General features: G+C 71.0%; 409 protein-coding genes, 1 tRNA gene, 1 other RNA gene, 5 pseudogenes and 1 riboswitch (2 of these 417 only partly in view). Of the genes and pseudogenes, 164 read left to right on the top strand and 252 right to left on the bottom strand.

Translation table 11 applies throughout. The features are described 5' to 3' along the window. On the top strand, positions 1-954 hold the 3' portion of the coding sequence (glpK, locus tag ACQPZX_RS10910) for a glycerol kinase GlpK (RefSeq protein WP_433378012.1). Its footprint begins 564 nt before the window's first position; the window shows 954 of its 1518 coding nt (coding positions 565-1518); its start codon lies off the left edge, out of view; the stop codon is at positions 952-954. Between the two features lies 1 nt (position 955). Further along, on the top strand, positions 956-2653 hold the full coding sequence (locus ACQPZX_RS10905; RefSeq protein WP_433378009.1) for a glycerol-3-phosphate dehydrogenase/oxidase: 1698 nt from the start codon (positions 956-958) through the stop codon (positions 2651-2653). A gap of 55 nt (positions 2654-2708) precedes the next feature. Here the strand turns inward: ACQPZX_RS10905 and ACQPZX_RS10900 are convergent, their stop codons facing one another. From ACQPZX_RS10900 to ACQPZX_RS10870, 7 genes are all read right to left on the bottom strand, one after another. Then, positions 2709-4634: a hypothetical protein gene (locus ACQPZX_RS10900; protein WP_433378006.1), complete on the bottom strand. Its 1926-nt coding sequence runs from the start codon at positions 4632-4634 to the stop codon at positions 2709-2711. Positions 4635-4790: 156 nt separating this feature from the next. Then, a complete protein-coding gene (locus tag ACQPZX_RS10895; protein WP_433378003.1) occupies positions 4791-5288 on the bottom strand; it encodes an SUKH-4 family immunity protein in 498 nt (165 codons plus the stop codon). Positions 5289-5291: 3 nt separating this feature from the next. Continuing rightward, positions 5292-5723, bottom strand: coding sequence for a pyridoxamine 5'-phosphate oxidase family protein (locus tag ACQPZX_RS10890; RefSeq protein WP_433378000.1), 432 nt, complete (start codon positions 5721-5723; stop codon positions 5292-5294). An 800-nt stretch (positions 5724-6523) separates the two neighbouring features. Continuing rightward, complete coding sequence (locus tag ACQPZX_RS10885) at positions 6524-7357, bottom strand: HAD-IIA family hydrolase (protein WP_433385181.1); 834 nt, start codon at positions 7355-7357, stop codon at positions 6524-6526. Next, positions 7300-8328, bottom strand: coding sequence for a ferrochelatase (locus tag ACQPZX_RS10880; protein ID WP_433377998.1), 1029 nt, complete (start codon positions 8326-8328; stop codon positions 7300-7302). The genes ACQPZX_RS10885 and ACQPZX_RS10880 overlap by 58 nt, the downstream gene beginning before the upstream one ends. 20 nt (positions 8329-8348) lie before the next feature. Next, positions 8349-9116 (bottom strand): enoyl-ACP reductase FabI, encoded by a 768-nt coding sequence (gene fabI, locus ACQPZX_RS10875; protein WP_433377995.1) that lies wholly within the window; start codon positions 9114-9116, stop codon positions 8349-8351. Positions 9117-9137: 21 nt separating this feature from the next. Further along, positions 9138-9842, bottom strand: a complete 705-nt coding sequence (locus ACQPZX_RS10870) for a beta-ketoacyl-ACP reductase (protein WP_433377992.1) — start codon at positions 9840-9842, stop codon at positions 9138-9140. Between the two features lie 88 nt (positions 9843-9930). On the opposite strand from ACQPZX_RS10870, the gene ACQPZX_RS10865 reads away from it, so the two are divergent. The 3 genes from ACQPZX_RS10865 (at position 9931) to ACQPZX_RS10855 (ending at position 12740) form a co-directional block, all read left to right on the top strand. Then, positions 9931-11136 (top strand): sensor histidine kinase, encoded by a 1206-nt coding sequence (locus ACQPZX_RS10865; RefSeq protein ID WP_433377989.1) that lies wholly within the window; start codon positions 9931-9933, stop codon positions 11134-11136. Next, complete coding sequence (locus ACQPZX_RS10860) at positions 11133-11774, top strand: response regulator (RefSeq protein WP_433377986.1); 642 nt, start codon at positions 11133-11135, stop codon at positions 11772-11774. Before ACQPZX_RS10865 ends, ACQPZX_RS10860 begins: the two co-directional genes overlap by 4 nt. A gap of 63 nt (positions 11775-11837) precedes the next feature. Then, positions 11838-12740, top strand: coding sequence for an alpha/beta hydrolase (locus ACQPZX_RS10855; protein ID WP_433377983.1), 903 nt, complete (start codon positions 11838-11840; stop codon positions 12738-12740). Between the two features lie 420 nt (positions 12741-13160). Here the strand turns inward: ACQPZX_RS10855 and ACQPZX_RS10850 are convergent, their stop codons facing one another. The 3 genes from ACQPZX_RS10850 to ACQPZX_RS10840 are packed head-to-tail and all read right to left on the bottom strand — an operon-like array spanning position 13161 to position 16173. Then, the gene (locus ACQPZX_RS10850) at positions 13161-14111 is read right to left on the bottom strand and encodes a VWA domain-containing protein (protein WP_433377980.1); all 951 of its coding nucleotides are present in this window, start codon (positions 14109-14111) and stop codon (positions 13161-13163) included. Beyond that, on the bottom strand, positions 14108-15088 hold the full coding sequence (locus ACQPZX_RS10845; protein ID WP_433377977.1) for a DUF58 domain-containing protein: 981 nt from the start codon (positions 15086-15088) through the stop codon (positions 14108-14110). The genes ACQPZX_RS10850 and ACQPZX_RS10845 overlap by 4 nt, the downstream gene beginning before the upstream one ends. Further along, a complete protein-coding gene (locus ACQPZX_RS10840; protein WP_433377974.1) occupies positions 15070-16173 on the bottom strand; it encodes an AAA family ATPase in 1104 nt (367 codons plus the stop codon). The genes ACQPZX_RS10845 and ACQPZX_RS10840 overlap by 19 nt, the downstream gene beginning before the upstream one ends. Before the next feature lie 372 nt (positions 16174-16545). Between ACQPZX_RS10840 and ACQPZX_RS10835 the strand changes: the two genes are divergently transcribed. From ACQPZX_RS10835 to ACQPZX_RS10820, 4 genes are read left to right on the top strand one after another with little or no spacing between them, the layout of a single operon-like run. Next, a complete protein-coding gene (locus ACQPZX_RS10835) occupies positions 16546-16752 on the top strand; it encodes a hypothetical protein (protein ID WP_433377971.1) in 207 nt (68 codons plus the stop codon). Between the two features lie 10 nt (positions 16753-16762). Continuing rightward, positions 16763-17275 (top strand): PH domain-containing protein, encoded by a 513-nt coding sequence (locus ACQPZX_RS10830; RefSeq protein WP_433377968.1) that lies wholly within the window; start codon positions 16763-16765, stop codon positions 17273-17275. Further along, the gene (locus ACQPZX_RS10825; RefSeq protein ID WP_433377965.1) at positions 17272-18660 is read left to right on the top strand and encodes a PH domain-containing protein; all 1389 of its coding nucleotides are present in this window, start codon (positions 17272-17274) and stop codon (positions 18658-18660) included. The genes ACQPZX_RS10830 and ACQPZX_RS10825 overlap by 4 nt, the downstream gene beginning before the upstream one ends. A gap of 9 nt (positions 18661-18669) precedes the next feature. Further along, the gene (locus tag ACQPZX_RS10820) at positions 18670-19062 is read left to right on the top strand and encodes a thioesterase family protein (RefSeq protein WP_433377962.1); all 393 of its coding nucleotides are present in this window, start codon (positions 18670-18672) and stop codon (positions 19060-19062) included. On the opposite strand, the gene ACQPZX_RS10815 is transcribed toward ACQPZX_RS10820, so the two are convergent. Further along, the gene (locus ACQPZX_RS10815; RefSeq protein ID WP_433377959.1) at positions 19059-19997 is read right to left on the bottom strand and encodes a carbohydrate kinase family protein; all 939 of its coding nucleotides are present in this window, start codon (positions 19995-19997) and stop codon (positions 19059-19061) included. The genes ACQPZX_RS10820 and ACQPZX_RS10815 overlap by 4 nt on opposite strands. A 75-nt stretch (positions 19998-20072) precedes the next feature. Here ACQPZX_RS10815 and ACQPZX_RS10810 point away from each other — a divergent pair, with 75 nt between their 5' ends. Beyond that, positions 20073-20717, top strand: a complete 645-nt coding sequence (locus ACQPZX_RS10810; RefSeq protein ID WP_433377956.1) for a superoxide dismutase family protein — start codon at positions 20073-20075, stop codon at positions 20715-20717. A gap of 1 nt (position 20718) precedes the next feature. Here ACQPZX_RS10810 and ACQPZX_RS10805 read toward each other — a convergent pair whose 3' ends face one another. Beyond that, positions 20719-21006 (bottom strand): hypothetical protein, encoded by a 288-nt coding sequence (locus ACQPZX_RS10805; protein ID WP_433377953.1) that lies wholly within the window; start codon positions 21004-21006, stop codon positions 20719-20721. A gap of 886 nt (positions 21007-21892) precedes the next feature. Between ACQPZX_RS10805 and ACQPZX_RS10800 the strand changes: the two genes are divergently transcribed. Further along, positions 21893-23362: an aminopeptidase P family protein gene (locus tag ACQPZX_RS10800; protein ID WP_433377950.1), complete on the top strand. Its 1470-nt coding sequence runs from the start codon at positions 21893-21895 to the stop codon at positions 23360-23362. Between the two features lie 4 nt (positions 23363-23366). Here the strand turns inward: ACQPZX_RS10800 and ACQPZX_RS10795 are convergent, their stop codons facing one another. From ACQPZX_RS10795 to ACQPZX_RS10785, 3 genes are all read right to left on the bottom strand, one after another. After that, the gene (locus ACQPZX_RS10795) at positions 23367-23894 is read right to left on the bottom strand and encodes a DUF6174 domain-containing protein (protein WP_433377947.1); all 528 of its coding nucleotides are present in this window, start codon (positions 23892-23894) and stop codon (positions 23367-23369) included. A gap of 102 nt (positions 23895-23996) precedes the next feature. After that, a complete protein-coding gene (pulA, locus tag ACQPZX_RS10790) occupies positions 23997-27248 on the bottom strand; it encodes a pullulanase-type alpha-1,6-glucosidase (RefSeq protein WP_433377944.1) in 3252 nt (1083 codons plus the stop codon). A 31-nt stretch (positions 27249-27279) separates the two neighbouring features. Next, complete coding sequence (locus ACQPZX_RS10785; RefSeq protein WP_433377941.1) at positions 27280-27669, bottom strand: hypothetical protein; 390 nt, start codon at positions 27667-27669, stop codon at positions 27280-27282. 36 nt (positions 27670-27705) lie between these two features. Between ACQPZX_RS10785 and ACQPZX_RS10780 the strand changes: the two genes are divergently transcribed. The 4 genes from ACQPZX_RS10780 to ACQPZX_RS10765 all read left to right on the top strand — a co-directional run bounded on the left by ACQPZX_RS10780 (position 27706) and on the right by ACQPZX_RS10765 (position 34467). Next, on the top strand, positions 27706-29493 hold the full coding sequence (locus ACQPZX_RS10780) for a glycosyltransferase family 4 protein (RefSeq protein WP_433377938.1): 1788 nt from the start codon (positions 27706-27708) through the stop codon (positions 29491-29493). Between the two features lie 147 nt (positions 29494-29640). Beyond that, positions 29641-32412 carry an aconitate hydratase AcnA gene (gene acnA / locus ACQPZX_RS10775; RefSeq protein WP_433377936.1) on the top strand — a complete coding sequence of 924 codons (2772 nt, stop codon included), beginning with the start codon at positions 29641-29643 and terminating at the stop codon, positions 32410-32412. A gap of 62 nt (positions 32413-32474) precedes the next feature. Continuing rightward, positions 32475-33020, top strand: a complete 546-nt coding sequence (locus ACQPZX_RS10770; RefSeq protein ID WP_433377933.1) for a PadR family transcriptional regulator — start codon at positions 32475-32477, stop codon at positions 33018-33020. 7 nt (positions 33021-33027) lie between these two features. Then, positions 33028-34467: an MFS transporter gene (locus ACQPZX_RS10765; protein WP_433377930.1), complete on the top strand. Its 1440-nt coding sequence runs from the start codon at positions 33028-33030 to the stop codon at positions 34465-34467. A gap of 230 nt (positions 34468-34697) precedes the next feature. Here ACQPZX_RS10765 and ACQPZX_RS10760 read toward each other — a convergent pair whose 3' ends face one another. Further along, entirely contained in the window at positions 34698-35546 is an 849-nt protein-coding gene (locus tag ACQPZX_RS10760) for an aminoglycoside phosphotransferase family protein (protein WP_433377927.1), read from the bottom strand. Between the two features lie 62 nt (positions 35547-35608). Here ACQPZX_RS10760 and ACQPZX_RS10755 point away from each other — a divergent pair, with 62 nt between their 5' ends. Beyond that, positions 35609-35854, top strand: a complete 246-nt coding sequence (locus ACQPZX_RS10755) for a DUF2630 family protein (RefSeq protein ID WP_433377924.1) — start codon at positions 35609-35611, stop codon at positions 35852-35854. 89 nt (positions 35855-35943) lie between these two features. Here ACQPZX_RS10755 and ACQPZX_RS10750 read toward each other — a convergent pair whose 3' ends face one another. After that, a complete protein-coding gene (locus ACQPZX_RS10750; RefSeq protein ID WP_433377922.1) occupies positions 35944-36861 on the bottom strand; it encodes a serine protein kinase RIO in 918 nt (305 codons plus the stop codon). A gap of 139 nt (positions 36862-37000) precedes the next feature. Then, positions 37001-37648: an HAD family hydrolase gene (locus ACQPZX_RS10745; RefSeq protein WP_433377919.1), complete on the bottom strand. Its 648-nt coding sequence runs from the start codon at positions 37646-37648 to the stop codon at positions 37001-37003. Positions 37649-37813: 165 nt separating this feature from the next. Between ACQPZX_RS10745 and ACQPZX_RS10740 the strand changes: the two genes are divergently transcribed. The 4 genes from ACQPZX_RS10740 to ACQPZX_RS10725 are packed head-to-tail and all read left to right on the top strand — an operon-like array spanning position 37814 to position 40640. Then, positions 37814-38410 carry a TetR/AcrR family transcriptional regulator gene (locus ACQPZX_RS10740; RefSeq protein WP_433377916.1) on the top strand — a complete coding sequence of 199 codons (597 nt, stop codon included), beginning with the start codon at positions 37814-37816 and terminating at the stop codon, positions 38408-38410. A gap of 4 nt (positions 38411-38414) precedes the next feature. Next, the gene (locus ACQPZX_RS10735; RefSeq protein ID WP_433377914.1) at positions 38415-39323 is read left to right on the top strand and encodes a TIGR04222 domain-containing membrane protein; all 909 of its coding nucleotides are present in this window, start codon (positions 38415-38417) and stop codon (positions 39321-39323) included. Beyond that, on the top strand, positions 39316-40152 hold the full coding sequence (locus ACQPZX_RS10730; RefSeq protein ID WP_433377911.1) for a DUF692 domain-containing protein: 837 nt from the start codon (positions 39316-39318) through the stop codon (positions 40150-40152). Before ACQPZX_RS10735 ends, ACQPZX_RS10730 begins: the two co-directional genes overlap by 8 nt. Beyond that, complete coding sequence (locus ACQPZX_RS10725; RefSeq protein WP_433377908.1) at positions 40149-40640, top strand: hypothetical protein; 492 nt, start codon at positions 40149-40151, stop codon at positions 40638-40640. Before ACQPZX_RS10730 ends, ACQPZX_RS10725 begins: the two co-directional genes overlap by 4 nt. 8 nt (positions 40641-40648) lie before the next feature. Here the strand turns inward: ACQPZX_RS10725 and ACQPZX_RS10720 are convergent, their stop codons facing one another. Further along, entirely contained in the window at positions 40649-41014 is a 366-nt protein-coding gene (locus tag ACQPZX_RS10720; RefSeq protein WP_433377905.1) for a nuclear transport factor 2 family protein, read from the bottom strand. Between the two features lie 133 nt (positions 41015-41147). On the opposite strand from ACQPZX_RS10720, the gene ACQPZX_RS10715 reads away from it, so the two are divergent. Genes ACQPZX_RS10715 through ACQPZX_RS10700 form a run of 4 tightly spaced genes read left to right on the top strand, consistent with a single transcriptional unit; the run spans position 41148 to position 43789 of the window. Further along, complete coding sequence (locus ACQPZX_RS10715) at positions 41148-41894, top strand: helix-turn-helix domain-containing protein (protein ID WP_433377902.1); 747 nt, start codon at positions 41148-41150, stop codon at positions 41892-41894. 10 nt (positions 41895-41904) lie between these two features. Beyond that, positions 41905-42660: an SDR family oxidoreductase gene (locus ACQPZX_RS10710; protein WP_433377899.1), complete on the top strand. Its 756-nt coding sequence runs from the start codon at positions 41905-41907 to the stop codon at positions 42658-42660. Beyond that, positions 42650-43225: a G/U mismatch-specific DNA glycosylase gene (gene mug / locus ACQPZX_RS10705; protein WP_433377896.1), complete on the top strand. Its 576-nt coding sequence runs from the start codon at positions 42650-42652 to the stop codon at positions 43223-43225. The genes ACQPZX_RS10710 and mug overlap by 11 nt, the downstream gene beginning before the upstream one ends. A 6-nt stretch (positions 43226-43231) precedes the next feature. Beyond that, a complete protein-coding gene (locus ACQPZX_RS10700; protein ID WP_433377893.1) occupies positions 43232-43789 on the top strand; it encodes a TIGR03086 family metal-binding protein in 558 nt (185 codons plus the stop codon). Positions 43790-44712: 923 nt separating this feature from the next. Here the strand turns inward: ACQPZX_RS10700 and ACQPZX_RS10695 are convergent. From ACQPZX_RS10695 to ACQPZX_RS10680, 4 genes are all read right to left on the bottom strand, one after another. Next, positions 44713-46647 carry an ABC transporter ATP-binding protein gene (locus tag ACQPZX_RS10695; protein WP_433385178.1) on the bottom strand — a complete coding sequence of 645 codons (1935 nt, stop codon included), beginning with the start codon at positions 46645-46647 and terminating at the stop codon, positions 44713-44715. 98 nt (positions 46648-46745) lie between these two features. Continuing rightward, positions 46746-47546, bottom strand: a complete 801-nt coding sequence (locus tag ACQPZX_RS10690) for an enoyl-CoA hydratase/isomerase family protein (protein WP_433377890.1) — start codon at positions 47544-47546, stop codon at positions 46746-46748. Then, a complete protein-coding gene (locus tag ACQPZX_RS10685; protein ID WP_014441759.1) occupies positions 47543-47770 on the bottom strand; it encodes a helix-turn-helix domain-containing protein in 228 nt (75 codons plus the stop codon). Before ACQPZX_RS10685 ends, ACQPZX_RS10690 begins: the two co-directional genes overlap by 4 nt. Positions 47771-48229: 459 nt before the next feature. Beyond that, complete coding sequence (locus ACQPZX_RS10680) at positions 48230-49834, bottom strand: ABC-F family ATP-binding cassette domain-containing protein (protein WP_433377884.1); 1605 nt, start codon at positions 49832-49834, stop codon at positions 48230-48232. Positions 49835-50032: 198 nt separating this feature from the next. On the opposite strand from ACQPZX_RS10680, the gene ypfJ reads away from it, so the two are divergent. After that, the gene (gene ypfJ / locus ACQPZX_RS10675; protein ID WP_433377881.1) at positions 50033-50968 is read left to right on the top strand and encodes a KPN_02809 family neutral zinc metallopeptidase; all 936 of its coding nucleotides are present in this window, start codon (positions 50033-50035) and stop codon (positions 50966-50968) included. Here the strand turns inward: ypfJ and ACQPZX_RS10670 are convergent. After that, on the bottom strand, positions 50965-51597 hold the full coding sequence (locus ACQPZX_RS10670) for an acVLRF1 family peptidyl-tRNA hydrolase (protein ID WP_433377878.1): 633 nt from the start codon (positions 51595-51597) through the stop codon (positions 50965-50967). The genes ypfJ and ACQPZX_RS10670 overlap by 4 nt on opposite strands. Before the next feature lie 32 nt (positions 51598-51629). Between ACQPZX_RS10670 and ACQPZX_RS10665 the strand changes: the two genes are divergently transcribed. After that, positions 51630-52307 carry a DNA alkylation repair protein gene (locus ACQPZX_RS10665; protein ID WP_433377875.1) on the top strand — a complete coding sequence of 226 codons (678 nt, stop codon included), beginning with the start codon at positions 51630-51632 and terminating at the stop codon, positions 52305-52307. A 13-nt stretch (positions 52308-52320) separates the two neighbouring features. Here ACQPZX_RS10665 and ACQPZX_RS10660 read toward each other — a convergent pair whose 3' ends face one another. The 4 genes from ACQPZX_RS10660 to ACQPZX_RS10645 form a co-directional block, all read right to left on the bottom strand. Beyond that, positions 52321-52947 (bottom strand): transposase, encoded by a 627-nt coding sequence (locus tag ACQPZX_RS10660; RefSeq protein ID WP_433377872.1) that lies wholly within the window; start codon positions 52945-52947, stop codon positions 52321-52323. Beyond that, on the bottom strand, positions 52857-53345 hold the full coding sequence (locus ACQPZX_RS10655) for a winged helix-turn-helix domain-containing protein (RefSeq protein ID WP_433377869.1): 489 nt from the start codon (positions 53343-53345) through the stop codon (positions 52857-52859). The genes ACQPZX_RS10660 and ACQPZX_RS10655 overlap by 91 nt, the downstream gene beginning before the upstream one ends. Positions 53346-53491: 146 nt before the next feature. Beyond that, a complete protein-coding gene (locus ACQPZX_RS10650; protein WP_433377866.1) occupies positions 53492-54082 on the bottom strand; it encodes a LysE family transporter in 591 nt (196 codons plus the stop codon). Positions 54083-54227: 145 nt separating this feature from the next. Beyond that, positions 54228-57761 carry an NACHT domain-containing protein gene (locus tag ACQPZX_RS10645; protein WP_433377863.1) on the bottom strand — a complete coding sequence of 1178 codons (3534 nt, stop codon included), beginning with the start codon at positions 57759-57761 and terminating at the stop codon, positions 54228-54230. Between the two features lie 86 nt (positions 57762-57847). Here ACQPZX_RS10645 and ACQPZX_RS10640 point away from each other — a divergent pair, with 86 nt between their 5' ends. Then, positions 57848-63256 (top strand): AAA family ATPase, encoded by a 5409-nt coding sequence (locus ACQPZX_RS10640; RefSeq protein ID WP_433377860.1) that lies wholly within the window; start codon positions 57848-57850, stop codon positions 63254-63256. Between the two features lie 35 nt (positions 63257-63291). Further along, entirely contained in the window at positions 63292-63987 is a 696-nt protein-coding gene (locus ACQPZX_RS10635; RefSeq protein WP_433377857.1) for a histidine phosphatase family protein, read from the top strand. 422 nt (positions 63988-64409) lie between these two features. On the opposite strand, the gene ACQPZX_RS10630 is transcribed toward ACQPZX_RS10635, so the two are convergent. The 9 genes from ACQPZX_RS10630 to ACQPZX_RS10590 are packed head-to-tail and all read right to left on the bottom strand — an operon-like array spanning position 64410 to position 71744. After that, complete coding sequence (locus tag ACQPZX_RS10630) at positions 64410-65165, bottom strand: maleylpyruvate isomerase family mycothiol-dependent enzyme (protein ID WP_433377854.1); 756 nt, start codon at positions 65163-65165, stop codon at positions 64410-64412. A gap of 36 nt (positions 65166-65201) precedes the next feature. After that, positions 65202-65702: a metal-sulfur cluster assembly factor gene (locus ACQPZX_RS10625; RefSeq protein WP_433377851.1), complete on the bottom strand. Its 501-nt coding sequence runs from the start codon at positions 65700-65702 to the stop codon at positions 65202-65204. Next, positions 65699-66154, bottom strand: a complete 456-nt coding sequence (sufU, locus tag ACQPZX_RS10620; RefSeq protein WP_433377848.1) for a Fe-S cluster assembly sulfur transfer protein SufU — start codon at positions 66152-66154, stop codon at positions 65699-65701. The genes ACQPZX_RS10625 and sufU overlap by 4 nt, the downstream gene beginning before the upstream one ends. After that, positions 66151-67380 (bottom strand): cysteine desulfurase, encoded by a 1230-nt coding sequence (locus ACQPZX_RS10615; protein WP_433377845.1) that lies wholly within the window; start codon positions 67378-67380, stop codon positions 66151-66153. Before ACQPZX_RS10615 ends, sufU begins: the two co-directional genes overlap by 4 nt. 2 nt (positions 67381-67382) lie before the next feature. After that, positions 67383-68144 (bottom strand): Fe-S cluster assembly ATPase SufC, encoded by a 762-nt coding sequence (gene sufC / locus ACQPZX_RS10610; protein ID WP_433377843.1) that lies wholly within the window; start codon positions 68142-68144, stop codon positions 67383-67385. Further along, positions 68141-68473 (bottom strand): non-heme iron oxygenase ferredoxin subunit, encoded by a 333-nt coding sequence (locus ACQPZX_RS10605; protein WP_433377840.1) that lies wholly within the window; start codon positions 68471-68473, stop codon positions 68141-68143. Before ACQPZX_RS10605 ends, sufC begins: the two co-directional genes overlap by 4 nt. Next, positions 68470-69597 carry a Fe-S cluster assembly protein SufD gene (gene sufD / locus ACQPZX_RS10600; RefSeq protein ID WP_433377837.1) on the bottom strand — a complete coding sequence of 376 codons (1128 nt, stop codon included), beginning with the start codon at positions 69595-69597 and terminating at the stop codon, positions 68470-68472. The genes ACQPZX_RS10605 and sufD overlap by 4 nt, the downstream gene beginning before the upstream one ends. 3 nt (positions 69598-69600) lie before the next feature. Beyond that, positions 69601-71022, bottom strand: a complete 1422-nt coding sequence (gene sufB / locus ACQPZX_RS10595; protein ID WP_433377834.1) for a Fe-S cluster assembly protein SufB — start codon at positions 71020-71022, stop codon at positions 69601-69603. After that, on the bottom strand, positions 71019-71744 hold the full coding sequence (locus ACQPZX_RS10590) for a helix-turn-helix transcriptional regulator (RefSeq protein WP_433377831.1): 726 nt from the start codon (positions 71742-71744) through the stop codon (positions 71019-71021). Before ACQPZX_RS10590 ends, sufB begins: the two co-directional genes overlap by 4 nt. Positions 71745-71884: 140 nt before the next feature. On the opposite strand from ACQPZX_RS10590, the gene ACQPZX_RS10585 reads away from it, so the two are divergent. Then, positions 71885-72808: a COX15/CtaA family protein gene (locus ACQPZX_RS10585; RefSeq protein WP_433385176.1), complete on the top strand. Its 924-nt coding sequence runs from the start codon at positions 71885-71887 to the stop codon at positions 72806-72808. Here ACQPZX_RS10585 and ACQPZX_RS10580 read toward each other — a convergent pair. The 4 genes from ACQPZX_RS10580 to ACQPZX_RS10565 all read right to left on the bottom strand — a co-directional run bounded on the left by ACQPZX_RS10580 (position 72751) and on the right by ACQPZX_RS10565 (position 76425). Then, complete coding sequence (locus ACQPZX_RS10580) at positions 72751-72876, bottom strand: hypothetical protein (RefSeq protein WP_433377828.1); 126 nt, start codon at positions 72874-72876, stop codon at positions 72751-72753. The two genes, ACQPZX_RS10585 and ACQPZX_RS10580, sit on opposite strands and share 58 nt — an antisense overlap. A gap of 1297 nt (positions 72877-74173) precedes the next feature. Next, complete coding sequence (locus ACQPZX_RS10575) at positions 74174-75082, bottom strand: ATP-grasp domain-containing protein (RefSeq protein ID WP_433385173.1); 909 nt, start codon at positions 75080-75082, stop codon at positions 74174-74176. A 2-nt stretch (positions 75083-75084) separates the two neighbouring features. Then, positions 75085-75378, bottom strand: a complete 294-nt coding sequence (locus tag ACQPZX_RS10570; RefSeq protein ID WP_203729124.1) for a hypothetical protein — start codon at positions 75376-75378, stop codon at positions 75085-75087. A gap of 183 nt (positions 75379-75561) precedes the next feature. Beyond that, positions 75562-76425: a heme o synthase gene (locus ACQPZX_RS10565; protein WP_433377825.1), complete on the bottom strand. Its 864-nt coding sequence runs from the start codon at positions 76423-76425 to the stop codon at positions 75562-75564. A gap of 421 nt (positions 76426-76846) precedes the next feature. Here ACQPZX_RS10565 and tkt point away from each other — a divergent pair, with 421 nt between their 5' ends. From tkt to pgl, 5 genes are all read left to right on the top strand, one after another. After that, positions 76847-78901, top strand: a complete 2055-nt coding sequence (gene tkt / locus ACQPZX_RS10560) for a transketolase (RefSeq protein WP_433385170.1) — start codon at positions 76847-76849, stop codon at positions 78899-78901. A 15-nt stretch (positions 78902-78916) separates the two neighbouring features. Continuing rightward, a complete protein-coding gene (tal, locus tag ACQPZX_RS10555) occupies positions 78917-80026 on the top strand; it encodes a transaldolase (RefSeq protein ID WP_433377822.1) in 1110 nt (369 codons plus the stop codon). 60 nt (positions 80027-80086) lie between these two features. Next, positions 80087-81604, top strand: coding sequence for a glucose-6-phosphate dehydrogenase (zwf, locus tag ACQPZX_RS10550; RefSeq protein WP_433377819.1), 1518 nt, complete (start codon positions 80087-80089; stop codon positions 81602-81604). Further along, on the top strand, positions 81601-82614 hold the full coding sequence (locus tag ACQPZX_RS10545; protein ID WP_433377816.1) for a glucose-6-phosphate dehydrogenase assembly protein OpcA: 1014 nt from the start codon (positions 81601-81603) through the stop codon (positions 82612-82614). The genes zwf and ACQPZX_RS10545 overlap by 4 nt, the downstream gene beginning before the upstream one ends. Positions 82615-82678: 64 nt before the next feature. Continuing rightward, positions 82679-83392 carry a 6-phosphogluconolactonase gene (gene pgl / locus ACQPZX_RS10540; RefSeq protein ID WP_433377813.1) on the top strand — a complete coding sequence of 238 codons (714 nt, stop codon included), beginning with the start codon at positions 82679-82681 and terminating at the stop codon, positions 83390-83392. A gap of 1 nt (position 83393) precedes the next feature. Here pgl and ACQPZX_RS10535 read toward each other — a convergent pair whose 3' ends face one another. The 13 genes from ACQPZX_RS10535 to rsgA all read right to left on the bottom strand — a co-directional run bounded on the left by ACQPZX_RS10535 (position 83394) and on the right by rsgA (position 99661). Beyond that, positions 83394-83735 carry an RNA polymerase-binding protein RbpA gene (locus ACQPZX_RS10535; RefSeq protein WP_433377810.1) on the bottom strand — a complete coding sequence of 114 codons (342 nt, stop codon included), beginning with the start codon at positions 83733-83735 and terminating at the stop codon, positions 83394-83396. 103 nt (positions 83736-83838) lie between these two features. Continuing rightward, the gene (gene secG, locus ACQPZX_RS10530) at positions 83839-84096 is read right to left on the bottom strand and encodes a preprotein translocase subunit SecG (protein WP_433377807.1); all 258 of its coding nucleotides are present in this window, start codon (positions 84094-84096) and stop codon (positions 83839-83841) included. Positions 84097-84163: 67 nt separating this feature from the next. Next, positions 84164-84946, bottom strand: coding sequence for a triose-phosphate isomerase (gene tpiA / locus ACQPZX_RS10525; protein ID WP_433377805.1), 783 nt, complete (start codon positions 84944-84946; stop codon positions 84164-84166). Beyond that, positions 84946-86142 (bottom strand): phosphoglycerate kinase, encoded by a 1197-nt coding sequence (locus tag ACQPZX_RS10520; protein WP_433377802.1) that lies wholly within the window; start codon positions 86140-86142, stop codon positions 84946-84948. Before ACQPZX_RS10520 ends, tpiA begins: the two co-directional genes overlap by 1 nt. A 6-nt stretch (positions 86143-86148) precedes the next feature. Further along, a complete protein-coding gene (gene gap / locus ACQPZX_RS10515) occupies positions 86149-87144 on the bottom strand; it encodes a type I glyceraldehyde-3-phosphate dehydrogenase (RefSeq protein WP_433377799.1) in 996 nt (331 codons plus the stop codon). 319 nt (positions 87145-87463) lie between these two features. After that, a complete protein-coding gene (whiA, locus tag ACQPZX_RS10510) occupies positions 87464-88444 on the bottom strand; it encodes a DNA-binding protein WhiA (RefSeq protein ID WP_433377796.1) in 981 nt (326 codons plus the stop codon). 58 nt (positions 88445-88502) lie between these two features. Then, positions 88503-89507 carry a gluconeogenesis factor YvcK family protein gene (locus tag ACQPZX_RS10505; RefSeq protein ID WP_433377793.1) on the bottom strand — a complete coding sequence of 335 codons (1005 nt, stop codon included), beginning with the start codon at positions 89505-89507 and terminating at the stop codon, positions 88503-88505. Between the two features lie 140 nt (positions 89508-89647). After that, on the bottom strand, positions 89648-90559 hold the full coding sequence (rapZ, locus tag ACQPZX_RS10500; RefSeq protein WP_433377790.1) for an RNase adapter RapZ: 912 nt from the start codon (positions 90557-90559) through the stop codon (positions 89648-89650). A 51-nt stretch (positions 90560-90610) separates the two neighbouring features. Then, a complete protein-coding gene (gene uvrC / locus ACQPZX_RS10495) occupies positions 90611-92830 on the bottom strand; it encodes an excinuclease ABC subunit UvrC (RefSeq protein WP_433377787.1) in 2220 nt (739 codons plus the stop codon). 93 nt (positions 92831-92923) lie between these two features. After that, positions 92924-93478, bottom strand: a complete 555-nt coding sequence (locus ACQPZX_RS10490; protein ID WP_433377784.1) for a Rieske (2Fe-2S) protein — start codon at positions 93476-93478, stop codon at positions 92924-92926. A 245-nt stretch (positions 93479-93723) separates the two neighbouring features. Then, entirely contained in the window at positions 93724-96675 is a 2952-nt protein-coding gene (uvrA, locus tag ACQPZX_RS10485) for an excinuclease ABC subunit UvrA (protein WP_433377781.1), read from the bottom strand. 142 nt (positions 96676-96817) lie between these two features. Then, positions 96818-98614: a hypothetical protein gene (locus ACQPZX_RS10480; protein WP_433377779.1), complete on the bottom strand. Its 1797-nt coding sequence runs from the start codon at positions 98612-98614 to the stop codon at positions 96818-96820. 9 nt (positions 98615-98623) lie between these two features. Next, entirely contained in the window at positions 98624-99661 is a 1038-nt protein-coding gene (rsgA, locus tag ACQPZX_RS10475; RefSeq protein WP_433377776.1) for a ribosome small subunit-dependent GTPase A, read from the bottom strand. Between the two features lie 189 nt (positions 99662-99850). Here rsgA and ACQPZX_RS10470 point away from each other — a divergent pair, with 189 nt between their 5' ends. The 3 genes from ACQPZX_RS10470 (at position 99851) to ACQPZX_RS10460 (ending at position 102569) form a co-directional block, all read left to right on the top strand. Then, the gene (locus ACQPZX_RS10470) at positions 99851-100555 is read left to right on the top strand and encodes a maleylpyruvate isomerase family mycothiol-dependent enzyme (protein ID WP_433377773.1); all 705 of its coding nucleotides are present in this window, start codon (positions 99851-99853) and stop codon (positions 100553-100555) included. A gap of 2 nt (positions 100556-100557) precedes the next feature. Continuing rightward, positions 100558-101205, top strand: a complete 648-nt coding sequence (locus ACQPZX_RS10465; protein ID WP_433377770.1) for an MBL fold metallo-hydrolase — start codon at positions 100558-100560, stop codon at positions 101203-101205. A 119-nt stretch (positions 101206-101324) separates the two neighbouring features. Beyond that, positions 101325-102569, top strand: a complete 1245-nt coding sequence (locus ACQPZX_RS10460) for an ATP-binding protein (protein ID WP_433377767.1) — start codon at positions 101325-101327, stop codon at positions 102567-102569. A gap of 55 nt (positions 102570-102624) precedes the next feature. Here ACQPZX_RS10460 and ACQPZX_RS10455 read toward each other — a convergent pair whose 3' ends face one another. From ACQPZX_RS10455 to ACQPZX_RS10445, 3 genes are all read right to left on the bottom strand, one after another. Beyond that, positions 102625-103275: a hypothetical protein gene (locus ACQPZX_RS10455; protein ID WP_433377764.1), complete on the bottom strand. Its 651-nt coding sequence runs from the start codon at positions 103273-103275 to the stop codon at positions 102625-102627. After that, complete coding sequence (locus tag ACQPZX_RS10450; RefSeq protein WP_433377761.1) at positions 103272-103793, bottom strand: SigE family RNA polymerase sigma factor; 522 nt, start codon at positions 103791-103793, stop codon at positions 103272-103274. Before ACQPZX_RS10450 ends, ACQPZX_RS10455 begins: the two co-directional genes overlap by 4 nt. A 121-nt stretch (positions 103794-103914) precedes the next feature. After that, positions 103915-104085 carry a hypothetical protein gene (locus ACQPZX_RS10445; RefSeq protein WP_433377758.1) on the bottom strand — a complete coding sequence of 57 codons (171 nt, stop codon included), beginning with the start codon at positions 104083-104085 and terminating at the stop codon, positions 103915-103917. Positions 104086-104144: 59 nt separating this feature from the next. On the opposite strand from ACQPZX_RS10445, the gene ACQPZX_RS10440 reads away from it, so the two are divergent. Further along, complete coding sequence (locus ACQPZX_RS10440; RefSeq protein WP_433377755.1) at positions 104145-104624, top strand: cupin domain-containing protein; 480 nt, start codon at positions 104145-104147, stop codon at positions 104622-104624. Positions 104625-104632: 8 nt separating this feature from the next. On the opposite strand, the gene fdxA is transcribed toward ACQPZX_RS10440, so the two are convergent. From fdxA to ACQPZX_RS10420, 4 genes are all read right to left on the bottom strand, one after another. Continuing rightward, positions 104633-104953 (bottom strand): ferredoxin, encoded by a 321-nt coding sequence (fdxA, locus tag ACQPZX_RS10435; protein WP_433377752.1) that lies wholly within the window; start codon positions 104951-104953, stop codon positions 104633-104635. Between the two features lie 22 nt (positions 104954-104975). Continuing rightward, positions 104976-105590, bottom strand: coding sequence for a cysteine hydrolase (locus ACQPZX_RS10430; protein WP_433377749.1), 615 nt, complete (start codon positions 105588-105590; stop codon positions 104976-104978). A 109-nt stretch (positions 105591-105699) separates the two neighbouring features. After that, a complete protein-coding gene (locus ACQPZX_RS10425) occupies positions 105700-106050 on the bottom strand; it encodes a type II toxin-antitoxin system VapC family toxin (RefSeq protein WP_433377746.1) in 351 nt (116 codons plus the stop codon). Between the two features lie 68 nt (positions 106051-106118). Next, positions 106119-106388: a type II toxin-antitoxin system Phd/YefM family antitoxin gene (locus ACQPZX_RS10420; RefSeq protein ID WP_433377743.1), complete on the bottom strand. Its 270-nt coding sequence runs from the start codon at positions 106386-106388 to the stop codon at positions 106119-106121. 190 nt (positions 106389-106578) lie between these two features. Here ACQPZX_RS10420 and ACQPZX_RS10415 point away from each other — a divergent pair, with 190 nt between their 5' ends. Continuing rightward, positions 106579-107211, top strand: a complete 633-nt coding sequence (locus ACQPZX_RS10415; RefSeq protein ID WP_433377740.1) for an ATP-dependent Clp protease proteolytic subunit — start codon at positions 106579-106581, stop codon at positions 107209-107211. 45 nt (positions 107212-107256) lie between these two features. Here the strand turns inward: ACQPZX_RS10415 and ACQPZX_RS10410 are convergent, their stop codons facing one another. Further along, the gene (locus ACQPZX_RS10410; RefSeq protein ID WP_263022486.1) at positions 107257-107679 is read right to left on the bottom strand and encodes an uL11 family ribosomal protein; all 423 of its coding nucleotides are present in this window, start codon (positions 107677-107679) and stop codon (positions 107257-107259) included. A gap of 162 nt (positions 107680-107841) precedes the next feature. Then, complete coding sequence (locus ACQPZX_RS10405; protein WP_433377737.1) at positions 107842-108639, bottom strand: lytic transglycosylase domain-containing protein; 798 nt, start codon at positions 108637-108639, stop codon at positions 107842-107844. A 161-nt stretch (positions 108640-108800) separates the two neighbouring features. Here ACQPZX_RS10405 and typA point away from each other — a divergent pair, with 161 nt between their 5' ends. Continuing rightward, positions 108801-110666 (top strand): translational GTPase TypA, encoded by a 1866-nt coding sequence (gene typA / locus ACQPZX_RS10400; protein WP_433377734.1) that lies wholly within the window; start codon positions 108801-108803, stop codon positions 110664-110666. Positions 110667-111037: 371 nt separating this feature from the next. Continuing rightward, positions 111038-112033: a TerC family protein gene (locus ACQPZX_RS10395; protein ID WP_433377731.1), complete on the top strand. Its 996-nt coding sequence runs from the start codon at positions 111038-111040 to the stop codon at positions 112031-112033. Positions 112034-112078: 45 nt separating this feature from the next. On the opposite strand, the gene ACQPZX_RS10390 is transcribed toward ACQPZX_RS10395, so the two are convergent. From ACQPZX_RS10390 to rpsA, 4 genes are all read right to left on the bottom strand, one after another. Beyond that, the gene (locus tag ACQPZX_RS10390) at positions 112079-113179 is read right to left on the bottom strand and encodes a GNAT family N-acetyltransferase (protein ID WP_433377728.1); all 1101 of its coding nucleotides are present in this window, start codon (positions 113177-113179) and stop codon (positions 112079-112081) included. Positions 113180-113202: 23 nt separating this feature from the next. After that, entirely contained in the window at positions 113203-115323 is a 2121-nt protein-coding gene (gene uvrB, locus ACQPZX_RS10385; RefSeq protein WP_433377725.1) for an excinuclease ABC subunit UvrB, read from the bottom strand. A gap of 292 nt (positions 115324-115615) precedes the next feature. Beyond that, entirely contained in the window at positions 115616-116806 is a 1191-nt protein-coding gene (gene coaE, locus ACQPZX_RS10380) for a dephospho-CoA kinase (protein WP_433377722.1), read from the bottom strand. Between the two features lie 86 nt (positions 116807-116892). Beyond that, positions 116893-118530, bottom strand: a complete 1638-nt coding sequence (gene rpsA / locus ACQPZX_RS10375) for a 30S ribosomal protein S1 (protein ID WP_433385167.1) — start codon at positions 118528-118530, stop codon at positions 116893-116895. Positions 118531-118728: 198 nt separating this feature from the next. Between rpsA and ACQPZX_RS10370 the strand changes: the two genes are divergently transcribed. Both ACQPZX_RS10370 and ACQPZX_RS10365 read left to right on the top strand, forming a co-directional pair. After that, on the top strand, positions 118729-119592 hold the full coding sequence (locus ACQPZX_RS10370; RefSeq protein ID WP_433377719.1) for a class I SAM-dependent methyltransferase: 864 nt from the start codon (positions 118729-118731) through the stop codon (positions 119590-119592). A 37-nt stretch (positions 119593-119629) separates the two neighbouring features. Continuing rightward, positions 119630-119842, top strand: coding sequence for a DUF2945 domain-containing protein (locus ACQPZX_RS10365; RefSeq protein WP_433377716.1), 213 nt, complete (start codon positions 119630-119632; stop codon positions 119840-119842). 89 nt (positions 119843-119931) lie between these two features. Here the strand turns inward: ACQPZX_RS10365 and ACQPZX_RS10360 are convergent, their stop codons facing one another. From ACQPZX_RS10360 to ACQPZX_RS10310, 11 genes are all read right to left on the bottom strand, one after another. Then, positions 119932-120231: an ArsR/SmtB family transcription factor gene (locus ACQPZX_RS10360; protein WP_433385164.1), complete on the bottom strand. Its 300-nt coding sequence runs from the start codon at positions 120229-120231 to the stop codon at positions 119932-119934. A gap of 198 nt (positions 120232-120429) precedes the next feature. Further along, a complete protein-coding gene (gene polA / locus ACQPZX_RS10355; RefSeq protein ID WP_433377713.1) occupies positions 120430-123150 on the bottom strand; it encodes a DNA polymerase I in 2721 nt (906 codons plus the stop codon). 24 nt (positions 123151-123174) lie between these two features. Next, entirely contained in the window at positions 123175-123939 is a 765-nt protein-coding gene (locus ACQPZX_RS10350) for an amino acid ABC transporter ATP-binding protein (protein WP_433377710.1), read from the bottom strand. Next, positions 123936-124940: an amino acid ABC transporter permease gene (locus ACQPZX_RS10345; RefSeq protein WP_433377707.1), complete on the bottom strand. Its 1005-nt coding sequence runs from the start codon at positions 124938-124940 to the stop codon at positions 123936-123938. Before ACQPZX_RS10345 ends, ACQPZX_RS10350 begins: the two co-directional genes overlap by 4 nt. Positions 124941-124947: 7 nt before the next feature. Then, positions 124948-125853 carry an ABC transporter substrate-binding protein gene (locus tag ACQPZX_RS10340; protein WP_433377704.1) on the bottom strand — a complete coding sequence of 302 codons (906 nt, stop codon included), beginning with the start codon at positions 125851-125853 and terminating at the stop codon, positions 124948-124950. Between the two features lie 37 nt (positions 125854-125890). Next, positions 125891-126601, bottom strand: a complete 711-nt coding sequence (locus ACQPZX_RS10335; protein ID WP_433377701.1) for an ABC transporter ATP-binding protein — start codon at positions 126599-126601, stop codon at positions 125891-125893. Then, on the bottom strand, positions 126591-127478 hold the full coding sequence (locus ACQPZX_RS10330; protein ID WP_433377698.1) for an ABC transporter ATP-binding protein: 888 nt from the start codon (positions 127476-127478) through the stop codon (positions 126591-126593). The genes ACQPZX_RS10335 and ACQPZX_RS10330 overlap by 11 nt, the downstream gene beginning before the upstream one ends. Further along, positions 127475-128605: a branched-chain amino acid ABC transporter permease gene (locus ACQPZX_RS10325; RefSeq protein ID WP_433377695.1), complete on the bottom strand. Its 1131-nt coding sequence runs from the start codon at positions 128603-128605 to the stop codon at positions 127475-127477. The genes ACQPZX_RS10330 and ACQPZX_RS10325 overlap by 4 nt, the downstream gene beginning before the upstream one ends. Further along, entirely contained in the window at positions 128602-129552 is a 951-nt protein-coding gene (locus ACQPZX_RS10320; RefSeq protein WP_433377692.1) for a branched-chain amino acid ABC transporter permease, read from the bottom strand. Before ACQPZX_RS10320 ends, ACQPZX_RS10325 begins: the two co-directional genes overlap by 4 nt. Before the next feature lie 79 nt (positions 129553-129631). Further along, a complete protein-coding gene (locus tag ACQPZX_RS10315) occupies positions 129632-130798 on the bottom strand; it encodes a branched-chain amino acid ABC transporter substrate-binding protein (protein WP_433377689.1) in 1167 nt (388 codons plus the stop codon). A gap of 212 nt (positions 130799-131010) precedes the next feature. Further along, entirely contained in the window at positions 131011-131634 is a 624-nt protein-coding gene (locus ACQPZX_RS10310) for an ANTAR domain-containing response regulator (protein ID WP_433377687.1), read from the bottom strand. Positions 131635-131763: 129 nt separating this feature from the next. On the opposite strand from ACQPZX_RS10310, the gene ACQPZX_RS10305 reads away from it, so the two are divergent. Then, positions 131764-131837: transfer RNA gene (locus ACQPZX_RS10305), tRNA-Leu, on the top strand. Between the two features lie 86 nt (positions 131838-131923). Continuing rightward, positions 131924-132619 (top strand): transcriptional regulator, encoded by a 696-nt coding sequence (locus ACQPZX_RS10300; RefSeq protein ID WP_433377684.1) that lies wholly within the window; start codon positions 131924-131926, stop codon positions 132617-132619. Positions 132620-132752: 133 nt separating this feature from the next. Here the strand turns inward: ACQPZX_RS10300 and ACQPZX_RS10295 are convergent, their stop codons facing one another. After that, positions 132753-133361, bottom strand: a complete 609-nt coding sequence (locus ACQPZX_RS10295) for a hypothetical protein (RefSeq protein WP_433377681.1) — start codon at positions 133359-133361, stop codon at positions 132753-132755. Positions 133362-133629: 268 nt separating this feature from the next. Continuing rightward, complete coding sequence (locus ACQPZX_RS10290) at positions 133630-134202, bottom strand: RNA polymerase sigma factor (RefSeq protein WP_433377678.1); 573 nt, start codon at positions 134200-134202, stop codon at positions 133630-133632. Between the two features lie 271 nt (positions 134203-134473). On the opposite strand from ACQPZX_RS10290, the gene ACQPZX_RS10285 reads away from it, so the two are divergent. Further along, positions 134474-135187: an HdeD family acid-resistance protein gene (locus tag ACQPZX_RS10285; RefSeq protein ID WP_433377676.1), complete on the top strand. Its 714-nt coding sequence runs from the start codon at positions 134474-134476 to the stop codon at positions 135185-135187. 79 nt (positions 135188-135266) lie between these two features. Here the strand turns inward: ACQPZX_RS10285 and ACQPZX_RS10280 are convergent, their stop codons facing one another. The 5 genes from ACQPZX_RS10280 to gltB form a co-directional block, all read right to left on the bottom strand. Continuing rightward, entirely contained in the window at positions 135267-136142 is an 876-nt protein-coding gene (locus ACQPZX_RS10280; protein WP_433377673.1) for an acyl-CoA thioesterase, read from the bottom strand. A 2-nt stretch (positions 136143-136144) separates the two neighbouring features. Next, positions 136145-137581 carry a pyruvate kinase gene (gene pyk / locus ACQPZX_RS10275; protein ID WP_433377670.1) on the bottom strand — a complete coding sequence of 479 codons (1437 nt, stop codon included), beginning with the start codon at positions 137579-137581 and terminating at the stop codon, positions 136145-136147. Between the two features lie 296 nt (positions 137582-137877). Further along, entirely contained in the window at positions 137878-138618 is a 741-nt protein-coding gene (locus ACQPZX_RS10270; protein ID WP_433377667.1) for an MBL fold metallo-hydrolase, read from the bottom strand. A 75-nt stretch (positions 138619-138693) separates the two neighbouring features. After that, positions 138694-140166 carry a glutamate synthase subunit beta gene (locus ACQPZX_RS10265; RefSeq protein WP_433377664.1) on the bottom strand — a complete coding sequence of 491 codons (1473 nt, stop codon included), beginning with the start codon at positions 140164-140166 and terminating at the stop codon, positions 138694-138696. After that, on the bottom strand, positions 140159-144754 hold the full coding sequence (gltB, locus tag ACQPZX_RS10260) for a glutamate synthase large subunit (protein ID WP_433377661.1): 4596 nt from the start codon (positions 144752-144754) through the stop codon (positions 140159-140161). Before gltB ends, ACQPZX_RS10265 begins: the two co-directional genes overlap by 8 nt. Positions 144755-144948: 194 nt before the next feature. Between gltB and ACQPZX_RS10255 the strand changes: the two genes are divergently transcribed. Further along, entirely contained in the window at positions 144949-145857 is a 909-nt protein-coding gene (locus tag ACQPZX_RS10255) for a GNAT family N-acetyltransferase (RefSeq protein WP_433377658.1), read from the top strand. Positions 145858-145966: 109 nt separating this feature from the next. Here the strand turns inward: ACQPZX_RS10255 and ACQPZX_RS10250 are convergent, their stop codons facing one another. The 7 genes from ACQPZX_RS10250 to trpC are packed head-to-tail and all read right to left on the bottom strand — an operon-like array spanning position 145967 to position 154040. Further along, a complete protein-coding gene (locus ACQPZX_RS10250) occupies positions 145967-147784 on the bottom strand; it encodes a glycoside hydrolase family 15 protein (RefSeq protein WP_433377655.1) in 1818 nt (605 codons plus the stop codon). A gap of 34 nt (positions 147785-147818) precedes the next feature. Next, positions 147819-148766 carry a YihY/virulence factor BrkB family protein gene (locus ACQPZX_RS10245; protein ID WP_433377652.1) on the bottom strand — a complete coding sequence of 316 codons (948 nt, stop codon included), beginning with the start codon at positions 148764-148766 and terminating at the stop codon, positions 147819-147821. A gap of 48 nt (positions 148767-148814) precedes the next feature. Then, positions 148815-150011, bottom strand: a complete 1197-nt coding sequence (locus ACQPZX_RS10240; protein ID WP_433377649.1) for an FAD-dependent oxidoreductase — start codon at positions 150009-150011, stop codon at positions 148815-148817. A 9-nt stretch (positions 150012-150020) separates the two neighbouring features. Next, positions 150021-151169, bottom strand: a complete 1149-nt coding sequence (lgt, locus tag ACQPZX_RS10235) for a prolipoprotein diacylglyceryl transferase (protein WP_433377646.1) — start codon at positions 151167-151169, stop codon at positions 150021-150023. A gap of 50 nt (positions 151170-151219) precedes the next feature. After that, positions 151220-152008, bottom strand: a complete 789-nt coding sequence (trpA, locus tag ACQPZX_RS10230; protein ID WP_433377643.1) for a tryptophan synthase subunit alpha — start codon at positions 152006-152008, stop codon at positions 151220-151222. After that, on the bottom strand, positions 152005-153240 hold the full coding sequence (gene trpB / locus ACQPZX_RS10225; protein ID WP_433377640.1) for a tryptophan synthase subunit beta: 1236 nt from the start codon (positions 153238-153240) through the stop codon (positions 152005-152007). The genes trpA and trpB overlap by 4 nt, the downstream gene beginning before the upstream one ends. Beyond that, positions 153237-154040 carry an indole-3-glycerol phosphate synthase TrpC gene (gene trpC / locus ACQPZX_RS10220; protein WP_433385161.1) on the bottom strand — a complete coding sequence of 268 codons (804 nt, stop codon included), beginning with the start codon at positions 154038-154040 and terminating at the stop codon, positions 153237-153239. The genes trpB and trpC overlap by 4 nt, the downstream gene beginning before the upstream one ends. A gap of 362 nt (positions 154041-154402) precedes the next feature. Between trpC and ACQPZX_RS10215 the strand changes: the two genes are divergently transcribed. Further along, entirely contained in the window at positions 154403-154687 is a 285-nt protein-coding gene (locus ACQPZX_RS10215; RefSeq protein WP_433377637.1) for a hypothetical protein, read from the top strand. On the opposite strand, the gene ACQPZX_RS10210 is transcribed toward ACQPZX_RS10215, so the two are convergent. After that, positions 154650-155264, bottom strand: a complete 615-nt coding sequence (locus tag ACQPZX_RS10210) for a TetR/AcrR family transcriptional regulator (protein ID WP_433377635.1) — start codon at positions 155262-155264, stop codon at positions 154650-154652. The two genes, ACQPZX_RS10215 and ACQPZX_RS10210, sit on opposite strands and share 38 nt — an antisense overlap. A gap of 65 nt (positions 155265-155329) precedes the next feature. Here ACQPZX_RS10210 and ACQPZX_RS10205 point away from each other — a divergent pair, with 65 nt between their 5' ends. After that, positions 155330-156514: an FAD-dependent oxidoreductase gene (locus ACQPZX_RS10205; RefSeq protein WP_433377632.1), complete on the top strand. Its 1185-nt coding sequence runs from the start codon at positions 155330-155332 to the stop codon at positions 156512-156514. A gap of 999 nt (positions 156515-157513) precedes the next feature. Here the strand turns inward: ACQPZX_RS10205 and ACQPZX_RS10200 are convergent. The 4 genes from ACQPZX_RS10200 to ACQPZX_RS10185 all read right to left on the bottom strand — a co-directional run bounded on the left by ACQPZX_RS10200 (position 157514) and on the right by ACQPZX_RS10185 (position 162420). Continuing rightward, positions 157514-158413, bottom strand: coding sequence for a Trp biosynthesis-associated membrane protein (locus ACQPZX_RS10200; protein ID WP_433377629.1), 900 nt, complete (start codon positions 158411-158413; stop codon positions 157514-157516). Beyond that, positions 158410-159942, bottom strand: coding sequence for an anthranilate synthase component I (locus tag ACQPZX_RS10195; protein WP_433377626.1), 1533 nt, complete (start codon positions 159940-159942; stop codon positions 158410-158412). The genes ACQPZX_RS10200 and ACQPZX_RS10195 overlap by 4 nt, the downstream gene beginning before the upstream one ends. Further along, entirely contained in the window at positions 159939-160301 is a 363-nt protein-coding gene (gene hisI / locus ACQPZX_RS10190; protein ID WP_433377623.1) for a phosphoribosyl-AMP cyclohydrolase, read from the bottom strand. Before hisI ends, ACQPZX_RS10195 begins: the two co-directional genes overlap by 4 nt. A gap of 1195 nt (positions 160302-161496) precedes the next feature. After that, positions 161497-162420 (bottom strand): hypothetical protein, encoded by a 924-nt coding sequence (locus tag ACQPZX_RS10185; RefSeq protein WP_433377621.1) that lies wholly within the window; start codon positions 162418-162420, stop codon positions 161497-161499. 43 nt (positions 162421-162463) lie between these two features. Here ACQPZX_RS10185 and ACQPZX_RS10180 point away from each other — a divergent pair, with 43 nt between their 5' ends. The 4 genes from ACQPZX_RS10180 (at position 162464) to ACQPZX_RS10165 (ending at position 165489) form a co-directional block, all read left to right on the top strand. Beyond that, positions 162464-163150, top strand: coding sequence for a hypothetical protein (locus tag ACQPZX_RS10180; RefSeq protein ID WP_433377618.1), 687 nt, complete (start codon positions 162464-162466; stop codon positions 163148-163150). A gap of 204 nt (positions 163151-163354) precedes the next feature. Next, entirely contained in the window at positions 163355-164083 is a 729-nt protein-coding gene (locus ACQPZX_RS10175) for an ABC transporter ATP-binding protein (protein ID WP_433377615.1), read from the top strand. Continuing rightward, on the top strand, positions 164080-164817 hold the full coding sequence (locus ACQPZX_RS10170) for an ABC transporter permease (protein ID WP_433377612.1): 738 nt from the start codon (positions 164080-164082) through the stop codon (positions 164815-164817). The genes ACQPZX_RS10175 and ACQPZX_RS10170 overlap by 4 nt, the downstream gene beginning before the upstream one ends. 9 nt (positions 164818-164826) lie before the next feature. Further along, on the top strand, positions 164827-165489 hold the full coding sequence (locus ACQPZX_RS10165) for a TetR family transcriptional regulator (RefSeq protein ID WP_433377609.1): 663 nt from the start codon (positions 164827-164829) through the stop codon (positions 165487-165489). On the opposite strand, the gene ACQPZX_RS10160 is transcribed toward ACQPZX_RS10165, so the two are convergent. Next, the gene (locus tag ACQPZX_RS10160; protein ID WP_433377606.1) at positions 165425-166150 is read right to left on the bottom strand and encodes a DUF2470 domain-containing protein; all 726 of its coding nucleotides are present in this window, start codon (positions 166148-166150) and stop codon (positions 165425-165427) included. The two genes, ACQPZX_RS10165 and ACQPZX_RS10160, sit on opposite strands and share 65 nt — an antisense overlap. A gap of 93 nt (positions 166151-166243) precedes the next feature. Between ACQPZX_RS10160 and rpsD the strand changes: the two genes are divergently transcribed. Beyond that, complete coding sequence (gene rpsD / locus ACQPZX_RS10155; RefSeq protein ID WP_433377603.1) at positions 166244-166852, top strand: 30S ribosomal protein S4; 609 nt, start codon at positions 166244-166246, stop codon at positions 166850-166852. Here the strand turns inward: rpsD and ACQPZX_RS10150 are convergent. Beyond that, on the bottom strand, positions 166849-168612 hold the full coding sequence (locus ACQPZX_RS10150) for an ABC transporter ATP-binding protein (protein WP_433377600.1): 1764 nt from the start codon (positions 168610-168612) through the stop codon (positions 166849-166851). The genes rpsD and ACQPZX_RS10150 overlap by 4 nt on opposite strands. After that, a complete protein-coding gene (locus ACQPZX_RS10145) occupies positions 168609-170414 on the bottom strand; it encodes an ABC transporter ATP-binding protein (protein ID WP_433377597.1) in 1806 nt (601 codons plus the stop codon). Before ACQPZX_RS10145 ends, ACQPZX_RS10150 begins: the two co-directional genes overlap by 4 nt. Positions 170415-170512: 98 nt before the next feature. Between ACQPZX_RS10145 and ACQPZX_RS10140 the strand changes: the two genes are divergently transcribed. Together ACQPZX_RS10140 and ACQPZX_RS10135 are read left to right on the top strand one after the other, a co-directional pair. Then, positions 170513-171145: a TIGR03085 family metal-binding protein gene (locus tag ACQPZX_RS10140; protein WP_433377594.1), complete on the top strand. Its 633-nt coding sequence runs from the start codon at positions 170513-170515 to the stop codon at positions 171143-171145. A gap of 66 nt (positions 171146-171211) precedes the next feature. After that, complete coding sequence (locus ACQPZX_RS10135) at positions 171212-172495, top strand: APC family permease (RefSeq protein WP_433377591.1); 1284 nt, start codon at positions 171212-171214, stop codon at positions 172493-172495. On the opposite strand, the gene ACQPZX_RS10130 is transcribed toward ACQPZX_RS10135, so the two are convergent. Continuing rightward, positions 172387-173790, bottom strand: coding sequence for a PLP-dependent aminotransferase family protein (locus ACQPZX_RS10130; RefSeq protein WP_433377588.1), 1404 nt, complete (start codon positions 173788-173790; stop codon positions 172387-172389). The two genes, ACQPZX_RS10135 and ACQPZX_RS10130, sit on opposite strands and share 109 nt — an antisense overlap. Positions 173791-173877: 87 nt before the next feature. On the opposite strand from ACQPZX_RS10130, the gene ACQPZX_RS10125 reads away from it, so the two are divergent. Then, a complete protein-coding gene (locus ACQPZX_RS10125) occupies positions 173878-175095 on the top strand; it encodes an MFS transporter (RefSeq protein WP_433377585.1) in 1218 nt (405 codons plus the stop codon). Here ACQPZX_RS10125 and ACQPZX_RS10120 read toward each other — a convergent pair. Next, positions 175092-175973, bottom strand: coding sequence for a carbohydrate kinase family protein (locus ACQPZX_RS10120; protein WP_433377582.1), 882 nt, complete (start codon positions 175971-175973; stop codon positions 175092-175094). The two genes, ACQPZX_RS10125 and ACQPZX_RS10120, sit on opposite strands and share 4 nt — an antisense overlap. A 141-nt stretch (positions 175974-176114) precedes the next feature. Between ACQPZX_RS10120 and ACQPZX_RS10115 the strand changes: the two genes are divergently transcribed. Then, positions 176115-177938: an AMP-dependent synthetase/ligase gene (locus ACQPZX_RS10115; protein WP_433377579.1), complete on the top strand. Its 1824-nt coding sequence runs from the start codon at positions 176115-176117 to the stop codon at positions 177936-177938. Between the two features lie 4 nt (positions 177939-177942). Here ACQPZX_RS10115 and ACQPZX_RS10110 read toward each other — a convergent pair whose 3' ends face one another. Beyond that, a complete protein-coding gene (locus tag ACQPZX_RS10110; protein WP_433377576.1) occupies positions 177943-178800 on the bottom strand; it encodes a sigma-70 family RNA polymerase sigma factor in 858 nt (285 codons plus the stop codon). A 76-nt stretch (positions 178801-178876) separates the two neighbouring features. On the opposite strand from ACQPZX_RS10110, the gene ACQPZX_RS10105 reads away from it, so the two are divergent. Then, a complete protein-coding gene (locus ACQPZX_RS10105; protein ID WP_433377574.1) occupies positions 178877-179218 on the top strand; it encodes a VOC family protein in 342 nt (113 codons plus the stop codon). Beyond that, positions 179211-179663 carry a pyridoxamine 5'-phosphate oxidase family protein gene (locus ACQPZX_RS10100; RefSeq protein WP_433377571.1) on the top strand — a complete coding sequence of 151 codons (453 nt, stop codon included), beginning with the start codon at positions 179211-179213 and terminating at the stop codon, positions 179661-179663. The genes ACQPZX_RS10105 and ACQPZX_RS10100 overlap by 8 nt, the downstream gene beginning before the upstream one ends. On the opposite strand, the gene ACQPZX_RS10095 is transcribed toward ACQPZX_RS10100, so the two are convergent. After that, on the bottom strand, positions 179653-181107 hold the full coding sequence (locus tag ACQPZX_RS10095) for a PLP-dependent aminotransferase family protein (RefSeq protein WP_433377568.1): 1455 nt from the start codon (positions 181105-181107) through the stop codon (positions 179653-179655). The two genes, ACQPZX_RS10100 and ACQPZX_RS10095, sit on opposite strands and share 11 nt — an antisense overlap. A gap of 59 nt (positions 181108-181166) precedes the next feature. On the opposite strand from ACQPZX_RS10095, the gene ACQPZX_RS10090 reads away from it, so the two are divergent. Next, on the top strand, positions 181167-181793 hold the full coding sequence (locus ACQPZX_RS10090) for a YczE/YyaS/YitT family protein (RefSeq protein ID WP_433377565.1): 627 nt from the start codon (positions 181167-181169) through the stop codon (positions 181791-181793). A 66-nt stretch (positions 181794-181859) separates the two neighbouring features. Further along, positions 181860-182288, top strand: coding sequence for a hypothetical protein (locus ACQPZX_RS10085; RefSeq protein WP_433377562.1), 429 nt, complete (start codon positions 181860-181862; stop codon positions 182286-182288). 123 nt (positions 182289-182411) lie between these two features. Here the strand turns inward: ACQPZX_RS10085 and hisF are convergent, their stop codons facing one another. Both hisF and ACQPZX_RS10075 read right to left on the bottom strand, forming a co-directional pair. Further along, positions 182412-183173, bottom strand: a complete 762-nt coding sequence (hisF, locus tag ACQPZX_RS10080) for an imidazole glycerol phosphate synthase subunit HisF (protein ID WP_433377559.1) — start codon at positions 183171-183173, stop codon at positions 182412-182414. Continuing rightward, a complete protein-coding gene (locus ACQPZX_RS10075) occupies positions 183133-184035 on the bottom strand; it encodes an EamA family transporter (protein WP_433377557.1) in 903 nt (300 codons plus the stop codon). Before ACQPZX_RS10075 ends, hisF begins: the two co-directional genes overlap by 41 nt. A gap of 72 nt (positions 184036-184107) precedes the next feature. Here ACQPZX_RS10075 and ACQPZX_RS10070 point away from each other — a divergent pair, with 72 nt between their 5' ends. Further along, positions 184108-185007, top strand: coding sequence for a LysR substrate-binding domain-containing protein (locus ACQPZX_RS10070; RefSeq protein ID WP_433377554.1), 900 nt, complete (start codon positions 184108-184110; stop codon positions 185005-185007). On the opposite strand, the gene priA is transcribed toward ACQPZX_RS10070, so the two are convergent. The 7 genes from priA to hisD all read right to left on the bottom strand — a co-directional run bounded on the left by priA (position 184983) and on the right by hisD (position 189897). Beyond that, positions 184983-185702 (bottom strand): bifunctional 1-(5-phosphoribosyl)-5-((5-phosphoribosylamino)methylideneamino)imidazole-4-carboxamide isomerase/phosphoribosylanthranilate isomerase PriA, encoded by a 720-nt coding sequence (priA, locus tag ACQPZX_RS10065; protein WP_433377551.1) that lies wholly within the window; start codon positions 185700-185702, stop codon positions 184983-184985. The two genes, ACQPZX_RS10070 and priA, sit on opposite strands and share 25 nt — an antisense overlap. A gap of 20 nt (positions 185703-185722) precedes the next feature. Further along, entirely contained in the window at positions 185723-186040 is a 318-nt protein-coding gene (locus tag ACQPZX_RS10060) for a hypothetical protein (RefSeq protein ID WP_433377548.1), read from the bottom strand. Positions 186041-186046: 6 nt separating this feature from the next. Then, positions 186047-186667 (bottom strand): imidazole glycerol phosphate synthase subunit HisH, encoded by a 621-nt coding sequence (hisH, locus tag ACQPZX_RS10055; protein WP_433377545.1) that lies wholly within the window; start codon positions 186665-186667, stop codon positions 186047-186049. Continuing rightward, complete coding sequence (locus tag ACQPZX_RS10050; protein ID WP_433377542.1) at positions 186664-186816, bottom strand: hypothetical protein; 153 nt, start codon at positions 186814-186816, stop codon at positions 186664-186666. The genes hisH and ACQPZX_RS10050 overlap by 4 nt, the downstream gene beginning before the upstream one ends. Then, positions 186816-187427 (bottom strand): imidazoleglycerol-phosphate dehydratase HisB, encoded by a 612-nt coding sequence (hisB, locus tag ACQPZX_RS10045; RefSeq protein WP_433377539.1) that lies wholly within the window; start codon positions 187425-187427, stop codon positions 186816-186818. The genes ACQPZX_RS10050 and hisB overlap by 1 nt, the downstream gene beginning before the upstream one ends. Then, positions 187424-188485 (bottom strand): histidinol-phosphate transaminase, encoded by a 1062-nt coding sequence (locus ACQPZX_RS10040; RefSeq protein WP_433385158.1) that lies wholly within the window; start codon positions 188483-188485, stop codon positions 187424-187426. Before ACQPZX_RS10040 ends, hisB begins: the two co-directional genes overlap by 4 nt. A 101-nt stretch (positions 188486-188586) precedes the next feature. Beyond that, positions 188587-189897 carry a histidinol dehydrogenase gene (gene hisD, locus ACQPZX_RS10035; protein WP_433377537.1) on the bottom strand — a complete coding sequence of 437 codons (1311 nt, stop codon included), beginning with the start codon at positions 189895-189897 and terminating at the stop codon, positions 188587-188589. A 142-nt stretch (positions 189898-190039) separates the two neighbouring features. Here hisD and ACQPZX_RS10030 point away from each other — a divergent pair, with 142 nt between their 5' ends. Then, positions 190040-190747 (top strand): LON peptidase substrate-binding domain-containing protein, encoded by a 708-nt coding sequence (locus ACQPZX_RS10030; RefSeq protein ID WP_433377534.1) that lies wholly within the window; start codon positions 190040-190042, stop codon positions 190745-190747. Between the two features lie 355 nt (positions 190748-191102). On the opposite strand, the gene ACQPZX_RS10025 is transcribed toward ACQPZX_RS10030, so the two are convergent. The 26 genes and pseudogenes from ACQPZX_RS10025 to mraZ all read right to left on the bottom strand — a co-directional run bounded on the left by ACQPZX_RS10025 (position 191103) and on the right by mraZ (position 222424). Then, a complete protein-coding gene (locus ACQPZX_RS10025; protein WP_433377531.1) occupies positions 191103-192416 on the bottom strand; it encodes a hypothetical protein in 1314 nt (437 codons plus the stop codon). 76 nt (positions 192417-192492) lie between these two features. Continuing rightward, a complete protein-coding gene (gene dnaE, locus ACQPZX_RS10020) occupies positions 192493-196026 on the bottom strand; it encodes a DNA polymerase III subunit alpha (protein WP_433377528.1) in 3534 nt (1177 codons plus the stop codon). Between the two features lie 117 nt (positions 196027-196143). Continuing rightward, complete coding sequence (locus ACQPZX_RS10015) at positions 196144-197511, bottom strand: MinD/ParA family ATP-binding protein (protein ID WP_433377525.1); 1368 nt, start codon at positions 197509-197511, stop codon at positions 196144-196146. A gap of 180 nt (positions 197512-197691) precedes the next feature. Further along, complete coding sequence (locus ACQPZX_RS10010; protein ID WP_433377522.1) at positions 197692-198654, bottom strand: hypothetical protein; 963 nt, start codon at positions 198652-198654, stop codon at positions 197692-197694. A gap of 18 nt (positions 198655-198672) precedes the next feature. Continuing rightward, positions 198673-199557 (bottom strand): RluA family pseudouridine synthase, encoded by an 885-nt coding sequence (locus ACQPZX_RS10005; protein WP_433385155.1) that lies wholly within the window; start codon positions 199555-199557, stop codon positions 198673-198675. 124 nt (positions 199558-199681) lie between these two features. Next, positions 199682-200359 carry a signal peptidase II gene (gene lspA / locus ACQPZX_RS10000; RefSeq protein ID WP_433377519.1) on the bottom strand — a complete coding sequence of 226 codons (678 nt, stop codon included), beginning with the start codon at positions 200357-200359 and terminating at the stop codon, positions 199682-199684. Continuing rightward, positions 200260-200682: a TraR/DksA family transcriptional regulator gene (locus tag ACQPZX_RS09995; RefSeq protein ID WP_433377516.1), complete on the bottom strand. Its 423-nt coding sequence runs from the start codon at positions 200680-200682 to the stop codon at positions 200260-200262. The genes lspA and ACQPZX_RS09995 overlap by 100 nt, the downstream gene beginning before the upstream one ends. A 280-nt stretch (positions 200683-200962) precedes the next feature. After that, positions 200963-202504, bottom strand: a complete 1542-nt coding sequence (locus tag ACQPZX_RS09990; RefSeq protein ID WP_433377513.1) for a potassium/proton antiporter — start codon at positions 202502-202504, stop codon at positions 200963-200965. After that, positions 202501-202821: a DUF167 domain-containing protein gene (locus tag ACQPZX_RS09985; RefSeq protein ID WP_433377510.1), complete on the bottom strand. Its 321-nt coding sequence runs from the start codon at positions 202819-202821 to the stop codon at positions 202501-202503. Before ACQPZX_RS09985 ends, ACQPZX_RS09990 begins: the two co-directional genes overlap by 4 nt. Before the next feature lie 816 nt (positions 202822-203637). Beyond that, a pseudogene (locus ACQPZX_RS09980) lies at positions 203638-203847 on the bottom strand (hypothetical protein); the annotation flags it as partial. A gap of 35 nt (positions 203848-203882) precedes the next feature. After that, positions 203883-204704, bottom strand: a complete 822-nt coding sequence (locus tag ACQPZX_RS09975; RefSeq protein ID WP_433377507.1) for a DivIVA domain-containing protein — start codon at positions 204702-204704, stop codon at positions 203883-203885. 43 nt (positions 204705-204747) lie between these two features. Beyond that, positions 204748-205053, bottom strand: a complete 306-nt coding sequence (locus ACQPZX_RS09970) for a YggT family protein (protein ID WP_433377504.1) — start codon at positions 205051-205053, stop codon at positions 204748-204750. A gap of 22 nt (positions 205054-205075) precedes the next feature. After that, positions 205076-205780 carry a cell division protein SepF gene (locus ACQPZX_RS09965; protein WP_433377501.1) on the bottom strand — a complete coding sequence of 235 codons (705 nt, stop codon included), beginning with the start codon at positions 205778-205780 and terminating at the stop codon, positions 205076-205078. 210 nt (positions 205781-205990) lie between these two features. Continuing rightward, positions 205991-206701, bottom strand: coding sequence for a YggS family pyridoxal phosphate-dependent enzyme (locus tag ACQPZX_RS09960; protein ID WP_433377498.1), 711 nt, complete (start codon positions 206699-206701; stop codon positions 205991-205993). Continuing rightward, the gene (gene ftsZ, locus ACQPZX_RS09955) at positions 206698-207822 is read right to left on the bottom strand and encodes a cell division protein FtsZ (protein ID WP_433377495.1); all 1125 of its coding nucleotides are present in this window, start codon (positions 207820-207822) and stop codon (positions 206698-206700) included. Before ftsZ ends, ACQPZX_RS09960 begins: the two co-directional genes overlap by 4 nt. A 263-nt stretch (positions 207823-208085) precedes the next feature. Next, the gene (locus ACQPZX_RS09950; RefSeq protein WP_433377492.1) at positions 208086-208856 is read right to left on the bottom strand and encodes a cell division protein FtsQ/DivIB; all 771 of its coding nucleotides are present in this window, start codon (positions 208854-208856) and stop codon (positions 208086-208088) included. 4 nt (positions 208857-208860) lie between these two features. After that, positions 208861-210294, bottom strand: coding sequence for a UDP-N-acetylmuramate--L-alanine ligase (gene murC, locus ACQPZX_RS09945; protein ID WP_433377489.1), 1434 nt, complete (start codon positions 210292-210294; stop codon positions 208861-208863). Further along, a complete protein-coding gene (murG, locus tag ACQPZX_RS09940; RefSeq protein ID WP_433377486.1) occupies positions 210291-211403 on the bottom strand; it encodes an undecaprenyldiphospho-muramoylpentapeptide beta-N-acetylglucosaminyltransferase in 1113 nt (370 codons plus the stop codon). The genes murC and murG overlap by 4 nt, the downstream gene beginning before the upstream one ends. Then, positions 211400-212779, bottom strand: coding sequence for an FtsW/RodA/SpoVE family cell cycle protein (locus ACQPZX_RS09935; RefSeq protein ID WP_433377483.1), 1380 nt, complete (start codon positions 212777-212779; stop codon positions 211400-211402). Before ACQPZX_RS09935 ends, murG begins: the two co-directional genes overlap by 4 nt. 69 nt (positions 212780-212848) lie before the next feature. Further along, the gene (gene mraY / locus ACQPZX_RS09930) at positions 212849-213952 is read right to left on the bottom strand and encodes a phospho-N-acetylmuramoyl-pentapeptide-transferase (RefSeq protein WP_433377480.1); all 1104 of its coding nucleotides are present in this window, start codon (positions 213950-213952) and stop codon (positions 212849-212851) included. Continuing rightward, entirely contained in the window at positions 213949-215334 is a 1386-nt protein-coding gene (locus tag ACQPZX_RS09925; RefSeq protein WP_433377477.1) for a UDP-N-acetylmuramoyl-tripeptide--D-alanyl-D-alanine ligase, read from the bottom strand. The genes mraY and ACQPZX_RS09925 overlap by 4 nt, the downstream gene beginning before the upstream one ends. Further along, the gene (locus ACQPZX_RS09920) at positions 215331-216836 is read right to left on the bottom strand and encodes a UDP-N-acetylmuramoyl-L-alanyl-D-glutamate--2,6-diaminopimelate ligase (protein WP_433377474.1); all 1506 of its coding nucleotides are present in this window, start codon (positions 216834-216836) and stop codon (positions 215331-215333) included. Before ACQPZX_RS09920 ends, ACQPZX_RS09925 begins: the two co-directional genes overlap by 4 nt. A gap of 49 nt (positions 216837-216885) precedes the next feature. Continuing rightward, positions 216886-219318 (bottom strand): penicillin-binding transpeptidase domain-containing protein, encoded by a 2433-nt coding sequence (locus tag ACQPZX_RS09915; RefSeq protein WP_433377471.1) that lies wholly within the window; start codon positions 219316-219318, stop codon positions 216886-216888. Positions 219319-219320: 2 nt separating this feature from the next. Then, entirely contained in the window at positions 219321-220541 is a 1221-nt protein-coding gene (locus ACQPZX_RS09910) for a hypothetical protein (protein ID WP_433377468.1), read from the bottom strand. Positions 220542-220702: 161 nt separating this feature from the next. Beyond that, entirely contained in the window at positions 220703-221755 is a 1053-nt protein-coding gene (rsmH, locus tag ACQPZX_RS09905) for a 16S rRNA (cytosine(1402)-N(4))-methyltransferase RsmH (protein ID WP_433377465.1), read from the bottom strand. Between the two features lie 237 nt (positions 221756-221992). Continuing rightward, positions 221993-222424, bottom strand: coding sequence for a division/cell wall cluster transcriptional repressor MraZ (gene mraZ / locus ACQPZX_RS09900; protein ID WP_433377462.1), 432 nt, complete (start codon positions 222422-222424; stop codon positions 221993-221995). A gap of 734 nt (positions 222425-223158) precedes the next feature. Between mraZ and ACQPZX_RS09895 the strand changes: the two genes are divergently transcribed. Beyond that, the gene (locus ACQPZX_RS09895) at positions 223159-224142 is read left to right on the top strand and encodes a hypothetical protein (RefSeq protein WP_433377459.1); all 984 of its coding nucleotides are present in this window, start codon (positions 223159-223161) and stop codon (positions 224140-224142) included. 648 nt (positions 224143-224790) lie between these two features. Here ACQPZX_RS09895 and ACQPZX_RS09890 read toward each other — a convergent pair. From ACQPZX_RS09890 to ACQPZX_RS09880, 3 genes are read right to left on the bottom strand one after another with little or no spacing between them, the layout of a single operon-like run. Further along, positions 224791-225525 (bottom strand): TVP38/TMEM64 family protein, encoded by a 735-nt coding sequence (locus ACQPZX_RS09890; RefSeq protein ID WP_433377456.1) that lies wholly within the window; start codon positions 225523-225525, stop codon positions 224791-224793. Positions 225526-225561: 36 nt separating this feature from the next. Continuing rightward, positions 225562-226275, bottom strand: coding sequence for a type 1 glutamine amidotransferase (locus tag ACQPZX_RS09885; RefSeq protein ID WP_433385152.1), 714 nt, complete (start codon positions 226273-226275; stop codon positions 225562-225564). A 30-nt stretch (positions 226276-226305) separates the two neighbouring features. Further along, positions 226306-227529: a MurT ligase domain-containing protein gene (locus ACQPZX_RS09880; RefSeq protein ID WP_433385149.1), complete on the bottom strand. Its 1224-nt coding sequence runs from the start codon at positions 227527-227529 to the stop codon at positions 226306-226308. Positions 227530-227965: 436 nt separating this feature from the next. Beyond that, positions 227966-228097, top strand: a riboswitch (cyclic di-AMP (ydaO/yuaA leader). 6 nt (positions 228098-228103) lie between these two features. On the opposite strand from ACQPZX_RS09880, the gene ACQPZX_RS09875 reads away from it, so the two are divergent. After that, positions 228104-228919, top strand: a complete 816-nt coding sequence (locus tag ACQPZX_RS09875; RefSeq protein ID WP_433377453.1) for a C40 family peptidase — start codon at positions 228104-228106, stop codon at positions 228917-228919. Between the two features lie 57 nt (positions 228920-228976). On the opposite strand, the gene leuS is transcribed toward ACQPZX_RS09875, so the two are convergent. Together leuS and ACQPZX_RS09865 are read right to left on the bottom strand one after the other, a co-directional pair. Beyond that, positions 228977-231775 carry a leucine--tRNA ligase gene (leuS, locus tag ACQPZX_RS09870; RefSeq protein ID WP_433377450.1) on the bottom strand — a complete coding sequence of 933 codons (2799 nt, stop codon included), beginning with the start codon at positions 231773-231775 and terminating at the stop codon, positions 228977-228979. Between the two features lie 179 nt (positions 231776-231954). Then, positions 231955-234795: a M36 family metallopeptidase gene (locus ACQPZX_RS09865; protein ID WP_433377447.1), complete on the bottom strand. Its 2841-nt coding sequence runs from the start codon at positions 234793-234795 to the stop codon at positions 231955-231957. A gap of 320 nt (positions 234796-235115) precedes the next feature. Between ACQPZX_RS09865 and ACQPZX_RS09860 the strand changes: the two genes are divergently transcribed. Genes ACQPZX_RS09860 through ACQPZX_RS09850 form a run of 3 tightly spaced genes read left to right on the top strand, consistent with a single transcriptional unit; the run spans position 235116 to position 239910 of the window. Further along, positions 235116-236162 carry an AAA family ATPase gene (locus ACQPZX_RS09860; protein ID WP_433377444.1) on the top strand — a complete coding sequence of 349 codons (1047 nt, stop codon included), beginning with the start codon at positions 235116-235118 and terminating at the stop codon, positions 236160-236162. A gap of 2 nt (positions 236163-236164) precedes the next feature. Beyond that, positions 236165-237460: a DUF58 domain-containing protein gene (locus ACQPZX_RS09855; RefSeq protein WP_433377441.1), complete on the top strand. Its 1296-nt coding sequence runs from the start codon at positions 236165-236167 to the stop codon at positions 237458-237460. Further along, the gene (locus ACQPZX_RS09850) at positions 237457-239910 is read left to right on the top strand and encodes a transglutaminaseTgpA domain-containing protein (protein WP_433377439.1); all 2454 of its coding nucleotides are present in this window, start codon (positions 237457-237459) and stop codon (positions 239908-239910) included. Before ACQPZX_RS09855 ends, ACQPZX_RS09850 begins: the two co-directional genes overlap by 4 nt. A gap of 283 nt (positions 239911-240193) precedes the next feature. Here ACQPZX_RS09850 and ACQPZX_RS09845 read toward each other — a convergent pair whose 3' ends face one another. Continuing rightward, positions 240194-240688: a DUF402 domain-containing protein gene (locus ACQPZX_RS09845; protein ID WP_433377436.1), complete on the bottom strand. Its 495-nt coding sequence runs from the start codon at positions 240686-240688 to the stop codon at positions 240194-240196. Positions 240689-240750: 62 nt separating this feature from the next. Between ACQPZX_RS09845 and ACQPZX_RS09840 the strand changes: the two genes are divergently transcribed. Continuing rightward, positions 240751-241050 carry an antibiotic biosynthesis monooxygenase gene (locus tag ACQPZX_RS09840; protein WP_433385146.1) on the top strand — a complete coding sequence of 100 codons (300 nt, stop codon included), beginning with the start codon at positions 240751-240753 and terminating at the stop codon, positions 241048-241050. Between the two features lie 641 nt (positions 241051-241691). Here the strand turns inward: ACQPZX_RS09840 and ACQPZX_RS09835 are convergent. The 10 genes and pseudogenes from ACQPZX_RS09835 to ACQPZX_RS09790 all read right to left on the bottom strand — a co-directional run bounded on the left by ACQPZX_RS09835 (position 241692) and on the right by ACQPZX_RS09790 (position 254292). Further along, a complete protein-coding gene (locus tag ACQPZX_RS09835; protein ID WP_433377433.1) occupies positions 241692-242081 on the bottom strand; it encodes a DUF3040 domain-containing protein in 390 nt (129 codons plus the stop codon). A 100-nt stretch (positions 242082-242181) separates the two neighbouring features. Beyond that, positions 242182-243477, bottom strand: coding sequence for a DNA polymerase IV (gene dinB, locus ACQPZX_RS09830; protein ID WP_433377430.1), 1296 nt, complete (start codon positions 243475-243477; stop codon positions 242182-242184). Positions 243478-243549: 72 nt separating this feature from the next. Further along, on the bottom strand, positions 243550-244716 hold the full coding sequence (locus ACQPZX_RS09825; protein WP_433377428.1) for an alkaline phosphatase family protein: 1167 nt from the start codon (positions 244714-244716) through the stop codon (positions 243550-243552). Beyond that, a complete protein-coding gene (locus ACQPZX_RS09820; RefSeq protein ID WP_433377425.1) occupies positions 244713-245459 on the bottom strand; it encodes a methyltransferase domain-containing protein in 747 nt (248 codons plus the stop codon). The genes ACQPZX_RS09825 and ACQPZX_RS09820 overlap by 4 nt, the downstream gene beginning before the upstream one ends. Positions 245460-245516: 57 nt before the next feature. Then, entirely contained in the window at positions 245517-245912 is a 396-nt protein-coding gene (locus tag ACQPZX_RS09815) for an SSI family serine proteinase inhibitor (protein ID WP_433377422.1), read from the bottom strand. A 62-nt stretch (positions 245913-245974) separates the two neighbouring features. Next, a pseudogene (locus tag ACQPZX_RS09810) lies at positions 245975-249345 on the bottom strand (error-prone DNA polymerase). Positions 249346-249360: 15 nt separating this feature from the next. Beyond that, on the bottom strand, positions 249361-251331 hold the full coding sequence (locus ACQPZX_RS09805; protein ID WP_433377419.1) for a DNA polymerase Y family protein: 1971 nt from the start codon (positions 251329-251331) through the stop codon (positions 249361-249363). Positions 251332-251596: 265 nt separating this feature from the next. Then, a pseudogene (locus ACQPZX_RS09800) lies at positions 251597-252319 on the bottom strand (hypothetical protein); the annotation flags it as partial. A gap of 176 nt (positions 252320-252495) precedes the next feature. Then, positions 252496-252897 carry an SAV_6107 family HEPN domain-containing protein gene (locus ACQPZX_RS09795; protein WP_433385143.1) on the bottom strand — a complete coding sequence of 134 codons (402 nt, stop codon included), beginning with the start codon at positions 252895-252897 and terminating at the stop codon, positions 252496-252498. 522 nt (positions 252898-253419) lie between these two features. Beyond that, a complete protein-coding gene (locus ACQPZX_RS09790) occupies positions 253420-254292 on the bottom strand; it encodes a bifunctional helix-turn-helix transcriptional regulator/GNAT family N-acetyltransferase (RefSeq protein ID WP_433377416.1) in 873 nt (290 codons plus the stop codon). Between the two features lie 80 nt (positions 254293-254372). Here ACQPZX_RS09790 and ACQPZX_RS09785 point away from each other — a divergent pair. The 9 genes and pseudogenes from ACQPZX_RS09785 (at position 254373) to ACQPZX_RS09745 (ending at position 263691) form a co-directional block, all read left to right on the top strand. Continuing rightward, a pseudogene (locus ACQPZX_RS09785) lies at positions 254373-255191 on the top strand (SDR family NAD(P)-dependent oxidoreductase). Positions 255192-255200: 9 nt separating this feature from the next. Continuing rightward, positions 255201-256202, top strand: coding sequence for an aldo/keto reductase (locus ACQPZX_RS09780; RefSeq protein WP_433377413.1), 1002 nt, complete (start codon positions 255201-255203; stop codon positions 256200-256202). A 5-nt stretch (positions 256203-256207) separates the two neighbouring features. After that, positions 256208-256681 carry a YbaK/EbsC family protein gene (locus tag ACQPZX_RS09775; protein ID WP_433377410.1) on the top strand — a complete coding sequence of 158 codons (474 nt, stop codon included), beginning with the start codon at positions 256208-256210 and terminating at the stop codon, positions 256679-256681. Positions 256682-256687: 6 nt separating this feature from the next. After that, entirely contained in the window at positions 256688-257332 is a 645-nt protein-coding gene (locus ACQPZX_RS09770) for a monooxygenase (RefSeq protein WP_433377407.1), read from the top strand. A 2-nt stretch (positions 257333-257334) separates the two neighbouring features. Further along, positions 257335-257913 carry a GNAT family N-acetyltransferase gene (locus tag ACQPZX_RS09765; RefSeq protein ID WP_433377404.1) on the top strand — a complete coding sequence of 193 codons (579 nt, stop codon included), beginning with the start codon at positions 257335-257337 and terminating at the stop codon, positions 257911-257913. Then, entirely contained in the window at positions 257910-258662 is a 753-nt protein-coding gene (locus ACQPZX_RS09760; RefSeq protein ID WP_433377401.1) for a carotenoid biosynthesis protein, read from the top strand. Before ACQPZX_RS09765 ends, ACQPZX_RS09760 begins: the two co-directional genes overlap by 4 nt. Continuing rightward, positions 258659-259759: a glycosyltransferase gene (locus tag ACQPZX_RS09755; RefSeq protein ID WP_433377398.1), complete on the top strand. Its 1101-nt coding sequence runs from the start codon at positions 258659-258661 to the stop codon at positions 259757-259759. Before ACQPZX_RS09760 ends, ACQPZX_RS09755 begins: the two co-directional genes overlap by 4 nt. Continuing rightward, positions 259756-261246, top strand: coding sequence for a phytoene desaturase family protein (locus ACQPZX_RS09750; protein ID WP_433377395.1), 1491 nt, complete (start codon positions 259756-259758; stop codon positions 261244-261246). Before ACQPZX_RS09755 ends, ACQPZX_RS09750 begins: the two co-directional genes overlap by 4 nt. Positions 261247-261279: 33 nt before the next feature. Next, positions 261280-263691 carry a hypothetical protein gene (locus ACQPZX_RS09745; protein WP_433377392.1) on the top strand — a complete coding sequence of 804 codons (2412 nt, stop codon included), beginning with the start codon at positions 261280-261282 and terminating at the stop codon, positions 263689-263691. Here ACQPZX_RS09745 and ACQPZX_RS09740 read toward each other — a convergent pair whose 3' ends face one another. Continuing rightward, positions 263692-265353 carry a hypothetical protein gene (locus ACQPZX_RS09740; RefSeq protein ID WP_433377389.1) on the bottom strand — a complete coding sequence of 554 codons (1662 nt, stop codon included), beginning with the start codon at positions 265351-265353 and terminating at the stop codon, positions 263692-263694. A 247-nt stretch (positions 265354-265600) separates the two neighbouring features. Between ACQPZX_RS09740 and ACQPZX_RS09735 the strand changes: the two genes are divergently transcribed. Continuing rightward, the gene (locus ACQPZX_RS09735; RefSeq protein ID WP_433377387.1) at positions 265601-266314 is read left to right on the top strand and encodes a maleylpyruvate isomerase family mycothiol-dependent enzyme; all 714 of its coding nucleotides are present in this window, start codon (positions 265601-265603) and stop codon (positions 266312-266314) included. Here the strand turns inward: ACQPZX_RS09735 and ACQPZX_RS09730 are convergent. After that, positions 266311-267234, bottom strand: coding sequence for a LysR family transcriptional regulator (locus tag ACQPZX_RS09730; RefSeq protein ID WP_433377384.1), 924 nt, complete (start codon positions 267232-267234; stop codon positions 266311-266313). The two genes, ACQPZX_RS09735 and ACQPZX_RS09730, sit on opposite strands and share 4 nt — an antisense overlap. 159 nt (positions 267235-267393) lie before the next feature. On the opposite strand from ACQPZX_RS09730, the gene ACQPZX_RS09725 reads away from it, so the two are divergent. From ACQPZX_RS09725 to ACQPZX_RS09715, 3 genes are read left to right on the top strand one after another with little or no spacing between them, the layout of a single operon-like run. Beyond that, positions 267394-268026, top strand: a complete 633-nt coding sequence (locus ACQPZX_RS09725; RefSeq protein WP_433385139.1) for a succinate dehydrogenase cytochrome b subunit — start codon at positions 267394-267396, stop codon at positions 268024-268026. A gap of 5 nt (positions 268027-268031) precedes the next feature. After that, on the top strand, positions 268032-269975 hold the full coding sequence (locus tag ACQPZX_RS09720; protein WP_433377381.1) for a fumarate reductase/succinate dehydrogenase flavoprotein subunit: 1944 nt from the start codon (positions 268032-268034) through the stop codon (positions 269973-269975). Next, positions 269975-270718 (top strand): succinate dehydrogenase/fumarate reductase iron-sulfur subunit, encoded by a 744-nt coding sequence (locus ACQPZX_RS09715; protein ID WP_433377378.1) that lies wholly within the window; start codon positions 269975-269977, stop codon positions 270716-270718. The genes ACQPZX_RS09720 and ACQPZX_RS09715 overlap by 1 nt, the downstream gene beginning before the upstream one ends. A gap of 38 nt (positions 270719-270756) precedes the next feature. On the opposite strand, the gene ACQPZX_RS09710 is transcribed toward ACQPZX_RS09715, so the two are convergent. Next, a complete protein-coding gene (locus tag ACQPZX_RS09710; RefSeq protein WP_433377375.1) occupies positions 270757-271335 on the bottom strand; it encodes a TetR/AcrR family transcriptional regulator in 579 nt (192 codons plus the stop codon). 35 nt (positions 271336-271370) lie between these two features. Here ACQPZX_RS09710 and ACQPZX_RS09705 point away from each other — a divergent pair, with 35 nt between their 5' ends. The 4 genes from ACQPZX_RS09705 to ACQPZX_RS09690 all read left to right on the top strand — a co-directional run bounded on the left by ACQPZX_RS09705 (position 271371) and on the right by ACQPZX_RS09690 (position 277293). Then, the gene (locus tag ACQPZX_RS09705) at positions 271371-272768 is read left to right on the top strand and encodes an FAD-dependent monooxygenase (RefSeq protein WP_433377372.1); all 1398 of its coding nucleotides are present in this window, start codon (positions 271371-271373) and stop codon (positions 272766-272768) included. Between the two features lie 114 nt (positions 272769-272882). Further along, positions 272883-275447, top strand: a complete 2565-nt coding sequence (locus tag ACQPZX_RS09700; protein WP_433377369.1) for an EAL domain-containing protein — start codon at positions 272883-272885, stop codon at positions 275445-275447. 39 nt (positions 275448-275486) lie between these two features. Beyond that, on the top strand, positions 275487-275963 hold the full coding sequence (locus ACQPZX_RS09695) for a hypothetical protein (protein WP_433377366.1): 477 nt from the start codon (positions 275487-275489) through the stop codon (positions 275961-275963). Next, on the top strand, positions 275935-277293 hold the full coding sequence (locus ACQPZX_RS09690) for an MFS transporter (protein WP_433385136.1): 1359 nt from the start codon (positions 275935-275937) through the stop codon (positions 277291-277293). The genes ACQPZX_RS09695 and ACQPZX_RS09690 overlap by 29 nt, the downstream gene beginning before the upstream one ends. A 158-nt stretch (positions 277294-277451) precedes the next feature. On the opposite strand, the gene ACQPZX_RS09685 is transcribed toward ACQPZX_RS09690, so the two are convergent. The 5 genes from ACQPZX_RS09685 to metF all read right to left on the bottom strand — a co-directional run bounded on the left by ACQPZX_RS09685 (position 277452) and on the right by metF (position 282047). Further along, positions 277452-279080, bottom strand: a complete 1629-nt coding sequence (locus ACQPZX_RS09685; protein WP_433377364.1) for an MFS transporter — start codon at positions 279078-279080, stop codon at positions 277452-277454. Positions 279081-279124: 44 nt separating this feature from the next. Then, on the bottom strand, positions 279125-279592 hold the full coding sequence (locus tag ACQPZX_RS09680; RefSeq protein ID WP_433377362.1) for a MarR family winged helix-turn-helix transcriptional regulator: 468 nt from the start codon (positions 279590-279592) through the stop codon (positions 279125-279127). A gap of 153 nt (positions 279593-279745) precedes the next feature. Further along, entirely contained in the window at positions 279746-280183 is a 438-nt protein-coding gene (locus ACQPZX_RS09675) for an HNH endonuclease (protein WP_433377360.1), read from the bottom strand. A 116-nt stretch (positions 280184-280299) separates the two neighbouring features. Next, positions 280300-280962: a CDP-alcohol phosphatidyltransferase family protein gene (locus ACQPZX_RS09670; protein WP_433385133.1), complete on the bottom strand. Its 663-nt coding sequence runs from the start codon at positions 280960-280962 to the stop codon at positions 280300-280302. 158 nt (positions 280963-281120) lie between these two features. After that, positions 281121-282047: a methylenetetrahydrofolate reductase [NAD(P)H] gene (gene metF, locus ACQPZX_RS09665; RefSeq protein ID WP_433377358.1), complete on the bottom strand. Its 927-nt coding sequence runs from the start codon at positions 282045-282047 to the stop codon at positions 281121-281123. Positions 282048-282099: 52 nt separating this feature from the next. Between metF and ACQPZX_RS09660 the strand changes: the two genes are divergently transcribed. Beyond that, positions 282100-283158, top strand: coding sequence for a polyprenyl synthetase family protein (locus ACQPZX_RS09660; protein WP_433377356.1), 1059 nt, complete (start codon positions 282100-282102; stop codon positions 283156-283158). 9 nt (positions 283159-283167) lie between these two features. On the opposite strand, the gene ACQPZX_RS09655 is transcribed toward ACQPZX_RS09660, so the two are convergent. Continuing rightward, the gene (locus ACQPZX_RS09655) at positions 283168-284091 is read right to left on the bottom strand and encodes a formylglycine-generating enzyme family protein (protein WP_433377354.1); all 924 of its coding nucleotides are present in this window, start codon (positions 284089-284091) and stop codon (positions 283168-283170) included. A gap of 88 nt (positions 284092-284179) precedes the next feature. On the opposite strand from ACQPZX_RS09655, the gene ACQPZX_RS09650 reads away from it, so the two are divergent. Continuing rightward, positions 284180-286555 (top strand): sulfatase-like hydrolase/transferase, encoded by a 2376-nt coding sequence (locus ACQPZX_RS09650; RefSeq protein WP_433377352.1) that lies wholly within the window; start codon positions 284180-284182, stop codon positions 286553-286555. Between the two features lie 3 nt (positions 286556-286558). On the opposite strand, the gene ACQPZX_RS09645 is transcribed toward ACQPZX_RS09650, so the two are convergent. The 3 genes from ACQPZX_RS09645 to ACQPZX_RS09635 are packed head-to-tail and all read right to left on the bottom strand — an operon-like array spanning position 286559 to position 287525. Next, the gene (locus tag ACQPZX_RS09645) at positions 286559-286858 is read right to left on the bottom strand and encodes a lycopene cyclase domain-containing protein (protein WP_433377350.1); all 300 of its coding nucleotides are present in this window, start codon (positions 286856-286858) and stop codon (positions 286559-286561) included. Next, a complete protein-coding gene (locus ACQPZX_RS09640) occupies positions 286855-287175 on the bottom strand; it encodes a lycopene cyclase domain-containing protein (protein ID WP_433377348.1) in 321 nt (106 codons plus the stop codon). Before ACQPZX_RS09640 ends, ACQPZX_RS09645 begins: the two co-directional genes overlap by 4 nt. Continuing rightward, positions 287175-287525 (bottom strand): Rv2175c family DNA-binding protein, encoded by a 351-nt coding sequence (locus tag ACQPZX_RS09635; RefSeq protein ID WP_433377346.1) that lies wholly within the window; start codon positions 287523-287525, stop codon positions 287175-287177. The genes ACQPZX_RS09640 and ACQPZX_RS09635 overlap by 1 nt, the downstream gene beginning before the upstream one ends. A 33-nt stretch (positions 287526-287558) precedes the next feature. On the opposite strand from ACQPZX_RS09635, the gene ACQPZX_RS09630 reads away from it, so the two are divergent. The 3 genes from ACQPZX_RS09630 (at position 287559) to ACQPZX_RS09620 (ending at position 291212) form a co-directional block, all read left to right on the top strand. Continuing rightward, a complete protein-coding gene (locus tag ACQPZX_RS09630) occupies positions 287559-288296 on the top strand; it encodes a hypothetical protein (protein ID WP_433377344.1) in 738 nt (245 codons plus the stop codon). Between the two features lie 124 nt (positions 288297-288420). Then, positions 288421-290364 (top strand): Stk1 family PASTA domain-containing Ser/Thr kinase, encoded by a 1944-nt coding sequence (gene pknB / locus ACQPZX_RS09625; RefSeq protein WP_433377342.1) that lies wholly within the window; start codon positions 288421-288423, stop codon positions 290362-290364. Next, positions 290355-291212, top strand: coding sequence for a deoxyribonuclease IV (locus tag ACQPZX_RS09620; RefSeq protein ID WP_433377340.1), 858 nt, complete (start codon positions 290355-290357; stop codon positions 291210-291212). Before pknB ends, ACQPZX_RS09620 begins: the two co-directional genes overlap by 10 nt. Before the next feature lie 12 nt (positions 291213-291224). Here ACQPZX_RS09620 and ACQPZX_RS09615 read toward each other — a convergent pair whose 3' ends face one another. Then, entirely contained in the window at positions 291225-292106 is an 882-nt protein-coding gene (locus tag ACQPZX_RS09615) for a LysR family transcriptional regulator (RefSeq protein ID WP_433377338.1), read from the bottom strand. Positions 292107-292178: 72 nt separating this feature from the next. On the opposite strand from ACQPZX_RS09615, the gene ACQPZX_RS09610 reads away from it, so the two are divergent. Next, positions 292179-292883, top strand: a complete 705-nt coding sequence (locus ACQPZX_RS09610) for a CTP synthase C-terminal region-related (seleno)protein (RefSeq protein WP_433377336.1) — start codon at positions 292179-292181, stop codon at positions 292881-292883. Here the strand turns inward: ACQPZX_RS09610 and ACQPZX_RS09605 are convergent. Further along, complete coding sequence (locus tag ACQPZX_RS09605; RefSeq protein WP_433377334.1) at positions 292855-293859, bottom strand: sialidase family protein; 1005 nt, start codon at positions 293857-293859, stop codon at positions 292855-292857. The two genes, ACQPZX_RS09610 and ACQPZX_RS09605, sit on opposite strands and share 29 nt — an antisense overlap. An 18-nt stretch (positions 293860-293877) precedes the next feature. Next, on the bottom strand, positions 293878-294327 hold the full coding sequence (locus tag ACQPZX_RS09600) for a hypothetical protein (protein WP_433377332.1): 450 nt from the start codon (positions 294325-294327) through the stop codon (positions 293878-293880). 115 nt (positions 294328-294442) lie between these two features. On the opposite strand from ACQPZX_RS09600, the gene ACQPZX_RS09595 reads away from it, so the two are divergent. Continuing rightward, a complete protein-coding gene (locus tag ACQPZX_RS09595; protein WP_433377330.1) occupies positions 294443-296035 on the top strand; it encodes a methyl-accepting chemotaxis protein in 1593 nt (530 codons plus the stop codon). Here ACQPZX_RS09595 and ACQPZX_RS09590 read toward each other — a convergent pair. The 3 genes from ACQPZX_RS09590 to ACQPZX_RS09580 form a co-directional block, all read right to left on the bottom strand. Further along, the gene (locus ACQPZX_RS09590; RefSeq protein WP_433377328.1) at positions 296019-297047 is read right to left on the bottom strand and encodes a threonine aldolase family protein; all 1029 of its coding nucleotides are present in this window, start codon (positions 297045-297047) and stop codon (positions 296019-296021) included. The genes ACQPZX_RS09595 and ACQPZX_RS09590 overlap by 17 nt on opposite strands. Continuing rightward, entirely contained in the window at positions 297040-298446 is a 1407-nt protein-coding gene (locus tag ACQPZX_RS09585) for a class II 3-deoxy-7-phosphoheptulonate synthase (RefSeq protein WP_433377326.1), read from the bottom strand. Before ACQPZX_RS09585 ends, ACQPZX_RS09590 begins: the two co-directional genes overlap by 8 nt. Before the next feature lie 74 nt (positions 298447-298520). Beyond that, positions 298521-299984, bottom strand: coding sequence for a glycosyl hydrolase family 18 protein (locus ACQPZX_RS09580; protein WP_433377324.1), 1464 nt, complete (start codon positions 299982-299984; stop codon positions 298521-298523). 218 nt (positions 299985-300202) lie between these two features. Between ACQPZX_RS09580 and ACQPZX_RS09575 the strand changes: the two genes are divergently transcribed. After that, the gene (locus ACQPZX_RS09575) at positions 300203-300880 is read left to right on the top strand and encodes a DUF429 domain-containing protein (protein ID WP_378964852.1); all 678 of its coding nucleotides are present in this window, start codon (positions 300203-300205) and stop codon (positions 300878-300880) included. A gap of 3 nt (positions 300881-300883) precedes the next feature. Here ACQPZX_RS09575 and ACQPZX_RS09570 read toward each other — a convergent pair whose 3' ends face one another. The 6 genes from ACQPZX_RS09570 to ACQPZX_RS09545 form a co-directional block, all read right to left on the bottom strand. Beyond that, positions 300884-301357, bottom strand: a complete 474-nt coding sequence (locus ACQPZX_RS09570) for a carboxymuconolactone decarboxylase family protein (RefSeq protein ID WP_433377322.1) — start codon at positions 301355-301357, stop codon at positions 300884-300886. A 24-nt stretch (positions 301358-301381) separates the two neighbouring features. After that, the gene (locus tag ACQPZX_RS09565; protein WP_433377320.1) at positions 301382-302254 is read right to left on the bottom strand and encodes a sigma-70 family RNA polymerase sigma factor; all 873 of its coding nucleotides are present in this window, start codon (positions 302252-302254) and stop codon (positions 301382-301384) included. 143 nt (positions 302255-302397) lie between these two features. Then, entirely contained in the window at positions 302398-303219 is an 822-nt protein-coding gene (gene proC / locus ACQPZX_RS09560; protein ID WP_433377318.1) for a pyrroline-5-carboxylate reductase, read from the bottom strand. A 201-nt stretch (positions 303220-303420) separates the two neighbouring features. After that, positions 303421-304449: a 6-phosphofructokinase gene (locus tag ACQPZX_RS09555; protein WP_433377316.1), complete on the bottom strand. Its 1029-nt coding sequence runs from the start codon at positions 304447-304449 to the stop codon at positions 303421-303423. Between the two features lie 154 nt (positions 304450-304603). Further along, a complete protein-coding gene (locus ACQPZX_RS09550; protein ID WP_433377314.1) occupies positions 304604-305095 on the bottom strand; it encodes a polyadenylate-specific 3'-exoribonuclease AS in 492 nt (163 codons plus the stop codon). Between the two features lie 65 nt (positions 305096-305160). Next, positions 305161-306015 carry a phosphotransferase enzyme family protein gene (locus ACQPZX_RS09545; protein WP_433377312.1) on the bottom strand — a complete coding sequence of 285 codons (855 nt, stop codon included), beginning with the start codon at positions 306013-306015 and terminating at the stop codon, positions 305161-305163. A gap of 263 nt (positions 306016-306278) precedes the next feature. Here ACQPZX_RS09545 and ACQPZX_RS09540 point away from each other — a divergent pair, with 263 nt between their 5' ends. Then, the gene (locus tag ACQPZX_RS09540) at positions 306279-306959 is read left to right on the top strand and encodes a Crp/Fnr family transcriptional regulator (protein WP_378964859.1); all 681 of its coding nucleotides are present in this window, start codon (positions 306279-306281) and stop codon (positions 306957-306959) included. 70 nt (positions 306960-307029) lie between these two features. Here the strand turns inward: ACQPZX_RS09540 and ACQPZX_RS09535 are convergent, their stop codons facing one another. Then, positions 307030-307773, bottom strand: coding sequence for a lysophospholipid acyltransferase family protein (locus tag ACQPZX_RS09535; protein ID WP_433377309.1), 744 nt, complete (start codon positions 307771-307773; stop codon positions 307030-307032). A 173-nt stretch (positions 307774-307946) separates the two neighbouring features. On the opposite strand from ACQPZX_RS09535, the gene ACQPZX_RS09530 reads away from it, so the two are divergent. Together ACQPZX_RS09530 and ACQPZX_RS09525 are read left to right on the top strand one after the other, a co-directional pair. Further along, on the top strand, positions 307947-308756 hold the full coding sequence (locus ACQPZX_RS09530; RefSeq protein WP_433377306.1) for a DUF308 domain-containing protein: 810 nt from the start codon (positions 307947-307949) through the stop codon (positions 308754-308756). A gap of 66 nt (positions 308757-308822) precedes the next feature. Then, the gene (locus tag ACQPZX_RS09525) at positions 308823-310262 is read left to right on the top strand and encodes an alpha,alpha-trehalose-phosphate synthase (UDP-forming) (RefSeq protein ID WP_433377303.1); all 1440 of its coding nucleotides are present in this window, start codon (positions 308823-308825) and stop codon (positions 310260-310262) included. Here ACQPZX_RS09525 and ACQPZX_RS09520 read toward each other — a convergent pair. The 6 genes from ACQPZX_RS09520 to ACQPZX_RS09495 all read right to left on the bottom strand — a co-directional run bounded on the left by ACQPZX_RS09520 (position 310245) and on the right by ACQPZX_RS09495 (position 315775). Beyond that, on the bottom strand, positions 310245-311015 hold the full coding sequence (locus ACQPZX_RS09520; RefSeq protein WP_433377300.1) for an alpha/beta hydrolase: 771 nt from the start codon (positions 311013-311015) through the stop codon (positions 310245-310247). The genes ACQPZX_RS09525 and ACQPZX_RS09520 overlap by 18 nt on opposite strands. Next, entirely contained in the window at positions 311012-312370 is a 1359-nt protein-coding gene (locus tag ACQPZX_RS09515) for a flavin-containing monooxygenase (RefSeq protein ID WP_433377297.1), read from the bottom strand. Before ACQPZX_RS09515 ends, ACQPZX_RS09520 begins: the two co-directional genes overlap by 4 nt. A 78-nt stretch (positions 312371-312448) precedes the next feature. Continuing rightward, positions 312449-313093 (bottom strand): endonuclease/exonuclease/phosphatase family protein, encoded by a 645-nt coding sequence (locus tag ACQPZX_RS09510; RefSeq protein ID WP_433385130.1) that lies wholly within the window; start codon positions 313091-313093, stop codon positions 312449-312451. 43 nt (positions 313094-313136) lie between these two features. After that, complete coding sequence (locus ACQPZX_RS09505; RefSeq protein WP_433377294.1) at positions 313137-314087, bottom strand: ROK family glucokinase; 951 nt, start codon at positions 314085-314087, stop codon at positions 313137-313139. A 21-nt stretch (positions 314088-314108) separates the two neighbouring features. Continuing rightward, positions 314109-315308 carry a hypothetical protein gene (locus tag ACQPZX_RS09500; protein WP_433377291.1) on the bottom strand — a complete coding sequence of 400 codons (1200 nt, stop codon included), beginning with the start codon at positions 315306-315308 and terminating at the stop codon, positions 314109-314111. A 14-nt stretch (positions 315309-315322) separates the two neighbouring features. Next, entirely contained in the window at positions 315323-315775 is a 453-nt protein-coding gene (locus ACQPZX_RS09495) for an SRPBCC family protein (RefSeq protein WP_433377288.1), read from the bottom strand. A gap of 81 nt (positions 315776-315856) precedes the next feature. On the opposite strand from ACQPZX_RS09495, the gene ACQPZX_RS09490 reads away from it, so the two are divergent. Further along, positions 315857-317551, top strand: coding sequence for a GAF domain-containing sensor histidine kinase (locus tag ACQPZX_RS09490; protein WP_433377285.1), 1695 nt, complete (start codon positions 315857-315859; stop codon positions 317549-317551). Between the two features lie 7 nt (positions 317552-317558). Then, on the top strand, positions 317559-318227 hold the full coding sequence (locus tag ACQPZX_RS09485; protein ID WP_020512124.1) for a response regulator transcription factor: 669 nt from the start codon (positions 317559-317561) through the stop codon (positions 318225-318227). Here the strand turns inward: ACQPZX_RS09485 and ACQPZX_RS09480 are convergent. Both ACQPZX_RS09480 and ACQPZX_RS09475 read right to left on the bottom strand, forming a co-directional pair. Further along, positions 318224-318640, bottom strand: a complete 417-nt coding sequence (locus ACQPZX_RS09480; protein ID WP_433377282.1) for a DUF4395 domain-containing protein — start codon at positions 318638-318640, stop codon at positions 318224-318226. The genes ACQPZX_RS09485 and ACQPZX_RS09480 overlap by 4 nt on opposite strands. A 45-nt stretch (positions 318641-318685) precedes the next feature. After that, the gene (locus ACQPZX_RS09475) at positions 318686-319195 is read right to left on the bottom strand and encodes a MarR family winged helix-turn-helix transcriptional regulator (RefSeq protein WP_433377279.1); all 510 of its coding nucleotides are present in this window, start codon (positions 319193-319195) and stop codon (positions 318686-318688) included. 66 nt (positions 319196-319261) lie between these two features. On the opposite strand from ACQPZX_RS09475, the gene ACQPZX_RS09470 reads away from it, so the two are divergent. Continuing rightward, positions 319262-320503 carry an MFS transporter gene (locus tag ACQPZX_RS09470; RefSeq protein ID WP_433377276.1) on the top strand — a complete coding sequence of 414 codons (1242 nt, stop codon included), beginning with the start codon at positions 319262-319264 and terminating at the stop codon, positions 320501-320503. Here the strand turns inward: ACQPZX_RS09470 and ACQPZX_RS09465 are convergent. From ACQPZX_RS09465 to ACQPZX_RS09440, 6 genes are all read right to left on the bottom strand, one after another. Beyond that, positions 320458-321102: a TlpA family protein disulfide reductase gene (locus ACQPZX_RS09465; RefSeq protein ID WP_433377273.1), complete on the bottom strand. Its 645-nt coding sequence runs from the start codon at positions 321100-321102 to the stop codon at positions 320458-320460. The two genes, ACQPZX_RS09470 and ACQPZX_RS09465, sit on opposite strands and share 46 nt — an antisense overlap. Positions 321103-321152: 50 nt before the next feature. Next, positions 321153-323108, bottom strand: a complete 1956-nt coding sequence (locus tag ACQPZX_RS09460; protein WP_433377270.1) for an ABC transporter ATP-binding protein — start codon at positions 323106-323108, stop codon at positions 321153-321155. A 160-nt stretch (positions 323109-323268) separates the two neighbouring features. Continuing rightward, positions 323269-324516 (bottom strand): glycosyltransferase family 4 protein, encoded by a 1248-nt coding sequence (locus ACQPZX_RS09455; RefSeq protein WP_433377267.1) that lies wholly within the window; start codon positions 324514-324516, stop codon positions 323269-323271. Beyond that, on the bottom strand, positions 324516-325772 hold the full coding sequence (locus ACQPZX_RS09450; protein WP_433385128.1) for a M48 family metallopeptidase: 1257 nt from the start codon (positions 325770-325772) through the stop codon (positions 324516-324518). Before ACQPZX_RS09450 ends, ACQPZX_RS09455 begins: the two co-directional genes overlap by 1 nt. A gap of 22 nt (positions 325773-325794) precedes the next feature. Further along, positions 325795-326013, bottom strand: coding sequence for a hypothetical protein (locus tag ACQPZX_RS09445; RefSeq protein ID WP_433377264.1), 219 nt, complete (start codon positions 326011-326013; stop codon positions 325795-325797). A 139-nt stretch (positions 326014-326152) separates the two neighbouring features. Then, positions 326153-327523: an NYN domain-containing protein gene (locus ACQPZX_RS09440; protein WP_433377261.1), complete on the bottom strand. Its 1371-nt coding sequence runs from the start codon at positions 327521-327523 to the stop codon at positions 326153-326155. 103 nt (positions 327524-327626) lie between these two features. Here ACQPZX_RS09440 and ACQPZX_RS09435 point away from each other — a divergent pair, with 103 nt between their 5' ends. The 5 genes from ACQPZX_RS09435 to ACQPZX_RS09415 all read left to right on the top strand — a co-directional run bounded on the left by ACQPZX_RS09435 (position 327627) and on the right by ACQPZX_RS09415 (position 333023). After that, complete coding sequence (locus ACQPZX_RS09435; RefSeq protein WP_433377258.1) at positions 327627-329411, top strand: DEDD exonuclease domain-containing protein; 1785 nt, start codon at positions 327627-327629, stop codon at positions 329409-329411. A gap of 108 nt (positions 329412-329519) precedes the next feature. Further along, the gene (locus ACQPZX_RS09430; protein ID WP_433377255.1) at positions 329520-331310 is read left to right on the top strand and encodes a RelA/SpoT family protein; all 1791 of its coding nucleotides are present in this window, start codon (positions 329520-329522) and stop codon (positions 331308-331310) included. Positions 331311-331393: 83 nt separating this feature from the next. Further along, a complete protein-coding gene (locus ACQPZX_RS09425; protein WP_433385125.1) occupies positions 331394-331849 on the top strand; it encodes an NUDIX hydrolase in 456 nt (151 codons plus the stop codon). Then, the gene (locus ACQPZX_RS09420) at positions 331846-332679 is read left to right on the top strand and encodes a nucleotidyltransferase family protein (protein WP_433377252.1); all 834 of its coding nucleotides are present in this window, start codon (positions 331846-331848) and stop codon (positions 332677-332679) included. The genes ACQPZX_RS09425 and ACQPZX_RS09420 overlap by 4 nt, the downstream gene beginning before the upstream one ends. 56 nt (positions 332680-332735) lie before the next feature. Further along, on the top strand, positions 332736-333023 hold the full coding sequence (locus ACQPZX_RS09415; protein ID WP_433377249.1) for an Lrp/AsnC family transcriptional regulator: 288 nt from the start codon (positions 332736-332738) through the stop codon (positions 333021-333023). A 742-nt stretch (positions 333024-333765) separates the two neighbouring features. Here ACQPZX_RS09415 and qcrB read toward each other — a convergent pair. From qcrB to ctaE, 4 genes are read right to left on the bottom strand one after another with little or no spacing between them, the layout of a single operon-like run. Further along, positions 333766-335385 (bottom strand): cytochrome bc1 complex cytochrome b subunit, encoded by a 1620-nt coding sequence (qcrB, locus tag ACQPZX_RS09410; protein WP_433377246.1) that lies wholly within the window; start codon positions 335383-335385, stop codon positions 333766-333768. Further along, positions 335382-336479, bottom strand: a complete 1098-nt coding sequence (gene qcrA, locus ACQPZX_RS09405) for a cytochrome bc1 complex Rieske iron-sulfur subunit (protein WP_433377243.1) — start codon at positions 336477-336479, stop codon at positions 335382-335384. The genes qcrB and qcrA overlap by 4 nt, the downstream gene beginning before the upstream one ends. Then, on the bottom strand, positions 336476-337333 hold the full coding sequence (gene qcrC / locus ACQPZX_RS09400; protein WP_433377240.1) for a cytochrome bc1 complex diheme cytochrome c subunit: 858 nt from the start codon (positions 337331-337333) through the stop codon (positions 336476-336478). The genes qcrA and qcrC overlap by 4 nt, the downstream gene beginning before the upstream one ends. Before the next feature lie 49 nt (positions 337334-337382). Next, complete coding sequence (gene ctaE, locus ACQPZX_RS09395) at positions 337383-337982, bottom strand: aa3-type cytochrome oxidase subunit III (RefSeq protein WP_433377237.1); 600 nt, start codon at positions 337980-337982, stop codon at positions 337383-337385. A 106-nt stretch (positions 337983-338088) separates the two neighbouring features. On the opposite strand from ctaE, the gene ACQPZX_RS09390 reads away from it, so the two are divergent. The 4 genes from ACQPZX_RS09390 (at position 338089) to ACQPZX_RS09375 (ending at position 340957) form a co-directional block, all read left to right on the top strand. After that, positions 338089-339060 carry a cytochrome c oxidase assembly protein gene (locus tag ACQPZX_RS09390; protein ID WP_433377234.1) on the top strand — a complete coding sequence of 324 codons (972 nt, stop codon included), beginning with the start codon at positions 338089-338091 and terminating at the stop codon, positions 339058-339060. A gap of 51 nt (positions 339061-339111) precedes the next feature. Then, positions 339112-339549: a hypothetical protein gene (locus ACQPZX_RS09385; RefSeq protein ID WP_433377231.1), complete on the top strand. Its 438-nt coding sequence runs from the start codon at positions 339112-339114 to the stop codon at positions 339547-339549. A gap of 38 nt (positions 339550-339587) precedes the next feature. After that, positions 339588-340646 carry an anthranilate phosphoribosyltransferase gene (trpD, locus tag ACQPZX_RS09380; protein ID WP_433377228.1) on the top strand — a complete coding sequence of 353 codons (1059 nt, stop codon included), beginning with the start codon at positions 339588-339590 and terminating at the stop codon, positions 340644-340646. A gap of 101 nt (positions 340647-340747) precedes the next feature. Further along, a complete protein-coding gene (locus ACQPZX_RS09375) occupies positions 340748-340957 on the top strand; it encodes a hypothetical protein (protein ID WP_433377225.1) in 210 nt (69 codons plus the stop codon). 213 nt (positions 340958-341170) lie between these two features. On the opposite strand, the gene ACQPZX_RS09370 is transcribed toward ACQPZX_RS09375, so the two are convergent. Both ACQPZX_RS09370 and ctaC read right to left on the bottom strand, forming a co-directional pair. Next, the gene (locus ACQPZX_RS09370) at positions 341171-341596 is read right to left on the bottom strand and encodes a cytochrome c oxidase subunit 4 (protein ID WP_433377222.1); all 426 of its coding nucleotides are present in this window, start codon (positions 341594-341596) and stop codon (positions 341171-341173) included. 10 nt (positions 341597-341606) lie between these two features. Then, positions 341607-342461 carry an aa3-type cytochrome oxidase subunit II gene (ctaC, locus tag ACQPZX_RS09365; RefSeq protein WP_433385122.1) on the bottom strand — a complete coding sequence of 285 codons (855 nt, stop codon included), beginning with the start codon at positions 342459-342461 and terminating at the stop codon, positions 341607-341609. Between the two features lie 258 nt (positions 342462-342719). On the opposite strand from ctaC, the gene ACQPZX_RS09360 reads away from it, so the two are divergent. Both ACQPZX_RS09360 and ACQPZX_RS09355 read left to right on the top strand, forming a co-directional pair. After that, positions 342720-343856, top strand: coding sequence for a cysteine desulfurase family protein (locus ACQPZX_RS09360; protein ID WP_433377220.1), 1137 nt, complete (start codon positions 342720-342722; stop codon positions 343854-343856). Continuing rightward, on the top strand, positions 343853-344065 hold the full coding sequence (locus tag ACQPZX_RS09355; protein WP_433377217.1) for a sulfurtransferase TusA family protein: 213 nt from the start codon (positions 343853-343855) through the stop codon (positions 344063-344065). The genes ACQPZX_RS09360 and ACQPZX_RS09355 overlap by 4 nt, the downstream gene beginning before the upstream one ends. Here ACQPZX_RS09355 and ACQPZX_RS09350 read toward each other — a convergent pair. From ACQPZX_RS09350 to ACQPZX_RS09335, 4 genes are all read right to left on the bottom strand, one after another. After that, positions 344058-344558: an AAA family ATPase gene (locus ACQPZX_RS09350; RefSeq protein ID WP_433377214.1), complete on the bottom strand. Its 501-nt coding sequence runs from the start codon at positions 344556-344558 to the stop codon at positions 344058-344060. The genes ACQPZX_RS09355 and ACQPZX_RS09350 overlap by 8 nt on opposite strands. A 35-nt stretch (positions 344559-344593) precedes the next feature. Beyond that, complete coding sequence (locus tag ACQPZX_RS09345; RefSeq protein ID WP_433377212.1) at positions 344594-345568, bottom strand: carbohydrate kinase family protein; 975 nt, start codon at positions 345566-345568, stop codon at positions 344594-344596. Between the two features lie 122 nt (positions 345569-345690). Continuing rightward, a complete protein-coding gene (erpA, locus tag ACQPZX_RS09340; protein ID WP_433377209.1) occupies positions 345691-346059 on the bottom strand; it encodes an iron-sulfur cluster insertion protein ErpA in 369 nt (122 codons plus the stop codon). Positions 346060-346149: 90 nt separating this feature from the next. Beyond that, a complete protein-coding gene (locus tag ACQPZX_RS09335) occupies positions 346150-347253 on the bottom strand; it encodes a glycerate kinase family protein (protein WP_433377206.1) in 1104 nt (367 codons plus the stop codon). Positions 347254-347313: 60 nt separating this feature from the next. On the opposite strand from ACQPZX_RS09335, the gene nadA reads away from it, so the two are divergent. From nadA to ACQPZX_RS09320, 3 genes are all read left to right on the top strand, one after another. Next, a complete protein-coding gene (gene nadA / locus ACQPZX_RS09330) occupies positions 347314-348492 on the top strand; it encodes a quinolinate synthase NadA (protein ID WP_433377203.1) in 1179 nt (392 codons plus the stop codon). 199 nt (positions 348493-348691) lie between these two features. Beyond that, positions 348692-350047: a UDP-N-acetylglucosamine 1-carboxyvinyltransferase gene (gene murA, locus ACQPZX_RS09325; RefSeq protein ID WP_433377200.1), complete on the top strand. Its 1356-nt coding sequence runs from the start codon at positions 348692-348694 to the stop codon at positions 350045-350047. Positions 350048-350108: 61 nt separating this feature from the next. Then, a complete protein-coding gene (locus ACQPZX_RS09320; RefSeq protein ID WP_433377198.1) occupies positions 350109-350726 on the top strand; it encodes a DUF3043 domain-containing protein in 618 nt (205 codons plus the stop codon). 64 nt (positions 350727-350790) lie between these two features. On the opposite strand, the gene ACQPZX_RS09315 is transcribed toward ACQPZX_RS09320, so the two are convergent. Continuing rightward, positions 350791-351099, bottom strand: a complete 309-nt coding sequence (locus tag ACQPZX_RS09315) for an AzlD domain-containing protein (protein WP_433377195.1) — start codon at positions 351097-351099, stop codon at positions 350791-350793. Continuing rightward, positions 351093-351899: an AzlC family ABC transporter permease gene (locus ACQPZX_RS09310; protein ID WP_433377193.1), complete on the bottom strand. Its 807-nt coding sequence runs from the start codon at positions 351897-351899 to the stop codon at positions 351093-351095. The genes ACQPZX_RS09315 and ACQPZX_RS09310 overlap by 7 nt, the downstream gene beginning before the upstream one ends. A gap of 66 nt (positions 351900-351965) precedes the next feature. Here ACQPZX_RS09310 and ACQPZX_RS09305 point away from each other — a divergent pair, with 66 nt between their 5' ends. Together ACQPZX_RS09305 and ACQPZX_RS09300 are read left to right on the top strand one after the other, a co-directional pair. Continuing rightward, a complete protein-coding gene (locus tag ACQPZX_RS09305; protein WP_433377191.1) occupies positions 351966-352574 on the top strand; it encodes a helix-turn-helix domain-containing protein in 609 nt (202 codons plus the stop codon). A 59-nt stretch (positions 352575-352633) separates the two neighbouring features. Then, complete coding sequence (locus ACQPZX_RS09300) at positions 352634-354529, top strand: acyl-CoA dehydrogenase family protein (protein WP_433377188.1); 1896 nt, start codon at positions 352634-352636, stop codon at positions 354527-354529. Here the strand turns inward: ACQPZX_RS09300 and ACQPZX_RS09295 are convergent. The 3 genes from ACQPZX_RS09295 to ACQPZX_RS09285 are packed head-to-tail and all read right to left on the bottom strand — an operon-like array spanning position 354517 to position 357105. Next, positions 354517-355464: an ABC transporter ATP-binding protein gene (locus ACQPZX_RS09295; protein WP_433377185.1), complete on the bottom strand. Its 948-nt coding sequence runs from the start codon at positions 355462-355464 to the stop codon at positions 354517-354519. The genes ACQPZX_RS09300 and ACQPZX_RS09295 overlap by 13 nt on opposite strands. Continuing rightward, positions 355461-356261, bottom strand: coding sequence for an ABC transporter permease (locus tag ACQPZX_RS09290; RefSeq protein ID WP_433377183.1), 801 nt, complete (start codon positions 356259-356261; stop codon positions 355461-355463). The genes ACQPZX_RS09295 and ACQPZX_RS09290 overlap by 4 nt, the downstream gene beginning before the upstream one ends. Continuing rightward, positions 356254-357105, bottom strand: a complete 852-nt coding sequence (locus tag ACQPZX_RS09285; protein ID WP_433385119.1) for an ABC transporter permease — start codon at positions 357103-357105, stop codon at positions 356254-356256. Before ACQPZX_RS09285 ends, ACQPZX_RS09290 begins: the two co-directional genes overlap by 8 nt. 2291 nt (positions 357106-359396) lie before the next feature. Between ACQPZX_RS09285 and ACQPZX_RS09280 the strand changes: the two genes are divergently transcribed. Together ACQPZX_RS09280 and ACQPZX_RS09275 are read left to right on the top strand one after the other, a co-directional pair. Further along, entirely contained in the window at positions 359397-362375 is a 2979-nt protein-coding gene (locus ACQPZX_RS09280; RefSeq protein WP_433377180.1) for a WG repeat-containing protein, read from the top strand. 14 nt (positions 362376-362389) lie between these two features. After that, entirely contained in the window at positions 362390-363388 is a 999-nt protein-coding gene (locus ACQPZX_RS09275; protein ID WP_433377178.1) for an aldo/keto reductase family protein, read from the top strand. A 3-nt stretch (positions 363389-363391) separates the two neighbouring features. Here the strand turns inward: ACQPZX_RS09275 and ACQPZX_RS09270 are convergent, their stop codons facing one another. Next, positions 363392-364222, bottom strand: coding sequence for a site-2 protease family protein (locus ACQPZX_RS09270; RefSeq protein WP_433377175.1), 831 nt, complete (start codon positions 364220-364222; stop codon positions 363392-363394). 12 nt (positions 364223-364234) lie between these two features. Further along, positions 364235-364432 (bottom strand): hypothetical protein, encoded by a 198-nt coding sequence (locus ACQPZX_RS09265; RefSeq protein ID WP_433377172.1) that lies wholly within the window; start codon positions 364430-364432, stop codon positions 364235-364237. An 81-nt stretch (positions 364433-364513) separates the two neighbouring features. Here ACQPZX_RS09265 and ACQPZX_RS09260 point away from each other — a divergent pair, with 81 nt between their 5' ends. Together ACQPZX_RS09260 and ACQPZX_RS09255 are read left to right on the top strand one after the other, a co-directional pair. Beyond that, positions 364514-366442, top strand: a complete 1929-nt coding sequence (locus ACQPZX_RS09260) for a bifunctional adenosylcobinamide kinase/adenosylcobinamide-phosphate guanylyltransferase (protein ID WP_433377169.1) — start codon at positions 364514-364516, stop codon at positions 366440-366442. Continuing rightward, entirely contained in the window at positions 366439-367179 is a 741-nt protein-coding gene (locus ACQPZX_RS09255) for an adenosylcobinamide-GDP ribazoletransferase (RefSeq protein ID WP_433377166.1), read from the top strand. The genes ACQPZX_RS09260 and ACQPZX_RS09255 overlap by 4 nt, the downstream gene beginning before the upstream one ends. Here ACQPZX_RS09255 and ACQPZX_RS09250 read toward each other — a convergent pair. Together ACQPZX_RS09250 and gcvT are read right to left on the bottom strand one after the other, a co-directional pair. Further along, positions 367165-367518: an MmcQ/YjbR family DNA-binding protein gene (locus tag ACQPZX_RS09250; protein ID WP_433377163.1), complete on the bottom strand. Its 354-nt coding sequence runs from the start codon at positions 367516-367518 to the stop codon at positions 367165-367167. The genes ACQPZX_RS09255 and ACQPZX_RS09250 overlap by 15 nt on opposite strands. Before the next feature lie 5 nt (positions 367519-367523). Beyond that, positions 367524-368624: a glycine cleavage system aminomethyltransferase GcvT gene (gene gcvT, locus ACQPZX_RS09245; protein WP_433377161.1), complete on the bottom strand. Its 1101-nt coding sequence runs from the start codon at positions 368622-368624 to the stop codon at positions 367524-367526. A gap of 142 nt (positions 368625-368766) precedes the next feature. Between gcvT and ACQPZX_RS09240 the strand changes: the two genes are divergently transcribed. Further along, the gene (locus tag ACQPZX_RS09240; RefSeq protein WP_433377159.1) at positions 368767-370302 is read left to right on the top strand and encodes a leucyl aminopeptidase; all 1536 of its coding nucleotides are present in this window, start codon (positions 368767-368769) and stop codon (positions 370300-370302) included. On the opposite strand, the gene ACQPZX_RS09235 is transcribed toward ACQPZX_RS09240, so the two are convergent. Next, complete coding sequence (locus ACQPZX_RS09235; RefSeq protein WP_433377156.1) at positions 370299-370616, bottom strand: hypothetical protein; 318 nt, start codon at positions 370614-370616, stop codon at positions 370299-370301. The genes ACQPZX_RS09240 and ACQPZX_RS09235 overlap by 4 nt on opposite strands. Before the next feature lie 165 nt (positions 370617-370781). Here ACQPZX_RS09235 and lpdA point away from each other — a divergent pair, with 165 nt between their 5' ends. From lpdA to ACQPZX_RS09205, 6 genes are all read left to right on the top strand, one after another. Further along, positions 370782-372173, top strand: coding sequence for a dihydrolipoyl dehydrogenase (lpdA, locus tag ACQPZX_RS09230; protein WP_433377153.1), 1392 nt, complete (start codon positions 370782-370784; stop codon positions 372171-372173). A 39-nt stretch (positions 372174-372212) separates the two neighbouring features. Beyond that, positions 372213-374144, top strand: coding sequence for a 2-oxoglutarate dehydrogenase, E2 component, dihydrolipoamide succinyltransferase (gene sucB, locus ACQPZX_RS09225; protein WP_433377151.1), 1932 nt, complete (start codon positions 372213-372215; stop codon positions 374142-374144). 82 nt (positions 374145-374226) lie between these two features. Further along, positions 374227-375132, top strand: a complete 906-nt coding sequence (locus tag ACQPZX_RS09220) for a TIGR01777 family oxidoreductase (protein ID WP_433377148.1) — start codon at positions 374227-374229, stop codon at positions 375130-375132. Between the two features lie 32 nt (positions 375133-375164). Continuing rightward, positions 375165-377027 carry a DUF2079 domain-containing protein gene (locus ACQPZX_RS09215; protein ID WP_433377146.1) on the top strand — a complete coding sequence of 621 codons (1863 nt, stop codon included), beginning with the start codon at positions 375165-375167 and terminating at the stop codon, positions 377025-377027. Between the two features lie 20 nt (positions 377028-377047). Beyond that, the gene (lipB, locus tag ACQPZX_RS09210; RefSeq protein ID WP_433377143.1) at positions 377048-377677 is read left to right on the top strand and encodes a lipoyl(octanoyl) transferase LipB; all 630 of its coding nucleotides are present in this window, start codon (positions 377048-377050) and stop codon (positions 377675-377677) included. Continuing rightward, positions 377677-377841 (top strand): peptide ABC transporter substrate-binding protein, encoded by a 165-nt coding sequence (locus tag ACQPZX_RS09205; RefSeq protein ID WP_433377141.1) that lies wholly within the window; start codon positions 377677-377679, stop codon positions 377839-377841. The genes lipB and ACQPZX_RS09205 overlap by 1 nt, the downstream gene beginning before the upstream one ends. Here ACQPZX_RS09205 and ACQPZX_RS09200 read toward each other — a convergent pair. Then, positions 377838-378992, bottom strand: a complete 1155-nt coding sequence (locus ACQPZX_RS09200) for a PQQ-binding-like beta-propeller repeat protein (protein WP_433377138.1) — start codon at positions 378990-378992, stop codon at positions 377838-377840. The two genes, ACQPZX_RS09205 and ACQPZX_RS09200, sit on opposite strands and share 4 nt — an antisense overlap. A gap of 9 nt (positions 378993-379001) precedes the next feature. Continuing rightward, the gene (gene aspS / locus ACQPZX_RS09195) at positions 379002-380255 is read right to left on the bottom strand and encodes an aspartate--tRNA(Asn) ligase (protein ID WP_433377136.1); all 1254 of its coding nucleotides are present in this window, start codon (positions 380253-380255) and stop codon (positions 379002-379004) included. Between the two features lie 379 nt (positions 380256-380634). On the opposite strand from aspS, the gene lipA reads away from it, so the two are divergent. Together lipA and ACQPZX_RS09185 are read left to right on the top strand one after the other, a co-directional pair. Further along, positions 380635-381531 (top strand): lipoyl synthase, encoded by an 897-nt coding sequence (gene lipA, locus ACQPZX_RS09190; RefSeq protein ID WP_433385116.1) that lies wholly within the window; start codon positions 380635-380637, stop codon positions 381529-381531. A 192-nt stretch (positions 381532-381723) separates the two neighbouring features. Beyond that, positions 381724-382689 carry a hypothetical protein gene (locus tag ACQPZX_RS09185; RefSeq protein WP_433377133.1) on the top strand — a complete coding sequence of 322 codons (966 nt, stop codon included), beginning with the start codon at positions 381724-381726 and terminating at the stop codon, positions 382687-382689. A 93-nt stretch (positions 382690-382782) separates the two neighbouring features. Here the strand turns inward: ACQPZX_RS09185 and ACQPZX_RS09180 are convergent, their stop codons facing one another. Further along, positions 382783-385635: a helix-turn-helix transcriptional regulator gene (locus tag ACQPZX_RS09180; RefSeq protein WP_433377130.1), complete on the bottom strand. Its 2853-nt coding sequence runs from the start codon at positions 385633-385635 to the stop codon at positions 382783-382785. A gap of 53 nt (positions 385636-385688) precedes the next feature. Further along, positions 385689-385874 (bottom strand): hypothetical protein, encoded by a 186-nt coding sequence (locus ACQPZX_RS09175; protein WP_433377127.1) that lies wholly within the window; start codon positions 385872-385874, stop codon positions 385689-385691. A gap of 169 nt (positions 385875-386043) precedes the next feature. Here ACQPZX_RS09175 and ACQPZX_RS09170 point away from each other — a divergent pair, with 169 nt between their 5' ends. Further along, positions 386044-386736: a DUF4191 domain-containing protein gene (locus tag ACQPZX_RS09170; RefSeq protein ID WP_433377125.1), complete on the top strand. Its 693-nt coding sequence runs from the start codon at positions 386044-386046 to the stop codon at positions 386734-386736. Positions 386737-386794: 58 nt separating this feature from the next. On the opposite strand, the gene ACQPZX_RS09165 is transcribed toward ACQPZX_RS09170, so the two are convergent. Next, positions 386795-387223: an RDD family protein gene (locus tag ACQPZX_RS09165; protein ID WP_433377123.1), complete on the bottom strand. Its 429-nt coding sequence runs from the start codon at positions 387221-387223 to the stop codon at positions 386795-386797. A 219-nt stretch (positions 387224-387442) separates the two neighbouring features. Between ACQPZX_RS09165 and glnA the strand changes: the two genes are divergently transcribed. The 4 genes from glnA to ACQPZX_RS09145 all read left to right on the top strand — a co-directional run bounded on the left by glnA (position 387443) and on the right by ACQPZX_RS09145 (position 391210). Then, positions 387443-388867, top strand: a complete 1425-nt coding sequence (gene glnA / locus ACQPZX_RS09160) for a type I glutamate--ammonia ligase (protein WP_433385113.1) — start codon at positions 387443-387445, stop codon at positions 388865-388867. A 170-nt stretch (positions 388868-389037) separates the two neighbouring features. Next, positions 389038-389190, top strand: coding sequence for a hypothetical protein (locus ACQPZX_RS09155; RefSeq protein WP_433377121.1), 153 nt, complete (start codon positions 389038-389040; stop codon positions 389188-389190). Between the two features lie 296 nt (positions 389191-389486). Next, on the top strand, positions 389487-390140 hold the full coding sequence (locus ACQPZX_RS09150; protein ID WP_433377118.1) for an SMI1/KNR4 family protein: 654 nt from the start codon (positions 389487-389489) through the stop codon (positions 390138-390140). A gap of 686 nt (positions 390141-390826) precedes the next feature. Continuing rightward, positions 390827-391210: a nuclear transport factor 2 family protein gene (locus ACQPZX_RS09145; protein WP_433377116.1), complete on the top strand. Its 384-nt coding sequence runs from the start codon at positions 390827-390829 to the stop codon at positions 391208-391210. Here ACQPZX_RS09145 and ACQPZX_RS09140 read toward each other — a convergent pair. After that, positions 391191-391547, bottom strand: coding sequence for a VOC family protein (locus tag ACQPZX_RS09140; RefSeq protein ID WP_433377113.1), 357 nt, complete (start codon positions 391545-391547; stop codon positions 391191-391193). The two genes, ACQPZX_RS09145 and ACQPZX_RS09140, sit on opposite strands and share 20 nt — an antisense overlap. A gap of 54 nt (positions 391548-391601) precedes the next feature. Here ACQPZX_RS09140 and ACQPZX_RS09135 point away from each other — a divergent pair, with 54 nt between their 5' ends. The 3 genes from ACQPZX_RS09135 to ACQPZX_RS09125 are packed head-to-tail and all read left to right on the top strand — an operon-like array spanning position 391602 to position 396038. Then, a complete protein-coding gene (locus tag ACQPZX_RS09135) occupies positions 391602-392519 on the top strand; it encodes a helix-turn-helix transcriptional regulator (protein ID WP_433377110.1) in 918 nt (305 codons plus the stop codon). A 2-nt stretch (positions 392520-392521) separates the two neighbouring features. Continuing rightward, positions 392522-395563, top strand: coding sequence for a BTAD domain-containing putative transcriptional regulator (locus ACQPZX_RS09130; RefSeq protein WP_433377108.1), 3042 nt, complete (start codon positions 392522-392524; stop codon positions 395561-395563). 1 nt (position 395564) lies between these two features. Continuing rightward, the gene (locus ACQPZX_RS09125; protein ID WP_433385110.1) at positions 395565-396038 is read left to right on the top strand and encodes a transposase; all 474 of its coding nucleotides are present in this window, start codon (positions 395565-395567) and stop codon (positions 396036-396038) included. Between the two features lie 43 nt (positions 396039-396081). Here the strand turns inward: ACQPZX_RS09125 and ACQPZX_RS09120 are convergent, their stop codons facing one another. The 5 genes from ACQPZX_RS09120 to mptB form a co-directional block, all read right to left on the bottom strand. Beyond that, positions 396082-396873 (bottom strand): ABC transporter permease, encoded by a 792-nt coding sequence (locus tag ACQPZX_RS09120; RefSeq protein ID WP_433377105.1) that lies wholly within the window; start codon positions 396871-396873, stop codon positions 396082-396084. Beyond that, positions 396870-397814: an ATP-binding cassette domain-containing protein gene (locus ACQPZX_RS09115; protein WP_433377102.1), complete on the bottom strand. Its 945-nt coding sequence runs from the start codon at positions 397812-397814 to the stop codon at positions 396870-396872. Before ACQPZX_RS09115 ends, ACQPZX_RS09120 begins: the two co-directional genes overlap by 4 nt. A gap of 86 nt (positions 397815-397900) precedes the next feature. Next, the gene (locus ACQPZX_RS09110) at positions 397901-400042 is read right to left on the bottom strand and encodes an esterase-like activity of phytase family protein (RefSeq protein ID WP_433377098.1); all 2142 of its coding nucleotides are present in this window, start codon (positions 400040-400042) and stop codon (positions 397901-397903) included. 9 nt (positions 400043-400051) lie between these two features. After that, positions 400052-401215, bottom strand: coding sequence for a glycosyltransferase 87 family protein (locus ACQPZX_RS09105; protein ID WP_433377096.1), 1164 nt, complete (start codon positions 401213-401215; stop codon positions 400052-400054). After that, complete coding sequence (gene mptB / locus ACQPZX_RS09100; protein ID WP_433377093.1) at positions 401139-402521, bottom strand: polyprenol phosphomannose-dependent alpha 1,6 mannosyltransferase MptB; 1383 nt, start codon at positions 402519-402521, stop codon at positions 401139-401141. Before mptB ends, ACQPZX_RS09105 begins: the two co-directional genes overlap by 77 nt. A 139-nt stretch (positions 402522-402660) precedes the next feature. On the opposite strand from mptB, the gene ACQPZX_RS09095 reads away from it, so the two are divergent. The 4 genes from ACQPZX_RS09095 to ACQPZX_RS09080 all read left to right on the top strand — a co-directional run bounded on the left by ACQPZX_RS09095 (position 402661) and on the right by ACQPZX_RS09080 (position 405481). Continuing rightward, positions 402661-404142 (top strand): hypothetical protein, encoded by a 1482-nt coding sequence (locus ACQPZX_RS09095; RefSeq protein WP_433385107.1) that lies wholly within the window; start codon positions 402661-402663, stop codon positions 404140-404142. 62 nt (positions 404143-404204) lie between these two features. Beyond that, positions 404205-404738, top strand: coding sequence for an SCO6745 family protein (locus ACQPZX_RS09090; protein ID WP_433377092.1), 534 nt, complete (start codon positions 404205-404207; stop codon positions 404736-404738). Positions 404739-404927: 189 nt separating this feature from the next. Continuing rightward, positions 404928-405230: a hypothetical protein gene (locus ACQPZX_RS09085; RefSeq protein WP_433377089.1), complete on the top strand. Its 303-nt coding sequence runs from the start codon at positions 404928-404930 to the stop codon at positions 405228-405230. Further along, positions 405206-405481 carry a hypothetical protein gene (locus ACQPZX_RS09080; protein ID WP_433377087.1) on the top strand — a complete coding sequence of 92 codons (276 nt, stop codon included), beginning with the start codon at positions 405206-405208 and terminating at the stop codon, positions 405479-405481. Before ACQPZX_RS09085 ends, ACQPZX_RS09080 begins: the two co-directional genes overlap by 25 nt. A 570-nt stretch (positions 405482-406051) precedes the next feature. Here the strand turns inward: ACQPZX_RS09080 and ACQPZX_RS09075 are convergent. Genes ACQPZX_RS09075 through ACQPZX_RS09065 form a run of 3 tightly spaced genes read right to left on the bottom strand, consistent with a single transcriptional unit; the run spans position 406052 to position 408152 of the window. Then, the gene (locus tag ACQPZX_RS09075) at positions 406052-406432 is read right to left on the bottom strand and encodes a PPOX class F420-dependent oxidoreductase (RefSeq protein WP_433377084.1); all 381 of its coding nucleotides are present in this window, start codon (positions 406430-406432) and stop codon (positions 406052-406054) included. Continuing rightward, positions 406429-407022: a dihydrofolate reductase family protein gene (locus ACQPZX_RS09070; protein ID WP_433377081.1), complete on the bottom strand. Its 594-nt coding sequence runs from the start codon at positions 407020-407022 to the stop codon at positions 406429-406431. Before ACQPZX_RS09070 ends, ACQPZX_RS09075 begins: the two co-directional genes overlap by 4 nt. Continuing rightward, positions 407019-408152 (bottom strand): MFS transporter, encoded by a 1134-nt coding sequence (locus ACQPZX_RS09065; RefSeq protein WP_433377078.1) that lies wholly within the window; start codon positions 408150-408152, stop codon positions 407019-407021. The genes ACQPZX_RS09070 and ACQPZX_RS09065 overlap by 4 nt, the downstream gene beginning before the upstream one ends. Before the next feature lie 94 nt (positions 408153-408246). Between ACQPZX_RS09065 and ACQPZX_RS09060 the strand changes: the two genes are divergently transcribed. After that, positions 408247-409185, top strand: coding sequence for a LysR family transcriptional regulator (locus tag ACQPZX_RS09060; protein ID WP_433377075.1), 939 nt, complete (start codon positions 408247-408249; stop codon positions 409183-409185). 7 nt (positions 409186-409192) lie between these two features. Here the strand turns inward: ACQPZX_RS09060 and ACQPZX_RS09055 are convergent, their stop codons facing one another. Then, positions 409193-409648, bottom strand: a complete 456-nt coding sequence (locus ACQPZX_RS09055) for an Lrp/AsnC family transcriptional regulator (RefSeq protein ID WP_433377072.1) — start codon at positions 409646-409648, stop codon at positions 409193-409195. A gap of 109 nt (positions 409649-409757) precedes the next feature. Between ACQPZX_RS09055 and ACQPZX_RS09050 the strand changes: the two genes are divergently transcribed. Both ACQPZX_RS09050 and ACQPZX_RS09045 read left to right on the top strand, forming a co-directional pair. Beyond that, positions 409758-410747 (top strand): Glu/Leu/Phe/Val dehydrogenase dimerization domain-containing protein, encoded by a 990-nt coding sequence (locus tag ACQPZX_RS09050; RefSeq protein ID WP_433377070.1) that lies wholly within the window; start codon positions 409758-409760, stop codon positions 410745-410747. Between the two features lie 10 nt (positions 410748-410757). Further along, positions 410758-412614, top strand: a complete 1857-nt coding sequence (locus tag ACQPZX_RS09045; protein WP_433377067.1) for a hypothetical protein — start codon at positions 410758-410760, stop codon at positions 412612-412614. On the opposite strand, the gene ACQPZX_RS09040 is transcribed toward ACQPZX_RS09045, so the two are convergent. Then, complete coding sequence (locus tag ACQPZX_RS09040) at positions 412611-415607, bottom strand: bifunctional [glutamine synthetase] adenylyltransferase/[glutamine synthetase]-adenylyl-L-tyrosine phosphorylase (protein ID WP_433377065.1); 2997 nt, start codon at positions 415605-415607, stop codon at positions 412611-412613. The genes ACQPZX_RS09045 and ACQPZX_RS09040 overlap by 4 nt on opposite strands. A gap of 2 nt (positions 415608-415609) precedes the next feature. Then, positions 415610-416395, bottom strand: a complete 786-nt coding sequence (locus ACQPZX_RS09035; protein WP_433377063.1) for a type 1 glutamine amidotransferase — start codon at positions 416393-416395, stop codon at positions 415610-415612. A gap of 98 nt (positions 416396-416493) precedes the next feature. On the opposite strand from ACQPZX_RS09035, the gene ACQPZX_RS09030 reads away from it, so the two are divergent. Further along, positions 416494-416886, top strand: a complete 393-nt coding sequence (locus tag ACQPZX_RS09030) for a VOC family protein (protein ID WP_433377060.1) — start codon at positions 416494-416496, stop codon at positions 416884-416886. A 214-nt stretch (positions 416887-417100) separates the two neighbouring features. Here the strand turns inward: ACQPZX_RS09030 and ACQPZX_RS09025 are convergent, their stop codons facing one another. Next, positions 417101-417796 (bottom strand): helix-turn-helix transcriptional regulator, encoded by a 696-nt coding sequence (locus ACQPZX_RS09025; protein WP_433377057.1) that lies wholly within the window; start codon positions 417794-417796, stop codon positions 417101-417103. A 58-nt stretch (positions 417797-417854) separates the two neighbouring features. Here ACQPZX_RS09025 and ACQPZX_RS09020 point away from each other — a divergent pair, with 58 nt between their 5' ends. The 5 genes from ACQPZX_RS09020 (at position 417855) to ACQPZX_RS09000 (ending at position 425984) form a co-directional block, all read left to right on the top strand. Continuing rightward, complete coding sequence (locus ACQPZX_RS09020) at positions 417855-419009, top strand: low temperature requirement protein A (RefSeq protein WP_433377054.1); 1155 nt, start codon at positions 417855-417857, stop codon at positions 419007-419009. A gap of 89 nt (positions 419010-419098) precedes the next feature. Further along, positions 419099-420166, top strand: coding sequence for a hypothetical protein (locus ACQPZX_RS09015; RefSeq protein ID WP_433377051.1), 1068 nt, complete (start codon positions 419099-419101; stop codon positions 420164-420166). Between the two features lie 72 nt (positions 420167-420238). Then, complete coding sequence (locus ACQPZX_RS09010) at positions 420239-421147, top strand: hypothetical protein (RefSeq protein WP_433377048.1); 909 nt, start codon at positions 420239-420241, stop codon at positions 421145-421147. 127 nt (positions 421148-421274) lie between these two features. Continuing rightward, positions 421275-423506: a fibronectin type III domain-containing protein gene (locus tag ACQPZX_RS09005; RefSeq protein ID WP_433377045.1), complete on the top strand. Its 2232-nt coding sequence runs from the start codon at positions 421275-421277 to the stop codon at positions 423504-423506. Between the two features lie 87 nt (positions 423507-423593). Beyond that, positions 423594-425984: a fibronectin type III domain-containing protein gene (locus tag ACQPZX_RS09000; protein ID WP_433377042.1), complete on the top strand. Its 2391-nt coding sequence runs from the start codon at positions 423594-423596 to the stop codon at positions 425982-425984. A gap of 122 nt (positions 425985-426106) precedes the next feature. Here ACQPZX_RS09000 and panB read toward each other — a convergent pair whose 3' ends face one another. Then, positions 426107-426937 carry a 3-methyl-2-oxobutanoate hydroxymethyltransferase gene (gene panB / locus ACQPZX_RS08995; protein WP_433377039.1) on the bottom strand — a complete coding sequence of 277 codons (831 nt, stop codon included), beginning with the start codon at positions 426935-426937 and terminating at the stop codon, positions 426107-426109. A gap of 98 nt (positions 426938-427035) precedes the next feature. Continuing rightward, complete coding sequence (locus ACQPZX_RS08990) at positions 427036-428817, bottom strand: NAD+ synthase (RefSeq protein ID WP_433377036.1); 1782 nt, start codon at positions 428815-428817, stop codon at positions 427036-427038. 127 nt (positions 428818-428944) lie between these two features. Between ACQPZX_RS08990 and ACQPZX_RS08985 the strand changes: the two genes are divergently transcribed. Both ACQPZX_RS08985 and ACQPZX_RS08980 read left to right on the top strand, forming a co-directional pair. After that, positions 428945-430297 carry a glutamine synthetase family protein gene (locus tag ACQPZX_RS08985; RefSeq protein WP_433377034.1) on the top strand — a complete coding sequence of 451 codons (1353 nt, stop codon included), beginning with the start codon at positions 428945-428947 and terminating at the stop codon, positions 430295-430297. A gap of 28 nt (positions 430298-430325) precedes the next feature. Then, complete coding sequence (locus ACQPZX_RS08980; protein WP_433377031.1) at positions 430326-430751, top strand: DUF350 domain-containing protein; 426 nt, start codon at positions 430326-430328, stop codon at positions 430749-430751. A gap of 243 nt (positions 430752-430994) precedes the next feature. Here ACQPZX_RS08980 and ACQPZX_RS08975 read toward each other — a convergent pair whose 3' ends face one another. Together ACQPZX_RS08975 and ACQPZX_RS08970 are read right to left on the bottom strand one after the other, a co-directional pair. Beyond that, entirely contained in the window at positions 430995-432410 is a 1416-nt protein-coding gene (locus ACQPZX_RS08975; protein ID WP_433377028.1) for an RNB domain-containing ribonuclease, read from the bottom strand. Positions 432411-432477: 67 nt separating this feature from the next. Further along, positions 432478-433407, bottom strand: coding sequence for a hypothetical protein (locus ACQPZX_RS08970; protein ID WP_433377025.1), 930 nt, complete (start codon positions 433405-433407; stop codon positions 432478-432480). On the opposite strand from ACQPZX_RS08970, the gene ACQPZX_RS08965 reads away from it, so the two are divergent. Further along, positions 433352-434923, top strand: a complete 1572-nt coding sequence (locus ACQPZX_RS08965; RefSeq protein WP_433377022.1) for a hypothetical protein — start codon at positions 433352-433354, stop codon at positions 434921-434923. The two genes, ACQPZX_RS08970 and ACQPZX_RS08965, sit on opposite strands and share 56 nt — an antisense overlap. Here ACQPZX_RS08965 and ACQPZX_RS08960 read toward each other — a convergent pair. Together ACQPZX_RS08960 and ACQPZX_RS08955 are read right to left on the bottom strand one after the other, a co-directional pair. Further along, on the bottom strand, positions 434920-435126 hold the full coding sequence (locus ACQPZX_RS08960; RefSeq protein ID WP_433377019.1) for a hypothetical protein: 207 nt from the start codon (positions 435124-435126) through the stop codon (positions 434920-434922). The two genes, ACQPZX_RS08965 and ACQPZX_RS08960, sit on opposite strands and share 4 nt — an antisense overlap. A 142-nt stretch (positions 435127-435268) precedes the next feature. Then, positions 435269-436291: an aspartate-semialdehyde dehydrogenase gene (locus tag ACQPZX_RS08955; RefSeq protein ID WP_433377016.1), complete on the bottom strand. Its 1023-nt coding sequence runs from the start codon at positions 436289-436291 to the stop codon at positions 435269-435271. A 112-nt stretch (positions 436292-436403) separates the two neighbouring features. On the opposite strand from ACQPZX_RS08955, the gene ACQPZX_RS08950 reads away from it, so the two are divergent. Continuing rightward, the gene (locus ACQPZX_RS08950) at positions 436404-437201 is read left to right on the top strand and encodes a class I SAM-dependent methyltransferase (protein WP_433377013.1); all 798 of its coding nucleotides are present in this window, start codon (positions 436404-436406) and stop codon (positions 437199-437201) included. Here ACQPZX_RS08950 and ACQPZX_RS08945 read toward each other — a convergent pair. The 3 genes from ACQPZX_RS08945 to ACQPZX_RS08935 are packed head-to-tail and all read right to left on the bottom strand — an operon-like array spanning position 437169 to position 439618. Next, positions 437169-437804 (bottom strand): M15 family metallopeptidase, encoded by a 636-nt coding sequence (locus ACQPZX_RS08945; RefSeq protein ID WP_433377010.1) that lies wholly within the window; start codon positions 437802-437804, stop codon positions 437169-437171. The two genes, ACQPZX_RS08950 and ACQPZX_RS08945, sit on opposite strands and share 33 nt — an antisense overlap. 36 nt (positions 437805-437840) lie before the next feature. Next, the gene (locus ACQPZX_RS08940) at positions 437841-438443 is read right to left on the bottom strand and encodes a GTP cyclohydrolase II (RefSeq protein WP_433377007.1); all 603 of its coding nucleotides are present in this window, start codon (positions 438441-438443) and stop codon (positions 437841-437843) included. Between the two features lie 38 nt (positions 438444-438481). Further along, positions 438482-439618 carry a hypothetical protein gene (locus ACQPZX_RS08935; protein WP_433377005.1) on the bottom strand — a complete coding sequence of 379 codons (1137 nt, stop codon included), beginning with the start codon at positions 439616-439618 and terminating at the stop codon, positions 438482-438484. 534 nt (positions 439619-440152) lie between these two features. Between ACQPZX_RS08935 and ACQPZX_RS08930 the strand changes: the two genes are divergently transcribed. Both ACQPZX_RS08930 and ACQPZX_RS08925 read left to right on the top strand, forming a co-directional pair. Beyond that, the gene (locus ACQPZX_RS08930; protein WP_433377002.1) at positions 440153-441211 is read left to right on the top strand and encodes a type I glyceraldehyde-3-phosphate dehydrogenase; all 1059 of its coding nucleotides are present in this window, start codon (positions 440153-440155) and stop codon (positions 441209-441211) included. Between the two features lie 10 nt (positions 441212-441221). Beyond that, positions 441222-442148 (top strand): threonine/serine dehydratase, encoded by a 927-nt coding sequence (locus tag ACQPZX_RS08925; RefSeq protein WP_433377000.1) that lies wholly within the window; start codon positions 441222-441224, stop codon positions 442146-442148. Here the strand turns inward: ACQPZX_RS08925 and ACQPZX_RS08920 are convergent. Next, the gene (locus ACQPZX_RS08920; protein ID WP_433376997.1) at positions 442141-442905 is read right to left on the bottom strand and encodes a sulfite exporter TauE/SafE family protein; all 765 of its coding nucleotides are present in this window, start codon (positions 442903-442905) and stop codon (positions 442141-442143) included. The genes ACQPZX_RS08925 and ACQPZX_RS08920 overlap by 8 nt on opposite strands. Positions 442906-442960: 55 nt before the next feature. Between ACQPZX_RS08920 and rnpB the strand changes: the two genes are divergently transcribed. After that, an RNA gene (rnpB, locus tag ACQPZX_RS08915) (RNase P RNA component class A) lies at positions 442961-443365 on the top strand. Positions 443366-443619: 254 nt separating this feature from the next. Here rnpB and ACQPZX_RS08910 read toward each other — a convergent pair. Continuing rightward, complete coding sequence (locus ACQPZX_RS08910; protein ID WP_433376994.1) at positions 443620-444099, bottom strand: VOC family protein; 480 nt, start codon at positions 444097-444099, stop codon at positions 443620-443622. Between the two features lies 1 nt (position 444100). Next, complete coding sequence (locus ACQPZX_RS08905) at positions 444101-444625, bottom strand: NUDIX domain-containing protein (RefSeq protein ID WP_433376991.1); 525 nt, start codon at positions 444623-444625, stop codon at positions 444101-444103. A 137-nt stretch (positions 444626-444762) separates the two neighbouring features. Here ACQPZX_RS08905 and ACQPZX_RS08900 point away from each other — a divergent pair, with 137 nt between their 5' ends. From ACQPZX_RS08900 to ACQPZX_RS08880, 5 genes are all read left to right on the top strand, one after another. Beyond that, positions 444763-446046, top strand: a complete 1284-nt coding sequence (locus ACQPZX_RS08900; protein ID WP_433376988.1) for a glycoside hydrolase family 18 protein — start codon at positions 444763-444765, stop codon at positions 446044-446046. A 145-nt stretch (positions 446047-446191) separates the two neighbouring features. Next, the gene (locus ACQPZX_RS08895) at positions 446192-446443 is read left to right on the top strand and encodes a DUF3311 domain-containing protein (protein ID WP_433376986.1); all 252 of its coding nucleotides are present in this window, start codon (positions 446192-446194) and stop codon (positions 446441-446443) included. A 4-nt stretch (positions 446444-446447) separates the two neighbouring features. After that, positions 446448-448094, top strand: coding sequence for a monocarboxylate uptake permease MctP (gene mctP / locus ACQPZX_RS08890; RefSeq protein WP_433376983.1), 1647 nt, complete (start codon positions 446448-446450; stop codon positions 448092-448094). 261 nt (positions 448095-448355) lie between these two features. Continuing rightward, the gene (locus ACQPZX_RS08885) at positions 448356-449828 is read left to right on the top strand and encodes a methionine--tRNA ligase (RefSeq protein ID WP_433376981.1); all 1473 of its coding nucleotides are present in this window, start codon (positions 448356-448358) and stop codon (positions 449826-449828) included. A 74-nt stretch (positions 449829-449902) separates the two neighbouring features. Then, on the top strand, positions 449903-450790 hold the full coding sequence (locus ACQPZX_RS08880) for a GNAT family N-acetyltransferase (RefSeq protein WP_433376978.1): 888 nt from the start codon (positions 449903-449905) through the stop codon (positions 450788-450790). Here ACQPZX_RS08880 and ACQPZX_RS08875 read toward each other — a convergent pair. The 6 genes and pseudogenes from ACQPZX_RS08875 to ACQPZX_RS08850 all read right to left on the bottom strand — a co-directional run bounded on the left by ACQPZX_RS08875 (position 450787) and on the right by ACQPZX_RS08850 (position 454812). Next, on the bottom strand, positions 450787-451416 hold the full coding sequence (locus ACQPZX_RS08875; RefSeq protein ID WP_433385104.1) for a sensor histidine kinase: 630 nt from the start codon (positions 451414-451416) through the stop codon (positions 450787-450789). The genes ACQPZX_RS08880 and ACQPZX_RS08875 overlap by 4 nt on opposite strands. 157 nt (positions 451417-451573) lie before the next feature. Next, positions 451574-451843: pseudogene (locus ACQPZX_RS08870) on the bottom strand (GAF domain-containing protein); the annotation flags it as partial. A 51-nt stretch (positions 451844-451894) separates the two neighbouring features. Beyond that, the gene (locus ACQPZX_RS08865; RefSeq protein ID WP_433376975.1) at positions 451895-452455 is read right to left on the bottom strand and encodes a GNAT family N-acetyltransferase; all 561 of its coding nucleotides are present in this window, start codon (positions 452453-452455) and stop codon (positions 451895-451897) included. Then, the gene (locus ACQPZX_RS08860; RefSeq protein WP_433376972.1) at positions 452452-453150 is read right to left on the bottom strand and encodes a hypothetical protein; all 699 of its coding nucleotides are present in this window, start codon (positions 453148-453150) and stop codon (positions 452452-452454) included. Before ACQPZX_RS08860 ends, ACQPZX_RS08865 begins: the two co-directional genes overlap by 4 nt. Positions 453151-453180: 30 nt before the next feature. Then, positions 453181-453636, bottom strand: a complete 456-nt coding sequence (locus ACQPZX_RS08855; RefSeq protein WP_433376969.1) for a MarR family winged helix-turn-helix transcriptional regulator — start codon at positions 453634-453636, stop codon at positions 453181-453183. 9 nt (positions 453637-453645) lie between these two features. Continuing rightward, a complete protein-coding gene (locus ACQPZX_RS08850) occupies positions 453646-454812 on the bottom strand; it encodes an MFS transporter (RefSeq protein ID WP_433376967.1) in 1167 nt (388 codons plus the stop codon). Positions 454813-454858: 46 nt separating this feature from the next. Between ACQPZX_RS08850 and ACQPZX_RS08845 the strand changes: the two genes are divergently transcribed. After that, positions 454859-455449, top strand: a complete 591-nt coding sequence (locus tag ACQPZX_RS08845; RefSeq protein ID WP_433376964.1) for a TetR/AcrR family transcriptional regulator — start codon at positions 454859-454861, stop codon at positions 455447-455449. A 13-nt stretch (positions 455450-455462) separates the two neighbouring features. Here ACQPZX_RS08845 and ACQPZX_RS08840 read toward each other — a convergent pair whose 3' ends face one another. Next, positions 455463-456461, bottom strand: coding sequence for a histidine kinase (locus tag ACQPZX_RS08840; RefSeq protein WP_433376962.1), 999 nt, complete (start codon positions 456459-456461; stop codon positions 455463-455465). Further along, positions 456458-456784, bottom strand: the end of a protein-coding gene (locus ACQPZX_RS08835; protein ID WP_433376959.1) for a DUF418 domain-containing protein. Its footprint extends 816 nt past the window's final position; the window shows 327 of its 1143 coding nt (coding positions 817-1143); its start codon lies off the right edge, out of view; it ends in the stop codon at positions 456458-456460. The genes ACQPZX_RS08840 and ACQPZX_RS08835 overlap by 4 nt, the downstream gene beginning before the upstream one ends.

Raw genomic sequence — 456784 nt, 5'->3', positions numbered from 1 at the left:
AGCCGCACGATGCTGATGAACCTGGAGACCCTCCAGTGGGACGACGAGTTGCTCGGCTTCTTCGGGATCCCGCGCTCGATGCTCCCCGAGATCCGGCCCTCTTCCGACCCCAACACGTACGGCGTCGCGCGCTGGCCCGGAACGCTGGGCGGGGAGGTGCCGCTCACCGGTGACCTGGGCGACCAGCAGGCGGCCACCGTCGGCCAGGTCTGCTTCTCCCCCGGCGAGGCCAAGAACACGTACGGCACCGGCAACTTCATGCTGCTCAACACCGGCACCGAGCTCGTCCGTTCGGAGAACGGCCTGCTCACGACGGTCTGCTACAAGTTCGGCGACGCGGCGCCGGTCTACGCCCTGGAGGGCTCGATCGCGGTGACCGGCTCGGCCGTGCAGTGGCTGCGCGACCAGCTCCACGTGATCAACTCGGCGGCCGACAGCGAGACCCTCGCGGCGACCGTGCCGGACAGCGGCGGCGTGTACTTCGTGCCCGCCTTCTCCGGCCTGTTCGCGCCGTACTGGCGCTCCGACGCCCGCGGCGCGATCGTCGGCCTGTCCCGCTTCAACACGGGCGCGCACATCGCCCGGGCCACCCTCGAGTCGATCTGCTACCAGAGCCGCGACGTGGTCGACGCGATGGCGCAGGACTCCGGCGTGACCCTGGACGTGCTCAAGGTCGACGGCGGCATCACGCAGAACGCGCTTTGCATGCAGCTTCAGGCGGACGTGCTCGGCGTGCCGGTCAGCCGCCCGGTGGTGGCCGAGACGACCGCGCTGGGCGCCGCGTACGCGGCCGGCCTGGCGGTCGGCTTCTGGAAGTCGACCGACGAGTTGCGCGACAACTGGAACGAATCACAGCGCTGGCAGCCGTCCTGGACGGATGAACAGCGCTCCGAGGGGTATGCCCGGTGGAAGAAGGCGGTGCAGCGCACTCTCGACTGGGTGGACGTGGACTGACATGACGGCTCTGTCACCGGAGTATCGGGACTCGGCGCTGGCCGCGCTGGCCGGCGCCGAGCTCGACGTGCTGGTCGTGGGCGGCGGCGTGGTGGGCGCGGGTTGCGCCCTCGACGCCACCACCCGCGGCCTGGCCACGGGCCTGGTCGAGGCGCGCGACTTCGCCTCGGGCACGTCGAGCCGATCCAGCAAGCTCATCCACGGCGGCCTGCGCTACCTCGAGATGCTCGACTTCGCGCTGGTCCGCGAGGCGCTGCGGGAGCGCGGGCTGCTCCTGACCCGGCTGGCGCCCCATCTCGTACGGCCGGTGCGCTTCCTCTACCCGCTGCAGCACCGGGCCTGGGAGCGGGTCTACGCGGGCAGCGGGGTCACGCTCTACGACACCATGGCGCTCAACGGCGGGCTCCCCCGCCATCGCAACCTGACGCTACGGGGAGCGCTGCGCGAGTGCCCGGCGCTCAAGAAGGAATCCCTGGTCGGCGCCCTGCAGTACTACGACGCCCAGGTCGACGACGCGCGGCACACGATGTTCCTGGCGCGCACCGCGGCCGGGTACGGCGCCCACGTCGCGTCCCGGGCCGAGGTGGTCGGCTTCCTGCGCGAGGGCGAGCGGGTCACCGGCGTACGCGTGCACGACCTCGAGCACGACCGCACCTTCGAGGTCCGCGCCCAGCAGGTGATCAACGCGACCGGGGTGTGGACCGACGACACCCAGGCCCTGGTCGGCGAGCGTGGCCAGTTCCACGTCCGCGCCTCCAAGGGCATCCACCTGGTCGTGCCCCGCGACCGCATCCAGTCCAAGACCGGCCTGATCCTGCGCACCGAGAAGAGTGTGCTCTTCGTGATCCCGTGGGGCCGGCACTGGATCATCGGCACCACCGACACCGACTGGGCGCTCGACAAGGCGCATCCGGCCGCGTCCAGCACCGACATCGACTACCTGCTCGAACACGTCAACTCGGTGCTGTCCACGCCGCTGTCGCGCGCCGACGTGCAGGGCGTGTACGCCGGGCTGCGGCCGCTGCTGTCCGGCGAGTCGGAGTCCACGTCGCAGCTGTCGCGCGAGCACACGGTCGGCAGTCCCGTGCCCGGCCTGGTCGTCGTCGCGGGCGGCAAGTACACGACGTACCGGGTGATGGCCCGCGACGCGGTCGACGCCTGCGTGCACGGCCTGGGCCGCTCGGTCCCGGCCTCCTGCACCCAGGAGGTGCCGCTGCTCGGCGCGGACGGCTACACCGCGCTGTGGAACCGCCGCCGGGTGCTGGCCACCGAGTCCGGCCTGCACGTGGCCCGCGTCGAGCACCTGCTCGGCCGGTACGGCTCGCTGGTCACCGAGGTGCTCGACCTGATCAGTGCCGACCCGTCGCTGGCCGGCCCGCTGGAGGGCGCCGAGGACTACCTGCGGGCCGAGATGGTGTACGCGGCCAGCCACGAGGGCGCCCGCCACCTGGAGGATCTGCTCACCCGCCGCACCCGCGTCTCGATCGAGACCTTCGACCGGGGCGTGGCCGCCGCGCCGGTGGCCGCCGCGCTGGCCTCCGGGATCCTGGGCTGGACCGACGAGCAGACGGCCCGCGAAGTCGAGAACTACCGCCTGCGCGTCGAGGCCGAACGCCGCTCCCAGGACCAGCCCGACGACGAGACCGCCGACGCGGCCCGGCTGGGCGCGCCCGACGTGGTCCCGCTCAGCGGGGGCTGATTTCTCGTCCGGAAGGCCGGCGGCGTTTCGCCGCCGGGCCCTCCGGACCTTTGGGTCAGCGCCTGGCGACGAAGCGCACCCGGCGGGTGCGCCACAGGGCCAGCAGGCCGGCCAGGATCAGCACGACGCCGGCCGCGGCGATCGCGAAGACCGGCGCGCCGGTGATCGGCAGCCCGCCGCCCTGCCCGCCGTTGTTGCCGTTCTGCCCGCCCGCGGTTCCCGTCCCGGACGGGGATGGGCTGGCCGTCGGCGCCTTCGTGATGGCCGGCACCTGGTCGGCGCCGCCGTTGAACGCGTCCTTCTCATCGGTGGTCCTGGCCACCTCGGTGATCGACTTCTGCACCGTCGCCGGCAGCGCCGGGTACTGGTTCTGGAACGCGGTGTCGCCGAGGGTGTCCACCTTGACCGGCTGGGTGAAGTCCACGCCGCCGGTGGTGACCACGAAGCCGTCCGGCGTCGTGTAGGTGACGCTGTTCAGCTCCTTCAGGTACTGGTTGTAGATGTCCTTCGGGTTCCACGGGTTGATCGCCTCGAGGGTGTCGACGTTGTTGCTGTCGATCCCGAAGTCCTCGGCCGTCCCGTTCTTCGCCATCCGCTGCCGGTACCACTCGGCCGCGACCCGGCTGATGTAGATCCGGCGGAGGTCGGTGTACTCCGGCGCCTCGTTCACCAGGCGGGTCAGCTCCGGGGTGATGACCGACCGGTAGATCTCGCTGGCCGGCTTGGAGTCCGCCGGACAGGTGAAGTCGCCGGGAATCTGGAAGTCGTCGCCCTCGGTCTTCACCTCGAGCGGCGCGTCCAGGATGTAGATCTCCGAGCCGGACTCGCGCACGGTGGCCTGCTTCGGGACGATCCAGTCCCGGTTGCAGAACTTGGTGAGGCCGGCCGCCTCCATCCGGTCCCAGAACTTCTTGCCGACCGGCTGGTTCGGGTCGAGCAGCTTGGTGCCGGTCTCCTTGAGCGTGAGGTCCGCCTTCAGGAGCACGTGACCGACGTCCGTCTGCGCCAGGTCGGCATCGATGATCCGGTCCGGCTCGTCGGGATTCAGGTTCACCCAGAATTTGGAGGGCTGCACCGTCATCCAGACATTCATCGCCTCGTACGCGTCATAGATCGCCCCCGTGCCGTCGGTGGACGGCTTGCCGGGGGTCGCCGGCGCCTTGAACGAGTACGTGTTGCCCGACGCCCCATCGGAGACGTATCTCAGCTGCACCGACGAGAAGTCGATGCCGCCCGGCCGCCCGGGCCCGGCGATCCGCTGGGCCGACTGGCCGATGCCGCTGCGCAGGTTCTCCGGGATGTCGATCCGCCCCGGCGCGCCGTTGGCCTTCAGCTGCCTGAGCGCGAGCGGCTTGGCGCCGGTCTTCGAGTTGTTGGCCCGGTCCCGGATCGCCTTGATCTCGTCGTCGCTGTCGCCCGGCCGGCCGTTCCACTGGTACGACCAGGTGAACTTCTGGCGGACGCCAGCGCTGTTCAGCTTCGGGTCGCATTTGTTGGCGCACGGCTCCAGCTCGGAGAAGCCTTCGACGATCGGCGAGGCCCGCGGCGCCTGGTACGACACGCGGCCGGTCGCCGGGTCGAAGACGACGCGCTGCGTCTTGCCGTTCATCTGGTCGAGCAGCCGCTCCTCGGAGTGCGCGAGGTTGTCGCTGTACCCGATGATGTACGTGCCGTCCCGCAGCTTCGCGATCGCGTAATTCGACGCGCCGGCGTTCTTGAACAGCTTGTCGGTGGTGCCGCGCGGCTTGTTCTGTTGCAGCCACAGGCGCGCTTTCTGCAGATTGCGGCTCAGTTCGTTGCAGCCGTAGACAACTTGGCCGTCGGCCGTGACCGGCGGGCAACCCGGATCCACCGCCGACAATGCGGCGACGGCCTTGCCTGCGAACGCCGGGTCGGCGGGCAGCCCGCCGACCAGCGACCAGAGCAGCAGGAGGACCGCCGCCAGGCGCCCCCATACGGCGGTCCTGGTGGTTCTTTCCATCGAATCCGTCGTCCCTTCCACCCGCGCGCGTGGTAGCCCCCCTGCGCGCGGCGTATCGGACCTCTTCATGCGTGATCATCAATGTCACGCGGACTCGACGGATCCTAGATGGTCAATTTCCTCCGGATGTTCCGCTACGACCTTCCGGACATTTCACTAGAAGTCCGAATAGGTGCCGTCGGCAAGCTCGTAGTACAGAGCGTCCCAGTACGTGTCGGTCCGGTCCGCCGGCGGGTCGATCGCTGCGATCTTTCCCCGGACCTCCTGGGCCGCATCCGCGCAGGTGTCGGGGTCGCCGTGGGTGAGGTCGTCCTCGTGGTCGAGGACGACTCTTACGGATCGGCCGAACTGCTCGAGACTCGAGTTCACGAAGTTCGGTGGCAGGTCGTCCGGCCGCGCCAGCTTCACTTCGCCTGTTGCCGAATCGAGACAAAACTCCCCGGCGAAGAGCCCGGTGCCGTAGCCGAATCGCAGCACCCGCCCGATCCCTGGCATGTCGGCTTCGGCCAATGTGGGGCCCAGCGCGAAGTTGACGCTCTCGTCCTGTTGCAGCATGGCGGCGGGTAGATCGGCAGCTAGGAATTGCTTGTGCGACTCCGCCGGCAGCGAATCCCACCCGGGCAGATCTTCGACAGGTGCAGACATGCCGGTCATTCTTCAGTCTCGTTCGGCCCGGCGCAGGCCGTGGGTCGGCGTCCACCACTCGACTACCAGGACGGTGGCCTTCTCGTCGAGGTGGGTGTGCACGACCTCGGTGATGTCGACTCGGTAGGCGTCGCCGTCTTTGCGCGCCCGGCCAGCGATCTTTGCTTCGCCTGGCCAGGTTGCTTCCTCGCCGCTTACGGGGTCGACGGTGGCGCTGTGGAGGGCGAGCCTTGGGTCACGGGCCAGGTCGGCGCCCTTGCGTGAGTTTGGCATGGAGCCGAAGGTGAGCTCGCCGTCGGTGAAAGCTGCCTCTATGCCGGAGATTCTTGGGGAGCCATCGGCCCGGATCGTGGCCATGGTTTTGTGCTTGTGGGCGTCGAAGAGGGCCTGCACCCTGGCTGCGAACTCTGGAGCCGCCTGCTCGATGTCTCGCCAAGCTGTCATGTGGCTATTGAAGACCATGGGGCGCTGCCCCATACCCCGGCCATCGCTCGGAGATCGTAAGTCGTCACCTGTGGATGGTCGCGCGGAAATGTCGTACCCCGGTGCTTGAGTTGGGCCCCACCCAGTGCCGGGGCGGGGGATGGCCTGTGGGCGCTGCGGAGATCAAAAAACGCGCGGGCGCGGCGCGGGCGCGGGGCGGGCGCGGGCGCGGGGCGGGCGCGGGCGCGGGCGCGGGGCGGGCGCGGGCGCGGGGCGGGCGCGGGCGCGGGGCGGGCGCGGGCGCGGGGCGGGCGCGGGCGCGGGGCGGGCGCGGGCGCGGGGCGGGCGCGGGCGCGGGGCGGGCGCGGGGCGGGCGCGGGCGCGGGGCGGGCGCGGGCGCGGTGCTTGTGGCAGTCGCGCCGGCAGCGTTCCGTTATGAGGCCTTATGCCGGGCGAGGGCGAGCCCAACGGCACCGATCGCTGGCCCGGCCGCCGAGATCTTGTGCAATTGCCGTTCGGCGCGCGCGGGAACTCATCATCCTTCACCGACCGACAGGGGCCGACGCCGGAAATAACCGTATATTTCTGGCAGGATCCCGCCGTGTGGCCGACGCGCCCAGTGACCGGGACGGTCGGCCGGCATGCGGGACACGGTCCCATCATCTGAGGGCCGCCGCCATATGGCGGGACAGAGGGACCCACACCGCAACGAAGCGCGCCGCCGGGCTACGACAACCGGTCGCGCCGTGGTCGGCGCCGTGCTGGCGGCACGTATAGGTGCGCAAAGCAAAGCCTCGCGCACCCGAAGGGGTGGCAGAGCTCTAGATCTCGCTGATCAGGTCGGCTACCGAGTTGATGATGCGGGATGGGCGGAATGGGTACTTCTCGGCCTCGGTTCTGGTGCTGATCCCCGTCAACACCAGGATCGTCTCTAGGCCCGCCTCCAGGCCGCACAGGATGTCGGTGTCCATGCGGTCGCCGATCATGGCGGTGCTCTCGCTGTGGGCCTCGATGGTGTTCAGCGCGGAGCGCATCATCATCGGGTTGGGCTTGCCTACGAAGTAGGGTTCTACGCCGGTGGCCTTCGAGATCATCGCGGCCACTGAGCCCGCCGCCGGCAGGGCGCCCTCGTTGGACGGGCCGGTCGCGTCGGGGTTGGTGCAGATGAAGCGGGCGCCGCCGTCGATCAGGCGGATGGCCTTGGTGATCTGCTCGAAGCTGTAGGTGCGGGTCTCGCCGAGGACTACGTAATCCGGGTCGAACTCGGTCAGGACGTAACCGGCGGCGTGCATGGCCGTCGTCAGACCCGCCTCGCCGATCACGTACGCGGTGCCGCCGGGGCGCTGGTCGGCCAGGAACTGGGCCGTTGCCAGGGCCGCCGTCCAGATCGACTGCTCGGGCACGTCGAAGCCCATGCGGTTGAGGCGGGCCTGCAGGTCGCGCGGGGTGTAGATCGAGTTGTTGGTGAGGATGAGGAAGGGCTTGCCGGACGCCTTCATCCGGTTGACGAACTCGGGCGCGCCGGGGACCGGCTCGCCCTCGTGGACGAGGACCCCGTCCATGTCGGTGAGCCAGCTCTCGATGGCCTTGCGCTCGGTCATGACGCTCCTCGTCGCTGTGGTGTGGGGCAGCAGCCGCCGGGGCAGTCGTCCCAGATCGGGAGCGTACCGAGTCGCTGTCGAGGCTGCCCGGCGGTGCGCTCGAGGACCAGCTGGCGGACCATGGTGACGAAGCGGGAATCGATGCCGGGGGTGGCCGCGCGGGCGTACCCGAGGCCGAGCCGTTTCGCCGTTTCGGCCGCCTCATTGTCGAGGTCCCAGATGACTTCGAGGTGATCGGAGACGAAACCGATCGGGCTGACCACGACGTCGGTGACGCCGTCCTTGGCGAGCGCGGTCAGGTGGTCGTTGATGTCGGGCTCGAGCCACGGCACCTGCGGCGGGCCGGAGCGGCTCTGCCAGACCAGGTCCCACGGCAGGTCGTCGGCGGCCTCGGCGGCGACCAGGCGGGCGGTCTCGTCGAGCTGCGCCGTGTACCTGCCGCCGGAAGGGCCCGCCGTGTCGGCCATCGACACCGGAATCGAATGCGCGGTGAAGACGAGCCGCGTCGTTTGCCGCCGGGTGGGATCAAGACTTTCCAGAGCATCCCGTACGGCTGACACGTGCGGCCCCACGAAGCCGGGATGGTCGTGGAACTGGCGCAGTTTGGAGATCACCGGCGCGCCGGGGCCGACCTTGGCCCGGGCGCGCGCGATGTCCTCCCAGTACTGCTTGCAGGACGAGTAGCCGCCGTACGCGCTGGTGGCGAAACCCAACGCGTGGGTGACGCCGTCGTCGCGCATCTTCGCGACGGTGTCCTCGAGCATCGGATGCCAGTTCCGGTTGCCCCAGTACGCCGGCAGGTCGATGCCGTTGGCGGCGAAGTCGGCGCCGACCGCGGCCAGCAGGTCGCGGCACTGCTGGTTGATCGGCGAGACGCCCCCGAAGTGCATGTAGTGCTCGGCGACTTCCGTGAGCCGTTCCTCGGGGACGCCGCGCCCGCGCACCACGTTGCGCAGGAACGGCATCACGTCGTCGGGCTTCTCGGGGCCGCCGAAGGACAGCAGGACGAAGGCGTCGTAAACCACCCCGCAATCCTGCCACCGGTTTACGTGCCGACCGCGTGGAAGCCCCCGTCGACGTGGATCACCTCACCCGACGTGGCGGGGAACCAGTCGGAGAGCAGCGCGCAGACGGCGCGGGCGGCGGGCTCGGCGTCGTCGAGGTCCCAGCCGAGCGGGGAGCGCTCGACCCACGCCTCCTCGAACTTCTCGAAGCCGGGGATCGACTTGGCGGCCATGGTGCGCAGCGGGCCGGCCGAGACCAGGTTGCTGCGGATGCCCTTGGGGCCGAGGTGCAGCGCCAGGTAGCGCGAGGCGGACTCGAGGCCGGCCTTGGCCACGCCCATCCAGTCGTAGACCGGCCAGGCCAGGGTCGCGTCGAAGGTGAGGCCGACGATGCTGCCGCCGTCCGGCATCAGCGGGAGGCAGGCGGTCGCGAGCGACTTGTACGAGAACGTCGAGACCTGCAGGGCCTTGGAGACGTCCTCCCAGCCGGCGTTGAGGAACTCGCCGCCGAGCACGCTCTGCGGGCCGAAGGCGATCGAGTGCACGATGCCGTCGAGGCCGTCGACGTGCTTGCGGACGTGGTCGGGCAGCGAGGCGAGCTGCTCCTCGTCGGTGACGTCCAGCTCGATCACCGGCGCCGGCTTGGGCAGGCGCTTCGCGATGCGCTCGACCAGGGACATCCGGCCGTAGCCGGTCAGCACGATCTCGGCGCCGCTCTCCTGGGCCACCTTGGCCACCGAGAAGGCGATCGAGGCGTCGGTGATGACGCCGGTGACGAGGAGCCGCTTGCCCTCGAGTAATCCAGACACGGAAATTACGCTCCTAAACCCTCAGTGACCCATGCCGAGGCCGCCGTCGACCGGGATCACCGCGCCGTTGATGTAGGCGGCGGCGTCCGAGGCCAGGAACGTCACCGCGGCCGCCACCTCGTCCGTCGTGGCCAGCCGGCCCGCCGGGACGGCCTTGATGATCTCCGCCCGGCGGTCGTCGGACAAGACCGCCGTCATCTCCGTGTCGATGAACCCGGGCGCCACCACGTTCGCCGTGATGTTCCGGCTGCCCAGCTCACGAGTAATGCTGCGGGCCATGCCGACCAGGCCGGCCTTGCTGGCGGCGTAGTTCACCTGACCGGGTCCGCCGTACAGGCCGACCACCGACGAGATGAAGATCATGCGGCCCCACTTGGCGCGCAGCATCTTGGAGCTGGCCCGCTTCGCGACCCGGAACGAGCCCTTGAGGTTGGTGTCGACGACCCGCTCGAACTGCTCGTCGCTCATCCGCAGCAGCAGCGTGTCGTCGGTGATGCCGGCGTTGGCCACCAGCACCTCGACCGGGCCGAGGTCCTTCTCGATCTGGGTGAAGGCGGCGTCGACGGCGGCGGAGTCGGTGATGTCGCACTGCACGCCGTACAGCCCCTCGGGCGCGCCGCTGCCGCGGTGCGTCACCGCGACCCGGTCGCCCTGCTTCGCGAACGTCTGGGCGATGGCCAGGCCGATCCCCCGGTTTCCTCCGGTCACCAATACCGTGCGAGCCACGACGAAACGCTCCTCATACCCAGGTAGGGGGTGCCGTTTGGCACCACGGGGTCACGACGGCCCGGCAACGCGGCCGTAACCTGCCCGGGTGGAGACTATCCGCCCGGCGACGAGGCGTAACGCTACCGGGCCGCTGCACCGCCTGCTCTGGCAGCGGGAGGCGCCGCGGCCCACCCCGAGGCGCCGTCTCTGGCTGTACGCGGCGCCGCTCGGCCTGCTCGCGCTGATCGGGCTCGGCTTCGCCGCCGGCGAATACGTCGAGGACAACCGCGTCCTTCCGCGCGTGGTGATCATCATCATGGGCGCCTGGACAGTCCTGCCGGTGGCCGTCTGCGTGCGCTGGCCGGTGCTGGCCTGGCGGATCACGTACCCGTTCATGTTCGTCGGGGTGATCAATGCCGACCCGAAGGAGTCCTGGCCGTGGAACACGGTCCAGATCCTCGCCGTCCTGCTGGTGCTGGGCCGGGTCGCGGTCACCCAGGACTCGGCCGTCACCGTCTGGGCGACCACGTTCAGCCTGGTCCCGGTCTTCCTCTACGCCAAGGACGCGAACGCGTGGGGCGCCGCGGTGCTGCTCGTGGCGATCGCCGCGCTCGGCAACATCGTCTACCGGCGGCGGCACACCCGCGAGCTGGTCGCCGAGCAGGAGGAGCTCACCGCGCTCGAGCGCACCCGGCGGTCGGTGCTCGAGGAGCGGGCCCGGATCGCCCGCGAGATGCACGACGTGGTGGCCCATCACATGTCGATGATCGCCGTACGCGCCGAGACCGCCCCCTACCGCGTTCCCGGGCTGCCGGAGAGCGCGCAGGAGGAGCTGGCCACGATCGCGACGGCGGCCCGGGCGGCGCTGACCGACATGCGCCGGCTGCTCGGGGCGCTGCGCGCCGAGGACGGCGAGGCGCCCACCGGACCGCAGCCGGGACTGGCCGACCTCGACGACCTGGTGACGACCGCGCGGGCGGCCGGGGTCGACGTCACGCTCACTTCCGAGGAGCTGGCCGCCGTCCCCGGAACGGTCGGCCTGGCGGCGTACCGGATCACGCAGGAAGCCCTGGCCAACGCGGCGCGGCACGCGCCTGGCGGCCCGGTGACCATCGACGCTCGCGGCTTTGCCGATCGGCTGGAGCTCACCGTGCGCAACAAGCGCACCGGGCCTTCGACGCCGGGCGGCGGGCATGGTCTGATCGGGATGCGCGAGCGGGCGGCGCTGCTCGGCGGGGAACTGACGGCCGAGCCCGACCGGCTCGACTTCGTGGTGCAGGCGAGGCTGCCGTTCGGGAAGGCTGATCAGTGATAAAGATCTTGATCGCGGACGATCAGGCGATGGTTCGCGAGGGGTTCGGTGCGCTGCTCGCGGCCCAGCCCGACATGGTCGTGGTCGGCGACGCGCCCGACGGCGAGACCGCGGTGACCAGGTCGCGCACGCTGGACCCGGACGTCGTGCTCATGGACATCCGGATGCCGGTGCTGGACGGCATCGAGGCGACCCGGCGGCTGGCCGGCGGCCCCAAGATCCTCATCCTCACCACCTTCGACCTCGACGACTACGTCTACGAGGCATTGCGCGCCGGCGCCAGCGGCTTCCTGCTCAAGGACGCGCCGTCCGCCGACCTGATCAACGCGGTGCGCGTGGTGGCGGCCGGCGACGCGCTGCTCGCGCCCTCGGTGACCCGGCGGCTGATCGCCGAGTTCGCGGCCCGCAAGGGCGCCCGCCCCCGGCCGGCCGCGCTGAACGCGCTGACCCCCCGCGAGACCGACGTGCTGCGGCTGATCGCGCGCGGCATGTCCAATCAGGAGATCGCCGGCGAGCTCGTGGTGGCCGAGCAGACGGTCAAGAGCCACGTCGGCCGCATCCTGACGAAATTCGACCTGCGCGACCGGGCACAGGCGGTGGTTTTCGCGTACGAGACGGGGCTTGTCACCCCGGGGTAGGGGTTCGCAATGCGCTCTGTGGGGTGACGATCCCGGGGGTTTCGCGGCCGGAGCGTGCGGCTCATGCGAATCCTGCCGCAACTGCTCGCCCTCAGCCTCCTGCTGCCGATCCCGGTCGCTCCGGTCATCTCCGCCGCGCCGGCCGAGACCCATCTGCCCGCCTTCACCGAGGCGTACCGCGAGACCGCCGTCCGCATGCTGGCGACCGGCTGCCCGTACGCGACGTGGGCCGCGCAGGGACGGCATTTCCTGTTCTTCGACCCGGCCGGCGACGGCAGGACCGCCGAGGTGTTCGGCGACCTGAACCGCGCGTCGCGGATCGCGATCCTGGTGCCGGGCGTCGACAGCACGCTGGTCGACTTCGACCGGGGGCTGGGCGGCGTCGCCCGGCGCGCCCCCGGTGTGCAGGGCCGCACCCTCTATCAGCAGCTCAGCAAGCGCGACTCGGACGTCGCGGTGATCTCGTGGCTCGGCTACGACCCGCCCGAGGGCATCGGGCTGGCCGCCGCGACCGAGGGCCGCGCCCAGGACGGCGCCCGGCGCCTGATCACCTTCGTGCGGGACGTGCTGCGGCAGCGGCCCGGCACGACCGTCACGCTGATCGGGCACAGCTACGGCTCGATCGTGGTCGGCCTGGCCGCCCGCGACCTGCCCGAGATCGGCGACGTGGTCACGCTCGGCGCCCCCGGCATCGGCGTCTCGCACGCCGCCGACCTGGGCGGGGCCCGGGTCTGGTCGGCGCTCGCGCCGCAGGACTGGATCCGCCGGATCCCGCAGGTGCGGGTGCTCGGGCTGGGGCTCGGGCGCCGGCCGTCGTCACCCGCGTTCGGCGCGACCGCGCTGCCGACCGACGGTGTCGCCGGTCACGACTACTACCTGGTCGAGGGGAGCGCCACCCTCCGGGCGGTCACCGACATCGTCCTCTCGGGTGGTCCTCGCCACGAGGGGGCCACCCACGTTTCTTAAGCGGGCTTTAAGGGGTACAGTTCCCGTCGGCTCGAAACCTTGCCTTGCAAGGGAATCCGAGTTCTTGACGGCCCGGCCGCCGACGTGATGTCGGCCCCCGATCCTTGGGAGGTGATCGCTGTGCGAGATAGCGATCCTCCTAGTCGTGGCCGGGTCTCGCGTCAGCGCGCCTGACCGCTGACGCTTCTCCGCCTCGCATCCCCCGGTCCGCCGCCACCTCGGCGCGGCCGGCTCTCGTCGTGTGCGCCGCGACACCGGGATGCGCGGGCGCCGGCCGCGACGTGACCTGAGCGCTTGCCCCACGCCAGTTCACCAGAGCGGAGTCCGCCGTGAAGAACTTCGTCGCGCCCCTGAGCTTCACCATCGCCGCAGCCTGGGTGATCGTCCTGTTCGTCCTGGTGCACAGCAACCCCTGATGCCCTAGGGGAGCCGGGACGTCCACACCAGACTCAGCCCGGCCGCCACGAGGCCGAACAGCAAAGCGGCCCCGGCGTACCACTGCGTCACCTCGCGCGGCTCGACCCGATGGCCGATCGAGCTGCCCATGTCCTCGTACACCTTCTTGAGCTCGCCGACCGACGCCGCCTCGTAGAAGAAGCCCTTCGTCTGCTCGGCCAGCTGCTGCAGCGACAACCGGTCCACCGGCACCCGCTGCAGGTTGCCGCGGATGTCCACCACGCCCGTGTCGGTGCCGAACGCGATCGTCGACACCGGCACGTTCGCCTGTGCGGCCGCGCCCGCGGCGTCCTCGATCGAGCGGCCCGATGTCCGATATCCGTCGGAGAGCAGCACGATCCGGGCCGGCGGGGCGCCGTCCGCGCCGTCGGCGGGCACCGTGCGGATGGCGTCCAGCGAGGTGAACACCGCCTCGCCGGTCGCGGTCGCCTCGGCCAGCGTCAGCCCGTCGATCCCCGAGATCACGGCCGAGCGGTCCTTGGTCGGCGAGACCAGCACGTTCGCCGACTTCGCGAACGACACCAGGCCCAGGTTGTAGCTGGGCGGAAGCTCGTTGACGAACGCCTTCGCCGCCTCCTGCGCCGCCTCGATCCGGGTCGGCGCCACGTCGTCGGCCTCCATCGACAGCGACACATCGATCGCCAGCATCACGGTGGCCCGCTCGAGCGGCTCCTCCTTGTCGACGGACGGCCGGGCCAGCGCGGCGCCCAGGATGAACAGGCTGAGCAGGAACGCGGCCGCCGACACGTGCCGGCGCCAGCCCAGGCCCTTGGGCGCGATCGCGCGCAGGAGGTTGACGTTGGTGAAGCGCATCGCGTAGGTCTTGCGGCGGAACTGCCGCCAGACGTAGACGCCGGCCATCGCGAGGACGGGCAGCAGCACAAGCAGCCACCACGGCTCCAGAAAGCGGATCATCGCGTCGTCCCCCGGGTGCGTGCGTGTCGCTGGGCGGCCACGAATCGGACCATGTCCAGCAGCCAGTCGGTGTCGGTGCGCAGGCGCAGGTGTGCGGCGCCGGCCGTGCGCAGGGCACGGGCGATCGCGCCGCGCTGCTCGGCCGCCGCCTCGGCGTAACGGCTGCGCAGCTTGGAGTCGGAGGTCTGCACCTCGTGCAGCTCACCGGTCTCCGGGTCGGCGAGGGCGAGCACGCCCACGTCCGGAAGCTCGAGCTCGCGCGGGTCGACGACCTCGATCGCGAGCACGTCGTGCCGGACGCCGAGCTTGCGCAGCGGGCGCTCCCAGTCGTCGACCGGCGCGAGGAAGTCGGAGATGACGCAGGCCACGCCGCGGCGGCGGGGCGGCCGGTTCAGCATGTCGATCAGCTCGCCCAGGTCGGCGCGGCCGGGCCGCACCTGGGTGCGGGCGATCGACCGGAGCAGGCCCTGGGCCTCCTTGCGGCCCGGGCGGGCCGGCAGGCGGAAAACCGGCGGGTGGGCGGGCTCCGCGGCCTTGCGGAAAGCCTTTTTCGGAACGCCGGGGCCGGTGCCCACGACCGCACCGATGCGGTTGCCGCCGCGCACGGTCAGGTGGGCCATCGCCGTCGCGGCCGCGATCACCAGGTCGCGTTTGAGCCACTGGGCGGTGCCGAAGTCGAGGCTGGCCGACAGGTCGATCGCCAGCCACGTCTCCAGCTCGCGGTCGGCGACGGTCTGCCGCACGTGCGGAAGCGTGGTGCGGGCCGTGACCGGCCAGTCCATCCGCCGCACGTCGTCGCCGGGGCGGTACTCCCTCGACTCGCCGGCCTCGGTGCCCGGACCGGGCAGCAGACCCACGTAGTCGCCCTGGAGGAGCCCGTCGAGCTTTCTGGTGACGAGCAGCTGCAGCCGCCCGAGCACCGCCTCGGCCCGGGCCGCACCCTCCAGGGGTGGCTGTTCTAGTGCTGGGCCGGCCATGCGGGACCTGTCTGCGGGGCGCCGGCGCCGACCGGCTGGTTGCCGTTGGGCGAGGTGCCCTGGCGGGACGCCACCGACGGCATCGGGACGCTCTGCATGATGCGGGCGACGATGTGGTCGGCCGGGATGTCGTCGGCCAGCGCGTCGTAGGACAGCACCAGGCGGTGCCGCAGGATGTCGGGCGCGATGTCGGTCAGGTCCTGCGGCAGGGCGTAGTCGCGGCCGCGGAGCAGCGCCAGCGCGCGGGTGGCCCGGACGATGCCGAGCGAGGCGCGCGGGCTCGCGCCGTACTGAATGAGCTGGGCGACGTCGGGCATGCCGTGCTGGGCCGGGGCGCGGGTGGCCAGCACCAACCGGACCGTGTAGTCGACCAGCGCGTTGTGCACGAAGACCTGGTCGGCGCGGCGCTGGAGGCCGAGCAGATCCTCCGGGGCGAAGACCTGTTTGGGCTCCGGAGGGCTCACCCCCATGCGGTAGACGATCTCGCGCTCCTCGGCGTCGGTCGGATAGCCGACCAGGATCTTCATGAGGAAGCGGTCGCGCTGCGCCTCGGGCAGCGGGTAGACGCCCTCCTGCTCGATCGGGTTCTGCGTGGCCATGACCAGGAACGGGTCGGGCACCTCGTGGGTCTGGCCGCCGATCGACACCTGGTGCTCGGCCATGACCTCGAGCAGGGCCGACTGCACCTTGGCCGGCGCGCGGTTGATCTCGTCGGCGAGCAGGAAGTTGACGAAGACCGGGCCGAGCTCGACGTCGAACTTCTCGGACGTCTGCCGGTAGATGCGGGTGCCGACGATGTCGGCCGGGACCAGGTCGGGCGTGAACTGGACGCGGGAGAACGTGCCGCCGACAACCTTGGCGAGGGTCTCGACCGCCAGGGTCTTGGCCACGCCCGGGACGCCCTCGAGCAGGCAGTGGCCGCGCGCGAGCAGCGCCACGAACATCCGCTCGACCATCCGGTCTTGGCCCACGATGACGCGCTTGACCTCGAACATGGCCCGCTCGAGCTGCGTCGCGTCCTGGGCGGGAGGCACCGGGGCGCCTCCGGAACTCGGCTCGTTCTCGGGCGTGAGCGGCTGGGCCACCGGTCCTCCACAGCGGTCGGCAAAAGCAGCTTATGACGAACAAGACTTACACGACGCACCTGAAAGCGCGCTCGGTGTCCCCGCATAACGCGCTGACCGCGGCACCCGCCATGGTCCGGTCGTGTCGATCTTTCTGCGCAATGCGCCGGAACGGGCACCGGAAGCGGGAGGATGCGCTTTGCCGTGAACCGTGTAACATCTGTCCCGTCGCCGGGCGACTTCCCCCGTGGTCGCCCGGCGGCGAGCTTCCGAGTGCCCCCTGTCCGCAAGATGCGCGGACCAGGGGGCACTCGCATATCTACTCCGGGGGCCGAGCCCCCGGAAACCCCACGTGATGGTGGGGGTGCCCGGTCGCCGCACTAATCTTGCGTGGTGATCGAGGACCTTCCACCCCAATGCTCGGCCAAAGGCTGTCGTGCGGGCGCCGTGTGGGCCCTGCGGTGGAACAATCCGAAGCTGCACGCTCCCGACTATCGCAAGACGTGGCTCGCCTGCGAGGAGCACCGGGAGTCGCTCGGGGGCTTCCTCGAGGCGCGCGGTTTCCTTCGGGAAGTGACGCCCTTCGGTGCGATCTCTTAGGCTTCACGATGTGACTACGCCGTCCGCGCACGCCGTCGACGCCCTCGAACCCTGGCCCGACACCGTCGCCTGGCGGCCCGTGTCGCCCAAGCTGATCACAGTGGAGCTGATCGCCCGCGCCATCTGGGTCATCGTTCTGCTGGTCGGACTGGGCGTCGGGTGGGCGCTCGCGCCGTACTGGATGTGGCCGGTCGGGATGGCGCTCGTCGTGGCGTACGCGATCTGGCGCTCGTTCGTCACGGTCCGGGCCGTCCGGGCCTGGGGCTACGCCGAGCGCGACCAGGACCTGCTCGTCCGGCACGGGCTGCTGGTCCGGCGGCTCTCGATCGTCCCGTACGCGAGGATGCAGTTCGTCGACGTGACGGCGGGACCGCTCGAACGCGCGTTCGGCCTGGCCACCGTGCAGTTGCACACTGCCGCGGCGGCCACCGACGCCAAAGTGCCCGGCCTGCCGCCCGAGGAGGCGTCCCGGCTGCGCGACCGCCTCACCACCCTCGGCGAGGACCGGGCAGAGGGCCTGTGACCACCACACCTCCTCCCCCCACTGCTGTCGAGGTAGAGCCTCGGCGGCGGCTGCATCCGCTCAGCCCGATCCTGCACGGGGCGAAAAGCATCGCCGTCGTCGTGGCCGCGCTCTCCTGGCAGACGCTGTCGCAGGTGGGGCTCGAGCGGTTCGCGCTGGTCGTGCTCGTCCTCGCGCTCGGCGTCGTGGTGTTCTCGCTGGTCAACTGGCTCACCACCGGCTACCACATCGTCGGGCGCGAGCTGCGCATCTCCGACGGGCTGATCTGGCGCCGCAACCGGGCCATCCCGCTCGAGCGCCTCCAGGCCGTCGAGCTGCGCCGACCGCTGCTGGCCCAGCTCACCGGGCTGGCCGAGCTGCGCCTGGAGGTCGTCGGCGGGAGCAAGACCGAGGCCCCGCTGGCCTACCTGACGGTGCGGGACGCGGCCGCCCTCCGGGAACGCCTTCTGGCGCTCGCCGGGCGTACGACGGCGGCTGTTGCCCAAGAAAACGCCGGACCGCAAGTCGCGGCAGCCGCCCTGGAACGCCCCCTGGTCCGCGTCTCGAACCGTGACCTGGTGATCAGCCAGCTCCTCACCCCGCAGGCGTTCTTCCTGCCGGTCGGCGTGGCGTTCGTGGTGCTCCAGTTCGTGATGGAGGCCCAGTGGACCTTCATCGGCATCGCCAGCACCGTCACCGCCATGGCGGGCGTGCTGCTGCAGCCGGTGCGGCGCGTGCTGCAGGACTGGGACTTCCGGCTCGCGCACGACCCCGGCGGACGGCTCGTGGTGCGCTACGGCCTGCTGGAGACGCGCAGCCAGGTCGTGCCGCTGCACCGGGTGCAGTCGGTCGGCGTGACCTGGCCGCTGCTGTGGCGCGGGCACAAGTGGATGCACCTGCGGCTCGACATCGCCGGGTACGCCGGGGAGCAGGGCTCGGACAGCAAGCGCTCGGATCGGCTGCTGCCGGTCGGGGAGTTCGAGACCGCCCGCGGGCTGGTCTGGGAGGTGCTGCCGGGGGTCGACCTCGCCACGCTGGCGACCACGCCGCCGCCGAAGCGGGCGCGCTGGCTGCACCCCTTGGAACTGCCGTATCTGGGGGCGGGGCTCGCGCCCGACGTGTTCGTGTCGCGATGGGGGCTGCTGACCCGCGAGATGAGCGTGGTGCCCTACGCGCGGCTGCAGAGCGTCCGGGTGATCCAGGGGCCGTTGCAGCGCCGCCTGGGGCTGGCGACCGTGTACGCGGACACCGCCGGCGGGCGCTCGGGGCAGGCCCGGGATCGGGACCTCGCGGAGGCGTGGGCCCTGGCGGAGCAGCTGGCGGTGCGGGCACGGCTGGCCCGGACTTCGATGACGACCTCCGCTCTCCCGGATGAGGCGTTCTGGCAGCGGCCCGTGCAGCCTTAAGCTCTTGGCATGGAGCTTCCGGAGTTCGCGCCCGGGATCAACGCTCGGGTGGAATTGACCGTCACCGACGCCGACACGGCCCAGGCCCTCGGCTCGGGCGACGTGCCGGTGCTGGGCACGCCGCGGGTCCTAGCGCTCGCCGAGGCCGCCACCGTCGCCTGCACGGCCCGGCAGATGCCGGGCGGCGTGACCACCGTCGGCGTCCGGGCCGAGGTCGAGCACCGGGCGCCGACCCCCGTGGGCCGGCATGTCACCGCGCTGGCCACGCTCGCCAAAGTGGACGGCCGCAAGCTGCTGTTCGAGGTCGTCGTCCGCGACGGCGAGGAGCTGGTCGCCGAGGTCCGCGTCGAGCGCATGATGCTCGACCGCCAGCGCTTCATCCAGAAAGCCTTGGGCGACTAGATAAGGGCTCCCCAGCGGGCGACCAGTTCCTCGTTGGTGGGCATCGCGGTCGCGCCGCCCTGGCGCTCGCAGACGAGGCCCGCCACCGCCAGCGCGAAGCGCACGTTGCGGTGCCAGCCGGCCAGATCGGCCGGGAGGCCCTCGGCCAGCAGCCGGCGCACCAGCGCTCCCATCACCGAGTCGCCCGCGCCGGTCGCGTCGATCGCCGCCACGCTCGGCGCCGGCAGCATCTCGGCGCCGTCCTCGGTGGCGATGTAGGCGCCCTTCGACCCCCAGGTCACCACCACCGCCTTGGCGCCCAGCTCGCGGATCTGCTCGGCCGCCGCGGCCGGCTCGGCCCCGTCGTAGAGCACCGCCGCGTCGGCCGAGCTCAGCTTCACCAGGTCGGCCGTCGCGAAGAACTCCTCCACCAGATCGCGCAGGTTCGCCACGGATTTGGCGTCCGGCAGCAGCGTGGGCCGCACGTTGGGGTCGAAGACCTTGATCGGCCCCGGTTTCTGCCACGCCTTACGCGCTGTCGCCCGAAACGGTTCCCGCAGCAGGCAGATCGACCCCGCGTAGATCACGTCGGCGTCGTTGAGCGTCTTCTCGTCAAGATCTTCAGGCTCGAGCAACGCGTACGAGGGCGGCTCGCCATAGAACGTGAACGTCGGCTCGGCCCCCACGAACGTCGTCACCGCCAGCGTCGTCGGTACCGGCACCCGCTTGACGCCGCCCAGCCCGACTTGGGCTTCCCGCAGGAACGCCGCCAGCCGATCCCCGAGGACGTCGTTGCTCAGCGACCCCACGTACCGCACGTCGCCGCCGAGCCGGGTCGCCGCCACCGCCACGTTCAGCGGCGCTCCCCCGATCGCCTGCCGATAGATCAGCTCCCCATCGAGATCCGCCTCGAGCAGATCGACCAGCGCTTCCCCGAGCACCACCGCGTAACCCATGACTCTCAGCCTTCCGCCCACGGCCGTTCCACGCCAGTGGCCATGCGATAGGTCCGTGTTTGACATGATTTCACCATGTTGATCCGAACCCTGTCTCTCGCTGTCCCCCTGACCCTCCTGACCGCTTGCGCCAACTCCCTCGACATCCCGCCCGTAGCCTCTGCCACCTCCAACGTCTCGGCCTGGACCATCTACCAGTCCGCCAGCCCTCAGCTGACCGCTCCCTTGAGCGCCGCTCCCTATCTGACCGCTTCCGGCACGTTCCTGCCGTATCGGCCCGGCGCCACGGCCATCACTTACAACCCCGCCGTGGTCCCGGCAGGCGCGACGGCCGAGCTCACCATCGCCAAGACCGGGTACGGCACCGAGGTGCACCTCTCCGCCACCGGCCTGGTTCCGGGTCGAATGTACGGCGCGCACCTGCACACCAAGCCCTGCACGTCGGTCCCCGAGGAGGCCGGCCCGCACTACCAGAACCACCAGGACCCCGTCACACCTTCGACGAACCCGGTCTACGCCAACCCGCAGAACGAGATCTGGCTCGACTTCACCGCTTCCACAACAGGCGCCGCGACCGCGACCGTCACCCACGGCTGGAACTTCAGCGCGCAGTCCCCGCCGCGCTCCCTCGTCCTGCACGAGACCCACACCATGACCGCCCCCGGCGAGGCCGGCAAGGCAGGAGCCCGAGAGGCGTGCCTAACCCTCCCCGCCGCCTAGCTCACGCGCGCGCCACCCCTTCCACCGTCGCGCCGCCCCTTCCGCCCGCGCCCCGGACCCCCACGCCGCCCTCGCCGCCCACGCCGCCGCCCACGCCGCCGCCCACGCCGCCCGCCGCCCACGCCGCCCTCGCCGCCCACGCCGCCGCCCACGCCGCCGCCCACGCCGCCCGCCGCCCACGCCGCCCGCCGCCCACGCCGCCCGCCGCCCACGCCGCCGCCGCCCACCTCCCACGCCGCTCGCCGCCCGCCGCCCACGCCGCTCGCCGCCCGCCGCCCACGCCTCCCACGCCCCACGCCTCCCACGCCTCCCACGCCTCCCACGCCGCTCGCCGCTCGCGCTGGGGATCTTGATGAGGTACCGCACGTTCCGAACACCAAGTCATCAGCGCCGGAAGCACGCCAGCCCAGCCCCGCCGCAACGCCAGCCCGGCACGCCCGCGCCGTCCCGCGCTGCCCGCCTGCGCGGCGCGCCGCCTGCGGTGCCCCGCACTGCCCGTGCCGCCCGCGATGCCCGCGCCGCCCGCGATGCTCCGCCCCGCGCTGCCCGCGCTGCCCGCGCCGCCCGCGCTGCCCCGCGCTGCCCCGCGCTGCCCCGCGCCGCCCGCGCCGCCCGCACTGCGCCGCCCCCGCGTCGCGCCCCCGCGTCGCGCCCCCGCGTCGCGCCCCCGCGTCGCGCCCCCGCGTCGCGCCCCCGCGTCGCGCCCCCGCGTCGCGCCCCCGCGTCGCGCTGCCCCGCGTCGCGCTGCCCCGCGTCGCGCTGCCCCGCGTCGCGCTGCCCCGCGTCGCGCTGCCCCGCGTCGCGCTGCCCCGCGATCTTGATGAGGTGCCGCACGCTCCGGACAGCAAGTCATCAGCGTTGGAAGCGCGCGCAAGGGCCGCTGCCCGAACTTGATGAGCTGCTGCGTGCTTCGGACGGCAACTCATCAGGCCCGGGCAACGCGCCTCGGGTCTGGCGTTTCGCGACGCCTTGCGCGTGACGCGCGCTATGGCCGTTACGGACCACTCGGGCGCGCTGCGCCAGCCGCCGGAGGCGGGGAACGTTGGCTCGGGCGTACGATATTTGATTTTTGATATTTGATTTTGTGGGTTTGATGATCTTGAAGGGTGGTGGTCTGCTGTCGGCGCGCGAATGGCGGTAACGTCGGGGGCGGAGCGACTAGCGGGAGGCTACCCATGGCTGAGCAGGGGCAGAAGCAGGCTGCGGCGAAGACGGAGTCGCACGACCCGGACTTTCCGGAGGCGTTTCTGCAGTTCATGCGTAGTGGGTGGCGGGAGGATCCGCTCGAGGTCGCCGCGTTGCCGGAGGCGCCCAACTACGAGAAGCGGCGTGCGGCGCTGTCGGAGGCGTTCCCGGGCGAGACGCTGATCATCCCGAGTGGGAACGAGAAAGTTCGGGCGAACGACACGGAATACTCATTCCGGCCGGGGAGCGACTTCTTCTATCTGACGGGCGACCGCGACCCGGACAGCGTGCTGGTGCTGCGGCCTACGGGGTCGGGGCACGACGCGACGCTGTATACGAGGCAGCGGAACTCGAAGGACACTGACGCGTTCTTCCGCAGCCGCAACGGTGAGTTGTGGATCGGGCGGACGCACACGCTGCGCGAGAAGGCCACGGAGCTGGGACTGCAGACGGCGCCGCTGGGTGAGCTGGGCACGGTGCTGGCGGGATCGGCGCCGGGGCGGACGCGGGTGCTGCGCGGGTTCGACGCGAACGTGGACCGGGCGATCCTGCAGTACGAGCCGGACCGGGAGAAGCCGCGCGAGCGGGAGCTGGCCTGGGTGCTGTCCGAGCTGAAGCTGGTCAAGGACGAGTGGGAGATCGCCCAGTTGCAGGCGGCGATCGACGCGACGGTGCGCGGGTTCGAGGACGTTGCGCGGGTGCTGCCGGCCGACCGCGGGGTCAAGGAGCGGCTGCTCGAGGGCGTCTTCGGGCTGCGGGCGCGGCACGACGGGAACGACGTGGGCTACGGCTCGATCGTGGGCGCGGGGGCGCACGCGACGATCCTGCACTGGGTGCGGAACACCGGGGTCACGAAGCCGGGCGAGCTGCTGCTGATGGACATGGGCGTCGAGGGCGACAACTTCTACACCGCCGACGTGACGCGGACGGTTCCGGTGAGTGGGGCGTTCACACCGCTGCAGAGGCAGGTGTACGACATCGTGCACGCGTCCCAGCAGGCGGGCATGGACGCGATCAAGCCGGGGGTGAAGTTCCGCGAGGTGCACAAGACGTGCATGCGGGTGCTGGCCGAAGGGCTGCGCGACCTCGGCCTGCTGCCGGTGAGCGTCGACGAGGCGATGGACGAGAAGAGCACGGTGTACCGGCGGTGGACGCTGCACGGGTTCGGGCACATGCTCGGGATCGACGTGCACGACTGCTCGAACGCGCGCAACGAGAACTACCGCGACGGCGCGCTGGCCGAGGGTTACGTGCTGACGGTGGAGCCGGGGTTGTACTTCCAGCCCGAGGACGACCTGGTGCCGGAGGAGCTGCGCGGCGTCGGCGTGCGGATCGAGGACGACGTGCTGGTCACGGCGGACGGGTGCCGCAACCTGTCGGCGGGGCTGCCCCGGACTTCGGCGGATGTCGAGGCGTGGATGGCGTCGCAGCGGGAGGCCGGGCCACGCCTGCCCGCATAGGGCCTCAGGAGGCGGGGGCGTAGTCGGCGACGGTCCAGCACTCGTCGCCGGTGGCGCCCTCGTCGCTGACGTTGATGACGACCTTGACGGGATGGCCGTCCTTGGCATCGAAGGTGGTGGTCACCTGGCCGCCGTCGTCGGTGGCGGTCTGGGCCATCTCGCGCAGCTCGGCCAGGGTCGGCACGTCGATCTCCTCGCCGTCCTGGCCGGTGACCGGGCCGAGGTCCACGTCGGAGCTCGCGGACGGCTGGACCGAGGCGCCGATGCGCTCGGCCTTGGCGACGGCGCCGGACTGGACGGTCACCTTGTAACGGCCCAGCGGGGACGCGTCGTCGCAGCCGCGGGTCAGGGTGTAGGTGTACGACGCCGGCTCGGTGAACGGCGGCGCCGACTGGGCGACCGTCGCTGCGGGGGCCGAGGCGGAGGCGGACGATCCGTTCCAGGTGGGGCTCTCCGAGTGCGACGAGCATCCGGCGACGAACGCCACGAGCGCCACACCGCTGACGCCCCAAGCCAGACCGCCGAGTCGCACCACTGCCTCCACCCGCACCGCACCGCACCGAACGCGAGGAAATTTCCATCGCGCGGCGCAATGTAGCGCAGCCACGCACACGGCCCACTCGCGGAGGCGGCGTCAGAGGTCGGCGACGAAGACAGCCACCGATCGGGGTGGGACTGAGAGCACCCCCTCGGAGGCGGCGGCCGTGCGCAGGAGCGGGTCGGCCGAGGCGGTCTGGTCGGGATGGGGGTAGAGAGCGAAACCGGCGAGCTCGGGCACCGATTGGACGGTCGGCTCCTCCCGCACGTTGAAGACGACGACCATCTGTCGCCAGCGGGGGTCGAGGCCCGTCCCGTCCAGGCACATGACGATCACGCCGGGGGTCTCCTGCGGGCCGCCGAGCGGGAACGTCAGGCGGCGCTGGACCTCCTCGCCGGTCGGGAGGCCGAAAACGGGCGTCGAGCGCCGCACGCGCAGCAGCTCGCGGTATCGCTCCGCCGTCATGGCGATCAGCTCGGGCGACGGCACCAGCGCCGGGTCGGCCAGCAGGGGCGCCGCCCAGGGCCACTGGCCCTCGTTGTCGTGGGCCGGCGGCAGGCCGACGCCGAAGCCGTTGCCCTGCTCGGGTTTCCAGCGGATCTGGTTGAACCAGTCGCCGGAGTTGAACGAGTTGCGGTCGAGCGACTTGGACCGCAAGCGCTCGCTGCCCAGCGCCATGAAGCCGACGCCCTGGCCGAGGACCACCAGCGACAGGGCGAGGACCTGCATGCGGGCGCGGTCGACCGGCGCGATGTCGCGGGGCAGTTTGAAGGCGAGCGCGTCGTACAGGATCTCGTTGTCGTGGGCGTCGACGTAGTTGACCGTCTCGCCGGGTGAGAGCGCGTAGCCGCTCGGGGAGCCGTTGTAGTCGATCTGGGCGCCGCTCTGCTCGCCGCCGGTGTGGGTGACGAAGCGGTAGGTCGAGAGGGCGCCGGCCAGCCCCACCTTGATGCGGTCGTGCAGCCAGAGCGGGGTGTGCGACCCGAGCCCGCTCGCGAAGCCCTGCGCCGACGGGTCGGGGCCGTGCGAGCCGCCGCCGCGGGCCGCGTCGCGCAGCCGGTCGTTGAACGTGCCGATGCCGGTGCCGGCCATGTTGACCTGGGTGGCCTGGGCGAACCGGGCGTCGTACGCCACCTCGCCGAAGTTCCAGCCCTCGCCGTACAGGTAGATGTCGCTGCCGTTCTCGAGGTGGTCGAGCGCGACCCGCACCTCGAGGATGTTGGCCCGCGGGTGGTGGCCCATCAGGTCGAAGCGGAACCCGTCGACCTTGTAGTCGCGCGCCCACGTCACGATCGAGTCGACGACGAGGCGGCTCATCATCATGTGCTCGGTGGCCGTGTTGGGGCAGCAGGTCGACTCGGCGGTCGAGCCGTCGGGCAGCATGCGGTGGTAATAGCCGGGGACGACCCGGTCGAGGACGGCGAAGCGGTGCAGCCCGTCCTCCATGGCGTGGTTGTAGACGACGTCCATGACCACGCGCAGGCCGGCCTCGTTGAGCGCCGCCACCATCCGGCGGAACTCGAGGACCCGCGACGCGCCGGAGGGGTCGACCGCGAAGCTGCCCTCGGGGGTCGTGTAATGCCAGGGGTCGTAGCCCCAGTTGAAGCCGTCCTCGTCGGCGACGGCCATCACCGCCTCCTGCTGGCCGGCGGAGTCGGGCGGCAGGGCGGCCAGGTCGCAGGCGGGCACCTTCTGGTCGGCTCGGCGGTCGGGGACGGTGGCGAAGTCGAACGCCGGCAACAGGTGCAGATGGGTGAGGCCGGCGTCGGCGAGCGACCGCAGGTGACGCATGCAGGCGGCGTCCGGGCGGGTGAAGGCCGCGTACGTCCCCCGCTCGGCGGCCGGGAGCGAGCCGTCGAAGATGGAGAACTCGCGGATCGACACCTCGGCGATCTGCATGCGGGCGGGCGCGACCGCGGGTGGCTTGGCCAGCGCCGCCCAGCCGGGCGGCATCAGCTCGGGATCGTCGAGGTCGACGAGCAGGCTGTGGGTCGAGTCGGCGGCCAGGGCCAGAGAGTAGGGGTCGGTCACGCTGGTGGTGACGATGCGCTGGGCGGCCTGGTGCCAGACCTCGACGCGGTAGCGGTAGTAGCGGCCCAGCCATTTGCGCTTGCCGGCGATCGTCCAGACGCCGGTGAGCGCGTCACGGTCCATCGGCAGCACCTTGGGCTCGTCGGCCAGGGTGCGGAACAGCTCGAGCGAGACCGTGCGCGCGGTCGGCGCCCAGACCGTCAGCTGCGGGCGGTCGTCGGTCATGACCAGGCCGAGCTCGGTGTCGGCGGCGTCGGCGTAGAGGTCGTCGAGCACGCCGGGCAGCTGCACGCTGGTCAGCGCGGTGACCTTGCCCTCGGAGTCGCGGCCGACGGCGAGCAGCTGGCCGCGCAACAGATAGCCCAGGGCCGCGTCGCCCAGCTCGCGCACCGAGAAGGCGCGGTAGGACCGCAGGTGCGGGAAGCGGCGGCTCTGCGCCTGGAAGAGGCCGCCGGGGCGCGGGGTGAGCGGCAGCGTGGTGAACTCGCCGGTGATCTCGTCGCCCTCCCGGCGCACCGTGCCGCCGGCGGAGGCGACCAGTGTGAACGCGACCGCGCGCTCGGCGAACGGCTCGGGCAGCGCGACGGTGGTGCGGTCGAGGAAGACGGCGAGCGAGCGGGCCGGGTCGAGCTCGGGGCCGAGCGTGCCGACATCGGGCATCAGCGGCGCGACGGTGTCGGCCAGCACCCAGGCCGTCCGGGAGACGGTGAGGTCGAGCCGCTGGTCGTCGGGGAGGTCCTTGGTGTCGCCGCGGTGCAGCACGTAGCGCAGGCCGGCGGCGTCGGGCCGGATCGGGACGCGAAAAACGGCGCCGAAGGCGTCGTATGAATCCGGAAATATCGGGCGGTCCCACCGGGGTTTACGCGGCGTCCCCTCCCAGGCGTGCAGCCCCCAGCCGGCGTAGTCACCGCCCGGCCGGCGGTAGTGGATCACCGCGACATCAGGATCGGGAGCAGAGACGACGGGAGGAGACGTATAGACCGCCGGATCACCCGGACGCAACCAGATCTCGGAAGAAGAAAGGGGATCAACATGGCGATCCGATTCGACATCCTTGACGCCGGCGTGATCGACCAGGACAAAGCCGACATCGCGCGCGTCAGGCGCAAGGCGCACCCAGGCGAAACGGCCGTAGGAATCCTCACCGGCAAAAGGGGCGCCACCCGGATAACCATCGCTCTGACCAGGCGCGAGATCGCCCCAAGCGTGCAGCCACCACGCCGCATACTCCCCGTCGGGCCGCGCATAGTGCACCACGAGCCACTGCGGTCGCGCGCGGGTGGTGGTCGCAGCGGGAGCGATCTCGATCGTGGTCACCGGCTCATCCTTGCACCGGCGTACGACAGTTTCAGTGGGTCGCGACGACAGTGGTGATCCGGGGGCCGCTCGAGTCCGTAGGAAGCAGGTAGTGGAAGCGCTCACCGGTGAGCGCCTGTCCGTCGCTGTCCAGATACTCCCATTCCACAGCGACCAGGGTCAGCGCCTCGGAGAGCTGCCGCACGTCGAGAAACTCGGCGTTCGCGGCGATGATCCGCTGGTCACGGTAGGTGGGAGCGGCACCGAGGAACGAGAGGGCCACCGCGGCTGGTGAGGTGAAGGTGAAGCTGTAGGAGTCCGCGACGACCATGCCGGGCAGCGCGTAGCAGCCGGCTACCGCCGCGATGTCGCCCGTCGTGAGGGCGACGCCGTAGCGGTCGAAGAATTCGGAGAGGAGAGCGAGGTCGGAGGGGGCCTGCACGGAGCCCGTGTACCCCCGGACGGCACGGCGATAAACATGAAGGTGCTATTCCTGATCAACGATGCCTTTGGCATCGGCGGAACGATCAAGACGACGTTCAATCTGGGCGCCGCGCTGGCGGCACGTGGCCACGAGATCGAGATCTTGAGCACCGTACGCCGCCGCGACGTGCCGAAACTCCCGGTGGATCCCGCGATCCGGCTGATGTCGCTGGTCGAGACCCGGACGGCTCACCCCGATGCCGTGGCCGACGCGCCCGGCCGCGGGGAGCCACCGCGGGTCTATCCGAAATCGGACTTCCGCGCCGCCGACTACGACCGGTACATCGAGGACCGTTACCGCTCCTACCTGCGCGCTTCCGACGCCGACGTGATCATCGCGACCCGCCCGGGCCTGATCGCCTACCTGTCCGAGTTCGCGTCAAGATCAAAGATCAAGATCGGTCAGGAGCATCTTGTACGGGGTCAGCACCGTGCCGCCCTCCGCGAGCAGATGCCGCGTTACCTCCGCGGGCTCGACGCCTTCGTCACCGTGTCGAGACGCGATGCCGACGACTACCGCGAGAACGTGCGCTTACGGCGTACCAAATTGGCTTTTATCCCTAACGGCATCCCCGCGCCCGGCGTGCCCCCTTCGGACGGGCGGGCGAAGCTCGTCGTCGCCGCCGGCCGTCTCGTCCGGAGCAAGCGTTACGACCTGCTGTTGCACGCGTTCACCAAGGTCGTCGCGAAGCGGCCGGACTGGCAGCTGCGGATCTACGGCGACGGCAAGGAGGCGCCGGCGCTGCGGGCTCTGGTGCTCGAGCTCGGGCTGCACAATCACGTGCGGATGATGGGGCAGATCGCGCCGATCGAGCCGGAATGGGCGAAAGGGTCGATCGCCGCCGTCGCGTCCGACCGCGAGCCGTTCGGGATGACGCTGGTCGAGGCGATGCGCTGCGGGGTGCCGGTGGTCAGCACGGACGCGCCGCACGGGCCCGGCGAGATCCTCCGGGACGGCGAGGACGGCCTGCTCACGCCCGTCGGCGATCCGGACGCGATGGGCGACGCGCTGTTGCGCCTGATCAACGACGAAGATCTGCGCCGGCGGATGGGCGCGGCCGCTTTGTCGAATTCCGCGCGCTATGACCCGTCGATCGTGGCTGAGCAGTACGAGGAGCTGTTCACCGAAATTTCCGGCAAAAAGCGGCGGCCGCTTCTACCGGCGCGGCGGCGCGACCCGGTCGCGGTGCTCGGACCGGCGCCGTCGGTGACGCTGCCGATGCTGGACTGGGACGGGATCGCGGCCCTGCCCGACGATGTGCAGATTTTTCCGGATAAGAGGGTGCGCAAGGTCGACGGCACCCCTGTCCTCGCCGGACTCCGCGACACCCGCCATCTCGTCGACGGCCCGATCGGCGCGCGGATCCAGCTCCCCTTCCGCGACGAGGACGGCACGCTGGCGGTCCATGTCTGGGACCAGCCGGTCTACGCCGAGGTCGGCGACGTCGACGCCGACACGGACGGCATCCACCTGACCGGCCGCCTCTACGGCGCCCACTTCGAGACCCCGGCGCTGGCGGCCACCGACGGCGCCACCACCCACGAACTCCCGGTGATCGCCGACGGCGCGACCTTCCGCGTCACGGTCCCGGCCCTCCCGCCCGGCGAATGGACCTTCCGGCTGCGCCATGCCGCCACGGCCGACGCCGTGACCCTGGGAAGATTCCGGGACGACATCGTCGACAAGCGGACCGCGTTCGTGCTCCCGCCGGCCACGATCGGCGACGTCACGCTGCATCCGGCGTACACGGAGAGCAACGAATTCGCGGTCCGCGCGACATGACGACCCCACCTTGCGTGCGCTTACAAGACGGACGTACGGTTTACGGGAAACGTGAACCGAGAGTTAGGTTCGCCTAACTCCGGGAGCGCCCTAGCCGGTGCGAAAGACTGACTCTGACTTCCAGTCGCTGGGTGTGAAGGAGATGACGTGGCCAGCCTCGACACCTTTGGTGCGAAGAGCGAGCTGCGCGTCGGAGACGCGAGCTACGAGATTTTCACGATCGACAAGGTCGAGGGGCACGACCGCCTCCCCTACTCCTTGAAGATCCTCCTGGAGAACCTGCTCCGGACGGAGGACGGCGCCAACATCACCGCCGACCACATCCGGGCGCTGGGCGGGTGGGACCAGACCGCCGACCCGAGCGTGGAGATCCAGTTCACCCCGGCGCGGGTCCTGATGCAGGACTTCACCGGCGTGCCCTGCGTGGTCGACCTGGCCACCATGCGCGAGGCGGTGAAGGACCTGGGCGGCGACGCCACCAAGGTCAACCCCCTCGCCCCGGCCGAGCTGGTCATCGACCACTCGGTGATCGCCGACCTGTTCGGCCGCGAGGACGCCTTCGCGCGCAACGTGGAGCTGGAGTACCAGCGGAACCGCGAGCGCTACCAGTTCCTGCGCTGGGGCCAGACCGCGTTCAACGAGTTCAAAGTCGTCCCGCCCGGCACCGGCATCGTGCACCAGGTCAACATCGAATACCTCGCTCGCACGATCATGGAGCGCAACGGGCAGGCGTACCCCGACACGGTCGTCGGCACCGACTCGCACACCACGATGGTCAACGGCCTGGGCGTGCTGGGCTGGGGCGTCGGCGGCATCGAGGCCGAGGCCGCCATGCTCGGCCAGCCGGTCAGCATGCTGATCCCGCGGGTCGTCGGCTTCAAGCTCTCCGGTGAGATGCCGGCCGGCACCACCGCGACCGACCTGGTCCTCACGATCACCGAGATGCTCCGCGAGCACGGCGTGGTGTCGAAGTTCGTCGAGTTCTACGGCCCCGGCGTGAGCGCCGTGCCGCTGGCCAACCGGGCCACCATCGGCAACATGTCGCCGGAGTACGGCTCGACCGTCGCGATCTTCCCGATCGACGACGAGACCATCAAGTACCTCAAGCTGACCGGCCGCAGCGAGCAGCAGGTCGCGCTGGTCGAGGCGTACGCGAAGCGCCAGGGCCTCTGGCTCGACGCGAACGCGGAGCCCGACTACTCGGAGAAGCTCGAGCTCGACCTGTCGACGATCGTCCCGTCGCTGGCCGGCCCGAAGCGCCCGCAGGACCGCGTCCCGCTGAACAACGCCAAGCCGATGTTCCGCGAGGCCCTCACCAACTACGTGCAGGCCTCGGGCCACGCCGACGAGGCGAGCGAGGAGTCGTTCCCGGCGTCCGACTCCCCCGCCAACGCCGTGCAGGACGAGACCGACAAGCCGCATGTGTTCTCGGCGGCCAACGGCGCCGAGGGCCGCTCGTCCAACCCGGTCCGGGTGACCGACGAGAACGGCGTCGAGTTCGAGCTCGACCACGGCGCGGTCGTGATCGCCGCGATCACCTCCTGCACCAACACGTCCAACCCGCAGGTCATGATCGGCGCGGCGCTGCTGGCGAAAAACGCCGTCGACCGCGGCCTGACCCGCAAGCCGTGGGTCAAGACGACGCTCGCGCCGGGTTCCAAGGTCGTCATGGACTACTACGACCGGGCCGGCCTGACGCCCTACCTGGACAAGCTCGGCTTCAACCTGGTCGGCTACGGCTGCACGACCTGCATCGGCAACTCCGGGCCGCTGCCCGAGGCGATCTCCGCCGCGATCAACGAGGAGGACCTGACCGCGGTCAGCGTGCTCTCCGGCAACCGCAACTTCGAGGGCCGGATCAACCCGGACGTCAAGATGAACTACCTGGCGTCGCCGCCGCTGGTGGTGGCGTACGCGCTGGCCGGCACGATGGACCTGGACATCACGTCGGAGCCGCTCGGCACCGGCAGCGACGGCCAGCCGGTCTACCTCAACGACATCTGGCCGAGCGCCAAGGAGATCGACGACGTCATCGCGAACGCGATCGGCGCGTCGGGCTTCTCGTCGGCGTATTCGGACGTCTTCGCGGGCGACGAGCGCTGGCAGTCGCTGCCCACCCCCGAGGGACAGACCTTCGAGTGGGCCGACGACTCCACGTACGTCCGGAAGCCCCCGTACTTCGAGGGCATGGCGGCCCAGCCGTCCCCGGTGAACGACATCTCCGGCGCCCGGGTGCTGGCGAAACTCGGCGACTCGGTCACCACCGACCACATCTCGCCGGCCAGCTCGATCAAGCAGGACTCCCCGGCGGGCAAGTACCTGGCCGAGCACGGCGTGCCGCGCCACGAGTTCAACAGCTATGGCTCCCGCCGCGGCAACCACGAGGTCATGATCCGCGGCACGTTCGCCAACATCCGGCTGCGCAACCAGCTGGTCCCCGGCGTCGAGGGCGGTTTCACGGTCAACCACCTGACCGGCGACCAGACCACCATCTACGACGCGTCGGTGGCCTACCAGGAGGCGGGCGTCCCGCTGGTCATCCTGGCCGGCAAGGAGTACGGCTCGGGCTCGTCGCGGGACTGGGCGGCCAAGGGCACCATGCTGCTGGGCGTGCGCGCGGTCATCGCCGAGAGCTACGAGCGCATCCACCGCTCCAACCTGATCGGCATGGGCGTGCTGCCGCTGCAGTTCCCGCCCAAGACCAACGCCGAGTCGCTGGGCCTGACCGGCACCGAGACCTTCACCATCACGGGCGTCACGGCGCTCAACGACGGCGAGATCCCGGGCACCGTCACGGTCCGCACCGACACCGGCGTCGAGTTCGAGGCGGACGTCCGCATCGACACCCCCGGCGAGGCGGACTACTACCGCCACGGCGGCATCCTCCAGTTCGTGCTGCGCAAGATGCTGCACAGCTGACCTCGCAAGATCGCCCCGCCGGTGCTCACCGGCGGGGCGATTTTTGACATTCCTAGTCCAGCGTGACCTATGTCAGACTGGACTACATGTATATGGACATCGTGATCCTCAGCCACCTCCAGCGCGGCCCGGTCCATGGCTACGAGCTCAAACGCAAGGTCGCCGCCACCACCGCGTACGCGTTGCACAACAACACGCTGTATCCGGCGTTGCGCCGCTTCGAGGAGTCCGGCGCCGTCACCAAGACCGCCGAGGCTCAGGAGGGCCGGCCGCCCAAACACGTCTACGAGCTGACCGAGCTGGGCCGCGAGCTCCTGCACGACATGCTCGCCGACCTGACCCCCGCGCTGGCCGCCGACGAGCCCGAGTTCCTCACCCGCGTCGGCCAGTTCGAGCAGCTCACCCCCTCCGAGAGGCATGGGGTGCTCGCGGCCCGGGCCGAGGCCCTCCGCGCGCAGCGGACACACCTGCGGGAGCTGGCCGGGCGCACCGCCGCGAGTCCCCGCAACCATCGCTGGGGCGGCCTCGTCGTGGCCGAGCTGACCGACCGCATCGACCGCGAGCTCGCCTGGATCGACCGGCTCGGCGCCCAGGCCGATGAGACTTAGCCCGCTCATGCAGCTCGGGCTGCTGGCCGGCCCGCTACTGACCATGGTGGACTCGTCGATCGTCAACGTCGCGGTCCCCGACATCGCCCGGGAGCTCGGCGCCGACCTGGCCACCGCGCAGTGGGTGGTGAGCGGCTACCTGCTCGCCCTGGCGGCCGGCCTGACCACGACGTCCTACCTGGCCCGCCGCTTCGGCACGATGCGCGTCTACGGTTGTTCGCTCGCGGCTTTCCTGGCGGCGTCGGCCGCCTGCGCCGCCGCCCCCGGAATCGGCGCGCTGATCGCCGCCCGGGCCGTCCAGGGCTTCACCGGCGCGCCGCTGGTTCCGCTGGCGATGAGCGTCCTGCTAGGACGCCAGGGCACGGCCCGCCGCATCCCCATCGCCGCCGGCCTGCTGTTCTTCCTCGCCCCCGCGATCGGCCCGTCCCTCGGCGGCCTGCTGATCGCGGCCGGTGGCTGGCGCTGGATCTTCCTGATCAACGTCCCGATCGGCGTCGTCGCCATGCTCGGCGTCCGCCGGCTCCCGCCCGGCGTGGCGCCCGAGGCAGCCGGCACGCAACGCGCCTTCGATGGGCGGCCCGACGCTCAGCGCGCCATCGGCAGGCGGCCCGACGCGCTGCGCGCCTTCGATGGGCGGGTCGGCCGCGCCCGCGCCGACCCGATCGGCCTGCTCCTGTTGAGTACCGGCCTGATCGGCGTCCTCTACGGCGCGAGCCGCGCCACGGCCGACGGCTGGACCGCCGGCGTCACCCTCGCCACCCTGGGCGGCGGCAGCGCGCTCCTGGTCGGGTACCTGGCGTGGGCCCAGCACGTCCCCGAGCCGGCCGTCGACCTGACGTTGCTGCGCCACGGCCGTTCCGCCCTGGCCCTCGCCCTCAGCGTGATCTCGTCGGTGGTCGCCTTCGCCGCCGTCTTCCTGCTGCCGGTCTTCACCCAGTCGGTGCAGCACCACTCCGCGTTCGCCACCGGCGTGGCGCTGCTCCCCCAGGGCCTGATCACCGGCGTCGGCACCGCCGCCGGCCAGCGCTTGAGCATCCGATACGGAGTGCGCCCCCTGGTCGTGACCGGCTTCGCGATCCTGGCCGTGGCCGGCGCGGCGCTCCTGATGCTGACCCCCGCGACGCCCTTGTGGGTCACGGCGCTGATCCTCTCGGGCCGCGCGGCCGCGATCGGCTTCGGCATCACCCCACTGCTGGCGGTGATGCTCGACCCGCTGACCGACGCCCAGCTCGCCGACGGCAACACCCTCTTCAACATCGCCCAGCGCCTGGGCGGCTCGATCGGCGTGGGCGTGCTCGGCTCACTGCTGGCGGCCCGGGCCACCCACATCGGCGCGGTGCCAGCCTTCCATGAGATAGGCCTGATCCTGACCCTCGCCGCCGCCGGCGCGGCCCTGCTCGCCCTGCGCCTCCCCCGCCACGTAGCCACCCAGCCGATCAACGCCTGACCGCCTGAACGGCGCGGCCGACCAGCCGCGACCGGGCCAGCGGGCCACCGGGCCAGCCGCCCGCCGGGCCACCGGGCCAGCCGCCCGCCGGGCCACCGGGCCAGCCGCCCGCCGGGCCACCGGGCCACCGGCCACCGGGCCACCGGGCCAGCTGCCCGCCGGCCGAGCGGGCCAGCGGGCAAGCGGGCCAGCGGGCAAGCGGGCCAGCGGTCGGTCGTGGGCTGGGCGGCTCAGCCGGTCAGCGCCTGCGTTATCTGGCGGGTTGTGGTCGCGGCCACCCATTCGTTGGTCGCGGCGTAGGAGCAATACGCGTTCAACCCCGCCGCAAGTGCCCACCCCCGGCCGCGCGCCCACGTCGCGTCGTCCACTTCCAGCGCCTCGCGGAACGCCGCTCGCGGGCCGGCCGACATCAGCGTGAACGCCATCATCATGTCCGGGGCCGGGTCGCCCACGCCGAGCCCGCCGAAGTCGATGACCGCGCTGAGCCGCCCCTCGTGGGTCAGCACGTTGCCGGTGTGGAAGTCGCCGTGGAACCAGACCGGCGGCCTGTCCCACTTCGGCGCGGCCAGGGCCGCCTCCCACACGGCGGTCAGGCCGGCTGGGTCGAAGACGTTTCCGGCCTGGGCTATCGACGCCCTCGTGGCAGCGTCACGGTCGGCGAGCGACTCCGGCTCGACCGCCGGCGCGCCGTCGCGGGGAAACCGCTGCAACGCCGCCAGGAAGCCGGCGAGTTCGACCGCGGCTGGGACCGACGAACCCCACTCGGAGACCGTCGCCACCTTGCCCGGCATCCACCGCGAGACCGCCCACGGCCACGGATAGCCGAAGTCGGGCCGGCCGACCGCGACCGGCTCGGGAATCGCCAGCGGCAGGTGCGGCGCGAGCCGGGGCAGCCACCGCAGCTCCTTCTCGGCCTGTCCGATGGCGCCGTCGTGCCGGGGCATCCGGACCGTCAGCTCGTCGCCCAAGCGGTGGATCAGGTGGTCGGACCCACCCGGCTCGACCGGGCGCAGCGGCAAACCGGCCCATTCCGGGAACTGGGTGTCGACCAAGCGCCGTACGAGCGCGCTGGTGAGCATGACCATAACCTCCGAGCGAGTCCGGGGGCCGCGAACCGGCGGCGGATGAATAGGCTTCGGGAATGGATGACAAGAATGTGCTGGACCGGATCCACGGTCTGGTCGATGAGGAGCACAAGCTGCGCCAGCAGCTGAGCAAGGGCGAGATCTCCTCGAACGAGGAGCATGCCCGGCTCAAGGACCTGGAAGAGGCCCTGGACCAGTGCTGGGACCTGCTCCGCCGGCGCCGGGCCGCCCGCGAGGTGGGCAACGACCCGAACGCCGAGCAGGCCCACGGCGTCAACGAGGTCGAGGGCTACCTGCAGTAGTGCGGCCCGGCCGCGGCCGCCTCGTACTGGGCGGCCGCGGGCCTGGGCGCGTACGGCGGGTCATCGCGGGCCGCCCGGCTGCAAAAAGGTCATCGCAGGCCCGCCTCGTGCAGCAGGCGGTCCAGCAGGTCGTCGGCGTCGACCCGCAAGCCGCGCTGGGTGAACCACGCGGCCACATTGCGTACGTCGCGGGCGATGAAGTCGCCGCCCTGCGGGTTGGCCACCACATCGACCACCTGTGGCAGGTCGATGAGCACGAGCGTGCCCTCGTGCACCAGCGTGTTGTACGGCGACAGGTCGCCGTGCGCCACCTGCGCGCGGGCCAGCACCGACAGCGCGTCGGTCATCTGCCGCCACAGGTCGGCCAGCTCGCCGGGATCGGCCCGGACCTGGGCGAGCCGGGGCGCGGCCTCGCCGCTGTCCCAGTCGCCGATGAATTCCAGCATCAGCTCGGTGCCGATCAGCTGCACCGGGTAGGGCACCCGAACCAGGCCGCTGGCCTGCCCGACCTGCCACAGCCGGCCTAGCGCGTCGAACTCGGCCGCCGCCCACTGCCCGGCAATCATCTCTTTGCCGAACGAGGTGCGGTTGTTCATCGCCCGCATCTCGCGGGAGCGGCGGACCCGCCGGCCCTCGAGGTAGCCGGCGTCGCGGTGGAACAGCCGGTGGTCGCCGTCGCGGTAGCGCTTGGCGGCCAGCATGCTGACCTTGTCGGTGTCGGGAATGTGCCGGCGGACCAGGAAGACGTCGGCTTCCTTGCCGGTTTTGAGCATGCCCAGCTCGTCGTCGACCGCGGCGTGCTCGGTGCGGACCCAGTCGGGTCGCGGCACAGGGCCGTGCAGGGCACCGTCCCAGCTGGACCAGTTGTCACCGGCCTCGGGAAGGTCGGGCTCTTCGGAAAGGCGGGGCTCGAGGCGACCGCGTTTCAGGAAGTCGGGCTCGTCGTCGTCGAACTTGCGTCGGCCCTTGCGCATGGTCGCGGGGCCGAAAGAGTCGTGCTCTCGCACTGGAGGGTCTCCTCGGAGAAAGAAGGAAGGAAGAAGATCTGGACAGCAGGCATCACAAAGACGGCCATGTGGTCCACCCCCCTCTTTCTCGTAGGAACTGGCACAGCTTGCCCGAGCCCTGGAAGAACCCGCAACCGATTTATTGAGCAGCCATGATCGCGGACAAACCCTGGATCACATTGCCCACCACACGGGTGGGCGCGAACCGGTTGTCGACCCAATCCCGCCCGCGGTGCAGCCACACGCTGGGCAGCCCCATCGCGGCAGCCCCGCCGATGTCGGCCTCGGGGCTGTCGCCCACCACCCAGGCCCCGCCCAGCCGCATACGCACCCGCTGCGCGGCCAGCGCGAAGATCCGCGGGTTGGGCTTGCTGACGCCGGCCTGCTCCGAGATCACCCAGTCGGCGACGTAGCGGTCCAGACCGGTACGGCGGATCCGGCTGTCCTGGATCTCGGATTGCCCGTTGGTGACCACGACCGGCACGAGCCCCGCGTCGCCGGCGATCTGCAGCGCGCAGCCGACCAGCGGGTCGAGCTTCTCGAACGCCAGCGGACCCTCGTGCAGCTCCTCGAGCAGATCGATGGTCGGGACGTTGAGCTGGTAGCGGTCGCGGATGAGATCGGCCAGATCCCACCGCCCGGTCAGCCCGTCCGCATCAACGGAGAGTAACCAGTCCAAGTCGTCCTGTGGCGCCCCGATCTCATCGAGGAATCCCTTTGCCCACAGCCTGAAGGCACCGCTGCGGTCGAGCAGGGTGTCGTCGAGAGCGATCAGGACAAGAGGCACCCGCGCACTTTACGTGAGCTAGGGCGTAAGCGAACAGTCCAGGACTGTTAACAACTTCCGGGCCGGATGGCGAAATTTGCATCATCCGGTCATAGCCTCGACCGCCGTTGACAAGACGTACGTACGGATTGCAGAGCGAACCGCCTGCGTGACACGATCCAAGGCGTGCCCAGAGTAAGCCAGGACCAGCTCGAGGCGCGACGCCATGAGATCCTCGCGGCGGCGCGTGACTGCTTCGCGCGGTTCGGTTATGAGGGCGCCACGGTCCGCCGCCTGGAGGATGCCACCGGCCTGTCCCGTGGCGCGATTTTCCACCATTTTCGCGACAAGGAGTCGCTGTTCCTCGCCGTGGCCGAGGACGACGCGGCCGCCATGGTCGAGACCGTGGCGCGCAACGGCCTCGTCCAGGTGATGCGCGACCTGCTGGAGCGGGCCGGCGGCAGCGAGGGCGACACGGCCGGCTGGCTCGGCACCCAGCTCGAGGTCTCCCGCCGGCTGCGCACCGACCCGGCGTTCGCCAAGCGCTGGGCCGAGCGTTCCGCGGCCATCGCCGACGCCACCCGCGACCGCCTCCAGCGCCAGCGCGAGGCCGGGGTGCTGCGCGACGACGTACCTGTGGAAGTCCTCACCCAGTTCCTCGAGCTCGCCTACGACGGCCTCGTCCTGCACCTCGCCACCGGCCGCCCGCCGGGCGAGCTGAGCCGGGTCCTTGACCTGGTGGAAGAGGCAGTGCGACGGCACTCGACAGCGTCTGCACAATGAGGCCATGGAGGACACCTGGGGGATTCCTGGCCCGACTTTCATCGTCGGGTACGTCATCGCGCTGATCGCGATCGCGATCATCGCCGCGGTCAGCCGCAAGGCCCTCTTCCGGGGCGACCGCAACGCCCGGGTCGACGACCTCGGCCCGCAGCAGATCGCCTACCTCAACGGCGGCGACAAGCTCGCCGTCTACTCCTCTATCGGCGGCCTGCGCGCCGCCGGCGTTCTCGGCACCGGCGCCGGGAAGACGCTCGTCCAGACCGGGTCCGTCCCGTCCGGCGTCACCCCGCTCGACTCCGCCGTCCACCACGCCGCCGGCAACCGGGCCCGCACCGCATCGCTTCTCGACGACCAGTGGGTGCGCTCGGCCCTCGACGACCTGCGGGCCGGCCTCGAGCGCCGCGGTCTCGCCGTCTCCCGCGACACGATCAAGCAGGCCCGGTTGTGGGGCTGGGCGGCCGGCGCGCTCGCCCTGATCGGGGTTTTCCGGTTCTTCGCCGGCATCGCGAACGACAAGCCGGTCGGTTTCCTCTTCCCCGCAGTCGGCGCCGCGATCTTCATGACCATCGTGCTGGCCCGCACCAAGCGCGTCGCCACCACCGCGGCGATCACCGGTCTGCGGCAGTTGCGCGTGCAGCACGGTTATCTCGCCCCGCAGCAGTCCCCGGCGTACGCGACCTATGGCGCGTCGGGGGCGGCGATGGGTGTGGCGCTGTTCGGGGCCGCCTCGCTCTACGCGATGGACCCGGCGTTCGCGGCCGAGGCCGAGATCCAGCGGATCGCCGCGGGTGGTCTCTCCAGCGGGTCGACCGGCACCGCCGGCAGCAGCTGTGGAAGCAGCAGTTCCTGCAGCGGTGGGAGCTCGTGCGGCGGCGGAAGCTCGTGCGGCGGGGGTGGTGGTTGCGGTGGCTGATGACGCGTACGGGGTGGGCATCGGCTGGCGCCCCGAGATCTCCGGTTTCGTCGCCGGCCTGCCCGGCCTGCGCTTCGCCGAGGTCGTCGCCGAGTCCGTGCACGCGCACGGCGACCTGCCCGAGGGCCTGCCCCAGCTGCTCGACCGCGGCGTGGCGGTCGTGCCGCACGGGGTGCGCCTGTCGCTGGGCGGCGCCGAGCCGGTCGAGCCGGAGCGGGTCGCCCACCTGGCCGCGGTCGCCGAGCGGCTGGGCGCGCCGCTGGTCAGCGAGCACATCGCGTTCGTGCGGGCGGCCGGCGTCGAGGCCGGCCACCTGCTGCCGATCCCGCGCTCGCGGGAGGCGATCGACGCGGTGGTCGCCAACGTCGCCCGCACCCAGCGGGAGCTGTCGGTGCCGATCGCGCTCGAGCCGATCGCGGCGCTGTTCGACTGGCCCGACAGCGAGATGTCCGAGGCCGACTTCCTCACCGAGATCCTCGACCGGACGGGCGCGCTGCTGCTGCTCGACATCGCCAACGTGTACGCGAACGCCCGCAACCGCGGCGAGGACCCGCTCGAGCTGCTCGACAAGCTGCCGCTCGACCGGGTGGCGTACGTGCACGTGGCGGGCGGCGCCGAGCATCAGGGGCTCTACCACGACACGCACACCGACGCGGTGCCGCAGGCGGTGCTCGACCTGGTCGGCGAGCTCTGCGCGCGGCACCGCCCGCCGGCGCTGATGCTGGAAAGGGACGGCGACTATCCCCCGGCCGACGAGCTTCGCGGCGAGCTGGACGCGATCGCGGCGGCTTCCGGATATCCCGCCGTCACCCGGCCGGCGGTCGCATGAGCGGGCCGCTCGGCGAGGGTGACCACCCGGGACAGCCCGGCGGCGCACCGGAGAGCCTGGCCACCCGCCAAGCCGGGCTTGTCGCCGCGTTGACTTCGGGCAAACCCGTACCCGATGGATTTGATCTTTTTAAGGTCGACGCGGCGCGAGTCGCCCTGCTGCGCAAGCGTGCCGGTGAGGTCGCGCGGCAATGGCCGATGCTGGCTGCCGCGTTCGGTGAGCGGTGGAAGCCGTCCTTTGCGGAATGGGCGGCGGCGCGCCCGACGCAGGGTTCGTTGCGGGACGGCTGGGACCTCGCGCGCGACCTGCTCTCCCGCGATGCCCTTCCGGCGACGGCGGGTGAGGAGCTGGCCGTGCGCGAGGCCCGGTGGATCTATGACGGCGCTTCCGCGCCGAGGCCGCGTCGTGGTCCGGCTGTGCGGTCCGCGTCCGGCGCCGTCGTTCTTCAAATCGCCGGCATCGTACGGGTCATCCGGCGCGCTTCCTGATCTTTTCCTCAGGCGGCGGGCACCTTGTCGAGGAAGCCGAGGACCTGCTGGATCCGGCCGTCGGCGTCGAGCTCGGCCACGTCGAACCCGACGACCAGGGCCTCGCCCGGCACCGCGCCGAGATTCCAGGTGAAGCGGGCCTGCTCGTGGTGTGCGTCGACCGCGCCACCCGGGCTGAAGGTGAGGCCGGGGAACTGCTGCTGCACGGCGCCGATCAGGCCGTCCAGGGCGTCCCGGCCGGTCACCGCGGCCAGCGGGTCGACGTAGCGGACGTCCTCGGCGAACAGGTCGTCGATCCGCTTGCGGCGGGCCGCCGCGTCGGTCTCGTTCCAGACGGCCAGGTACCGCGCCACCACGCTGTCGAAGTCGCTCATCGTCGTTTCCTTCCGGTCGTTGTGTCTTTGACGGGTTGTTTGCCGGGGACCACCGTCGCCCGTTCGCGGTAGTGGCGTCGATTACGCCGGAGGTAATGGCGATGGTTCCTCGGCGATGCCTAGGCTGCGGCGTATGGGCGACGTGGGGGTGCTGCTGCGGTCGTGGCGGACGCAGCGCCGGTTGAGCCAGCTCGAGCTGTCGTCGCGGGCCGGGGTGTCGGCGCGGCACCTGTCGTTCGTGGAGACCGGCCGGGCGCAGCCGACCCGCGACATGATCCTGCGGCTCGCCTCGCGGCTGGACGTGCCTCTGCGCGGGCAGAACGAGTTGCTGCTGGCGGGCGGGTTCGCGCCGGCCTGGGCCGAGTCGTCGCTGGGCGGCTCGGCGCTCGCCGACGTGCTGTCGTCGCTGCGGGACGTTCTCGAGGGCCACTCGCCCTATCCCGCGGTGCTGATCGACCGGCACTGGACGATGATCGACGCCAACGCCGCGGTGTCGGCGCTGCTTGAGGGCTGCGCGCCCGAGCTGCTCGAGCCGCCGGTCAACGTGCTGCGGCTCTCGCTGCATCCGTCGGGGATGGCGCCGCGCATCCGCAACCTCGCCGAGTGGCGCACCCACGTGCTGCACCGGCTCGATGAACAGGCCGCCCACACCGCCGATCCCGTGCTGCGCGAGCTGCACGCGGAGCTGTCGGCCTATCCCGGCGGTCTGGTGGCCGAGCGCCCCGGCGGGCTCGTGGTGCCGCTGCGCTTCGACGACCTCTCGTTCTTCAGCATCACGTCGATGCTGGGCACGCCGCTCGACGTAACGCTCGCCGAGCTCGCCATCGAGTCGTTCCTCCCGGCCGACGCCGCCACCGCCGCCGCCCTGCGTCACGGCTAGGGTCGGAGCCATGGATCTCGGACTCGACGGTCGCGTGTACATCGTCACCGGTGGTTCGCGGGGGCTGGGCTTCGCCACCGCGCAGGCGCTCGTCGCGGACGGGGCGAAGGTGTTGCTGTCCTCGCGCTCCGCTTCCCATGTCGACGCGGCCGCCTCCGGTCTCGGCCCGTCCGCCGCCGGTGTGGCCGCCGACCTGACCGACCCCGAGACCCCCGGCCTGCTGGTCCGCGAGGCGCAGTCCCGCTTCGGCCGCCTCGACGGCGCGTTCGTCTCGGTCGGCGGGCCGCCCATGGGCACCGCCGCCGGCGTGACCGACGAGCAATGGCGGTCGGCGTTCGAGACGGTGTTCCTGGGTTCGCTGCGCGCCATGCGCACCTTCGCCGCGGCGCTGTCCGAGGGCGGCGCGATCGGCATCGTGCTGTCCACCTCGGTGAAGACTCCGCTGACCAACTTGGGCCTGTCCAACGGCTTCCGCCCCGGCCTGGCGATGGCCGCGAAGGACATGGCCGACGAGTACGGGCCGCGCGGCATCCGCGTCTTCGGCCTGCTCCCCGGCCGCATCCTGACCGACCGCAACCGCGAACTGTTCGCCGCCACCGGCGACGCCGCAACGGCCTCGGCCCGCACCGCCGAGACGATCCCGCTGCGCCGCATCGGCGAGCCGGAGGAGTTCGGCAAGGTGGCGGCGTTCGCCCTCTCCCCGGCGGCGAGCTATCTGACCGGTTTGGTCATCCCCGTGGACGGCGGTGCTCTGCGTGCCCTCTGAGCGCCGCCCCTCCCCAGCCGAGGTGGCGGCTGCCGCCGGACGCACCATTCCCGACCTCGTCGGGCCTGGCTTGCGGGTGCTGTTCTCCGGCATCAACCCGAGCCTCTACTCCGCCGCGACCGGCCACCACTTCGCCCGGCCCGGCAACCGCTTCTGGCCCGCCCTGCACCTCTCCGGCTTCACCCCGCGGCTGCTGCACCCGTCGGAGCAGTTCGGCCTGCCCGCGATGGGCCTCGGCATCACCAACGTGGTGGCCCGCGCGACCGCACGGGCTGACGAGCTCTCCGCCGCCGAGCTGGTCGAGGGCGGCGAGATCCTGACCGCGCTGGCGGACCGGTGGCGCCCGCGTTACCTGGCCGTCCTGGGCGTGACCGCCTACCGCACCGCCTTCGCCCGCCGCACCGCCGCGATCGGTCCACAGGAGGAGACGATCGGCGGCGTGCCGGTGTGGGTGCTGCCCAACCCGAGCGGCCTCAACGCACATTTCCAGCTCGACGGCCTCGCGACCGAGTTCGCCCGCCTGCTGGCCGCCGTCGATGCTGTGGATCCTGCTCCGCTACCGTGACGGGTCATGACGACCAGGATCAGCGACTTGCTGGCTGCCGCCGCCGAGCGGACCGTGCCGGTGGTCAGTGGCATCGAGGACGGCCAGCTCCACAATCCCACCCCGTGCACCGAGTACCAGGTCCGCGACCTGCTGAACCACCTCTTCCACGGCGTGGTCAACTTCCAGGCGCTGGCCGCGAAACAGCCCGTCGACTGGTCCGCCACCCCCGACTTCCTCGAGGGCGACTGGCGTTCCCGCTTCGCCGACGAGACCCGCAAGATGGTGGAGGCCTGGTCCGACCCGGCCGCCATCGAGGGTGACAACCCCGCCATGGGCATGCCGCAGGAGGTCGTGGCCAACCTGGCGCTGGTCGACCTGACCGTCCACGGCTGGGACCTTTCCGAGGGCACCGGCCAGCCCTACACGCCGTCCCCCGAGGTAGTAGCCGCCATCGGCCCGTTCACCGAGCAGATGGCTCCCACGGGCCGCGAGATGGGCGCTTTCGCCGAGATGACCGACTTCCCACCCGACGCCGACGACTTCGTCCGCCTGCTGGCCCACACCGGCCGCAAGGCCCCCTGACCCGTTCACCCGTCGCGCTTTCCGGTGACCGGTCCGGGCTGCCATGCCCCAGGGCGTGCGTGCCTGACGCAGGCGCCGCCCCGTTGCGGTGCGCGGACTCATCAATGCGGGCTGCCCTGCGCCACCTCGATGTAGTCGTTCCCCGCGCGATCCCGCAATGTGGCAGGCCTTCTCAGTCGTCAGGACCGCTTCCCACTCACTGGCGGCGCGTCTCACCCGCCGACCAGCCTGTCCACATTGCGAGACATCCGCCGGATATATCCGTTAAGTCGACCAGAAGTTGATCGAGACCGTCGAAGCCTGATGACTTGCGGTGCGCGCGAGACCGCAAGTCATCAAGATCGGCGCACAGCGAGGCAAGCGGCGAGCGCCGCGGTTCCCGCGGACGCGGACGCCGGGGCCGGTGCCGAGCGACCGCAACCGACCGCACACGCAACCGACTGCGCATGCAACCGACCGCAACCGACCGCACCGACCGCACACGCAACCGACCGCAACCGGCCGCACCGACCGCACACGCAACCGACCGCAACCGGCCGCACCGACCGCGACGAGGCACACGCCGGGCCATGGCAGCCCAGATCAGCCATCGAAAGCCCGGCACCGGATCGGATCCCCTGCCCATCCGGCGTGCAACGGCCGAGAGGTGGGCAGACCCGGACGGCGGACGGCAACGGGCGGCCGAGCGACGCGAGCGACGCAGGCCGGCGAGCAACGCAGGCCGGCGAGCAACGCAGGCCGGCGAGCAACGCGGGCGGGCGGGCGACGCGGGCGAGCAACGCGGGCGGGCGACGCGGGCGAGCAACGCGGGCGAGCGACGCGGGCGAGCAACGCGGGCGAGCGACGCGGGCGAGCGACGCGGGCGGGCGGGCGAGCGACGCGGGCGAGCGACGCGGGCGACGCGGGCGAGCGACGCAGATGGGTCAGGGCTCGATCGAGCCGGCCGGGACGGTCACAATCTCGATGTCGGTCTCCTCGTAGGGTGGGGCCTCCGGCGAAGCCGCGACCGCGAACTGCGTGCGGTACAACTCCGCGTACAGGCCGCCGGCCGCCACCAGCTCCTCGTGGCGGCCGCGCTCGACGATCCGGCCCTGGTCGAGGACCAGGATCTGGTCGGCGTCGCGGACGGTGGAGAGGCGGTGGGCGATCACCAGCGCCGTCCGGCCCTGCAGCGCCGCCGACAAGGCTCGCTGCACGGCCGCCTCCGACTCGGAGTCGAGGTGGGCGGTGGCCTCGTCCATGATGACGATCGACGGGTGCTTGAGGAGCAGGCGGGCGATCGCTATGCGCTGCTTCTCGCCGCCGGAGAAGCGGTAACCCCGCTCCCCCACGACCGTGTCCAAGCCGTCGGGCAGGGCGTGCACGAGGTCGGCGACCTGTGCGCCCGTGAGCGCCGCCCACATCTCGTCCTCGGTGGCGCCGGGCTTCGCGTAGCGCAGGTTTTCCGCGATGGTCTCGTGGAACAAGTGCGAGTCCTGGGTGACCACACCGATCGTGTCGCGCAGCGAGCCCAGCGTCGCGTCGCGCACGTCGACCCCGCCGACCAGCACCGCGCCCTCGGTGACGTCGTAGACGCGGGACACCAGCATCGATGTCGTCGACTTGCCGGCGCCGGAGGGCCCGACCAGCGCGACCATCTGCCCGGGCTCGACGGTGAAGTCGACGCCCTTGAGCACCGGCTCGGATTCCGTGCGGTCGAGGGTGGTCACGTCCTCTAGGGTCGCCAGCGACACCTCGCTCGCGCTGGGATAGCGGAAGTGCACGTCGCGGAACTCGACCCGTCCCGCACCCTCGGGGATGTCGACCGCCCCGGGCTTCTCGGAGATGCCGGGCTCGAGGTCGAGCACCTCGAAGACCCGGTCGAAGGAGACCAGCGCGCTCATCACGTCGACCCGCACGTTGCTCAGCGCGGTGAGCGGCCCGTACAGCCGGGTCAGCAGCAACGCGAGGGTGACCACAGTGCCGGCCGTGACCGAGCCGGTGACCGCGAGCCAGCCGCCGAGCCCGTACGTCAGGGCCTGGGCGAGCGAGGCGACCAGCAGCATCGCCACGAAGAAGGTGCGCGAGAACATCGCCTGCTGCACCCCGATGTCGCGGACGCGGGTGGCGCGCGAGGCGAAGTGCGCGGCCTCGTCGTCGGGGCGGCCGAACAGCTTGACCAGCAGCGCGCCCGAGACGTTGAACCGCTCGGTCATCGTCGCGTTCATCTTGGCGTCGAGGTTGTACGACTCGCGGGTGATCTCGGCGAGCCGCTTGCCGACCCGGCGGGCCGGGATGATGAAGACCGGCAGCAGGGCGAGCGACAGCGCCGTGATCTGCCAGGACAGGCTGAACATGACGGCGGCCGTGAGCACGAGCTGGATGACGTTGCTGACCACGCCGGACAGCGTCGAGGTGAAGGCCCGCTGGGCGCCCATCACGTCGTTGTTGAGCCGGCTGACCAGGGCGCCCGTCTGGGTACGGGTGAAGAACTGCAGTGGCATGCGCTGGACGTGGTCGTACACCCGGGTGCGCAGGTCGAGGATGATGCCCTCGCCTATGCGGGCCGAGTACCACCTCTGGGCGAGCGAGAGCAGCGCGTCGACGACCGCGAGCACCGCGATGGCCAGGGCGAGCCGGATGACCACGCCGGCCGCGTCGTCGCCCCCGCCGGTGATCGCGTTGACCACGTGACCGGCGAGCAGCGGGGTGGCCACGCCGATGAGGGCGTCGAAGACCACGGTGATCAGGAACACCGCGATGTCGCGGCGGTAGGGACGGGCGAAGCGCAGGATCCGGCGGGTCGTGCCGCGGGTGAGGCGGTGCTGGGTGACCCGATCGGAATTCTGGATCGAGCGCAACATGCTCCAGCTCGACATGGCTGGTGAGGGGCCCATCGGTTCACCTCCCGGGCTGTCTTTTCGGCGGGCAGGTGACACTATGCCCGGCGGGTACGACAACCCGGGACGGCTTCGATTTACTCCCCGGTGCCGAGGAGGTCGCGAATGCGGCGCGTCTGCGCCTCGCGCTCGGTGCGGTCCTGCTCGGCATAAGATCGCTGCCCGATCCCGCTGAACAGGCCCTTTATCTCGGGAACCGCGCCGTCCGGAGCATTCAGAATGGCCGCCGAAAGATCGGAAACGGCGCCTTCCAGCTCGGCGGCGGGCACCACCGCGGTCGCCAGGCCGATCCGGTCGGCCTCGTCGGCGGGGATGCGACGCCCCGTGACGCAGATCTCCAGCGCACGGGACGGGCCGACCAGCTCGGACAGCCGTTTGGTGCCGCCCAGATCGGGCACGAGGCCGAGCGTCACCTCCGCCATCGAGAACCGCGCATCGTCCGCGAGAACGCGCATGTCGCAGTTCAGAGCGAGCTGGAATCCGGCGCCGATGGCATGTCCGCGCACCGCGGCGATCGTCACGATCGATGGGTTACGCAACCAGGTGAACGCGGACTGGAAGCCGGCAATGCGATCCGCGCACTCCGACGGCGACAACTGTGCAAGAGTGGTGAGAGAAGAATCGCCGGCGCCGCGCGCGACCGACAGATCCAGGCCTGCGGAAAACGCGCGTCCCTCGCCACGCACAATGACGACTCGCACGTCGCCCGGTAATTTCCGTGAAATGTTCGCGAGCTCGGCCCACATCGCAGGAGTCTGCGCATTGAGCACCTCGGGCCGGCACAACGTCACCGTTGCGACCGGCCCGTCCAGGTCGTAGCGAACTCCCGCCTCGTCGGCAGGAACGGCACTACCGGGCTCGGCGTTGTCCGGCGTCACGCCTTCTTGCGCCGGCGAGCGCCGCCGCGCTGGCGGAGCTGAACGCCCGACTCGGTGAGCACGCGGTGCACGAATCCGTAGGAACGTCCGGTCGATGCCGCGAGCGCGCGAATGCTCTCGCCGGAGGTGTAACGCTTGACCAGATCCTTAGCCAGTGACTGGCGCTCGCTGCCGACGATTCGGCGACCCTTCTCAGTGCTGGTGGCTGTGCCCGTGGCTGCCATGTTGAATCCTCACGTCCCAGACTGTGCGGTTCGATACGGTCCCACCTATTAGACCGCCTCCAACGATCATGCGCTAGGTATCCTGGCTTAGCCAACGTGCCCATTTAGCACTGTCAGGAACTTGACGCTGACCACCGGCATCAATGTCAGACACTTAACAGACGTTAGGCGGAAGTCTTTTCCGACCACCTGGTAGGTAGCCGGGCCACACCGCCCAAGACCATCGATCACCTGCGGAAACACTCGATCGAGGACCCAGAGTGACGGGACATGACGCACCGTCGATGTAACGAACACGCACCGCCGTGATCGCAAGTGTGCCAACTTTGCCGCGCCCGGGTCGATGTCCGGGGTGCCCGCAAACGCCCGAACGTCGCACTGTCTGTGTGGGCACCAGTTGACAACTGGCGATCGTTCGGGCATCGGCTGACTCGATTCAGCCCGGAGGAAAGCCGCGATTCAGGCGAGCTCGACCAGCTCCAGCAGGTCGTCGCTCCACGCGTCCTCGTCGCCGTCGGGCAGCAGGATCGCGCGGTCGGGCTTGAGCGCCTGCACCGCCCCCGCGTCGTGGGTGACCAGAACGATCGCGCCGGGGTAGTTGGCGATCGCGTCCAGCACCTGCTCGCGGCTGATCGGGTCGAGGTTGTTGGTGGGCTCGTCGAGCAGCAGCACGTTGGCGCCCGAGCAGACCAGCGTGGCCAGGGCCAGCCGGGTCTTCTCGCCGCCGGAGAGCACGCCGGCCGGCTTGTCCACGTCGTCGCCGGAGAACAGGAACGCGCCAAGGATCTTGCGCAGGTCGGTGTCGGTCTGGTCGGCGGCGGCGCTGCGCATGTGCTCGAGGATCGTGCGATCGACGTCGAGCGTCTCGTGCTCCTGGGCGTAGTAGCCCAGCCGCAGGCCGTGCCCCGGCCGGACCTCGCCGGTGTCCGGGGTGAGCAGGCCGCCGAGGATGCGCAGCAGCGTGGTCTTGCCGGCGCCGTTGAGGCCGAGGATGGCGACCCGGGAGCCGCGGTCGACGGCGACATCGACGTCCGTGAAGATCTCCAAGCTTCCGTACGACTTCGACAGCCCCGACGCGGTGAGCGGGGTCTTGCCGCACGGCGCCGGGTTCGGGAAGCGCACCTTGGCCACCTTGTCGGAGACGCGGGTCTCCTCCAGGCCGCCGAGCAGCTTCTCGGCCCGGCGGGCCATGTTCTGCGCCGCCACGGTCTTGGTCGCCTTGGCCCGCATCTTGTCGGCCTGGGCCATCAGGGCGCCGGCCTTCTTCTCCGCGTTGGCCCGCTCGCGGCGCCGCCGGCGCTCGTCGGTCTCGCGCTGCTCGAGGTACTTCTTCCAGCCGACGTTGTAGATGTCGACCACCGAGCGGTTGGCGTCGAGGTACCACACCTTGTTGACCGCGGCCTCGAGCAGCTCGACGTCGTGGCTGATCACCACGAGGCCGCCCTTGTGCTGCGCCATGTAGCCGCGCAGCCAGGCGATCGAGTCCTGGTCGAGGTGGTTGGTGGGCTCGTCGAGCAGCAGGATGCCCTTGCCGTTCTGCCCCGAGTCGGCGAACAGGATGCGGGCGAGCTCGATGCGGCGGCGCTGACCGCCGGAGAGGGTGCCGATGGTCTGAGCGAGGGCCCGGTCGGGCAGGCCCAGGTTGGCGCAGATGCGGGCGGCTTCGGCCTCGGCGGCGTAGCCACCCAGGGCGGCGAACCGGTCCTCGAGGTTGCCGTAGCGGCGGACCAGCTTCTCGTCGGCGCTCTCCTCGAGCTCGATCTCGAGTTTCTGCATCTCGGCGAGGATGGCGTCGAGCCCGCGGGCGGACAGCACCCGGTCGCGGCCGGTGACGTTCAGGTCGCCCGTACGCGGATCCTGCGGAAGGTAACCCACCTCGCTGGTGCGATCGACGGCGCCGGTGTAGGGGCTGCCCTCGCCGGCCAGCACCTTGAGGGTCGTGGTCTTGCCGGCGCCGTTGCGGCCGACCAGGCCGATCCGGTCGCCGGGCTGCACCCGCAGGGTGACCGGGGAAAGCAGGATCCGGGCGCCGGCACGCAGTTCTAGTCCGGTGGCGGTGATCATCTGAAAGCTCGCTCTCGGGAGGGAAAGGCTGACTCCGGGCACACGTAGGCGCCGGCCACCTAGTGGTCGGCGCGGGGCAGGTCAGCCTTCGCAGAGCAGCACTCCGCCATACTACCGGGCGTGCGGTAGCACCTCCCACCCGATTACCGATCAAGATCAACGGGTATCCGTGGCGCAACCCGCGTCAGTGAGGATGAGATGGAACTCAACGAGAACGCTGACATCGACACCAGTCAGGTCGAGGACCAGCGTGGGTCGGGCGGTGGCGGAGGCGGCTTCGGCGGTCTGCCCATCCCGATCGGCGGTGGCGGCATCGTCGGCCTCATCATCACCGTCGTCCTGCTCGTGGTCGGCGGATACTTCGGCGTCAACCAGCTAAGCGGCGGAGGCGGCTCCGGCGACAACACCAACATCCAGCAGGAGTGCGCCGACAAGAACACGGCGAAGACGAAGCTGGACTGCCGGAACGTGCTCTACATCAACTCCATCCAGGCGTTCTGGAAACAGGCCGAGCCCCAGTACTTCGGCAAGCAGTACCAGCCGGCCAAGACGGTGCTGTTCTCCAACCGGGTGAGCACCGGCTGCGGCGCGGCCGACTCGGGCACCGGCCCGTTCTACTGCCCGGCCGACGACCGGGTGTACATCGACCTCACCTTCTATCAGCTGCTCGCCCAGCAGCTGGGCGCGCCCGGCGAGTTCGCCCAGCCGTACGTGCTCGCCCACGAGTACGGCCACCACATCCAGGACCTGGTCGGCACCGAGGCCAAGATGCGCCGGGCCCAGCAGAGCGCGTCCTCGGAGGCGGAGCAGAACCTGCTGTCGGTGAAGCTGGAGCTGCAGGCCGACTGCTACGCCGGCGTCTGGGCCAACCACGCGACCGAGACCAAGACGTCGAGCGGCCAGCCGATCTTCAAGAGCATCACCGACCAGGACATCCAGCAGGGCCTGGACACCGCCAAGCAGATCGGCGACGACACCCTGCAGCAGCGGTCCGGCCAGCAGATCAACCCGGCCGAGTTCACCCACGGCACCTCGGCCGACCGGCAGAAGTGGTTCAAGGCCGGCTTCGACTCGGGCGATCCGGTCAAGGCCTGCGACACCTTCGCGGCGGGCGCGGTGAAGGAAGGCGATTAAGGCTGCTTCACCAGCACTGACACGGCCCGGGCCCCGGCGATCGCGGACACCAGCACCGCGTGCCGGGGCTCGGGCACGTCCAGGAACCGTTCGGCGCGCAAGCTCGCGAGCGGGGCCAGGGTGGGTGCCGCGAGGACCGCGTCGACCGCGGAACGGTCACCGCCGGTGACAAGCGCGGCCATATCCCGTACGCGGGGAAGAAGAATGCGCCCCACGATGCCGGCGCCGTCGGCAGCCGCCGCTTTTGCCTGGTTGTCCCGCCGGCGCGCGAAACGCTGCTGCGACCAGCCACCCGCGGCCGTGCGCCCCTGCACGTAGTGGGTCTCCACCTTGGACGCGACCAGCTCGGCGCCCTCGGCGATGCCCACCGCGACCGCACCCTTGCGCGCGAGCAGCAACCCCAGCCGTCGCGGCGTCCGCGCCTCACGGATCAGCTCGGCCATGGTCTCCACCGGCGGCGATCCGGGCGGCGTGCGCCATTCCGCCGAGGCGCCGTCGGCCGCGATCAAGATCAGACCCTTTTCCGCGTACGGCCCGTGCCGGCTCCCGAAGTTCTCCAGCCACCGTGGCAGCCGCTCCGGCGCGACATCGACCCACTTCCCGCCGCCCGCGGCCTCGCGCTCGCCCATTCTTGTCAGACTACGGTGGCATGCTGTCGGTCGTGACGGACCTGGCAGGCACGCTCCTCACCCGGCTCGACGCCGATTTCGCCCTGCGGCGCGATCCCGAGCGCGCGGCGGCGATGGCGGCCTACATGCGCGACCAGTTCGAATATTTCGGGCTCCCGGCCCCGGCCGTCCGCGCCGTCGAGCGCTCCGCTTTCGCCGGCCTCCCCCGGCCCACCTCCGACGACCTGCGCGCCATCGCGCTGGCGTGCTGGGAGCGCGAGGAGCGCGAGTTCCAGTACGCGGCGTGCGACTACCTGCGCAAGTTCGTCGCGGTGGCCGGCCCCGAGCTCGTCCCCGTGCTGCGCACGCTGATCACGACGAAATCCTGGTGGGACACGGTCGATCCGCTGGCCACCCGGGTCACCGGCGACCTCGTCCGGGCCCACCCGGCGCTGGTCGAGACGATGGACGCCTGGTCCACCGAGGAGAACATGTGGCTGGTCCGCACGGCCCTGCTGTTCCAGCTGCACTACGGCACGGCGACCGACACCGAGCGGCTCTTCGAGTACTGCGCCCGCCAGGCCGGGCATCCCGATTTCTTCGTCCGCAAGGCCATCGGCTGGGCGCTGCGCCACTACGCCCGCACCGACCCTGCGGCGGTGCGGGCGTTCGTCGAGACGACCCCGACCCTGTCGGGGCTGTCGAGACGGGAGGCGATGAAACACCTCTAGAGACCTTTCGCGGTCAGGGTCCGGGCGGTGTTGGTGGGGATAGACCGGTTCCGGTGAGGTAGCCGTCGATCAGATGGGTGCGGTGTTGCATGCGTTTGAGGCGGTTCTTCACGGCGATGGCCAGACTGCCGGCGGTGCGGGCGGGCAGGTTCGCCAGGCTGCGTTTGAGACCTGACCAGGCTTTCTCGATGGGGTTGAGTTCGGGCGCGTAGGCGGGTAGCCGGTAGACGCGTAGCCAGGGCCGGGCGGCGATCAGGGCTTTCATCCGGGTGGAGCGGTGCGCGTTCAGGCCGTCCCAGACGAGCACGATCGGCGCCTGCAACTGCCGGTGTGCGGCGTCGAGCAGCCGGGCGAAGTCACGTTCCCGAAAGCCTTTCGGCTCGCCTTTACGGCCCCGGCCGGAGGTTTTGGTGCGGTAGATCAGCCTCGATCGGTGGCCGGGCCGGTAACAGACCAGTCCGGCCACCGAGACCCGGGCGTTGCCGGTCGCGGTGACATGCGCGATCGGGGTGACACCCTTGGGCGCCCAGGTGGCGGCTTTGTGCGGTTTTAGCGTCTGGCCGCACTCGTCGGCGAAACAGATCCAGGCGGCCCGTCGTGCGGCGACTCTTTTACCGCCGGCCACTGGTAGCGGCGCCAATGCGCGATCGCAGCCTCGTCCCGCTCGATCGCCCGGTACGACGGCAACTGGCTGGTCCAGCCGAGCCGGCGCATGGCTTCCCACGCCGTGGTGATCCCGACCCGCACGTCGAACATCGACGCGATCAACGCCACGATCCGGACCAAAGTCCACCGCTGATCCTCGCCATGGCCGGCCGCAGCGGGCCCTTGTTCCAGACGGGCCTTCAACCGGGCCAGCTGGGCGTCCGACAGCTTCGGACCCGGACCTGCCGGCCCTCGCGAAGCCAGCGCGTCGACACCGCCGGCCGCCCAGGCCCGCCGCCACTGATACGCCGACTTCGTCGACACCTCCAGCAACGCGGCGACCTCGAGCGCCGACCTGCCCTGCGCGAACAACAGCGCCGCTCGCTGCCGCACTCGCTCTCGCCGTACCCGTTCCGCCTGGTCAACGCCGCCACCGTCGCCATATCGCATGCGACCAGCAGACCCGACACCCGCCCGCCAGCACGATCACCCACAAGCGTCACAGTGGATCAGACACAGACCCCCAACCCGAAAGGTCTCTAGAGCAGGTGGATGGCGAGGATGGCGATCACCACCGCGGAGACCAGGGCGGTGATCATGCGGCCGCGCTCGCCGGTGAGCAGGCGGCCGATCAGGGAGCCGCTGCCCGCGATCAGCAGTTGCCAGCTGGCCGAGGCCAGGAAGGCGCCGATCACGAACCAGGCCCCGCCGCCCTCGCCCGACCGGCCGAGCACCAGCGCGGCGAAATAGATGACAGTGGCCGGGTTGAGCAGGGTCAGGGCCAGCACGCCGGTGAAGGCGCGCAGCGGCGTCGCCGGTCGCTCCTCGCGGGCCGCGCCCGGCTTGCGGAAGGCGCTCCGCGCGGTCAACACGGCCAGCCCGAGCAGCACCACGGCGGCGGCCCAGCGCAGCGGCGTCGCGATCGGCGCGACCAGGCCCGCGACGGCGGCGCCGCCCACGACCGCGATCAGCGCGTAGACCCCGTCGGCGGTGGCGGCGCCCATGCCGGCGGCCGCGCCGACCCGTAACGAGGTGCGGGCGCTCAGACCGGCGATCAGGACGCCGATGGCGCCCACGGGCACGGCGACGCCGTAGCCGGCGATGACGCCGGCCAGGAACGGCGCGCTCACGACAGCTGCTGGCGAACCGACCCTTCGAGGACGGGCGTCTGCTGTCGGGCGGCCCGATCGGCCGCGGCGACAGAGACGAGCGGATGCTTCAGCAGCGTGGTCATGCGGAAAGGATGGCGTCGGGGCCGCCTTGAACGCCAGCGAATTACGGGTTGCCGATCAGCCAGTTGCCGATGCGCTGGTCCACGTAGGCCAGCACGGTCTCGATGTCGCCGACCATGTCGGGCATCCGGGCCAGCGCCACCAGCGAGGCGTGCAGCTGACCGGATCCGGCGGCCAGCCAGCTGTACTCGTCGAAGAGCGCGTTGAGGTCGGCAAGCCAGCGCTCGTTGGTCGTGCGCAGGCTGGCCAGCCGCACCCGGAACGCCTCCAGCTCGCCGCGCATCTCGTCGGCGCCGGCGACCACGCGGGTGCGGCCGAGCTTGCCGAGCACCTCGGGCGTGCGCCGGCGGCGTTCGAGCAGCGCGACGGCGCGCGCGGAGGCGATGATCGCGCCCGGCCGGTCGGTCAGCGAGCCCCAGCCGTCGGTGACCACCTTGAGGACGCTTCCGGCCAGCCACGCGGCGTTCGGGTCGTCGCGCTCGGCCCGGTCGAGCACCGCCGTCGCCGTGCGCAGCCACTCGTCAGGCGAGGCCGCGGTCAGCCCGCCGAGCACGTCGACCGCGATCTCGGTCGGGCAGTCGTGGTGGCCGGCGAGGGTGCGCAGCAGCGTGTCCGCGTACGCGATCTGCATCTCCGGCTCCCAGCCGGGGAACTCGGCCGCGATCCGCACGCAGCGCCGATACGTCTCGGCGACGTCGGCTGCCCCGGCGGGGCCCGGATTCTCCGCGCCGTCCGCAGGACCAGGCGCCGGTGGAGGCACTGCCGCCGGCAGCAGCCAGACCGCCATCAGCGCCCGCGCCGCCGACGGCGTGCTCTCCGGCCACCAGGAGGCGAACATCGTGGTGGTCGGCCCGAGCCGGGAGTCGAGCAGCGGCTCGACCGTGTGCCACATCAGCTCGTTGTTCATGCAGCCCTGGAAGAAGACCCGCCGGCGCCGGACCTCCTCGATCTCGTGCTGGTCGGCGAACGCGACCCGGCCCCGCTCGGACTCCGGCCGTTTGTACAGCCAGTGCGGATCGACCGGGGGCACGGCGAAGGTCCCGTCGTCGAGGGTCAGGCGCACGTCGCGGCCGCCCGGACCGGTGCAGCGCTCGACCGCGAGGGTCTGCACCAGCGTGCCCCACCCGTCGTTGCTGAGCTGCCCGTGCCAGAGCATCGCGTGGTCGTGCCACTGCCGGAACGGCTCGTAGTGGGCCGGCTCCGCGAGCTCCCCGAAACGTATTTCGCCCGACGTCACGACCACGAGAAGCATCAAATTCGCCGTGTACGCGGCGAAGCGCGCGGCCACCGTCTTGCCGGGCGCCGGCCGGTAGGCGGAGGCGGGCCAGTCCCCGCTGCGCTCGCACTGCCGGAACATCCGGATCAGCACGTCGGTCCAGCGTTCCCGCTCCCCCAACGGCATCCGGGACGCCATCTCGGCGAAGAACTGCACGATCGGCGCCCGGGTGGTGAGCGTCTGCACGGACAGCAGGTCGGAGAGCAGGTTGTCCCCGGTCATCGGCCGGGCCGCCACGGTCACCGCGTCGCGGGCGACCGCCTCGGCCAGCAATTGCCAGGTGAAGCGGGCGACCAGGTACTCGCCGAAGGTGCTGTGCAAAAACTCGTACGCCCGCCTGGTCGCGCCACCACGGACGGCCTGGGCCCGATGCACGAAGAAGAAACGTCCGAAGATCAGCTCTTGCTCGGTGAGCGCGTCGGCGCTCACCGCCGGTGTGCGGCCGGGCGCCGGATCACCCAGCGTGGCCCTCAGATCGTTACCCACCGCTTCCTCGGTGACCCATTGGGCCGAGCGGTTCAGCATCGCGAAGGCGACCACGGCGAGCCGTGTCAGCTCCTGCTCGGCGAGCGTGTCCAGGGCCCGCGGCGAGAGGTTCGTGAAGGCCTTGCCGACCTCGCGGCGCGCGAACCCGATCACCAGTTGCTCGTAGAGCTCGCCGGTCGTCAGCGGGCCACCCGGGTCGCGCCGCAGGGCGTTCCCGTCGCTGTCGTAGAGGGCGAGCATCAGCAGCAGCAACGGCTGGGCGGCCAGGTCGCGGTGCGCGAGCACGTCGTCGACGGCCAGGTGGGCGGTGTTCACCTCGTTCCACGCGTCCACCCAGCCGCGGATCCGCGGCTCGTCGAAGGGCTGCAGCCGCAGCAGCATCGTCTCGGAGGGCAGGATGGCGCGGTCGGCGACGCTGGTCCGGCTCGTCACGACCACCGCGGCGGCCCGGCCCTGCTCCCGCTCACGCTGCTGGAACTCGGCCGCCTTCTGCAGGAAGTCGCTCTGGCTGACCCCGGTGGCCTGCAGCAACTCGTCGAAACCATCAAAAATGATCACGGGTACGGCGTCGATCGAGCGCGCGAGCACCGGCCACGTCGTCTCCTCGGTGGTGGCGGCCAGCACCGCCTGCTCGATCTGCTGCTGCAGGGGCAGCGAGCTGTCCACGTCGCGCAGCGGCACCCGGATCGGCAGGAACCTGGTGGTGGAGAGCCGGGCCGCGAGAATGCGGGTGAGCACCGACTTGCCGGCGCCGGGTTGGGCGAGCACCAGCATCGGCGCGCGCAGCGCCCGGGGGCTGCCGAGATAGCCGGCCAGGAAGCGGTCGATGTCGTGACGCACGCCGGCGTTGCGCCAGAACGCCTCGTCCACCGGCGAGGCGTCGGTGCGCTCGGCGACTTGGAAGGCGGGCGGGATGTAGCCACGGTCCAGAGTGGGCACGTCGAGGCCGTCCGGCAGGTCGATCGACTCGACGATGCGGTGCTCGAGCATCGCGGCGTGGGCGCGCTGGAGAGCCTTGGCCACGCCCTCGGCCTCGTTCTCGGCGGCGGCCTCGCGCAGCAGCCGTTCCAGCTCGCGCAGCGACGGCTCGAGGGCGTCGAGGCGGCCCTCGATCGCGTTGCGGTGGCGGTGGTCGATCCACAGGGCCATGTCGGGGCAGTCGGCCATGAGGTTGAGCAGCATCTCGTCGTACCGTTGCCGCGCCCGCCGGCCGCCGGCGTGGATGTCGCGGAGCAGGATGTTCCGCTCGCCCTCGCTGAGCTCGTCGAACGGGGCCAGGCCGGCGAGGAAGCGGCCCAGGTCGGCGGTGAGCCGGTCGTAGAAGTGGTCGAGGCCGGCCAGGTACCGCTCGTTCGGCACGTGCGGCTCGGGCAGCGGGACCCCGGCCCGCAGCGCCGCCGAGGTGAGGTCGCGGGCGCCGTCGGCGCCCTGGCCGGCAACGCGCAGCTGATCCTGCCGCGTGGCTCCGCCGACTGATAGTCCAGGCTTGGGTAGAGGCACAGCCCAGGAGAGGTCGACGTCGGCGATCGCGTCGAAATACGCGGCGATCACGATGACGGTGTGCGCGGCGGCGAGGCGGTCGGTGCGGTCGCGGCGGCCGGAGCCGACCATCGCGCGGGTCGCGGTGGTGACCAGCTCGCCGGAGAGGCGCGCCAGCTCGGTGCGCAGGTCGAGCAGGGCGAGCAGCTGCGGCGCGGCGACGGCGGCGCCCGCCAGCAATCCGCCGGTCATCGTGTTGACGCGCTGGTAGACCGCCGATTCCGGGCCACCGCCGAGGATGCGTACCGCGTCCGCGTAACTGATCGTCCTAGCCACGCCACCGATTGTCGCATCCCGCATTCATATTTACCGATGTCAGGCATAAACGGAATGATCATCATATAAGTGGCAGGATCCGTTTTATGGGCGAGGAGTTGCTGTACCGTGGCGAGCGGACACAGGTCTCCCGTCAGAGCGCACCCGACGGCGACGGCACGGTGGTGTGCAAGCGCGCCCTCGGCGCCGGCGCGATCCGCCGCGTCGAGCACGAGCGGTCGATCCTGCGGCATCTGGCCGGGATCCCCGGAGTTCCCGCGCTCGCCGCACAGCAGCTTCGCCAGGTCCTCGTGCTGATCGACATCGAGAGCGAGCCCACCGGGACCCGCCTGCCGCTCGGCCGCCTCGTCGAGGTCGCCCGGTCGCTCGCCGCCACCGTGGCCGCCATCCACCGGGCCGGCGTGCTGCACCGCGACATCACCCCCGGCAACCTGATCGTGCCCGGCGCCGGGACGCCGCTGCTCGTCGACTACGACCTCGCCCTGCCCGACCCGGCCGCGCGGACCGGCTCGGCGCCGCCCGGCGAGCCGATCGGCACCCTGGGCTACCTGCCGCCGGAGCAAACCGGCCGCTTGCGGCTCCCGATCGACCGCCGCTCCGACCTGTACGGCGTCGGCGCCACCCTGTACGCCCTGGCCACCGGCCACGCCCCGTTCCCCGGCAACGACCCGCTCGACCTGATCCGCGACACGCTCGTCCGGGTGCCGGCGCCGCCCGCCCGGCTCCCCCACCACCTCTGCGCGATCGTCATGCGTCTGCTCGAGAAGGACCCCGACCAGCGCTACCAGAGCGCCGAGGCCCTCGTGCACGACCTGAGCCGCTTCGACGCCGGCCCGGACGCCGGCTGGCGTCTCGGCGAGCGCGACTTCCCGGCCGTGCTCTCCGGCCCGGTCCACCTGGTCGGCCGCGCCGCCGAGCTGCGGCTGCTGACCTCGGCCCTCGACCGGGCGCGCGGCGGCGGCCCGGCCGTGCTCGTCTCCGGCCCGCCCGGCGTCGGTAAGAGCGCGCTGGTCGCGGCCCTGCGCGCGGTCGTCACCGACCGCGGCGGCTGGTTCGCCACCGGCAAGTACGACCAGTTCCGCACGGGCACCGGCAGCGGCGGCATCCGGCGGGCGCTGACCCACCTGGCCGGCCAGCTGCTCGCCGAGCCCGAGCCGGAGCTGGCCGGGCACCGGCAGCGGCTGGTCGCCGCGCTCGGCCCCAACGCGGCCACCGTCGCCGCCGCGATCCCCGACATGGGCACCCTGCTGGGACCGGTCGGGGAGGCCGTGTCGGACGAGCCGGGCGCCGCGCCCGGCCGGCTCAGCGCCGCGATCGCCGGGCTGCTGCGGGCCGTCGCCGCCCACCATCCGGTCGTTCTCGCCATCGACGACCTCCAGTGGGCCAGCAGCGCCTCGCTGCGCATCCTCGACGGCGTCATCTCCTGCGGGCCGATACCCGGGCTGCTTATCGTCGCCACCTACCGCGACCAGGAGGTCGACGAGAATCATCCGCTGGCGCCGCTGGCCGCCCGATGGGATCGGGACGGCGAGACGGGGCCGCCGATCCGGCTCGGCGGGCTCGGCGTGGACGGGCTCGCCGAGCTGCTCGGCACCGTGCTGCGCATCCCGCCACGGGAGGCGGCCGGGCTGGCGGAGCTGATCCGGGCGGCCAGCGACGGCAACCCGTACGCGTCGATCGAGCTGCTCAACGCCCTGCGCGCGGACGGCCTGCTCGAGCTGGCCGGGGACGGCTGGCGGTGGGACGCCGATGCCGTACGCGGTTTCGTCGCCCGCCACCGCGTGCCCGAGCTGCTCGCCGGCCGCCTCGAGCAGCTGCCCGAGCCGACCCGCCTGGCGCTCACCGCGCTGGCCTGCCTCGGCGGCGACACCCGGCCCGGCCTGCTCGCGGACGGCCTGCGCATGCCCGAGCGCACGCTCGTCGAGCACCTCGCGCCCGCCGTGGCCGCCCGGATGATCACCATCGACCGGGCGGGGTGGCCGTCCGCGGCGGTCCGGTTCCGGCACGACCTGATCCTGCGGACGGCCCACGACGGGGTCGCCGACGACGACCGCGACCGGCTGCAGATCGACCTGGCCCGCCGGCTCGCCACCCGCGACGACAGCCGGCAGGAGGCCGCCGAGCAGTACCTGGCGGTCGCCGACAAGATCGACGCGCCCCGGGAGCGGCGGGTCGCGGCCGTGCTGCTGCACGAGGCCGGCCGGCGCGCCGCCCAGCTGACCAACTATTCCGTGGCCGAGGAGCTGATGGCCTGCGCCGACCGGCTGGCGGCCGCGGGCATGGCGGACAGCCGGATCCGCGACGCGATCGCGGTCGACCGGCACGCCGCGCTGTACTGCCTCGGCCGGCTCGGCGACGCCGACGACGTGTACCGCTACCTGCGCGACCGCGAGCCGGACACGCTGACGCTGGCCGGCGCGACCGTGGTGCAGATCAACAGCCTCGCCCAGCGCGGCTCCAACGCCGCCGCCGCCGAGCTCGGCCTCGGTGTGCTGCGCCGCCTCGGCATCGTCCCGCCGCGCGACCTGAGCCACTCCGTCGAGACCCGCCTCGACGACCTCTACCAGTGGGTCCTCGACCTCCTCGCCGAGCCGGCCGCCGACCGGCGCGAGGCCACCGACCCCTGGATCATCGCGGCCGGCCGGCTGATCAACCGGCTGCTCGCCCCGGCCTTCCAGCAGGACCCGCTGCTGCACGCCTGGCTCGTGCTCGAGGCACAGGAGCTCTGGGTACGCCACGGCGTGTGCGCCCCGTTCGTCGGCACCCTGGGCGCCGGCATCGCGGTCACCATCGACCAGCGCGGCGACTACCACACCGGCTACCTGCTGACCCGGCACGTGGTCGCCGTCGGCCGGGAACGCGGGTACCAGGCGGAGACGGCCGTGGCCCGCTACATGCACTTGTGCCTGGCCGCGCCCTGGTTCGAGCCGATCGAGGACGTCGCCGAGGCCGCCCTGGAGGCCCGCGAGGACCTGGTGTCGGCCGGGGACATGCAGGTGGCGGGCCTGCTCTCGATCCGCCTGCTCGCCATGCTGCTGGACACCGCCGAGACCCTGGACGAGGTCGCCGACGAACTGGCCGGGTTCCTCGCGTTCGGCGAGCGCACCGGCGGCAACTACTCGGTCCTCATGATGATCGGCTACCGGCAGCTGATCCGTGCCCTGCAGGGCCGCACGTCCGCACCCGGCTCCTTCGCCTCGCCGGATTTCGAGGAGACCGAATACGACAAGGCCGCCAACGCGTTCGGGCCCAGCCGCGGTACCTACCACACCAATCGGGCCCTATGCGCCCTGATCTTCGGGGACGACGCGGAACTCGACGAGCACTCCGCCGCCGCCCTGGCGAGCAGCCGCTCGCTGCGCGGATTCCCGGTGTCGATCGTGGCCTGGCTGAGCCGGGCCATCAGCCTCGCCCGGCGGCCGGGCGCCACCGCCCAGTTCGCCGAGGCCCGTGACTGGCTGTCCCGCCGGGCCACCGACTGTCCCCGCAACTTCCGCCCGCTGCTGCGCCTGGTCGACGCGGAACGGGCCTGGACGCTCGGCGACCGGGTCACCGCCGCCCGCGAGTTCGACGCGGCGCTCGGCGAGGTCTCCGGGCGCCCGTGGCATCACGCGCTGCTCGCCGAGCGGGCCGGGCTCTTCCATGTGACCGAGGGCCTCGAACACGCCGGGCGGATCCTGCTGGGCGAGGCCCGCGACGCCTACCGCCGCTGGGGCGCCGAAGCCAAGGTGACCGCGCTCGAAGCGGCCCACCCCTTCCTTCGAACCACCGCCGCCGCGCCCGCGGACCCGGTCGTGGGCAACCGCATCGACCTGATGGCCGTCCTGCGGGCCTCCCAGGCGCTCAGCTCGGAGACCACCGTCGCCGGCCTGCAGGCCCGGGTCGGGGACCTGCTCAGCGCGATGACCGGCGCGACCGACGTGCATCTGGTCCTGCAGCATCAGGAGACCATCCATTGGTACGCCGCGACGGGCGGCCGCGCCGCGCCCGTGGCCGACCCCTCGGCCGAGGCTTTACCGCTTGCCGCCATCCGTTACGTGCTGCGCACCCAGGAGCCGCTGCTCGTCCCCGACGCCACCCGCGACGACCGGTTCGCCCGCGACCCGTACCTGGCCGGCCTGGACGCGTGCGCCCTGCTGGTCGTGCCGGTGCCCAGCCACAACGTCGCCCGGGCCGTGCTGGTGCTGGAGAACCGCCGCCAGCGCGACGTCTTCTCCACCGACCGCCTCGAGACGGTCCGCCTGATCGCCGGGCAGCTCGCCGTGTCGCTGGACAACGCGCTGCTGCACGACTCGCTGGAGTCCGCGGTGAAGGCCCGTACGGCCGACCTGGCCGCCACCAACCGCCGCCTCGCCGACAGCGAGCGCCGCCTGCGGTCCCACTTCGAGCACGCCGCCGTCGGCCAGGTCATCCACGGCACCGACGACCGCATCGAGGACGCGAACCCCGCCTTCCTCACGATGATCGGCACGTCCCTGGCGCAGCTGGCCGGCACGAAGCTCACCGACCTGTTCGCCACCTCCGACCGGGAGACCCACCGCCGGGAGCTGGGCGAGGTCATCTCGGACCGCCTGCCGCTGATCAGCCGGGAGCTGAGCCTGCGCTGCGCCGACGGGTCGCGCCTGGCGGCGCACGTGACCGCTTCCGCCGTACGCGACGCCGACGGCAACCCCGATCACCTGGTCAGCATCTTCCAGGACATCAGCGCCCGCCGCGAGGCCGAGGCCGCCCGCGACGAGGCCCACCTGCAGCTGGCCGAGCGCAACCGCGACCTGGAGGCCGCCAACCAGCTCAAGTCCGACCTGATCGGCATGCTCGGCCACGAGATCAACAACCCGCTGGCAATGATCCTCGGGTACGTGGACCTGGCACTCACCGAGGACGATGTCCCCGACCCGGTCCAGGAGCTGATCACCAACATCCACCGCAGCGCCAGGCGCCTCGACACGATCGTCCACGAGGTGCTGGCCCTGGTCAGCATCGACGCCGGCCGCCTCACGGCCCTTCCCCGGCCGATCCGGGTGGCCGACCACATCGCCGCGGCGCTCTCCGCGACCGCCACCACCGGCGTGGCGGTGACCTGCCCGCGCGAGCTGGTGGCGGCGATGCAACCCGGCCACTTCGACCACATCCTGACCAACTTGATCAGCAACGCCGCCAAGTACGGCGGCGGCGCCACCGCCATCGTGGCCACCATGGCCGGCCACGATCACGCGACGATCGAGGTCCACGACGAGGGCCCCGGCGTGCCCGCCGACTTCCGCTCCCGCCTCTTCGACCGCTTCGCCCGCGCCGACCGCACCGCCGGCAGCGTCTCGGGCACCGGGCTGGGCCTCTACATCGTCCGCGAGCTGGCGAAAGCCAACGGCGGCGACGTCTGCTACCGGCCCGCGCCCACCCGGGGCTCCGTCTTCGTGCTGACCATCCCGCTGTCCCCCGCCGACGGCCCCGGCCACCAGTCCGCCCTGCACGCCGCGGCCACCGCCCCCGGCTGACGCGCTTTGGCGGGCGTGCCGGATACGGTGGGACCGTGCGGGTGGTAGCGGAATTGATCCTGGTGCGGCACGGGCAGAGTCTTGCCAATGTGGCCTTCCCGGCGGCGGACGCGAAAGGCCTCCTCGAGGCGGAGGTGAGCGGCCGCGACGCCGAGGTCCCGCTCACCGACTTCGGCGAGGCGCAGGCCGCCGCGGTCGGCGGCTGGCTGGCGGCCCTGCCCGCCGAGCAGCTGCCGCAGGTCGTCATCACGTCGCCCTACTGGCGGGCCCGCGAGACGTGGCGCATAGCCGCCGAGTCCTCGGGTTTGGACCTGCCCGCCCCCAAGACCGACGACCGCCTGGTCGACCGTCTGCTGGGCGACCTGGAGATGCTCACCCGAGCGGCCGTGGCCGACCGCTTCCCCGGCGAGGCGGCTCGCCGCGCCGAGGCCGGCGAGTACCGCTACGCCCCACCCGGCGGCGAGTCCTTCGCCGACGTGGAGGCCCGCTTGGCCGCCTTCCTGGCCGACCTGAACCGAGACCACGCCGGCGACCGCGTGGTGGTGGTCGCCCACGACGCCGTGGTCCTGATGATGCGCGCCGTCATCCAGCAGCTCACCTGGGATCAGGTGATAGCCATGGAACGCGCCGAGGGCACGGTCCGCAACGCCTCCATCTCGCAATTCCTGGCCCACGAGGACCACCTGGAACTGGCCCGTTACAACTCCGTGGAACACCTCCCGAGCGTCTGACCGCAGACACGCGGCCCTGCCCACAACGACGCCCCACGCATCGCGGGCGCGGCCCCGGGGCGGCGCCAGCGCGCGGCCGCGGCCCCAGCGTGGCCCCCGGCGGTGGACGCGGCGCCACCGCGGCCCGGGCGGCGCCAGCGCGGGCCGGCGCGAGCGCGGGCGGGCGCGAGCGGGCCCGAGCGCGGGCGGGCGCGAGCGCGGGCCGGCGAGCGCGGGCGGGCGCGAGCGCGGGCCGGCGGCCGCGGGCCGGCGGGCGCGGGGCCAGCGCAGCCCCAGCGGCGAGGCCGGCGCGGCGGGACGCGGCGCCAGCGCGGGCCAGCCCGGGCCAGCGCGGGCGAGCGCGGCCCCAAAGCAGCACGGGCGCGAGGGCCAGCGCGGCGCGAGGGCCAGCGCGGGCGGACGCGGCGCAGGGCGGGCGCGGGCTACTCCGTGGCGGACCAGGAGCGTAGGGCGGTGAAGACCTCGCGGTCGCCGTCGATGCGGACGCCGTCGGCGGGGATGCGCTTGTATAGGGCCAGGACCAGGTCGCTGGCCGGGCCGTGGACGGTCGTCACCGGGTCGCCGCTCGCCGCTGGGGCGAAGTCGACGCCGGTGGGAGACAGGTCGACCAGCCACGCCGGGCCCTCGGTGGCGGTGAAAGCCACGCGAGCGGGGCGGTGCGGCCAGGCGCCCAGGCAGGACATGCCGACGGTGAGGAACTCGGCGACGCCGTCGACGGCGACCGCGGCGGGGAGCGGGTCGGGCTTGCCCGCGGACTCCTGCGCGTCGTAGGCGTGGACGGCCGCCTCCTGCACCTGGTGGCGGGCGATCGCGCCGGCGGTCATGGGGGCGCCGGAGGCCTCCCACCACGTCCACGCGGGGCGGTCGGGGCCGGCGGCGCGCAGCGCGTCGAGCAGCAGGCTGGTCGACTCGGCCGACCAGGTGAGCAGATCACCCCGGGGCTCCATGTCGCCGCGCTGCTCGGTGCTCGGCGGGCCGGACGTGTCGGCCAGCCTCGTGGTGACGGCCCAGAAACGCTGGACCGTGCCCAGGTGATAGATGAGGTCGTCGAGCGACCAGTCGGGGCAACCGGGCACCCGAACCTCGAACGACGACGCGGCCGCGGCGGCGGAGCGCAACGCCGCGGACCGGTCGTCGATCAGGGTCAGAAGGTCATCGAAGGGAGGCGTCTGCGTCATGCCCCGGTTTTATCAGCGGGGTACGACAGATTCGGCTCAGACGTTGAAGCCCAGCGCCCGCAGCTGCTCGCGGCCGTCCTCGGTGATCTTGTCGGGGCCCCACGGCGGCAGCCACACCCAGTTGATCCGGAAGTCGCTGACCAGGCCGCCGCCCGGGCCGGTGGTGAGCGCCGACCGGGTCTGGTCCTCGATCACGTCGGTGAGCGGGCAGGCCGCCGAGGTCAGCGTCATGTCGAGGGTGACCACGTTGTCGTCGTCCACGAACGTGCCGTAGACCAGGCCGAGGTCGACCACGTTGATCCCGAGCTCGGGGTCGACGACGTCCTTCATCGCCTCCTCGATGTCCGAGATCGAGGCCTTCGAGACGGGCGCCGAAGAGGCGGCCGCCGGGGAGGAGGCCGCCGGGGAGGAGGCGGCGTTGAGGTCGACGTCGGGCGCCTCGGAGGGCGTCCCGGTGGCGGACGCGGCGGCCCGCTCCTCGGCGAGCCAGGCCGGCGTCTGCTCGGTCGCGGCGTCGGTAACGGAATTGTCGGTCATGCCTTCACCTCCGGGCTCACGCCCACGTCAACTCCGGCGCGCGCCGCAGCGTCCTTGAAAGCCATCCACGGCAGCAGCGCGCACTTGACCCGGGCCGGGAACTTCGCCACCCCGGCGAACGCCACCGCGTCGCCGAGCACGTCCTCGTCCGGCTCGACCTGCCCGCGTCCCTGCATCAGCTCGACGAACGCCTCGTGCACGGCGGCGATCTCGGCCGGCGAGTGGTCGACGAGCAATTCGTGCAGCACCGAAGCGGAGGCTTGCGAGATCGAGCATCCCAGCCCGTCATATGAAATGTCCGAAAAGTCAGACAAAACCCGTACGGTGATCTCGTCACCGCAGGTCGGGTTCACGTGATGAGCTTCCCCGTCGAAGGGGTCACGCAATCCTCGCCCGTGCGGATGCTTGTAGTGGTCGAGGATGATCTCCTGGTACAGCGCGTCGAGCATCATCCGAACACCTTCCGCACCTGGTCGAGGCCCCGGGCCAGAGCGTCGATCTCCTCGGTGGTCGTGTAGAGGTAGAACGACGCCCGGGTCATGGCCGGCACCCCGAAACGGGCGCACGTCGGCTTCGCACAGTGATGTCCCACGCGTACCTCAACACCGAGCGCGTCCAAGATCTGCCCGACGTCGTGCGGGTGCACCCCGTCCACCGCGAAGGAGAGCGTGCCGCCTCGCCCTTCGGGCGTCGCCGGCCCGAAGATGCGGACGCCAGGAACATCGGTCAGGGTCTTCAGCGCGTACGCGGTGATGTCCTGCTCGTGCTGGTGGATCGCCTCCATGCCCAGCCCGGTCAGGTAGTCCACGGCCGCGCCGAGCCCGATCGCCTCGGCGATCGGCGGCGTCCCCGCCTCGAACCGGGCCGGCGGGGCGGCGTAGGTCGTCCCCGCCATCGTCACCGTCTCGATCATCGAGCCGCCACCGAGGAACGGCGGCATCTTGGCGAGCAGCTCGAACCGCCCCCAGAGCACGCCGATGCCGGTCGGCCCGAGCATCTTGTGCCCGGTGAACGCGATGAAGTCGGCACCGAGCCCGCGCACGTCGACCGGCAGGTGCGGCACCGACTGCGAGCAGTCGAGCGCCACCAGCGCGCCGACCTGATGGGCCCGCGCGACGATCCCGGACACGTCGTTGATCGTGCCCAGCGTGTTGGACATGTGCACGACGGAGACGAGCTTGGTGCGCTCGTTGATCAAATCGTCCAGGGAAGAAAGATCAAACCGGCCGTCGTCGGTGATGCCGAACCAGCGCAGCGTCGCGCCCGTGCGCTCGGCCAGCAGCTGCCACGGGACGATGTTGGAGTGATGCTCCATCTCGGAGATCACGATCTCGTCGCCCGGCTTGAGCGCCAGCATCTGCCCGGCCGAGTGCGCTATCAGGTTCAGCGACTCGGTCGAGTTCTTCGTGAAGACGATCTCGTCGGGAGTGCCGGCGTTGATGAAGGCCGCGACCTTCGCGCGGGCCTCCTCGTACGCCGTCGTGGCCTCGGTGCCGAGCGTGTGCACCGAGCGGGACACGTTGCCGTTGTGCCGCTCGTTGTGCACGCGCATGACCTCGAGCACCTGGCGTGGTTTCTGCGAGGTGTTCGCGCTGTCCAGGTAGACCAGCGGGTGCCCGTTGATCTCTCGGGAAAAGATCGGGAAGTCCGCCCGGATCCGGGCCACGTCGAAAGCCATGATCAGGCCCGCGCCGCCACGTAGCGCTCGTAACCCTCGGCTTCCAGCTGCTCGGCCAGCTCCGGGCCACCCTCCTGGACGATCTTGCCGGCGACGAAGACGTGCACGAAGTCCGGCTTGATGTAGCGCAGGATCCGGGTGTAGTGGGTGATCAGCAGCAGGCCGGTCTCGCCGGTCTCGCGCACCCGGTTCACGCCCTCGCTGACGATGCGCAGCGCGTCGATGTCGAGGCCGGAGTCGGTCTCGTCGAGGATCGCCATCCGCGGCTTGAGCAGCTCGAGCTGCATGATCTCGTGGCGCTTCTTCTCACCGCCGGAGAAGCCCTCGTTGACGTTGCGCTGGGCGAACGCCGGGTCCATCTGCAGCTTCTCCATCGCCGAGCGCAGCTCGCCGGCCCAGGTACGCAGCTTCGGCGCCTCGCCGTCGATCGCGGTCTTCGCGGTGCGCAGGAAGTTCGCCACCGACACGCCGGGAACCTCGACCGGGTACTGCATGGCCAGGAACAGGCCCGCGCGGGCGCGCTCGTCCACGGTCATCGCCAGCACGTCGTCGCCGTCCAGCGTCACCGTGCCGCCGGTGATCTGGTATTTCGGGTGGCCCGCGATCGAGTAGGCCAGCGTCGACTTGCCGGAGCCGTTCGGACCCATGATCGCGTGGGTCTCGCCCGACTTCACGGTGAGGTCGACCCCGGCGAGGATCGGCTTGAGGTCGCCCTCGGGCAACTTCACCGACACCTGCAGGTCGCGGATCTCCAGGGTGCTCACGGCATTACTCCATTACTCGGCTCGGTCGAAACGTAGATGTCGCCGTCGCGGATCTCGACGGGGAAAACGGCCACCGGCTCGGTGGCGGGCAGGCCGGTCGGCGCGCCCGTCTTCAGGTCGAACCGGGAACCATGCAGCCAGCACTCCAGCGTGCAACCGTCCACCTCACCCTCGGAGAGGGCGACCGCGGCGTGCGAGCACTCATCGCGTACGGCATAGAAGTTGTCGTCATCGGCATGCACCACCGCGACGTCGACGCCGGAGATCTCCACCGAGATCGCCGAGCCCTTGGCGACGTCGGCGGTAGCGCCGACCAGCTCGAAACTCACGCGCCGACCTCGGCCAGCCGCGCCTCGATGGCGTCGCCCAGGCGCTCGCGCAGCTCCTCGACCGGAATCTTGTTGATCAGCTCGATGAAGAAGCCCCGCACGACCAGCTTGCGCGCCTCGCGCTCGGGAATGCCGCGCGCCATCAGGTAGAACAGCTGCTCGTCGTCGAAGCGGCCGGTCGCGCTCGCGTGCCCGGCCCCGACGATCTCGCCGGTCTCGATCTCCAGGTTCGGCACCGAGTGGGCGATCGCGCCGTCGGTCAAAATCAAGTTCCGATTGATCTCGTACGTGTCGGTGCCGGTCGCCGCGGCGCGGATCAGCACGTCGCCGACCCACACGGTCTTCGTCGACGCGCCCTGCAGCGCCCCGCGGTAGCCCACGTAGCTGCGGCAATCCGGCACGGCGTGGTCGACCAGCTGCCGGTGCTCGAAATGCTGGCCGGTGTCGGCGAAGTAGAGACCCCACAGCTCGGCGTCGCCACCGCGGCCGGCGTACTCGACGCTGGTGTACTGGCGGACCAGATCGCCGCCGAGTGCCACCTGCACGTGCTGGACCCGGGCGTCCTTGCCGACCCGGAACTTCACGTGCTGGGCCTGCACCGCGCCGGCGTCCCACTCGGCCAGGGTCACGAACGTCAGCTGCGCGCTGTCACCGAGGACGACCTCGATGTTGTCGGCGAGGAACGCCGTACCCGTCTGCTCCAGAACGACGGTGACCTTGGCGAACGCACCCACCTTGACCACGGTCCTGGCCGCGGCGGCATCGCCGCCCTTGCCCACCACACGCACGACGACGGCCTCGTCCGGCGACGTCTCGGGCGCGACCTCGATCAGCGTGACGCCGTCGGCCGAGCCGTAGGCCAGCGCGCTGATCCGGTCGAACGGGGTCAGCACCGCCTCGGCCTCGTCGACGTGCTTCACCGCGACGCCGGCCGGCAGCTCACCATGCTCGACGGCCGGCGCGACACCGGTCAGCTTCGACGCGGTGACCAGCTCGCCGAGCCGCTTGAGCGGGGTGAAGCGCCACTCCTCCTCCAGCCCGTTCAGGGCCGGGAAGTCGGCGACGTCGAAGGAGCGCAGCACCTGCGACTTGGTGCTGGGCGGGGCAAAAGTTTCCGTGGTCATGGTTTAACCGACAGCGCCTTCCATCTGGAGCTCGATAAGACGGTTCAGTTCGAGGGCGTACTCCATCGGCAGCTCCTTGGCGATCGGCTCGATGAAGCCACGCACGATCATGGCCATCGCCTCGTCCTCGGTGAGGCCGCGGCTCATCAGGTAGAAGAGCTGGTCCTCGCTGACCTTGGAGACCGTCGCCTCGTGCCCCATCGCCACGTCGTCCTCGCGGATGTCGACGTAAGGGTAGGTGTCCGAGCGGGAGATGGTGTCGACAAGAAGTGCGTCGCACTTGACCGTGCTCTTGGAGTGCGAGGAACCCTCCATGACCTGCACGAGGCCGCGGTACGACGTGCGGCCGCCGCCCCGGGCGATCGACTTCGAGACGATCGTCGAGGACGTGTACGGCGCGGCGTGCACCATCTTGGCGCCGGCGTCCTGGTGCTGGCCCTCGCCGGCCATCGCGACGCTGAGCACCTCGCCCTTGGCGTGCGGGCCGGTCATGTAGACCGCCGGGTACTTCATCGTCACCTTGGAGCCGATGTTGCCGTCGATCCACTCCATGGTCGCGCCCTCCTCGCAGGTGGCGCGCTTGGTGACCAGGTTGTAGACGTTGTTCGACCAGTTCTGGATGGTCGTGTACCGGCAGCGGGCGTTCTTCTTCACGATGATCTCGACGACCGCCGAGTGCAGCGAGTCAGAGGAGTAGATCGGCGCGGTGCAGCCCTCGACATAGTGCACGTAGGCACCCTCGTCGACGATGATCAGGGTCCGCTCGAACTGGCCCATGTTCTCCGTGTTGATCCGGAAGTAGGCCTGCAGCGGGATCTCGACGTGGACGCCCTTGGGCACGTAGATGAAGGAGCCACCGGACCACACGCTCGTGTTCAGCGCGGCGAACTTGTTGTCGCCGACCGGGATCACGGTGCCGAAGTACTCCTTGAAGATGTCCTCGTGCTCCTTCAGAGCCGTGTCGGTGTCGAGGAAGATGACACCCTGCTCCTCGAGGTCGTCACGGATCTTGTGGTAGACCACCTCGGACTCGTACTGCGCGGCGACACCCGCGACGAGGCGCTGCTTCTCCGCCTCGGGGATGCCCAGCCGGTCGTACGTGGCCTTGATGTCCTCGGGCAGGTCGTCCCACGACGCCGCCTGCTTCTCGGTCGAGCGCACGAAGTACTTGATGTTCTGGAAGTCGATCCCGGTGAGGTCGGCGCCCCACGACGGCATCGGCTTGCGGTCGAACAGCCGCAGGCCCTTGAGCCGGAGGTTGAGCATCCACTCCGGCTCGTTCTTCTTCGAAGAGATGTCGCGCACCACAGCCTCGGACAGTCCGCGCTGAGCCGCGGCGCCCGCGACGTCGGCGTCGGCCCAGCCGTACTCGTACTTGCCCAGGGCGGCGAGGTGCTCTTCCTGAGTGACGATCTGGTCGGTCATGTATCTGTCCTAACCGTGGTAGTTCCGGTTACACGTTTTGGTGACGGAATGTGCGTGGTGCACACTCCGTCGCCGTGCGCGATGGTGGCGAGACGCTGCACGTGGGTGCCGATGAGGCGGGAGATGACCTCGGTCTCGGCGTCGCACAGCTGAGGAAACTCGGCAGCCACGTGGGCCACCGGACAGGAGTGCTGGCACAGCTGCCCACCGGACGCGATCGTGGTCGCGCTGGCAGCGTAGCCCTCGGCGGTCAGCGCCTCGGCGAGCGCCTCCGCCCTCTTGATCGGATCGTCGCCGGCCTCGCACATCGCCTGCCGGCACCGCTCCTCGAGGGCGGCGACCTGGGACGCGGCGAACTCGCTGACCGCCTCCGGCCCGCTGCGCTGCGCAATCCAGCGCAGGGCCGCGGTGGCGATGCCGTCGTAGTGGTGCGGGTTGAGATCCTCGCGGGCGGCCGCGGTGAGCGCGAACGCCTTCGCCGGGCGGCCCCGCCCGCGCGGCCCCTGGTGGCGGACCTCACGGGTCTCGACCAGCCGGTCGGCGAGCATCGCGTCCAGGTGCTTGCGGATCGCCGCGGGCGACAGCCCCAGCTCGGCGCCCAGCTCGGCGGCGGTGGCCGCGCCACGCTCGAGCAACAATTGGGCGACCCGGTCACGGGTGCGACCGTCCGACGCGCTGGCAGACGCCACCGCACCGCTCCGGATCAGCACCTCGTTTTTCACTACGGCAACGTTACGTATTTCCGCCGGAGGCTGCAAACCGCCTGCTCGGTGATCCAGGCCACCGGGTGTCCCGTCCGTTGGAAAACCTGCCGGAACAGCTGCGTACGATGCCAGAGGTGAAGCTTCCCGCGCTGCGTCCGATGGCCCTCGCGTCCCTCATCGCGAACATCGGGCTGGTCGTCACTGGTGCGGCGGTTCGGCTGACCGATTCGGGTCTCGGCTGCCCCACCTGGCCCAAATGCACCGACGCGTCCTACACGACGACGTCGGCGATGGGCGTGCACGGCGTCATCGAGTTCGGCAACCGCCTGCTCGGCATCGCGCTGTTCGTGGTCGCGCTGGCCTGCTTCATCTCGGCGTGGACGCAGCGGCCCCGCCGGCGCCGCCAGGTGCGGCTGAGCCTGCTGGTGCTGCTGGGGATCCCCGGGCAGGGCGTGGTGGGCGGCATCACGGTGCTCACCAACCTCAACCCGTGGGTGGTCGGCCTTCACTTCCTGCTGTCGATGGCGCTGATCGCCGCCGCGTACGCGTTGTGGAAGTCGACGGACGAGGGCGATGGTTTGCCTGTCTTCCTCGTCCCCACCCCCCTCCGCCACCTCACCACCGTCATGGCTGTCGTCAGCGCAGCCGTCATCGTCCTGGGCGTGGTCGTCACCGGCAGCGGCCCCCACTCCGGCGACAACGGCGCCAAGCGCAACGGCCTGGACCCCGCCGCCGTCGCCCAGGCCCACGCCGACCTGGTATTCCTGCTGGTGGGCCTCACCGTGGCCCTGTGGTTCGCGTTCCGCGCCGTGCACGCCCCACGAGCCGCCAAGGCCGCCCTCACCCTGCTGATCATCGAGCTGTCCCAGGGCCTGATCGGCTTCGTGCAGTACTTCACCCACCTCCCGGTCGCCCTGGTCGCCGCCCACATGCTCGGCGCCAGCCTGGTCTGGGCCGGCACGGTCGCCGTCCTCCTGGCGATCCGCGACCGCCCCGACCTCCCCGCCGCCGACCCCGCCTCGCCTCAGGCCGACGAGCCCACCACCTCCCGATACCAGTCGAAGGCCGGCTCGCGCTCGTAGTCGCCGGTGACCAGCCCGAGCGCGCCCACCGCCTCCCCACCACCGGCGTCCGCGTCGCGCAGGATCACCCGAGCATGGCCTCCAGCGACGCGACCTGATCACGCCCCGGCAGGCTCGGCGACCCGCTCTCCGCAGCGCATGGGCGGCACAGGTCGGGCGCCACGCCGAGCGCGACCCCCAGCGCGGCACAGCTCGCGGGCGCCACGCCGAACGCGACCTCCTACGCAGCGCGGACGGGCGGGCTGGGATGCCATGGCCCGCGTCCCGGGTGGGCGCCCAGCGTGCGGCCCGTTCCGCCGTGAGAGTGCCCAAGCTCGACGCCTGTGGCGCGCTCGGCCGCATCGCCGCGGCGGGCGATCTTGATGACTTGCCGCTTGGGGCTGACGGCAAGTCATCAACGCCGCAGCGGCAGCCAGCTGCTGCGCCCGATAAATCGTGAAAAAGTAGGCTCCGGCACGCCACGATTCCCGGAAAATGGATCGCTCGACCGCTGTGTGGGACGGACCGCAGCGATGTGGGACGGCCGGCCAACATCCGGAGCTGCGGCCGGTATTTGAGATGGGTCGGCAGGGCGTGGGTGCCGGCCCGCTCACGCTTCTGCGTTCGTCGACCGTGCGGTCTCCGGCCGCAACGGTTCGCGCGATCCCGGAGACCACCGCCGCGCGCCGTCGATGCGCCAGCCGGGCTCGGTCGAGCAGCTCGCCGCGGGGCGGTCGGCGGCCGCCCAGGGAGACAAGGGGGCGGCCGCCTTGATCGCGAAGTGTCGTGGCTTTTGTTGGGGTCACCTCCGTTCTGGAACCGCTGCGGCCGGAGAGGGAGCCTGGGTTCCGGGGGTCGGCCGGGTGGCCGGGCCGGCGGCGTCCGATCGCACCTGGCGGAACGCCATGGCGGGTGGTGCGGAAGGGGCGCCGGACGAAAGGCGTGGGAAGCGCACGCCTCGTCCGCGGCCGGCCGCCGGCCCGGCGCCGGCGAGCCTCAGACGAGAGGCCGCCGGGCGGTCGGGGAACGACCGCGGGTGCGCTGCGGCGATCTCGGGCGGTGGGTGACCGGTGGGGACTTCGGTCTCAAGGAGAGGCTGCCGTGTTGCATGGGGACAGCGTGCCGCGCGGGGACGATCGAGGAAGAAGAGATTTGTGGCCTGTGGACGACACGCCCGGTCGTCCACAGGGGGCGTGCGATCAGATGCACGTCGGCGGGTTTTGCTCCTTCGAACGGTGCCCGGCGGGGAACGGTCGGGGCGCGGGGGCGATCAAGGCCTCGGGGAAGGCGCCGGGCCGCGCGACAACCGGGGACGGCCGGACGACGTGTGACGGCGGGTGCCCCGGTGGGCGGCGCGGGACGCGCCGTCCCCGTACGTGTCAGGGGTTAAAGAAGGGTGACCACGACGTCGGCCAGGCGTTCCGCGGCTTCCGGGGCCGTCAGGAAGAACAGGGACGGCTCGGTGAGCTCCAGCTCGAGCAGGACCGGAGCGCCATCGGGGCCGGGGATCAGGTCGACCCGGGCGTAGAGCAGGCTCGCCTGGTCGAAGGGGATCGCGGCCAGGACCTGGGTGGCGACGGCCAGCTCGGCGGCGGACGGTTGCCGGGCGCTGATCTCCTCGCTGCCGGGGTCGATCTTGCCCTCGTCGGGGCCGGTGAGCATCGGGCCCTTGCGCGCGGCGTGGCTGAACGTCAGGCGGCCGCTGGTGTCGCGGAAGAACATCAGCGCGGTCTCGCCGGCGGTGTCCACGGCGGTCAGGTACGGCTGGATCATCGCGGTGCGGCCCGCGGAGAGCAGGCGCTGGACGTGTCCGGTGGCCAGAGAGGACTGCGCGGGAAGGGTGTAGCGGCCGGTGTCCTGGCTGCCCGCGCTGATGGTGGGCTTGACGACCCATTCCCCTGAGGCCGGTGGGGTCCATGTGCCGCCCGGGGCCACATAGGTCGTCGGGGTCACCGGGACGCCGGTGGACGCCAGATCGTGCAGATAGCGCTTGTCGGTGTTCCACACCAGGACGTCGGCGGGGTTGAGCAGCCGCGGGACGCGCCGCGCCCAGTCCAGGAAGGCGTCGCGGCGCGGGACGTAGTCCCAGGGTGAGCGGAGGATCGCCAGGTCGTAGGCGGTCCAGTCGGCTTCCGGGTCGTCCCAGCGGACGGCTTCCACGTCGAGGTGCCTTGCGCGCAGCGCGTCGCGCAGGGGGAAGTCGTCGTCCCAGAGCTCCGGGAAGAGGTCGCAGGTAACGAGGGCGACCCGGGAGGCCGGCTCCCGGGTCGCGTGGGTAGTGGTGGACGTGGGCAAGATCAGCGGGCCATGCTCCGGCGCGACATGGAGCGCCACAGGTCGTTGCTGGGACGCATCTGGTCGAGGAGCTCGCGCTCCCACTCGTTCTCCACCTCGACGCCGGCGCTCTCGCATGCCTGCCGGGCGATGTCGGTGCCGTCGGCGAACTGGTCGGACCACTCGCCGTCCTGGCCGACGAGGACGATGCGGGCACCACGCTTGCCGACGTACTCGATGACCGCTTTGGCGCCACCGTGACCGGCGGCGAAAGACTTGATCCCCGCGGTCAGTGTCGTATCGGAACCTTGAGCCATGACGGGCAGCCTAAGCAGTTGAGACGCGGGAGCAAGCACCGTCAGTGCCATTTTGTGATGCCTATTACCTGCGGGTTTACTTCGAGAGGCCATTGGTATGAGCCAATTGCGCCCGAATTGCCCTCATCAACGGGTTTCCATCGATGGGGTGATCGGCCGTAACCCCAAACTCGGACATAACGCTCAGACGAGCGCGTCCACCGCGACCGCGATGAACAGGATCGTGAGGTACGTGATGCTCCAGTGGAACAGGCGCATCGGCTTGGCCGGCTCGCCCTTGCGCGTCCGCTGGACCAGCAGGAACGCCTCGCCGAGGAACAAAGCACCCGTGATGATGGCGGTGACGCCGTAGATGGGGCCCAGGCCGAGCGGCCACGCGGCCAGCGAGGCGACCACGGTGAGCACGGTGTAGAGCGCGATCTCGCCGTTGACCCGGGCCATCGAGCGCACGACCGGCAGCATCGGGATGCCGGCGCGGGCGTAGTCGTCCTTGTACTTGATGGCGAGCGCGTAGAAGTGCGGCATCTGCCAAAAGAAAACAACCGCGAAAAGCGCCCATCCCAGGGCGGACACCGAGCCGGTCACCGCGGCCCAGCCGATGATCACCGGAGCCGCGCCGCAGACGCCGCCCCAGAACGTGTTGGCCGGGGTACGACGCTTGAGCCACAGTGTGTAGACGACGTCGTAGTAGAAGATCGCGCCCGCGGTGAGCGCGGTGGCGAGCCAGTTGGTGAAGACCGCCATCAGCGCGACCGAGATCACCGCAAGTGTCAGGCCGAAGATCAGCACCGCACGCGGGGTGACGCTGTGCGCCGGCAGCGGCCGCCGCTTGGTCCGCCGCATGAGCTCGTCGATGTCGCGGTCGATATAGCAGTTGAGCGCGCTCGCCGCGCCGCCCGCGAGGGCGCCGCCGATCAGGACGGCGGCGAGAGTGCGCAGGTCGGGCCACCCGCCGGCGGCGAGCATGAGGGCCGGAACCGTGGTGACCAGGAGCAGTTCGACGATCTGCGGCTTGGTCAGCGCGAGGTACGCGCGGAAGACCGCCATCAGCCGCTTTTTGGTCAGCCCAGCGCGACGGGTGGCGACAGGAGGAGCCGCCGGCGTCCGTCCAGGAGCGGGACGCTCGGTGATCATGCTCACGGACTGCCACCTTCCGGCATCGGCACTAGCCACATCACGACCGTTGCCGGCGCCAGCCGGCGGCACGCCCGGACAGCCTACGCTCAGCAGAATGCGCTGCTCCGGCGACCCGGCGCGGGTGCAGGCCGTCACATGCGGCGTGTCCGCTCTCAGCGTATGGGCCTGAGCCGTTCCCGGGGCGCGGGTTTACGGCAAGTGGATAGGGTCAACCTCAAAAGGGTTCCTAATCCATGCCCCGAGGAGCACAACCGACGTGGCTGCCACAGATCCTGCTCTCAATTGGTCCGACCTCGACCGCAAAGCGGTGGACACCGTCCGGGTGCTGGCCATGGACGCCGTCGAGAAGGCCGGCAACGGCCACCCCGGTACGGCCATGAGCCTCGCGCCGGCCGCCTATCTGCTGTTCAACCGCGTCATGCGGCACGATCCGACCGACCCGCACTGGCCCGGGCGCGACCGCTTCGTGCTCTCCTGTGGGCACTCCAGCCTCACCCTCTACATTCAGCTCTACCTCTCCGGCTACAGCCTCTCGCTGGACGACCTGAAGTCGCTGCGCCAGTGGGACTCGCTGACCCCCGGCCACCCCGAGTTCGGCCACACCTCCGGTGTCGAGATCACGACCGGCCCGCTCGGCCAGGGCATCGGCAACGCGGTGGGCATGGCGATGGCGGCCCGGCGCGAGCGCGGCCTGTTCGACCCCGAGACCGCCGCCGGTGACTCTCCGTTCGACCACAACATCTACGCGCTGTGCTCCGACGGCGACATCGAAGAGGGCGTCAGCCACGAGTCGAGCGCGATCGCCGCGGTGCAGAAGCTCGGCAACCTCACGCTGATCTACGACGACAACGAGATCTCCATCGAGGACGACACCCGCATCGCGAAGTCCGAGGACGCCGGCAAGCGCTACGAGGCGTACGGCTGGCACGTGCAGACCGTCTCGTGGCGCAAGGGCGACCCGGCCAAGGGCGACTACCACGAGGACGCCGAGGCGCTCTGGAAGGCGATCCAGGAGGCCAAGAAGGTCACCGACAAGCCGTCGTTCATCGTCCTCAAGACGATCATCGGCTGGCCCGCGCCGAACAAGCAGAACACCGGCAAGATCCACGGTTCCGCGCTGGGCGAGGCCGAGGTCAAGGCGACCAAGGAGATCCTCGGCTTCGACCCGAACGAGACGTTCGCCGTCGAGCCGGCCGTGCTCGAGCACGCCAGGAAGGCCGCCGAGCGGGGCCGCGCCGCCCACGCCGAGTGGGACAAGGCGTTCGGCGCCTGGGCCAAGGCCAACGGCGAGCGCAAGGAGCTGTTCGACCGGCTCGCCGGGCGCAAGCTGCCCGAGGGCTGGGAGAAGTCGCTGCCCGAGTTCCCCGCCGACGCCAAGGGCATCGCCACCCGCGCCGCGTCGCAGCAGGTGCTCAACGCGCTCGCGCCGGTGCTGCCGGAGCTGTGGGGCGGCTCGGCCGACCTGGCCGAGAGCAACAACACCACGATGAAGGGCGAGCCGTCGTTCATCCCCGCCGAGTACGCCACCAAGGAGTTCCCCGGCAACGAGTACGGCCGCACGCTGCACTTCGGCATCCGTGAGCACGGCATGGGCTCGATCCTCAACGGCATCACCGCCGACGGGCTCACCCGGCCGTACGGCGGCACGTTCCTGGTGTTCAGCGACTACATGCGCGGCGCCGTGCGGCTCTCCGCGCTGATGAAGCTGCCGGTGATCTACGTGTGGACGCACGACTCCATCGGTCTCGGCGAGGACGGCCCGACGCACCAGCCGATCGAGACCCTGTCCGCGCTGCGCGCCATCGTCGGCCTCAACGTGGTCCGCCCGGCGGACGCCAACGAGACCGCGTGGGCCTGGCGGGGCGCCATCGAGCACACCGACGCCCCGACCGCGCTCGCGTTGAGCCGCCAGGCCCTGCCGACGATCGACCGGTCGAAGTACGCGTCGGCCGAGGGCGTCCTCAAGGGCGGCTACGTGCTGTCCGACGCCTCCAACGGCGAGCCGCAGGTGATCCTCATCGGCACCGGCTCGGAGGTGCAGTACTGCCTGACCGCCCAGGAGCGCCTGGAGGCCGCGGGCACTCCGACCCGCGTGGTATCGATGCCGTGCCAGGAATGGTTCTACCAGCAGACGACTGCGTACCAGGAAGAGGTCATTCCGCGTGGTGTTAAGGCGCGCGTAACCGTCGAGGCTGGCATCCGGATGAGCTGGGATCGCATCCTTGGAGATGCGGGCGAGCCGGTCAGCATCGAGCACTACGGCGCCAGCGCGCCCGCCAAGATCCTGTTTGAGCAGTTCGGGTTCACCGCGGACAACGTGGTGGCAAAGGCCAACGCCGCCCTGGCAAAGGTCGGCGAGATCACCGGTCACACGACCGGTAACTGAGGGAGTGTAGGAGACATGACTGATCGGCTTGCCGAGCTCTCCGCCCAGGGTGTGGCGGTCTGGCTCGACGATCTCTCCCGTGTCCGCCTGACCAGCGGCTCGCTGAAGAAGATGCTCAACGAGCAGCACGTGGTCGGCGTGACCACGAACCCCAGCATCTTCCAGAAGGCGCTCTCCGATGCCGACGCGTACGACGCCCAGGTCAACGACCTGGCGACGATGGGCGTCTCGGTCGAGGAGGCGGTGCGGCTGATGACCGCCCAGGACGTCCGCGCCGCCTGCGACGTGGAGCGTCCCGCCTACGACGCGTCGAAGGGCGTGGACGGCCGGGTGTCCATCGAGGTCGACCCGCGCAGCGCCCACGACACCAAGAAGACGGTCGCCGAGGCCAAGACGCTGTGGTGGCTGGTCGGCCGGGAGAACCTGTACATCAAGATCCCGGCCACCCTGGCCGGCCTCCCCGCGATCACCGCGACCCTGGCCGAGGGCATCAGCGTGAACGTGACGCTGATCTTCTCGCTCGAGCGCTACCGCGCGGTCATGGACGCGTTCCTGGCCGGCATCGAGCAGGCGAAGGCCAACGGCCACGACCTGTCCAAGATCGGCTCGGTGGCGTCGTTCTTCGTCTCCCGCGTCGACACCGAGGTGGACAAGCGCCTCGAGAAGATCGGCAGTGACGAGGCGAAGGCGCTGATGGGCAAGGCCGCGATCGCCAACGCGCAGCTCGCGTACGAGGCGTACGAGGAGGTCTTCGGCACCGACCGGTGGAAGGCCCTCGCGGCGGCCGGCGCGCACCCGCAGCGGCCGCTGTGGGCGTCGACCTCGACGAAGAACCCGGACTACCCGGACACCATCTATGTCGAGGAGCTCGTCGCTCCGGGCGTGGTCAACACCATGCCCGAGTCCGTGATCAAGGCGTGGGCCGACCACGGTGAGCTCAAGGGCACCCTGACCGACAAGTACGACCAGGCCCGCAAGGTCATGGCCGACCTCAAGGCCGTCGGCATCGACTTCGACGACGTCGTGAAGGTCCTCGAGGACGAGGGCGTCGACAAGTTCGAGGTCAGCTGGAAGGAACTGCTCGAGAGCGTCCAGAAGTCCCTCCAGGCCGGTACTGGAGTCTGATCATCACAGGGGCCCGCCGATTACAGGCGGGCCCCTGCCAGAACTGGCAGGATGGACCACGTGGGCAATCCGCTGCGTACCGCACAGGACCGCAGGCTCCCGCGCATCCCGGAGCCATGCGCTCTGGTGATCTTCGGAGTCACCGGTGACCTGTCCCGAAAGAAGCTCATCCCGGCCGTCTACGACCTGGCCAACCGCGGTCTGCTGCCGCCCGGTTTCGTGGTTCTGGGCTTCGCCCGCCGCGACTGGGGTGACGGCGACTTCGAGTCCCTGGCCCTGGAGGCGGCGAAGAAGGGCGCCCGGACCCCGTGGCGCGAGGACGTCTGGCAACGTCTGGCCAGCCAGTTCCAGTTCGTGCCCGGCTCGTTCGACGACGACGCCGCGTTCGACAACCTGGCCGCCACCCTCGACGACCTGCGCGAGCGCAACGGCATCCCCGGCAACGCCGCCTTCTACTTCTCCATCCCGCCCGCGGCGTTCCCGCTGGTGCTCAACCAGCTGGCCCGCACCGGCATGGCCGACAACGCCAAGTCCGGCGGCTGGCGCCGCGTGGTCGTGGAAAAGCCGTTCGGCAACGACCTGCAGACCGCGATCTCGCTGAACCAGCTGGTCGACGAGGTCTTCACGCCGCAGGACGTCTACCGGATCGACCACTACCTGGGCAAGGAGACGGTCCAGAACATCCTGGCCCTGCGCTTCGCGAACAGCCTGTTCGAGCCGGTGTGGAACTCCAAGTACGTCGACAGCGTGCAGATCACGATGGCCGAGGACGTCGGCATCGGCACCCGCGCCGCGTTCTACGACGCGTCCGGCGCCGCCCGCGACGTCCTGCAGAACCACCTGCTCCAGCTGCTCGCGCTGGTGGCCATGGAGGAGCCGACGAGCTTCGACCCCAACGACATCCGGGCCGAGAAGCTCAAGGTCCTCAAGGCGATCTCGCTGCCGAAGGACATCTCCAAGGGCACCGTCCGCGGGCAGTACCTCCCCGGCTGGGTGGCCGGCGAGCGCGCCGTGGGCTACTTGGAGGAGAAGGACATCCCGTCCGACTCCACGACGGAGACGTACGCCGCGGTCCGCCTCGGCATCCAGAACAGGCGCTGGGCCGAGGTGCCGTTCTTCGTCCGCGTCGGCAAGCGGATGCCGCGCCGGGTCACCGAGATCGCGATCCTGTTCAAGCGCGCGCCGCACCTGCCGTTCGACCCCGCCGACGTCGAGATGCTCGGCAACAACCAGCTGGTGATCCGAGTGCAGCCGGACGAGGGCGTGGTGCTCAAGTTCGGCTCCAAGGTGCCCGGCACCGCCATGGAGGTCCGCGACATCGCGATGGACTTCCAGTACGGCGAGGCGTTCACCGAGTCCAGCCCCGAGGCGTACGAGCGGCTCATCCTCGACGTCCTGGTCGGCGACCGGACGCTGTTCCCGGACGCCGCCGAGATCGAGCAGTCCTGGCGGGTCATCGACCCGCTGGAGGCGGCGTGGGCGGGCACCAAGCCGGAGCCGTACCGGTCCGGTGAGTGGGGCCCGCGGGCGTCGGACGAGATGCTGGGCCGCGAAGGCCGCGCTTGGAGGCGAGCATGATCGGGCTCTGGGACACCACGGGCAACGAGGTCGTCAAGGCTCTCGCGGCCGAGCGGCGCAGCGCCGGCGGCGTGGCCTCCGGTCTCGCCCTGACCCTGGTCGCCGTCGTGGAGGAGAAGAAGGTCCGCGAGGCCGAGGCCGCCGCCACGATCGCGGCGGCGGCGCACCCGTGCCGCCTGCTCATCGTGGTCCGCTCCGATCTGGAGGGTCGCAGCCGCCTGGACGCCGAGATCGTCGTGGGCGGGCGCCTGGGCCCGGCCGAGGCGGTCGTCATGCGGATGTACGGGCGGCTCGCCCTGCACGCCGAGTCGGTCGTCATGCCGCTGCTCGCCCCGGACGTCCCGGTGGTCACCTGGTGGCACGAGGAGCCGCCGGACACGATCGCCAACGACTTCCTGGGCGTCGTCGCCGACCGGCGGATCACCGACAGCGCCCAGGCCCACGACCCGGTGGCCGCCCTGCGCCAGCGCGCGATCGACTACGCCCCGGGCGACACCGACCTCACCTGGACCCGCATCACGCTGTGGCGCACGCTCGTGGCGGGCGCCTTCGACACCACCGAGGAGCGGGTCTCCGGCGCCACCATCGTCGCGCCGGAGAAAGACCCGACCGCGTGGCTGATGAAGGGCTGGCTGCAGTCCCGTCTCGGCATCGTGCCCAAGATGGAGGTCACCGACCGGGCCCCGCGCATGCACTCGGTCGAGCTGCAGACCGCCAACGGCGACTGCGTCCGGGTGACCCGGGAGGAGAACACGGCGCTGTTCAGCCGCACCGGCCAGGAGGACCGTTACATGCCGCTGCCGAAGCGGCCGGTCGGCGACGAGCTCGCCGAGGAGCTGCGCCGGCTCGACGCCGACCAGATCTACTCCGAGGCGCTCGGCGCGATGGCCGGCGTGACCGGCCTCGACCACAAGCCCGCCATGCGGGTGCACGTCTGGAAGGATCCGGCCCTCGCCGCCCGCGCCGATGAGGCCGGCGCGATGGCCGGCCCCGGCGGTTCCGCCGCTTAGTCCCGACAAGTCAGCAGGGCCGCTCACCGCAACGGTGGGCGGCCCTTCCAAGTAGGAGGCACGAGTGAGCAAGACCCTGGTCGTGGTGGTACGCGACGCGGACACCCTCGCCGCCACCGTCGCATCCCGCCTGGTTGCCAAGATCGTGGACGCGCAGGCCGAGCGCGGCACGGCGAGCGTCGTGCTGACCGGCGGCCGGATCGCCGCCAAGGTCCTGCGCACGGTCAAGGACCTGCCGGAAGCGAAGGCGATCGACTGGTCGCGTGTGGACCTGTGGTGGGGCGACGAGCGGTTCCTGCCCGCCGGCGACCCGGACCGCAACGAGACCCAGGCGCGCGAGGCCCTGCTGGACGCGCTGTCGCTCGATCCGGCGCGGGTGCACCCGATGCCCGCCTCGGACGGCCTGGACGGCGACAACGCCGAGGCGGCCGCCGCGCGCTACGCCACCGAGGTGCGGATGCCCTTCGACGTGCTCATGCTGGGCGTCGGCGAGGACGGGCACGTAGCCTCGCTCTTCCCCGAGCACCCGGTGCTGAACGAGACGGGCACGACGGCCGCGGTGCACAACAGCCCGAAACCGCCGCCCACCCGCATCACGCTGACCATGCCGACCATCCAGGAGGCCGACGAGGTGTGGCTGATCGCCGCCGGTCCCGACAAGACGGACGCGGTCGGCGCGGCGCTCAACGGCGACAAATCGAAGCCGGCCGCCCACGCCACCGGCCAGTCACGGACGTACTGGCTGCTCGACGAGGCGGCCGCCGCGAAGCGCTACTGATCTACTCGCCGCGGCGCTGGCGCACCTTGGCCAGCGCCTCGGCCAGGATCTTGGCGCCGTCCTCGTCGGAGCGACGCTCCTTCACATAGGCCAGATGCGACTTGTACGGCTCGGCGCGCAACCGCCCGGGCGGGTTCTCCCCGTCGAGCCCGGCGGGCTGGCCACAGCGCGGGCAGTCCCACGTCTCGGGCGCGGGGGCCTCGGCCGCGAACTTGATCTGGCTCGCGTGCCCGGCCGCGCAGAAGTAGATGACCTCCCGGCGCGGGGCGGGTTCGCTGCGCTCGTCGGGGCGCATCGGGCTGGACCCGACGCGGCTGCCGCGGATCGCACTGCCACTGGACACGGACGTCACTCCTGTCTCTTCGGCGGGGAATAAAACGGGTCAAAAAGCACCGCGCGCCCGGCTGAACCGGACGCGCGGCAGATTCTACGACTATTACGCTCGGTCAGGAAGCAGGCAGGGCCAGGCGCAGCCAGAGACCGAGACCCACGATGCAGGCGAACCAGATGATGCCGACCAGCACCGTGTAGCGGTCGAGGTTTTTCTCCGCCACCGACGAGCCGGCGAGGCTCGAGGTGACGCCGCCGCCGAACATGCTCGACATGCCGCCGCCCTTGCCGCGGTGCAGCAGGATCAGCAGGGTCAGCAGAACGCTGGTGATCACCAGCAACACGATCAACGTGTACGCGAACCACATCGGCATGATCGGGTTCATTCCTCTCGAAGGACAGACAGCGCCCCAACAATAGCGGGTGCTATGCCGAGAAACGTCAGCGGGCGACGTGCTCCCGGAAACGGACGATCGAGGCGAATTCCTCGGCGTCCAGGGAAGCGCCGCCGACCAGGGCGCCGTCCACGTCCGGCTGCGCCATGATCGAGGCGATGTTGGCCGCCTTGACCGAGCCGCCGTACTGGATGCGGACCGCCTCGGCGACCTCGTTGCCGTAGAGCTCGGCGAGTTTCGCCCGGATGGCCTTGCAGACCTCCTGGGCATCCTCCGGCGTCGCGGTCTTGCCGGTGCCGATCGCCCAGACCGGCTCGTACGCGATGACGGCCTGCTGGACCTGCGCCGGCGTGAGCCCGGCCAGGCCCGCCTGGACCTGGTTGGTGCAGTGCGCGACGTGGGTGCCCTCCTCGCGCGTCACCAGGCCCTCGCCCACGCAGAGGATCGGCGTGAGGCCGGCCGTGAAGGCCGCCTTCACCTTCGCGTTGACCAGCGCGTCGTCCTCGTCGTGGTACTCACGGCGCTCGGAGTGACCGGCCAGCACGTAGCCGACGTTGAGCTTGGCCAGCATCGAGCCGGCGATCTCGCCGGTGTACGCCCCGGACGCGTGCTTCGACACGTCCTGGGCGCCGAGGCCGAGCACGAGCTTGTCGCCCTCGATCGCGGTCTGCACGCTGCGCAGCGCGGTGAACGGCGGGATCACGACCGTCTCGACCTCGGTGAGCTGCTGCTCGTTGAGGCTGGCGGCCAGCTTCTGCACCAGGAGGATGGCCTCGAAGTGGTTGAGGTTCATCTTCCAGTTGCCGGCGATGATCGGAGTTCTTGCCATCACTTCTCCAGGGCTTCGACGCCGGGCAGCTTCTTGCCCTCGAGGTACTCCAGCGACGCGCCGCCGCCGGTGGAGATGTGGCCGAACGCCGACTCGTCGAGCCCGAGCGTGCGCACGGCCGCGGCCGAGTCGCCGCCGCCGACCACCGAGAAGCCGTCGATCTTGGTGATGGCCTCGGCGACGCCCCGGGTGCCGGCCGCGAACGGCGCGAGCTCGAAGACGCCCATCGGGCCGTTCCAGAAGACGGTCTTCGCGGACGCGATGGCCTCGGAGAACAGGGCCACCGACTTGGGCCCGATGTCCAGCCCGAGCCGATCGGCCGGAATGCCCGAAATGTCAACCGTGGAGTGGTCGGCGTCAGCGGAGAACTCGCTAGCCGCCACCACGTCGACCGGCAGGACAATTCGCCCACCGGCCTGCTCGAGCAGCGAGGCGCACGTGGAGATCATTTCCTCCTCGAGCAGCGACTTCCCGACCTCGTGCCCCTGAGCCTTGAGGAAGGTGAAGCACATGCCGCCACCGACGAGCAGCTTGTCGACCTTGGGCAGCAGCGCCTGGATCACCGCGAGCTTGTCGGAGACCTTCGAGCCGCCGAGCACCACCACGTACGGCTGCTCCGGGCTCTCGCTGACGCGCCGCAGAACCTCGACCTCGCGCAGGACGAGCCCGCCCGCGTAGTGCGGAAGGATCGCCGGCACGTCGTAGACCGAGGCGTGCTTCCGGTGCACCGCACCAAAAGCGTCGTCCACGTAAAAGTCGGCAAATTTGGCCAACTCTCCCGCGAAAGCGGCACGCTCAGCGTCGTCCTTCGAGGTCTCCCCCGCGTTGAACCGCAGGTTCTCCAGCAGGAGCACGTCGCCATCGCCCAGCGCCCCCACGCGCGCGGCAGCATCAGCTCCGACGGTGTCGGAAGCAAAAGCCACCGGCGTGCCGAGCAGCTCACCCAGCCGAGTCGCCACGGGCGCCAGCGTGAAACGAGGGTCCGGCTCGCCCTTGGGACGGCCGAGGTGCGACATCACGATCACACGAGCACCGGCGTCACGCAGCGCGACGAGCGTCGGCAGCACAGCCCGCGCCCGCCCGTCATCCGTGATGACGCCGGGGTTGTTCTTGTCGAACGGGACGTTCAGGTCGGCGCGCACGAGCACGCGCCGACCCGAGACACCCTCGCCGAGCAGGTCGTCGAGAGTTTTCACGATGCGTCAGCCAACCAGCTTGACCAGGTCGACGAGGCGGTTCGAGTAGCCCCACTCGTTGTCGTACCAGCCGACGACCTTGACCTGGTTGCCGATGACCTTGGTGAGGCCGGCGTCGAAGATGCAGGAGGCCGGGTCCGTCACGATGTCCGACGAGACGATCTGGTCCTCGGTGTAGGTGAGGATGCCCTTGAGCGCGCCGTCGGCGGCCGCCTTGATCGCGGCGTTGACCTCGTCGACCGAGGTCTCCTTCGCGGCTTGGAAGGTCAGGTCGGTGGCCGAGCCGGTCGGGATCGGCACGCGCATCGCGAAGCCGTCCAGCTTGCCCTTGAGCTCCGGCAGCACCAGGCTGACGGCCTTGGCGGCGCCGGTCGAGGTCGGCACCACGTTGAGGGCGGCGGCGCGGGCGCGGCGCAGGTCCTTGTGCGGGCCGTCCTGCAGGTTCTGGTCCTGCGTGTAGGCGTGGATCGTGGTCATCAGGCCACGCTCGATGCCGATCGTGTCGTTGAGGACCTTCGCCATCGGCGCGAGGCAGTTGGTGGTGCAGGACGCGTTCGAGATGACCGTATGCTTGGCGGCGTCGTACAGGTTGTCGTTGACGCCCATCACGATCGTGATGTCCTCGTTCTTGGCCGGCGCCGAGATGATGACCTTCTTGGCGCCGTTGTCGACGTGCACCTTCGCCTTGGTGGCGTCGGTGAAGAAGCCGGTCGACTCGATGACCACGTCCGCGCCGACGTCACCCCACGCGAGGTTGGCCGGGTCACGGTCGGCGAACGCCTTGAAGGTCTTGCCACCCACGGTGATCTCGTCGGCGGTCGCCTTCACCTCGTGCGGCAGGCGGCCCAGGATCGAGTCGTACTTGAGCAGGTGAGCCAGCGTCGCGTTGTCGGTCAGGTCGTTGACGCCGACGATCTCGATGTCGGCGCCGGAGGCGAGGACCGCCCGGAAGAAGTTACGTCCGATACGGCCGAAGCCGTTGATGCCAACCCGGATGGTCACAGGTGGATCTCCTCGTTTCGGTCCGCCGGGTTTCGTCGACCGGCGGAGGGTCTGCACGCCGTTCCGGTACCGGCCGGCGTAAAGGCGTCCGGCCGAGCTGTGTGAGCGCCGAACTGCCGGCACCGTCGCCGTCGACAACGACCCTAGCCGAGCCGCCCGCAGGCCCCACCGCCGGGTGGGTAAAGCCTTTAATAACAAAGAGCCTTATATCGTACGAGGTCACGACACGTTCCCGCCGTGCGGCGCGACCTGGCCGCGGCGCCAGGCCGCGGCGCGACTCTCGCGTGAAGCGACGGTTGCCGGCGTCGTGCGCGACGGATCAGCAGGCCATCATCTCGGGGGTGACGGCGGCCTCGGTGTCCGGGATGCCGAGGTCGCGGGCCCGCTTGTCGGCGAGGGCGAGCAGACGCCTTATACGGCCGGCGATCGCGTCCTTGGTCAGCGGCGGGTCGGCGAGGGCGCCCAGCTCTTCGAGGGAGGCCTGGCGGTGCTCGAGGCGCAGCTGGCCGGCCGAGGTCAGGTGGTTCGGCGCCTCGTCGGCCAGGATCTCCAGCGCGCGGGTGACCCGGGCGGCGGCGGCCACCGCGGCGCGGGCCGAGCGGCGCAGGTTGGCGTCGTCGAAGTTGGCCAGGCGGTTGGCGGTCGCCCGCACCTCGCGGCGCACCCGGCGCTCCTCCCACGCCAGCACCGAGGCGTGTGCTCCTATGCGGGTCAGCAGCGCGGCGATCGCGTCACCGTCCTTGATCACGACCCGGTCGACGCCGCGGACCTCCCGCTCCTTCGCGGTGATCCCGATCCGGCGGGCGGCGCCGCGCAGCGCGAGGGCGGCCTCCGGCCCCGGGCAGGTGATCTCCAGCGCGCTGGAGCGGCCGGGCTCGGTGAGCGAGCCGTGCGCCATGAACGCGCCGCGCCAGGCGGCCACGGCGCAGCACACGTTGGCCGAGACGACGTGCGGCGGCAGGCCACGCACCGGACGGCCGCGCACGTCGAGCAGGCCGGTCTGGCGGGCCAGGGCCTCGCCGTCCTTCACGATCCGCACGATGTAGTGGCTGCCCTTGCGCAGGCCACCGCTGGCGAGCACGTGCACCTCGCTGGGGTACCCGTACACGTCGGCGATCTCGCGGCGCAGGCGGCGGGCGACCGCGCCGGTGTCCAGCTCGGCCTCGACCACCACGCGGCCGGACACGATGTGCAGGCCGCCGGCGAACCGCAGCAGCGACGCCATCTCCGCGCGACGGCAGCACGGCTTGGGCACGTCGACCCGGCTCAGCTCGTCCTTGACCGCTGCCGTCATCGCCATCGTGTTGTCACCTTCATGCGCCGGATCCGGATAATTCTGTGCCGCACTACGCCACTGCTTAACGAGCGGCGCCCAATACTGGCACCAGTGCAACGCCCAACGACTCAGGATCATGCCTCGGGCTGCCGTCCGCAACGGCCAACGGTGCCAACACCAGCCGCGCGCCCAACGATTCCGCGGCCTGGTGCACCGGCTCGGGCTCGCCCACCCACTTGGCGTCGGCGAGGACCGTGTCGACCCGCAGGCCCGGCAGGTACCAGCTCAGGGCGGCCAGGTGGTCGGCCACGGAGAGGCCCAGGGTCTCGTTGTCGGTGGCGAGGTTGAGCGTGACCAGCCGGCGGGCCGGGCTCGCCACGATCGCCTCGGCCAGGCCCGGCACGAGCAGATGCGGCAGCACGCTCGTGTACCAGCTACCGGGACCGAACATCAGCCAGTCGGCCGCACGGATCGCCTCGATCGCCTGCGGGCACGTCGGCGGGTCGCTCGGCGAGATGCGCACCGCCTCGACGTGGCCGAGCGCCACCGCAACGGCGTGCTGACCGCGCACGGTCACGACCTCCTCCGGCCGGTCCGGGTCGGCGCCGAGCACGTCGGCCTCGATGCCCACCGCGTGCCGGGCCATCGGCAGCACCCGCCCCTGCGCGCCGACCATGGCGGCCGCGTGGTCGAGCGCGTGGACCGGGTCGCCGAGCATCTCCAGCAGGCCGAGCAGCAGCAGGTTGCCCACCGGGTGCCCGGCGAGCGAGTCGTCCCCCGCGAACCGGTGCTGCATCAGCGCGGCCGTCCGCACCTTGACCGGGTCGTCGCAGGCCAGCGCGGTCAGGGCCTGGCGCAGGTCCCCCACGGGCAGCAACGCGTCCCGCTCGGCCAGCAACCGCCCGCTCGACCCGCCGTCGTCGCCCACGGTCACGATCGCCGTGATGTCCAACGCGATCTCGCCCGCGGCCCGCCGCAGCCCCCGCAACGCGGCGGCCAGCCCATGCCCACCCCCGAACGCCACGACGCGAACAGCCGACCCGCCACCCTCGGGCCGCGTCACCCCGCCACCCTCAGCCTGCGTCACTCCGCCACCCTCGGGCCGCGTCACCCCGCCACCCTCAGCCTGCGTCACTCCGCCACCCTCGGGCCGCGTCACCCCGCCGGCACCCGGCCGGGTCGTCCCAGGTCGCGCGGCGGTCGCTCCCGCCCCAGGTCGCGTGGCCGTCACTCCCGCCCCAGGTCGCGGTGCGAGGCGTGGGCCGCGAGGCGCTGGTCGCGCAGCTGGGCGGTCAGCTCCTCGGCGATCGCGACGCTGCGGTGCTTGCCGCCCGTGCAGCCGACGGCGACGGTCAGGTAGCGCTTGCCCTCGCGCTCGAAGCCGGGCGCGGTCGCCGCGATCAACCCCGCGTAGGTGCTCACGAAGGCGTCGGCGCCCTCCTGATCCAGCACGTACTTGCTGACCGACTCCTCCAGCCCGGTGTGGTCGCGCAGCTCCGGCACCCAGAACGGGTTGGGCAGGAACCGGGCGTCCAGCACGTAGTCGGCGTCCGGCGGCAGGCCGTACTTGAAGCCGAACGAGAGCACGGTGATGCGCAGGCGGCGCACGTCCTCCCCGCCGAACAGCTCCTCGACCCGGCGGCGCAGCTGGTTCACGTTCAGGTGGCTGGTGTCGATGATCACGTCGGACTGCTCGCGGGCCTCGGCGAGCAGCTTGCGCTCGGCCGCGATCCCGTCGGCGAGCCGGCCGTCGCCCTGCAGCGGGTGTGAGCGGCGCACCGACTCGAAGCGGCGGATCAGCACCTCGTCGTCGGCGTCGACGAACAGCACGCGCGGCGAGAAACCACGCTCCTTCAGCGCGCGGACCGCCCCGGCCAGGTCGGTGGAGAAGGCGCGGCTGCGCACGTCGAGCACCATCGCCGTCCGCCGGGCGGCGCCGCCGGCCTGGAAGGCGAGCTGCGCCATGTCGAGCATCAGCGCCTGCGGCAGGTTGTCCACCACGTAGAAGCCGACATTTTCCAGGGCCCGGGCCACCGTGCTGCGCCCGCCGCCGGAAACGCCGGTCACGACCACCAGATCGGTGGCCACCTCGTCCGGATCCACCGCGTCGGCGGGGAACTCCGGCAACGACTCCGTCACGAACGCCTCCCGCGTCGTTTCGCCCGCACCTCGCTGGGCGGACACACCATGCTATTCACTCTGATCGGCCCCACTTGCCGCCGGGTTGAGCCCCTTCCCGGCCTCCTCGACCGGCGCCGGCGGGGGCAGCGCGGTACCCATGCCGGCCCGGGTGGCGCCGGATCGGCTGCGACTGCGGCCCGCCCCACCCGGCGGAATCACACCCGAGCCATCCGACGGGATCTCGCCCGAGGCGGATGCCGGGTCGCCCGAGGCGGGGTTCAGGACCGCCAGCACGGTCTCGGCCGTCCGCTTGCCGATGCCGGGCACCTCGGCGATCTCTTCCGCGGTGGCGGCGGACAGGCGCTTGAGCGAGCCGAAGTGACGCAGCAGCGCCTTGCGCCGGGTCTCGCCGAGGCCGGGCACGTTGTCGAGGGCCGAGGCGGTCATCCGCTTGGAGCGGCGCTGCCGGTGGAAGGTGATCGCGAACCGGTGCGCCTCGTCGCGGACCCGCTGCAACAGGTAGAGCGCCTCGGACGTGCGCGGCAGGATCACCGGGAAGTCCTCACCGGGCAGCCACACCTCCTCGAGGCGCTTGGCCAGGCCGCACAACGCCACATCGGTGATGCCGAGGTCGGACAGCACCGCGGCGACGGCGTTGACCTGCGGCTGCCCACCGTCCACCACGACCAGTTGCGGCGGGTACGCGAAGCGGCGCGGCCGCCCGGTCAGCGGATCGATACCCGGAAGGTCGTTGGTGGCGATCCCGTCGGAAACGGCCTCGACCTCATCCGGAGCGGCCTCGATCTCGTCGGGCACGGTCTCGGTGGCCGGCAACACCTCGTCCTCCGGCTCGGGCGACCCGGCATTCGACGCCGGGCCGGCCTGCGCCTTGTACCGCGCGAACCGGCGCCGCATCACCTCGCTCATCGCCGACAGGTCGTCCATGCCGCTGCCGTCCGCGTTGCCCCGCACGGCGAACCGCCTGTACTCGCTCTTGCGGGCCAGCCCGTCCTCGAAGACCACCATGGACGCCACCACGTCGGTCCCCTGGATCTGCGACACGTCGAAGCACTCGATGCGCAGCGGCGACGTCTCCATCCCGAGCGCCTCGGCGATCTCGTCGAGCGCCTTGCTGCGGGTGGTCAGGTCGCCGGCCCGGCGCAGCTTGTGCCGCTGCAACGACTCCCCCGCGTTGCGCGCCACCGTCTCGAGCAGTGCCCGCTTGTCGCCGCGGTGCGGGACCCGCAGCTGCACGCGGCTGCCCCGGTGCTGGGAGAGCCAGTCGGCCAGCGCGTCCGCGTCGTCGGGCAGGGCCGGCACGAGCAGCTCGCGGGGCACGTCGCCCTCGCCCTGCTCGCCGCCGTACATCTGGGAGCAGAAGTGGTGCACGAGGTCGCCGGTGGTCAGGTCCTCCACCTTTTCCACTACCCAGCCCCGCTGACCGCGCACGCGCCCGTCCCGTACGTGAAAGACCTGGACCGCGGCCTCGAGCGGATCCTCGGCGAAAGCGACGACGTCGGCGTCGGTGCCGTCGCCCAGCACCACCGTCTGCTTTTCCATCGCCCGGCGCAGCGCGGCGATGTCGTCGCGCAGCCGCGCCGCCCGCTCGAACTCGAGCTCCTCGGAGGCCTGCATCATGTCGCGCTCGAGCCGCTTGACGAACGTGTCGGTGCGGCCGGCCATGAAGTCGCAGAAGTCGTCGACGATCGCCCGGTGCTCCTCGGCGCTGACCTGCCCGACGCACGGCGCCGAGCACTTGCCGATGTATCCCAGCAGGCAGGGGCGGCCGATCTGGCCGGCCCGCTTGAAGACGCCGGACGAGCAGGTGCGCGCGGGGAAGACCCGCAGCAGCAGGTCGAGGGTCTCGCGGATGGCCCAGGCGTGTGAATACGGACCGAAGTAGCGCACGCCCTTGCGCTTGGCGCCGCGCATCACCTGCAGGCGCGGGTATTCCTCGTTGAGGGTGACCGCAAGGAACGGGTACGACTTGTCGTCGCGGTACTTCACGTTGAAGCGCGGGTCGAATTCCTTGATCCAGGAGAACTCGAGCTGCAGCGCCTCGACCTCGGTGCCGACCGTGACCCAGTCCACACCGCCGGCCGTGGTCACCATCTGCTGGGTGCGGGCGTGCAGCGACCAGGTGTCCGCGAAGTAGGAATTCAGGCGATTCCGCAGGTTCTTGGCCTTGCCGACGTAGATGACGCGGCCGGCCGGGTCGCGAAAGCGGTAGACGCCGGGTGACTCCGGAATGGTCCCTGGCGCCGGGCGGTACGTGGACGGGTCTGGCACGGGGTCAACACTAGTGCGGGGGACTGACATGATTGTCCGACCGGAGGTCCGTCGCGGCCGCCACCGCCTCGGACCTCCGGCCCCGCACTGCCTTTACGCCTTGACGATGTTCTCGCCATCCACCTTGACCTTGGTCTCGGTCAGCGCCTTGGTGGCCGGGCCCGTCGTCGGCTCGCCGGTCTCGATGGAGAACTTGCTGCCGTGGCACGGGCAGGTGATGACGCCGCCGTCCACCTTGCTGACGTCGCAGCCGGCGTGGGTGCACACCTTGCTGAACGCCTTGTAGGTGCCGGCCGTGGGCTGGGTGATCACGAAGTCGGCCGTGATGATGCCGCCGCCCTGGGGGATGTCGGCGGTGGTGGCGAGCGCGCTGCCACCGGTCGAGCCGCCGCCCGAGTCGTTCGAGCCGCCGCCGTTGTTGTTCGCCTCACCGCTGCCAGCGGGCGCCGGGTTGTTGGTGAAGCCGGTGCCGTTGGTGTTGGTGCTGTTGCTGTTCGTGCCACAGGCGGCCAGGACTGCCGTGGCCCCGACCGCGCCGGCGCCGAGCAGGACGAGCCGGCGCGGCGAACCCGTGCCCGAGCGGCCCGGCTCCTCGGCGGCGGTGACCGCGGTCTGCTCGGTCTCGGTCGTCGTCTGCACGTCTGTCATCGGTTGCCCTCCAGTGCATGGTCCGCGCGAGTGGTCACGCGGCGTCGCAGTTATGTACGCGGTCGCAGCGAGGCCGGTTCACGGATTCCGCGAAATTGTCCGCCGCCACAGCGGCGATTACCCCGTTTTTAGGCCTCTTTGCCCGGCGCCTTTGTCTGTTGTTTACGCACAGCGCGGCACCTGGTCGAGATTAAGATCTTGACCAGGTGCCGTAGCTATGAGTCACCTGTGACTCTGCTGGGATATCAGACCGTAGCCTTCGCGCGCGACCGCGTCGAGCGCTGTTTCGCCGGCGTCGTCCCGTTCGCCTTGGCCGCGCGGGCGGTCGCGGCGGACGCGCCGGACGCCTTGCCCTCCAGGCCCAGCGAGTGCCGCAGGAACGAGCCGGTGTGGCTCTCGGCGACCTCGGCGATCTCCTCGGGCCGGCCGGTGGCGAGCACGAGCCCGCCCTTGTAGCCGCCCTCGGGACCCATGTCGATGATCCAGTCGGCCGTCTTGATCACGTCGAGGTTGTGCTCGATGGTGATCACGGTGTTGCCCTTGTCGACCAGGCCGTTGAGCACCATCAGCAGCTTGCGGATGTCCTCGAAGTGCAGGCCGGTGGTCGGCTCGTCGAGCACGTAGACCGTGCGGCCGGTCGACCTCTTCTGCAGCTCGGACGCCAGCTTGACGCGCTGCGCCTCGCCGCCGGAGAGGGTCGGCGCCGGCTGGCCGAGCCGGACGTAGCCGAGGCCCACGTCGACCAGCGTCTTGAGGTGGCGGTGGATCGCCGGGATCGGCTCGAAGAAGTGCGACGCCTCCTCGATCGGCATCTCCAGCACCTCGGAGATCGTCTTGCCCTTGTAGTGCACCTCGAGCGTCTCCCGGTTGTACCGGGCGCCCTTGCAGACCTCGCACGGGACGTAGACGTCGGGCAGGAAGTTCATCTCGATCTTGATGGTGCCGTCGCCGGCGCAGTTCTCGCAGCGGCCGCCCTTGACGTTGAACGAGAACCGCCCCGGGCCGTACCCCCGGACCTTGGCCTCGGTGGTCTCGGCGAACAGCTTGCGGATGTTGTCGAACACGCCCGTGTACGTCGCGGGGTTGGACCGCGGGGTGCGCCCGATCGGCGACTGGTCGACCCCGACCACCTTGTCGACGTGCTCGAGGCCGGAGACCCGGGTGTGCCGGCCGGGCACCATGCGGGCGCCGTTCACCTGGTTGGCCAGCACCGTGTAGAGGATGTCGTTGACCAGCGTGGACTTGCCGGAGCCGCTGACCCCGGTGACCGCGATGAACTGCCCGAGCGGGAACTCGACAGTGAGCCCGCGCAGGTTGTGCTCGCGGGCGCCCTCGACGGTCAGCTCGCGGCCCTTGGTCTGCGGGCGGCGCGTCTGCGGGGTCGGGATCGACTTGCGGCCGGAGAGGTAGGCGCCGGTCGGGGACTTCTGGTTCTTCAGCAGGCCCTCGACCGAGCCGCTGTGCACGATGTGGCCGCCGTGCTCACCGGCGCCCGGGCCGATGTCGACGATCCAGTCCGCCGTACGGATCGTGTCCTCGTCGTGCTCGACCACGATCAGCGTGTTGCCCAGGTTCTTCAGCCGTACCAGGGTCTCGATCAGCCGGTGGTTGTCGCGCTGGTGCAGGCCGATCGACGGCTCGTCCAGCACGTACAGCACGCCGACCAGGCCGGAGCCGATCTGCGTGGCCAGCCGGATGCGCTGCGCCTCGCCGCCGGAGAGCGTGCCGGCGCCGCGGTCGAGCGACAGGTAGTCGAGGCCGACGTCGACCAGGAAGCGCAGCCGGGCGTTGATCTCCTTGAGCACCCGCTCGGCGATCATCTTCTGCCGGTCGTCGAGCTCGATCGTCGACAGCAGGTCGGCGCACTCCCCCACCGACAGGTTGCAGACCTCGGCGATGCTCTTGCCGGCGATGGTCACCGCCAGCACCTCGGGCTTGAGCCGGGTGCCGCCGCAGACCGGGCACGGCACGTCCCGCATGTAGCCCTCGTACTTGTCGCGCGACCAGTCGCTCTCGGTGTCGTTGTGGCGGCGCTCGATCCACTGCACCACGCCCTCGAAGCCGGTGTAGTAGGAGCGCTCACGGCCGTACTTGTTGCGGTAGCGGACGTGGACCTGGTCCTCCGACCCGTACAGGATCGTCTTCTGCGCACGGGCGGGCAGTGCCCGCCACGGGGTGTCGACCGAGAACTTCTCGGCCTCGGCCAGGGCCTCGAGCAGGCGCAGGAAGTACTCCATCGTCGTGCCGCCGGACCACGGCTGGATCGCGCCCTCGCGGACGCTGCGCTCCACGTCCGGGATGATCAGCTCGGGGTCGACCTCCTTCTTGGTGCCGAGGCCGGTGCACTCGGGGCAGGCGCCGTAGGGCGCGTTGAAGGAGAAGACCCGGGGCTCGAGGTCCTCGATCGCCAGGGGGTGGTCGTTGGGGCAGGCCAGGTGCTCGGAGAAGCGGCGCTCGCGAGCGGGGTCGTCTTCCGGCAGGTCGACGAAGTCGAGCAGCACGATGCCGCCGGCCAGGCCGAGCGCGGCCTCGACCGAGTCGGTCAGGCGCTGCTTGCTGGCGGCCTTGACGCTGAGCCGGTCGACCACCACCTCGATGGTGTGCTTCTCCTGCTTCTTCAGCTTCGGCGGCTCGGTGAGCGGGTGCACCACGCCGTCGACCCGGGCCCGGGCGTAGCCCTTGGACTGGAGCTCGGCGAACAGGTCGACGTACTCACCCTTGCGGCCGCGGATGACCGGGGCGAGCACCATGAAGCGGGTGCCCTCGTCCATGGCGAGCACGCGGTCGACGATCTGCTGCGGCGTCTGCTTGCTGATCCGCTCGCCGCAGACCGGGCAGTGCGGGATGCCGGTGCGGGCGAAGAGCAGGCGCAGGTAGTCGTAGACCTCGGTGATGGTGCCGACCGTCGAGCGCGGGTTGCGCGAGGTCGACTTCTGGTCGATCGACACCGCGGGCGACAGGCCCTCGATGAAGTCGACGTCGGGCTTGTCCATCTGCCCGAGGAACTGCCGCGCGTACGACGAGAGGGACTCGACGTAGCGCCTCTGACCCTCCGCGAAGATCGTGTCGAACGCGAGGCTGGACTTGCCCGAGCCGGACAGCCCAGTGAAGACGATCATCGCGTCGCGGGGCAGGTCGAGGTTGACGTCGCGCAGGTTGTGCTCGCGCGCGCCTCGAATGATCAAACGGTCGGCCACCAGCCAGCCTCTCCGTACATGTGTATGAAACGAGCCGCGGCCACTCTAGCCATGGGGTACGACAAGTTTTCGCCGGAACCGGCCCGTCCAGGTGCAGCGCCTGTCACATCGCGCACATTCCCGCACTTCAGGCAGGCGAACGTCACCCTGCCGGGGGAACTGGTAAATAGCGTACGTCCCACACGTCGACCCCGCCGATGAGCTGCGGCTGACCGAGGATGTCGACCAGGGTGTCGCGAAGCGCGGCCCCGTTACGGCTGTTCGGGATGAGCACGATGACCGCGGCCCGCCAGAAGATCAGATCTCCGGTGATCTTCGCCCGGTCGCTTTCGGTGAGCGCCGGTCGCAGCCCGTACTCACGCACCTCCCACAGCAGGTCGGAGGTGTACCGGCGGGGCGCGTTCCACGAGCCGGTGCGATCCTCCGGCGGGTTGACCGGCCCCATGAAGTAGCCACGCGGCGACTTGTACTCCAGCCCCGAGAGCGCGGCCCAGCGAACGCCGGCGCGCCCGGTGGTGACCTCGGGCAGCGGCACGGTGACCAGGGTGCGGTCCGCGGCGACGTACTGCCGCCAGGTGCCCTGGGTGAGGAAGGCCGGCAGCGGCTCGGCGGCGACGGTCGGCAGCGGCTTCGGCACGAGCGGCACCAGCGCGAGCACCAGGCCGATGCGGAACCACCGCCGCTTTCTCTCCGAGAACCCGCCGATCTTGTCGGTGGCCAGCGCGACCAGCACGCCGGCGATCGTGGCGGTGACCATCGCGAACCGGGTCACGCTCACGAGATCGATGATCGGCACGTGGCTGACCAGGCCGAACGGCAGCGGGATACCGGTCTCGTAGCCGGCCACCTTCAGCTTCGGGCCCATCGAGACGACCAGCAGCACCAGCCCGGCGATCGCGGCGGCGCGGGCCGCGACGTTGCGCCACAGCACCACCACCGACACCACGATCATCACCAGCCCCACCGGGCCGAAGAACGTGTTGTCCTCGGTCGCGCTCACGCTCAGGTGCCGGGCCAGCGCCGCGTTGCCGGCGAGCGACTGCCGGGCGAACGCGCCCACCGAGAGGAAATCAGTCACGTACTTGTCGGGCAGGAACGGCTGCCCTTGATAGGAGCCCGGCCCGCGGAACTGGAAGTACAGCGGGTAGGCGAGCAGTGCGAGCGCGGTCAAGGCCGCGACGCCGAGGCCCAGAAGGAAGTGCCGCGCGTCGCCCAGGGCGCGTTTGGGTGCCATTGCCGCGTACGCCACGACGAAGGCGCCCAGCGTGAGCGCGGTGAAAAGCAGCGTCTCCTCGTTGATGAAGACCTGCAGGACGATCAGCAGTCCCAGCGACACCCCGCCGCGCAGGAGCCGTCCGGGCTCCCGCAGCCGTAGCACCTGCCAGACGACGAACGGCGTCACGAACTGGCTGACGAAGTTCACATGCCCGTTCGCGTGCGACACCATGGCCGGCGCGAAACCGCACCAGAGCCCTCCGACCCAGGCCGCGACCCGGCTCGTCACCAGGTGCCGGGAAAGCACCCAGTACCAGGCGGCCGCGGTGCCGGCCAAGCCCAGGGTCAGCGCCAGCACCATCGACACGCCGGCGCCGAGGAAGTGGGTGATCGGCGCGAGCGGCAGGCTGATCGCCAGCACCGTGGTGTTGGCCATGATGTTCACGCCGTCCGGCACGTTCATCCGGCCGTCGAAGAACGGGTTGTCGCCGTGGAACAGCACCCGCTCGCCATGCGCCATCACGTACAGGAAGAAGCCGTGGTCGTCGTCGTTGCTGGCCAGCACGCGCCCGGCCGGGTCGCGCCAGAGCCGCGCCATGACCACCACGGCGAGCGCCGCGTAACTCAGCAGCGCCCAGAGATCCGCCCGCCTCCGCGGTCTCGCGGGTATCGCGGTCGCCGTGTCGGGGGCGAGCTCGGGCACAACCTCGTCCACCGCACGCATCGGCGAATTCTAGCCGCGCCGCCTTCGATGCCCCGCAGCCGCCGCCTGCCGAGCCTGCTGGCGGGCCGTCTCGATCTCGATCTCGTGGCGCAGCTTGCGCCAGCTGGCCAGCCGCCGCGGCGCCAGCGACCCGTTGCCGAGGGCCGCCGAGACCGCACAGCCCGGCTCGGCGCCGTGATGACAGTCGCCGAAGCGGCAGTGCGCGGCCAGCTCGGCGATGTCGGCGAAGGCCCGGTCGAGGCCCTCGGCGGTGTCCAGCAGGCCGACGCCCCGGATGCCCGGGGTGTCCAGCACCGCACCGCCACCCGCCAGCGGCACGAGGTTGCGGTAGGCGGTCGTGTGCCGGCCCTTGCCGTCCGCGTCGCGGATCGCCTGAACGGGCATCACGGCCGCGCCGGCCAGGGCGTTCACCAGCGTCGACTTGCCGGCCCCGGAACGGCCCAGCAACGCCAGGGTTCGCCCGCCCTCGACGTACGCGCGCAATCTCTCGACGCCGGGCGTGCCCCGCGCGCTCACCGGAACCACCGGCACACCCGGCGCGATCTCCGCGATCTGGCGAGCGATGGCCTCGGGATCGGCCGCGGTATCGGATTTGCTGAGAATGAGCAGCGGTTTCGCGCCCGAATCCCAGGCCAGGGCGAGCAACCGCTCGATCCGGGCGTCGTCGGGCTCGGGGTGGATCGGCTCCACCACGGCGACCGTGTCCATGTTGGCGGCCAGCAGCTGGCCGGTGGAGTCCTTGTCGGAGGTGCGGCGGATCAGCGCGGTCCGCCGTGGCAGCACGGCCTCGAGCGTCACCCGGCGGTCGGGCCAGCGGCGGGTCACCACCCAGTCGCCGGCACAGGGCAGGTTGACCGGGTCGCCGGCGGCGCCGAGCAGCACGCTGCCGGAAAGGCTGGCCCGGGTGACACCGGCGTCGCCGAGCACGGTGCAGACGCCACGGTCGGCGCGCAGCACGCGGGCCGGCGCGGCGTCGGGACGGTCGAATCGACGGTACGAGGATGCGAGGGAATCGTCCCAGCCGAGGCGGGACAGGTCGTGCGACATGAGAACCCTTTGCGGGACGGGAGGGCGCCTGGCCGGGCGGTCAGGCGTCGCCCTCCGGGTGAAGGGACGCGGAAATCACGAAAAGCACGTTCCCCACCTCCTCCGCGGGTCGGATCGGCGCGTCTGGCACAGACGGTACGGTCACGACTACTTCAGCGAAAGCGAATTCCGTGCCGCTAGGGTGAGCCCGTGACGATGGATCCGCTCGTTCTGCTCACTGACGTCGACCGCGCCACCGAGAACCTTCTGCGCACGGCAGCCGACCTCGATCCCGCGGTCATATCGGCGCCGTCGCTGCTGCCCGGATGGACGGTCGGGCACGTGCTGACCCACGTCGCGCGCAACGCCGACGCGTACACGAATCTCTTGACCTGGGCCCGCACCGGCGTCGAAACGCCGGCCTACGCCTCGCCGGCCGCGCGCGAGGCGGCGATCGCCGAGGGCGCCGGGCGGCCGCTGCGCGACCAGATCGAGGACATCCGCGCCGCCCACGAGCGGTTCGCCGACGCCGGCGCCGCGATGCCCGCCCAGGCCTGGACCTTCCAGCTCGACTTCATCAAGATGCCGGCAGCCGGGGTGCCGTGGGCCCGGCTGCGCGAGGTCGAGGTGCACCACGTCGACCTCGGCCAGGGATACGCCCCGGCGGACTGGTCGGACGCGTTCGCGCTGCGGCTGCTGCGCGAGATCGCCGGCACCGCGAGCGACGACTTCCCGCCGATGATCCTGCGCCCGTTCGGCATCGACCACCCGCTCAGCATCGGCGCCGCCGACGACGCGCCGGTCGTGGGCGGCCCCACCAAGTCCCTCGCCGCCTGGCTCGCCGGCCGCGGCGACGGCGCCGACCTGACCGTCTCGCCGGACGGCGAGCTCCCGACACCAGCGAGGTGGAAGTGACCATGGCCTACACCGGAGACGTCACCCGCGGCGGCGCGCCCGCCGTCCGCACGCTCGGCCACCTGACCATCACGAAGGTCTCGGTCGGCCCGATGGACAACAACGCCTACCTGCTGCGCTGCGGTGACGAGCAGCTGCTGATCGACGCCGCCAACGACGACGAGACGCTGCTGGCCCTGATCGGCGAGACCGGCCTGGCCACGGTCGTCACCACCCACCGGCACGGCGACCACTGGCAGGCCCTCGAGGACGTGGTCTCGGCGACCGGCGCCCGTTCCCTGGCCCACGCCGACGACGCCGCCGAGATCCCGGTGGTCACCACCACCCTCGCCGAGGGCGACACGGTCACGGTCGGCGACTGCGCGCTCGAGGTGATCCACCTGGTCGGCCACACACCCGGCTCGATCGCCCTGCTCTACCGCGACCCGGACGGCCACGGCCACCTGTGGACCGGCGACAGCCTCTTCCCCGGCGGCGTCGGAAACACGCACGGCAACAAGGAGAACTTCGCTTCCCTGATCGACGACGTCGAGCACAAGCTGTTCGACAACCTGCCGGACGACACCTGGTTCTACCCGGGCCACGGCAAGGACTCGACCCTCGGCGCGGAACGCCCCCGTGTGGCCGAGTGGCGCTCCCGCGGCTGGTGACCGTCGCGGCCAGATGACCACCCGACGAGCGTCCAGGTGACCACCTGATGAGCGTCCAGATGACCACAAGTCCTCCGGCCAGATGACCGTTGCCCATGGCTTTGGGGCACACTGGACCCATGTCCGACCTGCTCCCCCGCCATGCACAGCCACTGGTGAACGAGGCGCTCGCCGATACCCGCGTCGTTCTGGTAAATGGCGCGCGCCAGGCGGGAAAGAGCACTCTCACCCGCCTGGCGACCGCAGGCCGCTCGGGAACCACCGTCCGCCTGCTGGACGATCCAGCCACGCTTCGTTCGGCGCAGGACGAACCCACCGAGTTCGTCGATCACGACGGGCTCATGGTGATCGACGAGATCCAACTGGTCCCGGAGCTACTGCGGCCGATCAAAGTCAAGGTCGACCTCGATCCGCGCCCCGGACAGTTCCTCCTCACCGCGTCGTCACGCATTCTCGCGCTGCGCGCGCTTCCCGACGCGCTGCCCGGCCGCATGGAGATCATCGAACTGTGGCCGTTTTCCCAGGGTGAGATGAACGGTGGCCACGACCGGTTCGTGGACGCCGCGTTCCGCCACGGCCCTGATCTGGACCACTCCTCCGATTGGCGCCGGAAGGACTACCTGGAGCGCGTCGTGATCGGAGGGTTTCCCGAGGCGGTACGCCGGACTCCGCGTCGCCGAGCGGCGTTCTTCGACTCCTACCTCACGACGCTGATCGAGCGGGACGTCCTCGAGCTGTCGAACATCGAACGCCGGGGGGAGCTGCTGAAACTGCTGGCACTGCTGGCCGGCCGAGCGGGTCAGCTCCTCGTGCCCGGCACGCTGTCGGGCCAGTCGGGCATCCCGCGCACGACGCTCGTGCGCTACCTGGAACTGCTCGCGTCGGTATTTCTGATCAAGACCATCCCGGCCTGGTCCTCCAACCAGACGCAGCGCGCGGTCGGCACGCCCAAACTGGCCTTCGTCGACACCGGTGTGGCCGCCCATCTGATCGGCCAGGACGCGGCGCGACTCGGCGAACCGGGCGGCGCGGCGGGGCCGATGATGGAGAACTTCGTCGCCATGGAACTGGCCCGCCAGCTCACCTGGTCCGAGGAGCGCGGGACGCTCCACCATTACCGCACCAAGGACGGCACAGAAGTCGACGCGGTGATCGAGACGCCGGACGGCCGGGTCATCGGCGTCGAGGTGAAGGCCGGCGCAACGGTCCGCACGGAGGATCTCACCGGCCTGCGAGCGCTGGCGGCCGCGCTCGGCAAGCGTTTCATCGGCGGCTTCGTCCTTTACACGGGACAGCAGACCCTGCCGTTCGGCGACAAAATTCGGGCCGTGCCGCTCGACGCGCTGTGGCGCCTCGCGCCGTGAGACGGAAATGCCCCCACCCGCCGAAACGGCCGGTGGGGGCGATCCTCGGGAAGCGTCAGCCGCGCCCCTGCACGGCGCCCGGCAGCACGTGGATGCCGGCGCCGAACTCGACCATCGCGGCGTCGGTCCAGCCTCGGGCGTCCCAGATCTGCACGAGCATCCAGATGCCGTTGGGCTGCTTGACCCACAGGTTCTTGCCGTGGTCGGTGCCGAGGCCCTGGTTGATCACGCCGGGCTTGCCGCCGACCTTGACCGCGGTGCCGGTCGGGGTGTCGGTGGCGTCCTGCGACTGCAGCATGATCGCGATCTTGTCGACGAAGCTGTCGGGGTTCTTGTCGGCCAGGCCGATCGGCGCGATGGTCAGCGCCGCGGCGTTGACGCCCTGGACCTCCCAGCCCGCGGGCACCTTGTCGATCGTGAAGCCCTTCGGCTGCTCGCCGCGGTAGGCGACCAGCTGGGTGCTCACCACCGCCGGGGCCGCGACGACCGGCGCCTTGTCGTGGGACGCTCCGGTCCCGGCGCCGTAGGCGACCGCCGCCGCGAGCGCCGCCACCACGAACACCGAGGCGCCGGCGCCCCGCACGGCGCGACGGCGGCGCAGCGCGCTCCGGCCCCGGGCCACGTCCTGATCGGCCTGCTCGGGCGAGGGCGAAGCGGGCGGCGAAGCCGCGGCGATCTGCGCGAATCGGTCGTGCAGGTCCATCATCGGGTCACTCCTGTCAGGGGAATCTCGGTCTCGCCCAGCACGCCGCGCAGCCGGTCCAGCGCGCGGGCGGTCTGGCTCTTCACCGTTCCCTCGGTGCACCCGAGGGCGTCGGCGGTGTCGGCGACGTCGAGGTCGTAGAAGTAGCGGAACACCAGCGCGGCCCGCATCTTCGGAGGCAGTTCCCGCAGCGCCGCCCGCAACCCGTCACTCTGATCGTCGTCCTCCCCGGCCGCCGACAAGGGCCGGTCCGGCAACTCCGCGACGGTCCGCTCGTGGCGGCGCCACCACCGACGGCGTTCGTCGGTCAGCGCGTTCACCAGCGTCCGGCGCAGGTAGCCCTCCGGGTTGTCGGCCTTCCGGAACGACGGCCAGGCGACGTAGAGCTTGGTCAGGGTGGACTGGACCAGATCCTCGGCCAGGTGACCGTCACCCGCCGTCAGCAGCGTGGCCGTGCGCACCAGTTGGGCGCGGTGGCCGAGCACGAAGCTGTGGAACTGCTCGTCTCGCTCTGTCTTCACGTGCCCTCCTTCGCTCTCACGGTCCCCTGACGATTCACCGGCCCCACGAGGTTGCATGAGGCCCGGACAAAAAGCGACCGCCGGTGAGATCATCACCAGCGGTCGCCAACGGACAAACAGGTCAGGCAGGCTCAGGCACCCCATCCGGCGCCGAGGGTTCGGGTTCCGGCTCGATCGGGGCCGGCGGCAGCGGATCCGGCGCGTCCGGCTCGAGCTCGCCCGGGTCGTCCGGGATCGGCGCGCCCGGGTCCAGCGGCGGGTAGCGGTCGGGATCGATCTTCAGACTTGCCATCTGCCCTGGTTACCCCGGCCGGGACTGCACCATTCATCCGCTTCACGGAAGATGTGACCATGACGTATCCGCCACCGCTCTATCACGGGGACTCGGGCGAGGTCAGCGCCGTCTACCGTCCCGCCGCCACCGAGCCCGAACTCGTCTACAGCAGCGGGACCAAGATCCACTACCTCTCCACCGGCGCCTCGACCGGTGGGCTGTTCGGCATCTACCGCTGGGAGTGCGGTCCGGGCGTCACCGGCCCCGACCCGCACTTCCACAACACCATCGCCGAGTCGTTCTACATCCTGTCCGGCAGCATGCGCATCTACAACGGCGACCGCTGGATCGAGACCGAGCCCGGCGACTGGGTGCACGTCCCGGCCGGCGGCATCCACGCCTTCAAGAACGAGTCGGGCGAGCCGGCGTCGATGCTGCTGCACTTCTCGCCCGGCGCGCCGCGCGAGGGCTACTTCGAGGGCCTCGCACATTTGTCGGAGATGTCGGACGAGGAGCGCACCGCGTTCTACCTCGAGCACGACAACCACTGGCTATAGCGTCACCGCTACGCGCCCCCGAGCGGCTGCGCGGCCACGAACGGCGTGTCCTTGTCGATCTTGCCGATCTTGGCCGCGCCGCCCGGGGAGCCGAGGTCCTCGAAGAACTCGTAGTTCGCGTTCGTGTAGTCCTTCCACTGCTCCGGGACGTCGTCCTCGTAGAAGATCGCCTCGACCGGGCAGACCGGCTCGCACGCCCCGCAGTCGACGCACTCGTCGGGGTGTATGTAGAGCATCCGATTGCCCTCGTAGATGCAGTCGACCGGGCATTCCTCGACACATGCCTTGTCGAGCACATCGACGCAGGGCTCGGCGATGATATAGGTCATGACTGCAATGTAGAACAGGCCGCTAGAGAGCCTCCACCACGCGGGCGGACTCCACCGGGATCGAGAACATCGGGAAGTCGTACGCGATGGCGTTGTCGTGCTCCTCGGGCGACGTGGCCGCCGTGCAGTCGGTCAGCGTGATCACGCGATAGCCGTTCTCGTAGGCGCTGCGCATCGTCGACTCGACGCAGCAGTTGGTCAGGAAGCCGCCGATGATCACCGTCTCGATGCCCTTGCTGCGCAGGATGAAGTCGAGATTGGTGCTCGCGAACGTGTCGAGTCCGCGCTTGCCCTCGATGACGATGTCACCCTCGGCCGGGGTCAGCCGGTCCACGATCGCCGCGCCCCACGTGCCCTTCACGAAGGCATTGCCATCGACAACACCTTTCAAGATTCCGTACGGGTGGCGCGACAGCTCGCCGTAGCCGGGGGCGAAGGTGATCGGCGCGTGCATGATGGTCACGCCCGCGGCCCGGGCCGCCTCGACCAGAGCCACCGTCTTGTCCAGCATCCCGGTCTTTTCCATGACCGGCGCCACCGCGCCGTGCAGCACGCCGCCGTCGGTGGTGAACTCGTTCTGGTACTCGATCAGGACGACCGCGGTCTTGGCCGGGTCGAGTTGCAGCGTCTCCGACATGCTTGCCTCCTGTGCCCCTGGTCACTCCCCCCAAGCAAACACGCCCCGCCCCGCCGGGCAACCCCTTCGCGGCGCGTGCCGCGTTTTCGGGTCGCCCGGCGGCCGGGTCTCACCCTTCGAACGGATTGACCACCGGCACCCCGGTCCCCTTGAAGTCGGCGACGTTGCGCGTGGCCAGGGTCAGGCGGTGCACCTTGGCGGTCGCCGCCAGCAAGCCGTCAACCGCCGGCACCTGCACAGCGGCGACCGAGCGTCCCCACTCCGTGGTCACGGCCAACGTGACCGGCAGGATCCGATCGGCGTAGGCCGTTACCAAGCCGGACAGCCACGCGTCGAGAAGGTCGGCCCGCCGTGAGTCTCGTGGCCGAAGTAGCTCGATGCCCTTACGCACCTCTCCCACCACGAGCACGCTGAGGAACGTCTCCGCCTTCGCGTCGGCTATCTCTTTCAGCCAGGCCATGGCCGCGGGATGGGGTGAGCTCTTTCTCGGTTCTGATACCACGTTGGTATCGAGTAGATAGGCAGCCATCAGTCGAAGAGATCGGCCTCGCGCATCGGCTCACGGCTTCGCTCGATCTCGAAGTCGTCGGGCAGACCCTCGCCATCGGCGGGTCGCATCAACAGGTACTCAGTCAGAGTCATTCGCTCATCGCCTCCCCGGAGACGGCGGTACTCCGCCATGTTCATCACCACTGCAATCTCCTCACCGTGCCGGGTGACAATCTGCGGCTTACCCGTCGCCGCGGCCCGGAGCAACTCGCTGAAGCGCTGTTTCGCCTCTTGAACCTGCCAGCGCATGCCTCAATCCCCAGTCGAACAAATCCCGCTCGCATCAAACTCTGCCGTGTCGAAAGCGCTGAACCTCTGTCCAGACTGTCTAGACCGTATCAGTGCCCCCGCCCGCGTTCCAGCCCCTCTGCCCTCAGCAGAAGCCGTCGATGCCGAACGGGTGTCCTGGCTAGGCTGGCGCCAACGGACGGAGGTATCGGTGAATCTGCGACATGACCCGATGCGCTGGGGGCAGCCCCCGCACCACTCACCCGAGCCGTGGCCGCCGCCGCATCCCGGCGCCGGCCCGGGCCTGCCCGGCTGGTTAGAGGAGCGTCTGTTCGACCAGCGGATCGTGATGGTGCGCGGCCAGCTCACCCACGAGAGCGCATCCGGCATCTCGGCCGCCCTGCTCACGCTCGACGCGGCCGGCCCGGTCCCGATCCAGCTGCACATCGCCGGCGACGGCGGCGAGCTCAGCGCCGCGCTCTCGGTGATCGACGTGATCGACGCGATGACCGCGCCCGTGCACGCCCTGGTGACCTCGCAGGCCGGCGGGGCGGTGGTCGCCGTGCTGGCCGCCGCCGACAAGCGCCTGGCCTATCGGCATGCCCGGTTCAAGCTGACCGAGCCTCGCGCGGCCGGCGTGACCGGCACGGCCGACGAGGTGACCCGCGCCGCCGGTCAGCACCTGCGCGAGTTGGAAGAGGTAGTGCTGCGCCTGGTCGAGGTGACCGGCCAGACCCGCAGCCGCATCGAGGACGACCTGGCCGCGGGCCGCGCGCTGTCCGCCGACGAGGCGGTGGCGTACGGCCTGATCGACGAGATCGTCGGCAAACCTCCCCAGGAATGACGAAACGCCCCCGGTAAACCCGGGGGCGTTCGTTTCAGCCCTGCGTCAGGCGACCTTGACACCCATGGAACGGGCGGTGCCGGCGACGACCTTGATGGCCGCGTCGAGGTCGTTCGCGTTGAGGTCGGGGAGCTTGCGCTCCGCGATCTCCTTGATCTGCTGCGCGCTGAGCGTGCCCACGGTCTGCGTCAACGGGTTCGACGCGCCGGACTGGATGCCCAGGGCCTTGCGGATCAGGAAGCTGGTCGGCGGGGTCTTGTAGGCCAGCGTGTGGCTGCGGTCCTCGTAGACCGACACGATCACCGGGATGATCTCGCCACGGTTCTTCGCCGTCGCCTCGTCGTACTCCACCTTCACGGCACGCATGTTGGCCCCGGTCGGACCAAGCATCTTGCCGAGGTCGACCATCGCGGCGTTACCCGCCTCAAGCGCGAGGGTTACCTCATGGGTCTTCTTCTTGGGCGGCATTGCGTAGGGCTCCTTAGGGTGAGCTGCAAGCCGAGAAATCGCAGCTCGCCAGCATCATTCGACACACGACAACCCCGGGACCTTACTACCGCGCCTTTCGGCGGGTCAAAACGGAGGCCCCGGGTCTTCCCAAAAGTGTAGCTCGCCGCCTTGCCGGGCCTGTCAGTAGGTGTCGCAGAAGCAGGACTTCATGAGCGAGCGCACCACGTACACGTACTGGGTGCTCGGCAGCTTCTTGCTCGACGCCGCCTGCTCGACCGTGCCGACCCCGGCGTGGTAGGCCGCGATGACCGCGTTGAGCAGGCACCAGGACGACGTCGACGCGCATTTCGACGTGCTCAGGCTGTAGTTGCCGGCGAAGTAGTTGTCGCCGATGTACTTGGTCAGCCAGGCAAGGTAGTTGGCGCCGAGGATCGCGTTCTGCTTGTAGTCCTTGACGTTGTAGGACTGCTCGAAGCGGTTATTGATCATGGAGACCGTGTCGGGCATCAGCTGCATCAACCCGAAGCCGCCGTCGCAGTTCACGACGTTGGACTGCCAGCCGCTCTCGTTCCACGCCACCGCGCGCACCACGTCGGAGGGCACCGTCAGAGTGGGCGCGCTGGTCGGCCAGTAGTGCTTCGCGGCCGCCGCGTTCAGCGCCGATTTCGCGGACGACTTGGAGACCGCCTTGCCCTCGAGGTTGAAGCAGGCGGCGTGCTCGAAGTTGTTGACCGGCCCGGTCGGCGTCGTCTTCGTCGGCTTGGGCTTCTTGGAAGCGGTCTTCGACGGCGACGGCTTGGGCGACGGCGGCTCGGTCGTCGGCTCCACGGTCGGCTCCGGCGACTCGCTGGTCGGCTCGAGGCTCGGCTCGCTGACCGTGACCGATGCCGCGTCCGTGTCCTTGCCGCCGGTCAGGCCGCACCCGGCCGCCACAACCAGCGCGACCGCCGCCGCCAGCAGTTTCCAACGAGCACTCATCGACGTAGAACCTCCCCGTGAGACGCCGAACGCGAACGCTAACAGGCCCCGGCCACGCCGCGCTGCCCCACGATCCGGGCAAAACGCGCAAGATCCGGACCAGGTCACGTCGATTGACCCCGGACCCTTGACGGCAACCAAGACCGGGGACAATGGAAGGTATGCAGACCCGCACCGACCTCCGCAATGTCGCCATCATCGCTCACGTCGACCATGGCAAAACCACCCTGGTCGACGCCATGCTCCGACAGGGCGGTCAGTCCCACGCGCGCGGCGAGATGACCGACCGCGTCATGGACTCCATGGACCTGGAGCGGGAAAAGGGCATCACGATTCTCGCCAAGAACACGGCCATCAGCTATCAGCCGGTCGACGGCACCCCGGTCACCATCAACATCATCGACACCCCCGGCCACGCCGACTTCGGCGGCGAGGTCGAGCGCGGCCTCACCATGGTCGACGGCGTGGTGCTGCTGGTCGACGCGTCCGAGGGCCCGCTGCCGCAGACCCGCTTCGTGCTGCGCAAGGCCCTGCAGGCGAAACTCCCGATCATCCTGGTGATCAACAAGGTCGACCGTCCCGACGCCCGGATCAAGGAGGTCGTCGACGACACGTACGCCCTCTTCTTCGATCTTGATGCGGACGAGACGCAGATCGACTTCCCGATCGTGTACGCCTGCGCCCGCGACGGCATCGCGTCGCTCGCCCAGCCCGCCGACGGCACGGTCCCGCAGGACAGCGAGAACCTCGAGCCGCTGTTCACGACGATCCTCGAGACCATCCCGGCGCCGACCTACCACGAGGACGCGCCGCTGCAGGCCCACGTGGTCAACCTCGACTCCTCGCCGTTCCTCGGCCGGCTGGCGCTGTGCCGGGTGCGTGAGGGCACGATCCGCAAGGGCCAGACCGTCGCGTGGTGCAAGACCGACGGCACGATCGCCAACGTCCGCATCTCCGAGCTGCTGATGACCGAGGGCCTCGAGCGCAAGCCCGCCGAGGGCGCCGGCCCCGGCGACATCATGGCCATCGCCGGGATCCCCGAGATCATGATCGGCGAGACCCTGGCCGACGCCGAGAACCCGCAGCCGCTGCCGCTGATCACCGTCGACGAGCCGGCCATCTCGATGGTCCTGGGCACCAACACGTCGCCGATGGTCGGCAAGGTCAAGGGCGGCAAGGTCACGGCCCGCATGGTCAAGGACCGCCTCGACCGCGAGCTGGTGGGCAACGTGTCGCTGCGCGTGCTGAACACCGAGCGCCCCGACGCGTGGGAGGTGCAGGGCCGCGGCGAGCTCGCCCTGGCCATCCTGGTCGAGCAGATGCGCCGCGAGTCCTACGAGCTGACCGTCGGCAAGCCCCAGGTGGTCACCCGGACCGTCGACGGCAAGATCTACGAGCCGGTCGAGCGGCTCACCATCGACGCGCCCGACGAGTTCATGGGCGCCATCACCACCCTGCTGTCGACCCGTAAGGGCCGGATGGAGCAGCTGACCAACCACGGCACCGGCTGGCTGCGCATGGAGTGGCTGGTCCCGGCCCGCGGCCTGATCGGATTCCGTACGGAATTCCTCACCGAGACCCGTGGCACCGGCATCATGCACCACCTGTTCGAGGACTACGAGCCCTGGTTCGGCGAGCTGCGCACCCGCAGCAACGGCTCGCTCGTGGCCGACCGCGCCGGCGTGGTCACCGCGTTCGCCATGACCAACCTCCAGGAGCGCGGCCAGCTGTTCGTCGAGCCCACCACCGAGGTGTACGAAGGCATGATCGTCGGCGAGAACTCGCGCCAGGACGACATGGACGTCAACATCACCAAGGAGAAGAAGCTCACCAACATGCGGCAGTCGACGTCCGACGAGACGGAGAAGCTGATCCCCCCGCGCAAGCTCTCGCTCGAGCAGGCCCTCGAGTTCTGCCGCGAGGACGAGTGCGTCGAGGTGACTCCCTCCGCGGTCCGCATCCGCAAGGTCATCCTCGACCAGCAGACCCGGGGCCGGCAGGCCGCCCGCCGCAAGCACCAGCAGTAACCCGCTTGGGTCTTCAGCTTGCTCACTCATCTTCACCTGGGAGCAAGCTGAAGACCGCGTGTCCGATACGCGTTAAGCTGGTAAGAAATGAACAGCCGGACGGGCGTTACGGGCGAGAGCCCCGCCACGCTTTTCCGGGGTGCTTCGCCATTGGGTCTCGCCATGAGACACAATGGCTGCCGTAGGAGGGGAGTATTCCCCCGCGCCGGTCTCGTCAACACGGAACACCCCGATGGGTGGACCCGGGGCCGGCGGTCGCCCGCATTTGAGCGGACGGCGGAAGAGACCTCCGACAGCCGCACGTCGCTGTGCTAACTCACTCCTGAGCAGGCGCAGCGCCGAACCGTGTCTGCCGGAGGTCATCGTTGATCGTGTCCGCCTGGGTGTGGATCGTCACCCTCATCGCCCTCGTCGCCGTTCTGGCCGTCGATCTGCTGATCATCGGCCGGCGACCGCACGAACCTTCGATGAAGGAATCCGGGGGCTGGGTCGCGCTCTACGTCGGGCTGGCGGTTCTGTTCGGCATCGGCGTCTGGGTCACCGCCGGCGGCACGGCCGCCGGTGAGTTCTACACCGGCTGGCTGACCGAGTACTCGCTGAGCGTCGACAACCTCTTCGTCTTCGTCATCATCATGGCCCGCTTCGCCGTGCCCCGGCATCTGCAACAGAAGGTGCTGCTGATCGGCATCGTCCTGGCCCTGGTGATGCGCGGCCTGTTCATCGCGGCCGGCGCCGCCCTCATCGCCCAGTTCTCGTGGGTCTTCTACATCTTCGGCGCGTTCCTGGTCTACACCGCGATCACGCTGCTGAAAGAGGGCGAGAACGACGAGGACGACTTCAAGGAGAACATCCTGATCCGCTGGGCGAAGCGGGCCCTGCCCGTCTCGTCGCAGTTCGGCGACGGCCGCCTGACCACGATGTCGTCAACCGGCAAGCGCCTGTTCACCCCGCTGCTGATCGTGATGATCGCGATCGGCACCACGGACCTGCTCTTCGCGCTCGACTCGATCCCCGCGATCTTCGGCATCACCAAAGAGCCGTACCTGGTCTTCACCGCGAACGTCTTCGCCCTGATGGGCCTGCGCCAGCTGTACTTCCTGCTGGGCGGCCTGCTGGAGCGCCTGGTCTTCCTCAACTACGGCCTGGCCGCGGTCCTCGCCTTCATCGGCGTGAAGCTCTTCCTCGAGGCCCTGCACACCAACAGCCTGCCGTTCATCAACGGCGGCGAGGGCGTCCACTGGGCCCCCGAGATCCCGATCTGGCTGAGTCTGCTGGTCATCATCGGCACGCTGGGGGTGGCCACCGTGGCCAGCCTCGCGAAATCCAGCCGAGATCGCCGACGCGAATTACAGGACGCCAAGGCCTGAGTGGTGCCGGCCCGGTTGGGCCAGCACCACCCCGTGCTTGGTTTCCTAGGAGGCTAGTTCGTTGGTGTAGCGGGCGCGCCGCCCTCGATCGGCGAACCCCAACCGGCGGTAAAGCCCCGCCGCCCCCGGGTTGTTGACGTTGACATTGAGCCAGGCCTCGCCGGCGCCGTCGGCGGCCATCCGGGCGAGCGACTCGCGCATGAGAGCCGCGCCGATCCCCCGCCCTCGGGCCGACGGCGCCACCCCGACCTGCACGATCCACCCGAGGGCCGCCGTCACGAAACCGACGTCTCCCACCTCGGGCAGCGTGACCAGCACCGACCATCCCGGCCGGAACTCATCGTCCTCGTCGTATTCCGCGATCCACTCCGCCGCCGGCTCATCGGGAAAGCCCGGCCGATCCTTGAACGAGTCCCGATAGACGGCATGGAATCGCCCGGCCGTCTTCTCCGACCACTCCGTCACCACAGCGCCGGTCGGCCAGTTCGCGGGCCCAGGCTCTTTGAGCTCGATCCGCATGACGTCCTCGGCGAAGGCCTGCCGAAGCCCCCGCGACGCAAAGAGCGCCGCCCCTTCCGCGGTCAGCGACTCGGTCTCGACCGTCACCGGCACGCGCGGCCGCTCAGCGCCGCCGCCGTTGGAGCCCGCGCTGCGCGCCAGGGCGAGCCCTCGATCGAGGACCTCGGCGCCCAGCCCACGCCCGCGCGCCGCCGGATCGACCAGACCGGTGACGATCACCCCGTCGCCGGCCGGGCACACCGCCCCCGCCGCGAGCAGCTCACCATCGTCGCCACGAAGCGCGAAGGTCTGCCCGTCAGCCGCCGCCCACCGCCGCCGCAGAAACCACGGCTCGACCGCGAGCGGCATCCCGCCATCGGCCCGCACACACCGCTCCGCCAGCCGCACCAGCGCACCGGGAAGCCCGTCCACCGTCGCGGCGGAAGGCACGCCCGCCGACCCAGCGGAAGGATCGCCCGCCGACGCGGTGGGAAGCCCGCCCGCCGACGCGGCGGAAGGCACTCCCGCCGACGCGGTGGTAAGGCCGCCCGCCGACGTGGTGGGGAGGCCGCCTGCCGCGGTGGGGAGCCCGTCGGTGGCCTCGGCGGGGAGGGGGCGGCCATCGACCGTTGTCCAGTCTGAAGTCACCCGGCGAGGCTAGCGAACGGGGATTACTTCACGCCTGCCATATCCATGCCGCGCAGCTCCTTCTTCAGCTCGGCCATCTCGTCGCGGATGCGGGCGGCCAGCTCGAACTGCAGCTCGCGCGCGGCGGCCAGCATCTGGTCGTTCAGATCCTGGATGAGCTGGGCCAGCTCGGCCCGTGCCATGCCCTCGCGGGCCGCGCCGGCCGACGCCCGGCCCTTGGACCTGGTCTCGGGCACCGGCGCCTTGCCGCGCGACATCTGGCGGCCGCCCCCGCCGACCATCGGGCCGTTGTTGACCGTGGCGTCGGTGTCTTCCGCCTCGCGGTAGATGTCGTCGAGGATGTCGTGGATCTTCTTGCGGAGGGCCTGCGGGGTGATGCCGTTGGCCTCGTTGTGCGCGATCTGCTTGGCCCGGCGCCGGTCGGTCTCGTCGATGGCGTCGCGCATCGACGGGGTGACCTTGTCGGCGTACATATGGACCTCGCCGGACACGTTACGGGCGGCGCGGCCGATCGTCTGGATCAGCGACCGCCCGCTGCGCAGGAAGCCCTCCTTGTCGGCGTCGAGGATCGCGACCAGCGACACCTCGGGCAGGTCGAGGCCCTCGCGCAGCAGGTTGATGCCGACGAGCACGTCGTAGTCGCCCTTGCGCAGCTCTTTCAGCAGCTCGACCCGGCGCAGCGTGTCGACCTCGGAGTGCAGGTAGCGCACCCGGATGCCGTTTTCCAGAAGGTAGTCGGTGAGGTCCTCGGCCATCTTCTTGGTCAAGGTCGTCACCAGGACCCGCTCGTTGCGCTCGGTGCGCAGCCGGATCTCGTGCATCAGGTCGTCGATCTGGCCCTTGGTCGGCTTGACCACCACCTCGGGGTCGACCAGGCCGGTCGGCCGGATCACCTGCTCGACGAACTCGCCCTGCGCCTGCTGCATCTCCCACGGCCCGGGGGTGGCCGAGAGGAACACCATCTGCCCGACGCGCTCGAGGAACTCGTCGAATCGCAGCGGCCGGTTGTCGGCGGCGCTGGGCAGCCGGAAGCCGTGCTCGATGAGGATCCGCTTACGGGAGGCGTCACCCTCGTACATGCCGCCGATCTGCGGGATCGTCACGTGCGACTCGTCGATGACCGTCACGTAGTCGTCGGGGAAGTAGTCGAGCAACGTGTACGACGGCTCCCCATAAGTGCGGCCGTCCATGTGCATCGAGTAGTTCTCGATACCGTTGCAGAAGCCGACCTGGCGCATCATCTCGATGTCGTACGTCGTGCGCATGCGCAGCCGCTGCGCCTCGAGCAGCTTGCCCTGGCGCTCCAGCTCGGCCAGCCGCTCCTCGAGCTCGGCCTCGATGTCGCGGATCGCCCGCTCCATGCGCTCGGGACCGGCCACATAGTGCGTGGCGGGGAAGATGATCAGCTCGTTGACCTCGCGGATCACCTCGCCGGTGAGCGGGTGCAGGTAATACAGCTTCTCCACCTCGTCGCCGAACAGCTCGACGCGGACAGCCAGCTCCTCGTACGCCGGGATGATCTCCAGCGTGTCGCCGCGCACCCGGAACGTGCCCCGCTGGAAGGACATGTCGTTGCGCGAGTACTGGATGTCGACCAGGCGGCGCAGCAGCTTGTCGCGGTCGACCTCCTCGCCGACCTTGAGCCGGACGGCGCGATCGACGTATTCCTGCGGAGTACCAAGGCCGTAGATCGCGCTCACCGTCGCCACCACGATCACGTCGCGCCGAGTCAGCAGCGACATGGTCGCCGAGTGACGCAGGCGCTCGACCTCCTCGTTGACCGAGGAGTCCTTCTCGATGTAGGTGTCGGTCTGGGCGATGTACGCCTCGGGCTGGTAGTAGTCGTAGTAACTCACGAAGTACTCGACGGCGTTGTTGGGCAGGAGCTCGCGGAACTCCTTGGCCAGCTGCGCACAGAGCGTCTTGTTGGGGGCGATCACCAGCGCGGGCCGCTGCAGCCGCTCGATCAGCCACGCGGTCGTCGCGCTCTTGCCCGTGCCGGTGGCGCCGAGCAGCACCGTGTTGCGGTCGCCGTGCCGGACCCGCCGCTCCAGCTCGTCGATGGCCGCCGGCTGGTCGCCGGCGGGCTGAAACTCGCTGACGACCTCGAAGCGGCCGTCGCGAACTGGGATGTCGAGCGCCATGGGTCCAACCGTACGTCGGGGGTATGACAACTTCTGCGAACCCCGTGCTGAGGGTGCACATTCCCGCTGTTGTCCGCCGTTGCGGCGCTCGCCTAGCCTGTTCGGGTAGGCCGCTCGCGGCGGCCGCCCGGTATCGCTGACGGATCACCACACGGTCCGTCCGATCGGCCCGTGGTTGATGCGCCCCGGCTCTTCCGGTGGCGCTCCCACGGTGGTCGCGCTGAGCGCAGACCGGCCGCCGCGAGCGCCCTTCTCTTTCTCAACGCGCCGGAAGATCAGCGCCCCGGAGACCTCAACGCGCCGGAAGAGCAGGCGCCCAGCCGGTCTCCTCCGCCCAGTCATCGGCCGCCCGCGCCTCCGCGTCGAACCAGGGCTCCTTCGCCTCGGCGTACGCGAAAAGGGGATGCTCGACCACCCACTGAGCCTTCGCCGACGCGTATTCCTCCCGTGCCGAAGGCACGGCCCGCAAGTGATCCCGCATGAGCAACGCAAATCGCCACCCCGGCGAACCGGTCACCCGGACGTGCAGGTTGACCGGCCGGCCCGGGTCGGCGTTGCCGTGCAGCCTCTTCGGCCAGGTCTCGCCGGGCATGCCGCGAGCGTTGTCGGCCCACTCCCCCGCGCGCCGCGGAAAGCCCGCCTCCGCCAGCCGGGAAGCGAGCGCGTCGGCCTCGTCGAGCGTGCGCACGGCCAGCATCAGATCGATGACGTCCTTGGCCGGCAGGCCCGGGACCGCGGTCGAGCCGATGTGCTCCACCTCGGCCTGCGCGCCGATCGCGTGCCGGATCCGGGCGATCAGCCGTGCCGCCTGCCCGGGCCAGCTCGGGTCGGGGTCGGCGATGCGCAGCTCGTGCCCGGCCGGCGCGCTCGTGCCGAGCCGCAGGTGCTCCTCGAACGGGACTAGCCGATCCCTGTACAGCAGATCGATCCGCTCGTGCAGCTGCTCCACCGTGCCGTTGTTCTTGATCACGACGTCGCAGACGGCCCGGCGCCGCGCGTCGTCGGCCTGCGCGCTGAAGCGCGCGAGGGCCTCCTCCCCGGACATGCCGCGGGTTGCCTGGAGACGTTGCAGGCGCAGGTCACGCCGCGTTTCCACGACCAGGACCAGATGGTACGTCGGCGGCAGGCCGGTCTCGGCCAGCAGGGGCACGTCGTTGACCACGATCGCGTCGGGCGGCGCGGACTGCGTCAGTTCGACGGTCCTCGCCCGTACGCGTGGATGAATGATCTTTTCAAGCCGGCGGCGGGCCGTCTCGTCGCCGAAGACCTTCGCACCCAGCGCCGGCCGGTCGAGCTCGCCGTCGGGCATGAGCACGCCCGCGCCGAACGTCTCGACGATCTCGGCGAGACCGGGCGTGCCGGCCGCCACGACCTCGCGGGCCAGCTTGTCCGCGTCGATGATCACCGCACCGCGATGGGCGAGGCGCTGCGCGGCCGCGCTCTTGCCCGCCCCGATCCCGCCCGTCAACCCGACCCTCAGCACGGACCAATTATCGCGGCACGGACCATACATGGCGAAAGGCCGCCCCGACCGAAGTCGGGACGGCCTTCATACAGCCGGGTGTTACCTCAGTTCTTGCCGCCGGCGAGCTTCTCGCGCAGAGCGGCGAGGGCCTCGTCGGTGGCCAGGGTGCCGGACGGCTCCTCGGCGGTGCGCGCCGGGGCCGGCGAGCTCGACGAGGTCGTCGACGAGGTGGCAGCGCCACCCGCAGCGGCGGCCGGGGCCGGGTTGAGCGCGGCCTCGGCGTCGGCCTCGCGGGACGCCTGCACCTGCTTGGTGTGGGCCTCCCAGCGCTCGCGGGCGTCGGCGTACTGCTTCTCCCACGTCTCGCGCTGCTTGTCGAAGCCCTCGAGCCACTCACCCGTCTCGGGGTCGAAGCCCTCCGGGTAGATGTAGTTGCCCTCGTTGTCGTACGTGGCGGCCATGCCGTACAGCGTCGGGTCGAAGTGCTCCTCGCCCTCGACGAAGTTCTCGTTGGCCTGCTTGAGCGACAGCGAGATCCGGCGACGCTCGAGGTCGATGTCGATGACCTTGACCAGGACGTCGGAGCCCACCTGGACGACCTGCTCGGGCAGCTCGACGTGCCGCTCGGCCAGCTCGGAGATGTGCACCAGGCCCTCGATGCCGTCGTCGACGCGGACGAACGCGCCGAACGGAACCAGCTTGGTGACCTTGCCCGGCACGATCTGGTTGATCGCGTGGGTCCGGGCGAACTGGCGCCACGGGTCTTCCTGGGTCGCCTTCAGCGACAGGGAGACGCGCTCGCGGTCCAGGTCGACGTCGAGAACCTCGACCTCGACCTCCTGGCCGACCTCGACAACCTCGGAGGGGTGGTCGATGTGCTTCCAGGAGAGCTCGGAGACGTGCACCAGACCGTCGACGCCGCCGAGGTCGACGAACGCGCCGAAGTTGACGATCGAGGACACGACGCCCTTGCGGACCTGGCCCTTCTGCAGCTTGTTGAGGAACTCGGTGCGAACCTCGGACTGCGTCTGCTCCAGCCAGGCACGGCGGGACAGCACCACGTTGTTGCGGTTCTTGTCCAGCTCGATGATCTTGGCCTCGAGCTCACGGCCCACGTACGGCTGCAGGTCACGGACGCGGCGCATCTCGACCAGGGAGGCCGGCAGGAAGCCGCGGAGACCGATGTCGAGGATAAGACCACCCTTGACGACCTCGATGACCGAGCCACGGACGACGCCGTCGTCTTCCTTGATCTTCTCGATCGTGCCCCAGGCGCGCTCGTACTGGGCGCGCTTCTTGGACAGGATCAGGCGGCCTTCCTTGTCCTCCTTGGTGAGAACAAGAGCCTCGATGTGGTCACCGACCGACACCACTTCCGCGGGGTCCACGTCATGCTTGATCGACAACTCTCGCGAGGGGATCACGCCCTCGGTCTTGTAGCCGATGTCGAGCAGGACCTCGTCCCGATCGACCTTGACGACGGTGCCTTCGACAATGTCGCCGTCGTTGAAGTACTTGATGGTCTCGTCGATGGCGGCGAGGAAAGCTTCCTCAGAGCCGAGATCGTCGACGGTGACCCGGTTGGCGCTCGAGGTGGCCTCGATGCTGCTCGTCATGTGGACAGTTGCTCCGAACGGATGGTTTTGTGGTGTCTCTCGCGCCCCACGGAACTGCCGGCGGGCACGACACAACCGAACGAGAAAGACCGGACCGGGAAAGATCAGATCCTTGCAGTCGATCATGCTGCGACCGACGACCACGGAACCTGCTCCCTGCCGAGGCACACGATCCGCGAGCGCATCGACTAGCTTACCGTGCGCATTACCACAGGTTGCAAGCCCTCCTGACGACGGCGGCACAATGTTCGGCCGAAACCCCGCAGCATGCCCGTAATGTGCCGAAATCGGGACGGTGGCGCGCCCTGACGTAACGTTGGCTCCGTGATCGATATTCCGAGTCCCGGGACGAGCGTCCCGGAGACCGAGACGTCGGTGGTCCGCCGGCCGGTGACCGACGACGAGAGCCGCCGCGCGAGCCGCTCCTGGTGGGATCTTGACGCCGACGACTACCAGGCAGAACACGGCACCTTCCTGGGTGACGTCGACTTCGTGTGGTGCCCCGAGGGGCTGCGCGAGGCGGACGCCCGCCTGCTGGGTGACGTGCGCGGCAAGCGGGTGCTGGAGCTGGGCGCGGGCGCGGCCTCCGGCGCGCGCTGGCTGGAGGGCCAGGGCGCGGAGGTGGTGGCCATGGACCTCTCGGCGGGCATGTTGCGCCAGGCGCGTTCGGGCGAGAAGCGCTCCGGCGTACGCGTGCCGCTCGTTCAAGCCGACGCGCTGGCGCTCCCGTTCGCGGAGAGCGTATTCGATGTCGTCTGCACCGCCTTCGGCGCGATACCTTTCGTGTCCGACTCCGGCGCCGCGATGCTCGAGGTGGCCCGCGTCCTGCGCCCCGGCGGCACCTGGGTGTTCTCGATCACTCATCCGATGCGCTGGGTCTTCTGGGACGAGCCCGACGAGAGCGGCCTGATCGCGCGGAACTCGTATTTCGACCGGCGCCCCTACGTCGAGGTCGACGAGCAGGGCAAGCCGACGTACGTGGAACAGCACCGCACCCTGGGCGACCGGGTCCGCGAGCTGGTCGCCGCCGGTTTCGTGCTCCGCGACCTGATCGAGCCCGAATGGCCGGCCGGCCACGAGCAGATCTGGGGCCAGTGGAGCCCGCTGCGGGGCCGCCTGTTCCCCGGCACCGCCATCTTCGTGGCGGATCTTCCGGCGCCCCCGCCCGCCAACGCGCCCCGCCACTGACCCGTTTCCCCTGGCCGCCCCGGGGTAGGACGCGAGCATGGGCAACGAGAGCTTTCGGAAGGGCGACAAGGTGACCTGGCGAAGCCACGGCACCGAGGTGCACGGCACGGTCCAGCAGAAGATCACCGAGCGGACCGAGGCGGCCGGCCGGGAGGTGGCGGCGTCCCCGGAGGAGCCGCAGTATCGCGTCACGAGCGACAAGACCGGCCGCGACGCGGTGCACAAGCCGGAGTCGCTCGGCCACGGCTGACGGGCTCGGCCACGGCCGACGGGCTCGGCCACGGCCGACGAGCTGGTGATCGATGACGGCCGCCCGCCAGCAGCGGGCGGCTCGTCGGGTCAGGCGCCGGTGATGAAGGTCCCGGCGTCGAGCAGGGCGGCCAGCACGGTCAGCCCGGCCGGGATCAGCCGGTAGTAGACCCACGTGCCGCGCCGGTCACTGTCGACCAGGCCGGCCTCGCGCAGCACCCGCAGGTGATGCGAGATCGTCGGCCCGGTCAGGTGGAAGGCGCCGGTCAGGTCGCAGACGCAGACCTCACCGGGGCCCGCCGAGGCGATCATCGAGAGCAGCCGCAGCCGCACCGGGTCGCCGAGCGCCTTGAACATGGGGGCGAATCTCGTCGCCTGCGCGGGGTCCATCGGACCACGCGCGATCGGCGCACCGTCGACCGCCGTGGCGGCGGCGCCCCCGGTCGATTTGCTCACGACACCTCCGCTCTCCGGTCCAGCAGCGCAGAATCTACATCTACAACCTGTAGGTCGTCACCGCACCTGGCCCAGGCGCAGCCTTCTCACAGCATCCCGCCATCTGCCTCACAGCGCAGGACGGGCTGGCCGTCAGTGGTCGGCGCCGTTCCAGTCGCGGCCGGAGCCGACCGAGACCTCGAGCGGCACGGACAGCGGGTGGGCGCCGCCCATCTCACGGCGGACCAGCTCCTCCAGCGCGTCGCGCTCGCCGGGGGCCACGTCGAAGACGAGCTCGTCGTGGACCTGCAGCAGCATGCGCGAGCGCAGGCCGGACGCCTTGAGGGCGGCGTCGACGCGGAGCATGGCGACCTTGATGATGTCGGCGGCCGAGCCCTGAATGGGCGCGTTGAGCGCCATCCGCTCGGCCATCTCGCGGCGCTGGCGGTTGTCGCTGGACAGGTCGGGCAGGTAGCGCCGGCGGCCCAGGATCGTGGCCGTGTAGCCGTCCTGCACGGCCCGGCGGACCACGGCCTGGAGGTACTCGCGGACGCCGCCGAAGCGTCCGAAGTACTCCTCCATCAGCCCCTTGGCCTCGTCGGTCGGGATGTTCAGCTGGTTGGACAGGCCGAACGCGGACAGGCCGTAGGCAAGCCCGTAGTTCATCGCCTTGATCTTGCGGCGCTGGTCGGGGATCACCTCTTCGACCGGGACGTGGAAGACCGACGACGCGGTCGCCGCGTGGAAGTCGAACGACGAGTTGAACGCCGCGACCAGCGCCTCGTCGCCGGACAGGTGCGCCATGATGCGCATCTCGATCTGGCTGTAGTCGGCGGTCATCAGCTGGTCGAAGCCCTCGCCCACGACGAAGGCGCGGCGGATGCGGCGGCCCTCCTCGGTGCGGATCGGGATGTTCTGCAGGTTGGGGTCGGTCGAGGACAGCCGGCCGGTGGCGGCCACGGTCTGGTTGAACGTGGTGTGGATGCGCCCGTCGTCGGAGACCGACTTGAGCAGACCGTCGACCGTGGACTTGAGCTTGGCGACGTCGCGGTGGCGCAGCAGGTGGGCCAGCAGCGGGTCGCCGGTCTGCGCGAACAGGCTCTGCAGGGCGTCGGCGTCGGTCGTGTACCCGCTCTTGATGCGCTTGGTCTTGGGCAGGCCCCGCTCGTTGAACAGGATCTCCTGCAGCTGCTTGGGCGAGCCGAGGTTGAACTCGCGCCCGACGACCTCGTGCGCGGCCTGCTGGGCGGCCTTGACCTCGGCGGCGAAGTGCGCCTCGAGCTCGGAGAGGTAGTGGGTGTCGGCGGCGATGCCCAGGTGCTCCATCTCGGCCAGCACCCGCGACAGCGGCTGCTCGACCTCGGTGAGCAGGGTCTGGGAGGCGCCGTCGTCGCGGGACAGCTCCTCGGTGAGCACGTCGGCCAGGTCGAGCGTGGCGCGGGCGCGCAGCATCAGGTTTTCTTCCGCGGCGCCCTGGTCGCCGAGCCCGTCGAGGGTGAGCTGCCCGTTGTCGGGCTCCTCGACGCGCAGCTCGCGCTTGAGGTAGCGCAGGGCCAGGTCGACCAGGTCGTAGGCGCGCTGGTCGGGTTTCGCCAGGTACGCCGCCAGGGCGGTGTCGACCCGCACGCCCTCCAGGCGCCAGCCGTGGGCCAGCATGGCCAGCGAGGCGGGTTTGGCGTCGTGCACGACCTTCGGCCGGTCGGGGTCCGCCAGCCAGAGCGCCACGGCCTGCTCGTCGGCCTCGTCGAGCGCGGCCGGGTCGAACCACGCGGCCGGCCCGTCACCGGTGGCGACCGCCAGCCCGGTGAGGTCGCCGGCGCCCCGGCCGAACCGCCCGGTGACCGCCACACCGACCGGCGATCCCAGAGCGTGCTTGCCGAGCCACCCCGCGACGGATCCGGCGCCCAGCACCACGCCCGACAGGTCGAAGCCGGACTCGGCCTCGGGCTCGACGGCGTCGAGGTACGAATACAGCCTCTCGCGCAGGACACGGAACTCGAGCGCGTCGAAGACCTGGTGCACGGCCTCGCGGTCCCACCCGTGCCATTTCACATCGGCCGGAGTCAGCGGCAGCTCGAGCTCGCGCTTGAGCGCGTTGACCTCGTAGTTGCGCATCACCCCGGCGAGGTTGGCGCGCAGGCTGTCGCCGGCCTTGCCCTTGATCTTGTCGACGTTGGCGATGATGCCGTCGAGGCCGCCGTACTCATTGATCCACTTGGCGGCGGTCTTGTCGCCGACGCCGGGCACGCCCGGCAGGTTGTCGCTGGCCTCGCCGACGAGGGCGGCCTTCTCCCGGTACCGCGAGGGGGGCACGAAGTATTTCGCCTCGATCGCCTCGGGGGTCATGCGCCACACCTCGGAGACGCCGCGCACCGGGTAGAGGATCGTGGTGTGCTCGTCGGACAGCTGGAACGCGTCACGGTCGCCGGTCGAGATGATCACCTCCATCCCGGCCTCGCGGCCCTGCCGGGAGAGGGTGGCGATCACGTCGTCGGCCTCGAAGCCCGGCTTTTCCACCACCGGGATGCGCAGGGCCTCGAGGACCTCCTTGATCAGGCTGACCTGACCCAGGAACGGCTTGGGCGTCTCGGAGCGGCCGGCCTTGTACTCCGGGTAGATCTCCGTGCGGAAGGAGACGCGGGAGACGTCGAACGCGACCACGATGTGCGTCGGCTTCTCGTCGCGCAACATGTTGATCAGCATCGAGGTGAAGCCGAACACCGCGTTGGTCGCCTGGCCGGTCGCGGTGCTGAAGTTCTCCACGGGCAGCGCGAAATAAGCGCGGTAGGCCAGCGAGTGACCGTCGAGCAACAGCAAACGGGGGGTCAGGGCGTCTTCGCTCACGTCGGGAACTCTAGACCCGGCGTACGACATAAACCGTGACCGCCCCGGTCGCCTTTACAGCACTTTGCTCAGGAATGCCTTGGTTCGCTCGTGGCGCGGGTTCGCGATGATCTCCGAGGGCGCACCCTGCTCGACCACGACCCCGCCGTCCATGAACACGACGTTGTCGCCGACCTCGCGGGCGAAGCCGATCTCGTGGGTGACCACGACCATGGTCATGCCGTCGCGGGCCAGGTCCTTCATGACGTCCAGGACCTCGCCGACGAGCTCGGGGTCGAGCGCGCTGGTCGGCTCGTCGAACAGCATCAGCTTGGGCCGCATCGCCAGGGCCCGGGCGATCGCGACGCGCTGCTGCTGGCCGCCGGACAGCTGGCCGGGGTAGCTGTCGGTCTTGCTGCCGAGCCCGACCCGATCGAGCAGGCCGGCCGCGCGATCGCGTACGGCGGCCTTGTCCTCTCTTTTCACCCGGCACGGAGCCTCCATCACGTTCTGGAGGACGGTCATGTGCGGAAAGAGATTGAAGCGCTGGAACACCATGCCGATCGACTGGCGCTGCCGGGCGACATCGCTGTTCTTCATCTCGTGCAGCTTGCCGCCACGCTCGTGGTAGCCGACCAGGTCGCCGTCCACGAAGATCTTGCCGGCGTTGATCTTCTCGAGGTGGTTGACGCAGCGCAGGAACGTCGACTTGCCGGAGCCGGACGGGCCCAGCACGCAGCACACCTCGCCCGACTTGACCACCAGGTCGATGCCTTTGAGCACCTCGAGCGAGCCGAACGATTTGTGGACGTTGTCGGCTCTGACCATTTCGGAAGTCATGGAGCTCCTCCCTCCGGCGCCACCCGGCCGCCCTGTTCCGCCCCGATGTTCCGGAGCCGCTGACGGGCCCGGCTGGTCGAACCGTATCCCCTTCCGAAGTGCCGCTCCACGAAGAACTGGGCGATCATCAGGACGGTACAGATGATCAGGTACCAGATCACCGCCGCGACCAGGACCGGCAGCACCACGAAGGTGCGCGCCTTGATCGCGTTGAGCTGGAAGAACAGCTCGAAGGTGACCGGCACGAAGGCGACCAGCGAGGTGTCCTTGACCATCGCGATGACCTCGTTGCCGGTCGGCGGCACGATCACCCGCATGGCCTGCGGCAGCACGACCCGGCGCAGCACCTGCCCGCGGGACAGGCCCAGCGCGGTCGCCGCCTCGGCCTGACCGGGGTCGATCGACTGGATGCCGGCCCGGACGATCTCGGCCATGTACGCGGCCTCGGACAGCCCCAGCGCGAGCATGCCGGCCACGAAGCCGGCCAGCAGGTCGCTGGCCTTGATGCTGTAGAACTGCGCGTTCAGGTCGTCGATGCCGAACAGCTTGCCGATCTGCTGATCGAACGGCAGGCCGAAGCCGACGCGCTCCCACAGGATGTTCAGGTTGCCGAACAGCACGCAGAGCACGAGCCGCGGCACCGCCCGGAAGAACCACGTGTAGACGAACGCGACCGCGCTGAGGATGCGGTTGTCCGACAGCCGCATGATCGCGACGATCACGCCGAGCACGACGCCGATCACCATCGACGTGACGGTCAGCAGCAGCGTGCCGCGCAGTCCCTCGAGCACCGGCTCGGTGAACATGACGCCGCGCTTGCCGGGCTCGTACGAGACGAAGATGAACTTCCAGCGGAACTGGTCGTTGGTGACCAGCAGGTGCACGAACATCGCGGTGAGCACGCCGATGACGGCGATCATCACCCACCGCCCGGGGTGCCGGACGGGCACGGCCTTGATCGGTTCAGGCCGTGCCCGGTCGGTTGTCGTCTGGTCGGTCATCGACGGATCAGACGGTCGGGTTCACCGCGGGGTCGGTGATGCCGCCCGCGTCGACGCCCCACTTCGCCAGGATCGTCTTGTAGGTGCCGTCGGTGATCAGGGCCTTCAGCGCGCCCTGGATCGCGGCGCCCATCGTGTCGGCCTGGTCCTTGGGCAGGACGTAGCCGTAGGGCGCCGAGTCGTAGATCTCGCCGACCAGGGCCAGCTGCCCGTTGGTCTGCTTGACCGCGTACGCGCACACCGGCGAGTCGGCCAGCATCGCGTCGTCCTTGCCGGTCACCACGGCGTTCGTGGCGTCCGACTGCGCCTGGTACTGGTCGATCGTGATCTTCGCCTTGCCGGCGTCGGTGCACTTCTTCGACCGGGCGGTGATGTCGTCGACCTGGACGGTCGCGGTCTGCACCGCGATCTTCTTGCCGCAGGCGTCGTCGGCGTTGATGGTCGCGCCGGTCTTGGCCGCCCACTGGGTGCCCGCCTGGAAGTAGGAGACCATGGTGGCCTCCTTGAGACGGTCGGCGTTGATCGTGAACGACGAGACGCCCACGTTGTACTTCTTGGTGCCGACGCCCGGGATGATGCTGTCGAACGACGCCGACTGCCACTCCGTGGTCAGACCCAGCTTCTGGCCCACCGCGTTGAACAGGTCCACGTCGAAGCCGATGACGGTCTTGCCGTCGGCGTCCAGGAACTCGCTGGGCGCGTAGGTCGAGTCCGTCCCGATGATCAGCTTGCCGGCCGACTTGATGTCGGCCGGGACCTTGTCGGCCAGGCTGGTGTCGGCCGAGGCGCTCGACGCCGGAGCGGCGCCCGAGTCGTCACCGGACTCCGAACCACAGGCGGCCATCGAGGTCGTCAGCGCCACCGCGACGGCCAGCCCGAGGATCGCTCGACGGCCAGGGGAGGTGCGGAACATTAAGGTCTCCCTAGAAAAAACGGTGCCAAATTCGGTTTTAGGCGACGCCGAGATAGGCGTCCTTGACCGCCGGATCGTGCAGCAGCTCGGTGCCCGTGCCGTCCTTCACGATCCGTCCGGTCTCCAGAACGTACGCCCGATGTGCGCGGGACAGGGCCTGCTGGGCGTTCTGCTCCACGAGCAACACCGTCGTACCCTGCTGGTTGATCTCCACGATGATGTCGAAGATCTGCTGGATCAGCATCGGCGCCAGGCCCATCGACGGCTCGTCGAGCAGGATCAGCTTCGGCCGGCTCATCAGCGCCCGGCCCACCGCCAGCATCTGCTGCTCGCCGCCCGACAGGGTGCCGCCGGACTGCTTCTCCCGCTCCTTCATCCGCGGGAACAGGCCGAACACCCGGTCGAGATCCTCGTCGATCTCCGCCCGGTTGCGCCTGGTGTACGCGCCCATCTCCAGGTTTTCCCGCACGGTCATGCCGGGGAAGATGCCCCGGCCCTCCGGCGACTGCGAGACGCCGCGGATCACCCGCAGGTCGGCGCGCAGCTTGGTGATGTCCTGACCGTCGAAGCGGATCGTGCCCTGCGAGAGCGGGCGCAGGCCCGAGATGGCCCGCATGGTCGTCGACTTGCCGGCGCCGTTGGCGCCGATCAGCGCGACGATCTCACCCTCGCCGACGTTCAGGCTGATCCCGTGCAGGGCCTGGATCCGGCCGTACGACAGCGAGACGTTGTCCAGCTCAAGCAGCATCGGTGGGCACCCCCAGGTACGCGGCGATGACCGCCGGATTGTCCCGCACCTCGGCGGGCGTCCCCTCGGCGATCTTCTTGCCGAACTCCAGCACCACGATCCGGTCGGTGACGCCCATGACCAGGCGCATGTCGTGCTCGATCAGCAGCACCGTAACCCCCGTGTCGCGGATCCGGCGGATCAGGTCGAGCAGCTCGGCCTTCTCGGCCGGGTTGAAGCCGGCCGCCGGCTCGTCGAGGCACAGCAGCGTCGGGTTCGTGGCGAGGGCCCGCGCGATCTCCAGCCGGCGCTGCTCGCCGTACGAGAGGTTGCGGCTCACGTCCCCGGCCCGCCGCCGGATGCCCACGAACTCGAGCAGCTCCAGCGACCGCTGGCGCCCCGAACGCTCCTCCTGCCAGTGCCGCGGCAGCCGGAACAGCGCGCTGATCACGCTCGTCTTGTGGTGCGCGTCCGCGCCCACCATGACGTTCTCCAGCGCCGTCATCTCCGGGAACAGCCGGACGTTCTGGAACGTCCGCGCGATGCCGCCCCGGGTGATCTCGTGCTTCTTCTTGCCGACGATCGACTCGCCCTGGAAGCGGATCCCTCCGCTCGTGGGCCGGTAGACCCCGGTCATCGCGTTGAAGCAGGTGGTCTTGCCGGCGCCGTTCGGGCCGATCAGGCCGAAGATCTCACCCTTGCGCAGCGAGAAGCTGACGTCGTTGAGCGCGACCACACCGCCGAAGCGCAAGGTCACGTGGTCGACTTCAAGAAGGGCATCGGGATCCCGTACGCCTTCGTAAGCGTCCCCGGTGCCACCGGTGGGCGCCGGCTCGTCGACCGGACGCGTGCTCTCGCGGTCGAGCTCCTCGGGAGTCTCCATATGCGGCTCGCTCACTGGGGAGCCACCTCCTTCTCCCGGTCCTTGAGCTCCATCGCCCGGCGCCGGCTCGGAATCAGGCCCTGCGGCCGCAGGATCATGATGATGATGATCACCACGCCGAACATGGCGAACCGGTACTCGTACAGGTCGGTGCCGCCCACCGAGATGCCGCGCAGCCGGTCCGGGATGTAGGAGATCAGCGCGCCGCCCAGGATCGCGCCGGCCATGTTGCCGGAACCACCCATGACCACGCCGGCCAGCACCAGGATCGAGAACTGCAGGATGAACGTCGACGAGTTGATGAAGCCCTGCTCGCCGGCGAACAGCACGCCGCCGAGGCCGCCGATGAACGCGCCGATCGAGAACGCCCACAGCTTGAACTTGGTGGTCCGCACGCCCATGATCTCGGCGGCTTCCTCGTCCTCGCGGATCGCCAGCCACGACCGGCCGACGCGCGAACGGTCGAGGTTACGCACCCCGAAGATCACCGCGATGATCACGACGAGACCCAGCCAGAAGTACGGGATCGCGTCGGTCACCCCGAAGATCGGCTCGCCGTTCCAGGTGCCCGGCGGGTGCGGCAGGCTGGTGAAGCCCCGGTCGCCGCGGAACGTCTGCGTGTTCGTCGCGACGATGCGGATGATCTCGGCGAAGCCCAGCGTGACGATCGCCAGATAGTCGCCGCGCAATCGCAGCGTCGGCCAGCCCAGGATCAGGCCCGCCAGCATCGTCGCCGCCAGCGCCACCGGCACCGCGGCCAGCCAGGCCCAGCCGGTGTGCGAGTACAGCACGCTGTCCTTGGAGGTCAGCAGGGCCGTCCCGTACGCGCCGACCGCGAAGAAGCCGACGTAACCGAGGTCGAGCAGGCCCGCGTAGCCGACCACCACGTTCAGGCCCAGCGCCAGCAGCACGTAGTAGGACATGTTGAACAGCGCCGACGGCCAGTCGATGCCCGCCGTGATGATCTGCGGGCCGATCACGGGAATGTCCCCGACGTAGGGCAGCAGGAACGCCAGCACCGCGGCCGCCAGCGCGACGACCGCGCGTACCCAACCGGGTTGCCGGCCGAACCAGCCCCGCACCCCGCCGTTGCCCCGGAAGCTCTGCTTGGGCTTCTCGGTAGCCACCGCTGTGTCACTCATGCGCGTGCCCTTCCGAGAGACTCGCCCAGCAGACCGGACGGGCGGAACATCAGGATCAGGACCAGGAGTACGAACGCCGCGGCGTGCAGCCAGTTCGAGCCGAAGATGCCCGCCGCCCAGCTCTGCAGCACACCCAGCAGCAGGCCGCCCAGCAGGGCGCCCCGCAGGTTGCCGATGCCGCCCAGCACCGCCGCCGTGAACGCGTCGATGCCCAGCAGGAAGCCCGCGTCGTACTTCGTGACGCCGATCTTCAGGTCGTACATCACCGCCGCGACGCCCGCCATCAGGCCGCCCAGCAGGAAGACCAGCGAGATCACCCGCGACTTGTTCACGCCCATCAGGGCCGCGCTGTCCGGGTTCTGCGCCACCGCGCGGATGCCCCGGCCCAAACGTGAGCCGTTGATGAAACGATCCAGGATGTACATCATCACGAGCGCCAGCGCAATGATCAGGATCTGCAGGTTCGTGATGTGCGTGTTCCCGATCGTGATCACCGTCCTGGCCTCGATGATCGGTGGAACACCCCTCTGATTACGGTGCGTCGCCACACCGATGAACTCCGAGATCGCCAGCGACGCGCCGATCGCGGTGATCAGGAAGGCGAGCGGCGGAGCGTTGCGGCGGCGCAGCGGCCGGTAGGCCACCAGCTCCACACCCAGCGCCACGACGCCCGAGACCACGATGGCCGCGACCAGGCCCAAGGCCATGTAACCCAGCATCGCGCCGAAATCCGGCGCGGCCGAGTTCTGGTCGAGACCGAACCAACCCCAGAGGATCAGGCAGGCGTACGTGCCGACCACGAAAACCTCGGAGTGTGCAAAGTTGATCAAGCGCAGCACACCGTAGACCAGGGTGTACCCCAGCGCGAACAGCGCGATGATCGCGCCCTGCGCCAAACCTGCCACGGTGAGCGGCCCGAAATTGTCGATCAGACCGGAGAAGTTCACAGAGGGGCTCCAAAACGACGAGGTCGGTGCGGCCGGAGATCATCCGGCCACACCGGCCCTACGAAGAGTTAAAACGCGATCAGGAGGTCTTGATCTCCTGGTCCTTCACCGCGTCGCCGCTCTGGTCGAACTTGAACGCCCACACCTTGATCAGTGACGGGTCGAGCTCGCCCTTGTCGGTGAACTTGTACGTGTTCGCGATGCCCTTGTAGTTCACCGTCGACAGGTACGTGTTCAGCTTCTCCGTGGTCGTGTTACCCGCGTCGATGCCCTGCAGGAAGATGTTCGCCGCGTCGAACGCCACGTCCGAGTACGTACCGGCCGCCACGTTCCACTTCGCCTTGTAGTCGTTGACGAAGGTGCCGCCCGCCGCCTCCGGAGGCGAACAGGGGCAGGTCACGACGGTGCCGATCGCGGCCGCCGTGCCGGACGCCTTCGACAGGCCCGGGTCCTTCATGCCGTCGCCGCCGAGCAGCGTGCCCTTCCAGCCCGCCGCGGTCAGCTGCTTGCGGATGATGCCCGCGTTCGTGTAGTAGCCGCCGTAGAACAGCGCGGTCGCGCCGCTCGACTGCACCTTCTGCACCAGCGCCGAGAAGTCGGTCTGCTTGCCGTCGCCCTCGGTCTTGTCCGTCTGGACGACCAGCGCGCCGAGCTTCGACTTCACCACGTCGGCCAGGCCGGCGCCGTACGCCGACTGGTCGTCCGCGACGAAGACCTTCTGCGCCTTCATCACGTCCTTGATGTACGTGGCGGCCGCCGGGCCCTGCGCGTCGTCGTTCGCCACCGCGCGGTGGAAGACCTTCCAGCCGCTGGCCGACAGCGACGTACGGGTCGCCGACGGCGTGATGATCGGGATACCGGCCGAATCGAAGATCGGGTTGGCGGCCTCGGACTCGCCGGAGAACGGCGGGCCCACGACGCCCAGGATCTTCTTGTCCGCCACCAGGCTCCGGGCGACACCCGGAGCGACCTCGGCAGCACCCTGCGAGTCGAACTTCGCGACCGTGATGCAGTCGGAGCCCTTCTGCTTGTTGTACTGCTCGACAGCCAGCTCGAAGCCCTGCTCGATGTTCACACCGAGGTTGGCGGCCGAGCCGGTGAGAGCGCCGAAGAATGCGAGCTTGTAGCCGCAGTTCGAGCCGCCCGCCGTGTCACTGCCGCCCGAATCCTTATTACAGGCAGCGGCACCGGCGATGAGCCCGATGATGGCCACCCCGCCGATGGCTCGTGCGAGAACCTGCCTCAAGGTTGGAACCCTCCTCCATACCGAACCCACCGAGCCACCGCGCGCCGATTGGCACTTGCGTGCACACACGACGTCACCGCGCCCGTCATGGGGCGGGACGCTATCCCAGGTTCCGGGCCTGCCAAAAGACTTCGATCGGGCTTTCACCGAACCGTTACGTCTGCTCATTCGCAGGCAGGAGGAGGTGTTACATCAACCGCGTTACGTCAAGATCAACTGGTAGCCTGCGGCGCGCCCCCGGCTTCCTGACTCTCCGCCAGAATCCGGTCCGCCACCTCACGCATCGTCATCCGGTGGTCCATCGCCGTCCGCTGAATCCACTTGAACGCCTGCGGCTCGGTCATCTGGTACTTCGTCATCAGCTCGCCCTTGGCCCGCTCCACCGACTTACGCGTCTCCAGACGCTCCGTCAGGCCCGCCACCTCGGACTCCAGAACCGCGATCTCCGAGTACCGCGACAGCGCGATCTCGATCGCCGGCACCAGGTCGGACTTCTGGAACGGCTTCACCAGGTACGCCATCGCGCCGGCGGCCCGCGCCCGCTCCACGAGATCGCGCTGGCTGAACGCGGTCAGAATGACGACCGGCGCGATCCGGCCGCCCGCGATCCGCTCCGCGGCCGCCAGCCCATCCATGATCGGCATCTTGATGTCGAGGATGACCAGGTCCGGGCGAAGATCCTCGGCCAGGCGCACGGCGGTCTCGCCGTCACCGGCCTCCCCGACCACGTCGTAGCCCTCCTCGACCAGCATCTCCGCCAGGTCCAGCCGGATGAGGGCCTCGTCCTCCGCGATCAGCACCCGCTTGCGATCGGCCCCAGCCTGCGTGTCGGCCACGGAACCCCTACCCCCAACACTCCCGAAGTCGCGACACCCCGGTATGTGGGTACCGCCGCCCTAAGCGTAGTGGGTAGGCTGTCGGAAGCTCATCCTGGCGTGGCCAACCCGCGCGCGATGGGCTTGCTGGCCCCTGTATTCCAACCGGCAGAGAAGATGGTCTCAAACACCATACAGTGTGGGTTCGAATCCCACCGGGGGCACAAAAATTGTCATACGCACGCGAGATGATTTTCGCGTGCATCCGCGTCACTTGCGTCTCGCAGCCCTCAGAATGCATGCCGAGGGTGTGCCATTCACCGAGATCCACCGCCGGCTCGGATTGTCGCGGAACACGGTGGCCCGCTGGCTCTACAACCGGCGCGCCGCGCACGTAAAGATCGACAACAGATGCCCGCGCTGCGACCGGCCACCTCGCACCGTCGACGACCCGCGGGCGTATGCCTACCTCCTCGGCCAGTACCTCGGCGACGGCCATCTGCTCACCACTCAACGCGTTCCATTGCTGACGGTCACCTGCGACATGCGGTACCCGGGACTGATCCACGAGGTGTCGCACGCGATCGAGACCTGCGGCGCCCGCACGGCCGGTTATCAGGAGCGCGTCGGCTGCATCAGCGTTCGCGCACATTGGAACCATTGGCCGTGCCTTTTCCCGCAGCACGGCCCGGGTGCGAAACATCTCCGAAAGATCGTATTGGCGGATTGGCAGCAGGAAGTGGTGGCCGCCGAGCCGGGAAGATTTCTGCGCGGTCTCTTTCACTCCGACGGCAGCCGGTTCGCCAATCGTGTCGTGCGCAACGGCAAGTCATACACCTATCCGCGTTACACGTTCGTCAACGAATCCACGGATATCATGCTCCTGTGCCGGCGCTCGCTCGACGTATTGGAAATCAGCTGGCGGATGTGCCGGCCCAACATGTTGTCGGTGGCGCGGCGCGAGGCGGTTGACCGGCTCGACGAGTTCGTCGGGCCGAAATGGTGAGCCGATGGCCGATCTTGCCCGATCCCACATCGGCCGGGGAGGTGAACGGGCGCGTTCCCGTCTCTCTCCGTGATGTTGACCTTGCGGCGTGGCAGGGCGGGTGATCGCCGTGCGCTGACCGACCGTGCTCGGCTCAGCGGGGCGGCGGCGCCGGTGTCGGCGGGACCGTTTCCGGTGCGGCGTTCGGCTGGTCCGCGGGTGTCGGGTTCGAGGGTGGCCCGGTGACCGTCGGCGAGGCGTCCGTCGGGGGCGTATCGGTGGGCGTGGTCGCTGTCGGTGGGGTGCCCGCCGGCGTGGCGGTTCCGGGGCCGGCGGGGGCCGGTGTCCGGGCGGTCGCGGGCGGCCCGGCCGACGGTGGCCGGGCGGGGCCGGACGGCGGGGCCGTGCGGGCCGAGGGAGAGGCGGACGCCGAGCGGCGCAGTTCCGCGCAGTACCGGTCGACCGCTTCCTCTCCCCCGGCCGCGGCCACCAACCGGCGCCGGTCCTCTCCGCTCAACCGGCTGCGAGGCGGGCTGGCGCTGCCGTGCGCCCCGCCGGGCCAAGCGTCGCACCAGGCCAGGGCCGTGATGGTGGGGGTGGTGCTGGGGACGGGCCTCGGGGGGCCTGTTCTCGGCGCCGGTACGCCCAGCGCCGAGAACAGGCGGTGTGCGTGCTGCTGGGCTCCCTGGGGGAGGTTGCCGGTGCGGGCCGCGACGGCGGTTCCGGTCAGGGACAGGAGAGCCAGGCCGGCCGTGATGGTCACGACTGCGGTCCGTGTCCTTGCCGGGGTTCGGCGTGCGGCTCGGGCAGCACTTCTGCGGTGCGCGGTGAACGCGGCGACCGCGGCCTTTTCGCCTCGGAGCTCGTCGGCCGTTGCCCGGGCGCATGCGGCGTCGAGGAGCTCTTTCAGTGGGGCGTGGGAATGACCGGGGTGGTCGCCGGCGACCAGTTGCTCGGCTTCGGCGTGGCCGATGCGGTGGGTTCTCCGGTTGCGCATCGCATGGAGAAGAGCGCGCGGGGTGCGCATTTTGTTACACCTCCCCGGCCGGTGCTCGTGCGGTTCGGGCGTTTACCTGAGGGTGTGTGGCGAGGCGCCGGAGTCCGCGCATGGTGGCTACGCGGATGGCGCCGGGGCGTTTGCCGAGGATCTGGGCGGTGGTGGCGACGTCGAGGCCGGCGACGATGCGGAGCATGACGGCTTCGGCCTGGTCGGCGGGGAGGCTGGCGATGAGGCCGAGCGCCCACTCGGTGCTCACCTCTTCGAGAGCGACTGTCGCGGCGTCCGGGGCGACCCCGTCGACCGCGATGGCCGGCCGGACCGAGGGCCGGCGGCGGCGGAGGTCGAGGGCGCGGTGGCGGGCGATGCGGAAGAGCCAGCCGCGGAAGGCGCCGAGGTCGCCGTGGAAGCGGTCGAGGTCGCGGATGACGTGCAGCCAGGTTTCGCTGGCGGCGTCCTCGGCCTGGTCGCCGATGACGACGCGCAGGTAGCGCAGCACGGCGGGTTGCAGGCCGCGCCAGAGTTGGGCGAAGCCGTGCGCGTCGCCGTCCTGGGCGGCCTGGAGGGCGTCTTGGAGTTCGTGTTCGGCGGGGGTGGGGCGTCGCACGGGCGGGCTCCGGGGGTGGGCGGTTGTGCGTGCCTTACCCCGTCGGCGGGCGCGTCGAACACCAGCTGGCGCACCGCTGTGAATCTGGGCGAACCGCCGGTCGCCTCCGGGCGCGGATGTTGTCATGGCAGGGACACCTTCGCCTGGAGGCCTCATGTTGTGGTCCGGTTCCTCCCCCATGACGGTCGTGCGTGACAGCATGTGGGCTTTTCTGCTGTTCGCCGGGGTCGCGTGGCTGGCGATCGGGTGGAGTGTCCTGCGGCTGGAGCCGGTGGACGTCGCGGCGGTGGCGGGGCCGGTGGTGTTGTTCGGGGCGTTGTGCGAGGCGGTCCGGGCGTTGGCGGGTACGCGGACGTGGTGGCTGAACGCGGGGATGTCGTTGTTGTTCGCGGCGACGGCGGCGGTGCTGTTGCTGGATCAGGACGCGACCTATGCGACGCCGGTGTCGCTGGTGGGCTGGTTTCTGCTGGTGCGGGGCGCGCTTGATGTCGCGGTTTCGACGATGAACCGGGGCACGGATCGGACCTGGGGGCTGGTGCTGGCTCTCGGCGGGGTTCAGGTGGGGCTGGGTTTCTACGCGGCGGGTCCGGCGGCTCGGACGGCCGACCCGGTGATCCTGGTGCTGGGCGGGTTGGCGGTGCTGCGCGGGATCGCGGATCTGCTGACAGCTCTGCGGTTGCGGGAGGTTTCCGGCGTACGGCATGAGGTTTTGCATCTGACGCCGGAGCGCGAGGAGGGTGTCGCCGGTTATTCCGCGGGCCTGACGGATTTCGAGGGGACGCCGAAAGCGAAGCACCGGGCCGAGAAGGGCCCGAAGAACTTCCATGACGAGGTTCTGCGAACGACGAAGGACCTGGATTCGATGATCGCGCAGGCCGGGGTCACCGGCATGCCGGCGCATCGGATTCCCGAAGACCTGCCGGCCGTGCCGGACACGCCCGAGGGCGCCGAGGAGGCCGCGGTCGGCGACGAGAAGCATCACTGAGGAATGTGTCCCCGGCCCCGCCGGGCGGGATCCGTGTAACGGTCAGTCGCCGGACCGGGATCCCGCCCGGCGGGACCTTTCAGGCGCGGGAGCCGACGCGGCGCAGCAGCCCTTCCTGGACGGCGCTGGCGATGTGCCGCCCGTCCTCGGTGAACATGCGCCCGGTGGCGAGTCCGCGGCTGCCGCTGGCGGACGGGCTGGTGCAGTCGTAGAGGAACCATTCGTCGGCGCGGAACGGCCGGTGCAGCCAGAGCGCGTGGTCGAGGCTGGCGCCGATCACGCCGCCGGGCCCCCACACCTCGCCGTGGGCCGAGAGCACGGCGTCGAGCAGCGACAGATCCGACGCGTAAGTCAGAGCACAGGCGTGAATAAGCGGATCATCGGGCAGATCCCCATTTATCCGCATCCACACCCGCTGCTGCTCGCTGGCCTCCCGGTCGCCGGGCGGCACCCAGCCGGGCACCCCGACATATCGCACGTCGACCGCCTGGGGCGCGGCGGCGAAGGCGCCGGCTCGCGACGGGTACCGCGACACCCAGTCGGCCATCGTCGGGGTCTCGGCCGGTCCCGGCACGTCAACCGGAGCCGGCAGGTAGTGGTCGAGGCCTTCCTCCCGCACCTGGAAGGAGGCCGACATGAAGAAGATCGTCCGCCCGTGCTGCTGGGCGACCGACCGGCGCACCGAGAACGACCGCCCGTCGCGGATGGTCTCCACGGTGAACTGGATCGGCTCGGTCGGGTCGCCCGGCCGTACGAAATAGCCGTGCAGGGAATGCACGAAGCGGGACGGATCGACGGTCCGTCCCGCCGCGACGAGCGCCTGCCCCGCGACCTGCCCGCCGAACACCCGCTGGGCGCCGGTCTGGGGGCTCGAACCCACGAACGTGGCCGCGTCGACCTGCTTGAGATCGAGGATCTCGAGGAGCTGGTCGACCGCGGCCTGTCCGCTCAGCATCGTCACACCGTCGACGGGTCGACGAGCGAGCCCAGCTGGTGCACCCGCAGGGTGTTGGTGGAGCCCGGCGCGTTCGGCGGGGAGCCGGCCACGACGACCACGAAGTCGCCCGGCTTGGCCAGCCCGAGGCCGAGCATCTTGGCGTCCACCTGGCGGAACATGTCGTCGGTGTGCTGGACGAAGTCGGTCAGGAACGTCTCGACGCCCCAGCTGAGCGCCAGCTGGTCGCGGACCTCGGGGACCGGGGTGAACGCGTACAGCGGGAGCTCGCAGTGCAGCCGGGAGAGGCGGCGGACGGTGTCGCCGGTCTGCGAGAACGCGACGAGCGCCTTGGCGCCGATGTTGCGCGCGATCTGCGAGGCGGCCACGGTGAGCGCGCCGCCGTGGGTGCGCGGGTCGTGCTGCAGGCGCGGCACCGGGATCGAGCCGGCCTCGGTGGTCGACACGATCTTGGCCATCGTGCTGACGGTGAGCACCGGATACTTACCGACGCTCGTCTCGCCGGAGAGCATGACCGCGTCGGTGCCGTCGAGCACCGCGTTGGCGACGTCGGAGGCCTCGGCGCGGGTCGGCCGCGAATTTTCGATCATCGAGTCGAGCATCTGGGTGGCGACGATGACGGGCTTCGCGTTCTCCCGGCAGAGCTGCACGGCGCGCTTCTGCACCAGCGGCACCTGGTCGAGGGGGAGCTCGACGCCGAGGTCACCGCGGGCGACCATGACGCCGTCGAAGGCGAGCACGATCTGCTCCAGGTGGTCGACCGCTTCCGGTTTTTCGACCTTCGCGATGACCGGGACCGTGCGGCCCTCTTCGGCCATGATGGCGTGCACCAGCTTGATGTCGTCGGGCGAGCGCACGAACGACAGCGCGACCAGGTCGACGCCCAGCGACAGGGCGAAGCGCAGGTCCTCCTCGTCCTTGTCGCTCATCGCGGGGACGCTGACGGCCACGTTGGGCAGGGAGACGCCCTTGTTGTTGCTGACCGGGCCGCCCTCGATGACCAGGCAGCGGATGTCGTTGCCCTCGACGCCGGCGACCTCGACGGCGACCTTGCCGTCGTCGATGAGCAGGCGGTCGCCGACCTTGACCTCCTGCGGAAGCTTCTTGTAGGTGCACGACACCCGGTCGGGGGTGCCGATGATGTCGTCGCTCGTGATGGTCACCAGGTCACCGGTGTTCCACACGTGCGGCCCGTTCGCGAACTTGCCGAGGCGGATCTTCGGACCCTGGAGGTCGGCGAGGACGGCCACGGCGCGCCCGGTCTGGCGGGCGGCCTCGCGCACGAGGTCGTACACCTTCTGGTGGTCCTCGTGGCTGCCATGGGAGAAGTTCATGCGGGCCACGTCCATGCCCGCCTCGACGAGCCCGAGCATGCGCTCGGCGGATGCGGTGGCGGGGCCCATGGTGCAGACGATCTTTACGCGGCGTGTCACAGCCATCAGGCTAGTCTCTCTTTCGGATCGGCCCGCTGGCCGACCCCCGTCACGGGGATGAACGCTGGGCGGCGAGGCCTTCCCACGGAGGAAAACCGCAGGTGCGCTGCGCCGGACTCGCGGGCTTCGACGACCGCGCGCAACAGCTTAATCGGTTCGCTCACCCTGGGTGTCACGACAACCCCCTCTCGAGTACGGGGGCGGGCACCGTCACCCACCGCAACGATGACCGCGCCCGCTGTGCGAGCGCGAGCCGCCCGCGCGGAGACGCCGGGAACGCGACTCTCGCGTGAGTGGGTGGCTCAGGACCCGTCCCACACGAGGCCCGGAATCGCCACCGTGATCGGCCCGTCGTAGGCGGTCGCCGCCGCGGCCCGGTGTTCCTCGTGATCGCTGCCGGGCCACAGATGGGTGAGCCACAGCGCTTGCGCGGCGGCCCGGGTCGCGAGCTCGCCCGCGTCGAGCGCGGTGCCAAGGTTGCCCACCATACGCTCCGGCAGCCCGGTGGCGTGGGTGGCCTCGGCGACCAGCAGATCGACCCCGCCGGCCAGCTCCGCGAAGGCCGATTTGCCGCCGCCGTCCCCGGTGTAGGCGATGCTCGCGCCCCCGGCCGTGATGCGCACCCCCGCGTTCGGCAGGAAATGCGGCAGCTCCACCGTGCCGACGGTGAGCGGCCCGATCGTGAGCCGCCCCGGCATCGGCAGGTCGTGCACCTCGTAGGCCCCGGCCAGGGTGGCCGGCAGGTCGAGACCGAGCAGCGCGTCCAGCGCCCCCGCCGGCGCGTGCAGCGGCAACGGCCCCGGCACCCCGGTCATCGCCCGGGTGCGCAGCAGCGGGTGCAGGTCGGCGCAGTGGTCCGGATGCCCGTGCGTGACCAGCACCGCGTCGACATCGCCGACCGCGACGTGCCCGAGCAGCGCCTGGTGCGTGGCGTAACCCGGGTCGATGAGCAGGGTGAAGCCCTCGTGCCGCAGCAGGTATCCGCTGCAGCCGCGCTCCCTCTCCGGAAACGCCCCGACGCCGCCGAGCACGGTGATCCGCATGAACCCCACCGTAGCCCCTTCGCTCTGCTCACCCGGGCGCGCGGATCCGGCGTCCGGGTGAGCAGAGCCGACGGGTCAGACGCCCAGCGGCTGGGCGCTTGCCTGGACCGGGGCCGGGAGCTCGCCCTTGGCGCCGAGGTAGTCGTGGATCGCCGCCGCCGCGGAGCGGCCCTCGGCGATCGCCCACACGATGAGCGAGGCGCCGCGGTGCATGTCGCCGGCGACGAAGACGCCCTCGGCCTCGGTCTGCCAGGTGTTGTCGGCGTCGAGCACGCCCCGCTTGTTGCGGGTGATGCCGAACTGCTCGAGCAGCGGCTGCTGCTCGGTGCCCTCGAAGCCGATGGCCAGCAGCACCAGGTCGGCGCGCAGGTCGCGCTCCGAGCCGGGCGCCACGGTGACCGTGCGGACGCCGTCGACGCGCTCGACCACGACGTCGGCGATGCGCACCGCCGTCACGTTGCCGTCCGCGTCGCCGACGAACTCCTGCACGGCGACGCCGAAGACGCGGTCGCCGCCCTCCTCGTGGGCCGGGTAGTTGCGCAGGATGACCGGCCAGGTCGGCCACGGGTGCTGCTCGGCGGCCCGCGCCTCGGGCGGCAGAGGGTACTGGTCGAGCTGGATGACGTTGGCCGCGCCCTGCCGGTGCGCGACGCCGAGCGAGTCGGCGCCGGTGTCGCCGCCGCCGATGATCACGACGTGCTTGCCGGCGGCGTCGATCGGGGTGGTGTCCTGCAGGCCCGCGACGATCCGGTTGGCCGGGACGAGGTGCTCCATGGCCAGGTGCACGCCGTTGAGCTGCCGCCCGGGCGTCGACGGGGTGTCCCGCCCGGCGAGCGCGCCGGCGGCGAGCAGCACCGCGTCGAAACGCTCACGCAGGTCGTCGGCGGTGACGTCGGCACCCACGTTCACGCCGGTCTCGAAGACGACGCCCTCGGCCTCCATCTGGGCGAGCCGCGCGTCGACCACGTGCTTCTCGATCTTGAAGTCCGGGATGCCGTACCGGAGAAGACCCCCGATGCGATCGTCGCGCTCGAAGACCGTGACCGCGTGCCCGGCCCGCGCCAGCTGCTGGGCGGCCGCCAGGCCGGCCGGACCGGAACCGATCACGGCGACCTTGAAGCCGGTGGCGGCCGGCGCCGGCTGGGGACGCACGTAGCCGAGGTCGAACGCGTGGTTGGCGATCTCGACCTCGACCTGCTTGATGGTCACCGGGTCGTCGGAAATGCCGAGCACGCAGGCGGCCTCGCACGGCGCCGGGCACAGCCGGCCGGTGAACTCCGGGAAGTTGTTGGTGGCGTGCAGCGCCTCGGCGGCCGCCTGCCACGCCCCGGTGCGCACCAGGTCGTTCCAGTCCGGGATGCGGTTGCCCAGCGGGCAGCCCTCGTGACAGAACGGGATGCCGCAGTCCATGCATCGGGTCGCCTGGTCGCGGATGAGGTCCTCGCCGGCGGGCGGGTAGACCTCCCGCCAGTCGCGGATGCGCACCGGCACCGGGCGCCGCCTGGGCAACTGCCGCTCGTAGCGGAGAAAGCCGTTCGGATCAGGCACTCTTGACCCCCATGACCGCCTCGTCGACGTTACGACCGGCGGCTTCGGCGGTCCTGATCAGTTCCATCACGCGCTTGTAGTCGCGCGGCACCACCGCGGTGAACCGCTCGACCGCGGCCGGCCAGTCCGCGAGGAGCTTGTCGGCGACCGCCGAGCCGGTCTCGGCCAGGTGCTTGCCGACCAGGCCGCGCAGCAGGCCCTGCTCGTCGTCGGTGAGCGGGGTCAGGTCGACCAGCTCCGGGTTGACCCGGGTGGGCACCAGGTCGAGCACGAACGCGGTGCCGCCGCTCATGCCGGCCGCGAAGTTGCGCCCGGTCGGCCCGAGCACCACCACCGTGCCGCCGGTCATGTACTCGCAGCCGTGGTCGCCGACGCCCTCGACGACGGCCACGCCGCCCGAGTTGCGCACCGCGAACCGCTCGCCGGCCCGGCCGCGCAGGAACAGCTCGCCGGCGGTCGCCCCGTACAGGATGGTGTTGCCGGCGATGATGTTGTCCTCGGCGATGAACCGCGCCGCTTCGTCGGGCCGCACGATCACCCGGCCGCCGGAGAGGCCCTTGGCGACGTAGTCGTTGGTGTCGCCGAACAGCCGCAGCGTGACGCCGTGCGGCAGGAACGCGCCGAACGACTGCCCGCCGGTGCCGCGCAGGTCGAAGGTGATCGTGTCGTCCGGCAGGCCGGCGCCTCCGAAGCGGCGGGTCACCTCGCCGCCGAGCATCGCGCCGACGCTGCGCTGGTCGTTGCGGACCGGCAGCTCCTCGCTGACCTTGTCGCCGCCGTCGAGCGCCGGGCGGGCCAGCTCGATGAGCTTGTTGTCCAGCGCCTTGTCGAGGCCGTGGTCCTGGGCCACGATGCCGCGGCGGGCCGCGCCCTCGGGCAGGTCCGGCACGAACAGCACCGGCGCCAGGTCGAGGCCCTTGGCCTTCCAGTGGTCGACGGCCGGGCGCACGTCGAGGACCTCGGCGTGGCCGATCGCCTCGTCGATGCTGCGGAACCCGAGCGCGGCCAGGTACTCCCGGACCTCCTCGGCGAGGAACATGAAGAAGTTCTCGACGAACTCGGGCTTGCCGGTGAAGCGCTCGCGCAGCACCGGGTTCTGGGTGGCGATGCCGACCGGGCAGGTGTCCAGGTGGCAGACCCGCATCATGATGCAGCCCGACACGATCAGCGGCGCGGTCGCGAAGCCGAACTCCTCGGCGCCCAGCAGCGCCGCGACGACCACGTCACGGCCGGTCTTGAGCTGGCCGTCGACCTGCACGGTGACCCGGTCGCGCAGCTTGTTGAGCAGCAGCGTCTGCTGTGCCTCGGCCAGGCCCAGCTCCCACGGGGAACCGGCGTGCTTGAGCGAGTTCAGCGGGGACGCGCCGGTGCCGCCGTCGTGGCCGGAGATCAGGATGACGTCGGCCTTGAGCTTCGCGACGCCGGCCGCGACCGTGCCCACGCCGATCTCGCTGACCAGCTTGACGTGCACCCGCGAGCGCGGGTTCACCATCTTGAGGTCGTGGACGAGCTGGGCGAGGTCCTCGATCGAGTAGATGTCGTGGTGCGGCGGCGGCGAGATCAGCCCGACGCCCGGCGTGGCGTGCCGGGTCTTGGCGATCCACGGCCACACCTTGTTGCCGGGCAGCTGGCCGCCCTCGCCGGGCTTCGCGCCCTGCGCCATCTTGATCTGCAGATCGTCGGCGTTCACGAGGTATTCGCTGGTGACGCCGAAGCGGCCGGAGGCGATCTGCTTGACCGCGGAGCGCCGGGCCGGGTCGTAGAGGCGCTCGACGTCCTCGCCGCCCTCGCCGGTGTTGGATTTGCCGCCCAGCCGGTTCATGGCGATCGCGAGGGTCTCGTGCGACTCCGCCGAGATCGACCCGTACGACATGGCGCCGGTCGCGAACCGCTTGACGATCGCGCTCGCCGGCTCCACTTCCTCGATCGGGATCGGGGTGCGGTCGCCTTTGAACTCGAACAGTCCGCGCAGCGAGCCCGCCTCGGCGGCCAGCTCGTCGACCTTCGAGGTGTACTTGCGGAACACGTCGTACTGCTTGCTGCGCGTGGCGTGCTGCAGCAGGAACACCGTCTCCGGGTTGAACAGGTGCAGCTCGCCCTCGCGGCGCCACTGGTACTCGCCGCCCACCTCGAGGCGGCGGTGGCTGCGCTCGGCCGGGTTCGCCGGGTAGCCCTTCTCGTGGCGCGCCTTCACCTCGGCGTGGATCTCGGCTAGGCCCGCACCGCCGATCCGGCCGCTGGTGCCGGCGAAGTAGCGCTGCAGCAGCTTGTTGTCCAGGCCGACGGCCTCGAACACCTGGGCGCCGCAGTACGACGAGACGGTCGAGATGCCCATCTTGGACATGATCTTCAGGACGCCCTTGCCGAGCGCCTTGACGTAGTTGCGGACCGCGGTGCGCGGGTCGAGCCCGGCGAGCGGGCCGGTGGCGATCAGGTCGTCGACCGTCTCGAAAGCCAGGTACGGGTTGACCGCGGCGGCGCCGTAGCCGATGAGCACGGCCGCGTGGTGCACCTCGCGGCAGTCGCCCGACTCGACGACCAGCGCCACCTGGGTGCGGGTCTGCTCCCGTACCAGATGCTGGTGAACTGCCGCCGTCAGCAGCAGAGACGGGATCGGCGCGAGGTCGGCGTTCGAGTCGCGGTCGGAGAGGACCAGGATGCGTACGCCGTCCTCGATCGCCTCCGACACGTGCCGGCAGATCTGGGTGAGCCGGGCCTTGATGCCCTGCGCGCCGTCCCGCAGCGGATAGAGGCCGCTGACCCGCACGGCCTTGAAGCCGGGCAGGTCGCCGTCGTCGTCGATCGACAGCAGCTTCGCCAGCTCGTCGTTGTCGATGATCGGGTAGGGCAGCACGATCTGCCGGCAGGACGCCGGGCCCGGGTCGAGCAGGTTGGCCTCGGGGCCGATCGTGCCGCCGAGGCTGGTGACCAGCTCCTCCCGGATCGCGTCCAGCGGCGGGTTGGTCACCTGCGCGAACAGCTGGTGGAAGTAGTCGAACAGCAGCCGCGGGCGGGTCGACAGCGGCGAGATCGGCGTGTCGGTGCCCATCGAGCCCAGCGGCTCGGCACCGGTGCGCGCCATCGGCGCCACCAGGATCTTCAGCTCCTCCTCGGTGTAGCCGAACACCTGCTGGCGGCGGGTCACCGAGTCGTGGGTGTAGATGACGTGCTCGCGCGGCGGCAGGTCGGCCAGGTTGATCAGCCCGGCGTGCAGCCACTCGTCGTACGGCTCGGCCGCGGCCAGCTGCGCCTTGATCTCGTCGTCGTGCACGATGCGGCCCGCGGCGGTGTCGACCAGGAACATCTTGCCCGGCTGCAGCCGGCCCTTGGCGACCACGGTGGCCGGGTCGAGGTCGAGCACGCCCGCCTCGGAGCCCAGCACGACCAGGCCGTCGGCGGTGTGCCACCAGCGGCCCGGGCGCAGGCCGTTGCGGTCGAGGACCGCGCCGATCTGGGTGCCGTCGGTGAACGCGACCGCCGCCGGGCCGTCCCACGGCTCCATCAGCGAAGCGTGGAACCGGTAGAAGGAACGGCGCTTGGCCTCCATCCCCGGGTCGTTCTCCCACGCCTCCGGGATCATCATCAGCATCGCGTGCGGCAGCGTGCGGCCGGCCAGGTGCAGCAGCTCGAGCACCTCGTCGAAGCTCGCCGAGTCCGACGCCTCCGGCGTGTTGATCGGGAACAGCCGCTTGATGTTGCCGGGCAGCACCGTCGACTGCAGCAGCGCCTCACGCGCGGCCATCCAGTTCTTGTTGCCGCGGATGGTGTTGATCTCACCGTTGTGGGCGATGAAGCGGTACGGGTGCGCGAGCGGCCACGACGGGAACGTGTTGGTCGAGAAGCGGGAGTGCACCAGGGCGATCGCGCTGGCCACCCGCTCGTCGGTCAGGTCCGGGAAGAACGCGGGCAGCTGGTCGGGCGTGAGCATGCCCTTGTAGGTGATCGTCCGGCTGGACAGCGACGGGAAGTACGCGCCGACGCCACGCTGCGACGACTCCCGCTCCGCCTGCTTGCGGATGGTGAACACGACCCGGTCCAGCTCGATGCCGCTCAGCGGCTCGTCCTTGGGGCCGAACGGCGTGTCGGTCAGCCGGTGTGCCGCGACGAACACCTGCTTGATGACCGGGCGGGCCTCCTCGGCCGACGCGCCCAGGCCATCGGGCCGCACCGGCACGTCGCGCCAGCCGAGCACCTCGCCGCCCTCGACGAGCGCGTACTTCTCGAACACCTTGATCGCGCGGGCCGCGTCCTCGGCGTCGTTCGAGAGGAAGACCAGACCAGTCGCGTAGAAGCCGGCCTCGGGCAGGTCGAAACCGGCGACCGCGCGGTAGAACGCGTCCGGGACCTGGATGAGGATGCCGGCGCCGTCGCCGGTGTTGTACTCGGCGCCGCGGGCGCCGCGGTGGTCGAGGCGGATCAGCGCCGACAGGCCCTTGGCCACCACGTCGTGGGAGCGGCGGCCTTGCAGGTCGGCCACGAAGGCCACACCGCAGGCGTCTCGCTCCTGCGCGGGGTCGTACAGACCGCGGGTCTTTTGGGTGCTTTCCGCCGCGGACTGACTCGGTCCCTGGGGGTGCGGATATGCCACCGGGCCTCCTGTCGTCACTGGTGTTTCGTATCAAGGTCGGGACGACGTCGGCCCTGCAAAGTCTCTAGAGTCTACGTTAAGGGGCACCGATCTCCGCCAGTTCGGATGGATCACACTTGGATCGGGGCGAACCGGCACGTACGGGAAGCAATTGCCAGCGGGCGCGGCGCTGCGCCATTCGGTAGTCTCGCGCGGTGGCGCAACCGAATTCCGACGTCTTCGTCAGGCTCGAGCGTTTCTATGACGCCCTCCCCCGACCCTACGCACGTGCGGAGGACTTCGGAGGGCTTGTGCTCTTCGTTCGCGAGGGCGAGGGGTGGCCCTACTACGCCCGGCCCCGGATAGGGGCGGGAACGCCGTCTGCCGCCGATATTACCGAGACCCGCCGCCGGCAGCGCGAGCTGGGGATCCCCGAGTCTTTCGAGTGGGTCCACGAGACCACGCCCGACCTGCTCGCGGTGGCCCGCTCCGCCGGCCTCGACGTGCTGCTGGCCCCGCTGCTGGTGCTCGAGCCGCCCGCCCTGGTGCCCGACCTGCCCGTCCCCGGGGCGACCATCACGGTGCTGGATCCGGCCTCGCCCACCTACGCCACCGACCTCGCCGCGTCGCGGGCCGTGGCACAGCTGGCCTTCGGCAACCCGCCGGCCGCGAGCCCCTTGGAGGAGGTCGCCACGGTGACCGCCGAGACCGGGCAGCCATTCGAATCCGCCCTGGTCACCGAGGTGGCGGGCCCGGCCGAGCGCGACGCGGCCACCGAGAGGCTCGGCGACGCGCTGGTCGAGGGCTTCCGCGAACGGGCCGGGAGCGGCGCGTACGTGACGGCCGTCGTGACTTCGCCCACCGACGGCATCCTCGCCACCGGCGCCCTGATGCGCGACGGCGACACCGCCGAGATCGCCGGCGTGGCGACGCTGCCATCGGCCCGCGGCCGCGGCTACGCCTCCCAGCTCACGGCGCTGCTGGCCCGCCAGGCCCTGAACAACGGCGTCTCGCTCATCTTCCTCTCCGCCGGCGACGACGACGTGGCCCGCCTCTACACCCGGGTCGGCTTCCGCCGCATCGGCACCGCGTGCATAGCCGAGCCGGCCGCGGCCGCGCTCTGACCTGCGGCCTGGCAGCACAGCCCGGCGGCGGCGTGATGGAGGCCGGGACGGCAGCCGGCCGGGCCCTGCGCGGCGGGGGCCTTTGCGTGCCTCGTACGATATGGGGCTTTTAAAGGGCTTTGTCGAGGACCAGGGCGGCGTTGATCAGGGCCAGGTGGGTGAAGGCCTGGGGGAAGTTGCCGATCTGTTCGCCGGTCAGGGCTATCTCCTCGGAATAGAGGCCCAGGTGGTTGGCGTAGGTGAGCATCTTGGCGAAGGTCATCCGGGCCTGGTCGAGACGGCCCGAGCGGGCCAGGGCCTCGGCGTAGTTGAAGGTGCACAGGGAGAAGGTGCCCTCGGATCCCTGGAGGCCGTCGGGTGAGGCGGCGGGGTCGTAGCGATAGACGAGGCTGTCGGTGACCAGCTCGGTGGTCATGGCGTCCAGCGTGGACTGCCACATCGGGTCGGTGGGAACCAGGAAACCGGTGTTGGACATGCGCAGCAGCGACGAGTCCAGGACGTCGGTGGCGTAGTGCTGGCGGAAGGCCTGGCGGGCGGGACTCCAGCCCTTCTCCATGATCTGCTCGTAGACGGCGTCGCGCTCGCGGATCCATCTCGTCAGGGGCGCGGGGCGGCCGCGCTCGGTGGCCAGGCGGACGCCGCGGTCCAGCGCGACCCAGCTCATCAGCCGGCCGTAGGTGAAGTCCTGGCGGCCGCCGCGCGTCTCCCAGATGCCCTCCTCGGGCTGGTCCCAGTTGTCGCAGAGCCAGGAGAGCATCTCGCTGATCTTGCCCCAGCCGCGGTGGCCGGCGGCGAGGCCGTCCTGGTCGGCGATGTAGAGGCTGTCCATGGCCTCGCCGTAGATGTCGAGCTGGAGCTGGCCGGACGCGCCGTTGCCGATGCGGACGGGGGCCGAGCCGCGGTAGCCCTCCCAGTGGTCCAGGACCTCCTCGGTGAGGTCGCTGCTGCCGTCGACCCGGTACATGATCTGCAGCGGTTCGTTGCCCTTGACGTCGTCCTGCTCGTCGACCCGGTCGGCCAGCCAGCGGCCCAGGTCGGCGGCCTCGTCGGTGAAGCCCAGGCCGAGCAGGGCGTAGACGGAGAACGAGGCGTCGCGGACCCAGGTGTAGCGGTAGTCCCAGTTGCGCTCGCCGCCGATCTGCTCGGGCAGGCCCGCGGTGGGCGCGGCGACCAGGCCGCCGGACGGTGCGTAGGTCATCAGCTTGAGGGTGATGGCGGAGCGTTCCACGGCCTCGCGCCAGCGGCCCTGGTAGGTGGAACGGTCGAGCCAGGTGGTCCAGTAGTGGACGGTGTCGTCGAGCAGGCGGCGGGCCTCGGCCACCCGGACCTCGCGGATCGGGCCGGCGGCGCCGGTCTCGAGGATCAGGCCGCGCAGGTCGCCGGCGTGCAGGGTGAGCTCGGCGTGGATGTCGCCGCCGTCGTCGACCCAGGTGCGGGCCAGGCGCCGGTCGTCGGGCTCGCGGACCAGGTGGACGGTCATCGCCTCGGTGGGGGTCTCGAAGACGGCGCCGTTCTCGTCGAGGTGGGTCTCGTGCGGCTGGCGGCCGTAGTCGAACCTGGGGGCCAGATCGACGTGGAAGGTCATGGTGCCGCGGACACAGCGGACGAGACGGATCAAGCTGTGATTGTTAGTCCGGATTTTTCCGGATATGGGCATGAAGTCGATGACCTCGCCTACGCCGGCCTCGGTCATGAAACGGGTGATGAGGACGGCGGTGTCGGGGACATAGAGCTGCTTGCCCCGGGCATTGCCCGGATTTATCCGGAAGTAGCCCCCGGAGTCGGTGTCGAGGAGGGCGCCGAACACGCTCGGCGAGTCGAAGCGGGGCGCGCAGAACCAGTCGACCGAACCGTCGGTGGCGACCAGCGCGGCCGTCTGCAGGTCGCCGATCAGGCCGTGCTCGGCGATGGGCGGGTAGTCAGCCATGCCCCGAGCCTTCGGCCCGCCCGCGCCCCGCGCATCATGCGTCGCGGATGACGCGCGACTCCACCACCTGGCCGGGGATGCGTTCCTGCTCGCGGGCCAGCAACGCCAGCGCCCGCTCGTCGGCCTCGGTCGGCTCCGACGTGTCGAGCGCGCGTGGCCAGAGGCGGGCGCGGCGGACGGCGGCGAGCTCGGCCACCACCACCAGCGCCTGACTGACCAGATAGAGCAGGGTGAACAGGCCCGCCACGGTGGCGAACGCGCCGTAGACCGGGCCGGCGTTGCGGACCAGCACGGTGAGCAGCGGCGCACCCACATGCAGCACGAGAGCCAGGAGCAGCGCTCCGGACGCGGCGGGGCGCCAGAGCGCGGCGAGCGGGGCGCGGCGCACCAGGAGGATGCGGACGCCGAACAGCAGGACCGCGAAGGCCGACAAGCTGGTGCCGAGGGCCGCGAGCAGGCGGTCGGGCATGCCCAGGTTCGGAAGGGCGGCGCCCGCGACGGTCAGGCCGCCGCCGGCCACGACGCCGGCCAGCAGGACGATCACGACGCCGATGACACGCAGATAGGCGCCGACCGGGTTGGGCAGGTCGCGCATGCGGACGCCGGCCACATGGTTGAGCGTGCGGTAAGCGGCATAGACGACGCCGGTCGCCGACCACACCAGGCCGATCGCGCCGATCACGAACGCCACCGGTGAGGTGGGCAGCGCGGCCGCGGCGTCGTCGACCGTGGCCTGCAGGGCGGGCGGGACGATCGCGGTGATCAGGTCGTGCCGCAGCTCGGGATCGGTGGCCAGCAGGCGGGAGACGACCGCGACACCCAGCAGCAGCAGCGGGAACAGGCTGAGGAAGCCGTAATAGGTGATCAGCGCGGCGTGGCGGGGGCCGTCGTCGTCGAGATACTTGCAGATCACCGCGTACGGGAAGCCTGCCCACCCGTGCTGCCGCTGGAAACGGTCGAGGCGGGCCGGCACACCACTCATGCTCCGGTCACCTACGCGACCGCGGTGTCATCCGGGCGGGATGAACCTTCAGTCCGGCGGCGTCCAGTCGGCGGGGCCGTGGGTGTGGCCGCCGAGGATGCGCGGGCGCATGTGGTTGAGGGCGGCGTCGCGGGCGCGCAGCGCGAGCCGGCCGCGGGCCTGCACCACCGCCGACATGCGGCGGGTCTGCCGGACCACGCTGGTGGTGCGGGGGCGGCGCAGGCGGCTGTAGGCCTCGATCGCCGCCACCAGGGGCTCGCCGGGCGCGGCCTCCGCCACGAGCGAGCGGAGCGTGGCCGCGTCCTCGAAGGCGAGACACGCGCCCTGGCCAAGGTGGTGGGGCATGGCGTGGGCGGCGTCGCCGAGCAGCACCACGCCGCCGGGGCCGGAGCGGAAACCGTACGCACGGGGCAGCGGCCGCAACTCGCGCACCTCCTGCGGCACCAGGTCGCCGGGGTCGGTCGCGTCGAGCAGGTCGCGCACCGGCGGATGCCAGTCGGCGAACCAGCGGCGCAGCAGGGCGAGCTGGGTCGCGGGCGGCTCGGGCCGGGGCGCGCCGGCCGCGGTGGCCACCCAGGAGATGCCGCCCTTGCCGGCGGCCCGGTCGCCGAGCGGGATCGAGACGAACCGGTAGCCGGCGCCGAGGGTCTCGCCGCCGGCCTTCTGCTCGTCGGTCAGCCGGGGCACCCGGTACGCCGGGATCACCGCCTGCCAGGCCGCGAAGCCGGAGCCGACCGCGACCGACTCGGGGGCCAGCGCGCGCCGGACCGGGCTGTCGATGCCGTCGGCGGCCACCACGAGGTCGGCCTCGAGCTGGGTGCGGCCGTCGCCGACCGACGGGCGCCGGCCGGGCCCGGTGCGCACCGAGGTCACGTCGAAGCCGGTGCGGATCTCCACGCGGTCGCCGAGGCCCGCGACCAGCGCGTCATAAAGATCTTCCAGGTGTACGGCCGCGGGGGCCGGGCCGGCGCCGGACCTGACCCGGGCGCGGGGCTCGACGAGCCACTGGCCGTCGGGGCGGCGGACCCCGCCGTCGGGCAGCGGCGCCGCGATCGCCGACCAGCCGCCGTCGGGGTCGAGCGACTCCAGCGCGCGGCGCCCGTTGGACCAGAGCACCAGCGCGGTGGGCGGCGCCGCGACCCGCTCACCGCGCTCGAGCAGGATCACCTGCCAGCCGGCCCGCGACAGTGCCCCGGCGGTGGCCAGACCGGCCATCCCCGCGCCCACCACCACGGCCGTGCGCACGGTCGCGGGTCAGTTCTCGTCGGAAGGGCGCTTGTCCACTTCGGCGTCGCCGCCGGTGGCGCCGTCGGGGCCGTTGGTCGCGGCCGCTCCGGTGGCCAGGACGGCCTCGGTGTTGCCCGCGGGGCCGGCCGGGTCCTGCTCGACCGGGTGCCCGCCGGCCGCCCTCTCCAGGGCGATGTCCTCGGGGGTGTCGGGCGGCAGCACACCGGTCTTCTGGTACGCCTCGAAGCGCGCCTCGCTGACGACCTGGTACCGCTTGGGCGCGCGGCGCGGGCCCTCGCCCTCCTCGGCGAGCTCCTCGTCGGTGGTCGGCGCGTCGTCGGGCACCACATAGGCCCGGGGACCGCGCACGAGCACGAAGTAGGCCACCGCGGCGATGAACACGATGATCGCCACGAACACGTTGAGCCGGATGCCGAAGATGTGGTTGGCCTCGTCGATGCGTAGCATCTCGATCCAGAACCGGCCCGCCGTGTACGCCGCCACGTACAGCGCGAACGCCCGCCCGCGGCCGAACTTGTACTTGCGGTCCAGCAGCCAGACCAGCACCGCCACGCCGATGTCCCAGACCGCCTCGTAGAGGAAGGTCGGTTGATACAGCCCGGCCTTGGTCACCGGCTCGCCGTCGATGGTCAGCGCGTGGCCCGGGTTGTTCTGGTCCATGTCGTGCACGCGCAGGCCCCACGGCAGCGTGGTGGCCTTGCCGTAGAGCTCGTTGTTGAACCAGTTGCCGAACCGGCCGATGGCCTGCGCGACCGGCAGGCCCGGCGCGAGCGAGTCGGCGAAGACGCTCAGCGGCAGGCCCAGCTGGCGGGCGGCGATCCACGCGCCCAGCGCGCCGCCGGCCACCGCACCCCAGATGCCCAGGCCGCCCTTCCAGATGTAGAGGGCGTCGATCGGATGGCCGCCGGAGCCGAAGTAGTCCTGCGGGGACGTGATCAGGTGATATATGCGGGCGCCGATGATGCCGAACGGGACCGCCCACACCGCCATGTCCAGCGAGGCCCAATGGGCGACACCCCGGGCACGCAGCCGGTACTCCATGATCAGGACGGCGGCGACGATGCCCAGGACGATGCAGAGCGCGTACGCCCGGATCGGCAGGCCCAGTATGTGCCAGACGGACGTCGTCGGACTCGGAATCGCGGCAACTATCACGGGTGCACACGCTACCGTCGCGACGCCCGCGGCGGACTACCAGGGCACGCCTACTTTTCGCGTACTCCTTCAGCCAACTCCGTGCTGAGCGCGCGCAGCCGGGACAGGCCGGTCGCCCGGTCCGGAGCGTCGAGAACGCAGCGGATCAGGGCGCTGCCCACGATCACCCCGTCGGCGAACGCGGCCACCTCGGCGGCCTGCTTGCCGTTGCCGACACCGAGGCCCACCCCGACCGGCATGTCGCGGTCGGCGTGGCGGACCCGGGCGACCAGGTCGGGCGCCTGTTGCGACACCGAGGTGCGGGCGCCGGTGACGCCCATCAGCGCGGTGGCGTAGACGAAACCCCGGCAGTTCGCCACGGTCATCGCGATCCGCTCGTCGGTGGAGGACGGCGAGACGAGGAACGTACGGTCGATGTCGTGCTCGTCGGAGGCGGCGATCCACTCCTGCGCCTCGTCGGGGATCAGATCGGGCGTGATCATCCCGGTGGCGCCGGCCGCGGCGAGGTCGCGGGCGAACGCGTTGACGCCGTACTTCTCGATCGGGTTCCAGTAGGTCATCAGGACCACCGGGACGCCGGCCTTGGCCACCTGCTCGATGATGTGCAGCGTGTCGCGGGTGCGGACCCCGGCGGCCAGGGCGATGTCGCTCGCCTTCTGGATCACCGGGCCGTCCATGACCGGGTCGGAGTACGGCATCTCGACCTCGATGACGTCGCAGCCGGCCTCGTGCATGGCGATCATCGAGGCGATGCTGTCCTCGACGGTGGGGAAGCCGGCCGGCATGCAGCCGATCAGGAGAGCGTGGTCCTCTTTACGGAAGATATCCGAAATGCTCACTCTTGCTCTCCCGGAACGAGCGTCTCGGTCTCGTCGAGGATGCCGAAGTAGGCGCCGGCGGTGTGCACGTCCTTGTCGCCGCGACCCGAGAGGTTGACGAGAATTGTCGGCTTCTTACCGATCTCTTGGGTCAAGGCCGGGACTATCCGGATCGCACCGGCCAGCGCGTGGGCGCTCTCGATCGCGGGGATGATCCCCTCGGTGCGGCACAGCAGCTGGAAGGCGGTCATCGCCTCGGCGTCGGTCACCGGCTCGTAGGTGGCCCGCCCGGTGTCGTGCAGCCAGGCGTGCTCGGGACCCACGCCCGGGTAGTCGAGGCCGGCCGAGATCGAGTGCGACTCGACCGTCTGGCCGTCCTCGTCCTGCAGGACGTAGGTGCGGGCGCCGTGCAGCACCCCGGAGGAACCGCCGGTGATCGACGCGGCGTGCCGCCCGGTCTCGACGCCCTCGCCGCCGGCCTCGAAGCCGTACAGCCGCACGTCCTCATCGGGCACGAAGGCGTGGAAGATGCCGATCGCGTTGGATCCGCCGCCCACGCAGGCCGCCACCGCGTCGGGCAGCCGGCCGAGCTGCTCCAGCGACTGGGCGCGGGCCTCGAAGCCGATCCCGCCCACGAAGTCGCGGACGATCTCGGGGAACGGGTGCGGCCCGGCCGCCGTGCCGAGCAGGTAGTGCGTGGTGTCCACGCTGGCCACCCAGTCGCGCAGGGCCTCGTTGAGGGCGTCCTTGAGGGTGCGCGAGCCGTTGGTCACCGGAATGACCGTGGCGCCGAGCATGCGCATCCGGGCGACGTTCAGCGCCTGGCGCTGGGTGTCCATCTCGCCCATGTAGACGACGCACTCGAGGTCGAGCAGGGCCGCGGCGGTCGCGCTGGCCACGCCGTGCTGGCCGGCGCCGGTCTCGGCGATCACCCGCGGCTTGCCCATCCGCTTGGCGAGCAGGGCCTGGCCGAGGACGTTGCGCACCTTGTGGGCGCCGGTGTGGTTGAGATCCTCGCGCTTGAGCAGGATGTCGGCGCCGACCCGCTCGCTGAGCCGGGTCGCGCGGTACAGCAGCGACGGCACTCCCGCGTAATTTTTCAGCAGATCGGCGAATTCCGCCTGAAATATCGGATCAGTCTTGGCTGTCCGATATGCGGCGTCCAGCTCGTCGAGGGCTCGCACCAGGGCCTCGGGCACGAACCGACCGCCGTACCGCCCGAAGTGCCCGGAAATGTCTGGCAAAACGGTCATCGCACCGGCCTTGGCGTTGCGGGGTGGTTCCCGGCGTTGACCAGTTCGGCCACCGCGTCCCGGGGAGACTTCTGCGTCACGAGACCCTCTCCCACCAGCACGGCGTCGGCTCCGGCCGAAGCATACCGAATCAGATCATGCGGACCACGTACGCCTGATTCAGCAATTTTCACGACATTGTTTGGCAAACCGGGCGCGATTCGCTCGAACACCGACCTGTCCACCTCGAGCGTGCGCAGGTCCCGGGCGTTCACCCCGATAACCTTCGCGTTCGCCTCCAGCGCCCGATCGGCCTCTTCCTCGTTGTGCACCTCGACCAGCGCGGTCATGCCCAGCGACTCGATCCGCTCCAGGAGGCCGACCAGAACGTTCTGCTCCAGGGCGGCCACGATGAGCAGCACCAGGTCGGCGCCGTGCGCGCGGGCCTCGTGCACCTGATAGGCGGAGACCACGAAGTCCTTGCGCAGCACCGGGATGCGTACCGACGCGCGCACCGCCGCCAGGTCGTCCAGCGAGCCGCCGAACCACCGGCCCTCGGTGAGCACGCTGATGCAGCGGGCGCCACCCGCCGCGTACTCCCCCGCCAGCTCGGCCGGGTCGGGGATGTCGGCAAGCGCGCCCTTCGACGGCGACGACCGCTTCACCTCGGCGATCACCGCCACGCCCGGCTTGCGCAACGCCGCATAGGCGTCGATCGCCGGTGGCGCCGCCGCTGCCGCCTCCCGAACCTGCTCCAGCGGCACCCGCTCCTGCCGGGCCGCCACGTCCTCGCGCACTCCGGCGAGAATCTCCTCCAGCACGTTCTGCGGTCCGCCAGTGCCCGCTTCCGCCTGCTGATCGGATGTCACGAAATGACTCCCCTCTCCGGGTGTCCTCCGCCCGATGCTAGGAGGTGGCGGTCCCCGGCAAGCCCCCGGGGTATGGCGCGCCTCACGAGGTGGGCTGCGGCATAATGCCGCCTGCTCACCGCATCTTGTCACTTCAGTCACAGACATCGCACGGGCCTGCGCTGGGCCACCTCATCTGATCGGTGGATACTCCGGCGCGTTGACGGCGCCGTCATGCGGTGGAAATACGGCTCCGCCATGCTGGATCCAGGGCACACTTGTTCCCGGCGTAGCCCCGATGTGACCAGGCGAGAGTGATCGACGTGGAGTTGACAGTGGCCGATACACAGCCCGCTCCGGCCCAGCCGGCCGGCATCGCAGCCGTCTCCCGAGCCGTCGTCTCCGTCGCCGCCGATCTGGTCACCAACGTGCAGCGCGCGGTGGTGGGCCCGGCCAACGTGCGCACGGCCCGCGACAACGCCTGGGACGCCATGCTCGCCGATCGCGCCCGCAACCAGGCCCGCGCCGACCTGACCCGCGAAGTGGCGGCCCTGGTCGAGGCCCGGACCCGGCGCGCCACCCTCAAGCCGGCTTCCCGAGGTGCGCGAGCAACCGTCTGAGCTGCTCGATGTAGGCCTCGCGGAACTCCGGCGACTCCGGTGACAGGCCCGTGAAGTCCTCGGCGAACTGCGCCAGCACCATCGGCGCCAGCGCCGCCCCGAAGAGCGCCAGCTGCAGAAACCCGGGGTCGAGGCCGGGATCGATCTCTCCCTCGCGCTGCCGCCGGCGCAGGTCGCCGACCATCGCCTGGCGGAACTCGCGGTCGCCCTCGTCGCGCTCGCCCGACAGCGCCTGCCAGATCAGCAGCCGCACCCAGTGCCGCTGCTCGGCGCCGACCCGCACGAACGCCGCCACCACGTCACCGATCGGTGCGCCCGGCGGGTTGAGCTCGGCGCTCATCTCGCGCCAGCGCTCGATCAGCGCCCGGTACAGCCCGGCCTTGCCGTCGAAGTAGTACGAGATCAGTTGCTGGTTGGCGCCCGCGCGCCGGGCGATCGCGCCGATCCGCGCGCCCGCGAAGCCGTGCTCGCCGAACTCGACCAGCGCCGCCTCCAGGATCCGCTCCCGGGTGCGCTCGGCATCGCGTACGCGCTCGCCACCCGCCGGCGAACGCCGCGGTTTCCGCTCCTCGACCACGTTCGTGACCTTATCAATCAAACGTTTGGTTGACAGAGTCATGCGTTCGAGTGACGCTAGGAAGCATGACAACCTTCACCGCACTGATCGTCGGCGGCGGCATCGGCGGCCTCGCCCTCGCACACGGCCTGCGCCGCGCCGGCATTCCCGCCGACGTCTACGAGCGCACCCACGAGCGCACCGACTGGCTGCAGGGCTACCGCATCCACATCAGCCCCGCCGGCGCCCGCGCACTGCACCACTGCCTGCCCGCGCCCAACTGGCAGGCGTTCCTCGAGGCGGCGGCGCCCGGCGGCAGCTTCGGATTCCTCACCGACCACGCCACCGACCTGCTCGCCCTCGACGAGGCCGAGATCAACACCCCCGGCGCCGCCGAGCCCGACCGGCATTACGGCATCGGCCGCATCCCGCTGCGGGCCGCCCTGCTCGACGGCCTCGACGACTCGCTGCACCTGGGCAAGACCTTCACGCACTACACCCTCGACGGCGACCGGGTCACCGCCCACTTCGACGACGGCACCTCCGCCACCGCCGACCTCCTGATCGGCGCCGACGGGGCCAACTCCCGGGTGCGTGCCCAGCTGCTCCCGCACGCCCACCGCGCCGAGACCGGCGTCATCACGGTCGCCGGCCGCAATCCCGAGCCCGCGGCCCTTCCCGAAGTCTTGCGCACCCGGGCCAACATCGTCATCCCGCGCGGCCCCGGCTCGCTGTTCACCGCCCCCGAGGCCGGCCAGATCATCTGGGGCTTCTCGGACGCCGTACGCCATCTGCCGTCCGACGTCACCAAAATGGACGGTCCCGCCCTCCAGCACCTGGTTGCGACCCGGATCGCCGGGTGGTCACCGGCCTTCCGAACCCTGATCGCCGACAGCGACCCCGCGACGGTCAACGCCTTCCACGTGAAGAGCGCAAACCCCGTCGCCCCGTGGCCGACGACCCGAGTGACCCTGCTGGGCGACGCCATCCACAACATGACCCCGATGGCCGGCATCGGCGCCAACACCGCCCTGCGCGACGCCGCCCTCCTGAGCCGGCTGCTGGCCGAGGACGCCGGGTTGGCCGCGGTCCAGCGCTACGAGTCCGAGATGCTCGAGTACGGCTTCGAGGCCGTCCGCCGGTCCCTGCGCAACGCCCGGCAGTCGGCCACGTCCACCCACCTGAGCCGGGCCTTCTTCCGCACTACGCTGCGCGCCACCGCGGCGCTGCCCCCGCTTCGCCACGCGATGGCCCGCTCCCTGGGCCGCTGACCGTCCTCCTCGGACCGCCACATCAGTCCGCCGGGTTCCGCCCGACGCCCTTCTCGGCGACCGCCCGATCCGCAACCAGATCCACCTCGTCTCGTCGGCATGCCCGAAGTCCCACAACCGCAGGAGACCCGACCCGACTTCACAGCCCGACCCCGTCACGGCCAGCGCAACCCGTCGCAGTGAGCACGGCCCGTCGCAGGGCGCGGCCCGTCACAGTCAGCGCGGCCCGTCACAGTCAGCGCGGCCCGTCACAGTCAGCGCGGCCCGTCACAGTCAGCGCGGCCCGTCACAGTCAGCGCGGCCCGTCACAGTCGGCGCAGCTCGTCGCAGTCGGCGCGGCCCGGCACAGTCAAGCACGGCCCGGCATGGTAGGCGCGGCCTTGGCGGGGGTTCGTCATGGCCGGGCCGCGCATGGCTGGCGTCGATGGGGCCTGTCGCACTGGTGGTGGTCCCGCGATGTGGGGGCACCTATCACACAATGGGACGAGGTCCCGCATGCTGGCCGCGCATCCCGCTTACCGGGCGTCCGGTCCACAGTGCGAGACTTCAGCGACACGAACGCCAGAAATATCCGTTATTTCCACCAGCAGTTGATCGAGGCCGTTCAAGGATGATGATGTGCCGTTCGCATCGAACCGCACGTCATCAAGATTTCGGTCGACGCCGAGGCGAGGCGCAGAACGAGACAGACGCGAGCCCGGCCGGAGCCCTCCGACCGCGCCGCCGACAACGGTGACGGGCCGTACCCACCGCGACCACGCACCCACCGGGCGATGGCAGCCCGCTTAAACCACCGACAACCGCGACAGGCCGCACCCACCGCGGCCATGCAAATTCCGGGGCGCATCCGCCGAGCCCGCAACCGCCGACCCCGCCCTCCCCAAGGGGGAAGCCCCCGCAGATCATTATCCAGGGAAAACGGTGAGATCGCCGAGGTCGTCAGTGTGGCCTGTGGAAAACGCGCGGCTGTGGAAAACGCCCGAAGGATCGGCGGATGTGCTAGCTGACCGTCGGGTCGTCTCCGCGGTCGAGGGCGTCCCAGGCCGAACGGTTGTCGATCGCGGCGGACGCGGCGGACGCGGCGCTCGAGGAAGTAGACCCGGCGACCGGCATGGAGGCCGACCCGGCGCCCGGCGTGGAGCCGGAGGCGGGCCCGGCGCCCGGCGTGGAGCCGGAGGCGGGCCCGGCGCCCGGCGTGGAGCCGGAGGCGGGCCCGGCGCCCGGCGTGGAGCCGGAGGCGGGCCCGGCGCCCGGCGTGGAGCCGGAGGCGGGCCCGGCGCCCGGCGTGGAGCCGGAGGCGGGCCCGGCGCCCGGCGTCGTGGCAGGACCGGCGGCCGACGTGCCGGCAGGCCCGGCGAGCGACGTGGCAGCGGACCCAGCGAGCGGCGTCCCAGCAGGCCCAGCGAGCGGCGCGGCGGCGCCCCCCGCGAGCGGAGTCGTGCGGGGAGCGGGAGGCTTGCGGTCGTAGCGGGCCGACATGCGGGGCCAGCGGTGGCCAAGGCGGGCCGCGGTGAGGCCGCCGGCGGTGATGATGAGGCCGCCCAGAGCGCAGAGGATCGGCCAGGCTGTGGCGCCCGCGCCGGCGGAGCCTGGATCCAAGCCCGCGCGGCCGGCGATCGCGCCGATCACGATGCCTACGCCGGCCAGGGCCAGCAGGGCGCCGACGACCCGGCGGAGCCAGCCCGAAGTGGCCAGGAGGGCGCCGGTGCCGGCCAAGGCCACCAGGGCCAGGCCGGTCACCCAGGGCTCCAGGTCGGTGCCGGTCCGGGCCTCGCGCACGGCGGTCATGCCGGGGCGCGGGGTCAGGTGGAGGGACCAGGTGCGGGTGATCGCGTACAGCGAGAGGGCGGCGCCGGCCAGGCAGGCGACCAGGGTCAGGAGGTAGGACCGGCGGTTCATCGGGCGGCGCGCAAGGTTTCCGCCGAGGCTATGGCGGCCAGGACGGCGGCCGCCTTGTTGCGGGTCTCGGTCTCCTCGGCGGCGGGGTCGGAGTCGGCGACGATGCCGGCGCCGGCGCCCACGTAGGCGGTGCCGTCCTTCAGAAGGGCGGTGCGGATGGCGATCGCCATGTCCATGTCGCCGGCGAAGCCGAAGTAGCCGACCGTGCCGCCGTACAGGCCGCGGCGGGTGGGCTCGAGGGACTCGATGATCTCCATGGCGCGGACCTTGGGGGCGCCGGAGAGGGTGCCGGCGGGGAAGGTCGCGGCCAGGGCGTCGAAGGCGGAGCGGTCGTCGCGCAGCTCGCCGGTGACCGTGGAGACGATGTGCATGACGTGGCTGTACCGCTCGATGCGGGCGAACTCGGGGACCTCGACGGTGCCGGGCTTGCAGACCCGGCCCAGGTCGTTGCGGCCCAGGTCGACCAGCATGACGTGCTCGGAGCGCTCCTTGGGGTCGGCCAGGAGCTCGGCGGCGAGCGCGTTGTCCTGCTCCGGCGTCGTGCCGCGCCAGCGGGTGCCGGCGATCGGATGGAGCAACGCCCGGCGGACGCCCGCTTCGTCCGCGTTGACCTTGAGGTGGGCCTCCGGCGAGGAGCCGACAATGTCAAAATCATCAAAGCGCAAGAGATACATGTACGGGCTGGGATTGGTCGCCCGGAGCACGCGGTAGACGTCGAGCGGGTTGGCGTCGGTGGGCCGCTCGAAGCGCTGGGCCACGACGATCTGGAAGCACTCGCCGGCGCGGATGGCCTCCTTGGCTTCTTCGACCGCCTTCTGGTACTCCCCCGGCGCGGTGCGGCTCACCGGCTCGCCGGCGGGGCGACGCTCCACCGTGGAGATCATCGGCGGGGTCGGGCGGGAAAGCGCGGTGGTCATTGCGTCGAGCCGGCCGATCGCGTGGTGGTAGGCGGCGCGGCGGGCGGTGTCGTCGGCGTCCTCGGGGAGCACGGCGTTGGCGACCAGGATCGCGGAGCCGTCGTAGTGGTCGAGGACCACGAGGTCGGTCGCGAGCATCATGCCCAGCTCAGGCAGGGGCAGGTCGTCGGTGGTGGTCACCGGCAGGCGTTCGAAGCGGCGCACCAGGTCGTAGCTCAGATAGCCCACCATGCCGCCGGTCAGCGGGGGCAGGTCGTCGTCGTGGAAGCCCTCGGCCAGGGCGGCGACGGTCTCGCGCAGGGTCGTCACCGGGTCGCCGCCCTGCGGGAGGCCGGCCGGCGGGGTGCCGAGCCAGACCGCCTCGCCGCCGCGCTCGACCAGGGTGGCGGCGCTGCGGACACCGATGAACGAGTACCGCGACCAGGCCGCGCCGGACGGGCCGGCGCCCTGCTCGGCCGACTCGAGCAGGAAGGTGCCCGGGCCGCCGGCCAGCTTGGTGTAGACGCCGACCGGGGTCTCGCCGTCGGCGAGCAGGCGGCGGATCACCGGCACCACCCGCCGCCGCTGCCGGAGGAAGGTCGCCTCGTCGGGCCGGACCGCGCCGCTGGTCATCTCTCCCCCTGGGTCACCGGCAGGTCGGTGAAGAAGCAGTCGTGGGCGCCGGTGTGGCACGCGGCGCCGATCTGCTCGACCGTCACCAGCAGGGCGTCGCCGTCGCAGTCGAGGGCCACGGCCTTCACGTACTGGTGGTGGCCGGACGTCTGGCCCTTCACCCAATATTCCTTACGGCTGCGCGACCAATAGGTGGCCCGGCCGGTGGTGAGCGTGCGATGCAGCGCCTCGTCGTCCATCCACGCCAGCATGAGCACGTCGCCGGTGCCGTGCTCCCGCACGATCGCCGCGACGAGGCCGTCGGGGGTGCGCTTGAGCCGGGCCGCGATCGCCGGATCCAGATCGGTCTTGACTGCCACGCTCCGATTCTCCACCCCGCCGGTACAACGCCCGGACAGCCCCCGCGACGCGGCCCACGATCCGGGCACGGGGGATGTGCCCGGAAGCCCGGGACGGTACCGTCGTCGTGCGCCGCGCCCGGTCAAGGGCGTGGACGCCCGCCCGCCGGATGAGGGTCCGCGCAGCTCACGGGCCGCGGGTGGGGCAGCCTTGCGACGGGAGTACACAACCGATGGATCCCACGTCCAGCCCCGACAACACCCGGTCACCGCGCGGCCTCTCGCGCTTCTGGCCGGTCCATCGGGAGGGCGAGGACCCGGTCGCCGAGACGGATCGGGGCGAGCTTCCCGTAGCCCTTCCGGGTGAAACCGAGATGGTCGCGCTGGGTTCGCGACGCGGATCGGAGCAGGCCGCCGCCGGTGTCTTCCCGGTGAGCGGCCCGGCCGAGGCCGGGCCGATCCCGTCGACCGGCGTGGTGCATGGGACTCCGGTGCCGACTTTTCCGGGTACGCCGTCAGCAGGCGCACCGTTCTCAGAGGCGCCGCATGCGGGGGCGCCGCATGCGGGGGCGCCGCATGCGGGGGCGCCGCATGCGGGGGCGCCGCTTGCCGGAGCGCCGCTTGCCGGAGCGCCACTTGCCGGAGCGCCGCGTCCGGGGACGCCCTTCGCGTCGGCGTCGCGCGGATCGGACAGCGGACCGGACGGATCGAAGTCGAATGGATCGGCGCCCGGCGGGTCGGGTGGTCTTGGTGGTGGCGGCGCACTGGGCGGTGGGCTCGGTGGTGCTCTCGGCGGCTTCGGCGGTGGACCGGTCGGTGACCCCGGACGTGCCGGGCGTGGCGGAGACAGCGGGCGTGGCGGAGACAGCGGGCGTGGCGGAGACAGCGGGCGTGGCGGAGACAGCGGGCGTGGCGGGAGCGGCGGAGACGCCAGGCGCTCGGGCGACGCCGGCCGCGCAGGAGACGCGGGGCGCGCCGGGAACGGCTTGGGCAAGGAGAGCGACGAAGCCGGCGACGATGGCCGCGGCCTCAAGGGTGGGCCCGACGGTGACGGTGGCGTGAACCGGGTGCCCTCGGGCGACGGCGGCCGCGGTCCGAACGGTGGGCCGGAAGGGCGTGCCGGCGAGGCGGCCGAAGGGTCCGGCGGCGGGCACCGGGAGGGCAAGGAGGGCGATCCAGATCACTCCGGCGCGTCGGAGGCCGGTGAAGGTGCAGCTCAGGCCGTAGAGTCCTCGCGAACTAATCCGTGGGACCGGGACACCGGGTCGTTCGGCGGGTTCGGGCTCGGCGGGCGTAACGGGCGCTTTCTGTTCGGCGGGCGGACCGTTGGCGGCGAGTCGCGGAACGGGCTCAACGGGCATAACGGGTCCGACCTGAACGGGCGGGCCGGCAAGCCGGACGTCGAGCCGTCTACTGTGGATGGCCCGGCGGCGGGGGCCGCGGATGAAAGCGACGAGAACGGGCGTGATGACATGAACGGACGGGCCGGAGTTCCCGGTTTCACCGCACCCGGCGATGTCCCGGCCGAGGACGGTCCCGCGGACCGGAAGGGCGACACCGAGCCGCGCCGCCAGGCGACCGGCTGGGCGTCGGTGCCGACCTCGACCAACCCGATCATCACGCCGACCTCGGGCGCCCCGATCTCGGGCGCGCCGACCTCGGGCTCGCCGATCTCCGGCACACCCACATCGTTCTCCGACACACCGGGCTCGGGCGCGTCGTTCTCCAGCACGCCGGGAGCGGGCACCCCGATCTCGGGCGGCCCGGGCTCAGGCACGTCGTTCTCCGGCGCACCGGGAGCGGGCAACCCGACCTCGGGGGCGCCGGGCTCCGGCGCACCGTTCCCTGGCGGGCCGGGCTCGGGCACGAACACGCCGGCCTTGGGAACGAGCGCGCCGGCCTCGGGAACCAGCACGCCGGGCTCCGGCACCTCCATCTCGGGCGGGCAAGGCTTGGGCGGGCCAGGCTTGAGCGGGCCAGGCTTGAGCGGGCCGGGCTTGAGCGGGCCGGGCTTGAGCGGGCCGGGCTTGAGCGGGCCGGGCTTGAGCGGGCCGGGCTTGAGCGGGCCGGGCTTGAGCGGGCAAGGCTTGAGCGGGCACGGCTTTGGCACGCCAGGCTTGGGCGCGCCGGGATCGAGCACGCCAGGCTTGGGCGCCGGGCCGGGCTCCGGCGGGTCGGGGTCCGTGGCGCCGGTCTCGCCGGCCTTCAGCTCGAATGCCTACGGGCAGCCGCCCTCCTACGTGCCGGCGCTGCCGGACCCGGCTGCGGGGCCGGTCTCGGGGGTGCCGGCACCGCGGGCCGCGGCCTCGGCGCCTGCGGACAGCCTGGCCAAGCCGGTCGAGGAGGACCTGCGGCCGCTGGTGACCCCGCCGGTGGAGCCGATCGAGACGGTTCCGGCCTCCTCGGCGCTGCCTCTGCGGACCGCCGGCGAGGAGCGGCGGCCCTGGGAGGACGAAAGCGCGCCGCGCACGCCGGCGCCTCGCCGTTCGGCCAGTCTCGAGGACGCTGAGCCGGCGCGCCGCGGGCGGCGGGCCGCGCCGGATCCGGACGATGAGGACGTCGCTGACGAGCAGCCGCTGCGGCCGGGTGACGTGGCCGCGGGGCATATCGCGTTCTGGGACGATGACGCGACCCGGCATTTCCGGGCGGCCTGGCACGAGGTGAAGGCCGAGTTCGTGGACGACCCGGAGCGGGCGCTGACCCGGGCGCACGACCTGCTCACCGACGCGGTCAACGAGCTCACCGAGGCGCTGCTGGCCGAGCGGGACGAGCTCGATCCGCTGCGCGGCACCGCGACCCCGGACACCGAGAGCATGCGCATGGCGATGCGCGGCTATCGCGAGTTCCTCGATCGGATACTCGCCCTGTAACCCCAGCTCACGCCGAGAATGGCCGCGCCGTCACCGACGGCGCGGCCTTTTGTTTTGAGCGCAACCACCCGGGACAGCCCGGCAGCGGGCGACGGCCCGGACCACCCGCCCGCGCCGTCCTCGAAACAGGGAACTTCTCAGATGCCGTACAAGATGGGGATTTGACTTGCCTTGGAATTCATCATGCGTTGAACTCATCGCGTGATGAAATCTCAGAATGCGATCGAGATCGAGGATCTCGTGGTGGAGCGGGGGCGGCGGCGCGTGCTGCACGGGATCGGATGCGCGATTCCGGCGGGGAGCGTGACCGGGCTGCTCGGGCCGAGCGGCAGTGGCAAGACGACGCTGATCAGGGCGATCGTCGGGGTGCAGATCGTCAAGTCGGGGACCGTGACGGTGCTCGGGATGCCGGCGGGGACGACCGAGCTGCGGCGGCGGGTGGGTTATGTGACGCAGGCGCCGAGCGTTTATGCGGATCTGTCGGTCCGGGAGAACGCGCGGTATTTCGCCTCGCTCTACGGGCTGGGCGCGAGCGAGGCCGACCAGGCGATCAAGGACGTCGGGCTGGCGGACGCGGCGCGGCAGCTGGTGGGCAACCTGTCGGGCGGGCAGCGGAGCCGGGCGTCGCTGGCGTGCGCGATGATCGGGACGCCGGACGTGCTGGTGCTGGACGAGCCGACGGTGGGTCAGGATCCGGTGCTGCGCGCCGAGCTGTGGGGCAAGTTCCACGCGCTGGCCAAGGCCGGCACGACGCTGCTGGTCTCGAGCCACGTGATGGACGAGGCGGGGCGCTGCGACCGGCTCCTGCTGATCCGCGAGGGGCAGATCATCGCCGACGACACGCCGGCCGCGGTCCGCGCGGCGGCGGGCACGGACGACCTGGAAGAAGCCTTCCTCAGATTGATTCGTGAGCGGGAGGAGGTCGCGGCATGAGCGTGGCCATCACGTTTTCGACTTCCGGCCGGGTGGCGCGGCAGCTGCGGCACGACCGGCGGACGGTGGCGCTGCTCATCGCGGTGCCGGCGCTGCTGCTGGCACTGCTCTATTTCATGTACGAGGACTCGGCGGCCACCTTCGACCGGATCGCCCTGATCATGCTGGGCATCTTCCCCTTCGTGATCATGTTCCTGATCACCAGCATCGCCATGCTGCGGGAACGCACCAGCGGCACCCTGGAACGACTGCTCACCACGCCGCTGGGCAAGGTCGACCTGCTGTTCGGGTACGGCATCGCGTTCTCGGTGGCGGCGGCGGTGCAGGGCGCGGTGGCGACCGGCGTGGCCTACTGGCTGCTCGGCCTGGACACCATGGGCAACCCGGCGCTGGTCGTGCTGATCGCCGTGATCAACGCGGTGCTCGGGGTGGCGCTCGGCCTGCTGTGCAGCGCCTTCGCCCGCACCGAGTTCCAGGCCGTACAGTTCCTACCGGTGGTGGTCGTGCCGCAGATCCTGCTGTGCGGGCTGTTCGTGCCGCGCGAGCAGATGGCCGGCTGGCTCCAGGCGATCGCCGACGTGCTGCCGCTGACCTACGCGGTCGACGCGCTGATGGAGGTCGGCAAGTCGGCCGAGGCCACGTCGACGATGTGGCGTGACCTGATCGTCGTGACCGGCGCCGCGGTGATCGCGCTGGTCCTGGCCGCCGCGACCCTGCGGCGGCGCACACCCTAGGAGCGTTTGTTGGTGAAGCGGAGCGGGCGGCGACCCGGCAATCAGGACACCAAAGCGTCCATCCTGGAGGCCGCCCGCCAGAACTTTGCCGAGAAGGGGTTCGACCAGGCGTCGATCCGGGCGATCGCGGGCGACGCCGGGGTCGACCCGGCGCTCGTGCACCACTATTTCGGCACCAAGGAGAAGCTCTTCCTGGCGGCGATGAACGCGCCGATCAACCCGGGTGAGCTGATCCCGCAGGCGCTGTCCGGCCCGCGGGAGCAGGCCGGCGAGCGGCTCGTGCGGATGGCGCTGACCGTGTGGGACTCGCCGGCCGGGACAGCGGCGGTCGCGATGTTCCGGTCGGCGATGAGCAACGAGTGGACGGCGCGGCTGCTGCGCGAGTTCGTGGTCACGCAGATCCTCCGCCGGGCGGTGGCGTCGCTGGTCCTCGACCCGGAGGAGGCGCCGCTGCGCACGTCGCTGGTGGCGACCCAGATCGCCGGCGTGATGATGGGGCGTTACGTGCTGCGGCTGGAGCCGATGGTGAAGGCCGACCGTGAGGTGCTGGTGGCGGCGATCGCGCCGAACGTGCAGCGGTTCATCGACGACCCGATGCCCGAGGTGTTCAGTCCGTACAGCGGTGGCACAGCACCGGGTGCAGCAGATGCGCCAGATCGTGCCGGTCGGTGACGGGGCGGGGGAAGGCCAGCCGGGCCAGCTTGTCGTCGAGACGGACCATGAAGCCATACCGATCCATCCGTACGACCTGGGGCTCGTTCTTCGGCTGGAAGGCCGAGCCGAGCTGGCGGCGCACGTAGGCGCTCATCTCGTCGAGGTGGTGGTCGGCCAGGTCGGCGATCAGGTCGAACTCGATCTGGCGTAGCGGGTCGGGCGCGGCGGCCGCGAAGTCGTCGGGGTCGACGTCCACCAGCTTCTCGTTGCGCTCGTAGCGGACCTCGGCCACGTCCAGCCGGTGCAGCACCTTGGACTCGCCGACGTCGAGCAGGTCGCCGGAGGCGTCGATGTCGGCGTAGTCGAGCGTGGCCTGCTTGGCCTCGTCGCCCTCGAGCCGCTTGGCCCAGCCGGAGACCCAGACCCGGCCGAGCGCGGGCGAGCCGGCGATCGGCGGCACGTCGGTGATGTCGAGCACCATCGCGGTGTCGTCGGTGCCGGGCTGGGGCACGAGCGCGGCCGCGAAGGCCCCGTCGGACGGGGAAAGCAGCAGCACACGGCCCTGCGCGTCGGTCACGTGGCGGACCGGGAGCGGGCCGGGGCGGCACGCGATGTGCGCCACCGCGGGGAGGTGGCCGGCGGCTAGCGTGCGAGCGACCTCGGCGTGGGTGGGCTGCATGTGTCGTACCTCCGCGGACCAGTTAGGCTTGCCTTAGTAAGGTGAGGCTAACCGTAACACCGGCCTCAAGCGCAAGCGACCTCTCGGAGACTCATGAACAACTCACGGCCCAAGGCCAAGCTGTCCCGTGCCCTCGGCATCCCGCTGACCCCCAAGTGCGTGAAGTACTTCGAGAAGCGGCCGTTCCCGCCGGGCGTGCACGGGCGCAGCCGGCGCAAGGCTTCGGACTACCAGGTGCGGCTGCTGGAGAAGCAGCGGCTGCGGCACCAGTACAACATTAGCGAGGCCCAGATGCGGAAGGCCTACGAGGACGCGCACCGGGCCGAGGGCAAGACCGGCGAGAACATGGTGAGCCTGCTCGAGCGCCGCCTCGACGCCACCGTGGTGCGCGCCGGCCTGGCCCGCACCATCTACCAGGCCCGCCAGCTCGTCGTGCACGGACACTTCACGGTGGACGGCCGCAAGGTGGACCGGCCGAGCTACCGGCTCAAGCCGGGCCAGATCGTCGAGGTCCGCGAGTCGAGCCGGCAGAAGCCGCCGTTCCAGATCGCCGCGACCGGCGCCCACCTCGACGGCCCGACGGCGCCTTATCTCTCGACCGCGCTGGAGGAGCTGCGGATCACGGTCCTGCGCGTCCCCGAGCGCAAGGAGATCCGGGTGCAGTGCGACGAGCAGCTGGTGGTGGAGTTCTACGCGCGCTAACGCGTTTGTTCGAGCCAGGACGCGTAGAGCTTGGCGTAGATCGAATCGTCGTTTTTAAGAAGATCTGAATGCGGGCCGCGTTGGACGACGCGGCCCGCATCCACGACGATGACCTCGTCGGCCGCCTGGGCGGTCGAGAGGCGGTGGGCGATCGCGACCGTGGTGCGGCCGCGGGTCACCGTGTCGAGGGCCCGCTGCAGGCGCACCTCGGTCGCCGGGTCGACCGCGCTGGTCGCCTCGTCGAGCACGAGCAGGTCGGGGTCGGCGACGTAGGCGCGGACGAGGGCGACCAGCTGCCTCTCCCCCACGCTGAGCGCCTCGCCCCGCTCGCCCACCGGGGTCTCGAGCCCGGCCGGCAGGCCCGCGACCCAGTCGGCGAGACCTAGCTCCTCGAACGCGACCGCCAACTGCTCGTCGGTCAGCGACGGCTCGGCGAAGCGGATGTTCTCGGCGATCGTGGCGTCGAAGAGGAACCCGTCCTGCGGCACCATCACCACCCGCGACCGCAGCGACGAGAAGCGCACCGACGTCAGCGGCGTGTCCGACAGCAGCACCTCGCCCTCGGCCGGATCCATCAGCCGGGTGAGCAGCTTCGCGAACGTGGTCTTGCCGCTGCCGGTCTCCCCCACCACCGCGTACTTCTTGCGCGCCTCCAGCGTGAGATCCACGTCGGCCAGCACGATCGGCCCGCCCGGATAGCGGAACGACACATCCCGGAACCGCACCGACAGGGGCCCCGGCGGCAGCTCCACGCCGAGATCGTCGGGGTCGGCAACGTCAGGATCAAGATCAAGCACATCGAGTACGCGTCGCCAGCCGGCCACCGCGTTCTGCGCCTCGTTGAGCATGTCGGTCGCGATCTGCACCGGCTGGATGAACAGCGTCACCAGGAACAGGAACGCGGTCAGCGCGCCCACGCTGAGGTCGCCGTCGACGCCGAGCAGCGTGCCCACCACCACGACCGCGGCCAGCGCCAGGCCGGCGCCGAGCTCGCCCGAGGAGAAGCTGGTCACGCTGGTGCGCAGCGCCTTCTGCTGGGCGACCCGCAGGCTCTCGATCGAGGTGTCCAGGCGCTTCTCGGTGCGGCCGCCCACGCCGTACGCCCGGATCACCATCGCGCCCACCACGCTCTCGGCGACCGCGCCGAGCATGACGCCGGTCCGCTCGCGGACCGCGCGGTAGACGGAAGCCAGCCTCTTCTGGAAGAGGCGGATCACGGCGACGGCCGGGCCGAACGCGAGCAGCACGACGATCGTGAGCTGCCACGAGTAGAAGAACATGACCAGCGTGGACACCAGCAGCTGGCCCGAGGAGAGCAGCAGCTGCACCCCGCCGAACTGCAGGAACAGCGAGATCTGGTCGACGTCGCTGGTCACCCGGGACACCATCGAGCCGCGCCGCTCGGACTGCTGGTGCAGCATCGACAGGTCGTGGATGTGCCGGAACGTGCGCGAGCGCAGGGCGCCGAGCGCGGTCTCGCTGACCGTGAACAGGCGGCGGGTCATCAGATAGCCGGCGATGGTGGAGATCACCAGCGCCACCAGGGTGAACGCGACGACCTCGACGACGTAGCCGAGGTCGGGGCCGCCGGCGCCGCGGATGCCGTTGTCGATGCCCTGCTGCACGGCGATGGGCACGGCGACACGGCCGGACATCTGCACGATGGCCAGGGCGATGGTGCCGGCCATGCCGGGGCGCAGCTCGGGCGAGAGGGCCAGGCCGCGCTTGACGGTGGCGAACGTTCCTTCGGCGGTGGTCATGCGTCGACCCGCTCCTGCTCGGCCTTCTCGTGCTCGGCCTTCTCGTAGGCCGTCACGAGGTCGGCGTATCCCTGGTTGGTGGCCAGGAGCTCGACGTGCGTGCCCGTCGCGACCACCTTGCCCTGCTCCAGGTAGACGACCTCGTCGGCCAGCGCGATCGTGGCCCGGCGGTAGGCGACGACCAGGATCGAGGCGCCGGCGTCCCGTTCGCGCAGCGAGCCGAGGATGGCCGCCTCGACCCGGGGGTCGACGGCGCTGGTGGCGTCGTCGAGGACCAGCAGGCGAGGGTGGCCGGCCAGGGCGCGGGCCAGGGTGACGCGCTGGCGCTGGCCGCCGGAGAGGGAGGTGCCGCGCTCGCCGACCGGGGTGTCGAGGCTCTCGGGGAGCTTCTCGATGAAGCGGTCGGCCTGGGCCAGGCGCAGCGCGTGCCAGGCGTCGTCGTCGGTGACCCCCTCTCGCTCGAGGGTGACGTTGCCGCGGACGGTGTCGTCGAAGACGAACGGGATCTGAGGCACGAGGGCGGCGGTGCTCGCCAGCGAGGCCTCGGTGAGCGTGGGCAACTCGGCGCCGTCGAGCATGATGCGGCCGTCGGCCGGGTCGACCAGGCGGATCGCGAGGGAGGCGATGGTCGACTTGCCGGAGCCGGTCGGGCCGACCAGGGCCACGGTCTTGCCGGCCGGGACCGTGAAACTGACCTCGTTCAGGACCAGCGGGCCCTCGCCGTACCGGAAATCGACGCGCTCGAAGCGCAACGCCGCCGCCTTGCCCGACTTTTCCAGATTTTTGGTCCCATAGTGCAGATCGCCGGTTGATTGGAGCACGGACTGTACGCGCTCCCAGCCGGCCACCGAGCGGGGCAGCTCGGCCACCACCCAGCCGATCGCCCGGACGGGAAACGCCAGCACGGTGAACAGGAACGACACGGTGACCAGCTCGCCCACGCTGATCGCGCCGGTCTCGAGCCGCCACGCGCCGAGCAGCAGCACGGCGAGGGTGCCGACGCTGGGCAGGCTGTCCATCACCGGGTCGAACAGCCCACGCAGGCGGCCCACCGAGATCAGCGCGTCGCGCAGCTCGGTCACGAAGACCCCGAACCGGCGGGACTCGTCCTCCTCGCGGCCCATGGTCTTGACCACCAGGGCGCCGTCGAAGCTCTCGTGCGCCACCGCGCTCACCTTGGCCCGCATCTGCTGGGCGCGGATCTGCCGGGGCGACATGTGGCGGGAGTAGACGACGTTGAGGCCGAACAGCGCCGGGAACAGCGTCACGCCGACCAGCGCCAGCACCCAGTCGGTGACGAACAGGGAGATCACCGCGGCGAGCACCATGACGATCGTGCCGACCGCGAACGGCAGCGGCGCGATCGGCACGAAAGCGGCCTCGACGTCGGAGTTCGCGTTGGACAGCAGGGTGCCGGTGGCGTGGGTCTGATGCCACGAGGGCGGCAGCGACAGGTAGCGCCGGGTCACCGCGCGGCGGTAGCGGGCCTGCAGGCGGAACTGCATGTAGCCGGCGCCGAGGCGGCGGCCGAAGATGCTCGCCACCCGCAGGACGCTGATCCCGAGGAAGACCGCCGCGATCAGGGCGAGGGTGCCGCCGGAGGCGCGATGGTCGGCGAAGGCCGGCACCACCACGTGGCCGATGACCGCGCCGACGACGTACGAGTTCGCGATGATCAGCAATCCGAAGACGCTGCTGCCGACGACCCCGATGGTGAACAGGCGCGGCTCGACCCGAATCGCTTGCCCGAGCACCCGCAGTCCCCGTCCCAGCACGTCCCGGCTGGCCCTGCTGCCGCTCAATGTCCCGCCCGACCCTGTAAGCCTTCGCCGGTAACACCGGCCTTACCAACTATCCTGCCGTCGTTTACACCTGTGACAATGTGTCTACCATCACGTTCGTGACTGCCTTTGCCCAGAGCGAGCGTCAGCAACTCGCCGACCTGCTGCTGCGAGTCGGCCCCGACGAGCCGACGCTCTGCGCCGGCTGGACGACCCGCGACCTCGCCGCACATCTTGTGGTAAGAGAGCGCCGACCCGATTCGGCGGCCGGCATCATCCTCCCGCCGCTACGCGAGTACGGCGAGCGAATTCGCCGCGAGAAGGCCGCCCGGCCGTTCCCCGAGATCGTCGAGGAGATCCGCAACCCACCCTGGTGGAGCCTGGTCAGCAACCCCCTGCTCGACGAGCTCACCAACACCGTCGAATTCTTCATCCACCACGAGGACGTGCGCCGCGGCAAGGACGGCTGGCAGCCGCGCGACCTCGACGAGCCGCACGCCCGGGCGATCTGGCGGGCCGCGCAGTTCACCGGAAAGATGGCGCTGCGCCGGGTGCGGATGCCGGTACGCGTCCGCGAGGCGAACGGCTACGGCGAGTTCATCGTCGGCGGCGCGGACGCGCAGGTGACCGTGACCGCCCCGGCCGGCGAGCTGGCCATGTTCCTCTCCGGCCGGCAGCGCGCCGCCCGGGCCGACCTCGACGGTCCCGCCGAACAGACGTCGCGGCTGCTCGCGGCCCGGCTGAGCATCTGATTGGCCCAATCCACTGCCCACGGATTGGACCAGGCACCGAGCCAATCCGCGCCGTAGGTTCGAACCATGAAGCTCAACGTGGCGCAGGGAACGGCGCTCAGCGTCGGCGCCGTCCTCGGCACCGGTGTGATCTCGATGCCCGCCCTCGCCGCCGGCGTCGCCGGGCCGTCCTCGCTGGTCGCCTGGGCGGCCCTGATCCTGCTCTCGGCGCCGCTCGCCTGGACGTTCGCGGCGCTCGGCGCTCGGCATCCGGACGCCGGCGGCGTCTCCACGTACGTCCGGCTCGCGTTCGGCCCGCGCGCGGCGGCGGCCGTCGGCTGGTGCTTCTACTTCGCCGTGCCGCTCGGCGCCCCGGCCGCGGCCGCGTTCGCCGGCAACTACGTGGCGGACGTGGTCGGCGGGGGCCGGCGCACGGTGATCGTCACGTTCCTCGGGATCGTCGGCCTGGTCTACGTGATGAACTGGTTCGGCCTGCGCATCTCGGGCCGCGTGCAGCTCTGGCTGACCGGGGTGCTCGCCACCCTGCTGCTGGTCACCGTGGCGACGGCGCTGCCGCACGCCCGCTGGGCCAACCTGCAGCCGTTCGCGCCGCACGGCTGGGCCGGGATAGGCGCCGCGGCGGCCGTGCTGGTCTGGGGCTTCGCGGGCTGGGAGGCGGTCTCCTCGCTCTCCCCGGACTACCGCGATCCCCGGCGCGACGTGCCCCGGGCCACGGCCATCGCGGTCGCCATCGTGGGCGTGCTCTACCTCGCCGTGGCGGCGACCAGCGTGCTCGTGCTCGGGCCGTCGCTCGGCAGCAGCGCGGCGCCGCTGGCCGACCTGCTCGCGATCGGGGTCGGCGGGCCGGTCCGGGCGGCCACCGCGGTGGTGGCGGTGCTGCTGACGATCGGGGCGGTGAACGCGTACATGGCGGGAGCGTCCCGGCTCGGGGCGGCGCTGGCCCGCGACGGCGCGCTGCCGGTCAAGGTGTTCGGCACGCAACGGGGGTCGCTGACGTTCGTGCTGGTCGCGAGCCTCGGAGCGGTGGCGCTGCCGGTCGCCCTGAAGACCTCGATGCTGCTGGTCACCGGCTGCTTCACGCTGGTGTACGTGCTGGGGACGGCCGCGGCGCTGCGGCTGCTCCCGCCGGGGAGGTCGCGGGCGTGGGCGGGGGTGGCGTTCGTGGCGGTGCTCGGGCTGCTCCTGCTGACCGGGCCGCCGGCGCTGCTCAGCCTCGTGGTGGCGGCCGGTGCGGTGGTGTATCAGGCGTGGCGGGCCAGGAGGTCGGCGAAGATGGCCATGCCCTCGTCGATCAGCGTGGGGTCGACGGCGCCGAATCCGAAGACGAAGCCGGCCTGTGAGGTGGCGTAGTTCGTCAGGTCCTCGATGGCGAGGCCTCTCTTGGCCGCGGCCTTGACGACCGTTGCCGTTTTGCCCGTTTTGAGTAGGGCGGTCACGTGCAGTCCGGCCGCCGACGGCAGCAGGGACATTTGCGGCATTTCTGATAAGGCGTGAGAAATCTTGGCGTGGCGACGGGCGTACTCCTTGCCCACCCGGCGCACATGCCGAGCCAGGAGGCCCTCGTCGATGAAGCGGGCCAGAGCGGCCTGCAGCGGCGGGGACCCGTAGCCGTCGCTGAGCTGGCGAGCGGCGGCGACGCCGTCCCGCAGGCCGGGCGGCACAACGAGAAAGCCGGTCCGCAGCGCGGGGAGCATGCTCTTGGAGAAGGTTCCCGCGTAGAGCACCCGCCCGGCCTCGTCCAGGCTGAACAGCGGCTCGAGCGGCCGCGCCGAGAAGCGGAACTCGCTGTCGTAGTCGTCCTCGAGGACCGCCACCGGCCGGCGCCGCGCCCAGTCGAGCAGCTCACGCCGGCGGCCCAGCCCCATCGGCCGGCCGAGCGGGAACTGATGCGACGGCGTCGTGTAGACCAGCCGGCACCCCGCCGGCAGTGCCGCGACGACCAGGCCGTCCTCGTCGACCGGCACTCCGGCGACCCGGCACCCCAGCGCCTCGAACAGCCGGCGCGCCGGCGGATATCCCGGGTCCTCCACCGCCACCACGTCGCCGGGCCGCAGCAGCACCTTTCCCACGAGGTCGAGCGCGTGCTGGGTGCCGTTCGTGATCACGATGTCGTCCGCCGCGACCCGCAGCGACCGCGCGTACCCGAGATAGCGGGCGATCGCCGCCCGCAGCGCCGGATGACCGGCCGGCGACCCGTACGTCCCCGGGTTGTTCGCGCCCACCCGCATCTCCGCCGCCACCAGCCGCCGCCACGCGTCGAACGGGAACAGCCGCGCGTCCGGGATCCCGGTGCGGAAGTCGTATCGCGGCGCCGGCTCGTCGCCGCTGGTCGGCGCCGGCCCGGCCGGCCAGCCCTTGCGCGGCCGGAGCGGGTCCGCGGCGGCCTTCCGCGACGGCGTCGTCGGCGAGATCACGGCCACGAACGTGCCCGACCCCACCCGCGCCGACAGGTACCCCTCGGCGACCAGTCGCTCGTACGCGGTCGCCACGCTGCCCCGGGACACGCCGAGATCCGCCGCGAGCGCCCGGGTCGCCGGCAGCCGGTGCCCGGCCGGGAGCCGCCCGTCGACGATGGCCTCGCGCAGCGCGCGATACACGGCCACGGTCTTCTCGCCGGTCCCGCCCGCCTCGATGACCAGGTCCACGACCCCATTCTGTACAGAACCGTTGCGGAAATCGCGAGTAGTCAATAGCTTGCGCTAAGTGATCGGACTGCCATGGAGGGGTGTTGTGTGAGCACCCTCTGGCGCAACCGGGAGTTCAACCTCCTGTGGACCAGCCAGTCGCTCTCCGACCTCGGCGGCGCGATCGCCCAGCTCGCCCTGCCCCTGCTCGTGCTCGAGCAGACCGGCTCGCCGGTGCGGGCCGGCGTCGTCGGCACCGCCGCGCTGGTCGTGGCGCACGCCGCCCGCCTGCCCTCGGGCGTGCTCGCCGACCGGATCGACCGCCGGCGGGCCATGCTGGCCTGCGACGCGATCCGGCTGGTCGCATTCCTCGTGCTCGCCGCGACGGTCGCCGCCGGCCACGCCACGCTCGCCGTGATCATCGTGGTCGCCGTGCTGGACGCCGCCTGCAGCGCGCTGTTCAACACCGTGGAGCACGCCGCCCTGCGCAGCATCGTCCCCACCTCGCAGCTGCCGGACGCGGTGGCGCGCAACGAGGTCCGCACCTACAGCGCTTCGCTGGCCGGGCCGCCGCTCGGTGGCCTGCTGTTCGGCATCACCCACGCGCTGCCGTTCCTGGGCAACGCCGTGTCCTACCTGATCTCGTTCGCCGGGGTGGCGCTGATCCGCCGGCCGCTGCAGGGCGAGCGCGAGGAGCTGCCGGTGAGCCACGCCGCCGCCCTGGCCGAGGGGCTGCGGTTCGTCTTCGGCAACCCGTTCCTGCGGTCCGTAATGATCATCGCGGCGCCGCTGAACTTCGCGCTGAGCGGCGTCATCTTCACCATCGTCGTGGCGCTGCAGCGGCACGGCGTGGAGCCGGGCGTGATCGGGCTGACCTCGACCATCATCGGCGTGGGCGGGCTGGCCGGGGCGGTCGCGGCGCCCTTTCTCCAGCGGTGGCTGCCGCTGCCCCGGTTGATCCGTTTCATCTGCTGGGCGGCCACGGCCGTCCTGGCCTGCAGCGCGTGGCTGACGACGAGCGTCGCCGCGGCGGTCCCGGTGGCCTTGGCGGTCTTCCTGGGTCCGACCAGCAACGCCGCGCTGTTCGGGTATCAGGCGGCCATCACGCCGGACCGCCTCCAGGGACGGGTGCTCAGCGTCATCCTGCTGGCGGCGATGTCGGCGGCCGCCACCGCCCCGCTGCTGTCGGGGGTGTTCGTGAGCCTGTGGGGGCCGGCGCCCACGATCCTCGCCTTCGCCGCGACGGTCTCGGTGGCGGCGCTGACCGCGACGCTGGCCTCGGGGATCCGCACGGTGCGGCCGATCGGGGAGGCGGCGTCCGCCTAGCCTCGGGTCAGCCGCTCCCGGAGCATCTCAGCGGTGATGAAACTGTCGGCGCCCACCGCACGCGTACAGGCGAATGCCCCCGCGATCGACGCCCAGCGCAAGCAATCCTCATCGCTCGCGCCCGCCAGCCGGGCCGCCAGGAAGGCGGCCGCGAAGGCGTCGCCGGCGCCGTTCGTGTCGACCACCGGACCGCCGGGATCCGCCGCCGGCTGATGCCGCGAGACCGCCCGGGTGTGCAGGGTCGCGCCCTTCGCGCCGTCGGTGACCAGCACGTGGGTCGCCACGCCGTCGGCGAGCACGCGATCGGCCGCGCCGGCGGCCAGCTGCACGCCGCTGACGAAGACGATGTCGGCGCCGAGGGCGAAGTCGAGGTGGTACGGGTTCTCGCCGTCCCAGTCGTGCAGGTCGGTCGAGATCGTGCGCCCGGCCGCGCGCAGGTCGGCGAGCAGGTGACGGCCCCAATCCATGATCGTCACGTGGGCGTGCCGGGCGGCGGCCAGCGGCGCCGCGTAGGTCTCCCGCGGCAGACGGAATCCGGGCACGTCGCGGCCGTCGTACAGGGAGAGGCGGCGGCCGTCGGGGCTCATCAGGTTGACCGCGCGGCGGGTGCCGGCCGGCGAGATCGCCGTGTGCAGCGGAATGCCCCACTCGGCAAATGACGAGGCCACCCGGCGGCCGGCGTCGTCGTCACCGATCGTGTCGGCCAGCGCGACCGGCACGCCCAGCGCCCGCAACCCCAGCGCCACGCACGTGCCGGTATGGGAGACGTCGTCGTGGATCGGGCCGGTCGGCCGGGCCGAGTCGGCGCCCAGTACCGGAAGGCTCCCGACCGGGACGATCGTGTCGATACCGGTCCCGCCCAGGACGATCACGCTCATGCTTCGCGAGGCTACCGGTCGGTTCGTCGATAGAATCGTCCCAGGGGCTGGTACTAGCCCTGTGGCCGCACTTTCAATACCCTGCGGTAACAAACGCGTTACCCCGTCTCCCCCGGTCGATGTACATATAAGGCGGCGCCGATGGCTCTCGAGGTTCCCTACCGGTCGATTCCCGACATGTTCTACAAGCGCGTGGCGGCGACACCGAACGGTCAGGCGTTCGCGACGCCCAACGCGGACGACACCGCGATGGTCTGGCACACCTGGTCCGAGGTCGGCGAGCGCGCCACCGCGATCGCCGCCGGCCTGCGCTCGCTGGGCGTCGGCCTGGAGGACCGGGTGGCGATCCTGGCCGGCACGAGTTACGAGTGGGTCCTTGCCGACCTGGGCATCAACTGCGCGGGCGCGGCCACCACGACGGTCTACCCGACCACCGAGCCCGAGGACGCGAGCTTCATCGTGTCCAACTCGGGGTCCAAGGTGCTGATCGCGGAAAACCCCAAGCAGGCGCTCAAGATCTCCGGCGCCGACACCAGCGTCAGCCACGTGGTGCTGCTCGGCGGCCAGGCCGACGCGGGCGCCACCCCGCCGCAGCTCACGCTGGCCGAGCTCGAGGAGCGCGGCGCCGCGGCCCTGCGCGACAACCCCAAGATGATCGAGGAGGTCGTCGACAGCATCGGCCCCGACCACCTCGCCACGCTCATCTACACCTCCGGCACCACCGGCCGCCCCAAGGGCGTGCAGCTGCTGCACCGCGGCTGGACGTGGGAGGGCGTCGCCCAGGAGGATCTCGGCATCTTCGAGTCGACCGACCTGCAATACCTGTGGCTGCCGCTGTCGCATTCGTTCGGCAAGACGTTGCTGTGCGGCATCGTCCACGTCGGCGTCCCGACGTATATCGACGGCCGGGTCGACAAGCTGGTCGACATGCTCGCCGTGGTGCAGCCGACGCTGATGTGCGCGGCGCCGCGCATCTTCGAGAAGGTCTACAACAAGACCGTCACCACCGCGCTCGACGCCGGCGGCGCCAAGGCCAAGATCTTCGGCTGGGCGGTCGCCACCGGCAAGCAGAAGGTCGCGCTCGAGCAGGCCGGCAAGCCGATGCCGGCCGGCCTCAAGCTCAAGTACTCGATCGCGGAGAAGCTGGTCTTCTCCAAGCTCCAGACCCGGCTCGGCGGCCGGCTGCGGGTGCTGGTCAGCGGCTCCGCGCCGCTGAGCCGCGACATCTCCGAGTTCTTCGCGGCCGCGAACCTTCCGATCCTGGAGGGGTACGGCATGACGGAGAGCAGCGCGGCCAACTTCGTCAACCGGGCCGGCCAGCTCAGGATCGGCACGGTCGGGCAGGCCCTCGGCGACCTGGAGTGCAAGATCGACTCGGACGGCGAAGTGATGCTGCGCGGCGCGCCGGTCATGCGGGGCTACCACAACCTGCCCAAGGAGACCGAGGAGACGCTCACCGACGACGGCTGGCTGCGCACCGGCGACATCGGCGAGCTCGACGACGAGGGCTACCTCAAGATCACTGACCGCAAGAAAGACCTGGTCAAGACCTCAGGAGGCAAATACATCGCCCCGTCCGCGATCGAGGGCATGTTCAAGGCGGTCTGTCCGTACACGTCGCAGGCGGTCATCGTCGGCCAGGCCCGCAACTACGTGACGATGCTGATCTCGCTCGACGAGGACGCGATCGTGGGCTGGGCCAAGGGCGGGCCGCTCGACGGCAAGGCGTACGAGGAGATCGTGGCCGCGCCCGAGACCGAGCAGCTGATCGACGGGTACGTGAAGGAGCTGAACCTCAAGCTCAACCGGTGGGAGACGGTGAAGAAGTTCGCCATCCTCCCCCGCGACCTGAGCATCGAGGCCGGCGAGATCACCCCGTCCATGAAGATCAAGCGGCGAAGCGTGGAGACCAACTTCGCCACTCAGATCGACAAGATGTACGAGGGGTCCCTGGCCCAGATCTAAGTTCCTAGGAGAACTCGATCTCGAGGGCGGCCAGCGTGGAGGGGTCGGCGATCTGCTCGATCCCGGTCACGCGGTCGCCCTCGATCGTGAAGGCGAAAGCCACCTTCGGCTCGCCGTGCAGCGCCCAGACCAGGCCGGGCAGGCCGTCGATGTAGGCGTGCCGCAGCGCCTTGGCCCGGCCGTTGAAGACTCCGGCCACGGTGGAAGCGCCCTCGGCGAGGGCGTTCGTGTTGCCCATCGCGACCGCCGCCTCGTCGGCCCGCAGCGTGACCGACGGGTCGAGCAGGCTGAGCAGGGCCGAGAAGTCGCCGCCCCGCGCCGCCGCCAGAAACGCATCCACTATTTCGCGTTTTCTCGCGGTTTGTCCGGAGTCGTCGGGCGAGGAGCCCTGCACCCGCCGGCGCGCCCGGCTGGCCAGCTGACGAGCCGAGGCCGGTGAACAGCCGACGATCTCCGCGATCTGCGGGAAGTCGACCGCGAACATGTCGTGCAGCACGAAGGCCAGCCGCTCGCGGGGATTCAGCGTGTCGAGCACGAGCAGCAGCGCCGGCCCGATCGCGTCGGCCATCACCGCCTCCTGCTCGGGGTCGGCCGTCTCGGCCGCCACCACCGGGAGCTCGGCCGGATCCTCCCGGCGGGCCTGCCGGGAGCGCAGCATGTCGAGGCAGACCCGGGAGACGACCGTCGTCAGCCAGCCGGTCAGGTTGCCGACGTCGCTGGTGTCGGAGCGGCTCAGGCGTACCCATGCCTCCTGAACCGCGTCGTCGGCCTCGTGGGCCGATCCCAGGATCCGCTGCGCCACCTGCCGCAGATGTGGCCGGTCCGCCTCGAACCGCGCCGCCAGAATCTCGAGTTCGCTCATCGTCACACTCCCCGCTCGGCCTCCGTCATAGCCTTTGACGGACCGCTAGGGTCCGCTGTGACAGAGGGAGGATCCCATGGCTATCCGCACCATCACCGTCCCGGTCAAGGACCTGGACGCCGCGACCGCGCTCTACACCAAGCTGCTCGGCACCGAGCCGTACATGTCCTCGCCCTACTATGTCGGGTTCCGCCCCGAGGGCTCGCCTGAAGTGGGTCTCAACCCGCACGGCGACCTCGCCACCGGGCCGATCACGTACTTCCACGTGGACGACATCAACGCCACCGTCACGGCGCTGACGGCGGCGGGCGCGACCGTGGAGCAGGAGCCGCGCGACGTCGGGGGTGGCGGGCTCACCGCGCACCTGCGCGACGGGGACGGCAACATCATCGGCCTGTTCCAGGGCTCAGATGCCTGACCCCCGGGGACAAGCCGAGCGCAAGGCCGACGTGCTCGCCCGGCTGGCCGCGCCGGTCGCCGACTGCTGGGTGGCGACGGCGGCCGAGGGGGAGCCCTACCTCGTGCCGCTGACGCTGGCCTGGTTCGAGGAGCGCATCATCCTGGCCACGGCCCGGCGCTCGCCTACCGCGCGCAACATCGCCGCGAGTGGGCGGGCCCGGGTCGGGCTGGGCCCCACCCGCGACGTGGTGCTGATCGAGGCGGTGCTCGACGAGAGCATTCCCGTCACCGCGTCCGGAAAGATCGGCGAGGCCTACGCGGAGCAGAGCGACTGGGACCCGCGCGAGGCCGGCGACTCGTACGTTTTCCTCGCCTTGAAGCCGGCGAAGATCCAGGCCTGGCGCGAGGAGAACGAGATCCCCGACCGCCTGCTGATGCGCGACGGCGCCTGGCTCACGCGATGACCGCGGGCGTACGCCACGCCGGCCGCGCTCCGCGGTCGAGGTCGTAGCGCACCGACGCGATCCGCTTCACCGCCTCGGCGAGGGTCTCCTCGTCGAGCGCGAACGGCAGCCGCAGGAACCGCTCGAGCGTGCCGTCGAGGCCGAAACGGGGTCCCGGAGCGAGCCGGACCCCCACGTCCTCGGCGGCGCGGGAGAGCGCGCTGGAGATCGGCCCGTCCAGCTCGGCCCAGAGCATCACCCCGCCGGCCGGCACCGTGACGCTCCACTCGGGCAGGTGGTCGCGCATCGCGGCGAGCAGCGCGTCGCGGCGGCCGCGCAGCTGGGCGCGGCGGGCGGCCACGATCTGCGGGGCCTGGGCGAGCAGCCGCACGGCCACCAACTGCTCCAGCACCGGGCTGGCCATGTCGACGCCGACCCGGATCGCGGCGAGGCGCTGCACGAGCGGCGCCGACGCGCGCACCCACCCGATCCGCAGGCCACCCCAGTAGGCCTTGCTCATCCCGCCGATCGACACGACCCGCGAGTGCCGGTCGAAGACGGCCACCGGCGGCGGCATCTCGGCGCCGTCGAGCGACAGATCCACGAAGGACTCGTCCACGATCAGCTCGGTGCCCGCCGAGTGCGCCGTCGCGACAAGGCGCTCCCGCAACGCGGCATCCATCAGGTGGCCGGTGGGATTCTGAAATTCCGGGATCACGTACGCGACGCGCGGCCTTCCCTGCCGCAGCGCACCGAGCAGCAGCTCGCCGTCCCAGCCGGTGGCCGCGTCGAGGCCGTGGGTGCTGATCCGGGCGCGGCGGGCGGAGAGCGCGGCCAGCGCGTTCGGATAGGTCGGCGACTCGACCAGCACCGGCGCGCCGGCCGGCACCGAGAGCCGCAACACCAGGTCGAGCGCCTGCTGGGTGCCGGCGGTGATGAGGATCTGCTCGGCCGAGGTGGCCACGCCCCGCGCCGTGTAGCCGGCCGCGACCGCCTCGCGCAGCTCGACCAGCCCGGTCGGGTGGTACCCGGCGCTGCCCAGGTAGCGCGGCAGGTCGTCGGCGGCGGCGCGGGCCGCGCCGATCAGCTCGTCCGGGGCCGGGGAGGCGGCCACGCCCAGGTCGATCACATCGCCGTCGTCGCCGGCCGCCCACAGGCCGGAGGTGGCCACCCGGTGGCCCTGCGGCAGGGTGGTCCAGCTCCCGGCGCCGCGCCGGCTGGTGAGGTGGCCGGTCTCGCGGAGCGCGCGGTACGCGGCGCTCACGGTGGTGCGGCTGACGCCGAGGGCCTCGGCCAGTTCCCGCTCCGCGGGAAGTCGCACGCCGAGCGGCAGCCGCCCGTCGGAGAGTAGGCCACGGACGGCGGCGGCCAGGGCGGCGTAATCCGGGCTGCGGTGCCGACCCGGCAGCGCATGCCACTGACCGAGCAGGCGAGCCAGTTGGACCCCTCGTACCGAGCTCGTCACAGCCACCTCCCGCGAATTGGCTCTACATCATCCTCAAATTGGCCTTCAGAGTGGCATCCATGGGTTTCGTGCGCAACGGAGATCGTCGTCTCATCCAGCTTTTCACGGGTCTGATCCTGTACGGGGTGAGCATGGCGTTCATGGTGGAGTCCGCCCTGGGTCTCAATCCCTGGGACGTGCTGCACCAGGGCCTGTCCAAGGTGACCGGCATCAGCTTCGGCTGGGTCGTCATCCTGCTCGGCATCCCGATCCTGCTGCTGTGGATCCCGCTGCGCCAGAAGCCGGGCTTCGGCACCATCGCCAACCTCGTGGTGATCGGCTTCGTCGTCGACGGCGCGCTGGCCGTACTGCCTTCGGGTGACGGCATCCCCGCCCGGGTCGCCTATCTGGTCGGCGGCATCCTGATCAACGGCCTCGCCACCGGCCTCTACATCGGCGCCCGGATGGGCCCTGGCCCGCGCGACGGCCTGATGACCGGCATCGTGCGCCGCTTCCCCCGCCTGTCGATCCGCCTGGTTCGTACCACTATCGAGCTTCTTGTCCTCGGCGTCGGCATCCTTCTCGGCGGCACCGTCGGCATCGGCACGATCGCCTACGCCCTCTGCATCGGCCCGCTGGTTCACGTCTTCCTGCCGCTGTGCACGGTCCCCGAAACGCGCAACTTGCATACGTCTGCTGTGGACTGACACAGGTACGTGATCATCCGGCCACATTTGCTTCCGAGCGGGGCGGTGACGCGGCATCATTGCCGCATGGGGGCTGGCGGCTGGCAGTGGAACGACGCTTGGATCTTCGTGTCCGCGGTCATCGCCGAGCGCCTCGAGCGTGACCGGGCCGCCCACGCCGCCCTGCCGATCACCGGGGCGAGTCTCGCCGACGTGCTGGCCGCGGCCGACTTCCTCCACCACGCCGTGCCGACAAGGCAAGAGCTTCAGGATTCCGTACGGCGTCTCGCGGGCGCCGGCCTGCTCGTGGTCGAGGATGACCTCGTCGAGGTGGCGCCGGCCGGTGAGCAACTCTGGCGCACCCGCCCGTTCAGCGGCCTGTCGTCGGCCGTGATGACTCTCCAGGCGCAGCTAAATCGTGCTAGCACCCCCGGCGACTCGGAGTGGGTGCTCGACGAGCCGACCTACAACGCGGCCCTCCGCGAGTATTCGCTGCGCCTGGCCGACGGCCGCTGACGCTCCCCCGCGGGCCCTCGCGTGACCTCTGGGCCGCGCCAGGCTTCGCCCGACCTTTCGCCGGCGCCGCGCCTGGCGTCGCCGGACCTCTCGCCGGCGCCGCGCCGGACCTGGCGCCGGCTCTCAGCGGACCGGGTTGCCGGCCGCCCGCAGGCTCTCCTTGACCTCGCCGATGCTGAGGTCTCCGAAGTGGAAGACGCTGGCCGCCAGCACCGCGTCGGCCCCCGCCGCCACCGCCGGCGGAAAGTGCTCGACCGCGCCCGCTCCCCCGCTCGCGATGACCGGAATGTCCACCACGGCCCGCACCGCCCGGATCAGCTCGATGTCGAAGCCCGCCTTCGTCCCGTCCGCGTCCATCGAGTTGAGCAGGATCTCCCCCGCCCCCAGCTCGGCCACCGTCCGGGCCCACTCGATCGCGTCCAGCCCCGCGCTGCGCCGCCCGCCGTGCGTGGTGACCTCCCACCCGCTCGGCTGCTCCGCCGACCGCCGCACGTCCAGCGACAGCACCAGCACCTGGTTGCCGAACCGCTCGGCGATCTCGCTGATGAGCGCCGGCCGGTTGATCGCCGCCGTGTTGACCCCGACCTTGTCGGCCCCGGCCCGCAGCAGCACGTCGACATCCTCGACCGACCGCACCCCGCCACCCACGGTCAGCGGGATGAAGACGCTCTCCGCTGTCCGCCGCACCACGTCGAGCATGGTCCCCCGGTCGTCGGACGAGGCGGTCACGTCGAGAAAGGTCAGCTCATCGGCCCCGGCGGCGTCATAGGCGGCGGCCAGCTCCACCGGATCCCCCGCGTCCCGCAGGTCGACGAAGTTGACCCCCTTGACCACCCGCCCCGCGTCAACGTCGAGACAGGGAATAACGCGCACCGCCACCGTCATGCGCCAAGCGTAGTTGCCGCTCCGGGACCAGCCCGATCAGGATGCCGCCGATCACCAGGGCGCCCCCGATCAGGTCGACGGTGTGGATGGGCTCGCCGAGGACCAGGGCGGCCGATGCGATGCCGAAGAACGGGACCAACATCGAGAACGGGGCGACGGTGGCCGCGCCGTACCGTCGCAGCAGGAAACCCCAGCCCGCGAATCCCGCGAGTGTCGAGATCAGCGCGACCCACAGCAGAGCCATGACGGCCTCGCCGTCGATCGCGCGCAGCGCGGAGACGTCGGCCGACGGACCGTCGACGAGCAACGACAGCACGACCAGCGGGCCCGACGCGACGGCGCTCGCCCACACCATGAAGCGCAGCGTGTCGGGCGGCGCGGCCTTACGGGTGACGATGTTGGACAGCGCCCACGCCGCGGCCGCTCCGATGATCAGCAGGAAGGCGCCGAGGTTCGCGCCCAGCCCGGTCGCCACCACGCACACGCCGGCGACCGCCACCACGAGGCCGCCGATCTGGAGGCGGCGCGGGCGCTCGCGGAGCAGGAACACGGCGAAGAGCACGGTGAAGACGGCCTGGCTCTGCAGCACCAGCGAGCTCAGCCCGGCCGGCATCCCGGCCGCCATGCCCGCGAAGAGCAGCGAGAACTTCACGACGCCGAGGATCACGCCGGTGGCGACGATCCAGCGCCACGGCACCTGCGGGCGGCCGGCGAACAGGATCGCGGGGAAGGCGGCGAGCATGAAGCGCAGGGCGTTGAACAGCAGCGGCGGGAAATGGTCGAGGCCGGTCTCGATGGCGACGAAGTTGACGCCCCAGATCGCCATGACGGCGACGGCCAGCGCAAGGTCACGAGGTCTCACACCATCGAGCCTGCGGCCTTCTACGATTAAGCACTATCGAATAGTGCTACAGCGACAATGTAGGGTCGCTACATGATTGACCTCGGTCGGCTGCGGGCGCTGCACGCCGTGGCCAGCTACAAGACCGTCCTGGCCGCCGGCGAGGCGCTGCACTGCACACCGTCGGCGGTGTCACAGCAGCTCGCCAAGCTCGAGCGCGAGACCGGCGCCACACTCGTCGAGAAGGACGGGCGGGGCCTGCGGCTCACCGAGGCCGGCCGGATCCTCGCGCAGCACGCCGAGCGGGTCCTCGCCACCGTCGACGAGGCGGAGTCGGCGCTCGCCGCGCACCGCGACACGGTGACCGGCCGGCTCACCGTGGCGGCGTTCGCGACCGCGTGCCGGGCGCTGCTGCCGTGGGCGCTGCACCGGCTGGCCGCCGACCACCCGCAGCTGACCACCGGGCTGATCGAGGCGAACCCGCACGAGGGGCTCGAGGCGCTGCACCGCGGGCACGTCGACCTGGCCGTGCTCGACGACTGGCCCGAGGTGGCGCTGCGGTACCCGGCCGGGATCACGCACGTCGAGCTGGGCTGGGACGTCGCCGACCTGATCGTACCGAGCGGGCACCGGCTGACCGGCACGACGACGCTAGCCAAGTGCCGCGACGAGCGGTGGATCTCCGCGAAGGCCGGCGACATCTGCCACGAGTGGCTGCTCCGGGTGCAGCCGGGCGTGCAGCCCGACTTCCACGTCGGCGAGTTCGAGACGCAGCTGACGCTGATCGCGGCCGGGCTGGGGGTGGCGGTCATCCCGCGGCTGGCCCGTCCACCGCAGCTGCCGGAAGGCGTCCGGATCGTGCGGCTCACCCCCGAGCCGCGCCGGCGCGTCGTGATCGCCTGGCGCGAGGCGGCCGCGGCCCGCCCGGCGATCAAGGCCGCCGAGCAGGCGCTACGGGACTCGTGGCGTCAGGCGAGCGCGTCGAGGGCCTGACGCACGGTGAACGCGCCGGCGTAAAGCGCCTTCCCGGCAATCACCCCCTCAACCCCGACCGGCTCGAGCGTGGCCAGCGCCCGCAGGTCGTCCAGCGTGGACACCCCGCCGCTCGCGATGATCGGCTTGTCGGTGGCCGCGCACACCTCGCGCAGCAACTCCAGGTTCGGGCCCTTCATCGTCCCGTCCTTGGTGATGTCGGTGACGACGTAGCGGGACGCGCCCGCCTTGTCGAGCCGCGCCAGCACCTCGTACAGGTCGCCGCCGTCGCGGGTCCACCCGCGCGCCGACAGCGTCCGGCCGCGCACGTCCAGCCCTATCGCGACCCGGTCGCCGTACTCGCCGCACACCCGGTCGCACCACTCCGGGTCCTCGAGCGCCGCGGTGCCGATGTTGACCCGGGCCGCGCCGGTCGCGAGGGCGCGGGTCAGCGAGGCGTCGTCGCGGATGCCGCCGGAGAGCTCGACCTTCACGTCGAGGCGGCGCACCACGTCGGCGAGCAGGCCGGCGTTGGAGCCGCGCCCGAAGGCGGCGTCCAGGTCGACCAGATGCACCCACTCGGCCCCGTCGTTCTGCCAGGCGAGCGCGGCGTCGAGCGGGTCGCCGTAGGCGGTCTCCGAACCGGCGGCGCCCTGCACGAGCCGGACGGCCTGGCCCTCCGCGACATCGACGGCGGGCAACAGAGCGAGGGTCACTGCATTTCTCCTTTATGCCTTTATGCCTTTTTGCCCAAGATCACGACCACCAGGGCCGGCAGGGCCATGACGATCACGATGGTGAGCACGATGCGCAGCGCCAGGTCGGGCACGAACAGCCAGACCGCGGCGGCGGCGATCAGCGGCACCAGCACGATGCCGATCCGCTCGCCGCGACTGCGCCGGTAGATCCGTCCGGGCCGGCCGATCCGCGGGGTCATCCTCCGGGTCAGGGCACGGCGACGCTGCCGGCGGGCATCCTTGCGGGCGCGGGCCTCCCGTTCCCGCTCCTGCACGGCGAGCCGTTCGGCGCGCCTCTTCGCACGCTCCTTGGACACCGGCCGCTACAGCCCGGCGACCCAGTTGCGCAGCAGCGCGTAGCCCGCGTCCGCCGATTTCTCCGGGTGGAACTGCGCGACCGACAGGCTGCCGAGCTCGACCGCGGCCGCGAAGGGCTCGTCGTGGGTCGCGGTGGTCACTTTGGCGCCGGCTCGCTGCAACACATCAAGATCCGAGGCCGCGTACGAGTGGACGAAGTAGAACCGCGTATCCGGTCCCACTCCCTTGAGCATTTCGGACATTTCCGGAATGTCGACCGTGTTCCAACCCATGTGCGGGATCCGCTCCGCCTTGAGCTTGGTGACCACGCCCGGGAGCAGGCCGAGCCCCTTCGTCTCCACGCCGTGCTCGACGCCGGAGTCGAAGAAGATCTGCATCCCGACGCAGACGCCGAGAACCGGTTGGTTGTTCCGCACACGCTCGGCGATCATCGGGCCGGCGCCGAGCTCCTCGATGCCGGCCATGCACGCTGCGTAGGCGCCCACACCCGGCACCACCAGACCGTCGGCGGCCGCGGCGGCCCCGAGATCGCTGGTCACCGTCACCTCCACCCCGGTGCGGGCCACCGCCCGCTCCGCCGAGCGCAGATTGCCCGACCCGTAGTCGAGCACCACCACCGTGGTCATGACGGCAACAGCCAGGCGACGCCGCCCGCGACGGCCAGCGCCGCGAGCACGCCCACCACGCCGACGCTGAACTTGGTGGCACCCGACCTGATCAGCTGGATCACGCCGCCGACCAGGAAGCCGGCCACGACGAACAGCACGACGGCCATCAGAGCACGCCCTTCGTCGACGGCAGCGCGCCGGCGTTGCGCGGGTCGATCTCGACGGCCTCGCGCAGCGCCCGGGAGAACGCCTTGAACTGCGCCTCCACCACGTGGTGCGCGTCGGGCTTGCCGCCGTCGCGGGCCGCGCGGAGCACGCTGACGTGCAGGGTGACCTTGGCGGCGAAGCCGAACGACTCGAAGATGTGCCGCGTCATGCTGGTCGGGTAGACCGGCCCGATGTACGGCGCCAGCTCGGGCTCGTCGTGCACCACATAGGGCCGCCCGGAGAGATCGACGGCCGCGCGGCAGAGCACCTCGTCCATCGGGATCGTGGCCGACCCGTACCGGCGAATGCCCGCCTTGTCGCCCAGCGCGCGCGAGAATGCCTCGCCGAGCGCGATGGCCGTGTCCTCCATGGTGTGGTGCGCGTCGATCTCGAGGTCACCCTCGGTGCGCACGGTCAGGTCGAACCCGCCGTGCTTGGCGAGCTGGTTGAGCATGTGGTCGTAGAAGCCGACCCCCGTGCTCAGGTCGCCCTTGCCGGTGCCGTCGAGATCGATGTCGACGTACACCTTGGTCTCGTTGGTGACGCGCTCGACGCGCGCGGTGCGGCTCACTTCAAAGCCTCCAGGAACGCTTCGGTCTCCGAGGGGGTTCCGGCGGTCACCCGCAGCCAGCCCGGCAGGCCGACATCGCGGATCAATACACCCCGGTCGAGCAGTCGCTGCCAAGCGGTTTTCTGGTCGCCGCCGACCTCGAACAGCACGAAGTTGGCGTCGCTGTCCGCGACCCGGAAGCCGCGCGAACGCAGCGTGACCACAATGCGGTCACGCTGCTCCTTGATCGCCTCCACGGTCGCGAGCAGGGCGTCACGTTGCGCCAGTGCGGCGCGAGCGGCCGCTTGCGTCAAAGAGCTCAGGTGGTACGGCAGCCGCACCAGCTGAACGGCGTCCACGACCGCCGGGTGTGCCGCGAAATAGCCGAGGCGGCCGCCCGCGAACCCGAACGCCTTGCTCATCGTCCGGGTCACCACCAGCCGCGGGTGGCCGGCGATCAGGGCGAGCGCGCTGGACGTGCCCTCGCGCGCGAACTCCGCATAAGCCTCGTCGACGATCACCATGCCGCGCGCGTTCGCCAGCACCTCGGTGATCACTTCGGGGTCCAGCGCGGTGCCGGTCGGATTGTTCGGCGAGCAGAGGAACACCAGGTCGGGGTCGTGCAGCGCGAGCTGCTCGCGGGCCGCCGCCGGGGTGAGCCCGAAATCCGGGTCACGCAGCGCGGCGATCCACCGGGTGCCGGTGCCCTGGGCGAGCAGCGGATGCATCGAATACGAGGGCCCGAAGCCCAGCGCCGAGCGACCCGGCCCGGCGAACGTCTGCAGCAACTGCTGCTGCACCTCGTTGGACCCGTTGGCGGCCCAGAGGTTGGCCGTGGCCAGGCCGTGGCCGAGATAGTCGGCCAGGTCGGTGCGCAGCGCCACCGCGTCCCGGTCCGGGTAGCGGTTGAGATCGCGCAGCTCGGCCTGCAGCGCCTTGCCGATCGCCTCGGTGACCTCGTCGGGCAGCGCATACGAGTTCTCGTTGGTGTTCAGCCGCACCGCGACATCAAGCTGCGGCGCACCGTAGGGCGACTGCCCGCGCAGATCATCCCGAATCGGCAGATCGTCGATGCTGATCGCCCCCGTCTTCCCCGCGCCGGCCCCGGCCTCTCCCCCACCGGCCCTGGCCTTTCGCGCGCCGGCCTCGGCCTCTCCGGCGCCGGTGGCGTCTTTCGCGTTCACTGGGCGAACCTCACCTTCACGGCGTCCCCGTGCGCGGGGAGATCCTCGGCGTTGGCCAGCGCCACCACGTGGCCGGCGACGTCACGCAGCGCGGCCTCGTCGTACTCGACGACGTGGATGCCGCGCAGGAACGACTGCACCGACAGGCCTGAGGAGTGCCGCGCGCAGCCCGCGGTGGGCAGCACGTGGTTGGAGCCCGCCGCGTAATCACCCAGCGAAACAGGCGACCAGGCACCCACGAAAATCGCGCCGGCGTTGCGGACCCGCATGGCCCACTGCCGCGCGTCGCGCGTCTGGATTTCAAGATGCTCCGCCGCGTACGCGTCGACGACCCGCAACCCCTGCTCCAGATCGTCGACCAGCACCACACCGGACTGCTCACCGGTGAGCGCGGTCAGCACCCGCTGCTCGTGCTTGGTCGACGCCACCTGCCGGGTCAGCTCGGCCTCGACCGCCGCGGCCAGCGCCTCGGAGTCGGTGACCAGAACGCTGGCCGCCATCGGATCGTGCTCGGCCTGGCTGATCAGATCGGCCGCCACATGCCGGGGATCGGCCGTCTCGTCGGCCAAAATCGCGATCTCGGTCGGCCCCGCCTCGGCGTCGATGCCCACGACGCCCTGCAGCAGCCGCTTGGCCGCCGTCACCCAGATATTGCCCGGGCCGGTGATGACATCCACCGGCTCGCACCGGTCTTCGTCGTCCACCCCATCGGAGCCGTAGCCCAGCATCGCGATCGCCTGGGCGCCGCCGACGCCGTAGACCTCGTCGACGCCGAGCAGCGCGCAGGCCGCCAGCACTCGCGAGTCGGGAAGGCCGCCGTTCTCCTTCTGCGGCGGGCTGGCCACGACGAGACCCTCGACGCCTGCCTCCTGGGCGGGAACCACGTTCATCACCACGGTCGACGGGTAGACGGCCAGGCCGCCCGGCACGTACAGACCCACCCGGCTCACCGGCACCCACCGCTCGGTGACCGTGCCGCCGTCGACCACGCGGGTCGTCACGTCCTGCCGGCGCTGGTCGGCGTGCACCTTGCGGGCCCGCTTGATCGACTCGAGCAGCGCCGCCCGGACCTCGGGGTCGAGGCTCTCGGCCGCCGCGGCGATGGCCTCCCGCGGCACGCGCAGCCGCTCGATCTCGACACCGTCGAACCTGGTCGTGGCCTCCTTGATCGCGCCGAAGCCATGCTGATGGACCGCGTCGACAGTGGGTCGAATCTGCTCGACGGCAGCGGAGACGTCGAGCCGGGCACGGGGCAGCAGTCCTCGGGGATCCCTCTGGGACCCACGCAGGTCAGTCCGATTCAGCACGCGCCAATTCTAGGCGGCGACCTGGTGATCTCCGCCGCGGCCACAGCGCGGCCCAGGCCTTGAGATGGTGATCACTTCCACGCGCCTCCCCGACCCGTCCCGGACGGGTTGACCATGGTCGGGGTGCCGATAGGCTGGGCTGGTGAGTGAGCGGCTACCGGTGTTCCCCCTGGGTACGGTGCTGTTTCCCGGGCTTGTGCTACCCCTGCACATCTTCGAGGAGCGCTACCGGTCGCTGGTGCGCGAGCTCGTGGCCAGCCCCGAGGACGGCCCGCACGAGTTCGGCGTGGTCACCTTGCGCCGCGGCGTCGAGGCGCCGTCGCCCGAGGCCGAGGACGGCCCGGCCCCCGAGCCCCCGCCCGTCAAGCTCGACGACCTCTATCCGGTCGGCTGCACCGCCGAGTTGCGCCAGGTCACCGAGCTCCCCGACGGCCGCTTCGACATCATGACCGTCGGCCGCCGCCGCTTCACGCTCGTCGACATCCGCCAGGGCGAGGAGCCCTACCTGACCGCCAAGGTCGAGTGGCTCCCCGACGAGACCCCTGACGAGACCGCCGCCCAGCTGGCCCCCCGGGCGCTGGCGGCGTTCCGCACCTACCTGGACCTGCTACGCCCCGACTCCGAGGTCATCGACACCGTCCCCGGCGACCCCACGGTCCTCTCCCACCTGATCGCCGCCACGGCCCAGCTGACCACCGACGAGCGCCAGCTACTCCTGGCGGCCCCCGACACCGCCACCCGCTTGCGCGCAGAGCTGAAACTGCTCAACCGCGAGGCCGGCCTCCTCGCCAAGGTACGCGCGGTCCCGGTCCCTCTCTCCGACCTGGCCCGCCCCGCCAGCCCCAACTGACCAAACCCAACACCGCGCCCCCGCCGCGCCCCCGCCGCGCCCCGCCGCGCGCCCCCGCCGCGCCCCCGCGCGCCCCCGCCGCGCGCCCCGCGGCGCGCTGACGCCACGCCCTGACGCCGCGTCTCGCACTGACGCCCCCGCCGCGCAATGACGCTCGCAGCCCGCGCCATGACGTCCCTCCGCGCCGTGACGCTCGCCCCGCCGCGCCCTGATGAATCGCCGTTCGCAACGAACAGCACCTAATCAAGATCGGGGAGAAGCCCGCGAAGCACGGCCGCACAGGCACGCGCGGCAATTCACCATCGATGATTTCCCGCACGCCCCGCGCAGCAGGTCATCAAGATCGCGGGGCGAGTCAGGTGCGCGGCGGCTCCGGCGTGGCCTCCGAATGCTCGGACCCACCCGGCGCGTGGCCGGCATCGGGATGCTCGGGCCCGCTGAGCGCATGGCCGGCGCCGGGAAGCTCCGGCCCGCTGAGCGCGTGGCCGGCGCCGGGAAGCTCCGGCCCGTTGAGCGCGTGGCCGGCCTCGGGATGCACGGGGACGCTGAGCGCGTGGTCGGGTGACTCGGTCTCGGGGACGCCTGGCCACGGCGGTGGTGGGCCGTGGTGGGCTGCCGCGTTGGGGCCGTAGCCGGGCTTGGCCCCGGGCTCGTCGAGGTCGGGGTCGTTGGACCAGCCGGCCAGCAAGGTGAGCACGATCGCGGCCGCGAAGGCGGGCACCAGCATCGGGCCGGTGGAGTGCACCTCGGGCGGCGCCAGGTAGGTCGCGCCGCGTACGGCGGTCTCGCGCCACTGCTCGTAGGCGCTCTTGCCGATCATCTCGCCGACCCAGGGGGCCAGCAGGTAGCCGGCGCCGAGCGTGCCGACGATGACGCCGAGGAGCAGGAACGGGCCGCGATCGCGCCGCAGGACCAGCCAGGCGATCACCGCGACGAGGATGCCGAAGCCGAGTCCCAGCAGCGTGTACCAGCCGTCGGCGGCGATGTACTCCTCGGGGGACGGGTCGTTGACCACGATGTTCTGGCCGGTGGCGACCACCGGAACGCTCGGCGCGATCCACGCCCAGAGCAAGCCGAGCGGCCCGCCCAGCGCGAAGATGACCACCGCGCTCAACACCGCAACCAGCGCGGTCCGCTTCCACGGCCGCCGCGGCGCCGAGCCCAGCCCCCACCACTTCGACGCGAAGCTTGCCTCCGGCCCGGTGGGATGCGCCAGCTCATACCCGCCGCCCGCGGTGGGAAGCCCATAAGCGTCCGAGGTGCCCGAGGCGGGGATCTCCCCGGCGGGCGAGCCATCGGCCGAGGAACCGGCCGCGACAACGGAGCTGCCGTCCCCTGCCTCGAAAGAGCCGCCACCGCCAGTTGCCGCTGAGCCGCCGGTGGTGCTCGCCCCGCCGAGCGGGGCACCGTAAGCGCCGGGGTCGGCCGTCGGGTCGGCCGGCGGCGGGCCGGAAGGCTGCCCTGACGGCGGGCCGGAGAGGTGCGCCGGCGGCGGCCCGGAAGGCTGCCCTGACGGCGGGCCGGAGAGGTGCGCCGGCGGCGGGCCGGAGGGCCGCGCCACCGGCGGCCCCGAAGGCTGTGCCAGCGGCCGGCCGGAAGGCTGGGCCGAAGGCGGGCCGGAAGGCTGCGCCGGCTCCGGGCTCCGGGCCGACTCCTGACTCGGGTTCACCCTACGATCCTGCCAGGTCGCGGCGACCAGCGTCCGCCGTGACCCCGGACCGCCGCTCTCACCTGGGGAAACAACGTCAGGCGACTGCGGACGGGCCGAGGATCATCTTGAGGTCGGCGCGCAGCGCCGGCGTCGGGGCCACCCGGACGGCGCCGAGGCGCAGCAGCGTGGTGCGGCTGCCGTTCTGCAGGTGGACGTGCACCTCGGAGTCGCCGGGGTGGCTGGAGAGGATCTCCTTGAGCTCGGCCACCAACGGCGGCGTGCACCGGGTGATCGGCATGGTCAGCGTGACCGGCTTGCTGTCGGGGTTGTGGCTGATGTCGGGCAGGCTCATGTCCATCGCCATGATGCGCGGGGTGTCGTCGCGCCGGTCGACCCGGCCCTTGACCACCACGATCGCGTCCTCGGCGATGTACTGCCCGATCACCTCGTACGTGTTGGGGAAGAACAGCGTCTCCACCCCGCCGGCCAGGTCTTCCAGCGTCGCCGACGCCCATGCCCGGCCCTGCTTGGTGATCCGCCGCTGCACGCCGGTCAGGATGCCCGCGAGCGTGACGACCTGCCCGTCGGGGACCGACCCCTCCTCGTTGAGCGCCGCGATCGACGTGTCGGCCGCGTTGGCCAGCAGCTGCTCGAGACCGGCCAGCGGGTGGTCGGAGACGTACAGGCCGAGCATCTCCCGCTCGAAGGCCAGTTTGTCGCGCTTGTCCCACTCGCTGTCGCCGATCGTCGGCATCGCGACCGTGGCCGCGCTACCGCCCTCGGTGTCGCCGAACGCCCCGAACAGGTCGAACTGGCCGGCCGCCTCGTTGCGCTTCACATCCGCGTACGCGTCGATCGCCTCGGCGTGCACGGCGAGCAGGCCCTTGCGGCTGTGCCCCATCGAGTCGAACGCCCCGGCCTTGATCAGGGATTCAATCGTCTTCTTGTTGCAGGCGACCGCGTCGACCTTGGACAGGAAGTCGTAGAAGTCCTGATATTCGCCCTTTTCCTTGCGGCAGCGGGCGATCGCGTCGACCACGTTGTGCCCGACGTTGCGGACCGCGGCGAGGCCGAACCGGATGTCCTTGCCGACCGGGGTGAACGGCCCGGCGGACTGGTTGACGTCGGGCGGCAGGACCTGGATGCCCATGCGCCGGCACTCGGCCAGGTACATCGCCATCTTGTCCTTGTCGTCGCCGACGCTGGTGAGCAGACCCGCCATGTACTCGGCCGGGTAGTGCGCCTTGAGGTAGGCCGTCCAGTACGACACCAGCCCGTACGCCGCGGAGTGCGCCTTGTTGAACGCGTACCCGGCGAACGGGACCAGCACGTCCCACACCGCCTGGATCGCTTCCTTGGAGTAACCGTGCTCGATGCAGCCCTGCTGGAACGGGCCGAACTCCTTGTCGAGGATCTCCTTCTTCTTCTTACCCATCGCCCGGCGGAGCAGGTCGGCCTGGCCGAGCGTGTACCCGGCGAGGATCTGCGCGGCGCGCTGCACCTGCTCCTGGTAGACGATCAGGCCGTACGTCGGCTCGAGGATCTCGCGCAGCGGCTCCTCGAGCTCGGGGTGGATCGGAGTGATGTCCTGGAGCTTGTTCTTGCGGAGCGCGTAGTTGGTGTGCGACTCGACGCCCATCGGGCCAGGACGGTACAGCGCCAGGACCGCGGAGATGTCCTCGAAGTTGTCGGGCTTCATCAGCCGCAGCAGCGACCGCATCGGCCCGCCGTCGAGCTGGAACACGCCGAGCGTGTCGCCGCGCGCCAGCAGCTCGTACGCCGCCGGGTCGTCCAGCGGCAGCTGCAGCAGGTCCATCTCCATGCTGTGGTTGAGCTTGATGTTCTTGACCGCGTCGTCGAGGATCGTCAGGTTTCGCAGGCCCAGGAAGTCCATCTTGAGCAGGCCGAGCGTCTCGCACGTCGGATAGTCGAACTGCGTGATGATCACGCCGTCGGCGGGCCGGCGCATCAGCGGGATGTGGTCGATGATCGGCTCGGCCGACATGATCACGCCGGCCGCGTGGACGCCGGTCTGCCGGATCAGGCCCTCGATGCCGCGCGCGGTGTCGATCACCTTCTTGACGTCGGGGTCCTGCTCGTACATCGTGCGGATCTCGCCCGCCTCGCTGTACCGCTTGTGCTCCTTGTCGAAGATGCCGGACAGCGGGATGCCCTTGCCCATCACGTCGGGCGGCATCGCCTTGGTGATCCGGTCGCCGACCGCGAACGGGAAGCCGAGCACCCGGGCCGCGTCCTTGATCGCGGCCTTCGCCTTGATCGTGCCGAAGGTGGCGATCTGCGCGACCTTGTCCTCGCCCCAGCGGTCGGTCACGTACTTGATGACCTCGCCGCGCCGGCGCTCGTCGAAGTCGATGTCGACGTCGGGCATCGAGATGCGCTCGGGGTTGAGGAACCGCTCGAAGATCAGGCCGTGCGGGAGCGGATCGAGGTCGGTGATGCCCATCGCGTACGCCACGAGCGAGCCCGCCGCCGAGCCACGGCCGGGACCGACCGCGATGCCGTTGCGCTTGGACCACTGGATGAAGTCGGCGACCACGAGGAAGTACGCCGGGAAGCCCATCTGGATGATGACGCCGAGCTCGTACTCCGCCTGCTTGATGTGCGTGTCGGGGATGCCGCCCGGGAATCGCGCCCGCAGGCCCTCGAACGCGACGTGCCGGAAGTACTCCTCCTCGGAGTACCCGTCGGGGATCGGGAACCGGGGCATCAGGTTTTTGAAGGTGAACATGCCCTCGGTGTCGACCTTCTCCGCCACCAGCAGCGTGGTGCGGCAGCCCTCCTGCCACGCCTCGGAGGAGTCGACGGCGCGCATCTGGTCGGCCGACTTCACGAAGTAGCCGTTGCCGTCGAAGCGGAACCGGTTGGGGTCGGCGACGTTGCTGCCGGTCTGCACGCAGAGCAGCACGTCGTGGGCCGCCGACTGCTCCTCGTACGTGTAATGCGAGTCGTTGGTGACCAGCGGCCGGATACCGAGCTTCTTACCGATCTCGAGCAGGCCGTCGCGGACCCTTTTCTCGATCGAGAGGCCGTGATCCATGATCTCGAGGAAGTAGTTGTCCTTCCCCAGAGCCTCCTGGTACCTCGCGGCGGACTTGAGCGCCTCGTCGAACTGGCCGAGCCGCAGGCGGGTCTGCACCGCGCCGGACGGGCAGCCGGTGGTGCCCATGATCCCCTCGGCGTGCTCCGCGATGATGTCGAAGTCCATCCGCGGGTACTTACCGAGCTGGCCCTCCATCGACGCGCGCGAGTTGAGCCGGAAAAGATTTTTGAGGCCGACCGCGTTGCGCGCCCACATCGTCATGTGGGTGTAGGCGCCGTTACCCGAGACGTCGTCGCCCTTCTGCTCGGGCCGGCCCCACTTGATGCGCGCCTTGTCGAGGCGGGACTCGGGCGCCACATACGCCTCGACGCCGATCACCGGCGTGATCCCGGCCGCCTTGGCCTGGGTGTAGAAGTCGTACGCCCCGTGCATGTTGCCGTGGTCGGTGATCGCCGCGCCGGGCATGCCCAGCCGGGACGCCTCGGCGAGAAGTTCCTTGACCCGGGCGGCCCCGTCGAGCATCGAATACTCGGTGTGCACGTGGAGATGCACGAACGAGTCAGACACCCCGGGCCCCCTTCATATTTTGGCCTCGCAGTGCGGCGAAGCCGCCTTGGAAGCGCAGTTGTGATGACGCGAGCGACTCTAGTCCGACCCTCCGACAAGAATCGAGAGAAACACGGGTCACTCCGCGAACGGCTCGATCATCATCGAGGCGGCCCGCAACCACGCCTGCTTGGTCTCCGGCTGGAGATCCTGATACTCGATCGACGAGCCCACCTCGAGCGACGGGTCGTAAGGCACGATCGCCACCCCACGCGTACGGGTGGCGAAATGCTTGGCGAAGTCGTTGAGCATCGGCAGCGGCCCCGGCGACGGGCACGAGATCAACGTCACGGCGTTGGAGACCAGGTCGCCCATGCCGCTCTCGTCGAGCACGTCGAGCATCCAGTCGGCGGTGAACGCGGCGTCCTCGCGCGGCACCGTGGTGATCACCAGCTGGTCGGCCTGGCGCATCACGGTCTGCCAGTTGACGCTTTCCACGTTGTTGCCGGTGTCGACGCAGATCACGTCGTGGGTGCGGCGCAGCAGGTCCATCACCCGGCGCACGGTGCCCTGGTCGAGCCGCTGGGCGAAGCGCGGGTTCTCCTCGCCGGCGAGCACGTCGTACGACCCGTCGGAGGCGTGCCGCAGGTAGCTGTCGAGCTCGGACAGCAGCCCGTCGCCGTGCAGCGCCTCGATCTGCATGAGGTCGGCCAGCAGGTGCTTGATGGTGCGGGCGTGCCGGGCGCTGCCGGCCCGCAGGCCGAGCGTGCCGCGCAGCTCGTTGTCGTCCCAGGCGAGCACGCCGCGGCCGCGGACGCTGCCGATGGTGGCCGCTGCCAGCACGGTCGCGGTGGTCTTGTGCACGCCGCCCTTGGGGTTGGCGAAGGCCAGCACGCGCGGCTTGCCGAGCTTGCGCCGCAGCACCGCCACGGCCCGCTCGAACTCGTTGTCGGGCTGGGTCTGCCGCCACTCGATCCGCGCGCCGGCCGGAGAGGTCGGCGCGGGCGCGGGAGCCGGCGCGGGCGGCCGGACCGGCGCGGCCGCGCTGGCTCGGATCTGCGGGTAGTCACGAGCCGGAGCCGGGGGAACCGGCGCCGGACGCGCGGGAGCGGGCGACGGACTGAAGTAACTGTGCGGCTGCTCGACCGGCGGAGCCGGGGCGGGCGCGGGAGCCGGAGGCGGCGGGGCGGCCGCGGCTCGCCCCTGATGACGAGGGTCGAGCGGATTGATCGGCGGCCGCGGCGGCATCGGCTGGCGCGGCTGCTGCTCGTAAGCGGGCTGCTCATACGACGGCGCGTGCTGCGGCGCGCGGGAATCCAGGGGGTTGTAGGGCCGCCGCGGCAACGGCTGCCCGAACTGCTGCTGCTGGGACGGCGGCGGCGCCTCCCGCTCCGACTCGGCCTGCTCGTCGCCGGTGGCACGTCCGTGCCGTGCCCGGTCGAGCAGCGCCCGCCAACGCGGGGCTGGTTCCGCAGGCCGGCCCCAGCCGGTCTCGGTCCCATCCACGGCTCGTCCTCCCTGCCAAACTGGTGATGCCCACGGCTGCCTCGTCGCCCATGACAGGCTACGGAGCGAACCCTATTCGGGCCACTGCCCGACCGACCATCCCCGGTCATTCTCCTTGATCGAACTTCCGCGCCACGGTCGTGATCGAGTGGCCATCCGTACGTTTCGCGGACGAGAGAACTAACGGGCGGACGGCTCTCGAGGTGCTGGATCAGCACTCTCATCTGTTGCGGACGACGTTGCGGCAGAAGGATCGGGCAAGGGTTCGGGACTCGCCGGTGAGTCAGATGTCACAGGGAGCCCGGACGAAGACAGTATCGGCGCGGGCGTCCGGGAGGCAATGGCTGAACCGGCGTTTGGCACAGGAATCGGAGATCCGCTCGGTTCCGCCGGGATCGTCCCGTCCTGCTCGGGCAGCGGCGGCCGGAACTCCGTGTGATCCAGCCGTCGCACCTCGGGCGCGGGGTCGACCCCTCGCACGCCCGGCCTGTCCGCGACCACCTGCAACGCGGCCGGGGCGGCGCGGATCACGGCCGCGAAGACACAGGCACATCCCGACCGGTACGCGTCGGCCTCGGCCCCCGCCTGAGCGGCCGCCGACTCGTACGCCCGGCGGGCCCGCGCCACGTTCGCGTCGTCCCCGGTGAGCCGCCGCCCGAGCTGGAGGTACTCGGCCTTCTCCTGGTCGCGCTGCAGCGCCGCGTCGAGCATGCCGGACATGACGTCGGCGGGCAGCCGGTAGACCGGGATCCGCACCACCTGGGTGTGTTTGCCGGCCAGCGGCACGCGCGTGTAGACCTGCGCCACCCCCGCGCCGTCGAGCAGCGCGGGCAGCGCGCCCGGCGTCACGTAGTTGGTGAGGCTCACCAGGGCCCAGGTGTCGCCGGCCGCCGGCGCGGAGGGGTCGGTCAGCGCCGAGAGCTCCTCGCGCGCGTGGTCCAGATATCCGGGCACGGACTGACCCTGGACGACCCCGACCCGTACGAGATCGCCGGGATTTTCCGAAGGAGAGGCGTCGTCATGCTGACTGACCCAGATCGCCGCGAGCAGCAGCGCGAAGGCCGAGACGACGGCGAGCCCGATCACGGCCCGCAGCACGGCCGCGCCGGCCACCGGTCCCCGCACACGCTCCGCGGGTCCCACCTGACATTGCTCCCGAGGTCAGCTCGCGTCCTGAAGGACGTCCAGCGCGTACTTCAGGTCGTCAGGGTAATCGCTGATGAACCGAACCTCATCGTGCGTTCGGGGGTGGAGGAACCCCAATTCTCGGGCGTGCAGCCACTGCCGGTTCAGCTTCAGCCGGGCCGCGAGGGTCGGATCGGCGCCGTAGGTGAGGTCGCCGACGCACGGGTGGCGCAGCGCCGAGAAGTGCACCCGGATCTGGTGGGTGCGCCCGGTCTCGAGTTTCACGTCGACCAGGCTGGCCGAGCGGAACGCCTCGATCGTGTCGTAATGGGTGACGCTCGGCTTGCCGGTCGACATCACCGCGTACTTGTAGTCGGCGGTCGGGTGCCGGTCGATCGGCGCGTCGATGGTGCCGCGCAGCGGGTCGAGATGGCCCTGGACGACCGCGTGGTACCGCTTGTCGACCTCGCGCTCCTTGAAGGCCCGCTTGAGCACGCTGTAGGCCAGCTCGCTCTTGGCCACCACCATGAGCCCGGTGGTGCCGACGTCGAGCCGGTGCACGATGCCCTGCCGCTCGGCCGCGCCGCTGGTCGCGACGTTCTGCCCCATCGCGGCCAGGCCGCCGACCACGGTCGGGCCGGTCCAGCCGGGGCTCGGGTGCGCGGCCACGCCGACCGGTTTGTCCACCACCACGATGTCGTCGTCGCTGTAGACGATGCTCAGCCCGGTGACGTGCTCGGCCACGACGGTGGGCGCGGAGGCCGGCGCGGGCAGCGTGACCTCGAGCCAGGAGCCGGCGCTGACCTTGTCGGACTTGGGCCGCGGATAGCCGTCGACCAGCGCGTCACCGGCCTCGACCAGGGTGGCCGCGGCCGTGCGGGAGAGCCCGAAGAGCCGGGACACGGCCTGGTCGAGCCGCATGCCGTCCAACCCGTCGGGCACCGGCAGGGAGCGTTGGGTCACTGTGCTGTCCCATTGGGCGTGGACTCGTGGCCCTCGGGCGATTGGTCACGCGAGGCGGTCAACTCGCGCTCGGTGCGCTCGCTCACGCCACCTCCGGCTTTTTCCGTACGACACGACGACCGTCCCGCTGGCGCCCGGTGAGCTCGAGGAGCACGGCCAGGATGACGCCCACGGTGAGGCAGCTGTCGGCGATGTTGAACACCGCGAACTTCTCCCCGTACGGCGCGAAGGCGCTGAGCATGTCGACCACATGGCCGCGGAACGGGCCGGGCGCGCGGAACAGCCGGTCGGCGAGGTTGCCGAACGCGCCGCCGAGCACCAGCCCCAGCGAGATCGCCCACGGGATCGAGCGCAGCCGGGTCGCCATGTAGGTGATCCAGCCGATCACCACCAGCGTGATCACCGGGAACACCCAGGTGTGGTCGCTGCCCAGGCTGAACGCCGCCCCGCTGTTGCGCAGCAGCGACAGGTAGATCAGGCCACCGAGGATGCGCACGGGCTCGCCCTCGGTCAGGTGCTCGGTGCTCAGCCACTTGACCCACTGGTCGAGCGCCACCGCGATCGCGGCGGTGAGCCCCAGCACCACGACGGCACGCCCGCTGAACCCGGGGCGGCGACCCGGCTCCGGCTCCACCGCGGCCGTTGTTGCCTCGTCGGCGTTCAGCGTCGTTCCTCCAGCTGCTTGCAGGACACACAGAGGGTAGCGGAGGGGAATGCCGCCAGTCGCTCGACCGGGATCGGGTTGCCGCACCGCTCGCACCAACCGTAGTTGCCCTCCCCGAGCCGGTCGATGGCGCGTTCCACCTGTGTGATCCGGTCCCGCAGATTGTTCGCGAGAGTGATCTCCTGCTCACGCTCGAACGTCTTGGTGCCGGTGTCCGCCTGGTCGTCGCCGGCCGAGTCGGCGAGCCGGTCGCGCTGCAGCTCGGTGAGCTCGCTGAGCGAGTTGTCGTACTCGCTCTGCAACTCGTCGCGGCGCTCCACCAGCGCCACGCGGATCTTCTCCGTCTCGGCCGATGAGCGCGTCCGCTTCGTCGCGGCCTTGGCGGTCGTGGTGGTGCCGGTGTTGGTTGCCTTGGCCATGGTCGCTCCCTCAGCCACACCCCCCGGCGCGGCGATCAGCGGTCTTCGGACCCGGGGCAGGGTCCCTTTGTCGTGCCGGCCGCGGCCCCCCGACCGCGACGGTGGTGCACGGACCCGTAGATCTTGCCCCACCTGCACAAATGGCGCGGCTGAACCGACAGCCGCGCACTCCGGAGGGTGGCAAGGATACGGAACGTATCCGGCAGCGACAACAAGTGCTTCCGATCTAGCGGGAGTAAAGGTCATAAATCTCCCAGTCGGATACCTTACCGTTCCCGATTCACTGGCCGGCCGGCTCCTCGCGTCCCTCCTCGCCGAACCAGCGAGCCAGCCGGCCCCGGCGGCTGACCGCGCGCAGCCGCCGCTCGGCGATGTCCCGCACGGCGGCCGTCGTCACGATGAGCAGGGCGTCTCCCGTACGCAAGCGGGTGTCCGGACCCGGCACGAAGCCGGCGCCGTCGCGCACCACCAGGGTTACCGATGCCCCGACCGGCAAGCGCAGCTCGTCGATGTAGACCCCGGCCAGCCGGGAGCCCGGCGCCACGTCCAGCTGGAGCAGGTCGGCGGCGATGTTCTCCAGCGGCGCGGTCTCCACGTGGATCTCGGCCGGCTCGTGCGGCGCCGTGACCCGCAGCAGGCGCGAGGCCGGCCCGAGGGTGCTGGCCTGCAGCAGGGTGAAGATGATGACCAGCACGAAGACCGCGTCGAACAGGCCGTTCGCGCCGGGCGTGCCGGCCGAGAGCGGGATCGTGGCCAGCACGATCGGCACCGCGCCGCGCAGGCCGGCCCAGGAGAGGAACGCGGTGCCCCGCCAGCCCACCCGGTTGCCGGGCCGGCGGGGGCCGCGGAACGGGCGGGCCAGCACCGCCGCCACGATCACCGACAGCGGCCGGGCCAGCAGCACCAGGGCCACCCCCACGACCACGGCCGGCACCAGCGCGCCGCCCAGCCGGCCCGGCGAGGCGAGCAGGCCGAGCAGCACGAACAGGCCGATCTGCGCCACCCAGGCGAGGCCGTCGGCGAACCCGAGGACGGCCCGGCGGTGCGGCAGCCGCCCGTTGCCGAGCATCACCCCGGCCACGTAGACGGCGAGGAAGCCCGAGGCGTGGGCGACCGCGCCGGCCGCGTAGGCGAGGACGGTGAGGCCGACCGCCGCGATCGGGTAGAGCCCGGCCGAGGGCAGCGCCGCGTGCCGCAGCGTCCACCGCCCGGCCGCGCCCACGGCCAGCCCGATCGCGGCGCCGGCGGCCAGCTCGTAGGTGACGATCAGGACCTCGTACCACCAGGGGTGCGCGGCCACCCCGGTCGCGCTCAGCAGCACGACCAGCAGGACCACCGGCGCGTCGTTGAGGCCGGACTCCGCTTCCAGGGTGGCCACGAGCCGCGGCGGCAGCCGCAGCCGGCGCAGGGTCGCGAAGACCGCGGCGGCGTCGGTCGAGGAGAGCACGGCGCCGTAAAGCAGCGCCAATCGCCAATTCAGACCCAAGATCAGGTGTACGCACGCGCCGACCACCACGATGCTCACCACGACGCCGATCGTCGCCAGCGAGGCGCTGAGCCCCAGCACCGGCCGCAGCGTGCTCCACCGCGCGGTCAGCCCGCCCTCCGCGATGATCACGATGAGCGCGCAGAAGCCGAGCGTCCGGGTGAGCTCGGCGTCGTCGAAGCGGATGCCGAAGCCGGCCTCGCCGATGACCATCCCGAGCGCCAGGTAGACGAGCAGGCTGGGCAGGCCCAGGCGGGTGGACAGGCGCACCGCGGCCACCGCCACCAGCAGCACCAGGGCGCCGATGAGCAGCGCGAGGTCGAGATGCCCCGTCACGGGGTTGGCGGGCCGTCACGCAGGACGGCCAGACGAGCGCGGAGCTCGTCGGCCGCCGGCACGGTGAAGACCTTGTCGCGGCTGGTGCGGCCGAGGCGCAGCTCCACCTCGGCGGCGCGCAGCCCGAGCGAGGCGGCGAGCGCCCGCCGCACCGCCTCGGTGGCCTTCCCGTCGACCGCCGGCGCGCTCACGGCGACGATCAGCGCCGGCCCGTGCGGCCCCTCATAGCGGCCACCCACCCGGTTTCGCCCGGCGCCCGGCCGCACCCGGACAGCGACGGACAGGCCTTCGGGTTCGGGAGGGCGACGCGTGACCATGCCTCATTGTGCAGATGACGGGCGTGGTGGGGCAGCGGCAAGTGGCTCGTTTGGCGGTCAGCGCCGGGCAGCGGCGGCGACGAGGCGGTCGACCGGGCGGCACAGGCCGCACGGGCTGAAGCCGAGCTCGACCGCCTCGTTCACCGGGATCGGCTCGGTGAGCCGGCCGACCAGGTGCGGGCAGTCCGGCAGGTGATAGCGCGGGCGGCCGTCGACGACCAGCACCTCGGCGTCGAGCCGGGCCACCCGCACGGCGTCGGTGGGGCTGACCTTCTGCGGCAGCGGCTCGTCGGCCGGGTCGTCATCGTCGGCGTCGTCGAGGTCGAACGCGGCGTCGTGCTCGGCCACCGCGGACGGCTCGGCGTGAGCGGCCTGACCCGCGGCGGCCTGACCTGCGGCGGCCTGCTCGGCGGCGGTCTGGCCTGCGGCGGCGCTCTGGGCCGCGCCGGCCTGGGCGGCGTCGGGCCGGCGCCAGGCGTGCTCGTCGGGGTTCTCGCTGCGGGCCGCGTGGATCGCCTCGGCGGCGAGGTCGCGGTCGGGCTCGGAGACGAACTCGTCGTCGCGACGCGCGCCCGAGGCGCCGGTCATGCCGGCGACGGCGTCGCGACGCCCGGCCTCGTAAGCCTCGTCGACGTAGGTCTCGTCGACGACGGGCTCCTCGAGATCCAGATCGTCGTAGGCGACCGGGTCCAGCTGGACAGTCTCCCGCTTGTCCGACAAATCGGACTGGGCCGATTCAGCGGCGAAGGTCGCGCCTTCCGAGGCAAAATCTTCGGTGATGCGGTTCGCCGGCGCGGGCTCCGCGGCGTACTCGGGCGCGGCGGGGCCGGCCGCCGGCTCTCCGGCAGCCCTCTCGCCCGCGGCCCGGCGGGCGGCGCCGGACTGGCGCGCGCCGATCACCAGGGCGACCGCGGCCAGCAGGCTGGCCACGATCGAGCTGATCAGCAGGTTGCTCGATCCGCCGGAGAGTCCCAGCACGAGCAACGTCACCGCGACGAGGATGAGCAGCAAACTAGCAACGATCATGGCTCATCCTCGTCGAAGTGCCAGGGGAGTGAGGGTCAGCGCCCGGACTCGATGGCGCCGGTCCGGGAGCCGCCGTACGACCCGGCGAGGCCGGCCGCGGCGAGACCGCCGGAGCCACCGACCGCACGGCTCGAGTCGGCACGCGACAGCTCGGCGTCGAGGCCCTGGCCCCGGCCGTCGAGGTCGCGCAGCTGGCTCTCGAGGTACGCCTTCAGTCGAGTGCGGTACTCGCGCTCGAACTGCTTGAGCTCCTCGATGTGCTTCTGCAGCGCGGAGCGCTTGGCGTCCAGGCCGCCCATGGCCTCCTGGTGCCGCTGCCGCGCGTCACGCTCGAGGGCGTCGGCCTTGGCACGCGCCTCGCGGGTGACCTCCTCCGCCTTGGAGCGGGCGTCGGAGAGAAGCTTGTCGGCCTCTCGGCGGGCGTCGGCGACGTGGTCGTCGGCGGTGCGCTGGGCCATCATCAGCACCCGGAGGGCCTGCTGCTCGCCGTCGCCACCACCGGCGCCGCTGGGCGCGCCGGCCGGGCCGCCCTGGGCCCGCACCTGCTCCAGCTCCGCCTGCATCTGGCGAGCGGCCTGCTCGGCCTGCGCCTTGTCCCGCTGCACGCGGTCGAGCTGCGCTTTCACATCGTTGAGCTCGGCCGCGAGACGGGGGTCGGCACCCGAGACGGCTGGCGCGCCACCCCGGCCACCGCGCTCCATCTGGGCGCGCAGCTCGCTGTTTTCCTCGATCAGACGGGCGAGCTCACGCTCAACCTCGTCAAGGAAGGCGTCGACCTCCTCCTCGTCGTACCCCCGCTTGCCGATAGGGGGTTTCTTGAAGGCGACGTTATGCACGTCGGCCGGGGTCAGCGGCATCGAAACTCCTCGGGTCAGTCGCGGCCGCGGTTGGGGCTGCTGTCTAGCTGTACGTCACGATCAGATTCTTGAGCACGAACTCCATGAGCACGAACAGGATAACCAGCAGCACGATGAACGCCAGGTCCAAGCTCACGTTACCAATGCGCAGCGGTGGGATCACACGCCTCAACGCCTTGAGAGGCGGATCAGTGACGGTCCACACCGTCTCGAGTGCCGCCGAGGCACCTCGGCCGGGCTGCCATCGCCGTCCGTACTGGAGCACAGCGGACAGGACGAACCTGGCCAGCAGCACCAGAAAGAAAACGTAGACGATGAGGTAGAGGATCTGGAAAAGGATCGACAGCACGTCTGAGGGTCCCTCGTTCGGGCTAACTCTGAGTGAAGAACCCACCCTCAGCGATCTTGGCCTTGTCCTCCGCGGTGACCTGGACATTTGCCGGCGAGAGCAGGAAAACCCGGTTGGTCACGCGCTCGATCGTACCCCGAAGACCGAAGGCCAGACCGGCCGCGAAGTCCACCAGCCGGCGGGCGTCCCCCTCATCCATCTCGGTGAGATTGATGATGACCGGCACACCGTCGCGGAAGTGCTCGCCGATGGTCCGGGCCTCGCGGTACGTAGTCGGGTGCAGCGTCGTGATCTGGTACCGCTGCTCCTCCTCCACCGGGCGCGACTGCGGCTGCGGGGTGTGCACCTGCTGCGGCGCGAGGGCGAGGTTGTCGCGGGTGGCGTAGCTCGACGAGGTCGCCGGCTCACTCGCCGTGGTCGACCGGGTGATGGAGCGCACGCGGGCCCGATCCCCGTTTTCCACCCGATCGTGGTCGTCGAGGTCGGCGCGGGACAGCCGCTCGGAGATCCGGGACCGCTCGCTGCGGGCGCGCGGGACGGCCCGCTCCTCCTCGACGTCCTCGTCCTCGTCGCCGAAGTCCTCGGCGTACCGGTCGGACGAGTACCGGTCGCGGTCGCGATCGCGGTTGCGGTGGTAGGAGGGCTCGCGGTACTCGCGGTCGTCGTACCGCTCGTCATCCTCCTCGACGAGGCCCAGCCAGACGCCCGCCTTCCGAAGCGCGCTCATGCCCCCACCTCACTCCGCACCCCGGCGTAAGTGCCGACCCGACCAGCCATGTCCCCCACCTTTGTCCGCTGAGCGGCCCGCGCCCCCTGGCGTACCGCATTCCCCCCTTGCACGGGCCGGAGTCCGAAACGGACAGGCGACCCGCGGAAACCGTGCTGTTCCCCGCTAAGCGTTAAACAACACCTATGTAGTTTGCTGCCCGCCGCAAGGCTACCGCAGCGGGTTTCGCATTCCGAGCAAAGAAGTGCCGATCCGGACGTGTGTCGCGCCGTGCCGTACGGCCGCCTCGAGGTCGGCGCTCATGCCCGCCGAGATCGCGGTCGCCGCCGGATGCGCCGCGACCAGACGCCGGTGCAGGGCGGCGAGCTGCTCGAACGCGCGGTCCGGCTCCCAGCCCAGCGGCGCGACCGCCATCAGCCCGCCCAGCCGCAGCGCGGACGAGGCCGCCACGGCGTCGGATATCCGCCAGAGATCGTCGCCCACCGCGCCCCCACGCGAAGGGTCGCCGTCGATGCTCACTTGCACGAGCGCTTCCAGCGGTTCCGGGCGATCGGCAACGGCCCGCTCGAGCGCCGAGACCAGGCGCAGGGAGTCGACCGACTCGACCACGTCCGCGTACCCGGCCACGGACTTGGCCTTGTTGCGCTGCAACTGCCCGATGAAGTGCCAGCGTGGCGTCGCGCCGGCGGCGCGCGCCTCGGCGGCCTTGGCGGCCGCCTCCTGGTCGCGGTTCTCCCCCACGTCGGTGACGCCGAGCCCGGCCAGCAGCACGACGTCGCTCGCCGGGTACGTCTTGGTCACCGCCACCAGGGTGACGTCCTCCGCCGGCCGTCCCGCGCTCGAACAGGCGCGGGCGATCCGCTCCCGGACCTCGGCCAGCGAGGCGGCGAGCTGATCCTGACGGCCGGCGGTCTCGATCACGAGCCGTTCTTGAGGAAGTCCGGCACGTCCACATCGTCGAAGAGCACCCGGCGCGGCGTCTGCGCGGGCGCGGCCGCCGGCGTGGTGACCACCGGCGCCGAGGTGGCGGCCGGCGCGACGGACGTCTGGACCGGCGTCGACTTGCGGGCCGGCTCGGCCGGCTTGTACGACGGCGCGCCGCCGTCGAACCCGGCCGCGATCACGGTGACCCGCACCTCGTCGCCGAGCGCGTCGTCGATGACCGCGCCGAAGATGATGTTCGCGTCGGGGTGGGCCGCGTCGGTGACCAGCTGCGCCGCGTCGTTGATCTCGAACAGGCCGAGGTCGGAGCCGCCGGCGATGGACAGCAGCACGCCGCGCGCGCCGTCCATGCTCTGCTCGAGCAGCGGGCTGGAGATCGCCCGCTCGGCCGCCTCGACGGCACGGTTGTCGCCGCGCGCGCTGCCGATGCCCATGAGCGCGCTGCCGGCGTTGCTCATGACGCTCTTGACGTCCGCGAAGTCCAGGTTGATCAGACCCGGCGTGGTGATCAGGTCGGTGATGCCCTGCACGCCGGAGAGCAGCACCTGGTCGGCCTGGCGGAACGCGTCCATCATGCTGATGCCACGGTCGCCGAGCGCCAGCAGCCGGTCGTTGGGGATGACGATCAGCGTGTCGCACTGGTTGCGCAGCTCGTCGATGCCCGCCTCGGCCTGCACCTGGCGGCGCTTGCCCTCGAACGAGAACGGCCGGGTGACCACGCCGATGGTGAGCGCGCCGAGCTTGCGGGCGATGTTCGCCACCACGGGAGCGCCGCCGGTGCCGGTGCCGCCGCCCTCGCCGCACGTCACGAAGACCATGTCGGCGCCCTTGAGCACCTCCTCGATCTCGTCGCGGTGGTCCTCGGCGGCGTTCTTGCCGACCTCGGGCTGGGCGCCGGCGCCGAGGCCGCGGGTGAGCTCCCGGCCGACGTCGAGCTTGACGTCGGCGTCGCTCATCAGCAGCGCCTGGGCATCCGTGTTGATCGCGATGAACTCGACACCCTTGAGCCCCACCTCGATCATGCGGTTCACGGCGTTGACACCGCCACCGCCGATGCCGACCACCTTGATGACCGCCAGGTAGTTGTGTGGAGGTGTCATCGGGCTCAGCCTTCCCTTCGGGGTGGACGGGCGTCGCGGCGCAACTTCGACGTCCGCTGCCGTACAAGGGAGGGCGAGGAAACCCTCACCCTCTACTAGAGGCTTAGGGTTATGTCAACCATTCAACCTCTGGAGCAACGTAAGCGGACGACTGGCGTCAACCAAGGACCCGCGCGGCGTGTCGAGAGCCGCATGGGTGGCGAATATCCGACGCGGCCGTAACCTCCTGAGAAATACGCCGTTCGTGCCCGGATGTCCGACTGTCAGCGGATCGTCACGACCGTCGGCGCGCTGACATCGATCTCCTTCGAGGCCTTCTTCAGCAGCACCGTCGCGACCTGGCTCTTGGTGTCGTTCTGGGTGTCGTCGCCCCAGATCACCGTGCGGCTCTTGCTGAGCTCGAGCTTGATCTGCGCCGGCGCCGCCACCGAGATCGCCACCAGCTGCTCGCGGAGCTCCGGGCTGAGCGCGCCCAGCACGTTCAGCGCCGATTTCGTGTTCACATCGGACGGTCCGGGCGCCGAGGTGCGCACCAGCGGCAGCCCGTCGGGTTTGCGGGCGACCTCGCGGTAGGGCACGCCGGTCGCGTCGATCAGCGTCAGCTTGCCGGGCGCGGTCGGCACGGCCGCGATCGCCGTACGCTCCACCACCTCGACGACGAGCGTCGACGGCCAGCCACGCTTCACGGTCACCCGGTCGACCGCGGGGATGGCCCGCACCCGGGCCCGCACCGCGTCCAGGTCGACCCGGGCGAGCGGCTCGTTCCGCGGCACCGCGGCGGCCTCCTCGACCTGCAGCGGGGTGACCAGCTGGACGCCGACGACCTTGACGTCGCGCACGGCGAGCACCGAGGTGCCGTAGACCATCCAGACGAGCGCGCCGACGACGAGCACGACCCCGCCGGCGACCGCCCAGGGCAGGACGGCCCGCATCCGGCGCTGGCGGGCACGCGCCATGAACCGCCGGGCCGAGGACGGCACCGCGTCGGTGTTCGCCCGGACCAGCCGCCAGTTACGCCCGCCGCCCCCGCTCATGTGGCTACCCCTCGTTCAGCTCTCCGGCGAGAGCGGCCAGCAGCTCGTCGCCCATCAGGGAGATCGGCGGGGCGCCCATGGTCACCACCACGTCACCGGGCAGCGACCGGCGCACCACCTCGGCCGGCACGTCCTCCCAGTCGGGGACGAAGACCTTCCGATCGGCGGGCAGGTCGATCGCGGCGGTCAGCGCCACCCCGCCCTCGCCCGGCCCGCGCACCTCGCCCGGACCGAAGACCTCCATGACGATCACCTGGTCGGCGATCGCCAGCCCCTCGGCCAGCTCGGCCTGCAGGTCGCGGGTGCGGTAGACCCGGTACGGCTGGAAGACCACCAGCAGCCGCCCGTCGCCGGCCACCTCGCGCAGGGTCAGCAGCGCCGCCTTCACCGAGGTCGGGTGGTACGCGTACTCGTCGTAGACCCGCACGCCCTCCGCGATGCCCTTGCGCTCGAAGCGCCGGCGCACGCCCGGGAACGACTCCAGCGCCTCGGTGATCTTGTCGAGCGGCAGGCCCAGGCGCAGCGCGGTGAGCACCGCGGCCGCGCTGTTCAGCCCCATGTGGCGGCCGGGCAGCGCGAGCTTGATCTCGCCCAGGTCACGCCCCTCGAACGAGGCCCGGTAGCGCACGCCGCTCACCGTGGAGACGACCTCGCTGATCCGCAGATCGGCGAGCTCGCTCTCGCCGTACGTGAAAACGCTCTTGCCTTGAGCGCGAAGCGCCGCGATCAGCTCCTGCGTGCCCGGATCGTCGGCACATGTCACGACAAAACCGGAAGTGTCGGTCAGCGAAGCGAACTCCAGGAAGCCGGCCTTGAGCCCGTCGAGGTCGCCCCAGTTGTTGAGGTGGTCGGCCTCGATGTTGGTGATGATCGCGACGTGCGGCCGGTAGATCAGGAACGACTTGTCGCTCTCGTCGGCCTCGGCCACGAAGTGCGGCCCGGTGCCGTGGTGGCCGTTGGAGCCCGCCTCGGAGATCTCGCCGCCGATCACGAACGACGGGTCCTGACCGGCGTGCTGGAGGATCACCGTCATGATCGAGGTGGTGGTGGTCTTGCCGTGCGTGCCGGCCACCGCGATCGTCTGCCGGTTGGTCATCGCGGCGGCGAGCGCCTCGGAGCGGTGCATGATCCGCAGGCCGCGGCGCCGCGCCTCGGCCAGCTCGAGGTGGTCGTGCGGGATGGCGGTCGAGTAGACGACCGTGTCGACGCCGTCGAGGTTCTCCACGACGTGCGCCATGTGGATGGTGCCGCCGAGCGCGCGCAGCCCGGCCAGCGCCGGCCACTCGCGCAGCTCGCTGCCGGACACCGGCACGCCCCGGGTGAGCAGCAGCCGGGCCAGGCCGGCCATGCCGACCCCGCCGATGCCGATCAGGTGCACGCTGCCCAGGTCCTCGGCGGTCAACTCGCCGGCCGGGCTCAGCTCCGAAGAAGAGATCATCGCGCCTTCGCCACCGCTTCCAACACAAACTCCAGGAGGGCCTCGTCACCGTCGCGGCGTCCGTACCGCGACGCGGCCGCGCCCATCATCGCGAGCCGCTGCCGGTCGCGTGCCAACGGGATGATGTGCTGCTCGATCCACTCGGGGGTCAGCTCGCTGTTGTCGACCAGGACGCCGCCGCCCGCCTCGACCACCGGCAGGGCGTTGCGCTTCTGCTCCTGGTTGCTGTGCGGGTACGGCACGTAGACCGCGGGCACGCCGAGGGCGGTCGTCTCGGCCACGGTGATCGCGCCACCCCGGCAGAGCATGAGGTCGGCCGCCGCGTACCCCAGCTGCATGTCGGAGAGATAAGGCACCACGACGTACGGCACCGGGAGGTCGTTGGGCACGTCGAAGGGGTCGTTGCGCCCGCCCTGCACATGCAGCACCTGGATGCCGGCGTGGGTGAGCCGCTTGGCCGCCGCGGCCACGGCGAGGTTGATCGTGCGGGCGCCGGACGAGCCGCCCGAGACGAACAGCACCGGCAGGTCGGGGCGCAGCCCGAACTGGTAGAGCGCGTGCGGGCGCAGCGCGGCCCGGTCGAGGTGGGTGAGCGCGGTGCGCAGCGGCACGCCGACCACCCGGGCGTCACGCAGCGACTCGGCCTGCTGCGGCTGGGTGGGGAAGCCGACCGCCACGTTCTTGGTGAACTTCATGCCCATCCGGTTGGCCACGCCCGGCGGCACGTTCACCTCGTGGATCACGATGGGCACCTCGCGGCGCCACGCGGCCAGGTAGGCCGGGACCGAGACGTAGCCGCCGAAGCCGACCACGACCTCGGCCTGCACCTCGTCGAGGATCTTGCCGGCCGCGTGCGCCGACTTGTACATCCGGTCGGGGGTGCGCAGCAGGTTCAGGTTGATCGACCGGGGCAGCTGGAACGCGGGGATGACCCGCAGGTCGTAGCCGGCCGCCGGGATCAGCTCGTTCTCCATGCCCTTGGGGCTGCCCAGGGTGGTGATGCGCACGTCCGGGAAGTGCCTCTTGAGCGCATCGGCGAAGGCCAGCAGCGGGTAGATGTGACCCCCGGTGCCTCCCCCGGCGAGCACGACCGACCGCAGCGACATCACCGTCTCCTCTCAGCCCCCGCGGAGGCGGGCGACCGGCCCGTGCTGCCCGGCTGCCGTTGCGGGGGGAGCGGCGGCAGCGGGGCCCAGAGTAGCCGCACCCATCTCGCGGGCGGACGGGCGTTCAGGGCCTTGGCCGCGTCCGGCTCGGCGCGGGCGAACGAGGCGAGCATGCCGATCGCCGCGAGCGTCACGACGAGGGCGCTGCCGCCCGAGGAGATGAACGGCAGCGGGAGGCCGGTGATCGGCAGCATCCCGGTCACGCCACCGATGTTGATCACCGCCTGGGAGACCAGCCAGGTGGTGATGGCCGTGGCGGCCAGCCGGCGGAACGGGTCGGCCGAGCGGCGCGCGATCCGGAAGCCGGTGTACGCGAGCACCGAGAGCAGCGCGAGGATCACCACGCAGCCGACCACGCCCAGCTCCTCGGCGACCACCGCGAAGATGAAGTCGTTGGAGGCCTCGGGCAGCCAGTTCCACTTGAGCACGCCCTTGCCCAGCCCGACGCCGAACCAGCCACCCTCGAAGATCGCCGAGCGGGCCTGGATGATCTGGTAGCAGGCGTCGTTGAGGTTGCACTTCTCGATCGGCTGCAGGAAGTTCGTGAGCCGGGCCAGGCGGTAGTTCTCGTCGCCGGCGTCGGTCGAGCCGGAGCCCGCGCCGCCGGAGGCCGCCGCGATGAGCAGGCCGACACCGGCCAGGCCGAGCACGCCGAGCGCCGCGAAGACCCGCAGCCGCACCCCGGCCGCCCAGAGCAGGCCGATGATCAGCGCGAGCAGCACCAGCATGGTGCCCAGGTCGTTGTAGCCGACCAGGACGAACAGCAGGCCGACCATGGGGAACAGCGGGCGGGACAGCTCGCGCCAGTGCCCGAGCGCCGCGCCCTTGCGGGCGATCACGTCGGCGCCCCAGAGCACCATGCCGAGCTTCGCCAGCTCGGCGGGCTGCAGGCCGATCGGGCCGAGGTAGAGCCAGAGCAGCTTGGCGTGGATCGGGCCGAGCGTGGCGTTCTCGATCGCGCCCACCGAGGTGAGCGCGCCCAGCAGGTCCAGGACCGCGAGCAGCACGATCGCCAGGCCGAGGATGTACTTGCCCAGGTCACGCAGGGTGCGGGCGGGCAGCCGCTGGCAGACCCAGAACATCACGAGGCCGAGCAGCGCGTACACGGACTGGTTGGCGATCGCCGAGAAGGCGTTCCCGTTCTCGTGGTACGCCTTCACGCTGGTCGCCGAGAAGACCATCGTCAGGCCGATCAGCAGGAGCAGGCCCGAGCTGGCGATCAGCAGGTAGTACGAGGAGAGGGGCCGGGCGAGCAGCCCGTGCACGGCCGGCAGGAGCTGCCTGCTCAGAGACGGCTTCTGCGCCCGGTTGTCCGCCATGGACACATCATCGTGGGGGCGACACGCCAGGCCGCGTTACCTCGCTGGCGTGTCGCCTCTCGATGTGACTCAGCCCATGACCGCCAAGAAGTCCGAGTAGAAGAGCCCGAGGCCGATCGCCACGCAGATGCCCGCGACGATCCAGAACCGGACCACGATGTTGACCTCGCTCCACCCCGCCAGCTCGAAGTGGTGCTGCAGCGGCGACATCCGGAACACCCGTTTACCGGTGGTCTTGAACGAGATGATCTGGATGACCACGGACATCGTGATGATCACGAAGAGACCGCCGATGATGATCGACAGCAGCGTGGTGCGGGTGGACACGGCCAGGCCGCCGATCAGGCCGCCCAGCCCGAGCGCGCCGGTGTCGCCCATGAAGATGCGGGCCGGGGACGTGTTCCACCACAGGAAGCCCACGCAGGCCGCCGCCGCGGCGGCCGCGATCATCGAGATCTCCAGCGGGTCGCGCACCTGGTAGCAGTAGGCGTTGTGCAGCTGGTAGTCGGTGTCGCCGCACCAGTGGCGATACTGCCAGAAACCGATCAGCGCGTACGCCCCGAGCACCAGGATCGACGCGCCGGTGGCCAGGCCGTCCAGGCCGTCGGTGAGGTTCACGCCGTTCGACATCGCCATGATCACGAACACGAAGACGAGCACCGACCCGACCTTGCCGACGTCGAGCCAGCTGATGTCCCGGATGAACGAGATGTGCTCGCTCGCCACGGTCTGGCCGTTGGTGCTGGCCACGTAGAGCGCCGCGATGCCGAAGCCGGCGCCGACGATGAGCTGGCCGAGCAGCTTGCCCTTGGCGCTCAGCCCGTCCGAGTTGCGCCGGCGCACCTTGAGGAAGTCGTCGAGGAAGCCGACCACGCCGCAGAACACGAACAGCCCGAGCAGGACCAGGGCCGTCATCGTCGGGCCCTCCTGCGCGATCTGCCGCTCGGGCAGCGTGGTCAGGGCGACGTGGCCCGCCACGTAAGCGAAGACGGTGGCCACGATGAACGCGACACCGCCCATCGTGGGCGTGCCCTTCTTGCCCTGGTGGCTGGCCGGGCCGAGAGAGCGGATCGGCTGGCCGGCCTTGAGCGCGGTGAAGACTCGGATGGCCACCGGCGTGCCGAACAGCGAGATGATGAACGCGACCGCGGCCGCGACTATGACTGCCCTCACGGGCGACCCTCCTCGGGACGCAGCCCATCGACCACGTCCCACGTGCGGTACCTGGACCCCTTCACGAGCACGACGTCGCCGGCTCGCAGATCCCCCCTGACGATCTCGAGCGCGGCGGCCTGATCCTCCGCGAAGATCGCCTCGCCGGTCCACCCCTGGACCGCCGATGCCCCGTCCAGGATCGGACGGGCGTTGCCGGCGACCGCGACGAGCCGGTCGACGCCGAGCTCGGCCGCGAGCCGGCCGACCTCCTCGTGGCCGTCGCGCTCGTGCTCACCGAGCTCGGCCATGTAGCCCAGCGCGGCGATGTGGCGGCCCCCCGGGTTCATCGCCGCGAGCGCGCGCAGGGCGGCCGCGGTGGACGACGGGTTCGCGTTGTAGGAGTCGTCGATCACCGTGACGCCGTCGGGGCGGACGAAGACGTCCATCCGGCGGCTCGACACGATGCCGATCTCCCCCAGCGCGCCGGCCACGTCGTCGAAGGCCATCCCCAGCGACAGCGCCACCCCGGCCGCCGCGAGCGTGTTCGCGACTTGATGACGTCCCGCCACCGCCAATCGAACATTTCCGATTTTTCCATTAAAACTGATTGTGTACGCGGCGCGGCCTCGCTCGTCGAGCGTGACGTCCGTGGCTTTCACCTCGGCCGACGGCGACTCCCCGGTCAGCAGGACGCGCGCGGCCGTCCGCGGCGCCATCCCCGCCACCAGCGGATCGTCGGCGTTGAGCACCGCGACCCCGGTGGCCGGCAGCGCCTCGACCAGCTCGCCCTTGGCCAGCGCGGTCCCCTCGACCGAGCCGAACTCCCCGATGTGCGCGGCCCCGATGTTGAGCACCACGCCCACCTCGGGCCGGGCAATCTCGCAGAGGTACCGGATGTGCCCGATCCCCCGCGCTCCCATCTCGAGCACGAGGAAGCGGGTCTGCTCGGTCGCCTGCAGCACCGTGTACGGGAAGCCCAGCTCGTTGTTGAGGGAGCCGGCCGGCGCGATGGTCTCCCCGTGTCGCGCCAGCAGCTGCCCGATGTAGTCCTTTGTCGTCGTCTTTCCGGACGACCCGGTCAGGCCGACGATCGTCAGCTCCGGCAGCCGCTCGACGACCGCCCGCGCCAGCGACGCCAGCGCGGCGAGGGGCTCCTCGACGACCACGCCCGGCTCCCCGGTGTCCCGGGTGCTCAGCACCGCCGCCGCCCCGGCCTTCACGGCTCCCGCCGCGTAGGCATGGCCGTCGACCTTCTCGCCCTCGAACGCGACGAACAGCCCGCCCGGCCCGATCTTCCGGGAGTCGTACTCGACCCCGCCGGTCACGGCCAGTGACGGCGAGGCATTGACGAGACGCCCCCCGGTGACCTTGGCGATCTCATCCAGAGTCATGCGGATCAAGAGCCACTCCCCAGGGCCGCCGCCAGCTCGACCCGGTCGTCGAACGGCAACATCTGCCCGTTGACCTCCTGGCCCCGCTCGTGCCCCTTGCCGAGCAACGCGATCACGTCGCCGGGGCCGGCGAGCCGGACCGCTTCGTCGATGGCCGCCCGCCGGCCGGCCACCTCGATAATTTTCGCTGCCGCACCGGCTTCATCGGCGCCGGCCCGCACCGCCGCCCGGATCGCCGCCGGGTCCTCGGTGCGCGGGTTGTCGTCGGTCACGATCACCAGATCGGACCCGCGCGCCGCGGCCGCGCCCATCAGGGGCCGCTTGCCCTTGTCGCGGTCGCCGCCGGCCCCGATCAGGCAGATGACCCGCCCGCCCCGGCCCGCCGCCAGCTCGCGCAGGGCCGCGAGGGCCGCCACGATCGCGTCCGGCTTGTGCGCGTAGTCGACCACGCCGAGCACCTCGCCCGGCGCGTCCACCCGCTCGAGCCGTCCCGGCACCCCCGGGCAGGCCGCGATCCCGCGCGCCGCCACCGCGGCGTCCACCCCCACGGCCACCAGGGAAGCAAGCGCGAGCAAAGCGTTCGACACGTTGTGCTGGCCGGGCAGCGAGACGCCGGCCTCGACCGTGATCCCGCCCGGACCGTGCGCCCGGAACCGCTGCCCGAACGCCGAGGGCCGCACGCCCGACGCCCACCAGGTCGCCGTCTCGTCGCCGGCAGCCGAGTAGCTGACCGTCGACGGCTTGAACAGCGGCTTGAGCGCCGGGTCGTCGTGGTTGAGGACCTCGACCCGGCTGCGCCCGTCGAAGAGCTTGGCCTTGGCCGCGAAGTAGTCGTCGACATCCTTGTGGAAGTCGAGGTGGTCGAGACCGAAGTTGGTGTAGCCGCCGACCGCGAACCCGATCCCGTTGACCCGGCCGACCGCGAGCGCGTGGCTGGACACCTCCATGACGACCGCGCTGACGTCGCGCTCGGCCGCCGCGGCCAGGATCGCCTGGAGGTCGGTCGCCTCGGGCGTGGTGCGCACGCTCGCCACCACCAGGTCGCCGAGCCGGGTCTCGACCGTGCCGATCAGCCCGGTCACCAGCCCGGCGGCGCGCAGCCCCGACTCCACCAGGTACGCCGTCGAGGTCTTGCCGGCCGTGCCGGTGATGCCGATCATCGTGAGCCGCGCGGACGGGTCGCCGTAGATCGCCGCGGCGGCCGCGCCGAGCACGGCCCGCGGGTCGTCGGCGACCAGGACCGGGAGCCCGGCCTGCCGCGCCTGATCGGAACCGGCGGCGTCGGTCAGCACCGCCACCGCGCCGGCGGCCACCGCCGCCGGGACGAAATCGGCGCCGTGCCGGTTGGCCCCGGCGAGGGCGGCGTACAGGTCACCGGGACGCACGTCGTGACTGCTGTGCGTGATCCCGGTGACCTCGACGTCCGCGCCGGTCAGCGAGGCCGGCAGCAGGGCCGCCAGGCGCTCCAGCCGCGTCGGCGCGACGGACTCGGGACGGGGAATGCCGGACACGGCGTCAGACCCTACCCGGTGACCGCATACGAGAAGAAAACGCCACGGCTCACGGATGGATGCGGAACTTGGGCGCCGGGGTGCTCGACGGGGGCACACCGTAGTGGAGCAGCGCGGACGACATCATCTTGCTGAACGCGGGCGCCGCGACGTCACCGCCGGTGCCGTTCGGCACCTCGGCCGAGACCGCGATCACGAACCGCGGGTTCTCCGCCGGCGCCATGCCGATGAACGACCCGTAGTTGCTGCTCGTGTACTTTCCGTCGACGAGCCGCTTGCCGGTGCCGGTCTTGCCCGCCACCCGGTACCCGACGACCCGCGCCTGGGTGCCGGTCGCGTCGTCCTCGTCGACGACCGCCTCCATCATGGTCCGCAGCTCCCTGGCCACCTCCGGCCGCAGCACCTGGTGCTTCTCGGGCGCCGCCCCCGGGGTGACCTTGCCGTCCCGGCCGGAGATGACATTCTTGATCAGGTGCGGCTGGATGTACGTGCCGTCGTTCGCGATCGCCGCGTAGCCGGCCGCCATCTGGATCAGGGTCGCGTCGACGCTCATCCCGATCGGCACCGAGCCGGAGGCCGAACCGCTCCACTCGTCCGGCGCGAGGATCTTGCCGGGCACCTCGCCGGCCACGCCCTCGTTGGTCGCCTTGCCGAGGCCGAACTTCTGCTGGTACTCGTACACCTTCTGCTTGCCCAGCCGGTCGGCGATCAGGATCGTGCCCACGTTGGACGACAGCGCGAGGATGCCCGGAATCGTCATCTTGGTGCCCTTGGGCTGCATGTGGCTGTCCTGGAACGGGTATCCGCCCCGCTCCAGCCCCGGCCCGACGGTGATCGCCGAGTCGGGCGTGATCACGCCCTCCTGCAGGGCCGCCCCGATCATGAACGCCTTGTGGATCGAGCCCGGGTCGGCCACGATGCCGCTCGGCACGTCGTCCCGGGTCGACGGCGACACGTCCAGCGGCTTCGCGGCGTTGTACGGCGGGTAGCTGGCCTGCGCCAGCACCTCGCCGGTCTTCACATCGATCACCACCGCGCCACCGATCGACGCCTTCCACTTCTGCAGCTGCTCGCTGAGGAGGCCCTGCACCTCGTACTGCAGGTCGCCGTCGATGGTCAGCTCGATCGAGTTGCCCGGCTGCGGCTCGGTGTAGCTCTGATAGCCACCCGGGATCGGCGCGTCCAGGTCGCCCTTGCCGATCTCGAACTCCTGCTCGCCCGGGGTGCCGCGCAGCAGCGAGTCGTAGCGCGCCTCCATGCCCTCGAGGCCGGCGTTGTCGGCGCTGGTGAAGCCGATCAGGTTGGAGGCCAGGTCGGCGCCCGGCACGTCACGGCGCTCGTCCTGGCCCACCACGATGCCGCTCAGCTGCTTCATGCCCGCGATCCGGTCGCCGATCGCGATGTCGACGCCCTGGGCCAGGAACTCGAAGCGGGACTGCCGCCCGTCCGCCCGGGTGTGCTTGGTCATCTTGGGGATGAGCTTGGACTGCGCGACGCCGAGCAGCGGCGCGAGAATGGCCGCGGTCTGCGACGGGTCCTTGACCAGCATCGGGTCGGCCGCGACGTAGCGCGCCTCCACGCTGTGCGCGAGCACGGTGCCGTCGCGGTCGAGGATGCTGCCGCGCGGCGCGGGCAGGGTGATCGAGCTGATCCGGTCCTCGCGCAGCTTGATGAGCCGCGCGGCGTCCGCGGGCGACGAGGCGACCTGCAGCACGACCAGGCGCACGCCGATCATCACGAACAGCGAGAGCGCCAGCACGGTGCCGAGCCGCAGCCGCTTGGTGGAGTTGGCCAGCTTCGGCGGCTCGGGTGTGATCGCGCGCACGGCGCGACTTTTGGTCGCCGGGCTCTTGGTCGCCGCCGGCGACCCCTTGGCGAGGGTCCGGCCGGTCGGCTTTCCGGCGGCTTCCTTTCTCGTACGGGGGGCGAAGGGCGACCGGGAATCGCGGGCCGTCTTGGCGCTCGGCTTTCCGCCGTCACGCACCCGGACACCGCGTCCCGCGGCCCGCTCGCGGCGCTGCCGCAGCTCGTCGCCGTCGTCCTCGTCGATCTCCGGGCGGCGGCTGCGCGGCGGCTCGCGCCGCGGGTCCCGCTGCCCGGCCCGCGCGGGCTTCCCGGGCTTCTCGGTCTTTCCAGGCTTCTCGGTCTTTCCAGGCTTCTCGGTCTTCGCGGCCGTTTCTTTTTCGGCCGGCGGCTCGGTCTCGGCCGGGCGTCGCCCACGCTGCGGGCGGCCGCCGTCGAGCACCTGGAGCGCGGGACGGAACGGGTCGGTGGTGCGGCCGGCTCGCGGCGAGCGGGTGCGCTGGTCGCGCTCGGCCATGGTGCGGCCGCGCGGGGTGTAGGCCCGCGCGTCGCCGATCCCGCCGAAGCCACGGCTCCGGCCGGTGTCGCGGGTCTCGTCGCCTTCGGTCGGAAGGTCGCGAGACGTACCGCGCCGGGGCGAGTCGCCCCGGCGCGGTGTGTCGTCGTTGCGCGGCGACATGGCTACTGCCCGGCGCCGTCGGTGCCGCTGGTCATCTGGCTCCCGTCCGCGGTGTTCCCGTTGTTCGCCTTGCTCGCGTCGCCGTCGGCGGCGTTACCAGTCGCCGCGTTGCCCGTCGCGTTGCCGGTCGTGCCGCCGTTGCCGGTCGTGGCCGCGTTGCCGTTCGCGGCCGCGTTGCCGTTCGTGGCCGCGTTGCCGTTCGTGGCCGCGTTGCCGTTCGTGGCCGCGTTGCCGTTCGTGGCCGCGTTGCCCGTGTTGCCGGCCTGCTGGCCGTTCGCGGGCGTGGTCGTGCCCGCGGTCTTGGCGGCGTCGGCCGTGGCGGCGTCCTGGGCCGTCACGGCCGGCTTGCCGCTGGCCGGCGTCATCACGCCGATGACCTTGCCGTCGGGCAGCGTGAACAGGGCCGGGTGCTCCGCCTTGACCAGGCCGAGACGGCGGGCCGCCGCGTCCAGGTTGCCGATGCTGGAGACCGCCACCAGCTGGTTGTCGAGGTCCTGCTCGGTGTTGTCCAGGGTGGCGTCCTGCTTCTTCAGGTCGTCGATCCGGAACGAGTTCTCGTTGGTCTTGGTGTTGATCAGCAGGATGCCGAGCACCCCGACGATCACCAGGCCGATGACCGACGCCACGAACGGCGCCCGCGGCGCACTGATCGGCGCCGGCGGCGCGACCCGGAGCCGAGGCGTGTCCACCTCGCCGGTGTTCCGCACCGGCGGCGTGATCCGCAGCGGCTCCGCCTCGGCCACCTCGAGCCGCGGCTCGAGATCGATGACCGCCTCGGGCTTGAGCGCGGCCGTGCCGTCCACGGGCGCGTCCAGCACCGGCCGCCGGCCACCGGCCCGCACGTCCCGCCGCCGCCCACCGAGCACGGTCTTACCCATCCCGCGCTCCGCGAGCACGCCAAGATCCCGCTTACGGCCACCCTCGACCGCCCCGGAATCCCGCTTACGGCCCGCGATCGAGCCGGTGTCGCGCTTGCGGCTCTCAACCGAGCCCGTGTCGCGCTTGCGGCCCTCGACCGAACCCGCGTCGCGCTTGCGGCCCTCGACCGAACCCGCGTCGCGCTTGCGGGCGGACTCCGAGCGGCTCTTGCCGATCATCGGCTCCGGACGGCGGCCCTTGCCGCGCGCCAGGTCCCCACCCGAGCGCCGGTCGGCGCGGCCGTCGTCCGTCGCGCGGCGCTCCGCGCGTACGGGATCATCGTCACGAAGCCGCGCCCGCGGCACGCCCGTCTCCCGGCTCGCACGCCGCGTCTGCTCGGAATCCCCCCGGATCCCGGACCGGCGCGTGTCGGAATCATCGGCGCTGAAGTGGCGCGCCCCCCGGGCGTCACTTCGCCGGCCATCCGCGTTGCGGCCCCCCAGCCGCGGCGAGTTGGCGCGCTCGCTCATTTCTTTCCCTCCCCCTCGTCGCGTTCCCCCGGGCGTAACCGCCCTCGTCCCCCGTGCGTTGACATGCGGGGCCGCTCGCGGCCCGATGCCTGGTCGTTCCGGCCGAGGCGCTCCACCGCGCGCAGCTTCACCGAAGCCGCTCGCGGGTTCGCCGCAACCTCCTCGTCGGTCGGCGGCTCCGACCCCCTTGTCAGCAGCCGCACTGTCGGACGCGTTCCGGGCAGCTCGACCGGCAGGTCGATCGGGCCCGTGCTGCGCGACCTCGCGGTGAGCTCGCGCTTGACGATCCGGTCCTCCAACGATTGGTAGCTCATCACCACAAGCCGGCCTTTTGGCGCGAGCGCGTCCAAAGCCGCCGGAAGCGCCGACTCGAGGGCGGCGAGCTCCCCATTCACCTCAATACGTAACGCCTGAAACGTTCTTTTTGCGGGATTTCCACCCGTTCGCCGCGCGGCGGCCGGGATCGCGTCCTTGACCAGCTCCGCCAGCCGGGCCGTCGACGTGATCCGCCCCTTCGACCGCTCCCGCACGATCGCCGAGACGACGCGCGGGGCGAACTTCTCCTCGCCGTACTGCCGCAGGATCCGGACCAGCTCGCCCGGCTCGTACTCGTTGACGACCTGCTCGGCGGTGACCCCCGCCGTCTGGTCCATCCGCATGTCGAGAGGGGCGTCCTGCGCGTACGCGAAACCGCGGTCCGCCTCGTCGAGCTGCAACGAGGACACACCCAGATCGAACAGGCCACTGTGGATCCGGTCGTACCCGAGGTCGGCGAGCACCTGCGGGAGCTCGTCGTAGACCGCGTGCACGAGATGGGTCCGGGCACGGAACGCGGCCAGCCGGTGCCGTGCGTGCGTCAGGGCCTCGGTGTCCCGGTCGAGTCCGATGAGGACCACCTCGGGGAAGCGCTCGAGGACCGCCTCGGCGTGCCCGCCCAGCCCCAGCGTGAAGTCGACATGGATCGCGCCGGGCATGTCGAGCGCGGGCGTGAGCAGCTCGAGACAACGCTCGAGCAGCACGGGCACATGCGTGCCCCGTGGCTCCCCCATGTCGACCCCCTTGCCCACCCGGCCCGTCCCAAGTCGCCGCACCGGTCCGGACGTCGTCCGTACCGCCAGATCCCCATCCGCTCGTGTCCCCGGCCACGCCCGTTGCCAGCGGGCGTTTCCTTCTGAACACGCGCCTGGCGCCGGGGAAGAGGCGCCAGGAGCGGGAGCGGCTGGAGATCTCGCAGTACGGCGGCAGTGACGTCCGGAACCGCAATCGGCCCGGCAGGGTGCCACGCCCTACAGTCCGCCGGGCAGCACCCCCTCCTCGATGTCGGCGAACTCGTCTTCGCTCGCCGCGAGGTAGTCGTCCCAGGACTGCTTGTCCCAGATCTCGACGCGGGTGCTCGCCCCGATCACCACGAGCTCGCGGTCCAGGGCCGCGTACTCCCTCAAGTGTCCGGGGATGGTCACCCGTCCCTGCTTGTCGGGCACTTCGTCATGAGCGCTGGCGAAGAACACCCGGCTGTACGCCCGGGCGGCCTTGTTGGTCACCGGCGCCTCACGAAGCTGGCCCGCGATGCGCTGGAACTCAGGCATCGGGAACACGTACAAACAGCGTTCCTGCCCCTTGGTGATCACGACACCTCCCGCCAGCTCATCTCGGAACTTGGCCGGAAGGATCAGCCGCCCCTTGTCATCGAGGCGTGGGGTATGGGTGCCGAGGAACATCGGCTGTCCACCCCCCTGCCCCAGCGGTTCGCGGTCCGCTTGTCAACTCGGGCCGGCAGGCCTCCCAGGTCTAGCTCCCCCCTCGGCCCTGCCACTGCGCTCCACTCTACTCCACTTCCCTCCACCCGCAAGCCGAATGAGCACGTAGCCGAGACAGCTTCACGCGCAAAATCCCAGCTCAGGCGATTGATGCTCAGGTGGAGGGCGTACCCATGATCAACCTCGTCGCCTTCCCGACACCGTCAACCCACCCGGGCATATACCACCGCAAAATGTCCCAAATCTCCCGCTAACACGCCCTGTCAACCCTTCGCGTGGAGGAAAGTGGCGGCCCGGAGTGGAGCAAAGTGGAGCCCTTCACCCGCCCCTACCGCGCCGCGCGCCGTCGCTCCCCGGCACTCCTCCCGCCGCGCCCCTCCCGCCGCGCCCCTCCCGCCGCGCTCCTCCCGCCGCGCCCCTCCCGCCGCGCCCCTCCCGCCGCGCTCCTCCCGCCGCGCTCCCGCACCGCACTGGCGATCTTGATGAGCGACCGCTCTCCCCGAACGCCAACTCATCAGCCACCCGCCGCGCGCCCCGCCTCCCCCAGCGCACGCACGCCGCAGCGCCGCGATCTTGATAAGTCGGCGTTCGCCCCGAGCGCTAACTCATCAGCGCGGGACTGGGCGTTATCCACAAGTCGGCTGCTGTCCACAGGGGTCGAGCGCGCCGGCCACCGGCTGCGGGAGGGTCTCGGGATGCGAGCTCTTCCGGGTCGGGACGCCGACGATTTCGACTGGCTGGTCTTCCGCCAAGCGGGTGTGGTCACGACGGACCAGGCCGAACAGTTCCACACGCCCGGCATAGTCCGCGGGCGCGTCCGGCAAGGCCGATGGCGGCGCCTGTGCCGCGGCGTCCTCCTGACTGAGAACGGCCAGCTCCACCGCGATCAACAACTCTGGGCCGCAGTGCTGGTGTCCGGCCGGGATGCGCACCTGGCGGGCTGGACCGCAGCCACCGAGGGCGGGGTCCATGGCGTCCGGGCAGACCCGATCAAGGTGCTCGTTCCGGCCGACCGCTGCCGCAGCATCAGACTGCCCGGGCTGCCGGAGGACATGCCGGCCGTTCAGACCCACCGGACGACAGTCTTCCCCCAGCGACACCACCAGATCGGTTCCCCACCGCGCACCACCGTCGCCCGGGCGGTGATCGACGGCGCCGCCTGGGCGCGGAACGACCACGAGGCTCGAGAGTTGATCGTCCGGTCCTGCCAGCAGGGTCGCGCCACGGTCGCCGAGCTCCATGAGGTTCTCCGCCGCTTTCCCATGCTCCGGCGCCGCCGCTTGATCCTTCAAACGATCGCGGACACCGAGGGCGGCGCGGCTGCGCTTTCCGAGATCGATCTCGTACGGCTGTGCCGCCGTTACCGTCTACCGCTACCCGATCTGCAACGGGTCCGCACCGACGCCACCGGCCGCAAGCGGTACGTCGACGCGCATTGGGCGGCCTCACACCTGCTGGTCGAGATCGACGGCAGTCACCACATGGACGCGCAGCACTGGGCGGCCGACATGCTCCGCCAGAACCAGATCTGGATCGCCGGCGACCGCATCCTCCGCTTCCCGGCCTGGCTCGTCCGCTCCGACCCCGCCGCGGTAGCCACCCAACTCCGCGAGGCGCTGATCGCCGCAGGCCAACCCACACTCGTCGGCAACCAAACACACGCCACGGAGCGCTGGTGATTTCCCGCAAGCCACGCACGCCAACCAATCAAGATCGAGGCGCAGCCGCGCGAGCGCCACCTAGCAGCGATGAGCAACTGCGAGCTACGCGCAGCAGGTCATCAAGATCGCAACGGCGGCGTAGCCATGCGCTGAGGGGCAGCGCGCCAAGGCGCAGGCCGTCACACCCAGCCGGCGTCACGAAGGGGCACGCCTCAGCGCCAGGGGAAGGGACAGGGGGCAGCGCCAGGGCAAGGGGCAGCGCCAGGGCAAGGGGCAGCCAGGGCAAGGGGCAGCGCCAGGCACGGGGCAGCGCCAGGCACGGGGCAGCGCCAGGGCACAAGGCAGCGCGGAGCACGGCGCAGCGCGGGGCACGGCGCAGCGCGGGGCACGGCGCAGCGCGGGGCACGGCGCAGCGCGGGGCACGGCGCAGCGCGGGGCACGGCGCAGCGCGGGGCACGGCGCAGCGCGGGGCTTGACTCTCCCCTTGGAGGAGGCCTCAAGGTGGGGTCACGAGTTCACAGGCGCGAGGAGGCCATGCCTATGCGGGAGGCAGACGCAGCGCGGCGAGCGCACTGCCGCCTGAACGACGGTGCTGTGCTCCGGGCGTACCGGATAAAAGGAAACGCCCACCGCGAGTGACGCGGTGGGCGTGACCAGAAGCTGGGTTCAGGCGGCAGCGGCGGCGGCGCGGCGGGCCGAGCGCTTCCAGCGCCACACGATGGTGGTGGTGAGCGCGAAGCCGACGAGGGCGGGAGCCAGGCTCAGCGGGTTCAGCCCGTGGGGGTTGGCGACCGCGGCGCCGATGACGGCGTAGCTGACGGCCGACGGGATGGAGGCGAGGAACGTGCCGAACAGGTAGCGCTTGCGGCAGACGCTCGTGGTGCCGTAGGCGTAGCCGATCAGGCCGAAGGGGGCGAGCGGCAGGAACCGGACCAGCAGCACGGCGGAGAGGCCGCGGCGGTTGAGCCAGCCGTCGAGGCGGGCCAGGCGGCCGCCGGCGCGGGCGTGCAGGGCCCCACGGCCGGCCCAGCGGCCCGCGTAGTACGTGGCGGTGGCGGCGATCACGGCCGCCGCCAGCGCGGTGGCGGCGCCGGTGGCCGCACCCAGCAAGGCGCCGCACGCGATGGTGATGGCGGTGCGCGGGACGAGCACGGAGAGGAGGAGCCCGCCCACGACGGCGATCGCGACCGGCGCGACGTGGCCGAGGGCCAGGATCGCGTCGCCGATCTCGCGCAGCGGGAGGGTGGCCGCGGCGGTGGCGAGTCCGCCGACGACGACGCCCAGGACGCCGAACCGGGCCAGGCGGCGCTTCCATCCCATCGTTGACGGCGCGGGCAGCGCCGGCAGCGAAGGAGCGTGGGTGGCCAGGGCCCGGGAAGGCGCGATCAGGGTGTCAGTCATGCAGTCATACCGCCCAACTGGTTGTCCGTGTGCTGGTCATGCGCCCGCCGCAGCGAGCCTTTCGGCGCGGAGCCGTTCCGGCCAGGTGTCGTCAACGGGCGAAAGACTATCCGCGCCGATGGCCCAACGCAGTAGCAGATCGGCTATAGCTGGGTTGCGAGCGAGCGCGGGCCCATGGGAGTACGTGCCCAGGACCTTGCCGTGCCATGCACCCTCGGTCTGCCCGTCGTTGCCGATGCCCGCGGTGACCCGTGCCAGCGGCTGCACCCCGGGGCCGAGGTGGGTGCGCCCGCCGTGGTTCTCGAAGCCGGAGAGCGGCGGCAGGCCGAGCCGGGGGTCGATGTCGCCGCGGATCTCGCCGACCGCCCGGGTCTCGCCGCGGTCGGAGTGCAGGTCGAGCAGCCCCAGGCCGGGGCATTTCGCACCCTTGGCGAAGAACGAGTGGCCGAACAGCTGGTAACCCGCGCAGATCGCGAGCACCGCCGCGCCCTGGTTTACCGCCCGGTGCAGGCCGCCGTCGCTGATCAGGCGCTGCGCGGCCAGGGCCTGGGGCCCGTCCTCGCCGCCGCCGATCAGGTAGATGTCGGCGCTGGACGGCATGGCCTGGTCCGAGCGGATTTCGTACGTTTCGACCGGAATGCCCCGCATTGCGGCACGCCGGGCGAGGATGAGCAGATTGCCGCGGTCGCCGTACGTCGAGAGCAGATCCGGATAAATCCAGACGATCCGCAGGATGCTCTCAGTCACGATTTTGCCTTCTGTTTTCCGCCGCGGGCAAGCTCAGTTGACACGGTCCAACTCCGCTCGAATGTCCTGGAACGCCGTGTAATTGGCGATCACCTCGAGGCGGCCGGGCGGTACTGCCTGGATCGCCTCGTCAAAACTCATAACGTGCCGGAACGGCACACCGTTCACCTCGAGGCGAACCGCCAGGTCATAGGCCCGGTCGCCGGTGATCAGCACCGGCCGGTCACGCAACGGCGCGAAGTTCACGTCGTAGAGCCACGAGGTGTCGAGACCGTCGGGGTCCCGGGCGTTGACGGAGAGCAGGGTGGGTGCCTGCTCGGCCATGTCGAACGCCTCGAGCCAGCTTGCCGGGTTTTTCGCGAGGAGCAAACGGACGTTTCGTCCGTCCCGGTCGACTTGGGCGTAGCGGCCGGCGACCGAGGCGACGGTGGCGAGGTGCGGCAGAGCCTCTATCGGGCGGACCCCGAACTCGGCCGCGACCGCGAGGGCGGTGGCGGCGTTACCCAGGTTGACCTGGCCGGGGAGCTGAAGCTTGACGAGGTGCCAGTCGCCGCGCGGGTCGACGACGCCGTCGTCCTCGACGCGCCAGTGCGCTTGCGGGCGGCGCAGCGGGCAGCCGACGCACCACCAGTCGCCGGCGTTGCGCTCGATCGGGTGGCCGCTCTGCGGGCAGACGAACGAGTCGTCGTGCCAGCGCTGCCCGGCGCTGAACCAGGTGACCTGCTGGCCGCTGCCCTCGGCCGCCCAGACGACCATCGGGTCGTCGGCGTTGGCGACCACGCGCACCTCGGGGTGGCCGGCGAGGGCGTCGCGCCACAGCTGCGCCATCATCGCCACCTCCTTGGCCCGGTCGAGCTGGTCGCGGGAGAGGTTGAGCAGGGCGACCACGCGCGGCCTGGTGGCGTCGATGACCCGGGCCAGGTAGTGCTCGTCGACCTCGAGGACGGCGAACGGGGTGACGCCGGCCTTGGCGAGCGCCGACGTGTGCCCGGTCGGCATGTTGGCGCCGAACGAGTTGGTGGCGACCCGCCCGATGTGCGAGAGGGCGGCGGCCGCGAGCCGGGTCGTGGTGGTCTTGCCGTTGGTGCCCGAGATGAGGGCGACCGCGCGACCCGAGGCGAGGTGAGCCAGCAGGTCGGGGTCGATCTTGAGGCCGATCCATCCGCCGATGACCGAGCCGTCGCCGCGTCCCGCGGCCCTGGATAGCGCCGCCGCGGTCTTGGACACACTCGTCGCGACCTTGGCCCGCAGGGGCATCTTGCCGTCCGTCACGGGAGCGAGGGTACCCGACCCATTGGTTACATCCGGTTGCCGGCGGCCGGGAGTCTACTGAAAGCCCTCTGGCCAGCGAACACAGGGTTACCAGCACTTTTTGTGTGTTGTGTTTCACCCGTAACCTTGGGCGTACGGTGATCACGCCACCACCGTACGCAATGGCATTTGTCTCCTGTAGGTAACAAACTGGACAGTAACCAATGTGCCAAACACGCTGCGTGACCAACCCAAGACCGACGATCAAGCCGAAATTCAGGTAGCAAGGTTGGGCCGATCCGGAATGGACCGGCTCGCGACGACCAGGCTCACGCCGAGCCCTGCCCCGGGTCGGACGTCGCGGCCACCGCACCACGGAACACCACAAAGGCATACGGGGGCAGGGACGGGGGACCCACAGCTTCTCGAGAGAGACAGCCGGTCCGCCTCGCCGCCACCCGCTCCGGTGGCGGGCAACGAGGCAACCTCGGGGTGAAGTCGGCCACCACGGCGACCGGGCAACCTTCCCGCCCGAACCCGACAGCTAACCTCGCAGGCGTGCCGGAGGGATTCCCTTACCGTGCACGAACAAAGTTCGAGCCGGCGTCGACGGCTGTCCGTCGGCACCGGAACCGCCGCACTGTCCCTGGGTCTCTGCCTCTGCGCGGGCCAGCTGATCTCGACGCCGGCGGCGAGTGCTGCCACCCCCGTCGTGACCGCTGCCCAGGCGGCGGCCGCCAAGCCCACTCCTCGAGTCGGCACCTCCGTCAGCACGAGGACGATCAACAAGGGTCAGCAGATCCGGGTCACCGCCCGGTACTACAACCCCAAGACGGGCGCGGCGATCAAGGTCGGGTGGGTCAAGCTCCAGGCCTACCGCGGTGGCAAGTGGGTCAACCAGACCGCCACCAAGATCAACAGCTCCGGCGCCGCCAACCTGTACTGGAAGCCGGCGTCCAGCGTCTCCGTGCGAGCGGTCTACCTGTCCAACGGTGCGTACAACTCCCACGTCGGGAAGTCGATCCGCATCACGGTCCGGCAGAACAACGGCGCGAAGATCCTGGCCGAGGCGAAGTCCCACACCGGGGCGCTGTACCTGTTCGCCGCGGCGGGGCCGAAGCGCTTCGACTGCTCCGGCTTCACCAAGTACGTCTACAAGAAGGCAGTGGGCAAGTCGCTGCCGCACAAGGCGAACTCGCAGCAGAAGTACGGCAAGGCCGTCAGCAAGGGCAGCAAGCAGGTCGGTGACCTGATCATCTTCCGCTCGGGCTCGTACGGCTACCACGCGGGTATCTACGCCGGGAGCGGGTACATGTACGACTCCCCGCACACCGGCGCGCGGGTCGGCAAGCACAAGATGTACGGCAGCAACTACGTCGTACGCCGAATCGCCTGACGCAACAACGAAAAGGGGCGCCCCGCGGTTCGCGAGGCGCCCCTTTCGCCGTACGCGTCAAACCACGACGCTGACCAGACGGCCAGGCACGACGATGACCTTCTTGGGCGTACGCCCGGCCAGAGCCTCTTCGACCGAAGCCAGTGCGGCTGACCGGACGAAAGCCTCGTCGGCCTCCGGCGAGACCGAGACACGGCCGCGCACCTTCCCGTTCACCTGCACCGGGTACGTGATCGACTCGGCCTTCAGCTGCGCCGGGTCGGCCACCGGGAAGTCCGCATAGGCCAGCGTGCCGGAGTGGCCCAGCTTGCTCCACAGTTCCTCGGCCAGGTGCGGCGCGAACGGCGACACCATCAGCACCAGCGGCTCGACCGCCTCGCGCGACACGACCGGCAGCGGGGTCAGCGTGTTGGTCAGCTCGATCAGCTTGGCGATCGCCGTGTTGAACCGCAGCTCGTCCAGGTCCTCGCGGACGCCGGCGATCGTCCGGTGCAGATGCTTGCGGGTTTTCGCATCCAGAGCCGCGTCACTGACCCGGATCGCACCGCTCTCCTCGTCGACCACCAGGCGCCAGACCCGCTGCAGGAACCGCTGCGAGCCGATAACGGCACGGGTCTCCCAGGGCCGCGAGACGTCCAGCGGGCCCATCGCCATCTCGTACACCCGGAACGTGTCGGCGCCGTACTGCTCGCACATCTCGTCGGGAGTCACGACGTTCTTCAGCGATTTGCCCATTTTGCCGTAGCTTCGCGTCACGGGGACGCCCTCGTAGAAGTACTGCCCGTCCCGCTCCTCCACCTCTTCGGCGGGGACATAGAACCCGCGGTCGTCCTGGAACGCGTACGCCTGGATGTACCCCTGGTTGAACAGCTTCCGGAACGGCTCGAACGACGAGACGTGGCCCAGGTCGTACAGCACCTTGTGCCAGAAGCGGGCGTACAGCAGGTGCAGCACCGCGTGCTCGACGCCGCCGACGTACAGGTCGACGCCGCCGGAGTCGCCGTCGCGGGACGGACCCATCCAGTACGCCTCGTTGTCCGGGTCCACCAGTGCCTTGTCGTTGCGCGGGTCCAGGTAGCGCAGCTCGTACCAGCAGGAGCCGGCCCATTGCGGCATGGTGTTGGTCTCGCGGGTGTACTGCTTCGGCCCGTCACCCAGGTCCAGCTCGACCTCGACCCAGTCCTTCTTGCGCGACAGCGGCGTCTCCGGCTCGCTGTCCGCGTCCTCCGGGTCGAAGGTGCGCGGCGAGAAGTCGTCGACATCGGGCAGCACGACCGGCAGCATCGAGTCGGGCAGCGCGATCGGCAGACCGGTCTCGTCGTACACGATCGGGAACGGCTCGCCCCAGTAGCGCTGCCGGCTGAACAGCCAGTCGCGCAGGCGATAGGTGGTGGCGCCCCGGCCATGCCCGTGCTGCTCCAGCCATTCGATCATCGCGGCCTTCGCCTCGACGACGCCCTTGCCGTCCAGCCAGTCGCTGTTGATGGCCGGACCTTCTCCGGTGAAGGCCCCCACAAAATCTTCAGGAGCTTTCACCGTACGGATGATGGGCAGTTCGAAGTTCTCGGCGAACTCCCAGTCCCGCTCGTCCTGCCCGGGCACCGCCATGATCGCGCCGGTGCCGTAGCCGGCCAGCACGTAGTCGGCGATGAAGACCGGGATGCGCTGCTGATTCACCGGGTTTGTCGCATACGCCCCGACGAAGACGCCGGTCTTCTCCTTCGACTCGGTGCGCTCCTCGTCGGTCTTCGCGGCCGCGGCCGCCCGATATGCGGCGATCGCCTCGCCGGGGGTGCCGAAGTCCCCGGTCCACTTCCGATTCGTCCCATCCGGCCATTCGGCCGGAGCGATCTTGTTGACCAGCTCGTGCTCCGGAGCCAGGACCATGTACGTCGCGCCGAACAGGGTGTCGGGACGCGTCGTGAATACCGTGATCTTGTCGGATTCGACCGGGAAGTCGACGTGCGCGCCGCGCGACCGGCCGATCCAGTTGCGCTGCATCAGCTTGACCGGCTCCGGCCAGTCCAGTGTGTCCAGATCCTCGATCAGGCGGTCGCCGTACGCGGTGATCCGCATCATCCACTGCCGCAGGCTGCGCTGGAAGACCGGGAAGTTGCCGCGCTCGCTGCGCCCGTCCGGCGTGACCTCCTCGTTGGCCAGCACGGTGCCCAGGCCCGGGCACCAGTTGACCGGGGCCTCGCTGATGTAGGCCAGGCGGTGGTCGTCGATCAGCTTGCGACGCTCGACCGGCGACAGCTCCGGCCACGACGCGCCCGGGGTGGGCCGGGTGCCGGCCTCGAACTCGGCGATCAGCGCGGCGATCGGGCGGGCCTTGCGGATCTTCTCGTCGTACCAGGAGTTGAAGACCTGCAGGAAGATCCACTGCGTCCACCGGTAGTACTCGGGGTCGGTGGTCGCGAACGAGCGCCGGTCGTCGTACGCCAGCCCCAGCCGCCGCAGCTGACCCTTGTACCGCTCGACGTTGGCCGCCGTGGTGATCGCCGGGTGGGTGCCGGTCTGCACCGCGTACTGCTCGGCGGGCAGGCCGAACGCGTCGAAGCCCATCGGGTGCAGCACGTTGTAGCCGGCCATCCGCTTGTAGCGGGTATAGCTGTCGGTGCCGATGTACCCGAGCGGGTGACCCACATGCAGGCCCGCCCCCGAGGGGTACGGGAACATGTCCTGGACGTGCAGCTTGGGCGCGCCGGCCCGGGGATGCGCCGGATCGGCCAGGTCACCGGCCGGGTTGGGCGCGTGGAACGTCCCGTGCTCGGCCCACCAGGCCTGCCAGCGCGGCTCGATCTCGTTGGCCAGCGCGGCCGTGTACCGGAACCGCGGGGTCTCTGACTCGCTCATGGTCGGCAATCTCAATCAGTAGATGGGCACAAAAAAGCCCCTCACGCAGGAGGGGTTCGCCGTGCTGTGCCCAATGTCAGCGGCTGCAGCACGGCCGGCTAAGAAGCAGGAACCGGCGGGCCATGCGTGCATGATACCGGTCGCCGCCCGTGAGCGGCGACCGGTATCCAGCTAGCTGCTTACGCCGCTGGGCCGTAAACGGCGAGCTCGGTGCTGTCGAGGAACACGCAGCCGCTGACCGTCGGCGGCTGGCCGGCCGGGCAGAGGCCCGCGTCCTGGCCCTGCGAGGTCACCATCGTGAACCGGACGTAGGAGATGCCGTCGCCCGTGCCCGCGGTCAGCGCGACCGGGGTCGGTGTGACGGTGCCGACCGGGAAGGTGCCGCTCGCGGCGACCACCCAGGTCGTGCCGTTGGTCGAGGTCTCGACCCGGTACCCGCCGGTCGACGCGGTGACGTCGTCACCACAGGTGGCGGACGGGTTGATCACCAGCTCGGCGACGTCGACGGCGCCGGAGAGGCGGATCACGGCGTTCTGGCCGCCGGCCGCGACGTCCGAGCCCCAGCCCGCGGTCTGCGACTGGTCGATCAGCGCGCCCGGGCCACAGCCGAACGGCGTGTAGTCGGGACCCGTGAAGCTGACGATCGAGGCGCCGCCGGAGGAGGCCGCCCAGTCCTTGCGGACCGACCAGTTCTCGACCTTGGTGCCCGAGTTGATGGACAGTGTCTTCACGACGATGTCGTAGCCGGCGCCACGGGCGTACACCTTGGCGTAGGTCCCCGGGATGATCCCAGCGATCCTGTAGGTGCCGTCCACGGCCGTCGTGGCCCGGTAGTCACCGGCGAAGCCGGAGGCGTGCCCGCCGAAGGCGACGGTCAGGCCGCTCACCGCGGCGCCCGTGTCCTGGTCGGTGACCTTGCCGGTCAGCGTGCCCCGCGGGGTGTTCGCCGACGGCGGCATCGAGAAGTCCTCGACCGGCTGCGAGTCGTCGCCGTCGATCGCCGCGGCGAAGTAGCCCATGCCACGCTTGGCGAAGACCTTCCAGATCGTCTTCTGGTCCTTGCCCTTGTTGACGACCAGGTCGGCGGCGAGGATCGAGTTGCGCATGTCCAGGAAGGACGGGTTACCCGGGGAGAGCTCCATGGCCCGGGTGACCAGCGACTCGGCCTTCTTGCTGCCGACCGCGTTGCGCAGGTCCCACAGGGTCTGCGCCCAGATCTCACCGTCCGCGTGCACCTCGATGCCGCGGGACGAGATCTTGCCGTAGTCGCCGTAGGTGTAGCCGCCGGAGCCGGCCCGCGCGGTGCCCGGGCAGGCCGTGGCCGGCGCGCCGACGGCGCAGTCGATGCCCTCCGTGCGGATCGTGCCACCGGCCTGCCAGTACTTGCCGATGTGCACGTCGCCGGGGGTCGCGGTGTCCTTCTCGAGGCCCTTGCCGACCAGGTAGTCCTCGGCGTACCAGTCGCTCCAGGCCTCGCCCATCGCGCCGCCCTGGACGTCGCTGAGGGTCGAGTTGCCCGCGGCGTCGACGACGAGGCGGTTGGACAGGCCGTGCGTGTACTCGTGGAACACCACGTCCGACTCGTCGCCGGTGTTGCCGGCGATCGACTCCGGACCCGGGTTCAGCAGGTACATCTGCATCGTCGGCGGGATGCCGTCCGGCGGCGTGTTCATGTTGGCGTTGTCGGTGTGGTCGGGGTCGGGAAGGCCGTTCGCGGTGTTCGCGCCGTCCATCGCCTGGCCCTGCACCGCGTCGCCGTCGCGGGCCTCGAAGTTGCCCGCGGCCCGGGTGAAGCCGATCGGCGAGTCCCGGAGGTGGTCGTGGAAGGTGCCGAGGAAGGTGAACAGCTGTACCGCGTTCTGCTTCCGGTTGACCTGCCAGGAGTTCGGCGTCTCCGGGTCCCAGGAGCACGGGTACGCAGCCGAGCACAGCCCGCCGACCTCGTCGTTGAAGTCGACGAACGGGTACGACCACTTACGCAGGCCGGACGGGCCGACCTCCTCGCTGGCGTCGGCGACGTTGTTGTCGTTGACGTCCGAGTACACGTGCGCGACGTTCCCCGACAGGATCGGCGCGTTGTTCGGCAGCCACTTGGTGATGTCGGTGGTCTTCTGCTGCCCGCCACGCGGTGCGCCCGGGTAGTTCGTCCAGACGTCGGCGGTGTCGTTGGCGATCGTGTTCCGCCGGTAGAGCACCTCGCCGCTGGCCGCGTCGATCACGTGCACGTAGCCCTCGTCGACGACGATCGTCTGCCAGGCCAGGCGCGGGCCCGAGGCGGTCTGGAACCAGACCAGCTTGGCGTTGCCGTTGTCGCTGAAGGTTGTGGTGGTTCCCGCCGTCTTGGTCGCTTTCGCGGAGGACGTACCGAAAACGTCCTTCACGGCGGCGGCGCGGGCGCCGACGGCGGTGACCTTGGTCGCGCCGGCGGTGGACGGCAGCGACGGCAGCGGCGCACCGTCGACCTGGATGAGGCGGCCGTCCTTGGCGACGTGCGCCTTCAGGCCGTTGCCGAACACCGGCACGCCGTCGACGACCTGCAGCCAGCTCAGGTGATGGGTGCCCAGGACGTCGACGTAGTCCTGACGCAGCTCAAGGCTGTCCAGGTCGGCCTGGCTGAGCCCGAAGACGTCGGGGTGGGCGGCGATGTAATCGAGTGCGATCTTGGTGGGCTTCTTGCGGCTCGGGCCGGTCAGGAAGCCGTCCAGCTTCGCCACCCGCCGCGGGGTGCCGGTCGCGCGGTCGACGTCGACGATGCCCTGCACACCCAGCTGGTTGCGCAACGACTGCACCGCGGTGGCGCTGGGCGCGGCGACGAGCGCGCGGCTCAGGGCCGCGGTCGGCTGCGCGGCCGCCTTGGCGGTCAGATTGTCACGGCTGTCGTAATCGGCTCGGCGCTGCTGCTGGCGGTCGGTGGCGCCGGCGACGCCCTTGGTCGGGTCCGGTGCGGCCTGCGCGGTGGCCGGCAGCAAGCCGGCCAGCAACACCACGCCGGCGGCCGCCGTCCCCACCCGCCGGGTCACGGACGGTACGGATAACGGATTCAATTCAGCCCCTCTCGGCCGGGCTCGGTGCAGCCCGGCCGGGAGTGAGCGCCCGTGCCGGCCGCACCCCACTTGTGTGGCCCGTCGATGGCTGACTCTGTCCGAAGATCGGAGAATGTAACTAGAGCGATGTCCGATTCTTTACCCATCCGATATCGGGGTCCGGTTGACGGTCGCCGGAAAGCGCCATTGACCCGACTCGGCGGTTTGGTGTGATCGGGCTAACCTGTGGGGACGGGCGGCACGCCGCCCTATTTCGCGGCGCCGATGTGGCGGGAACGACTTTGGGAGGAAGCCCCGTGACAACCCCGACCTGGGACGAGCCCGGTGGACCGATGACCGGCGAGGACTTCCGCATCGCGACCCAAGCCATCATGACCAACATCGAGCAAGTCATCGAGGGCAAGAGCGCGACCGTACGGCTTGCCCTGGCCGTTCTGCTCGCCGAGGGTCACCTGCTGATCGAGGACGTGCCGGGCGTCGGCAAGACCAAGCTGGCCAAGGCCCTGGCCCGCTCGATCGACTGTTCGGTGCGGCGCATCCAGTTCACGCCCGACCTGCTGCCCAGCGACGTCACCGGCGTCAGCGTCTACAACCAGGAGACCCGCGACTTCGAGTTCAAGCCGGGCGCGGTCTTCGCCAACCTGGTGGTCGGCGACGAGATCAACCGCGCGTCGCCCAAGACGCAGTCCGCCCTGCTCGAGTGCATGGAGGAGCGGCAGGTCACCGTCGACGGCACGACCTACGAGCTGCAGGCGCCGTTCATGGTCATCGCGACGCAGAACCCGATCGAGATGGAGGGCACCTATCCCCTCCCCGAGGCGCAGCGCGACCGGTTCACCGCCCGCATCGCGATGGGCTACCCCGACCCCCGGGCCGAGCTCGCCATGCTCGGCGCCCACGGCGCCCACGACCCGCTGAACGACTTGCGCGCCGTCGCCGACGCCGCCACGGTCCGCCGGCTGATCGCCACGGCCCGCAGCGTGCACGCCGCCGACGCCGTCCAGCAGTACGCGATCGCCCTGGTCACCGCGACCCGTGAGGCCCCCGAGATCCGCCTCGGCGCCTCCCCGCGGTCCACCCTGCAGCTGGTGCGCACCGCCAAGGCGGTGGCCGCGCTCGAGGGCCGCGACTACGTGCTCCCCGACGACCTGCAGGCGCTGGCCGTGCCGGTCCTGGCGCACCGCATCATCCCGACCGCCGACGCGCAGCTCAACCGCCGTACGACGGACGCCATCGTGGCCGAGATCGTGCACCGGCTGCCGTTGCCGCACGAGCGCAACCGCTCGCCGTACGACACCCGGCCCTCGAGCGGCGGCACCCAGTACGAGCCCCGGGGGCGCTGATCATGCGAGAGGCCTTGCGGGGACTCACCACGCGCGGCCGATCCTTCCTGGCCGCGGCGGCCGCGGCCGGCATCTCGGCGATCGTCCTGGGCGAGCGTGACCTGCTGCGGGTGGCCGTGCTGCTCGCGGCGCTGCCGCTGCTCGCCGCCGCGTACGTCGGGCGCAGCCGCTACAAGCTGGCCTGCACCCGATCCCTGGAGCCCGGCCGCGCCCCGGTCGGCTCGAGCGCGCGGGTCATCCTGCGCCTGCAGAACATGTCCCGCCTGCCCACCGGCACGCTCCTGCTGGAGGACAAGCTTCCGTACGCGCTGGGCAGCCGCCCCCGCGTCGTGCTCGAGCGGCTCGGCTCGCACCAGGCCAGCTCCGTCGCGTACACGGTGCGCGCCGATGTCCGCGGCCGGTACCCGATCGGCCCGCTGGTGATCCGGCTGACCGACCCGTTCGGCCTGTGCGAGCTCACCCGTTCGTTCCCCAGCATCGACCGGCTCACGGTCATCCCGCAGGTGGTCCCGCTGCCCGCGGTCCGCATCGGCGGCGAGTACGCGGGCACCGGCGACAGCCGCGCCCGGTCGGTGGCCGTGCACGGCGAGGACGACGCCGCCACCCGCGAGTACCGCCGCGGCGACGACCTGCGCCGGGTGCACTGGCGCTCGACGGCCCGCACCGGCGAGCTGATGGTGCGCCGCGAGGAGCAGCCCTGGGAGAGCCGGGCCACCGTGGTCCTCGACACCCGGGTCTTCGCCCACCGCGGCGAGGGGCCGACGGCCAGCTTCGAGTGGGCCGTCTCGGCCACCGCCAGCATCGCCATGCACCTGCGCCAGGCCGGCTACAAGCTGCGCCTGGTCACCGGCTCGGGCATCGACATCGACGCGGCCGAGGGCGGCGAGGGCCTCATCCTCGACACGCTCGCCGACGTCAAGCTCGCGCAGAACGGCGACATCTCGATCCTCGTCGAGCAGGTCCGCCGCCGCTCCGACGGCGGCCTGGTGGTCGGCATCTTCGGCTCGCTCACCGTCGCCGAGGCCGAGCTGCTGACCGGCCTCCGCAGCAACGGCGCCACCTGCATCGGCTTTGCCATCGACAGCTCCACCTGGGTGTCGATGACGCCCGGGGAGCGTCAGGAGGCCGACCGGGAGCACGCCGCCGCGGCGCTCGCGCTGGTGCACGCGGGCTGGCGCTCGGTGCCGGTCACGCACGGCGCCACGCTGCCCAACCTGTGGCCGGCCGCCGCCCGCGGCTCCAGCGGTTTCGCCTGGCGGGCCGCGATGGCCGAGACGGTGGGCGGGGTGATCCGATGACCGGCCGGCGTCGACTCGGGATGGTCGCGGCGGCCGCCACGCTGCTCGCCGCCGCGCCGATCACGTCGATCTTCGACACGTGGAACTGGCTGGTCCGCTGCATCCTGGCGGTCGGCCTGATCGCCGGCGCGGCGCTGCTCGCCCGCACGCTGCGGTTCCCGACCTGGGCGCAGGCGCTGAGCATGATCGTGGTGCTGCTGCTGTCGCTGACCTGGATGTTCCCCAGCGGCCACGAGATCCTCATTCCCACGCCGGCCACCTTCGGCCACTTCGCCGATCTGTTCACCCAGGCCGGGCAGGACACCAGATCGTACGGCGTGCCCGTGCCCGATCGGGACGGCCTGCTCTTCGTCACGGTGCTCGGCATCGGCTCGGTCGCGATCGCGGTCGACCTGCTCACCGTCGTCGCGCGTCGCCCGGCGCTGGCCGGTCTCCCGATGCTGGCGATCTACTCGGTGCCCGTCGCGGTCTATGTGGACAGCGTCCCGGTCCTGCCGTTCATCATCGGCGCGACCGGGTTCCTCTGGCTCCTGGTTTCCGACAACATCGATCGCGTACGCCGTTTCGGCCGCCGCTTCACCGGTGACGGCCGGGACGTCGACGTGTGGGAGCCGTCGCCGCTGGCCGCCGCGGGACGGCGCCTCGGCGTGGTCGGCGTGGCCGCGGCGGTCCTGCTGCCGCTGCTCGTCCCGACCGTCACCGGCGGGCTGCTCTCGCAGATCACGCAGAGTGGCAACGGCATCGGAACAGGCGGGGCCGGCACCGGCACGGGCGGGCGCATCAACCTGTTCGCGTCGCTCAACGGCCGCCTCACCCAGGGCGACACGGTCCAGATCATCAAGCTGACGACCAACGAGCGCGAACCGTACTACTTGCGCTTCGGCGTCGCCGACCAGCTCACCAACCAGGGCTTCGGCAACCGCTCGCCGGTCGGCAACTCGGTCAACCGCGGCATGCCCGACCCGCGCGGCGGCACCGCCGGCGGCGACTTCCAGTCGTACCACGCGCAGATCGAGGTCAGTGACGACCTGCAGCAGAGCATGCTGCCGATCTACTCGAACACGGTCCGCGCCGCCGACCTGGGCGGGGGCTGGTCCTACGACCCCAACCAGCAGGTGATCTTCTCCAACCGGCAGACGACCAAGGGGAAGAAGTACAACTTCGACTACGTGCGCGCCAATTACAGCGAGGCCGAGCTGCGCCGGGCCGAGCCGCTGAACAAGGACAACCCGCTGCGCACGCAGTACACCAACACCCCGCCCGACGCCGAGGTCGACACCCTGGTGGCCGGCCTGGTCAAGGGCAAGACCACCGAGTACGACAAGATGCGTGCCCTGTACGACTACTTCTCGAAGGACAACGGCTTCAGCTACAGCCTGTCCACCGAGCCGGCCGGCAGCAGCTCGCAGATCGCCGCGTTCCTCAAGAACAAGGTCGGCTACTGCCAGCAGTACGCGGCGGCGCTGGCCTGGATGGCGCGGGTGGCCGGGATCCCGGCGCGGGTCGCGTTCGGCTTCACCAAGGGCGCCCAGCAGGGCAACTCCTGGATCATCACGAACCGCAACGCGCACGCGTGGACCGAGGTCTACCTGCAGGGCTTCGGCTGGATCCCGTTCGACGCGACCCCCGCGTCGAGCGTGGCCGGCTCGACCCGCTCGGACTGGGCGCCGGATCCCGACTCGACGACTCCGGCGGCCACCACGCCGACCGGCGCGGCCGCGTCCGGGGCCGACTCGTCGGTCGCTCCCGGCAACCCCGACCGGCTCGACCGCGGCCTCAACGACCCGACCGGCGCGGGCGCCTTCGACACGGGTTCCGGCCCGACGTCGTACACGGCTCTCTGGATCGTCGCGGGTCTGGCGTTGCTGATCGCCCTGCTGTTGGTGCCGGCGCTGCGCCGCAAGCTGGTCCGTCGCCGGCGGCACGCCGCGACGGCGCCCAAGGCGCCCAAGGTCCTGTCGGCCTCCGGCACCGGACCACCGGGCCAGCACGACATCGTGGTGACACCCGAGGCGGTACGCGCCCGCGAGGACGCCCACGCCGCCTGGGACGAGCTCCTCGACACCATGATCGATTTCCGGATCCCGGTCGACCCGACCGAGACCCCGAGGGTCACCGCCCAGCGCCTGGTCACCGACGCGGTCCTGCTCGAGGAGCCGGCCGCCGCCGCGACGTTGCTGGGCACGGCCGAGGAGCGCGCCCGGTACGCCCGCAAGCCGCTGCAGGGCGGCGAGCTGACCGTGGCCCTGGGCCGGGTGCGCAAGGGCCTGGCCCGCTCCGCGACCCGCCGCACCCGCATCACCGCGACCCTGTTCCCGCCGTCGGTGCTGCTCCGCTGGCGCCTGGCGATGGCCGAGGGCTCCGCCCGCTCCGTCGCCGCCGGCGCCCGCTTGCGCGATTCGCTGGCACGCTTCAGCCCACGCCGCCTCATCGCCAACAGGGGCCGCTGACCCAGCCCGCTGACCCAGCCCGCTGACCCAGCCCGCTGACCCAGCCCGCTGACACAGTGCCGCTGACATAGGGCCGCGGACGCCGATGGTGTCCGCGGCCCCTTGCTCGCGCGGGAGCCCTTTGCCCGCGGGAGCAAGGGGCCGCGGGAGCCCTTTGCCCGCGGGAGCCCTTTAACCGCGGGAGCCCTTTAACCGCGCCGGAGCCTTTGCCCCCGCGAGAGCCTCTGCTCGGGCGAGCCGCCAGCTTTCTTTGTGAGCCCGCGACTGCTCCCGCCTGCGCCCGTCAGCCGCCCGCGATGAAGCCCGCCAGCCAGGCGTCCCCGACACGGCCGAAGGGCTCCCGCCGCTCGGCGACCATCGCCATGAGCTCGTCGGCGGTGGCCAGGGCCTGGGCGATCTCCTCGGCCGGATAGCCGTAGAGCACCTGATGCTCCTCGAACTCGTCCTCATCGAGCAGCCGCACCGAGCCGTCCCGGAACCGAACCACGTCGAGATCGAGATCCACGGCCTCGATCCGCTCCGAGGTCCGCACCGGCCGATCGGTCACGTCGACGTAGACCTCGACCTCGGTGTTCTCCACCGAGTTCCACGAGGCGATCCACCGCCCGGCGGCCGGCACCAGCACGACGAAGTCATGCCACACGATGACCGGTTCCTCGGCCCCACGCCGCAGCGGCGTACCCGCCCGACTCCCATACCACCAGCCGAACTCGTCGTTTCCCAGCGCCTCGGCCGGAAAACGCCAGTGACCCTTACCGCCCCATTTCGTATACCGCATATCGACCACCACGGAACCCCCCGAAAATGTCGTAGGCGGCGTCTAGTGTCCCTCGCGTGACGATGGTTATGGAGTTCGCCCGTTTCACCGTCCACGAGGGCGCCGAGGCAGAAATGGTCGCCGACCGCCCCGCGATGCTCGCCGCCCTGCGAGCCCGTTTCCCCGGCTGCCTGGCGGCCTATCTGACAAAGGAGGACGACGACACCTGGCTAGACGTCATCCTGTGGCGCACCCGGGCCGACGCCGACCAGTCCGCCCGCGAGATCATCACCATCCCCGAGTGCGCGGCCTGGCTGTCCCACATCGCCAAGGCCGGCGGCCTGCGCCACGCCGAGGTCCTCGACGCCTGGCCGGCCCCATGACATAACCCAACATCCGCCAGACCACCGCGACCTTCGCCGCAGCTGCGACCACGCCGAGCGACCATCCACGCAAACGCGACGGCAGCAAGGGGGCGACCGACCTGGAAGCACGGCCCGACGCTCAGGCACGCGCAATGGCAGCCGGCGCAGAGGCGAGGCGAGCGCGGGTCAGCGCGCAGAGGCGCGGGTCAGCGCGCAGAGGCGCGGGTCAGCGCGCAGAGGCGCGGGTCAGCGCGCAGAGGCGCGGGTCAGCGCGCAGAGGCGCGGGTCAGCGCGCAGAGGCGCGGGTCAGCGCGCAGAGGCGCGGGTCAGCGCGCAGAGGCGCGGGTCAGCGCGCAGAGGCGCGGGTCAGCGCGCAGAGGCGCGGGTCAGCGCGCAGAGGCGCGGGTCAGCGCGCAGAGGCGTGACTGCCCGGTTTGGGCGGCGCGGACGCGGCAAGCATTGAAGTGCGGCGTGCGGCGGCCGGCGTGACCGTGCCGGCCTCGGGCGGCACAGGGCGGGCTGCGGGGGGCGCATCGAGAAACGGCGATGGCGGCCGTGGGCCGCCATCTGCCGGTCGCTGGGCCTAGGCCTGGGCTTGCGCTCGGGCCTGGGGTGCCAGCGTGTTCAGGTTGTGCGCGCTCGTCGGCGAGCGCGCTGGGTCAGCGGTGTCCTTCCGGGCGCTGACGCCAACGGTCCTCCAGCCGATCGATGAAGCCCGCCTTGCGCGTCTGGCGGGTGCGACGGCTCGCCGTGCCGCCGACCGCGTGGAGATCCGCCGGGGCGTTGCCCTTGCGACGGGACTGCATCGCGAAGGCGGCCGAGCCGAGCATCACCACGAAACCGGCAACGCCGAGCGGCGTATTGCTGCTCACCGTGCCGAGGACGACGAGGGCTAGACCAACAAGGATCACGAAGGCGGCGACGAGGAGCCGGCGCCGTGCGTGGAAACGCGGGTCGCTGGCCCGCACAGCCGAGGCGAACTTGGGGTCCTCGGCAAGCGACCGCTCGATCTGATCGAACAGCCGCTGCTCGTGCTCCGAGAGCGGCACGGCATTCCTCCCCGGGCGCATATCCCAATCCCGAAGCGGGGTCGGGGTGAAACAAAGGTAGGTGGCGCGGGACAGCCGTCGGCTGCCTTACCGAGCAAGTCTACGAGGGGGTTGGCGGCTCGGAAAGCGGGACGACCGTCCGCTGCGGGTGATTTTCGGTCCGCCTGAGATCACTTCGTCCCAAAAGACTGGCTGGGCGGACGCTGGAACGCCCGAACCGGGCGGCGATCGCGTCGGCCGCGGCCTCCGCCTCGCGCCATCCGCGCTCCGGTTCGCCGAGGCTGAGCTGCCGTGACGTGGTGGCCGCGGGGGTGAGCCCCTCGACCCGCACGCCGATCAGGCGGATCTGCTCGGTCGGGCCGAGCGCTTCGAACAAACCCCAGGAGATCTCGAATATCTCGCGTGCCACATCAGTGCTCGTAGGCACCGTGCGAGATCGATTGACGGTGCGGAAGTCGGCGAGCCGGACCTTGATCGCCACCGTGCGCCCGACCTGGCCGCTCGCCCGCAGCCGGGCGCCGGTCTTTTCGGAGAGCGCGAGCAGGCTGCGCCGCAGCAGCTCGCGGTCGGTCACGTCGACGTCGAAGGTCATCTCGGCGCCGATCGACTTTTCCTCGCGCTCGGGGCTGACCTTGCGCGGGTCGCGGCCCCAGGACAGCTCGTGCAGGTGCGCCGCTGCGGCCTCGCCGACGGCCCGCCGCAACATCCCGTACGGCGCGTGCGCCAGCTCGCCCACGGTGGTCAACCCGAGCCGGCGCAGCGTCTCGGCGGCCCGCTCCCCCACGCCCCAGAGCGCGTCGACCGGCAGCGGATGCAGAAAATCGAGCACCAGGCCGGCCGGCACCACGACCATGCCGTCGGGTTTGGCCCGGGTCGAGCCGAGCTTGGCCACGAATTTCGTCGGCGCCACCCCCACCGAGCAGGTCAGCTGCTGCTCGGCGGACATGCGCTCGCGGATCTGCCGGGCGATCTCGGCCGGCCGCCCGAGCAGCCGCTGCGCGCCGGCCACATCGAGGAAGGCCTCGTCGGAGGAGAGCGGCTCGACCAGCGGCGTCACGTCGCGGAAGATCGCCATGACCGCGTCCGACGCCTCGGAGATCGCGGGACCGTCGACCGGCAGGAAGATCGCCTGCGGGCAGAGCGCCCGGGCTCGCGCCGTCGGCATGGCGCTGCGCACCCCGAACCGCCGTGCCTCGTAGCTGGCCGAGCTCACCACGCCCCGCGGCCCTATGCCGCCCACGACCACGGGTTTTCCGCGCAGCGAAGGCTGCGCCCGGACGGCGACGGAGGCGAAGAACGCATCCATGTCGACGTGCAGGATCGTGCACCCCGTGTCGTCGGCATCCGGCCCGAAACGCGGGTCGCGCCCCCGAGGCACCACCTGACTTCGTCCCACGTCAGCGACCCTAACCCCACCCCCTGACAAAAACGCCGAGGGCAAAACCGCCGAGGCGGGAAAGGGGCGAGGTCAGCGGACGATCATCAGCGGCACCATCATCTCGGCCGCGGTCACCGAGCCGTGGAAGGCGATCAACCGCCCCACCGTCGGCGGCTCCCACCCGCCGGCCAGCGCGATCGCCCGCTCGAGGCAGATGACGACGATCTCGCCGATGCGGTCGAGGTGAGAGGGCACCACCGGACCGAACAACCCTCGGGCGACCGCCTCCTCCCGGGCCAGCACCCACGCCTGCGAGCCGAAGACCCCACGCCAGGCGGCAAGAACGTCGTCGCGCGCGCCAGGAGCGGTATAGAGGTAGCGAACCCGCGGCTCCCCCGCGACGCCCACTACGCCATCCGACAAATCAGAATTTTCGGCGAGGTCGATGCGACCGGAGGCGGGGACGTTCAGCTGCCCATGATCGGCCACGACCAGCAGCGCCGACCGCGGCGGCAGGCCGTGCACCAGGCGATCCAGCAGGTCGTTCACCCCGGCGGCCGCCAGCCGCCAGCGATCCGAGTCGACCCCGTCCCCGTGCCCGTAATGATCGAGGTCCGGATGGTAGCCGTACACGATGCCCGGCCCGGCGGCCAGCGCCGCCAGCATCCCGGTCGCCAGCTCGCCGATGTTCGAAGCGCCGACGTAGGTCGCACCGCGGGTCGACGAGACGCTGAGCCCACTCCCGTCGAACTCGGGCCGATTCACCACCGTGACGCCGAGCCCGGCCGCCGCCGCAGCCTCGAACCGCGTCGCCACCGGCTGCCACTCGCGCGGATCGGGATCGTCTTTCCACTGGATGTGGTTGAGGACCCGCCCGTCCGGCCGCCGCGTCGTGAAGCCCAGCACCCCGTGCGCCCCCGGCGCCACGCCCGTGCCCACAGTGACCAGGCTGACCGGCGTCGTCGAGGGAAAACCCGCGGTCAAGCTGCGGCTTCCGGCCGCGAGATCTTTCAAGATCGGCGCGTACGGCTGCGCCACCGGCACCTGGTAAGCGCCGAGCCCGTCCACGAGCAGCACCGCCACCCGGTCGACCCCGTCCAGCGACGGCGCCAGCCCCAACACGTCCACCGAACCCGGCACCCCGAGCACCGCGCACACGCTGGGCAGCAGATCGGCCAGGCTCCCGCTGCCGTAGGCGGGCATCACCGGCGTCAGCGCGTCGGCGCGCAGGTGATCAGCGGGGACCTCCGTGATCACGGCCGCCGCGCAAAGAGATGCAGCTGGGAGGCGATGTCCCGGAACGGAGGCCGGGAAGACAGCTCCAACTCCAGGTCGAGCAGGGCCTGCGGGTCCTCCTCGACCACCGCCGCCGGAAGGAGATCGGCCAGCACCCGTACGCCATGGGTCTGCTCGACCTCGAGACCCGCGGACCGCAAGAGATCCGCGGCGCTCTCCACGTCATAGCGACGGCGCAGCGTGTCGCGCGCGCCCGCGCGCCCCTCCGGGTCGCTGACCAGCGCGGACGCCGACCGCAGGTGCCCGTTGATCGCCCGCCCCAGAATCGCCGCGGCCCGGCTCGCCACCAGCACGCTGACCGCGCCGCCGGGCCGGAGCGCCGCCGCGACCGCCGCCACCACGTCGGACGGCTGGTCGACCACCTCGAGCACCGCGTGGCAGAGGATCAGGTCGACGCTGGCCGGCTCGATCAGACCCGCGAGCGCGTCGCCGTCACCCTGCACCGCCCGCACCCGGTCGGCCACGCCCGCGTCGGCGGCCCGCCGGGTGAGCGCCGCGAGCGCGTCGGGGCTCGCGTCGACGACGGTGACGGTGTGTCCCGATTGCGCGAGCGGCACGGCGAACCCGCCGGTGCCGCCGCCGACGTCCACGACCGTGAGCTTCCGCCCGGCGTGCCGGTCGAGCTCCCGCCGGAGCACGGCCCACACGGCTGCCGTGCGTGCGCTGACAATCGGCCGCTCAGTTCGCGTCGATGCGGTTTCCACGCGGCCAGCGTATCGGCCCGGGACCGTTCTCTTCCGGACCGGCTCAGCCGCAATGGCTCAGAAGGCGACGATCACCCCCAGCGCCCGCTTCATCTCGCAGCTGTTGCCGTAGGTGAACGTCCAGTCGACCTGCCACCCGCGCCACCGGCCGCCGACCTTGGCCGTGACCGGCGCGTAGATGAGAAAACACGCGCTGTGGGCGGGCTTGATCGTGAACGGGTTGCCGCCCGCGGCCGCCAGCACGGCGCACGCCTGTGCGGCCTTCGGATGGCTTCCGCCGGGCGGGTCGCATTCGAGCGTGACCGACTTCGCGGCGCCGGTTTCACCCGAGTACTTCACCGTGAGCTCGGCGCCGGGTTTCACCCGGCCGCCTCCGGCGTACCCAGGCTCGGCGGCAGCCATGGCCGGCCCCGCGGTGAGGATCACGCTGGTGGCGGCGGCAAGACTCATCATCGTACGGATCATCGCGCTCTCCCGGAGTAACGGAGCAAAACCGACAAATCCGAATAATAAGGTTACCGGAAATCGCGTGACGCCGGGGTGACCGGCGGAGTCGCCGCCTCCAGCCGATCCGCCACCAGGTTGAGCACGCCCTCCGCCTTCTCCAGCCGTCCCCGCACGATCAGCGCCGTGCTGGTCTTCGCCACCCGCCGGTACCGCTGCCACAACCCCGGCGAGCAGGTCACGTTCAGCATCCCGGTCTCGTCCTCGAGGTTCACGAACGTCACCCCGCCCGCGGTCGCCGGCCGCTGCCGGTGGGTGACGATCCCCCCGACCCGGATGCGGGTGCCCGCCTCGACCCGCCCGAGCTGCGAGATCCGCAGCGCGCCCACCCGGTCGAGCTCGCCCCGGATGAACTGCGCCGGGTGCGCCTCGGGCGAGAGCCCGGTCGCCCACACGTCCGCGACCAGCTTGTCCACCTCGCTCATCCCCGGCAGCATCGGCGCGTCGGCCCCGCTCACCGTGCCCGGCAACTTGTCCGGCTTGTCCTGCGCGGCCGCGCCCGCCGCCCAGAGCGCCTCCCGGCGCGAAAGACCGAACCCCGCGAAGGCGTCGGCCGTGGCGAGCGCCTCCAGGTGGGTGGTGGTGCATCCCGTACGCCGGGACAGGTCGGTCATGCTGCGATACGGACCATGGGCGCGGCGTTCTTCCTCGATCGCCTGGGCGAGCTCGTCCCCCACCGTACGGATGCTCGAAAGCCCTTGCCGGACGGCCGGCCCGCCCAGTCCCCAAGCGTGCGGAGGCTCCCCCTCTTCGCTCTTGAGGCGGGTCTCCGGTGTTCGTTCCAGCGTGGCCGCCGCGTCGCTGAGGTTGATGTCCGGGCGCCGCACCTCGACGCCGTGCCGCCGCGCGTCGTCGACCAGCGTCTGCGGTGAGTAGAAGCCCATCGGCTGCGCGTTGAGCAGCGCCGCGCAGAACGCCGCCGGGTGGTAGCGCTTGAGCCAGGCGCTGACATAGACCAGGTAGGCGAAGCTGATCGCGTGGCTCTCCGGGAAGCCGTAGTTCGCGAACGCGCACAACTTGACGTACAGGTCGTCGGCGAGCTCGCCGGAGATGCCGTTGGCGGCCATGCCCTGGTAGAGGCGCTCGCGCATCTCCTCCATCTTGCGCACCGAGCGCTTCGAGCCCATGGCCCGGCGCAGCTTGTCGGCCTCGAGCGGGCTGAAGCCGGCCGAGTCCATGGCGAGCTGCATCAGCTGCTCCTGGAAGAGCGGCACGCCCAGCGTCTTTTCCAGCGCCCGGGCCATCGTCGGATGCGGCATCGTCCACTTCTCGAGGCCGTTCTTGCGCCGGATGTAGGGGTGCACCGAGCCGCCCTGGATCGGGCCCGGCCGGATCAGCGCCACCTCGACCACCAGGTCGTAGAAGACCTGCGGTTTGAGCCGGGGCAGGGTCGCCATCTGCGCGCGGCTCTCCACCTGGAACACCCCGACCGAATCGGCCTGGCACAACATCTCGTAGACCTCGGGATCGGCCGGCCGGATGTTGGAGAAGTCGAGCTTGCTGTCGATCATGTCGAACGCGTAGTGCAGCGCCGACAGCATCCCCAGGCCCAGCAGGTCGAACTTGACCAGGTTGATCGCGGCACAGTCGTCCTTGTCCCACTGCAGCACAGTGCGGCCCGGCATCCGCCCCCACTCGACCGGGCACACCTCGCTCACCGGCCGGTCGCAGATCACCATCCCTCCGGAGTGGATGCCGAGGTGCCGCGGGAAGGTCTGCAACTCGTTGGCGAACGACACGACCTGTTCCGGGATGTCGTCGATGTCCACGGTCGCGACGTCACCCCAGCGGTCGATCTGCTTGCTCCACGCATCCTGCTGGCGATATCGCGTACGGCGGAGCGCGGCCGATACGAGATCACGTTGGCGACCTGGGCGGTGTGCCGTCGGCCATGCTTGATGTAGACGTGCTGGATGACCTCCTCGCGGCGATCCGACTCGATGTCGACGTCGATGTCCGGCGGGCCGTCCCGTTCCGGGGCCAGGAACCGCTCGAAGACCAGGTCGTACTCGAAGGCGTCCACATTGGTGATGCCGAGCGCGTAGCAGACCACCGAGTTTGCCGCCGAGCCCCGGCCCTGGCAGTAGATGTCGTTGTCCTTGCAGAACTTGACGATGTCGTAGACCACGAGGAAATAGCCCGGGAAGTCCAGCTCCTCGATCATCGCGAGCTCGTACTCGAGTTTCGCGTAGACCTCGGGCACCTCCTCGGGCAGGCCGTACCGGTCCTGGGCGCCGCGCATCGCCAGCTCGCGCAGCCAGCCCATCTCGGTGTAGCCCGGCTCGGGAATCGGGAAGGCCGGCAGCTGCGGCGCCACCAGCTGCAGGTCGAAGGCGAGCGCGAGGCCCAGCTCGGCGGCGCGCTCGACGGCGCCGGGGTAGGCGGCGAACCGGCGGGCCATCTCGGCGCCGCTGCGCAGGTGGGCGGTGCCGGCCGCGGGCAGCCAGCCATCCAGCTCGTCGAGGCTGCGCCGGGCCCGCACGGCGGCGACCGCGGTGGCGAGCCGCCGCCGGGCCGGGATCGCGTAGTGCACGTTGTTGGTGGCGACCGTCTGCAGCTTTCGCAGTCGCGCCAACTCGTCCAGCATGTCGTTGCGGTCGCCGTCGTAGGGGTCGCCATGATCGGTCAGCTCGACCACGACATGCTCCCGGCCGAAGAGCGCGACCAGGCGGTCGAGCTCCCGGGCGGCCTCCTCGATCCCACCGGTGGCGAGCGCGTGCGGGACCAGGCCCTTGCGGCAGCCGGTCAACACCATGACGCGGTCCCGCAGATGCCCGGCGATCGCTTCCAGGCCGCCGTACTCGGGTTTGCCCTTCTCACCGCCGGTCAACTGGCCCTCGCCGATCAGGCTGCCCAGCGCGGCGTAGCCGGCCGCGTCCTTGGCCAGCACCAGCAGATGCTGCCCCTCCGGGTCGGGCTCGCCGTTCTGCGGCTTGGTCAGGCCCAGCGAGAGCTCGGCGCCGAAGATCGTGGGCAGGCCGAGGTCGCGGGCCGCCTCCGAGAAACGGACCACACCGTAGAAGCCGTCGTGGTCGGTGACGGCCAGGCCGGTGAGGCCCAGGCGCGCGGCCTCCTCGGCCAGCTCCTCCGGATGACTGGCGCCGTCGAGGAAGCTGAAGTTGGTGTGGCAGTGCAACTCCGCGTACGGGATCGTCTTCTCTCTGCTTCTGATGAGCGGCGGCGCCTGATAGGGCTGGCGTTTCCGGCTCCAGACCGGGGAATCGCCGCCGTCGGCATCGATGGCGAGAGGATCCACCGCGTACGGCTTCTGCCTGTCCTCGCCGATCTGGCGGATGCCCTCGCCCCGCGGCGGTTTCACCGGCCGGCCGGTGAGCGCGGCCTCCAGCTCCGACCAGGGCTTCTTCGGGTTGTTGAAGCCCATCTCTATCGCCGCCGCTCAGTCATAGATGGCCTCCACCGCCCAGTGGCCGCCGGCCAGGGAGAGCAGGAGGGCACGCCCGTCCTCCAGAACCACCTGGAAGCGGGCCCGCCGGCGACTCTCCTCGTCGGCCCACCAGCGCTCGTCGATCGGCCACGGCCCGGCCCAGCCGGTGATCGTGATCGGGTCGCCGCGCTCGACGATCAGGGCGGCGGGATCGCCGGTCAGATCCAGCCGGGCACTGACCCCGACCGGGGTGCCGCTGTCGTCGAGGACAACCGCGGCCGGCGGCTGCAGGGGAACCACCGCGGGCGCGGGCTTGGGCAGCCGCCCCGGCCACGGCGGCAGCGCCACCAGCGCGGGAACGCGGCGCCCCCCACCCTTGCGCCGCCCCGCCGACACAGTCACCAGAGTCACGCCACTCGCCGCCCCAGCCGCTGCCCCCGCCGCGCTCGCCCCCGCCGCGCTTGGCCCGATCGCTTGGCCCGCCGCGCTCGGCTCGGGCGGCGGCTCGACCACTCTCAGCCTTGCCTTCGTGGGCTCGAGCTGCTCCTTCGGCGTGCCGGCGGACCGGGCCGCCCGGCGGGATTCCAGCTGGATCACCTCGGCTCCTTCCGTCGGCGTTCGCGGTTCAGTGTCCTCTGTGGCCTCGTCCTCCGGGGGTTCCTCTGCCGTCGGCAGAATGAGTTGCAACGAGAGCGCGGGAGCCTCCGAGCGGGCCAGAAGCGGGACGGTGCCGACCTCGGGAACGGGCTCGGCGTGCGGCGCCGCCGGGCGCGCGGGCTCGCGCTCGTCGCCCCACGGGACCAGGCGGATCTGGTCGTCGGCGGAGCGGCCCCCGCCGAGGACCGGAGTGACCAGCGCTTCCGGACCGAGCAGGCCCTGCACCCGGCTGAAGGCGCGGTGCGCCCGCTCGCGGTCGGCGCCGGCGTCGCCCCAGAGGCCGGGCTGAAGTCCGAGGTGGACGAGCACGCCGTCCGGGATGAGCCGCAATCGCACCAGGCCGGCGGTGGGCCGGGTGGCCGTCCCACGCCGGGCGCCGGTGAGCCAGCCGTCCAGCTGCCAGCGGACCCGCTCGGCGATCGCCGCCGCGGTCAGCGTGCCGTCGTGCCGCCACACCCGGTGGAGCTCCTGCCCGTCCGCGGTGACCGCCTCGATGCCCAGCCGGGTGCAGGCCAGGCCGTGCGCCGCGAGCTTCTCGTGGAGGCGCTCGGCCAGCACCTTGCCCGCGAACGCCGCCACGTCCACCCGCGCGAGCGGCTCGTCGTAGGTGTCGGCGACATCCAGGTCGGGCGGCGGCTGCCGCACCGCGAGCGGCCGGTGGTCCCGCCCCGAGGCAAGCCGATGCGCGAGCGCCCCGTCGAACCCGAACCGGCTCAGCACGTCCCCCGCGGGCAGCCCCGCGAAGTCACCCAGCGTCTTGACTCCCAGCCGCTTGAGCAGGTCGACCAGCTCGGGCCGTTCCAGCGCGTCGATCGGCATCCCGGCGAGGAAGGCCGCGGTCTCCCCCGGCGCCACCAGCCGCCCGTCCCGCGCCGCCAGCCCCGCCGCGAACACCCCGTCGGCGATCCCCACCTGGCTCTCCACCGCGCAGGCTTCGGCGATCTGCTCCACGATCCGCTCGGCCGCGGCCTCTTCCCCGCCGAAGTACCGCGCGGGCCCCCGCGCCGCGAGCGCGCAGGACCCGGGCCGGATCACCTCCACTCCCACCGCCGCCTCCTCGACGGCGGCGACGACGGGCTCGAACGCCCGGGCATCCCGCCCCGGGTCATGCTCGACGACGACAAGCTGAGGGCACCGGCTCTGTGCCTCCCGGCGGCGCAGCCCTTGCCGTACGCCTTCCCGCCGCGCCGCCTCCGAGCAGGCCACCACCCGGTTTTCCCGCAGCACGACAACGGGCCCGCTCGCGTCCACCCCGTCCACGATCTCGGCCGCCACCACGGCCCAGTCCGGGCACCAGACAAGAAGCGTCCGCACTTCCCCGCTCACGTCACACCGCCGCCAGCCGGGCTTGATGAGTTGCCGCACGCCGCGAACGCCAACTCATCCGGGACGGTGCCGGGGTCAGCGGCGCGGCCGGGGAGGTGGCGGGGGCGCCCGGACTGTCCGAAGTGGCGGACGGAGTGGAACCGTCGGCGGGCGAGGAGCCGCCAGCCGCGGACCGGGCGGAACCAGCGGCGGGCGGGGAGGCGCCGGCCGCGGACCGGGCGGAACCAGCGGCGGGCGGGGCAGAGCCGGTGGCGGGCAGGAAGGCGCCAGCCGCGGACCGGGCGGAACCAGCGGCGGGCGGGGCAGAGCCGGTGGCGGGCGGGAGCGTGGGCGGGCGGACCGTGACGCCCGGCATCCACATGGTCAGCTCCTTGGGGCGGGCGGCGGCGCCCCGACCCCGGGCCAGGATGGTCACCTCTCGGCGGCGCAGGCGGCCGCGGCCGGCGCCCAGGCCCTCCCAGCGGCCCGCGGTCACCTGGAGGGTGACGTCGGCGCCGTCCCAGTGGCCGAACGGGACCAGCACGCAGCCGCGCTGACGGGCCCGTGCCACCAGCCGGCCGGCGATCGCCGGGGCGATGCTGCCGGGCACGGCCGCGACCACCACGTCGACGCCGTCGATCAGGGCGGCCACCACGGTGGCCCATTCGGGTCCGGGGTTGGGCACCAGCGCCAGCCTGTCCAGGGCGATGCCGCTCTCGGCGGCGGCCACGGCGCCCAGCGCGGGCACCCCGACGACCGCGCACCACGATCCGGTTCGCGAGGCCTCGGACAGCAGCGCGAGCAGCAACGACGTCCCGCCGCTGGCCGGCGCCGCCCGCCCGGTGGCCACCGCGACGGTGCTGCCCCGCCGCAGGCCGCGCCCGGGCAGCAGCCCACTCAGCTCGGGCGCCACCGGAAGCATCCGGTGCACACCCGGCTCGGCGGTCTCCCCTGCCGTCCGAACCAGTTCCGCAAGGGCGGCCGCACCGCTGATCATGCGTCCCGCCATCGTTGCCCCGCTCCGTGTTGCCATGGTGCCGTACTTACCGAGCGCGCCCAGAACCGGACGAAACGCGCGCCACCGGACCAGCCATCTCCGGACCAGCCGTCGTCTCCCGGCGGCCCAACCCAAGGCGAATGCTCTGGGCCGCCCGGAAGACCGGATGGTGTTACGAGTTCTCCGGGTCAGGCCGCCAGCGGAGGCTGGTAGGCCACGCCCAAAGAAGACTCGACCACCGCCACGAACTGCTCGGCCGCTCTCAGGAGGTCATCGGCCTCTCGAGGGCTCACGACGCGCGGGATGCCGGCCTCGGCCGCGGCCCGCTTGGTGGCGCCCAGGGCGAAATAGCTCGCCCAGTCGCCGAACTCGGGGGCCACCAGGACCAGCAGGGACCAGACGCTCGTCACCCGGCTGCGGCGGGTGGGCGCGGCGGGACGGGCCCGCGCGGCCAGCACGGCGGCGGCAGCTCGCAGGGCGGCCAGGTGGGCCGCCGCGTAGCGCAGGCCATCGGGGCGGGTCGTCGCCGCCTCGGCGAGGCCCTGCCGGGCGATGGCCAGCAGCTGAGCGGGGGTGCGATGCGGCAGCATGTGCGCCGGGACGGTGGGCGCCTGCGCCTGGACGGCCGCAGTCGGCGCGTGTGCCAAGCCGGGAGCCCGTAGGAGGGCCGGCGCCGTGTTGCTCGCCATAGGTCGTGTCTCCTCGCGTGTGTCGCATCCGACGTGCTGTGGTGTCGACCGGTCGCTGTGCGAGCCGATCGCCGTGTCGAACCGATCGCTGCGGAGGAAGACGCAGCGCCCGTGTGGGCGAGCCGGCCGGGCGTGAAGCTTCCCCACACCACACCCGGCCGGACCTTGCCGGCGGGTCCGTCGCCCACCACCCGGGGGTCGGGGGGCAGTGGGCGACGGTCCTGCCTTGTCTGAGGGCGCCGGACCCGCGAATGCCCGGAACCTCTCGTGCGGCACTTCGCGGGTGCCGCACCCGGGAACCATGCCGCGAAACATCGCTCCCGGAGTCAGGACGAACTCCGGAGCTCCCGAGGGAGGCTTCGAACATCCGTTCTAACTACCCGAGACACTAGCACGCCTGTACGACAAAATCCGCCCGCGCCGTCAGGGCAAAACCTTCTCGAAGTTGAGCTGGTTGTACTCCGCGTCGCTGTACGGCGGGATCTCGTGATACCCGCTGCTCAGATACAGCGCCTCGGCCTCGGGCAACGCCCGGTTGGTGCCGAGCCGCAGCGTGCGGTACCCCTGCGCGCCGGCCCGGCCCTCCAGCGCGGAGAGCAGCCGCCGCCCCAGCCCGAACCCCCGGCAGTCCGGATCGATCCAGACATGGCGGATCTCGGCCACCCCGGGAGAAAGCACCTGCCAGATGCCGCACCCGACCGCCGACGACGGCTCCTCCGAGGCCACCAGGAACTCGCCGCCCGTCGCGGCCAGCTCGCCCGGCCGCAGCAGCGCGCTCTCCGAATAGCCCGACGCGAAGCGGGCGTCGAGCTCGGCCGCGTACCGCGAGAGGCACCACCGCGCCAGCGCGGACGAATCCGAAATGTCCGAGATAGACACGGAGGCCAGCCGAAGCAGCCCCCGCACCTGCTCCTGGGCGGCGACCAGCCGATCCCGCTGGGCCGGCGTGAGCTGCCCGAGCAGGGAACCCACGCTCTCCCGGGCCCGGGAGTCCAGCTCCGCCCGCGCCGCCATCCCGGCCGGCGTCAGCGAGGCGACCCGCACCCGCCCGTCACCGGGATGCGGCCGCACCGCGACGAGCCCCTGCCCCTCGAGGGACCTCAGCAGCCGGCTCAGAAAGCCCGAGTCGAGCCCGAGCGAGGACCGCAGCGAGCGCAGATCGGCGCCCTCCCCGATCTCGAACAGCAGTCGCGACTCGCTCCACGGCCGATCCAGCCCGAGGTAGTGGTCGCCGAGCACGCCGAGGCGGCGCGTGTAGTAGCGGTTGAAGTCGCGTACGAGCTCGATCTGGTCCACGCCTCCGATAATCTCTGACTCAGGTCAGAGATTTCTAGTGAAAGGATGATGACAAATCAAGAAGTGAAGGGACCCCGGAGATGGATCGGACCATCGTGATCACGGGTGCGAGCTCCGGCGTCGGCCTCGCTGCCGCCGAGCAACTGGCCGCCGAGGGCGATGAGGTGGTGGTGGTCGGCCGCAACCCCGAGCGCCTCGCCGCCGCCGTACAGAAGGTGGAAAAAGCCGCCAAGGGCCCCAAGCCCGGTCAGTTCCGCGCCGACTTCGAGTCCTTCGACGACGTACGCCGCCTGGCCGATCACCTGCTCACCACGTACCCGAAGATCGACGTTCTCGCGAACAACGCCGGCGGCATCGTCGGCCAGTACCGCAGGACCACCGACGGGTTCGAGGCCACCATCCAGGGCAATCACCTCGCCCCGTTCCTGCTCACCCATCTGCTCCGGGAACGGCTCGCCGGCCAGCGCGTCGTGAACACCGCCTCGGAGGCGCACCGCGAGGGCCCGCCCGATCCGGAGGACTTCGTCGGCGACCCGGGCAAGTACCGGGCCTACCGCACCTACGGCGCGTCGAAGTCGGCCAACATCCTCTTCGCCGCCGAGGCCCACCGCCGCTGGCCCGAGATCCTGAGCGTCTCGTTCCACCCCGGGGTCGTGCGCACCAACTTCGGCACTGGCCGGGCGATGAAGCTGTTCTACAAGTAAGCCCCGGGCCTGGTCCCGCCGGAGAAGGCGGGCGCGCTGCTGAGCTGGCTGGCCACGGCGCCGGCCGAGGAGCTGACCGGCGGCGGTTACTACGTCGGCCACAAGACGAAAGAGCCGAAGCCGCACGCCGCCGACGCGGCCCTGGCGAGCCGGCTCTGGGATGCGAGCGCCAAAGCTGTCGGACTGCAAGAGTAGAAAGGCAGCATGAGATACCGGACCCTCGGCGCCAGCGGACTGCGTGTGTCCGAGCTGATCCTCGGCGCCATGACCTTCGGCGAGCAGGGCGGCGTGGGCGCGCCGATCGAGGAGTGCCGCAAGATCGTCGACGCGTACGCGGAGGCGGGCGGCAACACGATCGACACGGCGATCAACTACCGGGGCGGGCAGAGCGAGGAGTTCCTCGGCGAGCTGCTCCACGGCCGCCGGGAGTCGTTCGTGCTGTCCACCAAGTACACGACCAGCCGCGATCCCGACGATGCGAACGCCGGCGGCAACGCCCGCAAGAACCTGCGCCTCTCCCTGGAGACCAGCCTGCGCCGGCTGCGCACCGACTACCTCGACCTCTACTGGGTGCACGTCTGGGACAGCTCGACCCCGATCGAGGAGACGATGCGGGCGCTCGACGACGCCGTACGATCGGGAAAGGTCCTTTATGTCGGTATCTCGGACGCACCGGCCTGGGTGGTCGCGCGCGGCCAGACGCTCGCGGAATGGCACGGATGGAACCCGTTGACCGCCCTCCAGGTGCCCTACAACGTGCTCGATCGCGACATCGAGCGCGAGCTGCTGCCGATGGCCGAGTCGCTGGGCCTCGGCGTGACCGCGTGGAGCCCGCTGGCCGGCGGCATCCTGTCCGGAAAATACAGTAAAAATCCGGCAGGACAGACACGCCTCGACCCGGCCAAGATCGACGACCGCCAGCAGCGAGCCGCCGACGAGGTGCAGGCGGTGGCCGACGAGATCGGCGCCACCGCGTCGCAGGTGGCCATCGCCTGGACGGCGGCAAGATCCAAAGCCATCGTCCCGATCATCGGCGCCCGCTCCCTCGAGCAGCTCACCGACAACCTCGGCGCCAAGGACGTGACCCTGACCAGGGAGCAGGTCGACAGGCTGACGCGGGCGACCGACTTCGAGCGCGGCTTCCCGCACGACTTCATCGACGGCATAGCCCCGTGGGTCTTCGGCAAAGCCCTGATCACAGAATGAGTGGCATGGAACAGCATCCCAACGTGGTCGCCGTCCGCGAGGCCCTGGAGGCCGCCGGCGCGCACACCTCCGATGTCGTCGTGCTCGACGACGCCGTGCACACCGCCGTGGCCGCGGCCGAGGCGCTGGGCGTCGAGGTCGGCCAGATCGCCAACTCGCTGATCTTCGACGCCGAGGGCGAGCCGCTGCTGGTGCTGACCTCGGGCGCGCACCGGGTCGACACGGCCAAGGTCGCGGCCGGGCTGGGCATCGCCAAGCTGCGCCGGGCCACCCCCGAGTTCGTGCGCGAGCACACCGGCCAGGCGATCGGCGGGGTCGCGCCGCTGGGCCACCCCAAGCCGGTGCGCACGCTGGTCGACGTCGATCTGGAGAAGTACGACGTGATCTGGGCGGCGGGCGGAGTGCCGCGCGCGGTCTTCCCGATCACCTACGCCGAGCTCGTGCGGGTCACCGACGGCGCGCCCGCCGAGGTGGCTTGAGACCGCATGCCGGTCACGCTCCACGTCTGGCGGGTCCCCCGCCACCGGATCCCCGCGGCCTGGCTGCAACTCGCCCTGGCGAGGCGGCATCGCGCCCGTTTTATCAAATTCTTGGGTACGAGTAACGGATTCGAACTCAAAAATGCCGACTTGACGCGGTACGTGGCCGTGACTGTCAGCGACGAGCCGGTCAGCTATCCCGCCTGGGACCGTCTGGCTACGGAACGAGCCGTCGTCGACCTCGATCCCCTGCACAGCCGGGGCAGCTGGTCGGGCAAGCAGCCGTTCGCGACCGGACCGAAAACCGGCGGTATGACGCTGGCGCTCACCCGGGCCCGGCTACGTCCCACCAGGGCACTCAGGTTCTGGCGGGCGATCCCGCCGGTGATACGGGAGCTCGACCAGGCACCCGGCCTGCTGGCCGGCTTCGGCATCGGCGAGGCGCCGATCGGCTGGCAGGGCACGGTCAGCGTGTGGCGTGATGCGGCGGACCTGACGCGGTTCGCGTACCGTCAGCCGGAGCACCGTGCGGTGATCGCACGCACTCCCGCCGATCGGTGGTACGCCGAGGAGCTGTTCGCCCGGTTCGCGGTCCGCGGGATCACGGGCGACCGGTCGGTGCTGGGGTGGCTGGAAGAGGGGCAGACTTAGGTATGAGGCTCGTTGCGTGGCAGCCGGACGACCTGCTGAGACGGCTCGACGACGTGGTCGCCGTCTACGGCGAGGCGATGGGCTACCGCCAGGAGCTCCTGCAGACCCGCCGGGGCTACATCGGCGCCCACGTCCGCCGGCCGGGCTTCCGCGCCGTCGCCACCCTCACCACCGACGGACGGCTCGCCGGCTTCGGGTACGGCTACACCTCCGGCCCCGGCCAGTGGTGGCACGACCAGGTACGCTCGGCGCTCGACGAGCCTTCCCGCCAGCATTGGCTCGGCGACTGCTTCGAGGTGGTCGAGCTGCACGTCCGGCCGGCCGCCCAGGGCCACGGCATCGGGGCGCGCCAGCTGCGTGCCCTGCTGGCGATGGCCGACGGCAAGACGGTGCTGCTGTCGACGCCGGAGGCCGACGAGCAGAAGTCGCGGGCGTGGCGGCTCTATCGCCGCTTCGATTTCGTCGACGTGCTGCGCGACTTCTACTTCCCGGGCGACGAGCGGGCGTTCGCGATCCTCGGCCGTGAGTTGCCGGTGGTCGATCGTCCCGCCGAGGACGCACCGGGCATCGTGGGCATTTGAGGAGATATGCGTTCTGGGCGCTGCTCGCCGCCCTCGTCCTCACCCAGATCTGCTACCCCCTCGCGGGCGGCGGCACCCGGGCGAAGCTGACCGTTCTAACCGTCCTTATCGGATACATCCTCTCGGTGACCCACGCCGCGGCAACCCGAGGTCCCCGGGCCGCGCTCGCTCTCGTCGGCACCGCCACTCTCGGCGGCTTCGCGGTGGAGGCGATCGGCGTCGCCACCGGCTTCCCGTTCGGCACCTACGACTATTCCGGCGAGCTCGGCCCGAAGCTGCTCGACGTCCCGCTGATCATCCCGCTGGCCTGGACCTGGATGGCCTGGCCGGCCTGGCTGGCGGCGATCCGGCTGAGCAGGTCGCGACAGGCCCGGATAGCCATCGCCGCCGTCGGCCTCGCCGCCTGGGACGTCTTCCTCGATCCGCAGATGGTCGCCGAGGGCTATTGGCGCTGGCAGGACCCCACTCCCGCGCTCCCCGGCGTCGAGGGCGTCCCGCTCGGCAACTACCTGGGCTGGCTGGGCTTCGCGCTGCTCCTGATGTCCACTCTTTCTGCCATTGGCGGAAGGAAAATTGAAACCCCAGGTCACGCCGACGCGCCGATCATCGCGCTCTGGTTCTGGACGTACGCTTCCTCCGTGCTTGCCCACGCGGTGTTCCTGAGCCTCCCCGCCTCCGCGGTCTGGGGCGCCTTCCTGATGGGCATCGTCGTGCTCCCCCTCGCCGTCCAGCAGGCAAAACGCCGATGATCTGGCTCATCCTGCTGCCCTGGATAGCGTTGACCGCGCACACCGCCGTCAACGCCGCTCTCCTGCGACGCCTCGCCCGCGAGGAGCCGACCGAGGTCACCGAGAGGGTCGCCGTCCTGCTGCCCCTGCGCAACGAGGCCGACCGCGTCACCCCCTGTCTCGAGGCGCTGCTGGCTCAGCGAAACGTCCCGCACCTGACCATCCACGTCCTCGACGACAACTCCACCGACGGCACGGCCGAGCTGGTCCGATCCCTCGCCGGCGACAAGGTCGATCTGATCACCGGCGCCCCGCTCCCCCACGGCTGGCTGGGCAAACCGCACGCCTGTCACCAGTTGGCCGAGGCGGCGGGCGATGCCGACGTGGTGTCCTTCGTGGACGCCGACGTGATCCTCGGGCCTGATGCCCTGGCCCGGGCCACGACCATGCTGCGCGCGACCGGGGTGACGCTGCTCTCGCCGTACCCGAAGATCACCGGAACCGGCCGCCTGCTGCAACCGCTGCTCCAATGGTCCTGGATCACCTTCCTGCCCCTGCGCCTGATGGAGCGCTCCCCGCGCCCGTCGCTGGCCGCCGCCGGCGGTCAATGGCTCGTCGCCGACCGCGCCGGCTATGCAAGATCGGGCGGTCACGCCGCCGTGCGCACCGAGATCCTCGAGGACATCGCGCTCGCCCGGCAGATCAAGCGCACCGGCGGCCGCATCGCCCTCGCCGACGCGTCCCAGCAGGCAACATGCCGTATGTACACATCCTGGCGCGGCCTCACGGCCGGATACACCAAGTCGCTCTGGGCATCGTTCGGCTCCGGTCCGGCGGCGGCTTTCGTCGTGGTCCTTCTCCTTTTCCTGTACGTGTTGCCGCCCGCGGCCACGCCGATCCTGGCCGTCACCGGTTTCTGGGGCGCGTCGTTGGTCGCCCTCGGCGCGTACGGCCTGGCCGTAACAGGGCGTGTCATCACCGCGCACGCGACCGGCGCCCGCGCCTGGCCCGATGCCCTGGCGCACCCGGTTTCCGTGATCCTGTTCGCGTGGCTGACCGCCCGCAGTTTCGCCCTGCGCCGCCGCGGCGCCCTCACCTGGCGGGGGCGATCGGTATGAGCCGCATCGTGGTGATCGGCGCGGGCGTCGGCGGTCTGGCCGCCGCGATCGGCCTGGCCGAGGCCGGCCACGACGTCGAGATCCACGAGCGCGCCGCCCACCCCGGCGGCAAGCTGGGCTTCTACGAGCGGGACGGCTTCCGCTTCGACACCGGCCCGAGCCTGCTCACCCTGCCCCAGGTCTTCTCCGACCTCGGCCTCACCCTGCCGCTGCAGCCGCTCGATCCGGTGGTCCGCCACTTCTTCCCCGACGGCACCGTGCTGGATTCCTCGTCGTCGCACGAGACTTTCCTGGACCGCATCGCCGCCGTCTTCGGCCCCGAGGCCGCCGCCGACTGGCACCGCTTCTGGCGGCGGGCGGAGCGCATCTGGCACGCCTCCTGGCGTTCCGTCCTGCGCCGCCCGGTCACCCCGGCCACCCTGGCCGCACTCTCCTGGCGCGTGCCCGACCTGGCCGCCATCGCCCCCGGCCGCACCCTGCGCCACCTGGCCTGGCGTTACCTGCGCGACCCGCGCCTGCGCATGCTCCTGGACCGCTACGCCACCTACACGGGCGCCGATCCCCGGCGTGCTCCCGCCGCCCTGGCCGCGATCCCCTACGCCGAGCTGGCCTTCGGCGGCTGGTACCTGCTGGGCGGCCTGACCACGCTGGCCGGCGCGATGGCCGCCCGCTGCGACGCCCTCGGCGCCCGCCTGGTCCTCAATTCCGAGGTGACCGCGGTCGAGCCCGCCGGCATCCGCACGGTCCACAACTCCGAGGTGGCCACCGCCCAGCCCGCCGGCATCCGCACGGTCCACAACTCCGAGGCGCCCGCCGGCGGCGCCTTTGTGCCCGCTGACGTCATCGTGTCCGACGTGGACGCGCTGACCCTCTACCGCGACCTGCTCCCGACGCCGGGCCGCCTGCCGGCGCTGACCGATCGCAGCCTCGCCGGTTTCGTCCTGCTCCTGGCGGTCCGCGGCGAGACCCCGGAGCTGGCCCACCACAACGTCTTCTTCCCCACCTATTACGACGCCGAGTTCGACGCCATCTTCGGCTCCCCCGACCGCCGCGCCCGCCCCGCCGACGACCCCACCATCTTCGTCACCCGGGCCAACGACCCCACGGTCCACCCGCCCGGCGCCGAGGCGTGGTTCGTCCTGGTCAACGCCCCGCGCCACGGCACGTCCTGGCAGGCCACCGACTGGCGCCGCCCCGGCCTCGCCGACTCGTACGCGGACCACGTCCTCGACCTGCTGGCCCACCGGGGCCTCGACGTCCGCGACCGCGTCCTCTTCCGCGAGACGCGCACCCCAGCCGACCTGGCTGCCGCCACCGGCACCCCGGGCGGCGCCATCTACGGCACCACCGGCGGCCTGCTGCGTCCCGCCAACCGCGGCCCGCAGGACAACCTCTTCCTGGTCGGCGGATCCGTCCACCCCGGAGGCGGGCTGCCGATGGTCACGCTTTCCGCCCGGATCGCGGTGACCCAGATCGGCCCGGCCTGATCGATACTTGTTGCTCCAAGGCAGGGGGTGTCAGTGGACGGGCCGAACAGCGTCGTCAGATTCGTGCAGGGCGACGACCTCCACACCAACCGGCTCGATCCCGGCTATCGGATCGTCCCGCTCGACCTGCCGGCCGCGGCGGCGCCGCAGAGCTTCCGCGGGCAGCCGAGCCGGCTGCTTGCCGACGCGCACCGGTTCATCGCCTTCCACGGCCGCGGCGAGGAGCTCGATCACCTGCGCGCCTGGCGGGACGGGAGCGACCAGTTCGGCGTGATGCTCGTGCACGGCGCCGGCGGCCAGGGCAAGACGCGGCTGGCCCGCGAGCTCGCCGGCCGGTCCGCGGCCGCGGGCTGGACGCTGCTCACGCCCCGGTCCGGCTCGGCCTCCGCCCCGGCCCGGCTCCCCGCCGACGGCCGCAGCCGGCTGGTCGTCGTGGAAAACGCCGAGCGCATGCCGGCGCCGCTGATCAGGGCCGTGCTCGCCGACGCCCGCCTGCACGACCACCGGACGCGGATCCTGCTGCTGGCCCGCCCGGCCGGCGGCTGGTGGCAGCGGATCGGCCGGCACGTGCGCGACCAGTTCGCCGTCGAGCCCGCCGTGCTGGCCCTCAATCCCCTGCCGGCCGGCTCGGGCCAGCGGGAACGGCTCTTCGAGGCGGCCCGGGACGGCTTCGCGAAGGCGCTGGAGATCCCCGAGGCGCTGACCCTCGCGCCGCCCGGGGACTGGTCGCCCGGCGCCACCGCCCTGGAGATCCAGATGAGGGCGCTGGCCGAGGTCTACGGCGTCGAGCGCCACGACGACGTCCCCGCCGACCCGGGCGCGATCTCCGCCTACCTGCTCGGGCGCGAGTACGAGCACTGGACCGCCCGGCACCGGACCGGCCGCCCGGACAATTCGGGCTATCCGGACAGCTCGGGGCGCCCGGACACCTTTGCCCGCACGGTCTACGTTGCCTGCCTGGCCGGGCCGTTGCCGCACGGCGAGGCGACGGCGCTGGCCGCCGCGACCGGCCTCGCGGCGACCGGCGACGAGGCGCGCCGCCTGCTCGACGATCACCGGGCGCACTACCCGGCCGACTCGCTCGCGCCGATCCAGCCGGACCGCCTGGCCGAGGACTACATCGCGTTGTGGTCGACCGGCCTGCACGGCTTCGACGCCGACCGGTGGACCGCCGGCAAGCTGCCCGTCGTGCTCTCCGTGCTGGCGCCTCACCGGGTGTCCGCCTTCCTCGCCACCGCGGTCGCCGTCGCGCAGCGGTGGGCCGCGTTCGGCCACGATCACCTCGGCGTGCTGCTGCGCAGCCATCCCGAGGCGGTGCTCGCGGCCGGCGGGCCGCTACTCGACGCCCTGGCCCGGCTGAGCGCCCTGGACGCGGCCACCCTGACGGCGCTGGAGGCGGCGATGCCGCTCGAGGGGCCGCCCGACGTGATGGCGCCGCTGGCGACCCTGACCCTGCGCCTTTATCGCCGGCTTCGCGCGACGGGGGTGCCGGAGACGGCGTACGCGCCCCTCGCTTATCGCCTGGCCCGCCGCCTCGTCGAGGCGGGCGCCGCCCGCCGCGCGCTCGAGCCGATCGACACGGCGATCGGCTTCTGGCAGCTCCGGCCCCGATATCCGGCGTTCTCCCTGGCCCGGGCGTACGGCTGCCGGGCCGACGCGCTGGCCGGCCTGGACCGGCACGCCGAGGCCGTCGAGGACGCGCAGACCTCGCTGCGGCACTGGGAGGCGGCAGGCAGCGCCAGCGGCATCGCCGGCCAGCTCGAGTCGCTCGCCGGCCTGCTCGACAAGACCGGCGAGCCGCGCGCCGCCGCCACCCATCAGGCCGAGGCGACCGTCCTCTGGCAGGCGCTGGCCGAGCAGGACGCCGACGTGCAGGTCCGGCTCGCCCGGTCGATGACCGCCGAGGCGCGCTACCGCCGGGCGACGGGCGAGCACGAGGTGGCGGCCACCGCCGCCGCGAAGGCCGCCGCGGCGTGGCAGCGAGTCGACAAGGCCACCCCGGACGGCCGCCACCGGCAGGATCTCCTCGACGCCTGGGCCACGCTGACGGTCGCCCGTGCCGCGCCCCGCTCCCTGCGCCTCAAGGCCGCCGCCGGCGCGGCGCTCGGCCTCGGCCGGCTGGCGACGCGGGACATCACGGTGCTGCCCCGCGCCGCCCAGGCGATGGCCATCTGGGCGATCCTGCTCACCCGGGCCGACCGGCGCGACGAGGCGATGGAGCGGGCGGACGAGGCCTGCCGGATGTCGGTCTGGCTGGTCGAACGGTACGAGAAGCGCTATGTGTCGCTGCACGCCGCTATCCGGCTCGCCCAGGCCCGCGCCGACGGCAGCCGGTCCCTTGTGGACGGCGCCGAGCGGTTCTACCGGGTCACCCGGGCCAAGCACGGGACGACGCCCGAGGACGAGCTGGTCACGGCCCTGCTGCGCGAGGCGCCGGCGGACTGATCAGACGGGAGCGTGGGCGGCGAGGAAGGCCTGGGCCATCGCCGAGGACAGGTCGGCCGGGTTCTTCGCGGCGATCGCCTTGCCGTCGGTCGCCTTGGCGATGTCGTTGAGCGTCGCCATGTCGGCGTCCGGGCCGAAGCCGACGCCGATCACCGGGACCGGGCTCTTCTGGTCCTGCACCTTGCCCAGCCTGGCCAGGAACGTCTTCTTCGGCATCGAGTACGTCGACTCGGCGTCGGCGCCGTCGCTCAGCACGATCAGCAGGGTGATCGTGTTGGGCTTCACCTTGGGCCGCATGACGGCCTGGGCGTCCAGGATGGTCTGGAACAGCGGGGTGCCGGCCTCGTTGGGCGCCTTGTAGCCCCGCATGGCGGTAGCCAGCGCCTGGCGGCGGGTCACCGCGCCGACCTTGTCGTTGATCGGGCCGAACGGCACGACCTCGGTGTGCGGCGGGCTCTTCGGGTTCGGGGTGTTGAAGAACCACATCCCCACGCTGGTGTCGTCGCCGAGGACCTGGGTCGCGGCCAGGCCGGAATCGCGCAGCAGCCCCGCCTTCGTCGTGGGCCGGCCGGACTTGTCGGTGGCCGGCTTGTTCATCGAGCCGGAGGCGTCGATCAGCAGCAGCACCTGGAACGCCAGGGAGCGGTACTGCGCCCATTGCACGGCCGGCGCCAGCAGCTGGTCGGAGCGCTCCGGCACTTGGACGGTGTTCTTCATCGCGTACGTGCGGAAGCCCGCCTCGGTCAGCTGCGGCTTGCCGATCGCCGCGCGCAGCTTCGCGGCGAGCTCGGCGTGTTTGGTCGAGGTCGAGACCGCGTACGGGTAATCGGCCTCGATCAGACCGTCGGAGGGGAACGATCCGGTCAGCGGGACCGCGTTCCCGGCGCGCTGATAGGTGGTCAGCTGCTGCTCGGTGATCGGGAAGACGCCGATCTCGTTGGCGGCCGCGTTCGCGTCGGTCTGGGCGGCGACCTTCTGCAGCAGCGCGGCCGGGTCGGCGGCGGCGTCCTTGAGCCGGCTGCGCAGGGTCAGCGCGCGCAGCTGGGCGATGCCGGCGTCGGGCGTGCTGCTCGCCATGGCGGTCTGGATGGCGTAGACGGCGAGCATGCCGACGCTCGAGTGCAGCGGGTCGGGCATGGTCACCGCGGGGATCTGGTGCCCCGCGACGCCGGCCAGCAGCCGCATCCACGAGGTCCGGTCGCCGCTGGCGTAGCGGTTGGCGATGGTGGCCGGCCCGGCCAGCACGATCGGGCTGCGGGCGATCGGGTCACCGTCCACGCGGTACGCCTCGACGCCGCCCACGAGAGAGATTCGCAGCCACGCGCTGGAGGAGGGAATCCAGACGTCGGGCTGCTCAGGGGCGGAGGCCGTGACGGCCGGTTCCTGGGCGGTGACACCGATCGCCCCACAATCCGCACCGTTGTTGACGGTGCGCGCCGCGTCCCGGACCACGGGGGCGATCTCCGGGGCGGCGACGACGTGCAGGAGCGTGTCGGGGCACGGTCCCGCGGGGCGGGCGCTCTGTTCGCTCGGTTTCTGCGAGTAGAGCCACCAGGCCGTGCCGCCGGCCACGACGACGAGCACGACCACGATCATGGCGGCCAGGAGGAATCGGACGGCGGGGCTGGCGGGCTGCTCGGGGTCCGGCTCAAGGTCCGACACTGCCCACCAACCCTTCCCGTTCGATTACTCCTGGTCGATTTCGAACGAGGCCGAATAGTAGCCACCCGGCCCTCGAAAGCAATAGGGAATCTGAAGAAATCCCAGGTGGATCCCGAGGGTTCAAAAAACGACCATCGATACGGAGAGTAATCATCATGCGGGTGTCAGAAAGCCCGGAAAATGCGGTGAACTGCGGGCTCGCCATTCAAGATCGAAATGTCGCGACCGCGCCCGGTAGGGTCGCGCCATGGAATGGCTGACGCCGCAGCGGTACGCCGCCGAATTGGAGACCGAGACCGCCCGCTTCGCCGCCGCGGCCACCCGCCGGGACGAAGGCGAAAAAGTCGAGAAATGTCCGGAGTGGACCGTTCGCGATCTCGTCACCCACGTCGGCACCGGCCACCGCCTCGCCGCCGGGATCATCGAGGAGCGCCGCGACAGTCCCGCGGAGTACAAACTGGTCGACGCGCCCGACGACCAGGACGACTGGGCAGCGTGGCTGACCGCCGGCGCGCAACGGCTGAACGCGGCCGTCGCCGGGCACGGCTTCGACGGCGAGGTGTGGACCTGGCAGCCGAAATTCCAGACGGCCGGCTTCTGGCAGCGCCGCATGCTGCACGACCTGATCGTCCACCGCTTCGACGCCGACCCGGCCGGCGAGCTCGCCCCGGATCTCGCGGCCGACGGCATCGCCGATCTGATGCTCGCCTTCGAGTACTTCGGAAAGCTCACCGGAAATGGCGAGACGCTGCTGTTCACCGCCGCCGACACCGGCCAGAGCTGGCACGTGACGCTGACGGCCACCGGCCCGGAATGGATCACCGAGGACCGGGCGGCCGACGTCACGTGCGAAGCCCCGGTAAAAGATCTTCTGCTGATCCTCAACCGTCGCCGCGATCCCGTCGCCGTGGCGGGCGATACGACGATTTACGACCGGTGGCGTGCGAATTCGGAGTTCTAGAGAGGGCGTACGCCATAGGGCAGCTCTCCGGCCGCGACGTGCGCGAGCAAAGTCGTACGCAAGGCCTCGGCGGCGTGGGGAAGCACGGACCGTTTGCGATGCGCCAAAGCTATCGTCCGCCTCATCCCCGGCGGCGCCAGCGGCGTCGCCCGCAGCATCGGCCGGTTGGCCAGCACCATGCTCGGCACCAGCGCGATGCCCAGTCCCGCCTCGACGAAGGCGAGCACCGCGTCCATCTCGCCGCCCTCGACCGCGAACTTGGGGGTGAACCCGGCCTGCCGGCAGGCCTCGAGGGTGACGCCGCGGATGTCGTAGCCGGCCCGGAACATCACCAGCGGGGTGTGCTCGAGCTCGGAGAGGGCGATCTGGTCGGACGGCGTGGGCGGCGGCCGGTCGAAGGTCGAGGCCACCACGAGGCTCTCCCGCAGCACCGGCACGCTGGCGAGCGCGGGGTCGACGCCCTGGTCGGGCTGGACGATCAGGGCCAGGTCGAGGGTGTGGGCGAGCAGGTTCTCGATCAGGTCCTGGGAGCTGCCCTCGTTCACGTACAGCTGGATGTCGGGGTGTTCGGCGCGGAAGGTGCGCAGCACCTCGGGGACCAGCGACGAGCACAGGCTCGGGGTGGCGCCCAGCCGCACGTCGCCGCGGCGCAGGCCGACGATGTCCTGGACGGCCTCGCGGGCGGCGTCGGCGTCGGCGACCATCCGCTGGGCCATCGGCAGCAGCGTCTCGCCCGCCACTGTGAGGGTCACGTCACCCCGGATGCGTTCGAAAAGCGGCGCTCCGAGGCTGTGCTCCAGGGTGTGAATTTGTTTACTGAGAGTCGGCTGGGAGACGCCCAGATTGTCCGCCGCTTGTGTGAAATGTCGGAATTCTACGACCGCTAGAAAGTAGCGAAGCTGTTGCAGCTGCACTCCCATAGCCTATCGCTATGAACACCTACCCGATCATGCATTAGACGAATCACACAGGGCGTAAATACCGTTTCTCTCGTGGCGGTAGACACGAGAGTCCCCAAGGCGGCGCTTGCGCCGGCGCCGGCGAAGAAGCGGGCGTCGTCGGTGGCGCTGAAGATCTTCATGGCGGTGACCGGCATCCTGCTGGTCCTGTTCCTGTACCTGCACATGATCGGCAACCTGAAGATCTTCTTCGGCGAGACGACCTTCGATCACTACGCGCACTGGCTGCGCACGATCGGCACGCCGTTGCTGCCGACCGAGTGGTACCTCTGGATCCAGCGCGGCGGCCTCACCATCGCGGTGGTCGGGCACATCGTGGCCGCGACGATCCTCGCCCGGCGCGCCCGCCAGGCCCGGCCGGTCAAGTACGCGCACCGGCCCAAGGTGCAGGGCAGCTATGCCGCCCGCACGATGCGCTGGGGCGGCGTGATCATCCTGCTGTTCGTGATCTACCACATCCTGGACCTCACGACGCTCACACTGAACCCGAACGCCGAGACCGGGAAGCCGTACGCGAACGTCGTGGCCGACTTCGCCCCGGGCCGCTGGTACGTGACGCTCTTCTACACGCTGGCGATCGTCGCCATCGGGTTCCACCTGCGGCACGGCCTGTTCAGCGCGGTCCGCACCCTCGGCCAGCAGTCCCCTCGCGGCGAGGTGATCGCCCGCGCGACCGCCCTGGCTCTTTCGCTGGTCCTGGTCGTCGGCTATTTGAGCGTCCCGTTCGCGGTGCTCACCGGATTGGTGGATTGAGTTAAATGTCCGAATACTGGAACGACGGCGACCCGATCGCCGACACCGCCGCCCCGGACGGCCCGATCGAGACCCGCTGGGAGCGCCGCAAGTTCTCGGCCAAGCTGGTCAACCCGGCCAACCGCCGCAAGCTGACCGTGATCGTGGTCGGCACCGGCCTGGCCGGCGGCTCGGCCGCGGCGACCCTGGCCGAGGCGGGGTACCACGTCAAGTCGTACTGCTACCAGGACAGCCCGCGGCGGGCGCACTCGATCGCCGCGCAGGGCGGGATCAACGCCGCCAAGAACTACCGCAACGACGGCGACTCGATCTACCGGCTGTTCTACGACACCGTCAAGGGCGGCGACTTCCGGGCCCGCGAATCGAACGTCTACCGGCTCGCGACGGTTTCGGTGAACATCATCGACCAGTGCGTGGCCCAGGGCGTCCCGTTCGCCCGCGAGTACGGCGGCCTGCTCGACAACCGCTCGTTCGGCGGCACCCAGGTCTCCCGCACGTTCTACGCTCGGGGGCAGACCGGCCAGCAGCTGCTGCTCGGCGCCTACCAGGCGATGGAGCGGCAGATCGGCCTCGGCAACATCGAGATGAATGCCCGGCACGAGATGCTCGAGCTGATCGTCGTCGACGGCAAGGCCCGCGGCATCGTCGTGCGGGACATGGTCACCGGCGAGATCACCACCGAGATGGCGGACGCGGTCGTGCTCGCCTCCGGCGGCTACGGCAACGTCTTCTTCCTCTCCACCAACGCCAAGGGCTGCAACGTCACCGCTTCCTGGCGGGCGCACCGCAAGGGCGCGCTGTTCGGAAACCCCTGCTACACGCAGATCCACCCGACCTGCATCCCCGAGTCGGGCACGCACCAGTCGAAGCTCACGCTGATGAGCGAGTCGCTGCGCAACGACGGCCGGGTCTGGGTGCCCAAGCGCGCAGAGGACTGCAAGAAGCCGGCCTCCGAGATCGCCGAGGAGGACCGCGACTACTACCTCGAGCGGATCTACCCGTCGTTCGGCAACCTGGTCCCCCGCGACATCGCCTCCCGCGCCGCCAAGAACGTCTGCGACGAGGGCCGCGGCGTCGGGCCCGGCGGCCTGGGCGTCTACCTGGACTTCGCGGACGCGATCGGCCGGCTGGGCAAGAAGGCGGTCGAGGCCAAGTACGGCAACCTCTTCGAGATGTACCAGCGGATCACCGGCGAGGACCCCTATGAGGTCCCGATGCGGATCTACCCGGCGGTGCACTACACGATGGGTGGCCTCTGGGTCGACTACGACCTGCAGTCGACGATCCCGGGACTGTTCGTGGTGGGCGAGGCCAACTTCTCCGACCACGGCGCCAACCGGCTCGGCGCTTCCGCCCTGATGCAGGGCCTGGGCGACGGGTATTTCGTGCTGCCGACGACGCTGGGCAACTACCTGGCTTCCGGGCCTTTCGAGAAGATCGCTTCCGATCACGAGGCCGTCGTCTCCGCGAAGACCGCCGTCGAGGAGCGCATCGCGAAGTTCCTGTCGATCGACGGCGACCGCACCGTCGACTCCTTCCACCGCGAGCTCGGCCACATCATGTGGGAGTACTGCGGCATGGAGCGCACCGAGGAGGGCCTCACCAAGGCGATCGGGCTCATCCGGTCGCTGCGCGACGAGTTCTGGCTGCGGGTCAAGGTGCCCGGCACCGGCGAGCAGCTCAACCAGAACCTCGAGAAGGCCGGCCGGGTCGCCGACTTCTTCGAGCTCGCCGAGCTGATGTGCATCGACGCCCTGCACCGCCGGGAGTCCTGTGGCGGGCACTTCCGCGCCGAGTCGCAGAGCGAGGACGGCGAGGCGCTGCGCCACGACGACGAGTTCAGCTACGTCGCGGCCTGGGAGTACGCCCTTGACGGCGGCAAGCCGACCCTCCACAAGGAACAGCTCGAATTCGAGTACGTCCACCCGAGCACCCGGAGCTACAAGTAATGGACATCCAGGTACGCGTGTGGCGCCAGTCTTCCGGTGAAGACAAGGGCCGCATGGTCACGTACGACGTGAAGGACATCTCCCCCGACGCCTCCTTCCTGGAGATGCTCGACGTCCTGAACGAGAAGCTCATCCTCGACGGGGACGACCCGATCGCCTTCGACCACGATTGCCGCGAGGGCATCTGCGGCATGTGCAGCATGGTCATCGACGGCGTGGCGCACGGCCCCGAGCGGGCCACCACGACCTGCCAGCTGCACATGCGGCACTTCAAGGACGGCGACGTGATCGACGTCGAGCCGTGGCGCGCGGCGGCCTTCCCGGTCATCAAGGACCTGGTGGTCGACCGCAGCGCGTTCGACAAGATCATCCAGGCCGGCGGCTACATCACCGCCCCGACCGGCGCGGCCCCCGAGGCGCACGCCACCCCGGTGCCCAAGAAGGACGCCGACCTGGCGTTCGAGGCGGCCACCTGCATCGGCTGCGGCGCGTGCGTGGCGGCCTGCCCGAACGGCTCGGCGATGCTGTTCACCGCGGCCAAGGTCGCCCACCTCGGGCTCATGCCGCAGGGCCAGCCCGAGCGCGACACCCGCGTGATCGACATGCTCCAGGCGCAGGACGACGCCGGCTTCGGCGGCTGCACCAACGCCGGGGAGTGCACCACGGTCTGCCCCAAGGGCATTCCGCTGACCCTGATCGGTCGCCTCAACAGCGACTACCGCAAGGCTCTGCGCAACAAATGAGGCTCCGGGCCGGGCACAATGGCGTGCCCGGCACGGCATCAACCGTTGATCCCCCCGTACACGAAGCGTGTCAATGTCTCTATCGCCTCGTCGTCGGGAAGCCTGTCGATCCAGGTGGCGGCGAAGGTCGACACCAGCAACGTGAAGATCGACGCGAGCACGGCCGGGTCCCCCGACGACGGCGCGGCCTTGGCCATGTGCCGCGACAGGTGCACGATGTCCGGTTTTGACATCTCCTGCTGCGCCTCGTCGAACTGCGGGTCGACGATGGCGGCCTGGCGCAGCGCCTCGATGACCGTGCGATGACGGCGGTAGACCGCCCAGTACTGCTCGATGTGCCAGCGGATCGCGGCCGGGTCGGAGAAGTCGTCCGAGTGCCCGTCCAGCAGTGCGCCCGCGTCCCCTTCGGCCAGTAGATCGGCCATCAGCGCCTCCAGCAGCTTCTCCTTGCTCGTGAAGTGCTGGTAGAACGAGCCGGTCGCGCGCCCGGCCTCCGCCGTGATGTCTGTGATCTTGGCGTTGAGATAGCCCACCCGCGCGAAAACCCTGATCGCGGCCGCCTTGAGCTCCGCCTCGGTCTGCGCGGCACGCTGCTTGCGCACACCCGTCTCCGCCATTGACGCAGGATATCAACGCCCTCTAGAGTGAATCCATGTTCACTGAATCAGGATTCATAATGATCGTCGGCGCCGGACCGACCGGCCTCACCCTCGCCCGGGAGCTGCAGCGGCGCGGCGTCCCGTTCCGCGTCATCGAAAAGTCCACGACCCCCTTCACCGGCTCCAGAGGCAAGGGCATTCAGCCGCGTACGCAGGAGGTGCTCGACGACCTCGGCCTGATCGACGGGTTCCGGGCGGCCGGCAGCGACTACCCCGAGCTGCTGATCCACCTGCCCGACGGGGCCTCGATGCGCCGGCGTATGGATCCGCTGGTCGCCCCCACCCCGCAGGCGCCGTATCCGAACATCCTGATGGTTCCGCAATGGCGCACGTGTGCGCTGCTCGCCGACGGGGTGCCGGTCGAGCTCGGGGTCGGCCTCGCCGGGCTCACCCAGCTCGACGACGGCGGCGTGCGGGTCACCCTCGACAACGGCGAGGTCGTCACCGCGCGTTACGTAGTCGGGGCCGACGGCGGGCAGAGCACGGTTCGCAAGCTGCTCGGCGTGCCGTTCGAGGGCTCGACCCACGACACCGAGCGTCTCGACATCGCCGACGTCCGGCTCGAGGGGCTCGACCGCGACAATTGGCATATCTGGCCGTCATCGGACGGCGCGTCGTTCCGGCTCGGCCTCTGCCCGCTGCCCGGCACCGACGATTTCCAGCTCACCGCGCCGCCGTCCGAGCTGTCGATCCCCGACCTGGTCGCCTCCGTCGACCCAACTCTGCGCGTGACCCACGTGGGGTGGAGGTCCCACTTCCGGGCGAATATCCGGATGGTTTCGCGCTATCGGGTCGGTGACGTCTTCCTCGCGGGCGATGCGGCGCATGTGCACTCGCCGGCCGGTGGGCAGGGGCTCAACACCGGCATTCAGGACGCCTACAACCTAGGGTGGAAGCTCGCTTCTTTCAACGATGCGCTGCTCGACACCTACGAGGCGGAGCGCCTGCCCGTCGCCGCCGAGGTCCTGGGCATCTCCACGCGCCTGCACCGTGCCCACGTCGACGGCGACGAGGACGCGATGACCAGGGACGATCCGGCGCTGAGGCAGCTGTCGCTCAACTATCGGGGCGGGCCGCTGGCCTTCGAGCACCGGTCCGCGCCGGGCGCCGTGCTCGCGGGTGACCGGGCGCCCGACGCGCCCTGCGGCGACGTCACGATCTTCGATCTGCTGCGGGGCCCGCACGCCACGCTGCTCGCCTTCGACTGGGCGGGCAACCTGCCGGCCGCCACAAACCAGCTTGCGGTCCATCGCATCACCGGTCCGGCGGCCTTCGACGCGTACGGGGTGAGCACGCCGACCTTGATCCTGGTGCGACCGGACAACTACGTAGGGTGCGCCACCACGGATTTCGCCGACATTTCGGCCTACCGCAAGCTGATCGGCGCCTGACTTTCTGACCCAAGGGTCGAGTGTGGAGGTCCTCAAGATCTGATCAACTTGATCGGCGCCGCCGAATCGGTACCATCACCTGGCGCCGCATTCGTCAGACCCCGGGGACAGTCCGTGACAGAGAAGCGCTTTGCGGTAGTCGTCGGTGTCGACGACTCGGGCATCGGCGCGTCCCTGCCCGCCCTGCGCTACGCGGCCCGCGACGCCGAGGCGATCCGTGACCTGCTCTGCGACCCCGCCGTCGGCACGTACGATCCGGGCGACGTCGAGATATTCGCGGGCCCGCAGACCAGCGCCGCCGCCATCAAGACCGCGCTGCGCCGCATCGCCCTCGACTCCGACCCGACCGACTCGCTGCTGGTCTACTTCGCTGGTCACACGCTGACCCCGTCGTGGAGCCTCGGCACCGACGTCTACCTGGTCACCCCCGATCTCGACGAGGCCGCGCTCGGCTACGACCCCGACGCTGGCCTGCGCATGTCGTACCTGCAACAGGACGTGTTCGAGCTGTTCGCCGGCTCGGCCACGCTGATCCTCGACTGCTGCCGCGCGGGGAGCCTGCTGGCCTCGCCCGGCCGGCACGTCGACCTGATCAGCGCCGCCGGCCGCGACGACCCGCGGTACTGCGCGCTTGCCACCTGCGCCCGCGACGGCGCGGCCCGCGAGGACCCGTCGCACGGTCACGGGGTGCTCACTCACCACGTGCTCGACGCGCTGCGGGGCGCGGCGGCCGACGCGGACGGGCGGGTGACGTTCTCGGCGCTGAGCACCTACGTGCTGTCCCAGGGCCTCGAGCCGCTGCCGTCGGCGGTCGTGCAGTCGTGGGGCGCGACGGCGGCGCTCACCGTCTTCGGCCCCGGTTCGACGCCGCTGGTGGTTGACTCCGTCCCCTCGCCCGCCGCGCCGCGCCCGGTCATCACGCTCGAGCCGGTTCCCGCGCCGGTTCCCACGCCCGACGCTGCGTCCGCTCCCGCGCCCGACCCTGCGCCTGGCTTCGCGCCTGAACCGGCACCTCTTCCAGGGCCGGAGTCGAGCTCCATGCTTGCGGACGCCACGCTCGGTTCCTCGTTGCCGGGCTCCGCGCCTGGCCCCTCGTCGCCGGGCTCCTCCGGGCCCGGTCCCGCGCTGCCCGGCTCCGCGCTGCCCGGCTCCGCGCTGCCCGGCTCCGCGCTGCCCGGCTCCGCGCTGCCCGGCTCCGCGGCGCCGTCGGTGCCCGCGCCGCGGCACGGTCTCAGGTCGGTCGAGACGATGCCGCTGGAGAATCCGATCGACCGGCACGCCGCCGCGATCGCCGGGCTCATCGACCGGCTGTCTCGCGCGGCCCGCGAGCCCCGGCTCTCCGGCGCGATGCTGCGGGCCGACCGCGTGCATTATCTCAAGGCAGCGACCGGCGCCGAGTCGGTCGCGCTGCTGGAGTACACGCCCACCGGCATCACCACGATCGACGCCACCGCCCGGTTCGACCAGGCCGGCGTGCAGACGCTGCTGCATTTCGCCGACGACCAGGTGCGCCCGCCGAGCCTCGAGTGGTTTGGGCGCATCTCGCGCGACGCGACCCGCACGGTGTTGTGCGTCCCGGTCAGCCGGGGCGACGACACGGTCCTGATGCTCGCGGTGGTCAACCCGCCGCCCGCCCTGGTCGCGATCGGCCAGCCGATGGCCAAGGTGATCGAGACCATCTGGCGCACCGACTTCGCGGCGTCGCCGGCCGAGGCCGAGATCCAGGTGCTGACCGCGCTGCGCGAGACCTTCGGCCGCCTGCCGACCCCACTGTACGAGCGCTGCTTCCGCCTCTACCACGAGGTGCTGCAGTCGTTCCGCATCGTGTTCCAGCCGGTCATCACGATCGGCCCCGCCGTCGCGAACGTCAGCGTGCACAGCTACGAGGCCCTGGCCCGGCGCTCGCTCGACGAGTCCCGGGCGCCCTTCGCGATGCTGCAGATCGCCCGCACCTGGGGCGACCGCTTCGTGGTCGAGCGCGACAAGGTCATCCTGCGGTCCGCGCTGCGGGCCTACGCGGTAGCTCACGCCGAGGGTCCGTGGGACGAGCCCAAGCCGGTGTCGGTCAACGTCTCGGTGCGGGCGCTGCTGGACGACTCGTACGTCGAAACCCTGCGCGAAGCGATCGCCGAGGCCTCGCTGCGGCCCGCCGCCGTGACGCTGGAGATCTCCGAGCAGGACCCGATCGAGCCCCGCGACGGTGAGCAGTGGCCCGACGAGCCGCACGCATACTTCCACAAGCGACTGGCGGCGATCGCCCGCGACGTCGGTGTCGCCTTCGCCGTGGATGACTTCGGCACCGGCTACGCGTCGCTGTCCCGGATGTCCGAGCTGCCGCTGACCCAGATCAAGGTGGACCGCGCGATCCTGCACCACCCGCAGGCGCTGCAGGAGTTGTCGCTGGTGGTGTCCGTCGCGCGCGACACCAACCACGGCCAGCGCGTGGTCATCGTCGAGGGCGTGGACGACGAGTCCCCGCTCACCCTCCGCCAGATCTTCGAGCGCCGCATCAAGCACGTCCAGGGCTACATCACCCGGGAGCCGGCCGCGCCGCGCCTGCGTCGCCTGCGCCACGAGGCCCGCAAGGAGATAGCCGCCCTGGTCCGGGGCGACGACGGCAACCGCCCGTCGCGCCTGGCGAGCGAAGATCAGGAGTTCCGCCTGCGCCGGGGCGCATAGGCTTGTCAATTATTCGTTGACAACTGGTAGCCTCCTCGCATGGCCGACCTCACCGCGCTGCGCGAGATCCCTACCGCGCGGGCCCGGCTCGAGGCCTCCGAGCTGGAGCTCATCGACCAGGCCCGGCGCGACGGCGCGACCTGGGCAGACATCGCCTCCGCGCTCGGCCTCGGCAGCCGCCAGGCCGCCGAGCAGCGCCGCTTGCGCCTGGCGTCCACGTTGCGCCCCGCGCGGCCCGACCTCCCCTACGGCCCGGAGATCGCGGCCCTGCGCGAGGCGGCCACCGAGCTGTACCGGCGGGTCGGCGCCGATCGCCGCTGGGACACCCGTTTCCAGCGAGCACCCCTCGTTCGCCAGACCCTCGCCTTCGCCGCCGACGCCCCGGTCTCCGGCCTGTATTCGCTGATAGCCGACGTGGTCGCCGACCTCTCGACGGCCGGCGTCACCCTGCCGGGCCCGACTTTTTCCTGCGTCGAGCGGCTCACCACTGCCCTGGAGGCCGCCACTCCCCGTTGACAGATGGCCGCTCAACTCCCGAGGATATGAGTCTCACGGACTCAATCCTTGGGAGGCAGCCGTCGTGCGCCGAAACGCGTTCCTGTTCGTGCTGATCTCACTGCTGTCCGGCTTCGGCAGCACCGCGATGACCCTGTCGGCCGGTATCTGGGTGCTCGATCTGACCGGCTCGGTGAGCCTGGCCGCGCTGACCGGCTTGTGCATCTACGCGCCGACCTTCGCGGCTCCTTGGCTGGGCGCGCTGGTCGATCGCCTCCCCCGCCGCCCCTTGCTGATCTGGGTGGATCTCGCCCTGGGCGTACTGCTCCTGACCTTGCTGACGGTCTCTTCCGCCCGGGATGCGTGGCTGATCTACGCGACGTTGCTGGCCCGGGGCCTGAGCTACGTGCTCCTGGACGCCGGCGAGACCGCGATCCTCCCTGCCGCCCTGCCCACCGAATGGCTGGGCGACGTGAACGGCTGGCGCTCGAGCGCCCAGGAGGGCATGAAGCTCCTGGCCCCACTGGCGGGCGCGGGCCTCTACGCCTGGCGCGGCCCCGTCCCGGTCGTCCTGCTCTGCGCCGCGATGCCCCTGCTCACTGCCGCCTGCTACGCCCTGCTCAACCTCCGCCCGACCACCGCGGCTGAGCCGGCCATCGCGGCCGGGCCGGCCACCACCGCCCGGTCGGCCACCGCAGACCCGCGCCGGCCCGAGCGGGGCGAGATCCGCGCCGGCCTGGCCGCGCTCTTCGGCAACCCGGCCGTCCGCACGCCGGTCCTGGTTGCCGCCGCCGCGATCGGCTTGTCGGGACTGGCCAGCGCCGCCGTCATCGGCCAGGTGGTGCACGGACTGCACCTCCCCGCCACCCGCCTCGGCATACTCTCCACCGCCCAGGGCGCCGGCTCCATCCTGAGTGGCCTGCTGGTGGGCCGCCTCCTGGCCCGCGTCTCCCCACTCCCGGTAGCCGCCCTGGGCACCACCGTCTTCGCCGTCGGCTGCGTCAGCTCCTCGATCCCGTGGTGGCCCTCGATGATCGCCGGCAGCGCCCTGGCCGGCCTGGGCCTGGTCTGGTCGCTGATCGCCGGCGTCACCGCCGTCCAGACGCGCACCCCCGACCACCTGCTGGGCCGGGTGGCCGCCACCTCCAACACGGTCATGTTCGGCCCGGTAGCCCTCGCCATCCCGCTGGGGTCGGCCGCCGTCCACTTCGGCCCCACCCCGTTGTTCCTGGCCACCGCCTTCTTGGCCCTCACCGCCGTGGCCGCGGTCCTAGTCCGGCCCGGAGGGGCCACGAACTCGCACCGGCTCGCTCCCGACACCCGCTCCCGCCCCCGCCAGCCGCAATCTTGATAATCCGCCGCGAGCACCGCGCGCCAACTCATCAAGGCCACACTCCGCACAGACACCGCGCCAACTCATCAAGGCCACACTCCGCAGCAGACACAGCGCGCCAATTCGTCAAGTTCACCGGCCGCGCACCAACTCATCAAGCGCCGCCCGCTCCAGGGTCACGAAGCCGAGTTGCACGCCGGCTGCGGCTCGACGAGCCCAGCGACTCCCTCGCCCCCAGCCGCCCGCTGACCACCGCCGGCCTCCAGGCGAGAAAGCCGAGAGGGCGCCACATCGCCGCCGGCTTCCAGACCAGAAGGGCGAGCAAGCCGAGAAGGCGCCCCATCGCCGCCGGCGTCCAGAGAAGAAGGCCGAGAAGCCACCGCGTCAGGAGCGACCGATCCCGGCATCCGCCGCAGCAGCAGCACCGCGATCAGCAGCGCCGCCACCACGAAGCCGGCCGCCACCAGGAACGCCCGCGCGTACCCGTCCCGCAGCGCCTCCACCATCGGCGCCCCCGCCGAAGCCCGCGAAGAAGTGTGCGCAGCCGCCACCACCGCCAGCACCGAAAGCCCCAACGCCCCACCAGCCTGCTGCGCCGTGTTGCTGAACCCCGACACCATCCCGGTGTCCGCGGGCGCCGCCCCGGCCATGGCCAGCATGATGATCGCCGGCACCGTCACCCCGACGCCCAGCCCCATCACCAGCAGCGGAGGCAGCACGTCCACCACATAGGACACCGACGCCGGCACCCGCGCCAGCAGCAACAACCCCACCAGCAGCAGCGACAGCCCGGCGATCAGCACCGCCCGCGGCCCGAACCGCCCGGTCACGCGCGGCGCCACGAACAGTGACACCACCCCGATCACGATCGGTGTCGGGAGGAAGGCCAGCCCGGTACCCAGCGCGTCGTACCCCATCACCCGCTGGACGAACAGCGCGTTCAGGAACTGGAATCCCATCCCGGTCGCGAACACCAGCAGCACGGCCGCGTTCGCCGTGAGCAGCCACCGCCGGAAGAGCACCCGCAGCGCGATCAGCGGCCGCCGGGCCAGGCGCTGCCGCAGCAGGAAACCGAGAATCAAGAGCACCGCGATGGTTCCGCTGAGTGCGGAGGGCACGGTCGCGTCAGGTGATCCCGTACGGATGACGGCGTACACCCCGAGCGACAGCCCCACCGTGATCAGCAGCGATCCGGGGACGTCGAGTCCGGCGGCGAGACCCGGCGTGGCCTGCTGTGAGAGCGAGGGGAGCACCCGCCGCCCGAACACCCAGACGGCCACCCCGATCGGCACGTTGACCAGGAAGATCGCCGGCCAGCCGACCGCGTCGGTGAGCACGCCACCGGCCACGAACCCGGCTGCGGCCCCGCCGGCCTGGGTGAAGCTGTAGATCCCCGTGGCTCGCGCCTGCTCGGCCGGCCCGGGGAAGAGCCGCACGATCATGCCGATCACGACGGCGGCGGCCAGCGCCCCGCCGGCACCTTGCACGAATCGCCCGGCCACCAGCAGCCCGGCGCTGCCGGCGAGCCCGCACAGCAGGCTGGCCAGCGTGAACAACCCCAGGCCGGCCAGGAAGACCCGCCAGGCGCCGACGAGGTCGCCGAGGCGCCCGGCGAGCAGGAGCAGGCCGGCGAACGCGACCAGGTAGGCGTTGACGACCCAGGCCACCCCGGCATCGGAGAAGCCCAGATCGCGCTGGATGTCGGGAACGGCAACGGCGACGATCGTGCTGTCGAGAACGATCATCAGCGACATGGCGCAGAGCACGGCTAGGGCGGCCGCGCGACGGCTCACGGAAAGGCTCATGAGCCAGACCGTAACAGATAATCCGCTAGCGGACTATCTGTTTGTCACCTACCTCTCGCGCGCCGGATCGGCTGCGGGCCCGGATCGCGGGAGACCTCGGCCAGCGTGCCGAGCGCCTCGACGAAGGCGGCGCGCGAGTCGTCGGAGAGCCCGTCCAGCGCCGACGCGTGCACCCGATCGACGATGCGCTGGCCCTCCTCCGCCGCGAGCCGGCCCTTGTCGGTGACCGCGATGATCCGCGCGCGACGGTCGGTGGCCGACGGGCGCCGCTCGGCCAGCCCGCGCCGCTCGAGCTCGTCGACCGTGCTGACCATGGTCGTCTTGTCGAGGTCGGCGAGGGCCGCCAGCTGGATCTGGGTGCGCTCCTCCTCGAGCGCGTGCACGAGCACGCACTGCATGCGCGGCGTCAGGTCGACATCCGCCAGCGCGGCGCTCAGCCGGTTGGAGAGCACGTGACCGGCCAGGTTGAGCAGGCCGGTGATGTCGCGCTCGGTGCGCTCAGGTGCTGCCATGTGCGTCATCTTAGCCTCGGATTATCCGTAACGGGATTATCCCGTTGGTGGACGACCGGCGGACCTGCCCCCGTGCCGGGCCCACCGGTCGTCGTCTGGATCGGCCCCTAAAAACGGCCATATATCCGGAATTCCCCTTGAGAAACGGGTTAATCAGGCCAGTGCCGCCCACGTCGGCGCGAACGGCCGGACGAGCAGCGGCATCCGTGCCTCGCCGGGCGTCCGGTCGCCCTTGCGGTTGTTGCATCGGCCGCAGGCGGCGACGGTGTTCGCCCACTCGTTCCGGCCACCACGCGAGCGCGGCAGCACGTGGTCGATCGTGGACGCCGCCCCGCCGCAGTACGCGCACACCCGGTGATCACGAGCCAGCACACCCGCCCGCGACCAGCCCGGCCCGCGGCTGTGCCGCCAGCGCGTCACCACGTAGCTGACCAGCCGCACCACGGTCGGCATCGGGAACACGCCGATCTGCCGGTCGGGCTCGGCCTCGTGCACCACCGCGACCTCGCGGAACAGCATCCGGATGGCGTGCCGGAGGCTGACCCGGTGCAGCGGTCCGAAGTCGGCGTTCAGCACCAGCACCGCGCTCATCATGGTCCACCTCCCCCACAGGTCAAATAGAGATTGCAGCGGTCACCCACCGCGATCAGATGTGGTGGGCTGTGTCACGGACCACGGTAGAAGCGCGCTCCACCCCGGACAACCGATTAACGATCACTACTGAGTGCCCGCCGGATGGCCACGCCGAGCTGGGCCAGACCCACGACGGCCAGAGCGAGCCAGAGCCCGGCGGCCACCGTGATCACCAGGCCGGAGAAGAACGTCAGCAACAGCCCGAAGATGGCGATCAACACCCGCGTCGGCCGCTCGGCGACGGTCACGGCCCCGATCTCGGTCATCCCGGCCGCGGTGGCACGCGCCCGCGCGTACTCGTGCAGCCAGCTCACCGCGCCCGCCGTCACCACCAGCCAGCCCGGTGCCCCCGCCAGCCAGAACGCCAGCAGCCAGGCCGCCTCCCCCAGCCGGTCGGCCACCGAGTCGTAGACGTAGCCGAGCCGGCTCGCCCGCCCGGTCACCACCGCCACCGCGCCGTCGAGCCCATCGGCCAGCGCCGCCAGCAGCACCAGCACCCCGGCGAGGACGAGGCCCGGCCGCCCGATGATCACCGCAAGCGGCACACCCCAGCAGACAATCAACCCCGCGGTGGTCACGGCGGTCGGTCCGACACGCTTACGGCCAAGCCAAGAGCCCATCCTGTACGCGATGAGCACCCATCCCCGCACCAGTGGCGAGGCCCCGCTCGGATCGAACCCGCCGTGCAGCCGAGCCCAGGCGACGCAGTATTCGGCCCAGGTCACAACGACCCCCAGCCGACCGGCCCGGCCCCGCGCAGCCGTGCGTCCCAGCCCGCCGATGTGGCCGAGCCCGCCGATGTGGCCCAGCGCGCCGATGTGGCCCAGCGCGCCGGTGCGACCCAGCGCGCCGGCGTGACGCGCGGGGCGACGCGACGCACCGAGGCCACCGAGCGTCAGGCGGCCGCGGCGGCGACCTCGACGGGGGCCAGGAGCTGCCACACCTCGCGCGTGGCCGTCGAGCGGTTGAGCGTGATGAAGTGGATGCCCGGCACGCCCTCGTCGAGCAGCTTGGCGCACATCTCGGCGCACAACTCGATGCCCAGCTCGCGCACCGCCGTCTCGTCGTCAGCCACCCGTTCGAAGCGGGCGAGCAGCTTGGGCGGGAAAGGCGCCCCGGACAGCTGCGACGACCGCTCGATCGTCGCCATCCGGGTCACCGGCATCACGCCGGGCACGATCGGCGTCTCGCAGCCGACGGCAGCCACTCGGTCGCGCAAGCGGAGGTACTCATCGGCGTCGAAGAACATCTGGGTGATGGCGAAATCGGCGCCGGCGCGGCACTTCCGTACGAAATTGTGGGTGTCGCTCTCGATGTCGGCCGACCGCGGGTGCTTGTAGGGGAACGCGGCCACACCCACCGAGAAGTCGCCGGACTCCTTGAGCAGGCGCACCAGGTCTTCGGCGTAGAGAACGCCCTCGGGGTGCCGCACCCACTCGCCCATCGGGTCGCCCGGCGGGTCGCCGCGCACGGCCAGCACGTTGCGAATGCCGGCGCCGGCGAGGCGGCCGATCACGTTGCGCAGCTCGGCGACCGAGTGGTTGACCGCGGTCAGGTGCGCCATCGGCAGCAGCGTGGTCTCGGTCGCGACCCGCTCGGTCACCGCGACCGTCGTGTCCCGTGTGGTGCCACCCGCGCCATATGTGATCGAGACGAAGCTGGGCCGCAGCGGCTCGAGCTCGCGGATGGCCCGCCAGAGCAGCCTCTCGCCCTCGGCCGTCTTGGGCGGAAAGAACTCGAATGAGAAGGTCGGCGCGGCCGCCCGGATCAGCTCACCGATCGCCGGTGTGCCGGGTAGGCGCGAGGGAAGTCCGAGAGCCACGCCGACGACTCTACCGGCAGCCACCGACATCCCGTCAGATAGCGTCTGCGAGGTGACTTCCCCCGTTGAACTGGCCGGACTGCGCCCCCGGGTCGACAAGGCCCTCGCCGCGTTCCTGGCCGAGCAGCGCACCCGTCTCACCGCCATCGACCCGGCGCTGGCGGAGGTCTCGGACGCGCTCGAGGATTTCGTGCTCGGCGGCGGCAAGCGGCTGCGCCCGGCGTTCGCGTACTGGGGGTATCGCGGCGCTTTCGGCGCCGACGCCGACGCCGTGGTGGCCGCGGTGTCGGCGCTCGAGCTGGTGCAGGCCAGCGCGCTGATCCACGACGACCTGATGGACCGGTCCGACACCCGGCGCGGCGAGCCGTCGGTGCACCGGCGGTTCGAGCACCGGCATCGCAGCGCGTCCTGGCGCGGCGCCGCGGAGGGGTTCGGCGAGAGCGCCGCCGTGCTGCTCGGCGACCTGGCGCTGGTCTGGTCGGACGAGTTGCTGCACGTCTCGGGCCTGGGCCCGGCCGAGCTGGCCCGTGCGCGCCCGGTCTTCGACGAGATGCGCACCGAGGTGACGGTCGGGCAGTATCTCGACGTTCTGACCCAGGCAACCGCCGACACGTCGCTGGAGCGGGCCGGCAAGGTGGCCCGCTTCAAGGCCGCGAAATACACGGTCGAGCGGCCGCTGCTGCTGGGCGCCGCGATCGCGGGCGCGCCGGCCGAGGTGGCGGCGGCGTATTCGGGGTTCGGCCTGCCGCTGGGCGAGGCGTTCCAGCTGCGCGACGACATCCTCGGCGTCTTCGGTGACCCGTCGCAGACCGGCAAGCCGGCCGGCGACGACCTGCGCGAGGGCAAGCGGACGTACCTGATCGCGGCCGCGTTCGGCGCCCTCTCCGCCGCCGAGAAACGGGAGCTCGACGGGGGGCTGGGCGACCCCGGCCTGGACGTGGAACGGCTCCGGTCACTGATCCGGGACAGCGGCGCCCTGGCCGCGACCGAGCACCGGATCGACGAGCTGATGTCGGCGTCGCTGGCCGCGCTGGAGGCCGCCCCGATCGACGAGGACGCGCGCACGGTGCTGCACGCCCTGGCCGACGCCGCGACCCGGCGGACCGTCTAGGGACAGCCCCTAGCCCACGGTCCGGAAGCCGGTGTTGCCGGTCGACGAGTCGGGGGTGTTCGCCGAGCGCGCCGAGTTCCGGTACCGGTTGCAGTACGACTCGTGGCAGAGGTAGGAGCCGCCCCGCATGACCCGCTGCTCTCCCGTCGCGGGACCGGCCGGGCCGATCGCCGGCGACACCGAGTAGTAATCGCGGTCCCACCAGTCGGCACACCATTCCCAGACGTTGCCGACCGGCTGCCAGAGGCCGTACGCGTTGGGCCGGTACGACCGGACCGGCGCCGTCGTGACCCATCCGTCCGCGCCCGAGTTGTGCCGGGGGAACGCTCCCTGCCAGATGTTGCAGAGCCAGTCGGAGGACAGCCCGTCGCCCCACGGGTAGCGCTCGCCGTCGGCGCCGCCCCGCGCGGCGCACTCCCATTCGGCCTCGGTCGGCAGGCGCCGGCCCGTCCAGGCGCAGTAGGCCGCGGCGTCGTGCCACGTCACGTGGACGACCGGATGGTCGGCGAGGCCCTCCAGGCTCGATCGGCGGCCACCCGGGTGCGCCCAGTCGGCGCCGCGCACGCCGTACCACCACGGTGCCCCGCCGGCCGGTCCCATGATGTCCGCGCGATCGGCGGCCACCGCGCTGTGGAAGACGGCGGAGAAGCCGTACCGCTCGGCCTCGGTGACATATCCGGAGTCGGCGACGAAGGCGGCGAAGTCCTCGTTCGTGACCGTGGTGGCATCGATCCGGAAAGCGCCCAGCGTGACCTCGTGCACCGGCGTCTCGCCGTCGCCGTGCCGGTCGTCGCCGTGGTGGTCGCCCATGCGGAAGGTCTGCGCCGGCACGGACCGCTGCTCGACGCCGTGCGTCCCCCGAGCTCGGATCTCCGGCGAAACGACCGCCGGACGATCGACAGCGGCCGGCGCGCAGCACATTCTCGGGTCCACGACGATGATCGTCGCCGATCCGGCCGCATGCCGTCCTCACCCACGAAGGATGAGGTCAGCGGGCGGGCGGGACCGCAGACTCGGCGAGATGACGAGCGAGGAACCCGACCGGCACGCGAGAACGATGCTCCCGATCCCGGACCGCCCGGCACCGGGACTGACCACATACGACGCCAAGGACCCGGAGACCCGATACCCGCCGATCGAACCGCTGCGGCCGCCGGCCGGCGCGCCGAACGTCCTCATCGTGCTGCTCGACGACGTGGGCTTCGGCGCGTCCAGCGCCTTCGGCGGCCCCTGCCGGACGCCGACCGCCGAACGGCTCGCCTCGGGCGGCCTGAAGTTCAACCGCTTCCACACCACCGCCCTGTGCGCGCCGTCGCGGGCCGCCCTGCTGTCCGGCCGCAACCACCACTCGGTGGGGATGGGCAGCATCACCGAGACCGCGACGTCGGCGCCGGGCAACAGCTCGCTGCGGCCGAACACCAAGGCGCCGCTGGCGATGACGCTGAAGCTCAACGGGTATTCGACGGCCCAGTTCGGCAAGTGCCACGAGGTGCCGGTCTGGCAGTCCTCACCGATGGGACCGTTCGACGCGTGGCCGTCGGCCGGCGGCGGCTTCGAGACGTTCTACGGCTTCATCGGCGGCGAGAACAACCAGTGGGATCCGGCGCTCTACGACGGCACCACCCCGGTCGAGCCGCCGGCCACCCCGGAAGAGGGCTATCACCTGACCGAGGATCTGGCCGACCGCGCGTGCAACTGGATCCGCCAGCAGAAGGCCCTGATGCCGGACAAGCCGTTCTTCGTGTATTTCGCGCCCGGCGCGACCCACGCGCCGCATCACGTCCCCAAGGAGTGGGCGGACCGCTACCGGGGCCAGTTCGACGAAGGCTGGGACGTCCAGCGGGTACGGACCTTCGCCCGGCAGAAGGAGCTCGGCGTCATCCCGCCGGACGCGCGGCTGACCGAGCGGCACGCCGAGATCACCGCCTGGGACGACATGCCGGAGGAGCTCAAGCCGGTGCTGGCGCGCGAGATGGAGGTGTACGCCGGATTCCTCGAGCACACCGACCATCACGTCGGCCGGGTGATCGACGCCATCGAGGAGCTCGGCGTCCTGGAGAACACGCTGATCTACTACATCGTCGGCGACAACGGCGCGTCGTCCGAGGGCACCATGAACGGCGCCTTCAACGAGATGGCCAACTTCAACGGGATGGCCGCGCTGGAGACGCCCGAGTTCCTGCTCGGCAAGGTCGACGAGTTCGGCTCGCCGTCGTCCTACAACCACTACTCGGTCGGCTGGGCGTGGGCGATGGACACCCCGTTCCAGTGGACCAAGCAGGTCGCGTCGCACTGGGGCGGAACCCGCAACGGGACGATCGTGCACTGGCCGGCCGGCATCGCCGAGCGCGGCGGGCTGCGGTCCCAGTTCACCCACGTGATCGACGTGGCGCCGACGGTCCTGGAGGCGGCCGGCCTGCCCGAGCCCGTGATGGTCAACGGCGTGCAGCAGTCGCCCATCGAGGGCACGAGCATGCTGTACGCCTTCGGCGACGCGAGCGCCGAGGAGCGGCACGACCTGCAGTACTTCGAGATGTTCGGCAACCGCGGCATCTACCACCGGGGCTGGAGCGCGGTGACCAAGCACCGCACCCCGTGGGTCATGGTCGGCGGGAACATGCCGGCCTTCGACGACGACCTGTGGGAGCTCTACGACGGCAGCGACGACTACAGCCAGGCCGACAACCTGGCCGGGAAGATGCCGGAGACCCTGAGCCGGCTGCAGCGGTTGTGGCTGATCGAGGCCGTGAAGTACAACGTCCTGCCGCTCGACGATCGCACCGCGGAGCGGATCGACCCGGGGATGGCCGGCCGCCCGACCCTGGTCCGGGGCCGGTCACAGGTGTTCTACCCGGGCATGGGACGCCTCTCCGAGAACAGCGTGGTGAGCATCAAGAACAAGTCGTTCACGGTCACCGCCGACGTCGAGGTCCCCGCCGGCGGCGCCACCGGCGTGATCATCGCGCAGGGCGGGCGGTTCGGCGGCTGGTGCGTGCACGTCCGGGACGGCCGGGCCCGTTTCGTCTACAACGTGCTCGGCATCCAGGAGTTCGTCACCGAGTCCGATCGGCCGATCCCGCCGGGCCGGCACGAGGTTCGCGTGCATTTCGCGTACGACGGGGGCGGGCTGGCCAAGGGGGGCGACGTCACCATCTCGTACGACGGCGCGACGGCCGGAACGGGCCGGGTCGGCGCCACTCAGCCGATGATCTTCTCCGCCGACGAGACGACCGACATCGGGTACGAGTCGGGCACCACCGTCACGGCCGCCTACACCGCCGCGGAGAGCCGTTTCACCGGGAAGATCCACCAGGTGCGGATCGACCTCGGTGACGACGACCACGAACACGCCGTCGACCCCGAGGAGCGGCTGCGGGTCGCCATGGCGCGCCAGTGAGGCTCAGGCGACGCCGCGGCGGCCCCACCACACCCACAGATCGAGCGTGAGCAGCACCATCGCGAAACCGAACAGCAAGTCCTCCACCGGTGCGTAGACCAGCCGCCATCCGAGGATGGCGGCTGGGTCGTACATGACGATGTCGCGGCCGGTCAGGATGCCGTTGGACAAAAGCTGAAAAAGCACGATGATCGGGTACGTGGCCCAGAAGACCACCCGCTTCAGCAGCCCGACGCGGAACACGAAGAGGTCGAGAACCGCCGCCACGAGCACCCCGAGGACGGCCGCCGCCGTATAGGTCACTCGTCCGGCCTGCGCAGGACCTTGCGCACCGCCTCGAAGCCGAGGATCGCGCAGACCGGCACCACCAGGAAGAACAGCACCTCGTCGAGCGGCAGCCCGCCGGAAAACACGACGCCGGTCATCTGCGACGCGTCGAAGTGCCAGTGGCCGGCGGCGATGGCCGCGAGGTCCCACAGCACGAAGACGGCCGCCACCGGCAGCACGGTCAGCAGCAGGCGACGCCACCGCCGGAGCACGCCGACCTTGAGCACCGGCTCGAGCCACAGGGCACCGAACAGGCAGCCGGCGAGTACCGACACGTACGCCAGGTGGCGCATCAGAAGCCGAGCGCCTGCGCCCGCCGCTTCACCTCGCGCGCCCGGTGCCCGCCCAGCCCGAGCGCGGCGTTGCCGTCGAGATCCGGATCGGGCTCGTAGAGCCACCGGAGGGCCTCTTCGTCGTTATACCCGGCGTCGCGCAGCAAGGTCAGGACGCCCGGGAGGTGTTTGAGCACGGTGCTGTTGGCCAGGAGCTCGGCCGGGATCTGCCGGATCCCCTCGTGCTTGACCGCGAGCAGCTGCCCGTCGCGGATCATCTGGTGCACCTTGCTGATCGACACGCCGAGTTTCTCGGAGACGTCCGGCAGGTTGACCCAGGCGGCCGGCCCGGCGGTTACGGAATCGCTCACTCCTACAGCGTGCCAGATCGGAGAACGAACGCGATGAGCCTGTTGCGGAGAGTCCGTGCCGAGGTGTCCGGCGCCCTGCGATCGGTGCGCTACGACATGGGCCGGCGGCCGGCCGAGCCGCCCGCCGACGGACCGGACGTGACCTCGACGGGGATGAACACGTTCGGCGGGTCGCTGTCGTTCGGCGACGAGCCGCCCGCGTCGCATCGCCCGGCCCCGCGACCACGCCGGGCGCTGGCGGTGAGCGTGCTGGCCGTGCTGACCGTGGCCGGCGCGGCCGGCGCCTATCTGGCCGTGGTGAACGGGCTGGGCTCGCTGCTGAACGAGACACCGGCGGCGGCCGACACCTTCCCGCCGCAGCCGGCCGTGACCTCGACCTTCACGCCGAACGCCGGAATCGGCCAGGGCCCGCCGGCCGCCGCCGCGGCGCGGCAGCCGATCCCGGGGGCGACCACGGCGGACGGCACGACGCCCGACCCGACGATGCCGTTGCCCGCGGGTCCACCGCCGGCGGCCGCCGGAAACGCGAACGTGAGTCCGATTCGGACCCCCGGTCGGACAAATCCGGAATGTCTATGCGACAGCCCGCCGGTGCCGACGCCGACCGCGCCGAGCACGCCCACGTCGACGTCGACGTCCGGGGAGCCCAGCGACTCGCCCTACCCCAGCCAGTCGGCCGATCCGTCGCCGAGCGAGACCTCCGCCACACCGAGCGATTCGGCCGAACCGAGCGATAGCCCACAAGCCCGGCATCGCAGGCGACACCGCTAAATCAGCTTTTGTCAGGGCAGATGGCAAGGTCACGGGCACGGTGGCGCCGCTCGGCGTACCCGTTTGGACTCAGCTATGACATCCTGGTCTGCCCGCACGCGAAAGACACATACACTTCACGCCGATGGACACCACAGTCGCCGACACGTTGATCGGCACGACGATTGACGGCCGCTACCGGATCACCGGTCGCGTGGCCCGTGGTGGCATGGCGACCGTCTACACGGCCACCGACCAGCGACTCGAGCGCACCGTGGCATTGAAGATCATTCATCCCTCGCAGGCGACGAACGTCCACTTCGTGGACCGGTTCACCGACGAGGCCAAGACGATCGCCCGGCTCACCCACCCCAACGTCGTGGCCGTGTACGACCAGGGCCGCCACCTCGGCCTCCCCTACCTGGTCATGGAGTACGTGCAGGGCAGCACCCTGCGCGACCTGCTCACCCAGCGCCGCCGGCTCAACCCGGTCGAGGCCTGCGCGATCCTCGAGCAGATGCTCTCCGCGATCGCCGCCGCCCACCGGGCCGGCCTGGTCCACCGCGACGTCAAGCCGGAAAACGTCCTGGTCGCCGAGGCGCCCAGCGGCGGCAAGGGCAACCTGGTCGACGCGGTCGTCAAGGTCGCCGACTTCGGCCTGGCCCGCGCGGTCGAGGCGAGCAGCGTCGACGAGTCCGGCCAGCTGATGGCCACGGTGGCGTACGTCGCGCCCGAGCTGGTCACCGACGGCCACGCCGACGCGCGGACCGACGTCTACTCGGCCGGCATCGTGCTCTACGAGATGCTGACCGGCAAGGTCCCGTTCGACGGCGACGACCCGGTCGCGGTGGCCTGGCAGCACGTCGACAACGACGTCCCGCCGCCGTCGCAGACCGTCAAGGGCTCGCCCAAGTCGCTCGACGACCTGGTGGCCCGCGCGACCCGCCGCGACCCGGGCGCCCGCCCGACCGACGCCGGCGCGATGCTGGCCGAGGTGCAGACGGTGCGCGACCAGCTGGGCGCCGCGAGCGTCGAGACCGCGCTGCTGCGCCAGGTCCCGGGCTCCCGGCACGGCGCCGCCGACGCGACCGCCATGGTCCCCGCCGTCCCGGCCGGGGTCGGCGACCGGCCGAGCTGGGCCCGCCTGCCCGAGCAGAGCCGCAACGCGCAGACCTACCGCCGCGGCGACCCGGAGTTGCGCTCGTCCAACGGCCCCGACCGCCGGCGCATCCTGCTCTCCGCGGCGGTCGCCGTGATGGTGCTGGTCGTCATCGGCAGCACTTGGTGGGTGACCCTGGGCCGCTACACCGAGGCCCCGCCCATGGTCAACATGACGAAGGACCAGGCCGAGCTGTACGCGCGGCAGCACAACTTCGAGCTGTTCTACGGCGACGGCGCCTACAGCGAGAACGTCCCCAAGGACACGGTGGTCAGCCAGAGCCCCGCCGCCCAGGAGAAGATCGTCAAGGGCGGCACCATCACGCTGACCCTGTCGCTGGGCAAGGAGCGCTTCGAGGTTCCCGACCTGACCGGTCTCGAGCTGGCCGCGGCCAAGACCGAGCTGGCCCAGGCCAACCTCAAGTACAAGGAGGGCGCCGGGCAGTACAGCGACACCGTGCCCGAGGGCGCGGTCCTGTCCACCAACCCGGCGAAGGGCACCGAGCTCAAGCGCGGCGACACGGTCACCGTCGTGACCAGCAAGGGCCGCGCGCCGATCTCGGTTCCCGACCTCGTGGGCAAGAACGTCAACGACGCCCGCAACCAGCTGCAGACGCTCGGCCTGACCGCGGTCGAGCGCTACAAGGACAGCGACCAGCCGGCCGACACGGTCATCGCGCAGTCGCCGAAGGCGGGCACCGGCGCGGCCAACGACGCCGAGGTCACCCTCGACGTCAGCAAGGGCCCGCCGCTGGTCACCATCCCCGACGTGAACAACCAGCAGTGCCAGCAGGCGCAGGGCACGCTGCAGCAGCAGGGCCTGCAGGTGCAGATCACCGGCTTCAACCCGCAGGGCTTCGTCCGCGGGATGAACCCGCCGGCCAACACCCAGGTGCCGCCGCAGACCCAGGTGATCCTGCAGTGCTTCTAGACCGCCGCATCGGGTCGCACACCAAGACGTCGGGCGGGCTGGCCAAGGCCGCCCTCCCGTACGTCGACGCCGCCGGGTCGGAGACGCTGCAGGTGTACGTCTCCAACTCGCGCGGCTGGGCGCTGCCGCCCGGCGACCCCAAGCAGGACACGCTGTTCCGCGACGGCATCGGCGAGCGCGCACTTCCGGCGTACATCCATGCCTCGCTCCTGGTGAATTTGGGCTCCCCGACCGAGCTCACCGTCGAGCGCTCGATCGCGACCCTCGCCCATTCGCTCGAGCGCGGCCAGGCGATCGGGGCGGCCGCCGTGGTCTTCCACGCCGGGAGCTCGGTCGACGCCGAGCACGAGGCGAAGGCCATGCACCAACTGCACGAGGCCCTGTTGCCGCTGCTCGACGAGGCAGCGACCCGCGGGCTGCCCAAGCTGCTGGTCGAGCCGAGCGCGGGCGGCGGCCGCAGCCTGGCGTCGAAGGTGCAGGATCTCGGCCCCTACCTGGCCGCCGTCGAGCAGCACCCGTGGCTGGGCGTCTGCTTCGACACCTGCCACGCCTGGGCGGCCGGCCACGACCTTGCCACGCCCGGCGGCATGACGGCCACGCTGGACGCGCTCATCGAGACGGTCGGCCCTGGCCGCCTCATGCTGATCCACGCGAACGACTCGAAGGACGAGTGCGGCTCCACCCGCGACCGCCACGAGACGATCGGCAAGGGCCGCATCGGCACGGCAGCGTTCGCCGAGCTGATGACCCACCCCGCGACGGCAGGCATCCCGGTGATCGTCGAGACCCCCTCGGTCGAGCACGAAGGCCACGCTGCCGACATCGCGCTGCTCAAAACACTCCGCTGACGGCCGCCGCACTCACCGCGCCGCGCTCAGGAGCGCGGCGAGCCGCTCGGCCGGCTCGTCGGCGACGACCGCGGGCAAGCGCAGCAACTCCACCCGGTGCACCAGCCGCGGCCTGCCCAATGGCACGCCGGCCAGGCTGGGATGCGCGGAGATCAGCGGCAGCGGCAGGACGGCCAGGCCGTGGCCGCCCGCGACGAGGCCGGCCAGCACTGCCGCGTCGGTGCCGTCGTAGCGCAAGCCCGCGCGTAGGCCGTCGACCGGCAGGCGGTCGAACGGCGCCACCTCGGGAGCGTCGATCCAATAGGCGTCGGCGAGGTCGGCCAGGTCGACCGCTCGGCGGTGGGCCAGCGGGTGCGTGGACGGGACGGCCACCACGGCGGGGCTCTCGGCGACGCCCACCGAGCGCGGGCCGCCGGCGCCCGGCTCGGGCAGGCGCAGCGGGTCGCTGGGCGCCGTGAAGCCGTCCACCAGGCCGAGGTCGATCTCGCCGGTGGCGACGGCCTCGACGATGCGGTCCCGGGAGGCGACGCGCAACCGGGTGCGCAAGCGCGCCGACTCGGCCCGGATCGTGGCGAGCGCCCCGGCGACCGGCGCGGCCCAGGCGAGCGGGGTGAGGCCGAGGACCAGGCGGCCGGGCGGGGCCACGGCACGGGTCACGTCGGCGCGGGCGGCCTCCTGGCGTACGAGAAGAAGCGCCGCATGTCGCCGCAACCTCTCGCCGGCCGGAGTCGGAGCCACGGGACGCCGGGTGAACAGCGGGGTGCCCAGGTCGGCCTCGAGGGCGGCGACGTGCTGCGAGACCGCGGACTGCGTGTATTGCAGGCGCTGAGCGGCCGCGGAGAACGAACCGGTCTCGGCGACGGCGAGGAACGTGCGTAGCAGGTGCGGGTCCACATCAGGAATGCTAATGCCACCCGTACCCATCATCGTTGGACGTGATGTGGGGACGGGCCGCAGCATGAAGACATGATGTCGATTGCTCTTGTGGGAGATCGCTCCCCCGCCGTGCGCGCGCATTCGCGCGTCCCCGCCATCCTCGACGCTCTCCGCGAGGAGCAGCAGATCGACCTGGACGCCTACTGGGTCCCGACGCCCGACGCCACCGATCCGGCGACGCTCGCGGGCTTCGGCGGGATCTGGCTGGTGCCGGGCAGCCCGTATCGCAGCGAGGAAGGCGCGATGGTCGCGGCCCGCACCGCCCGCACCGAGGGGATCCCCTTCCTCGGCACCTGCGGCGGCTTCCAGCACGCGATGCTCGAGTTCGCGCGCGACGTCTGCGGGTTCCCCGAGGCCCGGCACGCGGAGAACTCCTCGGACGGTGACGCCGACGCCCTGATCACCGAGTTGTCGTGCTCGCTCGTCGGGCACGAGGGCGCGATCAACCTGGCGCCCGGGTCCCGCATCGAGCGGCTGCTGGGCACGTCACGCACGGTCGAGCGGTACCACTGCTCCTACGGCGTCTCACCGGCCTACATCGACCTGCTGGCCGCGCACGGCATGCTGTTCTCCGGGCACGACGACAGCGGCGACGTGCGGGTGGCCGAGCTGCCGGAGCACCCGTTCTTCCTGGCCACGCTCTTCCAGCCGGAGTTGCACACGGACGGCGTCCACCCGGTGATCCGGGGATTCGCCCAGGCCGTGCTCAGCGCGCGTAGTCTTCCGGTCCGGTGAAGAAGCCGACGACCGTGGCCGCGGGGATGTCGAAGCCCAAGGTCAGATAGCGGCCGGGCGAGATCTCGGCGCTCGACGGGTTGGCTTGGTCGCGGTGCCCCGAGTCGTAGAGCAGCACGTCCGGATACCCGTCCCAGTCCTGGTCGGGTGCGCTCACGAGACGACCGGCGGTCACGCGGTGTTCCGAGAAACGATTCGAGATATCACCGTACGTCACCAGCACGGTCCCGTCGCTCAGGGCGAGCGCATGGTGGGACGAGGCCGGCATGTCGGTGCGCTTCGGCTCGGTCCAGGTGCGCCCGCCGTCGGAGGAGCGCGACAGATAGGCGCGCTCCACATCCGTACGGATCAGCGACACCACCTCCCCGCCCCGCAGCACCGTGAGGGTCGGCTCCTGGAAGTTGATGCCGTCGCCGGCCGCGATCTCGACCTCGTCCGCCCCGGGCCAGGTGCGCCCGCCGTCGGTGCTGCGCACCACGTACGCCCGCCACCACTTCTCGTCGGCGCGGTGGCCGTACACCGGGTACAGCAGGTCGCCGCCGGGCAGCTCGGCGACCGCGCCGTGCGAGGCGTGCCACGCCAGGATGCCGCCGCCGCTCATGCCCATCCCCGCCTGGGCCGGCTCGCTCCAGGTGAGCCCGCCGTCCTCGCTGCGCCGCACGAACGTGCCGTGCGTGGTGTGCCGGGGCTTGCTGCTCCAGTCGATGACGAAGTAGCTGAGCAGGATCGTCCCGTCGGCGAGGCACGCCAGCTTGGGGTCGCGGTCGTCGAACGGCCCGTCGACCGCGAGCCTGGGCGTCCCCCAGGTCAGGCCGCCGTCGTCGCTGCCCACCACGCTGATCCGCCCCTCGGGGCTGAGATGCCCGGTGCCCTCCCGGAAGGCCGCGAGCAGCTTGCCACCGCCGAGGCTCACGACGTCGGGAAAGTGGGCGACGAGGCCGTCCGCGGCCCGGGCCACCACAAATGAGTCCGGCACCCGAGCGAGGCTACCCGCTCAAAGGAAACCGATCGCGTCGGCGTAATAGAGCGAGCCTTCCAGATGGACGACGATCTCCCGTGGCGTCCACGCGTCGCCGTCGCGGTGGTCGAGCTGCGCGGGAGTCAGGGCGCGGACGCGCACGTCGTAAATCTGGGCCAGCCGGGTGAGCCGGCTGCGCGCCTCGTCGAGGTCCTCGGCGGTGAAGGGCGCCAGGTCGGCGGGCGTGGTGATCGCCGAGGCGTGCCAGTGGTCGGGGATCGTCGCGACGCCGGCCACCCGGGCCTCGATCTCGGCCAGGTGGTCGACGAGGTGGTCGGCGACCCGGCGGATCGCCTTGTGCGGGGTGTAGATCCGGTCGTCGATCGGGCGGGGCTCGCCGTCCCAGGCCGTCCAGGTGGCCGCCCGCGCGAGCACCTTCTCCACCAGCTCGGGCACCAATTCGGCCGGATGCCGCTCATCAGTCATGGCGGAAGTAGATCCTGGGAATGCTTCGGCGCCCGCCGAAACCGGTTTGCACCGCCGTGGCGCTCACGCCGGATCGCCCGCCGCCGAGAGTGTTGCTGAATCCTCAGACAGGGCGGTGGGCGGAAAGATGGCGTGGCGGCGGGTGCTGACCGACCGGCGGGTCGGTACGAAGATCATGATCGCGGTGGGCATCGTGGCGGCGTTCGGCGCCGGCGACGGCCTGTACGCGCTGAGCAGCCTGGGCGCCACCAACCAGCAGGTCAAGGTCGGGTACGTGCACGAGCAGGAGCTCGCCGCCATCGCCGACCTGCGCGCCTCGGTCAACCGGGTCTGGCTGAGCATCGACGACTACCAGCTCGCCCACACCGAGGCCGAGCGCGCCGCCGACCGCACCGCCCTCACCGAGACCCGTTCCAAGATCGAAGGCTACGCGCAGGCCTACCGGGCGTTCCCGCTCAGCGCCGAGGCCGGCGCCGCGATCGACGAGTTCGGCAAGCACTGGCAGCAGTACGACAGCCTGCTCGAGAGCGACGTGCTGCCGGCGATCGAGGCCGACCGGAAGGCCGACTCCGAGAACCTCACCGCGGCCATGGACGTCGTCCGCGACGACCTCGGCTCGCTCACCGACATCACCGTGCGGGCCGGCGCCGACCAGGAGACCGCCGCCGAGAAGCGCTACCAGCACACCAAGTGGCTGGTGAGCGTCCTGCTCGGGGTCGCGCTGCTGCTCGGCCTGGCGTTCGCGACCGTCATCGCCCGGCTCATCGTGCGGCCGCTGTCCCGCTGCGTCGCCGCCCTGCACCGGATCGCCGACGGCGACCTGACCGCCCGCGTCGAGGTGAGCAGCGCCGACGAGGTGGGCCAGATGGCCGGCGCGCTCAACGCGACCGCCGACTCGATGGCCGGCATGGTCGGACGCATCCACACCAGCTCCGACCTGCTGGCCGAGGCGTCCGACGAGCTGTCGGCCGTGTCGTCGCAGCTGTCCGCCTCGGCCGAGGAGACCGCGGTCCAGGTCGGCGCGGTCTCCGAGTCGGCCGAGCGGGTCTCCGAGGGCGTCCGCGCGGTCGCGGCCGGCGCCGGCGAGATGGGCGTCTCGATCCGCGAGATCTCCGACAACGCGAACGAGGCGGCCGTGGTCGCCGCCGACGCGGCCCGCGCGGCCGCGTCCTCCGACGCCAGCGTGGCCCGGCTGGGCGAGGCGTCGACGCAGATCGGCACGGTCGTCCAGATGATCACGTCGATCGCCGAGCAGACCAACCTGCTCGCGCTGAACGCCACGATCGAGGCGGCCCGCGCGGGCGAGGCCGGCAAGGGCTTCGCCGTGGTCGCCTCCGAGGTGAAGGACCTGGCCATGGAGACGGCCCGGGCCACCCAGCAGATCACCGAGCAGGTCGGCGCGATCCAGGCGGAGAGCGGCGTGGCGGTGCACGCGATCCAGGAGATCGGCCGGGTCATCGCGACGATCAACGACTACACCACGACGATCGCGGCGGCCGTCGAGGAGCAGACCGCGACGACCGGCGAGATCTCGCGCAGCGTGGACCGGGCGGCCGAGGGGTCGTCCAGCATCGCCGAGACGATCGCCGGAGTGGCCGACGCGGCCCGCCACGTCACCGCCGGTGCGACGGAGACGCAGCAGACCGCGAGCGAGCTGGCCCGCACGGCGGCGGAGCTGCAGGCGACGGTGGCTACCTACCGGCTTTGACGATGTCGCTCAGCACCGTGATCGCCTGATCGAGACCGTCGTCGTCGACGTCCAGGTGGAACACCACCCGGGCGAGGTGGGGCAGCATGGCGGCGATGTGGACGTCCCGCTTGGCCGCCTCAGCGACGAGCGTGGGCGCGTCGAGAGAGGTCGCGCTGAGGTCGATCGGCACGAGATTCGTCACCACTTTGTCCGGATTTATTACGTTGAACTCGGACAACGCCTCAGCCAGGCGGCGGGCCCGCGCGTGATCGTCCGCCAGGCGGGCGATGTTGTGAGTGAGGGCGTAATCGCCGGCCGCGGCCAGGATGCCGACCTGCCGCATGCCGCCGCCCATCCGCTTGCGGATCACCCGGGCCTGAGCGATGCGCGATGCGCTGCCGATCACGAGCGAGCCGACCGGCGCGCCGAGGCCCTTCGACAGGCAGACCGACAGCGTGTCGAAGAGCGCGCCGTACTCGTTCAACGGCACGCCCTCGGCGACATGCGCGTGCCAGATCCGCGCGCCGTCACAATGCAGGGAAATATCGGATTCGTCGGCCAGGGCGCGCAGCTCCCGCAACGTCGCCAGCGGAATCACCGCGCCGCCGCCGAGGTTGTGGGTCTGCTCGACGGCGATGGCCCGCGTGGGCAACGACGGATAGCCCTGCGGCCGGATCATCGAGGCGATCTGCCCGGCATCGAGGGACGCGCCGACCGCCGGCCAGGTGCGGGTCGAGATGCCGCCGATCGCCGCCGCCGCGCCCAGCTCGTAGGTCACGACGTGCGCGTCGGCGCCGGCCAGCAGCTCCCCTGCCGGCGGCGTGACCAGCTGCAGCGCGATCTGGTTGGCCATCGACCCGGACGGCGCGAACAGCGCCGCCTCGTGGCCGAACATCGCGGCCACCCGGGCCTCGAGGGCGTTGACCGTGGGGTCGTCGCCGAAGACGTCGTCGCCCACGGCCGCGGACGCCATCGCCTGGCGCATCCCGTCGGACGGGCGGGTAACGGTGTCCGAACGAAGATCAACCACGGAGCATCTCCGCCACCAGGAAGGCGAGCTCGAGGCTCTGCTGCGTGTTCAGCCGCGGGTCGCAGGCCGTCTCGTACCGGTCGGGCAGGTCGAGATCCTCGATGCCCTGCGCGCCGCCGAGGCACTCGGTGACGTCCTCGCCGGTCAGTTCGATGTGGATGCCGCCCGGGTGCGTGCCCAGGCCGCGGTGCACCTCGAAGTAGCCCAGCACCTCGTCGACGATGCGGTCGAAGTGCCGGGTCTTGTAGCCGTTGGACGACTCGTGGGTGTTGCCGTGCATCGGGTCGCACTGCCAGACGACCTTGGCGCCGGCCGCGGTCACCTTCTCCACGATCGGGGGCAGGGCGTCGCGGACCTTGCCGTTGCCCATCCGGCTGATCAGCGTGAGCCGGCCGGGCACGTTGCCGGGGTTGAGCTTCTCGCACAGCTCGATCGCCGTCTCCGGCGACGTGCCGGGGCCGAGCTTGACCCCGATCGGGTTGGCGATCCGGCTGATGAAGTCGACGTGCGCGTGGTCCAGCTGCCGGGTCCGCTCACCCACCCAGAGGAAATGACCGCTCAGACCGTACGCCCGGCCGTCGCTCACCCGGGTCAGGGCGCGGTCGTACTCGAGCGCCAGCGCCTCGTGCGAGCAGTACAGGCTGACCGTGCGCAGCGCCTCGTTGTCGGTCATGCCGCAGGCGCGGATGAAGTCGAGCGCGCGGTCGATCTCGCGGGCGATCGCCTCGTAGCGCTCGCCGGCCGGCGAGGCGCGGACGAAGTCCTTGTTCCAGTCGTGCAGGCCGTGCAGGTCGGCGAGACCCCCGGCGAGATAGGCACGCAGCATGTTCATCGCGGCCGCGGAGTTCGCGTACGCCCGGATCATGCGCTGCGGGTCGGCGACGCGCGCCTCGGCGGTCGCCTCCAGCGAGTTGATCAGATCGCCGCGGTAGGCCGGCAGGCCCAGCGAGTCGGTCGCCGCCGAGCGGGGCTTGGTGTACTGCCCGGCGACCCGTGCCACCTTCACCACCGGCATCGACGCGCCGTACGTCAGCACGACCGCCATCTGCAGCAGCGTGCGGGCGTTGGCCAGCAGGTGGCTCTCGGTGTTGTTGTCGAACGTCTCGGCGCAGTCGCCGCCCTGCAGCAGGAACGCCCGGCCCTCGCACACCTCGGCGAGCTTGACGCGCAGCTGGTCGACCTCGTACGGCGCGACGATCGACGGGACGTTGTCGAGAACCTTGCAGACCGAGGCAACCTCGCCCATGTCCTCCCACGGCGGCATCTGCACGCGCGGCAGGGACCGCCATCGGTCGAGGCCCAGGGCCTCGTCCTCGGCGGAGTCGGTGGACGGGCGGGACGTCTGGAAGGCCGGGTTGCCGACCCCGGGGTAACTCAACTGGTGCCACTCACGGCGCATGGGGAAAGCCTACGAAAGCGGGGCACCGACCTTTCGGCCGGTGCCCCGCTTCTCACCTGAGGAGATGAGTGTTCCTAAAGGTTGTTCTTGATGGCGGTGATCAGCTCGCCATTCGTGGTGTCACCGGAGAACTCCCAGAAGAAGGCGCCGCCGAGACCCTGGTTCTTCACGTACGTCATCTTTCCGGCGATCGTCGACGGGGTGTCGTAACCCCACCAGTTGCTGCCGCACTTGGCGTACGCGGTGCCGCCGGCCGTCCCGGTGGACGGGCAGCTGTTCTTGAGGACCTTGTAGTCCTCGATGCCCGCCTCGTAGGTGCCGGGCGCCGGGCCGGTGGCCGTCCCGCCCGGTCCGGCCTGGGTGACCCCGGTCCAGCCGCGGCCGTAGAAGCCGACGCCGAGCAGCATCTTGCTGGCCGGCACGCCCTTGCTCTTCAGCTTCTGGATCGCCGCGTCCGACCAGAAGCCGTTCGTCGGGATCCCCGCGTAGGAGGTCAGCGGCGAGTGCGGCGCGGTGGGGCCCTGCGGGCTGAACGCGCCGTAGTAGTCGTACGTCATCGGGAAGACCAGGTTGAGCTTCTGGATGCCCGAGGCGTAGTCGGCCACGTCGAGCTTGCCGCCGTTCGAGCCGTCCGCCGAGATCGCCGACGTGACCAGGAAGGACGAGCCGAACTTGTTGCGCAGCGCGGTGATCACGTTGTTGTACGAGGCCGGCCCGCTGGCGTCACACGAAAGGCCACAAGCGTTCGGGTACTCCCAGTCGATGTCGATGCCGTCGAAGACATCGGACCAGCGGGAGTCCTTGACCAGGTTGTAGCAGGAGTTCGCGAACGCGGTCGGGTTCGCGGCGGCCTGGGTGAAGCCGCCCGACCAGGTCCAGCCGCCGAACGACCAGATCACCTTGATGTTCGGGTACGCCTTCTTGAGCTTGCGCAGCTGGTTGAACGAGCCGCGCAGCGCGCCCGCGTCCCAGGTGTCGGCGACGCCGTCCACGCTGTTGGCGGTGGTGTAGGCCATGTCGTAGTCGGCGTACGAGTCACCGATCGAGCACTGGCCGCCGGTGGTGTTGCCGAAGGCGTACAGGATGTGGGTCAGCTTGCTCGCCGAGCCGGACGTGACCAGGTTCTTCACGAAGTACTGGCGGGCGTAGACACCCCACTCGGCGAAGTAGCCGACGACGTTCTTGCCGCTGGGACCGGACGTCGGCGACGTGGTGGGCGGAGTCGTCGGCGTCGTGGTGGGGGGTGTGGTCGGGGCGGTGGTGGGGGGCGTGGTGGGGGTGGTGCCGCCACAGGCTCCGCCGTCGATCCAGACGTCCCACTGTCCGCTGTGCGTGGCCGGCGACTCGTTCTGAGTCCACCACTTGGCGGTGTAGTTGTGGCCGTTCTGGGAGGCGACGTTGTCCTTGACGTACACGGCGGTGGCAGACCACGCGGGGGCACAGGCCGCTGCGGCTGACGCCTGGGTCATGGGCACCATCGCGGTGGAAGCCACCACGAAGGCCCCGGCCCAGAGAGCGCGGCGGAGGGATTTCTGCACTGGGTCTCCTCGCTGAACAGTTAGGAAAGTTTCCAAAAAGTTCGTAGAAGAGACCGTAGTCACACGTATTCACAATCGTCAAGATGCCTGACCTGGATTAAGCATGGTCTTAACTTCTTGCGGTCGATCGGCACGGGGTGCACATGAACGGACACTGCGCGTAGTCTCTCGGTCATGACCATCCGCGACGTCGACACCGGCGCCCTCACTGGTGGCCGATGAGTATCCATGTGATCGGCGTCGACGCCTACGCCCTCGGCTGGGTCGGCGTCGAGCTGCGCGACGGGGCGTTCGGCCGGGCGGTGCTCGCCGCCTCGCTGTACGAGATCGTCACGAGCAGCTCCGGCGCCGCGGTGATCGGCGTCGACATTCCCCTCGGCATGCTGCCCGACCGCTGGCGCGCGGCCGACACCCTCGCCGCCGACCAGCTCGGACCGCGTCGCGGCAGCATCTTCCGGGTGCCGCCGCGCGCGGTCTGGATGGAGGCCGACTTCGCCGCGGCCAACCGGTTGTGCCGCGAGCTCACCGGCGCCGGCCTCAGCCGCCAGTCCTGGGCCCTGCGGCCCAAGCTGCTCGAGGCCAACGCGATCTGGGAAAGGCACCCCGGCCTGCTCTTCGAGGCGCACCCCGAGGTCTCGTTCCGCACCATGGCGGGCGAGCCCCTCCAGCACGCCAAGAAGACGTGGTCCGGCCAGACCCGCCGCCGCGAGCTGCTGGCCCGCAACGGCATCGTGCTGCCCGACCAGATCGGACCGGCCGGTCAGGCCCCGCCCGACGACATTCTGGACGCGGCCGCCGTGGCGTGGTCGGCGCACCGCATGGCCACCGGCACGGCGCTGAGCCATCCCTCCCCGCCCGAGGAGTGCAACGGCTCGAAGATCGCCATCTGGTACTGACCGTCAGACCGGCAGATGCCCGGGCTCGTAGCTGCCGCCCGGCTGCCGGGTCATGACGTTCATCCGGTTGAACGCGTTGATCATGGCGATCTGGCAGACCAGCGCCATCAGCTGCTCGTCGTCGTAGTGCTTGGCCGCGCTGGCCCACACGTCGTCGGGAACGCCGCCGCCGTCGGCCAGCCGGGAGCCCAGCTCGGCGAGCTCCAGCGCCGCCTTCTCCGCGTCGGTGAAGACCGTCGCCTCCCGCCAGGCCGCCGCCAGGTTGATCCGCAGCGGCGTCTCCCCCGCCTGCAGGGCGTCCTTCGTGTGCATGTCGAGGCAGCCCGCGCAGCCGTTGATCTGGCTGGCACGGATGTTCACCAGCTCCAGCGTCGCCGCCGGGACTCCGGCGCCGGCCACGACCCGGGCGGCCGAGACGATGTACTTGACGAACTTCGGGCCGAACTCGGTGCCGAAGGGGTTGATCCGCGCTTCCATGAAAGCCTCCTCGTCTTTGTGGACTCACTCCTCTGACGAGGGCGGCGGCGCGGAGGTAACACCGCTCAGCCGCTTCGGGTCGCTCACCGACAGGATCTCGACGATCCGGCCGTCCACCACCGTGCACGCCATGACGCCCAGCAGCTTCCCGGTCGGGCCCCAGGTGACGATCCCGGGCTCGCCGTTGACCGTCGCCGCGCGCAGGGTCACCGCGGCCCGGGCGCCGCGCCGCGCGTGGTTGACGACCTCGGCCGCGCCGACCCGCACGACCAGGCCGCGAGGGCCGTAGGTACGCCAGGTCACGTCCGGATCGAGCAACCGCAACAGGGCCTCGAAGTCGCCGGCCCGCGAGGCGGCGAGGAACGCGTCGACCACCGCGCGCTGCCGTTGTCGTTCCTCGCCGGAGCTGTGCGTGCCCTGCACCTTGCGCCGGGCCCGGCTGGCCAGCATCTTGGTCGCGTCCGCCGAGCGGCCCAGGATCTCGCCGATCTCGTCGAACGGCACCGCGAACGTGTCGTGCAGCACGAACGCCAGCCGCTCGGCCGGGCCGAGGTTGTCCAGCACCACCAGCAGCGCCAGCCCGACCGAGTCGGCGAGCACGGCGTCCTCCTCGGGCGCCGCGACGTCCTCGACCACCACGATCTCGGACAGCCCGTCGTCGTAGGACGCCTCGGGACGCGCCCGGCGTGCCCGCAACACGTCGAGGCAGACCCGGCCGACCACGGTGGTCAGCCAGCCGGCCAGGTTGTCGATCGCCGCCGGATCCTGGCGGGCCAGCCGCAGCCACGCCTCCTGCACCGCGTCCTCGGCGTCCGCCCGCGAGCCGAGCATCCGGTGGGCCACCCCGACGAGCCGCGCTCGCTGTCCCTCGAATGCCTGCGCCAGAGCATCGCTCATGTCGTTACCTTTCGCCGGCGGCCTACGTCATGGGTATGACGGGACCCGGCCGCAGGACGTAACAACCGTCCGCCGTGAAGCCGGCGACAGCGACCGGCGGTGGCAGCGGCGCCGTGACGGGCGCCGAGCTTGCCGAGAGGCTATTACTTCGGCGCGGCCATCTGGGTGGCGATCTCGGTGGCGCGGTCGCGGGCCGCCGCGAGGGCGGCGAGCAGGGCCGCGCGTACGCCGTGGTTCTCCAGCTCCCGGATCGCGCTGATGGTCGTGCCGGCCGGGGAGGTCACCGCCTCGCGCAGCTTGACCGGGTGCTCGCCGGAGTCGCGCAGCATCACGGCCGAGCCGATCGCGGTCTGCACGATCAGCTCGTGCGCGACCTGGCGGGGCAGGCCGAGCAGGATGCCGGCGTCGATCATCGCCTCGACCAGCAGGTAGAAGTAGGCCGGGCCGGAGCCGGAGAGCGCGGTCACCGCGTCCTGCTGGGACTCGGGGACGCGCATGGTCTTGCCGACCGGCTTGAAGATCTCCTCGGCGAGGGCCAGGTGCTCCTCGGTCGCGTACGGCCCGGCGGAGATCACCGTCATCGCCTGGTCGACCAGCGCCGGCGTGTTGGTCATGACCCGGACCACCGGGATGCCACCGGGCAGCCGGTCGGCGAAGAAGCTCGTCGGCAGGCCGGCGCAGAGCGAGACGACCAGCTTGTCGGGCGGGACCTTCATGCCCCAGTCGTCGAGCAGCTTCGCCGCGTCCTGCGGCTTCACCGCGATCAGCAGCACGTCGGCCTGGGTGACCGCGGTCAGGTTGAGCACAGGGCGGATGCCGTACCGCTCGGCGAGCTCGGCCGCCCGCTCGGGACGGCGGGTCGTCGCCAGCAGCTGCTGGGCCGGCCAGCCGGAGCGCAACAGTCCGGAGAGGACCAGCTCGCCGAGCTTGCCCGCGCCGATCACGGCGACACTGTGCTTGGTCATCGCACCCTCTCGTACAACGGAAGCCCGTCCGCGTATAAGGAAAGCCCGCCCGCGATCGCCCCGCCGATGAGGAGACAGTCGGTTTGCCGTCGCCGCGGGGTTTGCGGCGCCGGGAAACCGACTGTCTCCTCATCGGCCTCGAAGGGGCGATCGCCCGCGGCGCCGGAGGCGACGCCGGCTAGCTCAGCCAGCCAGCTCAGCTCAGCTGCCGAAGAAGACCTCGGCCTCTTCGTAGCGGGAGAGCGGGACGGTCTTGAGCTCGCCGGTGCCCTCGATCAGCGGCACGCGGACGATGTCGGTGCCCCGCAGCGCCATCATCTTACCGAAGTCGCCCTCGTGGACGGCGTCAATCGCCTGCAGGCCGAAGCGGGTCGCGAGCACCCGGTCGAACGCGGTCGGGGTGCCACCGCGCTGGATGTGACCGAGGACGACCGTACGGGCCTCCTTGCCGGTCTTCTCCTCCAGCTGCTCGGCGAGCCACTGGCCGATGCCGCCGAGGCGGACGTGGCCGAACGAGTCGAGCTCCTGGTTGACCAGCTGCATCTGGCCCTCGAGCGGCTGCGCGCCCTCGGCGACCACGACGATCGGCGCGTACTCGACCTGGAAGCGCTTGGTCACGTAGGTGGCGACCTGCTCCACGTCGAAGTTGCGCTCGGGCAGCAGGATCACGTTGGCGCCACCGGCCAGGCCGGCGTGCAGCGCGATCCAGCCGGCGTGCCGGCCCATGACCTCGACGACCAGGGTGCGGTGGTGCGACTCGGCCGTGGTGTGCAGCCGGTCGATCGCCTCCATCGCGATGTTCACCGCGGTGTCGAAGCCGAAGGTGAAGTCGGTGGCGTTCAGGTCGTTGTCGATCGTCTTGGGCACGCCGACCACGTTGACGCCGAGGTCGTTGAGCCTGGTCGCGACGCCCAGCGTGTCCTCGCCGCCGATGGCGACCAGCGCGTCGACGCCCTGCTCGGCCAGGTTGGCCTTGATCCGGTCGACGCCACCGTCGATCTTGAACGGGTTGGTCCGCGAGGAGCCCAGGATGGTGCCGCCGCGCGGCAGGATGCCGCGGACCTCCGCGATGCCGAGCGGTTTCGTCAGGCCCTCCAGCGGGCCCTTCCAGCCGTCGCGGAATCCGACGAACTCGTGACCGTACGCGGCGACGCCCTTGCGGACCACCGCCCGGATCACCGCGTTGAGACCGGGGCAGTCGCCGCCGCCGGTGAGCACGCCGATGCGCATGTTTGCTCGTCCTCCCTGATCGGGTTGCGAGAAGTCTGTTCAGCCCGTCGAGCCCCTGGGAGCGTTCTCTCGGCAGCGTTGCCGGCCCGGGGCGAGCCGCGAGCGCACTCTATCGGCCGCGGGAAACTTGGGCGAAAGCGCCCCGAGACTCAGCCTAGCCCTTCAGCACGTTCCAGCGGGCCAGGTTGTGTTTGGCGTCCACCAGGGCGTCGTGCCGGCCGGACATGGTGGGCAGCGTCGGCCGGCCCCGGTCGTCCCAGAGCTGGCGCAGGTCCTTGGTGAAGCGGGGTATCTCGCGCGGCAGCGCCGGCATCGCGCCCCACAGCTGGGCGAGGGCGACATGGTCGTACGCGGCGAACCACGCCCACAGCTCCATCTGCTCGTCACGACCGCGCAGCGGCTCCATCAGGAAGGCGTACAGGTCGTCGCGGATGCGCTCGCGGGAGCGCCACGCCTTGTCGGACGGGGACGGGAGCTTGTCGAGGACGTTGCGGCGCACCCAGGGAATCGCCTTGGTGTCGTCGAACTCGGTGCTGACCGCGTAGAACTCGCGGCCGAACTCGTCGACGACGCCGATCGACACCAGGTCGACCGTGCGGCCGTCCTCGATGAACTCGCAGTCGTAGAAATATCGGTAGGCCCCCATCCAACCTCCCCGCCACCGCCCCTAACCGGACTGAAGACCATTCTTGATCCCATCCTGGCCCATGGTCAGGACGCCGCCGCCTCCAGGGCCTCCTTCGCCCGTTCGAGGGTCGTGCCGTCACCCCGGCGGGCGGCCCGGTCGGCCCGCACCGCCCAGCGCAGCCGCAGCAGCACCGGCAGGGCGACCTCGACCTCGTCGCGCCCCACCGGGCCGGCCGCCAGGTAGCCGTCGAGGAACTCGGTGGCGTTGGCCGGGCCGCCCGCGTACCCGATCGCCGCCGCCACGTCGTAGACCAGCGGCCCGACCCCGCTGGCGCCGCAGTCGAGCAGCCCGGCGCGCCCGGTGCCGGGATCGACCACGAAGCTCGAGGGGGCGGGGTCGCCGTGCAGCACGCCGTAGGTGAGCCGGTCGGTGACGGTGAGCCGGGTGACCGCGCCGAGCGCGTCGGCGACGGCGCCGCGGAGCCAGGGCTCCGCGGTCAGATGGGGCGCGTGCGGGTCGAGCGGCTGCCACGGGCGCAGGCCGGGGTGATGAAAATGCTGCAGAGCCTTGTGTACGACGCCCAGACGGTCACCCCACCACTGCTGGTCCACGGGATCGCGCCCCTCGAGACGCCGGCCGGGCACGCGGCGCAGCAGGGCCAGCGCGCCGGCCGGAGTCTCCGCGGTGAGTCCGCCGCCGAGGGTGCGCACCGGCTCGCCCGCCACGATGTCGCGCAGCCGCAGATGCTCGGCCGCGATGAGCCCGGCTTCCACCGGCTGCCGGGCGCCGGGCTCGGCGAGGCGGCACACGTACCGTTCGGCGCCCGCGACTATCTCCCAGCCGTGGGAAAGCACCTCCTCGGGGAGGGCGGTGATCTCGCCGGGGCTCAGATGCCACTGGTCCCGCAGGGTCGATCGCACGAGGTCGTCATCCGGCACGGCGGGATTATCTCGGCATAGACCGAAAATCAGACGGACAGGATGGGCGACGACGGACACGATCACGCCTTGCTATCGAAAGGTTTACAGATAGCGACGCGCGCGACATGATCGTACGGTGCCTTCGCGGCGCGCCCGCCCGTAAATGGCGCGGGAGCACTGCTTCGTGCTATTAGTGATCGTTCGCGTCGAGGGGCCGGCGCCGGCCGGGTTCGTCGACGCGGTCCCCACCTGGGGGAGGGATAGACGCCGTGGACCATCGCATGCCGGATTCCGGTGACGCGCTGACCGGCGTGGAGATGTTCGCTGGCCTGGAGCCGGACGTCCGGCAGCGGGTCATCGCCACCGCGGTTCCACGCACCTATCGCAAGGGTCAGATCATCTTCGTCGAGCACGACCCCGGCGAATCCCTGATCATTCTCAAACGCGGCGCCGTCGCGATCTTCCGCACCGCGCCCACGGGGGAGCGCGCGGTGCTGACGGTCGTGCGCCCGCCGGACGTGCTCGGCGAGGTGTCCCTTCTGGACGCCGCGACCCGCAGCGCGTCGGCCGAGGCGATCGAGGACTGCCAGGCGCTGACGCTGTCCCGGGCCGCGTTCATCGACCTCGTGCATTCCAACCCGCGCATCCTCGACGCGGTGATGCGCTCGGTCGGCGCGCTGATCCGCCGGCTGACCGAGCAGAACACCGATCACGTCTTCCTCGACCTGCCCGGCCGCGTCGCCAAGACGCTGGTGCGGCTGGCCGGGGAGAGCCAGGCGCCGATGATCACGATCGAGCTCAACCAGAGCCAGCTCGCCGAGATGGCCGGCGGCTCGCGCCAGAGCGTGAATCAGGCGATCGGCTCGTTCGCCAGCCGCGGGTGGCTACGCACCGAGGGCCGCCGCATCGTGGTCACCGATCTGCAGGCGCTCCGGCGGCGCGCGGGGATGGCTGTTGCCTGATGGCCTCGCTCCGCTCGGCGGGCACTGCGCCCCAGAAGGTCGGTGTCGAGGACTCCGGAAAAGACATCGGCTACGCCTCGCCTTTTCCGGTGCCCTCGACACCGACGGGCGCAGTGCGAATTTGCCCCTGGGCCGGAGCTTCAATGGTTGTCTTCAGCTTGCTGGCGTAGATGTCGACGTACGGGCGACCGGAAAGCACCATCAGCTCGTACATGATCTCGTCGGTGATCGCGCGCTCGACGAACCGGTCGCCGCGCGAGGCGCCGTAGCGGGAGAAGTCGAGCGGGGCGCCGAAGGTCATCCGTACGCGTCGGATCTTGGGAATGAGAGTGCCGGTCGGCTGGATCTCGTCGGTGTTGAGGAGCGCGACCGGCACCACCCGCGCGCCGCTCTCCAGCGCGAGCCGGGCCACCCCGGTCTTGCCGCGGTAGAGCCGGCCGTCGGGCGATCGTGTCCCCTCGGGATAGATGCCCGCGATGCCACCCTCGCGCAGCACCCGCAGCAGGGTGTCCAGGGCCGCCTGGGCGGCCTGGCCACCCGAACGGTCAACCGGGATCGTCCCGGTGCCCAGGAAGAACTGCCGCATCAGCTTCCCTTTGATCCCCTTGCCGGTGAAGTACTCCGCCTTCGCGACGAACGTCACCCTGCGATTCACCATCAAGGGTGTGAAGATCGAGTCGGAGAAGGAAAGGTGGTTGCAGGCGAGGATCACCGGACCGTCCGCGGGCACGTTGCGCAGGCCACGCACGTCAGGCCGGAAGATCAGCTTGAGGAGCGGGCCTAAGAGCACGTACTTGAGGAGCCAATAGAACACGAGTGTCCTTTCTCGGACATCGGTCGCAGGGGAAGCTTAGAGCCTTCAGTCCGTTCAGGGGTGGCCGGGCGGGGCGGTTGGATGGGTAGCGGGACGGCGCGCCACAACGCACTCCCGCAACCGGTGCTTGGCGTGTCACCATTCAAGGCACGGTCGGCGAGGGAGTGTGCAGGGTGACAGCGGGTGGCGCCCGCCGCGGGCGGCGGGACAACGGGCTCGACGCGGCCGACTACGCGGTGGCCGGCGACGTCGATCCGCGCGTCGGCGAGCACCTGCTCGACGTGCTCCAGGCCGCGGGGATCGCGGCATATCTGCAGCCCACGGCCGACCTCAATCCGATCCTGCGCGCCACCGCGCTGCCGGCGCGCCCCACCGACCGGCTCTACGTCGACCGCACCTACCTCGCGGACGCCAAGGCGCACCTGCTCAAGGAGACCGGCGGCCAGTCACCGTTCCCGCCCGCCTCGCCGCCGCCGGCGGATCCGACCGCCGAGCCCGACATCGAGGCCGAGTGGGCCAAGATCGTGGCGGGCTTCCACACCACGGTCGACCCGACCGCCGCGCCCTGGCCGGCCCTCGAGGAGCTGCCGCAGGCCCCGGAGCCGCCGCCCGCCACCCCGCCGGCGACGGAGGCCGGGCCGGTGGAGCACAACCGCCGCCGCACCGACCGGCCCGCCGAGCCGACCCTGATCGACGGGCTCGACACCTTCGGCGCCGACCTGGAGGACGACGACGAGGACGAGCGCTACGTCCCGCCGCCGCCCCCTCCCCTGCCGCGCATCTCGAAGTACGCGGTGATGGGCATCCTCGGCGTGGTGCTGGGCTTCGTGCTGTTCCTCTTCCCCGGCATGCTGCCGATCGCCCGCGACTACGTGACGCTGATCGGCTTCGCGGCGATCGTCTCCGGCGCGGTGATGCTGGTCTGGCGGCTGCGCTCCGGCGACGACGACGAGGACGACTTCGACGACGGCGCCGTGGTCTGACCGCCGCATCAGTTGGATAGACCACTGTCTGTGTAGCTCTTGGAGGCTGTCCGGTAACCTTCGGTGATGCGCCAGAGCTCGTTGGTCGTGGTCGCCAACCGTCTCCCGCTCGACGACAACGCCGCCCCCGATGGCGCCTGCGAGTGGCGGCGTAGCCCCGGCGGGCTCGCCAGCGCCCTGCACGCCATCCTCGAACAGACGCCGGCCACCTGGGTCGGCTGGGGCGGCGGGATCGGCCCGGCGCCCGCCCTGCCCGACATCGGCACGCTACGGCTGCGCCCGGTGCCGCTCACCGAGGACGAGCTCCGGGGGTACTACGAGGGCTTCGCCAACTCGACGCTGTGGCCGCTCTACCACGACGCCGTCGAGACCCCCGTCTTCGACCGGGGCTGGTGGGAGACGTACCGGACGGTCAACCGCCGCTTCGCCGAGGCCGCCGCCGAGGTGGCCGAGCCCGGCGCCGCCGTCTGGGTGCAGGACTACCACCTCCAGCTCGTGCCCCAGCTGCTGCGCGAGCTGCGGCCCGACGTGCTGATCGGCTTCTTCATGCACGTGCCGTTCCCGCCGCCCGAGCTGTTCATGCAACTCCCCCGCCGGGTCGAGCTGGTGCGCGGGATGCTCGGCGCCGACCTGGTCGGGTTCCAGCGCGAGCAGGCCGCGCACAACCTCGCCCAGCTGGCCGTCAAGCTGCTCGGCGCGGAGGGCGCCGACGACAAGATCCTGGTCGGCGGGCGGGTGGTGCGCACCGGCGCGTTCCCGGTGTCGATCGACGTGGCCGAGATGGAGCAGCTGTCCGCCCGTCCGTACGTGAGCAACCAGGCCCGGCAGCTGCGCCACGACCTCGGCACCCATAAAAAGGTGCTGCTGAGCGTCGACCGGCTCGACTACACCAAGGGCATCGAGCACCGGCTGACGGCGTACAGCGAACTGCTGCGCGACGGGCGGATCAAGGTACGCGACACCGTGATGGTGCAGGTGGCGGTGCCCAGCCGCGAGCGGGTGGAGAGCTACCGCGGGCTGCGCGACCGGATCGAGCGCGAGGTCGGGCGGATCAACGGCGAGTACGGCCGGGTGGGCGAGCCGGCGATCCACTACCTCAACCAGCCGTTCGACCGGGCCGATCTGGCGGCGCTCTACCAGACCGCCGACGTCATGGTGGTGACGCCGCTGCGCGACGGGATGAACCTGGTCGCCAAGGAGTTCGTGGCGGCTCGCAGCGACGGCGCGGGGGCGCTGGTGCTCAGCGAGTTCGCCGGGGCGGCGGCCGAGCTCGAGGACGCGTTCCTGGTCAACCCGCACGACGTGGACGGCCTCAAGGAGACGCTGCTGCAGGCGCTGGACGCCGACCCGGCCGATCTGGCGCGGCGGATGGCGGCGATGCGGGCGCACATCACCGCGCACGACATCCACGCCTGGGCCCGGGCGTACCTGACGGCCCTCGACCAGACCGGCCAGCTGGCCCGCCACCTGCCCCGGCAGCGGCGGACGCTAGCTCGTCACCGATAGCTCTTTGGTCAGCCAGTCGAGGATGGCGTCGATCGGCTCGGCCCACCCGGCGTCGAGCATCATGTCGTGGCCCATGCCCGGGAAGAGCAGCGGCGCTCCCCCGTAGGCGGCCGCCGTGCTGTCGAGCGCCTTGCGGGACACCACCCGATCGTCCGGCGACCCGACGACGAGGACAGGCGGACCACCCACCGCTTTGCCCGGATTTTTCGTGCTGAAGGGGCGTCGGGCAGAAATGCGAGCCAGATAGCGGTCGGCGTCCTCGGCCGGCAGGGCATCGCTGAAATGCTGCCTGCGACTGAGTCGCTGACGGCCGCCGAAGACCGCTGGTGTCGTACCCAACGGATTGGTTTTGAAAGCTGTGCCGATGGCGCCCCACTTGGACAGCACGGGGGCCACCAGCACGGCGACCCGTGCCGGATAGCGAGCCAGCGCCTGCGCCACCACCGCCGCCCCGGAACCGTGCCCGATCAGCACCGCCTGCCGTGGCAGCGACGCGGCCACCTGCCGCACATCGTGCACGTGAGCGCGCAGGTCACCGCCCTCGCGCGGGGTCAGCGCGTGCGCCGGGAAACCCCGGTTGGCCGCGTGCCCCAGCCAGCGCTCGGCGAACGCCCACGCGCCGTGGCCGGGACCGGGCACGAACAGCAGCGGCGGCTGCTCGGTCTCGCCCTCGACAAGCCGGGACACGACCTCGCGCTCGACCGGCGGCACCGGCGAGGTCCAGTCCGCCCAGCGGAGAATCTCGTCGCTCACTTGGCCGGCTCCATCTCGCGCAGCAAACCGCCGACGGCTTTCAGATAGTCGAGGTGGTCGACCTCGAACCAGTGCCGGCGGCTCGGCACGACCTGGCGCTTCGACCAGCTGCGGATCGGGCGGGCCGACTCCTTCTGCTGGACCGCCGCCGCGCGTACCGGATCGTCTATGCGCAGGCGCAGCCAGCGCGCCACCGCGACGCTCTGCCAGTGGGCCAGCGGCAGCAGCCCGGCGTCCGGCTGCAGCAGGCCGACCACGGCGAGCGTCGGGTGCTTGCGGGCGAACGCGTGCAGGTGCAGGTCGGGGCGGCCGTCCGGATCGCTGTCGAGTAGCTCGGGGGCGAGGAACTCGAAGCGCGGGACGTAGCCGGTCGCCGTGATCACCAGCTCGGGATCGATGCGGCGGCCGTCGGCCAGCTCGACCTTGCCGTCGGCGAAGCGGACCACGTCCGGGACCGGCTTGATCCGGCCGTGCCCCAGGAAATACGGCAACTGCGAATTCACAACCGGATGGCTCTCGTACGGCCGGTGGTCGGGCTCCGGAAGGCCGAAGCGGGTCAGGTCGCCGGTCGTCAGGGCCAGCGTGCGGCGGTAGAACCACTGACGCAGGCGCAGCGGCAGCCTGAGTCGCAGCAACCGGTCGTTGACCTGGTCGGCGGGGCGGCCGAGGACGTACTTGGGGGCATACCAGTAGCCGCGCCGGGTCGAGTGCCAGACCGTGCCGGCCTGCTGGGCGGCCTCGACGGCGATGTCGCAGCCGGTGTTGCCGCCGCCGATCACCAGCACCTTGCGGCCGCGCAGTTGCGCCGGGTCCTTGTACTTGTCCGAGTGGATCACCTGGCCCCGCAGAGCCCCTGGAGAATTGGCACCCGGGATCTCGGGCTTGGCGGGCGACCAGTTGTGCCCGTTCGCGACGATCACCGCTGCGTAGCGCTGCACGCGGGACGAGCCGCCGCCGGTCGACTGGGTAGTGACGTCCCAGCGGCCGTCGCCGACCGGCACGGCCGAGACCACCTCGGTGCCGAACCAGATGTGCTCGCCGAGCCCGAAGTGCTTGGCGTACCGCTCCAGATAGGACAGCACCTGGCTGTGGTGCGGGTAGTCGGGCCAGCTGTCCGGCATCGGGAAGTCCGGGAACTCGGTCAGCGGGCGGGACGAGATCAGGTGGGTGCTCGCGTACACCGGGCTGCGGTCGTGCCGCCAGTTCCACGCGCCGCCGACCGACGTCTCCCGCTCGTAGCAGTCGACGGCGAAGCCGTGCTCGCGCAGGTTCTTGATCGCGGCGAGACCGCTGGCGCCGGCGCCGATGACGCACACCGCGTCCCGACGGTCGGCGATGTCCGGAGTGTCGTGCACGCGGGGATACTGCCAGAACGCGGCGCTATGCGGAAGCCATCCGACCGCCCCACCCGCCACCCATGACCGGACTGAAGGCTAGATCCTCAGGTCCGCGAGAACCGGAAGATGATCACTAGCCCGGCGTGCCAGGTCTGACCCGACCACCTCGTAGTTCTCGATGGTGATGTCGGGAGTGACGAACAGGCCGTCGATGAGCCGTGCGGGCAGCGTCGCCGGGAAGGTGAAGTGCCCCGCCCCCGACGAGATCAGGCCGTCCTCGACGGTCCGCCAGGCTCCGCCGCCCGGGCCCTCGTTGAGGTCGGCGGCGGCGATCACCGGGCCCTCGATGCGGTCGAGGGCCTCCTTCCACAGGGCCGCCTGGGACGGGCGCTCGGCCGGGTCGGTCGCCAGGTGCGAGCCCGAGACGGTGAACCGGCCGCCGCGCACCGAGCCGCGCACGAACGCCGCCCCGCGCAGATGCCGCCCCGGCGTCAGCGGGAACCGCATGCACCACGTCTCGTGCACCTTGACCCGCATGCTCACCAGCACGAGGTTGCCCAGGGCGGGCAGCCCGCCGGCGGCCACCACCATGCCGGCGTCGTCGGCGAGAGCCGCACACTTGTGCCGCCAGCGGAACCGGCGCGGCGCCTCCTGCACGACCAGCACGTCCGGGTCCGCCTCGCGGATCATCGATATCAGGGCCGCCCGGTCGTCCTTCAGGCCGTGGACGTTGTAGCTCATCACCCGCAGCGGCACCCCGGACACCGTTGTCCCTTTCTTTCCCTCAGATTCGCGTGGCCAGGTCGGCGGCGCCGACCACCCCGGCCGTGTTGCCCATCTCGGCGGCCACCACGTCGGCGACCGGGAACCGGCCGCGCTGCTTGAGCTGGTCGCGGAAGGTCGTCTGGGTCGGCGTCATCAGCAGGTCGCCGGCGTCGACCACCCCGCCGCCGACCACCAGGATCTGCGGGTCGAGGGCCTGCGCCAGGTCGGCCATCGCCACGCCGAGCCAGTAGCCGATCTGCGCGAACGCGTCCCGGGCCACGCCGTCGCCGTTGCGCGCCGCCTCGGTGATCTGCCGTCCGGTGATCGCCAGCGGGTCGCCGCCGGCCAGCTCGAGCAGCTGCGCGGCCCGCTCCGGCTCCTGCCGCGCGCCGGCCCGGGCGAAGCGGACCAGGGCGTTGCCGCTGGCGTACTGCTCGAGGCAGCCCAGCCGGCCACAACCACAGGGATGGCCGTCCGGCACCGACTGGATGTGGCCCAGCTCGCCGGCGATGCCGTTCGCCCCGCGCCACAGCTTGCCGCCGAGCACGATGCCACCGCCGATACCGGTCCCCACGGTGATCATCACCATCGAGTCGTCGGCGTGCCTCGCGACCCCGAACCGGAACTCGGCCCAGGCCGCGACGTTCGCGTCGTTCTCCAGCACAGTTGGCAGGCCGACCGCCTTGCTCACGTAGTCGCGCAGCGGCTCGTCACGCCAGGCCAGGTTGGGCGCGAACAGCACGGTGGCCCCTGGCGCGTCGATCCACGCGGCCGCGCCGATCCCGATCGCGACGGCTTGCGGAAACTCGCCGGCCAGCTCGGCGGCCACCTCGACGATCGTGTCCCGGGTGCCGGCCGGGTCCTCGGCCGGGGTGTCACGACGGTTGGAGGCCAGCACGGTGCCGTGCTCGTCGACCACTCCCCCGGCCACCTTCGTGCCGCCGACGTCGACTCCGATGGTCAGCGTCACGCTGTCTCCTCTGCTTACCACTCACACCGCGTCGTCGCCGGGGGCCGCGTCGCCCGCCTCGTCGCCGCGCTCCGCAGGCGCCTCGGCGCCCGCAACATCATGATCAACCGCCGCGGCTCGCGCCACGTCGCCAACACCCGCTTCGGCAGTGGCCGCGGCCCATACATCAAACCTTCGAGGGGTACGGCCGGAGCGCCCGCCCCCGAGCTCCGTGTCCCCCATCTCCCCACGTGAGCCCCCGCCCCCGGATGGCCCGCCGCTCGACTTCTCCCCGCGGGCGCCCACACCGCTCGCCTGCCCACCGCCGGCGCGCTCACCGCTCGCCTGCCCACCGCCGGCGCGCTCACCGCTCGCCTGCCCACCGCCGGCGCGCTCACCGCTCGCCTGCCCACCGCGGGCGCGCTCACCGCCGAGCTCCTTGACGCCGGAGCCACGGGCTGCCTTCGCGGCCTCCTTCGCGGCCTCCGCCAGCGCGGCGGCCTCGGCCACCCGCTTTGCCGCCTCCGCCGCCGCGGCGCGCGCCTCCTCGGCCGCCTTGCGCCGGGCTTCCCGCGCGGCGGCCCGCTCCTGCTCGGCGCTGGCCGCGCTCGCCGCCGAAGCGGCCGCCCACGGGTCGAGCCCCGCCGCAGCCGCCTCCGCCGCCTCCGCCGGATTTTTCGGATTTGTCGGATCTGCAGATGCGGCCCGGGCACGCTCGGCCGAGCCTGCGACCCGGGTCGCGGCCGACCACGTCTCATCGGGATTCGGCGGCGGTGGTGGCGGGGCCGGCGGGGCCGGTCGTTTCGCGACGTCGCCGACCACGGCTGAGAAGCCGCGCATCAGGCTGGCCACGCCGGAGGCGATGTCCCCGGCACCGGTCGCGAGCCGCACGGCCGTTGCGGGGCTCGGGTCGCGCACCGCGGCGATCGCCCGGCAGATCGGGCAGACACAGCACTCGGCGCTCCCGGTGGCCCACCCCGGCTGGTGCTCAGTCTTGTGCTCGCCGCCCTGGCCGGCGCTCGCAACGCGGTCGACGACCCCGGTGAGCGTTTTGGCCAGCCCCGACAGCCCGGCGCCGAGCGAGTCGCGCGCGCCGGAGGAATCGCTTGCCGCGGCCGCGCCGGCGGCCATCGCGATCATCGCGGCGACCAGCCTCTCGGCCTCTTCCCGCGCCGAACCTCGCGTCGCGTCAGGTCGCGCCGATTCGGGCTTCGCCGCGTCGGACCGCGCCGAATCAGGCATGGCACACCACCCGCTCAGCTCGCCGGAAGGCTCTCGACCCGGCGCTTGAGCTGCTTGAGCGCCGTGTCCATGATGATTTTCTCCGCTTTGCGGCGGAACATGCCGAGCATGCCGATGGAGAGCTCGACCTCCAGCGAATACGTCACCGTGGTGGTGCCGTCGCCGTTGTCGGCCAGGTCGTAGGAGCCCTCCTGCGACTTCTGCGTCTTGGACGGCTCGACCAGGTGCCACTCGATGCGGGTCAGGTCGTCGGCGTACGCGTACTCGAGCGTGTAGTCGTCGGCCATCACCCCGGCGTCGATCACGAACCGCACGCGGGCCGCATAGCCGTCCTCGTACTCCTCGAGGACCTCGATCTGCTTGAGCGCGTCGACCCACTCGGGGTAGCGCGGGAAGTCGCAGATCACCGCGGCCACGCGGTCGACGGGCGCATGAACCTGGATCGACTGCGTCGAGGTATCCGCCATGCACGGAGGCTACCCCGTCCCTGTGACAATCCCGACGACCGGGCCGAGCCGTATCTTGCAGCGGCGACTACCATCCGTCAGGTGCCGGTGCTTGCCAGTGTCTCCTCGCGCGTCCAGCCGCTCGCGGTGGCCGCGCGCGTCATCATGCTGGTGCTGGTCGCGGCCCTCACCCTGATCGCCACGCAGGACCTGGCGCAGCTGCGCTGGATCGCCCTGCTCGTGGTCGCCGCCCTGCCCGCGTTCCTCGCCCCCGAGCACCCGATCCTCGCGCCGCTCGGCCGGTTCGCCGAGGTCGCGATCGTGGGGCTCGCGGCCGGCTCGATCGCCGCCGCGGCCGACGTCTCCAACACTGTGGACGCCGGCTTCGGCGCCGAGGCCGTGCTGCCTTATCTGGCGGTCCCGCTGCTCTCCGCGGCGCTGCGCCGGCGGCCCACCGAGGGCGCCGCGCTGCTCGGCGTCGCGGCCGTCTCGATGGTGGCCGGCGGCGTCTGGCTGGGCGAGGTCAGTCCGATCTCCCAGCCGGGCTTCCTGGCGGCCTGCGGCCAGTGGCTGGTTCTGGGCGCGATCGTCACGTTCGCGGCCGACACGATGCGCCAGCTCATGCAGCCCCCGGAGCCGACCCCCCAGCCGTACGCGGAGGCCACCCGCCTGCTCACCCAGCTGCGCAGCGTGGCCCGCTCCCTGCCGGGCGCCACCTTGGATCCGGGCGGCATCTCCGAGCACCTGCTCGAGGAGCTCCGCCTCGTCGCCCCCGGCGACCGGTCCGCGGTGCTGTCGACCAGCGGCGGCGGCCGGCTGGTGGTGCTCGCCCAGACCGGCGCCGACCGGGTCGACTGGGAGACGACGCTCGACTCCGACTCGGCGATCGCCGACGCCTGGGCCACCCAGCAGCCGCAGGTGGCCGGCCGCTCGCAGGGCCGGTCCAGCCGCCGCGGCGAGGTCTCCTCGCTCGTCGTCCCGCTCGTGGCGGGAGTGCGCACGATCGGCCTCGTCATCCTCGAAGCGGACGTCGCGAACGCGTACCCTTCATCTGTGGTCTTCGATGTGACTGGGGTGACCGAGCCGGCCGCCATCCGGCTCGAGGCCGCCCTGCTCTTCGACGACGTCCGCTCACTCGCCACCAATGAGGAGCGTCAGCGCCTGGCCCGCGAGATCCACGACGGCGTCGCGCAGGAGCTGGTGATGGTCGGGTACGGCATCGACAACGCCCAGGCGACCCTGCCCGAGGGCGCCGAGGAGACCGCCGAGGAGCTGCGCACCCTGCGCAACGAGGTCACCCGGGTCATCACCGAGCTGCGGCTCAGCCTGTTCGAGCTGCGCTCCGAGGTGGACCGCAACGGCGGTCTCGCCGCCGCGATCGCCGAGTACGCCCGCACCCTGGGCACATCGGCGGGCCTGCGCGTCCATTTCACCTTCGACGAGTCCACCGCCCGGCTGCCCGCCGCGACCGAGGCCGAGCTGCTGCGCATCGCCCAGGAGGCGATCACCAACGCGCGCAAACACGCCGGTGCCTCTAATCTGTGGGTTACCTGCACCGTGGACCCGCCGTACGCGGAGATCGAGGTCTCCGACGACGGCAAGGGCTTCGCCGACGACCGCCCGGACGGTCGTTACGGCCTCACCATCATGGCCGAGCGTGCGGAACGGATCCGGGGCCGATTGAAAATCACGCCGCGACACCCCAGCGGGACAACCGTAGCCGTAGTGCTCGGATCGCCGGGTAAGCGCGATAGCGTGCGGGATAGCGTTTCCGCTCCAGCTCCAGAAGGGGAGTAACTCAGGCATGTCGACCAGTCCTGCGCCCACCACGCGCACCAAGGTCCTTCTCGTCGACGATCACGACCTGATTCGTAAGGGGCTGCGACACGCATTCGAGCGCGACCGCCAGTTCGAGGTGGTCGGCGAGGCCGCCACGGCGGCCGAGGCGGTGCGCCAGGCCGGCGCCCTCCAGCCCGACGTTGTGATCATGGACCTCCGCCTGCCCGACGGCAGCGGCCTGGAGGCCACCAAGGCACTCCGTAAGAACAACGCCAACATGGGCATCGTGGTCCTCACCATGTACGCGGGCGACGACCAGCTGTTCGGCGCGCTGGAGGCGGGGGCGAGCGCCTTCGTCCCCAAGACCGCCCCGGCCGACGAGGTTGTCGCGGCCGCCCGGCACGCCGCCTCGGCGCCGAGCGCGTTCACCGCGGCCGACCTCGCCGAGGCGATGAAGCGGCGGCTTGCGCCCTCGGGCCCGCAGCTCTCCCCCCGCGAGGGTCAGGTGCTGCGCTTGCTTGCCGACGGTATGAGCGTCGCGGGCATCGCCAAGCAGCTGTTCGTCTCGGAGTCGACGGCCAAGACCCACATCTCGAAGCTGTACGAGAAGCTGGGCGCGGCCAACCGGGCGCAGGCGCTGATGACGGCGCTGCGGCTGGGTCTGCTCGAGGCGCCCGACGCCCCGAAGTTCTAAGCCTTCTGGGCGGTGGAGAGCCGCCGCAGCGCCAGATAGGCCTCGCAGCCCAGGCAGAGGCCGAAGGCCGCGTTCAGGAATGCCGCGAGCAGTCCGAACGCGGCGAACACCACGCCCAGCGCGGTCAGCCCGGTGAGGTACCCGATCGTGGCCACGGCCAGGAACGTGAAGCCGACGGTCTGGGCGAAGCGCACGGGTGCGGCGGGTTCGCGCTCCGCGGGCGGGCCCAGGCGCGGCAGGATCAGTGTGCGGTACACGTACGCGTAAGGCCCTTGCTTGGGATTCATGGCGGTTATCGCGAAGACGATGGTCTGCGCGAGCGCCAGCCAGCCCCAGCCGGTGGCCAGCACCGCGACGAGCACGACGCTGGTCAGGGCGGCGGCGAAGCGCTGGCCACGGGGGTCGAGTTCCATGTCTGACATTAAAGACGAGCTCGGGCCCAATCTCTACTGGTCCGATTAGTGTTCTAGGGAACGCATGACCTTGCGCAGCAGGGTGTTGAGCCGCACCAGCTCCTCGAGCGAGAGCGCGCCCATCAACTGCCGGTCGCGCGCCATGCCCTCGAAGATGTGCTTGTCCCATTGCTCGCGCCCCTTGGCCGTCGGCCGCACCAGCACCCGGCGCCGGTCGGTGGGGTCGACGTCGCGGGTCACCAGCCCGGCGGCGACGAGACGATCGAGCCGGCTGGTCATGGCGGCCCGGGTCACGTGGGTGGCGTCGGCGAGCTGCGCCGGGGTGGCCTCGGTCGGGTAGGGCTGCACCATCAGCGCGTGGAGGGTCTTGTAGTCCTCGAGCGTGAAGTCCTCGTTGCCGGCGAACGCGGCCGCGTCCTGGCGGCGGGCCCACTTGGTGATGTCGTACATCCGCACCAGGGCGCCCTCGATCTCGGGCGCGAACCGCGGGTCGTCCTTCCAGAACGTCGCCCAGCGCGCCACGTGATCGTCCACCCCGTCCCGGTCCTCCGTCATGTGACCATTGTTCCACGCCCGATATTTAGATTGCGAATAGTTTGACGCCGAACTAACGTCGCGGCCATGCTCTCCGACTTCCGCCTGCTCGCCGCCGGCCAGACGCTGTCCTGGATCGGCAACGGCTTCCAGACCGTCGCCCTGGCCGTCGCGATCGTCCAGGCCGGTGGCGGCGCCGGTGACCTCGGCATCGTCATGGCCTGCTCGTTCACCGCGCTGCTCGCCTGCTCGCTGCTGGGCGGGGTCTGGGCCGACCGGCTCCAGCCGCAGCGCGTCATGGTCGTCTCCGACCTGGTCCGCCTGCTCTGCGCGGCCGCGATCGCGGTGATGTTCGCCGGCGGCGGCTACCACCTGGTCCTGCTGTGCGCGCTCACCGCGATCTCGTCCGGCGCGGGCAGCTTCTTCAACCCCGCGATGACCGCGCTGCGCCCGCTGCTGGTGCCGGCCGAGCGGCGGCAGGCGGCGAACGCGACGCTCAGCATGCTCCAGACCGGCAGCTCGGTGGCGGGTCCCGCGCTCGGCGGCCTCACCGTGGCGGCGTTCGGCGCATCGGCCGGCTTCGGGGTCAACGCGGTCAGCTTCCTCGCCTCGATGGCGGCCTGCCTGCTGCTGCGCACCCGTGCCACCCGCGGCCCGCGCACGTCGATGCTGCGCGAGCTGGGCGCCGGCTGGCGTGAGATCAGCAGCCGGGACTGGCTGCTCGGCGGCCTGTTCGGCGCGACTGTCTACCACATCGCCAACGGCGTGATCCTCGTGCTCGTCCAGGTGATCGCCATCGAGCGCCTGGGCGGCGCCTCCGCCGCCGGCTTCATCGCCGCCGCCGAGGGCCTGGGCGGCATGATCGGCGCGGCGGTCGCCTTGCGCTTCAAACCGCGTCGCTTGCTGCGGGCGGGCTGGCTCACGCTGATGTTGATGCCACTCTGGGCTTTCGCGTACGTGTGGCCGGCCACCCTGACAGCCGTCCTGGCGGGCGCCGTCATCGGCTGGTCCGGGCTGATCTTCTTCGACGTGGCGTGGGAGACCGCGATCCAGGACCGTATCCCCCAGAACGCCCTGGGCCGGGTCGCGTCGTGGGACACGCTGACCTCGTTCATGGCCATGCCGATCGGCAACGCCCTGGCGGGCCCGCTGTCGGCCCGCTTCGGCCTGAACCCGGTCCTCACCGTCTGCGCCGCCATCCTGCTGGCGTCCGCGGCCTCCCAGCTGCTGATTCCCGGCGCTCGCACCCTGACCAGGGCGACGGCGGCTCCCGCCCCGGTTGTTCAGTCGGTGGCGGGCAGCAAATCCCCGACCGCGGCGATCAGCTGAGGCTTGCTCGGGACGCCGGTGGCGCGCTTCACCACGCGCCCCTCGGCGTCGAGGATCAGCAGGGTCGGGGTGCGCCAGATGCCCAGCTCGCGCACCTCGTCCAGGTGGCTCTCGGCGTCGACCTCGACGTGCTGGACGCCGGGGAGCAGCTCGGCAACCTCGGTGCTGACCCGCCGCACCGCCCGGCAGGGCGCGCAGAACGCCGACGAGAACTGCAGCAGCGTGGCCGGCGCCGGTCCGACCCCGAGCCGTTCGAGCAGTCCGGGCGCGAGTCGCTCGCCGGCGGCACTCGGATCCGGCGCCGAGACCACGCCCGGCTCCTCTTCCCGATCCGGCACGACGACCTGCGCGTGGGTCCCCTGCATCGCGGCAGCCGCTGCCGTCGAGGCAGCCTTGGCCGCCGTAGTGGCCACGGCGGTCGGCGACGAGTGATCCGGGAGCTCGACGACCTCGAGCCCGGCCGCCCCCAGGATGTCGCGACGTCGCTTCTTCTCGGCCACCTCGTCACGAATGATGCCGTCCGTGCGGCGCCGCCACAGACCGAACGTCGTGGCCACGACCAGCACGGCAACGATAACTGCCACACCCAGCGGGTCCATGAGCCGACTCTGCCACGCGAAAGTTGCCACAAGCCCCGATGCGACGGGACTCACGCCGATTGATATGCGCTGGCTTGGAGGGTGAACAACTGGGAATAGATCCCGCCCGCGGCCATCAGCGAATCATGATCGCCCTGCTCGGCGATCGCGCCGTGATCGAGGACGTAGATCCGGTCCGCGTCCCGCACCGACGCCATCCGGTGGGTGATCAGCACGACGGTCCTGCCGGCCGCCAGCGTCCGCAATCGCTCGTACACGTCATGCTCCGCTCGTGCATCGAGGTTTGCCGTCGGCTCGTCGCAGATGAGCAGCGGCGCGTCGCGATAGAAGGCCCGGCTCACCGCGAGCCGTTGCCACTGGCCGCCCGACAGATCGGCGCCTTCCTTGAAGTGTCGCGAGAGCATCGTGTCGTACTGCTTGGCCAGCTCCATGACGAACTCGTGGGCGTCCGCGGCGCGCGCCGCCTCGTGCACGTTCTCGATCTCGACGACGCGGTCGTGCCGGCCGATGGTGATGTTGAGACGGGCCGAAAGCGGCCAGCGGGTGGGCTCCTGCATGACAACCGCGACGCGCTCGCGCAGGCTTTCGGGGTCGAGGCCGGCCACGTCGGTGTCGTCCCAGGTGACGGTGCCCTCCTGCGGCCGGTACAGACCCGCGATCACGGCGGCCAGCGTCGATTTCCCGGAGCCGTTCTCGCCGACCAGGGCGATCACTTCCCCTTGGCGCACCGTCATGCTGACGTCACGTACGGCGGCCTGGTCGGCATCCGGGTAGCGGAACGTGACGCGGTCGAGCTTGATCTCCCGGAAGCCCCGCGGCGCCATCCCCTCGGGCGTCGGCTCGGCGCGAAGCCGCGACAACTCGCAGAAGCCCCGGAAGTCGTCGAAGTAGAGGCCCTGCTCGAAGACCCGATTCGCGGTGAAGGCCAGCTCGCGCAGTTTCCCGATACCGATATTGATCGCGTACGCCGCCGCGCCGCCCGCTGCGAGGTCCATCCGGCCCGTCCAGAGCAGCCAGAACAGCGTCGCGTACGTGAGACCGGTGGCGATCGCGCTGAGCACGGTGCCGGCCAGGGAGGTGCGCACCCGCTTCGTGTTGACCCGGACCTCCTCGTCCGTCGATACCTGGATGAGCCGGCGCACCTCGTCGAGCATGAACTCGCGCAAGGTGAAGGCCCGCAGCTCCGGGGCCGGCTCGCGGGCCGCCAGCAGCTCGAACAGCATCCGCTGCCGCCGCCACACGGTGATCAGCCGCAGGACGCGCTGCCGGTCGAGCCGAGCCGACCGCAGAGCCGACCACGCGACCGGCATCACCGCGAGCACGAGCAGCGGCAGCAGAATCGGATGCAGCACCGCGAGCACACCCGCCGCCGCGGCGAGCCCGACGACGTTGGTGGCCAGTTCGATGGCCCGATCGACGAGCATCTCGGCGGCGGAGATGCCTCGATCGCGAGCCCGTTCCAGGGCGTCACGCCACGAGGGGTCGTCGAAGGTCGTCAGGTCGACCCGGGTGGTGAGCGTGAGCAGCCGCATCTGTGCGGACTGGTAGACCTTCGGCGACAGCCGCCCGTTGGCCGCCGCGGCCGCCGCGGTGAGCGCTCCCCGCAGGGCCGCCGCACCGACAAGCAGAAGCAGCGAGGGTACGGCTGCGCGCACGCGCTCCGGGGTCGGCCCGTCCCGCAGCAACCCGTCGAAGACGCCGACCACGCTGATCAGTCCGACCGCGCTGGCCGCGCCGGCGGCCACCTGGAAGAACACGACCGCGGCGGCGGTGCGGGGGTCGGCACGCCAGGCGAGCAGCCAGGCCTCACGGAGCAGCGACGGCAGTCGCCGGAGCGCGCGCAGGAACGGGGTCCCGGCCACCTCCTGGTAGGCCACGAGCCAGTGCGAGACATCCAGCTCGCCGTCCTCGAGCTCCTGCTGTACTTCCCGGTCGGCGGTTTCGGGGGCGGCGGTTTCGGGGGCGGCGGTTTCGGGGGCGGCGGTTTCGGGGGTGGCGTCCGGCATCGAAGGCTCCGTCTCGGGGGTCCCTCAGCGCGAGCTCCGCGCCGGCATACAGGCACGCGCGGCGCGTGGACGGCCCGCCGGACGGAGCGGCGCCGGAAGCTCTTTGCTTTTCCTACGCCGCCTCGTCACCGCCGTCTATCAAGTTCCGTCTCCCGCCAGTTCACTCATGCCGGGAATCATCGAGGAGGCGCGCCATCCGGGCGGCCTGGGTCTCCCAGCGCCACTCCTGCTCGACCCACGCCCGGCCGGCGTCGCCCATCGCCTTGGCCTTCGCCGGGTCGGCGAGCAGCTCGACCAGGCGGGACGTCAGCGCCGCCAGGTCGCGGCCGCCCACCACGTAGCCGGTCTCCCCCTCGCGGACGGCGTCGGGCGCGCCGCCGGAGTCGCCACCGACGACCGGCAAACCGGTGGCCGAGGCCTCGAGGTAGACGATGCCCAGCCCTTCGACGTCGAAGCCGGCGGCCCGGGTGCGGCACGGCATCGCATACACATCGCCGGCCGCGTAGTGCGCCGGCAACTCGGCCCACGGGACCGAGCCGGTGAAGAACACATCGGACTCGACGCCCTGCTCGCGGGCGAGGCGTTCGAGCTTCGCGCGATAGGGCCCGCCGCTCACCAGCAGCAGCGCGGCGCCGGGCACCCGGCGGCGGACCGCGGGCAGGGCGCGGATCAGCATGTCCTGCCCCTTGCGCGGCACCAGCCGGGACACGCAGACGATCACCGGCCGGTCGGTGAGGCCGTAGCGGGCGCGCACCTCCGAGCCGTCGACCCCGGGGTGGAAGGCGTCGACGTCGACGCCGGGCGCCAGCCTTTCCAGATCGGTCAGGCCGTGCAGCGCCCGGTCGAGCCGGCTGCGCTGATACTCGCCCAGGTAGGTCACCACGTCGTTGCCCCGGGCGATGCGCCGCAGCAGCTGCCGGGCGCCGGGCAGCGCGGCCCAGCCGATCTCGTGGCCGTGGGTGATCGCGACCGCCCGGGTCACGCCCGCGTTCCGCCGGAGGCCGTCGGCGAGCAGCCCGAGTGGCGCCGCCGCCCCGAACAACACCCGGTCACAGCCGTGCTCCCGGGCCAGCGAGGCGGCCCGCTTGGCCACCGCCGGCGTGGGCAGCAGCACCCCGGTCTGCTCGCGCACCACCTCGAACGGCTGCTCGGCATCGAACTTCGCGGCACCCTTCCAGGTCGACGCGTAGACCACCACCGAGCCGGCCGGCTGCCGAACCGCCATGTTGTGCACGAACTGCTGGATCCCGCCCGGCCGCGGCGGAAAGTCGTTGGTGACGAGCAGCGTGCGCCCGGAGCGCTCGGGCCGCGAGACAGGCTCGGGCCGCGTGCCGGGCTCGGGCCGCGTAGCAGGCTCGGGCGTTGGGGCGCGCTCGCCGGGCGTGGCGCCTGAGGCGTCGGCGCCCATCAGCGCTCACCCCGGGCGTAGGCGCGGGCGGCGGCCATGCGTTCGACCGTGGACGGGTGCGAGGCGGAGATCACGTACTCCCAGGTCGGCGGGTCGGGGTCGGAGAGGTTGACCGTGCCGAGGCGGCGCTGCATCGCCTCGAACGTGGCCGGATCGCCGGTCAGGGTCAGCGCGTGCGCGTCGGCGCGGGCCTCGATGCGCCGAGAGACATACGACTGAACCGGACCGGCGATCAGCCCGACGACGGTGACCACGGCCAGCATCAGGCCGATGCCGCGCGGCGAGCCGATCGAGTCGATGCCGGCCAGGCGCAGCAGCCCGCCCCACGAGCCGAGCAGGAACAGCGCGATCACCGCGATCGCGGCCCCGAACGCGCCGAGCACCGTGCCGATCAGCACGTCGTTGTCCTTGGCATGGCCGAGCTCGTGCGCCACCACCGAGACCACCTCGTCGGGCGTCGCCTCGGTGAGCATGGTGTCGTAGACGACGATGCGCCGGGTCGGGCCGAGACCCGAAACGTACGCGTTCACCGCGCGGGTGCGCCGGGACGCGTCGGCGACCAGCACGTCGCGCACGGGCACGCCGTCGCGGTCGGCCAGCTCGATCAGCTGGGTGCGCAGCGGGCCGTCGGCCATCGGGGTGAACTTGTTGAACACCGGCTCGACCACCACCGGCAGCACGAACGAGAGCAGCACCACCAGGGCGGCCGCGCCGGCCGCCCCGAACGCCCACCACCAGCGCGGCGCGAAGTGGGTGATCGTGTAGAAGCCGAGCAGCGCCACCGCGCCGATGACCGCGCCGACGGCGAACGACTTCAGCAGGTCGACCGTCCAGGCGCCCCAGGACTGGGTGGAGATGCCGTACTTCACCACGATGACGTGCCGCCACGCCGCGAACGGCAGCGTCACGACCTCGCCGGCCAGCACCACGACCAGGCCGCCGAGCACGGCCTGCGCCACCCAGTTGCCCCCGAACGGGCGGCCGGCCTGGGTGACCAGCCACGCGCCGAGCGGCGTGAGCCCGAGCACCAGGGCGACGAGCAGGCCGATCGCCATCGCGCCGTAGGAGCCGGGCCGGAGCTCGGAATGGAACTGCCGGGCCCGCTCGACCTTGTCGGCCGGCAGCGAGCCCAGCGCCGCGAGCTGGTCGGGCCGGGGCGCGGGCGGCCGATGCCACGGAATGGACACGGCGGCGAAGACGGCGAGCACCACGACCAACACAACGAGGGTGCCGACGGCCCAGGCCCGCGACGTCATCATCCGCCACATCCTAGAGAGATCACGCTACGTGGCGGTTGGGGAACATCGGCACCACGACGGGCGGCTCGGGGGTCTCCAGGATCTCGACGTCGAAGCCCGCCAGCTCGAACGTCTCGATCGCCCGGAGCTCGCCGGGGGTCAGGTCGGCAATGCCATCGGGCGTGTCCAGCAGCGCGCTGACCAGGCAACCTCGGCACGCGTCGGACGGGCCGGCGCAGCGACCGCAGTCGACGATCATCACTCCTCCTCACCCGGGTGGCCCTCCGACCACCATCGGTGACCGTCACGCTAGGCGAGGGGTACGACAAAAATCTGCGGGCGCCCCAGAAGCGGGGACTCCCGCGATCGCCGAGCGAAGCGGAGCCAGCTGGCTCAGCTCAAGAACGGGCGAGCCGCCTGAGCAGCGAATCGGCGCCCATGGGGTAGGCGCCGTGCCGCCGTACGCCGTCGGCCACCTCCCGGTCCGAGGAGATCACCACGATGGGCCGGCCGGCGGGCTCGGCCCGCACCAGCTGACGGATCAGCTCGTCGGCGGTGTCACCCTTCCGGGAGAACAGCACGCGGACGCCCCTTGGCGCCGGCGGCAGCCCGTGCACCCGCTCGGCGCCGTCGAAGACCACGGTGATCTCGTCGCCGGTCTGTGCCGCTATCCCGCCCAGCCCGGTGATCAGCCGCTTGCGCTGCTGCTCGAGCGACATCTCGGCGAAGCCGCGCTTGGTCACGTTGTACCCGTCCACGACCAGGTGGGCCCGGGGCAGGGCGAGCAGCTGGTCGAGCCGGCCGGGATCGTCGGTGTCCTGGGCGCGGGCGCGCGACCGCTCGGGCGACCCGGGCCGGTCGGCCACGGCGTCGGCCACGAAGTCGGCCGGCATCTTGTCGGAGGGTCCCAGCGCGAGCTCGCGCCGCAGCCCCGAGGCCGCCTGCCCGATGGTCTCGATCAGCAGCCAGAGCCGGGCGTCGTCGGCGGCCCGGGCATCCTTGGCGCTCTGCTTGCCGGTGGCGGCCTGTGCCTCCGCCTCGGCGAGGCGCGTCTTCAGCCGCCGTACCTCGGCATCATGATCAGCCGCAATGCGCGACGCGCGTCCCTTTTCCGTCGCCAGCAGGTCGCTCGCGCGTTTTTGCGCGGCCTGCGCCTCGCGCAGCGCCCTGGACGTCGTGCGGGACTCCTCGCGCAGCTGGCCGAGCTCCTCGCGGACCCGGGCCAGCTCGTCGCGCAGCTTGTCGGCCTCCACCTTGGCGACCGTGCGGTCGTGCTCGGCGCGCACGGCCCGCTGCTCGGCCTCGCGGATCTGCGAAGCGACCGCGGCGCTGTCGGCCTCAGCCCGGACCGCGTCGCCGGCCCCCTCGATCAGGTCGCGCCAGCCGTCGGGACGGGCCAGGTAGGCCAGCGCCGCGACCTCGACCGGGTCGGCGGCCGCGGGGGCCATGCCCGAGGACACCGCGGCGCCCAGGTCACCCGCGTCGGTGACGACCCGCCCGCTGATCCGCTGGCGGAAAAGCGGGTCGGAAGTCAGCTGCGCGGCGATCTCGCGACCACCGAGGCGGGCCCGGCGGTTCGGGGCGAAACGGGCGACCCGCCGCAACGCGACCGGGATCTCATCGCCCGGCAAACCGGGCAAAGCGGCGGCGGCGAGGGCCGTGATCCGCTGGCGTACCGGCTCGGGAAGCACGGGTTCCGGGACAAACTCCGCATCCTGGACTGACGCCTCCTCCATAGAGGGGTCGCCGGGAAACGAAGGCTCGGACATCTACCCATTCTCACACCGTGGGCAGCAGAAAAGCTTGTCGAAGCAAGTGATCTTTTATCCACGCCGTCAGTTCTTGTCGTACCCCCGCTCTAATCTCCCCGCCGTGGCACAACCCGCATACGTCCAGGGCACTCTGGACACGCTCCTCAGCGACCCGGCGGCGCTCTCCCTGGCCGAGACCACGTTCGTGGTGCTCGACCTCGAGACGACCGGCGGCGCGGCCGACGGCGCCGGCGTCACCGAGATCGGCGCCGTCAAGGTCCGCGGCGGCGAGGAGCTGGGCGTCTTCGCGACCCTGGTCAACCCGGGCGAGCGCATCCCGGCGTTCATCACCGTCCTGACCGGCATCACCGACGCCATGCTGGCCCCGGCCCCGGCGATCGAGACCGTGCTGCCGAGCCTGCTCGAGTTCCTGCGCGGCTCGGTCCTGGTCGCCCACAACGCGCCGTACGACGTCGGCTTCCTCAAGGCGGCCTGCGCGCGCCACGGCTATCCGTGGCCCAACCCCCGGGTCCTCGACACCGCCGCGGTGGCCCGCCGGGCGCTGACCCGCGACGAGGTGCCCAACCGCAAGCTCGCCACGCTCGCCCACTTCTTCCATGCCACGGTCCAGCCCACCCACCGCGCGCTCGACGACGCCCGGGCCACCGTCGACGTGCTGCACGGCCTGATCGAGCGGCTGGGCAGCTTCAAGGTGCACACGCTGGGCGACGCCATCGAGTTCGCCAAGGCGGTCACCCCCACCCAGCGCCGCCAGCGCCATCTCGCCGAGGGCCTGCCGCATGTGCCGGGGGTCTACGTCTTCCGGGCCGCCGACGACCGCGCGCTCTACGTCGGCACGTCCAAGGACATCGGCACCCGGGTCCGCAGTTACTTCACGGCCAGCGAGAAGAGGGCGCGCATCTCCGAGATGCTCGCGGCCGCCACCCGGGTCGAGGCGGTGGAGTGCGCCCATTCGCTCGAGGCCGAGGTCCGCGAGCTGCGGCTGATCGCGGCGCACAGTCCGCCCTACAACCGCCGGTCCAAGTACCCCGAGCGGGTGGTCTGGCTCAAGCTCACGACGGAGGCCTATCCGCGCCTGTCCGTGGTCCGCAAGCTGGCCGACGACGACGCGGCCTACCTGGGCCCGTTCTCCTCGCGCCGCACCGCCGAGCTGGCCGCCGCCGGGGTCTACGACGCCCTCCCGCTGCGCCAGTGCGGCCACACCCTCTCGATCCGCACCCCCATGCCCGCCTGCGCCCTGGCCGAGCTGGGCAAATGCCCGGCGCCGTGCGAACACAAGATCACCCCGGAGGCGTACGCGTCGACCGCCGCCCTCCCGTTCCGCACGGCCATCCACGGCGACCCCGGGATCGTGGTCGCCGCCCTCATGGGCCGCATCGAGGCCCTCTCCGAGCACCAGCGCTACGAGGAGGCCGCGGTCCTGCGCTCCCGGATGATCGCGCTGCTCCGGGCCACGGTCCGCATGCAGCGGCTCGCCGCCCTCACCCGGCTCAGCGAGGTGGTGGCCGCCCGCCGCGACGGCATCGGCGGGTGGGAGATCATCGTGGTCCGGCACGGCCGGCTCGCCGCCGCGGCCACCTCCCCGCCCCGCGAGCACCCCCGGCCGACCCTCGACGCGGTCCGGATGACCGCCGAGACGGTCCTACCCGGACCGGGTCCGGTGCCGGCCGCGAGCGCCGAGGAGACCGAGCGGATCCTCGCGTGGCTCGAGCGGGCTGACACCCGGTTGGTGGAAACCTCCGGCGACTGGGTGTCACCGGTTCGTGGCGCGGCGCGCTTCAGTGCCCTGCTCAACCGGGCAGAAGCCGCAGCTTCGGGCAAAGACTCGGCCGTTCGCTCATCCGTAACTGACCGTTCGGATGACGCTCGCTCGCTTAGGCTGTAAGGCAAGTGGATTACCCGGAGTTGGTTCGGGTGACTTCACGGCGATTTGCCAGGCGGCTCGCCGCGGGACTGACGGGTTCCGGGCGACCGAGCGGTGAGGGGGTGTCCAGTGGACGTCGACGCCGGCCACGGCGCCGCCCTTGGACGTGCCCTCCCCACGCAAGCGCCCGCCGACAGTTCCATCACCGCGAAGCTCCGCTCCTTCCTGAGCTTTCCCGGCAACGACGACGACCCCGTCGTCAAGCTGACCAAGACCCACCGCGGCATCCACCCCTCGGCCGACGCCGGCGTCCTGCGCCGCAGTTACGCGATCGCGGAAAACATGCACCGCGGTCAGATGCGCAAGTCCGGCGATCCGTACATCACGCATCCCCTCGCGGTCGCCCAGATCTGCGCCGAGTTGGGCATGGACACGACCACCCTGGTCGCCGCCCTGCTGCACGACACGGTGGAAGATACGCAATACACGCTGGAGGCGCTGCACAGCGACTTCGGCCCCGAGGTGACCCACCTCGTCGACGGCGTGACCAAGTTCGACAAGGCGTTCTACGGCAAGGCCGCCGAGGGCGAGACCATCCGCAAGATGATCGTCGCGGCCGGCAAGGACGTCCGGGTCCTGGTGATCAAGCTCGCCGACCGGCTGCACAACATGCGTACGCTCGATGCCCGCTCCCCCGCGAGCCGCGCCCGCATCGCCACCGCGACCCTCGACGTGCTCGTGCCCCTCTGCGACCGGCTCGGCATCCAGGCCCTCAAGCGCGACCTCGACGACGTGGTGCTCTACCACCTCGAGCCCGAGTCGTACGCGCGGATCGACGAGCACGTGCGCAACCGCCCCGGTTGGAACGAGTACCTGGCCGACGTGACCGGCAAGGCCCGCACCGCGCTGCGCCGGCAGCGAGTATCCGCCGAGGTCAGGCCCCGTCCCCGGCACTACTACTCGATCTGGAAGGACACGGTCGCCGGCGATCATCCGGTCCCGTTCGACCTGCCCCGCATCGCGGTGATCGTCGACGGCCCGGCCACCGACTGTTACGCCGCGCTCGGCGCGATCCACGGCCAGTGGCGCCCCGTGGCCGGCCGTTTCAAAGACTTCATCGCCTCCCCGAAGAACAACCTCTACCGCTCGCTGCACACCACGGTGACCGGCCCCGACGGGCGCCTGGTCGAGGTGCTGATCCGCACCGAGTCGATGCACCGGTACAGCGAGTACGGCGTCGCCACCAGCTACCGCTACCCCAAGGTCGCCGAGACCTCCGACCCGTCCGGCGCCGACCAGCTCTCCTGGCTCAAGCGGGTGCTCGACTGGCAGCAGGACGCCACCGACGCCGCCCAGTTCCTCGCCTCGCTGCGCTGCGACCTCGCCGAGGCCCAGATCACGATCTTCGCCCACGGGCAGGCGTTCGAGCTGCCCAGCGGATCGACCCCGGTCGACCTGGCCTACGAACTGGGCCCCGAGACCGGCGACCAGTGCCTCGCCGCCACGATAAACGGCCGCCTCGCCCCGCTGAGCTCCCCGCTGCGCGACGGCGACGTCGTCGAGATCTTCTCCGAGACCGACGGCCCCGTCGAGGCCGAGCCCCGGGCGCGCGGCCCCCGCAAGGAGTGGCTCGGCTTCGTCAAGTCCAGCCAGGCGCAGCTGCAGATCAACCGCTACTTCGACGACAAGAACGAGCCCGGCATGAGCATCGCCGACAAGGTGCGGCTCGGCCGGGCGACGATCGGGCTCACCCTGCGCAAGCACGACCGGGGCCTGGCCAGCGAGGTGCCGCTGCGGCGGCTGGCGGAGGAGTTGGGCTATCCGGACCTCGAGACGATGCTGGTCGCCGTGTGCGAGCGGAACGTCGAGCCCGACGCGGTCGTCGAGCAGCTCATCGCGCTTGTCGACCACCCCGACTGATCCGCGCGCCCGGCACGACTAGCCTTGCGGACGTGAGTCTCCCTCAGCGAGTGCGCGGCATTGCGTACATCACCTTCTATCGCATGCCGATGCCCGTCCGCCGGATCCTCGCCCGCATCGTCGCGCCGAAATACCTGGTCGGCGCCGTCACGATCCTGCACGACTCGGAGGCGGCCGAGGGCGAAGGCCGCCTGCTGCTCCTGCGCCAGCCCCACCGCGGCGGCTGGGGCCTGCCGGCCGGCCTGCTCAAGAAGCGCGAGCAGCCCGTCGTGGGCGCGGCCCGCGAGCTCTTCGAGGAGACCGGCGTCCGGGTCCAACCCGACGACATGACCGCCGGCTCGCCGAACGCGATCGTCCACGTGGTCGGCGTGGTCGACACGGTGTTCTTCGCATCGGTCCCCGCCTCTACGACGCCGCTGGTGGTCGACGGCGCCGAGGTCCTCGAGGCGGCCTGGTTCCCGGTCGACGACCTGCCCCGGCTCAGCGCCAACACAGCGCTCGTGCTGGGCCGGTACGGAATCGGCCCCGACGCTCGATGACGCCGGTCTGCGGGCTGATCCTGGCGGCCGGCGAGGGCCAGCGCCTGCGGCCTCTCACCGAGCTGCTCCCCAAGGCCCTCTGCCCGGTCGGCAACGTTCCGCTGCTCGATCGGGCCCTCACCCGCGTACGAAATCTCGGTCTTGATGTGGCCGTGAACGCCGCCTACCTGGCCGACCGGATCGTCCGCCACGTCGGCGACCGCGCGCACCTCTCGGTCGAGCCCGACGGCCCGCTGGGCACCGCCGGCGGCGTGGCGCGCCTGAAGTCCTGGATCGACGGCCGCGGCGTCCTCATCGGCAACGCCGACGGCTACCTGTCCGACCCGGCCCGCGACCCCGGCAAGGACATCGCCGCCATCCTGGACGGCTGGTCCGGCGACACGGTGCGCATGCTCACCCAGCCGCTTCCCCCAGGTCAGACCGGCGGCTTCGCCAACCACAAATTCGCCGGCTTCTCGCTGCTCCCCTGGCGCTACGTCGAGGACCTTCCCGACAATCACGGCGATCTCGTACGCGCCGCGTGGCGCCCCGCCGAGGCCGCCGGCGAACTGGAGCTGGTCAACTTCGAAGGTGTCTACATTGACACCGGCACCCCCGCCGACTATTTGAGAGCCAATCTGCACGCCGCGAACGGCCGGACCCTGATCGACCCCACCGCCGAGATCGTCGGGCCGGTCTCCGAGGCTGTGATCGGCTCGAATGCCCGTGTCCTGGGCGGCGCGACCCGTGCTGTGGTCTGGCCGGACGCCCTCATCGAGCCCGGCGAGTTCCTCGAGAACGCCATCCGAGCCCCCGGCGGCCTCACCGTCCACATCCCGCGCGGTAGCTGACGGCACGCCGATAGCATGGTCGCGACCCTTCCGCCCGCACCGCCGAGGAGCCCCAGGTGAACACCGCGATCGTGCACATCGACTGCGCCACCGACTCGATCCCCGAGGTGGCCGAGGCCCTGGCAGCCCTCGACGGCGTGAGCGAGGTCTACTCGGTCGCCGGCAACGTGGACCTGATCGCCATCGTCCGCGTGGCCCGCTTCGACGACATAGCCGAGGTCATCGCCGGCAAGATCTCCAAGACCCCCGGCGTCCTCAACACGGAATCCCACATAGCTTTCCGCGCCTACTCGAAGCACGACCTCGAGGACGCTTTCGCCATCGGCCTCCCCGACGCCGACTAACCCCCATCCAGTACGAGCTCGCGCAAGCCCCCACCCCACCGCCCAGCCCCGTCGCCGCTCACCCTCCGCCCGCACCCACCGGCCTGTCCCGACCCCACCCCAACCCGCGCCACCCACCACCCCAACCGCGCGACCCCAACCGCGCCACCCCACCACCGCGCCCCCGCGCCACCCCACCACCGCGCCACCGCGCCACCGCGCCACCGCGCCTGTGATGATTTGCCGCGCGCACCGCGCCCGAACTCATCAAGGTCGCGCCGCCAGCAAGCGCCCGGCAAGCACGCGAGCCCGCCAGGCCGGCAAGCGCGGGCAGGCGCCGAGAACAGGATGGGGAAATGCCGCGCGCACCGCGCCCAAACTCATCAAGGTCGCGCCGCCAGCAAGCGCCCGGCAAGCACGCGAGCCGCCAGGCCGGCAAGCGCGGGCAGGCGCCGCGAACAGGATGAGGAAATGCCGCGCGCACCGCGCCCGAACTCATCAAGGTCGCGCCGCCAGCAAGCGCGCGGACCGCGCGGACTGCGAGGCCGGCGACCGCGCTGACCGCGAGGCCGACGCGGTGCGCGGGATGGGGAAATGCCGCGCGCACCGCGCCGGAACTCATCAAGGTCGCGCTGCCTGCGACGGCGCGGGCGCGGGATGGGGAATTGGCGCGCGCTGTGCGCCGGAACTCATCAAGGTCGCGGGCTGGATCGGGCAAAGCAAAAGGGCCCGCCGAAGCGGGCCCTTTGTTCGTTGCTCTGGCTCAGCGGCCCGAGGTGATCTCCTCGCGCTCGTCCTTGGCGGTCACCGGCGGCATGCCCGGGGAGACCGGAGCCTCGGCCGGCTTCTCGACCGGGAAGAAGAAGCCCTTGATGGCGGGAGCCAGGGCGCCCACGCGGTTCATCTTCTTCGGGACCACCCAACCGCCGTACTCCAGCGGGAGCGGGTGGCCGTGGTCGTCGACCGGGCCCAGTGGCTGGTGCACCTCGATGAACTGGCCGTTCGGGAGGCGGCGGATGATGCCGGTCTCCACGCCGTGTGCCAGGACCTCGCGGTCGTGCTGCTGGAGGCCCAGGCAGATGCGGACCGCCAGGAAGTACGCCAGCGGCGGCAGGATCAGCAAGCCGATCCGGCCGGCCCAGGTCATCGCGTTCAGGCTGATGTGGAACTTGTCGGCGATCACGTCGTTGCCGCCGGACAGCGTCGCCACCAGGAAGAACGTGAAGGCCATCGCGCCGATGCCGGTGCGCTCGGGGTTGTCCCGCGGGCGCTGCAGCAGGTTGTGGATCGACTTGTCCTTGGTACGCCGGGCCTCGATCTGCGGGTAGAACATCGGCACCGTGGTGAGCGCGCCGAGGCCGACCACCGCGGGCCAGAACAGCGGCGGGATGCTGTACCCGTTGCCGATCGGGATGTAGATCTGCCAGTTCGGCATGAGACGGACCAGGCCGTCCATGAACATGACGTACCAGTCGGGCTGCGACGCCGAGGACACCTCGGACGCCCTGTACGGCCCGAACAGCCAGATCGGGTTGATCTGGAACAGGCCCGCCATCAGCGCCACGGTGCCGAAGACGGCCATGAAGAAGCCGCCCTGCTTGAGCGCGTACCGCGGGAACATGCGCTCGCCGACCACGTTGGTGTTGGTCCGCATCGGGCCGGGCCACTGGGTGTGCTTCTGCTTGAACACCAGGGCCAGGTGGATGCTGATCAGCGCGAGCAGGCCGGCCGGGATCAGCAGCACGTGGAGGATGTAGAACCGGCCGATGATCAGCTCGCCCGGGAACTCGCCGCCGAAGATCGAGGCGGAGAGCCAGGTGCCGGCCACCGGGATGGACAGCATGATCGCCGAGGCGATGCGCAGGCCCGTGCCGGAGAGGCCGTCGTCCGGAAGCGAGTAGCCGCTGAAGCCGGCCAGGAAGCCGAGCAGGAACAGCAGAATGCCGATCGCCCAGTTGGCCTCGCGCGGCTTCCGGAATGCGCCGGTGAAGAAGATACGCGCCATGTGCACGACGATCGATGCCACGAACAGCAGCGCCGCCCAGTGGTGCATCTGCCGCAGGAACAGCCCGCCGCGCACCTCGAAGGAGAGGCGCAGCGTCGACTCGTACGCCGCCGACATCTCCACGCCGCGCAGGGCGGGATAGGCGCCCTGGTAGGTGACTTCCTTCATCGAGGGATCGAAGAAGAGGGTCAGGAAGGTGCCGGTGAGCAGCAGGATGATGAACGAGAAGAGCGCGATCTCACCGAGCAGGAACGACCAGTGGTCAGGGAAGACCTTGTTGAGGAGCGCGCGCAGCGGGGTGGCCGCCTGGTAGCGCTCGTCCGCGCCCTTCGCGAGGTTGCCAGGAACCTGCGCGAGGTCGACTTTCCGGCGTTTCATGGCCGCTCCCAGAAATCGGGTCCGACGGTGTCCTTGTAGTCACGTGCCGCGATGAAGAAGCCTTCGTCGTCCACCGTAAGAGGAAGCATGGGCAGTCGACGAGTCGCGGGGCCGAAAATCGGCTGCGCGTTCCGCGTGATGAGGAACTGCGACTGGTGGCACGGGCACAGCAGACGGTTGGTCTGCTGCTCGTACAGGCTCGCCGGGCAGCCCGCGTGCGTGCAGATCTTCGAGTACGCGACGTAGTCGCCCCACATCGAACCCTTGTTGCGGGGGTCGGCGTCCGCGTTCGCCCGGGCGAGCTCGGCGTCGTCCGGCCGGAGGTGGATCAGCAGGGTCGGCGAGTCGGCCCACTCGTTGGTGGCGCCGCCGGGGATGCCGGGGAAGACCGTCATCTGACCGCCGGTGCTGACGTCCTCGGGACGGATCGGCGTGCCGTCGTCGCGGGTCAGCCGCACCTGCTTGCCGTCGTTGAACGCCGAGTTGAAGCCCGTCGAGAACATCATCGGCGGGTCGTCCTTGTGCGGGTTCTCGATCAGCCCACCGATCAGCGGCGCCGCGGCGGCCAGCCCGATCGGCGCCAGGCCGAGAGCGATCGCGCCCTTGAGCAGCGGCCGGCGCTGCACGCCCTGGCCGAGCTCGTCGGCCACGAAGAGCATCGTCTGGCCGGTGATGATCTGTTCCTGCGTCGGCGAGCCACCGTCGTGCCGCTTCTGGATCGACACCTCGTGCGGCAGCAGCTTCTTGGCCCAGGCCAGAATGCCGAAGCCCACCCCGAAGAGCGAGATCCCCAGCGTGATGCCGAGCAGCGGCGTGTAGTAGTCGCTCTTCGCGTCGCCGAGCTCGAACGCCCACGGCCACCAGATGTAGAAGCCCAGGAACGCCAGGCCGGCGATGCCCGCGATGAAGAACAGCAGCGCGATGTTGCGGACGACGCGCTTCTCCGCCTTCGAGTCGGTGCCATGGAACTGCGACTCGTACGTGACGATCTCGATCTCGTCGCGCCGGGCGCCTTCCTTCATGATCTCGAACCGGGTCAGGCGCGGGTCGGTGACGTCGACCGCGTCCTGCTCGTCGTGGTGCACAGTCGTCATGACTTCCCCGCAATCCACAGCGCCGTGAAGACCAGGATCGTGATGCCCACCGCGAAGATCGCGAGACCCTCGGTGACCGGGCCGTAGCGACCGAGGTTGAACAGGCCGCCCGGGTCCTTGTCCTGCTGGAGCTGCACCGTGACGTACGTGATGATCTCGCGCTTCTCTTGCGGCGTGAGTTCATTGTCGCCGAAGACCGGCATGTTCTGCGGACCGGTCAGCATCGCCGCGTAGAGGTGCTCGGGGCTGACGTCGTGCAGGCTCGGCGCGTACTTGCCGGAGGACAGCGCGCCGCCGGCGCCACCGTAGCTGTGGCAGGACGTGCAGTTGACGCGGAACAGCTCACCGCCGCGCGCGAGCGCCTCCGGGTTCTCGTTGAGATCCTCGGTGAACTTGCCGTCGGCCGGCAGCTCGGGACCCCCACCGAGCTCCTGGATGTACTGACCCAGCTGCTTGGTCTGGGTCTTGTCGAACGCCGGCTTCTTCTCCTCGGCCTGCGCCTCCTGGCGGGTCATCGGCATGCGGCCGGTGCCCACCTGGAACTCCACGGCCGCGGAGCCGGCGCCGATCAGGCTCGGACCCCGGCCCTCCACGCCCTGCGCGTCGCGCCCGTGGCAGGTGATGCAGCTGTTGTCGTACAGCTGCTTGCCCTCTTGCGCGGTCGCGGAGAGCTGCACGTTGTCCTCGGCGAAGGCGCCGGGGGCGAACGCGGTGTACACGCCGCCGGCGAGCGCGAGCGCGGCGAGCATGCGAACCGCCGCACCGATACGCCGGCGCGCCCGGCTCGGCGCACCACGCCGCCGGGCCAGCACACCCCTAAAACGCCGGCGCCCGGCGGGGGATCCTGAAGTCATCAGCTGTGTCCCTCTGGGTTTTGACCTGAAGCTCATGGACGGACGCGGGTCACTGAAGCCAATAGATCATGGCGAACAGCGCGATCCACACGATGTCCACGAAGTGCCAGTAGTACGACACGACGATCGCCGACGTCGCCTGCGCCGGCGTGAACCGGCCCATGGTCGTACGGATCATGTAGACGATGAAGGCGATCAGACCACCGGTGACGTGCAGGCCGTGGAAGCCGGTCGTCAGGTAGAACATCGAGCCGTAACCGTCGCCGTTGAGCTTGATGCCCTCGTGGACCAGGTTCCGATACTCGTTCGCCTGGCCCAGCACGAAGGCCAGGCCCATCACGAAGGTGATGGTGAACCAGCGCCGCAGCCCGTACACGTCGCCCTTCTCCGCCGCGAAGACGCCGAGCTGGCAGGTGACCGAGGAGAGCACCAAGATCACCGTGAAGGTGGTCGCGTACGGGAGCTTGAGCTCCGGCGTGTGCTCTCGCCACATGTCGTAGTCCGCGGCGCGGATGGAGAAGTACATGGCGAACAACGCCGCGAAGAACATGAGTTCGCTGGAGAGCCACACGATCGTCCCGACGCTGACCATGTTGGGTCGGGTCAGCGAGTGGATCCGGCTCTTGTCGATGGCTGGGGCCGCTGTCACGGGCTCATTATTGCCCCGCGATCAGTCCAACGTGCCGCGGGGGGCGGAATCCGGCATGTGTCGTGGCCCGGAGTAACGTGCACGGACCGGTTAGGCCTAGCCTCGAGTGGTGCAGCTAGTCGAAACACCCACGCCGCTCGCGGCCGGCGGGGATACTGTCCTTCCGCCGTTCACCGCGGCGTCGATCTTCACCGAGATCCACCTGGCCAGCGTGGTCGCGCTGTTCCTGCTGGTGGCCGCCGCCCTCTACGGCTACGGCGTCTACAAGCTCAGACTCCGCGGCGACCATTGGCCGGCCGGCCGCACGGTGGCGTTCGTCGTCGGTGGACTCGGTTCGATCGCGGCGGTCACGGTGAGCGGCGTCGAGGCGTACGATGACACGCTTCTCTCCGTGCACATGGTCCAGCACATGGTCCTGTCGATGGTCGGACCGATCTTCCTGGCGCTCGGCGCGCCGGTGACGCTGGCCCTGCGCACGCTGCACGGCCCGAGCCGCAAGACGCTGCTCTCGGTGCTGCACAGCCGGGTGGTCCGGATCCTGACGTTCCCGCTGGTCGCGTTCGGCATCTTCGTGGCGAACCCGTTCGTGCTCTATTTCACCGGCCTGTACCGGCAGACCCTCGAGCACGCGTGGCTGCACGAGTTCATCCACGTGCACTTCATCGTCACCGGCTGCCTTTTCTTCTGGCCGCTGCTCGGGCTCGACCCGCTGCCCAACCGCTGGCCCTACCCGGCCCGCGCGCTGCTGATGGTGCTGTCCGTGCCGTTCCACACAGTGCTCGGCCTGACGATCATGCAGAGCAAGACGCTGCTGGCCGGCGACTACTACCCGAACCTGCACCTGACCTGGTCGAACCCCTGGGACGACCAGGTCACGGCGGGTGGCATCCTCTGGGCCGGCGGCGAGATCGTCAGCGTCACGATGCTCGGCATCCTGGTGATGCAGTGGATCAAGCAGTCCGAACGCGAGGCTCGCCGGATCGACCGCGCGCTCGACCGCCAGGAGGCCGAGGAGGCCCGCGCGGCAGCGGCTTCCGCCTCGGCGATCAAGATCACAAACCCCCCGGACGCCGGGTAATCACGTTCGGTACGATCAGTCGGCACCTACGACGTGAACCGAGGCACCCTCATGAGCGACGCACAGGCGGACGTCTACACGGTCCTGCTGTACAGCGACGACCTCGCGGTCCGGGACCGGATCCGGCTGGCGATCGGCACGCGCCCCGCCGCCGACCTCGCGGTCGAGTTCGTGGACGCCTCCACGTGGGAGGAGTGCCGCATCCTGCTCGACCAGTACGAGATCGACCTGATGGTGCTGGACGGCGAGGCGGCGCCCGCCGGCGGCATCGGCATCGCCCGCCAGACCAAGGACGAGTACGCGACTCCCCCGCCGGTCTGCGTGGTGCTGGCCCGCGCCGCCGACCGCTGGCTCGCGGCGTACGCGCAGGTCGACCAGACCCTGACCTACCCGCTCGACCCGGTCACCACGGGCCAGACGATCGCCGCGATGCTGCGCGCCCGCCGCGCCGGCGCGATCCCGCTGGGCACCATGGGCCACCTCGGCTGACTTCTCCCCTTCACAAATCCCCCCCGGAGGGCCCCGCCATGGGCGCACGCACCTGGCCGAACCTGACGAGCGCCCTGCTGCGCGGCGAGGAACTGGAGACCGCCGACACCGCCTGGGCGATGGGCGAGATCATGGGCGGCAACGCCACGCCGGTCCAGATCGCCGGGTTCGCGATGGCGCTGCGCGCCAAGGGCGAGACGCCGGCCGAGCTGGCCGGCCTGGTGGAGGCCATGCTGGCCAGCGCCACCCTGGTCGAGCTGCCGGAAAAGGTGCGCACCGACGCGGTCGACATCGTCGGCGCCGGCGGCGACCGGGCCAACACGGTGAACATCTCGACGATGGCCGCGATCATCACGGCCGCCGCCGGGGTCATCGTGGTCAAGCACGGCAACCGCTCGGCCTCCTCGACGACCGGCACGGCCGACCTGCTCGAGCACTTCGGCATCCCGCTCGACCTGGGCCCCGGTGGCGTCGCGCGGACGGTCTCCGAGGCGGGGATCGGCTTCTGCTTCGCGGCCCGCTACCACCCCGGCATGCGGCACGCCGCGGTCACCCGGCGCGAGCTGGGCGTGCCCACGTTCTTCAACGTGCTGGGCCCGCTGACCAACCCGGCCCGGCCGACCGCCGCCATGGTGGGCTGCTTCGACCCGCGGATGGCGCCGGTGATGGCGGCCGTGTTCGCCCGGCGCGGCGACTCGGCGCTCGTGGTGCGCGGCGAGGACGGGCTGGACGAGTTCACCACGGCCGCCCCGACCCGGGTCTGGATGGCCCGCGACGGCGCCGTCGAGGAGCTCCTGGTGGACGCCGAGGATCTCGGCCTCCCTCGCAGCAAGCCGGCCGACCTGCGCGGCGACGACGCGGCGTTCAACGCCGACGTGGCCCGCCGGGTCTTCTCCGGCGAGCCCGGCCCGGTGCGCGACGCCGTGGTGGTCAACGTGGCGGCCGCCCTCGCCGCGCACGGTGGCTTCCCCGGCGACTTCAGAGACACGCTGCGGGCCGGAATAGCCCGGGCCCAGGACACGATCGACTCCGGGGCCGCCACGGCGCTCCTGGACCGCTGGGTGGCGTCCGCGCAGGCCGCCAAAGCTGCCGAATAACGAAAAGAACCCGGACACGCCGCCGTAATGCGCCGTGATGCCGGATTTCCGTGGCAGCGTCTGAATGGAATTCGGGTAATTCCGACCCCAAGGAGCCACCCGTGTCCGAACGAGAGCTGCGCTGCGTCATCTGCGACGGCGACATGATGTTCGAGGCGCCACCGTGCGCCGACGGCCACGACGACTGCCCCGAGCTGGTCTGCACCCGCTGCGGCGCCGCCGAGGTGGTCGCCCCGATCGTCGTCCACCTCTGGTGGACTCCGCAGAGCCCGCGCAAACACGTCGCGCCCCAGCAACGCCGCGCCGCCTAGAGCCGGCCACAGGGGACTGGGCTGCCGTCACCCCGTCATTTGGGGTGCACAGCACCAGGTAACTGCCCGCGCGATCGCCGCCAATGACGAGAGGCCCGGTTTCCCGACGCCGCGGGGTTTGCGGCGTCGGGAAACCGGGCCTCTCGTCATTGGCCTAAAAGGCGATCGCGCCCGCGGCGCCGGAGGCGACGCCAGCCAGCTCAGCCAGCCAGCTCAGTGCTCGGCGGTGTGCCTCGTGCCGGTGTAGTACTCGAAGATCATGGAGCTTGCTCCGAAGATCACCATGATCAGGCCGGCGGCGATCAGCCACCACATCCAGAACACCAGGCCCAGGCCGGCGACCGAGGCCGCGAGGGCGATGCCGAACGGCCAGTAGCTGCCCGGGCTGAAGAAGCCGATCTCGCCCGCGCCCTCGGCGATCTCGCCGTCCTCGCGGTCCTCCGGGCGCAGGTCGATGCGCCGCGACACGAACCAGAAGAACGTGCCGCACATCGTGCAGAGCAGTCCGGAGAGGATCAGCGCGACCAGGCCGATCCACTCGACCTCGCCGCTCTCCCCGTGGGTCCAGAAGCCGTAGAGCGCGGCCGCCGCGAACAGGAAGCCGGCGACACCGGCGAAGATTTTGTATTCGGTCTTCACGGCGCGTCCCCTACTTTCCGGCTGCCACGGCGTCGTGCTGGTTCCAGCTGTTCGCCTGGCGGCGCGTGTTCAGCGGCTCGGTGGTCACGGCGTACGACTGCTGGCCGGTGAAGCCGATCGCCGCCATGCCCTCCTGGGTGGTGGCGCCGTTCTTGCGGGCGGCGAGGTACTGGTCGAACTTCGCGGGCGAGACCACCACGAGCTCGAACTGCATGAAGGCGTGGTACGTGCCGCAGAGCTCGGCGCACCGGCCGACGTAGCGGCCCTCCCGGTCGAGCGTGACCTCGAACTTGTTGCGCACGTTGCCCGGGAAGACGTCGCGCTTGAACAGCAGCTCCGGCACCCAGAACGAGTGGATGACGTCCTTCGAGGTCTCCTCGAAGCGGATCTTCTCTCCGGTGGGGAGGACCAGCAGCGGGATCACGTCGGCCGAGCCGACGGTCGAGGCGACCGTGTTGGCGTCCTCACCGATGCCGTCGCGGTAGTTGAACTGCCACTGCCACTTGAACGCCACGACCTCGACGACCTGGTCGGGGTTCTTCGACAGCTTGTCCACGTCGGTCTGCACGATCGCGGTGTAGTAGAACAGCACCGCCACCACGAGGATCGGCGTGACCGTGTAGAGGACCTCCATCGGCATGTTGAACCGGGTCTGCACGGGCAGCTCGTCGCCGCGCTTGCGGTACCGGATGATGCACCAGAAGATCAGGCCCCACACGAAGATGCCGACGACCAGCGCCGCGATGACCGAGCCGATCCACAAGTCGTACATCTTGTGCGCCTGCAGGCTGATGCCGTTGCTGGGCCAGCCGAAGTTGCCGAACGCACTCCCGAAGTCCTGGAGCGAACAACCCGAGAGCACCATCAGCAGCCCCGCGCCGCTGAGAGCGAGCCCGGCTGCCCGGACCAGCGCTCGCGACCGTGTGGCCGAACTCTTTGCGCCCACCTGCTTCTGCCTCCCTTAGCAGCGTCGCCCAGCCCGAAAACGGACACGGGCGGCAAGGCGTCACCGACGGTCGCACACTACTCGACCAGGCCCTACCGTCCGGTTCCGGGGGTCGGATCTTCAACGCCTCCGGAAACCGGCCAACATCCGGACGATACCGTTCGCAGGGTGGAATACATGGGCGTTCCCGCCGGAGCGGCGGCCTACATGGACGCGGCCACCGCCGTTCCACTTCATCCGGTGGCGGCCGAGGCGCTGGTCGCAGCTCTGGCCGACGGCTGGGCCGACCCATCGCGCCTCTATTCCGCGAGCCGGCGGGCCCAGCAGCTGAGTGACGCGGCGCGAGCCGCGTTTGCCGATGCATTGACCGTACGTCCGGACGAGGTGTCCTTCTGGTCCTCGGGCACGCAGGCGGCGCAGGCGGCCGTGCTCGGTGGACTCCTCGGGCGCCGCCGCCAGGGCGAGACGCTCGTCCATTCGTCGATCGAGCACTCGGCGGTCCTGCATGCCGCCCACAAAGGTCAGAGCATTGAGGTGGGTGTGGACCGGCTCGGGCGGCTCGACCTGGCCACCTGGGACGAGGCGGTCAGCGCCCCGGGCGTCGCACTGGCCTCGCTGATCAGCGCGAGTCACGAGGTGGGAACGGTGCAGCCGGTCGCCGCGGCGGCCGAGTACTGCGCCGAGGCCGGGGTCCCGCTCTACGTCGACGCGGCCCAGTCGATCGGGCGCGCGCCGGTGCCGCCGGGCTGGTCGATGCTCAGCGCGAGCGCGCACAAGTGGGGCGGCCCGCCGGGAGTGGGCGTGCTGGTGGTGCGCAAGGGTGTGCGGTGGATCTCACCGTATCCACAGGATGATCTATATCGCCCCGGCGCGACCGGCGCCCTCGACCTGCCGGCCGTCGTGGCCGCCGCGGCGAGCCTGCGGGCGGTGCTGGCCCAGGCCCAGGCCGAGGCCGTGCGGCTGAGCGCGCTGGTCGACCGCATCCGCGAGCGGGTCGCCGCGACCGTGCCGGATGTCGAAGTGGTCGGCGATCCGGAGGACCGCCTGCCGCACCTGGTGACCTTCTCCTGTCTCTATGTCGACGGCGAGGCGCTGCTGCACGCGCTGGACCGGGAGGGCTTCGCGGTGTCCTCGGGGTCGAGCTGCACCGCGTCGACGCTGCGGCCGAGCCACGTGCTGGAGGCGATGGGCGTGCTCAGCCACGGCAACGTCCGGATCTCCCTGCACCACGGCACGACGGCCGAGGAGGTCGACCGCTTCCTGACCGTCCTGCCCGGCATCGTGGAGAAGATCAGACGAGAGGCCGGCATGTGATCACGCTCGACTGCCTCGGGCAGAAATGCCCGCTCCCGGTGATCGCCCTCGCCAAACAAATCCGAAATGTCGGAATCGGGGAGGTCGTCAGGGTGCTCGCGGACGACCCCGCGGCCGCCAACGACATCCCGGCCTGGTGCCGGATGAAGGAGCAGGAGTATCTCGGCTCGCCCGAGCCGGACGCCTACGAGGTGCGCAGGCTCAGCTGAGGTACTCGACGACCGGGGCCACCGGGTCCTCGGCCAGGAACGTGTCCACCACCAGGCGCGGGCCAAGATACGGCTCGTACTCCTTCTGCCGCTCCAGGACCCGCACCCAGTCGGGAATCCCGTCGTGGTCGCGGGTGGCGTAGCGGGCCTCGACCCGCCGCCGGTGCTCGGCGTCGTCGCCGCACACCACCTCGACCACACGCAGCGGCACGCCGAGGCGCTCCGCTAGGTCGACCCACAGCTGGCGGGCCGCCTTCACCGGGTTGACCGCATCGATGATCACGTGGTGGCCGATGGCGAGCTGCACCTCGGCCAGCGCGGCGACGATCCCGTACGCGGCGTAGCCCGGCCGCGGCTCGGAGACCTCGTACCGCTGCAACGTGAAATCCACCGTGTCGACGGCGAGCACCGCCGCGGGCAGCTCAGCGGCCACCCGCGCGGCAAGCGTGCTCTTCCCGACGCCGGGCAGCCCGGCGAAGACGGCCAGAACCATCCTTTGGTCTTTCTACTGGGGTTTTCCGCCGCGGGTCAGCTCAAGTACGACTTGATCTCGGCCGCGGCCTCGTCGCCGTACGAGATGGCGAACCGCTTCGCGAAGTCGTCGGTGCGGATGTCGTACTCCTGCGGGCCGACCGACTCGAGGACCAGCGCCGCCACCAGCGAGCCCACCTGGGCGGCCCGCTCGAGGCCCAGCCCCCACGAGACGGCCGCGAAGAAGCCGGCCCGGAAGCCGTCGCCGACGCCGGTCGGGTCCTCGGGGATCACGTCGCGGGCGACCGGCACGTGGATGCGGTCGATCTCGCGGCCGGTGATCTCCACGCCGTCCTTCCCGAGCGTGGTCACCCGGATCTTGACCTGCTCGAGGACCTGGTCGCTGGTGAGGCCGGCCTTGGTCTCCAGCAGCGAGCGCTCGTACTCGTTGGTCAGCAGGTACTCCGCGCCGCTGATCAGGGTCAGCACGTCGCTGCCCTCCATGCGGGCGAGCTGCTGCGACGGGTCGGCCGCGAACTTGAAGCCGCGGCTGCGGCACTCCTGCGAGTGGCGGATCATCGCGGCCGGGTCGTTGGCGCTGATCAGCACCAGGTCGAGGCCGCCGGCGCGGGCGTCGACCGGGCCGAGCTCGATGTTGCGGGCCTCGGACATCGCGCCCGCGTAGAACGAGGCGATCTGGTTGAGATCGTCGTCGGTGGTGCAGACGAAGCGTGCCGTGTGCGCGACCTCGCTGACGTGCACCGAGTCGCAGTCCACCCCGTGCCGCTCGAGCCACGACCGGTAGTCGGCGAAGTCGGCGCCGACCGCGCCCACCAGGATCGGGTGCAGGCCGAGCTTGCCCATGCCGTACGCGATGTTGCTGGCCACGCCGCCGCGCCGGACCACCAGGTCGTCGACGAGGAACGAGAGCGAGACCTTGTGCAGCTGGTCGGCGATGAGCTGGTCGGCGAACCGGCCCGGGAAGTGCATCAGGTGGTCGGTCGCGATCGAGCCGGTAACGGCGATCTTCATGTCGGCCCTCGAGGGTCTGGGGAAACAGGGGGCTTGCTCACGCAGCCTACCGGCACGTTACGCGACGCAGGCCGCCCCGTTAACGGGACGGCCTGCGCAGATGTATCGGGGGTATTCGACGATCAGTGGAACGAGTCGCCGCAGGCGCAGGAGTTCTGCGCGTTCGGGTTGTCGATGGTGAAGCCCTGGGCGTCGATGCGGTCCGCGAAGTCGATCGTGGCGCCGGCGAGGTACGGAGCGCTCATCCGGTCGACGACGACCTCGACACCGCCGAAGTCGTTCACGACATCTCCGTCGAGCGAGCGCTCGTCGAAGAAGAGCTGGTAGCGCAGGCCGGAGCAGCCGCCGGGCTGCACGGCGATACGCAGGCGCAGGTCGTCGCGCCCTTCCTGCTCGATCAGGGCCTTGACCTTCACCGCGGCGACGTCGGTAAGAATGACGCCGGTCGGCGCGGCGGCCTCGGTCGACGGGGTGTGCGCTTCAGTGGTCACTGCGTATCTCCCTGCAACGGTGAAGTCTTATGCAGTACTAGCTAACGCTAGCCCTGTTTTCCCTGATTCCCAATCCGGGTGGCTTTCCTCTCACCTACCCCATTGGGTCGACAGGCGCTCGGCGAGTTCCCGCAGGCCACGGGCGGGCTCGGCCAGGGCGACTTTTTCCGACCCGAAATGGTCGGTCAGCGAGAGGGTCTCGGTGACGCCCGCGGACGCCGCCTCGCGGTAGCCGGTCTCGTTCCGCCCGCAGACCACGACGCAGGGCAGGCCACGGTCGCGGGCGCCGTTGGCGATGCCGGCCACCACCTTGCCGCGCAGCGACTGGTGGTCGAACGACCCCTCCCCCGTGATCACCAGGTCGGCGGCGTCCAGCTCCTTCTCCAGGCCGATCAGGGTGCTGACCAGGCCGATGCCCGAGGTCACCCGGCCGCCGAGGGCGATCAGCGCCGCCCCGATCCCGCCGGCCGCGCCGCCGCCCGGCGCCACCTCCAGGTCCGTCAGGCCGAACGCCTGCTCGAGGACGCCGGCGAACTGCTCGAGCGCGGCGTCCAGCCGGAACACGTCCTCCTCGGTGGCGCCCTTCTGCGGGCCGTAGATCTTGCTGGCGCCGTGCAGGCCGGTCAGCGGGTTGTCGACGTCGGTCGCGGCGACCAGGCGCACGTCGCGCAGCCGGGGAGCGCCGCCGAGCGCGACCGCCGAGCTCAGCGCGGCCCCGCCGTACGGAACGGCGTAGCCCGCGATGTCGACGGGCGCGGCGCCGAGCGCGGCCAGCATGCCCGCCCCGCCGTCGTTCACCGCCGAGCCGCCCAGCCCGATCACCAGCTCCGCCGCCCCGGCCTCGACCGCCGCCATCATCAGCAGGCCCAGGCCGTACGAGGTGGTGGTGTTGGGATTGCGCTCTTCCTCGGTCAGAAGGTGCAGCCCGCAGGCCTGGGCGCTCTCGATGTAGGCCGTGTTGCCGGCCAGCAGGATCGAACCGCGCGCGGGGCGGCCGAGGGGATCGACGGTCTCGGCCGGCAGCAGCGTGCCGCTCAGCGCGTCGGCGAGGACCTCGACGAAGCCGGGCCCACCGTCCGACAGCGGCCGCAGCACCAGATCATCAGGTTTCGACCACCCCGACGCGACGGCCGCGGCGACAGCGGGGGCGGAGAGGGTGCCGGCGAACTTGTCCGGACAGATCAGTACGCGCACGCAAATGAGTGTGGCAGGCCACTGTTCGCGCACAAGATGGGCGTCGCCCGCTGTGCGACGATGACCAATGTGACCTCTACCTGGAGCGAACCCGCCAACACCGCGACCGCCTTGCTTCTGCTGGGCCGTGGCAGCGATCCCGCCTCCGAGCGCGGCGTCGACTGCCCCGGCGATCTCCCCGCGCCGAGCGACCCCGATCTGGTCGCCCGCGCCACCGCCGCCAAGGCCGCGCTCGGCGACCGCGTCTTCGTGCTCGGTCACCACTACCAGCGCGACGAGGTCATCCAGTTCGCCGACGTCACCGGCGACTCGTTCAAGCTGGCCCAGCAGGCCGCGGCCCGGCCCGACGCGGAGTTCATCGTCTTCTGCGGCGTGCACTTCATGGCCGAGAGCGCCGACATCCTGACCACGCCCGCGCAGAAGGTCGTGCTGCCCGACCTGGCGGCCGGCTGCTCGATGGCCGACATGGCCGTGCTCGGGCAGGTCGAGGCCGCGTGGGAGCGCTTCGAGGACCTGGGCATCGCCGGCGACGTCGTCCCGGTGACCTACATGAACTCGTCCGCCGACATCAAGGGCTTCGTCGGCCGCAACAAAGGCGTCGTCTGCACCTCGTCGAACGCGAAGCGGGCCCTGACCTGGTCTTTCGAGCAGGGTTCGAAGGTGTTCTTCCTGCCCGACCAGCACTTGGGGCGGAACACCGCCGTACTCGAAATGGGTTTTGATCTTGATGATTGTGTGCTTTATGACCCGCACAAGCCGGGCGGCGGGCTGACCGACGAGCAGCTGCGCAACGCCCGGATGATCCTGTGGCGGGGGCACTGCTCGGTGCACGGCCGATTCACCCTCGACAGCGTGCGCGAGGTGCGCGAGCGGGTGCCGGGCGTGAACGTGCTGGTCCACCCGGAGTGCCGGCACGAGGTGGTGCGGGCCGCCGACCACGTCGGCTCGACCGAATACATCATCAAGGCCCTGGACGCGGCGCCGGCAGGTTCGGCGTGGGCGGTGGGGACGGAGCTCAATCTCGTACGCCGGATGGCGCTCGCCCACCCGGACAAGCAGATCATGTTCCTCGACCGGACGGTCTGCTACTGCTCGACGATGAACCGGATCGACCTGCCCCACCTGGTGTGGGCGCTCGAGGAACTGGTCGCCGGCCGCGTGCCCAACCAGATCACAGTCGACGAGGACACCGCCCACCACGCCCGCGTGGCGCTCGACCAGATGCTCGCTCTGCCGTAACCGAAAGTAACCATGAAGGCGCTGTCCGAGTGACGGCGCCTTTATGTTGTCTTAATCATCAGCATTTACAGGCACCTTGGGCGATCTGCCGACTTCCCAAGTTGTCACTCAACGCTATGCTTCCCCGGTTGCAGAAACGGGTCCCCCGCCCGTTGATCACTTCGGGCGGCCCCTATCCGCCCGCCGGCTGGAGGTTACGTTGACCGACGATGTCCTGGTCGTGCACGGCGGTGCGCCGCTGCAGGGTCAGATCCGGGTCCGTGGCGCCAAGAACCTCGTCTCCAAGGCGATGGTCGCCGCCCTGCTGGGCGAGACACCGAGCACCTTGTTCGACGTGCCGCGCATCCGCGACGTCGAGGTCGTCCGCGGCCTGCTCGAGCTGCACGGCGTCAAGGTCTCCGACGGCGCGGACGACGGCGAGATCGTCATGGACCCGACGAACGTCGAGTCCGCCAGCACCGACGAGATCAACGTGCACGCCGGCTCGAGCCGCATCCCGATCCTGCTGTGCGGCCCGCTGCTGCACCGCCTCGGCCGCGCGTTCATCCCGGACCTCGGTGGCTGCCACATCGGCCCGCGCCCGATCGACTTCCACATCCAGGCGCTGCGCGAGTTCGGCGCGGTCGTCGACAAGGCCCCCGAGGGCATGCACCTGAGCGCGCCCAACGGCCTCAAGGGCGCCAAGCTCGAGCTGCCCTACCCCAGCGTCGGCGCCACCGAGCAGGTGCTGCTGACCGCCGTACGCGCCGAGGGCGTCACCGAGCTGCGCAACGCCGCCATCGAGCCGGAGATCATGGACCTGATCTGCGTGCTGCAGAAAATGGGCGGCATCATCACGGTGCACACCGACCGGGTCATCGAGATCCAGGGCGTGCCCCGGCTGCACGGGTACGCGCACAAGCCGATCCCGGACCGGATCGAGGCCGCCAGCTGGGCCGCCGCCGCGCTCGCCACCAAGGGCGAGATCGAGGTGCTCGGCGCCCGGCAGGCCGACATGATGACCTTCCTGAACGTGTTCCGCTCGATCGGCGGCGAGTTCCAGATCACCGACGACCGGGTCTCCCGCGCGGGCGTCACCGGCGTCGAGGGCGGCATCAAGTTCTGGCACCCGGGCGGCGACCTGCAGCCGGTGGCCCTCGAGACCGACGTGCACCCCGGCTTCATGACCGACTGGCAGCAGCCGCTGGTGGTCGCGCTGACCCAGGCCCGCGGTCTTTCGATCATGCACGAGACCGTGTACGAGCAGCGGCTCGGCTACACCGACGCGCTCAACCAGATGGGCGCGACGATCCAGGTCTACCGGGACTGCCTCGGCGGCACCCCATGCCGCTTCGGCCGGCGCAACTTCAAGCACTCGGCGGTCATCGCCGGGCCGTCCAAGCTGCACGCCGCCGACCTGGTCATCCCCGACCTGCGGGCCGGTTTCGCCCACCTGATCGCGGCCCTGGCCGCCGAGGGCACCTCGCGCGTCTACGGCGTCGACCTGATCAACCGCGGCTACGAGGACTTCGAGAACAAGCTCGCGGCCCTGGGCGCGCACGCCGAGCGCCTCTGAAATTTGTCGTTATGAGCGGCGCGGTGTGAACCACACCGCGCCGTTTGGCTACTCTCCTAGCGTGCCCTCGCTTTTTCGCCGCAAGTCAGCCGACGTCGCCACTCCCGAGACCGAGGAGGAGGTGACCGACGCGGCTGCCCGCCCCAAGGGCTACACCCCCAGCAAGCGCGAGCTCGGCCAGGCCACGCCGAAGCGGCAGAGCACCGCCCGCAAGGTCAACGCCGAGGCGCCGGCCAACCGCCGCGAGGCCATGAAGCAGATGCGCGAGCGGCAGCGCCAGGAGCGCAGCGAGGCCACCGAGGGCATGCGCGCCGGCGACGAGCGCTACCTGCTCGCCCGCGACCGCGGCGCCGAGCGCAAGCTGGTCCGCGACATCATCGACTCCCGGCGCACGGTCGGCACATGGTTCTTCGGCGGGGCGCTGATCGTGCTGATCGGCTCGACCGTCCGGGTCGGCGTCATCCAGCTCGCCAGCAACCTGCTGTGGGCGCTGCTCGCCATCGCGGTGATCGTCGACAGCGTCCTGATCGCCCGCAAGATCAAGCGGTTGGTCAAGGAGCGCTTCCCCAAGACGGGCCAGCGCATCGGCTCGCTCCAGCTGTACGGCGTGATGCGCGGCCTCACGTTCCGCCGCATGCGCGTCCCGAAGCCCCAGGTCGAACTCGGCGACAAGGTCTGACACACGCCGTCGTCTGAGGCACGCCGTCGTCTAGGGCACGCTGCCGTCTAGGGCACGCTGCCGTCTAGGGCACGCCGGCGAGGCGGAGGAGGGCGGCCGTCGCGGCGGCGGCCAGCACCACCACGACGAAGGGCGCCTTGCGCCAGGCGAGGATGCCGCCGACCAGCACGCCGGCGGGGCGGGCAACTCCGGCGAAATCGGTGCCGGCCATCAGGGCTGCCGTCCCGGCCAGGGCTGCGAGCAGCGCGGCGGCGGCCATCGGGAGCAGGCGCTCGAGGGTGGGCGAGAGCTTGAGTCGGCCACGCAGCAGCACCCCGCCGAGCCGCATGGCGTATGTGCCGACTCCGAGGGCGACGATCGCCGCGATCAGCATGAGAATTCCTGCCCCGATTTATCCCCCGCCGTGGATAAATCGGATTTGTCCGGAAGGGCGGGCGAGGTAGCCGCGCCAGGCTGGGTGGCCACGCCGGACGGGGTGGCCGTGGTGGGCGGGGCGACGGGGCGGCGGCGTGGACGGACCAGGGTGAGCAGGCCGACCAGCGCGCACAGCACCGGGAGGCCTGCTGGGAGGACCGGGGTGAGCAGAACCGCCACGGCGGCGCCGGTGAGGGCGACAACGCGGGTCGTGCGGTCCTTCAGGGACGGCATGATCAGGGCCAGCAGGGCGGCGGGGAAGGCCGCGTCCAGGCCGAGCGCGTCGGGGTTGCCGGTTGCGCCGCCCAGCAGGACGCCGAGGGCGGTGCCGATGTTCCAAGAGGTGAACAACGTGGCGCCGATGATCAGGTAGACGCGCCTGCGGCGTACGGGATCGGGCTCGGCCAGGGTGAAGGCCGCCACCTCGTCGGTCAGGACGTGGCTGCCGATCACGCGGTCTCGCAGGCGCGGGCCCAGCGCGTCGCCGACGGCCAGGCCGAAGGGCAGGTGGCGGGCGTTCAGCAGCAGGCCGGCGAAGACGGCGGCCAACGGGTTGCCGGCGGCCAGCAGGCCCACCGCGAGGAACTGCGAGCCACCGGCGAAGACGACCGTGGACATGAGGAAGGGCACCCACGCCGGCAGGCCGTACGCGATCGCAATGGCGCCGAACGACGCGCCCACCGCAACCATCGCCGCGGCGATTGTCGCCGCGTCCCTCAGCAGGAGGCGGTCGGCGGCCGTTCGCTGTACCGTACGCATGGTTTGAAATACTGAACGCATCCGCTAGCGTTCGTCAAATCGAACGACATGACCGACGGAGCGAACATGCAGCATCCACCTTCGCCCGGGTTCTCCGCGCCGTCCGAAGGACCAGGCGTCGGTGGCGGCGCAGCGCCCCCGCTCGCCACCATCGCCGCGGCCCTGCGCCGCGAACGGGAGCGGGTCGGCATCTCGCTGGCCGAGCTCGCCCGCCGCGCCGGGCTGGCCAAGTCGACGCTCTCCCAGCTCGAGGCCGGCACCGGCAACCCCAGCATCGAGACGCTCTGGTCGCTCGGGGTGGCGCTGGGCGTGCCGTTCAGCCGGCTGGTCGAGCCGCCGCCGACGCAGGTGCGGGTGATCCGGGCCGGCGAGGGGCCGCGGCTGCAGGCCGACGAGGCCGACTTCGTGGCCACGCTGCTGGCGGCCGGGTCGCCGCACACCCGGCGCGACATCTACGTGATGGAGCTCGAGCCGGGCAAGTCGCGGGAGGCAGCCGCGCACATCCCGGGCAGCATCGAGCACATCGTGGTCGCGGCCGGGCGGATCAAGGCGGGCCCGGCCGGCGAGGAGGTCGAGATCGGCCCGGGTGACTATCTGGCCTTTCCTGGCGACGTGGCGCATCACTACGAGGCGCTGGAGAACTCTTGGGCGGTGCTGGTGATGGAGCATCGGTGAGCCGAGGGCTACCGAGAGGTAACACTTGTGGGTAGCGTGGCGGCCTAGGGAGGTCTGCGATGACCGCTACGCAGCGCAACGTCTCCGAACAGCAGGCACGCCAGGTCGCCGAGGCCGCTCGCGAGTCCGAGTGGCGCAAACCCAGTTTCGGCAAGGAGCTCTTCCTCGGCCGGTTCCGGCTCGACCTGATCGACCCGTGGCCCACCGAGCAGCCGCGGCCCGACGCCGACGAGTTCCTCCGCAAGCTCGAGATCTTCGCGCGCGACGAGATGGACGGCCCGCGGATCGAGCGCGAGGACCGGATCCCCGACGAGGTCTTCCAGGGCCTCGCCCGGCTCGGCGCCTTCGGCATGAAGATCCCCAAGGAGTACGGCGGCCTGGGCCTGTCCAACCTGCATTACTGCCGGGCGCTCACGATGGCCGGCTCGGCCAGCGCCTCGGTCGGCGCGCTGCTCTCGGCACACCAGTCGATCGGCGTCCCGCAGCCTCTCAAGCTCTTCGGCACCGACGAGCAGAAGAAGGCGTTCCTCCCCCGGCTCGCGGCCGGCGAGGTGTCCGCGTTCCTGCTCACCGAGCCCGACGTCGGCTCCGACCCGGCGCGGCTGGGCACCATCGCCGAGCCGGTCGACGGCGGCTACAAGCTCAACGGCGTCAAGCTGTGGGCGACCAACGGCACGGTCGCGACCCTGCTGGTGGTGATGGCGCGGGTGCCGGAGAAGGGCATCACCGCGTTCGTGGTCGAGGGCGACTCCGAGGGCATCACCGTCGAGCGGCGGAACTCCTTCCTGGGCCTGCGCGGCCTGGAAAACAGCGTGACCCGCTTCCACGACGTGTTCGTGCCCGCGGCGAACATCATCGGCGGGCCCGGCAAAGGCCTCAAGATCGCGCTGACCACGCTGAACACCGGCCGCCTCTCGCTGCCGGCGATGTGCGTGAGCGCGGGCAAGCGGTCCCTCGCGATCGCGCGCGAGTGGTCGGTGGAGCGGGTGCAGTGGGGACGGCCGGTCGGCCACCACGAGGCGGTGGCCAAGAAGATCGCGTTCATCGCCGCCACCACGTACGCGATGGAATCGATGCTCGATCTCTGCTGCATGATCGCCGATGACGACCGCAACGACATCCGCATCGAGGCGGCGCTGGTGAAGCTGTTCGCCAGCGAGATGGCCTGGCAGGTCGCCGACGAGCTGGTGCAGATCCGCGGCGGCCGGGGCTACGAGCGGGCCGACTCGATCGCGGCCCGCGGCGAACGCGGCGCCGAGGCCGAGCAGCTGCTGCGCGACCTGCGGATCAACCGCATCTTCGAGGGCTCGACCGAGATCATGCACCTGCTGATCGCGCGCGAGGCGGTCGACGCGCACCTCTCGGTCGCCGGCGACATCATCGACCCCGACGCCGGCCTCGGCCGCAAGGGCAAGGCCGCGGTGCGGGCCGGCGGGTTCTACGCGCGCTGGCTGCCGACGCTCGCGGTGGGCAAAGGCCAGGCACCCAGCGCGTACGGCGAGTTCGGGCCGCTCGCGGGTCACCTGCGCTATGTGGAGCGCGCCTCCCGCAAGCTCGCCCGGTCGACGTTCTACGCGATGTCCCGCTGGCAGGGAAAGCTGGAGCGCAAGCAGGGCTTCCTCGGCCGGATCGTGGACATCGGCGCCGAGCTGTTCGCGATGTCGGCGGTGTGCGGACGCGCCCGGGCCGAGCAGGACCACCGTCCGCAGGGCCTCGAGCTGGCCGACCTGTTCTGCCGGCAGGCCCGGCTGCGGGCCGACGCGCTCTTCGACGCGCTCTGGGAAAACACCGACTCGCTGGACGTGAAGGCGGCGAAACGGGTGCTCGACGGCCGCTACACCTTCCTGGAGGACGGCGTCGTCGGCGACACCGGCGGCGAGGCCTGGGTGGGCGGCTGGCAACCCGGCCCCAGCACGGTGCAGGACGTGCGGCGGCGCATCCCTCAAGCGGAGTAGAGGCGCGCCACCACATCCTCGATGTCCGGTTCGACCACCGACAGGTCGCGCACCGAGGCGGCCGCCACCAGCCCGGCGACGGCCGCGCCCGCCGACGCCGAGTCCAGGGCGAAGGTCACCCGGTGGCCGTCCGCCTCGACGCCGGTCAGCGTCGTGCCGGGCAGCTCGAAACCCGCCGGCAGCGGCGCGTCCAGGTCCACGACCAGGCTGCGCCGCGAGCCGTAGCGGGCGTGCAGCGCCTCGATCGTGCCGTCGTGCACCACGCGGCCGTGGTCGATGACGACGAGCCGGTCGCAGAGCCGCTCGATGTCGGCCAGGTCGTGCGTGGTCAGCACCAGCGTCACGTCGCCGGTCGCGCCCAGCTCGGCCAGGAACGAGCGGACCGCCTGCTTGCTCACCACGTCCAGGCCGATCGTCGGCTCGTCGAGGAACAGCACGCCCGGGCCGTGCAGGAGCGCCGCGGTCAGCTCGCCGCGCATCCGCTGCCCGAGCGACAGCTGCCGCACCGGCGTGTCCAGGAACTCGTCGAGGTCGAGCAGCGAGCGGCAGCGGCGCAGCCGGGCCTCGTGGTCGGCCGGCGGCACCCGGTAGATGTGCCGGAGCAGCCGGAACGACTCGCGCAGCGGCAGATCCCACCACAGCTGGGAGCGTTGCCCGAAGACCACGCCGATGCGCAGCGCCAGGCGGGTGCGCTGCGGCACGGGGGTCAGCCCGAACACGCTCACCTCGCCGGAGCTCGGCGTCAGCACGCCGGTCAGCATCTTCAGCGTCGTCGATTTGCCGGCGCCGTTCGGGCCGATGTAGCCGACCATCTCACCCTGCTCGATGGTCAGGCTGACCCCGTCCACGGCCGCCACCGTGCGTTTCTCGCGACGTAGCCGGCCTGCTCTGACCCGTACGGTGAAATCTTTTCGAAGGTCCTGCATTTTGATCATGAGCCGGTGCTCCGATAGTGACGGACCCCATTGCCCCACATCAGCGCCGCGACCCCCACGGCCGGGAGCGCGACCAGCGGCGCCGCATAGCCGGCCCAAGCCGGCAGACCCAGGGGATCGGTCCGGCCGAGGAGCGCCAGCGCCGGCTGATAGGCGACAAAGCCAAAACCGAGGGTGTACGCGAAGAGGTCGCGGAACCAGTCGCTGTAAACCGTGATCGGGTACGAGGTGAAGTCGCGCCCGCCGTAGGTGAAGCCGTTGCCGATCTCCCCCGACTCCACCCACCAGAACGCCAGGCTCGCGGTGAGCACGAAGATCGCCCCGAAGAAGATCGCCGCGCCGATCGGGGCCAGGATCGCCAGCGCCACCCGCGCGGGCGTCCAGTGGATGTGGTTGGCGACCAGCGCCGCGGCGTACACGAAAATGCCGAAAGCGAGCCGCAGAAGCTTGCGCAGCGGGAGATCCATGAAGACAAGCTGGGGCAGCACCCGCAACGGCCGGATCAGGACGGTGTCGAGGGTGCCCATCCGGACGTAGCGCTTGAGATCGTCGATGTTGCCGACGGTCATGTCGGCCAGCACGAAGCCGGCCGCGGTCAGCCCGGTCATCAGGATCGACTCGCTCAGCGTGAAGCCGCCGACCACCGCCGTCGCCCGGAACAGCACGAACACGGTGACCACGTCGAGCACGGTGGCGCCGAGGTTGCTGAGCAGCTCGATCGCGAACGACGTGCGGTAGGCGGTCATCGAGCGCAGCTTGCCGCCGAGCAATGCCCAATATGCAGTTATCTCACCCACCTTGCACCACCAGCTTGCGCTCGGCTCGTCGCTGCACCAGCCTGGCTGCCGCCAGAAGCGCCACCGCCCACGCCATTTGGACGGCGACGAGGCCGGCCTGCATGCCCGGCGGATCGCGCTCGACCAGCACGTCGAGCGGAGTCTGGAGCAGGCTGGGAAACGGGGTGGCCACCCAGAGCGTGACGGCCAGCCACTCCGGCAGCAGGCGCAGCGGGAAGTAGAGGCCGGCCAGCACGCCCGAGCCGAGCGTCCAGAGCACCATCGGGCCGCGGGCGTCGTGCAGCCAATAGGCGGTCGCGTTGACCAGGAAACGGCAGCCGTAGCTTCCGACGACGGCCAGCAGGACCGAGATGGCAAATAACGGGATGGTTTGCCACCGTTGCGGCGTCGCGAACGTGAAGAAGATCGCTCCGACGATCGTCGGCGGCAGGAACCGGGCCAGCATGGCATGACCGGCCCGGCCCAGGTCGGCGGCCAGATAAGCGGTCACCGGCGGCACCGGTCGTAACAGATCGGACGCGACGTCACCGGTGCGGATCCGGTCGGCCAGGTCGGTCCAGCCCCAGATACCGACCACGGTGAGTAGCCCCTGACCCACCCAGACGAATGTGGCGAGCTGCGCCGGGTCGTACCCGCCCGGGCGGCCACCCACCGCGCCGGCCGCTACGGCCAAGAGCACGTAGCAGCGAAGGAAGCCGAAGACTATGTTGGTGAACGATCCGGCTATGGTGGCTTGCCGATAGGTCGCGTAGCGCCGGAAACCCGACCACACCAGTGCACCGAAAGTAGTGATGGAGGCGCGCAACGGACGACCGGGAGAGATCGTCAGCACGCTGGCGTCAATCCCGTCCACGCCGTTAATCTCCTTCCAAACCCCGCAGTGGAGCCGGGAGACTCTACCCGGGTCTCCGGACGGCCACCGCACATTTTTGACGGAGAAGTGGACACAGCCGTGACGGAGCGTTGCCAGCCGCCGGGCCTTTGGGCTGCCCGATGAACGGCTGGAGCTCGCAGATCGGCGAGGAGCGCTGGGGCGACGAGCCCGCGTGGGTCTACGAGATCACCTGGGAGTGGGAGCCGCAGACCCCCGGCCAGCGCTACCCCGGCGACCCGGGGCGGCGCAAGGCCGTGCACACGCCGGTCTACGAAGCCTCGTCCGGCGCTGCTGATGCGGGCGCTCCCGGGCCGACTCCCCCGGCCTCCTGGCAGAGCGGTGAGGACCGGGCGCCGGCCCGCTACGGCCACACGCCGGTGCAGCGGGAGGAGCCGCGGACTTACGATCCGCGGCTGCCGCAGGGCCGCGAGAATCAAAATCGGGACAATATCGGGTACGGGGCGCGCAGCGCGCCCGTCCCGCCGCAGCAACGCGACGAGCCGTCGTGGAACCGCCCCGCCGGGTTGACCGAGCGCCCGCCGCAGGGTGGTCGTCCTGGCTCTCCTTCTGGTCCGCCCCATGGGTCTTCCGGTGCGCCTGCTCATGGGTCTTCCGGTGCGCCTGCTCATGGGTCTTCCGGTGCGCCTGCTCATGGGCCTTCCGGGGCGCCTTCCCATGGGCCTTCCGGTGCTCCCGACCACGGCCGGGCGGCCGCGCCCGATCAGCGGCGGGGTGCGGCGCCGGTTTACGGCCGCCAGCCCGGGCCCGAGGGTCAGTACCGTGATCCGCAGCACCAGGGCCGCCCTCAGCAGCAGTTCCGGCCCGGCCAGGTCAGCCCCGGCGGGCCGCCGGCCTCCCCGGGTGGGCGCGCTTCGGTCGCGCCGAGCTCCGGCCCGGTTCCCGGCGGGAGGCCGCAATCCGCACCGCCCGGCAACCACCAGGCAGGGCCAGGGCATCAGCAGGGCGGCCCCGGGTATCAGCAGGGTGGGCCAGGGCACCAGCAGGCTGGACCAAATCACCAGCAGGGCGGCGGACCCGGGCAGCAGCAGGGTGGGCCGGGGCAGCAGCAAGGCGGACCCGGACACCAGCAGGGCGGGCCGACTCACCAGCAGGGCGGACGGGTGCCCGCGCCCCAGGGCGGGTGGCAGCCTCAGTCCGGAGCACCGCAGGGCGGACGGCCACCGTCCCAGCCCGGCGCCGGACACCCGCAGTCGGGTGCGCCGCAGGGTGGCCGCCCACAGCCGGGCTCGCCGCAGCATCTGCAGGGCCCGCAGTACCCCCAGCCCGGACAGCCGCAGGGCCCCCGCCCACCGGCCGGGCGCGCGCCTGGCCACGGCGTCACGCCGATCTCCCCGGCGCACACCGGGGTCTACGGGGCCGCGCGCCCCTACTACGGCGAGACGCCCGATCGCGAGGCGCGCCCGCCCGCCGACGCACGCCCCGCCGAGATCCGACCCGGTGACGCGCGTCCCGCCGAGATGCGCCCTGGTGACGCACGCCCCACCGAGATGCGCCCCGACGCGCGCCCCACCGACGCGCGCCCCACCGAGATGCGCCCCGACGGGCGCCCCACCGACGCGCGCCCCACCGACGCGCGCCCGGCCGAGATGCGCCCGGCCTCCGGGCCCCGACCGGTGTCGCCCGCTTCGGGGCCGCATGTCTACGGCAGCGCACGGCCCGCGCCCGCCGACGCTTTCCCGGCCTATCCCGAAGCTCAGCGTGGCGGGCGACGCTCCGACGCGCCATTCGACCTGCGTCCGGCTCCCGAGGTCGGCACGCCGGCCCCGTCCCGCCCAGCGCCGCAGCCGACCCGGGTAACGCCGTCCCAGCCGGCCACCCCGCCGGCCCCGCTGTACCCATCGGTGCCCGGCCAGGCCCGCCCGGTCTCCGGCCCCGCGCAGCCCGGCCCCGAATACCCGCGCCCCGTCTCGGCGCCCGCCCAGCATGGGCCCGAATACCCGCGACCGGTCTCGGCACCCGCCCAGCACGGGCCCGAATACCCACGGCCCGTCTCGGCACCCGCCCAGCACGGGCCTGAATACCCGCGACCGGTCTCGGCACCTGCCCAGCACGGGCCCGAATACCCGCGACCGGTCTCGGCACCTGCCCAGCACGGGCCTGAGTACCCACGGCCCGTCTCGGCTCCTACGCACGCCGCGCCGCCCGAGCAGCCACGGCCCGTCTCCGCGTCCGCACATGCTGGGCCGCCTGAGCAGCCGCGACCCTTCTCAGCACCGGGACAGCCCGGGCCTTCGGAGCCCGTGTCGGGGTCGCCCGAGCTCACGCAGCCGATCTCCAAGGCGGCGGCGGGTGCCTACCTCGATGCGGAACACCCCTACGCGGCCGGGGCTCGGCACGCCACGCAGGACCAGACCCCGGCGGAGACCGAGGCGCCGGCGGGCGGCGAAGGGTTCGCGCTGCCGGACGGGCCGTTCGCGGGATCGGGCGTCGAGCCGGTCACGGCACCGCCCGTGTCGCCGGAGGCCAACTGGGCCGAGGCCGCCTGGGAGCGGACCGCCGTGCCCGAGCACCACGCCCAGCCCGAGCACCACGCCCAGCCCGAGCAGCCCGAGCAGCACGCCCGGCCCGAGCAGCAGGTTCAGCCGGGGCAGCAGGTTCAGCCCGAGCAGCAGGCTGGGCCCGAGCCGCATGGGGAAACCGAGCCGCAGGCTGTTGGCGGGGCGGAAGCGCATGGGCTTGGGTGGTTGTTGTCGCAGAGTGGGCTGGGGGCCACGTCGCCGGTGCCGATTGAGGCTCTGGCGGACGAAGAGGAACCCGAGCCGGAGCCCGAGCCGGAGCCCGTGGTCGTCGTGGAGGACCCGGCGCCGGTCAGTGGGGCCGGTGAAAAGCAGAACTGGTTCGTGCCGGTCACCGGGTCGCAGCCGATCATCACTCCGGGCGATGGCAGGCCGGCCTCGGAGACTGTCCAGGAAGAATCGGCGGTCGCTGAAGCGGAATTGGCGGCTGTCGAGGTCGTTGTCGATGAGTTCCCGGTCGTGGAGGACGAGCCGACTGCTGAGCGGGACGAGTTGGACAACGCCGCGCCGGTCAGTGCAGCGCCCGTGAGCGCGGCACCTGTCAGTGCGGCGCCTGTCAGTGCGGCGCCCATCAGCGCGGGGCCGTTGGATGCTGCCTCGTTTGGGGAGCGGCCGTTTGATGCCGCGCCTGCTAGTTCGGAGCCGGTCAGTGCCGCGCCGGTCAGTGCGGCGCCTGTGGAGCCGTTTGACATTCGGCCTACTAGTGCATCGCCGTTCAGCACGTCGCCGGTCAGTGCGGCGCCGGTCAGCGCTGCGCCGGCCGCGGAACCGATCAGCGCTGTCCCGGCCGCGGAACCGATCAGCGCCGTGCCGGCCACCGAGCCGACCAGCGCTGTGCCGGCCGCGGGGGCGGAACTCGTCGCTGAGGAAGCGGTTGAGGCTGAGCTTGTTGATGTCGAGCCGGTGGACGCTATGTGGGTTGAGGCTGAGCTTCCGCCTGGCGTTCGGGAGGATGCGGCGGAGGCGGTCGACGAAGCCGAGGCCGAGCTGGTCGATGAAGACGAAGCTGTTGTCGAGGCCGAGCTGGTTGACGAAACCGATGCGGTCGCCGACGCCGAACTGGTCGATGAGGCCGAGGCGGTTGCCGACGCCGAACTGGTTGACGAAAACGAAGCTGAGGTCGTCGACGAGAGCGAACCGATCGCTGACGCTGAGCTTGTCGACGAACCTGAGGCTGACGTCGACGCGGTGGGTGATGGCGTTGCGGTGAGCCTGGACTCCGATGACGGGGCGGGCGGTGAGGAAATTGCTGCGGCGGAGACTGCCGGCTCGGCTGAGCACTTGGGGCTGGGCGAATCCGCGCGGGACGCTGTGGCCGTACGGGAAAATGCGCAAAGCGTTGGGGACGCTCAGCGGAAGGTGATTCGCCAGCGTGCCGATGGCAATGCTGTTGGGCGGAATCGGCGGGCGGATCCGGAAGAGGTGCTCGCCGCCTATCCCTGGGGCTTTGACGCGGAGACGTTGCGGGAGCAGATCGACGACCCGGAGCAGATGTGGGTCGTGGTGGATCGGCTGACCGACAAGCTGGAGTATGCCGAGCGGGACGCTGTGCGAGCGCGTCTGCTGAGCCTGCGGGCTGTTGCGGAGCGGCTTGTGGGTGACCTGGACGCGGCGCTGGAGGACGCGCGGGCGGCGCTGACGCATGCCGAGGCGACCGGTGAGTTGCGGCGGACGGCGATCGTGCAGGCGCGGCTGGCGCACGTGTTGCAGTGGCGTGGGGAGTATGGCGAGGCCGACCGGCTGTATGCGGAGGCCGGGTCGCCGGAGTTGCCGTCGCGGCTGCGGGCCGAGATTCATGAGCTGGCGGGGCGGTCGGCGTTCGATCAGGGGCGCTATCTCGAGGCGATGAACCACTTCGAGACGGCGCTGGACCTGCGCAAGGGCGCCGACCCGGAGCTGGTGGAGCGGATCGAAGCGGCGCTCGACACGATCACGCGGAAGACGACCGCGGACGGCGGCTGGGGGCCCTACCCGCGCACCAGCGACGAGATCCTGGGGCGCACCGAGCCGCCGCGGCCGCTGCGTGACCAGCAGTCGGGGCTGTGGGGATACGTGGGGGCGGTACCGCCGCGGTACGCGCAGGCGCAGCCGTTCGCGGACGGGGTGGCCTGGGTGCGGCGGCCCGAGTCGCCGGCCTGGGAGCTGATCGACCTCGGCGGCGAGACGGTGATCGACGCGTCGTCGGGTTACCTCGCGGCCGAGCGGTTCGCCGAAGGGCTGGCTTGGGTGTCGCGCGACGAGGCCGGCGGCTGGTACGCGATCGACCGGCAGAACCGGCTGATCGTGCCGGGCGGCTTCGACGACGCGAAGGCGTTCCACCACGGGCTGGCGCTGGTCAAGCGGGGTGGCTGGGGTGTGATCGACCGGCACGGGCGGATGATCGTGCCGCCGCGGTTCCGGGGGTTCGTGACGCCGCTGGTGTCGGGCGGGCCGATCGAGGGCTTCACCGACGAAGGGCTGGCCGTGGTGGACGCCGGCGACGACCACTTCGGCGTGGTCGACCGGGCCGGGCAGCTGATCGTGGCGCCGGAGCACGCGGAAGTGGTGATCCACCCGGTGGCGTTCCTGGTCGCGGACCGGTTCGGGCTGTGGGGCGCGCTCAGCCGCAAGGGCGAGCCGCTGGTCGAGCTGAAGTATCAGGAGCAGTCGGGCGTGATCGAGGAGCTTGATCGACTGCTGACGGATGGCCGCCCGGTTCTGTAAGTAGAGTCAGTCTCATGGAGTTCCGTCACCTCGGCCGTTCCGGCCTGCTCATCAGTGAGATCGCCTACGGCAACTGGATCACCCACGGCTCCCAGGTCGAGGAGGAGGCCGCGCTCGCCTGTGTGCGCGCCGCCCTCGACGAGGGCATCACCACCTTCGACACCGCCGACGCGTACGCGGGCGGGCGCGCCGAGGAGGTGCTGGGCCGGGCGCTCAAGGGCGAGCGCCGACAGGGCCTGGAGATCTTCACGAAGGTCTTCTGGCCGACCGGGCCGGGCCCGAACGACCGCAGCCTGTCCCGCAAGCACATCATGGAGTCGATCGACGCGTCGCTGGGCCGGCTGCAGACCGACTACGTGGACCTCTACCAGGCCCACCGCTACGACTACTCGACGCCGCTAGAGGAGACCATGCAGGCGTTCGCCGACGTGGTCCGGCAGGGCAAGGCGCTCTACATCGGCGTGTCGGAGTGGACCGCCAGCGAGATCCGGGCCGGTTGGGAGATGGCGCAGGATCTGAAGATCCCGTTCGTGTCGAACCAGCCGCAGTATTCCGCGCTCTGGCGGGTCATCGAGGCCGAGGTCGTTCCGACCTCGATCGAGCTGGGCGTCGGCCAGGTGGTCTTCTCACCCATCGCGCAGGGCGTTCTGACCGGCAAGTACGCGGCGGGCCAGCAGCCGCCGGCCGGGTCGCGCGCCACCGACGAGAAGAGCGGGGCGAACTTCATCTCGCGGCTGCTCACCGACGAGGTCCTGACGGCGGTGGCCGGCCTGAAGCCGCTGGCCGACCAGGCGGGGCTGTCGATGGCGCAACTCGCGGTGGCATGGGTCCTGCAGAATTCCAACGTCTCGGCCGCCATCATCGGGGCGTCGCGGCCCGAGCAGGTCCGGGACAACGTCAAGGCTTCCGGCGTACGCCTCGACGCGGACCTGATGAAGGCGATCGACTCAGTGCTCGACCCGGTCGCCGAGCGGGACCCCGCGAAGACGCAGTCCCCCGCCCGACGCCCCTGACGATCAGTTACCGCTCCAGAACCTCATCAGCTCCAGGCCGACCTGGATCATGGCCTCCGAGAGGTTCAGTTTCTCGGCGATCCAGAAGACGGCGTCATAGAACCAGCCGCCCAGTCTGGTCTGCCAAAGAGCAAGGAAAAGCAAGATGAAGCCGTACGGCGCGAACAAGGACCACGCGCGCTGGTAAGCGGGACTCATCCACGGCGCGATGATGCTGCCGCCGTCGAGACCCGGGATCGGCAGGAAGTTGAGCACGCTCGCCGTGATCTGCAGGAAGCCCAGCGCGGCGAGCGCGCTCCAGAACTCGAGGTGGCTGGTCGGCCCGGCCAGGGCGAACTGGCCCGAGGAGAGCTGGACCAGCTTGGGGCCCAGCCCGACCCAGAACGGGAAGGCCAGCACCAGCGCGAGGATCACGTTGGTGAGCGGGCCGGCCGCGCTGATCAGCGAGTCCTTGACCTTGCTGCGGATGTACGTGTGGTCGATCCAGACCGCGCCGCCGGGCAGGCCGATGCCGCCGAGGATAACCACGACGACGGGCAGCACGATCGAGAGCAGCGGGCTGGTGTATTTGAGCGGGTTGAGTCGCAGGTAGCCCCGATCGGCCACGGACTTGTCGCCGCTGAAGAAGCCGGCCAGGGCGTGGGCGTACTCGTGCAGGCAGAGCGACACCAGCCAGCCGGTGACGATGAACAGGAAGACATCGACCCGGACGTTGCCGAACTTGGCCCACGTCATCCAGCCGCTGACCACGAAGACAGCGACGATCCCGACGAAGACCGGGCTCGGGATGAACGCGTTACGGGGGGTCCGCGTATACACGGGCTCGTAAGTCACTTGTCAGTCCGCTCAGTCCGCCGGCAGCAGGCTCATCCGGTAGTCGACCCGGTCGTCCTCGACCAGAACGACCTGGGCCACGCCGGAGTCGGCCAGCTCCCGCCACTCCTGGCCGATCCACGACTCGGCGTCGGCCTGGCTGCTGAACGTCTCGGCCGGGCCGGAAACCGGCTGTCCGTCGACGTTCTCGTACCGCCAACTCCACGGCATCCGCCGTTCCCCCTCACCTCTGGGCTCGTGCGCTCCACCCTACGGCGTCCGCCTGTGCGGCCCGGCTTTAAGGTACGGGGCATGTCCGATGATCGGTGGAACACCGTCCTGGTGCTCGGCGGGATCCGTTCCGGCAAGTCCGCGTTCGCCGAGGCGCTGGTCTCGGGCGCGCCGTCGGTGCGGTACGTGGCCACGGCCGTGGGCGGCGAGGACGACCCGGAGTGGCTGGCCCGGATCGAGGCCCATCAGCGGCGGCGGCCGCAGTCATGGTCGACCGAGGAGACGGGCGCCGACCCGGCTCGGCTGGCGGCCCTGCTCACGGAGGCGAAACCGGACGACACGCTGCTCGTCGACGACCTCGGCGGGTGGGTGGCGGCGGTGCTCGACCCGGCCCGGCAGCCCAACGACGACGAGGCCGACGTGGCGGCCCTGGCGGCGGCGGTGCGCGGGACGGCGGCGCGGGTGGTGCTGGTGAGCCCGGAGGTCGGGCTGGCGCTGGTGCCGACCACGCCGTTGGGGCGGGCCTTCGCGGACGCGCTGGGGGCGACCAACCAGGCGCTGGCCGAGGCGTGCGACCGCGTGGCGCTGGTCGTCGCTGGGCAGCATGTGTGGCTTAAAGACGAAAAATCGGATTTGTCGGTTGCGGCGAGCGCGGCAAGCGGCACGGGGCTGGGCGCGGCAAGCGGCGCGGGCGCGGCGGGCGGCGCCGGCCTGGACACGGCAGGCGGCGCGGCGGCGACCGGCGGACTTGGTGAGGCGGCGGGTGCGGCCGCGCTTGTCGACGAGGCCGCGTTGGTCGAGCCTCAGCTTGTGGCACCCGCCCCGGCCGACGAGCCGGTCGCTGTGGCCGCGACGGTGCTCAACGAGCCGACCCAGCAGCTTCCGGTGATCGGTGGCGGGGTTGCCATCGAGCCCGGCATGGACCTCCCGATGCCCGACAGCGACGCCGGCCCCGACGCCCGCGACCGGCTGGCCGGGGTCGACTTCGCCGGCAGGGGGCTCGGTGACCTGGTGGAAGCGGTGGAGTTCGCCGCCGCCACGCAGGGGACCACGATCCCGCGGCCGTGGGAGTCGGTGCGTGTTCTGCTGATCTCGGGCGTCCACGACGGCGGCGCCGCGGCCGGTGAGGACCCCGCCGACGCCGAGCGCCGCGTCGCGCAGGTCGAGCACGGTGAGGGCGTGCTCAGCCGCCTCGCCGGGCAGGCCGGCGCCGATGTCGCCGTGCTGCGGGTGGCCCGCGCCGGCGCGATGGAGGATGGGCCCGTTACCGACGAGGCCGCTGTCGAGGTGGCTCTGCGGCAGGGCTGGCGTCTCGCCGAGGCCGCCGCCGACGCCGGACGCGACCTTCTCGTGCTCGCCTCGATCGGCGTGGGCACCGACGCTGTCGCCGCCACGCTTTCCTCCGCCATCACCGGCGCCGAGGCCGTGGAGGTCCTGCCCCGGGTGCTGCTGCCGGGCGGGCGCTACGACGACGAGGCCTGGATGGTCCGCTGCGCGGCCGTGCGGGACGCGCTGCGCCGCATCCGGCAGGAGCCGCGCGGCGCCAAGGACATGCTGCGGCAGATCGGCGGCGCCGACTTCGCGGTGGCGGTGGGCGCGCTGCTGGGCGCGGCATCGCAGCGGCTGCCGGTGCTGCTGGACGGCCCGCTCGGCATCGCGGCCGGCCTGGTGGCGCGCGACCTGGGCAGCCAGGCCCGGCACTGGTGCCTGCTGCCGGACGCGGGCAAGCTCACGCTGGTCGTCAAGGGCGCCGACGTGCTCGGTCTCAACCCGGTGCTCGACCTGGGCCTCGGCCTGGGAGAGGGCGCGAACGCGCTGGCCGCCCTGCCCCTGCTGCGCACCGCCGTGGGCCTCGCCGCCGCCGCGCCCGTGCACCCCGCTCTGCTCGTTGAGCCCGGCGATGGCGGCGCCTCGGACCTGATCGTCCCGAACGACGACGAAGAGGTGGACTTCGCCGAGCCTGAAACCGGCGGTCCCGGCCCCGCGACAACCGGGTCAAGCGAGGAGTGACCGCCGGGGCCGGTCTGCGGCTGGCCATAACGACGCTGACGGTCCTGCCCATCAAGGGCGGCCGGGTTGATCGGGCGGCCGCGGCCTGGGCGATGAGTCTCACGCCCGCGGTGGGTGCGGCCTTGGGCGGTGTCCTGGCCGCCCTGCTCTGGGCACTACGGCAACTTGGCGCGCCGTCTCTGGTGGCGGCGGCGGTCACGGTCGCCGCCGCGGCGCTGCTGACGCGCGGCATGCATCTGGACGGGCTGGCGGACACGACCGACGCGCTCGGTTCCTATCGGCGGGGCGATCAAGCCCTGGAAATCATGAAAAAGTCAGACATTGGGCCGTTCGGGGTGGCGGCTATCGGGCTCGCGCTGCTGATCCAGACCGCGTCGCTGGCCACGATCACCGGCGGGGCGGTCGTCGTGGCCTGGGCCACCGGCCGGCTGGCGATCACCGTGGCCTGCCGCAAGGGTGTGCCCGCGGCCCGCCCGGAAGGCCTGGGCGCGCTGGTCGCCGAGACGGTCCCGCTCCCGGCCGCAGTGCTGATCGCGGCCGTCGTGGTGACTTCCGCGGCCGCCGCGACCCCGGGCCGCCCGTGGCAGGGCCCGCTCGCCGTCGTCGCCTCACTCGCCGTCGTGCTTGCGCTTCTGCATCATTCCGTACGCCGTTTCGGCGGCATCACCGGCGACGTCCTCGGCGCGTCCGTGGAGGTCGCGACCACGGTGGCCCTGGTCGGCCTATCCCTGCGCTGAGTCGTACGCCTTGACCACGCGTTTCGGGGCGGTCCGCCGCCACGCCTCGGTCACCACCTGCCGCAGCTCGCGAGCGTCGGCCTTGGTGAGGTCCACCCGCACCCAGCCGTACCGCCCGGTGTAGGCCGCCACCTCGTACACGTCGGGGGCCCCGGCGATCAGCTCGGCCTGCTCCTCGAGGCTCGCCTTCACCGACGCGTGCGACGACTCGGGGCTGCCGGCGGCGAACATCTTGTCGCCGTAGCGCAGGGTGGGATGCCCCCAGCCCTCGACGAAGACCTCCTGGGTGCCGGGCAGCGCCAGCGCCCATTCCCGCAGCTGCTCGTAGGTGATGCCCACCGGGCTCACCGCACCGACGGCTGCACGAACGGCGGCTTGACCACGCGGGCCTCGGTCTTGCGCCCCCGGATGTCGATCTCGACCAGGTCGCCGTCGTTCACCCCGGCCGCGGTGTCGATCAGGGCCAGCGCGATCCCGACCTTCTTCGTCGGCGAGAACGTGCCGCTCGTGGTCTCGCCGATCACGTGCTCACCCCCGTACACGTGCATATGACCGCGGGGGATCCCGCGGCCCGTCAGCTCCAGTCCGCGCAGAAGGCGACGCGGACCCTGGGATTTCTCCGCGACCAGCGCGTCGCGGCCCCAGAACGCCGGCTTGGACCAGCCCACCGCCCAGCCCGACCGGGCCTGCACCGGCGTGATCTCCAGCGACAAGTCCTGGCCGTGCAGCGGGTAGCCCATCTCGGTGCGCAGCGTGTCGCGGGCGCCGAGACCGCAGGGCTGCACCCCGGCGCCGACGATCGCGTCCCACACCGCGGCCGCGTCGTCCCACGGCACCACCAGCTCGTAACCGTGCTCGCCGGTGTAGCCGGTGCGGCAGACGATCAGCTCGGCGCCGCTGAGGCTCGCCGTCGCGAAGGACATGTAGTCGTGGTCGGTCGGCAGCCCCAGCTTGCCGAGGATGTCGGCCGAGGCCGGGCCCTGCACCGCGAGCACGGCGAACTTCCGGTGCTCGTTCTCGACCGTGACCCCCTCGGGCGCCGCGGCCTGGAGGCGGCGCACCACCTCGGCGGTGTTCGCCGCGTTCGGGATCAGGAACACGTGGTCGTCGGCGAACAGGTACGCGATCAGGTCGTCGACCACTCCCCCGTTCTCGTCGCAGCAGAGCGTGTACTGCGCCTTGCCCGGCTCGATGCGGCCCAGGTCGTTGGTGAGGCAGGAGTTCACGAACGCCGCCGCGCCCGCGCCCCGCACCCGCGCCTTGCCCAGGTGGGAGACGTCGAAGATGCCGGCCGCCTCGCGCACCGCCGCGTGCTCGCGGAGCACCCCGCCACCGGCGTACTCCAGCGGCATCTCCCAGCCGCCGAAGGCGGCCAGCTTCGCGCCGAGCGCGACGTGACGCTCATGCAGCGGGGAATGAAAAAGCTCAACAGCGTCGGCAGACATGAGAGTGAACTTACCCGTGACCTTGGTTGTGGTTATTGTCGCGGGGACGACCCTTCCCCCTCGCGATCGCGACGGGGCACCACCCAACGCGCCTGGCGTGCCCAAGAGGCCGCCGGCCCGGAAACGTCCGCGGAGAGCCCGAGTGAGCCAGCCCAGCCTCAGCCTGGTCGACACCGACCCGGCCGAATTGGCCGTCGATGCCATCGTCATCGGCCTGCACAGCCAGCCCGACGACGGCGGCGCCCTGTTGCCCGCGGCCGGCGCCGAGAGCATCGCCGCCGCGTTCGACGGCAAGCTGACCTCGACGCTGGCGCTGCTCGGCGCGAGCGGCGCCCCCGGCGAGGTGGTCAAGCTGGCCACGCTGGGCACCATCGCGGCGCCGCTGGTGGTCGCGGTCGGGCTGGGCGACGAGCCGTCCGGATCGGCCCCCGAGCTCGAGAAGCTGCGGCGCGGCACCGGCGCGGCGGTGCGCGCGCTGGCCGGCAGCGCGACGGTGGCGCTGGCCCTGCCGGTGCCGGACGACGAGGACGCGCCCGGCGTGCTGCGGGCCATCCTCGAGGGCGCGCTGCTGGGCGGCTACCGCTTCGCCGGTTACAAGACCAAGCCGCAGCCGAACCGCCGGGAGCCGGTGTCGGCGCTGCAGGTGCACGTGCCGGACGCGGCCGACGCTGCGGCCCTGGCCGAGGTGACCCGGGCCGGGGCGGTCGGCCGCGCGGTGCGGCTGACCCGCGACTGGGTCAACATGGCGCCGAACGAGCTGCGCCCGCCGCAGTTCGCCGACGCCGTGGTGGCCGCGGCGCAGGGCACCGGCCTCGCGGTCGAGGTGCTCGACTTCGACGAGCTCAAGGCCGGCGGGTACGGCGGCATCGTGGCGGTCGGGCAGGGCTCCGAGGCGCCGCCGCGGCTGGTGAAGCTCAGCTACGTGCCCGAGGGCGTCGAGTCGCCGAAGCAGGTCGCGCTGGTCGGCAAGGGCATCACCTTCGACACCGGCGGCATCAGCATCAAGCCGACGGCCGGCATGTGGGAGATGAAGTCGGACATGGCCGGCGCGGCGGCGGTCGGCGCGGCGATGCTGGCGATCGCGGCGCTGAAGCCGGGGGTGGCGGTCAGCGGCTACCTGGCGATGGCCGAGAACATGCCGTCCGGCTCGGCGTACCGGCCCGGCGACGTGATCACGATGTTCAACGGCAAGCGGGTCGAGGTCTTCAACACCGACGCCGAGGGCCGCATGGTGCTCGGCGACGCGATCGCCCGGGCCTGCGCCGACGGCGCCGAGTACGTGCTCGAGGCGTCCACGCTGACCGGCGGCCAGGTGATCGCGCTCGGCAAGCGGATCGCCGGCCTGATGGGCTCCGAGGCCGCGACCGAGCTGGTGCGCAAGGCCGGCGACAAGGTCGGCGAGCCGGCCTGGCCGATGCCGCTGCCGGAGGAGGTCCGCAAGGGCATGGAGTCGGACATCGCCGACATCTGCCAGACCAACAATGCCCTCGACCGGGCCGGCCACATGCTGCAGGGCGGCGTGTTCCTGCGCGAGTTCGTGGCCGACGGGGTCGAGTGGGCGCACATCGACATCGCCGGGCCGGGCTACAACGCGGGCGAGGCCGCCGGTTACTGGACCAAGGGCGGCACCGGAGTCCCGGTCCGCACCCTGCTCCAGGCCGTCGACGACCTGAGCTAACTCAGCTTTTTCTGCCGGGCGTTGTAGTCGCGCATCCGCTGGGGGTAACCCATCAGCCGTACGTCGTAGATCGGGAGCGACAGCTGATGGGCCCAGCGGCGGGCGATCTCGGGCGACTCGATGCGGCGGCGGGTCCACTCGCCGTCGTGTGCCACGAGCAACACCGTGGTCTCGGTCACGGTCGTACGCGGCTCGATGAATGCCTCGACCCCCCGGCGGGAGCGGACGAACTCCGCAAGATACTCAAGATCGGCACGATCGACCGGCCGTCCCGATGGGCGCCGCGACTCCGTCCGCCGCCGAAACCAGGCCACTGCCCGCTCCTTACGCTCAATTGCTCGCAAGGGTACGACGGAGACGCGCGCCGGTGGGCACCTGGCTGCATCGATCGGTTCCACAAGTGACAAGATGGCCTGGACATACTGTGACCGTTTCCATTGTGTGACCCACATGGCGACGATGCGACCACTGGAGTCAACGTGAGCCAGCCGAACGGCGGAACCTTCGACATCGTCATCCTCGGCGCCGGCAGTGGTGGTTACGCGGCCGCTCTGCGCGCTGCCGAGCTCAACCTCTCCGTAGCGCTGATCGACAAGGCCGAGCTGGGCGGCACCTGCCTGCACCGCGGCTGCATCCCGACCAAGGCGCTGCTGCACGCGGCCGAGGTCGCCGAGCAGACCCGCGAGGCCGAGCAGTTCGGCATCAAGGCCGAGCTCCTGTCGATCGACATGGCCGGGGTGAACGCGTACAAGGACGGTGTCGTCGCCCGCCTGTACAAGGGCCTGACCGGCCTGCTCACGCACAACAAGAACATCACCGTGGTGGCCGGCGAGGGCAAGCTCGTCGCCAAGGACACGGTCGAGGTCGCGGGCCAGCGCTACACCGGTCGCAACGTCATTCTTGCCAGCGGCTCCTACTCGCGCTCGCTGCCCGGCCTCGAGGTCGACGGCAAGCGGGTCATCACCAGCGAGCACGCGCTGCGGCTCGACCGCGTGCCCGCCTCCGCGATCGTGCTCGGCGGCGGCGTGATCGGCGTCGAGTTCGCCAGCGTGTGGAAGTCGTTCGGCGCCGACGTGACCATCCTCGAGGCGCTGCCCCGGCTGGTCGCGGCGGAGGACGAGGAGATCTCGAAGCAGCTGGAGCGCAACTTCCGCAAGCGCAAGATCAACTTCAAGGTCGGCAAGCCGTTCGAGAAGGTCGAGCACACCGACAACGGCGTGCGCGCGACCATCCAGGGCGGCGAGACGGTCGAGGCCGAGGTGCTGCTGGTCGCGGTCGGCCGCGGCCCGACGACCCAGGGCCTCGGCTACGAGCAGCAGGGCGTCACGCTCGACCGCGGCTTCGTGATCACCAACGAGCGGCTGCACACGGGCGTCGGCAACATCTACGCCGTCGGCGACATCGTCCCGGGCCTGCAGCTCGCGCACCGCGGCTTCGCCCAGGGCATCTTCGTGGCCGAGGAGATCGCGGGCCTGCGCCCGGCGGTCATCGACGAGGCCGGCATCCCCCGGGTCACCTACTGCGACCCCGAGATCGCCTCGATGGGCCTGACCGAGGCCAAGGCCAAGGAGAAGTACGGCGACGACAAGGTCACGACGTACAACTACAACCTCGGCGGCAACGGCAAGAGCCAGATCCTCAAGACCACGGGCTTCGTCAAGCTGGTGCGCCTCGACGAGGGCCCGGTGCTCGGGGTGCACATGATCGGCGCGCGGATGAGCGAGCAGGTCGGCGAGGCGCAGCTGATCTACAACTGGGAGGCTTTCCCGGAGGAGGTCGCCCAGCTGGTGCACGCTCACCCGACGCAGAACGAGGCGCTGGGCGAGGCGTTCCTCGCGCTCGCCGGCAAGCCCCTGCACGCACACAGCTGATCTACTTATCGAAGACGTAGCGGTTAAGGAGTTCTGAGAATGCCGGTATCGGTCACCATGCCGCGGCTGGGTGAGAGCGTCACCGAGGGCACCGTCACTCGCTGGCTGAAGCAGGAGGGCGAGCGGGTGGAGGCCGACGAGCCGCTGCTCGAGGTCTCCACCGACAAGGTCGACACGGAGATCCCGTCGCCGGCCGCGGGCGTGCTCACCCGCATCGTCGTCGGCGAGGACGAGACGGCCGACGTCGGCAGCGAGCTCGCGATCATCTCCGGCGACGGCGAGGACGCCGGCGCGTCGACGCCGGCCCCGGCCGCCGAGCAGGAGGCCGCCCCGCAGCAGGAGGCCGCCCCGCAGCAGGAGGCCGCCCCGCAGCAGGAGCAGGAGGCCGAGCCCGAGCCGCCCGCGCCGACCACCCCGTCGACCGAGAAGCCGGTCGAGGAGGAGGCGCCCGAGCCGCAGCAGGCTTCCGCTCCCGCCTCGTCGGGCGAGGGCACCGAGGTCAAGATGCCGGCGCTCGGCGAGAGCGTCACCGAGGGCACCGTGACCCGCTGGCTCAAGCAGGTCGGCGACACCGTCGAGGTCGACGAGCCGCTGCTCGAGGTCTCCACCGACAAGGTCGACACCGAGATCCCGTCGCCGGTGGCCGGCACCCTGCTCGACATCAAGGTCGCCGAGGACGAGACGGCCGACGTCGGCGCCGTCCTCGCGGTCGTCGGCGCCGCTGGTGGCGCCCCGGCCGCCCCGGCGCCGCAGCAGGCGCCCGCGCCCAAGCAGGAGCAGGCCCCCGAGCCTGCTCCGCAGCAGGAGGCCCCCAAGCAGGAGGCCCCCAAGCAGGAGGCACCCAAGCAGGAGGCACCCAAGATCGAGTCGGCGCCCGCGCCCTCGTTCGCCCCGGGCGACTCCTACGCGGAGCCGTCGGCCGAGGCCGAGGTGGCCAAGGACCCGTCGGCCGCCGAGCGCGACGCCGAGCCCGCCGCCGCGTCGGCCACCCCGACCCGGGAGGCCACCCAGGCCAACGGCGCCGGCGACGCCGGCTACCTGACGCCGCTGGTGCGCAAGCTCGCCGCCGAGAAGGGCGTGGACCTCTCCAGCCTGAACGGCACCGGCGTCGGCGGGCGCATCCGCAAGCAGGACGTGCTCGACGCGGCCGCCGCCGCGGAGAAGGCCAAGGCGGCGCCCGCCCCCGCGGCCCAGCCCGCCGCCGCCAAGCCGGCTGCCGCTCCCGCCGCCAAGCCGGCCCCGAGCCCGCTGCGCGGCCGTACCGAGAAGCTGACCCGCACCCGGGCCACGATCGCCCGCCGCATGGTGGAGTCGCTGCAGATCTCGGCGCAGCTCACCACCGTCGTCGAGGTCGACCTCACCCGCGTCGCCCAGCTGCGCAACAAGGCCAAGGCCGACTTCCAGGCCAAGCACGGCGTGAAGCTGACCTACATGCCGTTCCTGGCGCTGGCCACGGTCGAGGCGCTCCAGCAGCACCCGGTGGTCAACTCGTCGATCGACGTGGAGGCCGGCACGGTCACCTACCACGACGGCGAGCACCTGGGCATCGCGGTCGACACGCCGAAGGGCCTGATCGTCCCGGTGATCCGCGACGCCGGCGACCTCAACCTGGCCGGGCTGGCCAAGCGGATCGCCGACGTGGCCGAGCGCACCCGCAACAACAAGATCAGCCCGGACGAGATCTCGGGCGGCACGTTCACGCTGACCAACACCGGCAGCCGGGGCGCGCTGTTCGACACGCCGATCATCAACCAGCCGCAGGTCGGCATCCTCGGCACCGGCGCGCTCGTCAAGCGGGCCGTGGTCCTCGACGACCCCGAGCTGGGCGAGATCATCGTGCCGCGCTCGATGATGTACCTGGCGCTGAGCTACGACCACCGGATCGTGGACGGCGCCGACGCCGCCCGCTTCCTGGTGACCCTGAAGGAGCGCCTCGAGGGTGGCCACTTCGAGGCCGAGCTCGGCCTCTAAGACAGATCGCCGAAGGGGCGTGCCGGGGTCTCCGGCGCGCCCCTTCGTTTTGAACGGGTTCGAATAAGGGCATCATGGAGCCATGCGGATCCTGATGGCCGGCGCGTCCGGCTTCCTCGGCACGCGCTTGTCCGACCGGCTCGCCGGGGCCGGGCACGAGATCACCCGTCTCGTCCGGCGGCCCGCCGGGAAGCCGGACGAGAAGACCTGGCAGCCGTCGCAGGGGCAGATCGACCCCGCCGTCGTGGCCGCCGCCGACGTGGTGGTCAACCTGTCCGGGGCCAACGTCGGGACCCACCGCTGGACCGCCCACTACCGCGGCGTGCTGCGCTCGAGCCGGCTCGACACCACCGGCACCCTCGCCCGCGCCATCAAGCAGCTGCCCGCCGCCGACCGGCCGCGCGTCATGCTCCAGGCCTCCGGCGTCGGCCGCTACGGCGACACCGGCGACCGGCCCGCCACCGAGGAGGCGCCGGCCGGCAAGACGTTCCTGGCCGACCTGTGCCAGGTCTGGGAGGCGGCGGCCCGCCCCGCCGAGGACGCCGGCACCCGGGTCGTGCTGCTGCGCACCGCGCCGCTGCTGGACGCGAGCGGCGGCATGCTCAAGCCCCTGATGATCCCGTTCCGGCTGGGCGCCGGCGCCAAGCTCGGCGGCGGCCGGCAGTGGATGGCGTGGATGGCGCTGGCCGACTGGCTGGGCGCGACCGAGTTCCTGCTCGACCGCGAGGACATCGCCGGCCCGGTCAACATGGTCAGCGCCGTGCAGTGCACCAACGCCGCGTTCACCCGGGCGTTCGGCCGGGCGCTGCGCCGGCCGGCCGTGCTGACCGTGCCCGGCTTCGCGCTCGACCTCGCCCTGGGCGGGCTGGCCGAGGAACTGCAGATCAGCCAGCGCGTCGTTCCCGCGGTGCTGGAGAAGGCCGGTTTTCACTGGTCGTATCCGGACATCGACGCGGCCCTGCGTGTCGCACTCGATACTTCGCACTAGGCGAAGGGCTTTCGCTTGCTAACCTGCCGCTGATGTCTGTCGCCGCGCCCGCACCCCGAACCACCGAGGACCGCCCGGCCCCGCCGCGCGCCGTCCCGGTTCTCCGCCGTTGGCGGCCGCACCTTCTCGTCGCCGTGGTCGCGCTCGCCCTCGCGGTGTACGTGACCCACGGGCTGTGGCGGCAGCCGTACACCCAGACCATCGGCGAGAACGTGGGCGACCAGACGTTCTTCGAGTGGGTGCTGGCGTACGGCGTGCACATCCTGCGCGACGGCGGCAATCCGTTCTTCACCACCATGATGAACTCGCCGCTCGGGGTGAACCTGGCGGCGAACACCTCGATCACCGTGGACGCGATCCTGTTCGCCCCGCTCACCATCCTGGCGGGCCCGCAGGTCACGTTCGCGACGATCCTCACGCTCAACCTGGCCGGCTCCGCCTTCGCCTGGTACCTGTTCCTCGGCCGCTGGGTGACCCGCAACCGAGCCGCCGCCGCGATCGCCGGGCTGTTCTGCGGCTTCGCGCCCGGCTTCGTCTCGCACGCCAACGGCCACGTCAACTGGACCTCCGGCTGGGTCGCGCCGCTGGTGCTGTGGTGGCTGCTGAAGCTGGCCGAGAAGGGGCGCTGGCTGCGCAACGGCCTGGTCCTGGGCGTCATCCTCGGCTGCTCGTTCACCATCGCCGCCGAGGGGCTGTTCTTCACCGCGCTGGCCGGTGGGGTCTTCGTCATCGCCTGGTCGGTGCCGCGGGCGCACCGCGAAGAAGCACGGCAGGCGCTGCCGACCGTGCTGGCCGGGCTCGGCGTCGCCGCCGTGGTGGCTTTCGCGCTGCTGGCGTACCCGCTGTACATGCACTTCGCCGGGCCGCAGACGTTCGCCGGGACCGGCTTCAACCAGCGGCACTACGCCGAGGACGTCGCGGCCTACTTCTCCTACTCCGATCGCACCCTCGCGGCCAAGGTCGGGCTCGGCAACAACCTCGCGGCCAACTCCACCGAGCAGACCTCGTTCTTCGGGCTGCCGCTGATGATCCTGATCGTCGCGTCGTTCGTGCTGCTCCGGCGGCGTTCCGGGCCGGGACGCCGGGCGACGCTGCTGGCGCTCGCGATCACCGGCGGCGTATTCATGGTGATCTCCTTCGGGCCCCGGCTGCGGATCTTCGGCGCCGAGACCGACATCCCGCTGCCGTACGCGTTGCTGCAGCGCCTGCCGCTGTTCGACTCGGCCCTGCCGCTGCGGTTCTCGCTCGTGCTCGTCGGCGTCTTCGGCGTGATCCTCGCGATGCTCGCCGACATGCTGCTCGACCGGGCCGACGCTCCGGACCCGGTGCACGCCCCGTTCGCGGCCGCGTTCACCTTCGCGCTGCTGCCGCTCTTCCCGCTGCCGCTGCTCACCTCGCCCCGCGCGCCCGAGCCCGAGTTCATCTCCGCCGGCCACTGGAAGCAGTACGTGCCCGAGGGCGGGACCCTCACCGCGCTGCCGTTCGCGACCAACGTGGCCGGCGATGCCCAGCGCTGGCAGGCGTACACGATGGCTCGCGGGGGACGGCAGTTCCGGATCCCGGACGGGTATTTCCTCGGTCCCGATGTCGGCGGAGCCGGCGAGAAGGGCCGCATCGGCGCGGTGCCGCGCCCCACCGACTGGCTGTTCCTGCGCGCCGCCCTGTACGGCTACGTCCCGCAGCTGACGAACTGGGATCGGGCGACGGCGCGCGAGGACTTCGCGTACTGGGACATCGACGCGGTGTTCCTGCCCGCCGAGATCACCGGGGCGCACGGGATGCTGCACCACACCGCGGTCGAGCTCACCGCGACCGAGTTGCTGGGCGCGCCCGAGCAGGTCGACGACGTGCTGGTGTGGCGCATTCGGCCCGGCGTGGATCCGATCGATCGCTGACGCGGGGCTATGTTGGGGGCGTGACAACCTCCACGCTCACCGTGCTGCGCCCCGGCCTGGTCGACTACCGCGAGGCCTGGGCCGAGCAGCGCCGCCTGCACGACGCCGTGGTGGCGGGCGACCAGCCCGACACCATCCTGCTGCTGGAACACCCCAGCGTCTTCACCGCGGGCAAGCGCACCGAGCCCGCCGACCGCCCGATGGACGGCACCCCCGTCGTCGACGTCGACCGCGGCGGCAAGATCACCTGGCACGGGCCGGGCCAGCTGGTCGGCTACCCGATCCTCCGCCTGGCCGACCCCATCGACGTGGTGGCCTACGTGCGCCGGGTCGAGCAGCTGCTGATCGACGTCTGCGCCGAGTTCGGCGTCGCCACCGACCGGGTCGAGGGGCGCAGCGGCGCCTGGGTCCGCGCCGACGACCGCGGCCCCGACCGCAAGATCGCCGCGATCGGCATCCGGGTGGCGCGCGGGGTGACCCAGCACGGTTTCGCGCTCAACTGCGACTGCGACCTCTCGGCGTACGACCGTTTCGTGCCCTGCGGGATCCGCGACGCCGGGGTGACGTCGCTGAGCGCCGAGCTCGGCCGGGACGTCCCGGTGGCGGAGGTGCTGCCGGTGGTCGAGAAGCACTTGCCTACCCTGCTCTGATGGCTCTCTACCGCGATCCGCGCGACCGCCGGGTCTTCGTGCCCAAGAAGGGCGGCGGGGTGGCGCTGAATTTCGGCCACCCCATCGCCTGGGCGATCCTGGTCCTCACCACGATCATCCCGCTGGCGATCGTCGCCATCGTGACCATCGGCGTCCTGGCCTAGAGGGCCCAGACCGTCACCGTCGGCGCGCCGGTCAGGCAGGCCAGCCACTCGCCGGAAGTCGTGCAATCCCCAGGCGCGCCCACCGGCAGCACGCCCAGCGACCCGCCGTCCTCGAGGCGGGTCACCACCGTGCGATCGCCGTCGAAGCGCAGCAGCAGATCGCCCGCCAGCAGGCCGCGTCCCAGCTCGGACCGCACCGCGCCGGTCGCCGGGTCTATCCGCGCCACCCGGGAGTCCGCGCCCACCGCCAGCCCGTCCGGGCCGATCGAGCGCCACCGCGGACTGGTCCAGCGCGCCTGGCCGTCCGCCGGATCGAGGGCCGTCGCCCCCCGCTCGCCGGTCACGCAGATCAGCGGACCGCAGGGGCCGAGATACTGCGGCGCCAGGATCCGGGCCCGCCACCGGGGGGTGAGCTGCGGCATCGCGTACGCGGCGACGAAGGTCTGCGAGTGCAGGTAGAGCGCGTCCCCGACGATCTCCGCCGTGCTGATGTCGAGGGCGTTGCCGATCCCCCACGCGTACGGGTCCACGCCCAGCTCCCGCGGAGCCGAAACCGGCGTGCCGTCGGCGGCCGAGTAGACCGTGCCCCGGCCTCGCACGTCGACGGCGAGCACGTACCGATGCGCCGCGTCCATCTCGAGCGCCAGCACCGAGGCCGCCCGCTCCCACCGCACCCGCCCGTCGGCGAGATCGGCCATCCGGAGCATGCCGTCGTCCAGCTCCCCGTGGACGACCCGGTCGCCGAACACCCGGGCCACGCTGAGGTTGCCGGTGCGCCAGCGCTCCCGGCCCGTCCGCGCGTCCAGGAACGTGACGCCGCCCTGCGCGCCCCGCCAGACCGCCAGCGTCGAGCCGTCGCCCTCGAACCGGAGTCCCGGCCGCTGCACCACAAGCGCCGTCCTCCATCGTGGACCGCCGGCCGTGAGCGGGACGGCCTGCACCCCGGTCGCGTCCACCGTGTAAAGCGCGTCCGCCGTGAGCAGATGCGCCGTGACGGTCCGGGCGCCGGTGTCGGTAACCGTGTCGATCCGGCTCCGCGCCGACGGCGCCGCCCCGCCGAGGATCAGCAGGAGCAGCGCCATCGGCACGACCTTGAGCATCCCGAGCCGCGGCCGCGAGGTCGGCGGCGCGGCATCGAGGTCGATCAGCACGGCCTCACATTACGGCGCGATGCGGTGCAGGTCGCGGGGGAACGCGGTCACCTCGCGCACGTTCGCCACCCCGAGCAGCCGCGCTACCAGCCGTTCCAGGCCGATCGCCCAGCCGCCGTGCGGCGGCATCCCGTACCGGAATCCGTCGAGATAGCCCTCGTACGGCTCGAGCGGCTCGCCGGCCGCGGCCAGCGCCGCGACGTAGTCCTCGTACCGGTGCAGCCGCTGCCCGCCGGTCACGATCTCGAGGCCCCGGAAGAGCAGGTCGAACCCGTTCGAATGCTCGGGAGCGGCCGGGTCCGGATGTGTGTAGAACGGCCGCTTCCGCATCGGGTATCCGGTCACGTACACGAACTCGGAGTCGTGCTCGTGCCGCGCCCACTCGCCCAGCGCCCGCTCGTAGGCCGGCGTCATGTCGCCCTCGCCGGCCGGCGCGCCCACGATCCGCAGCGCCTCGGCGAACGACACCGACGGGATCTCCGACGGCACCTTGGGCGTCTCGACGCGGGCACGCTCGGCGACCGTCGCCATCATCACGCCGAGTGTGCGGGTGAGCGTCGCCATCACGTCGCGATGGTCGGTCACGAAGCCCATCTCGGCGTCCAGCGACGTGTACTGGGCCAGGTGGCGGGCGGTGTCGCTGGGCTCGGCGCGGAACACCGGGCCGATCTCGAAGACCCGTTCGAAGACGCCGACCATCAACTGCTTGTAGAACTGCGGCGACTGCGCCAGGTAGCCGGGGCGCCCGAAGTAGTCGATCCGGAACACGTCGGCGCCGGATTCGGTGGACGAGCCGACGATCTTGGGCGTGTGGATCTCGACGAAACGTTGCGCTTCCAACGCCGTACGGAATCCGGCGGAAGCCGCGGCCGCGACCCTCAACGCCTGCCGCCGCACCGGATGCCGCAGCGAAAGCGCGGCGTGGTCGAGCTGGGTGGGCAGGCTCGCGCTCAGCGCGGGGCGATGTGTTTCAAACGGCAGCGGTACGTCCACAGCCGACAGCACCCGGATGCGCGGGGAGGTCAGCTCGACCCCGCCCGGTGCCTGCTCGCTGGCGGTGACCGTGGCCTCGACCTCGACCACGCTCTCCTCGGTGAGCTCGCGGGCCTGCTCGTGACCCACGATGACCTGGGCGAGCCCTTCGGCGTCGCGGACGATCAGGAAGGCCACCGACTTGAGAACTCGTACGCGATGAACCCAGCCGGCGATGGTGACGACCTCGCCTGTCCACGCACGGAGCTCGGTGGAGAGGATGCGTTGCATGGGTGGAACCTCCTCTGGTGACTGCAACGCGGCCCCAGGGAGGTGTGGGCGAGCGGGATCCTCGCGGTGCCACCACACCTTCGCGCCTTGCGGCGCCTCTTGTCGTGCTCGGCTCAGGAGTGTCTTCACGCCCCGGCGCACGGGCCGCCATCACAGCGAAAGGCGGCTCTCTCGGCCGGCGTATCGGGGGCTACTTGGTTCCCTCAGTGCCGTTCCGCGGGACGTTAACAGCAGGCGACCTGCGGGGAAACCGAATTACCAGGATGTGGAGTGAGCGCGGTCACATCGCGGGCCGAGTGAGCCTCGTCGCCCCTGTCTAGGCAGGGGCCTATTCAGGCGTAATCTCGGGGCTGTGACTATTGCTCCCGAGGGCCGCCGCATGCTGCGCATCGAAGCGCGCAACGCCGAAACTCCCATCGAGCGGAAGCCTCCGTGGATCAAGGTCAAAGCCAAGATGGGCCCGGAGTACACCCAGATGCGCGGCCTCGTGCAGAAGGAAGGCCTGCACACGGTCTGCCAGGAAGCGGGCTGTCCCAACATCTACGAGTGCTGGGAAGATCGCGAGGCGACCTTCCTGATCGGCGGCGACCAGTGCACCCGCCGGTGCGACTTCTGCCAGATCGACACGGGTAAGCCGGCCGAGTTCGACGCCGACGAGCCGCGCCGGGTCGGCGAGTCCGTCGCCACCATGGGCCTGCGGTACGCGACGGTCACCGGTGTGGCCCGCGACGACCTCCCCGACGGCGGCGCCTGGCTGTACGCGGAGACCGTCCGCCAGATCCACAAGCTCCAGCCCGGCTGCGGCGTCGAGCTGCTGATCCCCGACTTCAACGCCGACCCGGCCCAGCTGGCCGAGGTCTTCGGCAGCGCGCCCGAGGTGCTGGCGCACAACGTCGAGACGGTCCCGCGCATCTTCAAGCGCATCCGCCCCGGCTTCCGCTACGAGCGCTCGCTCGACGTGATCACCCAGGCCCGCGCGGCCGGCCTGGTCACCAAGAGCAACCTGATCCTCGGCATGGGCGAGGAGCGCGCCGAGATCTCCCAGGCGCTACGCGACCTGCACGGCGCGGGCTGCGAGCTGGTGACGATCACGCAGTACCTCCGCCCCACCCCGCGGCACCACCCGGTCGAGCGCTGGGTCAAGCCGGAGGAGTTCGTCGAGCTCCGCGAGGAGGCCGAGCAGATCGGCTTCGCCGGCGTGATGAGCGGCCCGCTGGTGCGCTCGTCGTACCGTGCCGGTCGCCTCTACAAGCAGGCCCTCGAGGCCCGCGGCTAGGGCTTTTACAGCTTTTACAGCCGACCGGCCGATTGGCGATGCCTGCCAATCGGTCCTAACCTTGACCAGTCGGGACAAATGGTTCCCGCACGGGGAGATGCAGACCCGGGCCGAGCTTCTCGGTCACCGTTCGACGGCCCGGTGAGTCAGTGGTGAGACCGACCCCAGCCGATCTGAGTTGGGGGTCCCACCGTGCGCCGGTTGCTGCTCGTCCTCGCCGGCCTGGCGTCCGTCCTGGCGCTCAGCGCCGTGCCGGCCGCCGCCTCGGCCAAGGCCACGTGTGTCCCCAGTTACCGCCATTCCTTCAACGGCGCGGCCGGCACGCTGACGATCACCGGTTCCCCCTGTGCCGGCCAGTCCCAATCCGTGACGCTGGTTTCCTACGCGGCGGGCGCCGCCCAGTTCGTCTACGACTCCGCCACCGGCACGATCACGTCGGCCCACCGGAGCCTGACCCTCAAGGTCACCGTGCCCGGCTGCGCCGCTCAGGTCGACGCCTTCTTCGGCACGGGCCTCAAAACCGAGACCACCAGCGCGGCCGCCCCCTACGGCACCGCCACCCTCGGCTCGAGCGGCCGCTCCACCGGACCGCTGGCCTGGTACGCCGTGGGGGCCACCGCGTGCACGCCCGCCCCCACGGTCACCTACGCCATGGCCTGCGACGGGACCTTCACCGCCACCCTGGCCAACGCCGCCGACGCCAACGTCACGGCCGTCTTCCTGACCGGGAACCGGCGCATCCGCGTCTCCCCCGGGCGCTCCACCACGGTCAAGGTCGCCAGGTCGCAGACCCTGACGGTCCGCGACAGCAGTTTCACCACCCACGTGGCCGTGTGGCGCGCCCCGGCGACCACCTGCACGACCACCGCGCCGGCCGCGACCCCGACTCAGGCGGCCACCACCACCCCGCAGCTCCCAGTCGCCCAGCCCACGATCACGTCGCCGTCGCCGTCCCGGTCAGCGACTCCGACCCACACCTACGCCAACGCCCCCGCCGCTTATCCCCAGATCCCCGACCACACGACCGCCGCCACCGCCGCGGCCAAGACCGGCCTGGGCACCGGCAGCATCATCGCCATCCTCATCGGCCTGCTGATGATCGGCACCGGCGTAGCCGCCATCACCTGGCTGGTCCGCATGAACCGCACCCTCGCCTGAGCGCTTGCCCGCAGCGCCGGCCCGCAGCGCCGCAGCGCCAGCCCGCAGCCCAGCAGCGCCAGCCCGCAGCCCAGCAGCGCCAGCCCGCAGCGCTCAGTCGAGCAACCCCAGCCGGTGCGCGACCGCGGCCGCCTCCACCCGGTTGGCCACCTCGAGCTTCGCGATGATCCGCGAGACGTGCACCGACGCCGTCTTGGGCGATATGTACAGGCTCGCGGCAATCCGGCTGTTGCTCTGCCCCTCCGCCACCAGCCGCAACACTTCCCGCTCGCGGGCCGTCAAGATCTCGGTCCCCGCCGCCACCGCCACGGCCGCTCCCGGCGAGCGCAGCCCCAGCCGCCGGGCCAGGGTGTCCGCCGCCTCCAGCAGCGGTCCCGCCCCCAGCTCGTCGGCGATCGCGTTGACCTCGCTCAACGTCTCGGCCGCCACCCCGCGCGACGCCGCCTGCGCCTCGGCCAGCCCGAGCAGCGCGGCCGCGAGCTCATACCGATGCCCATCGGCCCGCCACGCGTCGACCGCGGCCTGCCACCGCTCCTCCCCGCCGCTCAGCACCGCGGAGACCTGAGCCGCGTAAGCCTTCTCGGCCGGATACAGGCACGGCAGCCGCCCGGCGACCTCCGCCACCTTCCGCGCCAGCTCTTCCCCACCCGGCGCCGCCCGGGCGGCCTGGGCCGACGACAGCAGCAGCGGCCACCCGTACCGGGGTCGCTCGAAGACGCACGGCTCGACCACCGCCGCCCGCGCCGCCTCGGCCGCCGCGACCGGATCGCCCGACTCCAGCGCCAGCAGGATGCGCAGATCCAGCAGGTAAAGCCGGTTCTCGGCCTGCACGTACGGCTTGTTCAGCCACATCGCGGCCCGGTGGATCAGCGTCTCGGCGCCGTCGCTCCCCCGCGCCAGCCGCAGCCAGGCCCGCAACCGCAGCCACGGCAACGCCAGCCGCCCCGGCGGGTCGTGCCGGGCGGCCTCGGCCAGCCGCGCGTCCGCTTCGTTCCACCGGCCGAGCGCGATCAGCGCCTCGGCGTGGTTGGCCAGCAGGAACACCCCGGTCGTCCGGCTGACCCCGACCCGGTCGGCGTCCGGCACCCCCTCGGCGGCCGTCGCCGCGGACTCCTCGTAGCGCCCGATCTCGTAGAGCGAGTCGGAGATGTTGACCAGCGAATGCGACAGGCTGGACAGGTCGCCGGCCGCCCGGGCGCGCTCGGCCGCCGCGTACATGGTCGGCAGCGCCTCCGCCGGCGGCATCCGCCCCGCGCACACCTCGCCGAAGATCACCTCGGCCGCGACCACCGCGGCCAGGTCGCCCTCGTCGGCGGCGGCCGTCTTGGCCTCCTGCGCGATCTCGGTCGCCCGCTCGCCGTCGATGCCCGAATAGACGTGCGCCACCTCGGCCATCAACCGCACCCGGTCGGGACCGGGCGGCGCGAGCCCGAGCAGCCGATGCGCCTCCTGACACTCGGCCGCGCCGTCGCTCTTGCCCGCGTTGCGCAGCAGCTTTGCCCGCCGCAGCAGCAGGCGGGCCGCGCGCATCGGCTCGGCCTCGGCGTCGAGGTCGCCGAGGGCCACCCGGGTCAGCGTGAGCGCCCGCATGTGGTCGCCGGAGTCGATGGCGACCAGGGCCGCCTCCTCCAGCAGGTCGAGGTGCCCGATGCCGAGCAGGGACCCGGCCTCCGGCACGTCCTCCCACAGCTCCAGCACGCGGTCGAGGAGGCGGGCCTGCTCGCCGTACGCGAAACTCCGCCCCGCGGCATCGGCGGCCCGCTTGGCCGAGACCAGCGCCCGCGGGTGATCGCGAGCGGCGTGCCAGTGGTGGGCGATCTCGGCCGGGGCCCGCCCCGCCGAGACCAGCGAAGGATCCTCCTCGACCGCCTCGGCGTAGCGCGCGTGCATCCGGGCGTGCTCGCCCGGCAGCAGGTCGTCGTGGACGGCCTCGCGCACCAGCGCGTGGCGGAACTCGTAGCCCCCGTCGGGGTCGAAGACGATCAGCTGGGCCGCCACGATCGCCCGCAGCGCCGACTCGAGGGCGCCCTCGTCCATCCCCGCGACCCGGAAGAGCAGGTCGTGCCCGAATTTGGTGCCGCCGACCGCGGCCACCCGCAGCACCCGCTGGGCCGGCTCGGGCAGCAGGTCGACCCGGGAGAGCAGCAGGTCGCGCAGGCTGGTCGGGATGTCGCCGCAGGCCGGGTCGGCCGCCGCCGCGAACTGCTCGATGAAGAACGGATTGCCCTGGGCGCGCTCGTTGACGGCGTCGACCGTGGCATCGCGGGGCTCGACGCCGAGGATCTGGGTGAGCATCTCGGCGGTGCCCTCGCGGTCGAGCCGGCCCAGCTCGTGCCGCTGCACGCCGCGCACCCGGTCGAGCTCGGCCAGGAACGGCCGCAGCGGATGACCACGCTGCAGCTCGTCGGTGCGATAGGTCCCGATCAGCAGCATCTGCGGCACGCGGGCCGAGCGCACCAGAAAGGCGATGAGGTCGCGGGTGGCCCGGTCGGCCCAGTGCAGGTCCTCGATGATCAGGACGACGGGCTGCTCGCCCCCGACTCTCTCGAGCAGCGCGCCGACCGACTCGAAGAGCAGGCCGCGCCGGGCGTCACCGGGCTCGGGCGGCGGCCCGAGCTCGGGCAGCAGCCGGGCGAACTCGCGCTCGCGCCCGTCGAGCACCGCCATGCCCTCGGATCGCACCAGCTCGCGCACGGCCGCCGCGAACGGCGCGAAGGGCAGGCCCTCCTCGCCGAGCTCGAGACACTGGCCGGTGAGCACCCGCACCGGCTCGCCGGTGAGCCCGCGCCGGAACTCCTCGACCAGCCGGGTCTTGCCCACCCCCGCCTCGCCGCCCACCAGGACGGTGGACGGCTCGGCGGAACGGGCCCTTTTCAGCGCGTCGCGCAGCGCGCCCAGGTCGGCCTCCCGGCCGACCAGGACCTCGCTGTGCGCGTGCGCTGTCATGAGGTCGAGCATGCCATGGGGGTACGACAAGAATCGCGTCCCTTTTTCGGCGCTCATACGGTGGCGGTCACATGCCCGCCACGCCCCCGCTGCTCCTTGCGCCGCCACCTTCCGAAGCGGCGCGGCCGGTTCGCCTGGGCGGTCCGGGCGCGCTCGTGGTCGGCGGCCACGCGGATCAACTCGTCCACCTTCTGGCGGTGCAGGTCGAGGGTGGTGTTCGGGTCGCTGTAGGGGAACATCTCGGATGCCTTTCGAAGAAGTCGCTTGCTGATGTCATCGACTCTTCGCGTGAAGGCACCCCGCCCACATGAGGCAGCCTCCTCATTTCCGCCCCCAGACCCTCCTTACTAGGGCTCCCGCAGGTGCCCGGCCCGCGTAAGACATCGCCGCACCACTACACTTCCGGGTATGGCACAAGCGCAGGAGAAGGTGTCGTTCGGCGAACGCCTGAAGCAGATCGGTCAGGTGTTCTCGTTCACGGCAAAGCAGGACAAGTGGTTCGTTCCGCTGCTGGTCGCGGCGGTTCTGATCCCGGTCGCGCTCACCGTGCTCGTCGTCCTCCTGACGGGCGGCTACATCTGGATCCCGGTCGGCATCATGGTCACGCTGCTGGCCGCCGTGATCGTGCTCAACCTGCGCTCCAACGCCGCGATGATGAATGTCGCGGAGGGCCAGCCCGGCGCCGCCGCCCAGCTGGTGGAAAACATGCGTGGCGACTGGCGCGTGCGCCCCGCCGCGAGCTCCACCACCAGCTTCGACATGGTGCACGTGGTGATCGGCCGGCCCGGCGTGATCCTGCTCGCCGAGGGCAACCCGCAGCGCGTCCGCGGCCTGCTCGGCCAGGAGAAGAAGCGCCTGTCCAAGGTGATCGGCAACGCCCCGATCTACGACTTCACCGTGGGCACCGAGGAGGGCCAGCTCTCGGTCCGCAAGCTGCGCTCCACCCTCATGCGCCTCCCGCGCAACCTGACCGGCAAGGACGTCAACGCTCTCGACAAGCGGCTCGGCGCCCTCATGGCCCGCCCCCAGATGCCCAAGGGCGCGATCCCGAAGAACATGCGGCCTGCGAAAGGCGCGTTCCGCCAGCAGCGTCAGAGATAAAGCCCGATATCGTACGGCGGGGGCCGGCCCCGCGCCGAGCAGCCACCGACCCGCGTGCTCAGGCGGCGGGTGGTTGCGCTTCGCGGTTGCGTCGCGCCATCACCATCACCGAGCCCGCGGCCCGGTCATGCAGCCCACGACCGTCCCCATCGGAGATCATCGCGGGGATGAGCAGCCCCAGCAGCACAGCGCGCAGCAGCGCCCGCGGGATACCGATCGCCCCGCCGTCCGCGATCGAGACGCACCGGACCCGGGCCAGCGCCATCCCGACCGTCTGTCCGAAAAGGCCGACGAAGAACGCGTGGGCGAGCACGAAGACGGCCAGTTGCGGCCACGGGTTGCTGGCCAGGCTCTCGACCAGGAAGCTGGCGACCAGCGTGGCCGCCGCCCAATCGATCAGCAGCCCCACCAGCCGCCGCCCGAACGACGCCACCTGCGTGGTGGTCAGATCGAGCGGGGGTGGCTTCGGGTCGCTGGTGGTGGCCATGAGGCCAGCGTAACCGGGGAGGTTTGGGCGACCGGGCGCGCGGGCGGTGACGAGCGCGATAGCGTCGACCTGGTCGCGCCCTGCCCGCCGACGCCGTAACACGACGGAAACAATAGGGATACGCCTGGGCAACTCCAGCCCCATAGCGTCGCGACCAGCCTAGCCACGCGGCGGACCCACGCCGCTCCGGTATCGGAATTCATGTGCCAGGAGGACGTGTTGTTCGCCAATCCCGAGGAACTCCTGCGATACCTCAAGGACGAGGATGTCAAGTTCGTCGACGTACGGTTCTGTGACCTGCCCGGTGTGATGCAGCACTTCAACACCCCGGTGGAGTCGTTCGACGACAGCGTCATCACCGACGGTCTCGCCTTCGACGGTTCGTCCATCCGAGGGTTCCAGGCCATCCACGAGTCCGACATGATGCTGCTGCCGGACGTCAGCACGGCCTTCATCGACCCGTTCCGCCAGCAGAAGACGCTGGCGCTGAACTTCTTCATCCACGACCCGTTCACCCGCGAGGCCTACTCGCGTGACCCGCGGAACGTGGCGAAGAAGGCGGAGACCTACCTGGCCTCCAGCGGCATCGCCGACACCGCGTACTTCGGCGCCGAGGCGGAGTTCTACATCTTCGACTCGATCCGCCACTCCACCTCGGCCAACGAGGCGTTCTACCACATCGACTCGATCGAGGGCGCCTGGAACTCCGGCAAGGAGGAGGAGGGCGGCAACCGCGGCTACAAGACCGCGTACAAGGGCGGCTACTTCCCGGTCTCCCCGCTCGACCACTACTCCGACCTGCGCGACTCCATGGTGCGCCGCCTGCTCGACGCCGGCTTCACCGTCGAGCGCTCGCACCACGAGGTCGGCACCGCCGGCCAGGCCGAGATCAACTACAAGTTCTCGACGCTGCTGCACGCCGGCGACCAGCTCCAGCTGTTCAAGTACATCATCAAGAACACGGCCTGGGAGAACGGCAAGACCGCCACCTTCATGCCCAAGCCGCTGTTCGGTGACAACGGCTCCGGCATGCACACCCACCAGAGCCTCTGGCTGGGCGGCGAGCCGCTGTTCTACGACGAGACCGGCTACGCGGGCCTGTCCGACACGGCCCGCTGGTACATCGGCGGCCTGCTCCACCACGCGCCAAGCCTGCTGGCCTTCACCAACCCGACGGTCAACTCGTACCGGCGCCTGGTGCCCGGCTACGAGGCCCCCGTCAACCTGGTCTACTCGCAGCGCAACCGCTCGGCCTGCACCCGCATCCCGGTGACGGGCAGCAACCCGAAGGCCAAGCGCGTCGAGTTCCGAGTCCCCGACCCGTCGAGCAACCCGTACCTGGCCTTCTCGGCCATGATGATGGCCGGCCTCGACGGCATCAAGAACAAGATCGAGCCCCCGGCCCCCATCGACAAGGACCTCTACGACCTCCCGCCGGAGGAGTGGGGCAACGTCAAGCAGGTCCCCGGCTCCCTCGACGCGGTCCTCACGTCCCTGGAGTCCGACCACGAGTACCTGACCGCAGGCGGCGTCTTCACCGACGACTTGATCTCCACCTGGATCGACTGGAAGCGCGCCAACGAAATCGACCCGGTCCGCCTCCGCCCGACCCCGCACGAGTTCGAGATGTACTACAACGTCTGACCCAGACACTGCCAAACGGCGGTCACACCCGGCTCCAGCCGGCGTGGCCGCCGTTTCGCGTATCGGCTCAGGGCCGTTCCTCCAAGCCGTGTTCCAGCTCTTCAGTGGTCGAGTAGTAGGTGGTCGAGGGTCACGGTGAGCACTCGGCCGTGCGGCTCTAGGTCACGGGGATGACAGCCCAGCCGCCGGAGGAGAGCGCGACCAGCACGTCGTCGTCGGCTTCGGATTTGGCCGTGCAAGGAATGGGCGGTACTGAGTTCGGTGGCGAGCTCGCGGGTGAGGACGTCGCGTTGCTGCTGCTCGAAGTCGCCACCGCCGCGTAGGTCCCTCCATGGGTCGGTCAGTGCCAGCCCGCTCGTCATGGGCTCATCGTGTCGCACCCCGGCCCGGACCTCGATCTGATTTGCGTCGGGGAGCGCGACGGGCGCTCGTAAGCTGCTGTCCAACGATGCGCCCGGCGCAATCTCGTACCGAACTCCGTCGTTGCCACCGAACCGAACCCGCCGGCCGCCATGCGCGTTGCTTGTGTACGCCGGGCGCCTGGACTCACCGGCCCGGTGCGCGACTCGAAAGCATCGTTTGCCTGACGTCAGCTCTTTGACAAGGGCAGGATCGCGTCATGGTGGATGAAGTGGAGGGCCTTTGGCGCACCATCGTCGACTGGCTTCGCAGCCATGCGCCTGCGACTGCGGCCCACATCCGCCCGCCGGCTAGCGGCGAGGCGCTTTCATCACTCGCAGCCGCATTGGGGCGCACCCTTCCGGCAGATCTGCACCGATGGTGGCAGCTGGCAGACGGAATGACTGTAGGAGTACTTGACCCGCTGATTCCTTCCCTCTACACACCCTTGCCCGTCGCCGAAGCGCTCAAGAACCGGCAGTTCTCCCTGAGCCTTGACCAGGAGTCCACAGACGCCGATGAGGTCGCCGGAGCACCGAGTTACGGGTTTCATCCGTTGTTCGTCCCGATCGCCGAAGACCACTGCGGGCAAACCATGTTCATCGACCTGCGCGAGGGATCTCAGCACGGCTGCATCGGAGTCTGGGACCACGAGTCGGCGTGGGACGACGGTGTCTACTGGGAGAGTCTCTCCGACATGCTTACCGACGTGCGCGATGCTCTCGTGCATGGCCGGCCGGCCCTCGTTGCCCACGCCGAGCGTCGCCTACAGCACTTTGCCGGCCATGCGGTAGACGCCTCGATCTGGCGTGCGGCGGTCGACTCGGCCGGGCGCTTGGCATGGACACCGCAGGAAGTCGGCTCCCGCCGCTGAGCAAGCTCTGCGGCGAGGGGGTCGGTCATCTACAGCAGGAGGTTGGCACGGCGCCATCGACGCCGAGCAGCCGCCTCGACCATGTGCCCGCCGTTGGCCGCGCGGCAGCCGGCCGCCTGCGCAGCCGCAAGGAACGCCGTGGCCCGCGATCACGTCGCCGACGAACATGGGCGCGGTCACCAAAGCCGGATCGACCGGATGTGGGTCGTCATACGCCATCCCCAACGGCGTCGCGTTGCAGACCAGGTCTCGGCCGCGGGGATCCGGCGGGTCGCTGGACACCCGCCCTCGGCAGCGCCGCGCGCCGTTCGGCCGGGCGCTGTGGTCTGTCTGCGCTTTGACGAAGGCGAGCCCGTCGAGCGGGTCGCCGTGCCAGGTGCCGTCGGGGTTGCGACGCATGACGCTGACCACCCTGAGCATGGCGGCGCGCTCGGAGCTCGTGGCGCAGTGGGCGAACGCCGCGAATTTGTGCGGCATGGTGACGAGGATGCCGTTGTAGTGGCGTTCCTCGAAGGTGCGGGTGAGGCGCCACGGCGAATCGACGTACTTGATGGGAGCCGTGTCGCCCCACTGAGACGGCCCAGGTCGAGGATGCACGACAGGCCCGGCGGGAGGATCTCAGTATGAACGCGAGGAGGGCGGGACGATGAGGTGACGATCGACATCGTCGGGCAGGAGTGAGTGCTATGTATCGGGACGTGGTCGAAGAGCACTGGCGGGCTTCGGAGGCCGGGGACACCGAAGCCGAACATGCCATGTACGCCGGGGACGCGATTCTCGACTATCCGCAGTCGGGCGAGCGGTTCCGCGGCCGGGCGGCGATCGCGGCGCAGCGTGGTGGGCATCCGGCCAATCGGCATTTCACGGTGCTTCGGATCAGCGGCAGCGGCGATCTCTGGGTGAGCGAATGCATCATCAGGTACGACGGGAAGCCCAGTTACTCGGTGAGCGTGATGGAGTTCGCGCACGGGCAGGTCGTGCACGAGACCCAGTATTTCGGGGACCCGTTCGAGGCGCCGGCGTCGCGGGCGGCGCTCGCGGAGCGGATGCCTAGCCGCGGGCGGGAGTGAAGAGGTTGACCAGAGTCCCGTCGGGGTCGCGGAGCAGCAAGGAACGGTTGCCCCACGGCATCGTCGTCGGTTCCTGCACGACATCGCCGACCGTGCCGCGCAGACGGGCGTATTCAGCGTCCACATCGTCCACCCGGAACTCCACGATCGCGGCCCGGTTGTCACCCCGTACGAAAGAAACGGTCTTTGAATTGCCGATGGCCAGCGTCGCGCCGGGCGTGACGATCTCGGCGAAGTCGGGGGTCCAGTGGCGTGCCGGCAGGCCGGTGACCAGCGAGTAGAAGTCGGTGAGGCGGGCCACGTCGTCGGTGATGAGGCGGATCGAGGTGAGATTCATAGGCTGCACGCTAGGAGCAATACCGGGCAGGATCCGCCCGGTATTGTCGATGGTGTGACGCGGCCGACAGCGCGCGTGCTCGCCCTGCTCGAGATCCTGCAGGGCGGCGGCACCCACACGGCGAACGACCTGGCCGAGCGCCTCGGGGTCGACGAGCGGACCGTGCGCCGTTACGCCGAGCACCTCATCGACCTCGAGGTGCCGGTGGCGTCGGTGCGCGGGCGCTACGGCGGCTATCGGCTGATGCCGGGCTTCCGGATGCCGCCGCTCATGCTGACCGACGAGGAGGCGCTCGCCGTGCTTCTGGGCCTGGCGACGGTCAACCAGGAAGCCGCGGAGGCCGCGTCGGCGAAGGTGCGCCGGGTGCTGCCAAAGGCCCTCGCCGCCAAGCTCGGCACACTGTTCGAAAACCAGCCGCGCGAAGGCAAGACGCCCGAGGCGGCGACCATGCTGCGGCTGGCGGAGGCCACCCAGCAGCGCCGGCCGGCCGTGATCGGCTACGTCGACAGCAAGGGGCAACACACCGAGCGGACCATCCACCCGTACGGCCTCGTCGCGAACCGGGGGCGCTGGTACGTAAGCGGTGCGACCGGGAAAGGGATGCGCACCTTCCGGCTCGACCGCATCGAAAACGTGCGACTGACACAGGGCACCTTTGAGGCGGTGCTGACCGAGGCGGCACCCATTGACGTGCCGTGGCGATACCAGGTCAGCGTCCGCGTGCAGGGCGCCGCGGAGGTGGTGCGAAGCCGGCTTCCGCAGGGCATCGCGACTGTCGAGCCGGAGGACAAAGAGCGGGTGCGCGTACGGCTGCGCGCCGAACGCCTCGACTGGCTTCCCGGGGTTCTGGCCGGGCTCGGCCTGCCCTTCGTCATCGAGGAACCCGCCGAATTGCGGCAACTCTGGGCCGACCGCCTCGCCGCTTGGGTGGCGCAGGGCGATTACGGATTGCGGGACCAGGCAGAATCGTAGGCGTGGACATCGCGGTGCTCGGGCCGGTCGAGCTGCGCGGCGGGGGCGGTCAGGCCGTGCCGGTCGCGGGCGCGCGCCTCCGTACGCTGCTGCTTCTGCTTGCCCTGGACGCCAACCGCAACGTCTCCGCGGACCGGTTGATCGACGGGGTCTGGGGTGAGGAGCCGCCGCAGGCGGCCGGCAACGCGCTGCAGGCGCTGGTGTCGCGGCTGCGCAAGGCCGCGCCCGAGCTGACGGTCGAGTCCTCGGCGAACGGCTACCGGCTGGTCATCCACCCCGACCGCGTCGACGCCGTCCGGTTCGCCCGGCTGGCCGAGGAGGCGCCGGCCGAGGCGATCAAGCTGTGGCGCGGGGAGCTCGAGTTCCCCGAGATCGCCCGGGCCGATGCGCGACGGCTCGAGGAGCTGCGGCTGACGGCCCAGCGGAAACATCTGGCGGCGGAGATCGATCGCCGCGACGTCGTACCCGAGCTCGAGGGCTTGCGAGCCGCCCACCCGCTCGACGAGGCGCTGGCCGGCCTGCTCATGCGGGCCCTGCAGGGTCAGGGCAACACCGCCCGGGCGTTGGAGATCTACGCGGAGATGCGGCAGCGGCTCGCCGATGAGCTCGGTGTCGATCCGTCGGCCGAGCTGGCCGCCATCCACCTCGAGCTGCTGCAGGCTCCGGTCAGAAGGGGCAATCTGCCGGCCGAGGTGAGCAGCTTCGTGGGCCGGGAGTCCGACGTGCGCACGGTGCGCACCCTGATCGGCCACAACCGCCTGGTCACGCTGACCGGGCCCGGCGGAAGCGGTAAGACCCGGCTCTCGGTCGAGGTCGGCGCGCGCGAGGAGAAAGAGGTCTGGCGGGTCGAGCTCGCCCCGGTGACCGATCCGGCCGAGGTGCCGCAGGCGATCCTGAGCGCGCTGCGCATGCGGGCGCAAGTGATGATCACCCGGCCGGCGCTGACCGAGGTGTCGTCGCCGCTCACGCGTCTGAGCGAGGCCCTCTCCGGCCGCGAGATGGTGCTGATCCTCGACAACTGCGAGCATCTGATCGCCGCGGCGGCCGAGGTCGCCGACGTGCTTCTGCGGGCGGCGCCACGGCTGCGGCTGCTCGCGACGAGCCGCGAGCCGCTGGGCATCCCGGGCGAGCGGATTCACGCGGTCGAGCCGCTGGCTCTCCCCCCGGTGGGTGCGGACGCTGCGATTGCTTCCGCATTTCCTTCCGTACGCCTGCTGCTCGATCGCGCGGCGGCGTTCGTCCTCGACGACGACAATGCCGAGGCGATCGTACGGATCTGCCGGGCGCTCGACGGGATGCCGCTGGCGATCGAGCTGGCCGCCGCCCGCCTGCGTACCCTGCCGGTCGCGGTGCTCGCCGACCGCCTGGCCGACCGGTTCCGCCTGCTCACCGGCGGCAGCCGGACGGCGCTGCCCCGGCACCAGACATTACGGGCGGTGGTCGACTGGAGCTGGGAGTTGATCGGCGAGGACGAGCGGCGGCTGTGGCGGCAGTTCGCGGTCTTCCACGGCGGCGCCGACGTCGACGCGATCGAGCAGGTCTGCGAGGCCGACCTCGACCTGGTCGGCGCCCTGGTCGACAAGTCGCTGCTGGTCCTCGGACCGGACGGGCGCTACCGCATGCTGGAGACCATCCGCGAGTACGGGCTGGAGCGGCTGGCCGAGGCCGGCGAGTCCGAGTCGCATCGGCTGACCCTGGCGCGGTACCTGCTGTCGCTGGCCGACGAGGCCGAGCCCCGGCTGCGCGCCGCCGACCAGCTGGTGTGGCTACGCCGGCTGGGCGTGGAGCACGACAACATGCATGCCGCGATCCGCGCGGCGGTCGAGGCGGGCGACAAGGCGACGGCCGCCGCGTTCGTGGCCCGGCTGGGCTGGTACTGGTGGCTGCGCGGGCACCGGATGGAGGGCGCGGTCCTGGCCGCCGAGGTCGCCGCGATGCCGGGCGACGCCGAGCCCGAGGATCTGGCGCTCACCCACACCTTCGCGGCGATCAACGGGCTGGAGGGCGCGCTGCCGATCTCCGGGGTGGAGGAGCATTTCCTCCGCGCCGAGGCGAACGGCGCCGGCCCCGACGCGAAGCATCCGGCCCTGCGCCTTCTCAAGCCGCTGGCGGCGATCTTCGACAACCCCGACCCCGACGCCGGCTTCCAGTTGGTCGAGCCGCTCTTCGAGGATCCGGACGCCTGGCTGCGCGCGATCGCCAAGATGATCGTCGCGCACCTGCGGCTGAACTTCGGGCAGAGCGGCGAGGCGGCGGTCGCCGACATGCGGGACGCGCTGGCCGGGTTCCGCTCGATCGGCGAGCGCTGGGGCATGGGGTTCACGCTGAGCGCGCTGGGCGACATGGTCGCGGCCGAGGGCGACTTCGTGCAGGCGGTGCGCTGGCAGCGGGAGGCGGCGGCGCTGATCCGCGAGGTGGGCATCCGCGAGGACATGCCGCAGCTGGAGGCCAAGATGGCGCACCAGCTGTGGCTGGCCGGCGAGCACGACGAGGCGCGCCGGGTGCTCAAGCAGGCGCAGGAGACGGCCGAGGAGATCGCCCTGCCGGAGGTGCTGGCCTCGGTCCAGTACGGCTACGCCACGATCGCCCGGATGAACGGCGACCTCGACGAGGCCCGCGACATGATCACCCGCTCGGCCGGGATGATGTCGAATCCGGCGTTCGCCCCGCAGTTCGGCTCGATGACCCGCAACACGCAGGGCCTGATCGAGGCGGCGGCCGGCGACTTGGAGCGTGCACGCCTCTATCACGACGAGGCGCTGCGGATCGCCGTGCGGTCGAAGGACGCGCCGGTGGTGGCGATGGCGTTGGTCGGCTGGGCCGACCTGGTGCTGCGCCAAGGCGACCCGGCAAAGGCGGCATACCTGCTGGGCGCCGCCGACGCGGTCCGCGGCTCGCGCGACCGGACGGTGCTGGACACCGAGCGGGTGGCCGTCGAGTCCCGCGCCGCACTGGGCGACGCGGGCTTCGACGAGGCCTACCGCCTCGCGGCGGACGTGACGGTGGCGACCGCACTGGAAGCGGCCGGGCTGAGCGCTTTGTGAAATTCGCCGTTTTGTCCGCCGCGCCACGAACCGCCACCCAGCTCAAAGCTATCCTGATCAGCGCCGATCCCACCCTGCGCGAAGCATCACCCGCGCAGTCACAGCCGCCGCCCCAGCCCTGCTCGACCAGCACGGTGTCGGCCCCAGCACCGCCGCCGCCCTGCTCCTGGCCGCCGGCGACAACCCCCACCGGATCAACACCGAAGCCAAATTCGCCGCGCTATGCGGCACCAACCCGATCGAAGCATCCTCCGGCAAAACCCACCGCCGGCGACTCAACCGCGGCGGCGACCGGCAAGCCAACCGAGCCCTCTACACCATCGCCCTATGCCGGCTGAGCAACCACCAACCCACCCGCGACTACATGACCCGCCGCATCCACGAAGGCAAAACCAAACGCGAGATCATCCGCTGCCTCAAACGAGCCATCGCCCGCCAGCTCCACCCCCTCATCACCCAGCCACCAAAGCCTTGACACCCATAGAGGCATCAACTTTCCGGGGCTGTCCACAAGCGGGCTAGACGCGGCGGCGGAACGCCCAGACCGAGAGCGGGGCGAAGACCGCCAGCAGGATCGCCGCCCAGATCAGGGACTGGGTGACCGGGGTGGCGACCGGGCCGCCGTTGAGCAGGCCCCGCACGGCGTCGGCGAGGATCGAGACCGGGTTGACCTTGACCCAGGCCTGGAGCCAGCCCGGCATCGTCTCCGTGGGCGCGAAGGCGTTGCTGGCGAAGGTCAGCGGGAACAGCAGCACGAAACCGAAGATCTGCACCTTCTCCGGCTCGCTGACCAGCATGGCGACCAGCACCGACATCCACGACGCGGCGAAGGCGAACAGCAGCAGCAGGCCGAACATCCCGATCACCTCGGCGGGGCCGGTGCCGATCCGGAAGCCGAGGATGGTGCCGACGACCAGCAGCAGCGTGATCGCCCAGGCCTGCTTGACCACGTCGGCGAGGATGCGGCCGGCCAGCGGGGACCAGCGCGAGATCGGCAGCGACCGGAGCCGGTCGAAGACGCCCTTGCTGATGTCCGTGTTCAGGCCGACGCCGGTGTTGAGCGTGGCGAAGAGCAGGTTCTGCACGATGATGCCGGGCAGGCCGAAGGCCAGATATTCGGCGGTCGACCCGGCGATGGCGCCGCCGAAGACGTACGTGAAAAGCACCAGGAACATGATCGGCTGGACGCTGAAGTCGAGCAGCTCGAAGGGGTTGTGTTTGATCTGGACGAGCGTCCGCCAGGCGAGCGTGGCGGTGTTGCGCACGGCCACGACGGGGCTGACGCGGGACTCGATGGCGGCGGTGGTCACGCGTTCTCCTCCAATGCGGGATGACCGGTCAGGGTGAGGAACACCTCGTCGAGGCTGGGGCTGCGCAGGGCGAGCTCGGCGACCAGCAGGCCCTTCTCGTCCAGGCGGCGCACGAGGTGCGCCAGCGCGGCGGGGTCGGTCACAGGGGCGCTGATGATCGGGCCGCGCACGTCGACCGGGCCCGAGGCGATCGAGCCGACCAGCGCGGCGACGGTGTCCCGGTCGTCGTCCGAGGCCGGCCGTACGGTGACGGTCTGCGCGCCGGTGCGGGACTTGAGCTGGTCGGAGGTGCCGGTGGCGATCACCTTGCCGTGGTCGATCACCACGATCTCGTCGGCGAGCTGGTCGGCCTCGTCGAGGTACTGCGTGGTCAGCAGCACGGTGACGCCGTCGCGGACCAGCTCGCGGATGATGTCCCACATGTCGTTGCGGCTGCGCGGGTCGAGGCCGGTGGTCGGCTCGTCCAGGTAGAGCAGCCGGGGGCGGCCGACCAGGCTGGCCGCGAGGTCGAGGCGGCGCCGCATGCCACCGGAGTACTTGCCGGCGGCGCGGTCGGCCGCGTCGTCGAGGTGGAACTGGGCGAGCAGGTCGCGGGCGCGCGAGCGGGCGTCGCGCCGGGAGAGGCCGAGCAGCCGGCCGATGAGCAGCAGGTTCTCGACGCCGGTCAGGGTCTCGTCGACCGAGGCGTACTGGCCGGTGAGGCCGATCAGGCTGCGCACCTGGTGCGCCTGCTTGACCACGTCGTAGCCGCCCACCGTGGCGTGGCCCGCGTCCGGCTGGATCAGCGTGGCCAGCACCCGGACGGCAGTGGTCTTGCCGGCGCCGTTCGGCCCGAGCAGGCCGAGGACGGTCCCCTCGCGTACGGCAAGATCGACGCCGCCGAGGGCGGTGGTGTCGCCGAAGCGCTTGACCAGTCCCTCGGCGACGATCGCGTTGTTCATGAGCTGACTCCCGTCAACGAAAAACAGACGGGAGTCAGCGTGCGCCGTGCCGCTGACACGGCGCTGACAAAACAAGAACCGCCGTGTCAGCGGAGCAGACGGCCGAGCCGGAAGAACTGCGTCTCGCCGGTGGCGTCGTCGATCGCGTCGTTGTCGGTCACCGCGTACGTCTGGCCGTTGCCGGCGATCGCGAGGCCTTCGAGCTTGTCCTGCACCCAGCCGTTGTCCGACTTGAGCAACGGAAGCATGTCCTTGACCAGGCGCTTCTTGACCGTCGGGAAGCCGGTCCAGGTCGCCGGGACGTCGAACTCGTAGATCTTCTTGAGCGACGCCTGCGGGCCGCGCTGGTTGTCTCGCTCGATCACCGCGAACGTGTTGCCGTCGACCGCGACGATCTCGGACAGGCCGGACCAGCCCAGCGGCACGGCGTCGACGGGGTAGCCGAGCCAGGCCCACTCGCCGGTCTTCGTGTTGTAGCGGCCGATTCGGTTGACGGTCTGCGGGTCGGTCTTGAGCGAGCGCTGGATCGCCACCCAGACGTAGTCGCCGACCTCGGCGACGCCCTCGAAGCCGTTCGTGGTCACGGCGGCGGCGATGTCGGCCGGCAGCGGGATCTCCTGCCGCACGGCGCCCTTCGCGTCGAGGCGGACCAGCAGGTTCGGCGTCGAAGCGGAGCCTTCGGAGGCGATCCAGTAGCCGCCGCCCTTGCGGGCGACCAGGCCCTCGGCGTCGTAGCCGACCGGCTTGCCGTCCTTGGTCACCGTGAGCTGCTTGAAGATCTTGGCAGGCGCCGAAGACACGTCGAGGGTGAGGATCCGCGTGGGCACGTAGGCGGCGTCGGTCGAGGCGACAAGTTGATTGCGCTGACCGGGCACGGCCGAGAGCGAGGACAGCGTGCCCCACGGGATCAGGTGGTCGGAGACGACGGACGGGAAGAGCCCGTGCCCGATGCCGTAGATGTTGACCGCGCCGCGCAGGTTGTTCTCGGGGTCGTCGGTCTCGCTGGAGACGATGACCAGGCCGCGGGACGGCACGGCCACCACGCCCTCCGGGCCGGCGGCTGTCGGCAGGAGCTGGGTAAGAAGAGGCTTACGCGGGTTGGAGACGTTGTACACGGCCGTGAAGTTGCCCCGCTCGGCGTTCACGAAGACATAGGGGACGCCGTTGAAGCGGGCGAAAGCCACGTTCTCCGGCTCGATGCCCTTGGCGTCCGACCGCTTGTCCGGGTAGAGGCCGTGCTCGACGGCGATGTGCTCGAGCGAGTTGCCGGCGTCCCAGACGACCTTGCCGCTGCGGTCGAAGATGCTCCAGCCGCGCGAGCCGCCCTCGTAGTCGCCCTCGTTCGCGCTGGCGAACAGGTCGTCGGTGATCCACGCGACGCCGTCCGGCTCACGCTTCGCGGTGATCGTGCCGTCGAGGACGATCTGGTCGTCATCGCGAGTGTCCACACCGGAGACCGTCGCGGTTCCGGCCGAAAAATCACGAATGACCTTTTTATACGGCAGCGAAACAACCGCGAAGTGGTTGTTCTCCTGAATGGAGACGACAGCCTCGTCGCGGGAGTTGATGCTGACGTACTCCGGCTCGGGGTCCTCCGGCGCAATCTCCGACAAACCGGTCAGACTGACGGAAGAAGCCTTCCAGGTGCGGGTGTCGATCACCGACAGGTAACCGGCCGGCAGCTGCGGAATGGCGCCGTCGTTGACGTCCTCGTCGCGCTCGTTCTCGATCGCCACGGCGATGTAGCGCCCGCTCGGCGCGACGGTCACCGAGTCGGGCTGCCCGCCCAGGTCGATCTCGCGGACCACGGCCCGGCTGCGGTCGTCGACGACCACCAGCTTGCCGGACGGGTTGGTGAAGCTCTCCCGGGTGTTCACGCCGGCCAGCAGCAGGTGGCCGAGGTGGGCGACCGAGGTCGGCTCGCCGCCGACCGCCAGCGTCCCGGCGGCCGCGGGCCGGCCGGGGTTGGTGATGTCGACGAAGCCGAGCCGCTTGCCGGGGCTGTCGGTGTAGACGACGGTCCGGCCGTCCTCGGTGACCGTGGAGATCTCCGCGGCCGCGGTGTCGTCGATGGCGGAGTTCAGGTACGCGGGAAAGGTCGCGAGGCGCTTGAACGTGGTGTCGTGCGAGTGACCGTGCGCGGAGGCCGTGGTGGGCACCGCGTTGAGCACGGCGGCTGCGGTGAGACCCATCAAAGCAAGCGCCGAGGAGGAACGGCGTAGAGGCATGGCCTCTGACTACGCGATGATCTTGTCTGGTTCCTTGACGACAGACGAACGCGAGGTGCCGACGGGTGTCCAGATCAGCAGGGCCAGGCTGAACCAGACATAGAGGTTGCCGCCGATGATCTCCAGCGGCGGGCGCGGCGCCTTCTCCCAGAGCCAGGTGACGCGCGAGGTCATGATCAGGTACGCCGAGCCGGCCAGATAGAGCGGGCGGCGGTCCGGTCCGGACAGTCCGGCGTCGACACAGCGGACCAGGGCGGGCAGCAGCCAGACGCAGTGGTGGACCCAGGTGACCGGGCTGATCAGGCAGCCGACGACCCCGGTCAGGGCCAGGCCGCCCACGATGTCGGCGGGCTCACGCCGTACGCGGAAAATCCAGAAACCCAGCGTGACCAGGACGCAGAGCAGCCACACGCGGGTCTCGACGCGGTCGATCGGGAGCCGGGCCAGCAAACCGCGCTCGGACTGGTTGGAGAGAAACGAGAGGACCCCGACCCGGTTGGTGTCCCACAGCGCCGAGGTCCAGAACTCGCGGGTCTCATCGGGAAAGACGGCGCCGGCCAGCAAAGTGGCGCCGGCCGCGGTGCCGGACGCGACGGCCGCCTCCCGCCAGCGCCTGGTGATCAGCAGGTAGACGATGAAGATCCCCGGGGTCAGCTTGACCGCCGTGGCCAGACCGATCCCGACGCCGGCCCAGCGCCGGCCGCGCGCGACGCCGAAGAGCATATCGCCGGCGACCAGGGTGAGCAGCAGCGTGTTGACCTGGCCGAAGGTGATCGTCTCGCGGATGGGCTCGAAGGCGAGCGCCAGGCAGCAGGCGACGCCGAAGGAGAACCAGAGCGGCCCACCGATGCGCTTGAGCAACGGACCGGCGAACCACCAGACGAGCAGGGCGGTGGTCAGCACGGTGGCGATGACGGCGATCACCACGACCGCGCCGAAGGGGATGACCGCCATCGGCGACATGACCAGACCGGCGAAGGGCGGATAGGTGAAACCGTACGGGGTGTCGGGGCGCAGCCAGTCGTAGACCATCCCGCCGTCGCCGCGGAACCAGTACTGGATCGCGCCGTAGTAGACCTTGGAGTCGAAGTACTCGTTACGGGTCTCGGCGAGATAAATGATCACCAGGGTGAGCAGGCCCAGCAGCGACAGGGTCAGGATTCTTGGTCGCATAGGTTCTTATCCCGAGATAGCAGAGCAAGGCGGTCATGGCGATCGCACCCTGGGACTTCACGGCCAGCGCGAGGTTGTAGCCGTCGGGGAGGCAGAGCGCGGCGGCGACGGCGGGCGGGATGATCAGCCAGCGGGTCTCGCGCCGCACGGTCGCGGCCAGGGGAATCAGGGCCCAGACGGCATACCAGGGATGGAAGACCGGCGCGAGCAGGACGGTGGCGGCGAGGGCATAAGCCGCATAGACCAGCGGGTCTTTTTTCAAAGAGCGCCACCAGAGGACGACCAGCGTGACCGCCAGGGCGACGATCCCGATCGCCCGCGTGACCGGCACGGCATCCACTCCGAACAGCCGGAACACCATGCCGACAGCGGTGGGCGGCGAGGTCCACTGCACCGAGACGCCGCTGCCCTCGAGCCCGGTGATCCACCCGAGCCCGCGCCCGGACATCAGCGACACCACACCCAGCGTGACGACCACCGCGCCGATCATCTGGGCGACGGCTTTCTTGGCGGGCAGCACCATGAGCAGCGCGAACGGGACCGCGACGACGGCCGTGGCCTTGACGCCGATCGCGAGCCCGAGGAGCAACCCGGCCAGCAAGGGACGCCGCGTGACCGCCAGCGCCAGCCCCGCCACCAGGAAACCGACCATCACCGCGTCGTTGTGCGCGCCCGACACCAGGTGGATCGGCACGAGCGGGCACGCCAGCGCCAGCCAGACCGCGCGCTCGACCGGCACCCCGGCGCGCCGGGCCAGCACCGGCAGGCACACCGCGATCAGCACCACGCCGAGCACGGCGATCAAGCGGAGCATAGCGAGGGTCGCGGTGAGCGAGCCGGTCTTGGCCGCCGCCGCTGCCAACAGCAGAAAAACCGGGCCATACGGCGCCGGGGAGTCCGTCCAGGTGGGCGCGACGGCGTCGGCCCAGGGACAACCCAAAAGATCGACACCGCCGGCGTACGGGTCGAGCCCCGCCCCTTGCTGCCAGCCCTGACACGCGTACGAGTAAATGTCGTAACTGCCCAGCGGAAGGAACGGCAGCAGCGGAACCACCCACAGGCCCGCCGTCACATACGCCCAGCGGGCCGAAGGCACGTGCCGGCGGCCCGCCCACCACGCGCCGATCAGCAGGACCGTCCCGATCAGCCAGGCCAGCGGCAGGACCACGCCGTCGCGGCCCGCGAAGATCGTGCCGGGCGTCATCGTCGGCCGCCACGGGCTGCTCGCCCCGCCGAGCCAGGCGGCGACCGCGAGGCACAGGCTGCCGGCCAGGCCCGCGTAACGGACCAGGGCGGGGCGGGACATGGCGAGCACCCTACCGTGACGCGCTGCAACCATCGGGCCGCCCGGTAGGTTGGGGCGCGTGTTGGCCCGGCACCGGCTCGAGTGGGGCACGGCTGCGTTGGCGGCCGTGCTCGGCGTGCTGTACCTGTTGTTGCCCCTGATGGGGTCGGATCTGTCGGCCCAGGTGGCCCGGGCCGAGTTCTTCGCCGACCACGGGTACACGCCGATCGACCTCCGGTGGTACGGCGGCGTCAACCAGCTCGGTTACAGCCTGTTGTCGCAGCCGGTGATGGCCCTACTCGGAGTGCGGGTCACCGGTGTTGTCGCCCTGGTCGCGGCCAGTGTCTTCCTGGCGGTGCTGTTCAAGCGCACGGCGGCGCCCCGGCCCTGGCTGGGCGCGCTGGCCGGGGTCGCGTGCGTGGCGGGCAACCTGGTGAGCGGGCGGGTCACCTACGGCCTCGGGGTCGCGTGCGGGCTCGGCGCGCTGGTCCTGCTGACCTTCCCGCGGTGGCGATGGCTGGCGGTGCTGCCGGCGCTGGCCGCAGGGGCGACCAGTCCGGTCGCCGGCCTGTTTCTCGGCCTGGCCGGGGCGGCGCTGCTGCTCAGCGGCCGCGTGGTGGACGGCCTGCTGGTCGCGGTGCCCGCCGCGGTGCCGCTCGCGCTGACCGCGCTGCTGTTCGGCGACGGCGGCTGGATGAACATCAGCCACGACGACACCCTCCGGGCCGTCGTGGCGAGTCTGGTGGTGGCGGTGCTCGTGCCGCATCGGGCGGTGCGGATCGGGGCGCTGCTGTCGGCGCTCGGGGTGCTGGGCGCCGCGTTGCTGCACACGCCGGTGGGGCTCAACGCGACGCGCCTTTCCGTGATGTTCGCGCTGCCGTTGCTGGCCGCCTATGCCGCGCTGCCCCGCGTTCGGCGTGGGGCCCCGCTGGGCGTACACGAAAAGTCTTTTGCCTCGGCCCTGCCCCTGTGGGCGGTCTTGATCCTCTTGCTGGTGGCGTGCTGGTGGCAGCCGCCCATCGTCGTCGGGGACGTGCGTGACCTGGGCAATCCGACTTCCTCGCCGTCCTATTTCGCGCCGCTGCTCTCCCGCTTGGCCCAGGAGCAGCTGACCGGCCGCGTCGAGATCCCGCCGACGCGCGACTATTGGGAGGCGGCGCACATGGGCGACGTGCCGTTGGCGCGCGGTTGGTTGCGCCAAGCCGACATAGCCCGAAATTCCCTGTTTTTTGCAAAAATTCCCGGCACATCGGGTACGGGTGTGGCCCTCACCGCCGATTCGTATCGTGCCTGGCTTTCCGACATGGCAGTGCAGTTCGTCGCCGTCCCCGACGCCGAGCTGACCTGGTCGGGCCGTCCCGAGGCGGATCTGATCGCCTCGGGCCTCCCGTATCTGAGCGAGATATGGCGCGGCGACCATTGGCGCCTCTACCGCGTGGCCGACGCTGCACCGATCGTCCCCGGCCTGGTGTCGCAGGACGCCACCTCGGTGACCTTCCTCGCCGAGTCGGCCGGGAACGTGGTGGTGCGGGTGCATTACTACCGCTGGTTGCGCGCTTCCGGGGGCGCGGTCGTCTCCCGCACCGGTCCGTGGACGCTGGTGCGGGTGCCGGAGCCCGGCCGCTACACGCTGACGAGCTAGTCGCGCCCATTCGACCGATGGGGATACTCGTGCGTCGACGGCACGGTGTTTGGTCGGAGTGCATGGATTCGGAAGGCGCGGTGACGGGTGGCACCGGCGGCACACGGTCGGTGGCGGCGCAGACGGTTGCCGGGGTCGTGGCCGGCGCACCGATCGAAGGCCGAATGCTTTATGCCGGGCTGCGGGCGCTCGCCGTGCCCGAGGTGCCGGTAGCCAGACTCTGGCACGCGGCGACGCTGCTGCGCGAACACCGCGGCGACGGCCACAACGCCGCCCTGGTCGCCAACGGCATCGGCGGCACCGAGGCTCCCGTCCTGCTAGCCATTTCCTCGGCATGCAAGCGCACGAATTCGGCCGGATCCACCACCTGCCCAAGGCAAAGCTGGCCGCCGTCGTCGACGGCCTACGCGGCCGCGGCCTGGTCGACGCGGCCGGCGGGGTTCACCGACGGCGGCCACCAGACCAAGAACCGGAGCAAGACCCTCACCGACGAGCTGACGGCGCCGGCGTACGACGCGCTCAGCCCGGACGAGCTCGACGAGCTGATCGCGGGCCTGGAGCCGACCGCAGCCGCGGCACAGGCCGCCGACAGTTGAGCGGACACATCAGACTCGCCGGTCATTGCTGCTCGTCGTATGAACGCAAATTTACTTGTGCGCATGCCGCGTTGTATCTAACGGGTGACGCGGGTCCAAATTACTTGCCTCCTCCTGTCAGCATTGGTGCGTTGACAGGAGGAATCAATGCCAGTGCCTGGATCAGAGATCGCAGTTGCCTGGAAAGGCGTGTCCGTCACGTTGAGCCTGATCAAGGGGATCATTGACAAGTGGCGCAACGGCCAGGCGATTTCAAAGTACGAAGTGCAGGCTCTGAGAGCTCAAGCCGAAACGACCTTGTCGCTTGTTCGCATCGATGCGCTCGGAGAGGTCGTCAATCGCTGCCTTCGGAAGGTCGCGGAAGCAGGCCGAACGGTGCAGGAGTCACCCTATCTGCGCATGGACGACCCTGCGGTGATCAAGCTTCTCGAAACGCTTTCCAGCCGATTGGACCAGGAGGTCGAACGATGGTCTTCCGCCGTAAACAGGTAGCAAAGGCCGTTCGTGTCGACGCAGGCGCCGGGGGCGAGCAGTCCGCTGCGGAGACGGAGGCTCCGCGAGAAGGCCGCCAGGGCGACACCGATGAGGATCTCGCGGGTGATCTCATGAGGCGGGTCGGAACAGCCATCGACGATTGGTCTGCCGCGCACGGGCTGGATGGCCTTCCTCGCAAGGTGGTGTTCCAGCAGGCGCTCAGCTATCTCAATGCGTTGGCGGACACTGTCGGGTCCAAGCCGAAGTAGAGATCCAAATCGAATGCTGTCCTACACGGTTCTTTCTGTCTCTCTCTGCACCCTTGCCGGTGGCGGAGTTCTGGCAGCGGTCGTCTCCAGCATTGCCGGGCCCAGGGAATCCACAAACGACAGAAATCCTGGCGTCGAGATGGAGCGACTCGCTACTATCTCGCAGCAATTAGCGCTCGTGGAGCAGGAGACAGAGGTTTCGCTTCGCAACATCGACAGAGTCGGCGAGACTGTCATTCAGCAATTGCGGAGCCACGAGGCGAGGCAGGCTGCGGCGGCGCGCGCGATGCAGCCCAGATACTGCACTGCTCGTCGCCGCAAGAAGGGCACCAAGTGCTTTCGGCAGGTAACAAACGGCAGTCTATGTTGGAAGCATCATGGCCATGTGCGGCGCGGAATCCCAGTGCGGGACTTCTACTCCGGTCAACCGCTCCATGGGTAAAGCGCTCGTGTCCCGCGGCGCGGACCGCCCCCGTCTCACACCGTCAGCCCCACCGAGTTCACCCACGGCCGATCCGGACCGGCGGCCACGTCGGCTCGGGGCGAGTGTGACCGCCGTTCGCAAACCGCTCAGCCGATCCCGATGGTCTGTCGCTCGGGCTCGATCACCGCCACCACCCGTTCCTGTCCGCGGGGATATTTCTCGTCGGTGTATTTGGCGACCACCCGATCGATGATCTCCCAGGCCGCCTCACCCTCGATCCACTCGACTACCCGTCCCCGCAGGACCACCGGCATGAACGGGTTGTCGGCGGGCGTGATCGACAGCGCCACTCTCGGGTCGCGGCGCAGGTTGCGGGCCTTGCGCATCCCCGGCCCGGTGAAGAAGACCACCCGATCGCCGTGTGTGCCGATGTAGACCGGTGCGACGTGCGGCGAGCCGTCCGGGAGCAGGGTGGCCAGGTGGGCGAACGTGGGGCCGTCGAGGACGCGGCGCACGTCGGGATTCATCGGATCACCTCGTAGTGCAGGTGGGTCACGCCGGGCGCCGGGACGGCCTCGATCAGCCGGAGGCGGACGTGGGCGGGAAGCGCCTGGAAGTAGGGCCGGCCGCCGCCGAGCAGGATCGGGATCTGATGCAGGATCAGGTCGTCGACGAGCCCGGCCGCCAGCGCCGCCGTGACGACGCCGCCGCCCATCAGCGCCACGTCCTTGCCGCCCGCTGCTTCCCGGGCGGCCGCGACGGCGTCCTCGATCCCGGTGGTGATCACCGTTTGCCGGTCCCGCACGCCCGGCACCGGACGATGGGTGAGCAGGATCAGCGGCGCGGTGGGGTGGGGCGCGCCGCCGTCGATCCAGCCGGAGTCGTCGTACGTGTTGCGGCCGACCAGGGAGGCGCCGAGTCGACTCGCGGCGGCGTCGAAGAACCGGGCGCTGGCCTCGCTGAGCTTGAACCCTTCGAACTCTCGGCTGGGGGTGTCGCCGTCGAAGTACCAGTCGAACAGCATCGGGGCGTCGCCGAGCCCATGACCGGCGCCGGGATCCCGCCCGGTGATGTATCCGTCGACGGAGACGGACAGTGCGCTGAATACCTTGCTCATTTCCGTGATCCTTCCTTGATTCGGACAAGAGACGGGGCTGCGGCGGCCACCAGCAGCGCCAGCCCGGCCGGGATCAGCAGCGCCGCCGGCAGGGTGGTCCGCGCGGCGACGTACCCGACGAGCGCCGGCCCGATCAGCCCACCCGAGTAGCTGACGGTGGTGGCCAGCGACAGCCGGCTGCCGGCGGATCCCAGCGCGCTGATGACGACGGGCCACACCATAGCCATGCCGGCCCCGGCCAGAGCCCAGCCGACGGTGGCGCAGACAACGCGAGCGGGCAGGCCGGGCACCAGCACCAGGCCGTATCCGACGGTCGCGACGACGCCGGCCAGCCGGAGGGTCACCGGGGCGCCGAGCCGGGCGCGTACCGCGTCGCCGGCGAACCGGACGACCGTCATGGCGGCGAAGAACACCGTGTACACCAGCGAACCCGTGGAGGGGTCGGCGCCGAGCACCCGAGTGGCGTGCACCCCGGCCCAATCCGTCGCCGCGCCCTCGGTGAGGAACGCCGCCGCGCCGACGAGCCCCAACGCTACTACCGAACGCGGCATTTCATCTGATTTGCCCAAGCGCCCGGCGGCCACCACAACCGGTAGCCGAGCACCCCAGGTGGCGCCCAGGACGGCCAGCGCGACCCCACCACCGGCCATCAACGCGCTCACGCCGATGCCTCCGCGCAACCCCGCCGAGACCGCGGCCCCGCCGGCCACGGCGCCAAGAGCCCAGATGCCATGCATCCGGCTGATCACCGGCCGGCCCAGAGACTGCTCGACGTCCACCGCCTGCACGGTGAGTGCCACGTTGAGCGCACCGAACTGCGCGCCGAGCACGAAGGCCGACAACGTCAGCAGGAGGGCCGACGGCGCCAGCGCCGGCCCGGTCATGGCCAGCGCCGCCGCTGGGAAGGCGAACCGGAGCAGCCGCCGCCCGGTCCAGCGGTCGGCCAGCCGCCCGGCGACCGGCATGGCCACCAGGCCGCCGATCGCGAGGGCCGTCAACGACGCGCCTAGCCGCCCGGGCCCGAGGCCGAGCCGCTCGTCGGTGGCCGCCAGAGTGGAGCCCCACAGCGCGGCCAGCACACCGGTCAGCCCGTAGAAAGCGCCGACGCCGTCCCATGTGTTCCGACCCATGCTGTGATCGTCACCGACCGGCCCCGCCGTGATCCAACACCTGTTGGCTCATGATCCACACACCTGGTGTGTGAATCGAGGTAGAAAGGACCCTGTGCCAGACGACCTGGAGATCCGGCTGCTGCGCTACTTCGTCGCCGTGGCCGAGGAGCTGCACTTCAGCCGGGCCGCCCAGCGGCTGTTCGTGGCGCAGCAGGCGCTCAGCCGCGACATCCGGCGGCTGGAGGACAGGCTCGGCGTACGCCTGCTGGACCGCACCACCCGCCGGGTCACCCTCACCCCGGCGGGAAGCGTGTTGCTGGCCCGGTCACGCGAGATGCTGGCGCACTTCGACGCCACCGTGCGTGAGCTGCGCGGCGAGCGGCAATCGTTGACCGTCGACGTGGTGGGCCCGGGCCTGACCCCCACGCTGATCCTGGCGACGGCCCGCCGGCACGCCCCCGAGGTGGAGTTCTTCGCCCGCTTCCACACCGGATCCGAAGCCGCCGTGCCGTTGCTGCTGGACGGGCGGCTCGACGTCACCTTCGGCCGCAATCTCGCGCCGTCCGATCGGCTTCGCCACCGACCCGTACGGAATGAGCCCTTGGCCGTGCTCCTGCCCGACGATCACCGGCTCGCCCGCCTCGACAAGGTGCCGCTGGAGTCCCTGCGCGGCTCCGGCCTGTGCATCCGGGCCGGCAATCACACCACCCCCGGGTGGGACCACGCGGTCGTGCAACTGGTCGCACCGCTGGGGATCGACCCGGCCGAGGCTCATCCGCACGTCCAGGGCGCCGAGGAGATGGCCCAGCACATCCGCGACCGCAACGCGCCGATCCTCACCATGACCACGCAGCCCGCCGTGGCCGGCGCCGTGCTGCGCCCGCTGGTCGATCCGGTCGCGCTCTTCCCCTGGTCGATGATCTGGTGCTCCGACACCGACCATCCCGGCCTGCACGCGCTCCACCGCGCCGCCGACGAGCTGGCCGCCGCGAACGACTGGCTCCGCACCCCGGACGACGCCTGGCTACCCGCCCCGGAGGCCGCCGCCTAGATCTCGGCTAGCCGAGCGGCTCGATCACCGGCTTGCGGACGTGCTGATAGATCACCGAGCTGCGGAACCCCACGATCTCGCGCCGCCCGGTGAACTTGTCCATCAGGAACGAGTGCAGCGCGTCGACGCTGGGCAGCGCCACCTGCACCAGGAAGTCGTCGCCGCCAGCCACCACGAACACCGCCACCACCTCGGGCAGCCCGGTCGCGTAGGCCTTGAAGCCCTCGATCACGTCCCGGCTCATCGGCCGCACCTGCACGTGGAGGAACGCCTGCACGTGCCGGTTCAGCGCGTCCAGGCTGATCTCCGCGTGGTAGCCGGTCAGCACCCCGCGATCGCGCAGCAGCCGCACCCGCTCGAGGCACGTCGACGGCGCGATGCCCACCGCCCGCGCCAGGTCACGGTTGGTCTGCCGGGCGTCGCGCTGCAATTCCCGCACGATCGCCGAATCAACGTCGTCCACGGCCACCCTTTCCCGCCCGCCGCCGAACAAAGTTCGGCAGCCCCGCGATTGGCCTTTCCAGGCGCTTAGCTTTCGCTCAATTCTCATGCGATCGTACGGAGGAAGCACGATGTTCCCGCATCAGCGAGCGATTGTCCGCCGCGGCCCCGAGTCCGGTCTCCCGATCATCGTCGCCATCCACTCCACCGCCCGGGGCCCGGCCATCGGCGGCTGCCGCATGGCCACCTACCCCGGCTGGCAGGACGGCCTGGCCGACGCCCTGCGCCTCTCCGCCGCCATGACCACCAAGTGCGCCCTGGCCGGCCTGCCCCACGGCGGCGGCAAGACGGTCATCGTCACTCCGCCTGACATCAGCGAGGCCACCCGCACGGCCGCCCTGCACGACGCGGGCACCACGATCGAGGAGCTGGGTGGCGCCTACGCGACCGGCCCCGACGTCGGCACCGGCCCCGACGACATGCTGATCATCGGCGAGCGCACCGACCATGTCTTCTGCCGGCCGGTCGCGGCGGGCGGCAGCGGCGACTCCTCCCCCGCCACCGCCGCCGGCACGATCGCCGCCCTGCGCGCCCTCTGCGACGTCCGCTTCGGCTCCCCCGACCTGTCCCGCCGATCCTTCGCCGTGCTGGGCCTGGGCCGGGTCGGAGCGCGAGTGGCCCGCCTGCTGTCCGATGCGGGCGCCCGCCTGGTCGTCAGCGACATCGACGAGGCGAAGAGGCCGGACGAAATGGAGTGGATCGATCCGGACAAGTGCCTGGAGGCCGATGTCGACGTCCTCGTCCCCGCCGCGATGGGCGGCCTGCTGACCGCACAGACCGTGCCCCGGCTCCGCTGCCGGGCGATCGCCGGTCCCGCCAACAACCAGCTCGACCGGGACGGCACCGCCGAGCTCCTGCACGACCGGGGCGTCCTCTGGGCCCCGGACGCGGTGGTCAGCGCCGGCGGCATCATCAACGCCACCGCCGTCGAGCTCCGCAACGAGACCCCGGCCCGAGCCGCGGCCCTGGTGGAGAGGATCGGCGACACGCTCACCACGTTGCTGCGCAAGGCCGAACGGGAAGGTGTGCCACCCGCGCGCGCCATCGCGATCACCAACTAGGCTGCGCCGCGTGTTCGCGGGATTGGATGACCTCGATTGGGCCGCCATGCGGCACGCCTACGGTTCGGCCGAGGGGGTGCCCGGCCTGCTGCGCGCCCTGGTCGATCCCGACCCGGCGACCCGCGAGACCGCGCTCGACGCGATGTACGGCGCCGTGCACCACCAGGGCGACATCTACGACTCCACAATGGCCACCGTGCCGTTCCTGCTGGAGGCGCTGCGGACGCCGGGCCTGCCGGGCCGCGCCGGGATCGCGGAGTTCCTGACCAGCCTCGCGGAGGCCGATCCGGACCGGACCCACATCAAGGACGCCGTGCCGAGCCTGCTCGCCGTGGCCTCGGACGCCGATCCCGAGCTGAGAGCGGCCGTCTCCCCGCTGCTGGCGCTGCATCGGGACGGGGTGGAGCTGCTCGTCCAGCGGCTGGCGACCGAGGCGGACGGCCCGGCGCGTCAGGGCGTGCTCGACGGTCTCGGCCGCACCGCCGACCCGGCCATCGCCGACCGTCTGCTGGAGGTGGCCGCGCAGTCCTCGACCGCGTCGACCGCAATGGCGGCCCTGATCGCGGCCGCGCACATCACCCCCGAGCGCATCCCCGCCGATCGCGCCGTCGAGCTGCTCAAGCGCGCGTACGCGGAAGATGCCGAACCCCCGCCGCCCGCCGGCTTCGAGACCAAGACCCTGATCGGCGCGATCCGCGCCGAGCGGGAGAAGTCCGACGCGACGCGCCGGAACCCGCATGCGTCCCGGTTCATCGACACCTTCGCGAAGCTGCTCGGCCCGCGGGTGGCGGAGCGGACCGCGATCGTCACCGAGCTGCTCCGGGATCCGCACACCGACGTGGTGCAGGACGCCCTGTTCGCCTCGATGCACCTGATCGAGCGATGGCGCGGCGACTTCCGCGAAGTTGTCCAGCTTGTCGGCGGGCATCTCGCGCATCCCGACGAGGAGGTGTGCGCCTGGGCCGAGCGGGGACTCAACCATTGGCTGCCGCTCTCCGCGCCGGTGGCGGACGCGCTGGCCGCCCGGGCCGCGCGAGGTGACGGGCTGGTCCGTTACGAGGCCGGTCCGCCAAGCCTGTCCCCCGCGCTGGACGCGCTGATCAGCCTGGGCGACGAGCGCGCCTTCCCGATGCTGGTCGCGATCGTCGAGGGCGCCGAGCGTCCGCGGGGCCTGGCCCAGCGGCTCGGCGCCTACCCGCAGCACGCCGAGCGGGTCGTCGAGCTGCTCCTCGCCGGCGACGCCAAGCCCGGCGAGATGGCGGGCGCCCTGGCGGCGTGCGGCGAGGCGGCCCGTCCGGCCGTGCCGCGGCTGGTGTCCGAGCCGCTGGACAGCTGGACGGCGCGTGCTCTCGGCCGGATCGGCGGGGATCGAGCAGTCGACGCGCTGCGGGAAGCTCTCCGCGGCTCCGATGTGCCGGTCGCCGTGGCCGCGGCCGCGGCGCTGTGGCGACTCGAGGCGGCGCCGGAGGCGATCGAGGTGCTGGGATCGCATCTCAAGGCGCCGAACGCCCTGCAGGAGGTCGCGACGATCGGCCCGGCGGCCCACGAGCTGCTGCCGAAGATCCGGCCGATGCTGAAGATCTCGGACCGCTGGCACTGGACGCCGGTGCGGGCGGCGATCGCGGTGTGGCGGATCACCGGCGACGCCGGCGCGGCCACCCCGGCGCTGGTCGCGGGCTGGCATGGCAACGGCGGGACGCGGGGGACGATCGCCGAGCAGGCCGCCGCGATCGCCGCGCTGGCGCCGCTGTTCGAGGCCGAGCTCGCCGAGGTCGAGCGCCGTGGCACCGACGACTACTCGTTCGTCTCGGACCAGGTCGCCCGGGACGAGCAGCTCCTGACCGCCTGCCGCGAAGCGATCCGCTAGGAGTCGAGCACTCGCTCCATCGCCGCTCGGGATCGGCGGGTGAGCCGCAGATATCGGTCCACGAACTCGCCCGGGTCGCCGCCGCCGAGCAGTTGCACGGTGCCGGCCAGCTCGACCCCGTGCCGGGGCAGCTGGTCGGTCGGCCGGCCGCGCACCAGCGTCAGCGCGTTGCGCACCCGGGCCGCCAGGGTCCACCCGGCCTCCATCGCGGCCGCGTCGACCTTGTCGACCAAGCCGGCGGCGACCGCCTCGCTCAGCGCCTCGAGCGTGCGCGTCTTGCGCAGGCCGGGCAGCGCATAGGCGTGCCGCAACTGAATGAGCTGCACCGCCCACTCCACGTCGGACAGTCCGCCGCGACCCAGCTTGGTGTGCGTGTTCGGGTCGGCGCCGCGCGGCAGCCGCTCGGTCTCGACCCGCGCCTTGATGCGCCGGATCTCGATGACCTGCTCGCGGCTGAGCCCGCCCGACGGATACCGCATCGTGTCGGCCAGGCTCTCGAACTCCCGCCCCAGCGACTCGTCGCCGCAGACGAAGCGGGCCCGCAGCAGCGCCTGCGCCTCCCACACCTTCGACCAGCGGGCGTAGTACTGCTGGTACGCCCCGAGGCTGCGCACCAGCGGACCCTGGCGCCCCTCGGGCCGCAGGTCGGCGTCGATGCCCAGCGGCGGGTCGGGCGCGGGCGCGGTGAGCAGCCGGCGCAGCTCCTCGGCGATCGCGTGGGCCTCGCTCTGGGTGGAGGCGTCCCCGGCCGGCGGGTCGTAGACGAACAGCACATCGGCGTCGGAGGGGTAGCTCATCTCGTACCCGCCGAGCCGGCCCATCCCGATGATCGCGAAGCGCAGGCCCGGGGTGCCGGACTTCGCGGCGCGCGCCGTCCTGAGCACCGCGTTGAGCGTGGCGTCGGTGACGTCGGAGAGGGCCATGCCGAGTCTGTTCACGTCGATCGGCTGCCCGGGGGCGAGGTCGCCGGCCTTGCTGAGGATGTCGGCGCAGGCCAGCCGGAACAGCTCGCGGCGGCGCAGCGCGCGCACCGCGGCGGTGGCCTTGCCCGCGTCGTCGGCGTGCCGTTCGGCGGCGGCCGCGAAGCCCTCGATCAGCGCCTGCCGGGTGCGCGGCACGAGCTCGGCGTCGTCGGCCAGCAGCCGCAACGCCTCCGGGTCGCGGGTGAGCAGGTCGGTCGCGTACCGGGAAAGGCTCAGCACCCGCGCGAGCCGGCGCGCCACCGGGCCGCCGTCGCGCAGCAGCCGCAAATACCAAGGCGTGCTGCCCAGCTTGTCGGAGACGTCGCGGTAGTTGAGCAGGCCGCGGTCGGGCTCGGGCGCGTCGGCGAACTCCTGCAGCAGCATCGGCAGCAGGGTGCGCTGGATGGCGGCGGTGCGGGTGACGCCGCCGGTGAGGGCCTGCAGGTGACGCAGCGCGCCGGCCGGGTCGGCGAAGCCGAGGATCTCGAGGCGCTTGCGGGCCGACTCGGGGGTCATCCGCAGCGCCTCGGCCGGCACCCGGGCGACCGACTCGAGCAGCGGGCGGTACAGCAGCTTCACATGCAGGCGGCGAACCTGGGCGGCGTGCCCGACCCAGTCGGAGCGGAACGCCTCGACCGCGTTCCGGCCCGGCAAGGCGGTGTAGCCGAGCGCGGCCGCCAGCCACTTCAGCGCCTCCGGATCGTCCGGCACCGTGTGCGTACGGCGGAGATTTTGCAGTTGAAGCCGGTGTTCGACGCCGCGCAGGAATCGATATCCGCGCAACAACGTCTCGCCGTCCTCCCGGCCGACGTACCCCCCGGCGACCAGCGCACGCAAGGCCGGCAGGGTGCCGCCGCTGCGCAGGCTCTCGTCGATGCGGCCGTGCACGAGCTGCAGCAGCTGCACGGCGAACTCGATGTCGCGCAGCCCGCCCGGCCCCCGCTTGATCTCGCGGTCGAGCTGGTTGGCCGGCACATTGTCGATGATCTTGCGGCGCATGTCGCGGACGTCGGCGACCGCCTCCGGACGCTCGGCCGCGTGCCAGACCAGCGGCGCGAGATCGTCGATCCACTCCTGAGCGAGCGCGAGATCCCCGGCCGCCGGGCGCGCCTTGAGCAGCGCCTGGAACTCCCACGTGCGCGCCCAGCGGCGGTAGTAGGCCTGGTGGCTGGCGAGCGTGCGCACCAGCGGCCCCCGGTTGCCCTCCGGCCGCAGCGCCGCGTCGACCTGCCACGCGACCTGCCCGCAGATCTCGATCAGCCGCGCCGCGACCGCGGTCCCGGCACTGAGGTCCTCGTCACCCGCCGCCACGAAGATGACGTCCACATCGGACACATAGTTGAGCTCGTTGCCGCCGCACTTACCCATCGCGACAACGGCAAGACGCGGTTCGGTCGCGCCGGGCGGGAGGCCGCCCAGGGCTATCTCGTACGCGGTGGCGAGCGTTTCATCCGCAAGCCTGGACAGCGCCGCCATCGTGGGCTCGAGCCCGCGCCCCCCGGTCAGGTCGGCCGCCGCGATGCGCAGCAGCGAGACCCGGTACGCATGACGCAGCGCCGGAACGGTCAGGTCGCCATCGAGCTCGAGGTGGCCCTCCGCGTTCGGCGGCATCCCGGTCGCGCCGGTCGCCAGCACCCGCCAGTCGTCCGGGTTGGCCACCAGGTGGTCGCCGAGCGCCGAGGACGCCCCCAGCACCGCGACCAGCCGCCGGCGCAGCCCGTGGTCGCGGTAGAGCGCCTCGAACAGCGCGTCGGTGGCCTCGTTCGGATTGATCTCACCGCCCGGCCCGGCAAACCCGCGCCCGTTGCTGCGGTCGGCGGCCCGCCCCGCCGCCTCGACCAGCCGATGCAGCTGACGCAGCGCAAGCGTCGGATCGGCGGCCCGCGACAGCGAGTGAATCACCTCGGCGGCGTCGGTCCCGGCCGGCCCCTGCGCCTCGGCGTCCCACAGCCGCAGCCCGGTCGCCCCGAGCAGATCGGCCGCGCTCTTCTCGGCAAAGCCATACCGCGCAAGCCGGCTGGGCCGCGTCATTGTTACTGGCCCAGCAGCGGGAGGGTCCGGCCCGTCGCCGCGTTGGGGATGTCGGCGTCGGGGAGCGTGCCGAGGGCGAGCGAGGCGAAGCGGGCCGCGAAGGGCTGCCACACCTCCTCGACGTCGGGCAGCGACTCGGCCACCGCGTACGCCACCGCCTCGGGGTCGTAGCCCAACTCGTCGAGCGTGGCCGCGTCGTCGGCCGCCCACTGCTCGATCATCTCGATGTCGCACTCGATGTGGAACTGCAGGCCCCACGCCCGGTCGCCGAGCCGGAACGCCTGGTGCGGATAGCGGCTCGAGGCGGCCAGCAGCGTCGCGGTCAGCGGCAGCTCGGTGATCTCGTCGCGGTGCCACTGGGTCACGTCGGGCAGCAGCGGCACCCACTTGAACAGCGGGTCGGTCTCGGCCGCGTCACGCTTGCCGACCAGGCCCGGCCCGATCTCGGGGCCGGAGGTGCTGCGCTCGACGAGCCCGCCGTGCGCCTGGGCGAGCAGCTGCGCGCCGAGGCAGATCGCGAGGGTCGGCACGTGTTTGCGCACGGCCTTGCGCAGCAGCCCCTCGAGCGCCGGGAACCAGGGCGCGCCGGGGGCGCCGTCGGCCGCCGCGTACGCGTTCTGGTCGCCGCCCAGCACGATCAGCGCGAGATAGTCGTCGAGCGTCTCGGGCAGCGCATCGCCCGCATGCGGGCGCAGGACGGTCAGCTCCAGGCCGGCCTCGGTCAGCCACTCGCCCAGCCGGCGCAGGTCGTCGGTCGGATCGTTCTCGATGACAAGTGCGGTTCCCACGCCCCGAGGCTAGTCCGAACCGAATCCGGAAACACCGACAGGAGGCTGTCGCCGCTCCCCGCGAAGGTTTACTCACCTACTGATGCGAGGAGCACAACATGTCCGCACTCAACGGAGTCGGCTGGTTCGAGATCGCGACCGACCAGCCGGCGGTGGCCGAGCGCTTCTACGGCGACGTCTTCGGCTGGACCTTCGGCGACGACACGGGCGCGGCCGCCGGCGCCGACGGCTCGGCCTACCGCATGGTCACCCCGCCGGGCGCCGAGCGGCCCACCGGCGGCATCTTCCCGACCGGCGGCAAGATGCCGAACTACGCCATCTTCTACGTGCTGGTCACCGACCCGGCCGAAGCGTGCCGGGCGGCCGAGGCCGCGGGCGGCAAGGTGCTGGTGGCGCCCCAGACGACGCCGGACGGCCTGAGCTTCGCCCACCTGCTAGACCCGTCCGGCAACCACTTCGGCGTCTTCACCCCACCCGCCGGCGGCGAATAGCCGGCGCGGGTCAGGGCCCTGGCGCGAGTCAGGGCCCGGCGCGGGCGGCCCAGCGCGGGCGGGCGGCCCGGCCCGGCGCGGGCGGCCCAGCGCGCGGACGGGCGGGGGCGGGCAGGGCGCTGGCGGGCGCGGTCAAGCTGGTGCGACCAGGCGGGCGCGGTTAGCGGGTGCGATCGGGCGGGCGGGTGCGGTTAGCGAGTGCGGGCGGGCGGGGTCAGGTCAGGGTGAGACTGTGCACTACGTGGTCGGGGACGTCCAGGTCGTCGGGCTGCAGCGTGCGCGGGGGCGGCACCTCGGCGGTGACCGTGACCGAGGCGATGCGGTCGGTGCGGAAGGCTCGCACCGACCGGCGCAGGCGGCAGTAGGCCACCAGGTACCAGCTGGTCGGGGTGCCCAGGAACGCGAGCGGCTCGATCTCGCGGAGCGTGGCCGCGCCGCCGCGGTCCTCGTATCTGATACGCAGGACGCGCCGCACCTCCAGGGCGTCGGCGATCACCCGCGGGACCGTGGTGGCGGGGGCGGCGCCGACCAGGCGGATGCGGTCGGCCAGGGCGCGGGCGGCGGCCGCGTCGGCGGGTGGCATGGCGACCACCAGCTTGCGCAGCGCCGTCGACGCCGGGCCGTGGAACGGGGTGCCCTCGAGGCGGTGCAGCGCTAGGGCCATGGCGACCGCCTCGGCGGCGGTGAAGTTGACCGGGGGCAGGGTGTGTGACTTGTCGAGGCAGTAGCCGCCGGTGCGGCCGGGCTCGGCGTAGACCGGGGTGCCCGACTGCTGCAGGGCGGAGATGTCGCGCTCGACGGTGCGCACGCTGACCTCGAAGCGGCCGGCGAGCCAGCGGGCGCTGCGCGGCCGGGGCGCCACCGCGCGGAGCTCCTCGACGAGGGCGTACAGGCGATCGGTCCGGTTCACGGGAGAGACGCTAGTCACGGGGTACGACAGTTTTCCGCGAAGCCTTTAGGCTGCGGCAATGGCCGAGCCCTCACCCGCCGTACGGGTGTCGACGTTGGAACTCTTCTTCGATCTCGTCTTCGTCTTCACGATCACCCAGCTTGCGGAGACCCTGGCCGAGGACCTGACGCTGCGGACGTTCGGCGACGTCCTGCTGATCCTGTTCGTCGTCTGGTGGATGTACTCGGGGTACGCCTGGCTCACCAACGCCGTGGCGCCGAGCTCGACGACCCGCCGCACGCTGCTGCTGACCGGCATGGCCGGCTTCCTGGTGATGGCGCTCGCGATCCCCGAGGCCTTCGGCGAGTACGGCTGGCTGTTCGGCGTCAGCTACCTGGTGGTCAACGTGGTGCACGGGCTGCTGTTCCGCACCGCGGGCCCGGCCGCCCGCCAGGCGCAGCGCCTGCTCGGCCCGCTGAACATCGCGTCGGCCCTGCTGGTGCTGGCCGGCGGCCTGGTGCCCGAGCCGTGGCGGCACCTGCTGTGGGTGGCCGCCCCGCTCCTGCAGGTCGCGACCGGCTACATCCACAACATCGAGATGCACACGATCTCGGCCGGCCACTTCGCCGAGCGGCACGGCCTGGTCGTCATCATCGCGATCGGCGAGTCGATCATCGCGATCGGCGCCGGCTTCCACGGCCTGCACCTGGGCTCGGGCGAGATCCTGGTCGCGGTGCTGGGCCTATGGGTCGCCTACTACCTGTGGTGGTTCTACTTCGCCGGCGACGACGCCCGCGCCGAGCACGTGCTGGCCCGCACCGACAACCCGCGCCGCCGCGCCCGCCTGGCCCTGAACGCGTGGGGCTACGCCCACTACGTCATCCTGCTCGGCATCATCGTCGCGGCGGTCGGCATCAAGAAGACGGTCGGCCACGCCTTCGAGGCCCTGCACTGGGACGCCGCCCTGGTCCTGAGCGGCGGCCTGGCGCTGTACCTGGTGGGTCACGCCGCCTTCCTCGCCCTGCTGCGCCTGCGCGGCGTGCTCCACCGGCTGGCCGCCGCCGCGGTCATCCTGGCCACCATCCCGCTGGGCCACATGCTCGCGATCGCCCAATTGGTGGCCATCGCCCTGATCATGACCGCCGCCGCCATCATCGAGGACATCCCCGAGGTCCGCCGCTCCGGTTCGACCGCCATCGGCGACTTCGGCCGCAGCGCCGGTCAGCCCGATTGACCCTGGATCCGGCACGGCCGCCGGCAAATGACTGACCAAAACGCGAAAAGCACCCATAGGCCCCCGAATATCCCCATACGGTGCTGATCATGGTCAGATCGCATCGGCGGCGGCTCGGTGCCGCGCTTCTCGCAACGGTTCTGTGCGGCATGCTCACCGTGGTCGATGCCCGGACGGCTACCGCCGTGATTCCGTCCGCCGACCTCTCCGACCTGGCCATCTACATCATGTCGGCGCCCAGCGACGTCATGCGCATCGGCCCGGACGGGACTGTGTCGTTCCCCGGCCGCAACGTCGGGAACCTCGCGCAGGGCATGGCGGCCGCCCCCGACGGAACCCTCTACGCGATCACCCCGCTCGACAACAAGGTGTGGGAGATCGCCCCCGGCGAGGCGCCGGCGGTCGTGCCGTTCAGCACGACGGTCACCGCACCGCAGGACGTCGCGGTGGACGACGCCGGCACGCTGTACGCGGCCAGCACCGGGACCAACCGGATCGTCAAGCGGGCGCCGGACGGCACCGAGACCTCGATCCCCTTCTCGGCGGGCATCCTGGCCGCCATGGCCGTCGACCACGACGGCAGCCACATCTACCTGTTCGATCTCGCGAACAGTGGAGAGATCGTGCGGATGGATGCCGACGGCGGCAACCGGACGGTCATCGCGGGCTGGAACGACATCCAGAGGATCGTGGCGTTCACCGTCGACGACCAGAAGCGGATCTACGTGGGCAACTCCGACGGTGACCTCTACCGGATCACCCCGGGTTCCGGCTCGAACACGATCGACCACCTGGCCACGAACGTCGGCAACATCACCCGCCTCGCCGTGTCGGACAACGGTGAGGTCTTCGTGGTCCGGTACAACTCCACCGACATGGTCCGGGTGCATCCCGATGGCACCATCGAGCCGATCGTCAGCCAGCTCCCCGCCCCCGCCGGCCTGTTGGTGCGCACGGTCCCGGCTCCGCCGACCACGGTGACCGCCACCGCGGGGTCCGGCTCGGCCGACGTCGAGTGGAACGCCGGCCAGACCAACGGAGGTCGCCCGATCGCGCGATACACCGCCGTCTCCGACCCGGGCGGGCTGACGTGCACCCCCGCCGTCCCGACCGACACGCACTGCACGGTCACCGGGCTCACCGCCGGCGTGCCGTAGACCTTCAAGGTCGTCGCCTCGACCACGACTAGCAGCGAGGGCGAGTCGCTCCTCAGCCCGGCTTCCGGCCCGGTGACCCCGAGCTCGCCTTCCCCGTCGCCCTCGCCGTCGCCGTCCACGACCTCGCCGTCGACCACGCCACCCACGACCACGCCGCCGACGACCGCGCCGCCGACCACCACAGCACCGACGACCACGCCGCCCACGACGCCGCCGACAACGCCGACCACCGCGCCCACCACGACTCCGCCGACGAGCGCCACGCCCACACCGACCAGTTCCACGCCCGCGCCGACTCGGCCCAACGCACCGACCACGGTGACCGCCACCGCCGGCGCGTCGTCGTTGCTGGTCTCCTGGCAACCCGCGGCCGACAACGGCGTAGCGATCACCGGCTACCGCGCGGTCGCCATACCCGGCCCCGCCAGCTGCACCACCACCGGCGCGACAAGCTGCGTCCTGGGCGGCACGGTCGGCGTCTCCTACCGAGTCGTGGTCGTCGCCACCTCAGCGGGCGGCACCTCGCCCACGTCGGCCTACTCCAACACCGCCGTCCCCACGGCCCCCGCGGTGGCGACCACGCCGCCGGCCACCAACGTGCCGCTCGACACCGACCAGGGACAGATCACCACCACCACACCGGGCCAGAGCCTGACCCTGGTCGGCACCGGATACGCGCCCTACTCGACCGTCACCCTCACGCTCTACTCGGACCCGATCGTGCTGGCGAAGGTGGTGACCGACAAAAATGGGGCGTTCTCGAAGTCCGTCACCGTGCCGGCCGACCTGGCGAGCGGGAAGCATTCGTTCGCGGCCACGGGCGTCGACCCGAGCGGCAAGCCGCGGGCGATGCGGATGGATCTGACCGTCCACCCCAGGCCGGCCAAGCTGCCGGTCACCGGCGCGCCCGTCATCTGGCTGATCGTCGTCGGCGTCGGCCTCACCGCGATCGGCGCCGGCCTGCGCGCCGTCCGCCCCTGACGCGGCTCCGGCGATTGGCACCACCAAAAGCTGAAAAGTCCTATATTTCGGTGGAGCACCCCATACCGTGCTGATCATGGTCAGATCGCGATTCGGTGCCGCGCTCCTCGCAACAGCTTTGTGCGGCATGCTCACTGTGGTCGATGCGCGGCCCGCCGCGGCCGTGACTCCGTCCGGCGACCTCTCCGACCTAGCTATGTACCTCGTGTCCTCCGACGATGTCATGCGCATCGGCCCGGACGGGAACGTGTCGTTCCCCGGCACAAACTTCGGGAACCCCGGGCCGGGCATCGTGGCCGCCCCGGACGGAACCCTCTACATGCTCGCCCAGGCCGACGACCGGGTGTGGGAGATCGCTCCGGGCGGGTCGCCGGCGGTCCTGTCGTTCACCACGACCGTCAACTCACTGGTGGACATCGCCGTGGACGACGCCGGCGCGCTGTACGCGACCAGCTCCGGCACCAATGAGATCGTCAAGCGTCCGACGAGCGGACCCGAGACCGCGGTCCCCTACTCGGTGCCGATCGTGTCCGCCATGGCCGTCGACCACGACGGCAGCCACATCTACCTGATCGACGCCCTGGACGGGGACGTCGTGCGGATGGATGCCGACGGCAACAACTCGACCGTGATCGCCGACGGGAACGACATCCCCAACATCCAGGCGATCGCCGTCGACGACCAGCAACGGGTCTACGTCGGTACGGCGGGCGGGGACATCCACCGGGTCACCCAGGGGTCTGGCCTGCCCACGGTCGACCTCCTGGCCACGGGCGCCGGCAACGTCGCCCGCCTGGCCGTGTCGGACAACGGCAAGATCTTCGCGATCCGGTTCGGCACCAACGACGTGGTGCAGGTGCACGCCGGCGGCGTTATCGAGTCGATGGTCGGCCAGATCCCCTCCCCCACCGGCCTGGCGGTGCGCACGGTGCCGGCGCCGCCGACCACGGTGACCGCCACCGCGGGGATCGGCTCGGCCGACGTCGACTGGGACGCCGGCCAGACCAACGGTGGCCTTCCGATCCTGCGGTACACCGCCGTCGCCGACCCCGGCGGCCTGACGTGCACGCCACTCGTCCCGACCGACACAGACTGCACGGTCAGCGGGCTCACCGACGGCCTGGCGTACACCTTCAAGGTCGTCGCCTCGAACACGGTGGGCGGCAACGGCGAGTCGATCCTCAGCTCGCCTTCCAACTCGGTGATCCCGGGCCTGCCGGCCGCGCCCACGTCGTTCCAGGCCACCCCGGCCGACGGCGCGGCCGATGTCTCCTTCATTCCGGGAGCTCCGGGCGGCGACCCCAACCAGCACTTCGAGACATCCATCGACAACGAGGTGAGCTGGCAAACGCTTGTCACCGCGCCGGGCCTCGGCGGGACGCTGACCGGCACGGTTGCGAACCTGCCCAACGGCCTGCAGTCGACGATCCTGCTGCGGGCGCGCACCTCGGTCGGCAACAGCCCGAACGCCTCCGCCACGGTCACCGCCGTCTCCCCGTCGCCGTCGCCGTCTCCCTCGCCGTCGACCACGGCACCGACGACCCCACCGCCCACGACCACGCCGCCGACCACCGCACCGCCGACCACCGCACCGCCGACCACCGCGCCGCCGGCGACCACGCCCACCACCGCGCCCACCACGACGCCGCCGACGAGCGCCACGCCCCGGCCGGCCCGGCCCAACGCGCCGACCGCGGTGACCGCGACCGCCGGCACCTCGTCGGTGCTGGTCACCTGGCAGCCACCGGCCGACAACGGCGTAGCGATCACCGGCTACCGCGCAGTCGCCGTACCCGGCCCCGCCAGCTGCACCACCACCGGCGCGACAAGCTGCGTCCTGGGCGGCACCGCCGGCGTCTCCTACCGAGTGTTCGTCGTCGCCACCTCGGCCGGCGGCGTCTCGCCGAGTTCGGACTACTCCAACACCGCCGTGCCCACGGCCCCGGCAGTGGCGACCACCCCGCCGGCCACGAACGTGCCGCTCGACACCGACCGGGGCCAGATCACCACGACGAAGCCGGGGCAGGACATCACGCTGGTCGGCTCCGGATACGCGGCCTACTCGACGGTGACCCTCACGATCTACTCCACACCTACCGTCCTGGCCCAGACCAGGACCGACAAGCACGGCGCCTTCCGCCAGGCCGTCACCGTGCCCGGCGACCTCGCGAGCGGCGAGCATTCCTTCACCGCGAGCGGCGTCGACCGCCGCGGCAAGCCGCGGACGATGCGGATGGACGTGACCGTACGCCCGGCGACCGGCGAACTGCCCGTCACCGGCACCTCCGTCATGTGGCTCATCGTCACCGGCCTCGGCCTGACGATGACCGGCGCCGCCATGCGGGCCGTCCGGCGCTGACCGGCGCTCGGGAAACGCCGATGGCCGAGCCTCGTGCGTTCCGGGAAACCGCCGAATTGCGGCCAAAAACTCCATAACGTGCTTCTTATGGTCAGATCAATACCGCGGCGATGCGGCGCCGCCCTGCTCGCGACCGCCGTGACCGGCCTGCTGGCCGTGGTCGATCCCCGGCCCGCCGCGGCCGTCGTCACCGCCGGGGACGTCTCCGACCGAGCGATCTACATCTTCGAGGCCGACCGGCAGGAGGTCATCCGGGTCGGGCCGGACGGTACCTCGGCGATCATCGGCACGGGCCTGCTGAACAGCGGCGGCCAGGGCTTCGATGTCGGCCCCGACGGCGCCGTCTACTCGACGGCCACGAACTTCAACCGGGTGGAGACGCTCGCGCCGAACGGCACGACGGTGCCGGTCCCGTTCGTCACCGCCCTCACCTCACCGCAGTCCGTCGGCGTGGACGACTCGGGCGCCGTCTATGTGACCCGCCTCGGGAACGGGACCGTGGTGAAGCGGGCCGCCGATGGCACCGAAAGCACCTTCAGCCTGCCGGTGGCCCTCGCGTTCGACGCGGCCGTGGGCGGTGACGGCAGCGTCTACATGATCAACCGGTTCAACGGCAGCCTCGTGATGAGGACCCCAAGCGGCGTCGTCAGCACGGTCGCGACGGGCGCCCAGATCCCGAACGCCAGCGCCGTGGCGGTGGACGACGGGGGCGTGATCTATCTGGGCGCCTACACCGGACAGATCTACCGGGTCACGCTGGGAGCCGGTCCCACCACGTTCGAGGTGCTCGCCACGGGGCTCGGCTACATCAACGACATCAGCGTGACCGGGGACGGCCACGTGTACGCGTCCCGGGACGCCGACGACGTGGTCGAGCTGAACGGCGACGGCAGCGTCACGCAGGTGCTCACCGGCTTCGACCGGCCCGTCGGCCTGGTGGTGCGCACGGTACCGAGCCCGCCCAGCTCGGTGACCGCGACGCCGGGCAGCGCCTCGGCCGACGTCAGCTGGGACACGGGTCAGACGAACGGCGGCCGCCCGATCGTGCGGTACACGGCCGTTTCCGATCCGGGCGGACTGACGTGCACACCCCTGGTCCCCACCGACACGCAATGCACGGTCACGGGCCTGACCGACGGGGTGCAGTACACGTTCAAGGTCACGGCGTCGAACACGATGACGACGGCCGGGGAGTCGCTGCTCAGCGGCGCCTCCAACGCGGTGACGCCGGGCCTGCCGGAGGCGCCCACCTCGTTCCAGGCCACCCCGGGTGACACCACGGCCGACGTCTCGTTCGTCCCCGGCAGCCCTGGCGGCGATCCGAACCAGACATGGGAGACCTCGATCGACAACGAGGTGAGCTGGCAGCCGCTGGTCACCCAGCCGGGCGCCGGGGGGACGCTGACCGGGACGGTCTCGAGCCTGCCGAACGGCGTGACGTCGACGATCCTGCTGCGCGGCCGCACGTCGATCGGCCCCGGGCCGGCCGCCACCACGACGGTCATCGCGACGTCGCCCTCGCCGTCACCGTCGCCGTCGTCCACATCCCCATCGCCGTCGCCGTCGTCCACGTCCCCATCGCCGTCGCCGTCCACGACCTCGCCGTCGACCACGCCACCGACCACCACACCGCCCACGACCACACCGCCGACGACCCAGCCGCCCACGACAGCCCCGCCCACGACCCCGGCGCCGACAACACCGCCGACCACCGCGCCCACCACGACTCCGCCGACCAGCGCCACGCCCACACCGACCAGTTCCACGCCCGCGCCGACCCGGCCCAACGCACCCACCGGAGTGACCGCCACCGCCGGCACATCCTCGGTCCTGGTCTCCTGGCAGCCACCGGCCGACAACGGCGTAACGATCACCGGCTACCGCGCGGTCGCGGTACCCGGCCCCGCCAGCTGCACCACCAACGGCGCGACAAGCTGCATCCTCGGCGGCACCGCCGGCGTCAGCTACCGAGTCATGGTTGTCGCCACCTCAGCGAGCGGCAACTCACCCGCGTCGGCCTACTCCAACACCGCCATCCCCACCGCACCCACGGTCGCCACCACCCCGCCGGCCACGAACGTGCCGCTCGACACCGACCAGGGACAAATCACCACCACCACACCCGGCCAAAGCCTGACCCTGGTCGGCAGCGGCTACGCGCCCTACTCAACAGTCACCCTCACGCTCTACTCCGAGCCGATCGTGCTGGCGACAGTGGTGACCGACAAGAACGGGGCGTTCTCGCAAGCCGTAACCGTGCCGGCCGACCTCGCGAGCGGAAAGCACTCGTTCACGGCCACAGGCGTCAACCCGCGCGGCAAACCGCGGGCGATGCGGATGGATGTGACCGTCCAGCACGAGCCGAGCAACCTGCCGGTCACCGGCAGCGCGGTCATGTGGCTGCTGGTCACCGGGCTGAGCATGACCACGGCCGGCGCCGGCCTCCGACTGGTCAAGCCGATCAGACAGAGTCGCTGAGCGAACGAAGAAGTGAGATCTCGCGGCAGCCCAGCCCGGCGGCGGCCGCACGGAGGCCGGGACGGCACCGCCCGGGCCCGCGAACAGGGGGACCGGGCGGTCATCCGTATCAAATAATGGTTTTAGAAGGTGTGCTCCGCCGCCGGGAATTCGCCGCCGCGGACCTCGGCCGCGAACTGACGAGTAGCCTCCGAGAGCGCGCCGGCGAGGTCGGCATACTGCTTCACGAAGCGCGGGGTGCGGCCGGTCCGCAAACCCGACATGTCCTGCCAGACCAGGACCTGCGCGTCGGTGTCGGGGCCCGCGCCGATGCCGACCGTGGGAATCGGAAGCTCCTTCGTGATGGTCTTGGCCACCTCGCCCGGAACCATCTCGAGGACCACGGCGAAGGCGCCGGCGTCGGCCACGGCCCGGGCGTCCGCGAGGACCTGAGCGCCCTCCTCCTCGCGGCCCTGGACGCGGTAGCCGCCGATGGTGTGCTCGCTCTGCGGCGTGAAGCCGACGTGGCCCATCACGGGAATGCCGGCGCCGGTCAGGGCCTCGATCTGGGCCGCGACACGGCGGCCGCCCTCGAGCTTGACGGCGTGCGCGCCGCCCTCCTTCATGAACCGGACGGCGGTGCGCAGGGCCTGCGTGGGGCCCTCCTCGTAGCTGCCGAACGGCAGGTCGGCCACGATCAGCGCGGTCTTGGTGGCCCGGACGACCGCGCGGACCAGCGGGAGCAGCTCGTCGACGGTGACCGGCAGGGTGGTCTCGTAGCCGAACACGTTGTTGGCCGCGGAGTCGCCGACCAGCAGGACCGGCACGCCGTTCTGGTCGAAGATCGACGCGGTGTACTGGTCGTAGGAGGTCAGCATCGGCCAGCGGTCGCCGCGGGACTTGGCCGCGAGCAGATCGCGGGTGCGTACCCGCCGGGTGGCCGGGCCACCGTACAGGGTGGGAATGTCCGACATTTCCTTCTCCTTCCCTCGAGGCCGCGACGCGTGCGGTCCCCGGGTCCAGAAATCGTCGCACCGGAGAAGGGCCGACGGTCAGGGGTCAGTGGACGTTCTCACAAACCTTCTCGAAACCTGTTCGTAATGGGCAGGCGCCGGTCGCGGCCGAACGCCTTGCCCGAGATCTTGGGGCCGGGCGCGGATTGACGACGCTTGTACTCGGCCAGGTCGACCATGCGCAGCACCCGGTCGACCAGCGCGGCGTCGTTGCCGGCCGCGATCAGCTCGTCGCGGCCCATGTCCTCGTCGACGTAGCCCTTGATGATCGGGTCGAGCACCGCGTAGTCGGGCAGCGAGTCGGAGTCCTTCTGATCGGGACGCAGCTCGGCGCTGGGCGGCTTGGTGATCGAGTTCGACGGGATGGGGGCGTCGTCCTGCGTGTTCCGCCAGCGGGCCAGCCGGTAGACCATCGTCTTGGGCACGTCCTTGAGCGGGTTGAAGCCGCCCACCGAGTCGCCGTAGAGCGTCGAATATCCCACCGCTAGCTCGCTCTTGTTGCCGGTGGTGAGGACGAGGTGGCCCTCCTGGTTCGACAAGGCCATGAGGATGACGCCACGCACCCGGGCCTGCAGGTTTTCCACGGCCAGGCCGGAGAGGGCCAGGTTGGCCAGGAACGCGTCGACCATCGGCTGGATCGGCTCGACGCGGTAGTCGATGCCGGTGCGCTCGGCCAGGTCGGCGGCGTCGTCCCGCGACCCTTCCGAGGAGTACGAGCTCGGCATCGAGACGGCGAAGACGCGCTCCGGGCCCAGCGCGTCCACCGCGATCGCCGCCACCACCGCCGAGTCGATTCCACCAGAAAGACCGAAAACTACTGATCGGAACCCATTTTTCGTGACGTAGTCTCGCAGGCCGAGGACCAGGGCGGACCAGATCTCGGCCTCGTCGGCGATGCGGTCGGCAATGCCGCCGTCGTGCTTGTCCCGGCCGCCCGGGCGGGGTTCGACGGGCAAAGCGACCCGGACAATCTCCATCTCATCGTCGATCCACTGCTCGACGATCGGCAGCGGCTCGGCGTCCGTCTTCTCCGCCCGGTTCGGCTTGGCGTCGGCGGCCGGCAGCGACAGATCGTGGATCAGCAGCTCCGAGGTGAACTGCCCGGCCCGGGCCAGCAGCTCCCCGCCCGCCGTCACGATCATCGAGTCGCCGTCGAAGACGAGCTCGTCCTGGGCGCCCACCGCGTTCACGTACGCGACCGTCGCGCCCGCCTCGGCCGCCCGCCGCATCACCAGCGGCAGACGCACGTCGTCCTTGTTCAGCTCGTACGGCGAGGCGTTGATGTTGAGCACCAGCCCGGCGCCGGCCCGGCGCGCCGCCGTGAACGGTCCCCCGGCCTGCCAGATGTCCTCGCAGACGGTGAGCGCGACATCCACCCCGCCGAACCGCACCACGGTCAGCGACCGCCCCGGCTCGAAGTACCGGTCCTCGTCGAAGACCCCGTAGTTGGGCAGGTGGTGTTTGAAGTACTTTGCGGCGATTTTTCCGCCTAAAAGGAGCGCAGATGCATCCCGCCGCCCCGCTCCCGGGGCCGCCGAGGAACTGGTCGCCGCCGGCCCGTCAGCATCCACATAGCCCACCACGACGGCAAGATCGCCCAACCCGTCCGCGGCGAGCAAAGAAGCCAAGTCGGACAAAGCCGACAAAGAGGTCGATACGAACGAGTCCCGGAACACCAGATCCTCGATCGGATACCCGGTCAGCATCATCTCCGGAAAGGCGACCAACTGCGCCCCGGCATCGGCGGCGGCGCGGGACCACTCCCGCACCGAGGCAGCGTTGCCGGCGATGTCGCCGACCGTAGAGTTCACCTGGGCCAGCGCGATCCGCAGAGTGGGCATGCCCCTTATTCTTCCCCACGGGACGGGCGGCCACCCGGGACGCCCGAGAGGGCCGGGCCAGCGTAATCTCGGCGTAACGGGGACGGGAAACACTGGCTCGTCCGGCGTGTGAGGATCAGGAGTGAACGTGGACCGACAGCAGGAGTTCGTGCTTCGCACTCTCGAGGAGCGCGACATCCGTTTTGTCCGGCTCTGGTTCACCGACGTGCTGGGCACCCTCAAGAGCGTCTCCGTCGCCCCGGCCGAGCTCGAGTCCGCCTTCGAGGAGGGCATGGGCATCGACGGCTCGGCGATCGAGGGCTTCGCCCGGGTCTACGAGTCCGACATGGTCGCCATGCCCGACCCCACGACTTTCCAGGTCTTCCCGTTCGAGGGCGGGGCCAGCGGCGAGAGCGCCCGCATGTTCTGCGACATCCTGCTCCCCGACGGCAGCGCCGCCTGGGCCGACCCGCGCCACGTGCTGCGCCGCGCCCTGGCCAAGGCGGCGGAAAAGGGCTTCACCTTCTACACCCACCCCGAGGTCGAGTTCTTCCTGGTGCAAGACGGGCCCCTCGACGGCTCGGTCCCGATCCCGGTCGACACCGGCGGCTACTTCGACCACACCACCCACTCGGTGGCCCGCGACTTCCGCCGCCAGGCCGTGCTCGCCCTCGAGCGGATCGGCATCTCGGTCGAGTTCAGCCACCACGAGGTCGCCCCCGGCCAGCAGGAGATCGACCTCAGGTACGCCGACGCGCTCACCACGGCCGACAACATCATGACGTTCCGGCACGTGGTCAAGGAGGTCGCGCTCTCCCAGAGCGTCCGGGCCACCTTCATGCCGAAGCCGTACACGGACCAGCCCGGCAGCGGCATGCACACCCACCTGTCGCTGTTCGAGGGCGAGCGCAACGCGTTCTACGACGGCGACGACCCGATGAAGCTGTCCAAGACGGCCCGCGCCTTCATCGCCGGCCTGCTGGTGCACGCCCGGGAGTACACCGCGGTCACCAACCAGTGGGTCAACTCGTACAAGCGGCTTTTCCCGCTGCAGCTGCCCAACGCGATCACCGAGTCCCCCGCGTTCGTCAGCTGGGGTCACCTCAACCGCAGTGCCCTGGTCCGCGTCCCCGCCTTCGGCAAGCCCAACTCGGCCCGCGTCGAGGTCCGCTCGATCGACTCGGCGACGAACCCCTACCTGGCTTTCGCCGTCATGCTCGGCGCCGGTCTCAAGGGCATCGAGGAGGGCTACGAGCTGCCCCCGGGCGCCGAGGACGACGTCTGGTCGCTCTCCCCCGCCGAGCGCAAGGCGATGGGTTACGACGCGCTTCCGGAAAACCTCTCCGAGGCCATCGACGTGATGAGCAAGTCCGAGCTCGTCGCCGAGGTGCTCGGCGAGCACGTCTTCGACTTCTTCCTGCGCAACAAGCGGGCCGAGTGGGAGCAATACCGCCGGGAAGTCACGCCCTACGAGCGCGAACGTTATCTTGGGGCGCTGTAATCTCTCCTGACCTTGGAAAGGAGAGACCGTGCTGCAAGATTTGCTCGAGGGCGCCGGCCGCAGCATCGTATTCGGGCTCGTCGGTATAGGCCTGATGGCCCTGGGATACGTTCTTATCGATATTCTGACGCCCGGGAAGCTGCGCGACCTGATCTGGGCCGACCGCAACCCGAACGCGTCGCTGCTGCTCGCCGCCAACCAGCTGGGCATCGCCCTGATCGTCTTCACGGCCATCTTCACGAGCTACGACTCGTTCGGCCGGGGCCTCGCCTCCACGGTCATCTTCGGCCTCGTCGGCATCGTCATCATGGGCCTGGCGTTCCTGGTCCTCGACTGGATGACGCCCGGCAAGCTCGGCGAGGTCATCTGCACACCCGACCGCCACGGCGGCGCGATGGTCTCGGCCGCGACCCATTTCGGCGCCGCGCTCATCATTTGCGCCTGCATCTCCTAAAAACCTTTCCGCGTACGGGCAGCGCCCGGCCCCATTCCAGGGCCGGCCGCTGCCTGCCCCGCCCCCGCCGCTCAGCGCCGGCCGCTGCCGTCCCGGCCTCCGTGCCGCGCCCACCGGGCGGTGCTGCCGCGAGATCTCGCCGAGCCCCCGCGCCGGCCCGCCCACCCGCGATCCGCGCACACGCCCTGAGCCGCCTGCCCGCGCGACAGCCCTCGCCTGCCGGCGCGCCGGCCCCCGACCCGGCTACCGGTATTCGAACTCCACCTTCCGCGCGGCCGGGTCCGCCACCGTCAGCGTGGCCCGGATCCTCTCGCCCAGCGGCAGATCCCCCACGCACCGCGCCCGCACCGCCGGATCGTCCAGCGCGACCGTCCCGCCCTGCGGCCTCTTCCCGCGCGCCTCGTCACGGTCGACGACCCCCGCGTCGAAGCTCTCGCCCACCCGCCCGTGCAGCAGCACCGCCTCGGCCAGGTCGATGGCGCCCCGGTTCGCCGCGCCCGCCAGCCGGTCGGTGTCCCCCATCGCCTTGGGCAGCCGCGGCAACGCCTCCCGCGCCCACGACGGCACCTCCACCCCGGCCGCCAGCGCCAGGCACACCTCGGTCGCATACCGGTCGGCCAGCCGCCGCAGCGGCGCCGTGACGTGCGCATAGGGCGCACCCACCCCGCCATGCACGGTCTCGGCCGGCACCGTCCCGTCGAACGGCGTGTAAGCCGCACCCCGCAGCAGCTCCGCCGCCTGATCGAGGAAGGCCGCCCCGCGCGGCGTACCCGGATCGACCGCCGCGATCACCGCGCCCACCGACGCTCCCTCGGGCCAGGCCACCCCGAGCGATTCGGCCGCCGCGCGCAGCTTCGCAACGCCCTCGGGCCGGGCCGCCGGCATCGTGCGGAGCAGCCCTATCCCGCCGCTGAGCATCAGCCCCGCCGCGGCCACGCCGGTGAGCAGCGAGATGTGGGCGTTGTGCTCCTCGACCGGCAGCGGCGCCCGCAGCACCAGCCGCCAGCCGTCGCCATCCCGCTCGACCTCCTGCTCGGGCAGCGGCAGGTTGACCGCGCCCCGGTCGGCCGCCCGCGCCGCCAGCAGCCTTCCCAGCTCCGGCAGCAGGGCGATCGGCTCCGGCGCCGTACCCGCGTCGACCTGGCCCTGCACGCTCTCGTAGTCCAGCTTGGCCCGGCTGCGCACCAGCGCCCGCTCCACCGCGACCCCGGTCGTCCCGCCGTCCGCGTCGAGGTCGATCGTCCACACCACCGCGGCGCGGTCACCGTCCGGCAGCAGGCTGGCCGCCCCCTCGCCGAGCACCTCCGGGTGCAGCGGGATCCGCCCGTCCGGCAAGTAGATCGTCTGCCCGCGCGCCCAGGTCTCGGCCTCGAGCGCCCCGCCCGGCCGCACGTACGACGCCACGTCCGCGATCGCATAGCGCACCCGATAGCCGCCCTCGCGCCGGCTCAGATGCATCGCCTGGTCGAGATCGCGCGAGGTGGCCGGATCGATCGTCACGAACGGCACGTCCGTCCGATCGACCCCCGGCCGCGGCGGCGCCGCCGCAGCCGCCCGCGCTTCACCAAGCGCCGCCTCGGGAAACTCCCCTGGCAGCCGCAACTCCCGCCGCAGCACCGAGAAGTCGATCTGCGGCGCCCAAACCCTCTTGATCGGCACGGCTCATTCCTACCAGCAACACAGAAGCCGGTGGCCACCTGAGGTGACCACCGGCTTCGGATGAGCCCTATCGCGCGCGCTTGGCCGCGACCTTCCTCGCCGTTCCGGCACGCCCGGCGCCCGCGCCGGGAGCGTTCCCCGCCGCAGCCTTCCGAGCCGCCGCGGCCGTAGCCGCCTTGGCCACCTTGGCCGCGTTGGTGGCGGACGTCTTGGCCGTCGGGCTCGCCTTGCCCACGTTGGTCGCCTTGGCCACGTTCGTGGTCTTGGCGGCCCGCCCCCGAGCCGTCCCGGCCACGTTGGTGGCCGACCGCTTGGCCGCCTTGACCGGCGCCGCCCGGTTGGCCGCCTTGGCCGCCATCGACCCGGCCACACTCCCCCGAGCCGCCGCCTTGGTAGCAGTCGCCCGGCCCGCGGTCGCCTTGGTCGCGGTCGCCTTGGTCGCAGTCGCCTTGGTCGCAGTCGCCTTGGTCGCAGTCGCCTTGGTCGCGGTCGCCTTGGCGCCGGTCATCCTGCTCGCGGTGGCCTTACCGGCCGTAGCCCGCCCGCCGGTGACCTTCGCCGCGGCCTTCTTCGCCGTGCCGGCCGCCTTGGCCGCCGTCTTCTTCGCCGTGCCGACCGCCTTGGCGGCCGTCTTCTTCGCCATCGTCGCCTTGGCGGCCGCGCTCCTGGCCGCCGTCTTCGCCGGCGCCGCCGCCGTCCGAGCCCCCGCGACCTTGGCGGCGGTCCGAGCCATGCCCTTGCCCGTAGCCGACCGCGCCGCCTGCTTGTTGGCCATCGCCGTATCCGACTTCCCGGCCGCGGCCCGCGCCGCACTCCGGTTGGCCGCCGCCGTCTTGGCCGCCGCCGCCTTCGTAGCCGCCAACTTGGTAGCCGCCGTCTTCGCCGGCGCCCTCTTGGTGGCCGTCGTCTTGGTGGCCGTCGTCTTGGTAGCCATCGTCTTCGTGGCCGCCGACTTCGCGGGCGCCCTCTTGGTGGCCGTCGTCTTGGTAGCCGTCATCTTCGTGGCCGCCTTCTTCGTGGGCGTTGATGCCTTCGCTGCCGATCGCGCCATCGCCGCCGTCGTGGCAGCTGCCGTGCTCGCCTTGGCTGCCCGCGTGGCAGCTGTGGTCTTGGCTGCTGTCGCCTTGGTGGCGGTCTTCTTGGCAGTCATAGCCTTCGCCGCGGTTGCCTTCCTCGTGGCCGGTGCCTTCTTGGCCGCCGTCTTGTTGGCCGGCGCGGTCGTGGTTGCCGCCTTCGCCGATCGGGCGGTGCTCTTCGCCGCCGCGGCCGTCCGGGCCACCGCGGCCTTCGTCGCTGTCGTCGCCTTGGCCGCCGCCTTCTTAGCGGTGGTCGCCCGGGCGCCGGTCGTCTTCGCGGCGCCCGCTGCCCTGGCCGCCGCGGCCCTGGCCCGCGTGGCAACCTTGGCCGCTGCCTTGGTGGCCGCCGCGGAGGCGCGCTTCATCTCGGGGTCCGGCGTGATCGTCGGCATGCCGGTGAGCGAGCCGAGCACGGCCGGCATGTCGCCGCGGCTGCGTCGCCCCATGGCGCCGCCCGCCGGACGGACACCCGACTCGGTCGGCTCCTGGAGATCCGGCGCCGGCGTCAACGGCATCGACTCGTCCATGTCCGCCGCGGGGGTGGGCTCCGGCGGAATGGTCGCCGACATCATCCCGGGCATCGGGCTGAGCGCCGCCGCCGTCCGCCGCGGCGTCACCGGGCGCCGGTTGCTGCCGGCCATCCCGCCGCGCGCCGCCGCCTTGACGGCCTTCGTCGTAGCCGCCTTGCCGGAACCCGCACGCCCCGCCGCAACGCCCCGCGCAGCAGCGCCCCGGCCGGCAGCGGTGGCCGCCGGCTTCGACGTGCCCGGCTTACCGGGGGCAGGCTTGGCCGGCTTGATCGGCCGGACAGGCTTCGGCGCCGGCTTGGCCACGGCCTTCCGCGCGATGGTCTTCTGCCCGGCCGCGGTCCGCTGCCCGGCGACCGCCTTCTGCCCCGCCGCGGTCCGCTGCCCGGCGGCCGTCGCCTTCCCGGCGGCTGTCGCCTTCCCGGCGGCCGCCTTGCCGACGGCCTTCTTCGCCGCGGTCGCCTTTACCGACGGCTTGGCCGCGGGCGACTTGGCCACCGACGACTTGGCCGCGGGCGACTTGGCCGCGGAGATCTTGGCCGCCGCCTTCTTCGCCGCGGTCGGCTTGGTGGGCGCTGTCTTCACCGCGGGCTTCCGGGCCACAGTCTTGGAAGCCGTCTTGTTGGGCGAGCTCGGCTTCGGCACCGCGGGCCGCGTGGTGGTCGTCGTGCGAGCGGAAGCCGTCCCGGCCTTGCGCCCGGCCGACTTCGACGCGGCCGGCTTCGGGGCGGCTTGCCTGGGGACGGTGGCCTTTCTCGTGGCGGCCTTCCCGGCGCCTGCGGATGCTCTGGTCGGAGCCTTTTTGGCAGCGGCCATCAGGGTGTTCCTCCTTGCGAATGACTGCGGGCTCGTCTCCGCCTGGAGACTGCGAATTCCGGCTTGGACACAGGGGGTCGCGCGCCGGTGCTAGCTGACCTCCCCGGTCCAGCGGGCATCCTCGGCGTCCCACTCCGCATTGCGCTTCTCGACTGTTTCGAGTGCCCGCGTCGCTTCGTCGGCCGTGGCGTAGGGACCGAGCCGGTACTGGGCGGGACACAGGTCGTCGCCGGTCTCGACACGGCTGTCACGAAGGCACCAGAAGTAGCCGCCTCCGCCGGGCCCACTGTCGTTCATGCAATCACTCTGCACCTCAAACCGACCATCCGCCACCGATTCGGGCAAAAAGTCCCAATTTTCCACAGTGGAGGCGAAGTGATCTCAACAAAAACCGCCCCGTCCGTGATCGGCCGGGGCGGTTCGCAACTACCCAAAGAACTTAGAGCTCGGCCGCCACCAGCTCCGCCACCTGGACGGCGTTCAGCGCGGCACCCTTGCGCAGATTGTCGTTCGAGACGAAGAGCGCGAGACCGTTCTCCACCGTCTCGTCGGCGCGGATCCGACCGACGAAGGACGGGTCGCGGCCGGCCGCCTCGAGCGGGGTCGGCACGTCGGAGAGCTCGACGCCGGGGGCGGCCGCGAGCAGCTCGCGGGCGCGGGCCGGCGAGATGCCGCGGGCGAAGCGGGCGTTGAGCTGCAGCGAGTGGCCGGTGAAGACCGGGACGCGGACGCAGGTGCCGGAGACCAGCAGCGACGGGATGCCGAGGATCTTGCGGCTCTCGTTGCGCAGCTTCTGCTCCTCGTCGGTCTCGTCGCGACCGTCGTCGACGATCGAGCCGGCCAGCGGCAGCACGTTGAAGGCGATGTTCTTGGCGAACGAGCGCGGCGCCGGGAACTCCACGGCGGACCCGTCGTGGGTGAGCTCGGTGGCCCGGTCGACCACTTTTTTCACCTGCTCGTCGAGCTCGCTCACGCCGGCCAGGCCGGCGCCGGAGACGGCCTGGTACGTGGTGGCGACCAGCGCGACCAGCCCGGCCTCGTCGTGCAGCGGGCGCAGAACTGGCATCGCGGCCATGGTCGTGCAGTTCGGGTTGGCGATGATGCCCTTCGGCCGGTTGCGGGCGGCCGCCGGGTTGACCTCGCTGACGACCAGCGGGACGTCGGGGTCCATCCGCCAGGCCGACGAGTTGTCGATGACCACCGCTCCGGCGGCGGCGACCCGGGGCGCCAGCTCCTTGGAGCTGCCCTTGCCCGCCGAGAACAGCGCGATGTCGAGCCCGCCGAAGTCCGCCGTCGCGGCGTCCTCCACGGTGACCTCGCCGTCCCTCCACGGGAGCGTCCGGCCGGCGCTGCGCGCGGAGGCGAACAACCGAAGCTGGTCAACGGGAAACTCGCGCTCGGCCAGGATGCGCCGCATGACGCCGCCCACCTGTCCCGTCGCGCCCACAATGCCGATCCTCATGCCGACAAAAGTACGGCCTGACGTGCCCGGGAAGAAATCACTTAACTCACCGCGTACCAAATAATGGGATTTTGTTCTCAGATAGAGGGACGCCGGGGCTAGCTTCGAAGGCATGGCGACCTACACGCACGGACATCACGAGTCGGTCTTGCGCTCGCATCGCTGGCGCACCGCAGAGAATTCGGCGGCATACCTGTTGCCCCGGCTGACTTCCGGAGTTTCGGTCCTCGACGTCGGCTGCGGCCCCGGCACCATCACGGCCGACCTGGCGACGCTCGTCACACCGGCCCGCGTGACGGCGCTGGAGGTCACCGAGGAGGCGCTCGACCTGGCCCGCGCCGAGATCGCCCGGCGCGGCCTGGCCAACGTCGACTTCCGGGTCGGCGATGTGCACGCGCTCGACTTTCCCGACGACACGTTCGATGTCGTGCACGCCCACCAGGTGCTGCAGCATGTGACCGACCCGGTGGCCGCGCTGCGCGAGATGCGCCGGGTCACCAAGCCGGGCGGCGTGGTGGCGGTGCGCGACAGCGACTACGCGGCGTTCACCTGGTTCCCGGCGTTCCCCGAGCTGACCGAGTGGCTCGAGCTGTACGAGCGGATCGCCCGCGGCAACGGCGGCGAGCCGGACGCCGGCCGCCGGCTGTTCGCGTGGGGTCGCGAGGCCGGCTTCACCGAGCTCATCGCGAGCTCCAGCACGTGGTGCTTCGCGACGCCGGAGGACCGGGCCTGGTGGGGCGGCATGTGGGCGGATCGGGTGCTGAAGTCGGAATTCGCGGCCACGGCGGTGCGCACCGGCGTCGCCACCCAGGAGGATCTCCAGCGCATCTCGGACGGGTGGCGCGCCTGGGCGGCGCACCCCGACGGCTGGCTGTCGCTACTGCACGGAGAACTGCTGGCCACCGCCTGAGCCCTGGACCGAGTTCGGCTTGAATCCCCAGTGCCAGCTCTCGCGGGAGGCGGTGTTGAAGTATCCGTACTTCGCGCCGTTCTCCCGCACCCAGGCCAGGGCCTTCGCGTTGAGGTCGAGGTCGGCGGCCATGCCCCAGCCGTGCTCGCTGGTGCCGGGCTTGGCCGCCAGCCCACCCTGGGAGTAGAGCCCCTTGCGCCGGGCGAGGTCGACCTGCTCGGTGTACGGCCGGTAGGAGTCGGTGATCCCGATGTGCACGCCGTCCTTCTCGGCGTCCGACATCATCCGGGTCAGCGCTTCGGCGGCCGGTCCCCAGAGCTTGTGCCGGGTGGTGCCGACCTGCTCGAGCGCGCTCGCCGGGATCTTCCCGTTGCCGTACGCCTCGAGGTCGGTCGGGATCCCCTTGCCGTTCAGCGAGTAGGTGCGCCCGGAGGTGGACGTCTGCGAGACGGCGTCCGACAGGTAGCTGGCGAAGTCGTCCCCGGCCGCGCCGGTGGACGACGTCGTGCTCGACTGCGTGGTGCGGCCGGCCTGCTGCGTCTGCAGCGCGATGATCCGGCTCTGGATGTCGGCGATCCGGTTGTTCAGTCCCTCGATTCCCACACAGTTCCGTTCGGCGTGGGGCTCGAAATCTGAGCGTCAGCCCGCGATCGGCAGCGTCAGTGTGTGCCGGGTCTCCGACGCCTTGGCCTGCAGATACCGGACGTTGGCCGCGGTCGCGTACACCCTGGTGGGAAGCACTCGCCGAACGTCGACGCCGCACGACCGCATTTGGTCCGATTTATCGGGATTATTCGTTAAGAGGTCGGCGGTGGTGACACCCAGATCCGCGAGCATCTGCGCGGCGGCCGTGTAGTCCCGCTCGTCATCCGCGTGCCCGAGCGCCCGATTCGCGGCGTACGTGTCCAGCCCTTGATCTTGAAGCGCATAGGCGTCGAGCTTGGCGTAGAGGCCGATCCCCCGCCCTTCCTGCCGCAGATACAGCAGGTAACCACCGGCGTCGTTGATCCGCTCGACGGCTTCGCGCAGCTGAGGCCCGCAGTCGCACCGCTCGGAGCCGAAGACGTCCCCGGTCAGGCATTCCGAATGCGGCCGCACCAGCGGAACCCGCCCGGGTTTGCCGAGCCGCAGTGCCAGGTGCTCCTTGCCGTCGGCGAGCCCGGTGAAGGTGAACACCTGGGCCGTGGTGGCGTAGCCGTCGGGAAAGCGCAGCGGGACGGTGACGGAAGTGCGAACTGGCATGCCGCAATGAATCGGACGGCCGCACCGGAGGATGAGGGTTAGATCGAGACCGGCTCGCGCCGCTCGGCGCCCTCGAGCCGCTCCACCAGCTCCAGCTCGACCTCGGATGTCGTGTTCTTGCCGTGCGGGAGCATGTTGGTGATCAGCACGACCAGCGCGCCGATCCCGGCGTAGAGGCCGAGCACGATCAGGTGCTCGTGGATCGGGGCGGCCGGGAAGTACAGGTCGTCGCGGACCGCCTGCACCCCGGCGCCGGTCGGCAGGTTCTCGCCGAGGTGGCGGCCGAACGCCGGCAGGAACTCGGGCAGGATGCTGGCGCCCGAGATCACCGTGCCGAGCGTGAAGTACATGGCGCCGATCAGCGCGCCGGCCGGGCCGAACAGCGCCACCGCGCCGGCCGTGGACGCCGTGATCGCGAGCGAGATCAGCGAGAAGATGCCGAGCATCTCGCCCCGGTCCGCGGTCTCGCCGACCCCGAACCAGGTCATCGACCAGAGAATCACGGCGGCGGAGCCCACGGCGTACACGATCAGGATCGACACGTGCGCGATGCCGCGCCGCCAAGAGCGCCGGGCACGTGGGATGAGCCGGCCGAGGCCCATCGAGGCGATCGTGCCGCCGAGCGCGAGCGCCTGGGTGAGGAAGCCGAGCGAGACCCCGTTGACGTCGTCGCTGGGCAGCGGCACCACGTCGGTGACGGTCGGCGGCGTGTTGAGGTCCTGCGCGTCGCTCACGCTCATCGTGTCGCCCTTGCCGGCGAGCGCGCTCAGGGTCTCGGCGGTCTGCTGCTGCACGACGGTGGTGTAGGTGCTGCGCAGCAGCGAGGCAGCCGCGACCCCGGCGGCGCTCGCGACGTACAGGTGCGGCTTGCTGTCGGTGATGTCGACGCCGCCGTACACGTCGCGGCGCTTGATCGCGGTGATCAGGTCGTCCGAGGTGGCGTAGTCGGTGACCCGGAAGTACTCGTTCTGCGAGAGCAGGCTGATCACGGCTTCCCGCTTGGCCGCCGGGGAGACCAGGCCGACCGGCAGGTGGTGCGGCTGCGCCTTGTGGCCCATCGCGAGGTAGTAGGCGGTCAGGCCGAGCTGCACGAGCACGCCGATCACGCAGACCGCCAGCGCGAATCGCCGGAAGCGCATGAGGGAATCGACCTGCTGCTCCTCCTGAGAGATCACACTGAGAGCATTACGGACGAACCCGCATCATGCGGCCGTTTCGCCGATCAGGGCGAGAAGGGCTCGCCCTGGAGGCACCCGGCCGCCGCCGTCTCTGCACCGGCCTGCTCCCCGCGGCCGCGGGGGCCATCGCCTTGCTCAACCGGCCACGGTGATTCTCCGCACGCGGCTGATCGGTTCCGGAATACCGATCGGCCGCGCCCGGGTTGGAATTCTCGCCGAAAAATGGCACGCCTGGCCGGAAAGCGCATCGCTGATCCGGAAGACGCGGGCCATCCCCCAAGACCCCATTCACCTTTCCGAGTGATGTCGCATCAAGCGCCACCAATGCCCGAAAGTCCCCGTTCACGATCGCGTGACTCACGTGACCAGGTCTTATGTGGATCTCCGTCCTCCTGTGACGTGTCCTGCGTTGACGTGCAACTTGCACGACTCATAGTGTCGAGGGCGTGACGGCGGGTGGTATCCGGGGTAACCGGCCCGTGCCCGGCGGCACGCGACAAGCACGGTTCACAAGCGGCCTAGGAGCATTCGATGACTGTCACGATCGGCATCAACGGATTGGGCCGGATCGGCCGCAGTATCACGAGGATTGTGGCGGCGGCGGGTGATTCCGGAATTTCCATTGCGGCCGTGAACGACCTTGCGTCGACCGAGAAAATGGCCTATGGGCTGCGCCGGGACAGCATTCGCGGCGCATTTCCCGGCACCGTCACGACCCGCGCCGAACACCTCGTCGTCAATGACCACGCCATTCGCGTCTTCCATCACCCGCGTCCCGAGCGCATCCCCTGGGCCGACGCCGGCGTCGACGTCGTCATCGAGGCCACCGGCCGGTTCCGGGCCGGCACCAGCGCCCGCCGGCACATCACCCACGGCGGCGCCCGCAAGGTCGTGATCAGCGCCTCGGCCGACGACCCCGACGCGTTCCTGGTCTACGGCGCCAACCACCACACCTACGACCCGGCCGTGCACGACGTGGTCTCCCCCGGCTCGTGCGGGGTCAACGCGCTCACCGTGATGGCGAAGGTCCTGCTCGACCGGTTCGGCCTGCGCTCGGTGAACACGTCGGTGGTACTGGCCATTCAGGGCTGGCAGAAGGCCCAGGACTCGGTGGTGGGCACCTCCCGCGAGGACCCGCGCCTCGGCCGGGCCGGCAGCGAGAGCATCATCCCGCACAACTACGTGGTCGGTGACCTGGTGCGGGTGGCGCTCCCCGAGATCGGCGAGATGCGCTACAGCTACTACTGCGTGCCCACGCCGATCGGGTCGCTGGCCGAGCTCTCCGGGATGATGGCCGGGCCGGTGAGCGTCGAGGACGTCAACCGGGCGATGGCCGAGGCCGCGGCCGGGCCGTTGCGCGGGATCCTCGCGTACGATCCGGACCCCACCGTGTCGATCGACGTGAAGAACAACCCGGCGTCGTGCCTCTTCGACCCCTCCGGCACGCAGACGACGGCGGACGGCGGGGTGAAGGTGCGGGGCTGGTTCGACAACGAGTGGGGCTTCTCCAACCGCCTGCTCGACGTCGCCCGCCTCGTGGGTGAATCGTCGCCCGTCGCCTCGCGGCGGGTGAGCTGGAGCATCGCCTAAAATTCCCTTGATGATTGACACCGGGGACGTACGGGCGGCGGCAAGGCGGATCGGCGATCGGGTGCGGCGCACTCCCGTGCTGCAGGCCGGGCCCACACTGTGGTTCAAGCTGGAGCACACGCAGCACGCGGGCAGCTTCAAGACCCGCGGCATGTTCAACCAGATCGTCGCGGCCGCCACCCGGGGAGTGCTTCCGTCGGCCGGCATCATCGCCGCCTCCGGGGGAAACGCCGGCCTGGCGGCCGCCTACGCCGCGCGCGAGCTGGGCGTTCCCGCCGAGGTGTACGTGCCGTCCACCGCCCCCACGGTCAAGGTCGACAAACTCCGCAAGCTGGGCGCGTCGGTCGTGCAGACCGGCAACGAGTACGCGGAGGCGTACGCGGCCGCCGTCGAGTGGGCCCAGGCGTCCGGCGCGTATTTCTGCCACGCCTACGACGACGAGGACATGGTCGCCGGCAACGGGACGCTCGGCCTGGAGCTTCTCGACCAGCTGCCTTCGGGGTTCGACACCGTGCTGGTCGCGGTCGGCGGCGGCGGGTTGATCGCCGGGATGATCGCCGCCCTCCACGGTCAGGCCTCGGTGATCTCGGTGGAGCCGGCAACGTCGGCGGCCCTGCACGCGGCGCTTTCCGGCGACGGCCCGGTCGACGTGCCCGTCTCCGGGGTGGCGGCCGACTCCCTGGGCGCGCGCAGGGCCGGGGACATCGCATACTCGCTGGCCCGCGACGCCGGGATCGCATCGCTGCTGGTCGACGACAAGGCGATCGTCGACGCCCGCCGCCGCCTGTGGGACGACTACCGCCAGGTGGTCGAGCACGGGACCGCGGCGGCGTATGCCGCCCTCACTTCCGGCACCTACCTGCCGGCGCCAGGCGAGCGGGTGGTGGTGCTGCTCTGCGGGGCCAACACGGATCCCTCGGACCTCACTCTCACTTGATTGCCCGATACAGCAAGATCAACCCGATCACCGTGCCGAACGTGACGATCAGGTAGCGCAGGACCCGTGCCGGCAGGCGGCGGGCCAGCTTCGCCCCCGCGTACCCGCCCACGACCGTCGCCGGCGCGAGCACCAGCACCGCGCCCCAGTGCACGTCCGCGAAGATCGCGAAGACCGCCACGGTGACCAGCCCCACGGCCGCCGACAGCACGTTCTTGAGCGCGTTGATCCGCTTGAGCGGCTCGTCGAGGATCAGCGCCAACGCCGCCACGTACATGACGCCGAGCGCCGCCCCGAAGTACCCGCCGTAGACCGCCCCCACGAAGACGACCACCTGCAGCGTGACCGCCGCCCGCCGGGCCGACATGTGCCGTGGATGCCCCACCAGCCCGCGCAGGCGCTCCTGGAAGGCGAGGGTTGCCGCCGCCCCCAGCACCAGGAACGGCACCACGACCTCGAAGACCCGCCCCGGCGTGAGCAGCAGCAGCGCACACCCCGCCGCCGACCCCACCACGCTGGTCGGGATGATCACCCGTACCCGCCGCCCCTGCCCCTCCAGGTCGGCCTTGCTTCCCACGACGCTCGACACGTACCCCGGGAAGACGGACACCGAGTTCGTCACGTTCGCGTCGACCGACGGCAGCCCCGTTGCGATCAAGCTCGGGAAGGTGATCAGAGACCCGCCCCCGGCGATCGCGTTCACCGTCCCCGCCGCCACACCGGCGACGAGCAGCAGAAGTATGTGCGAGAGATCCATGGTGGGAGTGAATCTACGGCCTCGAAGGCGCACCCGTAGAATTCCCGCTGACGGACGAGTCGGCCGGGCGGTCGCGTCGGCACCCCTCCCAAGGGGGTGTCACCGAGGAACGTCCGGACTCCGAAGAGCAGGGTGGTTGTTAACGGCAACCCGGGGCGACCCGCGGGACAGTGCCACAGAAAACAAACCGCCGCCCCCGCGAGGGGTCGGTAAGGGTGAAACGGTGAGGTAAGAGCTCACCAGCACCCCGGGTGACCGGGGTGGCTAGGTAAACCCCACCCGGAGCAAGGCCAAGCAAGGCTCGGGTTCGCAAGAGCCCGGGCCGGCGCAGGCGTTCGAGGGCTGCTCGCCCGAGCCTGCGGGTAGGCCGCAAGAGCCTGCCGGCAACGGCAGGCCGAGATGGATGACCGCCCCCGGCAGTTGCCGGGAACAGAATCCGGCGTACAGGCCGACTCGTCCGTCACCGTCAGCGATCAGCTGGTTCGAAGCCCGTAAGCCGCAGCCCCGATGAGCTCGAGCAACCAGCACCGGACCCCGTGGCCGGTCTCCCGGACGAACTCGCTCATCAACTCATCGACATTCACGCCGGCCACCGCCCGCAGCTGCGCGAAACCCTCCTCGCCGCCTGCCGATCACGCCGACGCATCAGCCGCAACGCCCGCTCGAACTCCGCACCCACCACCGCAAGCCAACGACCGGTCCGGGGCGGTGCGCTCAACCGCCGCTCGCGGCTTCGCCGTCGGCGCGGACGGTCCAATGTGTGACGAGATCTCCGCCGGTGGCTCGGTTGGTGCGGAGGTGGTCGAGCCAGGACGCGCCCAGCTGGGTCAGCTCGACGAGGTTGCCGTCCGGGTCGTGGACCGCCGTGATTCGGGATGAAGTGCCGAACTCGACCGGCGGGTAGCAGAGCTCGACGCCGCGCTCGGCCAGCCATACGACGAACCCGTCGAGGTCGAAGACCATGAAGGCGAGCTTGACCGCGCCGGCCTCGGTCGGCTCGCCGGGATAGTCGGCGGCGGGATGGATCGCGAAGTGCACGTCACCCAGCTCGCAGGCCCAGTGCGGCTCCGAGTCGCCGTGGTCTTCCTCGTGCAGCGGCAGGCCGAGGACGTCACGGTAGAAGGCGACCAGGCGGGCCGGGTCGCGGGACACGAGGATGATGCCGGAGAGGAATCGCAGGTCTTCGGGGCGCATCTCATGACTCCAGGCGATAGAGCGTCAGCGCCGCGAGCGACGGCGCGTCCACGATCTGGCCGGTCCGGATCATCTCGGCGATCTCGGCGTCGGTGAACGCTCGGTGGATCATGTCCTGTTCGGTCGGCTCCCGGTCGGGCTCGCCCTCGTCGAGGCCGGTCGCCAGGAAGACGTCGAAACCCTGGGTGGAGTACCCGTACGCCTCGAAGAGGTGCCCGAGGTGCTTCATCGACCGAGCGCGGAGGCCGGTCTCCTCGGCCAGTTCCTGCCGGGCCAGCGCTGTCTGATCCCCGGAAGCGGCCCGGCCCCAGCCGCCCTGCGGGAACTCCCACGCCCGCCGACCGATCGGATAGCGGTACTGCTCGACCAGCCAGAAGCCGTCCCGCCAGCGGGGCAGCACCAGCGCGAAGTCCGGCTTCTCCACCACGCCGTAGATGCCGGGGCTGCCGTCGGGGCGGCGGATCTCGTCCTCCCGGACCAGCATCCACGGATTGCGGTAGACGACCCGGCTGCTCACACGCTCCATGGGGACCATCCTCGCCGCGTACGGGAAATACGGGAAACGCGGAAAGTCGGCCCGACTGACCGTTGATTCGGCGCTTGTGGACGTTTAGCTTCCTCGATTAGGAAACTTTCTTCAACGTTTACGCCCCTGGAGGGCTCATGCGCGGTCTGACCCGCCGTCTCGTCGCCGTGGCCGCTGTGGCCGCGTCGGTCGTGGCGGCTTCGCCTGTCGCGGCACAGGCGCATGGCAGGAGCAAGTCCTACGTCAAGGTCGGCTACTTCACGCAGTGGGGTATCTACGGCCGCGACTTCCAGCTCAGCAAGGTGCAGAACTCGGGTGCGGCGGCTCGGCTGACGCACATCAACTACGCGTTCGGGCCGGTCACGGCGGATGGCGTGTGCGCATCGGCCGACCCCTGGGCGGACTGGCAGACCCCGTTCTCGGCGGAGCTCAGCGTCGACGGGGTGGCCGACGTCGCGGGGCAGCCGATCTCGGGCAACCTCAACCAGCTGGCGGAGCTCAAGGCCAAGAACCCCCGGCTCCGGGTGCTGATCTCGCTCGGCGGCTGGACCGGCTCGGCCTTCTTCTCGGACGCCGCCCTGACCGACGCGTCGCGCAAGAAGCTCGTCAGCTCCTGCGTGGACCTTTGGATCAAGGGCAATCTGCCGGGCCTTTCCGCCGGGGTCGCGGCCGGCATCTTCGACGGGATCGACCTCGACTGGGAGTGGCCGGGCTCGGAGGGGAACGCCGGCAACGTCATCCGCCCCGAGGACAAGCACAACTTCACCCTGCTGACCGCGGAGTTCCGGGCTCAGCTCGACAAGCTCGGCAAGTCGACCCGTAAGCACTACGACCTGACGGCGTTCCTGCCGGCGGCGCCCGCGAAGATCACGGCCGGGTTCGAGGGCAAGATCTTCAAGTACCTCGACTTCGGAACCGTGCAGGGGTACGACTACCACGGGTCCTGGGAGCTGCGGTCGAACCAGCAGTCCTCGATCTACGTGCCGAAGGGCGCGCCCGACAACCCGGACTTCTCCGCCGACGGCGCGATCAACGCGTGGGTCCAGGCGGGAGCGCCGAAGCAGCAGCTCGTCCTCGGCCTGCCCTACTACAGCCAGGGCTGGACCGGGATCACGTCCGGCGGCAACGGACGGTTCGCGACCGCGACCGGCGCGGCCCCGGGGGTCTTCGCCAACGGGACAGAAGACTACAAGACCGTCAAGAACCTGCCGGGCTTCAAGGTCTACCGCGACTGGCGGGCCGGCAACTCCTGGCTCTTCGACGGCACCACGTTCTGGACGTACGACGACCCGGCGCAAATCCTGCAGAAGACGCTCTACATCCGGGCCAAGGGCCTGGGCGGGGCGATGATGTGGTCGCTCGACGGTGACGACGCCAACGCGTCGCTGACGAAGGCCGTCAATCTCGGGCTGATCTCGTAAGGATGTTTTACGCGGGCGTGGCGGTGCCGTTGAGCGCACCGCCTCGCCCGTTCGGCGCACAGTGATCGACTCGCTTCGTCCTGCATCGTTAGCGTTTTCGTGGGCCCACATCCCCGGCCCACCAGAATGCTAGGAGGTGCGGCTGATGGCCGAGCCTGAATCTCCCGAAACACCGCCGGCGGAAACCCCCGCGGAAACCCCGGTGGCGAGCAAGACCGATCGAAGCCCGTGGAACTGGCTTCTGCTTATCCCCATCGTGGTGCCGCTGCTGACGTTCCTGTACAACCACGACGAGCCGCGGATCGGCGGATTCCCCGCCTTCTACTGGATCCAGTTCCTGTTCATCCTGCTCGGCGTGGCGACCACCAGCCTTGTCTACCGAATGACGAGGCGGTGACCCGATGAGCGACCACATCACCGAAATCATCATCTTCAGCGCGCTGTTCCTGCTGGTCAGCGGCATGGGATTCGTGGCAGCGCGGTGGCGGGCGCCGAAGGACATGGCGCACCTCGACGAATGGGGCCTGGGCGGCCGCAGCTTCGGCGGCTGGATCACCTGGTTCCTGGTCGGCGGCGACCTGTACACCGCGTACACCTTCGTCGCCGTGCCGGCACTGATGTTCGGGGCCGGCGCCGCCGGATTCTTCGCGGTTCCGTACACCGTGATCATCTACCCGATGTTCTTCCTGATCCTGATCAGGCTCTGGTCGGTGTCGCATCGGCACGGATTCGTCACGCCCGCCGATTTCATCCGCACCCGTTTCGACTCGCCCACGCTGGCGCTGCTCGTCGCGATCACCGGCATTGTCGCCACGATGCCGTACATCGCGCTGCAATTGGTGGGCATCGAAGCCGTCCTCAAAACGATGGGCGTCACCGGCGACAGCCTGCTGGCCCGGCACGCACCGATCATCATCGCGTTCGCGATCCTGGCGGCGTACACCTATCAGTCCGGCCTGCGGGCGCCCGCGCTGATCGCCTTCGTCAAGGACACGTTGATCTACATCGTGATCATCGTGGCGGTCCTTTACCTGCCGTACAAGCTGGGCGGCTGGGGCGACATCTTCGATGCCGCCGACAAGAAATTCCAGGCGAGCCCCAATCCGGGCGACGGCATCCTGCTCAATGCCAACAACCAGATTCAGTACGTGACACTGGCGCTCGGCTCCGCGCTGGCGCTGTTCCTGTACCCGCACAGCATCACCGGCGTCCTGGCCAGCAGGAATCGCAATGTCATCAAGCGGAACATGTCGGCGCTCCCGGCGTACAGCTTCCTGCTCGGCCTGATCGCGCTGCTCGGCTTCATGGCCATCTCGGCCGGCGTGAAACCGCTGCCCGGAGCCAAGGAGGGCACGGTCGACAGCAACACCGTCGTGCCGCTGCTGTTCGACCAGAAATTCCCGTCCTGGTTCGCCGGCATCGCATTCGCCGCGATCGGCATCGGCGCGCTCGTTCCCGCCGCCATCATGTCGATCGCCGCGGCCAACCTTTTCACCCGCAACATCTACAAGGAATATCTGAAGCGCGACGCGACCCACGCCCAGGAGGCGCAGGTCTCGAAGATCGCCTCGCTGGTCGTGAAGATCGGCGCGGTCGCCTTCATCGTCTTCCTCGACCCACAGTTCTCCATCGACCTGCAACTGATCGGTGGCGTCATCATCCTGCAGACCGCTCCGGCGGTGGCGCTCGGCCTCTACACCCGCTGGCTGCACCGCGGCGCGCTGATCGCGGGCTGGGTGGCCGGCATGGGTCTGGCGCTGTGGATGCTCTGGCAGATCCCGAACGCCGCCACCAAGCGGGCCCACTTCGGTGGTTCCGCTTTCCCGCTCGAGAAGTTCTGGTTCTTCGACTCCCCGAAGACGATTTACGTCGGCTTCGTGGCGGTCGCGGTCAACCTGCTGGTGGCGGTTCTGGTGACGTTCCTGCTGCGGGCCATGAAGACCCCCGAAGGCGCGGACGGCACGACGCCGGACGACTACTTCGCCGACGAGGGCGACCCGCGCGTCGACAAGAGCGCGACCACTGTGGAAGCCGTTTCGTCCACGTAAGGCCTGGCCCGCTCCCGGGTCGGAGAACGCCGCTACCCCGCCGTGGGTGGCGGCGTTCTCGCATGACACGGAAAAGTCGGCGGCGGCACGCCGCCCAGGTCTGGCATCATTTTGTCCATGGCTCAGCACGCCGGTCGCATGATGCGCCCCGCCACGGGGCCCGTCGGCGTGCGCTAATTCGCCACTACCAGCCCCCCGCGTCCCCGGGGCCGGCTGGAGTCGATCTGCCCCAGGTGACCGGGGAGCGGATCGGAGACCATCATGAGTTTCTACGTCACCACGGCCATCCCGTACGTCAACGCCGCACCCCACTTAGGACACGCGCTCGAGCTGGTGCAGGCCGACGTCCTCGCCCGTCATCGACGCCTGCGCGGCCAACCGGTGCGCTTCTTGACCGGCACCGACGAGAACGCGCTGAAGAACGTCGCCGCCGCCAACGCCGCGGGCGCACCGGTCGCCACCTTCGTGGCGGAGAACGCGGACCGGTTCGCCGGCCTGGCCGGGGCGCTGGAACTGTCGTACGACGACTTCATCCGCACCAGCAGCGACGCGCGGCACGCACCCGGAGTTGAGCGGCTGTGGCGGCAGACCGCCGCCCGGGGCGACTTCTATCGACGCGGCTACGACGGCTTCTACTGCCAGGGCTGCGAGCAGTTCTCCGAAACCGCCGCCCCGTGCCCGGAGCACGGCGTCGCCCCGGAGAAGGTGACCGAGTCCAACTGGTTCTTCCGGCTCTCGCGTTACGCCGCGGACGTGCTGAGCGTGCTGGAGTCGGGACGAGTGCGCATCGAGCCGGCGGCCAAACGCAACGAGGTGCTGTCCTTCGTACGGGCCGGGCTGACGGACATCAGCGTCTCGCGGCCGGCATCGCGCGCCGCCGGGTGGGGCATCCCGGTCCCGGACGACCCGGACCAGGTCGTCTACGTCTGGTGGGACGCCCTCGCCAACTACGTCACCGCGCTGGGCTACGGCACCGATGACAGCGCCTATCAGACGTGGTGGCGCGAAGCGGCGGAGCGGGTGCACGTCATCGGCAAGGGCATCGTGCGCTTCCACGCCGTCTACTGGCTGGCTTTGCTGCTGTCCACCGGTCAGCCGTTGCCCACGGCCATCTTCGTGCATGAGTACCTCACCGTGGACGGCGCCAAGATCTCCAAGAGCGCCGGCAACGCGGTCAACCCGTACGACCTCGTCGAGCGCTACGGCGCCGACGCGCTGCGGTGGTGGTTGCTCCGCGACGTCGCCGGCCTGGGCGACACCGACTTCACCGAGCAGCGGCTGCTGGCCCGCTATCACCAGGACCTTGCCAACGGTCTGGGCAACCTCGTCCATCGCACCGTGTCTCTGGTGCACAGGTACCGCCACGGCGCAGTCCCTGAACAGACCCGTACGAGCGGCATCGGCCGCGAGCTCCCTCCGACCATCGATCGAGCGCTGCAAGTGTTCGACTTCCGGGCCGCTACCGACGCGATCTCGCGCGTGGTCGCCACGGCCAACCGCCTCGTCGAGGCGGAGCGGCCCTGGGAGCTGGCAAAGCGCGAGCAGGCGGGCGACGACGCGGCCGGCGAACGGCTGGACGCCGTGCTCGCGACCCTGGTCGAGGCCTGCCACTGCCTCGCCCGCGAACTGACGCCGTTCGTTCCCGCAGGCGCCGCCCGGATTGCAGCCCAACTGGGCGGACGGTCGGCAATCGCCGGGCCGCAGCCGGTCTTCCCGCGTCTCACGGTGGTCTAGGCTGGCGGGGTACCGCACGGTAGCGGGTCGTCCACCGGCATGCGCGCAATGCGCCCCGCTTGGAAGGTCCGCTCATGATCCGTACGTTCGTGCGCAGTGACCGCGAACAGGTCACCTCCCTGGTCAACGCGCACATCGCCGCCGTCGTCCCCGGCGCCTCGGTCTCGGTCCAGGCCCTGATGAGCCAGCTCGAGCGAGAGCCCGGCGAGTTCATCGTCGACCGCTGGGTCCGCGACCGCGTCACGCTTGTGGCCGAGCAGCGCGGCCGCGTCGTGGCCGCCGCCCACCTGCTGCGGTACCGCGACGACGCCGGCACCGCCGAGAACTACCGCAACGCCGGTGAGATCCGGTGGCTGGTCTGCTGGCCGAACGCTCCTTACTGGCCGGACGCCGAGGAGGCCGGCGAGACCCTCGCGGTCGCCTGCCACGCCCAGTTGCAGCGATGGGACGTGACCCGCCGCTACGCCACCGGGACGCTGCCCGCCCCGGCCGTTTACGGCGTGCCGGAGAACTGGCCGCACATCCGGGCGATCTACGAGCACATCGGCTTCCGGAACGAAGGACGCACCGAGATCGTCTTCGTGGCCCGGGTCGACAAGATCGCTCGCCCCGAGGCGCAGCTGACGACTCGCCGTACGGTCGGCATCAACGGCACCCGGATCACCGCGGTCCGTGGCGCCGAGGACGTCGGCTACATCGAGGTGGACACCAACCTCGACGCCGGCCCGCGGGTCTCCCGCCTCGGCGCCTGGGCCGACATCGGCAACCTGTGGGTCGAACCGGCCCACCGCCGCCACGGCGTCGGCCGCTGGCTCGTCGGCCAGGCGGCCGACTGGCTGGAGCTCGGCGGCGCGACCCGGCTTCTCGACTACTCCGATGCCGAGGAGACCGACTACCAGGCCTTCCTCACCAAGGTCGGCTTCACCGTCCTGACCCGAACCGTCCGGGAGTTCACCGCCTAGGCAGCCGGAAGCCGCACCTGGACGGTCGTGCCGGGGCCCTGCCCAGGCAGCAGGCGAATGCTCCCGTCATGGCGTTCGACGATCGCCCGGCTGACCGCCGGCGCCGGCCCCGCGCCCGGGATGCGCCTCTCCCAGGTACGGCTGGAGTGGTAGAACCGGCCGAAGAGCTGCTCCCGCTCGCCGGCCGGGATCCCGATGCCGGGGTCGGTGACCGCCAGCTCGGCCACGCCGCCCGTGGCCGCGGCGGTCACGGTGATCCGGCCGCCGTCGGGGCTGTAGGCGATCGCGTTGCCGAGGAGCGTGTCGATGACCTGCCGCAGCCGGTGCGGATCGCCGTGGACGGGGCACGCGCCCGGCAGCCGGGCCTCGATCGTCAGACCGGCCGCCGCCGCGGTCGCGTGCAGCGCGCCGGTCGCCGAACGGGCCGGCGCGGCCAGGTCGCAGGGCTCGCGGTCGATCGCGGCGTGGCCGGATTCCAGGGCGGCCAGGTCGAGCAGCTCGTTGATGATGTGCAGCACCTGGTGGCTGTGCCGCTGCACCACCCCCACCATCTGCGCCGCGTCCGGGCTCAGGTCGATCTCCCCCGGGTCGAGCAGCAGCTCGGTGCAGGCGCTGATCGCGGTCATCGGGGTGCGCAGCTCGTGGCCGACCAGGGCCACGTACTCGTCGGTGCTGCGGGTCAGCGCCCGCCATGGCGGCGGCGTGCCGCTGGGCGACGAAGGCGGCGCAGGCGCGCGCCCCGTCCGCCACGCCCGCCAGTTCCTCGGGCGTCCATTGCCGCGTCCGGTAGTCCATGACGGCACACACGCCGACCACGTTGCCGCCGGGGTCCCGGATGGGGTACCCGGCGTGGGAGCGGATCCCGGCGCCGCGCGCCGGGGCGTTGGCCGGTATCCGCGGGTCCGTGGCGATGTCCGCCGCGACCAACGGCTCCCGGCTGCGAATCACCGCGCCGGCCGGCGTGCTGTCGGTCGGCGCTCCGGCTGCGCGGGCGGCGACGGCAGCCAGCGCGTCCGCGGCCTCCAGCTCGTACCCGCCGGCGCTCAACTCCATCTCGCGAACCAACGAGACCGGCACATCCGCGGATTACCCCATATATGCGGATCAGTCGGGATTGGCGGTCCACCACTCGTGATCGAGAATCCCCATGCGCACCTGGTCGTGCCACTTGCCCGCACGGAAAACGGCCTCCCGGTCACGGCCCTCTTCCACAAAACCGGCTTTCGCGTACGTGTGGATCGCGCGCCCGTTGAAGCCCGCCACCGCCAACTGGATCCGGTGCAGGCCAAGCTCCGCGAAGCCGTAGCGCACCACCAGCCGGGTGGCCTCGGCGCCGTAGCCCCGGCCCTGGTGCGGCGGCCCGATGATGATGGCGAACGTCGCCGTACGGTTGTGGGCATCCGCCCCGAAGAGCGCGACGTGACCCAGAACCGTGCCCTCCGAGCGGTTCACCACCGTGAGGCCGGCGTCGGTGCCGTTGTTGCGGCTCCACGTGCGGAACTGCTCGGCGATCGGCTCCACCGGGCGGGGATGGAACGGGCCGGCGGTCTGCGTCACCATCACGTCGGGGTCCTGCCACCAGGCCACCAGGTCGGTCAGATCTTCCTCGCGCAGCTCGCGGAGCCGGATCCGCTCGCCGGTGAAAGCGTTGAGGGGTGCGGTCATGCGTCGACGATAACGACGCCCGCCCCGGCGCGGGCCTGCACGTCGACGCCGGGCGCGCCGTCGCTCCAGCCGTTGGCGGTGAACGACTGGCCTCCGGCCACGCCCTGATGGGTCTGACCGAAGACGGTCACCGTCCCGGCCCCGGAGGACGCGGTCACGCGGACCGGGGTGCTTGACGGCAGGCGTACGCGAAATTGGTCGACGCCGCCGGTCATCGCCACCGCAACCACCCGCGACGGGCGCGCCAGCGCCACGTCGATCAAGCTCGCGCCGCCCGCCAGCGCGATCTGGTCGACGGCCGCGCCGGACATGTCGATGTGCATCTCCCGAGCGCCGCCCGTCATCCGCAACGACCACGTCACCGACGAGTTCAGCAGGATGTCGACCACGCCGCTGCCACCGCCGTCGCCGGTCGGCTCGAGCCGCAGCCGCACGTCGCCGCCGTCCCGGTCGACGCGGGGCTGGATGCCGGCGTCGGAGGGAACGCTGATCTGGTAGAGGTCGTCGCCGATCGAGGCGGCCCGCACCCGGACCGACGTCGCGCCGTCCAGAAGATCAAAAGCAGCATTTCGTACGCCGTCGCGGGGCCCGGTGGCGTCCCGACGCGCGGGCCGCGAGCCGATGAGGATGGCCACCAGGCCGAGCACCAGCACGGCGACCAGGGCGGCACCGATCAGAATGGCCGGACGCTTCATGCCGATCGATTTTCCCCGATACGTCTCGCGCTACACGCGGCTGCGCATGTGCTCGGCCAGCGCCTCGGTGAAGCGCTCGAGCGCGCCGGCGAGCTCCTGCTTCTCGTTGTCGGTGTAGTCCTTGAGGACCGCGCCGTACACCACCTTGCGCGCCTGCCGCACCGCGTCGACCTGGGTGAGGCCGAGCGGGGTGGCCGCGATGACCGTGCCGCGGCCGTCGGTGGGGTCGGGGCGGCGCTCGATCAACGCGTCCTTCTGCAGGGCGGTGACCTGGCGGGTGACGGTCGAGCCGTCGAGGTTGAGCGCCGCGGCCAGCACCGACACGTTGAGCGGGCCGTCCTTCTCCAGCTGGCGCAGAATCACGTACGCCGCGCGGTCGAGCGCCCGGTGCGGCGGGCCGCCGGTGGAACGGCGCGTGGCCTCGCCGAGCCGCATCAGCATGGCCATCTGCGTCTCGATGCTGCCGAGGACCTCGTCATCGCTCATAGTTGTATATTACAGCGACCTGCTGGGACGCAAAACATCGGCGGACAGACCCATCACCGCGACGAGCACGACAATCAGCGTAAACGACACCGTCAGGCTCGACACATGCGCGATGCCCCCGATCACGCCCGGCGCGATCAGCCCGCTGCCGTACGCGATGCCGGCCACCCCCGCGATGTTGCGCCCCGGCGGCCCGGGCAGCCGCCCCGCCGCCGCGAACACCAGCGGCACCACCACCGCGATACCGATGCCGAGCAGGCCGAACCCGGCGATCACCAGCGCCACCGGCGAGGCCAGCACGACAGTCAGCGCGCCCACCGTCGCGCACACACCCGAGATCCGCACGGTCGTCACCGGCCCGAGCCGGCGCACCACCCAGTCGCCGCCGAACCGTGCCGCCGCCATGCAGACCGAGAAGATCGAGACGGTGACCGCCGCCGTCGCGGCCGGGTGGTGCAGCAGGTCGCGCACGTAGACGGCGGACCAGTCGAGGCTCGCGCCCTCGGCGAAGACCGCGCACAGCCCGATCAGACCGATCGCCAGCACCTCGCGGGACGGCAGCGCGAAAGCCGGCGGCTCCTCCGCGGTCTGCGGAGGCCGGTGCGAGAACAGCCAGGTCGACGCGGCCAGTGCGATGACGATCAGCGCGGCCGCGACCAGCGCGAAGTGGGCGGGCGCACCCATCCCCGCGCGGGCCGCGAGCGCCGCCACCGCCGAGCCGGCCAGGCCGCCCACGCTCCACCAGCCGTGGAAGCCGGACATCACCGACCGCTCGTAGCGCTCCTCGACCAGCACGGCATGCGCGTTCATGGCGACGTCGGCGAGGCCGGCCGTCGCGCCGTAGAGCACCAGGCACAGACAGAGCAGCGGCAGGGTGGTGGGCAGGGCCGGAAGCAGCAGCGCCGCGCACCAGAGGACAATCAGGACGCGTACGAGTCGGCGCAGGTCGAAACGGTGCGCCAGCCGGCCCGAGACCGGCATGGCCAGCAGCGCGCCCACGCCCGGCATCAGCAGCGCGATGCCGAGCCCGCCCGCACCGGTGCCGACATGATCGGCGATCCACGGGACACGCGCCGCGAACGACCCCGTCACGGCGCCGTGAACCGCGAAGATCGTCGAGGTGGCGACGCGTGCCCGGCGCAGCGCCGGAGCAGGCTGGAGGTGTGTGACGGCCATGGGCCAGACGCTAGACGAATCCCGACCAGTTGGTAAGTATTTATCGGTGGGCTACGCGAAGGGCCGCGCCAAGCGGCGCGACATCCTCGACCAGGCGACCGCGCTGTTCGGCGAGGCCGGATACCGCGGCACGTCCCTGCGCGAGATCGCGGCCCGTTGCGGCATCTCCCACCCCGGGCTGCTGCACCACTTCCCCACCAAGGAGTCTCTGCTCCTGGCCGTGCTGGCGCACCGCGACGAGGTCGACCAGGAGCGCATCACGGCCGGCCACGCGACCGGTGCGGCGGCACTTCTGCGCCTGGTCGACGTGGTCGCCCTCAACATGACCCGCCGCGGCATCGTCGAGCTGTTCACGGTCCTCTCCGCCGAGGCCACCGCCGCCGACCACCCCGCACACGACTACTTCGTCGATCGATATTCGCGAATAGTGCACGAAATCGAGGAGGCCTACCTCGAGGCCCACACGGCCGGCGACCTGAGGCCGGGCGTCGACCCGGCGCGCGCGGCCCGCGACCTGGTCGCGCTCATGGACGGCCTCCAGATCCAGTGGCTGCTCGGCGACCCATCCCTCGACATGGCCGCGGCGGTCGAAACTTACCTGCGCGCCCAGCTGGTCGGTCCAGGCAGCGTGGGCTGAGAGCACCCGCCGCTCACGAGCGCGGCAACGGAATCGCGATCGTCACCCGGGTGGGTCCGCCCGCCGGGCTCACCACCTCCAGCACCCCGTCGACCGCTTCGAGGCGGTCGGCTATGCCGCGCAGCCCGCTCCCGCCGGCCGGATCGGCCCCGCCCTTGCCGTTGTCGGAGACGGCGATGCGCAACGCGTCGTGGTCGTCGCCGAAGGCCACCGCGGCCGCCGTGGCCGACGCGTGCTTCACGATGTTGCTCAGGCACTCGGCCACCGCGAAGTACGCGGCCGTCTCGGTCGCCGCCGGCAACCGCGCCGGTGGCTCGCCCGCCACCGCCACCGGCACCGCCAGGTCCAGCACCAGCGCGCGCACCGCGTCGCCGAGCCCGCGATCGGCCAGCACCGGCGGGTGGATGCTGTGCATGACCGTGCGCAGGTCGTCGAGGGCCGAGCGGGCCGTCGACCGCGCCTCCTCGAGCAGCCCCGCCGCCCGGTCGGGGTCGCGGCGCAGCAGGTCGCCGGCGAGGCCGAGGGTCAGCGCCAGCGAGACCATCCGGGCCTGGGCGCCGTCGTGCAGGTCGCGCTCGACCCGCTTGAGCTCGGCCGCCTGCCGGTCGAGGGCGTCGCTGCGGGACCGGCTGAGCGTGCTGACCCGGGCGAGGAGCTCGCGCTCGCGCTTGCCGGGCGGTCGGCTGGCCACCCACGCGTGCAGCCCCAGAATCACCGAGAGGCCCAGGATGGTCCACATCGGCCAGAAGTAGCCGCCCCCGCTCAGCACGTACACGGTGAGGTCGACCGCGGCCAGCGTGACGCAGAACGCGGCGTCGACCGCGAGCCAGCGGCGGCGTCCGGGCGGCGCGCTGCGCAGGGCGCGGCGGAAAACGTACGTCCCGGCGACCGGCACGACCATCCCGAAGTACACCCAGCGCGGCCAGAACTCGCCCCGGCCGGTCAGCGCCCAGACCAGGGTGACCGCGACGCACGACGCCACGGCCACCCCGGCGAGAACCTTCCTGGTCACGAAGCGGTCCGGTAGGTGATCCGGCGCAGCAGCGTCTCGGCCGGCCCGCGATAGCCCACGTCGCTCATCCGCTGCGCCGCCACCAGCGAGATCACCCAGACCGCGACGGCCGCGACCAGCGCCGCGTAGGTGCCCTCGAGGCCGAGCGCCCACGGCGAGAACAGGATCAGCCAGGCCACCGACTGGAACAGGTAGCCGCTCAGGGACCGCTGGCCGAGCGCGGCGATCGGGTTGGCGCGGCCGGCGGAAGACGCGAGCCGGTGGGCGATGAGAGCGAACAGCGCCACGTAGCCCGGACCCCCGTACTCACCGGTGACGGCGTG

The organism is Actinoplanes sp. CA-142083, assembly GCF_050942195.1.
Taxonomy (GTDB): domain Bacteria; phylum Actinomycetota; class Actinomycetes; order Mycobacteriales; family Micromonosporaceae; genus Actinoplanes.
This window is presented reverse-complemented; position numbering and strand designations above follow the sequence as displayed.

Excerpts from the sequence above, each read along its gene's own strand:
- ACQPZX_RS10905 (WP_433378009.1), top strand. The coding sequence starts at position 956 with ATGACGGCTCTGTCACCGGAGTATCGGGACTCGGCGCTGGCCGCGCTG.
- ACQPZX_RS10900 (WP_433378006.1), bottom strand. The coding sequence starts at position 4,634 with ATGGAAAGAACCACCAGGACCGCCGTATGGGGGCGCCTGGCGGCGGTC.
- ACQPZX_RS10895 (WP_433378003.1), bottom strand. The coding sequence starts at position 5,288 with ATGACCGGCATGTCTGCACCTGTCGAAGATCTGCCCGGGTGGGATTCG.
- ACQPZX_RS10890 (WP_433378000.1), bottom strand. The coding sequence starts at position 5,723 with ATGACAGCTTGGCGAGACATCGAGCAGGCGGCTCCAGAGTTCGCAGCC.
- ACQPZX_RS10855 (WP_433377983.1), top strand. The coding sequence starts at position 11,838 with ATGCGAATCCTGCCGCAACTGCTCGCCCTCAGCCTCCTGCTGCCGATC.
- ACQPZX_RS10850 (WP_433377980.1), bottom strand. The coding sequence starts at position 14,111 with ATGATCCGCTTTCTGGAGCCGTGGTGGCTGCTTGTGCTGCTGCCCGTC.
- ACQPZX_RS10845 (WP_433377977.1), bottom strand. The coding sequence starts at position 15,088 with ATGGCCGGCCCAGCACTAGAACAGCCACCCCTGGAGGGTGCGGCCCGG.
- ACQPZX_RS10820 (WP_433377962.1), top strand. The coding sequence starts at position 18,670 with ATGGAGCTTCCGGAGTTCGCGCCCGGGATCAACGCTCGGGTGGAATTG.
- ACQPZX_RS10815 (WP_433377959.1), bottom strand. The coding sequence starts at position 19,997 with ATGGGTTACGCGGTGGTGCTCGGGGAAGCGCTGGTCGATCTGCTCGAG.
- ACQPZX_RS10810 (WP_433377956.1), top strand. The coding sequence starts at position 20,073 with ATGTTGATCCGAACCCTGTCTCTCGCTGTCCCCCTGACCCTCCTGACC.
- ACQPZX_RS10800 (WP_433377950.1), top strand. The coding sequence starts at position 21,893 with ATGGCTGAGCAGGGGCAGAAGCAGGCTGCGGCGAAGACGGAGTCGCAC.
- ACQPZX_RS10780 (WP_433377938.1), top strand. The coding sequence starts at position 27,706 with ATGAAGGTGCTATTCCTGATCAACGATGCCTTTGGCATCGGCGGAACG.
- ACQPZX_RS10765 (WP_433377930.1), top strand. The coding sequence starts at position 33,028 with ATGCAGCTCGGGCTGCTGGCCGGCCCGCTACTGACCATGGTGGACTCG.
- ACQPZX_RS10760 (WP_433377927.1), bottom strand. The coding sequence starts at position 35,546 with ATGCTCACCAGCGCGCTCGTACGGCGCTTGGTCGACACCCAGTTCCCG.
- ACQPZX_RS10755 (WP_433377924.1), top strand. The coding sequence starts at position 35,609 with ATGGATGACAAGAATGTGCTGGACCGGATCCACGGTCTGGTCGATGAG.
- ACQPZX_RS10735 (WP_433377914.1), top strand. The coding sequence starts at position 38,415 with ATGGAGGACACCTGGGGGATTCCTGGCCCGACTTTCATCGTCGGGTAC.
- ACQPZX_RS10725 (WP_433377908.1), top strand. The coding sequence starts at position 40,149 with ATGAGCGGGCCGCTCGGCGAGGGTGACCACCCGGGACAGCCCGGCGGC.
- ACQPZX_RS10720 (WP_433377905.1), bottom strand. The coding sequence starts at position 41,014 with ATGAGCGACTTCGACAGCGTGGTGGCGCGGTACCTGGCCGTCTGGAAC.
- ACQPZX_RS10715 (WP_433377902.1), top strand. The coding sequence starts at position 41,148 with ATGGGCGACGTGGGGGTGCTGCTGCGGTCGTGGCGGACGCAGCGCCGG.
- ACQPZX_RS10710 (WP_433377899.1), top strand. The coding sequence starts at position 41,905 with ATGGATCTCGGACTCGACGGTCGCGTGTACATCGTCACCGGTGGTTCG.
- ACQPZX_RS10700 (WP_433377893.1), top strand. The coding sequence starts at position 43,232 with ATGACGACCAGGATCAGCGACTTGCTGGCTGCCGCCGCCGAGCGGACC.
- ACQPZX_RS10695 (WP_433385178.1), bottom strand. The coding sequence starts at position 46,647 with ATGTCGAGCTGGAGCATGTTGCGCTCGATCCAGAATTCCGATCGGGTC.
- ACQPZX_RS10685 (WP_014441759.1), bottom strand. The coding sequence starts at position 47,770 with ATGGCAGCCACGGGCACAGCCACCAGCACTGAGAAGGGTCGCCGAATC.
- ACQPZX_RS10680 (WP_433377884.1), bottom strand. The coding sequence starts at position 49,834 with ATGATCACCGCCACCGGACTAGAACTGCGTGCCGGCGCCCGGATCCTG.
- ypfJ (WP_433377881.1), top strand. The coding sequence starts at position 50,033 with ATGGAACTCAACGAGAACGCTGACATCGACACCAGTCAGGTCGAGGAC.
- ACQPZX_RS10670 (WP_433377878.1), bottom strand. The coding sequence starts at position 51,597 with ATGGGCGAGCGCGAGGCCGCGGGCGGCGGGAAGTGGGTCGATGTCGCG.
- ACQPZX_RS10640 (WP_433377860.1), top strand. The coding sequence starts at position 57,848 with ATGGGCGAGGAGTTGCTGTACCGTGGCGAGCGGACACAGGTCTCCCGT.
- ACQPZX_RS10630 (WP_433377854.1), bottom strand. The coding sequence starts at position 65,165 with ATGACGCAGACGCCTCCCTTCGATGACCTTCTGACCCTGATCGACGAC.
- ACQPZX_RS10625 (WP_433377851.1), bottom strand. The coding sequence starts at position 65,702 with ATGACCGACAATTCCGTTACCGACGCCGCGACCGAGCAGACGCCGGCC.
- sufU (WP_433377848.1), bottom strand. The coding sequence starts at position 66,154 with ATGATGCTCGACGCGCTGTACCAGGAGATCATCCTCGACCACTACAAG.
- ACQPZX_RS10615 (WP_433377845.1), bottom strand. The coding sequence starts at position 67,380 with ATGGCTTTCGACGTGGCCCGGATCCGGGCGGACTTCCCGATCTTTTCC.
- sufD (WP_433377837.1), bottom strand. The coding sequence starts at position 69,597 with ATGACCACGGAAACTTTTGCCCCGCCCAGCACCAAGTCGCAGGTGCTG.
- sufB (WP_433377834.1), bottom strand. The coding sequence starts at position 71,022 with ATGACCGACCAGATCGTCACTCAGGAAGAGCACCTCGCCGCCCTGGGC.
- ACQPZX_RS10585 (WP_433385176.1), top strand. The coding sequence starts at position 71,885 with ATGGCCCTCGCGTCCCTCATCGCGAACATCGGGCTGGTCGTCACTGGT.
- ACQPZX_RS10570 (WP_203729124.1), bottom strand. The coding sequence starts at position 75,378 with ATGGCTCAAGGTTCCGATACGACACTGACCGCGGGGATCAAGTCTTTC.
- ACQPZX_RS10565 (WP_433377825.1), bottom strand. The coding sequence starts at position 76,425 with ATGGCGGTCTTCCGCGCGTACCTCGCGCTGACCAAGCCGCAGATCGTC.
- tkt (WP_433385170.1), top strand. The coding sequence starts at position 76,847 with ATGGACGCCGTCGAGAAGGCCGGCAACGGCCACCCCGGTACGGCCATG.
- tal (WP_433377822.1), top strand. The coding sequence starts at position 78,917 with ATGACTGATCGGCTTGCCGAGCTCTCCGCCCAGGGTGTGGCGGTCTGG.
- ACQPZX_RS10545 (WP_433377816.1), top strand. The coding sequence starts at position 81,601 with ATGATCGGGCTCTGGGACACCACGGGCAACGAGGTCGTCAAGGCTCTC.
- secG (WP_433377807.1), bottom strand. The coding sequence starts at position 84,096 with ATGCCGATGTGGTTCGCGTACACGTTGATCGTGTTGCTGGTGATCACC.
- tpiA (WP_433377805.1), bottom strand. The coding sequence starts at position 84,946 with ATGGCAAGAACTCCGATCATCGCCGGCAACTGGAAGATGAACCTCAAC.
- whiA (WP_433377796.1), bottom strand. The coding sequence starts at position 88,444 with ATGGCGATGACGGCAGCGGTCAAGGACGAGCTGAGCCGGGTCGACGTG.
- ACQPZX_RS10490 (WP_433377784.1), bottom strand. The coding sequence starts at position 93,478 with ATGACAGACGTGCAGACGACGACCGAGACCGAGCAGACCGCGGTCACC.
- ACQPZX_RS10480 (WP_433377779.1), bottom strand. The coding sequence starts at position 98,614 with ATGCGTGCGGTGGACGAGGTTGTGCCCGAGCTCGCCCCCGACACGGCG.
- rsgA (WP_433377776.1), bottom strand. The coding sequence starts at position 99,661 with ATGTCGCACGACCTGTCCCGCCTCGGCTGGGACGATTCCCTCGCATCC.
- ACQPZX_RS10465 (WP_433377770.1), top strand. The coding sequence starts at position 100,558 with ATGGCCTACACCGGAGACGTCACCCGCGGCGGCGCGCCCGCCGTCCGC.
- ACQPZX_RS10460 (WP_433377767.1), top strand. The coding sequence starts at position 101,325 with ATGTCCGACCTGCTCCCCCGCCATGCACAGCCACTGGTGAACGAGGCG.
- ACQPZX_RS10455 (WP_433377764.1), bottom strand. The coding sequence starts at position 103,275 with ATGATGGACCTGCACGACCGATTCGCGCAGATCGCCGCGGCTTCGCCG.
- ACQPZX_RS10445 (WP_433377758.1), bottom strand. The coding sequence starts at position 104,085 with ATGGCAAGTCTGAAGATCGATCCCGACCGCTACCCGCCGCTGGACCCG.
- ACQPZX_RS10440 (WP_433377755.1), top strand. The coding sequence starts at position 104,145 with ATGACGTATCCGCCACCGCTCTATCACGGGGACTCGGGCGAGGTCAGC.
- fdxA (WP_433377752.1), bottom strand. The coding sequence starts at position 104,953 with ATGACCTATATCATCGCCGAGCCCTGCGTCGATGTGCTCGACAAGGCA.
- ACQPZX_RS10430 (WP_433377749.1), bottom strand. The coding sequence starts at position 105,590 with ATGTCGGAGACGCTGCAACTCGACCCGGCCAAGACCGCGGTCGTCCTG.
- ACQPZX_RS10425 (WP_433377746.1), bottom strand. The coding sequence starts at position 106,050 with ATGGCCTGGCTGAAAGAGATAGCCGACGCGAAGGCGGAGACGTTCCTC.
- ACQPZX_RS10420 (WP_433377743.1), bottom strand. The coding sequence starts at position 106,388 with ATGCGCTGGCAGGTTCAAGAGGCGAAACAGCGCTTCAGCGAGTTGCTC.
- ACQPZX_RS10410 (WP_263022486.1), bottom strand. The coding sequence starts at position 107,679 with ATGCCGCCCAAGAAGAAGACCCATGAGGTAACCCTCGCGCTTGAGGCG.
- ACQPZX_RS10405 (WP_433377737.1), bottom strand. The coding sequence starts at position 108,639 with ATGAGTGCTCGTTGGAAACTGCTGGCGGCGGCGGTCGCGCTGGTTGTG.
- typA (WP_433377734.1), top strand. The coding sequence starts at position 108,801 with ATGCAGACCCGCACCGACCTCCGCAATGTCGCCATCATCGCTCACGTC.
- uvrB (WP_433377725.1), bottom strand. The coding sequence starts at position 115,323 with ATGGCGCTCGACATCCCAGTTCGCGACGGCCGCTTCGAGGTCGTCAGC.
- rpsA (WP_433385167.1), bottom strand. The coding sequence starts at position 118,530 with ATGATCGACTGCAAGGATCTGATCTTTCCCGGTCCGGTCTTTCTCGTT.
- ACQPZX_RS10365 (WP_433377716.1), top strand. The coding sequence starts at position 119,630 with ATGGGCAACGAGAGCTTTCGGAAGGGCGACAAGGTGACCTGGCGAAGC.
- ACQPZX_RS10360 (WP_433385164.1), bottom strand. The coding sequence starts at position 120,231 with ATGGACCCCGCGCAGGCGACGAGATTCGCCCCCATGTTCAAGGCGCTC.
- polA (WP_433377713.1), bottom strand. The coding sequence starts at position 123,150 with ATGTCGTACGCCGGGTCTAGAGTTCCCGACGTGAGCGAAGACGCCCTG.
- ACQPZX_RS10350 (WP_433377710.1), bottom strand. The coding sequence starts at position 123,939 with ATGACTTCCGAAATGGTCAGAGCCGACAACGTCCACAAATCGTTCGGC.
- ACQPZX_RS10345 (WP_433377707.1), bottom strand. The coding sequence starts at position 124,940 with ATGACCGACCAGACGACAACCGACCGGGCACGGCCTGAACCGATCAAG.
- ACQPZX_RS10340 (WP_433377704.1), bottom strand. The coding sequence starts at position 125,853 with ATGTTCCGCACCTCCCCTGGCCGTCGAGCGATCCTCGGGCTGGCCGTC.
- ACQPZX_RS10335 (WP_433377701.1), bottom strand. The coding sequence starts at position 126,601 with ATGCTGCTTGAGCTGGACAACGTCTCGCTGTCGTACGGCCGGATCCAG.
- ACQPZX_RS10325 (WP_433377695.1), bottom strand. The coding sequence starts at position 128,605 with ATGAGTGACACAGCGGTGGCTACCGAGAAGCCCAAGCAGAGCTTCCGG.
- ACQPZX_RS10280 (WP_433377673.1), bottom strand. The coding sequence starts at position 136,142 with ATGCTGAGCGGACAGGCCGCGGTCGACCAGCTCCTCGAGATCCTCGAT.
- pyk (WP_433377670.1), bottom strand. The coding sequence starts at position 137,581 with ATGGCTGTGACACGCCGCGTAAAGATCGTCTGCACCATGGGCCCCGCC.
- ACQPZX_RS10270 (WP_433377667.1), bottom strand. The coding sequence starts at position 138,618 with ATGCGGATCACCGTGCTCGGCGGCGTCGGGGCGTTTCCGGAGAGGGAG.
- ACQPZX_RS10250 (WP_433377655.1), bottom strand. The coding sequence starts at position 147,784 with ATGGCTGACTACCCGCCCATCGCCGAGCACGGCCTGATCGGCGACCTG.
- ACQPZX_RS10245 (WP_433377652.1), bottom strand. The coding sequence starts at position 148,766 with ATGAGTGGTGTGCCGGCCCGCCTCGACCGTTTCCAGCGGCAGCACGGG.
- trpB (WP_433377640.1), bottom strand. The coding sequence starts at position 153,240 with ATGACCGTTTTGCCAGACATTTCCGGGCACTTCGGGCGGTACGGCGGT.
- ACQPZX_RS10205 (WP_433377632.1), top strand. The coding sequence starts at position 155,330 with ATGACAACCTTCACCGCACTGATCGTCGGCGGCGGCATCGGCGGCCTC.
- ACQPZX_RS10200 (WP_433377629.1), bottom strand. The coding sequence starts at position 158,413 with ATGAACCGCCGGTCCTACCTCCTGACCCTGGTCGCCTGCCTGGCCGGC.
- ACQPZX_RS10195 (WP_433377626.1), bottom strand. The coding sequence starts at position 159,942 with ATGACCAGCGGCGCGGTCCGGCCCGACGAGGCGACCTTCCTCCGGCAG.
- ACQPZX_RS10175 (WP_433377615.1), top strand. The coding sequence starts at position 163,355 with ATGAAATCTCAGAATGCGATCGAGATCGAGGATCTCGTGGTGGAGCGG.
- ACQPZX_RS10170 (WP_433377612.1), top strand. The coding sequence starts at position 164,080 with ATGAGCGTGGCCATCACGTTTTCGACTTCCGGCCGGGTGGCGCGGCAG.
- ACQPZX_RS10160 (WP_433377606.1), bottom strand. The coding sequence starts at position 166,150 with ATGCAGCCCACCCACGCCGAGGTCGCTCGCACGCTAGCCGCCGGCCAC.
- rpsD (WP_433377603.1), top strand. The coding sequence starts at position 166,244 with ATGAACAACTCACGGCCCAAGGCCAAGCTGTCCCGTGCCCTCGGCATC.
- ACQPZX_RS10150 (WP_433377600.1), bottom strand. The coding sequence starts at position 168,612 with ATGACCACCGCCGAAGGAACGTTCGCCACCGTCAAGCGCGGCCTGGCC.
- ACQPZX_RS10135 (WP_433377591.1), top strand. The coding sequence starts at position 171,212 with ATGAAGCTCAACGTGGCGCAGGGAACGGCGCTCAGCGTCGGCGCCGTC.
- ACQPZX_RS10120 (WP_433377582.1), bottom strand. The coding sequence starts at position 175,973 with ATGAGCGTGATCGTCCTGGGCGGGACCGGTATCGACACGATCGTCCCG.
- ACQPZX_RS10115 (WP_433377579.1), top strand. The coding sequence starts at position 176,115 with ATGGCTCTCGAGGTTCCCTACCGGTCGATTCCCGACATGTTCTACAAG.
- ACQPZX_RS10110 (WP_433377576.1), bottom strand. The coding sequence starts at position 178,800 with ATGAGCGAACTCGAGATTCTGGCGGCGCGGTTCGAGGCGGACCGGCCA.
- ACQPZX_RS10105 (WP_433377574.1), top strand. The coding sequence starts at position 178,877 with ATGGCTATCCGCACCATCACCGTCCCGGTCAAGGACCTGGACGCCGCG.
- ACQPZX_RS10100 (WP_433377571.1), top strand. The coding sequence starts at position 179,211 with ATGCCTGACCCCCGGGGACAAGCCGAGCGCAAGGCCGACGTGCTCGCC.
- ACQPZX_RS10090 (WP_433377565.1), top strand. The coding sequence starts at position 181,167 with ATGGGTTTCGTGCGCAACGGAGATCGTCGTCTCATCCAGCTTTTCACG.
- ACQPZX_RS10085 (WP_433377562.1), top strand. The coding sequence starts at position 181,860 with ATGGGGGCTGGCGGCTGGCAGTGGAACGACGCTTGGATCTTCGTGTCC.
- hisF (WP_433377559.1), bottom strand. The coding sequence starts at position 183,173 with ATGACGGTGGCGGTGCGCGTTATTCCCTGTCTCGACGTTGACGCGGGG.
- ACQPZX_RS10070 (WP_433377554.1), top strand. The coding sequence starts at position 184,108 with ATGATTGACCTCGGTCGGCTGCGGGCGCTGCACGCCGTGGCCAGCTAC.
- hisH (WP_433377545.1), bottom strand. The coding sequence starts at position 186,667 with ATGACCACGGTGGTGGTGCTCGACTACGGGTCGGGCAATCTGCGCTCG.
- ACQPZX_RS10050 (WP_433377542.1), bottom strand. The coding sequence starts at position 186,816 with ATGGCCGTCGTGCTGTTCGTCGTGGCCGGCTTCCTGGTCGGCGGCGTG.
- ACQPZX_RS10005 (WP_433385155.1), bottom strand. The coding sequence starts at position 199,557 with ATGCGGCTCGACCAGGCCGTGTCCCGGCTCTTCGGGCTCTCCCGCACG.
- ACQPZX_RS09995 (WP_433377516.1), bottom strand. The coding sequence starts at position 200,682 with ATGGCCAAGGCAACCAACACCGGCACCACCACGACCGCCAAGGCCGCG.
- ACQPZX_RS09985 (WP_433377510.1), bottom strand. The coding sequence starts at position 202,821 with ATGGTCACGCGTCGCCCTCCCGAACCCGAAGGCCTGTCCGTCGCTGTC.
- ACQPZX_RS09975 (WP_433377507.1), bottom strand. The coding sequence starts at position 204,704 with ATGCCGCTGACCCCGGCCGACGTGCATAACGTCGCCTTCAAGAAACCC.
- ACQPZX_RS09965 (WP_433377501.1), bottom strand. The coding sequence starts at position 205,780 with ATGAGCGCGCTTCGGAAGGCGGGCGTCTGGCTGGGCCTCGTCGAGGAG.
- ftsZ (WP_433377495.1), bottom strand. The coding sequence starts at position 207,822 with ATGACACCTCCACACAACTACCTGGCGGTCATCAAGGTGGTCGGCATC.
- ACQPZX_RS09950 (WP_433377492.1), bottom strand. The coding sequence starts at position 208,856 with ATGAGCGGGGGCGGCGGGCGTAACTGGCGGCTGGTCCGGGCGAACACC.
- murC (WP_433377489.1), bottom strand. The coding sequence starts at position 210,294 with ATGATCTCTTCTTCGGAGCTGAGCCCGGCCGGCGAGTTGACCGCCGAG.
- ACQPZX_RS09935 (WP_433377483.1), bottom strand. The coding sequence starts at position 212,779 with ATGGCGGACAACCGGGCGCAGAAGCCGTCTCTGAGCAGGCAGCTCCTG.
- ACQPZX_RS09915 (WP_433377471.1), bottom strand. The coding sequence starts at position 219,318 with ATGTCGCCGCGCAACGACGACACACCGCGCCGGGGCGACTCGCCCCGG.
- rsmH (WP_433377465.1), bottom strand. The coding sequence starts at position 221,755 with ATGGGGGAGCCACGGGGCACGCATGTGCCCGTGCTGCTCGAGCGTTGT.
- mraZ (WP_433377462.1), bottom strand. The coding sequence starts at position 222,424 with ATGTTCCTCGGCACCCATACCCCACGCCTCGATGACAAGGGGCGGCTG.
- ACQPZX_RS09895 (WP_433377459.1), top strand. The coding sequence starts at position 223,159 with ATGCGAGCTCTTCCGGGTCGGGACGCCGACGATTTCGACTGGCTGGTC.
- ACQPZX_RS09890 (WP_433377456.1), bottom strand. The coding sequence starts at position 225,525 with ATGACTGACACCCTGATCGCGCCTTCCCGGGCCCTGGCCACCCACGCT.
- ACQPZX_RS09880 (WP_433385149.1), bottom strand. The coding sequence starts at position 227,529 with ATGCCCCTGCGGGCCAAGGTCGCGACGAGTGTGTCCAAGACCGCGGCG.
- leuS (WP_433377450.1), bottom strand. The coding sequence starts at position 231,775 with ATGAGCGAGTCAGAGACCCCGCGGTTCCGGTACACGGCCGCGCTGGCC.
- ACQPZX_RS09855 (WP_433377441.1), top strand. The coding sequence starts at position 236,165 with ATGCGAGAGGCCTTGCGGGGACTCACCACGCGCGGCCGATCCTTCCTG.
- ACQPZX_RS09850 (WP_433377439.1), top strand. The coding sequence starts at position 237,457 with ATGACCGGCCGGCGTCGACTCGGGATGGTCGCGGCGGCCGCCACGCTG.
- ACQPZX_RS09845 (WP_433377436.1), bottom strand. The coding sequence starts at position 240,688 with ATGCGGTATACGAAATGGGGCGGTAAGGGTCACTGGCGTTTTCCGGCC.
- ACQPZX_RS09840 (WP_433385146.1), top strand. The coding sequence starts at position 240,751 with ATGGTTATGGAGTTCGCCCGTTTCACCGTCCACGAGGGCGCCGAGGCA.
- ACQPZX_RS09815 (WP_433377422.1), bottom strand. The coding sequence starts at position 245,912 with ATGATGAGTCTTGCCGCCGCCACCAGCGTGATCCTCACCGCGGGGCCG.
- ACQPZX_RS09795 (WP_433385143.1), bottom strand. The coding sequence starts at position 252,897 with ATGCTGCCGCATCGCACCCCCGCTCAGCTGCTGGCCATCGCCCGGCAG.
- ACQPZX_RS09780 (WP_433377413.1), top strand. The coding sequence starts at position 255,201 with ATGAGATACCGGACCCTCGGCGCCAGCGGACTGCGTGTGTCCGAGCTG.
- ACQPZX_RS09775 (WP_433377410.1), top strand. The coding sequence starts at position 256,208 with ATGGAACAGCATCCCAACGTGGTCGCCGTCCGCGAGGCCCTGGAGGCC.
- ACQPZX_RS09770 (WP_433377407.1), top strand. The coding sequence starts at position 256,688 with ATGCCGGTCACGCTCCACGTCTGGCGGGTCCCCCGCCACCGGATCCCC.
- ACQPZX_RS09765 (WP_433377404.1), top strand. The coding sequence starts at position 257,335 with ATGAGGCTCGTTGCGTGGCAGCCGGACGACCTGCTGAGACGGCTCGAC.
- ACQPZX_RS09755 (WP_433377398.1), top strand. The coding sequence starts at position 258,659 with ATGATCTGGCTCATCCTGCTGCCCTGGATAGCGTTGACCGCGCACACC.
- ACQPZX_RS09750 (WP_433377395.1), top strand. The coding sequence starts at position 259,756 with ATGAGCCGCATCGTGGTGATCGGCGCGGGCGTCGGCGGTCTGGCCGCC.
- ACQPZX_RS09735 (WP_433377387.1), top strand. The coding sequence starts at position 265,601 with ATGGAATGGCTGACGCCGCAGCGGTACGCCGCCGAATTGGAGACCGAG.
- ACQPZX_RS09730 (WP_433377384.1), bottom strand. The coding sequence starts at position 267,234 with ATGGGAGTGCAGCTGCAACAGCTTCGCTACTTTCTAGCGGTCGTAGAA.
- ACQPZX_RS09725 (WP_433385139.1), top strand. The coding sequence starts at position 267,394 with ATGGCGGTGACCGGCATCCTGCTGGTCCTGTTCCTGTACCTGCACATG.
- ACQPZX_RS09720 (WP_433377381.1), top strand. The coding sequence starts at position 268,032 with ATGTCCGAATACTGGAACGACGGCGACCCGATCGCCGACACCGCCGCC.
- ACQPZX_RS09715 (WP_433377378.1), top strand. The coding sequence starts at position 269,975 with ATGGACATCCAGGTACGCGTGTGGCGCCAGTCTTCCGGTGAAGACAAG.
- ACQPZX_RS09710 (WP_433377375.1), bottom strand. The coding sequence starts at position 271,335 with ATGGCGGAGACGGGTGTGCGCAAGCAGCGTGCCGCGCAGACCGAGGCG.
- ACQPZX_RS09705 (WP_433377372.1), top strand. The coding sequence starts at position 271,371 with ATGTTCACTGAATCAGGATTCATAATGATCGTCGGCGCCGGACCGACC.
- ACQPZX_RS09695 (WP_433377366.1), top strand. The coding sequence starts at position 275,487 with ATGGCCGACCTCACCGCGCTGCGCGAGATCCCTACCGCGCGGGCCCGG.
- ACQPZX_RS09685 (WP_433377364.1), bottom strand. The coding sequence starts at position 279,080 with ATGAGCCTTTCCGTGAGCCGTCGCGCGGCCGCCCTAGCCGTGCTCTGC.
- ACQPZX_RS09680 (WP_433377362.1), bottom strand. The coding sequence starts at position 279,592 with ATGGCAGCACCTGAGCGCACCGAGCGCGACATCACCGGCCTGCTCAAC.
- ACQPZX_RS09675 (WP_433377360.1), bottom strand. The coding sequence starts at position 280,183 with ATGAGCGCGGTGCTGGTGCTGAACGCCGACTTCGGACCGCTGCACCGG.
- ACQPZX_RS09650 (WP_433377352.1), top strand. The coding sequence starts at position 284,180 with ATGACGAGCGAGGAACCCGACCGGCACGCGAGAACGATGCTCCCGATC.
- ACQPZX_RS09640 (WP_433377348.1), bottom strand. The coding sequence starts at position 287,175 with ATGCGCCACCTGGCGTACGTGTCGGTACTCGCCGGCTGCCTGTTCGGT.
- ACQPZX_RS09630 (WP_433377344.1), top strand. The coding sequence starts at position 287,559 with ATGAGCCTGTTGCGGAGAGTCCGTGCCGAGGTGTCCGGCGCCCTGCGA.
- pknB (WP_433377342.1), top strand. The coding sequence starts at position 288,421 with ATGGACACCACAGTCGCCGACACGTTGATCGGCACGACGATTGACGGC.
- ACQPZX_RS09610 (WP_433377336.1), top strand. The coding sequence starts at position 292,179 with ATGATGTCGATTGCTCTTGTGGGAGATCGCTCCCCCGCCGTGCGCGCG.
- ACQPZX_RS09600 (WP_433377332.1), bottom strand. The coding sequence starts at position 294,327 with ATGACTGATGAGCGGCATCCGGCCGAATTGGTGCCCGAGCTGGTGGAG.
- ACQPZX_RS09585 (WP_433377326.1), bottom strand. The coding sequence starts at position 298,446 with ATGCGCCGTGAGTGGCACCAGTTGAGTTACCCCGGGGTCGGCAACCCG.
- ACQPZX_RS09575 (WP_378964852.1), top strand. The coding sequence starts at position 300,203 with ATGAGTATCCATGTGATCGGCGTCGACGCCTACGCCCTCGGCTGGGTC.
- ACQPZX_RS09570 (WP_433377322.1), bottom strand. The coding sequence starts at position 301,357 with ATGGAAGCGCGGATCAACCCCTTCGGCACCGAGTTCGGCCCGAAGTTC.
- ACQPZX_RS09565 (WP_433377320.1), bottom strand. The coding sequence starts at position 302,254 with ATGAGCGATGCTCTGGCGCAGGCATTCGAGGGACAGCGAGCGCGGCTC.
- proC (WP_433377318.1), bottom strand. The coding sequence starts at position 303,219 with ATGACCAAGCACAGTGTCGCCGTGATCGGCGCGGGCAAGCTCGGCGAG.
- ACQPZX_RS09555 (WP_433377316.1), bottom strand. The coding sequence starts at position 304,449 with ATGCGCATCGGCGTGCTCACCGGCGGCGGCGACTGCCCCGGTCTCAAC.
- ACQPZX_RS09550 (WP_433377314.1), bottom strand. The coding sequence starts at position 305,095 with ATGGGGGCCTACCGATATTTCTACGACTGCGAGTTCATCGAGGACGGC.
- ACQPZX_RS09540 (WP_378964859.1), top strand. The coding sequence starts at position 306,279 with ATGCCGGATTCCGGTGACGCGCTGACCGGCGTGGAGATGTTCGCTGGC.
- ACQPZX_RS09525 (WP_433377303.1), top strand. The coding sequence starts at position 308,823 with ATGCGCCAGAGCTCGTTGGTCGTGGTCGCCAACCGTCTCCCGCTCGAC.
- ACQPZX_RS09510 (WP_433385130.1), bottom strand. The coding sequence starts at position 313,093 with ATGAGCTACAACGTCCACGGCCTGAAGGACGACCGGGCGGCCCTGATA.
- ACQPZX_RS09500 (WP_433377291.1), bottom strand. The coding sequence starts at position 315,308 with ATGCCTGATTCGGCGCGGTCCGACGCGGCGAAGCCCGAATCGGCGCGA.
- ACQPZX_RS09495 (WP_433377288.1), bottom strand. The coding sequence starts at position 315,775 with ATGGCGGATACCTCGACGCAGTCGATCCAGGTTCATGCGCCCGTCGAC.
- ACQPZX_RS09485 (WP_020512124.1), top strand. The coding sequence starts at position 317,559 with ATGTCGACCAGTCCTGCGCCCACCACGCGCACCAAGGTCCTTCTCGTC.
- ACQPZX_RS09480 (WP_433377282.1), bottom strand. The coding sequence starts at position 318,640 with ATGGAACTCGACCCCCGTGGCCAGCGCTTCGCCGCCGCCCTGACCAGC.
- ACQPZX_RS09475 (WP_433377279.1), bottom strand. The coding sequence starts at position 319,195 with ATGACGGAGGACCGGGACGGGGTGGACGATCACGTGGCGCGCTGGGCG.
- ACQPZX_RS09470 (WP_433377276.1), top strand. The coding sequence starts at position 319,262 with ATGCTCTCCGACTTCCGCCTGCTCGCCGCCGGCCAGACGCTGTCCTGG.
- ACQPZX_RS09465 (WP_433377273.1), bottom strand. The coding sequence starts at position 321,102 with ATGGACCCGCTGGGTGTGGCAGTTATCGTTGCCGTGCTGGTCGTGGCC.
- ACQPZX_RS09460 (WP_433377270.1), bottom strand. The coding sequence starts at position 323,108 with ATGCCGGACGCCACCCCCGAAACCGCCGCCCCCGAAACCGCCGCCCCC.
- ACQPZX_RS09455 (WP_433377267.1), bottom strand. The coding sequence starts at position 324,516 with ATGGGCGCCGACGCCTCAGGCGCCACGCCCGGCGAGCGCGCCCCAACG.
- ACQPZX_RS09450 (WP_433385128.1), bottom strand. The coding sequence starts at position 325,772 with ATGACGTCGCGGGCCTGGGCCGTCGGCACCCTCGTTGTGTTGGTCGTG.
- ACQPZX_RS09445 (WP_433377264.1), bottom strand. The coding sequence starts at position 326,013 with ATGATCGTCGACTGCGGTCGCTGCGCCGGCCCGTCCGACGCGTGCCGA.
- ACQPZX_RS09440 (WP_433377261.1), bottom strand. The coding sequence starts at position 327,523 with ATGTCCGAGCCTTCGTTTCCCGGCGACCCCTCTATGGAGGAGGCGTCA.
- ACQPZX_RS09425 (WP_433385125.1), top strand. The coding sequence starts at position 331,394 with ATGCCGATGCCCGTCCGCCGGATCCTCGCCCGCATCGTCGCGCCGAAA.
- ACQPZX_RS09420 (WP_433377252.1), top strand. The coding sequence starts at position 331,846 with ATGACGCCGGTCTGCGGGCTGATCCTGGCGGCCGGCGAGGGCCAGCGC.
- qcrB (WP_433377246.1), bottom strand. The coding sequence starts at position 335,385 with ATGAAACGCCGGAAAGTCGACCTCGCGCAGGTTCCTGGCAACCTCGCG.
- qcrA (WP_433377243.1), bottom strand. The coding sequence starts at position 336,479 with ATGACGACTGTGCACCACGACGAGCAGGACGCGGTCGACGTCACCGAC.
- qcrC (WP_433377240.1), bottom strand. The coding sequence starts at position 337,333 with ATGACTTCAGGATCCCCCGCCGGGCGCCGGCGTTTTAGGGGTGTGCTG.
- ACQPZX_RS09385 (WP_433377231.1), top strand. The coding sequence starts at position 339,112 with ATGAGCGACGCACAGGCGGACGTCTACACGGTCCTGCTGTACAGCGAC.
- trpD (WP_433377228.1), top strand. The coding sequence starts at position 339,588 with ATGGGCGCACGCACCTGGCCGAACCTGACGAGCGCCCTGCTGCGCGGC.
- ctaC (WP_433385122.1), bottom strand. The coding sequence starts at position 342,461 with ATGGTGCTCTCGGGTTGTTCGCTCCAGGACTTCGGGAGTGCGTTCGGC.
- ACQPZX_RS09360 (WP_433377220.1), top strand. The coding sequence starts at position 342,720 with ATGGGCGTTCCCGCCGGAGCGGCGGCCTACATGGACGCGGCCACCGCC.
- ACQPZX_RS09350 (WP_433377214.1), bottom strand. The coding sequence starts at position 344,558 with ATGGTTCTGGCCGTCTTCGCCGGGCTGCCCGGCGTCGGGAAGAGCACG.
- ACQPZX_RS09345 (WP_433377212.1), bottom strand. The coding sequence starts at position 345,568 with ATGAAGATCGCCGTTACCGGCTCGATCGCGACCGACCACCTGATGCAC.
- nadA (WP_433377203.1), top strand. The coding sequence starts at position 347,314 with ATGACCAATGTGACCTCTACCTGGAGCGAACCCGCCAACACCGCGACC.
- ACQPZX_RS09315 (WP_433377195.1), bottom strand. The coding sequence starts at position 351,099 with ATGCTGATCGCGGCGATCGTCGCCCTCGGAGTCGGCACATACGCCATG.
- ACQPZX_RS09310 (WP_433377193.1), bottom strand. The coding sequence starts at position 351,899 with ATGCGTACGGTACAGCGAACGGCCGCCGACCGCCTCCTGCTGAGGGAC.
- ACQPZX_RS09305 (WP_433377191.1), top strand. The coding sequence starts at position 351,966 with ATGCAGCATCCACCTTCGCCCGGGTTCTCCGCGCCGTCCGAAGGACCA.
- ACQPZX_RS09300 (WP_433377188.1), top strand. The coding sequence starts at position 352,634 with ATGACCGCTACGCAGCGCAACGTCTCCGAACAGCAGGCACGCCAGGTC.
- ACQPZX_RS09295 (WP_433377185.1), bottom strand. The coding sequence starts at position 355,464 with ATGATCAAAATGCAGGACCTTCGAAAAGATTTCACCGTACGGGTCAGA.
- ACQPZX_RS09275 (WP_433377178.1), top strand. The coding sequence starts at position 362,390 with ATGGAGTTCCGTCACCTCGGCCGTTCCGGCCTGCTCATCAGTGAGATC.
- ACQPZX_RS09265 (WP_433377172.1), bottom strand. The coding sequence starts at position 364,432 with ATGCCGTGGAGTTGGCGGTACGAGAACGTCGACGGACAGCCGGTTTCC.
- ACQPZX_RS09260 (WP_433377169.1), top strand. The coding sequence starts at position 364,514 with ATGTCCGATGATCGGTGGAACACCGTCCTGGTGCTCGGCGGGATCCGT.
- gcvT (WP_433377161.1), bottom strand. The coding sequence starts at position 368,624 with ATGTCTGCCGACGCTGTTGAGCTTTTTCATTCCCCGCTGCATGAGCGT.
- sucB (WP_433377151.1), top strand. The coding sequence starts at position 372,213 with ATGCCGGTATCGGTCACCATGCCGCGGCTGGGTGAGAGCGTCACCGAG.
- ACQPZX_RS09220 (WP_433377148.1), top strand. The coding sequence starts at position 374,227 with ATGCGGATCCTGATGGCCGGCGCGTCCGGCTTCCTCGGCACGCGCTTG.
- ACQPZX_RS09215 (WP_433377146.1), top strand. The coding sequence starts at position 375,165 with ATGTCTGTCGCCGCGCCCGCACCCCGAACCACCGAGGACCGCCCGGCC.
- ACQPZX_RS09205 (WP_433377141.1), top strand. The coding sequence starts at position 377,677 with ATGGCTCTCTACCGCGATCCGCGCGACCGCCGGGTCTTCGTGCCCAAG.
- aspS (WP_433377136.1), bottom strand. The coding sequence starts at position 380,255 with ATGCAACGCATCCTCTCCACCGAGCTCCGTGCGTGGACAGGCGAGGTC.
- lipA (WP_433385116.1), top strand. The coding sequence starts at position 380,635 with ATGCTGCGCATCGAAGCGCGCAACGCCGAAACTCCCATCGAGCGGAAG.
- ACQPZX_RS09180 (WP_433377130.1), bottom strand. The coding sequence starts at position 385,635 with ATGACAGCGCACGCGCACAGCGAGGTCCTGGTCGGCCGGGAGGCCGAC.
- ACQPZX_RS09175 (WP_433377127.1), bottom strand. The coding sequence starts at position 385,874 with ATGTTCCCCTACAGCGACCCGAACACCACCCTCGACCTGCACCGCCAG.
- ACQPZX_RS09170 (WP_433377125.1), top strand. The coding sequence starts at position 386,044 with ATGGCACAAGCGCAGGAGAAGGTGTCGTTCGGCGAACGCCTGAAGCAG.
- ACQPZX_RS09165 (WP_433377123.1), bottom strand. The coding sequence starts at position 387,223 with ATGGCCACCACCAGCGACCCGAAGCCACCCCCGCTCGATCTGACCACC.
- ACQPZX_RS09155 (WP_433377121.1), top strand. The coding sequence starts at position 389,038 with ATGACAGCCCAGCCGCCGGAGGAGAGCGCGACCAGCACGTCGTCGTCG.
- ACQPZX_RS09150 (WP_433377118.1), top strand. The coding sequence starts at position 389,487 with ATGGTGGATGAAGTGGAGGGCCTTTGGCGCACCATCGTCGACTGGCTT.
- ACQPZX_RS09145 (WP_433377116.1), top strand. The coding sequence starts at position 390,827 with ATGTATCGGGACGTGGTCGAAGAGCACTGGCGGGCTTCGGAGGCCGGG.
- ACQPZX_RS09140 (WP_433377113.1), bottom strand. The coding sequence starts at position 391,547 with ATGAATCTCACCTCGATCCGCCTCATCACCGACGACGTGGCCCGCCTC.
- ACQPZX_RS09115 (WP_433377102.1), bottom strand. The coding sequence starts at position 397,814 with ATGAACAACGCGATCGTCGCCGAGGGACTGGTCAAGCGCTTCGGCGAC.
- ACQPZX_RS09110 (WP_433377098.1), bottom strand. The coding sequence starts at position 400,042 with ATGCCTCTACGCCGTTCCTCCTCGGCGCTTGCTTTGATGGGTCTCACC.
- ACQPZX_RS09105 (WP_433377096.1), bottom strand. The coding sequence starts at position 401,215 with ATGCGACCAAGAATCCTGACCCTGTCGCTGCTGGGCCTGCTCACCCTG.
- mptB (WP_433377093.1), bottom strand. The coding sequence starts at position 402,521 with ATGTCCCGCCCCGCCCTGGTCCGTTACGCGGGCCTGGCCGGCAGCCTG.
- ACQPZX_RS09095 (WP_433385107.1), top strand. The coding sequence starts at position 402,661 with ATGGGGTCGGATCTGTCGGCCCAGGTGGCCCGGGCCGAGTTCTTCGCC.
- ACQPZX_RS09090 (WP_433377092.1), top strand. The coding sequence starts at position 404,205 with ATGGATTCGGAAGGCGCGGTGACGGGTGGCACCGGCGGCACACGGTCG.
- ACQPZX_RS09080 (WP_433377087.1), top strand. The coding sequence starts at position 405,206 with ATGGTCTTCCGCCGTAAACAGGTAGCAAAGGCCGTTCGTGTCGACGCA.
- ACQPZX_RS09075 (WP_433377084.1), bottom strand. The coding sequence starts at position 406,432 with ATGAATCCCGACGTGCGCCGCGTCCTCGACGGCCCCACGTTCGCCCAC.
- ACQPZX_RS09070 (WP_433377081.1), bottom strand. The coding sequence starts at position 407,022 with ATGAGCAAGGTATTCAGCGCACTGTCCGTCTCCGTCGACGGATACATC.
- ACQPZX_RS09065 (WP_433377078.1), bottom strand. The coding sequence starts at position 408,152 with ATGGGTCGGAACACATGGGACGGCGTCGGCGCTTTCTACGGGCTGACC.
- ACQPZX_RS09050 (WP_433377070.1), top strand. The coding sequence starts at position 409,758 with ATGTTCCCGCATCAGCGAGCGATTGTCCGCCGCGGCCCCGAGTCCGGT.
- ACQPZX_RS09040 (WP_433377065.1), bottom strand. The coding sequence starts at position 415,607 with ATGACGCGGCCCAGCCGGCTTGCGCGGTATGGCTTTGCCGAGAAGAGC.
- ACQPZX_RS09030 (WP_433377060.1), top strand. The coding sequence starts at position 416,494 with ATGTCCGCACTCAACGGAGTCGGCTGGTTCGAGATCGCGACCGACCAG.
- ACQPZX_RS09020 (WP_433377054.1), top strand. The coding sequence starts at position 417,855 with ATGGCCGAGCCCTCACCCGCCGTACGGGTGTCGACGTTGGAACTCTTC.
- ACQPZX_RS09015 (WP_433377051.1), top strand. The coding sequence starts at position 419,099 with ATGGTCAGATCGCATCGGCGGCGGCTCGGTGCCGCGCTTCTCGCAACG.
- ACQPZX_RS09005 (WP_433377045.1), top strand. The coding sequence starts at position 421,275 with ATGCTCACTGTGGTCGATGCGCGGCCCGCCGCGGCCGTGACTCCGTCC.
- ACQPZX_RS09000 (WP_433377042.1), top strand. The coding sequence starts at position 423,594 with ATGGTCAGATCAATACCGCGGCGATGCGGCGCCGCCCTGCTCGCGACC.
- panB (WP_433377039.1), bottom strand. The coding sequence starts at position 426,937 with ATGTCGGACATTCCCACCCTGTACGGTGGCCCGGCCACCCGGCGGGTA.
- ACQPZX_RS08990 (WP_433377036.1), bottom strand. The coding sequence starts at position 428,817 with ATGCCCACTCTGCGGATCGCGCTGGCCCAGGTGAACTCTACGGTCGGC.
- ACQPZX_RS08970 (WP_433377025.1), bottom strand. The coding sequence starts at position 433,407 with ATGACGGCTACCAAGACGACGGCCACCAAGAGGGCGCCCGCGAAGTCG.
- ACQPZX_RS08960 (WP_433377019.1), bottom strand. The coding sequence starts at position 435,126 with ATGAACGACAGTGGGCCCGGCGGAGGCGGCTACTTCTGGTGCCTTCGT.
- ACQPZX_RS08955 (WP_433377016.1), bottom strand. The coding sequence starts at position 436,291 with ATGAGGATCGGCATTGTGGGCGCGACGGGACAGGTGGGCGGCGTCATG.
- ACQPZX_RS08950 (WP_433377013.1), top strand. The coding sequence starts at position 436,404 with ATGGCGACCTACACGCACGGACATCACGAGTCGGTCTTGCGCTCGCAT.
- ACQPZX_RS08940 (WP_433377007.1), bottom strand. The coding sequence starts at position 438,443 with ATGCCAGTTCGCACTTCCGTCACCGTCCCGCTGCGCTTTCCCGACGGC.
- ACQPZX_RS08930 (WP_433377002.1), top strand. The coding sequence starts at position 440,153 with ATGACTGTCACGATCGGCATCAACGGATTGGGCCGGATCGGCCGCAGT.
- ACQPZX_RS08925 (WP_433377000.1), top strand. The coding sequence starts at position 441,222 with ATGATTGACACCGGGGACGTACGGGCGGCGGCAAGGCGGATCGGCGAT.
- ACQPZX_RS08920 (WP_433376997.1), bottom strand. The coding sequence starts at position 442,905 with ATGGATCTCTCGCACATACTTCTGCTGCTCGTCGCCGGTGTGGCGGCG.
- ACQPZX_RS08910 (WP_433376994.1), bottom strand. The coding sequence starts at position 444,099 with ATGCGCCCCGAAGACCTGCGATTCCTCTCCGGCATCATCCTCGTGTCC.
- ACQPZX_RS08905 (WP_433376991.1), bottom strand. The coding sequence starts at position 444,625 with ATGGAGCGTGTGAGCAGCCGGGTCGTCTACCGCAATCCGTGGATGCTG.
- ACQPZX_RS08900 (WP_433376988.1), top strand. The coding sequence starts at position 444,763 with ATGCGCGGTCTGACCCGCCGTCTCGTCGCCGTGGCCGCTGTGGCCGCG.
- ACQPZX_RS08895 (WP_433376986.1), top strand. The coding sequence starts at position 446,192 with ATGGCCGAGCCTGAATCTCCCGAAACACCGCCGGCGGAAACCCCCGCG.
- mctP (WP_433376983.1), top strand. The coding sequence starts at position 446,448 with ATGAGCGACCACATCACCGAAATCATCATCTTCAGCGCGCTGTTCCTG.
- ACQPZX_RS08885 (WP_433376981.1), top strand. The coding sequence starts at position 448,356 with ATGAGTTTCTACGTCACCACGGCCATCCCGTACGTCAACGCCGCACCC.
- ACQPZX_RS08880 (WP_433376978.1), top strand. The coding sequence starts at position 449,903 with ATGATCCGTACGTTCGTGCGCAGTGACCGCGAACAGGTCACCTCCCTG.
- ACQPZX_RS08875 (WP_433385104.1), bottom strand. The coding sequence starts at position 451,416 with ATGACCGCGATCAGCGCCTGCACCGAGCTGCTGCTCGACCCGGGGGAG.
- ACQPZX_RS08865 (WP_433376975.1), bottom strand. The coding sequence starts at position 452,455 with ATGACCGCACCCCTCAACGCTTTCACCGGCGAGCGGATCCGGCTCCGC.
- ACQPZX_RS08860 (WP_433376972.1), bottom strand. The coding sequence starts at position 453,150 with ATGAAGCGTCCGGCCATTCTGATCGGTGCCGCCCTGGTCGCCGTGCTG.
- ACQPZX_RS08855 (WP_433376969.1), bottom strand. The coding sequence starts at position 453,636 with ATGAGCGATGACGAGGTCCTCGGCAGCATCGAGACGCAGATGGCCATG.
- ACQPZX_RS08850 (WP_433376967.1), bottom strand. The coding sequence starts at position 454,812 with ATGGCCGTCACACACCTCCAGCCTGCTCCGGCGCTGCGCCGGGCACGC.